Here is a 458,776-nt window from a genome sequence, read left to right on the forward strand (position 1 = left end):
CGACTTCACCACCGTCATCGCCGGCAGCTGTTCGGTCGCCGTATCCACCGTGCTCGGCGGACTGGTCACCGTCGGCGGCGTCGGGCCACCTGGCGGAGTCGGCGGCTGGCCGGTCACCGTCGCACTGTTGTGCACGTTGCCCGCCGCCACTTCGGCCGCAGTCACCGTGTGCACGCCAGTGCAGGTCGTGCTGGCACCCGGCGCCAGCGTCGTCACCGGACAGGTGGCCGCGGCATCCAGCTGCGCATCGTTCACCACTACGCCCGTGAGGGTCACGTTGCCCGTGTTGGTCACCGCGAACTGGTAGGCGATCACGCTGCCCACGCCATACGGACCGGTCGAGGTCACCGACTTCACCACCGTCATCGCCGGCAGCTGTTCGGTCGCCGTATCCACCGTGCTCGGCGGACTGGTCACCGTCGGCGGCGTCGGACCACCCGGCGGGGTCGGCGGCTGGCCGGTCACCGTCGCACTGTTGTGCACGTTGCCCGCCGCCACTTCCGCCGCAGTCACGGTGTGCACGCCGGTGCAGGTCGTGCTGGCACCCGGTGCCAGCGTCGTCACCGCGCAGGTCGCTGCCGTATCCAGCAGGGCGTCGTTCACCACGATACTGCTCAGCGTCACGTTGCCGCTGTTGGTCACTGCGAACTGGTAGGCGATCACGCTGCCCACGCCGTACGGGCCGGTCGAGGTCACCGACTTCACCACCGCAATCGCCGGCAGCTGTTCGGTCGCCGTATCCACCGTGCTCGGCGGACTGGTGATGGGAGTAGGCGGCGTGCCACCCGGCGGGGTCGGCGGCTGGCCGGTCACCGTCGCACTGTTGTGCACGTTGCCCGACGCCACTTCGGCCGCAGTCACGGTGTGCACACCGGTGCAGGTCGTGCCGGCGCCCGGCGCCAGCGTCGTCACCGCGCAGGTCGCTGCCGTATCCAGCAGGGCGTCGTTCACCACGATACTGCTCAGCGTCACGTTGCCGCTGTTGGTCACTGCGAACTGGTAGGCGATCACGCTGCCCACGCCGTACGGGCCGGTCGAGGTCACCGACTTCACCACCGCAATCGCCGGCAGCTGTTCGGTCGCCGTATCCACCGTGCTCGGCGGACTGGTGATGGGAGTAGGCGGCGTGCCACCCGGCGGGGTCGGCGGCTGGCCGGTCACCGTCGCACTGTTGTGCACGTTGCCCGACGCCACTTCGGCCGCAGTCACGGTGTGCACACCGGTGCAGGTCGTGCCGGCGCCCGGCGCCAGCGTCGTCGCGGCGCACGTCGCTGCCGTATCCAGCAGGGCGTCGTTCACCACGATATTGCTCAGCGTGACGTCACCGGTATTGGTCACCAGGAACTGGTACGCAATCACGCTGCCCACGCCGTACGGACCGGTCGAAGTCACCGACTTCACCACGGTCATCGCAGGCGCCTGCGCAGTCGCCGTATCCACCGTGCTCGGCGGACTGGTCACCGTCGGCGGCGTCGGGCCACCCGGCGGGGTCGGCGGCTGGCCGGTCACCGTCGCACTGTTGTGCACGTTGCCCGCCGCCACTTCGGCCGCAGTCACCGTGTGCACGCCAGTGCAGGTCGTGCTGGCACCCGGCGCCAGCGTCGTCACCGGACAGGTGGCCGCGGCATCCAGCTGCGCATCGTTCACGACGACGCCCGTCAGGGTCACGTCACCGGTGTTGGTCACTGCGAACTGGTAGGCGATCACGCTGCCCACGCCGTACGGACCGGTCGACGTCACCGACTTGATGAGGCTCAGCGCGGGGTTCTGCGCAGTCGCCGTATCCACCGTGCTCGGCGGACTGGTCACCGTCGGCGGCGTCGGACCACCTGGCGGGGTCGGCGGCTGGCCGGTCACCGTCGCACTGTTGTGCACGTTGCCTGCTGCCACTTCGGCCGCGGTCACGGTGTGCACGCCGGTGCAGGTCGTGCTCGCACCCGGTGCCAGCGTCGTCGCCGCACAGGTCACTGCCGTATCCAGCAGCGCGTCGTTCACCACGATATTGCTCAGCGTCACGTTGCCGCTGTTGGTCACCGCGAACTGGTAGGCGATCACGCTGCCCACGCCGTACGGACCGGTCGAAGTCACCGACTTCACCAGCGTGATGGCCGGCAGCTGTTCGGTTGCCGTATCCACCGTGCTCGGCGGACTGGTGATGGGAGTAGGCGGCGTGCCACCCGGCGGGGTCGGCGGCTGGCCGGTCACCGTCGCACTGTTGTGCACGTTGCCTGCAGCCACTTCGGCCGCAGTCACGGTGTGCACGCCGGTGCAGGTGGTGCTCGCACCCGGTGCCAGCGTCGTCGCCGCACAGGTCGCTGCCGTATCCAGCAGCGCATCGTTCACCACGATATTGCTCAGCGTCACGTTGCCGCTGTTGGTCACCGCGAACTGGTAGGCGATCACGCTGCCCACGCCGTACGGACCGGTCGAAGTCACCGACTTCACCACTGTGATGGCCGGCAGCTGTTCGGTCGCCGTATCCACCGTGCTCGGCGGACTGGTCACCGTCGGCAGCGTCGGGCCACCCGGCGGCGTCGGCGGCTGGCCGGTCACCGTCGCACTGTTGTGCACGTTGCCCGCCGCCACTTCGGCCGCGGTCACCGTGTGCACGCCGGTGCAGGTCGTGCTCGCGCCAGGCGCCAGCGTCGTCACCAGACAGGTCGCCGCGGCATCCAACTGCGCATCGTTCACGACGACGCCCGTCAGGGTCACGTTGCCCGTGTTGGTCACCGCGAACTGGTAGGCGATCACGCTGCCCACGCCGTAAGGACCGGTCGAGGTCACCGACTTCACCACCGTCAGCGACGGCGCCTGTGCGTCGACCGTCGTGGTCACCGGGGTGCTGTCGCAACCGGCGACACAGTCCGGATCGCCACCACCGGTCACGGTGGCCGTGTTGGCCGCACCGCCGGCCGCAAGGGGAGTCACGTTGATCGTGATCGTCACAGCGCCGCCCACCGTGAGGTCCGCCATCGCCACCGTGCAGGTCACGTCCCGCCCGGCGATCGCGCAGTTGGGCGTCGCACTGTTGACGGTCATGCCCACGGGCACGCTATCGGTCACGACAGCATCAGCGGTCGCATCGGCGGTGCCGGTGTTGCTCACGCCGATGGTGTAGTCGAACGGAACACCGGTGATGGCTGTCGCCGGTCCGCTCTTGGTGATTTCGAGGTTGGGGGCGTTGATCGTGGTGTCCACGGCCGGGCTGCTGCAGCCGGTCGCACAATCGGGGTCGCCACCGCCCACGACGGTCGCCGTGTTGCTGACGGCGGTGCCTGCGGCTGCCGTCGGCGTCACCGGGATCACGTAGCTCACGCTATTGCCCGGCGCGTTCGACAGACCCACCGCGATGGTGCACACCACGGTCTGGCTGCCCGCCGGGTTCAACACGCAGTCCGCCGGCAAGGTGCCGATCGTCAAGCCTGCCGGCACCACATCGGTGACCGTCGCGGTCGCCGATGTCGCCGCCGTGCCGGTATTCGTCACGGTGATGGTGTAGTCGTACGCCACACCGACCACGGCGGTGGCCGGGCCGCTCTTCGCGATGTCGAGGCTCGGCGCAACGACCGGCGTATCCACCGGCGCGCTGACGCAGCTGCCCGCGGTGGCGCAGGCGGGATCGCCACCGCCGGTCACGCTGGCCGTGTTCGACACCGTCGTGTTGTTGATGCCGCCCTGCGGCGTCACCGGAATCACGAAACTCACCGCATTGCCGGGTGCCACGTTCGACAGGCCCGCGGCGATGGAGCATTCCACCGTCTGGCTGCCCGACGGATTGGTCGCGCAGTTCGCGGGCAAGGTGCCGATCGTCAACCCGGTCGGCACCACGTCCGTGACCGTCGCCGTTGCCGACGTCGCGACCGTACCGGTATTGGTCACCGTGATCGTGTAGGTGTACGGCACGCCGACGACGGCCGAGTCGGGCGCGACAATCGATGCGGTCTTGGCGATGACCAACCGCGGCTGGCTGACGAACGCCACGTGGAACGCGCAATCCTGCGTCACCGGCGTCACGTTGTAGGTGTAGACGCCCGCCGTAGGACCACTCAATGTGGCCTGGCAGGTGTTCGCGCCGCCTGGCGTGGTGATGACCGGGATGTGCCCTGGCGTGGTGGGCGTGAGCGTGAAGCTGGTGCCCTGCCCGTCCTCGACCACCTGCGGCGATGTGCTGTTGAGCGTGCCGCCGGTGATGCTGGGCGTCACGATCCAGACCTGGGCGAACTCGGCGGTCACGTTGAGGTCCTGGGTCCCCATCCGCACGTAGCACTCGTTGCCGGTGATCGTCGTGCAGCCGCCGGTCCAGCCCTTGAAGATGGAGCCGTTGTCGGCAATCGCGTTGAGATAAGCCTCCTGGTTTTCGCCCAGGTTGTCCGTGCTGCACGCGGTCCGCGCGCTGCCGGAGGGGCACGCGAACGCCGCGGGAACCGCACTGATGCGCCCGCTGCCGGCACCGATGGTGTTGGCGGTGAGGCGATGCTGGGCCGCGGTGACCGGCGTACTCACGCCATCGGTGTTGTTGGCGGCGACGCTGTCGGACATGCCGGCAGGCGGCGTGACGCTGACGACGGTCACGACCGGCGTGCCGGCCGTGCCGGCGGTGATGCCGCTGACGGTGTAGACAAGCGATTGGCCCACGGGCAGGTTGGCCGTCGCGGTCGAAATCGGACCGGAACCACTGCTCGTCGCACCACAGCTTGCGGTGCTTCCGCCCGGCACGGCACAGGTCCAGCTGGCCGTGCCATTCGCGCCGCTTAGCGTTTGCGAAACAGTCGCACCGGTAGCGGCGACCGGACCATTGTTGGTCACCGTTACCGTGTAGGTGACCGCGCCACCGACCAGATAGGACGGTACGCCACCGTTGCTGACACTGACGCCGAGGTCCACCAGCGTCGTCGCTGCCGGCGAGATCGTGGTCTTGACCAGCGGCCCGATGAAGGGACTGACCGTATTGGCCCGAACGTCGTAGTCACCGTTGTTGATGACGTTGTTGGGTCCCGTGGTCGCCGCGTTGCTTGGCACGGTGAACGTCACCGGGAAGCTGCCGCCCGCACCCGCTACGAGGTCGCCTACCGGGCAGTCGATGTAACTGGCGCGCGGCGCGGTGCCGGCGTGCGGACCCGTGCACGTCGCGGGCCAGGAACCCTGCACGAACGACAGGTGCAGGCCATTCTCGGTGATCGGCGCCGCAAGGCGGACCGTCGCACCCAGCGCATAGACGCCCGAGTTGTTGACGTAGTTGTAGTTGTACGTAACCTGCTCGCCAGGCTTGGTCGTGGACGGACCGATGGCGGCCACGCTCAGGCCCGGCATCTTGGAGCCGAACACGTCCATGTAGATCTGGGCGGTGTGGTTGGCGGCGCTCGGGGAGCAGTTGGCCACGTAGACCTTCAACCGAATCTGGTCACCCACGTCCAGTCGACCGTTGCCCGGCGCGATATCGAAGCCCTGCCAGTTGGTGAACTGGTAGTTGTTGCCGCCCGTCGAGTACTGCTGCCAGGGGATACCCGGCTGGTTCGAGTAATTGAACGTATGGAAGAGCTGGGTGTTGCCCTTGGTGATGTTGATGACTTCAACAAAGAAGAACGGCTGTTCTCCTGCGGCATGGTTCGGATTGTTGAGCACCGGCGCCATCGCGAAACGGATGTGCACCTTGCCATCCACCGGATCGACATCGCTCAGCGCCATGGTCGCTTCCTGCTCCATCGAGTACCCGGCGAGCGAACCGTTGCCGCCCAGCAGGGCTGACGCAAGCCCGGAGAATGGATAGCGCGCACCCAGGTTGTTGGTGTTGGCTGCGGTGCCGGGCGTGGTCAGCACCCTTGCGTTGTTGGAAAAAGCCGTACTGACCGTGTTGGTCCTGGGAATCGTCTCCAGGGGCGCGCTCAGCGTCAGCTGGCTGCTGCTGGTGGGCGGCACAGGCGATATCGCGGTGGAATTGCGCTGGTAACGCTCCAGCTTCCACTCGGAGAAGTTCTGCGTTTCGAAGCCGCCGTTCTTGATCTGCGCATGTACCGTCGGGACGAACAACGCCAGCAACGCCATCAATGCGAACGCGGCAAAGACGCCGCTCCTGCCTTTCCGTCGATCGGTCGTCCCGACCTGTCGTCCCTGTAGTGCCGCGGCAATCTGCATGATCCGTCCCGTTCTGAAGGCAAAAAGGCTAGAAAGCGACACGGGCGATCGCCGTGCTGCTCGTGCAATAAGTGGTGGGCATGGCGCCATGCCGGGATGACGAGGCGGGCGATGCGGTGCGTTGCATCGCCCGTCCACGGCGTGGTGGCCGCTCAATGCGCGTGCTCGCTTGCGTGGCTCGCGTCGTCCACCGTGTTCACGGTGATGCCGTTCGGCAGCACCATGTCGCCGGCACGCTGGCCGGGCTTGCAGCGCCCCAGCCAACGTCCTTCGAAGGGCACCGGTCCGGTGTTGTTCGAAGGCGTCGCGGGATGCTGGATACGGTAGGTTCCGTGGTAACGGGCCTGCATGTCGCCGCGGAGGGTCAGCTGCATGTCGATGCGCTGGCCGTGGGTCTGGCACACGGTACTGACCTCGTGGCTGCCACCCGCGGCGTTCTTCTTGACCGTGATGCGCTGGCATCCTTCCCGTGCGGGAAGCAGGAACAGGGGAACGATGCGCTCCGCCTTGGCATCGGTGCACTGGAGCACCGTCATCGCGGGCTGCACGCGGCCGCCCGCACCCGACGGCGCGTGGGCCTGCAGCGCCACCTCCCACAGACCGGCTTTGCGCACCGGCAGGTCCGCATAGGGGTTGGCATGCGTATCGGCCGCCTGCGCGATGGCGGGCAGCACGGTCAACAGAAACAGCAACGTGGTCAGCCATCGACGATCGACGGCGCGCGCGGCAATTTTCGAGCGCAAACTTCCCGCTCTGGCGCGCGTATGCGCACCGAGTAGTGAACTCATCGATGTCCCCCAGGCTCCCGAAAGCCCGTCGTTTGCCGCGATCGCCCAGGCGTTCCCGGACGACCCCATGAACCAGATCCGCCGCCGTCGCCGGAAGAGCGACTAGCAAAACCCGAAGCGAATCACCCCATCCCCAAGCGCGCGGACCCTCCGCCTACCTGAGTCTTCTTACCTACCCCTGCAAGGCGAACCATCGGTTCACCTCATGCATTCACATTATCGTCACTTGACGGTAAAACTGAAACCGAAATTTCGTTGGATTTGAGAAATCGCATTACGCCGGGATCGTGATGCAAGTCCGGTGCCAGAGTGCATTGCAAAACACGCACGGACGAACAGCGTCACGCAAACCCACGGGATCTCCGTGCAGCGGATGCCCGGCAACGCGGGTACGACGGTCTTCTTGCGGCGTGCACATGACGCGCAACGTCCGAGAGAAAGGCGCCCTTCTGGCGCAACACGTCAACCGGGCGGCGCATTGCGACTGCCGGACGCCAATCGATTGGCGGGCGAACAGACATCAGCGCAGGAAACGCTTCCTCCCGCCGCCATGCCAGCGCCCCAAAGAAAAAGCGGGCCGAAGCCCGCTTTTCCGTCACGCATCGCGATGTCGTGCGGCTTACTCGGCCGACACGCCCTCGCCTTCTTCCACGGCCTTGATCGACAGGCGGATACGGCCCTGCTTGTCGACTTCCAGCACCTTGACCTTGACCACGTCGCCTTCCTTCAGCGCGTCGCTGACCTTCTCGACGCGGTCGTTGGAGATCTGCGACACGTGCACCAGGCCGTCCTTGCCCGGCAGGATGGTGACGAACGCACCGAAGTCCATGATCTTGGCGACCTTGCCCTCGTAGATGCGGCCCGGCTCGACGTCGGACGTGATCTGCTCGATGCGGGCCTTGGCGGCCTGGCCGGCGGCGCCGTTCACCGAGGCGATGGTGATGGTGCCGTCGTCCTGGATGTCGATCTGCGTGCCGGTTTCCTTGGTGATCGCCTGGATCACCGAACCGCCCTTGCCGATCACTTCGCGGATCTTGTCGGGGTGGATCTTGATGGTGATCAGGCGCGGCGCGAACTCGCTCAGTTCCTGGCGCGGTGCGGTCATCGCGTGGGCCATCTCGCCCAGGATGTGCAGTCGGCCGGCCTTCGCCTGCGTCAGCGCCTGCTTCATGATCTCTTCGGTGATGCCTTCGATCTTGATGTCCATCTGCAGCGCGGACACGCCGTTGGCGGTACCGGCGACCTTGAAGTCCATGTCGCCCAGATGGTCTTCGTCACCCAGGATGTCGCTCAGCACGACGAAGTCGTCGCCTTCCTTCACCAGGCCCATCGCGATGCCCGCGACCGGTGCGGTGATCGGCACGCCGGCATCCATCAGCGCCAGCGAGCTGCCGCAGACCGAGGCCATCGAGGACGAGCCGTTCGACTCGGTGATTTCCGATACCACGCGAATGGTGTACGGGAAGGATTCCATCGTCGGCATCACGGCGAGCACGCCGCGCTTGGCGAGGCGGCCGTGGCCGATTTCGCGACGCTTCGGACCCATCATGCGGCCGGCTTCGCCCACCGAGAACGGGGGGAAGTTGTAGTGGAACAGGAAGTGGTCCTTCCACTCGCCGCCGACGGCGTCGATCACCTGGCCATCGCGTGCGGTGCCGAGGGTGACGGCGACGATCGCCTGCGTCTCACCACGGGTGAACAGCGAGGAGCCGTGCACGCGCGGCAGCACGCTGACCTTGGAGGAGATCGGACGCACCTGGTCCAGCGCGCGGCCGTCGATGCGGACCTTGGTCTTCAGGACCGAGGCGCGCATGGTCTGGTATTCCTGCTCGCTGAATTCCTTCGACAGGTCGCCCGTGCTCCACGCATTGGTTTCGGCCTGCGGGGCCAGCGTGTTGAGGATGGCCTTCTTGAGGTTGGAAATGGTGTCGCGGCGCTCGATCTTGTCGCGCACCTGGAACGCACCGGCGAGGCTGTCGCCCACGGCGTGGCGCAGCGCGGCGATCAGGCCTTCGTTCTTGGCCGGCGGCTGCCAGTCCCACTTCGGCTTGCCGGCTTCGGCGACCAGTTCGTTGATCACGGCGATGACCTTCTGCATCTCGCGGTGACCGAACATCACGGCGCCCAGCATCACCTCTTCCGACAGCTCGGCGGCTTCGGATTCGACCATCAGCACGGCGTTGGCCGTACCGGCGACGACGAGCTCCAGCTTGGAGTCCTTCAGTTCGCTGACGGTCGGATTCAACACGTACTCGCCGTTGATGTAGCCGACCTTGGCGGCACCGATCGGGCCGTTGAACGGCGCGCCGGTCAGGGCGACGGCGGCGGAGGCGCCGATCAGCGCCGGGATGTCGCCGTCGATTTCCGGGTTCAGCGACATCACCGTGGCGATGACCTGCACTTCATTGCGGAATTCTTCCGGGAACAGCGGACGCAGCGGGCGATCGATCAAGCGGGAGATCAGCGTCTCCTTCTCGGTCGCGCGGCCTTCGCGCTTGAAGAAGCCGCCCGGGATACGGCCGCCGGCGTAGAACTTCTCCTGGTAGTCGACCGTCAGCGGGAAGAAGTCCTGGCCTTCGCGGGCCGACTTCGCCGCCACGGCGGTGACCAGCAGCACGGTGTCGTCGACCTTGACGATGACGGCGCCGCCGGCCTGGCGGGCGATTTCGCCGGTTTCCAGGGTGACCTGGTGCTTGCCGTACTGGAAGGTTTTGGTGATTTTTGCCACGGGGGTTTCCTTGGGATGCCTTGTGCGGGTTGGACCTCACGCGACCCTTGTCGCGTGTGGCTGGCCGGATGCGTCCGGCCGGTGGTGCTGTGTGGGGCGGGCCCGGTGCGGCCAGCGGATGCAGCGCATTCCGTTCCCTGAAATGCAAACCGCGGCGCATCTCTGCGCCGCGGTCGGGGGTATATCAGCGACGCAGACCGAGCTTTTCGATCAGGGTCTTGTAGCGCTCGTTGTCTTTCTTCTTGAGGTAATCAAGCAGGCTGCGGCGGCGGTTGACCAGCTGCAGCAGACCACGACGGCTGTGGTGATCCTTCTTGTGGGTCTTGAAGTGGCCGCTCAGGTGCTCGATGCGGGCGGTCAGCAGGGCGACCTGCACTTCCGGGGAGCCGGTGTCGTTGGCGCCACGGGCGTTGTCGGCAATCACTTTCTGGGTATCGACGGACATGGTTTCTCTCTGTTGGATGCGTGGCCTGCAGGAACGCGGGCTGTCCTCCGCGCGCACCGCCTGGCTCGCCATTGATGAAGCAAGGGAATGTAAATCACCGGTGAAAACCGGCGGCGTAGTGTAGCCCCGGGGGCCTTGTGAAACAAGGTTTTATTGACCGTGCCCGGCCTTGGTGGCGGTGCCGGCGACCGCCCACGCGAACAATCGCTGCGGCGACAGGGTACCGTCGGCGTCCACCGTGCCGAGCCCCAGGACACGCGCTTCCGGCCCATGGATCGCCACCGGACCCTCCCTGGGCGGGTACCCGCGCAGCCGCTGGCCCTGTGCCAGACGGCGTCCGCCGGCGGCATCGACGTCGACCCGCGGGAACCCGCTCAGGCCAGCTTCGACCGGCAGCAGGCAGGCTTCCAGCGCGCTTTCACCGTCCTGTTCAGCCAAGGCCTGCAGCGCCTCCAGCGTATACATGCGCGGCTGCATGAACGGGTCCACCCAGAGGCGCCGCAGCGCCCCCACGTGCGCACCGCACCCCAGCGCCTCGCCCAAGTCGCGGACCAGGCTGCGCACGTAGGTGCCGGAGCCGCACGCCACCCGCAGCGCCAGGCGGCCGGGAGCGACGTCCAGGATCTCGATGCCGTGCACCTCGACCTCGCGCTCGGGTGCCTCGATGACGTCGCCGCGGCGGGCCTTGGTGTAGAGCGGCTCCCCGCCCTGTTTCAGCGCCGAGTAGATCGGGGCGCGCTGGCGGATCTTGCCGGTCAGCGACGCCAGCGCAGCCTTGATCGTGGCGATGTCCAGCGGCGGCACCGGTCGCTCGCGCAGCGTCGCACCATCGGCATCGTCGGTATCGGTGGTGCTGCCGAGCACGGCAACCGTGTCGTAGGCCTTGCGTGAGCCCAACAGCAGCCCCGCGATCTTGGTCGCCTCGCCGAAGCAGAGCGGCAGCAGGCCGGTGGCGAGAGGATCGAGACTGCCGGTGTGCCCGCCCTTCTCCGCGCGGAACAGGCGCCGCGCGACCTGCAGGGCGCCGTTGGAGCTCATGCCCTGCGGCTTGTCCAGCAGCAGCAGGCCATCCAGCGGGCGGAATTGGGTGCGTCCTGCCATACAGTCCAGTTCAGGTGGTTTGGCGGGGAGTCGCCGCATCGTAGCGTCGAGCTTGCTCGGCGTCTTCACGCATCCGGGCATCGACGAAGCTGAGTCGTAGCGTCGAGCTTGCCCGACTTGCTTGCGAAGCAGACACCCGGACATCGAAGCGGAGAGCAGCGGAGCAAGCTCCGCTCGACGGCATGACGTATCAGGTTTCGTCGTCGGACTCGGGGAGCAACGGATTGTCGCGCAGCAGGGTCTCGATGCGCTCGCCACGATCGACGGAGTCGTCGTAGTGGAAATGCAGTTCGGGCACGTGACGCATCTTCACGCGACGCGCCAACTCCATGCGCAGGCCCCAGGCCAGCTCCTTCAGGCCCTTCACCGCCTCGGCGGACCGCTCCTGCATCAGCGCGGTGACGAACACCTTGGCATGCGCCATGTCGCGGGTGACTTCCACGTCGGACACGCTGACCGACGGCAGGCCGTGCTCACGCACGGCCTCGTGCACCAGCGTACCCAGCTCGCGACGGAGCTGGGCGGACACGCGGTCGGTGCGATGGAACGACTTCGTAGGCATGTCAGGTCAGAGCGTGCGCTGGACTTCGATACGCTCGAAGCACTCGATCTGGTCGCCCGGCTGGACGTCGTTGTAGGCCTTCACGCCGATGCCGCACTCGGTGCCATTGCGCACCTCGTCGACGTTCTCCTTGAAGCGGCGCAACGATTCCAGTTCGCCCTCGAACACCACGGTGCTGGCACGCAGCACGCGGATCGGCTTGTTCCGCTTGACCGTGCCCTCGACCACCATGCAGCCCGCGACCGCGCCGAACTTGGAGCTGCGGAACACGTCGCGCACTTCGGCGATACCGATGATCTCTTCGCGGATCTCCACGCCCAGCAGGCCGGACGCCACCTGCTTCACCTGGTCGATCACGTCGTAGATGATCGAGAAGTAGCGCAGATCCACGCCGTTGGCTTCGATGATGCGACGCGCGGAGGCGTCGGCACGCACGTTGAAGCCGATCATCGTGGCCTTCGAGGTGACCGCGGAGTTGGCGTCGGACTCGGTGATGCCGCCCACGCCGGAGTGGATGATGTTGATGCGGATCGACTCGTTGGACAGCGCGGTCAGCGAGTGACGCAGCGCCTCCACCGAACCCTGCACGTCGGCCTTGACGATCAGGTTGAGGCTGAGCTGGCCTTCGCCCTTGCCCAGCTGCGCCATGATGTCTTCCATGCGGCTGCCGGCAGATTGCACCAGGCGCGACTCGCGGCGCTTGGTGTCGCGCTGCTGCGCCACATCCTTGGCCAGGCGCTCGTCGGCGACCACCACGAAGTCGTCGCCGGCTTCCGGCACGCCGGACAGGCCCAGGACCTGCACCGGGATGGACGGACCGGCCGACGGCGGCTGGCTGCCGGTTTCGTCGAACAGCGCACGCACGCGGCCGTACTGGATGCCGCAGACCAGGTAATCGCCCTTCTTCAGCGTGCCCTGCTGCACCAGCACCGTCGCGACCGGGCCACGGCCCTTGTCCAGCGAGGATTCGATGACCACGCCGCTGGCGCGGCCGTCTTCCACGGCCTTCAGCTCCAGCAGTTCGGCCTGGATGGAGATGGCGTCCAGCAGGTTGTCGACGCCCTGGCCCGTCTTGGCCGAGATCTCGACCATCTGGGTGTCGCCGCCGAAGTCTTCGGCGACCACTTCTTCGGCCAGCAGCTCGTTCTTCACGCGCAGCGGGTCGGCGTCGGACTTGTCGATCTTGTTCACCGCCACGATCAGCGGCACCTTGGCCGCCTTGGCGTGCTGGATGGCTTCACGCGTCTGCGGCATGACACCGTCGTCCGCGGCCACGACCAGCACCACGATGTCGGTCAGCTTGGCGCCGCGGGCGCGCATCGCGGTGAACGCGGCATGGCCCGGGGTGTCGAGGAAGCTGATGACGCCCTTCGGCGTTTCCACGTGGTAAGCGCCGATGTGCTGGGTGATGCCGCCGGCTTCGCCGCTGGCGATCTTGGTGCGGCGGATGTAGTCCAGCAGCGAGGTCTTGCCGTGGTCGACGTGGCCCATGATGGTGACCACGGGCGGACGCGCGACCTTGTCGCCTTGCTGTTCTTCCGAGTGCGCCAGCAGTTCGTTCTCGACGTCGTTGGCGTCGGCGCGCACGGCCTTGTGGCCCAGCTCTTCGGTGATCAGCGCGGCGGTGTCGTGGTCGATGCTCTGGGTGATGGTGGCCATCACGCCCATCTTGAACAGCGCCTTCACCACGTCGCCGCCCTTCAGCGCGAGCTTCTGCGCCAGGTCGGCCACGGTGATCGTCTCGCCGATCGCCACTTCGCGCACGATCGGTGCGGTCGGACGCTCGAAGCCATGCGCACCGCCACCACCACGGCTCTGCTCATGGCGACGCGGCGGCTTGGGCTTGCCGCGCGAGGCACCGCGACGGGCACGATCGGCGGCCGACAGATGCAGCTGGCCGGCGAAACGGCTGGTGTTGTCGTCGTCCTCGACGCCGGCGACCATCGCGTGCGAACCGCGGGTCTTGTGCTTGGCGGCGGCCGCAGCGTTGTTGCGGTCGTCGGTACGCGGCGGATCCTTGCGCACGACCATCTTCGGCACATGGTGGCCCTGCGTGGCCGGCTTGGCCGGACGCGCGGTTTCGTCGCCATCGACAGCGACGGCCCCGGCTGCGAGAGCAGCGGCTTCGGCATCGGCCTGTGCACGTGCGGCTTCGGCCTCGGCCCGGGCAGCGGCTTCTTCCTGGCGGCGACGCTCGAGCTCCTCGGCACGCTTGGCGTCTTCCTGCGCCAGGCGTTGCTGCTCGTCGAGGTTGCGCTGGCGGGATTCCTCCAGCTTGCGCAGGATCTCGGCACGCTCCGGATCGGCTTCGTTCTGCCAGTTGGTGCTGACGGACTCGGCATCGGTCGGCTTCGTGTAGGTGCGCTTCTGGCGCACCTCCACGTTCACCGTGGTCTTGCTGCGACCGGCCGCGACGGTGACTTCCTGCACCTTGCGACGGTTCAGCGTGATCTTCTTGGGCGCAGCCTCATCCGTCGCAGCATCGCTCTTGCCGTGCGAGCGCTTGAGGAAGCCGAGCAGCTTCACTTTTTCCATGCTGGTCACGACCTGGTCGGGACCACTGAAGCTCATGCCGGCCTCGGCCAGCTGCTCCAGGAGTTTCTCGACCGGCGTGTTGACCAGTTCAGCGAGCTTGCGGATGGTGGTTTGCTGCGACATTCGGATCCTAGGTTGGGTTTTGCGCCCCCCCGGTGGTGGTGGGGCAACCCTGTTCAAGAGGGTGAATTCTAAGCCCTGAGGGTGCCAGGGCGGTGTTCATGGGTGACTCATGCGCCGGGTTCCATGCGGGCCCGGGCGGCGCTCATGCGCCGCGCTCCAGACGTGCGATTTCCTCGGCGCGGGCGGCCAGGATCAGCGCCGCGGCGCGGCCCTCGTCCAAGCCCTCGATACCGAACTCGACCACTTCGTCGGCGGCCAGGTCGGACAGGTCCTCGCTGGTGCGGACGCCGTGCGAGGCCAGCGCGAACGCGGTCTCCTCGTCCATGCCTTCCAGTGCCAGCAGGTCCTCGGCCGGGTGGTCCTCTTCCAGGCCCTCTTCCTCGGCCAGCGCCTCGTTCAGCAGGGCGTCGCGGGCGCGCGAACGCAGTTCCTCGACGATGTCCTCGTCGAAGCCCTCGACCGCCAGCAGCTCGCCGACGGGCACGTAGGCGATTTCCTCGACCGTGCTGAAGCCCTCGGCGACCAGGATGGCGGCGATTTCCTCGTCCACTTCCAGCTTGTCCATGAACAGCTGACGGGCCACGGCCTGCTCGGCCTCGCTCTTGGCCTGCACCTGGTCGGCGGTCATGACGTTGAGCTGCCAGCCGGTCAGGCGGCTGGCCAGGCGCACGTTCTGGCCGCCCTTGCCGATCGCCTGCGCCAGGCGGTCTTCCGCCACGGCCAGATCCATCGAGTGCTTCTCTTCATCGACGATGATCGACTGCACCTCCGCCGGCGCCATCGCGTTGATGACGAAGGTGGCCGGGTTGTCGTTCCACAGCACGATGTCCACGCGCTCACCGTTGAGCTCGTTGCTCACGGCCTGCACGCGCGAACCGCGCATGCCGATGCAGGCGCCGATGGGATCGGTGCGGGTGTCGTGCGCCAGCACCGCGATCTTGGCGCGGTCGCCCGGATCGCGTGCGCAGGCCTTGATCTCGACCAGGCCCTGGCCCACTTCCGGCACTTCCAGCTTGAACAGCTCGATCATGAATTCCGGGGCGGCGCGGCTGATGAACAGCTGCGGGCCGCGCGGTTCGTAACGCACGTCGAACAGGTAGCCGCGGACGCGGTCGCCGGCTCGCAGCACGTCGCGCGGGATGCCCTTGTCCTTCGGGATGAAGGCCTCGGCGTTGCCGCCCAGGTCCACGTAGATGTTGCCGCGCTCGGCGCGCTTGACCACGCCGGTCACCAGCTCGCCCACGCGGTCCTTCCAGGCGTCGACCACCTGCGCGCGTTCCGCTTCGCGGACGCGCTGCACGATGACCTGCTTGGCGGCCTGCGCGGCAATGCGGCCGAAGTCGGGATTCTCGATCTTCTCTTCGATCCAGTCGCCCACTTCGGCGCCTTCGGCTTCGTCCTCGGCGTCCATCAGGCGGATCTGGCGGTCGGGCGATTCCATCACCACGTCGTCGGCCACCACTTCCCAGCGGCGGAACGTTTCGTAGCTGCCATCCTTGTGGTCGATGGTGACGCGCACCTGCACGTCCTGGTCGAGGTAACGCTTCTTGGCGGCGGACGCCAGGGCGGCCTCGATGGCATCGAAGATGACTTCGCGCGGCACGCCCTTCTCGTTGGCCACCGCATCCACGACCAGCAACAGTTCCTTACTCATTGATCACTCCGCGCGCGGCTTGCGGGCCGCCGGTTGGTTGGGTTTTTTCTTGGCTTGTTTGGCCGGCGCACGCTTGGCGTCGCCCGCCTTCTTGGCGCCGGCCTTGCGGCCGCCACCGGGTTTCTCGGGCGCCAGGCCCAGCGCCGCCCAGTCGGGGACCAGGCGTGCCTTGTCGATGTTGTCGAACGCCACCGTCATCTCGGCGTCGTCCACGGTGAACACGATGCTGTCGCCTTCGATGCGGCTGATCGTGCCCTGCAGGCGACGGCGACGGTCCTGCGGCAGCTTCAGCACGACCTTCGCCGATTCGCCGACGAAACGCGCGTAGTGCTCCAGCCGGAACAGCGGACGGTCCACGCCCGGCGAGGAGACTTCCAGCGTGTAGTTGCCGGAGATCGGATCCTCGACGTCGAGCTGCGCGGACACTTCGCGGCTCACCGCTTCGCAGTCCTCGATATTGACGTGGCGCGTGGCGCGTTCGGCTTCCTGCACGTCGATATACAGGCGCACCGTGGCACCGCCGGGCGCCGGCAGGTACTCGATGCCGAGCAGTTCAACGCCCAGGGCCTGGACGGTGGGTGCCAGCAGGTTGGCGATGTCGTTGGCCTTGTCGCTCACGGATTCGCTGCCGATGGTTCGTGTCGCTGAAACAAACAAGGGGCCCGATGGGCCCCTTGTCCGATACGCTGGATGTCGGTGCAACGACGGGAACATGCGTCGTTGCGTGCCCAGGCTTTTCGTCGGCCGCCGGTATCGGCGACCTCGGATAAACATGGTAGCGGGGGCAGGATTTGAACCTGCGACCTTCGGGTTATGAGCCCGACGAGCTGCCAGACTGCTCCACCCCGCAGCAGAAGCGAAATTATGATGAATGCGCCGGTGCATTGCAAGCCTTGTCGTGCACCAACTTGAAACATCGCGTTCATCACGCGTGCCGGCAGTGCCCTGCCGGCAGGAAAAACAAAGGGTTCTTCGACCTCAGCCGGCGAACGCCAGCTTGCACCAGGCCATGATCGGGTTCCAGGCGATGCCCAGCGCCAGCAGGGCCAGCGCGTTGACGCCGAACACCATCGGCACCACGCGGTCGGTACGCGGGGGCGGAATTTCGCCCACCGGCTCGTCGAAGTACATCACCTTGATCACGCGCAGGTAATAGAAGGCGCCGATGACCGCACACAGCACGCCGACGAGGGCCAGCCACAGGAAACCACCGTTGACGGCCGCACCCAGCACGACCAGCTTGGCCCAGAAGCCCAGGAACGGCGGCACGCCGGCCAGCGAGGCCATCACGCACAGCACGAGCCCGGCCTGCCAAGGATTGCGCGCGTTCAGGCCCTTGAAGTCGTCGATCCTGTCGGCTTCGAAGCCCTGCCGCGACAGCACGATGATGGCGCCGAACGCCGCCGCCGACATGATGGCGTAGCTGATCGCATAGAACAGCGCGGCCGAGTAGCCCACTTCGCCACCGCCGGCGAAGCCGACCAGCAGGAAGCCGACATGCGACACCGTGGAATACGCGAGCATGCGCTTGAGGTTGGTCTGGGCGATGGCGATGACGTTGCCGATCACCAACGACGCAGCCGCCAGGCCGGCCAGCAACCACTGCCACTGTGCCGCCGCCGGACCCAGGCCGTCCTGCAGCAGGCGGAACGCCATGCCGAAGGCCGCCAGCTTCGGTGCCGCGCTGATGAACAGCGTCACCGGCGTCGGGGCGCCGTGGTAGACGTCGGGCAACCACATGTGGAACGGCGCCGCACCCAGCTTGAACGCCAGGCCCGCCACCACGAACACCACGCCCGTCAGCAGCAGCATGCGTGCTTCGCTGCTGCCGCCCAGCGCGGCGCCGGCGGCGTCGAAGATCGCCGGCAGGTGCAGCGAACCGGTCGCGCCGTACACCAGCGACATACCGTAGAGCAGCAGGCCCGACGCCAGCGAGCCCAGCACGATGTACTTCATCGCCGCTTCTGTCGAAAGACCATCATCGCGATTCAACGCGACCAGCGCGTACGAGCACAGTGCCAGCAGCTCCAGTCCCAGGTAGACCATCACCAGGCTGCCGGCGGACACCATCATCATCATGCCGGCGGTGGCGAACATGACCAGCACCGGCGCTTCGCCCGGATACAGATTGCGCTCGCGCAGGTAAGGCCAGCCGTAGACCAGCGACAGCGCGCTGACCGCGACGATCACGACCTTGCTGACATCGGCCAGCGTGTCGCGCACGAACATACCGCTGAACACGGTGCCCTGCCCGCCCACACCCGTCGCGAGCATCCACACAACGGCCGCCATGACGATCAGCGCGAGGGCGTGGGTGATGATGCGGCGGGAGTTGTCGAGGAACAGGTCCAGCATCAGCAGCGCGAAAGCGCCGCCGATCAGGGTCAGCTCGGGCAGCAGCGGCTGCAGGTCGGCGGCGGAGATGGGCATCGGCGTCGTCATGATTCTTCCTTACAGCTTGCTGTTGGCGAGCTGCATCGCCAGTTGCGCGATCGACGGCTCCATCAGGTCCGTGAGCGGCTTGGGATACATACCCAACGCCAGCACGCAGACCGCGAACCCGCCCAGCACCACGGCTTCGCGCAGGGAAACATCTTTCAGTTCGGCGACATGCGCATTGGCCACGTCGCCGAGGATCACGCGCTTGACCAGCCACAACGTATAAGCCGCACCGATCACCAGCGTAGTGGCAGCGAAGAAGGCGATCAGCGGGTGCTGCTGGAAGCTGGCCAGGATGACCATGAACTCGCCGACGAAGCCGCTGGTACCCGGCAGGCCGGAGTTGGCCATGCCGAACAGGATGAAGAAGGCGCCGAACCACGGCATCGTGTTGATGACGCCGCCGTAGTCCTTGATCATGCGGGTGTGCATGCGGTCGTACAGCACGCCGACGCAGGTGAACATCGCGCCGGAAATGAAGCCGTGGCTGATCATCTGCACCATCGCGCCCTGCAGGCCGAGGCGCGCACCATCCAGGTTGCCGTAGTCGCGCACCAGGCTGAAGGCGATGAAGATGCCGAGGGTGACAAAGCCCATGTGCGAGACCGACGAATAGGCGATCAGCTTCTTCATGTCGTCCTGCACCAGCGCCACCAGGCCCACGTAGACCACGGCGATCAGCGACAGCACGATGACGAACATGGCCCACTCGTGACCGGCATCCGGCACGATCGGCAGGCTGAAGCGCAGCAGGCCGTAGCCGCCGATCTTCAGCGCGATCGCCGCCAGGATCACCGAACCGGCGGTCGGTGCCTCGACGTGCGCATCCGGCAGCCAGGTGTGCACCGGGAACATCGGGATCTTGACCGCGAATGCGATCAGGAACGCGAAGAACAGCCACGTCTGTTCCTTCGCGTTCAAAGGCAGCGTGTACAGGTCGGCGAGCTGGAAGCTGCCGCCCTTGATGTACAGATACACCAGGCCGACCAGCATCAGCACCGAGCCGAGGAAGGTGTACAGGAAGAACTTCAGCGACGCGTAGATGCGGCGCGGACCGCCCCAGACACCGATGATCAGGAACATCGGGATCAGCATCGCCTCGAAGAACACGTAGAACAGAATCGCGTCGCTGGCGGCGAAGATGCCGTTGGTCAGGCCTTCCAGGATCAGGAACGCGGCCACGTACTGGGCGACGCGCTTGTTCACCGAACCCCATGCGCCGGCCAGCGTCAGCACGGTGATCAACGTGTTCAGCAACAGCAGCGCCACCGCGATGCCGTCGGCACCCAGGTTGTAGTGGATGTCGAAGCTCGGGATCCAGGCGCGGGTCTCGATGAACTGGAGACCCGGATTCGCATAGTCGAAGCCGGTCAGCAGGCCGATGCTGAAGACGAAGGTGAGCACCGCGACCGCCAGGCCCAGCCAGCGCGCCGCGTCGGCGCGGGCATTGCCCACCGCGAGCACCAGCGCACCACCCAGGATGGGCAGCCAGATCAGAACACTAAGCAGGGGCCAGTTCGACACGTTGTGTTATCCGTTGAGTTCTTCGCCAGGACGCTCCGCTCGGGGCGGCGCCAGGTCGTTACTGCCAAAACTTGATGACCACGCCCAGCAGCAGGATCAGGCCGACGATCATCGCGAACGCGTAGTGGTACAGGTAGCCGGACTGGGTCTTGCGCAGCAGCTGCGCGCCCAGGTCGACCAGCTTCGCCGTGCCGTTCACCGCGGCGCCGTCGATCACATGCGTGTCGAAGGCGCGCGAGGCCTTGCCCAGCTTCACGCCACCGCCGGCGAATCCGTTGATCCACAGGTGGTCGGCCCAGTACTTCTTGTCCAGGATGTTGGTCAGGAAGGCGCCGATCTTGCTGTGACGGATCTTGCCAGGGACGTCCGGGAACACCAGATAGAGAAGCGTCGACAATACGAAGCCGGAGACCGCGAACCAAAGCGCCTTGGTTTGCCAGCTGTGCAGTGCGAACTTGATGGCGCCCGTCCAGTGTTCCTTCAATGCCATCACTGTGTCGCGCGCCGACACCGCTTGCGTGGGGTCGTTGCGGATGAAGTCGATCGCACCTTGAAAGAATGGCGTCACCAGCACTTCCGCATCATTCCAATGGGTGCCGAACAGCATCGGACCCGCGGTGAACATACCGATAAGGACCGACGGAATCGCCAACAACACCAGCGGGACCGTCACCACCCACGGCGATTCGTGCGGCTCATGGGCGCCGTGGTGTCCGTGATCGTCGTGTGCATGATCGTCATGCGCGGCGTCATGATGTGCGTCGTGGCCATGACCATGGTCGGCGTGCGCGTCGCGGAAGCGCTCCTTGCCGTGGAAGGTCAGATAGAGAAGCCGGAAGCTGTAGAAGCTGGTGACGAACACGCCCAGCAGTACCGCCCAGTAGCCATACGTCGCCACCCACGCACTCGGATCCTGGGAGATGCCCTGCTGTGCTGCCATCAGGCCCATCTCGCTCACGTTATGCGCTGCTTCATGCGCGACTTCCTGATGCTTGTGCGCCGCCTCGATGATGATGTCCTTCGAGTAGAAGCCCGAGAAGAACGGCGTGCCGACCAGGGCCAGCGTGCCGATCAGGCTCGTGATCCAGGTGATGGGCATGTACTTGCGCAGGCCACCCATCTTCCGCATGTCCTGTTCGTGGTGCATGCCGATGATCACGGAGCCGGCCGCCAGGAACAGTAGCGCCTTGAAGAAGGCATGCGTCATCAGGTGGAACACGGCGGCCGAGTAGGCCGACACGCCGAGCGCGACGGTCATGTAACCCAGCTGCGACAGCGTGGAGTAGGCGACCACGCGCTTGATGTCGTTCTGCACGATGCCGATGAGGCCGGTGAACAGCGCGGTGGTCGCACCGATGAACAGCACGAAGTCCAGCGCGGTCTGCGACAGCTCGAACAGCGGCGACATGCGCGCCACCATGAAGATGCCGGCGGTCACCATCGTCGCGGCGTGGATCAGCGCCGAGATCGGGGTCGGGCCTTCCATCGAATCGGGCAGCCATACGTGCAGCGGCACCTGCGCCGACTTGCCCATCGCACCGATGAACAGGCAGATGCAGGTCAGCGTGGCCATCGACCAGATCACCGGCTCATCGAACACCTGGAAGGTGCTGCCGAACAGGGTGACGGCGCCCGACCAGACCGGAATGGCTTTGCCGACGAGCAGCGACGCATTGGCGAAGACGGTGGCGTAGTCCAGCGTGCCGAACATCAGCAGCACGCAGCCGATGCCGAGCAGGAAGCCGAAGTCGCCGACGCGGTTGACCAGGAACGCCTTCATGTTGGCGAAGATCGCCGTCGGGCGCTTGAACCAGAAGCCGATCAGCAGGTAAGACACCAGGCCCACCGCTTCCCAGCCTAAGAACAGCTGCAGGAAGTTGTTGCTCATCACCAGCATCAGCATGCTGAAGGTGAACAGCGAGATGTAGCTGAAGAAGCGCTGGTAACCCGGGTCCTCGGCCATGTAGCCGATCGTGTAGAGGTGGACCAGCAGCGAGACGAAGGTCACCACGACCATCATCATGGCCGTCAGCTTGTCGATCATGAAACCGACGTGGCCGCTGATGTTGCCCACTTCGAAGAAGGTGTACAGGTTCTCGTTGAACGGCGACGCGCCCTGCGCCACCAGTTGGTACAGCACCCAGCACGACAGCGCGCAACTGGTCGCCACGCCCAGGATCGTCGCCGTGTGGGCGCCGGCGCGGCCGACGAAGCGACCGAACAGGCCGGCGATGATGCTGCCCAGCAGCGGCGCCAGCACGATGGCCAGCAGCACGTTCTTGGAGAGGAGGACTTCCATACCGGTCATCGGTGCATCAGCCTTTGAGCGTATCGACTTCGGCCACGTTGATCGTGCGCCGGGTGCGGAACAGGGTGACCAGGATCGCCAGGCCGATGGCGGCCTCGGCCGCGGCCACGGTCAGGATGAAGAACACGAAGATCTGGCCGGCCGCATCACCCAGCTCGCGCGAGAACGCGACGAAGTTGATGTTCACCGACAGCAGCATCAGTTCGATCGACATCAGCAGCACGATGACGTTCTTCCGGTTGAGGAAGATGCCGGCCAGGCTGATGCAGAACAGCACGGCGCCCAGCGCCAGCAGATGACCCAGGGAAATCATGCCTTGCCCTCCCCTTCCGCCGGCGCGCTGGCCGGCGTTTCGCGCACCGGCTTCTCGGCCGGCATCGACACCATGCGGATGCGGTCGCGCGCCTTGACCCGCGACTGCTCACCCGGGTCCTGCGTCTTGATGCCGGTGCGCTTGCGCAGCGTCAGCATCACGGCGGCCACCACGGCCACGGTCAGGATGACGGCGGCGAACTCGAACGGCAGCAGGAACTCGGTGAACAGCGTGCGCGCCAGCCACGCCGTATTGGACACATCGGCGGCGGCAGACGCGGCGTTGTCCGGGAACGGCACCGCCATCTTCGCCTTGATGCCGATCAGCACCAGCATCTGCGCCAGCATGACGACCGCGACCAGCAGGCCGACCGGCAGGAACTTGACCCAGCCTTCGCGCATGGCGGCGACGTCGATGTCGAGCATCATCACCACGAACAGGAACAGCACCATCACCGCGCCCACGTAGACGAGGATCAGGGCCACGCCCAGGAACTCCGCGCCTACCAGCAGCCAGATGCAGGCCACCGAGAAGAACGTCAGGATGAGGCACAGCACGGCATGCACCGGGTTGCGCACGCTGATCACCGCGCCGGCGGCGACGACCGCGACGGTGGCGAAAGCGTAGAAACTGATCAGGACCCAATCCATTCTTCGGACCTCAGCGGAAAGCGGCGTCGGCGGCGCGGCGCTCGGCGATCTCGGCTTCCAGCCGGTCTCCGATCGCCAGCAGCTGCGGCTTGGTGACGATGTTCTGCCCGCGCTTGTCGAAGTGGTACTCCAGCACGTGCGTTTCCACGATCGAGTCCACCGGGCAGCTTTCCTCGCAGAAGCCGCAGTAGATGCACTTGAACAGATCGATGTCGTAGCGCGTGGTGCGGCGGGTGCCATCCTCGCGCGGGGCCGAGTCGATGGTGATCGCCAGCGCGGGGCACACGGCCTCGCACAGCTTGCAGGCGATGCAGCGCTCCTCGCCGTTCGGATAGCGGCGCAGTGCGTGCAGGCCGCGGAAGCGCGGCGACTGCGGGAACTTCTCCATCGGGTACATCAGCGTGTACTTCGGCTTGAAGGTGTACTTCAGCGTCAGCCACAGGCCCTGGAGCAGCTCCAGCAGCATCAGGCTCTTGAAGTAGTGCACAACCTTGCTCATGTCTTACACACCCTTCTCGAACACGCCGAAGAACACCATCACTGCCGTCACCGCGATCCAGAAGATCGTGAGCGGAATGAACACCTTCCAGCCCAGTCGCATGATCTGGTCGTAGCGGTAGCGCGGGAAGCTGGCGCGGAACCAGATGTAGGCGCTGGCGAAGAACAGCACCTTCAGCAGCAGCCACGGCCAGCCGCCCACCCAGATCCAGTTGATCCACGGCGACACATCGGCGGTGATCCAGCCCTGCAGCGGGCTCAGCCAGCCGCCGAGGAAGAACAGCGACACCAGGAAGCTGACCAGGATCATGTTGGCGTATTCGGCCAGGAAGAACAGCGCGAACGCCGCACCCGAATACTCGACCATGTGGCCGGCGACGATTTCCGATTCGCCTTCCACCACGTCGAACGGCGAGCGGTTGGTCTCGGCGACGCCGGATACCCAGTACACGATGAACAGCGGGAACAGCGGCAGCCAGAACCACTCGAGGAAGCCCGAGTCGCCCGCCTGCGCCATCACGATGTCGGTCAGGTTGAGGCTGCCGGCGGCGATCAGCACGCCGACCAGGGCGAAGCCCATCGCGATTTCGTAGCTGACCACCTGCGCGGCCGAGCGCATGGCGCCCAGGAACGCGTACTTCGAGTTAGACGCCCAGCCGGCGATGATGATGCCGTACACGCCCAGCGAGGTCATCGCCAGCAGGTACAGCAGGCCGGCGTTGGCGTTCGACAGCACCAGCTGGTAATCGAACGGCACCACCGCCCACGCGGCGAACGCCGGCGCCAGCGTGATCAGCGGCGCGAGGATGTACATCGTCTTCTGCGCGCTGCTGGGCTGGATGATTTCCTTGAACAGCAGTTTGAAGACGTCGGCGAAGGCCTGGAAAATGCCCATGCCCACGTACATCGGTCCGTGGCGCACGTGCATCCAGCCGATCAGCTTGCGCTCCCACACCACGTAGAACGCGACCGAGATGATCACCGGCATGGCAATCACCAGGATCTTCAGCACGATCCACAGGATCATGCCGATGTCGCCCAGCCCGAAGAACCACTCGCGCAGGGGGCCGACCGCGTTGATCAACATCTCGTTCATGCGCTCACCACCGTGACGCGTCCGGCACCCAGCGGCGCCGTGGCGCCGTAGCCACTTTCGATCCACGCGGCACCCGCGGCAACGCGGGCATCCACCACCACCGGCAGCGCGGCGGTGCCGATACCGTTACCGACCTTGGCCACCTGGCCCTCGGCAACACCGGCAGCCTGCGCATCGGCAGGATTCAGCACGATGCGGTCACCGACGTTCAGCGGATGCGCCTGCAGCGCCTCGGCGCGGCGGACGGTACCGTCGGTGCGGTAGATCGCCGCGGTGACGGCCAGTTCCAGGCCCTGTCCGTTGATGGCCGGCGCGGCGGACTTCACCACCGCAACCGTCTTGGCGTCGGCGATGGCCTCGCGCACACCGGCGATATCGGTGAACTCGAAACCGGCCAGCTGCAGCTCGCCACCCAAGGCGCGCAGCACCTTCCAGCCGTCACGCGCCTCGCCCGGCAGCTTGCCGGCAGCCTGCGTGCGCTGGTCCTTGCCATCGAGATTGGTCAGCGTCGCATCGATTTCGGGCAACAGACCGATCGGCAGGATCACGTCCGCCACATCGCGCGTCGACTTGCAGGCGAAGTGGCTGAACGCCACGACCTTGGCCGAGGCGAGCGCACGGCTGGCAGCCGGCGTATCGGCAAAGTCCAGTCCCGGCTCGACGCCGTAGATCACGTAAGCACCGCGCGGCTCGGCGAACATACCGGCCACGTCGCGGCTACTCGGCAGCACGCCCTGGCGCGCCAGGCCGACGGCATTCGCACCCTGCGGAATGCGGCACAGCGACGCATCGGTCGCGCCTCCGAACGCCGCGGCAGCGGCGCGCAGCGCGGCGGCCTGCGGATGGTTCTCGACGATGCCACCGACGATCACGACGGCGCGGTTCGCCGCCTTCGCGATGTCGCGCAGCGCAGCATCGTTCAGTGCGTCACCGAGCTTCGACGGCACGACGATGTGCTTGCCGGCGATGCCGAAGGCAAAGTCGAAGTCGACCGGGTTGACCACGTGCACCTTGGCCCCCGTGCGGACGGCCTTGCGGATGCGCTGGTGCAGCAGCGGCAGTTCGTGGCGGAGGTTGGTGCCGAACAGCACGATGACATCCGCCTGCTCGATCTCGGCCAGCGGCAGCGCGAACGGTTCGGCCACGGCGCCATCGGAGAAGTCGCGGTTGTTGATGCGGTGGTCCAGGTTGCCGGTGCCGAGGCCGTCGGCGAGCTTGGCCAGCAGGCCGCCCTCCTCGTTCGACACCGCCGGATGCACCAGCACGCCGAGGCTGTCGCCGCGGTTCGCGCGCAGGATCTCGGCAGCCGCGGCCAGGCCTTCGGCCCAGGACACTTCGCGCCACTCGCCATTGACCTTCTGCAGCGGCTTCACCGCGCGGTCGTCGGCATACAGGCCCTGGTGCGAATAGCGGTCGCGGTCGGACAGCCAGCACTCGTTGACCGCCTCGTTCTCACGCGGCACGGTGCGCAGCACCTGGCCACGGCGCGAGTGGTAGAACACGTTGGAGCCCATCGCGTCATGGAAACCGACGGATTCGCGCGCGATCAGTTCCCACGGACGGGCGCGGAACTGGAACACCTTGTTTGTCAGCGCGCCGACCGGGCAGACGTCGATGACGTTGCCGGAAATTTCGGTGGTCAGCGGCTTGCCGTCGTAGGTGCCGATCTGCAGGTTCTCGCCGCGGTACATGCCGCCCAGCTCGTAGGTGCCGGCGACGTCCGCGGTGAAGCGCACGCAGCGCGTGCACTGGATGCAGCGGGTCATCTCGGTGGCGACCAGCGGACCGATATCCTCGTCCGGCACCACGCGCTTGCGTTCCTGGAACCGGCTGACCGAACGGCCGTAACCCAGCGACAGGTCCTGCAGCTCGCACTCGCCGCCCTGATCGCAGATCGGGCAGTCCAGCGGATGGTTGATCAGCAGGAATTCCATCACGTTGCGCTGCGACTTCAACGCCTTGTCGCTGCGCGTGGCGATCTTCATGCCATCCATCACCGGCGTGGCGCAGGCCGGCGCCGGCTTCGGCATCTTCTCCACTTCGACCAGGCACATGCGGCAGTTGGCCGCGATCGGCAGCTTCTCGTGGTAGCAGAAGCGCGGGATCGGGATGCCGGCCTTGTCGGCGGCCTGGATGATCATCGAACCCTTGGGCGCGGCCAGCTCCTGCCCGTCGATGAAGACGGTGACGTGGTCCGGCGGCAGGTTGGGATTCACGGGCTGCGCACTCACGCGGCCACCTCCAGATTGGAACGGACCACCGTGCCGTCGCGCTCGTCGTCGACGAGGAACCGCTTGTTGACGATCGCGTATTCGAATTCGTGCCAGAAGTGGCGCAGCATGCCCTGCACCGGCCACGCGGCGGCTTCACCGAACGCGCAGATGGTGTGGCCTTCGATCTGGCCGGCGGCCGCGCGCAGCGTCTGCAGGTCTTCGATCGTGGCCTTGTGCTCGGCCACGCGGGTCAGCATGCGGTACATCCAGCCGGTGCCTTCTCGGCACGGCGTGCACTGGCCGCAGCTTTCCTTGTAGTAGAAACGGGCGATGCGCTGGCAGGCACGCACCATGCAGGTGGTGTCGTCCATCACCACGACGGCACCGGAACCCAGGCCGGAACCGGCCTTCTGGATGCTGTCGTAATCCATCGTCAAACCCATCATCACCTCGCCCGGCAGCACCGGCATCGAGGAGCCGCCCGGGATGACGGCCTTGAGCTTGCGGCCTTCGCGCATGCCGCCGCAGAGGTCCAGCAGGTCGGCGAACGACGTGCCCAGGCGGATCTCGTGGTTGCCGGGGCGCGCGACGTGGCCGGAGACCGAGAAGATCTTGCAGCCGCCGTTGTTGGGCTTGCCGAGGTTCATGAACCACTCGGCGCCGTTGCGCACGATCGCCGGCACCGAGGCGTAGGTCTCGGTGTTGTTGATCGTGGTCGGCTTGCCGTACAGGCCGAAGTTGGCCGGGAACGGCGGCTTGAAGCGCGGCTGGCCCTTCTTGCCTTCCAGCGACTCCATCAAGGCGGTTTCCTCACCGCAGATGTAGGCACCCGCGCCCAGCGCGTTGTACAGGTCGATGTCGACACCGGAGCCGAGGATGTCCTTGCCCAGCCAGCCGTGCTTGTAGGCCTCGGCGGTGGCTTCTTCCAGGTGCTCGAACGGCTCGTGGTGGAACTCGCCGCGCAGGTAGTTGTAGCCCACAGTGGAACCGGTGGCGTAGCAGGCGATCGCCATGCCCTCGATCACCGCATGCGGGTTGTAGCGCAGGATGTCGCGGTCCTTGGCGGTGCCCGGCTCGGATTCGTCCGAGTTGCAGAGGATGTACTTCTGCATGGCGCCCTTCGGCATGAAGCTCCACTTCAGGCCGGTGGGGAAGCCCGCGCCGCCGCGACCACGCAAGCCGGACTGCTTGACCATCTCGACGACGTCGGCCGGCGGGATCTTCTCTTCGATGATCCGGCGCAGCGCTGCGTAACCGCCGGTCTTCAGGTAGTTCTCGTACGACCAGGGCTTGTCGAAGTGCAGCGTGGTGTAGACGGCCTGGTGCTCCTTGGGAGCGGGACCGACCGGGCCGTAGCCTTCTGAATAGTGGGAATGGCCTGCCATGCGCTTACTCCAGCCCGTCCAGCAGCTCGTCGACCTTCGCCGGCGTCAGCTTCTCGTGGTAGTGGCCGTTGATCACGACCACCGGCGCGCCGCAGCACGCGGCCACGCACTCTTCTTCGCGCTTCAGGTACACGCGGCCGTCGGCGGTGGATTCGCCCAGCTTGCAGCCCAGCTTCTTCTCCGCGTGCGCGACAAGATCCTGCGCGCCGTTGAGCCAGCAGCTGATGTTGGTGCAGAACGCCACGTTGTTGCGGCCGACCTTCTCGGTCTCGAACATCGAGTAGAAGCTGGCGACTTCGTACGCCCACACCGGCGGCAGGTCCAGGTACTTGGCGACCGCGGCGATCAGCTCGTCGGTCAGCCAGCCCTCGTTCTGCTCCTGCGCGGCATGCAGGCCCTGCAGTACCGCAGACCGCTTGCGGTCCGGCGGAAACTTGGTCAGCCAATGATCGATGTGCGCGCGCGTCTTGTCGCTCAACGCCACCAGCGGATCGACGTTCTGCGCCGCTTCGAAATTACCCGTGGCCCTCATCGGTCCACCTCACCAAATACCAAGTCATAAGTACCGATCATCGCGACGACGTCGGGGAGCATGTGGCCGCGCACGATCTCGTCCATCGAGGACAGGTGCGCGAAGCCCGGCGCGCGCAACTTCACGCGGAAAGGCTTGTTGGCGCCGTCGGACACCAGGTAGCAGCCGAACTCGCCCTTCGGCGCCTCGACCGCGGCGTAGGTTTCGCCGGCGGGCACGCAATAGCCTTCGCTGAACAGCTTGAAGTGGTGGATCAGCGCTTCCATGTCGTCCTTCATCTCCTCGCGGGAGGGCGGCGCGACCTTGAAGTTCTGCACCATGACCGGGCCAGGGTTGGCCTTCAGCCACTTCACGCACTGCTGGATGATGCGGTTGGACTGGCGCATCTCGGCGACGCGGACCAGGTAACGGTCGTAGCAGTCGCCGTTGACACCGACCGGGATGTCGAAATCGACCACGTCGTACTTCGCGTACGGCTGCTTCTTGCGCAGATCCCAGGCGATGCCCGAACCACGCAGCATCGCGCCGGTCATGCCCAGCGCACGCGCCTGTTCGGGCGACACCACACCGATACCGACGGTGCGCTGCTTCCAGATGCGGTTGTCGGTCAGCAGCGTCTCGTACTCGTCGACGCGCTTCGGGAATTCGTTGGTGAAGTCTTCCAGGAAATCGAGCAGCGAACCTTCGCGGGCCTGGTTGAAGTGCTTCAGCGCCTTGCCCTTTCGCCAGGGCGATTCCTTGTACTTCGGCATGTGGTCCGGCAGGTCGCGGTAGACGCCGCCCGGACGGTAGTACGCCGCGTGCATGCGTGCGCCGCTGACCGCTTCGTAGCAGTCCATCAGCTCTTCGCGCTCGCGGAAGGCGTACAGCATGACCGCCATCGCGCCCAGGTCGAGCGCGTTGGAGCCGATCCACATCAGGTGGTTCAGGATGCGGGTGATCTCGTCGAACATCGTGCGGATGTACTGTGCACGCTCCGGCGCCTCGATGCCCATCAGGGTCTCGATGGCGCGCACGTAGGCGTGCTCGTTGCACATCATCGACACGTAGTCGAGACGGTCCATGTAGCCGATCGACTGGTTGAACGGCTTCGACTCGGCCAGCTTCTCGGTGCCCCGGTGCAGCAGACCGACGTGCGGATCGGCACGGACGATGGTCTCGCCGTCCATTTCCAGGATCAGGCGCAGCACGCCGTGCGCGGCCGGATGCTGGGGACCGAAGTTCAGCGTGTAGTTGCGGATTTCCTGCTTGGCTTCGGCAGGATTGCTGGCGAACGCGGCGCCGGATTGCGGATTGCTCATGCCTTGCCCTCGCGCACAGCCTGCTCGCCGGCGGCGGTCTGGTAGCGGGCGTCGTCGCGGATCACGCGCGGCACGCCGACACGCGGCTCGACCGACGTGACCGGCTCGTACACCACGCGCTTCTTTTCTTCGTCGTAACGCACTTCGACGTTGCCGATCAGCGGGAAATCCTTGCGGAACGGATGGCCGACGAATCCGTAGTCGGTCAGGATGCGGCGCAGGTCCGGATGGCCTTCGAAGATGATGCCGTACAGGTCGAACGCTTCGCGCTCGAACCAGTTCAGGCCCGGCCACACGTCGCACAGCGACGCGACCACCGGCAGGCCGTCGTCCGGCGCGAAACAGCGCACGCGCACGCGACGGTTGTGCTGGTACGACAGCAGGTGCAGCACGACGGCGAAACGGTTCGGACGGACGGCGTCGCGCGGACGCTGGTCCCAGTTGAAGCGGCCGGGACCGAAGCCCTCGACACCGCGACTGAAGCCTTCGGACGACACGTCGGCGGTATCCCACTCGGCGCTGCCGTAGCCCAGGTAGTCCACGCCGCTGACGTCGACGGCCTGTTCGAAACCGAACTCGTCGCGCAGTGCCAGGCAGACCGCATGCCAGGACGCAGACGGCACTTCCAGGGTGATTTCGCCGCGCGGCTCGGCCACGCTGACCGTGGCGTCCGCGAAGCGGGCGCGCAGCTGGTCGGTGAAGTTTGCAGCTTGCTCAGCCATGGGGCGTGGCGTGCTCTTGAAGGAAGGATGTCAGGGGAAAGCAGGGATCAGCGCGCGATGGTCTGCGTGCGCCAGATCTTCTTCTGCAACTGCAGGATGCCGTACACCAGCGCTTCGGCCGTCGGCGGGCAGCCCGGCACGTACACGTCCACCGGCACGACGCGGTCGCAGCCGCGGACGACGGAGTACGAGTAGTGGTAGTAGCCGCCGCCGTTGGCGCAGCTGCCCATCGAGATGACCCACTTCGGCTCGGGCATCTGGTCGTAGACCTTGCGCAGCGCCGGGGCCATCTTGTTGACCAGCGTGCCGGCCACGATCATCACGTCGGACTGGCGCGGCGACGGGCGGAACACCACGCCGTAGCGGTCCAGGTCCAGGCGCGACGTGCCGGCATGCATCATCTCCACCGCGCAGCAGGCCAGGCCGAACGTCATCGGCCACATCGAGCCGGTGCGCGCCCAGTTCATCAGCGCATCGACGCTGGTGGTGACGTAGCCCTTCTCGAGCAGCGGATTGTCGCCCTCGGGGCGCAGGATGTCGTCCACCCGCCCTTCCGGGATCGGGTTGTTCATCAGACGATCGACGGTCTGGATCACTCCCATTCGAGCGCTCCCTTCTTCCAAACGTAAACGAAACCGAGGAACAGCATGCCCACGAACAGGCCCATCGTGACCAGCGCACGCGGACCCAGTTCCTGGAACACCAGCGTCCACGGAACAATGAAGATGATTTCCAGATCGAACACGATGAACTGGATGGCGATCAGGTAGTAGCGCACGTCGAACTTCATGCGTGCGTCTTCGAAGGCCTCGAAGCCGCATTCGTACGGGGACAGCTTCTGGGCGTCGGGACGACGCGGGCCGAGGAAGCGACCGGCCACCATCAGCGCGATGCCGATGCCGGTGGCGACGATCAGGAACAACAGGGTGGGCAGGTAATTGGCCAGCACTCGCTTGTCTCTTCTTGTCCTATCCGCCGGCGCGCACGACGCGGCACGGCATGAATGGGGCTTGCATCGCTCGCGCCTGGCCTGCGCCATGCGCGACCCGTGGCGCGACCACCGGGCCCATCTTCGGCGGGAGCCCTTCCGCAGCACGTACCGGGCGCCCGATGAATCGGCGGGATTGTAACGGTTTGTGAACTCGCTAGTAAACGATTACCGGCGCATATCACCGCAGTCGGCAAAAGAAAAAACCCGCCGGAAGGCGGGTTTTTTCACTGCGGGAGCGACGTTGCCGCCGACCCGCCGATTGGTGCCCAAGAGGGGACTCGAACCCCTACGACTTTCGCCGCTACCACCTCAAGGTAGTGCGTCTACCAATTCCGCCACCTGGGCTTTGAAACCTGCGCGGCGCACCGCGCGCGCCGCCATTGTATCCGTGATCAGCCGCCCTGCGGCGGCGTCACCGGCGGCGTTTCCGTCACCGGCGCGGTTTCCTGCGGTGCGGCGGGCGCATTGCCGGCCGGCGCAGCAGGGGTCTGCTGGATCGGCGTGCTCGGCACGGTCGACGGCTTCGGCAGTTCGCCTGCCGGCGCGGCCGGTGCCGCCGGAAGCTCTGACATCACGCCGAGGTTCTGCTGGGTGGTCGGGCGCGCGCTATGCGTCGCGTACCACGCCATGAACAGGCTGATGCCGAAGAAGGCGATGGCCAGCCACTTGGTGCTCTTGGACAGGAAGTTGGACGCGCCGCGCGCACCGAACACCGTACCGGAAGCTCCGCCGCCACCGAAGCCCGAGCCGGCCTGCGCGCCGGAACCCCGCTGCATCAGCACCAGCGCGATGATGGCGATGGCCACCAGCACGTACACCACATTCAGGATCAACATCCACATTTGGAATCAGTCTCAACCGGTTGAGTCGTCCAGCCCCTGGGGCCGGTCTTGCCGGGGTCACCCCCGACCGGCCGCCGCCTGCGCGATGGCCAGGAAATCCCGGGCGACCAGTGACGCGCCGCCCACGAGCCCTCCATCGACATCGGGCTGCGAGAACAGTTCCGCGGCGTTGTCGGGCTTCACGCTGCCGCCGTACAGGAGAGGCAACGAGCCGGCGATTCTAGCATCGCGCGCGGCCACTTCGCCACGGATGAACGCATGCACCGCCTGGGCCTGGGCCGGCGTGGCCGTCAGGCCGGTGCCGATGGCCCAGACCGGCTCATAGGCTACGACGGCCCCCTCGAAGGCCTGCGGGCCGGCCAGATCGAACACGGCCTGCAGTTGCTTCTGGATGCGGAACTCGGTCTGCCCGTCCTTGCGCTGCTGCTCGGTCTCGCCCACGCAAAGGACCGGAATGAGGCCGGCGTTCTTGGCCGCGACGAACTTTTTCGCGACGAATTCGCTGCTTTCGTTATGGTACTGGCGACGCTCGGAGTGGCCGACCAAGCCGTAGCGTGCGCCCACGTCCACCAGCATCGCGGCGCACACTTCACCCGTGTAGGCACCCTTCTCGTTGCTGCTGACGTCCTGCGCGCCGAACGCCACGCCGCGGTCGCCATAGTCCTCGATCAGCTCGCCGAGGTAAGGCAGTGGCGGCAGGATCAGCAGGTCCACGCCCTCCAGCGGCAGGCCCGCGACCAGTTCATCCATCAGTGCCGTCGCGAAACCGCGGGTGCCATGAAGCTTCCAGTTGCCAGCCACGAGCTTGCGACGCATAAGACCAATTCCTGTCCAGTTCGGGGGCGCGCAGTCTAGCCGATGTTGGGCGGTACACCTATCTGCCGCGCTATCGTGCCGACATCCCATCGCCCGCTCTGGAGCCGCCATGCCCGATGCCACCCCTGCCCCATCGACCGGCTACGTCTTGGTCACGGGTGCCTCCAGTGGTATCGGCGAGCAGATCGCACGCGAGTATGCGAAGCGCGGTGTCCCGCTGGTACTGACGGCCCGGCGCGCTGACCGACTGCAGGCATTGGCGGCGGACCTGCAGGCGCAGGTGCCGGTGGAGATCGTGGCGGCGGATCTGGCCGACCCCGGCGCACCTGCAGCACTGGTGACCGAACTGGAACGTCGGGGTCTGCAGATCCGGATCCTCGTCAACAACGCCGGCTACGGCGTACCGGGCCGCTACCGCAGCAGCGGCTGGGCCGACCATGCGGCGTTTCTCCAGGTGATGGTGAGCGCCGTCGGCGAACTGACGTGGCGACTGCTGCCGTCCATCCGCGCATCGGGCCAGGGCCGCATCCTCAACGTGGCGTCCTTCGCTGCGCTGATGCCCGCCGCCGACGGGCAGACGCTGTACGCGCCCGCCAAGAGTTTCCTGCTGAAGTTCAGCGAAGCACTGGCGCTCGAGAATGCCGATCGCGGCGTGCACGCCACTGCCCTGTGCCCGGGTTTCACCTACTCCGAGTTCCACGACGTCACCGGGACGCGCTCACGCATGCGGGTGTCGCCGACGATGTGGCTGGATGCCGCGGACGTGGCGCGCGCCGGCATCGACGGCAATGAGCGCGGCGATGTGCTCGTGGTGCCCGGCTGGCGATACCGGCTGCTGCACGCCATCGTGAAGCTGTTGCCGCACCGTCTGGCGCTGGGGATGATGGCGCGCAACTCGCGCAAGGTGCGGCCGCTGGATTGAGGCGTCTGGAAACGTACGACGCCGGGATATCCCGGCGTCCTGGGGCGGCGCGACGGCGGGCCTGGGCCCGACCTACTTCAGTTTGATTTCGCGCAGACGCTCTTCCAGGTAACCCTGTGCCGTGATCGGCTCGGGGTAACGCTTCGGGTTGTCCGGCGTGACCGTGGACGGCAGCACATCGATCAGGAAGTCCGGATTCGGATGCAGGAAGAACGGCACCGAATAGCGCGGCTGGCGCGCCTGCTCACCCGGCGGATTGGTCACGCGATGCGTGGTCGAGGGGTACACGTGGTTGGTCAGGCGCTGCAGCATGTCGCCGATGTTGACCACGATGGTGTCGGCGTCCGAGGTGAACGGCACCCACTCGCCCTGCTTCGAGCGCACTTCCAGGCCAGCGGCGCTGGCGCCCACCAGCAGCGTGATCAGGTTGATGTCCTCGTGCGCGCCGGCGCGCACGTTCGGGATGTCGTCGGCGGTGATCGGCGGATAGTGGATCGGGCGCAGGATCGAATTGCCGGAATCGGTCTTGTCGGCGAAATAGGTTTCCGGCAGGCCGATATGCAGGGCCAGCGCCGACAGCACGCGCGAACCCAGCTGGTCCAGCGCTTGGTACAGGCCGTAGCCGTGCTCGCGGAAACCGGGGACTTCGTCGGGCCACAGGTTCGGCGGCATCACCTCCCGATATTTGGAGTCATCGGGAATCTCACGACCGATGTGCCAGAACTCCTTCAGGTCGAAATGCTTGGAGTCTTTCGCCGTTTCCACACCGAACGCAGTGTAGCCGCGCGCACCGCCGCTACCGGGCACGTGGTAACGCTTCTTGGTATCGTCGGGCAGCGCGAAGAAGCGCTTGAACACATCGTAGGCGGCATCGATCTGCGCCTGCGGGATGCCGTGGTTGCGGATGCCGGCGAAACCCCACTCGCGATAGGCCGCACCCAGCTCGGCGACGAAGGCCTCGCGGTCGGTATCGAAACGGGTGATGTCCAGCGTGGGGATTCGGGCACTCATGCAATCTGCTCCAACAGGGGAAAGGCGCGGGAGGCGATTCGACCATCACCGCGCCGGACGTTCGTTGATCCGGCTCAGGCGGCGGCAGCCGCTCGCACGGCTTCTGCCAGCGTTTCCAGCGTGTTCTTCACCAGCGTGTCGTCGTCCGCCTCGACGGTGACCCGCACCACCGGTTCGGTGCCCGAGGGCCGCAGGAACGCGCGGCCGCGGCCGGAGACGGCCGCCTGCGCCTGCGCCAGCGCCGCTTGCACGCTGGCCGCTTCGGTCGGCTTGGCGCCGTTCGCGAGTTTCACGTTGATGGTCTTCTGCGGCAGCATCGTCAGGCCTTCCAGCGCTTCGCGCAGCGACTGCTTGCGGCGCTTCAGAGACTCCAGCACCTGCAGCGCCGCGATGATCGCGTCACCCGTGGTGGTCCGGTCCAGGCACAGCAGGTGGCCCGACGCCTCGCCGCCGAGCACCGCGTTGCCTTCGACCAGGGCCTGGTGCACGTAGCGGTCGCCGACCTTGGTGCGAACGAACGGAATCTCCAGCTTGGACAGCGCGCGTTCCAGGCCGTAGTTGGTCATCAGCGTGCCCACGACCGGACCCCGCAGGCGACCCACGGACTGCCAGTCGCGCGCCAGCAGGTAGATCAGCTGGTCGCCGTCCACCGGCGCACCCTGCCCGTCCGCCATCAGTACGCGGTCGCCGTCGCCATCGAAGGCGATGCCCAGGTGTGCACCGGTCTCGCGGACTTTCGCGGCCAGGTTGTCGATGTGCATGGAGCCCACGCCATCGTTGATGTTAAGGCCGTTCGGCTCCGCGCCAATGGTGACGACGTCGGCGCCCAGTTCGCGGAACAGCAGCGGCGCGATGTGGTAGGTCGCACCGTGCGCGCAGTCCAGCACCAGCTTCAACCCCTTCAGGTCGAAGCGGCGCGGCACGCTGGCCTTGCAGAACTCCATGTAGCGGCCGACCGCGTCGCGCGTGCGGATCGCCTTGCCGAGCTTTTCGGATTCCACGGTGACGAACTCGCCGTCCAGCGCGGCTTCGATGGCCGCCTCGGTGGCGTCGTCCAGTTTCTCGCCTTCGGCGGAGAAGAACTTGATGCCGTTGTCGTAATGCGGATTGTGCGAGGCGCTGATCACGATGCCGGCATCGGCGCCCAGGGTGCGGGTCAGGAATGCGACGGCTGGCGTCGGCATCGGCCCCATCAGTTGCACGTCGGCACCGGCGGCCACCAGCCCGGCTTCCAGCGCCGCTTCGAACATGTAACCGGAAATGCGCGTGTCCTTGCCGATCACCACGACGGGACGAGCGCCGCTACTGTTCTCGCACAGCACGCGTCCCAGGGCATTGCCCAGGCGCAGGACGAAGTCTGCGGAGATCGGGCTGCTGCCGACGCGACCGCGGATGCCATCGGTACCGAAATACTTGCGGCTCATGCGGTCACCAGTTCGCTGTCCTCGGGTTTGGACTGTCGCATCATCAACGCCAGCAGGTCGGCCAGGCGGTCACGCATCTCGCGACGGTCGCAGATCTGGTCGATCGCACCGTGCGCGACGAGGAACTCGGAACGCTGGAAGCCCTCCGGCAGCGTCTCGCGCACGGTCTGCTCGATCACGCGCGGACCTGCGAAGCCGATCAGCGCTTCGGGCTCGGCGAGGTTGATGTCGCCCAGCATGGCGAAGCTGGCCGACACGCCGCCGGTGGTGGGGTGCGTCATCACCGAGATGTACGGCAGACCGGCTTCGCGCAGGCGACCGAGTGCGGCCGAGGTCTTCGCCATCTGCATCAGCGAGAACAGGCTTTCCTGCATGCGCGCGCCACCGCTGGCAGAGAAACACACGAACGGCGACCCGATCTCCAGCGCCTTCTCCGCGCCGAGCGAGAAGCGTTCACCAACCACCGAACCCATCGAGCCGCCCATGTAGGCGAAATCGAAGGAACTGGCGACCAGGTCGCGCCCCTTCAGCTGGCCCTGCAGGGTGATCAGCGCATCGCGCTCGCCGGTGCTCTTCTGCGCGGCCTTGATGCGGTCGGCGTATTTTTTCTGGTCCTTGAACTTCAGTACGTCGGTCGGGCCGAGCGCGGCACCGATCTCGCGGGTGCTGCCCGGGTCGAACAGCGCCGCCAGGCGGGCGCGGGCGCGGATCGGCATGTGGAAGCTGCACTTCGGGCAGACCTCCAGGTTTTCCTCCAGCTCCGGCCGGTACAGCACCGCGCCGCAGCGGTCGCATTTTTCCCACAGCCCCTCGGGGACGCTGCGTTTGCTCTTGCCTGCGTTGCCTTCGGTGCGGATGCCCGACGGCATCAGTTTGCTGAGCCAGCTCATGCGTGGTCTTGCTGCCTGCCCCTGGCGGGGCCTCGTGGATTAGCGCGGCAGTTTAGCTCAGTCGTCCATGCACAACCGTACGGAGGCTCAGCCGTCCAGCGCCGCCCGCAGCGGAGCGAGGAACGACGATGCCGCGGCGGGCGCATCCGCCACATCGGCCAAGGCCGCGACCAGGGCACTGCCGACCACCACGCCATCGGCGTCCCGGGCCATGGCCTGCGCGCTGGCGGCATCCTTGATGCCGAACCCCGCCATCACCGGTACGCGGGACGCCGTCCTCAGCTGCTTCAGCCGTTCGCCGGCCGCCGCGATGTCCAGCCGATCGGACGCGCCGGTCACCCCAGCGAAGCTGACGTAGTACAGATAACCCTGGGCGGTCTCGCACAGCGTCCGCAGGCGCTCGGGCGAGGTGGTCGGCGAGGCCAGCGCGATCAGGGCCAGCCCTTCCCGGTCGAACACCGCGCGCGTCTCCTCGGCCTCTTCCGGCGGCAGGTCGACCAGCAGCACGCCGTCCACGCCGGCGGCCACCGCTTCACGGGCGAAACGCTCGGCGCCGTGGATCTCGACCGGGTTCAGGTAGCCCATCAGCACGATCGGCGTGCCGTCATCCTGCTGGCGGAAGACCTCGACCGCCTCCAGCACGTAGCGCAGGCCGGCGCCGCGGGCCAGTGCGCGCTCGGAGCTGCGCTGGATGACCGGACCGTCCGCCATCGGGTCGGAGAACGGCACGCCCAGTTCGATGACGTCTGCACCGGCCGCGACCAGCGCGTGCATCACCGGCACCGTGGACTCCAGCGAGGGGTCGCCGGCGGTGATGAACGGCACCAGGGCCTTGCGGCCGGCGGCCTTCAGCTCGGAGAACTTCGCTTCGAAACGGCTCACAGGCTGATCCCCTCGCGCGCGGCGATCGTATGCACGTCCTTGTCGCCGCGGCCGGACAGGTTACACAGCACCAGTTGATCCTTCGGCAGTTCGCGCGCCAGCTTGATTGCCTGGGCGACGGCATGGCTGGACTCCAGCGCCGGCAGGATGCCCTCGGTGCGGGTCAGGCGGTGGAACGCCGCGAGCGCTTCCTCGTCGGTGACGCCGACGTACTCGGCACGTCCGCTGTCCTTCAGGAAGGCGTGCTCCGGGCCGACGCCCGGGTAGTCCAACCCAGCGGAAATCGAATGGGTTTCGATGATCTGCCCGTCGTCGTCGCAGATCACGTAGGTGCGGTTGCCATGCAGCACGCCCACGCGGCCGGCCGAAAGCGACGAGGCATGGCGCCCGGTCTCGATGCCATCGCCCGCCGCTTCGGCGCCGACGATGCGCACGCCCGGATCGTTGAGGAAGGCGTGGAACAGGCCGATCGCGTTGCTGCCGCCGCCGACACAGGCGGTGATCGCATCCGGCAGGCGACCGTAATCGGCCAGCATCTGCGCCCTCGCCTCGCGTCCGACCACGGCGTTGAAGTCGCGAACCATGCGCGGATACGGATCCGGGCCGGCCACCGTGCCGATGATGTAGAACGTGTCGTGCACGTTGGTCACCCAGTCGCGCATCGCTTCGTTCAACGCATCCTTCAGCGTGGCCGAACCGCTGGTCACGGGCACGACGGTAGCGCCGAGCAACTTCATCCGGTAGACGTTGATCTTCTGGCGCTCGATGTCGGTGGCGCCCATGTAGACCACGCACTCCAGGCCCAGCCGGGTGGCGACGGTCGCACTGGCGACGCCGTGCTGGCCGGCGCCGGTCTCGGCGATGATCCGCTTCTTGCCCATCCGGCTGGCCAGCAGCGCCTGCCCGATGGTGTTGTTGATCTTGTGCGCGCCGGTGTGGTTCAGGTCCTCGCGCTTGAGCAGGATCTGCGCGCCGCCGACTTCGCGGCTCAATCGCTCGGCGTGGTAGATCGGGCTCGGCCGGCCGACGTAGTGCTTCAGGTCCTTGTCGAATGCCGCGATGAAGGCCGGATCGACCCGCGCCGCGTCGTAGGCGGCCGACAGTTCCTGCAACGGCCCGATCAGGGTCTCGGCGACGAAGCGGCCGCCATGCCGGCCAAAGTGGCCGCGGGCGTCGGGGTAGGCGTGGTAGTCGGCAGGCGCGGTCATCGGAATGCGATCGGTACGGAAGAGCCGTCACTCTAGCGCACAGGTCGTGGCCGGAAAATCCATGAAATCTGACGTATTCGTGATTTAAACTCACACCATGACGCGCCCCCTGCCCCCACTCAATGCCTTGCGCGCCTTCGAGGCGGCGGCCCGTCTGGGCAGCGTCAGCCGGGCCGCCAGCGAACTGCACGTGACCCACGGTGCCGTCAGCCGGCATGTCCGCACGCTGGAAGAGGCACTCGGTCGCCCGTTGTTCGTCCGCGACGGCCGCGGCCTGGCCCTGACGGCCGATGGCATGCGCCTGCGGGACCTGGCCGGCGACACGTTCTCCACCCTGCAGAGCGGCTGGGCCAGCCTGCAGCGGGGCCAAAGACCGTCGGCGTTCGTGCTTGGGTGCCCCGGGAGCCTGCTGGCGCGCTGGGTGATCCCGCGCCTGGAGCGACTGGCGATCGATTTGCCCGCGCTGACGGTGCACTTGTCCGCCCAGGAAGGCGGTTTCGACGACGGCCTGAGCGGACTCGATGCCGCCTTGCTGGTCGGCGAAGCGCCCTGGCCGCGGGGCTGGGACGTGCATGCGTTGGCGCCCGAACGGATCGGCCCGGTCGTCAGCCCGCGCCATGCCGGTTTCGCGCGGCTGGAGCGGGCCCCGGCCGGCGCTTTGACCGGCGAAGGCGTCCTCCATACCACCTCCCGCCCGCAAGCCTGGCCACGGTGGTTCCAGACCCAGGGCGTGGACGTGGGCCACCTGCGCCTCGGCGCGGGCTTCGATCACCTGACCTATCTATTGGAAGCCGCCGTCGCCGGCCTGGGCGTCGCCATCGCGCCGCAGGAGCTGGTGCAGGCGGATATCGACAGTGGACGCCTGGTCGCGCCCTGGGGCTTCGTCGAAACGGGTGGCCAGTGGGCCCTGTGCGCCGCGCGCGGCAATCCCGACCCCCGCATTCCGGCGCTGGCCGGCTGGCTGCGCGCCGCGCTGGCCTGACTCAACCGCGGGCGTCGGCCTCGCGCACCGCTTCGACGAAGCGACGCATTTTCTCGCCATCCTTCACGCCGGGAGCGATCTCGATGCCACTGGACACGTCGACGCCGGTGGGCCGCGCAGTGCGCACCGCCAACGCGACGTTCTCCGGCGTCAAACCGCCTGCCAGCAGGAAGGGCTTGTCGGTCGCGCGCGGCATCTGCCGCCAGTCGAAACGCTGTCCGCTGCCGCCCTGCTCGCCCGCCGCATGGCCATCGAACAGGAAACCGCTCGCGCTCGGGTAGTCCGCGAGACTGGTGAAGGCGCTGTCCTGCTGGCCGCCCATCGCGATCGCCTTCCAGAACGGGCGACCGAACGAACCAGCGATGCCATCGTCCTCGGCACCGTGGAACTGCAGCAGGTCGGGCTGCAGCGATTCGACGATGTGTTCGATGTCGCTGCGTGTGTTGTCCATCACCAGCGCGACGACCGCGATCTCCTCCGGCACCAGCTCGCGCAGCATCCGCGCCTGGCCCAGCAGCAGCCGGCGCGGGCTGTGCGGCGCGAACACCAGGCCCACATAGTCCACGCCCAGTTCGACCGCCAGGCGGACGTCCTCGGCGCGGGTCAGCCCGCAGAACTTGATGCGCGTATGCATGGCGGAAGGGTAACCCGCCCGCTCAGCCGATGGCGGCAGGCAGGGTCACTTCCGACGGCAGATTCCATTCGGCCGGATACAGCGGGCTGACGAACACCAGGCCGTCCGGCGGCGCGGTCGGCCCGGCCACGGTACGGTCGCGACCCGCGAGCAGGTCGGCGATCCATGCCTCCGGCTGTTCGCCACGCCCCACCACCAGCAGCGAGCCGACGATGTTGCGCACCATGTGGTGCAGGAAAGCATTGGCCTGCACGTCGACGATGACCTTCTCGCCCTGCCGCGTGACCGAAATGGCATGCAGGTTGCGCATCGCATGCGGCGACTGGCAGTGCACCGTGCGGAACGCGCTGAAGTCGTTCTCGCCCAGCAGCACCTGCGCGGCACGATGCATCGCGTCCGCATCGAGCGGCATCCTCTCCCAGCTCAGGTACTGCCGTTCCAGCGCGGGACGCGCCAGCCGGTTGACCAGCGTGTAGCGGTAACGACGCGCGCGCGCGGAGAAACGTGCATGGAAGTCGTCGGCCACCGGCTGGCACCAGCGCACGCAGACCGCGGGCGGCAGGCGTGCGGTCGCCCCCAGCAGCCAGCTGCGCGGCGTGCGTGCGACGTCGCTGTCGAAGTGCACCACCTGGCATTGCGCGTGCACGCCGGCATCGGTGCGTCCCGCGCAGATCGTGTCGACCTGGGCATTGGCCACCGACGACAGCGCGACTTCCAACGCCGCTTGCACGGTGGTGGTGTCGTCCGGCGTGCCGGACTTGCTCAGTCGCTGCCAGCCGAGGAATCCGCCGCCGTCGTACTCGACGCCCAGCGCGTAACGCGTCACGACATCACTCCGCGTCCGTCATCCGATATCGCGCAGCAGCTGCAGCGCTTCGTCGCGCGCGATGGCGTCGTTGCCGGCCACAACCTCGTTCAGCAGATCGCGGGCGGTCGCTACATCGCCCAGGTCGAGGTAGGCCACGGCCAGTTCCAGCCGATCGCGTCCCGCGGGTGCCTGCGGCGCCGGCTGCGGTGTCACCGCGGCGGCTGCGCCGCCTCCGGCATGCCACGTGGGACCCGGCGCCGGTGCCGGTTTCGGCGTGGGCTTGGGTGCCACCGCCGCGGGCGGCACGATGACTGCGGGCTCCAGCACGGGGCTCGGGGCTGGCGCGGGGTCCTTCTCCGCGGTTGCCGCCTGCGGCATCACCGCCGCGAGTTCGGCCGCCCGGCTGTCCGCCGGGGCCTTGCCGAACACCGGGTTGCGCGGCACCGGGGCCGGCGACAGGCGCTGGCGCCGCTGCGCGAACCCCCAAGCCAGCGCGCCGACGAACAGCAGGCCGAAACCCGCCCACGCCCACACCGGCACGCCACCGTCGCTGCCATTGCTCTGCGCCAGCCGCTGCTGTGCGGCGGCGAGGTCGCTGTCCTTCATGGCCAGCAGCTTCTCCTGCTGCGCCTTCAGCTTCTCCAGGTCCGCGACCTGCGAGCGCAGTTCCTGCACTTCGGCTTCGCGCGCGGCCAGGTCTTCCTTCGACTGCTGCAACTGTTCGTTCGCCAACATCTCGCCCTCACCGCCGGCGCTGACGCCGGACTGCGTTCCAGAACCCGACGTGCTCGTCGCCGCGGGTGCGATTTCCAACCGTGCGTCCGCGACCGCCGGTGCACGCGCCGGTGCAGCCGGCAGCGGGCGTGCCGCCGGCTCGACCACGGCCGCCGGCTGCGGGATCGGCGCACGCGCGCTCCGCCATTCGGCGATCTGGCTGCGCACCAGGGCAGCGGCTTCGCTCTCGAGGATCGTCTGCGCCTCGGCCGCTTCCGGCACACGCAACACCGCGCCCTGCTTCAGCAGATTGAGGTTGCCGTTGATGAAGGCCTCGGGGTTGGCGCGCAGCAGCGCCACCATCGCCTGGTCCAGCGTGTAGCCCTGCTCGCGCGCCAGCGGCGCGGCGATCTGCGACAAGGCCTGTCCGCGTCGTACAGGCGCCAGCGTACCGCCCGGCACGACGGAAGGCGTTTGCGTCGCCGCCACGGCGGGCGTCGGGGCCGGCGCAGGACGCGCCGGGGGCGCTTCCGGCGGCGCCTGTGCCGCGGGGGCCGGTTCCGGCGACGCGGCGACGGCCGGCTCGACCGGGCGGCTGATGGTGTCGCTCGGCGCGGCCGTCGGCGCATCGATCACCGGCTGCCCGGCGGCCGCCAGCGTGCCCGGCGCACTGACCAGCGCCGAGTACTCGCGGACCAGCCGGCCCTGGCCCCAGTCCACTTCGATCAGGAAGTTCACCGCCGGCACGTCGACCGGCGTGCGGCTGGTGACGCGCACGACCGGGCGGCCGGCATCGTCCAGCGCGACCGCGAAATCCAGCTCGTTCACCAGGCCCTGCGGGCGCGGCAGGCCGACACGCTCGAACGTCACCGGCGACGCCAGCCGCGCGCGCAGTTGCTCGAGCTCGCCCGGCTCGCTGGAAATGATCGGAATCTCGGCCAGCAGCGGCTGGCCGGGTTGCGATTTGACCCTGATCTCCCCCAGGCCGAGCGCCAGGGCGACGTTGCTCAGCAACGCCAGCCCCAGCCCGAACATGCCGGCCAGGCGGAGTCTTGCCGTCCGAGGTCTGTGCTTCGGTTTCACGGCCCTTCCCCAAGTTTCCCGGCCACGACTATAGCCGCTCAGCCGTTTTTCGCCACCAGCTCCGCCACCTGCACCGCGTTCAGGGCGGCGCCCTTGCGGATGTTGTCGGACACGATCCACAGGTTCAGGCCGCGCGGATGCGAGATGTCCTCGCGGATGCGGCCGACGTAGACCGGATCGGTACCGGAGGCATGCGTTACCGGCGTCGGATACCCACCCGGCGCGCGGTCGTCGACGACTTCCACGCCCGGCGCCGCTTCCAGCAGCGCGCGCGCGTCGGCGGCGGTGACCTTCTCGCGCGTCTCGATGGCGACGGCTTCAGAGTGACCGTAGAACACCGGCACGCGCACCGCGGTGGGGTTCACCTGGATGCTGTCGTCGCCGAGGATCTTGCGGGTTTCCCACACCAGCTTCATTTCTTCCTTGGTGAAGCCGTTGTCGAGGAAGTCGTCGATCTGCGGGATCAGGTTGAAGGCGATCTGCACCGGGAAGCGCTGCGGATCCGGATCCTGGAAATTCAGCAGCGCGCCGGTCTGGCGGCCGAGTTCCTCCAGCGCCGACCGGCCTGCGCCGGATACCGACTGATAGGTCGCCACGTTGATGCGTTCGATGCCGTACTTGCGGTGCAGCGGCGCCAGCGCCACCAGCATCTGCATGGTCGAGCAGTTCGGATTGGCGATGATGCCGCGCGGACGGTTCTGCACCTGCTCCGGGTTCACCTCGCTGACCACCAGCGGGATGTCGGCGTCGTAGCGGAAGGCCGAGGAGTTGTCGATGACGACGGCGCCGGCCGCGGCGAACTTCGGCGCGAACTCCTTGGAGATGCCGCCACCCGCGGAAAACAGGGCGATATCGATGCCGGTCGGATCGAACGTGGCGAGATCCTGCACGGTGATCTTCTCGCCCTTGAACTCGACGCTGCTGCCGGCGGAGCGCTCGGACGCCAGCGCGACGAGCTTGCCGATCGGGAAGTCGCGCTCGGCGAGGATGGACAGCATGGTTTCGCCGACGGCGCCGGTGGCGCCCACGACAGCGACGTTGAAGCTACGGTTCTGGTTGCTCATGGATGGGTTTCGCGGATAGAGGGTTGAAGACAGCAGACAGGAGAAGGCTGTGTTCGGGGAACCTGCGGGCGTGCCTCAGGCTCCCTGTCGTTTGGCGGTGATGGTTTTGATGGTGGCGGCGGCCAGCACGTCCGGGTTCACCGGCGTCGGCGGGTTGCCCGCATCCGGCCCTTCGCCCAGCGCGGCGATCAGGTTGTCCACCGCCAGCGACACCATCGCGCGGCGCGTGGCCAGGCTCGCGCTGGCGATATGCGGGGTCAGCACCACGTTGCGCAGCGCCAGCAGTTCCGGACGCACGGCGGGTTCGCCCTCGTAGACGTCCAGGCCCGCCGCGGCGAGACGGCCATTCGCGAGCGCATCGGCCAGCGCGATCTCATCGACGATGCCGCCGCGGGCGATGTTCACCAGCGTGGCGGTCGGCTTCATCTTCGCCAGCGCGGCGGCATCGACCAGGTGATGCACCTGCGGCGAGTACGGCAGCACCAGCACCACGTGATCGGCCTGCGCGAACACCTCGTCGAAGCCGGCATAGCGCGCGCCGCACTCCTGCTCCACCGCGTCCGGCAACCGGCTGCGGTTGTGGTACAGCACGCGCATGTCGAAACCGCGCGCGCGGCGCGCGATGCCCTGCCCGATCCGGCCCATGCCGACGATGCCCAGCGTGCTGCCGTGCAGGTCGGCGCCCAGCAGCGTGCTGAACGACCACTGCTGCCACTGGCCCTCGCGCAGCCAGCGCTCGGCTTCGGTCACACGACGGGCCGTCGCCATCAGCAGCGCGAAACCGAAGTCCGCCGTCGTCTCGGTCAACACGTCCGGTGTGTTGGTGGCGACGATGCCGGCCTGCGTCAACGCGGCGACATCGAGGTTGTTGTAGCCCACGCCGACGTTGGCGATGGCACGCAGCGACGCGGCAGCGGCGATCTCCCGCGCGCCGATGCGCTCATTCAGCGTAATGAGCGCACCCGCGCATTCGCGCAGGGCGTCGGCGATGGCTTGCGGCGAGTGCTCGGTGACCTCGCCCGTCGAGCGCACGTCGAAATGCGCCGCCAGCCGTCCGACGATGTCGTCGAACAGCGGCTGCGACACCCAGACGCGCGGTCGCGACTCAGCCATCGACACGGCCGGGAACATGCGGCGGCACTTCGCCTACATCGCCGCACTGCGCGCGATGGCGCAGCGCCTGGTCCATCAGCACCAGCGCCATCATCGCCTCAGCGATAGGGGTCGCGCGGATGCCGACGCAGGGATCGTGGCGGCCGGTGGTGATGACGTCGACGGTGTTGCCGTCCACGTCCACCGTCGCGCCCGGCAGGCGCAGGCTGGAGGTCGGCTTCAGCACGATGGAGGCCGTGACCTGCTGCCCGGTGGAGATGCCGCCGAGGATGCCGCCGGCATGATTGGACAGGAAGCCGTCCGGCGTCATCAGGTCGCGGTGTTCGGTGCCCTTCTGGGTGACCGCCGCGAAGCCGTCGCCGATCTCCACGCCCTTCACCGCATTGATGCTCATCAGCGCGGCGGCGAGGTCGCCGTCGAGCTTGCCGTAGATCGGTTCGCCCCAGCCGGCCGGCACGCCGTCGGCGACGACATTGACGCGCGCACCGACGGAATCGCCCGACTTGCGCAGCGCGTCCATGTAAGTTTCCAGGGCCGGCACCTGCTCCGCGCACGGCCAGAAGAACGGGTTGTCTTCCACCGCGCTCCAGTCGAATCCTTCCGGCGTGATCGGGCCCAGCTGCGACAGATAACCGCGAACGATCACGCCATGGCGCTGCTGCAGCCACTTCTTGGCGATCACGCCGGCGGCCACGCGCATGGTGGTCTCGCGCGCGGACGAGCGCCCGCCGCCGCGCGGATCGCGGATGCCGTACTTCTGCCAGTAGGTGTAGTCGGCATGGCCGGGGCGGAACTGCCGCGCGATATCGGCGTAGTCCTTGCTGCGCTGGTCGGTGTTGCGGATCAGCAGCGCGATCGGCGTGCCGGTGGTGCGGCCTTCGTACACGCCACTGAGGATCTCGACCTCGTCGGCCTCGCGGCGCGCGGACGTGTGCCGCGACTTGCCGGTGGCGCGGCGCTCCAGGTCGTGGCGGAACGCCTCGGGCGCGATCTCCAGGCCCGGCGGACAGCCATCCACGACGCAGCCGATGGCCGGCCCGTGCGATTCGCCGAACGTGGTGACCGTCAGGAGTTTTCCGAAACTGTTGCTGCTCAAGCGCCGCTCCGCGGGTGGAACTACCGGTGCCGGGTCTTGGAGGATCGCATACCGGCCGCCCTATTGTGCAGTGCGCCAACGTCCGCCGCGACGGTTGCAGTCGCAACCGCCGCCGACATCGCGCACGACGGGCGCGGCCTTATTTTCGCGCGGCGGCGAGTGCGGTGATGTGCGCGTTGTGGCGGATCAGTTCGGCGCATTCGACCGCGAAGATGCCCATCTGCCCGACCTTGAACTCGATCCAGGCGAACTCGACGTCTGGCAGCAGCTTGACCAGCGCGCGCTCGGACTCGCCGACCTCGCAGATCAGCAGGCCGTCCTGGCTCAGGCGCAGCGGCGCGTCGCGCAGGATCTTCAGCACCAGGTCCAGACCGTCGTCGCCCGCGCGCAGGCCGAGCTCCGGCTCGAAGGAATATTCCTTCGGCAGCGCGTCGGTTTCGTCGTTGGTGACGTAGGGCGGATTGGTGACGATCAGGTCGTAGTGGCGGCCGGTGAGCCCGGCGAACAGGTCCGACTTGAGGAACTGCACGTTGTCGGCCAGCAGGCGCGCCTTGTTCTCGGCCGACAGCGCCAGCGCGTCGTCACTGATGTCGACGCCGTCGACCTGCCAGTCCGGGTTGTAGTGGCCCATCGCGATGGCGATGCAGCCCGAGCCCGTGCACAGGTCCAGCGCGCGGTTGACCTCGCGGCCGCCCAGCCACGGCTCGAACCCGGCCTCGATCAGCTCGGCGATCGGCGAACGCGGCACCAGCGCGCGGGCGTCGCTCTTGAAGCTCAGGCCGGCGAACCAGGCCTCGCCGGTCAGGTAGGCGACCGGGATGCGCTCGTTGACGCGGCGCTCGAACAGCGCCAGCACCTGCGCCTTCTCGGCGCCGGTTACACGCGCCTGGCCATAAGCCGGGCCGAGGTCCGGCGGCAGGTGCAGCGTGTGCAGGACCAGGTGCGAGGCCTCGTCCAGCGCGTTGTCGTAGCTGTGGCCAAAGGTCAGGCCCGCCCCGTTGAAGCGGCTGGCGCCGTAGCGGATCAGGTCGATGATGGTGTGCAGCTCGGCGGCGACGTCGGCGGTCATGGCAAGGCTTGTGAAGACGCCGGAACGGCGAGGGCCGCCGATTATAGGGGCTGCCCCGGTATCATGGCGGCCTTCCCGCCGCGCCCATGCGGCCCCGGCCCGCTCGCCGTGCCCTCCTTTTCGTGGGAATTCCAACGCATGTTCAACAAGAAGATCGGCCTCATCCTCGTCCTGGCGCTGGCCGCCGGGCTGGGCCTGCTGGCCGCGCAGAAGTTCTTCGGCCCGGTCACGCCCGCCACGCAGTGGCCGGCCACCCAGACCGTCACCCTGTTCCCGCAGGCGCGCCCGCTGCCGCCGTTCTCGCTGCGCCAGTCCGACGGCACCCAACTGGCCGACGGCGAACTGAAAGGCCACTGGACGCTGGTCTTCCTCGGCTTCACCTTCTGCCCCGACGTCTGCCCGACCACGCTGGCCGAACTGGCGCAGGCGCAGAACCAGTGGAAGGACCTGCCCGACTCCACCCGCCCGCGCGTGCTGTTCGTGTCGGTGGATCCGGAGCGCGACACGCCAACCCGCATCGGCGAGTACGCGCATGCCTTCCACGCCGACACGATGGCGGCCACGGCCGACGTCCCGACGCTGGAGAACTTCGCCAAGTCGCTGGGCTTCGTCTTCATGAAGGTGGAAGGCGACAGCTTCGAGCAGAACCCGAACGACTACAGCATGGACCACTCCTCGGCGATCGGCGTGCTCGACCCGCAGGGCCGCCTGGCTGGCCTGATCCGCCCGCCGTTCCAGCCGAAGGCGATCGCCGCCGACCTGCGCGCGTTGACCGAGGCGTCCTCGAAATGAGCCTGCTGACCTCGCTGACCTACGTCCTGCCGCACCGCTTCCTGTCGTCGCTGGCGCGCCGGCTGGCTTATTCGACCTCGCCGGGTACCAGCCGCTGGCTGATCGATACGGTGACGAAGAAGTTCAATGTCGACCTCGGCGAGGCTGCGAATCCCGATCCGCGCTCCTACCCCAGTTTCAATGCCTTCTTCACCCGCGCGCTGAAGCCCGGCGCCCGCGTCACCGACGCGGACCCGCGCGCGCTGCTGATGCCGGCCGATGGCCATATCAGCCAGTGCGGCCCCATCGAGGACGGCCGCATCTTCCAGGCCAAGGGGCAGTCGTTCACCGCCGCCGAACTGCTGGGCGATGCCGAGGCCGCGAAGCCGTTCCACAACGGCCTTTTCGCGACGGTGTATCTGTCGCCGCGCGACTACCACCGCGTGCACATGCCGTGGACCGGCACGCTGCGCGAGACCGTGCACGTGCCCGGCCGCCTCTTCAGTGTGGGCACCGACGCCGTGGCCAACGTGCCGCGCCTGTTCGCGCGCAACGAACGCCTGGTCTGCCACTTCGACACCGACTTCGGCCCGATGGTCTCGGTCATGGTCGGCGCGCTGCTGGTATCCGGTGTGGAGACGGTGTGGAGCGGTGAGGAGATTCCCGCTTACGGCACCGCGATCACCCGCAAGGACTACCGCGGCAAGGGCATCACGCTGGAGCGGTTCGCGGAAATGGCACGCTTCAATTACGGATCGACCGTGATCGTGCTGCTGCCGCCGGACGTGGCGACGTTGTCGCCGGAGCTGACGTCGGAATCGCCGGTGCGGTTGGGTCAGCGACTGGCGACGCTGGGCTGAATCAGCTGGACGACGTCGTCGGGCGTCGGATCAAGCAGTCCTTCGATATGCGCGGCGATCCGGTCTTCGCTCTCGTGCAGGGCGAGATCGAGACTGGTCTGCGCCGCCGCACGCGCCAACGCGAGATGCGCCACACAACCGGCGCGGTCGCCGTCCAGCGCGCAGGCAAGCGCGGCGAACCGGTGCGACAGGTGCGGCGCGCGCCAGTGCATTTCACGTCCAAGCGGCAACGCCAGAAGCGCTCGTGCGTCACGCTGGATCAAGGCGCGGGAGAACGTTGATTCCACCTTCAGCCAAGCGAGGATCCATTTGAAGCCCGGCTGCTCTTCAGGAGGAACGTGAGCCATCACTTCCGTGGTAGTCCTGTCGACCTCCTCGACGACCGCCCAATCGCCGACGTTCTGCGATGCCTTCAGCCGTGTCCACGCGACCAGCAGCACGCCTCCCGGGCCCAGCGACTCGATCTGGCGCAGCAGCGGACCGGGTATCCGCTCCGCGGTGACGCCCCACACCGACAAGGAGGTGAACTTGAGCACGCTGACCTCACGCGCGCCCTCCGACCACACATGCCGCCATTGCAGCCACTGCCATCCGTCGCTGACATGGTGTCGTCCCCAGAAGGGAACAAGGTTGGCGAGGAAGCACCCCAGATTGATCAGCAGGAAGGCGGTCATGTAGTTCGACCAGGGCGAAGCACCCCACACCGCGGGAGGTAGGCACACCAGGCTCGCCACGAGATTTGCCAGCGGTCCACCGAGCATCAGCCAGAGCATGGCGGGCTTTAGCGGCCGTGACGGGTCGGGGACCGAATTGACCAAGCCCCCCACGCCTTTGGGTGGCGACGCGAGCCGCCAACGAAATCCCCGGCTCAACGGCATGATATTCAGCAGCCAGACGTGAATCTCGATCACGCGCATGCCGTGCCAGCGTGCCGCCAGTGCATGGCCGGCCTCGTGGATGGCAGTGGCCGGCACGACCATCATCAGGCACGTCAAGAGGGGGAGCGGATGCGAACTCGGCAACGCACCAGCGGCCACAAGCAGCGCTGCGATCCCGACCACCAGCGCCAACGCGCGCAAGGCGCCGTTGAGCAAACGCCCTCCGATCCATCGTGGCAATCCGTCCGACCATAGGCGCGACGGCACGGGAGCGTCGACGTCCACGTCTTCCCTGATCATGATCTTTCCCGGGCTGACACCCGCTCATCGCCAACCGAACGCGCGATGCACCACTGCGCGATCCAGTAAGTCGTCAGCACCCAAACACTCGCCATCGGGATCGACGCACTGAAGCGATCCAGCGCCAGCAGCGCATCGGATGCGACGAAGAACGCGCCACCGATCGCCGCGACGCATGTCGCACGACCCGGATGTTCCCGCCATACGCTTGCCGCCTGCGCGGCCATCCCGGCCAGCGCGATGACGTAGACGATCACCGGCACCTTCAATTCACCCGGCAGTCCTGGCCACAACCGCGCAAACACCAGCGCCGCGACCACCGCATAGGCGAGCAGCGGCCAACGTACGCGCCACCATCCACCACGCTGCCGCAGCGCGACCAGGTAGGCGATGTGCGCCAGCAGGAAGCTGCCTAGGCCGAACACGAAGCCATCGAACGGGAGCATCAGGAATACATCGCCCAACGTGGACAACAGCAGGCCGATCACGCTCAGGCGCCGGTAGCCTGCCGGCTCGGCCGACGACAGCCGGAGCGCCATCGCCAGGATCAACAGCGTCGTCAGCGGCTTGAAGACATAGTGCAGCGCAAGCAGGCCGGCGATTTCCGCGCCGACGATCGCCAGCGCTGCATTGGCGACGATCGCGATAGTCCAGAGATGTCGGCTGCCGTCCATGGCCATGATTCGCCCTACTTCCTGCAGCTTTCCAGCTTCAGCTCCTGGCCCGGCCGCACCGCGTACGCCGGTGCCTTCAGCTTGTTGGCCTGTGCCAGCTTCTTCAGGTCGCACTGGAAGCGCTGCGAAATGCGGCCCAGCGTATCGCCCTTGGCGACCCGGTACTCGCGCGCCTGCTTGGCTTTCGGTTCGGCGGGCTGCGGCTCGCCGGAGGCGACGGTGGTGGGCACGCCGGCGATCGGGGTCACGTCGCCGACGGCGACATTGCCTGCCCGCGACGCGCGACGGATGGCGGCGGCGGGATCGGCGCTCACCAAGGTGCGCGCCAGCTCCGCGCGCGGCCCGTTGACGCAGTAGCGCGTGTACAGACCCGCGATGCGCGCATTCGCCTTCAGCGTGGTGCCGGCGGGGATCCACGCCTCGGGCTGGTAGCGCGGATTGAGGTTGCGCAGCGTGCGCATGTAACCCTCGCGCGTGCCGCCGTTGCCCAGGCAGATGGTCAGCTCGTAGATCGACGCGTCGCGCGCAAGCTTCAGCGACGCCGGCTGCGCCGTGACCTTCGGGAACTCCAGTCCGTACTGGCGCGGATGCAGGAACAACCACGCCGCCGCGATCACCATCGGCACATAGTCGCGCGTCTCGCCGGGGAACTGGCTGTAGACCACGTCGTCCCAGAAGCCCAGACCGCTGTTCTCGCGGTACACGCGGGCCGCCCGGCCTTCACCGCCGTTGTACGCCGCCAGCGCCAGCTCGATGTTGTTGTTGAGGCCGCGCATGCGCTCGTTCATGTATTCCGCGCTGGCCTGCCCGGAGGCATACGGGTCGTAACGCGTGTCGAATCCGCTCGCGTCGCGCCCCAGCCCGAAGCGGGCACCGGTGTGGAACATGAACTGCATCGGACCCGCCGCGCCAGCGCGCGACGTGGAATGCACGCGGCCGTTGGACTCCTTCGCCATGATGCCGAACAGCAGCGCTTCCGGCAGACCGCTGCGCTCCCACGCCGGATACAGCTCGGCGCGCATGTTCTGGTAATTCTCATAACTGTTGATCAGCGCCGGGCGCATATCGGTGAGCCAGCGGCGGATGCCTGCCTGGATGGCCGGGTTGTACTCGACCATGCGGTCGAACGCGTGCCGCTGGTCGTTCAGCAACGCCGCGGTGCGGGCCGTCTCGGGGATCGCAGCGCCACTGGGGACCGAATGGTCGGTACCGTCGTCCAGTGCGTCGATGACGTCGCCCTCGCCGTCAACGTCCTCGCCCTGCGCATCGGCATTGCCCTTCAGCAAGCGCTTGTAGGTGGCCAGCAACGTGGCGACCTGGCAGCCGCGCTGCTGGGTGCAGGCCGCCAGCGCGTCCTCCATGTCCTCCAGCGCCGCATCGCTCTCGGTCGCACCGCGCGGGTCGCTGTTGGCGACCAGCACCAGGCCATCGCGGTAACGCTTCTCGGCAGCAGCCATCCGCTGTTCCAGCGCTTCCGAAGCGGCGCGGTCTTTCGCGGAGACACGCTGGGCCAGCGACACCGGCGAGACCAGCAAGAGGGACAGGGCGGCCGCAACAGGCCACAGACGCAGACAGACAGGAACCGCAAACGACATCAGGTGGGCATCCAGAGTGTGAGCCGGGAGGGTAGCCCCGGCCGCGCGACCGGGGCAAGGTCGCACGTCGCGGTCCTTTATCCCGGAGGCAGTTTCCAGCCGCTAGAATCGCGCCATCACCACGCGAGGTTGCACATGGATCCGATCCTGCTGGGCAAGGGCATCACGGACGATATTCCGGTCACGCTGCAGCCGAAGTTCGGCAACCGCCACGGCCTGATAGCCGGCGCCACCGGCACCGGCAAGACGGTCACGCTGATGACGTTGGCCGAAGGCTTCTCGCGCATGGGCGTACCCGTGTTCATGGCCGACGTGAAGGGCGACGTGGCCGGCCTGGCCGCGGCCGGCGACGGCAGCGAGCGCGTCATGCAGCGGGCGCAGGACATCGGCATCGCCGGCTACGCCCCCATCGCCAGCCCGGTGGTGTTCTGGGACCTGTACGGCAAGCTGGGCCACCCGGTCCGCACCACCGTCAGCGAGATGGGCCCCACCCTGCTCTCGCGCATCCTCGAATTGAACGATACCCAGAGTGGCGTGCTGGACATCGTGTTCAAGCTCGCCGACGACCGCGGCCTGCTGCTGCTCGACCTGGAAGACCTGCGGGCGCTGCTGGGCCTGGTGGCTGCCGAACGCAAGGACATTTCCACCAGTTACGGGCTGGTCAGCACGCAGTCGGTGGGCGCCATCCAACGCGCGCTGCTGCGGCTGGAGCAGGAAGGCGGCGAGATGTTCTTCGGCGAACCGGCGCTGGAACTGACCGACCTGATGCGCACGAACATCGACGGTCGCGGCGTCATCGGCATCCTCGCCGCCGACCAGCTGATCCTGAAGCCGCGCCTGTACTCCAGCTTCCTGCTGTGGCTGCTGTCGGAGCTGTTCGAGACGCTGCCGGAAGTGGGTGACCTGGACAAGCCGAAGCTGGTGTTCGTGTTCGACGAGGCGCACCTGCTGTTCGACGACGCGCCGCCTGCCCTTCAGCAGCGCATCGAACAGGTCGTGCGACTGATCCGTTCCAAGGGCGTAGGCGTGTACTTCTGTTCGCAATTTCCCGACGACGTGCCCGACAACATCCTCGGCCAGCTGGGCAACCGCGTGCAGCACGCGCTGCGTGCCTTCACCCCGCGCGACCAGAAGGCGGTGAAGACAGCGGCACAGACGTTCGTGCCGAACCCGAAGCTGGACGTGGCGCAGGCCATTTCCACGCTGGGTACCGGCGAAGCACTGGTATCGACGCTGCAGGACAAGGGCATTCCGTCGCCTGTGCAGCAGACGCTGGTCTCGCCGCCGCGCTGCCGCATGGGCGCGATCACCGAGGCCGAACGCCAGCAGGTGCGCAACGGCAGTCCGGTGGGCGGCAAGTACGACACGGCCGTGAACCGCGAATCGGCGGCCGAGATGCTGGCCAAGCGGGCGGAAACCGCCGTGCAGGCGGCCAACGCGCCGGCCGCGAAGACAGAGAAGGACGATCCCGATGCCGGCGGCTTCGGGCAGGCCGTCAAGGACGCGGTGTTCGGCACGAAGCGTCGCCAGGGCATGATCGAGACGATGGCCAAGCAGACCACGCGCACGGTGGGCACCAAGCTGGGCAACCAGATCGTGCGCGGCATCCTGGGCAGCATCTTCGGCGGCAAGCGTTGACTTCGCGCAGCAGCATCGTCCTGTCAGCGCTGCTGCTTGCGGCTGCACTGGTGGCCCCGGGTGCCTCGGCCGACGTCGTGTCGGACTCCGGTGCCACGGAAAGAGCGCTGGCAGGCCGCTACTTCGGCACCCTGCCCTCCGACGCCTGCGCTTCGCTGGATGTACTGCTCACGCTGCATGCCGGTGGACACTACGTCCTGCAGTCGTACTGCCAGGACGACCTGGCGTCTTCGACGACCCGCGGCACCTGGACGGTAACCTGGAACGAGACCTGCATCGACCTCGCGCCCGTGGACGACGCGCAGCCGCGACGCGAGTTCGCCCTCCACGACGATACGTTGCTGGTGCTGACCACCGGCAGTTGCGTCGAGCCGGCCGAGGATCCGCGCGGGCGCATGTTGCGGCGCGCGGACACCGCCGGAGAGCGCTGAGATGTCGCGTTGGCGCCCGCCGGGCGAAAAAAGCACCGCCCTGATCACCCGCGAAGGCCACGACCGGCTCAAGTCGGAGCTGGACGATCTGTGGCGCGTCCGCCGTCCCGAGGTGGTGAAAGCCCTGGCCGCGGCGGCAGCCGAAGGCGACCGCTCGGAGAACGCGGAATACACCTACCGCAAGAAACAGCTCGGGGACATTGATCGTCGCGTGCGTTACCTGAGCAAGCGCCTGGAAGCACTGCGCGTAGTCGACACCGCGCCCAGCGATCCGGAAGCCGTGTTCTTCGGCGCGACCGTCGAACTGGAGAACCTCGCCAGCGGCGAGATGTCGCGCTACCGCATCGTCGGGCCGGACGAAACGGACGCGACCCGTGGCTGGATCAGCATCGATTCGCCACTGGCACGCGCACTGTTGAAGAAGCGCATCGACGACGAGTTTTCCGTGGAGCTTCCCGGCGGCATCACCGGTTTCGTGCTGGTGGACGTCAGCTACACGAGCTGATCCTCAGAGCGGTTGCGGGTACACGCGACCATCGCGCAGCGGCCGGAAGTAGTCCGCCTGCATGTAGAAGGCCGCTTCCTGCCCTGCGTGCCACCCCGGGATGCCAGCCAGTGGCAGCGGACGCAACTCGGCCGACGCGGCAAGGCAAGTACCCGCCGAAATCGATTCGGCAACACGCGCGACCGCATCGACCGCATCGCCGAGTACCACCAGGCACTTGCCGACCAGCAGGCGTCCCGGCACCAGCCTCTGTTCCATCAACGCATGCCCCACCACGGCCGCGACGGCGATGTCGCCATTGCGCCAGCACTCGGCGTTCGCATGGAACAGCGCCGTCCAGTCGTGACGGTCCCACAGCTCCAGCAGCGTCGCGTCGCGCACCTGCACGATGACGCCGCTTTCATCGAACTGGGTCAGCGCCTGCTGTGCGGGACTGCGTTCGTGTGTACCGATCAGGTCGATATGTCGGCACTGCGCTCGGTTGAGGGCGTGCTTGAGATCCGGATGACGCATCCAGACCAGCGCGTTGAACAGGTCATGCCAGTTCTCCGGCCGCGTGGCGATTCGGCCCTGCGCAATGCGGGCTTCGTAGTGCAGACCGTCGGCGAGCAAGGCGGCGTCCTGAGCAACGAAACGAGGTCCCGGCGACGGCGTCCACGCATTGAGGGTATCGATATCCGGCCAGCGTGCGGCCGTCAGCAGATCGAGATACTCCCCGTAACCCTCGAACAGCGGATGCCGGAAGCACGCGGCATCCACCTGATCGCGCAGGGGCGCAATGAAACGACGCCGGCGTTGGCCGGCAAGGGCTTCTGCCGCTGTCGCGGTCACAGCACCTTGAGATCGAGCGGCGCACCTGCCGTTTCGACGATGGCATCACCGAACAGGTCGTGCTCGTCACTCTCGGTGATTTCGACATCGACGAACTGGCCGACGCGCAACCCCAGCTCGCCACCGTTCTGGATGTGCACCAGGCCGTCGATCTCCGGCGCATCCGACTTGGAGCGCGCGACCGCGATGTCGTCTTCGATCAGATCGACCAGGCACTGCTGCACCGTACCGATCTTCGCGTCCAGGCGCGCGGCGGAAATCTCCGCCTGCTTCTGCATGAAGCGCGCTAGGCGCTCCTGCTTGACCTCTTCAGGTACCGGATCGGGCAGCAGGTTGGCGGCGGCGCCTTCGACCGGCGAATAGGCGAACGCACCGACACGGTCCAGCTGTGCCTCGTCGAGGAACTGCAGCAGTTCCTCGAACTCCTGGTCCGTCTCGCCGGGAAAACCGACGATGAACGTCGAGCGCAGGGTGATGTCCGGGCAGATGGAACGCCAGCGCTTCACGCGTTCCAGCGTCTTGTCGACGGCACCCGGACGCTTCATCAGCTTGAGGATGCGCGGGCTGGCGTGCTGGAACGGGATGTCCAGGTACGGCAGCACCTTGCCTTCGGCCATCAGCGGGACGACATCGTCGACGTGCGGATACGGGTACACGTAGTGCAGTCGCACCCAGGCGTCGAGTTCGCCCAGGCCTTCGCACAGCGCCTTCATCCGCGTCTGGTAGGCCCTGCCACGCCATTCGCGCTCGGCGTACTTCACGTCCACGCCGTACGCGGAGGTGTCCTGCGAGACGACGAGCAGTTCCTTCACGCCGCCGCGCACCAGCCGCTCGGCCTCGCGCAGCACGTCATCGACCGGACGCGACACCAGGTCGCCACGCATCGACGGGATGATGCAGAAGCTGCAGCGGTGGTTGCAGCCTTCGGAAATCTTCAGATAGGCGTAGTGGCGCGGCGTCAGCTTGATGCCGTAATCCGGCACCAGGTCGACGAACGGATCGTGCTTCGGCGGCAGCGCTTCGTGCAGCGCCTCCATCACGCTCTGGTAGTCCTGCGGGCCGCTGATGGCCAGCACGTCGGGATACTGCTCGCGGATCTGTTCCGGGCGCTTGCCCAGGCAGCCGGTGACGATGACCTTTCCGTTCGCATTCATCGCCTCGCCGATGGCGTCCAGCGACTCGGCCACCGCAGAATCGATGAAGCCGCAGGTGTTCACCACCACCACGTCCGCCGCATCGTAGGTCGGCACGATGTCGTATCCCTCCACGCGGAGCTGGGTGAGGATGCGTTCGGAATCGACCAGGGCCTTCGGGCAGCCGAGGCTGACGAAGCCGACTTTGGGGTTCTGCAGGGACATGGAGACAGTACGGCGGCGGCGTGTACGGGGCGCGGATTATAGCCTCCCGGCTCCGCCAGGCCCGGAATGCGCGTTCAGGCGGGCGGATGGGCGCATGCCGTCCTTGGGCCGCTCCCCGTGCCGGCATACACTGCCCGCATGGGCCACTGGACCACCCTCGATACCCCGCACGGCCGCGTCGCCGCCTGGCACGCCGATCCGGCTGGCGCACCGCGCGGCGCACTCGTCGTGGTGCAGGAGATCTTCGGCGTGAACGCGCACATCCGCAGCGTCGCCGAAGGCTTCGCGCTTGAGGGGTATGCGGTGCTGGCACCGGCTTACTTCGACGTCGTCGAACCTGGCGTAGAGCTCGGCTATGACGCGGACGGCGTCGAACGGGGACGTGCGCTCAGGACCGCCGTCGGCCTGGACCGCGCCAACGACATCACCCGCACCGCTGCCGACGCGCTGGCGGCCTCGCATCACCGCGTCGGCACCGTCGGCTACTGTTGGGGCGGCACCGTCGCCCTGCTGGCTGCGCTACGCCTGGGTCTGCCCTCGGCCAGCTATTACGGTGCACGCAACCTGCCCTTCCTGGACGAGGTGCCACACGCGCCGGTGATGTTCCATTTCGGCGAACAGGACGACTCGATCCCACCCGACATGGTGCAGGCGCATCGCGACAAGCTGCCGCAGATGGAGGTCTTCACCTACCCCGCCGGCCACGGTTTCAACTGCGACCTGCGCGCGGACTACGAGCCGTCCAGCGCACGGTTGGCACGCGAACGCACGCTCGACTTCTTCGCCCGGAACCTCGCATGACCGATTTCACGCTCGACCCGCGACTGGCCGCCGACAGTGTCTTCATCGCGGATGGTCCTCTGTCCCAGGTGCGTCTGATCGACGACACGCGTTTCCCGTGGCTGGTGCTGGTGCCCCGCGTCAACGGGGCCAGCGAATGGCTGGAACTGGATGGCGGACAGCAGCGCCTGCTGCTCGCCGAGATCAACCAGGCGGGCCAACTGATCCGTTCGCAACCCGGCGTGCAGAAACTCAACATCGGCGCGCTTGGGAACATCGTGCGCCAGTTGCATATCCATCTGGTCGGACGCCATGACGGCGACGCCGCCTGGCCAGGGCCCGTGTGGGGCAACGGCCACATGATCCGGCACGCCCCCGCCGCGCTGGCCGAAGAAGTCGAACGCTGGCGCCAGCGACTGGCATGAGTGCGCCGCGCATCGAGCGCCTGGGCGACGATGCCCTGCTGGTACGGCTTGGCGACGCCATCGATGCGTCGGTCAATGCACGCGTCCACGCGCTGGCCGCGCGCGTCCGCGAGGCCTCGCCATCGTGGCTGCAAGACCTGGTGCCGGCTTACGCCAGTCTTGCCGTGTTCTTCGATGCCGAACGCACGGCGACCGGCGATCCGCATGCCTTCGTCGGTGAATTCGTCACGCAGCTACTGGATGACGACACCGCACCGGCCGGCCACGCCACGCTGCACGAGATCCCGGTTTGCTACGGCGGCACCCATGGCGAAGACCTGGTCGCCGCGGCACGCGAACTCGGTCTCGACGCGGCGACGCTGATCGCGCGTCACAGTGCACCGCTCTATACGGTGGCGATGATCGGATTCGCCCCGGGCTTTCCTTACCTGCTCGGCCTGGACTCCGCACTGGCGCTGCCCCGTCTCGCCACGCCGCGCACCCACGTACCGGCAGGCTCCGTGGCGATCGGCGGCGCGCAGGCCGGCATCTATCCGCGCCAGAGTCCCGGTGGTTGGCGCTTGCTGGGGCGCACGCCGCGTGTGTTGTTCGACACCGCACGTGCGCAGCCTGCGTTGCTGCAGCCCGGTGATCACGTGCGGTTCCTGCCGATCGATGCCGCCACATTCGATCGCCTTGGAGCCTCGGCATGACCGCATGGCAGGTGCTGTCGCCGGGCCTGCAGACCACCGTGCAGGACCAGGGCCGCCATGGCTGGCGCCATCTGGGGATCGCGCGCGCGGGCGCCATGGATCCCACCGCGCTGGCGATGGCGAACCGTCTGGTCGGCAACGACGAACAGGCCGCGGGGCTCGAGATCGCCGTGCGGGGGCCGCGCATCCGACTGTCGCGCGCTTGCCGCATCGCACTCACCGGGACCGAGATCCAGGCCACATGGAACGGCGAAACCTTGCCGATGGGCCGTCCGCTGGACCTGCCTGCGGGCGAGCTGTCGCTCGGACCGCTGCGCGACGGCCTGCGCGCATGGTTGGCGGTGGCGGGCGGCCTCGATGCACCGGTCGTACTGGACAGCCGCAGCACCGACCTGCGTGGCGGCTTCGGTGGGTACGACGGGCGTGCACTGGTGGCCGGCGATCTTCTTTCCATCGGCGACGCCGCGCCGGTCAAGACGTCGCGACGGCCTGCGTTTCCCGCGTGGTGGATCGATGTGGATGATCCCTGGACAGTGGACCGGCATGTACTCCGCTACCTGCCCTCCCTCCATCCGTCCGCGCGGGAACTCGCGGGCGCCGTCTGGCATGCACATGCCAACAGCAACCGACAAGGCGTACGGCTCGACGGTGCCGGACTTTCTGGCGGTGGTGGCGACGGCGTCTCCGAACCGGTCGCCGTCGGTACGCTGCAACTGCCGCCCGACGGTCAGCCCATCCTGCTGTTGGCCGATGCGCAGACCGTGGGCGGCTATCCGCGACTGGGCCACGTCATCGCGTGCGATCTTGGGCGGGCGGCGCAGCTGCGGCCCGGCGAACCGGTGCATTTCGAGCCGGTCATACCAGCGCAGGCGCGCGCACTGGCCCACGAGCATGCGCATCGGCTGGCACGGCTGCGCATCGCCATCGCGCAACACCTGTAAGGCGCGGTAGGCTCGCGATCATGCGCACCATCGATTTCAACTGCGATCTGGGCGAGGACTGCGGCGACGACGCCGCGATCCTGCCCTACATCAGTTCGGCCAGCATCGCCTGCGGCTTCCATGCCGGGTCACCGGACACCATGCGGCGCACCGTCGCGCTGTGTCTCGCGCACGGCGTCGCCATCGGTGCACACCCCTCGCATGCGGACCGCGAGCATTTCGGCCGCATCGCGCATGCCCTTTCTCCCGAAGAGGCGTATGCGCTGACGCTGTACCAGGTGGCCGCACTGAACGGGTTCGTCAGGGCCGCGGGCGGGCGCCTCCACCACGTCAAACCACACGGCGCGCTGTACAACCAGGCGGCGCGCGACGCCGGCCTCGCCGATGCCATCGCGCGCGCCGTGCGCGACCACGATGCGGGCCTGGTGCTGTACGGCTTGTCGGGCAGCGCGTTGACGACCGCCGGGGAACAGCTCGGCCTGCAGGTGGCGCACGAAGCCTTCGCCGAGCGTCGCTACGAAGCCGATGCCACGCTGACGCCGCGTTCGCAGGCGGATGCCAGCATCGAGGACCTGCCCACCGCCGCTGCGCAGGTCACGCAGATGCTGGACGCAGGCATCGTGGTCGCACGCACGGGTGAACCAGTACCGCTGCGCGCGGACAGCATCTGCCTGCATGGCGACCGGGCCGACGCCGCCGCGTTCGCGCGGGGACTGCGGCAGGCCATCGAGTCCAGCGGATTCGCCATCCGTCCCATGGAGCGTCTCGCATGAGCTACTGGCCCCTGCTGGGCATCGTGGTGGTGGTGGTGGGTTTCGTCCTGCGCTTCAACCCGGTCATCGTGGTGGTCTGCGCTGGTCTGGTCAGCGGCCTTGCGGCTGGCAAGTCGATCCCCGACCTGCTCGCGCTGCTGGGCGAGAGCTTCGTGTCCAACCGCGCCCTGCTGATGTTCGCGCTGACGCTGCCGACCATCGGCCTGCTGGAGCGTGCCGGTCTGCGCGAGCACGCGCTGCGCTGGATCGCGCGGCTGCACGGGCTGACGCTGTCGCGCCTGCTGGCGGGCTATCTGCTGGTGCGGCAAGGACTGAGCATGGTGGGCCTGATCGATATCGCCGGTCATGCGCAGACCGTGCGGCCGCTGCTGGCGCCGATGGCTGAGTCCGCCGCGGGCAAGACACGCGCCCCGCTGTCGAGGGAGGAAACGCAGCGTGTGCATGCGATGTCGGCCGCGACCGACAACATCGGACGCTTCTTCGGCGAAGACGTATTCCTCGCCTTCGGCGCGGTGCTGCTGATCCAGGGCTTCTATGCCCAGCACGGCATCCACCTGGAGCCCCTGCAGATCGCGTTGTGGGCGCTGCCGACCGCGATCGCGGCCTTCATCATCCATGCGGTCCGCATCGTGCTGCTCCAGCGCCGGCTGGACCGCGCGGCGCCCGGAACCGGGGAGAAGGCCGATGCTGACGATTGAGCACTTCTATCTGCTGCTCGCCGCCTTTCTGGCCTACGCGGGCTGGAAGAACCTGCGCCAGCGGCGCTATGCGCACGCGGCGTTCTGGGGCCTGATCGCACTGCTGTTCGCGGGTGGCGATGTCGTCCTGCGAGCAAGCAAGGCAGGCGATGCGCTGCCGTCGCAGATCGCCGGTGCCGCCGTGCTGATCCTCGCCCTGCTGGCGACCCGCATGCGTCGCGAACCGTTGGAGGAAGCCTCGGAATCGGAACGACTGACATCCGCATTGCGGCTTGGCCACCGGCTTTTCCTTCCGGCCCTGCTGATCCCGATATTGACGATCGCCGTCGTCCTGGCGGGCCCTCACCTAAAAATGGGCGACACGATGGTGTTCGGCCAGACCGGGCTGACGCTGACCGGTCTCGCGCTGGCCTGCGTGGTATCCGCGATGGTGGCGGTGGTCGTGACCCGGCAACCCGCGCTGCGGGCGCCCGACGAAGGCAGGCGACTGTTGGACACGATGGGCTGGGCGGCGCTGCTGCCGCTGGTGCTGGCGACGCTGGGCGGCGTGTTCGCGGCCAGCGGTGTTGGCGAATCCATTGCATCGCTGGTGTCCATGGTGATTCCCGCCGACAACCGCATGGCCTGCCTGCTGGCGTTCGCGGCAGGCATGGTGGTGTTCACCGTCATCATGGGCAACGCGTTCGCCGCCTTCCCGGTGATGATGGCGGGCATAGGACTGCCGCTGCTGGTGCAGCGCCACGGCGCCGATCCGGCCAGCCTCGGCGCCATCGGCATGCTGACCGGCTACTGCGGCACGCTGCTCACGCCGATGGCGGCGAACTTCAACATCGTGCCCGCGGTACTGCTGGAGCTGGACGACCAGTACGGCGTGATCCGCGCGCAAGCCGCGACCGGCCTGTGGTTGATGGGCACGAACGTGCTGCTGATGGCGTGGCTGTGCTTCCGCTGATCCCTTTCTACCGAGACCTGTGATGCCCACGACGCGCACCATCCTGTTGACCGGCTTCCAGCCCTTCGGCGGCGAGCAGGTCAATCCCAGCTGGCAGGCGGTCTCTGCCCTTCAGGGTGCGCGTATCGCCGGCCATCGCGTGGTCGCACGGGAGTTGCCGGTGGCTTTCGGCGCATCATTGAAGGTGCTGCGTGCTGCGCTGAAGGAGACCCAGCCGGCCCGTGTGATTTGCGTGGGTCAGGCAGGCGGCCGCGCGCAACTATCGCTTGAACGCGTCGCGATCAATGTCGACGACGCGCGCATTCCCGACAACACCGGCCAGCAGCCGATCGATGTCCCGGTGATCGCGGACGGTCCGACCGCGTACTTCTCGACGCTGCCGATCAAGGCGATGCGCCAGGCATTGAACGCGGCGGGATTTCCCACCGAAATCTCGCAGACGGCCGGCACCTACGTCTGCAACCACGTCTTCTACGGCCTGATGCATGCACTGCGGCGCCAGCCCAAGGTGCGGGCGGGCTTCATCCACATCCCCTATTCGCCTGCGCAGGCGTCGATGTATCCCGGCGCACCCAGCCTGGCGGTGGACACGGTGACGGAAGCGCTTCGGTTGGCGGTACAGGTATCGCTCAAGATACGCATGGATGCCCGCCTTGCCGCGGGCGCGGAGCACTGACCCGAACGTGTTCGATCAGTTGGCGCGGACGACGCGCGTGCCCGCGATCAGATCGTGCAGACAGCGCCGGTCCTGGCGGAAGATCATCAGCGCGTCGACCAGGGCGTACAGACCGCCCACGCAAGGAACATTGACGATGGCATGCGTGGGCAGGTACCGCTTCAACAGCAAGTCCATCAGCGGCAGCTTGTCGCCTTGCAGGTCCACGATCTTGATCGACAGCAGCTTCTTGCCCCACGTCTGTCCGCTTTCATGCAACGGATACCCCTGGATCAGCACGAAGAGCACGAAGCCTATGGCCGCCCACAGCATCGTCGTTCCCAGCGGCATGAAACCGAAGCCGCCAGCCTGGCCGGCCTCGAATGCGGCCTGCCAGTAGCCGCCCACCCACATCAGCGGCGCCATGACGATCATGGCGATGACGACGTCGATCAGAACTGCGGCCAACCTGGCCCACCGGTCGGCCAGGTCATGATCCTCGGTGGGTGGCGGCGCCAAGTGCGCGGCCGGCGTACTGTAGGGATCGTGCTCCGGCATGGAGGGCGGCGTCTGCATCGGTCGCTTCCTTTCGTTGGATATCCGGATGGAATCAGGTACGCGGCAACGTCACGCCGGTCTGACCCTGGTACTTGCCGCCGCGGTCCTTGTAGCTGGTTTCGCAGACATCGTCGGCATCGGACTGGAAGAACAGCATCTGCGCCACGCCTTCATTGGCGTAGATGCGCGCCGGCAGCGGCGTGGTGTTGCTGAACTCCAGCGTCACGTGGCCTTCCCATTCCGGCTCCAGCGGCGTCACGTTGACGATGATGCCGCAGCGCGCGTACGTGCTCTTGCCGAGGCAGACCACCAGCGTGTCGCGTGGAATGCGGAAGAACTCCACCGTGCGCGCCAGCGCGAAGCTGTTCGGCGGAATGATGCATTCGTCGGCCTCGATGTCCACGAAGCTCTTCGGGTCGAAGTGCTTGGGGTCGACGATGGTGGAGTTGATGTTGGTGAACACCTTGAACTCGCGCGAGCAGCGCACGTCGTAGCCGTAGCTCGAGGTGCCGTAGCTGACGATGCGCTGGCCGTTGGCCTGCTTGACCTGTCCCGGCTCGAACGGCTCGATCATGCCCTGCTGCTCGGCCATGCGGCGGATCCAACGGTCGCTCTTGATGCTCATGCAAATCCTGGTCTGGGGAACGGAACCGCGCCGGACGCGCGGCAGGCGGGGATTGTAGGGCGGGCCCCGGCCCGCCGTCTGCGTAGACCGGTCAGACCAGCGACGAAGCGATCGGTACGCTGGCCCGCGGCCGTTGCGCCAGCGTCGCCGCCATGACCCGTGCGGTCTGCCGGTAGGCCTGCGCCACGGCCGAATCCGGCGCCGCGACCACTACCGGCCGGCCAGCGTCGCCCTGTTCTCGGATCGCGATGTCCAGCGGCAGCGACCCCAGCAGCGGCACGCCGTACTGCGCCGCCATCCGCTCGCCGCCCCCCTGGCCGAACAGATGTTCGACATGGCCGCAGCTGGAACAGGTATGGACCGCCATGTTCTCGACGATGCCCAGCACCGGCACCTCGACCTTCTCGAACATCTTCAGCGCCTTCTTTGCGTCCAGCGTGGCGATGTCCTGCGGCGTGGTGACGATGACCGCGCCCGCCACCGGGATCTTCTGCGCCAGGGTCAGCTGGATGTCGCCGGTGCCGGGCGGCAGGTCCACCAGCAGGTAGTCCAGGTCACCCCACACGGTGTCGGTGAACAGCTGCATCAGGGCGGACGTGGCCATCGGCCCCCGCCAGATCATCGGCGTGTCCTGGTCGACCAGCAGTCCGATCGACATGGCCTCCACCCCGAACGCCCGCATCGGCTCGATCGACTTGTTGTCGTGGCTCTCGGGCCGGCCCGACAGACCCAGCATGGCCGGCACGCTGGGCCCGTAGACGTCGGCGTCCAGCACCCCCACCCGTGCGCCCTCGGCCGCCAGCGCCAGCGCCAGGTTCACCGACGTGGTCGACTTCCCCACCCCGCCCTTACCCGAGCCGACCGCGATGACGTTGCGGACGCGGGGGTGGGGGGAAAGCGTGCCCTGGACGGCGTGGGAGGCGATGCGCTCCACAAGGGTCAAGTCCACCATCTGCTCACCCTGCTGGGCGAGGCGATCCCCAACAGCCTCCGTTATGGCCGCTTTGCACCCCCTCACAGGAAACCCCGTTGTCACGGATATCGACCACCCGCCGGTGCCTTTCGCTGCCTCCCAATGCGCCCGGCTCCCCCATCCGCTGGGCAATCCAGGGACGTCAATGTGAGATAGCGGTTCCAGATTCACGCCCTGCTCCATCAAATTTTGCGACTTTGGTCACATTTTCACCCGTAACCTCAGTAACATTTTCATGTGGTATGGATCGTCCGTTAATCGCGTGTTAACGTCCGGTTGACAGGACGATTACGTGCGGTTGGGACGAAGGACACGTCCGCTGGGGGCCGCATCACTTCGATAGTTTAGGGGATTCACCACATGTCAGTTCGTTACACGAATGCGCTGAAGCGCAGCCGCCTGAGTGCGGCATTGTTCGCTGCCATCGTCGTACCGGTCGCCGGCGCCGCCATGGCCCAGGACGCCGCACCGTCTTCCTCCTCGGGCGAAACCGCCACGCTGGACAAGGTGACGGTCGTCGGCTCGCGCATCAAGCGCACGGAGCTCGAAGGTCCCGCACCGGTTACCGTCATCTCGCGTGAAGACATCGACCGCGAGGGCTTCCAGACCGTCGGCGACATGCTGCAGAGCCTGACGCAGCAGGCCGTCGGCAACTTCACGGGTGACCTGGCCGTCAGCGGCTTCACCCCGAACGCCCAGGTCGTGAACCTGCGCGGCATGGGCCCGGGCTACACCCTGACCCTGATCAACGGCCGTCGTCCGGCCCAGTACCCGCAGCCGTACAACCGCGACAACAACGTGGTGAACATCAAGGCGATCCCGACCTCGATCGTCGAGCGCATCGAAGTGCTGAGCGGCGGCGCGTCGGCCATCTACGGCTCCGACGCCGTGGCCGGCGTGGTGAACATCGTCCTGCGCAAGAACTATGAAGGCCAGCAGATCCGCGGCACCGTCGGCACCACCGAAGACGGCGGCGGCGACAGCGTCAACCTGGAGTACACCGGCGGCACCAGCGGCGACAACTGGAGCGCGGTGTGGGCCTTCCAGTACAGCGAGAACGAGCCGGTCTTCGGTACGCAGCGCGACTACATGGCCGACCGTCGCAACAATCCCTACGGCCTGGCCGTCAACCCGGGCCTGTCGCTCATCGCGATCAGCGGTGTCGGCCTGACCGTACCGGTCAATCACGATGCCGCCTTCGACCAGGCGACCTGTGACCGCTTCGGCTATGCCACCGTCGTCCGCGCCGACCGCGGCCGCGTCTGCGGATCCTGGACCCAGGACGGCTCGCGCAGCATCTGGAACAAGAACCGCAGCTACAACGGTTACGTCTACACCACGTTCGACGTCTCCGACAATGTCCAGCTGTTCGGCAGCGCCAATTTCTACACCACGGATGCGATCGCCAGCAGCGGCACCGAGTACTGGAGCACCAGCGGCGACCGTTTCACGTCCAGCCCGACGGGTGCCGCGACCGGTTACTACTTCGACCGCGGCCTGGGCGACCTGGTCCAGTTGCAGCGCGTCTTCAATCCGTGGGAGCTCGGCGGCAACGAGGCCGCCAGCACCGTGTTCGACGAGAAGAGCTACGACGTCTCGTTCGGCGCAAGCGGCAACCTCGGCGAGCGCTTCATCTGGGAAGCCAGCGGTACCTATGGCAAGTATGAGTATGTCCAGGACCGCCCGCGCCTGCTGGCCAAGGGCATCCACGACTACTTCCTCGGCCCGCAACAGGGCTTCACCAACTCCACCGGCACCGCTGCCACCGGCACGTACCCGGTCTACACGCTGAATCTGGACCGTTGGCGCAGCCCGATCACGCCCGAGATCTACCGTTCGTTCTCGACCCGCGTGAAGAACGTTGCAGAGGCCACCTCGGCCACCGCCAACTTCAACATCAGCGGCGACCTGTTCGAACTGCCGGCGGGCCCACTGGGTTTCGCGGCCGTCCTGGAAGGCACGCGCCAGACCAGCGACCTGACCAGCGATCCGCGCACCAACCAGCTGCGTCCGCTGGACGATCAGACGATCTACAACCTGACCAGCTCGGGTGAGACGCACGGCGAACGCGACCGCTACGCCTTCGGTGTCGAGTTCCGCGTGCCGATCTTCAGCCAGCTGACCGCACAGCTTGCCGCGCGCTACGACAAGTACGACGACATCACCGCGGTGGATGCCGCGACGACGTACAACCTGGGCCTCGAGTACCGTCCGTTCAGCAACTTCCTGCTGCGCGGCAGCTACGCGACCAGCTTCCGTGCGCCCGACATGCAGATGGTCTATGCGGAAGGTGCAGCGGCCTACTCGGCCATCTTCGACGAGTACAGCTGCCGCTCGGGCACCGGTCTCGGCCAGCCCGCCGGTACCCCTCCCCGCACCGTGTCCCAGTGCCCGACCGGCCACATCACGCGCTACACCGGCCAGACGCTCACTGCAGGCAACCCCAACCTGAAGGAAGAAGAGGGTGAGTCCTTCGGCGTCGGCTTCGTGTGGGACGTCATCGACAACATGTCGGTGTCCGTCGACTACTACAAGATCAAGCTGGAAGACCGGGCACGCGTGCTTGATGCGGCCTACATCATGCAGAACGAAGCCAATTGCCGCCTGGGCGTGAACCGCGATGGATCGCCGTTCGACTATGCCATCGGCTCCCCGTTCTGCCAGAACATCCTCGGCCTGATCACCCGTACGTCGGCCCCCGGCACTGCCCTCGACCAGCAGGTCGCTCGCCTGAACACCGCGTACATCAACCAGGCGTCGCAGGAAGTGAGCGGCATCGACGCCACGTTCAAGTACCGTCTGGACACCGACCGTGCCGGCGATTTCTCGTTCGACCTGGGCTACAGCCTGCGCCTCACCGACAAGTCGCAGCGTTTCCCGGGCGACGTCGAAGTCGACTACCGCGACATGTGGGACTACGATCCCCGCAGCCGTGTGCGTGGTTCGGTAGGCTGGGCACGTGACGACTGGTCGGTCACCCTGTTCGGCAGCCGCATGGGTGCGAACATGAACTGGGACGAGACCGCGCGCCTGAAGCCGTACATCCTGTACAACCTGCAGGTGGGCAAGAAGTTCACCGACAAGATCAAGGTGGATTTCACCGTGGTCAACCTGACGGACAACCAGTTCCGCGAGGATCCGACCTACACCGCCTATCCGTACTTCTACAACTACATCGGCGCGGACCCGCTGGGTCGTCGTTACTACGTGAGCGCCACCTACCGCTTCTGATAGCGCGCTATCGGCAGCACTTGGAGAGCCCGGCGAAAGCCGGGCTTTTCTTTTGCCTGGACGCCGGATTTAGGCAATATTGTGATGAATATCACTCTTTGAATCGCAACATGTGTCACGCCCGGGGATGGCACTTCCCTCCTGTTAACCACGTGTTAATGTCGAGTCACGAGGAGCCTGACGTGCGGCTGGGCCAACGGATTGGTCGAGCGTCTGCCGCACCACATTGACCGCCAAGGAGCAACCACATGTCAGTTCGCAAGAAGACCGCGCTACAACGCAGCCGCCTCGCCGCCGCCCTGGTCGCTGCGCTGTTCGTTCCTGTCATCGGCACGGCCACTGCCCAGGAAGCGCAGGATGAGGACGATGACACCCCGACTTCGCAGACAGCCACGCTCGACAAGGTGACCGTCACCGGCTCGCGCATCAAGCGCGCGGAAGTCGAGGGTCCTGCGCCCGTCACCGTGATCACGGCCGCCGAGATCGAGCGCGAAGGCTTCGCCACCGTCTATGACGCGCTGAACTCGCTCACCCAGAACACCGCATCGATCCAGAACGAACTGAACCAGAACGGATTCACTCCCAACGCGAGCTTCCTCAATCTCCGCGGTCTCGGCCCGGGTTACCAACTCATCCTGATCAACGGCCGCCGCGCAGCCGACTATCCCCTTCCGTACAACTCCCAATCCAATGCGGTGAACCTGGCCAACATCCCGGCCGCCGCACTGGAACGCGTCGAAGTCCTGACCGGCGGCGCATCGGCGATCTACGGTTCCGACGCTGTGGCCGGCGTCGTCAACCTGATCATGAAGACGAACTACGAGGGCGATCAGTTCAGCTTGCGCGCCGGCACGACCACGCAGGGCGGCGGAGATTCGGGGCGCTTCCAATGGATCGGCGGCAAGACCGGCGACAACTGGAGCGTCATCTACGCATTCGAAGCCGTCGAGCGCGAGGCGATCTTCGCATCGCAGCGCAAGTTCATGGACTCCTACTTCGACGAGCCCGGCGTGAATCCGGATGACGTCAATGCGGTCGAAGGCCTGCTTGTATTCGACATCGCCAACAGCAACCGTGTCTTCCCGGACGGAGGCGAAGCAACCTGCGCCCGGTTCAGCGAGTTCCAAGCGTATTATTTCGAAACCTCATCGGTGTACACCGGGCCGCGCTGCGGCTACTTCGGCTACCCCGCAACCCAAGCGATCCGGAACTCCGACAGCAACCAGTCCGGCTATCTGTACGGTACTTTCGACTTCGACGGCGGATTGCAGGGCTGGGCGCAGCTGAGCGCGTCACGCTCAAAGGCCACCTTCGCAAGTGCCACACAGTTCTGGTCCAGCTCCGATTTCTTCGACCCGAACCTGGAGTCGGATTTCACCGGTCCCGGCGGCGGTGCCTTCGTCAATCTGCAGCGCATCTTCACGCCTGCTGAAGTCGGCGGCGCAGGCGCGCAGAACGCGACATCCGACGAGCGCGCCTTCGACGTCGCGTTCGGACTGCGCGGCACCATGCTCTCGGATCGCTTCGACTGGGATGCGACGGTGTCCCGCGCGGAGTACAAAATCGAATCGCGGCGCCCGCGCTTTCTGGCCAACAGGCTCACCGAGTATTTCCTGGGCGAGCAGCAGGGCTTCGACCCGTACTTCGATGCCTACCCGGTATACGAGCTGAATCAGGCACGCTTCTTCAACCCGATCGATGCCGCGACGTTCCAGTCGTTGAACACCACGCTGATCGGCAAGGCCGAATCCGACGTTACCCAGGCGAACTTCACCGTTTCAGGCGACCTGTTCGAACTGCCAGCGGGTGCATTCGGCGCCGCAGCCGTCATCGAAGCGGCCCGCCAGAGCTATGAACTGACGCCCGATCCGCGCACGTTGCCTGGCTACACCGGCAACGAACCCATCTACAACTATTCCGATACGGGCGGCGGTGGCGAGCGTGACCGTTACGCGCTGGGCCTGGAGTTCAGCATTCCGATTCTCGACAGCCTGAAGGCGAGCGTGGCCGGCCGCTACGACAAGTACGACGACGTCACCAACGTGGATGATGCGGTCACCTGGCAGGTCGGCCTCGAATGGCGGCCTGTCGAAAGCCTGCTGTTCCGTGGCAGCCATGGCACGAGCTTCCGCGCCCCCGACATGCACTATGTGTATGCGGGCGAGTCGGGCTTCTTCACTTCGATCGTCGACGAGTACCGCTGCCGGCGCGATGGCTTGAATCCGCAGGGCACCGCCTGCTCGAGCGACGCCGACTACAACTACCAGGTGCAGGGCATCCGTCGCGGCAGCACCGATCTGGAGGAAGAGGAAGGCAAGTCCACCACGTTCGGCGTGGTTTGGGACATCACCGACCAGATGTCGATCAGCGCGGACTGGTACGACATCGAACTCACCGGCGGTGTGGATGACATCTTCACGTCCTACCTGTTCCGCGAAGAGGCGTCCTGCCTGCTGGGCACCGACCGCGCCGGCAACAGCGTCGATCAGAACTCCGCAGCCTGCCAGTTCTTCACAGGGCTGGTGACCCGTACCGATTCGCCTTTCCGCGACAACCAAGTGGACGAGTACAGGTCCTTCCCGGTCAACCAGTCGCTTAGCCGTACCAGCGGCATCGACGTGAACTTCAAGTACGGGCTCGATACGGACCGTCTGGGCGATTTCGATTTCGACCTCGCCTGGACTCACGTCCTCAAGAAGGAAATCGAGCTGTTCCCCGGCGACGGCATCATCGATGACCGTGACGATCTGGTGAACCAGCGCACCTTGAACTTCCGTAGCCGTTTCAACTGGAGCGCTAGCTGGCAGTTGGACGACTGGGCCGCCAACGTCAATGGCTACCGTCTGGGCTCCCTGCCCCTCGGCGATCCCGACAAGGGCCGCGGCGGCAGCTTCGTGATCTGGAATGCCGGTGTGTCGAAGGAGATCACGGAGAAGGCGACGGTGTCGTTCCAGGTCCAGAACCTGCTCGACAAGAAGCCGTTGTTCGATGAGGACCTGGCGTATCCCTTCTTCTGGAGCACGTACTACTCCGGCGTCATCGGCCGCGAGGTCTTCCTCCAGTTCAGCTACAAGCTGCGCTGAGGCCTGTTCCACGATGCGATGCGAAGGAGCCCGGGAAACCGGGCTCCTTTTTTGTATCAGGCCCCTTGCGGTACGCTCACGCCTTCGGCATGGAGCAACGCAAGCAGAGGCTGAAGTTCCCGGCGGTAGCGGTGCCACCGGCCCTGTGCGTCACCGTGCAACTTGCCCCGGACCTGCGCCGCGCTGGCAGTCGCGACCGGCGCGTCGTTGAGTTCGAACCGAAGGCATTGCGGCTGCCAATCGAGTCCGCAGAAGTCGAGGAGTCGGCGGGTCTGGCGCTCCTGATCCGCTATGAGGTCTTCGTAGTCGATCCAGAGGATGCGTTCGCCGAGAAGGCGCTCGAAATGCCGCATCAGTCGGTCGAATCGCACAAAGTACCGCCCCGTCTCCAGAAGATCGAACGAGTATCCGTGGTACGGCGACGCCGGAGAGAAGAGCTGGCGGAAGTTGGACAGGCAGGTGTCCATCGGATTGCGTCGCACCCCGATGATCCGCGCATCCGGAAGCGCGCGCGCGATCATCTCCAGATAGAGGAAGTTGTGCGGGTGCTTGTCGACGAACCGGGGGAAACTGCCGGTCAACGGCCTTGTACTGCCGATGTAGTCCGCACCAAGGGCCTCCCAGTCGATGGCCTTCGCTGCCATGACGGTATCCGCGTCGATCAGGCGTCGCGTCCGCGTGCCCCCCGCGCGCTTGACCAGCGACGGGAAGTTGAGCACCTCGCCGATGGACTGGACGGACGCATGACTCGAGAGGATGCGATCGACCAGCGTCGTGCCGGAGCGGGGCATGCCGATGACGAAGATGGGCTCACCGCTCTGATGTCCGGTCGTCCCATCCACGCGACCGGACTCGACCTCAAGGGCATCGAAGCAGGCGTGGTCGACGTTCGTCCCGAAGCGCACGAGCGCCTTACCCTCCCGTTTTCCCGCACTGAAATGATGGAAGGCGCCCGGGTGATTGCCGACATCCTCGTATTCCTTTCCCAGTGCCAGATGCATGTACATTCTGTCTGCAGGATCACGGATCCGGTCGAGACTCGATGTAAGGCGATCGATATGGTTCACCTCCGCCGTCCACTTCCTCAGTTGCGCAAGGCCAAGATGTGCCTGCGCGTGAGTGGGTTCGCGGGCGATGACCTGCAGGTAGGCTGCCTCGGCCGCATCCAAGTCGCCGTTGAACAACGACGTGGTCGCGTGGTTGAAGACGTTGCGCGTGTCTGCCGGCAAGAGCTCGAGTGCCCTGCCACTCAGGCGGCTCGCGGATTCGTAGGCATTGGCCCTGGCGAAGATCGCCGAGAGCTGCTGACAGATCGCACCATTGTTCCATGCCAGGGGCACGGCTTCATGCGCAAGTATCAGTGCCTGCTGGGGAGAGTGGGCCTGCGAGATGACACGTGCAGCCTGGAGGATGAAGTCGACGTCACCCGGTTTGAGGTCCATGGCAGCCTGCGAATGGGCAAGCGCCTCGTCCAGAGCGCCGGTCGCCAAGGCGGCAACGGAGAGCAGGTGATGGACATGCGGCAGCGAGGGATTCGCAGCTACCAGCGCCCTCAGGACGGGTAACGCGCGCTGCCAGTCCCCCCTGTTCGATGCCTCGATCGCGACGAGGTACTGGCGGGCAGCCCACGTTCTTGCCGCTCCGGCCGAGTCGGTGGTTTCGGACATGGGATAGGCGGCCAACATCCAAGGACGTGTAAGTCGTCATCTTACAGTTCCCGCATACCGCGTGGCGCCGCTGATACGCCATCAGCGCCCGGCACCCGGCATGTGCGGATGAGCTGTCAAGGCCCTAAATTTTCCTGTTAAAGTCGGTATCCAGTCACGCCCCACGGGGCGTGCCGCGACGGTCGGAAATCACTGTCGCCGGGCAATTTCATTCGGGGCGATTCCTAAATTCGGGGGACTAATGAAGAATTCCTTACTTGCGACATCGATGCTTGCGGTGGCGAGCGTGCTGGCAGTGCCTGGGCATGCGGCACCGTCCCCTCAGCCAATCGTCGATTTCGTAAGCCATGCGGCCTACAGTACGGTCAAGATCTCGCCGAATGGCGAGTACTTGGCGATGACCGTGGACAAGGGTGAGCAGGATGTGCTCGCGGTGCTCCGCACCAGCGACCTTTCACTCGTCAAAGTGAACCAGCTTCCAGACCAGAAGAGCGTGGGCAGCTTCTACTGGGTCAGTCCCACCCGGCTGATGTTCAACTCGGTCAAGAAACTTGGCGGCTACGCCCAGCCGTTCAACACTGGTGAGTGGTTTGCGGTCAACGCCGACGGCAGCCAGGCGCGCCCGCTCATCTTCTACGGCACCCGCGACGCGACGCAGCGCGGCAAGACCGTCAGCACCGAAAGATTCTCGCTGCTCGATACACTGAAGGACGACGACCAGTACGTCATCATGTCCGCCATCACGCCACGCTCCTCCGAAGGCGTCGGAACCGAAGTGTTCCGCATGGACACGCTCAGCGGACGTCGCGTCTCCATGGGCCGTGCTCCCAAGGAGAACTGCGGCATCGTGCTGGATGCGGCCAAGGAACCCCGGTTCGCGGTGTGTTCGTCCAGCCGCGACGAAGAGGGCGAGTACGACGAACGCACGGAATTGTACCGTCGTGACGGAAAGAGCTGGACGCTGGTCAATGCATCCAAGTCGGAGGGCAAGCACCTGTATGTCGTTCGGACATCGTCCAACGGCACCGTCTACGCCGAACAGGACGACGGCAAGGCACCCGCAGCCATTGGCACTTTGAATACCTCCTCCGGTGAGTTCACCCCCTTGTTCCAGGACAAGGTGGCCGAGGTCTCTGACTACATCTGGTCGACCGACGATGCCTCGCTGATCGGCGTGGTTACCGAGGCGGGGGCGCCCGCGGTGAAGCTCATCGACGAGAACCATCCGGATGCAGAAATCTACGGCTCCCTAGCGGGTGCCTTCGAGGGTCAGATGGTCGATCTGGCCAGCCACACACAGGATGGCAAGAAGATCATCGTCAGCGTCTATAGCGACAACAATCCGGGCGAGCTCTATCTTTATGATCGAGTCACCGGTAAGGCACGCTTCCTGATGCAGCGCAAGCCGCAACTGGACAAGAAAAAGATGGCCTCGGTGAAGCCCTTCAGCTTCACCTCGCAGGACGGCAAGCAGATCCACGGCTACCTCACGCTTCCGCAGGGCTCTACGGGCAAGAACTTGCCGCTGATCGTCAATCCGCATGGCGGCCCGATCGGTCCCCGCGACAACTGGGGCTTCAATTGGGAAACCCAACTGCTCGCCAGCCGCGGCTACGCGGTGCTCCAGGTCAATTACCGCGGTTCCGGCGGCTACGGCAAGGCTTTCCAGGACGCCGGACACCAGCAGTGGGGTCAGGGCATCCAGAACGACATCATCGACGCGACGAAGTGGGCCATCAGCCATGGGTACGCCGACAAGGATCGCATCTGCATCTATGGTGGCAGCTTCGGTGGGTACTCCTCGCTGATGGCGCCCATCCGCGCACCCGGACTGTTCAAGTGCACGTTCGGCTATGTCGGCGTCTACGACGTCGACATGATGTTCAAGAAGGGCGATATCCCGGAACGTGAATCCGGACAGCGCTACCTGCGCCGCACGCACGGGACGGACACGAAGTCCTGGGCCGAGAACTCGCCCGCGCGCCGCGCTGCCGAAGTGAAGATTCCGGTCTATCTGGCTGCTGGTGCCCGTGACGTGCGCACGCCCCCGGAGCAGACGGAGTTGATGAACAAGGCGCTGATCGCTGCAGGCAATCCGCCCGAGGGCATGATCATCCAGTCGGGTGAGATGCACGGCTTCTACGACGTCGAGAACCGGGTGAAGCTCTACACCACCATGCTGGGCTTCTTCGCCCGCCATATCGGCGGACATGTCGAAGTGGGTGCGCCCGCGAAGGCCGATTGATCCACCCGCACACGGAAATGGCCGGCTTCGGCCGGCCTTTTCTTTGGTACAACCGGGTCACGACACTCCCGCATGACTTCCGGTAGGTGCCATTTGCACCGCAAGGCCGCAGCATGGACGCGTCACAACGAGCAGGAAGTCAAAGGAAGATGATGAAGATCAAGTCTCGGCACTTCGTTCTTGCCGCCGCATTGCTGGCACCCTGCCTGGCATCTACCCAGGCATTCGGCGCCCCCCCACCGGACCCCACCGAAGATCGCCTGATGATGTCGGCAGGCTTCCTGACGTCGCATCCCGACCTTCGCTATCGCCTGCTCGGCCTCGAGGAGTTCAAAGCCACCCGCCATGAAGACGCGCTCCGCTTCTTCCAGCGCGCGTCCTACTACGGCGACAAGCCGTCCCAGGGCATGGTCGCCGAGATGTACTGGAGCGGCCAGGGCACTGCCAAGGACCCCGTGCTCGGCTACATCTGGATGGACCTGGCAGCCGAGCGCGGCTACGAAGGATTCCTGCTGCTCCGGGAACGCTACTGGCGACAACTGACGGAAGAGCAGCGCTCGCGTGCGCTCGAAGAAGGGCAGAACATCTACGCCAAGTACGGTGACGCGGCAGCGCAACCGCGCCTTGCCGGGGTGTTGCGGCGCGAGCGCCGCAACGTGACCGGCAGTCGCACCGGGTTCGCGGGCAACGTGAAGATCTACGTTCCAGGGCCTGGCGGATTCGAGCAGATCGATGGCACCAAGTTCTACGACGAGCGCTTCTGGGATCCCAAGCTGTACCAGGCGTGGCATGACAGCGTCTGGATGAAGCCTCGCGTAGGCCGCGTCAGCGTCGGCGAAGTCGAGCAGATCCAGCGGGACTCGCCCGGCTCCCGCATCCCCGCTACGGCACCCCGCGTCGATGCGGAGGAACCGCAGACGCCGGAACGCGACGAGTCCGACCTCGGAACGCAGAAGGACGGCTGAACCACGCCCCCGCGACCCTTCCATACGCCAGCGGATGCGGTATAACAGCGTCATCCCGCCGGTCCTCGCCGGCGGGGCTGACCTACATCCCTGGGAGGGGAACATGCGCAAGACCCTGATGGCCGCGATGCTGGCCGCTCCGCTGATGGCCCTGTCGATGGTGGCATCTGCCGCCGATCCGGTGGTCGGTCGCTGGAAGACCATCGACAACGACACCGGCAAGCCGAAGTCGTTCGTCGAGATCACCCAGGCGGCCAACGGCACCATCACCGGCCGCATCGTCGAGCTGATCAACCCGAGCAAGCCGAACCCGACCTGCGACAAGTGCAAGGATGATCGCAGGAACAAGCCGATCACCGGCATGGAGATCATCCGCGGCATGAAGGCCGAGGGCGGTGGCCAGTACGCCGGCGGCACCATCCTCAAGCCCGACGAGGGCAAGGTGTACAAGTCGAAGATGGAACTGCTCGAGGGCGGCAAGAAGCTGGAGGTGTCCGGCTGCATCGCCTTCATGTGCAAGTCGCAGACCTGGCTCCGCCAGTAATTCCTGCGCAAGCCGCCACGCCACACCACGGGCCCGGCATCGCCGGGCCCGTCGCGTTCTGGCCGCAGGAAAAGGCATTCACCCCGCCGTGCGATAATCGCCGCCCCCCGTCTCGAAGCCCGTCATGAGCCGTACTGCCCTCGTCACCAATGCCCTGCCCTACGCCAACGGTCCGCTGCACCTGGGCCACCTGGTGGGCTACATCCAGGGAGACATCTGGGTGCGGGCACGACGGATGCACGGCGACACGGTGCACTTCGTCTGCGCCGACGACACCCATGGCACGCCGATCATGCTGGCGGCGGAGAAGGCCGGCGTCACGCCGGAAGCCTTCATCGCCGGCATCCAGGCCAGCCACGAGCGCGACTTCGCCGCGTTCGGCGTGGCTTTCGACCACTACGACTCGACCAACTCCGCCGCCAACCGCGCGCTGACCGAGCAGTTCTACCAGCGCCTGGATGCGGGTGGACACATCAGTCGACGCACCGTCGCGCAGTTCTACGACCCGGCCAAGGGCATGTTCCTGCCCGACCGTTACATCAAGGGCATTTGTCCCAACTGCGGCTCCGCAGACCAGTACGGCGACAACTGCGAGGTCTGCGGCGCGACGTACGCACCGACGGACCTGAAAGAGCCCAAATCGATCCTGTCCGGCAGCACGCCAGAGATCCGCGATTCGGAACACTACTTCTTCGAAGTCGGCCGCTTCGATGCCTTCCTGCGCGAATGGCTGGCCGGCGATGTCGCGCTGCCCGGCGTCAAGGCGAAGCTGCGCGAATGGCTGGATGCCGAGGGCGGCCTGCGCGCGTGGGACATCTCGCGCGATGCGCCGTACTTCGGTTTCGAGATTCCCGGTGCGCCCGGCAAGTACTTCTATGTCTGGCTGGATGCACCGATCGGCTACCTGAGCAGCTTCCGCAACCTGTGCGCCGAGCGCGGCCTCGAGTTCGCCCCGCACCTGGAAGCCGGCACCGACGTCGAACTGCACCACTTCATCGGCAAGGACATCGTCAACTTCCATGGCCTGTTCTGGCCGGCGGTGCTGCATGGCACCGGCCATCGCGCCCCCACGCGCTTGCACGTCAACGGCTACCTGACCGTCAATGGCGCCAAGATGTCGAAAGGCCGTGGCACTTTCATCATGGCGCGCACTTACCTTGATGTGGGTCTGGAGCCTGAGGCACTGCGCTACTACTTCGCGGCCAAGGGCAATGGCCAAGTTGAAGACCTCGACCTGAACCTCAGCGACTTCATCGCCCGTGTCAACGCGGATCTGGTGGGCAAGTTCGTCAACCTCGCCAGCCGCTGCGCCGGGTTCATCGACAAGCGCTTCGGTGGTCGTCTCGCCGACACGCTGCCGGATGCGGCCATGTACCAGCGTTTCGTCGACGCACTTACGCCGATCGCCGCCGCCTACGAGCGCAATGAACCGGCCACGGCCCTGCGCCTGACGATGGCACTGGCCGACGAAGCCAACAAGTACGTCGACGAGACCAAGCCGTGGGTGATCGCCAAGCAGGAAGGCGCGGACGCCGAACTGCAGGCTGTCTGCTCGCAAGGACTGAATCTGTTCCGTGTGCTTGCCGCGGCGCTGAAGCCGGTGCTGCCGCGCACGACCGCGGAGGCCGAGGCGTTCCTCGGTGCGCCGGTCGAGACCTGGGCCGACGTTGCGGCGCCACTGCAGGCGCACGTCATCCAGCCGTATTCCCCGCTCTTCACCCGTATCGACCCGAAACTGATCGACGCCATGACCGACGCTTCCAAAGACACCCTCGCCGCCGTGCCCGCGCCTGCCGCCCCCGAGAAGAGGACGGAAGCCAAGTCCTCCGCACCCGCGGAATCGAAGGACGCGACGGGCATCATCGGCATCGAGGATTTCGCCAGACTCGACCTGCGCGTCGGCAAGGTGCTGGAATGCGGATTCGTGGACGGCTCCGACAAGCTGCTGCGCTTCCTGCTGGATGCCGGTGATCTGGGCCAGCGGCAGATCTTCTCCGGCATCCGCGCCAGTTACGGCGAGCCGGACAAGCTGATCGGCCGCAACGTGGTGTTCATCGCCAACCTCGCCCCCCGCAAGATGCGCTTCGGTCTGAGCGAAGGCATGATCCTGTCGGCCGGTTTCGATGGCGGCGCGCTGGCGCTGCTGGACGCGGATGCCGGCGCCCTGCCCGGCATGCCGGTGCGCTGATACCGCCAGCCGCGCCACGGCGATGAACGCCGATCTCGTCGAACGCCTCGATCGCCTGCTGCCGCAGACTCAATGCGGCCAGTGCGGGTTCGACGGCTGCCTCCCGTACGCGCAGGCGATGGCACGCGGCGATGCCGGCGTGGACCACTGCCCGCCTGGTGGCGACGAGGGTGCGCGGATGCTGGCCCGTGTGCTGGATGTACCGCCGCTCCCGTACGACCGTGCGCGCGGCACCCACAAGCCCGCCATCGTCGCCGTCGTGGTAGAAGCCGACTGCATCGGCTGCACGAAGTGCATCCAGGCGTGCCCGGTGGACGCCATCATCGGCGGCGCAAAACACATGCACGTGGTGATCGAGCCGCTCTGCACGGGCTGCGAGCTCTGCGTGCCCGCCTGTCCGGTGGATTGCATCGTGATGCAACCGGCCTGAGCGCGACGACCGCGCCCGCGACTCATCCCTCGAACAGGCTTACCGGCGACCGCCGGCCTTGCATGCCGAACACACGCGCTCGACGGTATATCCGTGCGCCCGCAATTTTTCCACCACGCCGTCCTCACCCAACAGGTGCAGCGCGCCGACCACGACCAGCGCATCGTCGTCGCCCGGCTGATCGAGGAGCTGCCGGATCTTGGGTACCCAGGCGTCGTTGCGCTCCACATTGATGCGCCGGTACAGGCGCGGATAGCGATCACGCATATCCAGGGCCATGGTGGTCCACAGGCCCTCGGCATCGCCGCGACGCCAGGCGTCGTGCACGCGTCGGGTTTCCGCTGCCCCCTTGTCGGCGTCGTCCAGTGCTTCGGCAATGAACTGCCGCTGCTCGGTCGCGTCCATGCCATCCAGCACTGCGATCTGCTCCTGCACGCGCTCGAGCCCACCGGTAGGCTTGCCGGCGGCGAGCGCCTTGTCCATGAAGTGGTTGTCCAGGCCCAGCTTGGGATCCAGCCCCTGCTTGGTCATCTCGACGATGCTGATGGTCACGGCGACGAACCAGGGCTCGAACATCGAGAGGACCTGCGGCGGCATCTGCATCTGCTGCAGCGTGGCCTGGTTGGCCGTTCCCCAGGCCTCGAACTTCGCCCATGTCGCTTCGTCCAGGTCTTGCTGCAACGTCTTGCCATCGGTCCGCAGCGCGGCCTGCACCATCAGCTGCCCCAACGCCGGCGACCGCATGTCCTCCGGCGACAACTCGAACATCAGGCGCTCGGCATCATCGAAGGCAGCAGCCACATCGCGGGAAAGCGGGTAGTCGCTCGGACGCAGCAGGTGGAACGAGCCGAGCAGGTAGACGGCGTTGTCCTTATCCGACACCTTCCACAGCAACGGCACCGGCGCACCGGCGGGCTTCGGCGCGTCTGCCGCAAGGACGGACGCACTGCCGAGCAGCGCGGTGACGACAAGGGCTTTCAGTGAGCGGCGCAGCAGCATCGGCGACTTCCTTCAGAGCACTTTGATCGGTTTCGCGTAGGCCTTCTCGCCCGCATCCACGAGCAGGTCTAGGCGGTTCTCCGCGGGCGGCAGCGGGCAGGTCGCATACGGTGTGAAGGCGCAGGGCGGGTTGTAGGCGCGGTTGAAGTCCAGCACCACCTTGCCCGCCTGCGGCGCGTCGGCATCCAGGAAGCGACCGGCCGGGTAACTGCCATGGCCACTGGTGCGGTCTGCCAGCACAAAGAACAGCGGTCCGCCCGCCTGGCCAAGCGCCTCCAGCCGGAAGGTCTTGCCATCACGCTCGAACTCCACCACGCCCGGATTCGGCGACTCGTTGGCGACGCCGATCACGTCGACGATGGTAAGCGTCTTGCCCGGTGGATGCGGAATGAAGCGCCCGTCGACACGCCACGCCTCCTGCACAGGCCAATAGTCGAGCCCGATGAACTGCGTCCGCGATTCGGCATCCGCATGCTTCACGCGCAACGCATGGCGGCCGCCGCGCTCGATCACCGTCAGCAGACCCTTGCCGTCGTCGAAGCCGATCATGGACGGATTCGGATCCCGGTCGCTTTCGAGTTCCACGCGCCCCTTCAACGGTTCGCCGTTGTAGGTCAGCGCGGTGCCGCCCTCGGGCGTGAGGTACACGCGCTTGTCCTGCTGCGTGATCATGCCCAGCTTGGCGGGACCGACGGCAAGCTTGATGCCGCTACCCGGCCCGCTGCCGATGAAGTGCGATTTCAGCTCGATCCAGTGCAGGCCGACCAGGCTGGTCCAGCCATCGGGCGCAATCAGCTCGTTCTTGCGCTGCTCGCGCCAGGCTGCGTTGTCGGCCAGGAAACGGGCGTCGGCCACCTTGCCGGTGGCCGCGGTCTTGTCCTCGCCTCCGCAGCCGGCCAGCAATCCCACCAGCATGGCCATCCCCAGCCATCCCCTGTTCTTCCCCATGTCAGCGTCCTCGCAGGAACCAGCGATCGATCTCGTTCAAGGAAAAGCGCGCCCAGGTCGGGCGGCCGTGGTTGCATTGCCCGGAGCGCTCGGTGGCTTCCATCTCGCGCAGCAGGGCGTTCATTTCCGGCAGCGTAAGCCGACGGTTGGCGCGTACGGCGCCGTGGCAGGCCATCGTCGCCAGCAGTTCGTCACGCGCGGCGGCCACGCGCCTGCTCTCGCCATGCTCGCGCAGGTCGGCCAGCACGTCGCGCAGCAGCGCCTCGGGCTCGGCGTTCGACAGCAGGGCGGGAATGCTGCGCACGTTCAACGACTGCGGGCCGCTGCGGGTGACATCGAAACCGAGGGTCGCCAGCGTAGCGGCTTCGCGCTCGGCCACGTCCGCCTCGCGTTCGGCCACCGCCAGCGCCATCGGCACCAGCAGCGGTTGCGAGCGCAGACCGATGCTGTCGTGCGCGCCTTTCAGCTTCTCGTAGCCGATGCGCTCATGGGCGGCATGCATGTCGACCACGATCAGGCCATCGGCGTTCTCCGCCAGGATGTAGATGCCGTGCAGCTGCGCGATGGCGAAACCCAGCGGCGGTACGCCGTCGACGTCGTCGGCCGGCATCGCATGCGCGGACGGCGGCGCCATCGTGCCGGTCGACATCGCAGCGGCCGTCGGAGCCGCATAGAGGGCGGCATACGCAGCCGGCGCCTCCGCCACATTCAGTCCCAGTGGCGACTGCTGCGTGGGCATCCAGGCGGACGGTACGGGCATGGAGGGTCGCGCCGCGAACGGCGACGGAGCGATGTCCTGCGGCAGTGCACCGGCGCGCGTTTCCGCCAGCGCTTCATGCAACGTGCGGTAGACGAAATCGTGGATCAGCCGCGTATCGCGGAAGCGTACTTCGTGCTTGGCCGGATGGACGTTGACGTCGACACGGGTGGGATCGAGCTCTAGGAACAGCACGTAGGCCGGCTGGCGACCGTGGAAGAGGACGTCCTGATACGCCATCTTCACCGCATGCGCGATGTTGCGGTCACGCACCGAACGGCCGTTGACGTAGACGTACTGCTGGTCGGCGCTCGCGCGCGAATAACTGGGCTGCGCGATCCAGCCGTGCAGGCGCAGGCCGGCGGCGGCGTGGTCGACGCGCAGCGCGCTTCGGGAAAAGTCGTCACCCAGCGTTTCGCTGAGGCGGGCGAGCGATTCCAGTTCGTCCGCCTTGTAGCGCCGCGATGGCCGGCCGTTGTGCGAGACACGCAGCTCGATGTCAGGACGCGCCAGCGCCAGCGAACGGAGCCACTCTTCGATGTGGCCCATCTCGGTACGCTCGGCGCGCAGGAACTTGCGCCGTGCCGGCACGTTGTAGAACAGCTCGCGCACTTCCACGGTGGTGCCGACGGCATGCGGCTTCGGAGCCACCTCGCCGACCCTGCCGCCTTCCACCTGCAGCGACGCGCCGTGTTCGTCCTGCGCGCGGCGCGACGTCAGCGCGAAGCGGCTGACCGAGGCGATTGATGGCAGCGCCTCGCCGCGAAAACCCAGTGTGGCGACCGCCTCCAGGTCGTCGAGCGAGGCGATCTTGCTGGTCGCGTGGCGCGATACGGCCAGCGGCAGTTCTTCCGGCGCGATGCCGCCACCGTCGTCGCGGATGCGGATCAGGCGGACGCCGCCTTCCTCGAGATCGATGTCGACGCGGCGCGCGCCGGCATCGAGGGCGTTTTCGACCAGCTCCTTGACCACGGACGCGGGGCGTTCGACGACTTCGCCCGCGGCGATCTGGTTGATAAGGGTGTCGGGAAGCTGGCGGATCGGCACGTGCTGGCGGCGCAGGGCGCCGTCTCGGGGAGTCAGCCGTGATGATAGCCGAGCGGGTGCGCGATCAGGGCGCGCCTGCAGCTCCGCCAGCCGCGACCGTACGCGCGTCGGCCTCAGCCTGCGCGCGGGCGGCGAACAGCGTGCCCGGTGGTGGCTGGCGGGTGAAGTAGGACTGGATGCCCTCCAGCACCGCGCCCGCGACCTTGCGCTGGTGCGACGGATCGAACAGGCGCTTCTCTTCGTCCGCATTGGAGATGAAGCCCGTCTCCACCAGCATGGCCGGCATGTCGGAGTTGCGCAGGACTTCGAAATTGGCGAACTCGATCTGCGGCTTGTGGGTCTTGCCCAGGCCCTTCAGCGAGGTCAGCACATGGCCGGCGGCGTCCTGCGACGCCTTCATATGACCGCTCTGGGCCAGATCCAGCAGCACGTTGGACAGCGTGTCCTTGGTCAGGCGCACACCGCCGACCAGGTCGGAGGCGTTTTCCTTGTCGGCCAGCCAGCGGGCGTGCTGCGAAGACGCGCCACGCAGCGACAACACGTAGACGGATGAGCCCCAGGCACTGCGGTTCTCCGCGGCGTCGGCATGGATCGAGACGAACATGTCGGCTTTCGCGCTACGCGCCTTGCGGGCGCGCTGCGGGCGCTCGACATACACATCGGTGTCGCGGACCAGGTACGCCTTCATGCCCGGCGTGGCGTTGATCTGGCGCGCGAGCTCCTTGGAGATCGCCAGCACCGCGTGCTTCTCATAGCGACCGCTGGGGCCGATAGCGCCGGGGTCCTGGCCGCCATGACCGGGGTCGATGGCGATGACCAGCGGGCGCGTGCCGGCGGCGATGGCTGCCGGCGGTCTGGGCGTTTCTGCAGGAGGTGCTGCCTCGGTCGTCGTGGCGGTCGCGCCCGGCATCGGCGTGGGCTGGCCGGTGGCGATGGTGTAGGTGGGTCGCTCGCCCGCCGCCGTCTGCGCCGGCACCGCGGCCGTCGTCGCCTGGCCATTGAGGATGGCCTGCGGCGAGGGCGAGGTCGGCGTCGGCTGCACGGTGGCGGGTGTCGTGCCGGCCTGGACCACTTGGGCGGTCAGCAGCGCGGTGGCACGGGCGGCATCCGCCTGCGTGGACGCCGACGGAGGCGTCGCCGCCGGCGGAGGGATTGCCGTCGTCGTGGCGACGGACGTGGCGGGCGCTGCCACACCGTCGCCCGGCCACTCGATCACCAGCCGCGAGTTGGCGCCTTCCTGCTCCATCCGCGGCTTGAGTGCGGTGACCGGTGAGGCCAGGTCGAAGACGATGCGCAGCGTGCTCGCGTCGGGCTGACCGGTACGCACGGCCCGGACGATCCCCGCTGGGGTCGGCAGGCGCAGGCCGGCCTTCGCTGTCGAGGCCGGCAGGTCGACGACCAGCCGATCCGGGCCTTTCAACATGAGGGTCTTGTACTGGCCGGCACCGGCGAGCTGGATCTCCGCCCGCGTACCGGTACTGCCCTGGGCGACGGTGACGCCGGTGACTTCACCGGCCAGCAGCGTGCACGGCACCGACGCCAAGACGCTCGCCAAGGCGAGGCGCAACGCGGCAGTGGTGGGCATCCCCGGGTTCATGCCGCGGATTCAAGCACCATCCGCCCACGAATGCAAGGTGTTTTCCCTTAATAATCCGTGACCTGGCGGATGTTCCTAACCGAGCTGGAGAGATGGTGTCTGCAACTGCCCTTCGATCCCCACACGGGCCAGCCACTGCTCGCCGGTGGATGACTCCGCGGTGAGCCGGGCCGAGCGGCCGGTACCCTCGACCGCCAACGCCACATGCAGGTCGGCGGCAGGCAGTGCGGTGGCGCCTCGTTCCGGCCATTCGACCAGCCACAGCACCACGGCACCTTCGTCCAACCCGAGGAACTCGAGTTCGCCCGCATCGCCGATGCGGTACAGGTCCAGATGCCAGGCCTCCCCTCCTTCGACGGGATAGCGCTCGACCAAGGTGTAGGTGGGACTGCGGATCGCACCTGCGACGCCGAGCGTCCGCAGCAGCGCGCGTGCCAGCGTGGACTTGCCTGCGCCAAGGTCGCCCTGTAAGTGCACGACGGCGGAGGCGGGGCGCGTACGCGCAAGCGCCTGCCCCAGCGTTTCGGTCGCGTCGTTGTCGGGAAGGAACACGTGCATGCGGCGATTCTAAGCGGTCGTGCGCCGCATGCCACGCCGAACCGCAACGCTCACGGATTGGACAATCGCCGAAGGTGCGCGAACAGATCGGACGGCAGCAGGCCGCGCTGGCCGTCCCATGCCGCGGCATCGCCGGCCAACGCATGCAACAGCGCGCCCGCGCTGGCGGCGTCGAACGCGGAAAGCCCCTGCGCGCGCAACGCCGCGATGACGCCGGTCAGCACATCGCCCATGCCGCCCACCGCCATGCCGGGATTGCCGGCATCGATCACGCGCGCCGTTTCGCCGGGCGCCGCCACGACCGTGCCCGCGCCCTTCAGCACCACCACGCAGCCATGGCGTTGCGCGATGGCCTGGGCCGCTCCGAAACGATCGCGCTGCACATCAGCGCTGCTGCAATCCAGCAGACGCGCCGCTTCGCCGGGATGCGGCGTCAGGATCGTGTCGTCCACCGGCAATGGCGAGGCGGCCAGCAGATTGAGCGCATCCGCATCCAGAACCAGTGGTTTCGCACTGCGCACGGCATGCAGGAACAGCGCACTCCCCCACTCGCCCTGCCCCAGTCCAGGACCGACGGCTATCACGCGCGCACGCGCGATCAGCGGAGCCAGGTCATCCGTCGATTCCACCTCACGCACCATCGCTTCAGGCCTGCGCGCCAGCAGCGGTGCGACATTGAACGGACGCGTGGCCACGCTCACCAGACCAGCGCCGGCACGCAGTGCGGCTTCAGCGCACAGCGCGATCGCGCCGCCACTGCCTTCGTCCCCACCGATGCAGAGCACGTGCCCGGATTCGCCCTTGTGCGTGTTGCGGCGACGCGGCAGCAGCCAGCGCGCGAGCGAGTCCTGGTCGAGCAACGAAGCGTCCACCGGTGCGCTATCGAAGGCGATGGCAGGAACGTCGAGTTCTTCCAGCGCAAGCTCGCCGGTGTACTCCAGCGCGTCGCCCGTATACAGGCCGGCATGCCGCACGATGAACTGCAGCGTGCGCGTGGCCAGCACCGCGACGCCCGGCGCGCAGCCCTTGTCCGCATCCACGCCGCTCGGCACGTCGAGCGCGAGCACGGGCGCCGCCTGTGCGTTGATCGCATCGATCAGCGCCTGCACGTCCCGTTCCGGCGCACGCGAAAAGCCGATGCCGAACAGCGCATCCACCACCACGTCCGCCTTCGGCAGCGCCGCGTCGAACAGCGTGACCTTGCCGCCAGCAGCGACGTAGTCGGTGCAGGCGCGCTGCGCGACGGGATTGGCCGGCACATGCGCCGGCAGGTGCACGACCTCGACATGGCGCCCGGCACGATGCGCATGACGCGCCAGAACATAACCGTCGCCGCCATTGCTGCCGGGTCCGCACACCACGACGATACGTTGCGCCGCCGGCCAGTGCAGCAGCAGGTCCTGCCAGGCGGCCAGGCCCGCGCGCTGCATCAGCACATAGGGGTCACCGCCAAGGCCCTGCGTGGCGCGCGTATCCAGCGCTCGCGCGGCTTCCGAGGAATATAGGGGCCAGGTGCCGGACATGCGCGGATTCTAGGTCCCGCCCCGGTTGTGGGGAAGTGAATCCGGAGCGGCCTCCTATAATCCACGCATGTCCTCCATCGGTTCCGCCGCCACCCTGCCCGATCCCACCGCGCTCGCCCGGCGCGTGCGGGTGCTGGCGCGCGAGTTCGGGTTCCAGCGCTGCGGCATCGCCGGCATCGAATTGGGCGACGACGAGCGCCATCTCCGCGACTGGCTGGCGGAGGGCCTTTACGGCTCCATGGCCTGGATGGCCCAGCACGGCGACAAGCGCTCGCGTCCGCAGGAACTGATCCCCGGCACGTTGCGGGTGATCTCGGTGGGACTGGACTATGGCCGCAACGACAGCGACGACGCCTGGGACACCTTGCGCGACGGCGAGCGTGCCTACGTGGCGCGTTATGCGCTGGGCCGCGACTACCACAAGCTGATGCGCAACCGCCTGCAGAAGCTGGCCGAGCGCCTGCAGCAGGAAGTCGGCGCGTTCGGCCATCGCGTGTTCGTGGATTCCGCGCCAGTGCTGGAGCGCGCGCTGGCGCGCAACGCCGGGCTGGGCTGGATCGGAAAGCACACCTGCCTGATCGACAAGGACGGCGGCTCCTGGTTCTTCCTCGGCGAGATCTACGTCGACCTGCCGCTGCCGATCGACGCGCCGGCCAGCGCGCACTGCGGCACCTGCACGCGCTGCATCGACGTCTGCCCCACGCAGGCGATCACCGCGCCGTATCGCTTGGACGCACGTCGCTGCATTTCCTATCTGACCATCGAGCACGATGGCGCCATTCCGGAAGAGCTGCGACCGGCGATCGGCAACCGTATCTTCGGCTGCGACGACTGCCAGCTCGTGTGTCCCTGGAACAAGTTCGCCAAGCGAACCGATGAGCCCGACTTCCGCGCACGCAACGATCTGGACGTAGCCACCTTGCCGCAGTTGTTCGCGTGGGACGAAGCGGAGTTCCTGCGACGCACCGAAGGCTCCGCCATCCGCCGCAGCGGGCATGAGCGCTGGCTACGCAATATCGCGGTCGCTCTGGGTAATGCACCGACCACGCCCGACGTGCTCACCGCACTGGCGAGCCGTCGCGAGGACCCCTCACCGCTCGTGCGCGAGCATGTGGCGTGGGCGCTGGACCGGCATCAGCGCCCCGCCTGATCGCTGCCGCGTCAGCCGCGCGCTTTCAGCTCCGCCAGCAAGGCGCGCGTCACCGGATCCTGCGCTTCCCCCTGCCCCTTCAGCGCGGGCAACACGCCATTGGCGAGCTGCTTGCCGAGCTCGACACCGAACTGGTCGAAGGCATTGATGCCCCACAGCACCGACTGCGCGTAGACGCTGTGCTCGTACATCGCGATCAATCCGCCGAGCGACTGCGGCGTCAGCGCATCCAGCAGGATCATCGTGCTCGGTCGGCCGCCGGCATAGCTGCGGTGCGGATCGTCGCTGGTCTGCCCGTTGGCGAGCGCTTCGCTCTGCGCCAGCAGGTTGGACATCAGCGCGAGATGGTTTTCCACGTACGGATCGTCGTTGCGGACGGTGCCGACGAAATCCAGCGGCACGATCTGCGTGCCCTGGTGCAGCGCCTGGAAGAAGCTGTGTTGCACGTCGGTGCCTGCACCGCCCCACCAGACCGGCACGGTGTCGACCCCGACCGGGCTGCCATCCAGCCTCACCGACTTGCCCAGGCTTTCCATCACCAGCTGCTGCAGGTAAGCCGGGAGCAGCGCGAGGCGCTGGTCGTAGGTCATCACACCGTGCGCGGCATGGCCGAGGACGTTGCGGTTCCACACAGCCGTCAGCGCATGGCGCACCGCGATGTTGTCCGCCAGCGGCGCACTGACCGCATGTGCGTCGAACGCGGATGCACCCTGGAGCAGTTGTTCGAAACGATCGAAGCCGATCGCCAGTGCGATCGGCAGGCCGACTGCCGACCACAGCGAATAACGGCCGCCGACCCAGTCCCACATCGGCAGCACGCGCTCGGGCGCGATGTCGAACGCCGCTGCGGCGCGTTCGGGATTGGCGCTGACCGCGTAGAGGCGATCGCTGCCGCCCAGCCAGTCGCGCAGGATGCCGCCGTTGAGCAGCGTCTCCTGGGTGCCGAACGTCTTGGAGATAAGCACCGCCGCGGTGCGTGCGGGATCCAGCGGCGCCAGCATGCGCTGTGCCGCCGCGCCGTCGACATTGGAGAGGAAATGCACGCGGAAGCGGCCGGGGAGCGGCCCGCGCAGCGCATCGGCCACCAGGCGCGGACCGAGATCGGAACCGCCGATGCCGACGCTGACGATATCGGTGACGTCGCTGCCTTCCAGCTGCGCGATCAGCGCTGCCATGCGTTGGCGTACATCGAGCGCCGAGGCGTAGGCCTCGCGGGCGACGACGGCCTCGGAGTTCTGTCCACGCAGCGCGGTATGCAGCGCCGCGCGCCCCTCGGTGACATTGACCTTCTCGCCATCGAACAGACGGCGGAACGCGCCGGCAAGATCGGCGGCCTCGCCCTGTGCCAGCAACGTCTGCCACGCAGGCGTGTCGTATGACTGGCGGGCGAAGTTGAAATAGAGCGGACCGCTGCGCACCGTGTGGGCGGCGACGCGGTCGGGCTCGCGCGCCAGCAGCGTGTTCAACGGGACCCCGCGCAGGCGCGTGGCGTGGGACTGCAGCGCGTCGAGGCTCTGGCTCATATCAGGCGGCCTGCTTGGGGATGCTGCGGTTGGTGTGGGTGATGCGGTTCTGACTGTCCACATAGACGAGCGTGGGCTGGAACGCATCGGCTTCCTGCTCGCTCATCGAAGCGAACGCAGCGATGATGATCAGGTCGCCAACCTGCACGTGGCGCGCGGCGCCACCGTTGAGCGACACCACGCCGCTGCCCTCGTCGGCGCGGATCGCGTACGTGGAAAACCGGGCGCCGTTGGTGACGTCCCAGATGTGCACCTGCTCGAATTCACGGATGCCCGTCGCGTCAAGGAGCAGGCCGTCGATGGCGATGGAGCCTTCGTAGTTCAGCTCGGAATGGGTGACGGTCGCGCGGTGGATCTTGGTCTTGAGCAGGCTGAGGTGCATGTCGACAGGGTCTGGAACGGGGACGCGAAGTGTATCCCCTCGTGCCCGGCGCGGCGTGCACGCCCCCAAGACGATGCGATCAGAATTCCAGGTTGTCGATCAGTCGCGTCCGGCCCAGGCGGGCGGCGATCAGCGCGACCTTCGGCGCCTGTTCGCCTTCGTCGGGTGTGGACAGGTCCGGCCGACGGACCACGGTGTAGTCGACGTCGTAGCCGGCCGCGCCGAGCGCGTGCGCCGCGTCGGCTTCGACCCGCGCCCGTGGCTGTCCGGCCAGCATGCCGTCGCGCATGGCGAGCAGCACCTTGCGGATTTCAGCGGCGCGCGGCCGCTCGTCCGCCGTCAGGTACTGGTTGCGCGAACTCATCGCCAGACCGTCGGGCTCGCGCACGATGCTGCCGGCAAGGATCTGGATGGGGAACGCCAGATCGGTGACCAGTTGGCGGATCACCGCAAGCTGCTGGTAGTCCTTCTTGCCGAAGGCCGCCACATCGGGCTGCACCTGATTGAACAGGCGGCTGACGACCGTGCAAACGCCATCGAAATGACCGGGGCGATGCGCCCCTTCCAGTACGCTGCTGACGCCGGGGACATGCACGTTGGCCGCCAGTTCGACGCCGAACGGGTACATGGATTCCACCGTCGGCAACCACAGGACATCGCAGCCGGCGCCCTCGAGTCCACTCATGTCCGCTTCGGGCGTACGCGGGTACCGGGTGAAGTCCTCGTTGGGACCGAACTGGGTCGGATTGACGAACACGCTGGACACCACGCGGTCCGCGTACTGCCGCGCCAGCATCACCAGCGAGTAATGGCCGGCGTGCAGGTTGCCCATCGTCGGCACGAACCCGACCCGCAGCCCCTGCTGCCTCCACTCCCGGACGCGTGCGCGCAGCGCGTCAAGTTCGGTGATGGTCTCGATCATCGTGGCCCCTGTGGCGAATCGGTGCGCGCGGCGCGGTCAGTAGGAATGGGCGTCGTCGGGGAATGCCCCGCTGCGCACCGCGTCGGCATAGGCGCGTACCGCTCCGGCGACGGAGCCGCCTTCGGCCAGGAAATCCTTGACGAACTTCGGCCGCCGGTGGCCCGTGTCCAGGCCGAGGAAATCGTGCAGTACCAGCACCTGCCCGTCGCAACCGGCACCGGCGCCGATACCGATGGTGGGGATGGCAAGATCCGCGGTGATCGCGGTCGCCAGCGACGACGGCACGCATTCCAGCACCAGCAACTGCGCGCCCGCGTCGGCCACGGCACGCGCCTCTTCACGCAGGCGTGCGGCAGCGGCCTCGTTGCGCCCCTGCACCTTGTAGCCACCGAACTTGAGCACCGACTGCGGCGTCAGGCCCAGGTGCGCGCACACCGGAATGTCGCGCTCGACCAGGAAGCGGATGACCTCGAGCTTGTGGCCGGCGCCTTCCAGCTTGACCATCTCGGCGCCGGCCTGCAGCAACGCAATCGCCGCATCCAGCGCACGCTCGGGCGTGGCGTCGGACTGGAACGGCAGGTCGGACACCAGCAGGGCGCGTTCGAGCCCGCGGGACACGGCGCGCGTGTGGTAGACGATGTCGTCCACCGTCACCGGCAGCGTCGAATCATGCCCCTGCACCACCATGCCCAGCGAGTCGCCGATCAGCACCAGATCGACGCCGTTGGCGTCCAGCACGCGGGCGAAACTGTTGTCGTACGCCGTCAACATCACCAGCTTGCGACCGTCGCGCTTGGCGTCGGCGAGGGCGGGAACGGTCCAGGGCTTGCTGTCGGCATGCGTGCTCATAGCACCGCATTATCCACTCATAACGGATGGATGTTGGACATTTCCAGCACGGACACAGCATCCCGCGCATCGCCCCACCCCGGGATACGGGCCGCAGGCAGCACATCCAGCAGCGGCACCAGCGCGAAGGCGCGCTCGTGCAGGTGCGGGTGCGGCACCTGCAGGCCGGGCTCGTCGATCACCGCGTCCCCGTAGAGCAGCAGGTCCAGATCCAGGGTGCGCGGTCCCCAGCGCTCGCCACTCGGACGATGCCGCCCGAACTCGGCTTCGACCGCCAGCAATCGCTCCAGCAATGCGCGTGGCGCCAGCGAGGTCTCCAGCAGTGCCACGGCATTGATGAAATCGGGCTGGTCTTCCTTGCCCCAGGCCGGCGTGCGGTAGAAACGCGAGACCGCACGCACGACGACCCCCTCATGGCGGGCCAGCGCCTCGACCGCGCGCCGCAACGTGTCCGCGGCGTCGCCGAGATTGGCTCCCAGGCCGATGCAGGCCTGGACGATGGGCGTCATTCCGGCGACGGGCCGCCGGTGCGGCGACGGCGACGACGGCGACGCTTGGAAGGCGGCGCATCCTCATCGGTAAAGGCGTCCGTCGGCGCGACCCCGAGCGTGGCAGCGAGTTCTTCACCGGACTGCGTCTGCGCTTCGCGCCAGAACGCGACGTCCTCGGCGTGCTCGGGCGAGGCCGCCAGACGCAGGACCAGGAAATCGAACGCGGCGCGGAAGCGCGGATGGGTCAGCAGCCGCGTCACGCGCTTGCGCTGGCGGTTGCCGAAGCGCGTCTGCAGCAGCCAGATCTCCTGCATCGGCAACGAGAAGCGGCGCGGCAGCGCGACCGTGTTCAACTGGTGCAACGTCACCCGGTCGGCAGCGCGGCGTTGTGCTTCCTCGGCCTGCACGCCCTGCGCCTGCAGGCCCATCAGCGCGCGACAGTAGGCCGGCCACAGCAGCAACGCGAACAGGAAGGCAGGCGACACCGGCTCGTCGTTGGCGACCCGCTGGTCGGTACCGGCCAGGCCCGCCAGAACCATCCGACGCAAGGCACCACTGCGATTGGATGCCAGCGCGGCCGCGGTTTCGGGAAACAGCACCTTCAACAGGCCGAAGCGCTCCAATCCTTCGAAACTGGCGACGCCATGCCCGGACAAGAACAGCTTCAGGATCTCTTCGAACAGGCGCGCAGGCGCCGCCTCCGCCAGCAGCGGTGCCAGCGGCGCGATCGGTGCGGCGGTCGTCGCTTCGATCTCGAAGTCCAGCTTGGCGGCCAGGCGCACGGCGCGCAGCATGCGCACGGGATCCTCGCGATAGCGCTGCTCCGGATCGCCGATCAGCTTCAATCGCCGCGCCATCGTGTCTTCGAAACCGCCCACATAGTCGCGGACCGAGAAGTCGTCGATGGCGTAGTACAGCGCGTTGGCGGTGAAGTCGCGGCGTACCGCATCGTCCTCCACCGTGCCGTAGACGTTGTCGCGGACCAAGCGGCCGTTGTCCATCTCGCGGTCGCCGCTGCCGTCGTCGCTGTTGGCGCGGAAGGTGGCGACCTCGATGATCTCCCGCCCGAACACCACGTGCGCAAGACGGAAGCGGCGGCCGATCAGGCGGCAGTTGCGGAACTGCTGGCGGACCTGCTCGGGGGTCGCATCGGTGGCGACGTCGAAGTCCTTGGGGTGGCCGCCGACCAGCAGGTCGCGCACCGCGCCACCGACCAGGTAGGCCTGGAAACCGGCATCCCGCAGGCGGTAGAGCACGCGCAGCGCGTTCGGGCTGATGTCCTTGCGCGAAATGGTGTGCTGGTCGCGCGGGATGGTTCGCAGAGCGGTGACAGGCGTAATAGCGGCAGTTCCATGCAGGAGGGTCACGCGGTCGGCTGGGTGGATTGCCCTGAGCCTGACCGCCGCCTATACTAATCCGCTACGCCGGTTTCACCAAAAACGCTCCCTTCGTCTAGTGGTTAGGACGTGGCCCTCTCAAGGCTAAAACAGGGGTTCGAGTCCCCTAGGGAGCGCCATCCGGTCTAGGCTTCGGGTTGAGATCCGCAGCAGGTGGAACGACCAGAACCCCGCTCCGGCGGGGTTTTGCGTTTCCAAGCCTGGCCGGCAGGCCATTAAAACCGGTTTAATCGCTCCCCCCTAGCATGGTGGCCCCGCCACCCCGAGGGCCGCCCGTGTCGCGCCTGCTCCTGGTTGAAGACGATCGCATGCTCGGTGACGCATTGGCCGCCGCGCTGGCGCAGGACGGCTGGTCTATCGACCGCGCCGAGGACGTCGCTTCAGCGCGCCTGGCACTGGTCGACCATGGCTACACCGCGGTATTGCTGGACCTCGGCCTGCCGCGCGGGTCCGGATTGGACGTGCTGACCACACTGCGTCAGCGCTACGACACCACGCCGGTGTTGATCATCACCGCGCGCGACCAGCTCAGCGACCGCGTGCGCGGGCTGGACGCCGGAGCCGACGACTACATCGTCAAACCCTTCGAAGCCGGCGAACTCAGCGCGCGACTGCGCGCCGTGATCCGTCGGACGCAAGGCCGCGTGTCGCCGGTACTGCGCCACGGCGACATCGTGCTGGATCCGGCCGACCGCTCGGTCCGGCTGGGCGATCGGCCGGTGCGCCTGGGCGTACATGAGTACCGCACCCTGCTCGCCCTGATGGAGCGGCCCGGCCGCGTGATCGCACGCGACATGCTGGAATCGCTGGTCTACGGCGGCGACGGCGCGATCGAAAGCAACACCATCGCCGTCTACATCCACCAGTTGCGCAAGAAGCTCGGCGACGGCGTCATCACGACCGTGCACGGCTTCGGCTACCGCCTGGGAGAGGGCGAATGAGCCACTCGCTGAAGTCCAAGCTGCTGCTCGCGGTGATGACGCCGCTGGCGCTCGGCTGGACTTGCTGGCTGGGCGGGCAGCACTTCCAGATGACCCGCCAGCAGCAGGGACACGACGATCTGTTCCTGCAGGAGGTCAGCGAGCAGATCCTGCTGTCGATGCCGGGCACGCTCGACGCGCTGGACGAGGGTCCACGCCTGCAACTGCCCACCCACCGCAGCGCGACCGGCAAGAAGTTCGAGACACTGCGCTACCAGGTCTGGATCCTTGGCCGCCGCACGCCCGTGGTGGCATCGGACGGCGCGCCGATGGAGCCGCTGCGTGCGGACTTCAAGCCCGGGTTCGTGGTCAGCGAGGTCGCGGGCGAGCCATGGCGCGTGTATGCCGTCACCGACGCGAGCGGACGCATCCAGGTGCAGTCCGGGATGTCGCAGTCTGCGATGAAAGCGGAGCTGGCGCACTGGGTGAAGATCAGCCTGTGGAGCGGCATCGGCATCCTGCTGGTGCTCGGCGCCACGGTCGGCTTGGCGATCCATTGGAGCCTGCGACCGATGAACCGGCTGCGTCGCGATATGGCGCAGCGCGAGCCGCACGACCTGGCTCCCTTGCCCGTCCACAAGCTGCCACGCGAAATCCGTCCGCTGGTGGATTCGTTCAACCTGCTGCTTGGACGCCTCTCCGAGGCGATGCGCGGTGAACGCCAGTTCCTGGCCGACGCCGCACACGAACTGCGCACGCCGTTGGCCGCACTCCTGACGCAGACACAGGTCGCCATGCGCGCCGGCAGCCAGGCGGACGCGCAGACCGCCCTGACGCAACTGGCGCAAGGCATCCAGCGCACGTCGCGCCTGGCGCAGCAGTTGCTCGATTCCGCACGCGTGGATGCCTCGCCGCTGCGCGAAGATCGTCCCGTGGTCGCGCTACCGGATGTGGTGACGATGGTCGCGCGCGAGTTCGAATCGATGGCGGGCCGACGGCAGCAGACGCTCGCACTCCACGCGGAGCCGGCCAGCGTGCAGGGCGACCTCGACGATCTCGGCATCCTCGTCCGCAACCTGCTCGACAACGCGGTCCGCTACAGCGGTGACGGCGCACGCATCGAAATCGCCTGCGGCGCCGACGACGACGGCGCGACGGCATGGCTGGTCGTGCGGGACAACGGCCCCGGCGTACCGGCCGAGGAGCGCGAGCGCATCTTCGAACGCTTCTTCCGCGGCAGCCAGGGCAATGGCGAACGCGGCAGCGGCATCGGCCTGTCGCTGGTCGACCGCATCGCTCGCGCGCACGACGCGCGCATCAAGGTGGAAGACGGCATCGGCGGAAGGGGTTTCGGTTGCCGGGTCGAGTTCCACGCCGCATCCGATGCCTGAAGCACCGCGCGGCATTACTCGCCGCGCCACCAGGGGTGCGCGTCACCGGGCCGTGCGATCGCCAGCGGTTGGCCGATCACCGGCGTGACGATATCCACCCCAGCCTCTTGCGATAGCGTGTACAGCGTCTCCATCGGTTCGCTCCAGCCGTGGAACGCCAGATCGAACGTGCTGTTGTGGATCGGCACCATGGACTTGCCGCCCAGGTCGCGGTGCGCCTGCAGCGTCTGCGCGGGCAGCATGTGCACGTCCTGCCAGCGGCGATCGTAGGCGCCGCACTCAAGCAGCGTCAGATCGAACGGTCCCAGGCGCTCGCCGATGGTGTGGAAGCCGTCGAAGTAGCCGGTGTCGCCACTGAAGAACACATTCAACGCATCCGTCCTGATCACCCACGATGCCCACAGCGTGGCATTGCGGTCGAACAGCGTGCGGCCGGAGAAATGCTGCGACGGCGTTGCGGTGAAGCGCACGCCATCGAACTCGACCTCATCCCACCAGTCGAGTTGACGCACCTTCTCGCGCGGCACGCCCCAGCGGACCAGACGGTCGCCGACGCCGAGCGGCGTCAGGAACACCTCCGTCTTCGCGGCCAGCGCAAGCACGGTGTCTCGATCCAGATGGTCGTAGTGATCGTGCGACAGCACCACGGCGGACAGCGTCGGCAGGTCATCGAGCATGATCGGGGGCGCGTGGAAGCGCTTCGGACCTGCCCACTGCACCGGTGAGGCGCGCTCGGAGAACACCGGATCGGTCAGCCAGTAGCGGCCTTCAAGCTTCAGCAGCACCGTCGAATGGCCCAGCCGGTACAGCGTACCGTCGGGAGCCTCCTGCAATTGCTCGCCAGACAGGGCCTGCATCGGGATCGAGCGGCTCGGAACCGTACCCGCCGGCTTCCCGCCGACCAGGAAATCCCACCAGAGCCTGCTGGTTTCGCGCCACCCCATCGGCTTCGGCTTGCGTTCGTTCTGGAAGCCATCCTCGCCGAACTGCGGCGATTGCGGGTAAGACAGCGTGGCGCAGCCGGACATGCCGGCATAGGCGAACGCGGAGGCCGACACGCATGCCGCGGCAGCGATGCGCTTCAACCGCTTCCTGCGTCGCGGCGAAGGGGTGGACACATCAGTCATGCTGGTCGCTCCGCAAGGTGGGGAACACGTACTGGATCATCGTCGCCGCGCCGGCGTGGCCCGGCATCGCCATCGGTGCGTCGCCCTGTCCCACTGGCACCTGCCAGCGCAAATCCACGCAACCCAGGTCCGACGCCATGCGGCGGGCTTCATCGAACAGGCGGGTCGCGACATCGGACGGACGCGCACTGGCCGGCACGAATAGTGCCTCCAGGTTGAAGTAGTAGGCGCGCTCGATCATCGAAAAGCCTACTGTCGCGAAGGCATAACCCGCCGGCTCGCCGCGGCGCTCCGCGATCCAGGCCCATGCACGCAGCGGTGGTTCGAACAGCGCCTCCATCAGTTCGAGCACACCGGCGCCCATTTGCGTACCCGGCGTTTCCGGCAACTCCACCCGCTGTCGGTCGCACAGCTGCATCAATGCTGCGGCGTGCGCGCGGGTGACGCGGCGGATGCCGATTTCATCGCTACCCAGCATCTCGACCCAGGCAGGATCACCAGGTGCGGGAAGATAGCCGCCCGGCAGTGGCTGGGGCGCGTTCTCGGCGGACAAGAGGCGTGCGGTCATGGGCAACTCCAAGGGGGAGGAAGTAAACGGCGCGCGTCAGAAGCCGCGTGAGATACCGACGAACACGGACGTGCTGTTGTCCTTGTCCAGTTCGACCAGCGGGCTGTCCTGCAGCACATCCGGCAATGCCCGGTACTCGATGTTGCCCAGCAGCGCCCAGCGCTTGGCGAAGGGATGGATCAGGCTGACGCTGGCGCGCGGCACCGTCGCGGCGCCGGGGCGATACGCCACCACACCGCGCGCGACTTCTTCGTCCAGGATGCCGTAGTAGTAGTCGGCCATGTCGGCGGACAGGCGCACCGCGCCCACGGAGGGCACCAGCGTCGTGCGGCCCAGCGTCAGCGGATAGCTGTAGTCCAGCGAGGCGGCATAGCCTTCGCTCGCGCCGCTGACATCGAAGCGTGCGTCGAGGTCGAGTTTGCCTGCCGCGCCCTTCCAACTGGCGCCGACGCCGAGGTCGACGCTGTCGTCGCGATCGGACAGCAGGTTGCGGTCGACGCCGCGGCGCGCCAGTTCGACGACGCCGAAATCGTCGGCGTCCAGTCCGTCCAGGCGTCCCGCGATGAACGTGCGCAACTCGAAGCGCTCGTCCTTGTAGGCGCGATAACCCAGCGCGGCACCGCGCAGATAGAAGCGATCGCCGTCGTAGGCGATGTTGGGATAAAGGCGGGTGCGCGTGCCCTCGCCCGCGTATTCGCTGTCGCGATGCACGACGGCGAGACCCGCGCTCCAGCGGCTCGGCAGCTGGTCCTGCGCCTGCTTGTCGGTGCGTTCGACCACCTGGGCCGCAACGGAGACGGGCAACAGCAACAGCAGCGGCGTGCAGGCGCGCAGTACCAACATGGAGACCTCGGCATGGGGGATGGGGGATGTCCGGCCCCGCCATGCTGGCGCCCGCTCTTTAAGAACTCCTTAAGCACGGCAACGGCCGACGCGCGCTGCGTCGGCCGTGCCCTTGTGCCTGCTGGATTACGGCATCCGCGGCAGGTCGAACACCAGCACTTCCGCGCCGATGCCGCGCTCGATGCTGACCAGTGGCTCGGCGTCGTACAACAGCGCGTCACCCGCCTTCAGCGGCTTGCCGTTGACGGTGACTTCGCCACGCGCCACGTGCACGTAGCCCAATCGCCCCTCGGCCAGCGACAGCTCGGCCTTCTCGCTGCCGTCGAAGAGGCCGACGTACATGCGCGCATTCTGGTGGATGCTGATCGAACCATCGCTGCCATCCGGGCTGATCACCAGCCGCAGGCGACCCTGCTTCTCGGTGGCCGGGAAAGCCTTTTCCGCGTACGACGGCGTGACGCCCTGGCGATCGGGGATGATCCAGATCTGCAGGAAGTGGGTGGTGCCGGCTTCGTTGTAGTTGAACTCGGAGTGCTGCACGCCGGTGCCTGCGCTCATGCGCTGCACGTCACCCGGCACGATGCTGGAACTGTTGCCCATCGAGTCCTTGTGACCCAGCGCGCCCTCCAGCACGTAGCTGATGATCTCCATGTCGCGGTGGCCGTGTTCGCCGAAGCCGCGACCGGCGGCCACGCGGTCCTCGTTGATGACGCGCAGCGGGCCCCAGTGCACGTGCTTGTCGTCGAAGTAGCTGGCGAAGGAGAAGCTGTGCCAGGAATCGAGCCAGCCGTGGTTGGCATGGCCGCGGGCATTGGCGGGGCGCAGGGTGATCATGGCGGAACTCCTTCTGTGGTGAGGCGCGCAGCATGATCCTCCACATGGATGGAATAAATCAGGCGAGAATCAATTGATTGTTCCATTTTTGAAGAAAATACCCAGCCGCGCCCGGCTGTCTTGCGATTCTGGAACGATGCCCGCCCCGGCCATGCGGCACCCGCCTTGCGGGACACGCCCCCCCCTCCGGTGCCTGGCACGTCGGCGCGCTCCTCCGACGCAGGCGGCAAGCAAGAAAGATTCCCAACTCGAATCACGCGGTGATTTAAACTTGCCCGGTTCTTTCCGCTGCACATCGAGCCTCATGCCTTTCGTCGTCACCGAAAACTGCATCAAGTGCAAGTACACCGACTGCGTTGAAGTCTGTCCGGTGGACTGCTTCCACGAAGGTCCGAACTTCCTGGTGATCGATCCTGACGAATGCATCGACTGCACGCTGTGCGAGCCGGAGTGCCCCATCAACGCGATCTATCCCGAAGACGACGTGCCCGCCGGACAGGAAGGCTACGTGGCGCTCAACGCCGAGCTGTCGCATGCCTGGCCGGTGATCACCACCCGCAAGGAACCGTTGCCGGACGCGAAGGAATGGGAAGGCAAGCCCAACAAGCTGCCGTTGCTGGAGCGCTGATCGCGCCGGTCCCTGCAGCCGCACAAGAAAAAGGGCGCCTTTCGGCGCCCTTTTCGTTCGTGGCGTGGTGGCCGGATCAGCCGCCCAGCTTGGCCTTCAGCGCGCCGAGCAGCTTGACCGCCGCCGGCGACGTGGCCGGCAGGCCGCGCGGGTCGACCGCGGACACGTAGGCACCCGCTTCCACCGCCGAGACACGCACCAGGAAGCTCGCGCCTTCATAGCTCACGTCATAGGTGCCCAGCAGCTGCGCACGGCTGGCGACGGTCACCCCTTCGACACCGGCCAGCGCTTCGCCGACACGCGTGAAGGCTTCGTCGCGGGAGCCCGCCACATTGAAGCCGCCCGCTGCCGGTGCCGCGGTCGGGCCCACTTGTCCGGCCGACGGAATCTGCATCGCACCGCTGGTGTTGGGCACGTTGAGATCCGGCGGAACTTCCAGCGGACGCGCTTCCGGTGCCAGCGCATAGTCGCCCTTCGCGCCCTTCTTGAACCAGGAGCAGCCGGCGACGGACACGACCAGCAGCACGAGGGCGAGCGGACGCACGAGGGAAGACGAAAGACGCATGAAGTTCTCCTGGGGTTCAGGCCGCGAGGCTGTCGCGGCTGGATTGTGCTTCCAACGCCTGCGCCAGAGCGGCGAGACGGTCGGCAGTGTCGGTATGGGTGGAAGACAGCGTGAGCAGCGGCAGGCGCAGGCCGTGGCCGAAGCCCGCGCGCTGCAACAGCGCCTTCACCGGGATGGGGTTGGATTCCACGCCGAGGAAGCCGTAGATCTCCTGCAACTGCGCGTCCAGCGCGGCGACAGCGGCGCTGTCGCCGGCCCGCGACAGGTCGCACAGGCGGCGGAACGTGCGCGGCAGCGCGTTCGAGCCCACCGAAATCAGGCCATCGGCGCCCGCCAGCATCGCGCGCGATGCGGTCGGATCGTCGCCACTGAGGATGGCAAAGCCCTCCGTGCGCAGCGCGAGCAGCGCCGCCATGCGCTCGGGCTCGGCGCGCGCTTCCTTGATGCCCACGATGTTCGGATGGTCGACCAGTTCCGCCACCGTCTCCGGCAACAGATCGCAGCCCGTGCGGCCCGGCACGTTGTAGAGCACCACCGGCAGCCCGCCCTGATCGGCGACGGCGCGGTAGTGCGCCACCAGGCCGGCCTGGGTCGGACGCACATAAGGCGGCGTGACCACCAGTGCGAGTTGCGCGCCACCGGCGGCCGCGCGGCGCGTGGCGGCGATGGTCTTCGCGGTACTCATCTGACCGGTGCCGGCCAGCACCGGGATGCGCCCGCGCAGTTCCTCGACAGCGATACGCAGCAGCGTGTCGTACTCGTCGTCGGACAGTGCCGCTGCCTCGCCGGTGGAGCCCGCCACCACCACGCCCTGGGTGCCGCCGTCGAGCTGCTGTTTGAGCAGCGCGCGCCAGGCTTCCAGGTCGAGTTCGCCCGACGCCAGGAACGGCGTGGCCAGTGCGGTGATGCTGCCGGAAAGGTGCAAGATGGAGGCTCTCGGTGGGGATCCGACGGCCGGTGGCGCCCGTAAGCGCAGTTATCCCGGTCCGCCTGCAATGTCGGCCGCATGTTACTTGCGGGCTCAAAGGGCGGGCAAGTATGCTGCCAACGTCGCCGGGCCGCAGCCCGGCCGCCATTCAGCCAGACCGCAACGCCGGAAGCTCTCTTGACCGATTCCACGCCCCGGCCTTCGCCGACCGAAAACCACCTCCTGATCACCGCCTATACGACGCATCCGGAATCGCCGCTCCTGTCGGTGACGCGCCGGATTGCGGACAGCGGCTGCAATCTGGTGGACGCGCGGCTGTCCACGGTGGGGCGCGACGTGTCGGTGACGGCGCTGGCGACCGGTTCGTGGGACGCGGTGGCGAAGCTGGAGGCGATGCTGTCGCGGCTGGAGCGCGACGACGGCCTGAAGCTCGTGTTCTACCGCACCGGTCCGAAGGTGGTGCAGTCGAACCTGCTGCCGTACATCGTGGAAGTGGTGGCCGCCGACAAGCCGGGCATCCTGTTCCAGCTGGCCGATTTCTTCGACCGCCAGGGCATCACCATCGAGAACCTGCAGAGCACGCGCTACCGCGCGATGCAGACCGGCGCGGAGATGTTCTCGGCGCAGGTCACCATCGGCGTGCCGGCGAACATGCACATCGCCGCGCTGCGCGACGATTTCCTCGAATTCTGCGACCATCTGAACCTGGACGCGATCATGGATCCGATGAAGTTCTGACGATGACGGCGAAAAGCGCGAACGCCCTGCCCAAGTCGACATTGAAACTGCCGCTGGCGCTGTCCGGCGGCGAAACCGCCACCCTCGCCGACTACGCCGGCACCTGGCTGGTCCTCTACTTCTACCCGAAGGACAGCACGCCGGGCTGCACCACCGAAGGCCTGGATTTCAACGCGCTGCTGCCGAAGTTCAAGAAATTGAACGCCACTGTACTGGGCGTGTCGCGCGACTCGGTGAAGTCGCACGACAACTTCTGCGCCAAGCAGGGCTTCAGGTTCCCGCTGGTGAGCGACGCCGACGAAGCACTGTGCAAGGCCTTCGACGTGATCCACGAAAAGAACATGTACGGCCGCAAGGTGCTGGGCGTGGTCCGCAGCACCTTCCTGATCTCGCCCGACGGCCGCATCGCGCAGGAATGGCGCGGCGTGAAAGTCGCCGGCCATGCCGACGCCGTACTGGACGCCCTGAAGGCTCACCAGGCCCAGTGACGAAATCCTCTTCCCCTTCACCCACCATCCCGCGCCGCGGCGGGTCATGGTGGTTCGCTGCTGTCCGCGGAAAAGTGGCCCGTGTTCACACATCTTCCTCGATGAGGTTGCCCGAATGACCCGTAGCAAGCGTATCTATGTGTTGGACACCAACGTGCTGATGCACGACCCCACCGCGTTGTTCAAGTTCGAGGAACACGATGTCTACCTGCCGATGCAGGTGATCGAAGAACTGGACAACGGCAAGAAAGGCACGTCGGAAGCGAGCCGCAATGCGCGGCAGGTCAGCCGCTTCCTCAACGAACTGGTCGAAGCCTCCGGCCTGGACAACCTCGCCGCCGGCATCCCGCTGATCCAGCCCAACAGCCTGCAGCTGCGCGGCTCGAAGAGCGCCGGCCTGCTGCGCTTCCAGACCAGCCATTTCGAGGCCGGCAAGAGCTTCGGCGCCGTCATTCCCGACAACGCCATCCTCGGCGCCATCCTCGCGCTGAAGGAACAGGAGCCGGAAATCCCGGTGGTGTTCGTCTCCAAGGACATCAACCTGCGGATCAAGGCGGCGATCGCAGGCATCGTGTCGGAGGACTACGAGAACGACCGCGCGCTCGACGACTTCAGCCTGCTCTACACCGGCGCGGACCCGCTGCCGGAGGATTTCTGGCAGCGCCACGGCAAGGACCTGCGCTCGTGGACCGACAAGGGGCGCACGTTCTACGAAGTCGCCATGGCCGAAGACGCCGGCTGGTATCCCAACCAGTTCCTGTACCTGCCGGGCGACGACGAGTCGGAGTTCCGCGTCAGCAAGGTGGAAGGCGACAAGGCGACGCTGCAGATCGTCGACGACTTCCGCCACAGCCAGCATGCGGTGTGGGGCATCAATGCACGCAACCGCGAGCAGAACTTCGCGCTCAACGCACTGATGGATCCCGACATCGACTTCGTCACCCTGCTCGGCACCGCCGGCACCGGCAAGACGCTGCTCGCGCTTGCCGCCGGCCTGGCGCAGACGATGGACCAGCAACGCTACCGCGAGATCATCATGACGCGCGCCACGGTCAGTGTCGGCGAGGACATCGGCTTCCTGCCCGGCACCGAGGAAGAGAAGATGACGCCGTGGATGGGCGCGCTGACCGACAACCTGGAAGTGCTGACCCACAACCAGGAAGGTGGCGCCTGGGGCCGCGCGGCGACCAATGACCTGCTCGCCTCGCGCATCAAGATCCGCTCGATGAACTTCATGCGCGGCCGTACGTTCCTGTCGCGCTACCTGATCCTCGACGAAGCGCAGAACCTGACGCCGAAGCAGATGAAGACGCTGATCACCCGCGCCGGCCCGGGCACCAAGATCGTCTGCCTCGGCAACGTGGAGCAGATCGATACGCCGTACCTGACGGAAACGACGTCCGGTCTTACCTATGCGGTGGATCGCTTCAAGAACTGGGCGCACAGCGCGCACATCACGCTGCGGCGTGGCGAGCGTTCGCGCCTGGCGGATTACGCGTCGGAAGTGCTGTAGCGGTACTCCCTTGCCACGCAGGCCGCTGCGGCCTGCGTGGCGGCATCCCTCCGATTTCACCATGGACGATCCCTACACCCCGACACGCCATGCCTACGATGCCGCTCGGACGGAGGCCGTTGCATCGGCCCGGCAAGGCATCCAATGGCGACGCATCGGACTGGCAAGCGTGGCGATCCTCGTGGCGATTTTGCTTTCGGCCGCTGCCTCCGCACTCCTCGCGGTGGAGTTCGTCCAGCGCTTCATGCCGGAAAGATGGCAGGACATGCTCGTCGCGCTCGATGTCCTTCAGGTCGCGATCTTCCTCGCCGTCGCCACCCCCGGCTATTGGTGGCTGGCGGCAGGGGTGGCATACCGTCGCCTACTGCACGTCCTGATCGCCTGGAGCCTGCTCCAGGCGATCACCATCGCCTTGTTCTTGCTGATGCAGCAGGACCGGCTGGATCCGTTTTCCTGGCGCAGGATGCTGCTCGAACTCCTTCCTGCACTCGTGGGCTGGGCACTGACCTGGCTGTGGCCGGGACGTCGACAATACGTCGCACGCGAGGAAACCTGACAACATCATGGGCCTCCACCTCCCCCGCTGGGTCTGGATCGGTGCGGTGACGCTCGCCTGCGTGGCCGGCATGGTCAACGTCATCGGTTACCTGGGCTTCGAACACCAGGCAGTCAGCCACCTCACCGGCACCACCAGCCTGCTGGGTGCCGCGATCGCGCACGGCGATCTACGCGCCGTGATGCACTTGTGGGGTGTGCTGATCGCGTTCTGCTTCGGCGCCATGCTCAGCGGCCTGATCATCCAGGACCAGACATTGCAGTTGGGCCGCCGCTATGGCGTGGTGCTGGCGCTGGAAGCCGCCCTGCTGCTGGCGGCGATCCCGCTGTTCAAGCAGGAGCAGATATGGGGGGCCCTGCTGGCAGCCGTCGCCTGCGGACTGCAGAACGCGATGGTCACCACCTACAGCGGCGCCGCCGTCCGCACCACGCACCTGAGCGGCATGTTCACCGACCTAGGCATCGGGCTGGGCCATCTGTTGCGCGGCATGCCACTGCAGGTGCGCCGCCTGACACTGAGCGGCCTCATCATCAGCGGCTTCCTCGGCGGCGGCGTGCTCGGCGCATGGCTTTACCGCCACTTCGCGTACGACGCATTGCTGGCCCCTGCCCTGCTGACCGGCGGCACTGGCGTCGGCTACGTGCTGTTTCGCCAATGGCAGCGTTCGAGGACGCCCGCCCCCTGAGCCGGCGGCGCCACACGCCCGCGTACGGATGGCACAATCCACGCATGACAGCTCCTTCCGTGGTTTCCGCCCTCACCATCGCCGGCTCCGATTCCGGTGGCGGCGCCGGCATCCAGGCCGACCTCAAGACCTTCGCCGCGCATCGGGTTCACGGCCTCTCGGCGATCGCCGCGCTGACCGCGCAGCACACCCGCGGCGTGACCGCAGTGAACGTGCCGCCGATGGAGTTCCTGCGCGCGCAACTCGATGCATGTTTCGAGGACTTCGATATCCGCGCGGTGAAGCTGGGCATGCTGGCCACCGCCGAGGTGATCGGCGTCGTGGCGGACGCGTTGCGCGCCCATGCGCCGATGGCCATCGTGGTCGATCCCGTGATGGTCGCCACCAGCGGCGCCAAGCTGCTTGAAGACAGCGCATTGCATGCGTTACGAACGCAACTGCTGCCGCTCGCGGATGTGGTGACGCCCAATCTGCCCGAGGCCGAACTGCTGCTGGGCCGCGCCATCCCTGACGCGCAGGCGATGCGAGCGGCAGCGAACGACCTGCTGGCGCTGGGTGCACATGCCGTGTTCCTCAAGGGTGGTCACCTGCCCGATGACGGTGACGTGGTGGATCTCTATGTCGATGCGGATGGCCTGACGGAAACATCGCACCCGCGCCTGTCGCTCGAAGCCCATGGCACGGGATGCACGCTGGCCTCCGCCATCGCCGCGCGTCGCGCGCAGGGCATGTCGATGAAGGAGGCCTGCCTGGCCGCGTCCGACTATGTGCACGCTGCGCTGCGCGGCGGCTATCGGCCGGGGCGCAGCGACATCGTCGTGCTGGACCACAGTGGCGCGGCGCCCCGCGCATGAACGCCATCGATCAGCCGGCCCTCCACGAAGAGATTCCCCTGCAGTCGCAGGATGGCCACGCCTGCACCCTGATCGCCCGCATTCCGGCCGGCGCGTCGTCTGCGCTGCTATGGGTTCCCGCCCTCGGCGTTGCCGCGCGCCACTACCTGCCGTTCGCGGACACACTTGCGGCAAAGGGCATGGCGGTGTTCGTGCACGAGTGGCGCGGCAACGGCAGCAGTTCACTGCGGGCCGGCCGACGCACCGACTGGGGCTATCGCGAACTTCTCGGCACGGACCTGCCACTCAGCCACCAGGCGCTACGCAACCGGCTGCCGGGCATGCCGCATCGCATCGGTGGACACAGCCTGGGCGGACAGTTGGCGGCCTGCCACGCCGGCCAGGTGCCGGACGACTTTGCCGCGCTCTGGCTCGTCGGCAGCGGCACGCCTTACTGGCGCACGTTTCCGGCACCGCGGGGTTACGCGTTGCCGTTCTTCTACCAGTTCGCTCCTTGGCTGGCGCGCGCCTGCGGCGCTTTGCCGGGCCGGCGCCTGGGATTCGGTGGCGACGAAGCGCGCGGCCTGATCCGCGACTGGGCCCGTGTCGGACTCAGCGGCCGTTATCGCGCGGCTGGCTGGCCGGTGGACCTGGAAGCCGGCATGCGGCGGGTGCGCGCGCCGCTGCGCGGCGTGTTGTTCGACGACGACTGGCTGGCACCGGAAAGCTCGCTCCGTGCGCTGATGGCGAAGCTGCCGGATGCACCGGCGCACGTCACCGTGCTGGACCACGCCCGCCTGGGCGCGCGCGCCGACCATTTCGCCTGGATGAAGCAACCACAGGCCGTGGTCGACGCGCTGCTCGCCTGACCGCGCCTCAGCAGCCGACGACGATGCAGTCGCGTCCCTGGGCCTTCGCCCGGTACAGCGCACTGTCGGCGCTGTTGATCCAGTCCGAGACCGTCGCGATGCCGGCGTGGGATTCGGCCAGCCCGATGCTCACCGTGCAACGCAGGCCGCGCGCCGAGAACGGGCAGGCGGCGACCTGTCGCCTCAGCCGCTCCGCCGCGACGATGGCCTCTTCCCAGCGCGTATCGGGCATCACGACACCGAACTCGTCGCCGCCGTAGCGCCCCCCGGTATCGACGTCGCGCAGGCAGGCCTTCAGCAGGCGGGCGAATTCCTCGACGACCTCGTCGCCGGTGGTGTGGCCGTAGCCATCGTTGATGTCCTTGAAACGGTCGATGTCGATCAGCACCAGCACCGCGGTGCGCCCGGCGCGCTGGAAGCGGCCGAGCTCGGTGGTCGCCGCGTGCAGCCACTGCTGCCGGTTCATCAGGCCGGTGGCCGCGTCGAACCGCGCCATCCGCTCCAGCAGGTCCTTCTGCTGCCGGGCCTTGCGTGCCAGCGCATGGGTGGCGATGCCGATGGCCATCGGATAGATGGCCAGGAACGGCAGGCAGGCCAGCACCACGGGATAGCTGGTATAGGGCTCGAACGCGAAGCCCCAGGCGGCGCTTGCGGCAAGACAGGTCAGCGCCATCGCCCCCAGCGTGCGCACCCCGAAGCGACCGCCGCCGATGATGACCTTGTCCATCGTCAGCATCACCGCCAGCAGCACGCTGGGCAACGCGTCGAAGTGCATGGCGGCGATCCAGAAACCGCCCATGGCCGCATCGAAGGTCAGGTTCTGGAATTCCGCCCGCAGGGGCTCGCTGCGCTGCGCCTTCACCCGCAGGTAGGCCAGGTGCGGCCACAGGAAGCCATTGGCGACCAGCAGCGCCCACAGCGCCGGCGAAGCGGAATGTTCGTACAGCACCGCGCCGACGCACAGGAACCCGAGCCCCAGCCCCAGCGCGCGCATCCGGTACATGCGCAGGCCGTAGCGTGAGCGGTTCTGTTCCGCCAAGTTGCGCACGGCGTCGGAAGGCAAGCGGATCCCGGCGATGTGAGATCGGGGGATTTTCGGCCAATCCCCTGCACACCGCCAGCCCGCGACCCGGCGTCGCAGCGGCGGCTTATGCCAACCCGGTCACGTTCGTGGCCCCTGTTACGCGGCGGGATACCCCTGCGGGTTCTGCGATTGCCAGCGCCATGCATCGCGGCACATCGCATCGACACCCAGCTCGGCGCGCCATCCCAGCACGTCGTTGGCCAGCGACGGGTCGGCGTAGACCTCGGCCACATCCCCTGCGCGGCGATCGACGATCTGATAGGGAATCTCCCGTTCCGCGGCGCCGGCGAACGCCTTGACCAGCTGCAGCACGCTGATGCCCTGTCCGGTGCCCAGGTTGACCGTCAGGCTGCGGCGCTCGCGCAGCAGGAAATCCAGCGCATCGGCATGTGCCCGCGCCAGGTCCACCACGTGGATGTAATCGCGCACGCCGGTGCCGTCCGGCGTCGGCCAGTCGCCGCCGAACACGCTCAGGTGCCCGCGCCGCCCGACCGCCACCTGGCAGATGTAGGGCATCAGGTTGTTGGGAATGCCGCTCGGATCCTCGCCGATGAGCCCGGACGCATGCGCGCCCACGGGATTGAAGTAGCGCAGGTTGGCCGCGTGGAACCCGGGGTCGCTGCGGCAGAGGTCGCCGATCAGCTCTTCCATCACCAGCTTGGTGCGGCCGTAGGGGTTGGTGACCTGCAGGTCGGCGTCCTCGCGCACGGGCACGCTTGCGGGGTCGCCGTAGACCGTGGCGGAGGAGCTGAACACAAGGCGCTTCACGCCCGCCGCCTGCATGCCGTGCAGCAGGTTGAGCGTGCCGCTGATGTTGTTGTGGAAATAGTCCAGCGGACGCTCGCACGACTCGCCCACCGACTTGAGCGCCGCGAAATGGACCACGGCGTCGAAGTGCTGCCGCGCGAAGAAGCCGGTCACCGCGTCCCGATCGCGCAGGTCCAGTGGCTGGAAAGGCACCGGTTGCCCGGTGATCTGCTGCAGCCGGGCCAGTACGCCCGGCGAGCTGTTGCTGAAATTGTCGGCCACCACGACATCGTGGCCCCGCTCGACGAGCACCACATAAGCATGTGCACCGATGTAGCCGGCGCCACCGCACAACAGGATCCGCATGTCGACTCCCCGGTCGCTGGTCACCCGCCTTCCACGGCGGGCAGTCATGATGGAGTTACGAAAACGACGTGGCGATCAGGCCATCCCTTGCCCGGCCACGTGCATCCGGCCGCCCATCACGCGGCGGTGCCTCCGCGACTCGCGGCCGCGCCACCTATAGACTCTCACTCCGATCGCAGTGCACAGGGAACGCCCCACCGATGAATGCGCCATTGCCCACCCTCGACCAGGTCAGGATCGCCGTGATCGGCCTGGGCTACGTCGGGCTGCCACTGGCGGTCGCGTTCGGCCGCACGTTCCCCACGCTCGGCTTCGACATCGATGCCCGGCGCGTGGCGGGCCTGCGCAACCATCACGACCACACGCTGGAGATGAGCGCCGAGGACCTGCGCGCCGCGCCGCGCCTGGATTTCAGCGACGACCCCGCCGCCCTGGCGGGATGCAACGTGTTCATCGTCACCGTTCCCACGCCCATCGACGATTACAAGCGTCCGGACCTGCATCCGCTGGAGTCGGCCAGCCGTACCGTCGGCCGCGCCATCGGCAGAGGCGCGGTCGCCATCTACGAATCGACCGTCTATCCGGGCGCCACCGAGGAAACCTGCGTCCCGATCATCGAGCACGAATCCGGGCTGCGCTTCAACCACGACTTCTACGCCGGCTACAGCCCCGAACGCATCAATCCCGGCGACAAGCAGCATCGGCTGGAGACCATCGTGAAGGTCACCTCCGGCTCCACCGCCGAGGTGGCCGACTTCGTCGACGCCCTGTACGGCAGCATCATCACCGCCGGCACGCACAAGGCCAGCAGCATCCGCGTGGCCGAAGCCGCCAAGGTCATCGAGAACACCCAGCGCGACGTCAACATCGCGCTGGTCAACGAACTGGCGCTGATCTTCCATCGACTGGGCATCGATACCCACGAAGTGCTGGAAGCCGCCGGGACCAAGTGGAACTTCCTGCCGTTCCGCCCCGGCCTGGTCGGCGGCCACTGCATCGGCGTGGACCCCTACTACCTGACCCACAAGGCGCAGCAGATCGGCTACCACCCCGAGGTGATCCTGGCCGGGCGGCGCATCAACGACGGCATGGGCAGCCATGTTTCCCAGCGCGTCACCCGGCTGATGGCCCAGCGCAACCTGCCCATCGCCGGCGCGCGCGTGCTGGTGCTGGGACTGGCCTTCAAGGAGAACTGCCCGGACGTGCGCAATACGCGCGTCATCGACATCGTGTCCGGACTGCGCAGCTACAACGCGCGCGTCGACGTGCATGACCCATGGGTGAATGCGGACGAGGCCCGCCACGAATACGGGCTCGAGCTGGTGGCAGAGCCGGACGCAGGCCAGTACGATGCGGTGGTACTTGCGGTCGCGCACCGGGAGTTCGTCGAACGGGGTGCCCACGGTGTCCGCGCGCTCGGCAAGCCCGGTGCGGTGATTTTCGACGTGAAGCGCGCGTTGCCGCGCGACGCCGTCGACGACTGCCTGTAACCGCTCCTTCCCGCACGAGACCCTCCGATGCGTGTTCTGGTCACCGGCGCCGCCGGCTTCATCGGTTCGCATCTCAGCCATCGCCTGCTCGAACGGGGCGACGAAGTGCTGGGATACGACAACCTCAACGACTACTACGACCCCAGCCTGAAGGACGCACGCCTCGCTCGCCTGCTGCCGGAGCGCGGGTTCCGCTTCGTGCGCGGCGCGCTGGAGGATCGCACGGCCCTGGAGGCCGCCTTCGACGACTTCCGCCCGCAGCGCGTGGTCAACCTGGCCGCCCAGGCCGGCGTGCGCTATTCGCTGGAGAACCCGCACGCCTACATCGACAGCAACATCGTCGGCTTCACCAACATCCTGGAAGCCTGCCGCCACCGGGGCATCGAACACCTGGTGTACGCCTCGTCGAGCTCGGTGTACGGCGCGAACCGCAAGCTGCCGTTCGCGGTGGAAGACAGCGTCGACCACCCGGTCAGCCTGTACGCCGCCACCAAGAAGGCCAACGAACTGATGGCGCACACGTACAGCCATCTGTTCGCGCTGCCGACCACCGGGCTGCGCTTCTTCACGGTGTACGGTCCCTGGGGGCGCCCGGACATGGCGCTGTTCCTGTTCACCCGCAACATCCTGGCCGGCACGCCGATCGACGTGTTCAACCACGGCCACCACACGCGCGACTTCACCTACATCGACGACATCGTCGAAGGCGTCATCCGCACGCTGGATACCGTACCGGGCTCCGACCCGGTGTACGACCCGCTGCAGCCGAATCCCGGCTCCTCCAGCGCACCGTACCGGGTCTACAACATCGGCAACCACCAGCCCGTGCAGCTGCTGCGCTACATCGAGGTGCTGGAGGACTGCCTGGGCCGGAAGGCCGAGAAGCGCCTGCTGCCGATGCAGCCCGGCGACGTGCCCGACACCGAGGCCGACGTCGAGGCATTGCGCCGGGACACCGGCTACTCGCCTTCGACGCCCATCGAGACCGGCATCCGCCGCTTCGTCGACTGGTACCGCGACTACTACGCGACCTGAGGGCCACGGACGGGGCGTCGCTGGCCGGATTGTGATGTTACCTGCGTTATTCAGGACAATCCGCACCAACAGGGGACTACCATGAACCGACTCTTCGCCGGCCTCGCCGCCCTCACCTGCGCGCTCATCCTGTCAGGCTGCGCGACGGGCTCTTCCGCCAGCAGGACGGCGCCGCCCGAACAGAAGACGATCGCGGTGGACAACTACCGCATCGGCGTGGACGACATCGTCCAGGTGTCCGTGTGGCGCAATCCCGAACTGGGCATCACCGTGCCGGTGCGTCCGGATGGCATGATCTCGGTCCCGCTGGTGGGCGACGTGGCGGCCGGCGGACATACGCCCGGTGAAGTCGCCGCCGACATCCAGGCCAAGCTGGCGACCTATGTGCGCGACCCGCAAGTGGCCGTGATCCTGACCGAACTGCGCAGCCACGAGTACCTCTCGCGCGTCCGCGTGACCGGCGCCGTGCGGCAGCCGATCTCCATCCCGTTCCGCCCCGGCATGACGGTGCTGGACGCGGTGCTGGCGGCCGGCGGCATCAACGAGTTCGCCGCCCCGGACAAGACGTCCCTGCACCGCAAGAACGCCGACAGCAGCGCCACCTATGCGATCCGCCTGGACCGCATCCTGCAGAAGGGCGATCTGGCCAGCAATTTCGATGTGCAGCCGGGCGATGTCGTCATCGTCCCCGAGCGCGCGTTCTGATGACTGCCGCGCGCACCCCGGCCGCCACCGAATTCCCTTCCAATGACTGAAAAAACCCACGATATCGCCCAGCTGGTACCCGTCCTGCTGCGCGAAATGCGCCGCTACGGCGTGGCCATGGCCCTGGTATTCGCGTTCATCGCCCTCGCCGCGCTTGCGGTGGGCCTGGCGGTGCCGCGCAAGTACGCCGCCTCCACCACCATCCTGGCGCAGGGCAGCGACATCATCCAGCCGCTGCTGGAAGGCCGTGCGGTGGCGACGGAAGTCACCGACCGCGCCGGCCTGGCGCGGCAGGTGATCTTCAGCCGCAAGGTGATGTCCATGATCCTGGAGAAGGGCGGCTGGCTGGCCGACAAGCCGTCCGCCATCGAGCAGGACCGGATCATGGAGCAGATCAAGAGCCGCACCACGGTCAACGCGCCGCGGCCGGAACTGATCCAGATCAACTACCACGACTCCGACCCGCGCCGCACGCTGGAAGTGACCCAGCAGTTCGCCGAGCTGTTCATCGCCCAGAATCGTGCCGCCAAGGAACGCGAGAGCCGCGAGGCCTTCGAGTTCATCGACAAGCAGGTGCGCGACTACCACGCCAAGCTGACCGGCTCCGAGAAGGGCCTGATGGACTACCGCTCGGCCAACATCGATGCCCAGCCCGGCAGCGTGGCCGACTCGACCGCCCGCATCAACGCGTTGCGCGCGCAGGTCGAACAGGCCCGCCTGAGCATGATGGAACAGCAGTCGCGCGAAAGCGCGCTCGTGTCCCAGCTGTCCGGCGAGTCCGAGGTGTCGGCCGTGCAGTCGCGGTCCAGCATGTATCGCGCGCAGCTGATCGACCTGCAGAACCAGTACAACCAGCTGCTCCTCAACTTCACCGACAAGCATCCGGACGTGGTCCGCGTGCGCCTGCAGATGCAGGATCTGCAGCAGCAGCTGGCCAGCGAGGAAGCACGCCGCACGCAACAGGGCCCGTCGGGCAACAGCCTGGCGCTGAGCGACGACGCGCAGATCAATCCGCTGTACCAGGAACTGCGGACCCAGCTGGCGACCGCCCGCCGCGAACTGGCCGCCACGCGCTCGCGCATGGCCGCCAGCGAGTCCATGCTGAACGACGAGCTCAACCGCAGCCGGCGCATCGCCACCTCCGAAGGCATGCTGGCCGAACTGACCCGCGACTACGAGGTCAACCGCGACCTTTACCAGGACCTGCTGCGCCGTCGCGAGAATGCGCGCGTATCGATGGTGCTGGATGAAGAACAGCGCGGCCTGACCTTCCGCATCCAGGATCCGGCGATGCTGCCGGTGCGCCCTTCGGGCCTGCGCATGCTGCATTTCGCCGCCGCCGGCCTCGGCCTGGGCGTACTCGCACCGCTGGGACTGCTGTTCGCGCTGGTCACCCTGGACCCGCGCATCCGCTCGGCCAAGACGCTGGAGTCGCTCAACACCGGCCTGCCCCTGCTGGTGTCGGTCCCCGCGTACGAGACCGCGCGCGAGAAGCGCCGCACGCGCGTCCGGTTCGCCATGGCCTCGATGCTGGTCACCGGCGTCCTGGTCTGCTACGTCCTCGTGTACTGGTATATGGCGGTCAGGCAAGCATGAACATGGAAAACAACGATCATCGCCCGGCCAACCAGGCGCAACAGCCCGGCAACACCTCGATCGCACGCATCGTCGAGCCGCGCGCCCAGCAGATCAAACCGCTGGAAGAGCGCCGCCTGATCCACCACGACGGCGCCGCGCACCGGCACGTGGACGTGTTTCGCGAACTGCGCACGCGGTTGCTGTCGCTGGGTGGCAACGACAACTTCATCACCATGATCGCGCCCATCAGCCCCGGCTCGGGCGGCAGCTTCGTGGCCTGCAACCTGGCCGCGGCGTTCGCCTTCCACGCCAGCAAGTCGGCGCTGCTGGTGGACTGCAACCTGCGCGACCCCTCGCAGCACGTCAACCTGCGCGTGGACGCCTCCGGCGGCGGACTGATCGAGTACCTCGACCAGCAGATGCCGGCCGCCGATCCGGTCATCTACCCGACCGGCATTCCGGACCTGGAGCTGATCCCCGCCGGTCGCTTGACCCACATCAGCGCCGAGTACTTCTCCTCGGGCCGGATGCGCGACATGATCGGCCGGCTGCGGGAGGAAGACGCGCAACGGCATATCTTCATCGATGCGCCTGCGGTCACCGCCTCGCCGGACGCCCGCATCCTGTCCGAGCTGGTGGATTTCGTCGTGCTGGTGGTCGGCAGCGGTAGGGACACGCCCGAGCGCATCACCAAGGCCGTGAGCAACTTCCACAGCGACAAGCTGGCCGGCCTCGTCTTCAACGAACTGCCCTGATCCCGTAGAGGTGGCACCCATGCGCAGAACCCTTCTGAGCCTCGCCCTGGTGGCGGCCTGCACGCCGCCGGCGGCCAAGGCCGCCTGGCGCCTGGACTACGACCTGGGCATGGGCTACCAGTACAGCGACAACATCAACCTCAGCCAGACCGACCCGATCAGCGAGAACGTGCTGATCCCCAGCGTCAACTTCTCGCTGAGCGAAACCGGCTCGGTGCTGCGCGCCGACATCGCCGGCGGGCTCGAGTACTACAACTACCTCGGCGGCGAGTTCGCCAACGAGCTGCGCACCAACCTGGACGCCGACGTCGACTGGACGATCATGCCGGAACGGCTCAACTGGGTGGTGTCCGACCACCTGGGCATGGAGCCGGTCAACCTGCGTGCGGCCGATACGCCGGGCAACATGCAGCGCACCAACGTGTTCACCACCGGTCCGACGCTGCGGTTCAACCTGGCGCCGACGCTGCGCGGCCGCACCGACCTGCGCTATGTCGATTCGTATGCGGAGAACAGCCGCGACTTCGACTCCTCGCGCATCTCGGCGGCGTTCCGCGCCGAATGGGAGCGCAGCACGACCCAGCAGTTTTCCGCCGGCGTGGAAGTACAGGACGTCGACTTCGATTACGACAACCTGGCCGAGGACTACAAGCGGCGCTCGGCCTTCGTGGGCTATACCCACCGGCTGACCGACCTCAACCTCAATGTCATCGCCGGTTACGCGTGGCTGGACTTCACGCGCGGACACGAGGCATCGGCGCCGTTCGTGCGCACCTCGCTGTACTGGACCATCACCCCCAACAACCGTGTCCGCGTGGCCGGCGCGTGGGAGTACTCCGACGCCGCGACGTACCTCGCCGAAGGCGCGGGCGGGATCGAGGAAGAAGAGCCCGGCCGGGTCGCCATCGGCGGCGCGATGGTCAGCCCCGACGTGTATCGGGAGCGCCGCCTGGAAGCGTCGTACGTGCACGAGAGCGCACGCCTGATCGCCACCGCCAGCGCGTTCACCGGCCGCTTCCGCTATGAAAGCACCCTGTCGGTCTACACCGAGGACCGCGACGAACGTGGCGGCTTCCTGGACGTGGGCTATCGCGCGCGTCCCCTGCTGACGTTCGGCACCCTGCTCAACGCCACCCGCCGCCACTACATCGACAGCGACGAGCGCGATACCACCAAGATGTACGGCCTGTACGTGTCGCACGACCTGTCGCGCCACTGGAACTGGCGCGCGGACGTGCGCCGTCTGGAGCGCGAGTCGGCCACCGGCACTACGCCGACCTACAACGAAAACCAGGTGTTCCTGCGCCTGACCTACCGCCGTTGAGGCGATCCGCACGCGCCCTGGAGGGGCCATGCTGAAAATCGCCGTCGTCACCCCGATGCTGCCTATCCCGCAGGATCGCACGCGCGGGCGCTACATCCACGAAACGGCGCGCGCGCTGTCGCAGCTGGCCAAGGTGCGCGTGTTCTTCCAGCAGCCGCGCTATCTGGCCATTCCCGGCCTGACCCCGCGCAACTTCCTCACCGGCACGGCCGGCGCCGACTACTCGGCCGACGGCATCGATGTGGAAACCTTCACCTACCCGGCCGTGGTCGGACTTTCGCGCGTCACCAATGGGTACGTGGCCGGACGCGCATTGACGCCGCGCGTACGTGCGTTCGCGCCCGACGTGGTGATCGGCTACTGGATCTACCCGGATGCCTACGCGGCGTGGCAGTGCGCACGCCGCCTGGATGTGCCGTGCATCGCCGGTGCGTTGGGCTCGGACATCCATGTCCGCGCCGGCGCCAACGCGGCGTTCACCCGCCGCACCGTGGCCGGCGTCGATGCCCTGGTGACCGTCAGCGAGGCGATGCGCCGTACCGCGATCGCCGACTTCGGTGCACCGGCCGCGCGTGTGCATACCGTCGTCAACGGCTTCAACACCGGCGTCTTCCATCCGCGCGACCGCCAGGCGATGCGCCAGAAGCTGGGCGTTTCCGCCGATGCGAAACTGATGGTCTATGTCGGCCGCCTGGTCGAATCGAAGGGCCTGCGCGAACTGCTGGCCGCCTTCGCCGCGCTGTCGGGTTCCGATCCCTCGCTGCAGCTCGCGCTGGTCGGCGAGGGCGTGATGCGCGAGGAGCTCGACCACATGGTGCAGACCGCCGGTCTGCAGCAGCGCGTGGTCATGCCGGGGGGCATGGAGCCCCAGCAGGTGGCCGAGTGGATCTGCGCGTCGGACCTGCTCACCCTGCCGAGCTGGTCGGAAGGCTATCCCAACGTCGTCGTCGAAGCGCTGGCGTGCGGCGTACCCGTCGTCGCCACCGATGTCGGCGGCACCCGCGAGATCATCGACGAACGCAACGGCCTCCTCATCCCGCCCCGCGACGAAAGCGTCCTGGCGCAGGCTCTATCGCAGGCGCTGTCCCATCCCTGGGACCACGCCGCCATCGCGGCCTCGATGCGTCGCACCTGGGACGACGTGGCGCGCGAGACCCTGGATGTGTGCGAACAGGCGCTGGCGGCGCGACGCCGCTAGTCCGGGCGGCGCGGCCGCCTAGACGTCGCTGCCGGCCGCCGGTCTCGCAGGCAGCACCCGCGCGGGAATGCCGACAGCCGTCGCGCCCGCCGGCACGTCGTGCAGCACCACGGCGTTGGCGCCGATGCGTGCCCCCTCGCCCACCTGCACGCCGCCGATGACCTTGGCACCGGAACCGATGAACACACCATCGGCGAGCACCGGCACGCCGCCGCGGTTGTCGCCGATCACCACGCCGCTCTCGATGCGCACGTCGCGGCCACCCTTCACCGCGGAATTGATCACCACGCCCACCGGATGGATCAGCACGAAGCCCGGCCCGAACTGCGCGCGTACACCGATCACGCAGCCGTTGAGCACCTTGTTGACCCAGTGCGGCAACAGCGCCAGAGGCGCCAGTCCTGCGCGCGCCAGCATCGCCTGCAGGCGATAGAGCGCATTGGCCGACGTGCCGTCGGTGAACACCGCACGCAACAGCGAGCAACGGTCCCCGTACTGTTCGTACAGCGCCTGCTTGGAGCGAAGATCCGCCAGGAAGTCGATCATGCGGCCGCGGAAGCCGGCTGGCTCAGACCGGTGTAGAAGTCCGACAGCTGCAGCACGTTGTGCCGCCACTGCCGCTCGGCCGCCACGTAGGCACGTGCCGCCTGGCCGATGCGGCGCAGTTCGTCCGCATCGGTACTGCGTTGCAGGACCGCCTGCACGGCCGCCTCGGTATCTTCGGCACGGAACATCCAGCCGGTGCTGCCTTCCACGAGCACCTCGCGGATCGGCTCGAAGTCCGGCGCGATCGGCGGCACGGCGCAGGCCATGAACTCGAACAGCTTGACCGGCGAGGTGTAGTCGCCCGCGCTGGGCAGGATGGCCATGTCCATCGCGGCCAGCAGGCCGGGGACCGCATCGTGGGGCACGCGTCCGGTCAGGATCACGCGGTCGGCCAGGCCACGCTTCTCCACGAACTCCTTGACCTCCGGATAGGTGGCGCCGTCGCCGACCAGCAGGAGCTTCAGGTGCGGCGCCTGCTCCAGGCGGTCCGCGATCGCATAGACAAACTTGTCGATCGCATGCCAGGGCACGAACGCGCCCAGATAGCCGCAGACCACGTGGCCTTCCAGACCCCACTGCGCGCGGGCATCGCTGCGCTGCTGCTCGGTGAAACTGAACTTGTCGATGTTGGCCGCGTTGTGGGTGACGATCGCCGGTGCCAGCGTGCCATGCGCCTCCTGGATGCGGTTGCGGAATGCCGCGGATACGAATACCAGCCCGGTCGCCTTGCGGAACGTGTAGCGCTCCATCGCCATCGCCACGCGATGGAAGAACAGCGGGCGCACCCGGTGCACCGCCGCCGAATCGTTGACCTCAAGGATGACCGGCAGCCCACGCATCCGTCCGAGCAACACCGTGGAGATCATGAAAAGCGAGTAACGCTCGTAGATGAAGTCGACGTCGGCATTCCGGCGCAGGTAGGCCAGCACGCGCCAGCCGGCGACCAGGTTGTAGGCGATCTCGGCCAGTTCGAACAGCGGCTCGGGCAGGCGCGTCAGCGCACGCATCCAGCTCTTGGACGAGCTGGTCGGCGACATGGCCTTCGGACTCGCATAGGGATCGGCGCCCGGCACCGAGATGATGTCCACCGCCACGCCCTCGGCACGCAATGCATCGGATACGCCGCGGATGTGCACGCCTTCCACTGCCTTGCCCTGCGTGCGATGGTGGTACAGCACGCGCTTCAGCGGCATCGGACTGTCTTGCGGCATGGGACGGAATTCCGGAGGATGATGCCTTGCATCACGTCAGACACGCCTGCATCCGGCCATGCGGATGGCCCGCCGTACGACGGCCACGCACCGCGCGCGGCTGCGGCGCGACGGTGCCAATGGCCTCTCCGGGACACTTGTTACGTTGCTAGAGCCAGGGGCCGCTCGGCGGCAGCGTCGGAGCGTCGAGCACCATGGGTTTTTTCCTGTACATCCTCTACGTGGCGATGACGTTCCTGCGCCCGGTGGAGATGTTCGCGCCCGATCTGGCCTCGTTGCGACCGATGCTGGTGCTGTGGTTCCTGGCGCTGGGCTTCGCGCTGTTCGATGCGTTCCGCGCCGGCCGGGTCGCCACGCGCCCGGTCAACTTCGTCCTGCTGGCCGGCCTGATGGTGGTCATCGGACTGTCGCAGATCGCCGCCGGCTGGACCGGTGGTGCGGCACTGGCGGTATACCATTTCAGTACCGCCGCGATGCTGTTCGTGCTGACGGTGCTCAACCTGACCACCACGCAGCGTGTGCAGATCGCCTGCACGACGCTGGTGGTGTGCATGACGATCGTCTGCCTGACGTCCATCTCGGCGTTCCATACGGGCTTCATGATGGACCAGCTGGTGCTGCGCCAGGGCACCGGCAACGATCCGGCCGACCTGCTGTCGGTGCAGGAACTGCCGATCCCGGCCGAGGACACCACCGGCGTGTTCCTGTGGCGCGTGCGTCACCTGGGCTTCCTGGCGGACCCGAACGACCTGGCCCAGGCCATCGTGATGGTGCTGCCGATGCTGTGGGGCGCGTACCGCAAGCGCAGCTTCATGCGCAACCTGGTGGTGGTGCTGGCACCGACGGCGGTGATGCTCTACACGATCCTGCTGACCCACTCGCGCGGCGCCCTGGTCGGCATCGCGGCCCTGTTCTTCTTCGGCATCCGCCGCATGCTGGGCACGTTCCGCACCGTGATGCTGCTGGGCGTGATGGGCATCGGCGCCACCGCATTGAGTTTCGGCGGCGACCGCGGCTTCTCCACCCAGGAGCAGTCGGCCAACGAGCGCGTGGAGGCGTGGTACGAAGCCCTGCAGATGATGCGCAGCAACCCGGTGTTCGGCGTGGGCTACGGCAACTTCACCAACCACCACCATCTGACGGCCCACAACTCGTTCGCCCTCTGTTTCGCCGAACTGGGCCTGCCGGGCTATTTCCTCTGGCTGGCGATGCTGGTGTTGGCCTACGAGGGTCTGCGCCAGGTCGCCGATCTGGCGCCGGCCGGCTCGCGCGACCGCAAGCTGGCGGCGATATTGCTGTCATCCTTCATCGGCTTCCTGGCCTGCGCATGGTTCCTCTCGCGTACCTATACGCCGAACCTGTTCCTGCTGTTGGCGATCTGCGCGAGCGCGGCGTACTGCGCCCGCAAGGCGCACCCGCTGACCGAGGCCGGCACGCCGTGGCCGCCCCTGCCCTCGTGGGTCATGCGCACGACGATCCTGCTGTTCGCCAGCGTCACCGCCATCTACGGCATCATCGTGCTGGAGCGCATGGTCCAATGATCGTCCGCACTCCGTCCTCTTCCTCCCCCTCGTCCACGCGGGATGCCCGCGTACCCGCTTCCCGGCCTGCCTCCTCCCCATGAAAATCGTCGCCTTCATCATCGTCGCCCTGCTCGTGCTGTGTGCGGCCGCCGTCCTGCGGCTGGTATGGAAACGCAACATCCTCGGCTGGTTGTGGAGCTACCTGCGCCGCGACTGGGCGATCGCGCGCCCACCTGCGGGCACCACCAAGCACGTGATGTTCTGCTTCGTGGACCACTACGAGCCGATGTGGGCCGCTGCCGACTACGAGACCGAAGTGGCACGCGTGGCACGCTGGCGCAGCGAGTACCCGCGGCTGTGCGCGTCGCACCGCGATGCCGACGGCCGTCCGCCCGTGCACTCGTTCTTCTATCCGGAAGAGGAGTACCGCCGCGAGCACATGGATGCGCTGGTGGAGCTGTGCCGGATGGAGCTGGGCGAGATCGACGTCCACCTGCACCACCACGACGATACCGAGGCCGGCCTGCGCGAGAAGCTGCAGCGCTTCACCTCGCTGCTGGTGCGCGACCACGACGCGCTGCCGGTGGATGCGGTCACCGGCCAGCCGCGCTGGGGCTTCATCCATGGCAACTGGTCGCTGGACAACAGCCACCCCAGTGGCGAGATGTGCGGTGTGGACAACGAACTGATCGTGCTGCGCGAAGAAGGCTGCTACGCCGATTTCACCCTGCCGGCCGCCCCCGATCCCTGCCAGACCCGGACCATCAACAGCATCTACTACGCGACTGATGTCGCGGACCAGCCGAAGTCGCACGACCGGGGCCGTCGCGCGCGCGTCGGTGGCGACGGCAGCGGCGACATGCTGCTGATCCAGGGCCCGCTGGGCCTGCGCTGGGACAGCCGCAAGTTCGGCATCCTGCCGCGCATCGAGAATGCCGATGTCCGCACCAGTTCGCCGCCGACGCCCGAGCGCATCGACGCGTGGATCCGCACCGGCATCCACGTCGAAGGCCGGCCGGAGTGGATCTTCGTGAAGGTGCATACGCACGGCACGCAGGAACGCGACATGGACACGCTGCTCGGCCCGGCGATGGACCGCGCCTTCAGTCACCTGGAGTCGCGCTACAACGACGGTCGCGAGTGGAAGCTGCACTACGTCAGCGCACGCGAGGCCTACAACATCGTCAAGGCAGCCGAGGCCGGCCTGGCCGGTGATCCGGGGCAGCATCGCGACTATCTGATTCCGCGCCCCGCGTACGCGCCCAGGACGGCGCAGGTGAGCTGATGCTGGAAACCGCCCTGATCCTGCTCGCGGCGTGCTGCCTGGGCGCCGTGGTCTACTCGTACGCGCTCTATCCGCTGCTGCTGGTCGCCATCGGCGGCCTGGCGCAGGGCCTGCGCGACGTCCGCTACGTGCTGGGCAAGCGCGAACGCCGCAACCCCGGCGGCGGCGTGCTGCCGGCGGTGGCGGTGGTCATTTCCGCCTACAACGAAGAGCGCCACATCCGTTCGCGGATCGACAACCTGCTGGCGCTGGACTACCCGCGCGAACTCCTGCACATCTACGTGGGTTCGGACGGCAGCCACGACCGCACCGGGGAGATCCTCGCCAGCTTCGGGCAGGCCACCGTGCACGCGCACGTCTTCACCGAGAACCGTGGCAAGGCCAGCGTGCTGAACGACCTGGTCGCGCGTACGCATGAGCCGATCCTGCTGTTCTCCGACGCCAATACGTTGTTCGCGAAGGATGCGGTGCGTCGGCTGGTCGCCCACTTCCGCACCCCCGAGGTCGGCGCCGTCAGCGGCGAGCTGCGCCTGCTCGGTTCCAATGGCGACAACCAGGACAGCCTGTACTGGCGTGTCGAACAGGTGCTCAAGTTCTTCGAGGCACGCATCGGCGGCCTGCTGGGCGCGAACGGCGCGATCTACGCCATCCGTCGCGAGTTCTGGTCCCCGCTCGCCACCGACACCATCTGCGACGATTTCTGCGTGGCGATGAGCGTGGCCGCCGCCGGCCAGCGCCTGGTCTACGAGCCCGCGGCCTGGGCCGAAGAGGACACGCCCGATGCGATCAGCGAGGAGTTCCACCGCCGCGTGCGCATCGGTATCGGCAACTTCCAGGCCCTGTTCCGCCATCCCGAGTATCTGTTCTGCACCTCGGTCGCCACGCGCTTCGCGTATTTCTCGCACAAGGTGCTGCGCTGGGTCGCGCCCCATCTGTTGATCGTGGCGCTGTTCGCCAGCCTGATCCTGGCGTCGCAGTCGCGCCTGTGGCTGCTGCTGGCATCGCTGCAGATCGTCGCCTATGCGGGCGCCGCCCTGTTGTATGCCGCCAGCCTCGCCGGCGTGCGGCTGCCCTCCCTGCTCCGCATCCCCACGTTCCTGTTCGCCCTCAACCTGGCGTTCCTGCTGGCGTCGTGGCGCTATGCGAGCGGCAACTACCGCGGTTCGTGGAAGCGCACCCGGCGCTGACCACCCCTGTTTTCACGAGGACACACGCTGTGCTGAGAATCGGAATCGTCGGCTGCGGCAAGATCGCCGATGGCCACGTCGAGCAGATCCGCGCCACCGGGCGCGGCGACGTGGTCGCGGTGTGCGATCGCGAGCCCCTGATGGTCGAACAACTGGCCGAGCGGATGCGCGTTCCCGGCCGCTACACCGACCTGGCGGCGATGCTCGCGTACGAGCGCCTGGACGTGGTGCACGTGGCGACGCCGCCCGATTCCCACCTGCCGATCGCCCGGCAGGCGATGGAAGCGGGCTGCCATGTCTTCATGGAGAAGCCGTTCGCGCTGACCGCCGACGAGGCCGCCGCGATCCTGGACTGCGCGCGCGCGAACGGGCGCCGGGTCAGCGTCAATTACCTCTACAACTTCGAGACCCCGGGCCTCGAACTCGCGGAGCTGCTGGATGCCGGCCGGCTCGGCGATATCGTCCACCTGGATACCCACTACGGCTACAACCTGTCCGGCGACTACGGTCTGGCGGTGATGGGCGACCCCGGCCACTGGGTGCACCGGTTGCCCGGCAAGCTGTTCCACAACGTTCTGGACCACGTGCTGGCGAAGATCGTCCCGCACATCGGCGACGATTTCGCCGTACGCACCTGCGCTTTCCGGCGCCGCGCCGCCACCGGCAACGCCATGGTCGATGCGATGCCTGACGAGCTGCGCTTCCTCATCCACGACGGCAAGGTCACCGCCAACGGCCTGATCAGCGCGCACGGCCGTCCGGTGGCGCATTCGCTCAAGGTGGTCGGCGCACGCGACAGCGTGGAACTGGACTATGCCGCGCGCACGCTGGTCCACAGCGCGCGCCAGAACCAACCCAGCGCCATCGGTCGCCTGTTTCCCGCCTGGGTGCAGTCGGCGCGCTTCGCGCGCAACGGCATGCGCAACCTGGGCCGTTTCGGCCGTCATGAATTCCACTACTTCCAGCCCATGCGCGTCCTGCTGACACGCTTCTACGACGCGGTCAACGACGACCGTGGCGTCGATCCCATCCCGCACGCGCACATCCTGCGGGTGTGCCGGATGATCGATGCCATCGTCGCGGACATCGGAGAGCAACCATGAAGGTCCTGGTCACCGGCGCGGGCGGATTCCTCGGTCAGCGCATCGCCCGCAGTCTGTTGCAGCAGGGCGTGGAAGACCTGCGCCTGCACGTGCGCCAGCGTCCGCCCGAAGGTCTCGTCGAAGAACTGCGCGCGGCATTCCCGCAGGCGCGCATCGAATGGGCGGGCGCCAACCTGCTGGCGCGCGACGCCCTGGCGTCGCTCGTCGCCGACGTCGATTGCCTGGTCCATGCCGCGGCCGGCATGCGCGGCGCGGCCGCCGACATGTTCGCCAACAGCGTGGTCGCCACGCGCAACCTTCTGGAAGCCGCAGGTGCGGCCGGCGTGCGACGCGTCGTGCAGATCAGCTCGTTCGCCGTGTACCGGACCGACGGGCTGGGCCGCAATGCGGTCCACGACGAGTCGGTCCCACTGGAAACCGTCGGCGTGGACAAGGGCCCGTACGGCTACGCGAAAGTACGCCAGGAGCAATTGCTGGACGAGTATCGCGCGCGATTCGGTTTCGAGACGGTCGTGCTGCGGCCCGGTGTCATCTACGGCGAGGGCGGCGGCGCGCTGTCGCCGCGCGTCGGCATCGGTGCGCTCGGCTTCTTCTTCAGCCTGGGAGGCGGCGCCACGCTGCCGCTGACCTACGTGGAGAACTGCGCCGACGCGGTCGCGGTCGCAGCGCTCAAGGCACCGCCCGGCGGCGTCTTCAACGTGGTCGATGATGACCTGCCCTCGTGTCGCCACTACCTGGGCCAGTACCGCAGGCTCGTGCGCAAGCTGCGGACGATTCCCGTGCCGTATCCGATGCTGCTGCAGGGGTCGCGCATGCTGGTCTGGTACCACCGGCGCTCCAAGGGACAGCTTCCGGCCGTGTTCACGCCCTACGTGGTCCGCTCGATGTACCGCCCGCTGCGCTACGCCAACGCCGCGCTCAAGCAGATCGGCTGGTCACCGCGGGTGACCACGCAGGCAGGCCTGGAACGCACGTTCCAATACCTGCATGGCAAAGGCTGACGGCTCACGTCCGCGTGCCGAGGGCGCGCGCATAGAAGCCCGCGTAAGCGTCACGCAACGCCTCGATGGAGGCATGCGCCGCCACCCAGGCGTGCGCGGACGCGCCGCGCTGCGCGCGCAGGTCGGGGGATGCCAGCAGTTCGCGCAGGGCGGCCTGCAGCGCGGCGGTGTCGCCGACCGGCACCAGCCGCCCGGACACGCCGTCCTGGATCACTTCGGGATTGCCGCCCACCGCCGTGGCGACGATGGCCAGCCCGCTCGCGCAGGCTTCGAGCAGCGCGATGGACAGGCCCTCGGTGAACGAGGGCAGCGCGAACACGTCGAAGGCCGGCAACAGATCGGATATGTCATGGCGGGCGCCCGCCAGCATCACCCGGTCCGAGACGCCCAGCGAAGCCGCCTGCGCCTGCAGCGCCTCGCGCGTCGGCCCCTCGCCCACCAGCACCAGGCGCAGTTGCGGAAACTCGGACACCAGTGCCGGCATGCATTCGATCAGTGCCTTCTGGTTCTTCAGTTCGACCAGCCGCCCCACATGGCCGATGACCAGGTCCGTTGCGCCCAGCCCGAGCCGGCGTCGCGCTTCTTCGCGCCGCTGCGGCGATCCCGCGAAGGGCGCCAGTGGAATGCCGTTGAGCAGGGTCTCGGCGTCTTCCGCACGCACGTAGCCCTCGCCGACGAAGCGCTCATGCACCTGCCGTCCCACCATGGCCACCCGCTGCGTCCGCAGCAGCGACAGCCGGTACAGGCGGCGCAGGCGCGCATTGCCCAGCCGCATGCCCATGTCGTGGCAGGTTCCCACCAGCACGGGACGGCGCCACGTGCCCAGCAACGCGAGGGCGGCGTAGTAGTTGGGCACGAAGTTGTGCGCATGCACCACCTGCACCCGCTGGCCCAGTGCCGCCTGGCGCAGCCGCGCCAGCACCTTGCGGTCCAGCGTGCCGGACTTGCCGCCCATCAGCACCGGGATGCCCGCCGCTTCCAGAACCGGTACGAACCCCGCACTGTCCGCGATGCTGAAGACCGTCACGCGGCTGCCTGCGGCCTGCTGCGCGATGGCGAGATCGGTCACCACGCGTTCGAGCCCGCCGACCTCGAGGGAGTCGACCACATGCAGGATGCTGGCGGGGCGGGACACGGCAGTCTGCATGATGCGGCGACGGGAACGGAAAGGAGCCTGCATCCTACGCGAACCTGCAAGGCCGATCCGCCCGCAGCGCGTTATCATCGCCCGCCTACCGGATCATCCCGGCCGCCCATCGAGCATCGCGTGACGCCTCTTCCTCCCCGTCCTGCACCGTGGGCCGCCCCATGAGTGGTGCCTTCCGCAAGGACACGCTCGTCCGCGGCGCCCTGCTGATGACCGGGTCGACGTACATCAACTACGCGGTCGGCCTGCTGATCAGCGTGCTGATCGCGCGTGCGGTCGGCCCCGATGCCTTCGGCGGCTACTCGTACGTGGTGTGGCTGTCGGGGATGCTGGTGGTCCTGGCCAACAACGGCCTCAACACCACCGGCATCCGCTTCATCTCCGAGAGCCTGGGGCGCGACGAGCCACAGGCAGCGCGCGAAGTGCACGGCTGGCTGCTGCGGCGCCAGCACCTCTGCATGGTCATCATGGCGGTCGCGTTCGTAGCGTGCCTGCCGCTGCTGGAGCCCGCCGGCTGGGGCGAGCGCAGTCTGGTGTTCTTCGCCGCGGTGACCCTCGTCAGCCTGCTGGGGAAGGCCTACTACCTGTTCTCGGTATCGGTGGCGAAAGGCTACGCACGCTTCGACATCGAAGCCGTCTCCACGCTCAGCATGACCGCGCTCAACCTGGTGGGCGTCGGCGCACTGGTACTGGCGGGCGCACCGCTGTCGGCCTACCTGACCCTGTTCGCCGCGATCAGCCTGCTACACATCGCCGCCGCCGCACTGCTGCTGCGCCGCGCCGGCATCCGGCCCGACCGCGCGGTGCCGGACGCCACCCTGCTCGCCCGCCTGAAGCCGCACCTCGCGTGGACGGTGGTGCTGACGATCATCTACGCGCTGGGCAACAAGTCGATCGAGACCTACCTGCTCAACACGCTGGTGGGCGCGGCCGATGTCGGATTCTTCGTCATCGCCGCCTCGCTGACCCGCGGCGGCATCGACCTGCTGTCGTCGGGCCTGACCACCGTGCTGCTGCCGGCCATGGGCCATGCGTACGGCGCCGGCGGCCAGGCACGCGTCAACCTGATCCTCGCCGACTCGGTCCGCTACTTCACGTTCCTCGGGCTCATCCTGGCCGGTGCCGTCGCGTTCGTGGCGGAAGCCGTGATCACGGTGATGTACGGCACCGACTACGCGCCTGCGATCCTGGTACTGCAGACCATGGCGGTCGTCGGCGGCCTCACCCTGTCGGAAGGCGCGTTCGCCGCGATCCTGGCCACCACGGAGAACCAGAAACTCCGTGCCATCTTCGCCGTCGGCGCGATCGTCATCACCGCGGTCGCCGCGTTGCTGCTGATCCCTCGCTACGGCCTGATGGGCGCGGTGGCCGCGCATGCCGTCGCACGACTGGTCATTTTCCTCGCGTTCGCGGCGATCACCGCGCGCGTGCTGAAGGTGCGTTACCCCTTCCGGGCGCTGGCGGCGCAGTTCATGGCCGCAGGGCTGGCGCTGCTGCCCGCGTTCGCGCTGGTCCACCTGGTACCGGGCATGTGGAGCAAGGCCGTCGCGGGGACGCTGTACGCCCTGCTGTTCGTCGGGCTGTCGCCGTGGCTGGGCATCTGGAAGCGGCAGGACATGCAGACGCTGGCCGGACTGCTGGCGCGCTTCCCGCGCGTGGGCGATCGCGTGGCGCCGTGGCTGCGGCGCTGGAGCGAGCGTTTGCCCGAGGATCTCTGAGCGCGTCCCGGGCCGCTCAGGCCCGCGTTTCGCTCGTCCGCTTGGCCAGGCTCTTCAGCAGGCTCAGGCGGTAATCCATCGCCCGGCTATGCCAGGGCGCGAAGCGCGGCAGCTGGAACAGGTCGCTGTCATGCGTGCAGGTGCCGCGCGCGGTCGATACCGCGGCCTGGTAACCGGCCTCGCGCGCCATGGCGACATGCCGGGCGGCGTAATCGCGCTGCGGCACGCCGTTGGGATAAGCGAAGAAGCGCGGCGGCCGTTCGAGCAGCGACGAGAGCACGGCGCGGTTGCCGTCGATCTGCCGCCGGGCCTCTTCATCCTCGATCCTGCTGAGGATCGGATGCGTCAGCGTGTGGCCGCCCACTTCCATGCCGGAACGCTGCAGCGCGCGTACTTCATCCGAGGTCATCATCAGATCGTCGGGAAGCGGTGCGTCCGCCAGTGCGGCCAGCCGTTCACCGGCGGCATCGCGCGCGTCCGGGTCGAGGTACTTGATGGCCGCCACGGCATCCATGAACAGCGACATGCGCGAGGCGCCGTCGTCCACCTGCCGGCGACCGAGGTTGAGCCATGACAGATCGTGCTCGCCGGTCGGCAACCGGCGCACGCTTTCGCGCACGGTGTCGTTGAACATCCTGCCGCCGTCGAGGAAGCCGCTGGCGACGAAGAATGTCGCCGTCATGCCATGGCGCGCCAGGATCGGGGCGGCGATCTGCAGGTTGTCGCGGTAACCGTCGTCGAACGTGATGCAGGCGGCGCGCGGGGGCAGCCGTCCCTCAGCGAGCCGCGCGATCGCCTCATCCATCGGCAGCACGTTGAACATGCCGGCCAGGGCCCGCATCTGCGCATCGAAGATGCGCGCATCGGGCTCGGTGGGCAGCATCGGATCGGGTGCGGCCAGGACACGGTGGTAGAACAGCACGACCAGACGGCCGCCCCTCGCGGACGCGCACCAGGCCGCCGCGCGGAACATCGGATCGATCACCGCCTCCAAAGAAGAGTCCGTCCTCGCCTGCAAGATCCTGCGCCCCCCATCCATAACGTGTGTCCGCAGTCCACCGCGGACCGTTGCTGCTCCGACAGACAACGTGGATACCCCTGAAAACCGGCCTCGCCGGCACCGCACCTGCACGCAGGTCCCCCACCCGCGCACGGCGGCGCTACTCTGACACGCAATGCGCGCAAATGCCAAAGGACCGGCCGTGCGGATGTCCGGAAACGGCATGGCGCCACGTTCGCAGTGCAGCACATCCCATGTCCATCGCCAGGAGCCGAGCCTTGCCCGACAGGTCGCCACACACCGACTTCGCGTCCGTCCCCGGACGCGCGGCCAGCCCCTCCTGCATACGTATCGTCACCGGCAAGCCGTCATCGCGTCTTGGCGCAGGAGTTGCAGCATGTGCGGCATAGCCGGCTTCGTGGCTCTCTCCGCCGGCCCGGAAGCGCCCGAGGCGGAACTGTCGACCATGATCACCCGGTTGGCGCACCGCGGGCCGGACGGCTATGGCTTCCACGTCGAACCCGGTGTCGGCCTGGCGCACGCACGGCTGTCGATCATCGACCTCGCCACGGGCGACCAGCCGATCCGCAATCCCGGCGGCACGGTCTGGACCGTGTTCAACGGCGAGATCTTCAACTACCTGGAACTGCGCCGGGAACTGGAAGCGGCCGGCCACCGGTTCTACACGCAATCGGACACCGAAGTCATCGTGCACCTGTACGACCGGTACGGGGACGATTTCGTCGAACACCTCAACGGCCAGTTCGCCATCGCGCTGTGGGACAACCAGCGGCGGCGCCTGGTGCTGGCGCGTGATCGCGCGGGCATCCGCCCGCTGTTCCATGCGCAGGGCCGCGGCTGCCTGTGGTTCGCCTCCGAAGTGAAGGCCCTGCACGCCGTGCTGCCGGCCACCCGCGCGCTGGACCCGATCGGGCTGGCGCAGACCCTGACCTACTGGGCACCGGTCGATCCCGGCACGGTCTACGCGGACGTCCAGAGCCTGCCGCCCGGCTGCCTGATGTCCATCGAGCACGATGGCCGCCAGACCCTGCGCCGCTACTGGGACTGGCGCTTCCCGGATGCCGAAGAGACGTCGCCGGCACGCTTTCCGGACAGCATCGAAGCCGCCACCGCCCAGCTTCGCGACCTGCTGGTCGATGCCGTACGGCTGCAGCTGCGCGCCGACGTTCCGGTCGGCGCCTACCTGAGCGGCGGGCTGGATTCCTCCGGCATCGTCGCGATGATCAAGGGCTTCACCGATACGCCGGTCCGTACGTTCTCGGTGGCGTTCGAGGACGGCGAGTTCGACGAGAGCGAACACCAGGCGGCGATGGTGCGGCACCTGGGCACCGAGCACACCATGCTGCGCTGCACCCGCCGCGACATCGGCGAGGCCTTTCCGCGCCTGATCCGCCACACGGAAACCCCCATCCTGCGCACGGCCCCGGTACCGCTGATGCTGCTGGCCGGCAGCGTCCGCGAACACGGCTACAAGGTCGTGCTGACCGGCGAAGGCGCGGACGAGGTGTTCGGCGGCTACGACATCTTCAAGGAAGCCAAGGTCAGGCGCTTCTGGGCCCGGCAACCCGGGTCCCGGTTGCGTCCGCGCCTGCTGGAGCGGCTGTACGGCTACCTGCCCAACTCGCCCGTGCGCAATCCGGCCTTCGCCCAGCAGTTCTTCGGGCAGGGCATGGAACACCTGCACCGCCCCATCTTCGCCCATGTGCCGCGCTGGGCCACGTCGCAGCGCGCGCTCGGCCTGCTGTCGTCCGACCTGCGCGCCGCGGTCGGCGACTGGGATCCGCTCGCGGCGTACGAACGCACGCTCCCTTCGGACATCGCCTCCTGGGCGCCGATGGCGCGCGACCAGTACGTGGAAGCCAAGAGCCTGCTCGCCGGCTACCTGCTGTCGTCGCAGGGCGACCGGGTGGCGATGGCCAACTCCATCGAAGGACGCTTCCCGTTCCTGGACCATCGCGTGATCGAGTTCGCCAACCGCCTGCCCCCCAGCTTCAAGCTGCGCGGCATGACCGAGAAGTACCTGCTGCGCAAGGCGCTGGCGGACCTGCTGCCCGCCGACATCCTGCGCCGCACCAAGCAACCCTACCGCGCCCCGGACAGCCAGAGCTTCTTCTTCGACGGTAAACCGCTGGATTACGTCGCCGAGCTGTTCAGCCCGGAATCGCTGCGCGAAGCCGGGTATTTCGACCCTGCCGCAGCGGGCCGGCTGTTCGAGAAATGCCGCCAGGGGCGCGCCACCGGGTTCGCCGACAACCAGGCGTTCGTGGGCATCCTCTCGACGATGCTGGTGCACCGGCAGCTGCGCACCTGAGGCCGGCGGCTGTTGGCCGCCGCCGCAACGTTCGTCCGTTAAGGGGAAGAACTCCCGAAAGGACTGGGCAACATGCAACAACGGCAAGAGATCAAGCGCTACATCCTGCAGAATTTCCTGTTCGCCGACGACGATTCCAGCCTCGGCGACCAGGATGCCCTGATCGCGGGAGGCATCATCGATTCCACCGGCATCATCGAACTGATCGACTTCCTGGAAGAACGCTTCCACATCGCCGTGACCCCCGAGGAAATGGTGCCGGCGAACTTCCACACGGTCGAATCGGTTGACGGCTTCGTGAGCCGCAAGCTCGCCAGCTGACGCCGTCCGTGGATTCGCTCCCCGCCCTGGTTGGCCGGATGGCCCGCCGCTCGCCTGCGGCCGTCGCACTGGTCGAGGCGGACCAGCGCCTGTCCTACGCCGCGTTCTGGCAGCGCGCGGGCGCGTTCGCGGAACACCTGCGGGAGCGGGGACTGCGGCCGGGTGAACGGGCCGCGATCCTGCTGCCCAACGGCAGCGACGCGGCCGTGGCGATCTACGGAACCTGGCTGGCGGGCGGCGTGGCGGTGTCGCTGAACGTCCAGGCGCGCAGTCGCGACCTGGTGCCTTGGCTGCGGCATTGCGAAGCGCGCGTCCTGGTGCACCAGGCCGCCCACGCCGACGCCTTGGCCGCCGCTCAGGACATCGGGCCGTCGTTGCAGTGCGTGGTCGCGGGCACATTGACCTGGCCGACCGACGAAGCGATCCCCGACGCCGGGCTGCCCTCGCCGGGCGAAGACGATCCGGCGCTGATCCTGTACACCTCCGGCACCACCGGTGCGCCCAAGGGCGTGACCCTCAGCCACGGCAATCTGCTGGCCAACGCACGTGCCGTGGTGGCCTACCTGCAGCTATGCGAGCGCGACAGCGTGCTGAGCGTGCTGCCGTTCTACTACGCCTATGGCGCATCGGTGCTGCACACGCATCTGCTGGTCGGCGCATGCGTGCACCTGGCCGACAATCTGGTGTTCCCGCACCTGCTGGTCGAGTACCTGCAGCGCGAGCGCATCACCGGCTTCTCCGGCGTGCCCTCCACGTTCGCGCTGCTGCTGGATCGCGTCCCCCTGCAGGACTACGACCTGTCTTCGCTGCGCTACCTCACCCAGGCCGGCGGCGCGATGGCGCCTGCGCTCACCCGCCGCCTGCGCCTCGCCCTGCCCGGCCCGCGACTGTTCGTCATGTACGGCCAGACCGAGGCGACCTCGCGCATCACCTGGTTGCCGCCCGAGCGCCTGGACGACAAACCCGGCTCGGTGGGCATCCCCATCGAGGGCGTCGCGCTGCGCATCGTGCGCGACGATGGCGCACCGGCTGCGCAGGGAGAGGACGGGGAGGTCTGCGTCCAGGGTCCCGGCGTGATGCTCGGCTACTGGCGGGACCCGGTCGTCACCGCCAAGGTCCTGAGGGACGGCTGGCTGCATACCGGCGATGTCGGTCGACTCGACGCCGATGGGTTCCTGTTCCTCGACGGCCGACGCAGCGACATGATCAAGACCGGTGCCCACCGCGTCTTCCCCGGCGATATCGAAGAAGCCATCGCCGAGCTTCCTGGCGTGAGCGAGGTGGCTGCCATCGGCATCGATGACGAGGTGCTCGGCCAGGTCATCAAGGCCTACGTCGTGCCGCACCCGCACGCTGCGCCCGATGTCGCGGCGATCCGCGCGCATTGCCGGCAGCGCCTCGCCGCCTACAAGGTGCCCAGGCACATCGAATTCGTCGACGCCCTGCCGCGCACCGCGTCGGGCAAGATCCGGCGCGCCGCGCTGGCGGAGGCTGCCGGCGTATCGCCCGGCCTCGCCACGAGCACGGCCTCGCCATGACCACCGCATCCAGCTTCCTTCCCAACTTTTTCAGAATCCCGGAGACCGCATGACCTCGCTCGACTGGAACGTGCTCGATATCGACTATGCGCAGGAAGCCGATCGGATCTGCAGCCGTATCCGCGAAATCACCGCGCGGCAGCTGCATCGCCGCGGCCTGGTCGTCGCCATTTCGGGCGGCATCGACAGCTCGGTCAGCGTGTCGCTGGCGGTGCGTGCGCTGGGTGCCGACCGCGTGTACGGCCTGATCCTGCCCGAGCGCGATTCGTCCGACGACAGCGCGGCGCGTGCCCGCATCCTCGCCGAGCACCTCGGTATCCGCACCGAGACGGTGGACATCGCGCCCGCGCTCGAGGCGATCGGCTGCTACAGCGCGCGCGACGCCGCCGTGCGCTCCGCCCTGCCCGAGTACGGCGAGGGCTGGAAATTCAAGATCGTCATCGACGGTGGTGTCGAGGGCCGCTTCAACCGGTTCCGCCTGATCGCGGAGGATCCCGCCGGCGCGGTGCACGAGCGCGACCTGGGCCTGTCCGAGTACCTGACCATCGTCGCGGCGACCAACTTCAAGCAGCGCATCCGCAAGACGCTCGAGTATTTCCACGCCGACCGCCTCAACTACGCCGTCGTCGGCACGCCCAACCGGCTGGAGTACGACCAGGGCTTCTTCGTGAAGAACGGCGATGGATCGGCGGACGTCAAGCCGATCGCCCACCTCTACAAGTCGCAGGTGTACGGCATGGCGCGGCACCTGGGCCTGCCCGAGCGCGTGTGCGCCGCGATCCCGACCACCGATACCTACAGCCTTGCCCAGGGCCAGGACGAGTTCTACTTCGCGCTGCCGTTCCGGCAGATGGACCTGGCCGTGTGGGCGCTGAACCACGACCGCTCGGCGGCCGACCTGGCGACAGCGCTCTCGATCGGCGAAGCGCAGGCGCAGGCCGTCTACGACGACATCCGCAACAAGCGACGAACCACGCGCTACCTGCACCAGCCGCCCGTGCTGGTGGTGGACGTCCCGGACCTGGACGACCACGCCTGACGGCACGCCGATGCGATCAGGGGGACGCCGGCGGCCACCACCAGACAACCTGCACGTCGCTGCCCACGGGCAGCGCGATGGCAGCCTTGTGGCGTGCGCCTGCGTCGAGCATGCGCACTTCCAGTCCTGCGGCCACGTCGGTAGCAGGCAGGGGAACGCCTGCGGGTGCCGCAAACGTACTTGGCGGACGCTGCAGTCCCACGCCCTCCGCCTTCAGGTAGGCCTCCTTGCGCACCCAGATCGCGAGCAGTGCGTCCGCACGGTCCGCGTCGCCCAGGTGCGCCAGCACGTCGCGTTCGTCGGCATGCGTCGCCAGCCGGGCGATCTCTTCCATCGCACCGGCGTGCGCCACCGGCTCCAGGTCGATGCCGACGCTGCCCGCATCGCTGATCGCGAAGGCGGCGAATCCCCGCGGATGGCTGAGGCTGGTGCAGACGCGGCCATGCATCCCCGACAGCCGCGGACGGCCCGCCTCGTCGCGATACAGCGGCACCTCCATCGGCGCTTCGCGAAGCCACGCGCCGAGCAGGAACCGGTGCAGCGCGTAGGCCAGCGCACGCTCCTCGCGGTCGGCTGCATCCCGCAGGCGATCCACGCGCGCGCGCTCCGGCGCATCGATCAGGACGCGCGCCTCCGCGCTCCACGGACGCCACACGGACAGGTCGCACAGCACGGCGACGATCGGATGCGTGCGACCCGCAACGCATGCGCCATCGCCACGCTGCAGCGCCGCGGCGAATGCCGCGGAAAAATCGATGGCAGAATGCCCGGGGGGATACGGCGTGAGGCGTCGGCTCATGCGCTCAGCATGCCATCGAACGACATCGCACCGCACCGCCCTGCCACCGTACCGCCAGCGCGCCGCGCCGGCCTCCATCAGTGAGCCCAGATGCACGCCGAACAGACACCCGCTTACGTGATCGAGGAAGGGGACGCGACACGCGACCGCGACGCGATCCTCACCGCATGGAGCGGCCATTTCGGCCCCGATGAGGAGCATGCCGGCAAGCTGGCGCACTTCTACGAGCACTGCCCGTTCGGCACGCCGATCATCCGGTTGTTGCGCCATGTCGAGTCCGGCCAGGTGGCCGGCGTCATCGCGGCGGTGCCGCGGCGGATGCTGCTCGATGGCGCGGATATCCGCGCGGCGGTCATCTCCCACTTTTCGGTGCTGCCGGCCCACCGCACGCTGGGCCCGGCGTTGATGCTGCAGGCGGCGATCGTGGAGGCCTGCAAGGGGCGCTTCGATTTCATCTACGGCATCCCCAATCCGAAGGCGACGGCGATCCTGAAGCGCGCCGGCCATCGCACGCTGTGCCAGTTCGGCCGTTACGTGAAGGTCCTCCGATACGGCCAGTACCTGTCGCGCGTCATGCCCGCCCTGCTGGCGCGACCGCTCGCCCCCCTCGTCAATGCGGCGGTGCGCCTGCGCCACGCACTGCGTGCCGCCGCGCGCGCAGGCACGCGCTGCCACTGGAGCGACGTACCCGATCCGCGCATGGACGCCGTGTGGCGTGATTCGGACACGGACCATGGCCTGCTGGCCGTGCGGGACACCGCAATGGCGAAGTGGCGCTTCAACACCGCGCCGAGCGAACGGATGCGCTTCCTGCTGGTCACGCAGGGCGAGCGGCTCTGCGCGTGGTTCGCCTGCGAGGACTCCACCGGCTCGCCGGGCACGCTGTCGGTGCTGGACTACTGGTTCGTCGAGAACACGCTGACGAAGCGCCGGCATGCGATCAAGGTACTGCTGGACCGGGCCGTCGCCGATGGCCATACCGCGGTCGACATCGGGATGACGGGCGACCGCCATGCGCGCGACGGCTGGTTGGGCGAGCGCTTCATCCACCGCAGCGACCAGCCGGTGATGGGGCGCTGGCTGCACCCGGACGATCCCGCACCCGATCCCGATCGCATCCACATGACCTACTCCGACCAGGATTCCTGAGCGGCCCGATGCCTCAGGCGTGATTCGCGTAGACGCGGAAGCTGTCGTTCGCAGCGACCAGCCGCAACGTCGGCGCCCGGTCGAACACGGCATGGCAGACCGGGTTGGCATACCCGATGACCAGGCGTCGCGGTTTCGCGGCGACGCCGGCCTCGATGCCGGCAAGGACCTGCTGCATGACCACTTCGTCGAACGGATTGTAGAAATAGCAGAGCAGGTCGCCCTCCGGCAGCGCATAGCGCGTGGCGTCCATGCACGCCACGTCGATCCGCGACTGCGTGTCGCCGCTTTTTCGGCGGTAGCGTTCGATGTTGTCGCGGGCTTCGTCGCACAGCGAGGCGAACAATTCCACACCGACCACGCGCGCGAACCCGTGGTCGGCGGCGAGCACCAGCGCGCGCCCCTTGCCGGAACCGAAATCGATGAAGGTGAACCGCCGCGGGTCCACATCCGGCAGCGCGCGCATCATGCGCTTGAACTTCGCGTAGGGCCACGGCTGGTAGAACACCGCGTGTGCCCCGTGCTCCTGCGCACCGTCGATGCGCGCCAGTTCGTCGACGGCGACGATGCCTTCGGTGCGGATGCCCAACCGTCTTTCGTGGTACCTGTCGTAAGCCACGCGGCACCACACCGGTACGTTGCGCAGAACGCCCCGCACGCCGACCCGCTTCACCATCTTCGCCAGCTTGCTTGCATTACCCAGCATCGATCGACTCCGGAATGTCAGGGAAATCCGGTGACCCGGCGTGGCCGCCTGCGTCAACCTGTCGCATGTCCCTGAAAGACACGGAGCGGAGGCCCGATACCGGCCCTGACCGATCGGCGCGACTATTTCCGTTCAATGGATGCATTCGAACGCCCGACACCGGACCGCCGTGACCCAATCCAGCCCCGTCAACGCCTCCCTCTCCTACTGGCAGGAACGCCAGTCCGCCGGATTGCCGGTGGTCGAACTGCCGACCGACTTCCCACGCACGGCGCGGACCGCGGCCGTCTCGGAGTACGTGCAACGGCGCTTTCCGCTGCCGACCGGCGAGGCGCTGGACGCCCTCGCTCGCGACGCGGGCGTGGAGATCCACGACGTCCTGCTGGCGGCCTTCTGCGTACTGGTCGGCAGGCTGTGCGGCGAGGACAGCATCGCCGTGGGCACCGCGGCCGGTGCGATGGGCCCGATGCCGCTGTCGGTCACGCTGGAAGGCACGGACAGCTTCCGCACGCAGGTCGGTCGCACGCACACCGAACGGGTTGCCGCGCTCCGCCACGCGGAGGCGGCGGCTGACGCGTGGCGCGCCGCCGTCGATGCCCTGGCGACGCCGTCGGTCCTGTTCGGCGGCGACGCCCGTCCTGCGCCGGGCACCGAACTGGCCGTGACGGTGACCCGCGAGGGCGGGCAGCTGCTCGCACAGGCAGGGTACGACGGCACGGTGTTCGCGCCGTCCACCATCGAGCGCTGGCTGGAAGCTTACGAAACGGTGCTGTCCGCCGGCCTGCTCGAGCCGGATGCGGCGATCGGCGCGCTGCCGATCACGTCGCCTACCCAGTTGGCCGCCCTGCACGCGCTGCAGCCCGCGCGTACACCGCGCGACGCCCACCTGCGCCTGACCGATCTGATCGCCGCCCAGGCACTGGCAACGCCGCAGCGGGTCGCGCTGCGCCATCAGGGCGAGCAATGGGACTTCGCGCGGCTGCGCGCGCGTGGCCTGCAGATCGCCCATGCGTTGCGCGCACGCGGTATCGGTCGCGGTTCACTGGTGGGCCTGTGCCTGGACCGCACGCCCGACATGCTGTGCGCAGCGCTTGGCGTGCTCGAAGCCGGCGCCGCCTATGTTCCGCTGGATCCCGCCTACCCGCGCGACCGCCTCGACTACATGGCGCGCGATGCGGATCTTGCGTTGCTGCTGGCGCAGACGGACACCGTCGAGCTGCTGGACTGGCCTGCGGCGCGGACGCTGCTGCTGGATCGCGACCTGCCCGCGGCGTCCGGCACCCCGCTGCCGTTGGCCGACGATGAGCGCGCGGCGACGCCGGAATCGCCGGCCTACGTCATCTACACCTCGGGCTCGACGGGACGTCCCAAGGGCGTGGTCGTTCCGCACCGGGCCGTGGTCAATTTCCTGCTGAGCATGCGGCACACACCGGGCATGACGGCCGACGACCGCCTGGTGGCGGTCACCACGCTGTCGTTCGACATCGCGGTACTCGAGCTCTTCCTGCCCCTGTGCACCGGTGCGGAAATCATCCTGGCCTCGCGCGAAGAAGCCATGGATGGACCATCGCTCGCCGGGCTGCTGCGCGAACACGACGCCACGCTCATGCAGGCCACGCCCGCGTCGTGGCGCATGTTGCTGGAGACCGGCTGGCGGCCACCGACGGGATTCAAGGCACTGTGCGGCGGCGAAGCGCTGCCGACCGACCTCGTCCGCCCGCTGTGCAGCGATGGCGCCCAGTTGTGGAACATGTACGGACCGACCGAAACCACCGTCTGGTCCACGTGCGAATCCATCGGCGCCGACGATCCGTACATCTCGATCGGCCGCCCGATCGACAACACCACCGTCTGGATCCTGGACGCCAGGCTGCAACCCTGCCCCATTGGCGTTCCGGGCGAGATCTGGATCGGCGGCGACGGCGTGACCCTGGGCTACCTGCATCGCGAGGAACTCACGCGCGAGCGCTTCATCGACGATCCGATGTCGCCCGGCGGATGGCTGTACCGCACGGGGGACCGCGGCCGCTGGCGCAACGACGGCCGCCTGGAGCACATGGGACGCCTCGATTTCCAGGTCAAGGTGCGCGGCTATCGCATCGAACTGGGCGAGATCGAAGCCAGCCTGTCCGAGTGCGACGGCGTGGAGCGCACGGTCGTGGTCACCCGCGAGGACCGTCCCGGGGACGTCCGCATCGTCGCCTACCTGACGCCCACCGCAGGCGCCGTTCCCGCGCCGGCCACGCTGCGGCAGCAACTGCGCGAACGGCTGCCCAGCTACATGGTCCCGCAGCATTTCGTCACGCTGCAGACGTTCCCGCTGTTGCCCAACGGCAAGATCGACCGCAAGTCGTTGCCGCCGCCGGGCGATACGACGGCGACGGCAACGACACAGCCGGTGGCGCCGCGCAACGACGTCGAGCGGCACATCGCCGACCTGGTCCGCGCCGTGCTGTCGCGCGAGGACGTCGGCATCCACGACGACTTCTTCGCGATCGGCGGCCATTCGCTGCTGGCGGCGCGGCTGCTGGAGAACATCCGCCGCACGTTCTCGGTCGAGCTGCCGCTGCGCACGGTGTTCGATGCGCCGACCATCGCCGGGCTGGCCGCCGCCGTACAGACAGGCGCTGCGACGGACGCGCCCGTGCTGGAGCGCCGCAGGGCGGACGGTGGACCGGCACCGCTGACCCTGATGCAGGAGCGCATCTGGATCCACGGCCAGCTGAATCCCGGCAGCGCCGCCTACAACATCCCGCTCGCCTTCCACCTGCGGGGAGCGTTCGACGAAGCCGCCTTCGCGCGCGCGTTCGAACGCGTGGTGGCCCGCCAGGCGACGCTGCGCACTCGCATCGTCCAGACCGAGGACGGCCCCGCGCAGGTCGTGACGCCCGCCGACGATGCGACCGCCACGCTGCCGCCCCTCATCGATGCCCCCGACCTGCCGGAAGCCGGACAGCGCGACTGGCTGGAGCGGACGCTGCGCACCCTGGCAGGTGCGCCCATCGACCTGACGCAATCCCCCAGCTTCCATACGCAGTTGTTCCGGCTGAATCCGCAGGAGCACGTCTTCTTCCTGATGCCCCACCACGCGTTGTGGGATGGTGGGTCGACGGATCTGTTCTGCCGCGAGATGGGCGCCGCCTATGCGATGGAATGCGGAGCGCCCGCGGCGGACCTGCCGGAACTGGCGGTGGACTACGTCGACTACGCGTACTGGCACCGTCAGACACTCGACAGCGCGCTGCACGGGCAACACACCCGCGAGCGGCTGGACCAGTGGCAGCAGCTCCTGCAGCCGGCAGGGCTGCCGCCGCCACTCGCCACCGACAGGCCGCGCACGCCGGGCGCGCCACGTGCCGCCGGCATGTCGCAGCTTTCCCTCGATCCCGACCTCACGGCACGCCTGCGGCAGGTCGCGCGCGACAACGGGACCACGCTGTACGTGGTGCTGATGGCGGCCTTCGAGGTGCTGCTGCATGGCCACGGTGGCGAAACACGGCCGCTTCTCAGTTCGCCGACGCGCTTCGTGGATGCCGCGGTGGCGACGCCGCTGATGGGCATGTTCACCGGCACCGTGCCGGTGATGGTGGAGATTGCGCCCGAACAAGGCTTCGACCAATTGCTGGCGCAGACGCGCAGCCTGGTGCTCGATGGCATTTCACGTCCGCACGTGCAGTTGGACGACCTGCTGCGCCAGCCCGCACTGCGCGGCTTCGCACGTCCCGGTTCGCCGTACCACGCGCAGTTCTCGTACGAAGACATCAGCGAACGTCCCGATGGGTGGGGCCGCCTGACGGTGGAACAGTTGCCGTTGCTCGCCCAGGAAGTGACCGAAGACCTGATGATCTGGTTCTTCGATCGTCCGGCCGGCCTTTCCGCGCAACTGCTCCACGATGCGGTCGTGTTCGACGCCGCCACCATCGACGGGCTGCTCGCACGCTATGTGCAGCTGCTGACACGCATCGCCGATGCGCCCGCGGCCAGCATCGTGTCGCTGATCGGTGGCGCACCGGCCAAGGCAGTGCCGGCGGCTGCCGCGCGGAGCTCCGCGCAATCCACGCCACAGGAGGCGGCAGCCGCCGCGCCGGTCGCAACCGCGCTGACACCGGCCGAGGTCCTGATCGCCGAGGTATGGAGTGATCTGCTCGGCATCGGCGACATCGGGCCGCAGGACAATTTCATCGACCTGGGCGGGCATTCCCTGCTGGCGATGACGATGATCTCGCGGGTGGAAAAGCGCACCGGCGTTCGCCTCAACCTGCTCAAGGTCGCCAACAACACGTTGCGCGTGCTGGCGATGGAGATCCCCGCGGAGGCATCGCGCGGAACGTCCCGCAACACGTCCCTTGGCGCACGCCTGCGTCGCCTGTTCGGACGCGGCGACGCGTCGGGAGAGGCCTGATGGCAGGTAGGCTTCCGCTGCATTTCGGCTCGCCCGCCCGCCGCCTGTTCGGTGTCTTCCACCCGGCCCAGGACCCCCCCCAGGGCGCGCTGCTGGTGTGCCCGCCGTTCTTCCACGAGCATGCGCGCAGCTATCGCCTGTTCGCGTTGCTGGCGGATGCATTGAGCGAGCGCGGCATCGCGACGCTGCGCTTCGACTACTACGGCACCGGCGATTCCGCAGGCGACGACGACGACTTCACGCCCGAAGGCGCCTGCAAGGACGCCACCGAAGCGCTGGCATCGTTGCGCAGCCGCGTCCCGCATGCGCCGCTGTTCGTGATGGGGGTACGCGGAGGCGCCCTTCCCGCCCTGCGGCTGGTGCAGGAACATCCCCCCGCCTTGCTGTGGCTATGGCAGCCCGTCACCGACTGGCCAGGCCACCTGGACGAATTGCAGCGCCTGCACGCGAGCCGGCGTGCGCTGGTGCCCGGTGCCGGCGATGAAGCCGCGGAGGCGACGTTGATGGGGTTCCGCTACGGCGAGGGAGTGCCGGCGCGGCTGGCAGCGCTGGGCAGCACCTCCCTGCCGCCTGCCTGCAGCCTGGTGCTGAGCGAATCGGCACCCTTCGACGGCCTGCCGGCCAACCGGACCCACCTGCCCCTTCCGCCGGCGTTGGCGAACTGGGTCTCGCGACCGGACATGGATGCGTTCCCCGGTCGCCAGGTCCGCGACCTGGCCGCGCGCTTCCCCCTTGCTTCCAGAACGGTCTGACATGGAAATCATCCTGTCGCTCGGCCCCGAGCTCTTCGGCCTGCTGACCCTGCCCGAGCAACGGCAGCACCCGGTGGCCGTCATCCTGCTCAATGCCGGTTTCATCCACCGTGCCGGCCCCTATCGCATGGGAACGCGCCTGGCCCGGTTGCTCGGCGAAGCCGGTTACCCCGTCCTGCGCTTCGACCTGCCCGGCATCGGCGACAGCATCGACCTCGCCGACCGGCCGGAAACGGACGTCATCCGCGGCGTGCTCGACGCGGTCGCGAAGCAGACCGGCTGCCAGCGTTTCGTCATCGGTGGCCTCTGTGCGGCAGCCGACGCGGGCTGGAAGGTCGCGGTCGCCGATCCGCGCGTGGAGGGCGTGATCCTGCTGGACGGCATCGCCCGCAAAGGCGCCTGGGCGACGTGGGCGCGTCTGCGGCGGCTGGTGCGCAAGCCACCGTCGGCGTGGCTGACCGCCGTGCGCAACCTGCGCGGCCGGCCGGCAGCCACGCAGGACGAACCGCGCGACATCACCGACGCCGCCCTGCGCGACTGGCCCGCCGTGGGCGCGGAGCGCAGGGAGATGCAGCTGCTGGTCGGGCGTGGCGTGCGTGTGTTCGCGCTGTACACCGGCGGCACGTCCTACTTCCTGCACCCGCGCCAGTTCCGCGCCACGTTCGGACGCAGTGCGTCCGCCCCGGAGGTGTCCTTCGTGCACTGGCCGGAGTCGGACCACGTCTTCCATCTGGACGCCCATCGGCAACGCCTGGTCGAGCGCATCCGCGCATGGCTGCAGGCCTCCTTTCCACCGCCCGCGACCTGAGGACGGGAACATGACGCACGCACGCTTCGCACATGGATGCCCACCGCTGCACGCCGCGCACGCGCAACGCCGCAGCCCCCTGGGTTTCAGCCTGGGCTGGCTGTCGCTGCTGGCCGCCCTCGGCGCCACGAACGGTGCGCACGCGGGCACCCCGGACGCGCGGCAGGCGATGCGCACCGTCCTCGGCCTGCAGCCCTGCCAACCTTCGGGAAAGGGCAAGGACTACCAGGTCGGCCAGGGACAGGGACGACTGGCGTCGCTGGACCTGGTGCCGTGGGAAAAACTCGCCGCAGGCGACACCGTCCGCATCCACTATCGCGACGCGCCGTACGCGGGCAAGTTCATGCTGTCGGCGCGCGGCACCGGACAGGCGCCGGTACGCGTGTGCGGCATCCCGGGAGCGGACGGCAAGCGCCCGGTGGTGACCGGGCGCGATGCCGTCACCCGCAAGGGCCAGTCCTATGGCCACGCGCTGCACCAGTCGCGCTCGGTCATCGTCATCAAGCCGGCCGCGTCGGCGGGCTGGGAAGCCTATCCGCAACACATCCAGATCGACGGCCTGGACATCCGCAGCGCACACCCGAGCTACCAGTTCACCGACAGCGACGGCGCCCGCCGCCGCTACGACGAATTCGGCGCCTGCATCTGGGTGGAACGTGGACACGGCATCACCATCGCCGACAACGCGATCTCCGATTGTTCGCAGGCGATCTTCACCAAGTCCACCGACGACGGCGCCTTCGCGCAGACGCGCGACATCCGCATCGCCGGAAACCGCATGTACAACAACGGAATCGTGGGCAACAACCGCCTGCATACCACCTACGTGCAGAGCATCGACGTGGTGTACGAGTTCAACCACTACGGTCCGCTGCGCGCCGGTGCGCGCGGCAACTCCATCAAGGACCGCTCGATCGGAACCGTCGTGCGCTACAACCGCATCGAGGACGGTGCGCGCGCACTGGACCTGGTGGAAGCCGAGGACTTCCCGCAGACGGCGAAGGCCACACCCGCCTATCGCTCCACCTATGTCTACGGCAACCAGATCATCAAGGATGGCCGCAAGGGCAGCGTGATCCACTACGGCGGCGACCACAACGGCAGCTCGCCCGGCGAGGACTGGGGCGAGCCCAACAACCGCAAGGGTACGCTCTACTTCTACCACAACACCGTGCGCGTCACCGGCAACGGCTATGCCGCGATGTTCCAACTGTCGACCACGGAAGAACGGGCGGACGTGCGCAACAACATCTTCATTTTCGACGCCACCACGCAGAATCCCATCATGCGCGCCAGCACGGATGTCGGCGACGCGTGGACGGCGGGAGGCATCATCACCTTCGGGCGGAACTGGATCACCCGCGGATGGCGCGACACCCAGCCGAACAGCAAGGTGGGAGGTGCGCTGCAGGGTCGCGAGAACCTCGTGATGGATGGCATCATGCCCGTGGCCCCGACGACGCTGCGTCCGCTCGCCGGCACCGCCGCCATCGACGCCGCGCAACCCAACGCCCCCGCCACCCGGAGCCATCCCGTGCGCTATCAACTCGACACCCGCTCCGTTCCCGTGGCCAGGCCGGTCAAGGGATCCGCGCCCGACCTGGGGGCCATCGAGTTTTGAGCGGCGCCGCGTACGAAGTGGTCGAAGCCTCGGCGCGACACGATCGGGAACAGGTCCTCGCGCTCTGGGATGGCAATCTGGGCAGCGGTACGCGCCTGGGCCTGAAGTACGACTGGTTCTATCTGGACTGCCCCGGCGACGCACCGCTGGTGATGTCGCTGCTGCATCGCGAAACGGGAGCGCGCGTGGGCGTGGTCGCCGCCGGTGAGCGGCGCATGCTCTGGCGGGGACAGCCCGCGCGCGGCGCGCTCATGGTCGATCTGGCCGTGGCACCCGAGCACCGCTGGCTGGGGCCGGCGCTGATCCTGCAGCGACGCATGAAACAGGTCGCCGCCGAACGCTACGACCTGCTTTACGTGTTCCCCAATCCCTTGGCCACACCCGTCTACCTGCGGGCAGGCTATTCGCAACTGGGCGAAATCGTGCGCTACGCGCGCGTGCTGCGGCATCAGGACTATCTGGCGCGCCACCTGCCAACGCCGCTGGCATGGGCCGGCGGTTCGCTGCTGGACGCGCTCGACCGCGTGCGTCGGCGACTGCGTGCGCGCCCGTGCCGACACGAGTGGGTCGATCGCAGTACCGATGAGATGGACCGTCTGTGGGCGGGCAGCCATCACGGCGACGGCCCGATCACGATACGGGACCGTGCCTACCTGGACTGGCGATTCGACCGCTCGCCCCTGGCCAGCACGCGCTACCTGCTGCTGCGTGCGGACGATGGACGGCTGGAGGCCTGGTTCGCCTGCCAGGCGCGCGAAGACAACATCCTGCACGTCCACGACTTCTGGTCGGTCGATGCCGTGGAAGGTCTCGCGCGCACGCGCGTCGACACCTTGCTGCATGCGGCCCATGCGGCCGGCCATCGTGCCGTCTGGTTCGAGTTCGCCGGTGCCTCTGCGGCGGTGGCAGGCTGGCTTGCAGCCGGGTTCAAGCCACGCTCGCGCCGTCCCGTGTTCGGTCACGCCACGACATGCCCGCCGCAAGCGCTCGCCGCGTCCCTGCACCTGACCGCCGCCGACGAGGACGAATGAGCATGTCCGGCCAAGACACCGCGCCTTCCCCGCAGCCCACCGACGACGTGGCGACCGCCGTGCCGGCGCCCGCAACCGCGTGGATGGGCGACGCGCCGTGGCCACGGGACGACGCCAACGAATTACTGGTGAACGGAACACCACTCTCGCGCGTCGTCGAAGCGATCGGACAGACAGCCTGCTACGTGTACGACCGTTCGCGACTGATCCATCGCGCCAGCACGCTCAAGGCGCGCCTGCCCTCCCGCGTGCACCTGCACTACGCCATCAAGGCGAACCCGATGCCGGCACTGGTCGGCCTGATGGCCGGCCTGGTCGATGGCCTGGACGTCGCCTCGCGCGGGGAGCTGCGCGTCGCCCTCGATGCCGGGATGGCGCCGGAGCACATCAGCTTCGCCGGCCCCGGCAAGTCGGCGCAGGAACTCCAGCAGGCGCATGCGGCCGGGATCCTGATCAACATCGAGTCCTTCCGCGAGATCGATCTTCTCGCACGGCTCTGCGAAGACACCGGCCGGCCGGCACGCGTGGCGGTGCGGGTCAATCTCGCGTTCGAGCTGAAGTCCTCGGGCATGAAGATGAGTGGCGGCGCGCGTCCGTTCGGGATCGACGCCGAACTCGTCCCGCAAGCCCTCCAGCGGATCGCCGGCAGTGGGCTCTCCTTCGAAGGCTTCCATATGTTCGCGGGATCGCAGAACCTGCGCGCCGCCGCGATCGTCGAAACGCAGCAGAAATGCTACGAGCAGGCACTGGAGTGGAGCGCGCTCCTGCCCTCGCCGCTGCGCTCGCTCAATCTGGGCGGCGGGTTCGGCATTCCCTACACCCTCCAGGAAACACCTCTGGATATCGCACCGATCATGGACAACCTCGCCATGCTCGATGCGCGTGCGGCGTCGGATTTCCCTGATGCGTACCTGGCGATCGAGTTGGGGCGCTATCTGGTCGCCGAAGCCGGTCTCTATGTTGCGCGGGTGGTCGACCGGAAAACATCACGCGGACAGGTCTTTCTGGTCACCGACGGCGGCATGCACCACCACCTGGCCGCTTCCGGCAACTTCGGCCAGGTCCTGCGCAAGAACTATCCCGTGTGCATCAACGCAGGGCATGGCGAGTACGCGCAGGCCAGCGTCGTCGGTCCGCTGTGCACGCCCCTGGACCTGCTCGCCGACCGCGCCGCCCTGCACCAGGCCGATGTGGGCGACCTCGTCGTGGTGTTCCAATCCGGTGCCTACGGCCGCAGTGCGAGTCCCCGCGATTTCCTGGGGCATCCGGACGTGATCGAAGCCCTGGTCTGACCCGTCCGCCGCGGCCGGTCACTCGCCGTCGGGCAACGGCCTGCCTTCCGCTTCCGCCTGCAGTACGCTGCGCCGGATCTTCCCCGTCCCTGTCTTGGGCAGCGCGTCGCGGAACTCCACCGTTCTCGGCACCATGAATTCTTCGAGATGCGCGCGACAGTGGGCGATCACGCCGCGCGCATCGATGTCCCCATCGTCCGCGACGATGATCGCCTTCAGTGCATGGCCGAGCACGGGATCCGGCACGCCGACCAGGGCGGCCTCGCGGATGCCGGGCATGGCGTAAAGCACGTTCTCCACTTCTTTGGGACTGACCTTCTCGCCGCGCGACTTGAGAATGTCGTCCTTGCGGCCGACGAAGTACAGGAACCCTTCGTCATCCATGCGGAACAGGTCGCCCGTGTGCAGCACCTTTTCCCAGGGATAACGCCCCGTCTTGAGCGCTTTCGCCGTCGCTTCCTCGTTCCGCCAGTACCCTTGCATGACGTGACCGCCACGCACGACCAACTCACCGACATGACCCGGCTCCAGCGGTTCGCCGTCATCGCCGGCCACCCACACCTCGGTGCCCGGAATGGCGATGCCCACGCTGTCCGGCTTGCGCGCAAGATGTTCGGGCGGCAGGTAGGTGCAGCGCTTCGATTCGGTCATGCCGTACATCGAATAGATCCGCGCGTTCGGAAACATCTCCTGCAGGCGGAGGATGTGCGCAGGCGGCAGTGCCGCCGCCGTGTTCGTCAGGTAGCGCACGCTGTGCGCCCACTCCGGCGGGAAATTCCGCAACTGCACGATCAGCGCGGCCATGGTCGGCACCAGCGGGAACCCGGTGACGCCTTCACGGGCGAGTAGCGGCAGCACCTTCTGGGGGAACGCGAAGGATTTTTCCAGTACCAGTGTGGCGCCCATCTTCACGCACATCAGCAACTGGTAAAGACCGTAATCGAACGACAGCGGGAGCACGCTGAGGACCACATCGCCGGGCTGCGACTGCAGATAGCAGGTGATCGACGAGGCGGCGTGCTCGATGTTCTTGTGCGTCATCATGACGCCCTTCGGATGCCCGGTCGAACCCGAGGTGTACACCAGCATCGCCAGATCGGTATCGATCCCCGCGATCGCAGGCGCAGCTTCCGCGCCGTCCACGAATCCGGCGTACCCGATGCTGCCCGGCGGCCAGGTCTTTACTCCCGGCTCGTCGACCACCACGATCGTGCGCACGCTCGGCGATTGCGCGGCCGCCGCTGCGGCCACCTCCAGCAGGCTGGCCTGGGTGAACAGCACCGAGGCTTCGCAGTTGCCCAGCACGAAGGCCAGCTTGTCCGCCTTGGTGGTCGGATTGATCACGCTGAAGACACCGCCCGCGCGCAGCGTGCCGTAGATACCGACGGCCACCTCGGGACGATTCTCCATGAAGACTACGCAGCGCTCGCCATTGACGAATGCCGCCCGCGTCGACAGCGCGCCCGCGAACCGCTCGGCGGCTGCATTCAATGCGGCGAAACTGATGCGGTCCGTACCGCTGACGATGGCCGTACGCTGGCCATGCGCCCGCGCACCGGCGGCGAGGTGCGCTTCGCAGCGGATCATCCGGCCTGAACCGTGCCGCCGAGCTTCCCGCTCACGAAGGCGACCAGGCTGTCGATGCTGTCCAGGTTCTCCGGCACCACATCCTCGTCGTCGACCACGATCCCGAACTGCTCTTCCAGCCAGGTCACGAGCGTGAGTACGCCGATGGAATCGATGGCGCCACTGTCCAGGAGGCTGCGCCCCTGCTGGCTTTCCTCATCCCCTGCGGGCATCGGAAACGTCGTTGCGACGAATGCACTGATCTGCTGCCGGATGGACTCCATCCATGTTCCCTTCTTCTGCAAGCACGCGCACGATCATCCGTGATCACCGCAGCCCTTCCCCATCGAGCCCCCCACTCCCTGGGCGGCCCTTGCATCCTCAACGTCCGCCGCGCCGGAACAACACCACCTCGACGGTCTGCAGCAGGATCATCAGATCGAAAACCAGGCCGTGGTTCTTGACGTAGAAAAGGTCGAACTTGAGCTTTTCCTCGGCATCCTTCACCGAGGCGCCGTACGGATAGCGCAACTGCGCCCACCCCGTGAGGCCCGGCTTCACCGAGTGTCGAACGCTATAGTAGCGGATCTCGCTGTTGAGCTGGTCCACGAACTGGGGACGCTCGGGGCGCGGCCCGACGAAACTCATGTCGCCTGCCAGCACGTTGAACAACTGCGGCAACTCGTCCAGCCGGGTCTGGCGGATGAAGCGCCCCACCCGCGTGGTGCGATCGTCGTTCGCCGTCGCCCACCGGGCAACACCGTCTTTCTCCGCATCGGTCCGCATGCTGCGGAACTTCACCACGTTGAAGCTGCGCCCGCCTTCGCCAACGCGCACCTGCCGGTACAGGATGGTCGAGCCCGTGCCTTCCAGCCGCACGCACAGGGCGACTAGCAGCATCGCCGGCCACGCGACCAGCAACAGCAGCAACGCCGCCATGACATCGAAGAAACGCTTGCTGAGCCTGCGGGGAAGCGAGTGGTCGAATCCGCCGGCGAAGACCAGCGATGAAGGATCCACGACCTCCAGCTTGATCAGCCCGGCCTCACGCTCGAAGAACACCGGCAGATCCACCACCGACACGCCCGCCTGGGCGCAGGCCAGGATATCTTCCATCGGCAGGCCGCCACGACGCTCGTCGGGCGCGATCAGGATCTCGTCGATTTCCAGTCGGGCCGCCAGTTCGGGCAGACGCTCGTCGCCGTTGATCAGCAGGTCTTCGGACACCATGGTTTCCTGCCCTTTGACGGGAAGGAAACCGACCACCACGAAGGATTGCCGATCCGATCGACGACGCATGCGGCGATTGATGAGGTCTGCGTTCTTGCCCGCGCCGTACACCAGGATCCGGCGCTTGAAGGCATCGAATCCGATCAGCCGGTAGGCGCCGGCACGCAGCAGGCATACGCCGAGAAGTCCCAGCAACAGCGCAAGCATGAAGACCGTGCGCCCGATGTGCGTCATCGGCGCCAGGTAGTAGAGCACGAGCAGGCCGACTGCACCGAAGACGAACGACAGCACGATGCGGATCGCGAAGTCGATGCGCGTGTGCCGGACATGAGGCTGGTAGAGGCCGAAGGCGACCATCGAGACCGTGATGACCAGGGCGAAGATCAACCCGCGGATGAAGCCGGTCTCCAGAAACACCTGTCGGCCTTCGTCATCACCCAGAAAGCGCAACCACGCCGCGCCGGCGACCGCCAGCAGCAGGATGGCGACTTCAAGCAACCACAGAACGCGCGTCACCCGATTTGTGCGACTCGCAAAGGCATGTGCCACGACCCTACCCCCTGATTCCCGCGCCGAGATCCCCTGCCCTGGAACGGTTTTCCCAGAACAGCATCCAGGCTGAAAACGGAGGCTTGCCGACCCAATCCGACATGGAACGGAATGCCTCCAGTCCCTGTTTCCCGCCTTACGGTCGATCTAACGTCAGGCGTGCCGGTTAGCGGCCAAGGTGGCGCAACCGTCTGCGCGGAAGCCCGCACGACGGATCTCAGGCATCAGAAGTCCCGCCTGAAAACGGCGGAAGGCGGCCACGTCGATGACGCGACCGCCTTCCGGGGGAACATCCCGCTTAGGGGTGCTTGCAGATCGAGCGCTCGCCCTCGGCGCTTTCTTCGGTGTCGCACCACGAGACCGCGGGTGCGGCCCAGCGGCGGTAGCGCGGCTGCGTTGGCTGCGTGACGTACTTGCGCACCCGGCGCGACGTGGTCGTCGTGTCGGCCGCCGCACCGGTCAGGGAAGGCACCCCCGGGACAGCGCCAGCGGTCGCCACAGGCGCCGGACTCAGCGCCGTGGGGACCGATGCAGCGCCCGTGGCGGCGGATGCGCCACCAGGCTGGAGCGGCTGCGAGCCATTGACGCGGACGGGCTGGGCCGGTTCGGTACCGCCGGCGGATTCCAGCGCGCCGATCGAGAGCCGCGCACCGGAGAGCACGCGCGAGCGCTGGCCGTTGAGATCGAGCTTGGCGCGCGAGGGCGGATCGAACAGCGGAATCAGCTGCGGCGACGGGAACGGAAATGCGGTAGGCGTCGGCGGCGGATTGCTGCCATTGCCGACCAGCACGCTCGACGATGCAGGACGCAGATTCCATTGGGCAACGCTGGTCAGGCCCGGATCGCTGCCGTTGCGCGTACCGGTCCATTCGCCCGGCACGTTGCCCGCGCCGGACTTCACCCAGTTGTTGCTGCCCGCGACCTTGCGACCGGCGTCCCAGGCCGACGTGCCCGTCGGTCCGCAGTAAGGCGTCTCGGCTGACGAGTTCTCCACGATGACGGTCGGCGAGCCCGTGCTCGTCTGGTGGATGACGTTGTTGTGCATCTCCAGCGAACCGGCACCCAACTGCACCATCACCGCGTTGGCGGTGCCACTGCGCGTGAACAGGATCGTGTTGTTGACCAACCGCACGCGCCCCTGGCTGCGTCCGTTCAGATCGCCACCGATACGAATCGCGTTGGCCCAGGAGCCAGATTGGACGATGACGTTGCCGACGATATCCGAATCTTCACGTCGCAGTCCGGCATTCCAGCCGGACTGTTGCGTGGCGCAATCCGGACCGATCAGTTCCAACGCCTGGTAGGTCGCGCCTTCGAGCCAGTTGTAATAGATCTCTGCCCGCTCATGGCGGACCTTGACCAGATTTCCACCCGTTCCGCTATGGATGTAATTGAACTGCATGCGGAATACCGCGCCGGGGAACGCCACTTCATCCGATTGCATGTAAATGGGATGGCGTTGCGAACCGCTGCCGCTGTTGCGGATTTCGCTGTACTCGAGGGTGAACGAGCCAGAGTTCTGGTCCGCCGCAAGAATGCCATGCGAAGGACAGTTGCGGATCACTGCGTCACGCACCGTCACGTTGTGCGCCTCGCTGAAAATGCAGGTATTGGAACCGCCGGTGACTTCGAAGCCTTCGAAGACCACGTTGTTCGAACGCTGGAACTTGATCGTGTTGGTTCCGCCCTGCAGCAAGGGTCGCGACTGACCGGCTGCGCGCTTCCAGCGGATGATCACAGGATTGCCGGCATCGCCTCCATCGTCGCTGTTGACGACGATATTGCCGTTATACGTGGCATTGCCATCGACCTCGACGATATCGCCGGGCGCGAGATTATTGTTGGCGAACACCGCCGAGAGCTGCGTGTACTGCCGACCGGAAGGACCTACCGTATAGGTAGCCGACCAGGCGAGGCAGGGGGCAGTGACCAAGGAGAGGGCCAGGGCGGCCTTGGAGAAACTACGCATGGATAACCGACGTCAGGACAGGGGACGAGGAAAACTATATCGACCCCTTTACAACCACAGGTGAAAAGAAGTAGCCAATCTCCGAATAGCAGGATCTCGTCACATAATAATCTCGACTGCGGCCGGAAATAATCGGGCCGACATCACCGGCGTACTCCCAATATCTTTCCCGCCTCATAGGCGTCCAGCAGATCGCTCTTGCGGAGAATGATCCGCTCGTTATCGTCGAAACTGGCTTTTCCGCCATCCCCCGCAAGCGCTTCCAACGCTGCGCGCTCGTCGGTCGAACCACCATTTTCCGTTACCAGCGTGACTTCATCGCCCTCCACCGCGATCACTCTCATCAAACCGAAGGCACGCCCGCTCTGCTCGAAATCAGCGTCGGAGAAGTAGGTAAGCTCGGCCGCATAGTGATCGCCCACTGCGGGCGCCTGCAAAAGCGTCTGTTCCTGCTGCTGCCCGGATGCGGCATCGCGCCCGCAGGCGACCAGTGCGACCGCCGCCAGAAACAGGACCACGAACGGACACCACTTTTTCAACGATGACGCCATGTCGAACCTCGCTGCTTTCCGCTGGAGTCATGATGCTCATCGGACCCGGACGACGGCGGACGCGCCGCAACACATACACTCGATCATATGCGCTAACGGCAGCACCCACGCCACCAGACATCGACAGCAGATCTCGGACGGTGGGCGCCGGCAGAATGACCAGGCACAAAAAAACCGGCAAGTTTCCTTGCCGGTTTTTTCTTTTGTATGGCGCGCCCGGAGAGATTCGAACTCCCGACCGCCTGGTTCGTAGCCAGGTACTCTATCCAGCTGAGCTACGGGCGCGTGAGGAGCGGAATTATGCGTGAGACGTTTTCCGCTCGTCAATCTTTTTCTACTTCTTTGTTGCTTCCCGTGGCGTCACTGACGACGCTTCCGGAGGATGCTTCGCCGAGCAGAGCTACGACATCGGCATCCTGTTTCCCCACGCACTTCGGTAAGGCAAGACGAACTTCAAACTGGCGGAGTGAGAGGGATTCGAACCCTCGATAAGGCTTTTGACCCTATACTCCCTTAGCAGGGGAGCCCCTTCAGCCGCTCGGGCATCACTCCGGTTTGTCGCTCGCATTGCAGCCAAGCTGCAGCGGCCGCATAGGATAGCGGCTCACCGCGCAGGCGGCAAACAAAATCAGTCGGTGATGTTTTCCGAAGCGGCCGGCGACGAAATTTCCTCGCCACGCTGGATGCGCTGATAGATTTCTTCGCGATGCACAGCCACGTCCTTGGGTGCGGTGATGCCGATGCGCACTTGGTTGCCTTTGACGCCAAGGACGGTCACCGTGACCGAATCGCCGATCATCAGGGTTTCGCCGACACGGCGGGTCAAGATCAACATGTTTCTTCTCCGTAATCCGGCAAAGGATAGTGCCGGGGGCGCGCTAGTCCCGTGAAAACGGGCCAGCGGCTTCCTGGTACATTCATGAACCTAAAGCATGTTAGCGGCCGGAGGCACACGGCCGCAAGCACCGATTGGTCCAATACGCGGGTCAGCCCAGTCGCTGCTGGACCCACTCCGGAACGCCCTGCAGGGCGGTCGCAAGGGCGGGCCCGTCCTCGCCACCACCCTGGGCGAGGTCCGGGCGGCCACCGCCCTTGCCGCCAATCTGACCTGCGATATGTGAGAGGAGTTCCCCCGCCTTGACCCGACCGGTTGCGGCACCGTTCACGCCCGCCACCAGTGCCGCCTTGCCGTCGGCCGCACCGGCCAGGACGATCACGGCATCCCCCAACTGCTGTTTCAGGCGGTCCATGGCATCACGCAAGGCCTTGGCATCGAACCCTTCCAGCCGCGAGGCAAGCACGCGGATGCCCCCCACGTCGACGGCAGCGCTGCCCAGGTCCGAGGTGGCGCTGGACGCCGCCTTGGCCTTCAACGCCTCGAGTTCGCGCTCGAGCTTCTTCTGTCGGTCGGCCAGCGAACGGATCTTCTCGACCACCTCGCCGGTGCTGCCACCCAGCAGACCCGCCGCCTCGGACAGCCGGCGCTCCTCGTCGGCCACGTAATCCAGGGCGCCCTGCCCTGTCACCGCCTCGATACGCCGGACGCCCGCGGACACGCCGCTTTCGCCGACCAGCTTGAACAGGCCGATGTCGCCGGTACGGCCGACGTGGGTGCCACCGCAGAGCTCCGTGGAGTAGTCGCCCATCTTCAGGACACGGACGTTTTCGCCGTATTTCTCGCCGAACAGGGCCATGGCACCGAAATCCAGGGCCTCCTGCATACCCATGTGATGCACTTCGGCGGCGCTGTTAGCGCGGATCTGCGCGTTGACGCGGCGCTCGATTTCGGCCAGTTCGGCCGCTGTCATCGGCTGGAAGTGGGAGAAGTCGAAGCGCAGGCGGTCCGGCGCGACCAGCGAGCCCTTCTGCTGGACGTGCGTACCCAGCACCTCGCGCAGCGCCGCATGCAACAGGTGGGTGGCCGAATGATTGAGGATGGTGCTGGCACGGCGTGCGGCATCGACCGATGCGACCACATGATCGCCCAGCTTCAACGCGCCCTTGGCCACGCGGCCGGCGTGACCGTGGAACTGTCCCGCGAACTTCAGCGTATCGGCGACATCGAATTCCACGCCCTGCTCGGCCAGTACTCCCATGTCGCCGACCTGGCCGCCGGACTCCGCGTAGAACGGCGTGCGATCCAGGATCACCACCGCCTCGTCGCCGGCATCGACGGACGCCACGGGACGTCCGTCCTTCAACAGGGCGACGACCTGCAAGCCACCGGCATCGAGCTGGTCATAGCCCAGGAACGCGGTCGGAGAGAGCTTGGCCACCAGGTCCGCCGGCAAGCCGGTGTTCGACGTGAACTTGCCGGCGGCGCGGGCGGTCTCGCGCTGCTGCTCCATTGCGGCATCGAAGCCGGCCATGTCCACGGTGAGTCCGCGCTCGCGCGCGATGTCGGCGGTCAGATCGACCGGGAAGCCGTAGGTGTCGTACAGCCGGAACGCGTCGGCACCGGGAATCACGCCGTCGGCCACGCGCGCAGCGACGTCGTCGAAGATGCGCATGCCGGAGTCCAACGTTTCGGCGAAACGCTCCTCTTCGGCCTTGAGCGCGCGCTCGACCAACTCACGGGCCGCGGGCAGCTCGGGATAGGCATCGCCCATCAGCTCGGACAGCGTGCCGACCATCCTGTGGAAGAACGGCTGGCGCACGCCCAGCATCCAGCCGTGCCGCAGCGCGCGTCGGATGATCCGGCGCAGCACATAGCCCCGCCCTTCATTGGAGGGCAGCACGCCATCGACGATCAGGAAGCTGCAGGCGCGGATATGGTCAGCGATGACGCGCAGCGACTTGTTCTCGAGATCGGCCGTGCCCGTCAGCTCGGCGGCCTTGCGGATCAGACCCTGGAACAGGTCGATCTCGTAGTTGGTGTGGACATGCTGGAGGACCGCCGCCAGACGCTCGAGGCCCATGCCGGTGTCGACGCAGGGCGCCGGCAGCGGCACCAGGGTACCGTCGGGCTGGCGGTCGAACTGCATGAAGACGTTGTTCCAGATCTCGATGTAACGGTCCCCATCCTCATCGGGGGAGCCCGGCGGGCCGCCGGCGATGTGGTCGCCGTGGTCGTAGAAAATCTCGGTGCAAGGACCGCAGGGGCCGGTGTCGGCCATCTGCCAGAAATTGTCGGAGGCGTACGGCGCGCCCTTGTTGTCACCGATGCGCACGATGCGCTCGGCAGGCAGGCCGATCATGTTGTGCCACAGATCATAGGCCTCGTCGTCCGTGTGGTAGACGGTCACCAGCAGACGTTCCTTCGGCAGCTTCCAGACTTCGGTCAGCAGTTCCCATGCCCAGCCGATGGCTTCTTTCTTGAAATAGTCGCCGAACGACCAGTTGCCCAACATCTCGAAGAAGGTGTGATGGCGCGCGGTGTAACCGACCGAATCGAGGTCGTTGTGCTTGCCGCCCGCGCGCAGGCATCGCTGCACGTCGGCTGCACGCACATAGCTACGCTTCTCGGCGCCCAGGAACACGTCCTTGAACTGCACCATGCCGGAATTGGTGAACAGCAACGTGGGATCGTTGCCCGGGACCAGCGAGGCGGAGGGCACGATGGTGTGGCCCTTGCCGGCAAAGAAATCGAGGAAATCCTGGCGGATCTGGCGGGTGCTGAGGGTCTTGGAAGTGGTCATCTGGCAGGCATTGGCTGGAAGGCGCCTCATTGCGCCGCTCCATCCACACACATGCGGACGCGGCCGGGGGAAGCAACCCAATGCGCTAGATTATCAGGCCATTCCGCCCCAGTCCTCCGGGTCAAGCTGGCTGGCGGCCCGGACAGCGGCCGCATCGAAACCACGACGGATCAGGAAATCCGCGATCTTGCGGGCCTGCGCCGGTTCGATCCGGCGGGCTGGACCGAAACGCCGGCGGACGAGGTCGCACGCCGTTTCGGTCCAGTCGCCGTCGAAGGTGGCCATGGCCGCCGCTACCGCTTCGCGATCCAACCCATGGGTGGACAGCTCAGCCTTGATGCGCAGCGGACCATATCCCCCCGAGGCCCGGCTGCGAACGAGGGCCTCGGCAAACCGCGTGTCGCTTTGCCAACCCTCATCCGCCAACCGGTCCACGGCCGATCGCACATCGGCCGCCTCCACGCCACGGGACGCCAGTTTCCGGGACAGCTCCCGACGGGAGTGTTCCCGTCGGGTCAGCAGGCCGAGCGCACGCTGCAGGGGTGTCTGTTCGATCGGCTTGCGCCGACGCCCCACCCTTGCTCCCGCCTGGCCATTTTCCTCGGACATCGTGCGCCGCCGCGGACTTGTCAGTCGTCGCTGTCGTCGTCGGCGTTCTCGTCACGCTGCGCTTCGGCCGGCTGGAACTCCTCGCGCAGTTCGGCTTCCAGCTTCGCGGCGATGGCCGGGTTCTCACGCAGGAAGGTCCGCGAGTTGTCCTTGCCCTGGCCGATGCGCTCACTGCCGTAGCTGTACCAGGCGCCTGCCTTGTCGACCAACTTGGCGTCCACGCCCATGTCGATCAGCTCGCCCTCGCGGCTGATGCCTTCGCCGTACAGGATCTCGGTGACGACCTGCTTGAACGGGGGCGCCAGCTTGTTCTTGACCACCTTGATCTTGGTCTGGTTGCCGATGATCTCGTCGCCCTTCTTGATGGCGCCGATGCGACGGATGTCCAGGCGCACGGAGGCATAGAACTTCAGCGCATTGCCGCCGGTGGTGGTTTCCGGGCTCTGGCCGGGCATCATCACGCCGATCTTCATGCGCAGCTGGTTGATGAAGATGACGGTGGTATTCGAGCGCTTGATATTGCCGGTGAGCTTGCGCAGCGCCTGGCTCATCAGGCGGGCCTGCAGACCGGGCAGCTGGTCGCCCATCTCGCCCTCGATTTCCGCCTTCGGCGTCAGCGCCGCCACGGAGTCGATGACCACGATGTCGATGGAGCCGGAACGCACCAGCATGTCGGCAATTTCCAGCGCCTGCTCGCCGGTATCCGGCTGCGACAGCAGCAGGTCGTCCACGTTCACGCCCAGCTTGGCGGCGTAGATCGGGTCCAGCGCGTGTTCGGCGTCGATGAACGCCGCCGTGCCGCCTTGCTTCTGGCATTGCGCGATGGCCTGCAGCGTCAGCGTTGTCTTGCCCGAGGACTCCGGACCGTAGATTTCCACGACGCGGCCGCGCGGCAGTCCGCCGATACCCAAGGCAATGTCCAGCATCAGTGAACCGGTGGGAATGATCTCGACGGGCTCGATGACCCGGTCGCCCATGCGCATCACCGAGCCCTTGCCGAACTGGCGCTCGATCTGGGTCAGTGCCGCGGAAAGGGCGCGCTTCTTGTTCTCGTCCATCGTCGTGGTCCTAGTCAATGTGGTCAGGTGCGATCAGTGTGGGGGACGTCCATCGCACAAGCTGCGACAGGACGGGGAGGAGTGAAATTAATCGTCGCTGCGATCCAGGGGGATCGGCTGTCGCCGCAACCAGGCATCGGAAAACGCCGTCCGGCGCCATCGGATGCGTCTGCACGCGTCACCGGTTCGGCCTCACCAGCCCGCAGTACAGGCCTTCGATGGCGAAGTCCTGGTCGGGCATGACCTCGATCGGGGCATAGTCCGGGTTGCGTGGCAGCAGGCGGATGCGGTCCTTGCCGATCTTCAGCAGCTTGACGGTGATGGCGTCGTCGACGCGGGCCACCACGATCTGCCCGGAACGCGCATCGCGTGTACGGTGCACGCCAATCAGGTCACCGTCGAAGATGCCTTCGTCGCGCATCGAGTCGCCCTTCACCTTCAGCAGATAGTCGGGCGCGGGCGCAAAGAAGGCGCGGTCCAGCAGCACATAGTCATGGTGGCCCGCATCGGCACCGATCGGTGCGCCGGCCGCCACCTGCCCCAGCACCGGCACGCGCAGGCCATCGTCGTTGGCGGGTGGGAATGCCAGGTCAGACTGGGCTGACGGCGGCGCCTTCAGCAGGCGGATGCCACGGGCCCGGCCGGGAACACGCTCGATGGCTCCCGCCTGTTCCAGCGCTTCCAGGTGGTACTGCGCGGCGCGAACGCCCTTGAACCCAAACGCCTTGGCGATCTCGGCCTGCGAGGGCGGCATGCCTTCGGCTTCGAGCCGCTCTGCGATCAGGGCGAGGATGGCGTGCTGGGTATCGGTCAGGTCCATGGTTAGTAGTAATACTACTAACTTCGCCGACTGGCAACTATCTGTTCAACACGTCCCTGCCTCCGGGGACGCATCAGAGGTGTTCGAGTCCTTTCAGGGCGGTCTCCACCGTCTGACGCCGCACCGCCTCACGGTCACCGGCGAACTCGAAGACCTCCGCCCGCGCATAACCGCCGCGACGCTTCCAGCCGATCCACACCGTCCCCACTGGCTTGTCGGGACTGCCGCCTCCCGGACCGGCGATGCCGGTCACCGCCACCGCGACGCTGGCCCCCGAGTTCACCAGGGCGCCCGACACCATTTCGATCACCGTCTCGCGGCTGACCGCACCGTGCGTTTCCAGTGTCTGCGGGCGCACACCGAGCAGCGCCTGCTTGGCCTCGTAGCTGTAGGCCGCCATCCCGCAATCGAACCAGTCCGACGACCCGGCGATGTCGGTGACGCACTTGGCGATCCAGCCGCCAGTGCAGCTCTCCGCGGTGACCAGATGGTCGCGCTGCTGCCGCAGGCGTTCACCGACCTGCTGCGCCAGGACGCGCAGCGCTTCATCGTTGGGCACGGACATCATCGGTTCCGACAGGGGGCGTGCGTGTTGTAGCCCATTTGCCCCGCGTTGTCGCCCCGCCGGAGGCAGGAAAGAAAACGGCCCGCCTGTGGGGCGGGCCGTTCACCACGTCGTGCGAAGGGGATCAGTAGCGGACGCGCAGGGTCATGCCGTACATGCGCGGCGCGCCGAGGAACGCGTTGAAGGTGTTGAGCGGATTGTTCGGATCCGGGAACAGACCCTGCAACGGACCATCGAAGCCGACCTGCACGTAGTCCTCGTCGGTGAGGTTGGTGCCCCACAATTCGAGCATCCAGCGACCATCGCTGCGACCGAAGCCGACGCGGGCATTGAACACGGTGTAGGAGCTCTGGTGCTTCTCGACGTCCAGGTCCGAACCGGTGTTGTAGTCGCCCATGTACTTGCCGCCGATGTTGAAGCGGCCGATGTGGTCGGCACCGAAGTCCCACTCGTAGGTGGCCGACAGCGAACCCGACCATTCCGGCGCGAACGGCATGGTCGCGCCCGGCAGCTTGTACAGCGCACCCGAGGTGCTGAGCGGAGTCCGCTCGACGAAGTCGCCGCCAGGGATGTCCTTGCCGAACTCGGTCTTGGCGTACATCAGGCCGCCCTGCAGCATCAGGCCCTGCACCGCACGCGGCTGCCACAGGATTTCCGCATCCAGGCCCGAGGACGTGACTTCCGGGATCGAACGGACCACGAAGCTGGTGCCGAGGAAACTGTTGAGCTGGAAGTCCTCGTATTCCTGGTGGAACAGGGTGGCGTTCAACAGCAGCGTGCCGTCCGCCCACGTGGTCTTGGTGCCCAGCTCGAAGCTGTCGACGAATTCACCGCCAAACGAGGTGTCGTTCACCGGACGAATACCCTGCCCGCTGGCCGACAGGCCATCGGCCGACTGCACGCGATCGAGGTTGAAACCGCCGCCCTTGTAGCCGCGGGCGAAGGACGCGTAGGTCATCACGTTCTCGTTCCAGCGGTAGGCCGCCTTCACGGTGCCCGACCACTCCTTGTCTTCCATTTCCTGGAAGGTGTTGCGGCCGTTATGCAACGCGTTGGCCCACGGCAGGCACATGTAGCCGGCGATGGTCGGCCCCACCGAGGCCAGGATGGCGTTCTGGTTGGCCGCCGGCAGCGAGGCGAACACCGAACTGCGCGACGCGAGCGCCGCCCGCAGCAGCGCGAAGCGGTTGGGATTGGCCGCGTTCTGGTCGGCCAGCGTGCCGCTGCAGGCCAGGCTGCCGTTCGGGTTGCTGTAGGACGAGGTCAGGTCCTTCTTCTCGCGCGTGTAGCGCAGGCCCAGGGTCAGGTCCAGCGCATCGGTGGCGTGCCAGGTGTTATTGGTGAACAGCGCCAGGCTCTTCGCGTTCTGCTCGTAGCGGTCCAGTGAACCCAGGCCGGTGAAGCCGGTACCGAACGGACGCCCACCCACCTGCGCAAGGAACGCGGCCGGCGAGATGTTGTTCGGATTGTTCAGCGGCACGCCCGCCGCGCCGAGGCTCTGGCCCACCAACTGGTAGACCAGGGTGGACACGTACGGTTCGTAATGCGGACCGATACGGTAGGTCTCGTTGCGGGTCAGCTCTTCATCCGAGTAGAACGCGCCCACCATCCAGTCGATGCGTTCGCTGGAGCCGGTCAGGCGGAATTCCTGGCTGAAGGTATCGAAGCCGGTGAACGACTCGTCCTTGTCGGCGTTGCGGTAGAGCAGGTCCGCCGTGCTGAAGTCGTAGTCGAGGCCGTTGATCGCCTCCCACTGCCGCGAGGCGGTGATCGACGTCAGGGTCGCGCCACCGAACCAGGGCGTGTCCCAGTTGATTTCGGCGGACAGGCCCTTGTCCATGATGTCCTGCGTGGTCGGACGGTTGCTGTAGGCCACGCGATCGAACGGATCGTCGCCCGGCGCGGCCACCGCACGGCCACCCGCCAGCGCGTTGAGGATCGCGGCGGTGCCGCCGACCGTCGTCTGCACGGCCGTACAGCAGTTCTCGTCCCGGCTGGTGAAGTCGCCCGACAGCAGGATTTCCAGATTGTCGGTCGGCTCCAGCAGCAGCTTGGCGCGTACCGTGTGGAAGTTCTGGTCGTAGTCGTCGGTTTCCTGGCGCGGGCCGTTGCCGGTGCGCACGTCCATCCAGCCATCGCGCTTGCGCTTGGCGGCGAAGATGCTGAAGGCGGCATTGTCGGACAGTGCATCGTTGTAGCTGCCGGACACGCCGAGGGCGCCGTAGTTGCCGACCGTGATCTCACCTTCGGCGCTCTGCGTGTAGCTGGGGCGCCGCGTCACCACGTTGATCACACCGGCCGATGTGTTCTTTCCGAACACCGTGCCCTGCGGCCCCTTCAGCACTTCGATGCGTTCCAGCTGACCAAGGTCGCCGAAGCCGACGCTGTTGCGGGGGCGGTACACGCCATCGATCACCACGCCCACCGACGATTCCAGGCCGACGTTGTCGCCCACCGTGCCGATGCCGCGGATACGCGCCGTGGTGATCGCCTCGTTCTGCGTGCTGGTCACGGTCAGGCCCGGCACCAGGACCTGCAGGTCCTTGATGTCACGAACCCCGGTGTCCTGCAGCAGTTCCTCGGAGATCACGGCTACCGTGATCGGCACGTCCTGCAGCACTTCCTCGCGCTTCTGCGCGGTGACCGTCATGGTCCCCAGCGTGGTGGGCTCGTCCTCGCCGGCGGGCGCGGCCGCCTGCTGCGCATAGGCATGCGAGCTGGCGCAGAGCGCGGTGAAGACGGCGAGCGATAGCGCTTTGTGCCTGGGCAATGCGTTGACCATGTTCTCCCCTCCCAAGGGTCATGTGCTGGCGGTTGGTGCCTGTGTGGTTCCCGGTGTGGCGTGCGGCAGTGCCGCCGATAACGAACGCAACTCCCCTTGCGTCAACGCGAAACTAACATCCGCTTCACAATGCAGCATTCTGCACTGCGTCGATACGCCGCACCTGACTTTGGCACGGATAAGCCACTGATTTTACGAACGATCGTGCGGAAGTCCGGTTACACCCGATCGCATCACCTCTGCGCCGCGCTCGATCCGTCCTGCGCCGGACAGGGCATCAACACGTTCGCGCGATCCTCGCTTGCTGGTCCCCGCCGCTACAATCAACGCCCTTTTGCCTCCCCCTCCTGCTGGCCTCGTGAGCAAAGACAAGTCGGAACACACGCCCCTGATGAAGCAGTTCTTCGCCGCCAAGGCGGAGTACCCGGACCTGCTGGTGTTCTTCCGGATGGGGGATTTCTACGAGCTGTTCTACGACGACGCGCGCAAGGCGGCCCGGCTGCTCGATATCACCCTGACCCAGCGCGGCAACTCTGCCGGCGCACCCATCCCGATGGCGGGTGTGCCCGTGCATGCCTGCGAAGGCTACCTGGCCCGGCTGGTGGCGCTGGGCGAGTCGGTCGCCATCTGCGAACAGATCGGCGACCCCGCGCTGGCGAAGGGCCTGGTGGAGCGCAAGGTGGTGCGCGTGGTCACGCCGGGCACGGTGACCGACGAGGCCCTGCTCAACGAACGCCGCGACACCTTGCTGATGACCATTGCCCGCGGGCGCTCGGGCTACGGCCTGGCCTGGGCCGACCTGGCCGGCGGACGCTTCATGGTCAACGAGGTCGACAGCGACGACGCGCTGGAGGCCGAACTCGCCCGGCTGGAGCCCGCCGAACTGTTGATCCCCGATGAAGAAGGCCTGCCAGCATTCCTGCAGCAACGCACTGGCATCCGTCGTCGCGCACCGTGGCTGTTCGATCCGGACAGCGGGCGCCGGCAGTTGCTGGCCTTCTTCGGCCTGCACGACCTGACCGGCTTCGGCATCGACGACAAGGCGCTGGCCACCGGCGCGGCCGGCGCGCTGCTCGGGTACGTGGAAGAGACCCAGAAGCAGCGCCTGCCGCATCTGACCGCCATCGCGCTGGAGTCGGCCGGCGACGCCATCGCCATGAATGCCGCCACCCGCCGCCACCTGGAACTGGACACCCGCGTCGACGGCGATACGAAGCACACGTTGCTGGGCGTGCTCGATACGACGGTCACGCCGATGGGTGGGCGCCTGCTGCGGCGCTGGCTGCATCGCCCGCTGCGCGACCGCGAGGTGCTGGGCGGACGCCACCATGCCATCGCGACCCTGATCGGCCATGGCACGGATCGCGACCTGCGCACCGGCTTCCGCGCATTGGGCGATCTCGAGCGCATCCTCACCCGCGTGGCGCTGCGTTCCGCGCGCCCGCGCGACCTGTCCACGCTGCGCGACGGCCTGGCGCTGCTGCCCGATGTCCGCGGCCACCTGCAGCCGCTCGACTCGCCCCGCCTGCAGGCGCTGGCAGCCGAACTGGGTGAACACGACGACACCGCGGCACTGCTGCTGGCCGCCGTCGCCCCGCAACCGCCGCTCAAGCTCACCGATGGCGGCGTGCTGGCCGATGGCTACGACGCCGAACTCGACGAACTGCGCCGGCTCAGCACCAACGCCGACCAGTTCCTCGTCGACCTGGAAGCGCGCGAGCGTGCGAGCAGTGGCATCGCCACGCTGAAGGTCGGCTACAACCGCGTACACGGCTACTACATCGAAATCAGCAAGGGCCAGGCCGACAAGGCACCCGTGCACTACACCCGCCGGCAGACGCTGACCGGCGCCGAGCGCTACATCACCGAGGAACTGAAACAGTTCGAGGACAAGGTGCTGTCGGCGCGCGAACGTTCGCTGTCGCGCGAGAAGCTGCTGTACGACGCGCTGCTGGACACGCTCAACGCACGCCTTGAACCATTGAAGCGCTGCGCAGGTGCCCTGAGCGAACTCGACGTGCTGGCGTCCTTCGCCGAACGCGCGCAGGAACTGGACTGGGCTCAACCCGAACTCGGCGATGCCCCTGGCCTGTGCATCGAGCGCGGCCGCCATCCCGTGGTCGAAGCGGTCCGCAAGGAACCGTTCGAACCGAACGACCTGCGGCTGGACGAGGGCCGTCGCATGCTGGTCATCACCGGCCCGAACATGGGCGGTAAATCGACCTACATGCGGCAGAACGCGCTGATCGTGCTGCTCGCGCACATCGGCAGTTTCGTCCCCGCCTCGCGCGCGGTTATCGGCCCGATCGACCGCATCCTCACCCGCATCGGCGCCGGCGACGATCTTGCACGAGGACAATCCACCTTCATGGTGGAAATGGCCGAGACCAGCTACATCCTGCACCACGCCACCGCGCAATCGCTGGTGCTGATGGACGAGATCGGACGCGGCACCTCCACCTACGACGGCCTGGCGCTGGCCGATGCCGTTGCCCGCCATCTCGCCGCCAGCAACCGCTGCTACACGCTGTTCGCGACGCACTACTTCGAACTGACGGCGCTGGCGAACGAACCTGCCAGCGGCATCGCCAACGTGCATCTGGACGCGGTCGAACATGGCGACAGCCTGGTCTTCATGCATGCGGTGAAGGACGGCGCAGCCGACCGCAGCTTCGGTCTGCAGGTCGCAGCGCTGGCCGGCCTGCCGAAGACCACGCTGAAGCAGGCGCGCCGGCGTCTGGCGGAACTGGAACAGCGCGGCCGCGAGACGCACGCCTCCGACATGGCCCCGCAGGCACTGGACGCGCCGCAGCAGTTCGGCCTGTTCGCCGCCGCACCCTCGGCCGCACAGGAAGCACTGGCCGCGCTGGACCCGGACGAACTCACGCCCAAGCAGGCGCTCGAGGCGCTCTACCGGCTCAAGGCGCTGCTCTGATCGCGTAGCGCATGTCGCCCGCCAGGGCGCATCGACGCACGCCTCTACAACATCCGCGTAACGCACGCGGAGTATCGTGATGCTTGCGCTGGGGAAGCTTGCGATGGCGCGACGCACCATTGAAAGACACTATCGAAGTCTTCGCCAAAAACGATTTTCATTGATCGTTCGCACTGCCTAGTCTGGTCGCCATCCGCCAACGCCCTCGAAGGACGTCAGCCATGCGAATCGCCGCGTTGCCGATCTGCCGGCACATCCCCCTTCTCATCTGACGGCGCGCGACCGACCTCGTTGCGCGCGGCATCGCCTTGCAGCCTCTCCGTTCCAGTCCATCCATTCCCACCCACACCCGACGGCCAAAGGAAGGAAACCCATGACCACCGAATCGAAGTGCCCGTTCCACCAGACCGCTGGCGGCGGCACCGGCAACCGCGACTGGTGGCCCAACCAGCTGCGCGTGGACCTGCTGAACCAGCACTCCTCGCGTTCCAATCCGCTGGCGGGCGACTTCGACTACGCCGAGGCCTTCAACAAGCTGGACTACCACGCACTGAAGAAAGACCTGCGTGACCTGATGACGGACTCGCAGGACTGGTGGCCGGCCGACTTCGGGCACTACGGTGGTCTCTTCATCCGCATGGCCTGGCACAGCGCCGGCACCTACCGCATCGGCGACGGGCGCGGCGGTGGCGGACGCGGCCAGCAGCGCTTCGCGCCGCTCAACAGCTGGCCAGACAATGTCAGCCTGGACAAGGCGCGCCGCCTGCTATGGCCGATCAAGCAGAAGTATGGCCAGGCCATCTCGTGGGCCGACCTGATGATCCTGGCCGGCAACGTGGCGCTGGAAACGATGGGCTTCCGCACCTTCGGTTTCGGTGGTGGCCGCGAGGATGTGTGGGAACCCGACCAGGACGTGTACTGGGGTCGCGAAACGACATGGCTGGGTGGCGACATCCGCTACGCGCACGGTTCGGAAGGTGTCGAGAAGCCGGGCGACAAGGGCGTGCTGGTCTCCGATGACGATGCTGACGGCGACGTGCACTCGCGCCGGCTGGAGAACCCGCTCGCCGCCGTGCAGATGGGCCTGATCTACGTGAATCCGGAAGGCCCGGACGGCAACCCCGATCCGCTGCTCGCAGCGAAAGACATCCGCGACACCTTCGGTCGCATGGCCATGGACGACGAGGAAACCGTCGCCCTGATCGCCGGTGGCCACACCTTCGGCAAGACCCACGGCGCCGGCCCGGCCGACAACGTGGGCGCCGAGCCCGAAGCCGACGAACTCGAAGCGCAGGGCTTCGGCTGGCACAACAAGTTCGGCAGCGGCATGGGCGGCGACACCATCACTTCCGGCATCGAAGTGACGTGGACACAGACACCGACGCTGTGGAGCAACAAGTTCTTCGAAAACCTGTTCGGCTTCGAGTGGGAACTCGAGAAATCGCCGGCCGGCGCCCACCAGTGGGTGGCGAAGGATGCGCCGGAAGACGTGCCGTTTGCGCACGACAAGACGAAGAAGCAGCGTCCGAAGATGCTGACCACCGACCTCTCGCTGCGCTTCGACCCGATCTATGGCCCGATCTCCAAGCGCTTCCTGGAGAACCCGCAGGCGTTCGCCGAAGCCTTCGCGCGTGCCTGGTTCAAGCTGACCCATCGCGACATGGGTCCGCGCGTGCGCTACCTCGGCCCGGAAGTGCCGAAGGAAGAACTGGTGTGGCAGGACCCGCTGCCGAAGGCGGACTACGCACAGATCGATGCCGGTGACGTCGACGCGCTGAAGCAGAAGATCGCCGCCTCCGGCCTGTCGGTCGCCGAACTCGTGTCGACCGCCTGGGCATCGGCCTCGACGTTCCGCGGTGGCGACAAGCGCGGCGGCGCCAACGGTGCGCGCATCCGCCTGGCTCCGCAGAAGGACTGGGCGGTCAACCAGCCCGAGCAACTGGCGAAGGTGCTGAAGGCGCTGGAGCGCATCCAGATGGAGTTCAACCTGGACGCGACCGGCGGCAAGAAAGTCTCGCTGGCCGACCTGATCGTGCTGGCCGGTGGTGTAGGTGTCGAACAGGCGGCGAAGGCCGGTGGACACGCCATCACCGTTCCGTTCCGCGCAGGCCGCACCGACGCGCGCGCCGACCAGACCGATGTCGAATCGTTCGCCGTGCTGGAACCGGTCGCGGATGGTTTCCGCAACTACCTCAAGGGTCGCTCGGCGGTGCCTGCGGAACACCTGCTGGTGGATCGCGCGCAGTTGCTGACGCTCACCGCCCCTGAGATGACCGCGCTGGTCGGTGGCCTGCGCGTGCTCGGCACGAACGCGGACGGCAGCAAGCACGGCGCGTTCACCGCCACGCCCGGCACGCTGAGCAACGACTTCTTCGTCAACCTGCTCGACATGGGCACCGAGTGGAAGGCGACCGGGGCGAACAGCTACGAGGGCCGCGACCGCAAGAGCGGCGACGTGAAGTGGACCGGCACGCGTGCCGACCTGGTGTTCGGTTCCAACTCGGTGTTGCGTGCGCTCGCCGAGGTCTACGCCAGTGCCGACGGCAAGGACAAGTTCGTGAAGGACTTCTCGGCGGCCTGGGTGAAGGTCATGGAGCTGGACCGCTTCGACCTGCGCTGACTTCCCTGCTGGACGGACCCGGCGCCGCATGTCCCCTCGGGCATGCGGCGCCTTCGTTTCCGCCGGTCGGGCGACCACTAATGTGAGTCGGAGCGCGCACGGATTGGCGCTAGCATGATGTGCCGTTTCCCCAATGCGTCCAGGAGGACGAACGCACCATGAGCAACGCTTCCCTCGCCGAAGATCTCTTCGCCCAACTGCAGGGCGCGCCGCTACAGCAGGTGTCGCAGCAACTGGGTATCGGACAGATGCAGGCCTCAAGTGCCGTCGGCGCCGCACTGCCGTTGCTGCTGGGGGCGCTGGGCCGCAATGCCGCACAGCCGCAGGGCGCGGAAGCCCTGTTCGGCGCCCTGCAGCGCAACCACAACGGTCTGGATATCGGCAGCGTGCTGGGCGCGGTGCTCGGCGGAGCGGCGTCGCCCCAAGCCAATGGCGCCGGCATCCTGGGCCATGTCTTTGGCGGGCAGCAGAACCGTGCCGAACTGGGCCTGGGCCAGGCGACCGGCCTGGGCGGTGAACGCGCCGGCCAGTTGTTGAAGATCCTGGCCCCCATCGTGCTCGCCTTCCTCGCCCAGCGCATGAGCCAGGGCAGCGCACAGAACAATCCGCTGGGGCTGGCCGAAGTGCTGGGGCAGGAGCAGCGCCAGGTACAGCAACAAGGGGGTCTGGGCGGCGGACTGCTGGGTGCCGTGCTGGACCAGGATGGCGATGGCCAGTTGGGCCTGGGCGACATCCTCAAGATCGGCAGCGGCATGTTCGGCGGCGGACGCTGATCCGGTCGCCTGCACCAGGAAGAAAAAGAAGGGCGCCACGGCGCCCTTCTTCTTTTCTGCGATCCCTACAGCGCGTCGATGTCGCCCAGCGCGCGGATCAGCCGACGTGCCCGCTTGTCCGGGCGCGATTGCGGCGCCTGGTAGCCCGCGCGTTCCGCCTGCCGCGCCGCCAGTGCCGCAGCACGACGCGCACGCGAGGCCTCCGACTCCACGTACAAGGCCTGCGCCACGGGCGCCGAGCCGCGCTTGTCGCTGAGCCCGCGGACTTCGATCTCGAACACGTCATCGCCCCGCGTCACCGCCAGCGTGTCGCCCACGCGCACCGCGCGCGAAGACTTCGCGCGCTGCCCGGCCACGTCGACCTTGCCGGTCTCGATGGCCTGCTTTGCCAGGCTGCGCGTGCGGAAGAAACGGGCCGCCCAGAGCCACAGATCGAGGCGGACGGAAGCGTCGGTGGATTCGGTCATCGGAACACAGAGAACAGTTGCCTCAAGGCAGGCGCGAGGGAACGACGGGAAACGGCAGTTCGACCTTGTGGTCGTACGCGCGCTGGCATGCCTTGGACATGTGGAAGTCGCGTGCCGCCCGTCGCTGGGTCGGCGTGGCGTCCTTCGGCATCGGCTGCGATGCCGCGGCCCGGGCCTCGTCGGCGCACCAGGCGAACGGCGCGGAGACTGGCGGATCGTTCGCTGCCATCGGATCGCTGGCACAAGCAGCCAGCAACAGGACTGCCAAAGACAGGACTCGCGTGAGGTACATGGCGCTCTCCGTAGCCGTTAGCGCAAGTCTGCACCGAAATGCATGGGACGGAAACGCGAACGGCCACCCGAAGGTGGCCGTCCGTGCGACGCGCTTCTGCCGGAATTACTCGGCGGCAGCGGCGGCGGCAGCCTGACGGGCGACCTTGGCGGCGGCGTTGGCGGCCAGGTCTTCCTTGATGCGGGCAGCCTTGCCTTCCAGGTCGCGCAGGTAGTACAGCTTGCCGGCGCGGACCTTGCCGCGGCGCTTCACTTCGACCGAGTCGATCGAGGCGCTGTGGGTCTGGAAGACGCGCTCGACGCCGTAACCGTGCGAGATCTTGCGGACGGTGAAGGCCGAGTTCAGGCCGGCGTTCTTCTTGGCGATGACGACGCCTTCGTACGCCTGCACGCGCTCGCGGTTGCCTTCCTTGACCTTCACGTTGACGACCACGGTGTCACCGGGGCCGAACGCGGGCAGCTCGCGCGTGATCTGGGAGGCTTCGAATTCCTGGAGGAGCTTGCTCATGTTGGCACCAATGCTTGTATGCGTGATCGTGTCTTGCGACAGCGGAAAACTGATGCAGTCGCCGGATTGCGCTGCACGATATTCTTATGGGATCCCGGGCGAGAACCGCCCAAGGGTCGCGCATTCTACCGGATTCCCGGCCGGGCTGGCTACCCCGCCCCGCCCTCGCCCGTTTCCTGGTCCCGGAAGGCTGTCAGCAGCGCCTTGTCGGCCTTCGAGAGACTGCCCTCGTCCAGCAGGTCCGGCCGCCGCCGTGCGGTCCGGCCCAGCGACTGCTGCCGGCGCCAACGGGCGATGGCGGCGTGGTCCCCGGAGCGAAGGACCGCCGGCACGTCGCCCAGCGGGTGGGACGACGGGTGGGTGAAATGGGGGCAATCCAGCAGGCCATCGCCCTCGAAACTGTCCTGCACGGCCGAATCGGCATCGTTCAGCGCACCGTCCTGCAGCCGGCCCACCGCGTCGATGACCACCGCCGCAGCCAGCTCGCCGCCCGACAGCACGTAGTCGCCGATGGACAGTTCCTCGTCCACGTGGGCCTTCAGGAAACGCTCGTCCACGCCTTCGTAGCGACCGCACAGCAGGATCATCCGCGGCAATGCCGCCAGCTCGCGCGCCTTCTTCTGGGTCAGCGGCGCGCCTTGCGGACTCATGTAGATCACGGGCGCCGGAGCCGGATCCGCCCCGCGCACCGCCGTCAGGCAGGCCAGCAAGGGCTCGACCATCATCACCATGCCGGGGCCGCCACCGAACGGGCGGTCGTCCACGCGCCGGTAGCCACCGCTGGCGTAATCGCGCGGATTCCATCCATGCAGCGACAGCAGCCCGCGCTCCTGCGCACGCCCGACCACCCCCACGGCGGCGGCCTGGGCGATGAAATCGGGAAACAGGGTCATCACGTCGATACGCATGGCGATCGGCTGGAACTCGGTGAAGGTGCAGGGTAACCGCCACGGCGGTCGCCTGCGGAACGGCTAGAACTCGGGGTCCCAGTCGACGGTGACCACGCCGGCCTCGAAATCCACCGAGCGCACGTAGTCGGGTTCGACGAACGGGATCAGCCGCTCACGATCCCCGCGCGCGACGAGTACGTCGTTGGCGCCGGTCGAAAACAGGTGCGAGACAGTGCCGAAATCAGCGCCGTCGACATGAATGACGCGCAGGCCTTCCAGATCGACCCAGTAGAACTCGCCGGCACTCGGCGGGGGCAATGCGGAGCGCGGGACGAAGATTTCCTGCCCGTGCATGGCCTCCACCTGGTCGCGGTCTTCCACGCCCGGCAGCGTCGCCACCAGATGCTTGCCCGAGGCCTTGCCACGCGCGCCACTCAGCTCGCGCTCGACGCCGGCGGCATCGCGCAGGGTCCACGGCTGGTAGCGGAAGATCGCCTCGCGCGGCTCCGTCCAGGATTCGATCTTGATCTGGCCACGCACACCAAAAGCGCCCAGAAGCCTTCCCAGCAGAATCATCTTCTGCGGGGTCGGTGGGCGCTCGGTGTTCATGCGTAAGGTAGGCCGCGCGATCTGCGCGGCCGAAGCCATCAGGCCGCCGGAGCAGCCTTGACTTCCTTGTACAGGTTGCGGACCTTCTCGGTCAGCTGCGCACCGTTGCCGACCCAATGGTCGACACGGGCGATGTTGAGTTCAACGCGCTTCTCGGCACCAGCGGCGACCGGGTTGTAGAAACCCACGCGCTCGATGTTGCGGCCGTCACGCGCGCTGCGCGAGTCGGTGACGATGATGTGGTAGAAGGGGCGCTTCTTCGCGCCGCCGCGGGTGAGACGGATCTTGACCATGGTGTTTTCCAGTGTTGCCCAGTCGCCAGAATGGCGAGGTAAGCCGGCTATTCTAAGCCATTGAATCGCTCAGGAAAACCCACCCCGGTTTCCGAGCCTTCGGAGGTCAGGCCAGCGGCTCCCACGGCACGCCATCCAGCGCGGCGTTGAGGCGGGCCATGAGGGCGATATCAGCACCCCATGCGACGGCATCCACGCCGACGACCGGCTGCAAGCCACTGGCATTGCAGGCAAATCCGGCCCGGAACGCGCCCAGATCCGGCACACCCACCCGCGCGGCACGCTGCGGGATGCCCGCCCGGTCCAAGCCGGCCTGGAGCAGCCGTTCGGCCGTCCCCCGCAAGGCCGGGCCCTCCGGCCACACGACGGACTGGCCATCCCACAGGCCCAGGTTCCAGATCGACCCCTCGACCACCTGCCCCGCCGGATCGACGAACAGCGCGTCGTCGTAGCCGTCGGCCAGCGCCTGCCGGCGGTAGTGGAACAGCGGGAACGTACCCACATGCTTGTACTGCGGAAGCGGGCGGACGAACGGATAACTCTTCACCCGCAGCGCCGGCTTGTCCGGCGAGGAGGCGGGCGACAGCGTCACCAGCACATCGGGCGTCACGCTGCGCGACGGGTCGCGGTAATCGAACTGCGTGGAGAACACGGTGATGCGCACCGACGCATCGCGCATGCCGGCCCCGGCGAGAGCCCGCGCGGCAAGCTGCAACGCGCCGTCGCCGTCCAGCTGTGTGCCGAAGAGCGCCAGCGTCGCCTCCTGCAGACGCTGCACGTGCAGCGCACGCCCCTGCACCGCGCCATGGCGCACCTGCATCGACGTGAAGTGACCGTAGTTGGTCAAGGCCAGCGCACGCAGGTCGTCGGCGCTGGCGGGGCTGCCGTTGAGGAAGGCCGAGGTCATGCGGGCCGGATCTCCGCTTCGGTCGAATGTGGGAGCGACGTAAGTCGCGATGAGCGGAGACACGATCGCGACTTGCGTCGCTCCCACAGGATAGAACAGCGGAGGCTCAGCGGAACGGCATGCCGCCGCGACCACCCATCATGCTCTTCATGTTGCGCATCATGCCCTTCATGCCGCCGCCAGCCAGCTTGCCCATCATCTTTTCCATCTGCTGGTACTGCTTCATCAGCTTGTTGACGTCGGCCGGCGTCAGGCCCGCGCCCTTGGCGATGCGGGCACGGCGCGAGCCGTTGAGCAACGCCGGGTTGCGGCGCTCCTTCTTCGTCATCGAGTTGATGATGGCGATCATGCGCGGCACTTCCTTGCCCTGCTGCACCTGCTGCTTCACGTGCTCGGGAATCTGGCCCATGCCCGGCAGCTTGTCCATCAGGCCGCTGATGCCGCCCATGTTCTGCATCTGCTCCAACTGGTCGCGCATGTCGTTGAGGTCGAACTTCTTGCCCTTGATGACCTTCGCGGCCAGCTTCTCGGCCTTCTCGCGGTCGACGTTCTGTTCGACCTGCTCCACCAGCGACAGCACGTCGCCCATGTCGAGGATGCGGTTGGCCACGCGCTCGGGGTGGAAGACATCCAGGCCGTCGGGCTTCTCGCCCACGCCGATGAACTTGATCGGCTTGCCGGTGATGTAACGCACCGACAGCGCCGCGCCACCGCGCGCATCGCCGTCGGTCTTGGTCAGCACCACGCCGGTCAGCGGCAGTGCCTCGCTGAAGGCCTTGGCGGTGTTGGCCGCGTCCTGGCCGGTCATGGCGTCGACGACGAACAGCGTCTCCACCGGCTTGACCGCGGCGTGCAGCGCCTTGATCTCGGCCATCATGGCCTCGTCGATCGCCAGGCGGCCGGCGGTATCGACCAGCAGCACGTCGACGAAGGACTTCTTTGCATCGTCGATGGCGGCACGGACGATGGCTTCGGGCTTCTGGCCCGCGTCGGACGGGAAGAACAGCACGTCGACCTGCTGCGCCAGCGTCTTCAGCTGCTCGATGGCGGCCGGACGGTAGACGTCGGCACTGACCACCATGACCTTCTTCTTGCGCTTCTCGCGCAGGTGCTTGGCCAGCTTGCCGACCGTGGTGGTCTTGCCGGCACCTTGCAGGCCGGCCATCAGGATGACGGCGGGCGCGGGCACGTTGAGGTTCAGGTCGCTGGCCTGCGAGCCCATCACCGCGGTCAGCTCATCGCGGACGACCTTGATCAGTGCCTGGCCGGGAGTCAGCGACTTCAGCACTTCCTGGCCGACCGCGCGCACCTTGATGCGCTCGATCAGCGCCTGCACCACCGGCAGGGCCACGTCGGCCTCCAGCAGCGCGATGCGTACTTCGCGGGTCGCCTCGCGGATGTTCTCCTCGCTCAGGCGGCCGCGGCCGCGCAGGCGCTCGATGGTGCCGGAGAGTCGCTGGGTCAGGGATTCGAACATGAGAGCGGGCAGGACCAGGGAAAACGGACGGCGATTATAGCGGCCCCGCCAGCGACCTCCGTTGCACGCGCATCACGGCCGCGAGCGCCCCTGCGCCGGCGCCGTCCGCTGTGCGACACTTCCCCGATGGCAATCATTCTCATCGCCGTCGCCCTCTATCTGCTGGCCGCCGGCCTGGTGGTCCGTTCCGTCACCCGCGACACCGGCGATGCGCCGCGCCCCTGGGCCTGGCCGGCCCTGGCGGCGGTGGTATTGCATGGCACCTACCACCTGCTGGTCGCCTGGCGCACGCCGGGCGGGCCGGACATGCATTTCTTCGCCGCGCTGTCGCTGGTGTCGCTGGGCATGGCGGCGATGACGCTGCTGGTCGCGGTCCGCGGCCGGATGGCGGCCCTAGGCGTGGTCGCCTTCCCGCTGGCCTCCCTGATGCTGACGCTCTACCACGTCTACGGGCACCAGACGTCGGTCGGGCTGGACTGGCGCGTGCAATTGCACGCCTGGCTGGCCCTGCTGGCGTATGCCGCGCTGGCGATCGCCGCGCTGCTGGCGGTGATGCTGTCGGCGCAGGAGCGTGCGCTGCGCCGGCGCGAGTTCCATGTGTGGCTGCGCGCCCTGCCGCCACTGACGGAGCTGGAAGACCTGCTGTTCCGCACGATCACGGTCGGCTTCATCCTGCTGACCGCCACGCTGCTGACCGGCGTGCTGTTCGTCGAGAATTTCCTGGTCCAGAAGCTCACCCACAAGACCGTACTGAGCGTGCTGTCGTGGCTGACCTTCGGCGCCCTGCTGATCGGCCGCTGGCGCTACGGCTGGCGCGGCGCCAAGGCCGTGCACTGGACGCTCACCGCGATGGTGCTGCTGTTGCTGGCGTTCTTCGGCAGCAAGTTCGTCTACGAGATGGTGTTGAGGCGCGGTTGATTCACACCCGGGGGAGCGACGTAAGTCGCGACTGACATCGCTCCCACAACATCGGCAGCAGCGCCCTACTCCGCCGCCGCTTCCAGCGCCTGCGACAACCGCTCCACCGCCACCACTTCCAGGCCCTTGAACGTGCCCGACTTCGGCGCATTGCCTTTGGGCACGATGGCACGCTTGAAGCCATGCGTGGCCGCTTCGCGCAGGCGCTCTTCGCCGTTGGGCACCGGCCGGATCTCGCCGGACAGACCCACTTCGCCGAAGGCCACGGTCTTCTCGGCCAGCGGGCGGTCGCGCAGCGAGGACAGCACGGCCAGCAGTACCGGCAGGTCGGCCGCAGTTTCCTGCACGCGGATGCCGCCGACGACATTGACGAACACGTCCTGGTCGCCCACCACCACGCCGCCGTGCCGGTGCAGCACGGCCAGCAGCATCGCCAGGCGGTTCTGTTCCAGACCCACCGCCACGCGGCGCGGGTTGGACAGCGGCGAGCTGTCGACCAGCGCCTGCACTTCCACCAGCAGCGGACGCGTGCCCTCGCGGGTGACCATCACGCAGCTGCCGGGCTGCTGGGCGCTGCCGGACAGGAAGATCGCCGACGGGTTGGGCACTTCCTTCAGGCCCTTCTCGCCCATCGCGAATACACCCAGCTCGTTGACCGCGCCGAAGCGGTTCTTGAAGGCGCGCAGCACGCGGAAGCGGCTGCCGCTCTCGCCTTCGAAATACAGCACGGCGTCGACCATGTGTTCCAGCACGCGGGGGCCGGCGATGCCGCCTTCCTTGGTCACGTGGCCGACCAGGAACACGGCGGTGCCGGTCTCCTTGGCATAGCGCACCAGCCGGGCGGCGCTCTCGCGCACCTGGCTGACGGAACCGGGCGCGGCGGTCAGCGATTCGGTCCACAGGGTCTGCACGGAGTCGGCGACGATCAGCTTGGGCCGGGCGACGGAGGCGTGCTGCAGGATGCTCTCGATGCCGGTCTCGGCCAGCGCCTGCAGGTTGTCCAGCGGCAGGTCCAGGCGTACGGCGCGGCCGGCGACCTGGGCCAGCGACTCCTCGCCAGTGACGTACAGGGCCGGCAGGCTGGCCGACATGCGGGCCAGCGCCTGCAGCAGCAGGGTGGACTTGCCGATGCCGGGGTCGCCACCGACCAGCACCACGGCGCCTTCGACCAGGCCACCGCCCAGCACGCGGTCGAATTCGCCGATGCCGGTGGTCACGCGCGCCTCTTCGCTGTGGCGGACGTCCTTCAGGGCGGTGATCTTGGGGGCTTCGGCCTTGCCGGCCCAGCCGGAACGACGGGCGGCGGCGGGTGACCCGGCCGCGGCCTCCAGCACGATCTCGCTGAGCGAGTTCCAGGCGCCGCAGTCGGCGCACTGGCCCTGCCACTTGCTGTGCTCGGCCCCGCATTCGGTGCAGACGTAGGCGGTACGGGACTTGGCGGAGGTCTTGGCCACGGGGAACCTGTCGTAGAAGCGAGCGGCTACTGTATCGGCCCGCCGTCTCCGCGGGCGAGACCCGGAAAAAACAAAGCCCCGCCGAAGCGGGGCCTTGTCACGACTGGTGCCGGAAATAGGAATCGAACCTACGACCTACGCATTACGAATGCGCCGCTCTACCAACTGAGCTATTCCGGCGGAGCCGCGAATTTTAGGGGCTGGGGTGGGGGCTGGTCAATGCGGGGGTGTTGGGGGTTGGCTGGTAAGCCGCTGGGAAGCCGAGGTGTGGGGTGCGGGGTTCGGGGCTCAACTCGACGCATGGCCCTGCGGCAACGACAAGTGCCGCAAGGCGGGCATTGTCTTTATCAGTTAGGGCGTCGTTTTCTGAACCCGGCTTTCCGCGTCGCATGCTTCGAGTTTGACAAGCCAAGGGATTCTTCCACGCTCCTCCATCACCCCAAAAAAGCGCCGTTACCTCAGCTTTAGCTCCCCAGCCCTAAAGTCTGAGAACGATCGGCACATCCTTCTGAGCATCGTGGAAAGCTCATCAAGTCCGTCTAACTCAGGATCAAAGCTGACGGTGAAAACCCGATCCGCGCCTAGCGCTTCAGCCGCCTCCTGATAGAGCTCTATTCTTAGCTCATTGGCAAACATTTTTATTGACTCTATGCCGGCATAGGCTGAGCAGGACTCCTCGCTTAAAGTTATGTGTACGTCATCCTGCCCAAGTTCGACATCCTCTTTGGTGGGCGCAGAAGCTTTCTGCAGAAGAAGATACTGCCTTGTTTCGTATTGATCATCAGCCAACCCCGCCATCAGAACACCATCGTTCTCACCGGAGTAAGCAAACCTTGCAATGAATCTTTTCATTAAGTTCCCAACTATTTAGTTTTCCACCGCTCGGTTTTTCCATTCTCACGCCATTGGTACTGAATTTTTACACCTTTTGTCTCTGCAGCCTCATTCATCTTCCCTTTACAAGAAGGGCATGGAGCTCGTTGTCCGGTAATCGTCATAGACTCTCCCGGCTTCATCGGAGTTTGTACGGCCCTTGCCTCCGTGTGAGAAGCCAGCGTGTTCTGAGGAAATCCAAGCTTCTTCTCGGCATCAGTCATGTTACCGCTTACTTCTCGATGATGCGAAACGATGTTCCCATCTTTGTCACGAACGGTCACATTCGCATTGTGCCGCCCCGGCTCAACACCTTTGGGACCTGTCCTTGAAACAGACTCATCCAGCCTACGCAAGCTCAGCCCAAGATACGGTCCCACAACCGGCGTCATAGCTACTGCAGTTGCAGTTATTTGTATTGCTATAGGTTCAAACGGCGCAAAGGATTCCGGATTTCTTGCATAAGCCTCCCCAAATTGCTCAGCCGCCCTCTCCTGCCGACCATCCGGGTCAACAAACCTATACGGATTGTTCGCCGCGTACTTGTAGCGGTTGAACATCCCCACCGGATCGCTGTGCGCCGTCACCGGATCCACTGACAGGAACAAACCCACCTGGGAATCGTAGTAGCGCTGCTGCATGTAAGTCAGCTTGGTAGCCGCATCCTGTACATGCCCGGTGTAGCCGATGCCTTGGTAGTTCGGCTTTCCGATCACCGCACCATAAGGCTCGTAATCATTGCGCTCGATGACCGTACCGGCCTGATTGGTTACGGCAATCGGGCTGCCAAGCGCATCGGTGTGATAAAACTTCGCGGAGCTGCTACTTGACGCGTACGACCACGCCCTGCTTGCGACATTGCTGCCTGCGAAGTAGATGTGCTCGCGACCCTCGCCTACCCGGTAGTCTTCCTCGTACATGAGCTTTCCCGATTGGGAGTACATGGAGAGGATGTTGTTCGTTGACACGGGGTCCCAAGCCAGCACTCGGCGACCATGACCGTCATAGCGGTAGTGCTCCTTACCTGTTACAACACGCAACCGATTGCCGTAATCGAACTTGTACTCCTGCCCGTTCTTGTTGTTGACGTTACCTTGAGGGTCATAACCAAAGCCTACAACTGTGGCTCCGCTGCTGTTTCGGATAAGACCCAGCTGATTTCGACCGTCGTACACGTAGGACGCGTAGTCCTTTACCCCTGCCAACTTCCAGGACGTGATGTTGTCCAGCGCGTCGTAAGTAAAGCGATGCCAGTGATCGCCCCCAAAACTTCCGGAACCGGCCGACGTCAGGCGATCCAGCCCGTCGTACCCCATGTAGCGATTGCGCACGGCCCATGCCAGATGTCCACCGGCCTGGACATCCGTTATGGACTCGACGTTACCGTTGGCGTCATAAGCGTACCGCTCATGCAGCACCCCTCCGCTGGACACGACGTCCTTTGGCAACAGCCGTGCGTTCTGCGACATCGAATGCAGGATGCCGTTGCCATAGGTGAACTGCTTCAACGCACCATTGGGGTAATAACTAGCGCCTGACGCGTAGTAGTACCCCGATTGATCACGCGCCTGCGTCGCCTGTCCGAGCGCATTTGGCGCGTAACTGATAGCAAGGCCGGTCGGATACGTTTGCGTGGAAAGGTTGCCGTTAGCGTCGTAAGCGTAACCAAGACCCCATGTGTACCAGCCCAACTGGGTCGAACTCTCCCCCGTAAGCATCCGGCGTTTGTTGTACGCGTAGGTATTCTCGACGATCCCTGCGTTCAATCCGTCGTTGTGCGTCGTGATCTTGTACGGAAGACCGTCCGCCCAGTACTCCCATGCCTGGTTTCCGCTGCCTCCGGGAAAGGTCAGTGTCTTCAGCCGATTACGTGCGTCGTAACTGCGGTTCACGCGACGCCCCGAGTTCCAGGCATCAGTGAGACTGCAGTCCGTGAGAGACGCGAAGCTGCCTCCGTTCAGTCCTCCTGCATTCCAGCCAAGATTGCCCGCCCCGTCGTAATCCATCACCGTGACACCGGTTTCAGGCTCGATCGTCTTGCAGAGCGTCTGGAAGTCCGGGCGATAGACGTAATGCCGATCCACCGACAGGCTTCCACTGGCGTTCCCCTTACGGATGCGCTTGGGCTTGCCAAAGATGTCACGCGTGATGTCAACGACGGAGCGCTCTGGTCTATCTCGCGCCATGTCGATCAACACGGGGGCATCGTAGACAGGCTGATCGAACATCTGATGACGCGTGAGCGTCTGTACGCCACGAGGGTTCGTAACGAGCGTATACAGGCCAAGGTTGTCGATGCCGTAGCTGGTCAACGTGGTCAACAGACCGAGTTCGCTGTCCTGAGAGGACGATGTAATCCGACCCAATGCGTCATAGAAGCTGTGAACGCCCAGAGCATTAGGCGTAAGCGCTGGATTGGCCCACGTGTTGTAAACACTCGGATCCAGATTCCGCTGCGGATAAGAAGTGAAGTAGGTTCGACCATCCTGATCATATCGGTTGATGAGCTGGGATATAGTCCCGTTTAGGTCCGCCGCGTCATACGTTTCCGTGACGACAGGTCGCCAGAGCGCATCCATCATGACCACTTTACGACTGTTGCCTGTCTGGATGACCTGCCTCCAATGGCCCGCTGGCAGTCCGTAGACTGGTGTTGGCGATGGAGCGAACGAGAGCGTGGTTGTAGTCCAGCCCACGGTATCGCCAGTTGGATACACGATACTGGCCAGTCGACCCATCGCATCGTGGGTATAGTTGGTAGTGAATCCATTTTCGTCCGTCACGGATGCGATCCAGCCACTATCGATGACAAACGCCGACTCTGTAGCGCCCGCAGTCGCTTCCGGCGTCGCGGGATGCTTGATCGTTTGCGGTATGCCGCGCTTCCAGTTTGAGAGCGTGATGACATTGTTGTTGCCATCCTTGACTGTCGCCACCGTACCGTCGGCGTTGTAGGTCAAGGTTTGCATCAACTTGCCGAACGCCTTATGCGTTACAGGCCGCGCCATGGTGTCGTAACCGGTTTCCGATGCCAGAAAGCCGTTGATCACTCGATTGGCCACCTGACCCATGACCCATCGATTCGTGTTGTCGTGATAGGTCGTCACCTCGGTCTTTGCCACACTTCCGGCCATCGTATTGGACAGCGTGACGCTCACCGGTCGAGCGTGAACATCGAACGTGTTGACCTGGCGCACGAACGCGACGGCCGGCACGCCTGGTGAACTTGACGATGTCGTCGTCGACATAAGCGCAACCGGGCCACCCGGAAGCGCCATGGGATCGACACAGGTATACGTTGGTGGCTGGGGCTCGCACGCCGGAGGGCCGGGATCGCCCGGGTTCGGCGGATTGGGCGTCGAGGGAGGCGGCACGTACTCCACGGGTCCGGCGATGTAGCCATCCTGGAGAATCGTCGTCTTCTTTACCGGTCGGTTGTAGCCCGTCGTGTAGTCGAATGCACCATGCAGAACGCCGATCTCCTTTGGGAACGGCATGGCGCCAGCCTCGGCAGTCGTCACGTACTCAGTAAGTTCAGCACGGGCGATCTTGTTGTCCGCTTGTCTCCGGTACTTGCCGAGCAGCTGTCCATCGTTGAAGTTGAACAGGACTCCGAAGACATACTCGTCCTTCGTGCCATCCGGATTGGTGACCCATACCGACTTTTCTTCGTCGCACGTGGTGCAGTGAAAGCCACCGTAGTTCGCGCGCCCCGTCAATGGATCCCCATACGTGTACTGCCACTGCATCGTCTGCAGGCCGGGACCGGAAATCTGCTTGGTCGCCAATGCGAAGTTGTAGAAGTAGTCCGGTATCGCCAAGCTCCAGTGCTGGACGCCGCCGATAACGGCTTCGAGCACACACGCGGTCGCTGGCGTACCACTGATTCCGTGCCGTTGATAGGCAAAAGCGAAGTTCCCTACCGCACCTGACGGATGAGTCGCCACCAAACCGAATCCACCATGATTCGGTAGCGGCTCGATGCAGCGCATGTCGCCTGTCGCGCTGTCCTGGATGATGGGGTCGAGTTGCAGCGTCCCCTGATACTGGTACTGCCATCGCGACAGGTCGGGCAGCGTCACGCTCGTCAGCGCCTTGGCGCGCGGATGGATACTGAAATACTGACTGGCCGAGTAGGCGTACTGCCACTCACGGCCATGCGCGGTTGCCTTGGTGATCCGGCCGTCGGTGTAGGTGAGATCGATCACGCGCTGGTCGCTGGAGGAAATCTTGACCAGCCGATCACCCTGATAGGTGTAATCGACGTAGTTTCCGAAGCGGTCTTCAACGCGTGTGGCCACAAGATAGATCTTGAACCGATTGGCGGCCACTTCACCCCAGCCGGCAGCGGATTTCCTGATTACGCCACCTGCTCGCTCGATGGCGTAATTGAAGAAGTACTTGACGCCGGCGCTGTCGACGCCGATGAACCCTTCGCCCCCGTAGTTCAGCATGCTCGTGCAACGGAATCGCATCTGATCCCGGGTGTTCCAGTAGTAGCTTTGGCCATCCGTCGGCTGTGGATTGCCCACAACGCCATTCCACATCATTGTCTGGCTGCCACGGCCCGGCACGTGCACTTGTGTACCGGTCCAGATATCGCTCAGGCTGAATGGCGCGGGCACATCCGGGAAGAATGGCGCCGAACAACGCGGAAGCGGCTGCAGACCCGACTTGTCCCACTTGCCGCCTGCCGGAAACACGCCGGTGATATAGGGGACCTCGATGTCCCACGCACCGAAGCCACCGAGACTGTCTGCGTCGTTCCGCAGCTCGACCTTGAAGGTTCGCCCCAGCCTTACCGGCAGGCTGTTGTTGCCAGGGATATCGATGTCCGACACCGTGAACCCGGTGCTGCCGTTGTAGAGGCCTACGTCGTCTCCGAACAAGTCCGAACTGAGCGGACTGATCATCTCGTTCGCTTTGACCAGCCGGTCATATTCCTGATACGGCGTTGTCTGGGCCAACGCAGAGATAGACAACAGCGCAGCCGAAGCCGCCAAGATCAGTCGCGCGATCCTCATCCTTCGCTCCATTCCAGCCCATTGCAGGCCAGAGGTCCTTGCGTCCACCACCCCGGTGGGACACCCCGTGCGACGAAACTTACTCCAACAAACATGCGCGAAGAAGCGCCAAATAAGGTAAACGTACGTACTTGATGCGTTTGACCGATTTCGCCCCTGAGCCGCATTGGATTGCCCAAGCGTGATGTCGCCAAGCCTGGCAACCTGCACTTCGCCCTGTATGGAGTGCCCCTACTCCACGCTTACGGATCAAGCACTATCGGACCGCTCCAACGCCCCTGCCCTACTCGAGTGACTTCCCTTAAGCCGGCACCGACGAGTCTGGGAATGTGTGGGCTGCGGCCCTGACATCACCCCTTGCTGGGATGAACCCCATACCGCACCGATCGCTACCTGCCGCGGTCCTGCACTCTCAGCACTATCGGTGCGTCAGGCAAGACAGAACGCTGGCTGCGCTCTAGCGGTCGCCTGCTGCTTTAGCTTCGCCCTGACAAGCTGCGTTGTCAGCGGCTAACTGCGCCATTCGGTTGATCTTGTCATCGGGAACCTTGTCGATGTCATCCCCGAAAGAGGCGAGTTCTTTGGCAATGTCATCACACGACGGCTTGAACTGGCCCTTACCCGCTTTTGGCTTCTGCTCGACCGGGGCACCACCCACATTGCCGACCAAGACGGTGACACCGCCGCGATGCTGGGAGATCACAGACACCCGATAGGTGAACTGTCGTCCATCGCAGCCCACGATGGTCCAGTGTTCTTCGTCGCCATCTTCGCCTTCGGCACGCACTGAGCCGACCGGCTGCTTGTACTTGCAGTCCGGATGCTGGAAGTCGTGCCACTGCGCAACGTCGCGCAGGACGTTCGGAATCTGGGCGTTGGGTACGGCAGTGTCCCGGTACTCCTGCGCCTGTGCGTGGAAGACCGCACCGACAGCCAGTGTCAAACCAATGGCCCAACGGGCGGACATGATGCTTGCCGTCTTACGCATGGAATCCCCTCCTTGCCCCGAGACGCCGGCAGCGTAACCAACGAGGGGAGACCTGCCAACAGGGCCTGGGCAGTATCCTAGTGACGCCTTTTCCAGCACCACCCCGGCCACAACGGAGTTCCGATGCAGCTGATCTACCTTGTGCTTTGCGTCATCGGAGCGGCCTTGCCCCTGTCCCAGTTCATCCCATGGTTGTCTGCCAACGGGATCAACATGCCCTTGTTGCTCCAGCAGGCGATAGCAACCCGGGTGTCTGCTTTTGCGTGGGCTGACGTGCTGGTGTCGGGGATCGCGGTACTGCTGTTCATTGCCGTAGAGGGGCGGAGGCTCGCCATGCCTCGCCTGTGGATTCCTGCGGCATGCATGCTGGTGGGCCCATCTCTGGCATTGCCCGGCTTCCTGCTGATGCGAGAGCGCCATCTTGCGGCTGCGCCGCCGCAGTCTGCGTGACCAGGCTACATACGATGGCCGCATGGACGACGAACCCATGGGCTAGACCTACGTGGAGCGCTACGACCAGCATTTGCTGAAGGTCGACGGACGAGAGGTAGCCCTGATTTCGTGTTGGAGGTACGTGCGCTCGCCCCAACTTATGCGGCGGCGACCGATGCGGCCTGACGCCTGGCGCGCGCGCTTCGTTGCAGCGGCAGCACGGACCCAGAACGGCCCCGCATCGCGGGGCCGTTCCGTTCCATCCAACATTCCACTACCGACGGACTAGTCCGACTGAGGTCCCGCAGGCACGTCATCCGCCGCCTGCGTACTGACGCGCCAGCGGCTGGCCAGGCTGCGGCGCGCTTCGTCCAGGCTCTTGCCCTTGCCGGCTACTTTCAGCGCGCCGTACACCTCCAGTGCGGCCACCATCTGGTCGCTACCCAGTGCCATCTCGGTGTCCATTGCCCGCTGGTAGAGATGCGCGATGCGAAGGATGCGCGGGCGCAACAGGTCCAGCGTCTGCTGGTCGCGCTGGAAGGCATCGATGTCGAAGTCGCGCGCCATGATGCCGCTGTGCTGCTGCGCCACGTTGAGCGCGGCGCGGCAGAAGGCTTCGGACTTCTCGCCCATCTTCATCAGGCCGCGCCGCTGCTCCGGCGTCAGCGAGATCAGGCCCGTCAGGCACGTTTCCATCTGCGTGATGGCCGCATCCAGCGGGTCGAGAAGCGTGCTGTCGATCGGCAGGTCCACGAGGTTCTGACTCATTGTCACTCCTTGATTCCATGTCAGGTGATGCCGCCGCTTCCGACGGCAGGTCCACGCTACCTCGTCGCCGGCACCCATCCAAGACGGTGACGAGGCGAAATGACTAACAATAGCGACGTATTCGTACGTATCGACGTCGCTGGGCATCGTCCGAAGCGCACGTATGTGAGACATCGACCCAGAAAGGTGCGCGCACACGGCACTGAAGTGAGATGACAAGGAAAGTTTCCTCGCATCGCGAGGTGTTCCTGTGAGACGACGAGGAACATTTCCTTGAGCGGCAACCTCACAGGGTCGACGGCAAGGAAATCCGCCTTGGCGTCGAGCCTTTCCGGGTCGAGGTGTCGAAGAAGGTATCCTTGCCGCCAAGGATTTCTGGTTCGGCCGCGAGGCTTCACTCGATGACGCCGAACCATCGTGGTGCACGGGGGAGTTTCAACGGTTCGACGGGGAGAAGTATTTGGCCGCATCCATGCGAGCCCTACCCGCCCACCGCGCGCTTCCTTCCACACGCCACGCACGTCCGGTACGCGCCGAAGCGTCCCTCGCGCTCACCTCCCAGCAATCCACCGCAGCTGCAGATCAGCGCATCGCCGGTCTCCCAGCGCATCAACCGGAGGCTCGCGAAGATCCCCAGCAGAACGGCGAGGCCCAACAGTCCATACGGTAGCCAGCGCAGCGCATCATCCAGCGCAGCCAGGTACGCCGACTGTCCCCATCCCGACAGCAACCACGTCGAAGCGAACGCCAGCAGCAGGCACGCCAGCGTCGGCAGGTACATCCTGAAAGCCATCCGGTGCATGCGCGTCATCGGTGATCCCCCTCGGTCCGTGATGGACAGTCTGGTCGGGGAGCGTCGCGCGGGATGAGACGACGGACGAGCGCATGCCGACATTCCATGGCGCACGACCATCCCTGCATGTCGGGGTTCGCAGGCTCACCCCAACCCATGCCGCAGGACAATCGATCTCTTCACCGGCGAAGATCCTGCGGCGACGACGGCGTGCTCTCCCCCGTCATCGCGACCGCGTCACCGACGGGCGGGTTCAGGGCTGCCCCGTTGCGGTCACCGTGCAAAGCAGCGTCGCGGTGACCTGCCCTCCCACGGGCAACGTCGGAATCACCATGCCGGCGCCCAGCAATGTGGACACGGGCACCGTGGCGGATGGACACGTCGCACCACCGGCGGCGGCACACGCGAACGTGGTGCCGGGCGTGGTGCAGTTCAGGCCGGGGCCTGGCGTATCGGTCAACACCGTCCCGGGGGCGGCCACCGGGCCGTTGTTGGTCACCACCAGCGTGTACGTCACCACGCCTCCGCTCGGCGTGGGATTCGGCGTGGCTGTCTTCAGTACCTGGATGTCCGCCCGTCGCAGCGTGTTGGTGAAGGTGCAGGTGACGTTCGCGCCCGCCACGGTGACCGCCGCATCCAGCACGACCTGCCGCGAGGCCAGGTTCGGCGTGGCGGTGCCACCCGTGGGCAGTCCGGTGCAGGTGATGTCGGTAAGCACGTAGTTCGCCGGCGGCGCACCTTCGGTGATCGTGGTCGCGGTGTTGGCCGCCGTCAGGATCTGCACCGCGCCGCTGACGGGCGTGCCGGCGGCGGCGGTGACCAGGGTCTGGTTTGCGATGCCGTTGCTGCCACTGAAGGTGAAGCTGTCGGTGCCGTTCACGCTGGTCTTGCGGATCGTCACCCGCGGGCGCGGGGTATTGCTGAAGGTGCAGGTCAGGTCGTCGCCCGCTGCAGGGGTCACGTTGAACGTCGTACCGCTGCCGCTCGGCGTCTGTCCACCCGGCCGCGTATTGGTGCAGGCATACGTCGTGGTGTAGTTGGCCAGCACCGCGCCGCCTGCCGCCGACTCGGACAGCGTGTACACGCTGTTCGCGGTGGGGGTAGCGTGCGTCACCACGCCGCTGGCGGTGCTACCGCTGCCGGTAGTGGTGACCGACGCCGGTGCGCCCGCGCCGGTGATGGACAGGGTGAACTGGTCGGCCGCCTGCATGCGGCCGCCCGGCAAGGCCTTCTGCAGACGCAGGGTCGTGCGTGCATTGGCGAACGTGCACGTCAACGCCGCGCCCGCCGCCGTGCTCGCCGCGGGAATCGTGTACGTGGCGCCGCTGCGGCTGCCGACGGAGTTGCCGGCGGCCGTGGTGCAGGCGGCGTCCACCACGCTCCAGCCCGACGGCAACGTGCTTTCGGTGATCGTGACGGCGCTGCCCGGGGTGGCCACGGTGAACGGCTGCATGCCGGTCGCGGTATTGCCGTCCACCTGCACCGGCGTGCCTGCCGCCGAGGTGGTCACCGTGCTGCCGGTGTTGCGTGTGGTGTTGGCCAGGGTGAAGGCGAAAGGACCGCCCGCGACAGGCTGGGTGACCTTGTACAGCGTGAGCGGCACGCTGCAGCCGTGCATCTGCGCGATGGTGTACGTCCCGTTTGCGTTGGGGTCCCAGTAGCGGAACTCGATCCGCGACACCTGGTAGCCCGTCAGGTCGATGTCCACCGTGCCCCGTCGTCCGTTGCTCAGCGCGTCGGTGCTGCCGTCGGGTGCCTGGAACAGGTTGGATCCTGCGTAAGACAGCAGCGAGTTGGCATAGAACGAATACATCGACGCTGTCAGCGTGATGAGCGCACCGTTCTGGTCGTAGGCGTTGACCCTCATCCTGTCGCCCGCATCCAGGTCGTGCAGGCGGAAGCTCAGATTGCCGACGGGCAGATACTGGCCGAGGTTGTCGGGATTGCGGAAATGCAGCGTAGTCTGGATGCGGTTGGCTTCGCTGCCGGTGTTGCCGGCACTGTGGCCGATGCGGATGCCCGGCTCACCGGTGTAGTGGTTGTCGCTGATGTCGTCGGTGGTGATGGCGCCGTTACCGAAGGTGGTGTTGTCCACTTGCACGCGGGACGTGCCCACATAGACGTTGTTGCCATTGATCACCGTCTCGCTGGAGCCGGCTTGCCCGTTGAGGGCAGCAAAGGACTGGTACGTCCCGAAACCGCATTGCTGCGCCAGCGCCGGCCCGGCGATGCCTGCCAGCGCGGCCACGGCCAGCATGCGGTACGCGGAGAGACTCATGACGTCACGCCTTCCGCACGCAGGTGCGCCGTGTGCGACACGCGGGCGGCATGCCCGTGCGTTGCCGTGACCGGCAAAGTGATTCGACGTTCCATTCGCTATCCCCTGTTGATCTGATGCGCCCGTGCCACCGCACGTGACGCGTATCGCGGGACGTCGCACCTACGTTCGTATGCGTATGCGTGACGTCGCGAGGGGATATTCGCGGTGGGCGCGATGCACAGGACATCGCACGCATCTGACCGCAGCGGCATCCGTCGCAGTTTCGACGGACAGAGCCGGCGTGTACGCGATGATCGCGGCAACGAGCGAGCGTCCGGCAACGACCTGCCGGATGCGGGATATGCGTGCCATGGAAACGGTCGTCCCGGAGCGCGAGGGGACGACACCAGGGCCGCTACGCGTTCGCGTGCACGCCTGCCAATGCCATACCCGTCTTTCCGATGTATCGCGCCGGCGGGAAGCGTCCCGCGCCGACGGATCAGCTAACCAGCTGCAGCCGCAGTTCCTTGGGCAGCGCGAAGACCATGCTCTCGGGCTCGCCATCCAGTTCGCTGACACCGGCGGCACCGAGGTCGCGCAGGCGCTGGATGACGCCCTCGATCAGCACGTCCGGCGCGGAGGCGCCGGCGGTGACGCCGACGCGCTGCTTGCCGTCGATCCAGCGCGGGTCGATCTCGTGCGCGCCGTCGATCAGGTACGACTCCACGCCGTCGCGCTCGGCCAGCTCGCGCAGGCGGTTGGAGTTGGAGCTGTTCGGCGAGCCGACCACGAGGACCAGGTCGCACTGCTTGGCCAGGTCGCGCACGGCGTCCTGGCGGTTCTGCGTGGCGTAGCAGATGTCGTCGTTCTTCGGCCCCTGGATGGCCGGGAAGCGCTGCTGCAGCGCCTGGATGATGCCCACCGTGTCGTCGACCGACAGCGTGGTCTGGGTGGTGTAGAACAGGTTCTCCGGCTGGCTCACGTCCAGCGTGGCGACACCGTCGATGTCTTCCACCAGGTAGATCTGCCCTGCCCCGCCTTCGCGGTTCCACTGGCCCATCGTGCCTTCCACCTCGGGGTGGCCGGCGTGGCCGATCAGCACCACGTCGCGGCCGGCGCGGCAGTGGCGGGCCACTTCGAAGTGCACCTTGGTCACCAGCGGGCAGGTGGCATCGAATACCTTCAGGCCGCGGCGGTCGGCTTCGTTGCGCACGGCCTTGGCGACGCCATGCGCGCTGAAGATGACGGTGGCGCCGTCGGGCACTTCGTCCAGTTCTTCCACGAACACCGCGCCGCGCTGCTTCAGGTCGTCGACCACGAAGCGGTTGTGCACCACCTCATGCCGTACGTAGATCGGCGCGCCAAGCGTTTCGATGGCGCGCTTGACGATCTCGATGGCGCGGTCGACACCGGCGCAGAAACCACGGGGATTGGCGAGCAGGACATCCATAGGACCGATAGTACCGAAGGCAGGGAAATGAAAAGGTAAATGTGTCGCCAGCACCGATCCCGCATGGCACCTACGCCCCTCTCCCGCCTGCGGGAGAGGGGAACGGGGTGAGGGCGAGCCGCCGCGATGCCGCTTTGCAGGGTGGGCCTTGGCCCACCCTACGAGTACGCGGGAGCCACCCGGCTCAACCGCCCTTCTTCTTGCCGTCGAACAGCCCGAACAGCGCGATGCCGATGGCGCCCCCCACCACCGCGCAGTCGGCGATGTTGAACGCCGGCCAGTAGTAGTCGCGCCAGTGCCACTGGATGAAATCGATCACGTGGCCGTGGATCTGGCGGTCGATGACGTTGCCCAGCGCGCCGCCGATGACCAGCGCGTACGGCAGCGCCTGGCGCCAGTCCGCGCGCGCGGTGCGCGACAGCCAGAAGCCCAGCAGGCCACTGATGCCCACGGCCAGCACGGTGAAGAACCACAACTGCCAGCCGCCGGCGTTGGCCAGGAAGCTGAACGCCGCGCCGGTGTTGTAGGTGCGGTACCAGTTCCAGAAGCCCTCGATCACCGGGATGGCGGTGTACTCCGGCAGCGAGGCCAGCACCCACGCCTTCGACCACTGGTCGAGCACGATGACGACGACCGACAGCAGCAGCCAGACCAGCGCATTGGGTTTCGGCTTGATGCTCATCAGAACCACACCCGGTCTTCGCCCGCGCCGTCGATGTTGCTGACGCAGCGGCCGCACAACTCGGGATGCGCAGCATGCTGGCCGACATCGGCGCGGTAGTGCCAGCAACGCACGCACTTGCTCTTGGTGGTCGGCGTGGCCAGCACGAAGATCTCGTCGGCGCTGACTTCACTGACGGTGACGTCGCCGCTGATGAAGAAGAAGCGCAGTTCCTCGGCCAGCGGCTGCCACTTGGCGGCGGTCAATGCATTCACCGACACGGTGATCTCCGCTTCCAGCGCGGCGCCGATCAGGCCGTTGGCGCGCATCGGCTCCAGCACCTTGGCGACCTGCTCGCGCAGGGCCAGCAGCTGGTCGAAGTCGGCGGCGTTCAGCGCGGCGCCTTCCGGCAGCGGCGCCAGGCCGTCGTACCAGGTGGCGAACAGCACGTTGTCGACGCGCTTGCCGGGCAAATAGCCCCACATCTCGTCGGCGGTGAAGCTGAGCACCGGCGCGATCCAGCGCACGAACGCCTCGGCGATATGGAACATCGCGCTCTGCGCGCTGCGACGGCCGCGCGAATCCTCGCGCATCGTGTACAGACGGTCCTTGGTGACGTCCAGGTACAGCGAGCCGAGGTCGACGCTGCAGAAGTTCAGCAGCGCCTGCACGATCTCGGCGAAGTCGTAGCGGTCGTAGGCGGCCTTGATCTTCTCCTGCACCTCATGGGCGCGGTGCACGATCCAGCGGTCCAGCGCGACCATGTCGGCCGGCGCCAGCAGGTCGCGCGCGGGATCGAAACCGTTGAGGTTGCTGAGCAGGAAGCGCGCGGTGTTGCGCAGGCGACGGTAGGCATCGGCGTTGCGCTTCAGGATTTCCTGCGACAGCGACATCTCGTTGCTGTAGTCGGCGCTGGCGATCCACAGGCGCAGGATGTCCGCGCCCAGCGTCTTCATGATGTCCTGCGGCTCGATGCCGTTGCCCAGCGACTTGGACATCTTGCGGCCGTGCTCGTCCACGGTGAAGCCGTGGGTGAGGCACTGCTTGTACGGCGCCGCCTTGTCGATCGCCACGCCGGTCAGCAGTGAGGACTGGAACCAGCCGCGGTGCTGGTCGGAGCCTTCCAGATAGAGGTCGGCCGGCTTGCCGAAGCCGCGCTCCAGCAGCACGCCTTCATGGGTCACGCCGGAGTCGAACCAGACATCAAGGATGTCGGTGATCTTGTCGTAGTCCTTGGCTTCGTCGCCCAGCAGCTCGGTCGCGTCCAGCGTGTACCAGACATCGACGCCGCCCCGCTCCACGCGATCGGCGACCGCGCGCATCAGCTCGACGCTGCGCGGATGCGGCTCACCGGTTTCGCGATGCACGAACAGCGCGATCGGCACGCCCCAGGTGCGCTGGCGCGAGATGGTCCAGTCCGGACGGCCATCGACCATGCCGGCGATGCGGGCTTCGCCCCACTGCGGGAACCAGCCGACGTGCTTGATGGCTTCCAGCGCATCGGCGCGCAGGTTGGCCTGCTCCATCGAGATGAACCACTGCGGCGTGGCGCGGAACGCGATCGGCGTCTTGTGGCGCCAGCAGTGCGGGTAGCTGTGCTCCAGCTTGCTGAAGGCGAGCAGCGCGCCGCTCTGCTTCAGCACCTCGATGATGGTGTCGTTGGCCTTCCAGATATGCAGGCCGGCGAGTTCGACGCCATGCGCGGCCGGCGTGGACGGCAGGTACACGCCGCGGCCATCGACCGGATTGAGCTGCGCAGCGGTGTACTTGTCGAGCAGGCCGTACTGCTTGCTGACGACATAGTCCTCCTGGCCGTGGCCGGGCGCGGTATGCACGGCACCGGTACCGTCTTCGGCCGACACGTGGTCGCCGAGCAGCACGGGGATGTCGCGCTCGTCGTAGAACGGGTGCGCGAAATGCAGGCCTTCCAGCGCCGCGCCTTTCACGCGCGCATGCACGACGACGTCGGTGACGCCATAGCGCTGCAGCGCGCGTTCGGCCAGCGCATCGGCAACGACCAGCCAGCGGCGCTTGCCGTCATGCGCGGGACCGTCGACCAGCGCGTACTCCAGCTCGCCGCCCATCGAGATGGCCAGCGATGCGGGCAGCGTCCACGGGGTCGTGGTCCAGATCGGCACGGCGATCTCGACACCGTCAGGCACGGCCACGCCGAACGCCTTCGCCACCGCCTGCGCATCGCGCGCGGCGTAAGCGACGTCCACCGCCGGCGAGACCTTGTCGGCGTATTCGATCTCGGCTTCGGCCAGCGCCGAGCCGCAGTCGAAGCACCAGTGCACCGGCTTCACGCCGCGCGTCAGGTGGCCGTTGGCGACGATCTTCGCCAGCGCGCGGATCTCGTTGGCTTCGAAACGGAAGTCCAGCGTCTTGTACGGATTGTCCCAGTCGCCGATCACGCCCAGGCGCTTGAAGTCCTTGCGCTGGATGTCGATCTGCGACTCGGCGTATTCGCGGCACTTCTGCCGGAATTCGACCGCGTCGAGCTTCACGCCGACCTTGCCGAACTTCTTCTCAATGGCGATCTCGATGGGCAGGCCATGGCAATCCCAGCCCGGGATGTACGGCGCATCGAAGCCGGCCAGGTAGCGCGACTTGACGATGATGTCCTTGAGGATCTTGTTGACCGCGTGGCCCAGGTGGATCGCACCGTTCGCATACGGCGGGCCGTCGTGCAGCACGAACAGCGGGCGGCCCTTGGCGTTGTCGCGCAGTTGCGCGTACAGGCCCTGGCTTTCCCAGCGCGCCAGCGTGTCCGGCTCGCGCTTGGGCAGGTCGCCGCGCATCGGGAATTCGGTGGCGGGCAGATGGAGGGTTGCTTTGTAGTCCTGGCTCACGCCGTCGCTCGTCGTTGGTGTTCGGAAAGGAGTGCGCGCGCCTCGGCGGCGTCGCGATGCATCTGCTCGGTGAGGCTGGGCAGATCGGGGAATTTCAGTTCGTCGCGCAGCTTGGCGACGAATTCGACGTCGATGTGGCGCCCGTAGAGGTCGCCGGCGAAGTCGAACAGGTGGGCTTCCAGCAACGGCTCGACGCCGTCGACCGTGGGACGCGTACCGAAGCTGGACACCGACGGCCACGGTTGGTCGCCGACGCCGTGCACCCAGGTGGCGTAGATGCCGGACAGCGCGGGCGTCTTCGGAAAGCGCAGGTTGGCGGTCGGAAAACCCAGCGTGCGCCCGAGCTGCTTGCCGCGCACCACGCGGCCGCCGATGGCGTACGGGCGGCCGAGCAGGCGCTCGACGGTGGCGAAGTCGCCGCCCTTCAGCGCTTCACGGATACGGGTACTCGAGACACGTTCGCCCTGCGCATGCACCGGCTCGATTTCGCCGGCGGTGAAGCCCAGTTCGCGGCCCATCGCCTGCAACAGGGCGAGATCGCCGCCGCGGCGATGACCGAAGCGGAACTCCGGACCGATCCAGACTTCACGGGCGGCTAGGCGGCCGGACAGCAGCACGCGGGCGAAGTCTTCGGCGGACATCGCGGAGAGCTTGGCATCGAAGCGCAGCAGGCCGACGTGGTCGGCACCGAGATCCAGCAGGCCTTCCACCTTGGCACGCGCCAAAGTCAGGCGCGGCGGCGGGGTGTCCCTGGCGAAGAACTCGCGCGGCAGCGGTTCGAAAGTGACCACGACGGCCGGCACGCCCAGCGCGCGGGCACGGGCGACGGCATGCCGCACCAGCGCACGGTGGCCCAGGTGCAGGCCATCGAAGGCGCCGATGCAGACCACGCTACCGTGCGGGCACAAAAGCCCGCCATCGACGTCACGGAACAGCCTGCTCATGGATTCCTGTGGGGACGGATGCGCCAGGCGGCGGATCCGGGATGTTGCAAGACCTTGAAGTATAGCCGGCCCTGCCCGTCCTCAATGCCCACGCAGGTCACGCGGCCGGATGCCTTGCAGGTACAGCAGGACGGCGTAGAGACCGCCACCGGCACCGACCATCACCGCCAGCCGCCAGCCACGCTCCCACCAGGCCCACGGGGTCCATTCGACCCAGACCAAGCGGAACGCCACCACCACCAGCGTCATCGCCACCGTGGCCAGCACGATCTGGCGCAGGAACCGGGCCCAGCCCGGCTGCCGGCGATAGACACCGGCCTTGCGCAGCAGCCAGGCCAGTTGCAGCGCGTTGACCCAGCCGGCGATGGCGATGGCCAGCGCCAGCAATGCGTGGGCGCCCTGGACCTGGCCGAGCGCGGCCTTCAGGTCGCCGCCCGTGGCCTGCAGGGCCTGCCGGCCCGGCTCGGTGCCGTAGAGCATCGCGGCGAAGAACAGCACCGTACACAGCGCGTTGGTCAGCACCGCCACCACCGCCGCCTTGACCGGCGTGCGGGTGTCCTGGCGCGAATAGAACGCCGGCGCCAGCACCTTCACCAGCAGGAACGCGGGGATGGCGATCGACTGGGCCATCAGGCTCCAGCTGGCCATCTGCACGTCGGTGGCGCCGAACCGGCCGTACTGGAACAGCGTCGACAGCAGCGGCTGGGCGCACAGGATCAGGCCGGCGCAGGCCGGCAGGCCGATCAGCAGGCAGAGCCGGAAACCCCAGTCCAGTCCCTTCGAATAGCCCTCGGGATCGGTCTCCGCGTGGCGGCTGGACAGGTGCGGCAGGATCACCGTGCCAATGGCGACACCGAACATGCCCAGCGGGAACTCCAGCAGACGGTCGCTGTAGTACAGCCAGCTGACGCTGCCGCTGATCAGTAGCGCGGCCACCCAGGTATTCAGCAGCAGGTTGAACTGCGCCACCGAGGAGCCGAACAGCGTGGGCACCATCAGGGTCAGGATCTTGCGCACGCCGGCGTGGGCGGCATCCAGCTTCGGCCGGGGCAGCAGGCCCAGCCGGAACAGCGACGGCAACTGGAACCCCAGCTGCAGCAGGCCGGCGATGAATACACCCCAGCCCAGCACCATCACCGAACTGCTGAACCACGTTTGCGCCGCGAAGGCCGCCGAGATCATCGCCACGTTCAGCAGGATCGGCGAGAGCGCCGGGATGGCAAAGCGCTGGTAGCTGTTGAGGATGGCGCCGACCAGCGAGGCCAGCGAGATGAACAATGCATAGGGGAACGTGACCCGCAGCAGGTCGGTCAGCATCGCCATCTGCGCGTCGTCGAAGTTCGGCGCGATCAGGCGTGCGATCTGCGGCGCCAGCAGGATGACGACGGCCGTCAGCAGCAGCAGCACGGCCGCCAGGGTGCCGGCGACCCGGTCGATCAGGGCCTTGACCTCCCCGGCGCTGCGGGTAGCCTTGTACTCAGCCAGTACCGGCACGAAGGCCATCGAGAATGAGCCCTCGGCCGACAGCCGCCGCATGAAGTTGGGGATGCGGAACGCCACGAAGAAGGCATCCATCATGCCGCCAGCGCCGAAGACGTGGGCGTAGACCTGGTCCCGGACCAGTCCGGACAGGCGGGACAGGAAGGTCATGGAGCTGAACACGGCAGCGGACCGCAGGAGCCGATTGCCGCTCATCGCCCGCCCTTTGCCCGGGGATGACCCAGGTTGACGCAACCCATTGAATGCCCCATAATTTCCGGCTCAATTACCCGTCTTCCGTTCACCCCCTGAATTCTCTCAGGTATTCATCAGGAATCCCACTGTGGCCAATATCAAGTCCGCCAAGAAGCGCGCCAAGCAGACCGTCGTGCGCAATGCGCGCAATGCCGGTCAGCGTTCGATGCTGCGCACCGCTGTCAAGAAAGTCCTGAAGGCGCTCGACGCCAATGACGCCGCCGGCGCCCAGGCCGCGTTCGTGTCGGCCCAGCCGATCCTCGATCGCCTGAGCTCGCGCGGCCTGATCCACAAGAACAAGGCTGCCCGCCACAAGAGCCGCCTGAACGCCCGCATCAAGGCCCTGCAAGCGGCCTGATTCACGGCGGCACGCAACGCGAAGACACTGGGAACCCGCCGAAAGGCGGGTTTCTTTTTTGGCCTGCTCGCCCCCCATTGACGCATATCCCCTGCCCCGGTTCTGATGCGCACGCCTCGCCAACCGGAGAGGCAGGGGGAATTCAACAAGGGGAACACGATGAAACTGCTTCGTGCGACGGCGCTCGCCGTCCTGTTGGCCACCGCGTCGATGTCGGCACATGCCGGCAAGATGGCCAAATCCAATGAACCGCTGACGCTGGAACCGGACAAGGCCGCCGTCGTCTTCATGCGACCGGGCAAGTTCGTCGGCGCCGCCGTCGCCGTGCCGCTGTTCGACGTGACGGGCGACGAGACCAAGTTCATTGGCATCCTGGATGCCGGCAGCAAGGTGGCTTACCAGGTGCCGGCAGGCGAACACGTCTTCATGACCACGGTCTTCGGCGGCGATGGTGGCGTGCGCTTCTACAAGGCCAACGTGGAAGCCGGGAAGACCTATTACTTCCGCGCCCACATCATCGACGGCATCTGGGGGTTGTCGCCGGTGCACCAGGACGCGTTCACGGGCAAGGACTTCGCTGGATGGGACAAGGGCACCCAGCTGACGATCAACAGCCCCAAGTCGCTGGAATGGGGCCAGGCCAATCTGGAGAGCGCCACCCAGCGCCACAAGAACCTGGAGCCGCAGGTGATCGCGGATTCCGCTTCGCTGCGCACGGAGGATGGCCGCTGAGGCCCATCCCTTTCCGCTAATGAAAAACCCGCCGACCGGCGGGTTTTTCTTGAGGTTTCACGCCTCGCGCGCGGCCTCGTCGGCTTCTTCCTTCTGTCGATCGAAGAAGGCCATCACGTCCTTCATGATCGGCCAGGTACCTTCGCGCGAAATGGCGGAGACCTGGAACCAGGGCTGGGTCCAGCCGAGGCTGGCGATGATCTGTTCGGCGCGTTCCTTTGCCTCGTCCTCGAACATCAGGTCGGCCTTGTTGAGTACCAGCCAGCGCGGCTTCTGCAGCAGTTCGGGATCGTGCTTCTCCAGCTCGCGCTCGATGGCGCGGACCTGCTCGACCGGATCCACGTCCTCCACGCCGCCTTCCATCGGCGCCATGTCCACCAGATGCAGCAGGATGCGGGTGCGCTGCAGATGGCGCAGGAACGTCGCGCCCAGGCCGGCGCCGTCGGCGGCGCCCTCGATCAGGCCCGGGATGTCGGCGATGACGAAGCTGCGGTGGGCCTCGACGCTGACCACGCCCAGGTTCGGATACAGCGTGGTGAACGGATAGTCCGCGACCTTCGGCGTGGCCGCCGACACGGCACGGATGAAGGTGCTCTTGCCGGCATTCGGGAAGCCGAGCAGGCCGACGTCGGCCAGCAGTTTCAGCTCGAGTTTCAGCAGGCGCTCTTCGCCCTCTTCGCCCGGGGTCGCCTTGCGCGGCGCACGGGTGATGGAGCTCTTGAAGTGCATGTTGCCCAGGCCGCCCTTGCCGCCCTTGGCCACCAGCAGGCGGTCGCCGTGTTGGGTGAGGTCGCCGATGACTTCGTCGGTACTGACGTTGGTCACCACCGTGCCCACGGGCACCGTGATGGTCAGGTCTTCGCCGGCCTTGCCGTACATCTGCCGGCCCATGCCGTTCTCGCCGCGCTGCGCGCGGAACTGGGTCTGGTGGCGGAAGTCGACCAGCGTGTTGAGGTTCTCGTCGGCCTGCAGCCAGACGCTGCCGCCGTTGCCGCCGTCACCACCGTCCGGGCCACCCAGCGGAATGAACTTCTCGCGGCGGAATCCCACGCAACCGTTGCCGCCGTTGCCGGCGCCGACCTGGATTTCTGCTTCGTCTACGAGTTTCATGGGATTGGACTGGGGTGATGAGGAGGGATGGAACGGGCGCGGGATCGAAAAACAAGCCCCGCAAACGAAAAGCCCCGCACGCGGCGGGGCCCTTCGCTCGGCGTGTGGGGAAGCCTCAGGCTTCCGCGACCACGCTCACGGTACGGCGCTTCTTGGCGCCCTTGACCGAGAACTCGACCTTGCCGTCGACCAGCGCGAACAGCGTGTGGTCGCGACCCAGGCCGACGCCCGGACCCGGATGGAACTGGGTGCCGCGCTGGCGGATGATGATATTGCCCGCATCGATCGCCTGACCACCAAAGACCTTGACGCCCAGCATCTTCGGATTGGAGTCGCGGCCGTTGCGCGAGGAACCTACGCCTTTTTTGTGTGCCATGACTGCTTCTCCTTACTTGGTGATGCCGGTGATTTCGATTTCGGTGTAGTGCTGCCGATGACCCTGGCGCTTCATGTGGTGCTTGCGGCGGCGGAACTTGATGATGCGGACCTTGTCGGCGCGGCCATGGCCGACGACCTTGGCGGTCACGCTGGCGCCCTTCAGGGCGTCGCCCAGGCTGATGGTCTCGCCATCGCCCAGCATCAGGATGTTGTCGAAGGTGATCTCGTTGCCGGCTTCGGCCTCGAGCTTCTCGACGCGGAGCGTCTCGCCCTTCATCACGCGGTACTGCTTACCGCCCGTGACTACGACTGCGTACATGTGGATTCCTTGGTTTCTGTAGTTATTTTCTGGAGCCTGCCCGCCATCGAGGGCGAACAGAAGCGGAATTGTAGTGGATTCATGGAGTTAGGGTCAACCCTGCCCATGCTCGACCTTCCGGGCGCTGCTGCCGCCCGTCTTTACGGACAGGGTTCGTCCGCAATGCGGCGCAGGCTGTCCTCGATGGCGCCCCTCGTCGGCGCCTCCCACCGGGGCACTCCATTGTAAATCAATGACTTGACTGGATGTTCCCGGCGATGCCGCCCGTGCTCGCCCCGACCGGACGCGGCGCCGACGGCCCGTCCCGGGACTGGACCGGCCGCCTACCCGACCCCACTGCTTCGCTGGCAATGGCGCTATTTGCCCCCACCTAGGCAGATCGCTACGCTTCCTTGTTCGCTTTCCGGATCCCCCACCCGATGGCCATGGACTTCATCCGCATCCGCGGAGCCCGTACCCACAACCTCAAGAACATCGATCTCGACCTGCCGCGCGACAAGCTGATCGTGATCACCGGCCTGTCCGGCTCGGGCAAGTCGTCGCTGGCGTTCGACACCATCTACGCCGAAGGCCAGCGCCGCTACGTGGAATCGCTGTCGGCGTATGCGCGGCAGTTCCTGTCGGTGATGGAGAAACCCGACGTCGACCACATCGAGGGCCTGTCGCCGGCGATCTCGATCGAACAGAAATCGACCAGCCACAACCCGCGCTCCACCGTCGGCACGATCACCGAGATCTACGACTACCTGCGCCTGCTGTATGCGCGCGTCGGCCTGCCGCGCTGCCCGGACCACGGCTATCCGCTGGAAGCGCAGACGGTCAGCCAGATGGTCGACCAGGTGCTCGCGCTCGACGGCGAACAGCGCTACATGCTGCTGGCGCCGGTGATCCGCGAGCGCAAGGGAGAGCATGCGCAGGTGTTCGACCAGTTGCGCGCGCAGGGCTTCGTGCGCGTGCGCGTCGATGGCGAGCTGTACGAGATCGATGCGGTGCCGGCACTGGCGCTGCGCCAGAAGCACACCATCGAAGCGGTGATCGACCGCTTCCGTCCGCGCGAGGACCTCAAGCAGCGTCTTGCCGAAAGCTTCGAGACCGCCTTGAAGCTGGGCGACGGCATGGCCCAGGTGATGTCGCTGGACCAGCCGGACGCCGCACCGCTGCTGTTCTCGTCGAAGTACTCCTGCCCGGTCTGCGACTACTCGCTGCCGGAACTGGAGCCGCGCCTGTTCTCGTTCAACTCGCCGGTCGGCGCCTGTCCGACGTGCGACGGCCTGGGCGTGGCGCAGTTCTTCGATCCTGCGCGCGTGGTCGTGCATCCGGAGCTGTCGCTGGCCGCCGGCGCCGTGCGTGGCTGGGATCGCCGCAACGCGTACTACTTCCAGCTGATCGCCTCGCTGGCCAAGCACTACCAGTTCGACACCGATGCGCCTTGGCAGTCGCTGCCGGAGAACGTGCAGCAGGCCGTGCTGTACGGCAGCGGCGAGGAGGTCATCACCTTCACCTATCTCACCGAGTCGGGTGGACGCACGCAGCGCAAACACCGCTTCGAAGGCATCGTGCCGAACCTGGAGCGTCGTTACCGCGAGACGGAATCGCCGGCGGTGCGCGAGGAACTGGCGAAGTACATCAGCGACCGTCCCTGCCCCGACTGCCAGGGCGCGCGTCTCAACAAGTCGGCGCGCAACGTGTTCGTCGCCGATCGTCCACTGCCGTCGCTGGTCGTGCTGCCGGTGGACGAAGCGCTGGCGTTCTTCCGCAGCCTCGACTTGCCCGGCTGGCGCGGCGAGATCGCCGCCAAGATCGTCAAGGAAATCGCCGAGCGCCTCGGCTTCCTCGTCGATGTGGGCCTGGATTACCTGACGCTGGAACGCAAGGCCGACACGCTGTCGGGTGGTGAAGCGCAGCGCATCCGTCTGGCCTCGCAGATCGGTGCCGGTCTGGTCGGCGTGATGTACGTGCTCGACGAACCGAGCATCGGCCTGCACCAGCGCGACAACGAGCGCCTGCTCGGCACGCTGACGCGCCTGCGCGATCTGGGCAACACAGTGATCGTGGTCGAGCACGACGAAGACGCGATCCGCCTCGCAGACTATGTGCTCGACATCGGCCCCGGCGCGGGCGTGCACGGCGGTGAGATCGTCGGCCAGGGCACGCTGCAGGACCTGCTGGAGGCGCCGCGTTCGCTGACCGGCCAGTACCTGTCCGGCAAGCGCCAGATCGAAGTACCGAAGGCACGCCACAAGGCCAACCCGAAAATGACGCTGCACCTGCGCGGCGCCACCGGCAACAACCTGAAGGATGTGGATCTCGACATTCCGTCCGGCTTGCTCACCTGCATCACCGGCGTGTCGGGCTCGGGCAAGTCGACACTGATCAACGACACGCTGTATTCGCTGGCCGCCAACGAAATCAACGGCGCTTCGCACAAACCCGCCCCGTACCGCGAAGTGACCGGCCTGGACCTGTTCGACAAGGTCGTCGACATCGACCAGTCGCCGATCGGGCGCACGCCACGTTCGAATCCGGCGACGTATACCGGCCTGTTCACGCCGTTGCGCGAACTGTATGCGCAGGTGCCGGAAGCGCGCGCGCGTGGCTATTCGCCGGGCCGTTTCAGCTTCAACGTGCGTGGTGGTCGCTGCGAAGCCTGCCAGGGCGACGGCCTGATCAAGGTCGAGATGCACTTCCTGCCTGACGTGTACGTGCCCTGCGACGTCTGTCACGGCAAGCGTTACAACCGCGAGACGCTGGAGATCCTCTACAAGGGCTACAACATCAACGACGTGCTGGAAATGACGGTCGAGGATGCATTGGCCTTGTTCGAACCGGTGCCGTCGATCGCGCGCAAGCTGGAGACGCTGGTGGATGTCGGCCTGAGCTACGTCAAACTCGGCCAGAGCGCGACCACGCTGTCCGGCGGCGAAGCCCAGCGCGTGAAGCTGTCGAAGGAGCTGTCGCGCCGCGACACCGGGCGCACGCTGTACATCCTCGACGAACCGACCACCGGCCTGCACTTCCACGACATCGAACACCTGCTCGCCGTGCTGCACAAGCTGCGCGATGACGGCAACACCATCGTGGTGATCGAGCACAACCTGGACGTCATCAAGACGGCGGACTGGGTCGTGGACCTGGGGCCGGAAGGCGGACACCGCGGCGGCCAGATCCTGGCCACCGGCACGCCCGAGGACATCGCGGCGCATCCGGATTCGCATACGGGTCGCTTCCTCGCCAAGCTGCTGCCCGCCGCCAAGGCGCCGAAGCCGACCAAGCCGGCCGCGGTTGCCAAGCCCGACGTGCTGCCGCCGCGCAAATCCGCCCCGAAATCGGCGAAGACCACCAAGACCACGACAAAGAAGGCCGCACGATGAGCGACGCACACGACACCGGCCGCAAGCTGCTGGCGAAGATCCCGATCAGCGTGCGCTGGCGCGACATGGACAGCATGGGCCACGTCAACAACGCCAAGTACATTTCGTACCTGGAAGAGGCACGCGTGCGCTGGATGCTCACCGTGCCGGACGTGTCGATGACCGACCGCATCGCGCCGGTCGTCGCCGCCAACAACATCAACTACAAGCGACCGCTGACATGGCCGAACGATGTGGTGGTCGAGCTCTATGTCGACCGGCTGGGCACCAGCAGCGTCACCATCGGCCATCGCATCGTGTCGGCCAAGGACGACAGCGTGCTCTATTCGGACGGCAACGTCGTGGTCGTATGGATGGACACGCAGACCGGCCACAGCGCACCGTTGCCGGCGGCGATCCGCGCGGTGTCGGAGTAATCGCGGAGAGCCTTGTGGGAGCGACGTAAGTCGCGAGATCTTCTTTCAGCCTCGGGAAAAGCTCGCGACTTACGTCGCTCCCACAACTGCAGGGCTCAGGGCGCGCTCTTCCGCACCTCGAACACCACCGGCAACGAACGGCCATCGGCCAGTTTCAGCGTGATCACCGGCTTCTCGCCTGCGGCCAGCGGCTGGTAAGGGCCATGCAGCATCAGGTGCAATCCGCCCGGCTTCAGTTCCACGACCTTGCCAGGCGCGATCGGCAGCGTAGCCACTTCGCGCATGCGGCTGACGCCGCCCTCTTCGCGCGTCTCGTGCAGTGACACATCGTCGAAGGCGAGGCTTTCCGCACCGACGATGCTGACCGGTGCCTTGCACGGATTCTCGATGCGGGCGAATCCGGCCATCATCGGCATCGCGACCGGCGGCAGGCGCACCCAGGCCGCCTTGGCGACGGGCAGGCATTCCGCTGCGAGGGCCACACCCGGCGACGACAGCAGCAGGACGGACAGGCAGAGCGTTTCGATGCGACGGTTCATGCGCCTATGATACCGGCCTGACTTCAGGGAGCGGATGAATGACGGGCCTCATCGAAACCACCGACCACGGCGACATCCGCGAGATCCGGCTGGCGCGGGCACCGGTCAATGCCCTCAACACCGAGTTGTGCCGGGCGCTGATCGATGCGCTCAATGCAGCGCTCGACCATGGCACGCGCGGCATCGTGCTGGCCGGCAATCCGAAGATCTTCTCGGCCGGCATGGACGTCCCCTACCTGCTGTCGCTCGGCGACGACCGCCACGCGCTGCTCGATGCGTGGCAGGCGTTCTTCGGCGCGGCGCGCACGCTGGCCGAATCGCGCGTACCGGTCGTGGCGGCGATCACCGGTCATGCCCCCGCGGGCGGCTGCGTGCTGGCGCTCTGCTGCGACTACCGGGTGATGGCGCGCAGCCCGGATCCGGCGCGTCCCTTCGCGCTCGGACTGAATGAAACGCAGGTGGGGCTGGTGGTGCCGGAAGGCATCCAGCGCCTGATGCGCCGCGTCGTCGGCCCCTATCGCGCGGAACGCCTGCTGGTCGCAGGCGAGATGGTTCCGGCGGAACGCGCGCTCGAGATCGGGCTGGTCGATGAACTCGTCGGCCAGGAAGAGGTGACCACACGCTCCGTCGCATGGCTGCAGCAGCTGCTGCGCCTGCCGCACCATCCGATGCTGCAGACGCGCACGCTCGCCCGGCGCGACCTGGTCGAGGCGTTGGACCCTGCGCTGATCCAGCTCGAACGCTTCGTCGATGCCTGGCATGCGCCCGATACGCAGACCGCGTTGCGGGCGCTGGTGGACAAGCTGAAAAAGTAGGCCGCGTCAGCGCAACCAGACCTCGACGCGCTCGTTGCGGGCGCGTGCGTTGATCCCACCGATGGACACCAGGGGGCGCGCATCGCCCAACCCTATCGAGCGCGCCACCGGAATGCCCTGCCTGACCAGATGGTCGGCAACGATGTCCGCGCGCTCGTTGCTCAACATGGTCGGCAGCAAGCGGTTGCCCGGCGCGTGGTCCGCGAAGCCCACCACCACCACCGACTTGCCCCGGTTCTGCGGCAACCGCATGAACGCGACCAGCCGTTCCATGTCGGACGCGCTGCGGCTTTCGAACAGCGAACTCAACGAGCCCATGTTGAACCGCAGGCCCAGGGGAATACGCGTCGCGCCGGCCACGGCGTCGCGATAGGCGGCCCCGCCCTGCACGCGCCCCGGCTGGACTGCCGGACGCAGCATCATCGACTGCAGGCCTGTCGATTCGACGGCCTGCTGGCCCTCGCGACCGATGGCATACAGGGCCAGGCTGCGACCCAGCGCCGACATCAGCGGCGCGCCGTACAGGCGGTAGCGGCGCAGCAGTGGATAGTCCTCGCTGGCCACGTTGAGCCGCGTCGGCTGCACCGGCACGCCACCGTCGGTGACGGCCAACGTGCGCGTGCCGGGTGGAATCCGCGTGGTCAGCTCGACGATCGCCAGTGCATCCGGATCGTCCGCTACGACGCGCGCGGCCTGCCACAGGCGTGGATGCGCAAAAACCGCGGCAGCCGGTTGCCCTGCCATCACGCGCTGATCGAGGAACTCGCGGCTGCCCCCGCGGACGGGTCCACCGTGCACTCGGATCGGCGCATCGGCCCCGCCGAGCTGCGCCCAGTTGCGGATGCGGCCGGCGGCGACCTCGCGCAGCTGCGCCACGCTGATCGAGCGCACGGGATTGCGCGCATCGACCACCACGACCAGACCATCGAGCGCGATGGAGAACTCCTGCTCCGGCGACGACAGGTCGCCCAGCTGCCAGCCGGCATCGCGCTCCGCTGCCGACGGCGCACGCGCCATCATCGCCAGTTCGGCCTCGCCGTCCACCAGTGCCTGGAAGCCGACAGCGGAGCCCCGTCGGTCGATCTCCACGATGAGCGGCTCGCCATCGCGGACGGCGGCGATCTCGGTGCGGTCGACATCGACGTTTCGCCGTTCGATGCGGATGTAGCCGATGGATCCCAACCAGGCCGTGACGATGCGCGGCATCACCTCGGCGCCGACCGTATTGGAGCCGCGGATGCGCAGGCGTTCGGCCTCTGCATCCTGGGCCGTCGCGGGAGAAGCAACGCAGGACAATGCCGTCGCCACACAGGCGACAGTTAGAAAACGCTGGAACACGGATCACCCCCTGATGAAGCGCGGGAGCGTGACGTGTGCGGATGACAGGGCCATGACGGCCTGCCGGATCAGTCGCCGCGCGCCACCGGATGCGCCGGATCGGCGATCCAGCCGCTCCAGGAGCCCGGATAGATGCGCGCGCCCTGCAGGCCCGCATGTTCGAAGGCGAGCAGCAGATGGCAGGCGGTCACGCCTGAGCCGCACATCAGCACGGTGTTCGCGGGGGACCGGTTCCCCAGCAGCGCCGCCAACTCCGTGCGCAGTTCGTCAGGCGACTTGAAGCGACCGTCCCGCAGGTTCTGCGCGAACGGACGGTTGAGTGCGCCGGGAACATGCCCGGCGACCGGATCGATGGGTTCGACATCGCCACGGAAGCGTTCGGCGGCCCGCGCATCGATGAGCCAGCCGCTGTCCGCGTCCAGCCGCGCGAGAATATCCGGCGCATCGACGAGTTGGCCGGCGTCGAAGTGCGATGGATACGCCGCGATGGGCGAACGCGCGGCAACCTCGGAAGTTTCCTCGCCTCCCGCTGCGCGCCACGCCGCCAGGCCGCCGTCGAGTACCGCCACGCGGACTTGACCGAGCAGCTTCAGCAACCACCACAGACGAGCCGCCGCCATGCTGCCGTCGCCCGCGTCGTAGACCACCACCTGATGCGACGGCCCGATGCCCCACTCACCCAGCTTGCGGGTGAATGCCCCTTCGTCAGGCAACGGATGCCGACCGGCACCGACCTTCGACAGATCCGACAGGTCAAGATTGAGGTCGGCGTAAACGGCACCCGACAGATGCGATTCCGCGTAGGCATGGCGACCGGCATCCGGCGCGGCGTTGAGCATGACGAAACGGGCATCGACCAGCCGCAATTCCGGATCGTCGAGGGCGTTGGACAACGCAGCAGCATCGACAAGGGTCGTCCAGTTCATGCAAGTTGCTCCAGCCGTTGCCGCAGGTTGAACAGGATGGCGGCGGTTGCACCCCAGATGCGCTGCCCAGGCCATGCGTATTCGAGCACCACACGCCGCCGCCCGCGATAGTCGACCTCGACGCGGCGCAGGTTGTCGGGCGACAGCAGGTAATCGAGCGGAACCTCGAACACGTCGGCGACTTCGTTCGGCTCGGGCACGGGCACGAATGCGGGATCGATCAGTGCGACGACCGGCACCACGCGGAACCCGCTGATAGTGGTGAAGGGGTCCAGGAAGCCGAGCGGCTCGACCTGCGACGCCGGCAAGGCGATCTCCTCGTAGCTCTCGCGCAGTGCCGCTGCGACCGCGTCGGCATCGGAGGGCTCTACGCGGCCACCGGGAAAGCTCACCTGTCCCCCGTGATGGCGCAGGCCATCGGTACGGCGTGTCAGCAGCACCTGCGTGCCGTTCCCGCGCGGGACGAGTCCCGCCAGCACCGCTGCCTCGGCCAGCGGGCCCGGTGGCAGCAGGTCGATCAGCTCGTCATGGTTCCAGCCTGCCGCGCTCGGCACGTCGCCCAGCGGATGCAGGGCGCGACGCAGGTGCCCGCCCTCGCGCAAGCGCTGCTCGAGCGCGAACGGCGCGCGCGCGTGTTCGCGCGCAGGCAGCACATGCTCCATCAGACGCAGGCGTTCGTCATCGTTCATCTGCGACCAGCGCGCGATTTCGGAAGTGGTGCGGAGGCAGCCTTCGCAAAGCCCGTCGTCGTCCAGCGTGCAGACGCCGATGCACGGACTGAGCACGGCGCGGAATGCGGTATTCATTTCTTCTGGCACCTGCGGAGGGTAGCGCGGAAACGCCGCCCGGCGCTGAAAAGCACTGCGCCGGCACTAGGCCGGCGCAGGGGATGTAACGACTGCTGGAATTACTTGACGCTGACCAGCTTGATCTCGAACACGACGGCCACGTTCGGCGGGAAGCCGGTACGCGGGTCGGCGCCATAGGCCTTGTCTGGCGGCAACGCCACTTCCCACTTGGCACCGGCCGGCATCTGCAGCAGCGCCTCTCGCATCGCCGGCATCTCGACGGCGCTGATCTTCAGGTCCTTCATCGGCTGCGCCGGGCGGGCTTCCGCCGGACGCTGGCCGAACGGATACGGACCGGACACCAGCAGCTCGACCGTGCTGGCCTGCGTCGGCTTCGCACCGTTACCGTTCTCCATCACCTTGTAGGGCACGCCACTGGCCAGCGTCTTCACGCCCGCCTGACCCTTGTACTGGGCGATGAACTGGTCGCTCTTGGTCTTGTTCTCGCCGGCGACCTTGTCGTATTCGGCCTTGGCCTGCTGGGCGCGGGACTGCTCGCGCTTCTGGAAGGCTTCCAGTGCCGGCTTCAGCTGGTCGGCCGTCAGGGCCGGCTGCTTCTTGGCGTAGGCGTCCTGCAGGCCCTTCACCACGGAATTGATGTCCAGCTGCTCACCACGTGCGGTCAGTTCGGCAAGGTTGTTGCCGTAGTCGTAACCGAAGTAGTAGCTCAGCTTGCCTTTCTCGGACGAGACGTCCTGGGCCAGGGCGCTACCGGCCATGGCGAATGCCGCAACAGCGACCGCAATCGAACGCAACTTCATCAACACACTCTCCGAAGATAGGGCGACGGCGGCATACCGTCTGGAATGGACGCGCTAGGATAGCCGCCGGGGCGCTTAACCGCCACTGACGACAGGCGGCTCTGACCGGGCCTTGTCGGCAGAGTTCCGATTTCACCCAGAATTTACAAAAATCCCCGGAAAACCCATGTCCGAACGCCTTGTCCTTGTCGCCGACGACGCCGGCATCCGCCGCATCACCGTCAACCGTCCCGACAAACTGAATGCCCTCAATGCCGACACCCTGGACGCCCTGCAAACGGCGTTCGACGAGGCGGCGGCCGATGCCGCCGTGCGGGTCGTGGTGCTCACGGGCGCCGGCCCCAAAGCCTTCGTCGCTGGCGCCGACATCGCCGAGATGGCGGACCTGCGCCCGACCGAGGGCCGGGATTTTTCGCTGCGCGGGCAGAAACTGATGCGCACCATCGAGACGCTGCCCAAGCCGGTGATCGCGATGGTCAACGGCTTCGCGCTCGGCGGCGGACTGGAACTGGCGATGGGCTGCCACCTCCGCATCGCCGCGGACAGCGCCAAGGTCGGCCAGCCGGAAATCAACCTGGGCCTGATCCCGGGGTTCGGCGGCAGCCAGCGCCTGCTGCGCCTGGCCGGGCGGTCCGCCACGCTGGAGTTGTGCCTGCTCGGCACGCCGATTACGGCCGAGCGCGCACTGCAGCTGGGCATCGTCACCCGCGTGGTACCCGCGGCGGAGCTGGAGGCCGAAACCCTGAAGATCGCCACCCAGCTCGCCGCCTCGGCGCCACTCGCGCTGCGTGCGACGCTCGACGTGGTCAATATCGGCGGTGAGTGCGGCATCGAGGAAGGCCTCCAGTACGAGAGCGCGCAGTTCGGCCTGATGTTCGCGACCGACGATATGCGCGAAGGCACGCGCGCCTTCGTCGAGCGCCGCAAGCCTGCCTTCACCGGCCACTGAAACGCGGCGATACGCGTGACCATCCCGTCCTGCCCCTGTTGCGACCAGGCACGCGCACTGCATGCCCTGCTCATGACCAGTGACGTCGATGCCGCGATCGAGGCAGGACTGATGACCTTCCAGGCCTGCGGCTGCGCGGACGGCAGCATTGCTGAAGTGATGCAGGTCCAGCAGCGCCTGCGCACGGCATGGGATGCGCGGGAACGCTACCGGCAGCGCGGGGCCAGGCTGGCGCGGCGCGCAGAGGAGCGGGACGCGCGCCGGTTGAAGGCCACCGAGGTGACGGACAGCGTCCAGCCTCCTCGCCCTGCCCTGCCGACCGGTGCGGCCGCGATCCTTGCGCGCGCCAAGGCCAAGGCGGCCGAAAGGATGAAGCCATGACGGCGCCCCCCCGGCGCAGCGCCACGCTGACGCGCGCCGAGGTCGTCGAGCTGTTCTCGCGCCTGCGCGAACTCAATCCCAAGCCGACCACCGAACTGGAGTACCGCACGCCTTTCGAACTGCTGGTCGCAGTGACGTTGTCGGCGCAGGCGACCGACGTGGGCGTCAACAAGGCGACAAGGCGACTGTTCCCGGTAGCCAACACGCCGGCGGCGATCCTCGCGCTGGGCGAGGACGGACTGAAGAAGTACATCTCGACCATCGGCCTGTTCAACGCGAAAGCGAAGAACGTCATCGCCACGTGCCGCATCCTGATCGACGAACACGGCGGCGAAGTGCCGCGTTCGCGCGAAGCGCTGGAAGCGCTGCCAGGTGTCGGTCGGAAGACCGCGAACGTGGTGATGAACACCGCGTTCGGCGAACCGACCATTGCGGTGGACACGCATATCTTCCGCGTCTCCAACCGCACCGGCCTGGCGCCCGGCAAGGATGTACGCGCGGTGGAGGACCGGCTGCTGAAGGTGGTGCCGTCGGAGTTTATGCAGGACGCGCATCACTGGCTGATCCTGCATGGGCGCTACGTGTGCAAGGCGCGCAAGCCCGACTGCCCGCAGTGCGTGATCCGCGATCTCTGCCGGTTCAAGGAAAAGACCGCCGCCTGATGCGGCAGCGGTCCTCCGTCACTGCCTATTGTGCGTCCCGCTCGATGAAGGGTTTGCGCGGCAGCCGCTCCTCGCGCATCGCAGCGTGGTACGCGAACGAAGCGATGATCGCCGCCGCCTGCTTCAGGTCTTCCGGCACCACGTGGTCGTAGGTGTCCAGGTGGGTGTGGTGCACGTGGGTGAAGTAGTCCGCCGGATCCTGCACGAACTGGAAGCCCGGGAGGCCGACGCGATCGAACGAGATGTGGTCGGTGCTGCCGGTGTTGCGGGTGGTGACGATGCTCGCGCCGAGGTCGTTGAACGGCTCCAGCCACGCCTTGAAGATCGGCACGGCGGCATGGTTCTCCTGCGCATAGATGCCGCGGATGCGGCCGGTGCCGTTGTCGAAGTTGAAATAGGTCGAGAAGCGGTCGTAGCCGCGCCGGCGCTGCAGCGGACCGGTCCCGCGCTGGTAAGCGCGCGGCAGCGCCTTCTGTTCCGGATCGGTGGGTTCCGGATAGTCGGCCATATGCTTCGCGACGTAGCCCGCGGATCCATGCAGGCCCTGCTCTTCGCCACCCCACAACGCCAGGCGGATCGTGCGCCGCGGTTTCGCGCCGATCGTCTTGAGGATGCGCATGGCTTCCATCATCACGACCACGCCGGCGCCGTTGTCGCTGGCGCCGGTACCGGTATGCCAGGAATCCAGGTGCGCGCCGATGATCACCACTTCGTCCGCCTTCCCACTGCCGGGGATCTCGGCGAAGGTGTTGGTGGCGGGCAGATCCTGTTCGCTGGTGAACGCGGAATCCACGTCGATGCGCAGGCGCACCGGCTGCTTGCCCTGCACCGCACGCACCAGCGGGTTGTAGTGCTCGGCCGGCAGGACCAGTTCGGTCACGCCGACGGGTTCGCCGGCCTTGCGCGCGCCACCGCCGGTCGCGCGGATGATGCCGTTGTCCCAGGAGCTGATCGACAGCGTGGCCAGCACGCCCTCCTCGGCGAGGAAGGTGTTCAGCGCCTTGCTCAGTGCGGTCCGCTTGCGGTACTCGTCCAGGCGCTTCTGTTGTGCGTCGGGCGCAGCGTCTTCCGGCGTCGGGAAGGTCTGCAGTTCGCCCAGCTCGGCGGCGGTGTAGCGGCGGAAGTCGGTCTTTTCGGACGGCTTGTAGGCGCGCGCCTCGTCGACCAGCACGATGCGTCCGCGCAGCTTGCCGCGCTGCTTCTCGATGTCCTCCAGCGTCTTGAACGACGCCAGCACCACCTCGCCTTCGACCGGACCGTCGGTCCCACGCGTCCATGCCTTGGGCAGCGCGTGCACCGGCAACTGGCGCGGCGACAGCATTTCCACGCGCGACGCGCGGAACGCCCAGCCGCGGCCGAACGCCGGGTCGTAGACCTCGTCGTGGACGTTGGACAGGCCCCAGCCGGACAGCTTGCCGCGCGCCCAGGCGCTGGCCTGCGTGTAGTTGGGCGAGTTGGTCAGCCGCGGCCCGATGGTCTCGGTCAGCTCCTTCAGGTTCGCGGCGGCCTGCGAGCGATGGAGCGCCTCGCTACGGATCTTCGCCACCATGTCCAGGTCGACCGGCTCGGCGGCCTGTACCGGCCCCGCCATCGACATCCCCGCCCACAACGCCACCGCTGCAACACACGCCAAATGCTTCACCACGCCCCCTGGTTCTGGAAGGATCCCCATCCCTCGGCCACAGGGACAGGTGCCCGGGCCGTCCCCCAGTGTCTCCGTGTGGAGCGCGACGGACCCCTGCCAATGGTCATGGTCGTCCGGATCCGGATTCCGGAAACGACAAGGCCCGGGATGCGATCCCGGGCCTTGCGTTCGCACGGTGGCGGCAAGCTGCCGCGTCCCGTGGTTACCAGGCGAACTGCGTGCGCAGCGCGTACTGGGCGGTCTCGTCACCGGTGACTTCGTTGTCACCCTGCGTGTAGTTGAACATGAAGCGCAGGTTCGGGTTGACGTAGTAGTTCATGCCGAGGATCCAGCTGGTGACCTCGCGGTTCAGCGTCTCGTTCTCGACGTAGTCATAGCGCGCGGTCAACTCCCACAGACCCTTGTCGACGACCTTCGGCGACGCGAACACGCCGGTGGCGGCCTTGTAACCCTTGTGCCCGCCGTTGAGCATGAAGCTGCCCTGCACGTAGTAGCTGGTCACGTCCTGGTCGCGGCCGAGCGGCTGGCCGAAGGTGGCATCGGCGTACTCGGCCTGGAAGAAGGCCGGACCGAACGAGCCGGCGGCTTCCAGCGCGTAGACGCTGACTTCGTTGCGGCTGGCGCCGGTGGTGGTAGCGATGGTCTGCGACGGACCACGACGGCCGGCGTAGTTGGACGTGGCGACCAGATCGGCCGAGCCGTTGTTGGCGTTTTCGTAGCTGTACCAGCCACCGACGTGCAGCGTGCTGTTGTCGGTGTTGATCGGCGCCCAGGTCACGCGACCGGCGTAGCCCATGCCCTCGTTGCGGGCCGCAGCCGCGCCGCGCAGGTTGAACACGCTCAGGCCGGCGGTGTAGTTCTCGCCGGCGCGCTGGTAGCCCACGCCCTGCTGGAACTGGCGGCTGGAGAACAGGCCGGTGGCGGAGACGAACGGACGCTCCATGGTCAGCAGTTCGTTGGAGCTGGTCAGCTCTTCCATCGCGCGGTACGGCTTGAAGTGACCGATGGTGAACTTGCCGCCCAGCGCGGACTTGGCGATGTAGGCATCGCGCAGGCCGTCGAGGTTGGTGCCGGCGCCGAAGTCCTGCTCCATCTTGTATTCCCAGCCGTAGGCCTTGCCGGCGAGGGTCAGGCGCGCGCGGCGGAACTCGGTGGTGCCGGTGGTGCTGGCGATGTCGCGGTCGAACGCGTAGGTGTCGAAGTGGATGCGGCCGCCGACGGTGGCTTCGAACTTGCCGTCGGCCGAGGTGACCTTGATGCCGCCCTTGGTGTCGATCTTCGGCGAGCCCGTGGTGATCTTGTCCAGCGCCGCGGCCGTGTCGAGGTTGACGTCGGACTGCGCGTCGGTGCGATCTTCCAGTTCGGCCACCTTGGCCGACAGCGCTTCCAGCTGCGCCTTCAGTTCGGCGATCGTCTGATCGCGGGAGTCGGCGGCGGACGCCGAGAAGCTGGTGCTGCCCATGGCGACGGCGAGCGCGGCGGCCAGGAGGGAATAACGCATGGTGACTCTCCGAGTGGAAGTAGAAGTAAGAGCGCAGGCTTCGTGGGCGCCCTGCTTCGCTTCCGAGATGACCTTCGGAAATCATTAAGCGCCCGTCAAAGATGCGCTAAAGGATGGGAGTGAAATCTTGCAGTCACATGTGAGTTTCGTGACCGTGATGTGACAGAGCACGCGCAAGCACCGCGAGCACCCGCGATCCACGGATGACCTCTCCTATATATGCGTCGCGAGACATCCGATCGCATCCGTCCCGCGTGCGACACCCGACATGCCCGCCTCTAGCGCCGCACAGCGCAGGCGGGCGGGGATCCGCCCGGCGTCACGCGACTGTCGCAATGCCGACACCGGGCTGTCACACAAACGTCGTGGAATGGCCACCCAACGGGCATGCCCCGTCCTTCCACCCTGCCTTCTCCCAGGAGATTTCCGTGCTCAACTCGATCAAATCCCGCGTCGCGCTGCTCGCGCTCGCCTCGGCCTTCTCGGCGCAGGCGTTCGCCGCCGACGTGACCGGCGCCGGTGCGTCGTTCGTGTACCCGGTGATGACCAAGTGGTCCGCCGACTACGCCAAGTCCACCAACAACCGCGTCAACTACCAGTCGATCGGTTCGGGCGGCGGTATCGCGCAGATCAAGGCGGGCACGGTGGACTTCGGTTCGTCCGACGCCCCGCTGAAGCCGGAAGAACTGGCCAAGTACGGCCTGGCGCAGTTCCCGTCGGTGATCGGCGGCGTGGTGCCGGTGCTGAACGTGGCCGGCCTGAAGCCGGGCCAGCTGAAGCTGGACGGCCCGACCCTGGCCAACATCTTCCTGGGCACGATCAAGACCTGGAACGACCCGGCCATCGCCGCCCTGAACCCGGGCGTCACCCTGCCGGCGCAGCGCATCACCGTCGTCCGTCGCTCGGACGGCTCGGGCACCACCTTCAACTTCGTCAACTACCTGTCCAAGGTCAGCCCGGAGTGGAAGAGCAAGGTCGGTGAAGGCACCACGGTGCAGTGGCCGACCGGCGTGGGCGGCAAGGGCAACGAAGGCGTCGCCGCGTACGTGAAGCAGATCAAGGGCGGCATCGGCTATGTCGAACTGTCCTACGCGCTGCAGAACAAGATGTCGTACGCCAGCCTGAAGAACGCCGCTGGCCAGTTCGTGCAGCCGAGCGAAGAGAGCTTCGCCGCCGCGGCCGCCAGCGCCGAGTGGGGCAAGTCGAAGGACTTCTACCTGGTGATGACCAACGCCCCGGGCGCGCAGTCCTGGCCGATCACCGCCACCAACTTCATCCTGATGTACAAGGCGCCGAAGAAGGGCAACAAGGACGCCCGCGACTTCTTCCGCTGGGTCTACGCCAACGGCGACGCCCAGGCCAAGTCGCTCGACTACGTGCCGCTGCCGCCGGCGCTGGTCCAGCAGATCGAGACCTACTGGAAGGCCAACCTGAAGTACTGATCGCTCCCGTCGGCACGGATCTCTCCCGTGCCGGCCCGATGGGGCGTTCCTCCCGCGCCACATCACCGGGCGGGCCTTCGGGCCCGCCTTTTTTGTTGGGCGCCGCTCCGCCCGTCGTCGCATGACAGCGCGAGATGGCGATGTCATCACGCTGTAACAAAAACATCATTTCATAGCGTGGATCACAAACGACCCGTCCGGAGACTCCATGCACGTCCGTACCGCCCGCCTGGCCACGCTGGCCCTGGCCACCGCCTTCTTCGCCGCTGCCTGCGGCGGCAAGACCGACGCCCCGGCGTCCGCTGCCGGCACCGACGCGGCTCCGAGCGCCGCCGCTGGCGCGCAGAAGATCTCCGCCGAACTGACCGGCGCCGGCGCGTCCTTCATCTACCCGCTGATGGCCCGCTGGTCCACGGACTACAACAAGGCCACCGGCGCCAAGATCAATTACCAGTCCATCGGTTCCGGCGGTGGCATCGCCCAGATCAAGGCCGCCACCGTCGACTTCGGTTCGTCCGACAAACCCCTCTCGTCCGAGGAACTGGCCCAGGCCGGTCTGGCGCAGTTCCCGTCGGTCATCGGCGGCGTGGTGCCGGTCATCAACGTCGAAGGCCTGCAGCCCGGCCAGCTGAAGCTCAACGGCACCGTGCTGGCGGACATCTTCCTGCACAAGATCACCACCTGGAACGACCCGGCGATCGTCGCGTTGAACCCGGGCGTCACCCTGCCCACCGGCAAGATCAACACCGTGCACCGCTCCGATGGTTCGGGCACCACCTTCAACTTCGTCAACTACCTGTCCAAGGTCAGCACGGAGTGGAAGTCCAAGGTCGGCGAAGGCACCTCGGTCAACTGGCCAGGCGGCGTCGGCGGCAAGGGCAACGAAGGCGTCGCCGCCTACGTGCGCCAGCTGAAGGGCTCGATCGGCTACGTCGAACTGGCCTATGCCGAGCAGAACAACATGTCGTACGCCTCGCTGCAGAATGCGGCCGGCCAGTTCGTGAAGCCCACGCCGGAAAGCTTCGCCGCCGCGGCGGCCAGCGCCGACTGGGCGAACGCGAAGGACTTCAATCTGGTCATCACCAACGCACCGGGCGAGCAGGCGTGGCCGATCACCGCCACGAACTTCATCCTGGTCTACAAGCAGCCGAAGGACGCCACGAAGGCCAAGCACACGCTGGAGTTCTTCAAGTGGGCCTACGCGCAGGGCCAGGCGCAGGCGAACGAGCTGGACTACGTGCCGCTGCCGCCGGAACTCGTCGGCCAGATCGAGCAGTACTGGACCGCCGAAATCAAGCTCTGATCCCTGTCGTGCAACGGGCCGCCCACCAGGGCGGCCCGCTGTCATCACGCGGTAACCGCACCACCGTGCACTAGCTCTTCACGCGACAACCGCCCCTCCCCCACTTCCCGGGTTGCATGAACGCCACCGCCCTCCCCGCTTCCCTGACGGACGTGCGCACTGCGAAAGACGCACGTGCCGACAAACTGTTCCGGCTGACCCTGACCGGCGCCGGCCTGTTCGTCCTGTTCTCCCTGATTGCCGCCGCCGCCTCGATGCTGTGGGGCGGCCGCGAAGCCCTGCAGACCTTCGGCCTCGGCTTCTTCACCAGCACCGACTGGAACGTCGGCACGCGCGAGTTCGGTGCGCTTGTGCCGATCTTCGGCACGCTGGTCAGCGCCGGCATCGCGATGCTGATCGCGGTGCCGGTGAGCTTCGGCATCGCGGTGTTCCTGACCGAAGTCGCGCCGGCCTGGATGCGCGGCCCGGTCGGCATGGCCATCGAACTGCTGGCCGGCATCCCCTCGATCATCTACGGCATGTGGGGCCTGTTCGTGCTGGCGCCGCAGCTGAGCGAACACGTCTACCCCTGGATCAACGACAACCTCGGCCAGCTGCCGCTGGTCGGCGTGCTGCTGTCGGGCCCGCCGCTGGGCATCGGCATGATGACCGCCGGCCTGGTGCTGGCGATCATGGTGATCCCCTTCATCTCGTCGGTGATGCGCGAGGTCTTCCTGACCGTGCCGGGCCGCCTGAAGGAGTCGGCCTACGCGCTGGGCTCGACCAAGTGGGAAGTGGTCTGGGACATCGTGCTGCCCTACACCCGCTCGGCGGTGATCGGCGGCGTGTTCCTCGGCCTGGGCCGCGCGCTCGGCGAAACGATGGCGGTGACCTTCGTCATCGGCAACGCCTACGCGATCAGCCTGGCACTGCTCGAACCCGGCACCTCGATCGCCGCGACCGTCGCCAACGAATTCGCCGAAGCCACCGACCCACTGCACAAGGGTTCGCTGCTGCTGCTCGGCTTCACCCTGTTCGTGCTGACCTTCATCGTGCTGGCGATCGCCCGCCTGATGCTGCGCCAGCTCGCCAAGCGGGAGGGCACCTGATGTCCACGTCGCTCTACACCTGGCGCAAGGTCAAGAATGTCGCCGCGCTCACGCTATCCATCGCCGCCGCCGCGTTCGGCCTGATGTGGCTGGTCTGGATCCTCTGGACCACGATCACCAAGGGCATGGGCAGCCTGAACCTGGACCTGTTCACCCAGATGACCCCGCCGCCGAACGAACCCGGCGGCCTGGCCAACGCGCTGTTCGGCAGCGTGGTGATCAGCCTGCTGGCGATCCTGCTGGGCACACCGATCGGCATCGCCGCGGGCACGTACCTGGCCGAGTACGCCAACAAGCACTGGCTGGGCGAAACCGTCCGCTTCGTCAACGACATCCTGCTGTCGGCGCCGTCCATCGTGCTGGGCCTCTTCATCTACACCGTGATGGTGGCGCAGATGGGCCACTACTCGGCGTGGGCCGGCGCGGTCGCGCTGGCGTTCATCGCCCTGCCGGTGATCGTGCGCACCACCGACGAGATGCTGCGGCTGGTGCCGCAGCAGATGCGCGAGGCCGCGCTGTCGCTGGGCGTGCCGCAGTGGAAGGTGACCACCCAGGTGCTGATGCGCTCGGCGCTGCCGGGCATCGTCACCGGCATCCTGCTGGCGCTGGCGCGCATCAGCGGCGAAACCGCGCCGCTGCTGTTCACCGCCTTCAACAACCAGTTCTGGAGCACGGATCTCAACCAGTCCATGGCCAACCTGCCCATGGTGATCTTCCAGTACGCGATGAGCCCCTACGACTCGTGGAACTCGCTGGCCTGGGCCGGTGCCTTCCTCGTCACCGGCATGGTGCTGGTCCTCAGCCTGATTGCGCGAACCATCCTTCTTCGAAACAAGGTGACCCATGAATGACGCCGCCCGCATTGCCGTGGTGACGCCGCAGCGCCACGACGACCTCGCCGCGCCCGCCAGCGTGAAGCTGGCGGCCAAGGGCCTGGACTTCTACTACGGTGATTTCCATGCACTGAAGAACATCAACCTGGAGATCCCGGAAAAGCGCGTCACCGCGCTGATCGGTCCGTCCGGTTGCGGCAAGTCCACCCTGCTGCGCGTGTTCAACCGGATCTACTCGCTGTACCCGAAGCTGCAGGCCAAGGGCGACGTGCTGCTGGACGGCGAGAACATTCTCGACGCCAAGTACCCGATGAACCGCCTTCGCAGCAAGGTCGGCATGGTGTTCCAGAAGCCGGTGCCGTTCCCGATGACGATCTTCGAGAACGTCGCCTACGGCATCCGCCACCACGAGCGGTTGAACAAGGCCGACATGGACGTGCGCGTCGAGCAGGCGCTGCGCCAGGCGGCGCTGTGGGACGAAGCCAAGGACAAGCTGAAGCAAAGCGCGCTGGGTCTGTCCGGCGGCCAGCAGCAGCGCCTGTGCATCGCACGCGCGGTGGCGCTGCGTCCTGACGTGATCCTGCTGGACGAGCCGACTTCGGCACTGGATCCCATTTCGACCAGCAAGATCGAACAGCTGATCGAGGAACTGAAGCACCAGTACACGATCGCCATCGTCACCCACAACATGCAGCAGGCGGCGCGCGTGTCCGATTACACCGCCTTCATGTACCTGGGCGAGCTGGTGGAGCACGACGCCACGTCGACCATCTTCTCCAACCCCGGCAAGCAGCAGACCGAAGACTACATCACCGGCCGGTTCGGCTAAGGACACGCCCACCATGAACACTCAACCACACGACCATATCGTGAAGAGCTACGACGAAGAACAGCGCCGCGTGGTCGGCGAGATCGTACGCATGGGCGAAACCGCCGTCGCCCAGCTGGAGGCCGCACTGGACGTGGTCGAACGCCGCGACGACAAGGCCGCCCAGCGGATCATCGCCAACGACGAAGCCATCGACGCCATCGAGCACCAGGTCAGCCACGACCTGATGCAGCTGGCGTTGCGCGGCCCGATGGCGCGCGACCTGCGCGTGATCCTGGCCGGCCTGCGCATCCCGGCCGATATCGAGCGCATCGGCGACTACGCCGCCAACGTGGCCAAGCGCTCGATCGCGTTGAACCTGGCGCCGCCGATGCCGCAGATCACCGGCCTGCGCGCGCTCGGCAAGCTGGCCGCGCGCCAGGTGCGCGATGCACTGACGGCCTACCAGGAAAGCGATGCGGAAGACGCCGTGCAGGTCCGCGCACGCGATGCCGAACTGGACGCGCACTACACCGCGCTGTTCCGCGAACTGCTGACGTACATGATGGAAGACCCGCGCAACATCACGCCGTGCACGCACCTGCTGTTCATGGCGAAGAACCTGGAGCGCATCGGCGACCACGCCACCAACATCGCCGAGAACGTCTGGTTCCTGGTGCATGGTGAACAGCCGCTGCCGCCCCGCGACAAGCGCGACGAGACCAGCACCACGTCGGTCTGATCCCCGACCTTCCGCATTGCAGCACCGCAGATGCCCCGCTCCCACGCGGGGCGTTTGCGTTCAGCGGGCCGCATACGGCGATCTAACGCGCAACGTCTACACTGTCGCCACTTCCCGTGCGGCCCCCGCCGCACCCCATTGGAGAGCATGACGATGTCCAAGACGAACAAGCCCGCCGCTGTCGCCATCGCCCTGGTCGGCAGCCTCGCCCTGACCGGTTCCGCCTTCGCCATGGAACCTCTGGCACAGGGTTATCTGCTGGCCGCCGGCGAAACCGCCAAGGCCGGCGAAGGCAAATGCGGCCTGGCCAAGGCCGACACGGACAAGGATGGCAAGGTCTCGCAGGCCGAGTTCACCGCCGCGCATCCGGACAAGGCGGCCAAGTTCGCCGAGATCGACACCAACAAGGACGGCTTCATCGACGCGGCCGAGCACAAGGCCCATGCCGGCACCAAGGGCGCCGAGGGCAAGTGCGGTGAAGGTAAATGCGGCGAGGGCAAGTGCGGCGGCGACAAGAAGACCGGCGACAAGTAAGACGTCATCGGTCGATGCGGGTCCCGGCGATACGCCGGGACCTGTCATGACCTCGCGCATGGGCACGCCCCTCTCTCCCGACACCGCCGGCCTGGGCCTGCGCCGCGCGCTGCTGGACGAACTGATGACGGCGCCGGCAGGCGCGTTCGACTTCCTCGAGTGCGCGCCGGACAACTGGATCGGCGTGGGGGGGCGCTACGGCGAAGCCTTGCAGACGTTGTCCGCCCGGCACCCGGTCACCTGCCATGGCCTGTCGCTGTCGCTGGGCGGCATGGCGCCACTGGACGACACCTTCCTCGCGCGCACGCGCCGGTTCCTCGACCGGCATGGTGTCGCGCTGTACAGCGAACACCTCAGCTACTGCAGCGACGACGGCCACCTGTACGACCTGATGCCGATCCCGTTCACCGAGGAAGCCATCCATCACGTCGCCGCACGCATCCGCCAGACGCAGGACGCGCTGGGCCGGCGCATCGCGGTGGAAAACGTTTCCTACTACGCCGCCCCCTACCAGGCGATGGCCGAGGTGGATTTCATCACTGCCGTACTCGACGAAGCGGACTGCGACCTGCTGCTGGACGTCAACAACATCTTCGTCAACGCGATCAACCACGGTTACGACGCGCGTGCGTTCCTCGCGCGCATGCCGTCGAAGCGGATCGCGTCGTACCACGTCGCAGGCCACTACGACGAAGCCGAGGACCTGAAGGTCGATACGCACGGCGCACCGGTGAAGGACGATGTGTGGTCGCTGCTCGCGCTGGCCTACGCCACCCACGGCGTGCGCCCCACGCTGCTGGAGCGCGACTTCAACTTTCCGCCACTGGCGGAACTGGCCGACGAGCTGCAGCGCATCCGCGTCCTGCAAGCGGCGGCCCGCACAGACGCGACCTTGGCGACCCATGGCTGACACTCTGCGCGACCAGCAGTTCACTCTGTCCAATCACCTGCGTGATCCCCAGGCGCATGCCGCGCCGCCCGGGATCGAGGAACGCAGGCTCGCCATCTACCGCGACCTGTTCTTCAACAACATCGAAGGCCTGCTGGCCGGCAACTTCCCGGTGATCCGCAAGACGCTGGGCGACGACGCGTGGCGGGGACTCGTGCGGGGGTTCTACGCGAACCATCGCAGCCATACGCCGTTGTTTCCCGAGATCGCACGCGAGTTCATCCGTTACCTGGAAGCGCGCGATGACGAAACGCTGCCACCGTGGTTGCGCGAACTCGCCCACTACGAGTGGGTCGAACTCGCCCTGCAGATCGCCGACGACGCCGTGCCGGCCCATGTCGCCGACGGTGACCTGCTGACCGGCGTCCCCGTGCTGTCGCCGTTCGCCTGGGCGCTGGCCTACCAATGGCCCGTGTATCGCATCGGACCGGACGTCCAGCCCGACCTGCCACCGGCGGAGCCGACGCTGCTGCTGGTGCGTCGCGATGCGGACTACCAGGTACGGTTCGCCGCGATCTCGCCGCTGGTTTACCGACTGGTCGAACTGCTCGGCGAAGGCAGCCGCACCGGCTCCGATGCGCTGCGCCAGCTTGCCCAGGAGGCCGGCGTGGACGACGTGCCCGCCTTCGTCGAACAGGGTGCCGCGATGCTCGCGCGCATGCGCGAGGAAGGCACGGTGCTGGGGACCGTTCCCCGGATCTGACCTGTGGGAGCGACGTCAGTCGCGATTGCCCGCGGGACTGCACTCGGCCCGTCGCGACTGACGTCGCTCCCACAGGGAAAAGTCCTGATTGCGGTTGGGCTCCCAGCCAAGGAAGCGCGCCTGCCCTCTGCTACCCTTTCCCGCATGGAAAACACCCCCGAAACCGCCCGCATCACCCCCATGGCCCAGCGTTTCCGCGGCTACCTGCCCGTGGTGGTGGACGTGGAAACGGGCGGCTTCGACTGGAACAGGCACGCCCTGCTGGAACTGGCGGCGGTACCGCTGGATCTGGACGAAAACGGCCTGCTGGTCTGCGGCCCGACCTCGAGCGTGCACCTGCACCCGGCCCCCGGCACCGAGATCGATCCAAAGTCGCTGGAAGTCACCGGCATCGACCTGGACCACCCGTTCCGCTTCGCCAAGCACGAGAAGGACGCGCTCGACCATGTGTTCGCACCGGTCCGCGCGGCGGTGAAGAAGCACGGCTGCCAGCGCGCGATCCTGGTCGGCCACAACGCGCACTTCGACCTCAACTTCCTCAACGCCGCGGTCGCGCGCGTGGCGCACAAGCGCAATCCGTTCCATCCCTTCAGCGTGTTCGACACGGTGACGCTGGCCGGCGTCGCCTACGGCCAGACCGTGCTCGCCCGCGCCGTCCAGGCGGCCGGCTTCGACTGGAACGCCGAGGACGCGCATTCGGCCGTCTACGATGCCGAACAGACCGCACGCCTGTTCTGCAACATCGTGAACATGTGGCCGAAGCCGCTGGCATCGGCGTCCTTTTCCGAACCGGAACAGGACACGATCACGATGTACCGGCCTACCGGCCCGGAGGAGTTGGCCTTGCTGGCCCAGCGCGAGTTCCGTCGTTGGCCACCGCGTCTGCCCGAGCAGCCCATCTTCTACCCGGTCACCAACGAACAGTATGCCGCCGAGATCGCGGAGCGTTGGAATATCAAGGACAGCGGTGTCGGCTACGTGACTCGTTTCAGGGTGCGCAAGGACTTCATGTCCCGCTATCCCCTCCAGAAGGTCGGCGGCGCGCACCATACCGAGTGGTGGGTACCCGCAGAGGAACTGGAGCTGTTCAACGACAACATCGTGGGAACCATCGAAGTCATCGGCGAGTACAAGTGATGGCCCTCCACGCGCTGCGTGGCGACATCACCACCCTGCAGGTCGACGCCATCGTCAACGCGGCGAACAGTTCGCTGCTCGGCGGCGGCGGCGTGGATGGCGCGATCCATCGTGCCGCCGGTCCGGAGCTGGTGCACGAATGCCGGCTGCTCGGCGGCTGCAAGACCGGCGAGGCGAAGATCACGAAGGGATATCGCCTGCCGGCGCGCCATGTGATCCATACCGTCGGCCCGGTCTGGCGTGGTGGGGAACAAGGCGAGCCGGCGCTGCTCGCCGCGTGTTATCGCAACAGCCTGGCACTGGCGGAGAAGCACGGCCTTCACAGCATCGCCTTCCCGTGCATCAGCACCGGCATCTTTGGCTACCCAGCGGATGCCGCGGCGCGCATTGCGGTCGATACGGTCCGCACCGCGCTGTCCGCTTCGGACGCGCCGCAGGAAGTGATCTTCTGCTGCTTTTCCACCGACGACCTGGCGCTCTACCTGGCCTTGCTCGACTGACCTACGCCTCGCCGTTGGCCGCGGTCTGCACCGGAGGACGCGATGTCATCGCCGCACCAGCGGACGCGACGATGATCGCGGCGATCGCCAGCCACTGCAGCACCGACAGGCGTTCGTGCAGGAACAGCAGGCCGCAGAGTGCGGCAATGGCCGGCTCCAGGCTCATCAGCATGCCGAACGTGCGCGTCGGCATCTTGGTCAGCGCCACCATCTCCAGGCTGTAGGGAATCGCGGTGGACAGCAGCGCCACGGCCAGCGCGATGGGCAGCAACGCCGGCGCGAGCAACGCGGTGCCGGCATGCGCGACACCGAACGGCACCGCGACCGCCGCGGCGATGCAACTGCCGATGGCGACCGTCTGCGGCCCGTGCGCGTTGCCCGCCTTCTGGCCGAACACGATGTACATCGCCCAGCACGCGCCCGCGCCCAGCGCGTAGGCCGCGCCCGTGAGATCCAGCGGCTGATTGCCCTGCTCCGGCACCAGCAGCACCAGGCCGACGACGGCGAGCACCACCCAGATCACATCGCGCAGATGCCGCGAGCCGAACAGCGCCACGGCCAGCGGTCCGGTGAATTCGAGCGCGACTGCGATGCCCAACGGCACGGTTTCCAGCGACTTGTAGAACAGCAGGTTCATCAGGCCCAGCGAGGCACCGTAGAACATCAGCAGCGGCCACTGCTCCCGGGTCACCCGCGCGCGCCAAGGCCGGAACACGATCACCAGCATCAGCGTCGCCAGCGCCAGGCGCAGCGCCGTCGCGCCGGTGGCGCCGACGGCCGGGAACAGGCTCTTCGCCATCGAGGCGCCGGCCTGGATGGAGAGCATCGCGACGAGCAGCAGCGCGATCGGCTGCCAGGCGAGGGTTGCGTGGGAATTCGGGGACGACATGACGGCACTGCCTGCGGACGCCGACGCGCCGCGCTTGAGGGGGAATAGGTTGCGCACTATATTGCGCAGACCGAAGCTTACCGGATGCGCAATATAGTGCGCAACCCCTACCCATGAGTGTGCTGGAACACGTCGCCGAGAATATTCGCCGTCTGCGGACCGACGCGGGCCTCAGCCAGCAGGCGCTGTCGGTCGCGGCGGATGTCTCCCGTCGGATGCTGGTCGGGATCGAGTCCGGCGATGCCAATGTCAGCCTCAATACGCTGGACCGGATCGCCGAGGCGCTGAAGGTGACGTTCGCCGACCTGGTGAAACCGCCGACGGCGCCGGGCTTGGACCGGATCGAGGCGCTGGCGTGGAGCGGCCGCACGCCGGGCTCGCAGGGTGTGCTGCTGGCGACCGCGCCGGCCTCGCACGACGTCGAACTCTGGGCATGGACGTTGATGCCGGGTGATCGCTACACCTCGGCCGCCGATCCGGCCGGCTGGCACGAGATGTTCTTCGTCATCGAGGGCAACCTAGTGATCGAACTCCCGGACCGCGAACACGTCGTCGCGGCCGGCGATTTCTTCGTCTTCCCCAGCGACTGCGACTACGCCTACCGCAACGACGGCGACACGCCGCTGCGCTTCATCCGCAACGTCGTGCACTGATCGCGGAGGATCACTCCGTCGGCGGTGCGATGCCGTGCTGTTTCAGGATCTGGCGCACGCGATCCAGCGGGATCGCCTCGACGGTCTCGCCGTTGCCGCTGACCGTGGTCGCCATGAAGATCGAGTTGTAGATCGCCTCTTCCACCGCCTCCACGCTGGCCTGGAATACCGCGCTCATCTGCTCGTTGGCCAGCTCCGAGGTCTCGAGGCGCGGCGCGTCGAACGTGCGGCGGACCGAGTCCGCGGTGGAGAACGCGAGGATGTAGTCGCCGCTGCCATTGGACGCCGAACTGCCGGTACGGCCCAGCCCCATCATCGCGCGCGAGGCGACGCGGCGCAGGTTGCGGTCGCTGAGCGGCGCATCGGTGGCGATGACGATGATGATCGAGCCGTCGCCGCGATCGTCGGCGAGGCCATGTCGATCGTCCGCCTGCAGGGCGACCGCCTGCTGGAACGCGTAGCGATCCAGTTCGCGACCGACGGGCGCACCCGCCACCTGCAGCACGCCGCCGAAGTTGCTCTGCACCAGTACGCCGACGGTCCAGCCGCCCAGCGATCCGGGCAGCGCGCGCGACGACGTGCCGATGCCGCCCTTCCAGCCAAACGCCACCGTGCCGGTGCCGGCACCGACGCTGCCTTCCTGCACCGGCCCCTCTTTCGCGGACGTCAGCGCGCGACGCACGGCGTCGGCGGTGACCGGACGTGCACGGATATCGTTGAGGCCGCCATCGTTGGTCTCGCCGACCACGACGTTGAGCGAGCGCACCTGCTGCATGTCGGGCTGGGCCAGCATCCAGTCCGCCATCGCGTCGGCGGCCTTCCACACGCACAGCGTGCAGGTCAGCAGGATCGGCGTTTCCAGCTCGCCCAGCTCGTTGATCTGGGTGCTGCCGACGAACTTGCCGAAACCGTTGCCGACATGCACCGCGGCCGGCACGCGCGACCGGTAGACATTGCCGGGATGCGGCAGGATCGCGGTGATGCCGGTGCGTATGGTGTCGCCTTCCTTCAGCGTCACCTGGCCGACGCGGACACCGGCGACATCGGTGATGGCGTTGTGCGGACCAGGCGTGAAGATGCCGGGCGCGACGCCGAGGTCGCGCGCGCGTACACGCGACTCGTCGCGTGCGACGGCAGAGAAAGAACACGCTACCAGCGACAGCGCGACCAGACGGCGGAAGATCATGCGGCGTTCCCTGCTCATGTCGATGTCCTGCTTACTGGCGCTGGCGAACGGCCTCGAACAGCGTGATGCCGGCCGCGACCGAGACGTTGAGGCTTTCGATATCGCCGGGCATCGGGATCTTCACCAGCCCGTCGCAGTGCTCGCGCGTCAGGCGACGGAGGCCGTCGGCTTCGCCGCCCAACGCCAGCGCCACGTTGCCGCGCAGGTCGATCGAATACAGCGACGCCTCCGCTTCACCGGCCAGTCCGTAGATCCACACGCCGAGCTGCTGCAGATCGCGCAGGCAGCGCGACAGGTTGGTGACCTGCACGACCGGGATACGGTCGGCGGCGCCGGCCGAGGTCTTGCGCACGGTCGCGTTGACGCCGACCGACTTGTCCTTGGGGATGATCACCGCGGTGACGCCGGCGGCGGCCGCGCTGCGCAGGCAGGCGCCGAGGTTGTGCGGGTCCTGCACGCCGTCCAGCACCAGCAGCAGCGCCTTGCCCTCGGCGGCTTCCACCAGGCCCTGCAGTTCGTCCTCGTCCCAGGTCTTCGCGGCGGCGTAGCGCGCGGCCACGCCCTGGTGGCGCAGCGAGCCGGCCACGCCGTCCAGTGCCTGGCCGGTGACGCGGCGCACGTCGATGCCCTTGCGGCGGGCGTTCTCTTCGATCTCGGTCAGGCGCGCGTTCTTGCTGCCGCCTTCGACCAGAATCTCGCGCACGTTGTCGGCATCGTTCTCGACGGCCGAGGCGACCGCGTTGACGCCGACGATCCACTGATTCTGCTTGCTCATGCGCTGTACGGCCGCGTTGGAAAGGCCGGCATTATCGCACCGACCGCCGGCTCAGCGCGGCGGCCACGCGGTCGTGTCATGGTCCGGATGCTGGAACGACACCACCCCGGCGAGGAATGCCGCGGCCGCCTCGTCCTCCTCGGTGCGCCGCTGCGGCAGCGCCGACAGGCCGTCCACGTACGGCAGCTTGCCCTCGACGCCGTATTGCACCCACGGCGCCAGTCCGGCCGGATCGTCGAACGCCCCGGCCGCCACCGCCACGCCATCCGGCGCCTCATAGGTCAGCGGCGTACCGCAGTCGCTGCAGAAGCCGCGGCTGACCACGTTCGACGACGGGAAGCGCTTCGGCTCGCCCCGCGTCCATTCCAGCACCGCGCCGCGTGTGGACACCAACGGCGCGTAGTACGCGCCGAACGCCTTCTGGCACATGCGGCAATGGCAGATCGACGCGTCCTTCAACTCACCGGTGACGCGGAAACGCACGGCACCGCACTGGCAGCCACCGGTATGGACGGTATCGCTCATGCCTCAGTACTTCTGCTTCTTCCGCTTGGCTGGCTGGCCGCGCGGCGGCGGCGGCGGCAGACCGCTGTCCTTCGTCTTGTCCTCGACCAGGCGGAAGTCGATCTTGCGTTCCTCCAGGCTGGCCTTCAGCACGATGATGCGCACGCGGTCGCCCAGCCGGAACGACAGGCCGCGGCGCTCGCCGGACAGCGTCTTCCGCACCGGGTCGAAGTGGTAGTAGTCGTGCGGCAGCTGGGTCACGTGGACCAGGCCGTTGACCTTGGACTCGTCCAGCTCGACGAACAGGCCGAAGCTGGTCACGCCGCTGATGACGCCGTCGAACTGGCCGCCGACGTGCTTCTCCATCCACGCGGCACGGAAGCGCTCGTCGACCTCGCGCTCGGCCTCGTCGGCACGGCGCTCGCGCTCGGAGCACTGCAGCGCCAGCGCGGCCATGTCGCGCGCCGAGTACTGGAACGCGTCCGGTGACTTCTTCGTCAACCCGTGCTTGATCGCGCGGTGCACCAGCAGGTCGGGATAGCGGCGGATCGGCGAGGTGAAGTGCGCGTAGGCCTCCAGGGCCAGGCCGAAGTGGCCGACGTTGTCCGGCGAGTACACCGCCAGGCTCTGGCTGCGCAGCAGCACCGACTCCAGCAGCGGCGCGTCGGGGCGCTCGCGCACCTTCTTCAGCAGATTGGTGAAGTCCTTGGGCTGCACCTTGCCCCACGACGGCATCGACAGCTTGAACTCCTTCAGGAATTCCAGCAGGTCCATGTACTTGGTTTCCGGCGGCTTGTCGTGGATGCGGTACGGCGCGGGGATATGCGCCTTCAGCAGGAAAAGGGCCGCCTGGACGTTGGCGGCGATCATGCATTCCTCGATCAGCTTGTGCGCGTCGTTGCGCACCAGCATCCCGGCCTGCGTGACCTCACCCGTATTGTCGAGGACGAAGCGGACTTCGGAACTTTCGAACTCGATGGCGCCGCGCTGCGTGCGCGCCTTCGCCAGCACCTGGTAGAGCTGGTACAGGCGCTCGACGTGCGGCAGCACCGGCGCGATCTGCGCGCGGACCTCCTCGTCGTTCTCGCCGACCGCCTTCCACACCTGCGTATAGGTCAGGCGCGCGTGCGAGTTCATCACTGCTTCGTAGAACCTGGAGCTGGTCACCTCGCCGTCGCGGTTGACCTGCATGTCGCAGACGAAGGTCATGCGGTCGACCTTCGGGTTCAGCGAGCAGATGCCGTTGGACAGCGTCTCCGGCAGCATCGGCACCACGTAGCCCGGGAAGTAGACGGACGTGGCGCGCTTCTGCGCCTCGTCGTCCAGCGGCGCACCGGGACGGACGTAGTGCGAGACGTCGGCGATGGCGACGATCAGGCGGAAGCCGTCGCGCGTCGGTTCGCAGTAGACCGCGTCATCGAAGTCCTTCGCATCCTCACCGTCGATGGTCACCAGCGGCGTGGCGCGCAGGTCCACGCGGTCGCCGATCATCGCCTGCTCAACCACCAGCGGCACCGCGGTGGCTTCGTCCAGCACTTCCTGCGGGAATTCGTGCGGCAGGTTGTGGCCGTGGATCGCGGCCTCGACCACCAGCGACGGCGTCAGGCTGTCGCCGAGCACCGCGATGACCTTGCCGATGGGGGGACGGCGCGCATCCGGCGCCTGCGTCAGTTCGACGACCACCAGCTGGCCGTCGCGCGCGCCACCGGTGGCGTCCTGCGGGATCTGCACGTTGCGCTGGATGCGCTTGTCGTCCGGCGCCACGTACGCGATGCCGACCTCGAAACCGAAACGCCCGATCAGCCGGGTGACGCCACGCTCCAGCACGCGGGCGATGCTGCCCTCGCGGCGACCACGGCGATCGATGCCGGTGACGTTGGCCAGCGCACGGTCGCCGTGCATGACCTTGCGCATTTCATAGGGCGGCAGGAACAGGTCGTCGCCACCGCCGGTGTCAGGCCGCAGGAAGCCGAAACCGTCGGGATTGGCGATCACGGTGCCGGCGATCAGGTCGGTGTGCTGCACCGGCGCGAAGCCGCCCCGCCGGTTCTGCACCAGCTGGCCATCGCGGACCATCGCGCCCAGCCGCTTGGACAGCGCGTCGAAACGGTCGGCGGCATCGAGGCCCAGCGGCCCGGCGATTTCTTCCGCCGTCTGCGGACCGTCGGCGGCTTCAAGGAAGCCGAGGATGGCCTCCCGGCTGGCGATGGGCTGCTCGTACCGCTGGGCTTCGCGCTGCGCGTGCGGGTCGACGAACCGGCCGGCGGCGCGCGGTGCGGGACCGGCCGGCGGGCGACGGGACGGCGCCTTGGCGTTCGATGGACGGGACGCCACGTCGGGCATCCACGGCGGCAGGCTCTTCTTGGCGGGTTTGCCGGTCTTGGCCGGCTTTCCGGTGGTGCGGGAGGCGGACACACTGCCCGGCTTGCTTCCTTTCCCGGCGGGCGTCTTGCCGCCGCTTCGTGGTGTTTTCTTGGTCATGGCGGGATGGTACACCTCGCCTGAACAACATCATGCGAACGAACCGTTGACATTCCCCCGCCCGATCCTCAAAATGCGCGCCTCGCTTACCTGCCCAGGTGGCGGAATTGGTAGACGCACTAGTTTCAGGTACTAGCGGGTAAAACCGTGGAGGTTCGAGTCCTCTCCTGGGCACCACGCATAACGAAGACCCTCGCGAAAGCGGGGGTTTTTCGTTTCCGGCTTCCTACGACGACGGCATGCACATGCCCTCCCGACCTCACACGTCCTCACGGCGCCCCGCCGTAGGCTGCCGGTCACGCAACACGACGTAACGCCAGGGGGCGCACATGGAGTTCCAGCAGATCCTGTTCCTCGCCATCCTGGCGATCACCCTGGGTCTGTTCATCAGTGAAAAGCTGCGCGTCGATCTTGTCGCCCTGCTGGCGCTGCTTGCACTGACACTGACCGGCATCCTCGGCCCGAAGGAAGCGCTGTCCGGATTCGCCAGCGAGCCGGCGATCATCGTTGCCGCGGTATTCGTGCTGTCCGCCGGCCTGTCGGCCACCGGCATCACCGAGCGCATCGGCGCGGGCATCGGCCGCGCCGCCGGCGGCAGCGAATGGCGCACGATCGCCGTCGTGATGCCGGCCACCGCGGCGCTGGCCGCGTTTTCGCACCATGTGATGGTCACCGCGATGATGCTGCCGATCCTGATGCGCATCGCGCGCGACCAGAAGCTCGCCGCGTCGCGCCTGCTGATGCCGATGTCGCTGGCCGCCTCGCTGGGCACCACGCTGACGCTGTTCAGTGCGCCCGCCTTCCTGCTGTCGAACGACCTGATCAAGCGTGCCGGCCTGCCGGCGCTGGACATCTTCGCCATCACGCCGATCGGCATCGCGCTGGTGGTACTGGGCACGATGTACATGCTGCTCGGGCGCTGGCTGGTACCCAAGCGCGAGAGCGACGCGCCGCAGGGCGATTACCTGAAGCTGGACCGGTACTACACCGAACTGCTGGTCGAGGAGGACTCGCCATGGATCGGCCGGGAGCGCGGCGAGTTCGCCAAGACCTTCGACGACCGACTACAGGTGGTGGACTGGCTCCGCCACGGCATGCGCCGCCGCAACCAGCGTCCGGACAGCGTCCTGGCCGCCGGCGACGTGCTGCTGGTGCGCGCATCGCCCGACGAAATCGCCTCCATCCGCGACGAACCCGGCCTCGCGCTGCATGCGGTGGCCAAATACGGCGACAAGCGTGAGGAAGGCAAGAGCGAGGCGCTGGGCGAAGAGCAGCTGGTGCAGGCCGTGGTCGCGCCGCATTCCGAGTTCATCGGCCGCAGCGTGGCCGACATCGACTTCCTGCGGAACCTGGGCGTGGTCGTCGTCGGCCTGTGGCGCCGCGAGGGCTGGCTGCATGGCGAGCTCTCCGAAATGGTGCTGCAGGAAGGCGACCTGCTGGTGCTGTGGGGCCAACAGCAGAACTTCGAGCCGCTGGCGGCACACCACGGCTTTCTGATGCTGGTGCCGTTCGGCGGCCAGAAGAAGCCGCGTCGTCGCGCACCGGTCGCGCTGGCGATCATGGTCGCCGCGGTGGCGGCGGCCGCCACCGAGACGCTGGCGCCGCACATCGCCTTCCTCGCCGGCGCGGTGGCGATGGTGCTGACGCGCTGCGTGGACATCGAACGCGCCTATCAGGAGATCGATGTCCGCATCTTCGTGATGATCGGTGGCGTGATCCCGCTGGGCATCGCGATGGAGAAGACCGGCACCGCGGCGCTGGTCGCCGACCTGCTGCAGAACCACACCGCCCACTGGTCCCCGCTGGTACTGCTGCTGGTGATGTTCGGCACCGCCGCCCTGTTGACGCAGATCCTCTCCGACGCGGCGACCACCGTACTGCTGGCGCCGATCGCGCTGGCACTGGCCACCGGCCTGGAACTGAACCCGGTGCCCTTCGTGGTGTGCACGGCGATGGGGGCGGTGGCCTCGTTCCTGACCCCCATCGGCCACCACGGCAACCTGTTGATCCTCAACCCGGGGCGCTACACGTTCGGCGACTTCCTGCGCGTGGGCATCCCGCTGACGGCGGCCATCGCCATCACCACCGCCTGGCTGGCACGCTGGCTGTGGCTGGGCGGCCCGCTGGTGCCCGGTAGCAGCGGCTGAGACGGGGCGGCGGGTAGAATGGCCGGGCTTTCCGCCCTGCAGACCGCACGCCCGCAATGACCGAAACGATCCGCCCCACCTTCCACGGCTTCGAACAGATCCCGCTGCGCGAGTACGCCGAGCGCGCCTACCTCGACTACTCGATGTATGTCGTGCTGGACCGCGCCCTGCCCTTCATCGGCGATGGCCTGAAGCCGGTCCAGCGCCGCATCGTCTATTCGATGAGCGAGCTGGGCCTGAATGCCGGCGCCAAGCCGAAGAAGTCCGCGCGCACCGTCGGCGACGTGATCGGCAAGTACCACCCGCACGGCGACAGCGCCTGCTACGAAGCACTGGTGCTGATGGCGCAGCCATTTTCGTACCGCTACCCGCTGATCGAAGGCCAGGGCAACTTCGGTTCGCCCGACGACCCGAAGTCGTTCGCCGCGATGCGCTACACCGAATCCAAGCTCACGCCGATCGCCGAAGTGCTGCTGGGCGAGCTGGGCCAGGGCACGGTCGACTGGATACCGAACTTCGACGGCACGCTGGAGGAGCCCACCTGGCTGCCGGCGCGCCTGCCGCACCTGCTGCTCAACGGCACCACCGGCATCGCCGTCGGCATGGCGACCGATGTGCCGCCGCACAATCTCAACGAGATCGTCAGCGCCTGCATCCGCCTGATCGATGATCCGGACGCGACCGTCGCCGACCTGTGCGAACACGTCCGTGGTCCGGACTATCCGACCAGGGCCGAGATCATCACCGCCGCGTCCGACCTGCGCGCGATGTACGAGAACGGCACCGGCAGCGTCCGCGCGCGCGCGGTGTGGCGCAAGGACAATGCCAACATCGTCATCGACGCCCTGCCCTACCAGGTGTCGCCGTCGAAGGTGATCGAGCAGATCGCCGCGCAGATGCGCGCCAAGAAGCTGCCCTGGCTGGAGGACATCCGCGACGAGTCCGACCACGCCAACCCGGTGCGCGTGGTGCTGATCCCGCGCTCGAACCGCGTGGACGCCGAACAGCTGATGGGCCACCTGTTCGCCACCACCGACCTGGAGAAGAGCTATCGGGTCAACCTCAACATCATCGGGCTGGACGGGCGTCCGCAGGTCAAGAACCTGAAGATGCTGCTGACGGAATGGCTGGCGTTCCGCAGCGATACCGTCACCCGCCGCCTGAAGCACCGGCTGGACAAGGTCGAGCGTCGCCTGCACCTGTTGGAAGGCTTGCTGGTCGCGTTCCTCAACCTGGATGAAGTCATCCGCATCATCCGCACCGAGGACGAACCCAAGGCCGCGTTGATCGCCCGCTTCCAGCTGAGCGAGGAACAGGCGGACTACATCCTCGATACCAAGCTGAAGCAACTCGCCCGCCTCGAGGAAATGAAGATCCGCGGCGAGCAGGACGAACTGCAGGCCGAGCGCGAGAAGATCGCCAGCATCCTGGAATCGAAGGCCAAGCTGAAGAAGCTGATCAAGGACGAACTGACCGCCGACGCGAAGAAGTTCGGCGATGCGCGCCTGTCGCCGCTGGTGCAACGCGATGCCGCGCAGGCGCTGGACGAAACCGAACTGGTCGCCAGCGAACCGATGACCGTGGTGCTGTCGGAGAAGGGCTGGATCCGCGCGGCGAAGGGCCACGACGTGGATGCGTCCACGCTGTCCTACCGCGACGGCGACGGGCTACTGGGTGCGGTGCGTTCGCGCAGCAACCAGCAGGTCGCGTTCCTGGATTCGGAAGGCCGCAGCTACTCGACCGCCGTCCACACGCTGCCCTCCGCACGCGGCAACGGCGAGCCGCTGACCGGACGCTTCTCGCCGGCCGCGGGCGCGTCGTTCCAGGCGCTGGCCACGGGCGACAACGACGCTCGCTTCGTGCTGGCGTCCTCGCACGGTTATGGCTTCGTCACCCGCTTCGAGAACCTCACCGGCCGCCAGAAGGCCGGCAAGGCGATGCTCAACCTGACCGTCGGTGCGAACGTGCTGCAACCGGCGCAGGTGCCCAATACCGAAACCGACCGCATCGTCGCCGTCACCAGCGCCGGCCACCTGCTGGCGTTCCCGGTCAGCGAGCTGCCGGAACTGGACAAGGGCAAAGGCAACAAGATCATCGAGATCCCCAAGGCCAAGCTCGGTACCGAGCGTGTGGTCGCGATCGCTGCGGTGTCGCCGGGCGCCACGCTGCTGGTCAAGAGCGGACAGCGCACGATGAGCCTGTCGTTCAAGGACCTGGACGAGTATGTCGGCGCGCGCGCGACGCGGGGCGGGTTGTTGCCGCGCGGGTGGCAGAAGGTCGACGGGCTGGATGTGCAATAGGTGGACGGCACAGGCCGATGACAACCTCCGAACCGATGATGATCGACTGCGGTCCGCACGGAGAGCGGGTTTCCGCTGTGGTCTGCCAGCACTTGCTCCAACGAGACACCTCTCCGTCCGGATTCATCGAGAACAGCGATGATCCCCACGACCTTCAAGCGTGGTGTCACCTCTGCGAGGAGAAATTCCAGCTTGAGGGCGAGATGACGGACGCCTTCAGACAGTTCAATGGCATGGCGATCGTTTGCGTCGTCTGCTACGACGAATCGAAAGCCCGTCATGCAATTTCCGTAACCCAATGACTGCAAGCGTCGCCGCACTCGGATGTTGAGTGCGACGACCCTGCGATGAGGAGCTTCGCGATGGATGCCGATTTCTGGTTGCAGCGGTGGCAGGAAGGCCAGATCGGCTTTCATCGTCACGACGTGATGCCGCTGCTCCAGAAGCACTGGCCGTCGCTGCAATTGCCGGAAGGGTCGCGGGTGCTGGTGCCGCTGTGCGGCAAGTCGCTGGACATGCACTGGCTGGCGGCGCAGGGCCATCGCGTGCTGGGCGTCGAACTGTCGCCGCTGGCGGTGACGCAGTTCTTCGAAGAAGCGAAGCTTGAGCCAGTCCGGACGACGAGCCGCTACGGCGAGCATTTCAGTGCCGGGCCGATCGAGATCATCCTGGGCGACGCCTTCGGCCTCGATCCGGCCCTGCTGGCGGATGTGGCCAGCATTTATGACCGTGCCGCCCTGATCGCATTGCCCGCCGACCTGCGCCTGCGTTACCGCGACACCGTCTATGCCAGCGCGCCCAGCGGCTGCCAGGGACTGCTGATCACGCTGGAGTATCCGCAGGAAGAGAAGGCCGGGCCGCCGTTCTCGGTGGCGCAGGCCGAAGTCGAGGCCCTGTTTGCGGCGCCATGGCGGCACACGCTGCTGGAGCGGCGCGACATCCTCGACCAGGAGCCGCGCTTTCGCGAAGAGGGCCTGAGCGCGCTGGAGACGGCGGTCTACCGCCTCCGCCGCGGCTGATCACCCGGCGGCGGGTTCGCCTTCCAGCTTCGAGGTCAGGTACAGCTGGATGCCCAGTCGCTTGATCAAGCCCAGCTGCTGCTCCAGCCAGTGCGCGTGGTCTTCCTCGGTGTCCTTCAGCTGGGTCAGCAGGATCTCGCGGCTGACGTAGTCGCCATGCTGCTCGCACAGCGCCACGCCCTTGGCCAGGTGCGCACGCACCGCGTACTCGACCTCGAGGTCGCGCTGCAGCATCTCCTCGACCGTCTTGCCGGCAACGAAGGTTTCCGGACGCATGTCCGGGTCGCCCTCCAGGAACAGGATGCGGCGCAGCAGCGCGTCGGCGTGTTCGGTTTCTTCCTGCATCTCGTGGTCGATGCGGTGGAACAGGGCCATGAGCCCCTGGTCCTCGTAGCGGCGCGAATGGATGAAGTACTGGTCGCGGGCGGCGAGTTCGCCACGCAGCAGGAACTTGAGGTAGTCGACGACGTCGGGATGGCCTTTCATGGGGGCGGCTCCTGGGGCGAGGCGCGCATCATGCCCCATCCCTCGCGGCGATGACCGAATCGGAATCAGTCTCGTTCGGCGTCGCGGCACGGCGGTGATGGCCTTGGCTTCCGTGGAATAATCCGGCCACCCGCCACGCCCTTACCGCAAGGACTCCGCAATGCTGAAGTGGACCCGGCGCATCGCGCTGCTGCTGTTGACCCTGGTTGTCGTGGCGTTGCTGGTGGCGTGGTGGCTGATGCGGGGCAGCCTCGCCCGACTCGATGGCGAACAGGCGCTGCCCGGGCTGTCCGCGCCCGTGAGCATCCAGCGCGATGCGCTGGGCGTGGTGACCATCGAGGCCGCCAGCGAAACCGACGCCGTGCGTGCGCTCGGCTTCGTGCACGCGCAGGAACGCTACTTCGAGATGGACCTGATGCGGCGCAGCTCCGCCGGTGAGCTGTCCGGCCTGTTCGGCTCCATCGCGGTGGACATGGACACATCACGACGGATGCACCGCATGCGGGCGCGCGCGACCGCATCGCTCGACGGATTCGCCGGCGACCGCATGCCGCAACTGCAGGCCTATGCCGACGGCGTGAACGACGGCCTCAGCGCCTTGAAGTCGCGACCCTGGCCGTACCTGTTGTTGCGGCAGTCGCCGCGCGCCTGGGAAGTGGCCGACTCCGCGCTGGCTGGCTACGCCATGTATTTCGACCTGCAGGACGCGGACAACGTGCGCGAGCTCGGCCTATGGAAGATCCGTCGCCAGGTGCCGCCTGCGCTGTATGCGCTGCTGACCCACGATGGCACCGAGTGGGATGCGCCCCTGCAGGGTGAACCGCGCGGCAACGCGCCCCTGCCGACCGCCGACCAGGTCGACCTGCGTACGCTGCCGATGCCGGAAACCGGTACGCATCAGCGCCTGGCCGACAAGGGCACGCCGGGCAGCAACAACTGGGCCGTGGCGGGTGCGCTGACGGCGGACGGCCGCGCCATCGTCGCCGACGACATGCACCTGGGGCTGCGCGCGCCGAACATCTGGTTCCGCGTGCGTCTGCGCTATCCGGATCCGCGCGCGCCTGGCGGCAAGGTCGATGTCTCGGGCTTCAGCCTGCCCGGCCTGCCGGCGATCATCGTGGGCAGCAATGGGCACGTGGCATGGGGCTTCACCAACAGCTACGCGGACACGGCGGACTGGTATCCGGTGAAGCCCTGCGGCAAGGGCGATGCCGCGGAGACCTGCGATGCGGTCGAGCACCATGCCGAAACGATCGAGGTCGCAGGCGCCGAGCCGGTGACGCTGGACGTGCCGGAAACGCGCTACGGGCCGATCATCCACGCGGCGAAAGGCAAGCAGCCGGCGCTGGCGTTGCGCTGGGTCGCGCACCAGCCGGGCTCATTGAACTTCGGGCTGGCGGACTTCGCCGCGGCCGGCGACCTGTCGGCCGCGCTGTCGGTGGCACAGCGCACCGCGACCCCGGCGCAGAACCTCGTCATCGCCGACCACAACGGCCGCATCGCCTGGCGCATCCTCGGTCCGCTGCCGTCGCGCGCGGCGTCTTGCCCACATACGCTGGAACTCGCGCCCGCTGCACCCGGGGACGATGCGGCCCCGTTGGCGCCGGGCAGCTGCCGGCCCTGGGTCATTTCCAGCCAGCTGTCGCCGGTACTCACCTCGCAGACGAGCCACCGCCTGTGGACGGCGAACGCGCGCGTGCTGGATGGCGCCGCACTCGAACGCGTCGGCGATGGCGGCTACGCGCTGGGCGCACGCGCGCAGCAGATCCGCGACGGCCTGCTGGCGAAGGAGCGGTTCACCGAGCAGGACCTGCTGGCGATCCAGCTCGACGACCGGGCGCTGTTCCTGCAGCGCTGGTGGCAGCTGCTGCAGGACGAAGCGAAGCGGTTGCCGGCGGACTCGTCGGTGAAGGCGCTCGCCGACGCCGGCAAGACCTGGGAAGGCGTCGCCAGCGTCGATTCGGTGAGCTACCGGCTGGTACGCGCCTGGCGTCTGGCCGTGCATGCGCGCATCGCCGACGGCCTGACCGCACCGGCGCAGGCGGCGCTCGGCGACGACTTCGTCATGCCCGACCTGCCGCAACTGGAAGGCGCGGTGTGGCCGTTGCTGGAGCAACGCCCCGCTCACCTGCTGTCGCGCCGATACAAGACCTGGGATGCGCTGCTGGAGGACGCGGCGAAGGAAGTCCGCGACGACCTGGCCGATCAAGGCCCGCTGGCCGAGCGTCGCTGGGGCGAACGCAATACCGCCAAGATCTGCCACCCGCTGGCCAACGCCCTGCCCGCCTTCCTCAAGCCGAAGCTGTGCATGCCGGGCGAACCGCTGGCCGGCGACGGCGCCATGCCACGCGTGCAGGGACCGGCGTTCGGCGCGTCCGAACGCATGGTGGTGTCGCCCGGCCACGAGGCCGACGGCATCATCCACATGCCGGGCGGCCAGAGCGGCCACCCGATGTCGCCGTTCTGGGGCGCGGGCCACGACGACTGGGTCCATGGCCGTCCGACGCCGTTCCTGCCCGGCGCCGCGACCCATACGCTGACGCTGCGCCCGACCAACGCTCAGCCGAGGTAATGCGAAGGCACCGGCAGACCCTGCTGCCGGAAGAAGCTGAGCTGGTCGAAATAACCGCGCTGGAACACGATCCGTCCCTCGCGCACGTGGAAGAACCCGCAGCCCCGCAGGCCGAGCGGATCGCGCCATTCGAGGATGGCCCACTCGCCATCCTCGAACAGGTTTTCCAGGATGCATACCATCGTGGCGCGACCGAATTCGGTGCGGAACATGGCCGTGATCGCCTCGCGGCCGTGCAGCGGATCGGTCACCACCTGGTGGTTGATCGCGTCTTCCGCGTACAGCGCCGCCAGACCATCGACATCCGCTGCGTTGAAGCGGCGGACCCATTCCCGCACGAGCTCGGACGGCGTCATGTCGACACTGACGCGTGCGCGGCTGCATGCACGCCAGCGACGGCGCGGCCGGACGGGTCGGCCATCTTCGCGAAGCTCGCATCCCACGCGATCGCCGCCGGCGACGAACAGGCGATCGACTTGCCGCCCGGCACCGTCTCCGCGCAGGCCTGTCCGGGATAGTGCTGCTCGAACAGCGTGCGGTAGTAGTACGCCTCCTTGGTCTGCGGCGGATTGACCGGGAAGCGCTTGTCGGCCGCCGCAAGTTCGCGATCGCTGACCTGCGCTTCGGCATGCGCCCTCAGTCCGTCGATCCAGCCATAGCCGACACCGTCACTGAACTGCTCCTTCTGCCGCCACAGGATCGACTCCGGCAGGTAGCCGTCGAACGCCTCGCGCAGCACACCCTTCTCCATGCGCTGCGCACCGGCGGAAGCCTTGTCGATCATCTTGTGCGCGGCATCCATCTTCATCGCCACTTCGAGGAATTCGACGTCGAGGAACGGCACGCGCGGCTCCACGCCCCAGGCCATCATCGACTTGTTGGCGCGCAGGCAGTCGTAGTTGTGCAGGGCGTCGAGCTTGCGCACCAGTTCCTCATGGAACTCGCGTGCGTTCGGTGCCTTGTGGAAGTACAGGTAGCCGCCGAAGATCTCGTCGCTGCCCTCGCCCGACAGCACCATCTTCACCCCCATCGCCTTGATGCGGCGCGCCAGCAGGTACATCGGCGTGGACGCGCGGATGGTGGTGACGTCATAGGTCTCGATGTGGCGGATGACCTCGGGAATCGCATCCAGGCCTTCCTGGAACGTGTAGGTGAACCCGTGATGCACCGTGCCCAGCGCCTTCGCCGCGATCTCGGCGGCGGCCAGGTCGGGGGAACCCTCCAGGCCGATGGCGAAGGAGTGCAGGCGCGGCCACCAGGCTTCGGTCTTGTCGTTGTCCTCGATGCGATGGCGTGCATAACGCGCGGCAACGGCGGCGACCAGCGAAGAATCCAGCCCGCCCGACAGCAGCACGCCGTACGGCACGTCGGTCATCAACTGGCGATGCACGGCGCGCTCGAACGCATCGCGCAGTTCCTCCTTCGGGACCTGCATGCCTTCGACCGCGGCGTAGTCGCGCCAGGCCGTGTCGTAGTACTTCACCAACGCACGCGTGGCGGTGTCGTAATAGTGGCCCGGCGGAAACTGCGCCACGTCCGCGCAGATCGGCGACAGCGCCTTCATCTCCGACGCCACGCACAGACGGCCCTCGCGATCGTGGCCCCAGTACAGCGGGCACACCCCGATCGGATCGCGCGCGATCAACGCACGTCCGTTCGCCTTGTCCCACAGTGCGAACGCGAAGATGCCGTTGAGGCGGTTGAGGAATGAGGCGGGTTCGTCTTCGCGGTACAGCGCGTTGATCACTTCGCAGTCCGAGCCGGTCTGGAACGCATAGTCCTGCGCCAGTTCCGCCTTCAGCTCGCGATGGTTGTAGATCTCGCCGTTCACGGCCAGCACCAGGTCGCCATCGGCCGAGCGCAGCGGCTGGGATCCGCCCGCCGGATCGACGATGGCGAGGCGCTCGTGCACCAGGATAGCGCCGTCGTCGTGGTACACGCCGCTCCAGTCCGGACCGCGATGGCGCTGCTTCTGCGAAAGCTCCAGCGACTGCCGTCGCAGGGCCTGGACGTCGTCGCCGGGTTGCAGCCCGAAGATGCCGAAGATGGAACACATGGAAGGAAGCTCCTGGTGGGGTTCGGAAACAGGGACCGGAAACGAAAAAACCCGCATCTCGCGATGCGGGTTTCTGGTATCCGGCAGGTCTTTCTTTGCCTAGTCGCAGAGCCGCATCGCCCGCGTCCCGTTGTTCGGACGCAGGTTATTGCGGTTGTTATTAATGGCGGTGCGGCAGGGCATGGGGCGACCGTAACCGCTCCCGCGGGGGCTTGGCAACTGTTTCATCCGAAAGTGAAGCGGCCCGGACCGACCGGCCTCACGCCGGCCGGGTCGACAGCATCAGCCGCTCAAGCAACCTCTGGTACAGGCCGGGCAGCGCCTCCAGATCGGCCACGCGGATGTTCTCGTCGACCTTGTGGATGCTGGCATTGACCGGTCCCACCTCGATGCATTCCGCGCCGAGCGGCGCGATGAATCGCGCATCGGACGTGCCGCCTGCCGTACTTTCCTCCGGTGGCGCGCCAGCGAATTCGCCCAGCACTGCGCGCGCGGTGGCACGCAGATGGCCTTCCGGCGTGTAGAACGGCTCACCGCCGCGCAGCCACTGGATGCTGTACTCCAGGCCATGCCTGCGGAAAATGCCTTCGATCTCCTGCTCCAGCCGTTCCGCCGTCCAGCTCGGATTGAAGCGCAGGTTGAACACCAGCTGCAGTTCGCCGGGGATGACGTTGCTCGCGCCGGTGCCGGCATTGATGTTGGAGATCTGCAGGCTGGTCGGCGGGAAAGTTTCGTAGCCTTCGTCCCACTGTCGCGCCGCCAGTTCGTCCAGCGCAGGCAGTGCCTTGTGGATGGGGTTGAGCGCCTTGTGCGGATAGGCCACGTGCCCTTGCACGCCGTGCACCTGCAACGTGCCGGTCAGCGTGCCGCGGCGGCCCACGCGCAACAGGTCACCCAACACATCCTTCGAGGAAGGCTCGCCGGTGATGCACCAGTCGATCTTCTGGCCACGCTCGCGGAACAGCTCGGCGACCTTCTTCACACCATCGTGTGCGGGACCTTCCTCGTCCGACGTGACCAGCAGGGCGACCGTGCCCGGATGATCGGGATGCGCGTCGACGAAGCGCTCCAGCGCGATCGTGCACGCGGCCACGCTGCACTTCATGTCGGCGGTGCCGCGCCCGTACAGCACGCCATCGCGCACAGTCGGCACGAAGGGATCGCTGGTCCACGCGGACAGCGGCCCCGGCGGCACCACGTCGGTATGGCCGAGCAGCACCAGCACCGGTGAGCCCGACCCGTGCGTTGCCCAGAGATTGTCGGTATCGCCGAAGCGCAGGTGTTCGCACTGGAACCCCCACTGCGCCAGCCGCGTCGCCAGCACCTGCTGGCAGCCTGCATCGTCCGGTGTCACCGAATGACGGCGGATCAGTTCGCTGGAAAGCTCGACGACATCGCTCACGATTCGGCTCCGAACTGCTTCTTGAAGCCATTGTCGCTGAAGCCCTGTGAAAAGCCCGCCACGCCACCGATCACCACGGGGCGGCGGATGAGCTGCGGATACTCCTTCAGCAACAACTTCCACTCCGCGTCGGAGCCCGGCGTCTTTCGGTTCTCCGGCAACTGCCGCCACGTCGTCGACGACTTGTTGATCAGCGCGTCCCAGCCACCAGCCTTGTCTGCCCAGCCCTTCAGCGTCTCGGGTGCCTGCCGGTTGTCGCGGTAGTCGATGAACGTATAGGCCACGCCGAAGCGGTCCAGCCACTTCGTGGCCTTCTTGCAGGTGTCGCAGTTCTTCAAACCGTAGAGCGTCGCCGTCATGATCCGATCGTTCGCAAGGAGTCGCCAGCGATGTTACCGCAGGGCCACACCATCATTCGCGAAATGCGCCGGTCAGTGCGGACACATGACCGTAGTAGCGCCTCGCAGGCGACCGTGGTCGTCGAACTGGAGTCCGATGGCGCCAACGCGCTCCACACCATCGCGTTCCATGCACACCATCTTGCGACGCACTGCATCGGGATTGTCGGCAGCACGCCGGACGGCATCGACGATGGACTCACGACTGGCGCCATCTGCACCTGCCGCCTGCACCGCCGCAATCAAGGGCACCATCTGGCGACGGGAAATGTCCCAAGCCACCTGGTCGGGATAGCAGTCGGGATTGGACGAGGTCGCCGCATTCGACAAGACCTCGCCCTCGATGGCTCCTTGGTGCCGGCCGGCGACCCACCAAAGCGCGTTGGTTCCGATCAGCAGGAACAGCAACACATAGATGAGAACGTTGCGGGTCGACATTGGACTTTCCTCACGTCAAGACCCATAGAACGACATTGAAATCGATCCCGCCACGCCAGACCACGGCACCGCGACTGCGCTCAGTCCGCGAGACCGCGCAGCAGTTCGTTGACGCTGGTCTTGCTCCGCGTCTTCTCGTCGACCTGCTTGACGATCACCGCGCAGTACAGCGAGTGCGAGCCGTCGGCGGCCGGCAGCGAGCCGGAGACGACGACGCTGCCAGGCGGCACGTAGCCGTAAGTGATTTCCTTCGTCGCACGGTTGTAGATGCGCGTGGACTGGCCGATGAACACGCCCATGCCGATCACGCTGTGATGGCCGACCACCACGCCTTCGACAACTTCCGAGCGCGCACCGATGAAGCAGTGGTCCTCGATGATCGTCGGGCTGGCCTGCAGCGGTTCCAGCACGCCACCGATACCGGCGCCGCCGGACAGGTGGCAATGCTTGCCGATCTGCGCGCACGAACCGACCGTCGCCCAGGTATCGACCATGGTGCCCTCGCCCACGTAGGCGCCGATGTTGACGAAGCTCGGCATCAGCACCACGTCCTTACCGAAGTACGTGCCGCGGCGCGCGATCGCACCGGGAACCACGCGCACGCCGAGCTTGCGGAAATCGTTCTCGTCGAACGCACCGAAGCGCGCTTCCACCTTGTCCCAGAACGGCGCGGGATAGGCTTCGACCAGTTCCATTTCGTTGACGCGGAAATACAGCAGCACGGCTTTCTTCAGCCACTCGTTGACCTTCCAACCGCCCTTGCCGTCGGGCTCGGCCACGCGAAGCTTGCCGGCTTCCAGGCCCTCGATGGCCAGCTCGACGGCGGCGCGGGTGGAGCCCTCGATCTCGTGCGGCGTCAGTTCGGCGCGACGCTCGAACGCGCTCTCGATGGTGGACTTCAGTTCTTCGGTCTTGCTGGCTTTGCGGGTCATCAAACGGTCTGCCGGATACGTGTCAGGGGGGAGTCTCGAGGCCGGCGCGCAGCGCATCGCGCAGCGCGTCCTGCTGGGAAGTATCGGTGAGCGGCTGGTCGTGCTCGTCGGTGATCTGGAACACGTCCTCGGCGCGCTCACCGAAGGTCGCGATGCGCGCGTCGTGCACGCGCAATCCCTGCCGGCGCAGCACCTGGGCCACGTCCGACAGCAGGCCGGGACGATCGGGCGCGACCAGCCCGAGCATGGTGCGCCGCCCGTCGGGCGTGGTGCCGAACTCGATGCGCGGCGCGAACCGGAAATGCTTGAGCTGCCGCGGTACGGCGCGGCGCGAGGTGCGCACGCTGTCGAGCGGGCGCGCCAGCGCCTCACCGAGCGTGCGCTCGATGTCGTCGGGATCCCGCGGCGCGTACGCATCGGCCGGCAGCACTTCGAACGTATCGAAGATCGCGCCCTGCGGCCCCACCAGCACGCGTGCCTGGTGGATGGCGAAGCCCATGCGGTCGAGGGTCGCGAGGATGGCGGCGAACAGGCCGTCACGGTCGGGCGAATGCACGAACACTTCCATCGCGTCCGCGTCGTCGGCGATGCGGCGCGCGCGTACCCGCGTCTCGCCGGCATTCGCGCCACGGATGGCATGCGCCTGCCAGGCCAGCTGTTCGGGACGGAAACGAAGGAAGCTCTCCTCCGGCATGGTGGTGAACAACGCATCCGCCTGCGCCGCCGACAGGCCCTGCAGTTCCAGCATGGCGCGGACGCTGCCGCGCGCTTCGTCCAGCCGCTCGTGCACCGCCACCGGGTTTTCCAGACCCTCGCGCAGCACGCGGCGCGCGGCGAAGTACAGGTCGGCCAGCAGCCGGTCCTTCCATGCGTTCCACAGCTTGGGACTGGTGCCGGCGATGTCCGCGCACGTCAGCAGGTACAGGTAATCGAGACGCTCGCGATCCTCCACCAGGACGGCGAAGGCGTGGATGACGTCGGGATCGGAGATGTCCTGCTTCTGCGCCGTCACCGACATGCGCAGGTGCTGCTCCACCAGCCAGGCCACCAGTGCGGTGTCGCCCTCGCTGAGCGCATGCGCTGCGCAGAACTCGCGCGCATCCACCGCACCCAGTTCCGAATGGTCGCCGCCGCGCCCCTTGGCGATGTCGTGGAACAGGCCCGCCAGCAGCAGCAGTTCCGGCTTGCGCAGGCGCGGCCAGACCTCATGCGCGATGGAGAAGCGCTCGTCCGCACGGCCCGCAGCGAAGGCGGCGATGTTGCGCAACACCATCAGCGTGTGCTGGTCGACTGTGTAGACATGGAACAGGTCGAACTGCATGCGTCCGGACACGCGTGCGAACGCCGGGATCCACTGCCCCAGCACACCGAGCCTGGCCATGCGGGTGAGCGTTTCCACCGCGCGCGGACCGCGCAGCAGGGCCATGAAGGCATCACGCTGCGCCCGCGTGGCCGCGGGATAGGCGGACAGCTTCGGCAGCGATTCCGCCAGCGCACGGGCGGTGCGCGAATGCAGGCCGCGAATCTGCGGATGGGCTGCCCACGCGGCGAACAGGGCGAAGACCTGCCCGACATCGTTCGCCGGCCAGCCGCCCTGGCGCGCGGCGAGATATCCGCGACGCAGCGCGAAGTGCTCGTCCAGCGGCTCCGGCAACGCTTCGCCGTCGAACTGTTCCTCGAACCGCTGCAGCAGGCGGTCGCTGATCCGCCGCACGATGGCGGCGCTGCGGTAGAAGCCCTGCATCATCTTCTCGACGCCGAGATTCTCGGCGTCGTCGGCGAACCGCAGCCGTTGCGCCAGCGTCTTCTGGTAATCGAAGCGCAGGCGTTCTTCCGGTCGGCCCGCGACCCGGTGCAGGCCGTAGCGCAGGCGTCCCAGCGCGCGGCGCTCGCGTGCCAGCGCGACGGCTTCGTCGGGGCCCAGGTGGCCCAATCCCACCAGCGCCTCCAGGTCGCGCACACCGAACGTGCGCAGCGCCATCCAGCCCAGCGTGTGCAGGTCGCGCAGGCCGCCGGGGCCTTCCTTGATGTTGGGCTCGAGGTTGTCGGAGGTGTCGCCGAACCGCGCATGACGCAGGCGCAGTTCCTCGCGCTTGGCGACGAAGAAGTCGCGCGGCGGCCAGACCCGTGCCGGGCCGATGGCGTCGATCAACAGGCCTTCGTCGACGGGTTCGCCGACGATCAGCCGCTCCTCGATCAGTGCGGTCAGCACGCTCTGGTCGGCGGCCGCCGCGGCCGTGCACTCGCCTGCCGAGCGCACGCTGTGACTGATCGGCAGGCCGGCATCCCACAGCAGGGCGAACAGCCGCGCCACCGCGTCGTGATGGGCCTGCTGCACGTCCGCCGCGGCAAGCACCAGCACATCGACGTCGGAGTGCGGGAACAGTTCGCCCCGGCCGTAACCACCGACCGCGAACAACGCCATCGGCGCATCCGCGGGGATGCAGCGCAGCCACGCGTCCTTCAGCAGATGGTCGACCGCCCGCGCGCGCAGCGCGAGGATGCGGTCCATGCCGTCGTCCTGGTCGAAACGCTTGTCCAGTCGCGCGTCGGTCTGGCCGAGCGAGGCACGTGCCGCCGCCGACCAGGCTGCGTCATCGGCAGCGTCCGGGCCGATGTCCGGAAGCCGCGTCGCCTGTCCGTTCGCGGCCGAAGGGGTGCTCACAGGTCGTTGTCGTCGCCCGGCACGCGGGTCAGGATCTCGACGCCGTCCTCGGTCACCGCCACGGTGTGTTCCCACTGCGCGGACAGCTTGCGGTCCTTGGTCACCACGGTCCAGCCGTCGGGCAGCACCTTGGTGTGGCGCGCACCCTCGTTGATCATCGGCTCGATGGTGAAGGTCATGCCGGGCTTCAGCACCACGCCCTCGCCGGGGCGTCCGTAATGCAGCACCTGCGGCTCGTCGTGGTAGACCTTGCCGATGCCGTGGCCGCAGTACTCGCGCACCACGCTGAAGCGCTCGCCTTCCGCGTACTGCTGGATCGCGTTGCCCACGTCACCCAGGGTGGCGCCCGGCTTCACCGCACGGATGCCGCGGAACATCGCCTCGCGGGTGACGTCCACCAGTCGCCTGGCCATCACCGACGGCGTGCCGACGATGTACATGCGGCTGGTATCGCCGTGCCAGCCGTCCTTGATGACGGTGACGTCGATGTTGAGGATGTCGCCGTCCTTCAGCACCTTCCCCTCGCTGGGGATGCCGTGGCAGATGACGTTGTTCACCGAGGTGCAGACCGTGGCCGGGAAGCCCTTGTAGCCCACGTTGGCCGGGATCGCCTTCTGCACGTTGACGATGTGATCGTGGCAGATGCGGTCCAGTTCGGCGGTGGTCACGCCCGGCTTCACATGCGGGGCGACCACCTGCAGCACCTCGGCGGCGAGCCGGCCGGCGATGCGCATCTGGGCGAGGTCTTCGGAAGTCTTGAGCTGGATGGCCATGGCCCGATTATCCCCCATTTGGCGCCCGGGCTGAACGACCGGACGCCCTTTCCCGCCCCGGCACGCCAGTCCGGGTTTGCGGCAGAGGGGCCAGGACCGCTATACTCCCGCGGCTTCGCGCCCGGGTCCGCCCGGCCGGACCGCCCACGTCGGGCGACACCGACGAATCCACACCTGCTGCCCCAACCCGTGCCGGGGTGCCCTTCGCTGAAGGGTTCGGACACGGAAGCCGCAGGGAGGCCCAACCCCGGAACCCCGCCCTCACGGGCACCGTCCTCCATTGAACCGGACGGTGGGTTCCCCTTCGATGGAGTCATTGCAATGCCCCAAGTCACCATGCGCCAGATGCTGGAAGCCGGCGTCCATTTCGGCCACCAGACCCGCTACTGGAACCCCAAGATGGCGCCGTACATCTTCGGTGCCCGCGGCAAGATCCACATCATCAACCTCGAGAAGACCGTTCCGCTGTTCAACGACGCGATGAACTTCATCTCGGGCGTCGCGCAGAAGCGCGGCACCATCCTGTTCCTGGGCACCAAGCGCAGCGCGCGTGAGGCCGTGAAGGAAGAGGCCGAGCGTTGCGGCATGCCGTTCATGACCCAGCGCTGGCTGGGCGGCACGCTGACCAACTTCGCCACCGTGAAGAAGTCGGTCGCCCGCCTGAAGGAACTGGAAGCCGCTGAAACCGACGGCACGTTCGAGAAGCTGGTCAAGCACGAAGTGCTGGGCCTGCGTCGCGAGCGCGAGAAGCTGCTGGCCTCGCTGGGCGGCATCAAGGAAATGAACCGGCTGCCCGACGCCCTGTTCGTCATCGACATCGGCCATGAAGACATCGCCATCAAGGAAGCCAAGAAGCTCGGCATCCCGGTGATCGCGGTGGTCGACTCGAACTACGACCCGGCCCTGGTCGACTACGCCATCCCCGGCAACGACGACGCCATCCGCGCCGTGCAGCTGTACGCCCGCGCCGCCGCCGACGCCGTGCTGGAAGGCAAGGCCGCGTCGCCGAACGCCGCCACCGTGCGCGAGGAAGAGTTCGCCGAAGGCGGCGACGACAAGGGTGCCCGTCGAGCCCCGGCCAAGAAGGCCGCCGGCAAGAAGTCCGACGAAGCCGCTGCCGAGTAATCCGGCTGCAATGCCGCCGCGCCATGCTGCGCGGCGGCCATGTTTTTCCCTTCTCCCGTCGGGAGAAGGTGCCCGAAGGGCGGATGAGGGTGCGGCAAGCATGTCGACGCTGCAGGCGTCGCGGTTCCGCCGGACCCTCACCCCAACCCCTCTCCCGACGGGAGAGGGGCTTTGCCAATCTAAACCGAGGTAATCCCGTGGAAATCACCGCTTCCCTGGTCAAGGAACTGCGCGAGCGCACCGGCGCCGGCATGATGGAGTGCAAGAAGGCGCTCACCGAGAACAACGCCGACATCGATGCCGCGGCCGAGTGGCTGCGCAAGTCGGGTCTGGCCAAGGCCGACAAGAAGGCCGACCGCGTCACCGCCGAAGGCCGCGTGGCCGTGGCCCAGGACGGCGGCAAGGCCGTGCTGGTCGAGATCAACTCCGAGACCGACTTTGTCGCCAAGGACGCCAACTTCATCGCTTTCACCGACGCCATCGCGCAGGCCGCGCTGACCTCGGGTGCCGCCGATGTGGAAGCGCTGAAGAGCGCCAAGCTGGCCTCGGGTGAGACCGTCGAAGAAGCCCGCGCCGCCGCCATCGCCAAGCTGGGCGAGAACATGCAGATCCGTCGCCTGGTCGCCATCGACAGCGCGAACAACGTCGCGGCCTACGTGCACGGCGGCAAGATCGGCGTGCTGGTCGAGGTCAAGGGCGGCGACGCCGAACTGGCCCGCGGCCTGGCGATGCATATCGCCGCGATGAACCCGCCGCACAACAAGGCCGCCGACGTCCCGGCCGAGTTCGTGGCGAAGGAAAAGGAAATCGAGCTGGCCAAGATGTCGGACAAGGACAAGGCCAAGCCGGCCGACATCCTGGAGAAGATCATCTCCGGCAAGATCAACAAGATCGTCAACGAAGTGACCCTGTACGGCCAGCCGTACGTGCTGGACAGCGACAAGTCGGTCGAGCAGGTGGTCAAGGCCGCCGGCGCCGACGTGATCGGCTTCCAGCGCCTGGTGGTCGGCGAAGGCATCGAGAAGGTGGTGGAAGACTACGCCGCCGAAGTGATGAAGCAGGCGGGCCTGGCGTAAGCCAACCTCACCGCTTCACCGGGAAAGCCGCGGGAAACCGCGGCTTTTTCTTTTGCTGCGATACACGCTACCTGCGTCGTCGCGTCGCACGACCGCTCGTCGCCCGCGACTAAAGTTTGCCGATCCTGCGCCGAAATTGTTTACAAAGCTGACATTCCGTCACGCTTTGCTGGCATGCTGCCCGCCACTTTCCTTCAGCGTAGTGCGCACCCGGATGCGTCCCGAACTCGAATCCCAGCTCTCGAACTGCCGCAACCTGCCCAGCCCGCCGGGCGTGGCGTTGCGCATCATCGAACTTGCGCAGGATCCCGAGGTGGTGATGGCGACGGCTGCCGATGCGATCGGCCTGGACGCCGCGCTCAGCGCGCGCATGCTGCGCATCGCCAACTCTCCGCTCTACGCCAGCCGTCGCCGTGTCGAGAACCTGTCGCAGGCACTGACGGTGCTCGGACTCAACGCCACGCTGACGCTGGCACTGGGCTTCTCGCTGGCGCGCTGCGGCAGCGGCACCCATCCGGTCGCGCAGGAGCGCGTCTGGCGCCGCAGCGTGATCGCCGCACTGGCATGCCGCCTGCTGGGCCAGCACGCCGGCCTGCGCAAGGCCGAGGAACTGATGCTGGCCGGCCTGCTGCAGGACATCGGCGTCCTCGCCCTGCTGGAAGTGCTGGGCGACGACTACGCACGGCTCGTCGAGCGGGCCGAGGACAACGCGGCGTTGCTGGCGGCCGAGCGCGAGCTGCTGGGCTGCGACCACGCCGCCGTCGGCGGCTGGCTGGCGCGGCAATGGAACCTGCCGGCGCTGCTGCGCGAAGCCATCATGGAGAGCGAGACGCCGGCCTCCGACACCACATTCAACGCATGCGTCGCCGTGTCCGGCCACGTCGCCGACATCTGGCTGGCGGGCGCGGACGAAGCGCACACCGAAGAAGCCCACCGGCAGGCCGCCCTGCAGGCCGCAACGCGGCTCGGACTGGACTATGCGACCTTCCTCGCGCTGACCGAAGACATGCTCGCGGCCCTGCCCGAGGTGTGCACGATGTTCGACGTGCCGCCCGCGCCGCCCGCCCGCATCCAGGCGTTGCTGGACCAAGCGCGCGAGCTGCTGGTGGTGCGCAACCTGCGAGAGATCCAGGAAGCCGCACGCGCGCGCAAGGAGGCCGACGAACACGAGGACCGCGCACGCCGATTGGCCGAGGAGGTCCGCCGCGATCCGCTGACCGGCGCCTACAACCGCAGCCAGCTGGAAGAAGTGCTGGAGAAGGAGTTCGACGCCGCCACGCGCCATGGCTGGCCGCTGTCGATCGCCTTCATCGACCTGGACGACTTCAAGCAGGTCAACGACCGCTGGGGCCACCTGGTCGGCGACGAGGTGCTGCGCAACTTCGCCAAGTCGCTGATGCGGCACGTGCGTAGCAGCGACATCGTCGCCCGCTACGGCGGCGAGGAGTTCCTGGTGGTACTGCCCGGCATCAACGAAGAAGCCGCCGCGCACGTGGTGCGGCGCATCCTGTCCGAAGTGGCAGGCTCCGCCATGGCCCACGTCAATGGCCAGCCGCTGCACATCACCTTCTCCGCCGGCCTCGCCACGCAGGGCACGCTGGAGCAGTTCCGCCATGTCGACGACCTGCTGCGCGCCGCCGACGAGGCGCTGTACGGTGCCAAGCGTGAAGGACGCAACCGCGTCTCGGTGGGCGCCAGCGCCTGAGCCGGCGCACCCGCACCGCGGTTACTGCCGCGGCTGCAGTGCCACTTCCTCGTACGGCTGCACGACCACCCAGCCTTCGCCGGCGAAACGCAGCTGGATGCTTTCGCCGGAGCCACGCCCCAGCAGGGTGCCGAACGAGATGTCGGTGATGATTTCCGGCGTCAGGCTGCCCGACCACGCCACCGTCGCATTGGGATCGGTGAACACCGGCCCGGTCTGCGCGTTTACCGGCAGCGTCAGCGGCTCGTAGTGCGAGGTGATGGCCACGATGCCGTGGCCGCTCAGGCGCACGTTGAACAGGCCGCCCGACAGCATGCCGGCAACCTTGCGCATCATGGTGATGCGACTCTCGATACCCGACTCGACGGCGAGCACGTCGTTGCCGTTGACGAAGATGGATTCGCCGGCCAGGCGCAACAGGGTGATCCGCTTGCCGGCATCGGCCAGGTACACGCGGCCCTGCCCTTCGATCTTCATCAACTGCATGCCTTCGCCGCTGACCGCCTTCTTCAGCAGGTTGCCGAGGCCTTGCTCCAGCACACCCTGGCGGGTGAACTTGACCGCGCCCTTGCGCGCGACCATTGCCCCGGCCTTGGCCCAGACCAGTCCGTTCAGCCGTACCTCGAGCAGGTGCGGACTCTCCAGTTCGAAGGCCTCCGGGCTGGCGTCCTTTTCGCGGGACGAAGCGATGAATTCCTGCAGGGTGCGCACGGCCATGGTCGTTCCTTGATGACGGTGGAAAGAGGACGCCATCATAGCCACCCCGCCCTCCAGGTACCGTCCATGCCCCGCATCGTTGCCGTGCCGCACACACCGGATGCCGCCACGCGCGCACCGGTCGCCTCCGAACGCCTGGTGGCAGGCCAGCCGCAGCAGGCCGTCGGCAACGCCTACTCGTCGCAGGACGAACGGTTCCATTGCGGCGTATGGGAAGGCGAGGTGGGTGCCTGGCGCGTGCAGTACACCGAGCACGAGTTCTGCCACCTGCTCAGTGGCCGCGTCCGCCTGCGCGGCGATGACGGTGAAGAGGTGGTGACGCTGGAGGCCGGCCAGAGTTTCGTGGTGCCAGCGGGTTTCACCGGCACGTGGGAAGTGCTGGAAACGGCGCGCAAGCTCTATGCGATCTACGAACCCGGCGACTGAGGGCCGGGCTCTCGGCTAGAATTGCCGCGTTTGCCCCCACGCCGAGAACCCCATGCCCGCTCCCCTCGCCTATCGCCGCATCCTGCTCAAACTGTCCGGCGAAGCGCTGATGGGGGCCGAGGACTACGGCATCGACCCGGTCGTGATTACCCGCATCGCCCGCGAGATCATCGAGGCGCGCGACGCCGGCGCCGAGATCGGCCTGGTGATCGGTGGCGGCAACATCTTCCGCGGTGCCGGCCTCGCCGCCGGCGGCATGGACCGCGTCACCGGCGACCAGATGGGCATGCTGGCCACGGTCATCAATGCGCTGGCCATGCAGGATTCGCTGGAAAAGCTCGGCGCCAAGTGCCGCGTGATGAGCGCCATCAAGATCAACGACGTGTGCGAGGACTACATCCGCCGCCGCGCGATCCGCCACCTGGAGAAGGGCCGCATCGCCATCTTCGCGGCCGGCACCGGCAACCCGTTCTTCACCACCGACTCCGGCGCCGCGCTGCGCGCGATCGAGATCGGCGCGGACCTGCTGCTGAAGGCCACCAAGGTGGACGGCGTCTATGACAAGGACCCCAGCAAGCACGCCGACGCCGTGCGCTACGACCAACTCACCTACGACGACGTCATCGCCCGCGACCTGCAGGTGATGGACACCGCCGCGTTCGCGCTGTGCCGCGACAGCGACGTGCCGCTGCGCATCTACGACCTGTCGGTGCCCGGCAACCTGATGCGCATCCTGCGCGGCGAGCATGTCGGCACGCTGGTGAAGGGTCGCAACTGAGGCGTGGCGCCCTCCCTGCGCCGCTGTAATAGTGTCCGGCCACCCCGGCCGGCACGCTAGCCCGCCATGGGACACGGACATCACCACGGGCACGGGGCGCACGCCCATCCACAGGCATCGGCCACGCGCACCTTCGCCTGGGTCACCCTGATCAATCTGGCGTACACCGCGCTCGAGGCCGGTTACGGCTTCCACACCAATTCGCTGGCGCTGCTGTCGGACGCGCTGCACAACCTGGGCGACGTGCTGGGACTGGCGCTGGCCTGGGGGGCGGCGGCCCTCGCCGGCCGCCGGCCCAGTGGCCGCCACACCTACGGCTGGCGCCGCGCGACGCTGCTGTCGCCGCTCGCCAACGCGGTCCTGCTGGTCGTGTTCTCCGGCGCGCTGGGCTGGGAGGCCTTCCGGCGCTTCAGCGCTCCGCCGGAGATTCCCGCCACGCCGGTCATCGTGGTCGCCTCGCTGGGCATTCTGGTCAACCTCGGTGCGGCCTGGCTGGTGAAGGACGGGCATGCGCACGACCTCAACAAGCGCGGCGCGTTCCTTCACCTGCTTGCGGATGCCGCCGTCTCGCTCGCCGCCGTCCTGGCGGGCATCGGCATGGCGACCCTGGGCTGGGCGTGGCTGGATCCCGCCACTGCACTGCTGATCGCGGTCGTGGTAGCGGTCGGCTCGTGGGGTCTGCTGCGCGACAGCTTCGACGCCGCCATGGACGCCGTACCGGGCAGCGTGGACCCGGACGAGGTCCGCGTCTTCCTGCTGGCACAGCCAGGCGTCTCGGCCCTGCACCACCTGCACATCTGGTCGCTGGGCGCCAACGAGATCGCATTGACGGCGCATCTGGTACGGGCGCGCGAGGACGATCATGACGCTTTCATCGATGCCACCGTACATGCACTGGACGACCGTTTCGGCATCAACCACGCCACCCTGCAGATCGAACGGGGCGCCGGTTGCGGCCACGACCTGCACGATGCGGCGCCGCATCATTCGCACTGAACGGCCGGCAGGCGGTCGGCAGCGGCCGCGAATCGCCCTATAATCGGTCGTTTACAGGCTTTGCAACGGAAAGGGCGATGCTCAACGACATCAAGAAAGACGCGCAGGCGCGCATGACCAAGAGCATCGAGGCGCTCCGCCACACGCTGGTGAAGGTCCGCACCGGCCGGGCGTCGACCGCCCTGGTCGAGCACCTGAAAGTCAATTACTACGGCTCCGACATGCCGCTGAGCCAGGTCGCCACGGTGACCATCTCCGATTCCCGCTCGCTCACGATCACCCCGTGGGAGAAGCAGATGGTCGGCGCGGTCGAGAAGGCCATCCTGGCCTCCGACCTGGGCCTGACCCCGAATACCGCCGGCACCACCATCCGCCTGAACCTGCCCGCCCTCACCGAAGAGCGTCGCAAGGAGCTGTCCAAGGTCGTCCACAGCGAGGGCGAGGACGCCAAGGTCGCGATCCGCAACATCCGCCGTGATGCCAACCAGCAGGTCAAGGACCTGCTGAAGGACAAGCAGATCACCGAGGATGAAGAGCGCAAGACCGAAGACGAGATCCAGAAGCTCACCGACAAGTCCATCAAGGACGTCGATGACGTCGTCAAGGCCAAGGAACAGGAACTGATGGCGGTCTGAGGACTGCCATGTCCCCTGCCGTCCCCGCGTCCGTGCCCCGCCACCTGGCCGTCATCATGGACGGCAACGGGCGCTGGGCGGAACGCCGTCGCCGTCCGCGCGTGATCGGTCATCGTGCCGGTGCGCGCGCGGTCAATGTCTGCATCGATTTCTGCCTCGAGCGCGGCATCCGCGCGCTGACCCTGTTCGCGTTCTCCAGCGAGAACTGGGGACGCCCGGAAGAAGAAGTCGGCGCGCTGATGAAGCTGTTCCTCAACGCCCTCGACCGCGAAGTCGACGAACTGCACCGGCGCGCGGTGCGGGTGCGTTTCATTGGCGACCGTACCCGCTTCTCCAGCGACATCCGTGCCCGCATGGACGCCGCCGAAGCCCTGACCCACGCGAACGCGCGCCTGCACCTGGTCATCGCCGCCAGCTATGGCGGACGCCAGGACATCGCGCACGCGGCACGCGCACTGGCCGCCGACGTCGCGGCCGGCCGGCTGCGACCGGAGGACATCGACGAAGCCGCGCTCGGCGCGCACGTCGCACTGGCCGACCTGCCGCCCCCCGATCTTTTCATCCGCACCGGCGGCGACCACCGCATCAGCAACTTCCTGCTGTGGCAGCTGGCGTATACCGAACTCTGGTTCACCGACGTGCTGTGGCCCGACCTGGACGCCGCGCTGCTGCAGCGCGCGCTGGACGACTTCGGGCAGCGCGAGCGCCGCTTCGGCCTGACCAGTGCCCAGGTCTCCGGCGACGCCGCCGAGCACAGCCCTGCATGAGAGCGAGCCCCGCATGAGCGCGACCCGTACCCGTGTCATCGCCGCACTGGTGATGGCGCCCTTCGCCATCGGCGCGATCCTGCTGCTACCCACGTCCTGGCTGGCGATGCTGGCCGCGCTGGTGTTCCTGGTCGGCCTGTGGGAGTGGTTCAAGCTCGCCGAGATCGACGACACCTTGCAGCGCACCGTGCTGCTGACCGCCAACCTGCTGGTGATGGTGGCGCTGGTGTGGGCGTCGCGCGGCTCGGGCGATGCCACCGACCTGGTGCCGCTGCGCCTGATGGCACTGGTGGGTGTGGCCTGGTGGCTGCTGGCGCTGCTGTGGCTGCGCTTCTTCAACTTCGCCTCCGACCACGAAACCTGGGCCCGTGTGTTCAAGCTGGCCGCCGGCACGCTCGCCGTGGTGCCCGCCTGGTGCGCGCTGGGGCTGATCCACTCGTCGCAGCCGAACGGCCACATCTGGTTGTTCGTCGCCCTGGCCATCGTCTGGGCGGCCGACAGCGGTGCCTATTTCGCGGGCCGCCACTTCGGCGGCCGCTGGTTCGCGGGCCGCAAGCTGGCACCGCGGATCAGCCCCAACAAGACGCTGGAAGGCCTGCTGGGCGGCTTGGCCGCCGGCATGCTGGTGGCGGCGGTGGGCGCGCTGATCGCGGGCGCGGGCGCCGGCCAACTGGCCGGGGTGCTGGTCGTGGCGATCTTCACCGTGCTGTTCTCGGTGGTGGGCGACCTGTTCGAAAGCCTGCTCAAGCGGCATGTCGGCGCCAAGGACTCGGGCGACCTGATCCCGGGCCACGGCGGCGTGCTGGACCGCATCGACGGCGTGCTGGCCGCCCTGCCGATCTTCGTGCTGGGCAAGGAAGTCTTCGGATTCTGAGCATGACCGCGCATGCACCCCGCAACGTGGCGGTCCTGGGCGCGACGGGCTCGATCGGTGCGTCGGCGCTGGACGTGATCGCGCGCCATCCGCGCCGCTACCGCGCCAGCGTGCTGGCCGCGGGCAGCAACGTGGACGCCTTGCTCGCCCTGTGCGCCGCGCATCGACCCGATCATGCCGTGATCGCCGACGACACGCTGTACGCGCGCCTGCGCGACGGGCTGACCGACGCCGGCCTCGCCACGCAGGCGCACGCCGGCATGGCGGCGCTCGATACGCTGGTGGCGGCACCGGCCTGCGACGTCGTGGTGGCCGCCATCGTCGGCGCCGCCGGCCTGTCCTCGACACTGGCCGCCGCGCACGCCGGCAAGCGCCTGTTGCTGGCCAACAAGGAATCCCTGGTACTCGCGGGCGAGCTGGTGATTGCCGCTGCGGATGCGGCGGGCGCCGAGATCATTCCGATCGACAGCGAGCACAACGCCATTTTCCAATGCCTGCGTTCACGACAGGCTCAGGCCGACGTCAGCCGCATCGTGCTGACCGCATCAGGCGGTCCGTTCCGCGGGTACAGCCGCGCCGCGCTGGCGCAGGTGACGCGGGACCAGGCCGTGGCGCATCCCAAGTGGTCGATGGGGCCGAAGATCTCGGTCGACTCGGCCACGCTGATGAACAAGGGCTTGGAGCTGATCGAAGCCCACCACCTGTTCGGCGTCGGCCGCGAGCGTCTGGACGTGCTGGTGCATCCGCAGAGTCTGGTGCACTCGCTGGTGGAATTCGTCGACGGCTCGACGCTGGCGCAACTGGGCCTGCCCGACATGCGCACCTCGCTCGCGGTCGGCCTGGGCTGGCCCGAACGGATCGATTCCGGCGTGGGCGGGCTCGACCTGCTGAAGCATCCGCGACTGGAGTTCGAGGCGCCCGATACCGACGCCTTCCCGTGCCTGCGACTGGCCTGGGAGGCCATGGCGGCGGGCGGCACCGCCCCGGCCGTGCTGAATGCTGCGAACGAAGTCGCAGTTTCAGCCTTTCTTCAGGGCCGGATCGGTTTCCTATCCATCCCCGCGCTGGTCGAGGATGCCCTCGCTGCGCTGCCTGCGGCGCCGGCGGATTCGCTGGAGGTCCTGCTGGCGGCGGATGCACGGGCCCGCCAACTGACCGAACGCAACCTCGCAGGCCACCTCTCCCCATGAGCGCCGACATCCGATGAGTGAAGTGCTGGGCTCAATCTGGTGGATGATCGTGGCGCTCGGCGTGCTGGTCACGTTCCACGAATTCGGCCACTACTGGGTGGCGCGCCGCTGCGGCGTCAAGGTGCTGCGCTTCTCGGTGGGCTTCGGCAAGCCGCTGTGGTCGCGCCGCGACCGCCATGGCACCGAATTCGCGGTCGCCGCCATTCCGCTGGGTGGCTACGTCAAGATGCTGGACGAAGCCGAGGGCGATGTCCCCGCCGCGCAGCTCGACCAGGCCTTCAACCGCAAGTCCGTCTGGCAGCGCATCGCGGTGGTCGCCGCCGGCCCGCTGGCCAACATCCTGCTGTGCGTGATCCTGCTGTGGGCGATGTTCGTCATCGGCAAGCAGGACTACTCGGCCACCCTAGGCAGCGTCTCCGGCATCGCCGCCGAGGCCGGTTTCCAGCGTGGCGACCGGATCGTCCGGGTCGGCGATCGCACCATCGACACCTGGACCGATGCGTCCATCGTGCTGACCAAGGCGGCGATCGATGGCGACGACCTCCCCGTGGAGGTCGAAACGGCCTCGGGGTCCAGCGCCACGCGTACCCTGCCGCTGTCGCGGCTGCCGGCCGGCTTCGACCAGGAGAACGCCATCGGCCTCAGCGGGCTCGTATGGCAGCACTGGGTCACGCCTGCCGTCATCGGCAAGGTCACGCCCGGCGCGGTGGCGGACGGGGTGCTGAAGCCGGGCGACACGGTGACCGCCGTGGACGGCCACACCGTGCATGGATTCGATGACATCGCCCGCCAGGTCGACGCGCTCGGCAAGCGCGGCGGCGCGGCCATGATCGAGGTGGATCGTGCAGGCGAGCGGCTGGCGTTCGAACTGACGCCCCGCTGGACCAGGCACCCTGAAGCGGACAAGGGCCACTACTGGGCGCTCGGCCTGGCTCCCCCGGACAAGAGGCAGATGCCTGCCTACGACGCCCGGCTCCACTTCGGCCCACTGGCCGCCGTGCCGGCGGCGCTGCACGAGACCGGCAAGCTGACCTCCGACTCGCTGGGCATGATCCGCCGCATGCTGACCGGCGACGCCTCGCTGAAGAACGTCTCGGGGCCGATCACCATCGCCCAGGTCGCCAATGTCTCGGCCCAGCGCGGGCCGGACTGGTTCCTCTGGTTCCTGGCGGCGATGTCCCTCAGCCTGGCCATCATCAACCTGCTGCCGATCCCCGTCTTGGACGGCGGGCACCTGCTGTATTACCTTATTGAATTGGTCAAGGGCAGCCCCTTGAGCGAGCGCCACATGGTGGCCGGACAATACGTGGGCCTGGCGGCACTGGCGGGCCTGATGGGACTGGCGTTCTACAACGACATCCTGCGTCTGATGACGCGTCTGGTGACCTGATGCCCCTGAACTTCCACGGGCCGGCCCGCTCCAAGGTGGCCGCCCCTCCCCTTGCTGCACCCCGGACCGCTGCCCCGCAGTCCACTCCTGCTCCGCAGGAACCACCCCAACCGGATGTAATGATGACGCGACTGCCTTCCCGCCGCCTGCTTGCCCTCGCCCTGGCTTCGGCCATCGCCATGCCGGCACTGGCCCAGACGACGGAACCCGCTGCCGCGCCCTTGGCCGCCGCGCCGCTGAGCCAAGGCTCGTTCACGGCGACGGACATCCGCATCGACGGTCTGCAGCGCATCTCGACCGGTACGGCGCTGACCTACCTGCCGATCGAGCGTGGCGATGTCGTCACGCCGACCAACGTGGGCGAGTCCATCCGCGCGCTCTACAAGACCGGCTTCTTCGAGGACGTGAAGCTCGACCGCCAGGGCGACATCCTGGTCGTCACGGTCACCGAGCGGCCGGCGATCAACAAGCTGACGCTGACCGGCAACAAGGACATCAAGACCGAGGACCTGACCTCGGGCCTGAAGGACATCGGCCTGGCCGAGGGCGAAACCTTCGACCGCCTCAGCCTGGACCGCGTGACGCAGGAACTGGTGCGCCAGTACAACAACCGCGGCAAGTACAACGTCGAGATCACCCCGACCGTCAGCCCGCTGGACCGCAACCGCGTCGACGTCACCATCGCGGTCAAGGAAGGCAAGGCCGCCAAGATCAAGCACGTCAATGTGGTCGGCGCCGAGAAGTTCGCCACCGAAGACCTGCTGGAAAACTGGGAATCCAAGGAATCCAGCTGGCTGTCGTGGTACCGCCGCGACGACCAGTACTCGAAGGAAAAGCTGTCGGGCGACATGGAGCGCCTGAACTCCTGGTACCTCGACCGCGGCTACGTGGACTTCAACATCGACTCCACGCAGGTGTCGATCAGTCCCGACAAGCGCGACATGTTCATCACCGCCGGCATCACCGAGGGCGAGCAGTACAAGATCTCCGACGTCAAGGTCACGGGCGATACCGTGCTGCCCAAGGAGGAGATCGAGAAGCTGGTGATCGTGAAGCCGGAGCAGACGTTCTCCCGCATCCTGCTGGAGATGACCGCCGACTCGATCACCGCCACGCTGGGCAACATCGGCCACGCGTTCGCGGAGGTCAATCCCATCCCGACCGTCGATCGCGAGAACCGCACCGTCGCGATCAACCTGCAGGTGGTGCCGGGCCCGCGCGTCAACGTGCGCCGCATCGTGTTCAAGGGCAATACGCGAACCTCGGACGAAGTGCTGCGTCGCGAAATGCGCCAGTTCGAGGGCAGCTGGTTCTCGCAGGTCGCGGTCGACCGCTCGCGCGTGCGCCTGCGCCGCCTGGGTTACTTCGAGACCGTCGACGTGGAGACCACGCCCGTGCCGGGCACCAACGACCAGGTCGACGTGGTCTTCAACGTGAAGGAAACCACGTCCGGCAGCTTCGTGTTCGGCCTGGGCTATTCGCAGCTGTCCGGCCTGACCACGTCGATCCAACTGTCGCAGAACAACTTCCTCGGCGGCGGCAACCGCGTGTCCGTCGAAGCGCAGCGCAGCGACTACCTGCAGCGTTATTCGTTCTCGTACACGAACCCGTTCTTCACCGACGAGGGCATGTCGCTGGGCTACAACCTGTGGTGGCGCGAGTTCGATTACTCGGACTTCAACACCGCCCAGTACTCGACCACCAGCGCGGCAGCGCAGGGCGTCCTGGGCCTGCCGATCACCGAGAACGACACCGTCTCGCTGCTGTTCGGCATCGACAGCAACGAGATCCTGACGTTCGGCGGCTCCACGCCGCAGTCGATCATCGACTACATCGATGCGGTCGGCCAGCGCACCTTCCATGCCTGGCGCACCGAGATCGGCTGGGCACGCGACACGCGCAACGACTACTTCATGCCTACCGGCGGCACCTACCAGCGCGTGTCGGCCGAGATCGCGTTGCCCGGCTCCACCGTGCAGTACTACAAGCTCAACTACGAGTTCTCCAAGTACTGGTCGCTCAGCCCCTCGTTCGTGCTGAACACCCGCGCGGAAGTCGGTTACGGCGACAGCTACGGCTCCGACACCTACCGCTACATCTGCCGCGCGAACGGTTCGGATCCGCAGATCCCGGGCCAGGGCACCACCACCGCACCCGGTGCCGACGGCACGTGTGCCGATGGCGGCACGCTGGACAAGACACTGGTCGCCACCGGCCTGCCGTTCTTCGAGAACTTCTACGCCGGCGGTACGCGCTCGGTGCGTGGCTTCCGCGACAACACGCTGGGCCCGCGCTCGGAAGTGATCGCAGGCTATCGCGGCCAGCCGCTGGGCGGTTCGCTGAAGACCACGGGTTCGGTGGAGCTGATCTTCCCGAAGCTGTTCGACTCCAACGCGGCACGCGTCTCGGCGTTCTTCGACTTCGGCAACGTGTTCGACGGGACGGACAACTTCGACGCAGGCGAACTGCGCGCCTCGACGGGCGTCGCCCTGCTGTGGCGTGCGCCGGTCGGCCCGATCTCGATCAGCTATGCCTTCCCGATCAAGAAGGAAGACGGCGACGAGCTGGAGCGCCTGCAGTTCACCTTCGGCGGCGCGTTCTGACGTAGGCGCCAGACAACCCGGACCGCAGACAGGGGGGGCGCAAGCCCCCCTTCTGCTGTTCACCATACGCCACCGTGAAAGCGGTTCGCGGGCCGCAGGGGCTAAACTACGCGGCCTATGACCCACCCCTCCTTCACCACCGGCGAACTGGCCGCCCGCTTCGGGCTGGAGCTGCGCGGCGACATCGACCTGCGCATCGACGGCGTGGCCACCCTGGCCCGCGCCGAGCCGGGGCAGCTCGCCTTCCTGGCCAATAGCCGCTACCGCGGCCAACTGACGGACAGCCGGGCGAGCGTGGTCGTCCTGCGCGCGGATGACGCCGCGGATGCCACCGGCGCCGTGCTGATCGCGAAGGACCCGTACACCGCGTTCGCCAAGATGGCGGCGCTGTTCGAGCAGAAGCCGCTGCGTGAGCCGGGCATCCATCCGAGCGCCGTCATCGATCCGAGTGCGCGTGTCGCGCCTGGTGCCCATGTGGGCCCGTTCGTCGTTATCGGGGCGCGCAGTACCGTCGGCGAAGGCGCCGTCTTGGGCCCCGGCTGCGTGATCGGCGACGACTGCGTGGTCGGCGATGGCTGCGAACTGGTCGCCCGCGTCACCCTGGTCACGCGCGTGCGTCTGGGTCATCGCGTGCTGGTCCATCCCGGCGCCGTGATCGGCGCCGATGGTTTCGGCCTGGCGATGGACAGCGGCCACTGGATCAAGGTGCCGCAGCTCGGCGGCGTAGTGGTCGGCGACGATTGCGAAATCGGTGCCAACACCACGATCGACCGTGGCGCGCTCGACGACACGGTGCTGGAAGAAGACGTCCGCCTCGACAACCAGATCCAGATCGGCCACAACGTCCGCATCGGCGCGCACACCGCGATGGCCGGCTGCAGCGCCGCCGCCGGCAGTGCGCGCATCGGCCGCTACTGCCTGATCGGCGGCGCGGCCGGCGTCCTGGGCCATCTGGAGATCTGCGACCGCGTGGTGGTCACCGCCATGTCGCTGGTGACCAGTTCCATCACCGAGCCCGGCGAATACTCCAGCGGCACGCCGCTCACCGACAACCGTACCTGGCGCAAGAACGCCGCCCGCTTCAAGCAACTGGACGCCCTCGCACGACGGGTGCTGGCAGCCGACAAGGAATCCTGATGACCCTAGACCTGCAACTACCGATCGACGCCGCCACCATCCGCAAGCTGCTGCCGCACCGCTATCCGTTCCTGCTGGTGGACCGTGTGGTGGAGTTCGAAAAGGACAAGCGCGTGCTGGCCTACAAGAACATCACCCAGAATGAGCCCTTCTTCACCGGTCACTTCCCGGACCGTCCGATCATGCCCGGCGTGCTGATCATCGAGGCGCTGGCGCAGGCCGGTGGCCTGCTGACGCAACTCTCGCACCAGGGCGATACCGCGGGCCGCATGTTCTACATGGTGAAGGTGGAGAACGCGCGCTTCACCCGCATGGTGGTGCCGGGCGATCGCCTGGACCTCGACGTCACCCTGAAGCGGCTGATTCGCAACATGGCCTTCTACACCGGCGTGGCCTCGGTCAACGGCGAACAGGTCGCCTGTGCCGACGTGCTGTGCGCCGAGGACACCCGCTGAGATGAGCGCCCCCACCGCCATCCATCCCAGCGCGGTCGTCGATCCCGGCGCGGTGCTGGGCGAAGGCGTGCGCATCGGGCCGTTCGCCTACATCGGCCCGGACGTCGAGATCGGCGACGGCACGGTGATCGGTCCGCATTGCACCGTCACCGGCCCCACCCGCATCGGCCGCGACAATGTGTTCGTCGGCCACGCTGCGATCGGCGGCGATCCGCAGGACAAGAAGTTCAAGGGCGAGCGCGTCGAGCTGGTCATCGGTGATCGCAACCAGGTGCGCGAGTTCGTCACCCTGAACCGCGGTACCGGTACCGGCGGCGGCATCACCCGCGTCGGCAGCGACAACATGCTGCTCGCCTACACGCACGTGGCGCACGACTGCATCGTCGGCAACCACTGCGTGTTCTCCAACAACTCCACCCTGGCCGGCCACGTGACTGTCGAGGACTGGGTGATCATGAGCGGCTTCGCCGGCGTGCACCAGTTCTGCCGTGTCGGCGCGCACGCCTTCATCGGCATGGGCGTGCTGCTGAGCGGCGACGTGCCGCCCTTCACGATGGTCGCGGGCGACGCCGCCGGCCGCCCGCGCGGCATCAACAGCGAAGGGCTCAAACGGCGCGGCTTCGATGCCGATCGCATTGCCGCGATCAAGCGCGCCTATCGCACGCTGTACGTAGCCGGCCTGCCACTGGCGGAAGCCAAGCAGCAACTTGCCGAGCAGGCCACTGCCAGCGATGACGTGAAGGCACTGCTGCAGTTCATCGAAAGCGGCGACCGGCCGCTGCAGCGCTGATGGACCCGGTGCGGGAGCCCGGCGACGCGACTCCCGCCGCACTGCCGCTGCGCATCGCACTGTGCGCCGGCGAAGCGTCCGGCGATGGCCTCGGCGCAGGCCTGATCGCTGCGCTCCGGCAACGCTTCCCGCACGCGGAATTCGCCGGCATCGGTGGCGACGCGATGCGCGCCGCAGGCTGTGATACCTGGTTCGACGCGAACGAACTCGCGGTGATGGGCCTGGCCGAAGTGCTGCGCCATCTGCCGCGCCTGCTGCGCCTGCGCAAGGCGTTCCGCCAGCGCGTGCTGGACTGGAAGCCCGATGTCTATGTCGGCATCGATGCGCCCGACTTCAATCTCGGCATCGAGCGCTGGCTGAAGGAGCGCGGCGTCCGCACGGTGCACTACGTCAGTCCGTCGGTCTGGGCGTGGCGCGAAAAGCGCGCCGAGAAGATCGGCCGAAGCGCCGACCGCGTGCTCTGCCTGTTCCCGATGGAACCCCCGATCTACGCGAAACACGGCGTGGATGCGCGTTTCGTCGGCCATCCGATGGCCGATGACATCCCGCTGCAGCCGGACCGGGCCGCGGCACGCGCGGCGCTCGGGCTGTCGTCGGATGCACCGGTGCTGGCCGTACTACCGGGCAGCCGGCTCGGCGAGATCGGGCGACTGGCACCGGCATTTTTCGAAGCCGCGCGACGGGTCGCCGGGCAGAGTCCTGGCCTGCAGATCGTGGTGCCGGCCGCCAACGCCGCCTGCAAACAGGCTCTCGAGACACAGCTGGCCGCACACGGTGCCGACGAGGCGTGGCATCTGCTGGATGGACACGCGCGCGATGCGATGATCGCCAGCGACGTGGTGCTGCTCGCCTCCGGCACCGCCACGCTGGAAGCGATGCTGTGCAAACGACCGATGGTGGTCGGCTACCGCATCGCGCCGCTGACCTACCGCATCGTCAAGGGCTTGGGGCTGTTGAAAGTCGAGCGCTACGCCCTGCCCAACGTACTGGCGGGCGAGGACATCGCGCCAGAACTGATGCAGGACGACTGCACGCCCGAGCAGCTGTCGGCTGCCGTCCTGCGCTGGTTCCGCGAGCCGGACGCGGTCGCCGCGCTGCAACCGATCTATGCGCGATTGCATGCGCAACTGCGGCAAGATGCTTCTGCGAGTGCCGCTGATGCGGTGGCGGCGTTGATCGCTCCCCCTGTAGGAGCGACGTGAGTCGCGACCGCACGGACCGGCGCTGCGCCACCCCGTTGTTCACCCACCGGGCGCGTTGCGACGCGTTCGTCATCGCGACATCCGTGATTCGGCGGGGCGCGGTCGCGACTTACGTCGCTCCTACAGTCGGCCGTTCCCGATGACGGGCTCCTCGCTGTTCCCGGATCCCGTCGTTCGCCTCATTGCCGGCGTCGACGAAGCCGGTCGCGGCCCGCTAGCCGGACCGGTCGCCGTCGCGGCGGTGATCCTGGATGAGTGCCGGCCCATCGCAGGACTGAACGATTCCAAGCAGCTCAGCGAAGCGAAACGCGAAGCGCTGTTTCCGTTGATCCAGGAACGTGCCCTGGCATGGCACGTCACCTTCGTCGAGCCCGACGAGATCGATCGCCTCAACATCCTGCAGGCGACGATGGAAGGCATGCGCCGGGCCGTCATGGCGCTGCGGCCGTTTCCGGAGCTGGTCCGCATCGATGGCAACCGCGCGCCGAAAGGGTTGAACTGCATGGCGGAAACGCTGGTCGGCGGCGATGCCATCGAACCGGCGATCATGGCCGCCTCGATCCTGGCGAAAGTGTCGCGCGACCGCCTGATGGTGCAGTTGCATGCGACATTCCCGCAGTACGGCTTCGACGTGCACAAGGGCTATCCCACACCCGCGCACCTGTCCGCGCTGACGCAGCACGGTCCGTGCACGCACCACCGGCATAGCTTCGCGCCCGTGCGCAAGGCACTCGACCGGCGCTGACCGCGCGCGTCACCGCGCGTGACCATCGGCACGGTGCCCATGGTCACGATGGCTTCCAGCAGGCGCGCATATCGCATCGCAAGGGCACCATGGCCCTGCATCCCGCGCTCCCTGCGCCGGGAGCCCTCTTCCCCCACGAGGTGCGCCATGACCGTGTTGCATGCCGTTGTTTCCTCTCCTCATCCGCCACGTCCCATCGACGACACGCGCGCGCAACTGCTGCGCAGCCTGTTGGCCGACCGTGACTGGTCCCAGGATGCCGCCTTGCGTGCGCGCCTGCTGCAGGCCGCTGCTTCGCTCCGCGATGGCGACACGCAGCTCGACGAAGCCACCTGGCTGCTGATCGCGGACGAGACCGCTCACTATCTTGATTTCCGTCGCCTGCGCAGTCTCGAAGCAGAACTGCGCGGTTGCCCACCCGAGACGCTGGCTTATACCCGCGCCGACTGGCAAGCCGCACGCCATGCCGAGGCGGCACTGGAGTGGCACCTGCGACAGGTGCGCTTCAGCAGCTACGCCCCTGAACCGGTTCCGATGTTCCGCATCCACTGATCCGCCTCCATTCAATCCGGGCGCGGCTCCGCAGAGAGCCGCGCCCACCCCACCCCGAGCCCTCGGGTTTTCCCCTAGGCCGCCTTTCCCCGGGCGGCCTCTTTTTTTGTCGTTTGCGGGCCGTTCCGCGACGCCGGAAAGTCAAGCCTTGCCCCACCCCACCCCCGCCGGTACGCTGCCCCGACAGCACTCCGAGCCGGCATGTCTTCCCGTTTCGTCCACCTCCACCTGCACACCGAGTTCTCGCTCGCGGATTCGATCATCCGCGTGCCCGAGAAGCCGGACCATGCCGATCCCAAGAAAGCCAAGCAGGCCAACCTGCTGAGTCGGGCGGTGGAACTGGGCATGCCCGCGCTCGCGGTCACCGACCGCAACAACCTGTTCGCGCTGGTGAAGTTCTACAAGGCCGCCGAAGGCGTGGGCATCAAGCCCATCGCCGGCGCCGATCTGCTGGTCGCCGACGGCAGCGACGCGCCGTGGCCGGTGACGCTGCTGTGCCGTGATCGCGAAGGCTACCTGTCGCTGTCGCGCCTGCTGTCGCGCGCGTGGATGGAAGGCCACCGCACCGACGGCGTCGCCATCGATCCGGACTGGCTGCGCGCCGACCACCAGGGCCTGTTCGCGATCATGGGCCGGCAGAGCCTGGCAGGCCGCCTGGCACTGACCGGTCGCCATGACCTCGCCGAGCAGCACCTGGCCGACTGGCAGCGCGCCTTCGGCGACGACCTGCACCTGGAACTGACGCGCACGCAGCGCGATGGCGAAGAAGCGTTCAACGCCTTCGCCCTGCATGCCGCCGGTGCGCGCAGCCTGCCGGTGATCGCCAGCAACGATGTGCGCTTCCTGTCGCCGGACGATTTCGACGCGCACGAGGCGCGCGTCTGCATCGCCTCGGGCCGCGTGCTGGACGATCCCAAGCGTCCGCGCGACTACAGCGCCGAGCAGTACATGAAGTCGGCCGAGCAGATGGCCGAGCTGTTCGCCGACGTGCCCGACGCGATCGACAACACGCTGGCGCTGGCGCAGCGCTGCAACATCGAAATGCGGCTGGGCACCTACTTCCTGCCCGCGTATCCGGTGCCGGACGAGGAAACGCTGGACAGCTGGATCCGCAGCCAGTCCCACGACGGCTTGAAGGCACGGCTGGAGAAGAATCCGCTGGCGCCCGGCCATACCCGCGAGGACTACGAGAAGCGCCTCGACTTCGAGCTGGACACCATCTGCAAGATGGGTTTCCCCGGCTACTTCCTGATCGTGGCCGACTTCATCCAGTGGGGTAAGCACCACGGCATCCCGATCGGTCCCGGCCGTGGCTCGGGTGCCGGTTCGCTGGTGGCGTGGGCGCTGCAGATCACCGACCTGGACCCGCTGCCGTACGGCCTGCTGTTCGAGCGCTTCCTCAACCCGGAACGCGTGTCGATGCCCGACTTCGACATCGACTTCTGCATGGACCGCCGCGACGAGGTGATCGACTACGTCGCGCGCAAGTACGGCCGCGACCGCGTCAGCCAGATCATCACCTACGGCACGATGGCGGCGAAGGCGGTAGTGCGCGACGCCGGCCGCGTGCTCGGCTTCCCGTACGGCCTGGTCGACGGCGTCGCCAAGCTCATCCCGAACATCCTCGGCGTGTCGCTGAAGGACGCGATGGGCGAAGGCAGCAGCGAAGCCGCCTCGCAGGAACTGATCGACCGCTACCGCGACGAGGACGACGTCCGCGACCTGATCGACCTGGCGCGCCAGCTGGAAGACCTCACACGCAACGCCGGCAAGCACGCCGGTGGTGTGGTGATCGCGCCGTCGCCGCTGTCGGACTTCTGCCCGTTGTTCGCCGAACACGACGAAGGCGGACGCGGCAAGAACCCGGTCACCCAGTTCGACAAGGACGACGTGGAAGCGGTCGGCCTGGTGAAGTTCGACTTCCTCGGCCTGCGCACGCTGACGATCATCGACTGGGCGGTGAAGGCCATCAACCTGCGCCATGCGCGCGCGGGCGTGCCGCCGGTGGACATCACCACCATCCCGTTGGACGACGCCAGCGTCTACCGCGACGTGTTCGCCAACGGCAATACCGGCTCGGTATTCCAGTTCGAATCGACGGGCATGCGGCGTGCGCTGAAGGAAGCCAAGCCCGACCGCTTCGAGGACCTGATCGCGCTGAACGCGCTGTACCGTCCCGGCCCGATGGACATGATTCCCTCGTTCGTCGAGCGCAAGCACGGCCGCGAGGAATTCGAGTATCCCGACCCGCGCACGCGGACCATGCTGGAAGAGACCTACGGCATCATGGTCTACCAGGAGCAGGTCATGCAGATGGCGCAGATCGTCGGCGGCTACTCGCTGGGCGGCGCCGACCTGCTGCGCCGCGCGATGGGCAAGAAGGTGCCGGCCGAAATGGCCAAGCATCGCGAAATCTTCCGCGAGGGTGCGGCCAAGGGCGGCGTGGAAGAGCGCAAGGCCGACGAAATCTTCGACCTGATGGAGAAGTTCGCCGGCTACGGCTTCAACAAGTCGCACGCCGCCGCGTACTCGCTGGTCGCCTACCAGACGGCCTGGCTGAAGAAGCACTATCCGTCCGAGTTCATGGCCGCCACGCTGTCGTCGGACATGGACAAGACCGAGAAGGTGGTCGGCTTCCTCGACGAAGCGCGTGGCCTCGGCCTCAACGTGATGCCGCCGGACGTGAACCATTCGGATTTCATGTTCGTGGCCACCGATGCCAACAGCATCCGCTACGGCCTGGGCGCGGTGAAGGGCGTCGGCCAAGGCGTGTGCGAGAGCATCGTCGACGCGCGCCGCGACGGCGGTGAGTTCCGCGATCTGTTCGACTTCTGCAAGCGCGTCGATTCCTCCAAGCTCAACAAGCGCGCGCTGGAAGCGCTGATCAACGCCGGCGCGCTGGACGCACTGGGCCGCAACCGCGCCTCGCTGGCGCTGCAGTTGCCGGAGGTGTTGAAGGCCATCGACCAGATCAGCAAGAACCGCAATGCCGGCATCGTCGACATGTTCGGCTCCAGCAGCGGTGGCGACGACATCCACGTCGAACTGCAGGTCACCGACGAGTGGCCGCTGATGCAGGTGCTGCATGGCGAACGCGAAACGTTGGGGCATTACCTCAGCGGACATCCGATGGACCCGTACCGCGACGACCTGCGCTCGCTGGTCGGCAGTGACCTCAGCGAGCTGGACCGCATCTGGTCCAGTTCGTCCGGCGGCGACAAGAAGGGTTGGCGACCGGAGGTCAATGCGATCGTCGCGGGCCAGGTCGTCGGCATCCGCCGGAAGGGCGACAGCCAGGTCTTCGTGCAGCTGGAAGACGGCCGCGGCCGCATCGAATGCAGCGCGTTCTCCGACGCGCTGGCCGAGTTCGGCGCGCTGATGACGCGCGACCGCGTGCTGGTCATCAAGGGCGGCCTGCGCGAGGACGAGTTCAGCGGTGGCTACAGCCTGCGCATCCGCCAGGTGTGGGATTACGCGCAGCTCTGCCAGCAGCATGCGCACCGCCTGCAGCTGCGCCTGGACCTGCGAGTGCCCGGGCTGTGGGAACGCGTCGACGCCCTGCTGTCGCGCCATCGGCCCGGCGGCACACCGCTGCGCCTCGACCTGCTGATGACCGCCGACAGCACTGCGATCGCCGGCATGCTGGACCTCAACGGCCAGAAGGCCGTCCGCGTGGATGCCGAGCTGCTCGACGCCCTGCGCGCCATGCCCGGCGTGCGTGCGGCCAAGCCCGCTTTCAGCCGGCCCTGGGCGAACTGACGCGCCGCGTGCGCGCCATCACGGCCCTACCCCCCCGTACGTGACCGCCGGACCGCTTCGGCTACACTTCCCCCCTTTCCGGCCCATGGCCCGCAGATGAATCCGAATTACCTCGACTTCGAACAGCCCATCGCCGACCTGGAAGCCAAGATCCAGGACCTGCGCGCCGCCAGCACCGGCCCGGCGGTGAATGTCGATGCCGAGGTCCATGCGTTGCAGGACAAGCTGCGGGTGCGCACGGCGCAGATCTTCCGCGACCTGTCGCCGTGGCAGGTCTCGCAGCTGGCCCGCCATCCTGCGCGGCCGTACACGCTGGACTACATCAAGGTGTTCTGCGACGAGTTCCAGGAGCTGGCGGGTGACCGCGCGTTCGCCGACGACGCCGCCATCGTCGGCGGCCTGGGCCGAATCGACGGCCGCAGCGTGATGATCATCGGCCACCAGAAGGGCCGCGACACCAAGAGCAAGATCGCCCGCAACTTCGGCATGCCGCGCCCCGAGGGTTATCGCAAGGCGCTGCGGCTGATGAAGATGGCCGAGCGCTTCAAGCTGCCGCTGCTGACCTTCATCGACACGCCGGGCGCGTATCCTGGCGTGGGTGCGGAAGAGCGCGGCCAGTCCGAGGCCATCGCACGCAACCTGATGGAAATGGCCGAACTGAAGATCCCGATCATCTGCACGGTGATCGGCGAGGGCGGCAGTGGCGGCGCTCTGGCGATCGGCGTCGGCGATCGCACGCTGATGCTGGAGTACGGCACCTATTCGGTCATCTCGCCGGAGGGCTGCGCGTCGATCCTGTGGAAGGACGCCGCCAAGGCCAAGGATGCCGCCGAGCAGCTCGGCCTGACCGCCAAGCGCCTGCACGGGCTGGGCCTGGTCGACAAGGTGGTGCGCGAGCCGATCGGCGGTGCGCACCGCAATCCGCGGCAGATGGCCGTGCGCCTGAAGGCCGTGCTGCTCAACGAACTGGACGCGCTGGACCAGCTGCCGGTGGAGCAACTGCTGCAGAAGCGCTACGAGCGTCTGCGCGGCTACGGCGCCTACGAGGCCGCCTGAGCCTTCGCCGGGGATGGCCTGGATCAGAGCCCTCCTCGGAACCCTGCTGGCCCTCGCCGTACTCGTCGTGGGCCTGTGCTTCGGTCTGTATGCCTATGGGGTGTCCGGCCTTCCCGACGACCTCGAGCCGACTCGCTACCGCGCTGCGCCCGAGCTGCGCGCGCTTTACCTGGACATGGAAGCGGGCGGCATCGAAGACGTGCCGCGCCTGAATCCCCTCAGCGTCTGGAGCTACGGGCTCTGGCACAACGCGGGCCGGCAACGCGAACCCCTCGGCTCCCAGCTGCGGCTGCTCGGCCACGCAGGACGCGCCCTGATGATCCGACGAGAAGCGGGTCAGGCAGGCGCGACGCGCTGGCACCTCATCAACCTGGCCGCCACGATCGAGGTCAGCCGCCACTGGCGCATGGACCGGATGGTCGACACGCTGCTCGCGGAAAGCGGATTCGGCCGCAACGCCACGGGTATCGAGCAGGCGGCGCACGCCTGGTATCGCCGCCCCTTGGCCGAGCTCGTCCCTGAGGAACGCCTGCTGCTCATCGCGCTGATGAAGGGACCTTCCTACTACGATCCCTGCCGCAACCCGGAACGGTTCGGCCAGCGTTATCGCGACCTCGCTGCGCGGGCCACAGGATTCGATCCCGATGCCGCGCTTCCACGCGCGGTGGCCCGACTCTCGCCACCGGACTGTGCCGAAAGACTCAAGGTTGTTGCGACTCCGTAGGTCCCGCCCACAGGGCGGAGCGCGCGGTCACAGCGATTTGAGGAAATCCACCAGCGCGCGCCGGTCCTCGGCACTCATCGCCTCGAACCGCTGCTTCGCCGCCGTTCCCTGGCCGCCGTGCCACAACACCGCCTCTTCCAGCGTGGCCGCGCGACCATCGTGCAGGTAGCGCACGTTGGGATCGATCGACGCCGCCACGCCCAGGCCCCACAGCGGCGGCGTGCGCCATTCGCGCGCGGTGGCCCGGCCTTCGACATAGGTGTCGGCCAGTTCAGGGCCCATGTCGTGCAGCAGCAGATCGCTGTAGGGACGGATGGTCTGGTAGCGCAGCTCGACGAACCGATGGTGGCCGGTCTGCAGTTCCGGTGCATGGCAGGTACTGCAGCGCGCCGCCTCGAACACCTGCGCGCCACGCTTGACGCGCAACTGGCGCGTCCGTGCCTGTGCATCCTGCTCCAGCGGGTTGTCGAAGTCGCGTCGCGGCGGCACGCCCAGCAGGCTCAGATAGAGCGTGGTCTGATGGATGTCGGCCGCGGTCAGTTTCGCGCTGCCGGTGTCGACCTGCGCACAGGCCGTGCCCTGGCTGCCGCGCGCGCATTCCAGTGACGACATCAGCGGCGACGTGACGCCCATGTCGGTGTTGAACGCCAGCGCGGCCTGCTGCTCCAGCGTGGCGGCAGCCGCCTTCCAGCCGAAGCGGCCGACTCGGCTGACACCCGCATCGCGCGGATCGGCCACGATCTGCAGTCGCCCGGCCACGCCGTCGGGATCGCCCCGCTGCGCCAGCGCCAGTCGCTCCAACTGCTGCTCGGACACGGCCTCCAGCAGACCGAGGCCGATCAACGAAGGCGCGACGCGCACGGACAATGCGGTCGGCAACGCCAGCGGCTGGCCGGCACGATCGCGCAGGGCGTAGTTCGGCCGGCGCAGCACGTAACCTGTGCCGTCCGCGTAGCGGCCCGGCAGTTCGGTGTAGCCGGTCAGCACCAGCTCGGCTTCGCGCCCATCGATGTTCGCACCGGCTTCGCGGTAAGTGCCCTGCTGCAACCGCAGGCCGAAGCGTGCATCCGGTGCCTGCGTACCTGCACCCGCCACGCCCACGAACACCCCCAGGCGGTTCAGCGGTGCGCCGACGACCGGCGAACTGCGGCCATTGCCGGTGTGGCAATCCACGCAGCGCGTCTGCGAGAAACGTGGCGCGGCCTTGCCCGCGTGCGCGGTGAAGACGGTGTTGCTTTCCTCCGAGTGACGACCGCTGGCGAAGGAAGTATGGATCAGCCGGCGCCCTTCTGCCCACGGCTGCATGTTGTAGCCGGCGATGTTGTGCGAGGCCTGCTGCAGCATGCGGAACGGTTCGCTGGAGGTGTCCTCGTGCAGCGTCATCCATGGACCGGCGGACAGCGCTCCGGCCGGCATCGCCAGCGAATCCAGCGGCCGTTGCACGCCGTAACCCGGCCCGCGGTACCACGACACGATGCCGTGCGATCCGGCGCGGTAGACCAGTGCCTCGGCGTAGTAGTTGAAGCGGCCGATGACGTCCGGATTGCCCGCCAGGAAGATGCCCAGTTCGAACTCCACCAGATCGCCCTTGCGCAGCGCCCGGTGGGCCTCGTTGGCGGCGGTGCGGATCTCCTTCACCAGCACGAAGGCGTTGCCCGGCGTGCCCGCCGGCGGCGTGTAGTTGCCGTTGGGATCCTGACCGAGTTGTGCATAGTTGGCGATCGGCGTCTGCGCCGCCACGCCACCGGGCAGCAGCTTCATGCCGCCGTTATCGGCGTACAGCGCCACCGACGTCGGCTCCAGCGGATCCTCGCTGCGCCGGCCGATGTAACCGTGGCGGAAGTTGGTGCCGTACCAGTAGTGCTGCGGCTTCACCACGACGGTCAGGACGCGCTGCTCGCCGGAGGTGCCAGGCACGGCATCGTCGTAGATCAGGATCTCGTGCGTACGCCGCTCGAAGTAGTGCGGCGGGAACACCTGGTAGCTGTCGTCGACGATGGGCTCGCGCGCATGGCGGTCGCGCACGCGGCCACCGACATGCGTGACCAGCGTGCCATCGTCCTGCGTGTAATGGATCGGCGCCGCGTCGTCGGGCCACAGCAGCGGCTGGTAGGTGGCCGACGGCGGCACCGCGGGCGGTGGCGGCAACAGCGGCTGCGAGCCATTCTGCCGCACCGGTTGCGGCTCACCTGCGCCCAGGCGGAACTGCTGGGCCGGCACCGTCGCGCAGGCGATCTGTTCGACCGCGGTTCCCGCTGCGACCGCCGCACCGACAATGCCCAAGCACTTGCCGCTGTTGACGTTGACGATGCGATAGCGATCGCTGGTGTCGATGCGCTGCAGACGGAACCGCTGCGCACCGCTGCCGTTGTCGTCCCACTGCTGCACGACGACGTGATCGGCGGTGGAAGCGGCGGGAATGTCGGCGGACTTCTGCGTCGCCAGGTTGCGCAGGCGGTATTGCCCGGCTGCGGTCTCCATGACGTCGTAGAACTGCCGATGCAGCGTGGCGTCGCAGGCCGACTGCACCAGCGGCGTTCCGTTGGCGGTGCTGCCGTCACGGACCTCGATGCACAGGCCGCTCAGCACGCTGGCGATGCGATAGCGGGCCGGCGGCACGGGATCGACGTTGATGTTCTTCGGCGGTGCCGCCTGCGGTTCGGCGGCCGCAGCGATCGCCGTCGCGCCAGCGTCCATCTGGGTGGACGCGGACATGGGACGCGCGCGACTCCAGAACGGCGCATCGCCCGACTCGTCGGCCGGAGCGGAGCACGCCGCCAGCGACATCAGGGCCAGCAAGGACAACACCGACGCGCGGGGGCGCCGGACGAACATGGGGGAATACATCGGGCACCGACTCCGTGGGGGACGCGTGGGGAACGTCGGCAGCACGTCCACTTCTTTCCCCGAAGCGGACCGTGCGCCATCCGATGGCAGGACGCGGCATCGTCGCAGAGCGGTCGCCCGTGTGGCTGTGACAGGCGCCGCACAACGCAGCGCGGCGCACGCGCATACCGGCCTCTTCTCTGCGCTGGCGCCGACCGCGCGGATGACGGATGCTTGACCCTCCTCCGCCGGCACGCCACTCCAGCATGAGCCCACTCCTGTTGCTGACCTACGCCGTGCAGATCGCCTGCTGCGTGCACGTGGTGCGTACCGGACGTCCGCTGTACTGGGTCTTCATCCTGCTGGTGTTCCCGTTCCTCTCGGCGATCGTCTACTTCATCGCCGAAATCCTGCCCGAGCTGCGCCACCATCCGTCGGCGCGCCGCACGGTACGCAATGTGCGCAACCGCATCGATCCGGACCGCGACCGCCGCGATGCGGCCAGGCTGCTGAAGGCGGCTGACACGCCGGAAAACCGCAGGCGGCTGGCCGACGAGAGCCTGCGCAGCGGCGACTATGCCCACGCGGCCGAGTTGTTCGAGCAAGCGTTGAAAGGCCTGTACGCCACCGACCCGGACCTGATGCTGGGGCTGGCCAAAGCGCAGTTCGGACTGGGCGAGTCCGCGAAGGCACGCGCGACACTGGACGCGCTGATCGCCGCCAACCCCGGCTTCCGCTCCGCCGACGGCCATCTGCTGTACGCACGCGCGGTCGAGGACACCGCCGACGCGGCGGCGGCCCTCCACGAATACGAAGCCGTGGTGCAGGGTTACCCGGGCGAGGAAGCACGCGCCCGCTACGGTCTGCTGTTGAAGCGCCAGGGCGAGCACGCCCGCGCGCGCAGCGTGTTCCAGGAAATCCTCGACCGCTCCGACGCCGCGCCGCGCTACTACCAGCGCGAGCAGCGCGACTGGATCGAGGTGGCCAAGCGGGAACTGGCGGCCCTGCCACGCGCCTGAGCGCCCAGCGCCGCGTCCGCGGCTTGATTGCGATCAAGGCGACGGCGATGCACCCGGCGCACCCTGACATCGCGGCTTTCTCCGCCGCGATGCCCGGAGGCGACATGAACCTGCTTTCGATGCCGTGGTGGTATCTGCCCACGGCGGTGTTCGTCGTGGTGCTGATCGCGGTGCTGGCGGTGAACCGCTGGCGCTTCCACCGGAACGGCGCCAGCCAGCACCTCGTCCTCGGCCTGTTCGTTTCGGCCTGCTGCGCCGGCGCGGTGATCGTGATCCTGCAGCGCGTGCAGTGAAGCGTCAGGCCGCGGCGCGTGCGTTCGCCGCGATGTCCTTCTGCAGGCTGAGGTCTTCCTCCGCGCGCAGGTAGACCCGATGCAGGACCTCGCCCGGCGACGCGGTTGCCGCGCCTACCAGCAGCGACAACCCATCGCGCTGCCCCACCCTTTTCGCCTGCTGTCGAAGCGCTTCCACGCAGTCCTCACGGCTGTCGCCATGCAGCAGCGCAATGTACTCGGGGCTGTCGGTGACGCGGCTGACGTGGTCGCCCTGGGCGGCTTTCACGCAGGCATCGAAGTCGGGGGCCCATGCCTGCAGCTGCCGCTCCAGCGCACGATCGCCCAGCCGTCGAGCGGCCTCGGCCATGCCCTGCACCTCGATGATGGCCACGGTGTACACGGGACCTGTCGCGTCCGGCTTGTCCGCTGCGGAGACGGCCGCTGACACCGGGGAAGACGTATCGGACTGAAGCGCGGCCAGCGCCTGGACGTCATGGTGCGCGCGGTGCGCGTCGAGCAAGGCCATCGTCACCCGCGCCAGCGACCGCAGCGAGGCCTTCTGCTGTCCGTTGAGCCGACGTGGCTGCGTGTCGACGACGCAGACCGTGCCGATGGCCTCGCCTTCGCCGGTCACCAGGGGCATGCCCGCGTAGAAGCGCGCCTTCAGGTCTCCGGTGACGATGGGGAAGTCGTTGAAGCGCGCGTCCTCGCTGAGGTCCTGGACCTCCAGCAGCTCGTCCGGCTGGCGGATCGCGTGATCGCAGACGGCAGTGTCGCGCGTGGTTTCGTGATCCTCCAGTCCGAGGCGCGCCTTGAACCACTGGCGATCGCGGTCGATCAGCGACACCACCGCGATCGGCGTGCCACAGAGCGCCGCGGCCACTTGCACCAGGTCGTCGTAGACGGTGGCCGGCAAGCTGTCCACCACGTGATAGCGATCGAGGGCGCGCTGCCGCTGTTGTTCCTGCGCAGAGGGGGAGGCGGTCGAAGCCGTCATGCGTTCTCCTTCGTGGCGTGTCCTGCCCATGATCGCCATGAACCGGTTCACGCGCCGTCAACGCCACCTCGATCGCAGGCATGCGCCGGCTGCACCCGGCACGCATCGCCGCTAGCATGGGCGCATGCACCGCCCCCCTGCTCCCTCGCTGGCCCTGTCGCCACCACCGGTCGTGGGACGCGTGTGGGTGGCCTTCAGCGGCGGACTGGACTCGACGGTGCTGCTGCACCGGCTCACGCAGGAGGGAACGCTGCGCGCGGGCGGGCTCCATGCGATCCACGTGCACCATGGATTGCAGCCGGACGCCGATGCCTGGGCCACGCATTGCGCTGCGCTCTGCAGGACACTCGATGTGCCCTTGCAGGTGCATCGCGTGCACGTCGACATGACGCGGGGCGAGGGCGTCGAAGCCGCCGCGCGACGCGCTCGCCACGCCGTCTTCACCGAGGTGATGCAGGCGGGCGACATCATCGCCCTCGCCCACCATCGTGACGATCAGGCAGAGACCTTCCTGCTGCGGGCATTGCGCGCCTCGGGCCCCGAGGGCCTGGCGGCCATGCGCGCCTGGCGTCCCTTCGGCACGGGCTGGCTGTGGCGGCCATTGCTGGACTCGCCACGTTCCGACCTGGAGGCATACGCACGCGCAGCATCGCTGTCGTGGATCGAGGATCCCAGCAATGCCGGCACGGCATTCGACCGCAACGTCCTGCGCCACCAGGTGCTGCCGCTGTTGCGGCAACGCTGGCCGCAGGTGCATGCGGCCTTCGCGCGCAGCGCCGCGTTGAGTGCCGAGGCCAACGATCTGCTGGAAAAGCAGGATCGCGACCTGCTCGCCTCCGCCGCCACGGCGGATCCGGCCGCCCTGCATGTCGCGCCGTTGCGCGATGCCGGTGCTGCCGCGCGCGCACGGGCCTTGCGACGCTGGATCGACGGGCTCGCGCTGCCGCCGCTTCCTGCCGAAGGCGTCGCCAGGATCGATGCGGAACTGCTCGATGCCCGCCCGGATGCGCAGGCCGAGTTCGCCTGGCACGGCGCGATCGTTCGGCGCTGGCGCGATCTGCTGCATGCCGAACGCCTGCGCCCCGCCCTGCCGGAGGGATGGCAAGCCGACTGGAGCGGCGCGGAAACATTGCCCTTGCCCGATGGTGGCTGGCTGTCACTGGAAGGCGATGGGGCTCCGTTTGACATGCCGGTGCGCGTGACCGGACGCCGCGGCGGCGAGCGCATCGCACTTCCTGCCCGCTCGCACCGGCATGCCTTGAAGGACGTACTGCAGTCGTTGGGCATTCCCCCCTGGGAACGACGGCAGCTTCCGCTGTTGTGGCAGGACGACGTCCTCTGGGCCGCCGGCGACCTGGTCCTGTCCGCCGCCTGCGACGCCTGGCTCCGCGCAGCGGGACGACGGCTGGTGTGGCATCGCGGCTGATCCCGGCGCCTGCTGTTTGACCTGGCCGCAGGCGATCCCCACACTTGCCGCATGGCCAAGAAGACCCCCGCCGACGCTTCGCGCGTCGCCCATTTCGAACAGTCGCTGGACGAACTCGAGCAACTGGTCGAGAAGATGGAACACGGCGACCTGACCCTGGAAGCCTCGCTCGCCGCCTACGAACGCGGCGTGGGTCTGTACCGGCAATGCCAGGCGGCGCTCGAACAGGCCGAACTGCGCGTGCGCCTGCTCACCGACCCCGAACGGCCCGAGAGCGGCGAACCCTTCGCTCCCGCCCCCGATGGCCGCTGATCCCCGCTTCGCCCTCTGGGCGACGGCGCTGGAAGACTATCTGGACCGGGCGCTGCCGCCCGCCGACGCCGCCCCGCAGCGCCTGCACGCCGCCATGCGCCACGCCGTGCTCGGTGGTGGCAAGCGCATGCGCGCACTGCTCGTGTATGCCAGCGGCACGTTGCTGGGTGCTGACGAAGCCGCGCTGCATGCCCCCGCGGCCGCGGTCGAACTGATCCATGCCTACTCGCTGGTGCACGACGACCTGCCGGCGATGGACGACGACGACCTGCGCCGCGGCAAACCCACCGTGCACATCGCGTTCGACGAAGCGACCGCCATCCTCGCCGGCGACGCGCTGCAGACGCGGGCATTCGAGCACCTCGCCGCCGCCGATGCCGCTGCAACGCTGCGCGTGGACTGGCTTGCGACGCTGGCGCAGGCTTCCGGCGCGGCCGGCATGTGCGGCGGCCAGGCGCTCGACATCGATGCCACCGGTACGCAGCAGTCGCTGGACGACCTGCAACGGATGCATGCGCTGAAGACCGGCGCGCTGATCCGCGCCGCGGTGCGCATGGGCGCACTGGCCGGAGGCGCCGACACGGCGACGCTCGAACGGCTGGACGCCTTCGCCACCGCGCTGGGACTGGCGTTCCAGGTGCGTGACGACATCCTCGACATCGAAGCCAGCTCCGCCCAGTTGGGCAAGACCGCCGGCAAGGATATCGCCCAGGCCAAGTCGACCTACCCGGCCCTGCTCGGCATGGATGGCGCGAAGGCGAAGCTCGCCGAACTGGATGCGCAGATGCGCGAAGCGCTGGCACCCTACGATGGTCGCGCCGATGCGCTGCGCGCGCTGGGCGACCTCGCCATCCACCGGACACATTGAACGGAGGCATGAAAAAAGCCCGGCGATGCCGGGCTTTTTCCTTTCGCGCGATGATCGCTTACTTGATCAGGCGCAGCGCGAACGGATACCGATAGGCTTCGCCGTTGCTGACCTTGATCGCGGCGATGATCGTCAGCACGAGCCACGCGATACCGACCAGGAACAGCAGCAGCAGGCCAATCACGATCAGCGTCAGGATGCCGGAGATGATCGCGGCGATCAGGATGGTGATGTTGAAGTTCAACGCTTCCTTGCCCTGGTCGTTGACGAAGGGCAGCGTGTCCTTCTTGATCAGCCATACCACCAGCGGGCCGAGCAGGTTGCCGAACGGGATGATCAGGCCGACCAGCGAAGACAGGTGCGCGAACAGCGCCCACTGCTTTTCCTCGGCGCCCGGGCTGCCGGACGGCGGCGGCGGCGGCGGTGCGGTGACGTTGTCGAATTCGCTCATGCAGGGTTCCCCATGGATGGTGGTAGGGCTGTCGAGTACCACGGCTCCGCCGTGGACTCCGCTCGCCAAGCATAACGGCAATCCATGGCACGGCGGGTCACCCGACGCTTGCGGGACCCTATTCGCCCGCGACGGTCATCCGGCCCACCAGCAGCGATCCGACACCGACATGCGAGCGGCGATCCACGTCGCTGCCCACCGCTTCGATACCGGCGAAGATCGTCTTGAGGTTGCCGGCGATGGTGATGCCGTCCACCGGGTAGGCCAGCACGCCATCTTCGACCCAGAAGCCGGCCGCACCGCGCGAATAATCGCCGGTCACGCCATTCACGCCTTGCCCCATCAGCTCGGTGACCAGCAGGCCTGTGCGCATGCCCGCCAGCAGCTCGTCGAAGCCGCCGGCGTTGGCTTTCACCTGAAGGTTGTACACGCCGCCGGCATTGCCGGTGGTCTGCAGCCCCAGCTTGCGCGCCGAATAGCTGCCCAGCACGTAGCGCTCCAGCACGCCGTCGCGGATCAGGTGCGAGCGCTTCGTCGCCACGCCCTCGGCATCGAAGGCCGACGAGCGCAGGCCGTGCGGCAGCAGCGGCAGCTCCTCGATGGCGAACCAGTCCGGAAAGATCCGCTGGCCCACGTGGTCGAGCAGGAAGCTGGCCTTCCGGTACAGCGCACCGCCCGAGACCGCGCCGAGCAGGTGGCCGACCAGCGAACGCGCGACCTCCGCCGAGAACAGCACCGGATACTCACCGGTGGCCAGCGACCGCGGCTGCAGGCGCGACAAGGTGCGTTCGGCCGCCTTGCGGCCGATGGCGAGCGGGTCTTGCAGTTCGAGGTGCGACAGCGCCGTGCTGTACCAGCCGTCGCGCTGCATGCCGTCGCCCTGCCCGGCGATCAGTGCGCAGCCGATCGTGTGCTGGGTGTCGCGTTCGCGGCCGATGAAGCCATGGGAATTGGCATACACCGACAGGCTCTCGCCGCTGCCGACGGATGCGCCATCGGAATTCGCAATGCGTGCATCGGCATCGCGACCGGCCGCTTCGCACGCGAGCGCGAGGTCCACGGCGTGGTCCATCTCGAGCGCCCACGGATGCCAGACATCCAGGTCGGGAAACTCGCGCGCCATCAGCGCCGCGTCGGCAAGGCCGGAGGCCGTGTCGTCTTCGGTGTAGCGGGCGATCGCGCACGCCTGGACGACCGTGGCCTCCAAGCTCTCCTCGCGCAGGTCGGCCGTACTGGCACTACCCTTGCGCTGGCCGAAGTACACGGTCACGCCGATGCCCCGGTCGCGCGTGGATTCCACTGTCTCCACGTCGCCCAGGCGCACGTTGACGTTGAGCCCCGTCTCCTCGCTGCAGCTCACCTCGGCCTGGGTGGCGCCGTGCGCCCGCGCGCGCTCCAGCAGGCGCTGCGACAGCGTCTCCAGGCGTTCGAGCCGGGCGAGGCTGTCGTCGGGGGTAGTCAGGGCGGTGGCGTTCAATGCTTTATCCTTGTGTCCTGTGATCCGCGCCCGGGCGCCGGATCGATATGTGATCAGGTTTCCGCACGATGCGGCGGAACCGAAAGAGAGGCTTCACCATGCGCGGACGCGACCCCGAAACCGGCGAATTCCTTGGCCCCAGCCGCACCCAGCAACGGGGTGAGGCGCTGGAGATCCGCGGCCTGGCCGAGAAGCTGGTGGCCCTGCCGGCCGCTCAACTGGCGCGCCTGCCGATTCCCGAGGACCTGATGCCGCATATCGTGGAGACGCAGCGCATCACCTCGCACATCGCGCACAAGCGCCAGCTGCAGTTCCTCGCCAAGCAGATGCGGCGCGAGGACGACGAGGTGCTGGAGGCGATCCGCGATGCGATGGACGAAGGCGGCGAAGCGGCGCGGCTCGAAACCGCCCGTCTCCACCAGGCCGAGCAGTGGCGCGACCGGCTGCTGGCCGACGGCGACCAGGCGCTGGCGGACCTGCTGGACGCGTTCCCGACCGCCGATCGGCAGAAGCTCCGCCAGCTGGTGCGCAACGCCGCCGACGAAAAGGCGAAAAACAAACCGCCGCGCGCCTTCCGCGAACTGTTCCGCGAGGTACGCGAGCTGCTGGCCGATGCCAATGCGGCGGACGACGAAGACGCTACCTAATAGCCCCTCTCCCTTCGGGAGAGGGGTTGGGGTGAGGGTCCGGCGAAGTCCGTGCGACACGGGCGTCATGGATTCCACCACACCCTCATCCGCCCCTTCGGGGCACCTTCTCCCGACGGGAGAAGGACAAGACGCCATCGGTTCACGCCTTCGTCCCGCCCACGGTCAGGCCTTCGATCAGCAAAGACGGCTGGCCTACCCCGACCGGCACGCTCTGGCCGTCCTTGCCGCAGACACCGACGCCCTGGTCCAGTGCCAGGTCGTGGCCGACCATCTTCACCTTCTGCATGGTCTCCGGGCCGTTGCCGATCAGCGTGGCGCCCTTCACCGGCGCGGTGATGCGGCCGTCTTCGATCAGGTAGGCCTCGGTTGCGGAGAACACGTACTTGCCGCTGGTGATGTCGACCTGGCCACCACCGAAATTGACCGCGTACAGGCCCTTCTTCACCGAGCGGATCATGTCCTCCGGATCGTCCTGCCCGGCCAGCATGTAGGTATTGGTCATGCGTGGCATCGGCAGGTGCGCGAAGGACTCACGGCGGCCGTTGCCGGTGGGCGCCACGCCCACCAGGCGCGCGTTGTGCGTGTCCTGCATGTAGCCGACCAGTACACCGTCCTCGATCAGCGTGGTGCAGTTCGTCGGCGTGCCTTCGTCGTCGATGTTGAGCGAACCGCGGCGGCCCGGCAGCGTGCCGTCGTCGACGATGGTGACGCCCTTCGATGCGACCTGCTGGCCGATGCGACCGGCGTACACGCTGGTGCCCTTGCGGTTGAAGTCGCCTTCCAGGCCGTGGCCGACGGCTTCGTGCAGCAGCACGCCCGGCCATCCGCTGCCCAGCACCACCGGCATCACGCCGGCCGGCGCGTCGATGGCGTCCAGATTCACCAAGGCCTGGCGCAGCGCCTCGCGTGCGAGATCCTCGGGCTTGCCGTCGGCGAACAGCTCGGCATAGCCGTAACGGCCGCCCATGCCGGCATAACCGGATTCGCGACGACCGTTCTGTTCAACGATCACCTGCACGTTCAGGCGCACCAGCGGGCGCACGTCGGAGGCGAGGACGCCGTCGCTGCGCGCGACCAGCACGGTGTCGATACCGCCAGACAGGCTGACCGTCACCTGCTGCACGCGCGGGTCCGCGGCACGCAGGAAACGGTCGACCGCACGCAACGCTTCGACCTTGGCGTCATTGCCCATCGCATCGATGGGATCGTCGCCGGCGTACAGCGCGCGACCGCCGCTACGCACCAGCGTGCGCGGCGCGTGCGCGGCACCATCACGGGCGATGGCGCGCGCGGATTTGGACGCATCGAGCAGCGCCTGCGCGTTGATGTCGTCGGAGTAGGCGAAGCCGGTCTTCTCGCCCGAGATCGCGCGCACGCCGACACCCTGTTCGATGGAATGCGCACCGTCTTTCACGATGCCGTCCTCGACCGTCCAGCTCTCGCGGCGGGCGTGCTGGAAATACAGGTCGCCGAAGTCGATGCCCGGCCCCAGCAGCGTGCCGAATGCACGGTCGAGTCCGGAGGGGTCCAGCCCGGCAGGGAGGAGGAGACGGGTTTCGGCGAGCGAGATCGGCAGGGTCATGTCGTTACCATGGGGGCGAAGGACGGCGTCGGCAAGCCGCGCCGCGGCCATGTACGCCGGCGTCAGGGGGCGCCGGCGCGATCAGTGCGGTCGTCGTCGTCACGGGCGCGCGACTGTTCGCGCCCCACCACTTCGACCTTGGGCGATTTCCACGGGCCGGTGACGCGGTAGGTCTTGGCGCCCATCTCGGCCAGCGGCTTCTTCAGCACCGCATTGGCCACCGCACCGACCGCGGCACCGATGGGGCCTCCGGCCACCGCGCCGACCGCCGTCAGCACGTTGGCGGATTTCGGCTTCACGTCGACCGTCTGGTCGAACCGTTCGGCGCGCAGGTCGGTGTCGCCGCGGATCGCGATCTCGGCCGCGGGGCCATCGATCAGCAGGTTGTCGCTGCGCGCCAGCCCACCGCCGATGCGGATATCGCCATCGATGCGGTTGAACGCGAACCCCTTGGAAAAGAAGTCGCTGAAATCGAGCATCAGCCGCCGCCGCACTTCGGCCACGCTGAGCAGGCCGAGCACGCGACCGGCGCCCGGCTCCAATTCGAGCAGGTGGCCATCGCGCACGGCGAGTTTCACGCTGCCCTCCAGCGCGGCCAGCCGGAACGCGGCCGGGCTGCCGGGCCAGCCGGCATCCGCGGTGACCTGCCCGTGACCACCGCCCACGCGGTCGCCGAGCCCAAGATCGTCGAACAGCACACCAAAGTTCTCGCTCTTCACCTCGGCGGCGAAACGCGTACGCGCAGCATCGCCAGTCCCGGTCCACTGCCCGCGCACATCGATCTGCTGGCCGGGCGAGCGCAACTGCAGCTGGTCCACATACAGGCCGTCAGCCTGCTGTCGCGTGCGCAGCTTGGCCGTGCCCAGACGCGCGTTGCCGAAACGCAGGTCCTCGACATCCAGCGACAGCGGCGGCACCTCGGCCGGGTTGATGTCATCGGTGGCCGTGCGTACGGCGCCCGCGGACGCCTCCGCGCCCGTGGACGCCGCCTTGCGCCAATGCACGCGCGCGAGCTTGCCTGCCACCGGCGCACCCTTCGCATCCGGCACCAGCAGCGCACCTGACAGGGCGTCGCCGTCCAGCGACACCGCCAGCGCCCGCTGCGCCGGCGCCAGCTGCAGCCGCGTATCGGGGAACACCGAACCGATCATCAGCAGCCGCTCGGCGGTGACATCGATATGGCGCAACGGCAGGCCGTCGCCTTCCCCGCCGCCCCGCGCGACCGCCACCCATTCCAGCGCATCCAGCGTGCCGGTGCGGCCGGTCGCCACCAGGCCGGACGGCGGGGGCGCGTCCTTCACCACGTCGCTGCCCAGCACCACGCGCACACCGGTCTGGCCGTTGGTGCTGCGTGCACGCAGCGCCAGCAGGTCACCGAACGCCACGTCGATCTCACCACTGCCCATCGGCAGCGGCGCCCGCACGGTGGTCGCCAACGGTGTCGCCGGGGACTTGCGCATCGGCGCGGGCAGGCTCATCGCCGTGCCCACCAGATCGGACGTCAGGCTCAGTTGCGTGGGGGCTTCGGGCGCACCCGACGCGGTGCGTGGAATGCTCACGCCCACGGTCCACGCCGACCGCCCTTCCATGTAGGGCTTCAACCACGCCATTTCCGGGGCGCGATCGAGCAGGCGATCGGCATCCACCATCGCGGACAGGTCGGCCTCGAACGCCTGGGTGCGGTCGCGCGTTCCGCTGCCGGCGCGCAGGCCGAGCACGCCCGGCTGGCCCTCGTGCACGACCTGCAACGGACCTGAGGCGAACCCGCCGTCGTCGTACTTCGCCTTGCCGTGCACGTTGTCGAACACCAGATCCCAGCGCGTTTCCGCCAGCCTCGCGCCCTTCAGCTCGACAGTACCGGCCAGCTTCCTGCGCGCCTGCTCATCCGCATGGAGCGGCTGCAACAAATCGAACGTCGCCGCCACCGGGCCCTTGGCCTGCAGATGGTCGAGCGTGTCGCCGTAGGTCTCGTGCAAGGGGCTCTGCCGCAGCAGCGCCAGCAGCCGGCCCGAATCGGTGGCGGTCCGCGCGCTGATCTTCAGGTCGCCGTCGCCGAAGTCGGCAATGCCGGCCTGGAAGGCCGGGATCGCGACGTCCGCGAGCGCGCCGCGCCCCTTCAGCTCGAAGCCATTGCCGATGAAGGCGATGTCCGCATCCACCTGTTCGAGCTGCGGCCACTCCGGCTGGAACTTGAACTGCCCGTGCTCGATGTGAGCCACGGCTTCGAACCGGCCGTTGCGGTCGGTGAACGGCCAGTCGTCCAGGTCGCCGCTGACGATCGCGCGTCCGTTCCGCACGGTGCCACCGACCAGCGCTCCATTGAGCCAGTCGACGGCCGCCTTCGGCATCTTGTGGTGGATCCAGAAGCCCTTCGCCACCGGCACCGGCGCGTCGGCGAGCTCCGCCGCCAGATCGATCCATGGCCGTGTGCCGTCGCCCTGGAACCACATGCCGCCCCGCACGTCGGCCGCATAATCCTTGCCCTGCACGTGCAGCGCGGTAGTGCCCACGCGCCAGCCCGCGCCTTCGCGCCAACCGAGCACGTCGCCCTGCAGGCGAACGTCGTGCACCACCGCGAATCCGCTGGGCCAGTCGAAGCGCATCGCCGCCGTCGGATCCAGTTTCAGCCGGAAGCCCGCCGCATCGCCGTCGAAATCGCCCGCCAGCCCGCTCAACCCGGGTGCGTCGCCCACCGCCCTGAAGGAGATGTCGCGCAACTGTCCTTCGGCATGCACCGCGCCGTCCTTGCGGCCGGCCAGCGTCAGTCTCGCCAGTCGCGCACCGGGCCGCGCCTGTACGAGCCAGCGCCGCAAGCCGGCATCGACCTTGTCGCTGAGGCCCAGCACGGCGAACAATGGCGCTGCATCCACCTGGTCGGCCAGCAGGGCATAGCGTTCGCCACCCGCAAGGACCAGACCGTCGAGGGTCTGTACGGCCGGCGCCGTGCCGACGCGCAGTCGGGGCGCATCCAGTCGCCACCCTCCCGACACCAGTCGCCAGCGCAGGCGGCCTTCCATCTGTTCGAACGCGATGCGCGAGGGCGCATCGGAGTCCGGCAGGGGTGCCCCCTGCAATCCGACCTGGCGCAGGCGGGCGTCGGCCGTCACCAGCACCACGCGATGCTGGCGCAGTTCCGTCCATGCTTGCACGCGCCCGTTGCCGCGCTCGGCGACCACGCCGGCATAGCGCAGCAGCGGCGACCACGCACCGATGTCGTCCGCCGATACGTCGAGGTAGGCGCGTCCATCGCCGGCCTTGCGGTCGAAGTCGACCGCCACGTTCAACGGCGCGGCGTCCTTGCGGATCCAGGCACGCGTACCCGCACGGACACGGTCGCCGTCCACCCGCAGGCGCAGGTCGATCTCGGGCAGACGGATATCCCAGCCGAGCGACGGCGCAACGATCGCCAGCTTGCCGTCGATCACCTGCAGTTCGCCAAGGCCTTCCAGGCTCTGCAGCGGATCTTCCGTGGACTGCTGCTGCCCGGGCAGACCGCGCACCGCCCATTTGCCGTCATCGCCGCGCTGCAATGTCAGCGACAGCCCGCGCAGGCGCAATTCGGTAAAGGACCGTCCCGGCAGCAGACCGGCGTACATCGACACCAGCACTTCGGCCTGCCCGATACGCACGCCACTGTCGCCCTCACCCAGGCGCAGGCCGTCGAGCTGCAACAGCGGGCCGCGCCGTGTCCATTGCGTCTTCACCGCATCGAAGGCGACCGGCCGGCCCGCGCGCTCACTGAGCCATGCCGCGACGCGGTCCGGATGCCGCTCGGCCAACGGCAGCACCTGGCTGGCGATGCCGAGCACCACGGCCATGCACACGAGCACCACCGCGATGCCATAGACGGCACCCCGGCGGGCCAGGCGCAGGCGGCGGCGCAGCGGCGTGGGCACTACGCGTCCGCCCTGCCCCGCGCGTCAGAGCAGCACGACATCGAACTGCTCCTGCAGGTACTGCTCGTCGGCCTGGAAGCGGATCGACTTGCCGAGGAACTCTTCCAGTTCGGCCACCGCGGTCGACTCTTCGTCGGTAATGCGCGCAACGACCTTGGGCGAAGCGATCACCAGCAGGCGCGCGGCTTCGAACTGGCGCACGGCGCGGGTGATCTCGCGGAAGATCTCGTAGGTGACGGTTTCGGTGGTCTTGATGCTGCCACGGCCGCTGCACTCCGGGCACGGCTCGGACAGCTGCCGCGCCAGGCTCTCGACCGTGCGCTTGCGTGTCATTTCGACCAGGCCCAGCGGCGAGAACTCGTACACCGTGGTCTTGGCGTGGTCCTTCGCCAGCGACTTCTCCAGCGTGCGCAGCACCTGGCGACGATGTTCGGGATCGTCCATGTCGATGAAGTCGATGATGATGATGCCGCCCAGATTGCGCAGCCGCAGCTGGCGCGCCACCGCCTGCGCCGCTTCCAGGTTGGTGCGATAGACGGTCTCTTCCAGATTGCGCTGGCCCAGGAAAGAACCGGTGTTCACGTCGACCGTGGTCATCGCCTCGGTCTGGTCGATCACCAGGTAGCCACCGGATTTCAGCGGCACCTGCTTGTCCAGCGCGCGTCCGATCTCATCCTCGACGCCGTACAGATCGAAGATTGGCCGCTCGCCACTGTAGAGTTCGATGCGCTCGGCCAGCACCGGCATGTACTTGGCGACGAAGGCCTGCAGCCGTTCGTGGGTTTCCTTGGAGTCGACCTTCACCTTCTCCACGTCCTTGCGGATCAGGTCGCGCACGGCGCGCAGCGGCAGGCTGAGGTCTTCGTACAGGATGCTGCACGAGGGCGACTCGCGCCCGCGCCGTTCAACGACGTTCCAGACGCGCGACAGGTAAGCGATGTCTTCGGCGAGCGCTTCGGCCGGCTGGCCCTCGGCATTGGTGCGGATGATGTAGCCGTGCCCGCCATGCAGGCCCGCGAGTTCGGTCACGACCTGCTTGAGGCGATGACGCTCGGCTTCATCTTCGATCCGCGCCGACACGCCGATGACCTTCGACTGCGGCAGCAGCACCAGGTAGCGCGACGGGATGCTGATCTGCGTGGTCAGCCGCGCGCCCTTGCTGCCGATCGGATCCTTCACCACCTGCACCACGATGTCCTGCCCGTCGCGCAGCAGGTCCATGATCGGCGCGGCCGGCGGCGTGGGCAGAGGTGCCTCCTCGCCTTCGACCACCGCGCCCGGCGAGGAGCGCACGATGTCGTTCGCGTGCAGGAACGCCGCGCGATCCAGCCCGACCTCGACGAATGCCGCCTGCATGCCGGGCATCACCCGTTGCACCTTGCCCTTGTAGATGTTGCCCACCACGCCGCGGCGCCAGCCGCGCTCGATGTGCAGTTCCTGCAGCATGCCGTTTTCGATCACCGCGACGCGTGTTTCGCGCGGGGTGACGTTGACCAGGATTTCTTCCGACATGGGGTCCTTCCCTCAGGCTGACGCGGTGGCGGCGGTTGCCGATGGGTGGATGTCGAAGTCGCGCAGCAGCTTCGCCGTTTCATGCAATGGCAGGCCCATGACCGCCGAGTAGCTGCCGGCCAGGCGGGTGACGAACTGTTCGGCCCGCCCCTGGATGCCGTACGCGCCGGCCTTGCCCATCGCCTCGCCGCTGGCGACGTAGGCGGCGATATCGTCCTCGTCCAGCTCGGCGAAGCTCACATCGGTGACGACGAGCGCCTGCGCCTCGCGCGATGCACTGACCACGGATACGGCGGAAACCGCCTGGTGCGTACGACCGGACAGGCGACGCAGCATGGCGGCCGCGTCGGCTTCATCCACGGGCTTGCCGAAGACCTCGTCGCCGAGGATCACCTCGGTGTCGGCGCCCAGCACCACGGCGCCCGGCGTGGCGACCACCTTCAGCAGTCCTGCGCCCGCTTTTTCGCGCGCGACGCGGCGGACGTAGTCGGTGGCCGGCTCATTGGGCTGGCGGTGCTCGGGGATGTCGAGGTCGATGCGCCCGAAGGACAGTCCCAGGCGGGTCAGCAATTCGGCACGGCGGGGGGATTGGGAGGCCAGATAAAGCATCGTGGAAGAATAACCCGCGCCGCCTGACTGAATGGTCCCTGATACGTGCCGGAACCGCATAACCCTGCGCAGGATCACGGCTCGTTCATGTCATCGTGAACACCCTTGCGCGTCGATGACGACCGGGTGCCTGCCACTCGAACCAGAAAAGGAGATCCCATGCGTCTGCCCCTGATCCGCCCCCTGCTGCTCGCCCTGACCCTGTCCCTCGGAACCACTGCCGCCATGACCTCGTCCGCCCAGACCGTTCCGGCCTACGCCATCCCGGCCGACGGCACCCTGCTCAACGTGTCGGCGCAGGCCGAGGCCTCGCGCGTGCCGGACATCGCCTCGATCTCCGCCGGTGTCGTCACCCAGGCGATCGACGGCAACACCGCCATGCGCCAGAACAGCGAACAGATGGCCAAGGTCGTGGCCGCCATCAAGGCCGCCGGCATCGCCGACAAGGACGTGCAGACCAGCGGGATCAGCCTCAACCCGCAGTACCGCTATGCCGAGAACGAAGCCCCCAAGATCACCGGCTACCAGGCCAACAACACGGTCAGCATCAAGGTCCGAGACATCGCCAAGCTCGGCAAGGTGCTGGATGCGCTGGCCGGCGTGGGTGCCAACCAGATCAACGGCCCCAGCTTCGAGATCGACAACCCGGAGCCGGTCTACGACGAAGCCCGCCTGGCGGCGCTGAAGAAGGCGCAGGCCCGTGCCGACACCTATGCGAAGTCGCTGGGCCTGAAGGTGCGCCGCATCGTCAGCATCTCCGAGGGCAACGGCGGTTTCCGCCCGATGCCGATGATGGCGATGGCCAAGATGGAGGCCCGCGATGCCGGCGGCGCGCCGCCGGTCTCGCCGGGCGAGACCACGGTCTCGATCAATCTGGACGTGGTGTTCGAACTGGGCAAGTAAACCCTGCCCGACCGTTTGCGATGACGGCGCCCGCAGGGCGCCGTTTTCGTTTCCGGGCCGGACCTCCGGACTACGCCCAAGGTCGAACCCGCCCCCTCTTGCGGATGCCATCCGCGGGAGTACAGTCTGGGCTTGCGGCGCCGGGACGTTGCAACCCCACTCCCTGCGGCCGAGCGTTGTTCCGTTCACAGCCCTCAAGGAGGTGGATCATGGTTCGCGCACTACCCCACGGTTCCGATACCCGCATCGACATCGGCCGCATCGCCGCCATCGCGGCTGCCATCGCGGTCCACGCTGCCGCCCTGCTCATGCTGCTGATGCCGATGGCCGCGCCGCCCCTCGCAGCCCCTGCCAAGCCGAAAGAAGACGTCCGCTGGTACCCGAAGGAAAAGGTCGAACCGAAGAAGCCGGTCGATGCCGAGATCGTGAAGCGGGTAGAGCCCAAACCCGTCGAACCCCGGCCGGCGGTGCAGCCGCGTATCGAGACGCCTCCCGTCATCGATGTTCCCATCATCGACAACACCGGAAGCGAGCGCGTCATCGACCTTCCGGCGATCGACAGCGGCGAGATCGGCGGCACATCCGGACAAGGCATCACCGGCCCGTTGTCCTCGGCGACACTGGAGTACGTCCGCGCGACGTCGCCGCGGTATCCGATCAACGAGCTGCGCAACGGCATCCAGGGCACTGTGATCTTGCGCGTGCTGGTGGATATCGATGGAAAGCCCGTCGACGTGACCATCGAGACCAGCAGCGGCAACCGCAATCTGGACAAGGAGGCCCGCCAGCATGTGTTGAAGACCTGGCGCTTCAAGCCCGCCATGCAGAACGGGCAGGCGGTACAGGCCTACGGACTGGTGCCGATCGCCTTCAACCTGCAGTGACGCGCAATGCGTGAGCCAGAAAGCCCGCCTTTCGGCGGGCTTTCTTTTGGGACGTATCCGTCGGGGTCAGGCGCGGTGATAAGGATGGTTCGCCAGCATCGCGGCGGCGCGATAGACCTGTTCGGCCACCACCAGCCGCACCAGCATGTGCGGCAACGTCAGCGGGCTGAGCGACCACTTCTCGTGCGCCGCCGCCAGCACGTCCGGGGCATGGCCCTCGGGTCCGCCAATCAGCAACGCGATGTCGCGACCCAGCGTACGCCAGTGTTCCAGCCGCAGCGCCAGTTGCTCGGATGAATACGGCTTTCCAGTCACTTCCAGCGCCACGATGTGCGCACTCTTCGGCAACGCCGCCAGCACCCGCTTGCCCTCGTCATCGATCGATCGCTGCGGATCGCGCCCCTTGCCGCGCAGGCCGGGCTCGATCTCGACGAGCTCGAACGGCAGCCAGTGCGACAGGCGCTTCTGGTACTCGGCGAAGCCCTGCGCGACCCAGGTCGGCGCACGCTCGCCGGTGGCGATGAGGCGGCATTTCATGGCCGCATGTTACCGGCGCGGGGCGCCGCGTTGCACGGGAATCCGTAAGAGCGGACTACGAAGCTCCGGCGAGCACTTCGCATTCCCAACCGTCGTAGTGACCCCCGCACTCGCCCGCAAGATCGTAGAGCGGCAGGCAGATAGCGTCGATGGTGCCGTACGCAGGGACGTCGTGACGGAACACCTGCGCGCCCCATTCCCGCTCACCGTCGTCGTCGCGATCCGGCGTGCGGTTCTCGAACCCCATGGCGGCTTTCTGCAAGAACTCGTCGCGTGCGGTGGCACTGGGAAAGGAGGCCCAGTGATCGATCTCGCGCGGCTGCCGCAGCGCATCGCCCTGCTCTTCGAGTGCGGCGCAGACATCGCGGTTCTCCATCGATTCACGCGCACGCGGACCGGGATAGAGGAACCCGTGATACGTGCTCCATGCCGGATCGGGGCGATATCCCGACTGGTAGCGATACTCGGGTGCCGCGCGCATGGCCCGCTCGACCTGGGCGTCCCAGGCATCGCCCTGCGGCAGGTAGAAGTAGAAATCGCGGCAACCCGACGAGGTGTTGCGGCCGGCATAGGCGCCATCGCCGTCAGGCACCAGCAACGGGATCACCCGATCTTCCAGCGCCATCAGCGCATCGAATTCCTGCTGGCTGGACAGTCCATCATCGCGGGGCTCGCGCATTTCCACACGCAGCCAAGCCATCACCGGGTACTCGTCCGTCGCCACTTCATCGGCGAGGTTCAGGTCGAGGTAGATAGACGCAAGTTGGTCGTCCACCCGGAGCGCATAGAAATTCCAACGACCTTCCTTGGCCACCGGCGACTCCCTACAGCCGCGATTCGTCCGCCGTCTCGACGTCTTCCGGCGGCTGGTCGCCGACGGTCCACAGGCGCTCGAGCGCGTAGAACTCGCGCACGCGCGGCAGCATGACGTGGACGATGACGTCGCCCAGGTCCACCAGTACCCACTCGGCCTCGCGCTCGCCTTCCACGCCCAGCGGCATCACGTCGAGCTTCTTGGCGAACTTCACCACTTCGTCGGCGATCGACTTCACGTGGCGGGTGGAGGTACCCGAGGCGATCACGAGGTAGTCGGCGACGCTGGACTTGCCGCGCACGTCGATCTCGACGACATCCTTGGCTTTCAGTTCCTGCACCGCGGCATGCACCGTGGCGAGCAGGTCCGGCAAGGCCGGGGGCGGGCTGGGAAGGCGGGTCTTGATGACGTGGGCTTGGCTGGACAAAGGCTTGGTGGCTCCGGGAACTCGACGGGGATTATAGCGGACCAGCGTCAACGGCCCGTGGGACGTAGAGCCTTTCGTCGGCGATGGCATCCGCGACCGCCGCCGGGACCAGATGGCGCCAGGCCTCGTCGGCGCCGATCCGCCGACGGATCTCGGTGGCCGATTCCGGTTGCAGGGGCTGGTGCAGGCGGTAAACGCAGCCTGCGGGCGACCGGTGCAAGTCCGCCGGCTGGTCGGTCCAGCGCCCTTCCAAGGCCGCCGCTAGTACAGGGGTGAAGCCGGCATCGAGGCCACTCCCGGGACGGTCGGCGACGATGAAATGCGCCAGGTCGAACAGCTCGGACCACGCCTTCCATGCGGGCAAGCCCAGCAGGCTGTCCGCGCCGATCAACAAGGCCACCGGAAGCGCCTCTCCGCATTCTTGCCGCAGTTCGCGCAGCGTGTCGACCGTGTACGAGCGCGCCCCGGGATCGCGCTCGGCGCGCTCGAGTTCGCGCCGGTCCACACACAGGCCGGGCCACTCCTGTACCGCGAGATCGAGCAGATGGACGCGTTGGGCGGCGGTAGCACCGGGAGGGGCCCGGTGCGGCGGATCCGCGGCGGGCATCAGGCGAATCGGCACGTCGAACATATCGTGGGCCGCACGCGCGATGGCCAGATGTCCGTTGTGGACGGGGTCGAATGTGCCGCCGTAGAGGACCTGCAGCATCGTCCGTCAGGCGACCAGCAGGCGCACGGCCTTCGCATCCGCGATGGCCAGCAGCAGCCGCTCCAGCCCGACCCAGGCATCGCCATCGCCCCGGCCTTTGGCGGTGCGGTCGATCCTGGATGCCTCGGCGACGAAGCGGTCCCAGCGCGCGGGCGTGGCATGACGTTGCAGCGCGCGCTTGAACGGTGCCTGCTTCGCCTCCCAGATGCCCTGCGCCTTCATCTCGTTGGCGAGATTGCCGCCATTGGCCTGCACGCGCGCGAGCGTCGCCGTGCGTAGCAGCTCCTTGACGATCATCGGCATCAGGCCGGCGACCACGTCGCCCTCGGCACGCAGGCCAGCGAGGATGCGCGATACCTGAGCGCCCTGACCCGCCAGCACGGCGTCGGTCAGGCGGAACACGTCGTAGCGTGCCGCGTTGGCGACCAGCGACTCCATGCGCTCGGCATCGAGCATCTGGCCGTCGCTGAGCAAGGCCAGCTTGTCGATCTCCTGCGCGGCAGCAAGCAGGTTGCCCTCGACGCGGTCCGCCAGCAGCTGCACCGCATCGCGGTCGGCGCGCAGGCCTTTGCTGCGCAGACGACTCTCGATCCACCCGGGCAACTCGTGCGGCTTGATCGCCCAGGCGACGGCCAGCATCCCGACGCGGGCAACCGCATCGCTCCATTTGCCCTGATAGGCCTTGCCCCACTCGCCCGCCGTGATCAGGAGCACCACATCGGGCGGCGGGTTGGCGCAGAAGGCACTGATGACCTCGGCGCCTTCCTTGCCGGGCTTGCCTCCCGGCAGGCGAACCTCGACGAGCCGCTGCGCACTGAACAGGCTGGGCGCGTTGAAACTGGCCTCCAACTGGCCCCAGTCGAAATCTCGCCCGTCGGCATCGAAGACCTCGCGTTCGCCGATGCCCTGCGCACGCGCATGGGCACGCACCGCATCGGCGGCTTCGAGCACGCGCAGCGTTTCGGGGCCTGCAATCAGGTAGACCGGCAGCAGCGGCTCGGACGTGCCGCGCGCCGCCAGCTGTTCCGGCTTGAGTTCCATCAGGGCGCCGCGTTCACCTGGTCCGAACGCACCACGCCGTCGATACGGCGAAGGATCGAGGCGGCCATCTCGCGGCGCAGTTCGTCGGCGAGCACTTCGCGTTCGGTGGTGGTGCCCGTGGCATCCTGAGGTGGCGACACATAATCGCGCGACAGTTCGACCACCTGCTGCGGCACCAGGTCTGTGCCGTCCGCTCTGGTGAAGGCGAAAACCACCGCATAGCGCAGACTGAACTCCTGCGCACGACCGAACTGGTCCACGGCGATCGGCAGGTCGCCCCAGCGCTCGGACACGACACGCAGCGTCGCGACCTGCGTACCGGACGCCGAAACGGCTTCTTCATCACCGATCTGGGCCGCCAGCGTACCGCCCGCGGCCTGCAGACCGCGCGACAGGCTCGTCACCAGCGCACTGTAGGAGCTGGACGACGAGGTAACCCGGACCGGACCGAGGTCGGCGGGCAGCGCGATCTTGTTGCGCAGGTGGAACCCGCACCCGGCCAGGAGAGCCAGGGCGACGACGAGGAGCGGCAGGCGGAATCGGATCATGGGCGAAGTCTGGACGAGCCTGTCATGGGCGGCAAGAGCGTAGCCCGACCGCAGGTGAACACCGGGGCAAGACGCCCCGTCCCCTTATCCCGCCACGATGTTGACGATCTTGCCCGGCACCACGATGACCTTGCGGATCGCCAGGCCCTCGAGGAACTTGGCGGTGTTGGGCTCCGCCTTGGCCAGCGCCTCCACCTGGTCACGCGGCGCATCCGCGCCCACCTCGATGGTGCCGCGCAGCTTGCCGTTGACCTGCACGGCCAGCGTCACCGAATCGCGTACCAGTGCATCGGCGTCCGACTGCGGGAACGCCACGTCCTCCAGCAGCGCCTCGTCATGCCCCAACGCTTGCCACAGCGTGTGGCTGGCATGCGGGGTAATCGGATTGAGCAACAGCACCGCAGCCTCAAGTGCCTCCTGGCGCACGGCGCGTCCTTGCGGCGAGGCATCGTCGAACTTGCCCAGCGTGTTGGACAGTTCCATCACCGCGGCGATGGCGGTATTGAAGCTGTGGCGCTTGCCATAGTCGTTGCCGACCTTGTCGATGGTCTCGTGCGTCTTGCGGCGCACGGCCTTCTGGTCCGCGGTCAGCACCGCAGCCTCGAGCGTCTCGACGGCGCCGTCGGCGGCATGCTTCTGTACCTGCGTCCACAGGCGGCGCAGGAAACGCGCCATGCCTTCCACGCCTGCCTCGTTCCACTCCAGCGACTGTTCCGGCGGCGCGGCGAACATCGAGAACAGGCGCACGGTGTCGGCGCCGAACTTGTCGACCATCGACTGCGGGTCGACGCCGTTGTTCTTCGACTTCGACATCTTCTCGACCGGGCCGATCTTCACCGGCTGGCCGTCGGCCTTCAGCGTGGCACCGACCACGCGCGCCTTGTCGTCGCGCTGGATCTCGACGTCGACCGGATTGATCCAGTCCTTCGAGCCGTCGGCATTGTCGCGGTAGAACGTCTCGGCGATCACCATGCCCTGGGTCAGCAGGTTGGTGGCCGGCTCGTCGCTGTCCACCATGCGCGCGTCGCGCAACAGCTTGTGATAGAAGCGGAAATACATCAGGTGCAGGATGGCGTGCTCGATGCCGCCGATGTACTGGTCGACCGGCAGCCAGTAGTTGCCGCGCTTGTCGACCATGTCCTTCGCGCCCGGCGAGGTATAGCGCGCGTAGTACCAGCTCGATTCCATGAAGGTGTCGAACGTGTCGGTCTCGCGCTCGGCAGCCGCGCCGCACTGCGGGCACTTGGTCTTGCGCCACTCGGGATCGGCCTTGATCGGCGACTTCACGCCGTCGAGGGTGACGTTCTCCGGCAGCACGACGGGCAGGTCCGAATCCGGCACCGGGACCGCACCACAGCTCTGGCAGTAGATCACCGGGATCGGGCAACCCCAGTAACGCTGGCGACTGACGCCCCAGTCGCGCAGGCGGTAGTTCACCCGGCGCTGGCCCTGGCCCTTGCGCTCGAAACGCTCGGCCAGCGCCTCGAAGGCGCCGCGGTAATCCAGCCCGTCGAACTCGCCCGAATTGACCAGTTCCAGGTCATCGCGCGCCTTGTCGCCATACCAGTCGCGCCAGGTGGTGGCGTCGTAGGTCTTCTCGTCGTCGTTCTTCGGCGCCTTCAGCGCGATGACCTGCTGGATCGGCAGCGCGTACTTGCTGGCGAACTCGAAATCGCGCTGGTCGTGGCCGGGGACGGCCATCACCGCGCCGGTGCCGTACCCCATCAGCACGAAGTTGGCGACCCACACCGGCACCTTGTCGCCGGTGATCGGATGCACGGCGCGCAGGCCGGTATCCATGCCGCGCTTTTCCTGCGTTTCCAGCTCCGCCTCGGACACGCCGCCGTGCTTCAGTTCCTCCAGGAACGCCGCCAACGCCGGGTTCGACGCGGCCGCCTTCAGCGCCAGCGGATGCTCGCCGGCGATCGACACGAAGGTCACGCCCATCAGCGTATCGGGACGGGTGGTGAACACCGTCAGCGGTTCGTGGCCTTCGACCGCGAATTGGATTTCCAGGCCTTCCGACCGGCCGATCCAGTTGCGCTGCATGGTCTTGACCGCGTCGGGCCAGCCCGGCAGGTCGTCCAGGCCGTCCAGCAGTTCCTGCGCGTAATCGGTGATGCGCAGGAACCACTGCGGGATCTCGCGCTTTTCGACCAGCGCGCCACTGCGCCAGCCGCGGCCGTCGATGACCTGCTCGTTGGCCAGCACGGTCTGGTCGACCGGGTCCCAGTTCACCACCGAGTTCTTGCGGTAGGCCAGGCCCTTGCGCAGCAGGCGGGTGAACATGCGCTGCTCGTGCACGTAGTAGTCGGGGCGGCAGGTGGCGAACTCGCGCGACCAATCGATGGCGTAGCCCAGCGATTTCAGCTGGCTGCGCATGTGCTCGATGTTGGCGTAGGTCCACTTGGCCGGCGCGGTCTTGTTCTTGATCGCCGCGTTCTCAGCCGGCAGACCGAACGCATCCCATCCCATCGGCTGCAGCACGTTGTGGCCGGTCATGCGCTTGTAGCGGCTGATCACGTCGCCGATGGTGTAGTTGCGCACGTGGCCCATGTGCAGCGCGCCGGACGGATACGGCAGCATCGACAGGCAGTAGAACTTGGGCTTGTCCGACTGCTCGTCGACCTCGAAGGCGCGCCGGGCCTCCCAGAAGGACTGGGCCTGGGATTCGACGGTTTTCGGATCGTAGGAAGCGGGTTCGGCGGCAATGGACATGGCGGTGTGCGACGGCGGCAACGGCAAAGCCGCCAAGGGTACCGCAGCGCACCATGACCCGCCACGCCAGCGGGTAGCATGGAGGGGTCGAAACCGGGGATCCCAGATGACCAAGACCTTGCTCGCCCTCGCCCTGGCCTCCATGGGCCTGCCCGCCACCGCGCAGACCGCCGCGCCGACCACGCTCGCCCTGCATTGCGACCAGCTGTTCGATGCCCGCAGCGGCAAGATCCTGGGTGAGCACACGGTGCTGGTCCGCGACGGCAGGATCGCCGAGGTCATTCCCGGCCGCGCCAAGCTGGCCGATGCCGAGTCCATCGTCCTGGCCGACCACACCTGCACGCCCGGCTGGACCGACCTGCACGTGCACCTGGGCAGCGAATCCAGCCCGCAGAGCTATTCGGAAGGCTTCCGTCTGGATCCGGTGGACTATGCCTTCCGCTCGGTGGGCTATGCCGAGAAGACCCTGATGGCCGGCTTCACCAGCGTGCGCGACCTGGGCGGCGAAGTGGCGCCGCACTTGCGCGACGCGGTCAACCAAGGCCTGGTGAAGGGCCCGCGCATCTTCGCCGCCGGCAAATCGATCGCCACCACCGGCGGCCACGCCGATCCGACCAATGGCTTCAACGACCGCCTGTCGCACCTCCTCGGCCCACCGGGCCCGACCGATGGCGTGATCAATTCGCCGGACGAAGCCCGCCAGGCGGTGCGCCAGCGTTACAAGGACGGCAGCGACGTCATCAAGATCACAGCCACCGGCGGCGTGCTGAGCTACGCCAAGTCCGGCGACGCGCCGCAGTTCGTCGTCGACGAAGTGAAGGCGATCGTCGACACCGCGCGCGACTACGGCTTCCGCGTCGCCGCGCACGCGCACGGCAAGGAAGGCATGAAGCGCGCCATCCTCGGCGGCGTGACCAGCATCGAACACGGCACGTACATGGACGACGAGATCATGCGGCTGATGAAGCAGCACGGTACCTGGTACGTGCCGACGATCTACGCCGGCCGTTTCGTAGCGGAGAAGGCCAAGATCGACGGCTACTTCCCGCCCGTGGTGCGCCCCAAGGCCCAGCGGATCGGCGCGCTGATCCAGGAGACCGCCGGCAATGCCTACCGCAATGGGGTGAAGATCGCCTTCGGCACCGACATGGGTGTGGGCCCGCACGGCGACAACGCGCGCGAGTTCGTCTACATGGTCGAAGCCGGCATTCCCGCCAATGTGGCACTGCAAGCCGCGACCATCCGTGCGGCGGAAGTGCTGGGCGTGGACGACCAGGGCGTGATCGAGGCCGGCAAGCGCGCCGACATCGTGGCCGTGCCGGGCGACCCGGTCGCCGACATCAATGCGGTGCTGAAGGTCGACTTCGTGATGAAGGACGGCAAGGTGTATCGCCGTCCGTAAGTCGCATTGAAGCTAGCCGTCGCCTCGCGCACCGAGCGAGGCGACGCACAGCCAGCCCAGCCAGCCGAGATAGCCCAGGCGCTGGGCGATGCCGGCCGGCATCAGTTCGACCGCCAGCAACGCGACGAACAGCACCAGCAGCGCTGCCACGACGCTGGTCCGCGCCAGCGGACGCCATTGAGGACGCCCGCGCAGACCCAGCGCGACCAGAAACGCACCCGGCACGAACGACACCCACCACAGCATCCACGCCGTGGCGTGCAGACTGCTGGCCGGATTGTCCAGATCCTCGGGATCCAGCGGCAGCAGCCCCATCGCCACGAAACCCAGCGCGGACAGCAGCGTCAGCTGCGCGCCGACGCGCAGCCGCCAGCCCGCGTCACCCGGCAGGCGGCGGCGCAGGTCCAACGTAGCCACGGCTGCAAGCACGCCAGCGAAGACGAAGCCCAGCAGGTTGAAGCCCAGCGCATTCGGCACGCCCTTGGCGCCCAGCACGGCGACCGGATGCGCGACCTGCGAATAGCCCAGCAATGCCAGGCCGAAACCGAGCAGCGCAGCCACGAACAGCAACGTGGCCGCGGGCCCAGCGAAGGAAAATAAGCGGCTCATGCGGCGTGATCCGGGCGCGACATTGCCACCTCAGTCCTGCTCCCAGCCCGTCGCACCACCTTGCGCCGTGGCGTGGTTGCCCTGCAGGTAGTCGCGCGCCAGCGAAGCGGTACGCACCAGCATCGTGTTATCGGCCGCGCCGAACGTCCACGCGCCCGCCATGCCTTTCGCATGCTGGTAGAACTCCGGCTCGGCGATCACGTTGCCGGTCGCTGAGTCGGTGAGCCTCAGCTTCACCAGCAGTTGCGAACTGCCCGCAAAGGCACCCGCCCAGAACCGCTTGCCGCCGCTGATGAAGCGGATCTTCTCGATCCGCGGCTCGATCACCAGCGTGCGCGGCGGCGTGTTCTTCGCCGCAAGCGCGTTCTGTTCGGCGACCCAGGCGCCCACGCGCTCGTCGAGGTTGCGCTGGAAGGCCACCAGCGCCTCCTTGTTGGCGGGATGCTCCGCGTAATCAGGTGCCAGCGTCGCCGGCTTCAGCTCGTAGCGGTCGAACTGGCCGAGCGCTTCGCTCGGCGGGGGGTTGGTGGTCGACGACGCGCGGATCTCATCCTTCGCCCACGCCGTTCCGGTCACGGCGGTCGCCAGCAACAGTCCCATCACGATGCGTCGCATTCCCATGATCCCTGTTCCTTCGTCGATGGCGCCGCTGCGCGCCGGGACCGCGACCCTAGCAGACCGGCATGGCGTCCGCGCTATGCCGGGTCTTCCCAGCGGAACACCGCTTCGATGCCCACGCCGAACGCACGCGCGATGCGGAACGCCAGTTCCAGCGATGGCGCATAGCGTCCCGCCTCCAGCGCGATGATGGTCTGACGCGTCACCCCGCAGGCATCGGCCAGCGCCTGCTGGGTCATCTCGCCACGCTCGAAACGCAGGCGGCGGATGTCGTTGGCGATCGGCGTGCCGGTCATCGACGGTCGCGCCAGTACATCACCGCGGTCGCCGCGTACTCGCACAGCCAGCCCCACATCAGCGCGAAGACCAGCAGGTTGGCGATCATGAAATGCGTCGCCCAGGCCAGGCGCTCGGCCGGCGAGAACGCCAGCATCACCGCAAGGCCGATCAGACAGAAGGGCAGTCCGCCACGGCCCCAGCCGGCCGCCTGCTTTTCGATCTCGCGGTCGCGCTCATCCTCCTGCACGCGTCCTTTCCAGCGCGCGCCCAGCACGCCGGTCAGGATGCTCCAGGCGACCAGCAGCAGGACCAGGTTGCGGCCGACGGCCTGGGCCGCCGGGTTGTTCCACGCCGGGCCATCGACGAATACGTGCGACTTGGCCAGGAAGTAGGCGGTCGCCACGGCCATGAAGGCCACGCCGACCCAGGCCTTCCACTCGCCCGGCGACACGCCACGCTCAGCCTCGCCGACCGGCGCGCGTGACACGGCATACATCGGGATCCACGCCACGGCCACCAGCAGGGCGGTACCCCACTTGCCCAGATCGATGCCTGCCAACGTGTCAGGCCCCGCCAGCAGCGCCCAGAACGCCAGCATCGCGCCGATCAGCAGCACCAGCCATCCACCCCGTTGCAGCGTCATCGTAGTCACCTAAGCCGGACAAAATGTAATGCATACATTACATTTCAACACCATGATGTCAAACCTTTTTTACATCACCTTGTATGCTGCCGCCCCCGACTCCATTTGAAGGCCACGTCCCACCCCCATGAGCCAGCCGATGAGCGACCTGCCCCACGTCTTCGACGCCACCACCGAGACCTTCGAGGACACCGTCCTGCGCAAGTCGCTGGAGGTGCCGGTACTGGTCGACTTCTGGGCGACGTGGTGCGGGCCATGCAAGACGCTGGGGCCGATCCTGGAAAAGCTGGCAGGCGAGTACAACGGTGCCTTCCTGCTGGCCAAGGTCGATGTCGACAAGGAACAGCAGATCGCGGCGGCCTTCCAGATCCGCTCGGTACCGACCGTCTTCCTGGTCAAGGGCGGACAGATCGTCGACGGCTTCCCCGGCGCGTTGCCGGAAGGCCAGCTGCGCGAGTTCCTGGCTTCGCATGGCGTGCAGCCGGCCGAAGCGGCCGATACCGCCGCCGAAGAGATCCCGCTCGATCCGCAGGCGCAGGTCGCAGCGCTGCGCGAGGCCATCGCGGCTGAGCCCGACAAGGAAGAACTGAAGCTGGACCTCGTGCTGGCCCTGCTGAAGACCGGCGAGGCACCCGAAGCCGAGCGTCTGCTCGACGCCCTGCCCGCCAACCTCGCCACCGACGATCGCGCGGTGAAGGCGCGCGCACGTCTGGGTTTCGCCGCAGCGCTGAAGGATGCGCCGGCACCCGATGCCCTGCGCGCTGCCATCGCCGCGAACGCCGACGACCTGCGGGCACGCCATCTACTCGGCGTGCACGCACTGGTCGCCGGCAACTCCGAAGCGGCGCTCGAACAGTTCCTGGAAATGCTCAAGCGCGATCGCGCTTACGAGGACGGACTGGCGCGCAAGAGCCTGATCGATGCCTTCCGGGTGATCGAGGACGAGGCGCTGGTCAGCCAGTACCGCAGGAAGATGTCCTCCCTGCTGTTCTGAACCGCGAAGACTCCCGTCATCACCGAACAAAGCAGTCCTGCATGAAACCCGGCACCCTGCGCCACATCTTCAACGTGTGGCCGCCCTTCCTGCTCAGCGGCATCCACGTCACCGAGATGGCCCCCGACTGGAGCTTCGCGCGCGTCGAGCTGCGCATGCGCCCCTGGAACCGCAACTACGTCGGCACGCATTTCGGCGGCAGCCTGTTCGCCATGACTGATCCGTTCTGGATGATCCTGGCCAAGGAGCGCCTGGGCGGCGAGTACTACGTCTGGGACAAGGCCGCCGAGATCGAATTCGTCAAGCCCGGCAAAGGCACGCTGCACGCCGAGTTTCGTCTGGACGAACGCGTGCTCGAGGAAATCCGCGCAGAGGCCGTCAACGGCGAGAAGCACCTGCGCTGGATGCCGGCGGATGTGTTCAACGCGCAGAACGAAGTGGTCGCCCGTGTGCGCAAGCAGATCTACGTGCGGCTGAAGCCCGAGGCACGCCGGCCGCGCTGATCACGGTGCCGGCGGGGGCAGCGTGAACACGAGGCCCTGCCTGTCGTTGAATAGGTCGATCTCCAGCCCGCTCCCGTCGGGACCGACACGGATCCCGCGCCCCCCCGGATGCGCGCGCTGCCATTCGTCGAGCCGCTCACCCAGCGGTCGCGCATCGTTGGCCTGCTCACGCAACGCCCGCCAGGCCGACACCGCACGCAGCCGGGCCTCCGTATCCTGGAAGCGCTCCGCATAGCCCGCCAGCGAAGGCGCGGCGATGTTGTCGAGAATGCAGCCGGTCGCGTTCGCGAGACAGGAGAACGTCCACCCTCCGGACACCGGTGCGTGCTTGCCGAGCGGCGTATCCGCGCGCAGGAGCGCATCGGCCTGCGAGCTGCAGAACCACGCGTGGCGACGCGCGCCGCGCGCCATCGTCTTGCGCTGGTCGAGGAAGAGGTCCGTCATGAGCCTTCGATGCCAGTGCGGCTCGCCGGCATTCAATGCACGGAAGCCCTCCATCAGGTAGCGTCCTTCGCCGATCATGGTGGGGCAGATGCCGGCGATCATCGCGCCATCCGCGTCGAATGCCGCAGCGCATTCGTGCGGCAAAGGGTAATCAGCGGGAAGGTTCGCCAGCATGTCGACGAACAGCGCTGCGGACGTATCCATCAGCGCCGTTCCCACTGCCCCGCCCACGAGCATGTCGCTGCTGGCCACCAGCTTGCGGGCGATCGACGCATTCCGACAGACGCCACGCAGGCCCTCCTCGCGATCTCCACGCGCAAACGCGTATGCGTACAGGGTCTGCATCTGGAACAGCGGGTTGTAGCCGGGCAGTGGCGTGTCCGGCCGTGCCGGAAACGGGCTACGGAAATAATCGTAGTCGTCCAGTGCAGCGACCCGCGCCGCGAGCGTCTTCCGGATCGCCACAGCTGGCACGAGGGCGTCCATGCGATCGCGGACATGTCGCAGGCACTGCGTCTCCCGGGCACTGCAGAGCGTATCGCTACCCGCCTCGGCATCGATCCGGGGATATGCATCGAGCGCGGAAGCAAGCGACGGTTCCGCGCCCGCTCCGGCCAGGATCGGCCGCGCCCGGAAGCTCTCGACCTCCAGGACCAGCAGGCGCTCGGCCTCTGCCACCGCAACGTCGTGCCGCAACGACCACAGCGCCGCAAACCCGTTGGGGCCTTCCATGGTACGGGGTGCCTCGACCAGGGCCAGCGCCTTGGCATCCTCCGCCGGGACCGGCATCAGCCGACTGACGGTGTACAGGGACACCGCGATCACCACCACACCGAAGGCCAGCAGACCGAACCACCTGAAGAAACCGCTCATTCCATTCCCCCTGCAACAGCGTCCTGCCGACGACTATATAGCCGTGACTGCGCGGCGGCCTACAATATCGCCATGCCCCCCGACCATCCCGCGCACCGCCCCTCGGTGCAGAAACTCTTCATCACCGGCCTGCTGACCCTGCTGCCGATCTGGCTGACCTGGGTCGTCATCAAGTTCGTCTTCGTGCTGCTGTCCGACATCAGCAAGCCGTGGGTGGAACCGCTGTCGCACCAGATCGCGGCCTCGTTCCCGCAATCGCTGGGCTGGTTCAATGGCCTGTGGGTGCAGAACACCATCGCGATGGTCGCCACGCTGTTCGTCATCGTCGCCGTCGGCGCGCTGACCCGGCGCGTGGTCGGGCAGCGGCTGCTGCGCTGGTTCGAGGCGCTGATCGCGCGCGTGCCGCTGGCCAACGTGATCTACACCAGCGCGCGCAAGCTGCTGGACATGCTGGAAACCAAGCCGGGCAGCACGCAGCGCGTGGTGCTGATCGACTTCCCGCATCGGGACATGAAATCGGTCGGTCTGGTGACGCGGGTGATCCGCGAGGAAGGCAGTGGCCGCGAGCTGGCCGCGGTCTACGTGCCGACCACGCCGAATCCCACGTCGGGCTATCTGGAAATCGTGCCGGTCGAACTGCTGACGCCGACCGACTGGACCGTCGACCAGGCCATGAGCTTCATCATTTCCGGCGGCGCCGTCGCGCCGGAGACCATGCCGTTCACGCGCGCCGGGGAGCGCTGAGCGATGCAGGCGCCGCGCACGCTGGACGATCGCGCGGTCCGCCTCTTCATCGTGCTGGCGGCGGTGTTCTGCGCGAACGCCGTGCTGGCCGAGTTCATCGGCGTCAAGATCTTCGCGCTGGAAGACACGCTGGGCATCGCGCCGCTGGCGTGGAACCTGTTCGGCCAGACCGGTTCGCTCAGCTTCACCGCCGGCACGCTGCTGTGGCCGTTCGTGTTCGTGCTGACCGACACGATCAATGAGTTCTTCGGCAAGCGCGGCGTGCGCTTCATCTCGTGGCTGGCGGTCGCGCTGATCGTCTACGGCTTCCTCTTCGCGTTCGCCGCCATCGCGCTGGCGCCGGCCGGCTGGTGGGTCGAGGCCGCGCAGGCGCAGGGCGTGCCGGATTACCAGAAGGCGTTCGCCGCGATCTTCGGCCAGGGCATGTGGACCATCGCCGGCTCGGTGGTGGCGTTTCTGGTTGGTCAGCTGATCGACGTGTCGGTGTTCCACCGCATCCGCAACGCCACCGGTGAGCGCTGGGTGTGGTTGCGCGCGACCGGCTCGACCGCGATCTCGCAACTGGTGGACAGCTTCGTGGTCATCTACATCGCCTTCGTGCTGGGGCCGCAGAAGTGGCCGACCTCGTTGTTCCTGGCGGTCAGCACGGTCAACTACGCCTACAAGATGCTGGCCGCGATCGCACTGATCCCGCTGTTGTACCTGATGCGCCACGGCATCCGCCGCTACCTCGGACACGAGCGCGAACGGCAACTGCGCGCCGAAGCCGCCATCGACTGATCGCGTGCGTTAGGCTGGACACCGCGACGCCGGGAGAACGCGATGAAAGCGGTCTGGCTATGGGGAGTCCTGCTGATGACCACAGGGGCAGCAAGCGCCGCCACGCGCGAGGCCACCATCGATGCGTGGATGCGCGATTACACCGGCGAGGTTCCCGGCGCCTCGGTGCTGGTACTCAAGGACGGCGCACCGGCGTTCCGGCGTAGCTATGGCATGGCTGACCTCGAAGCCGGCGTCGCCAGCTCGCCCACGACCAACTACCGCCTGGCGTCGGTCAGCAAGCAGTTCACCGCTGCCTGCCTGCTGTTGCTCGCAGAAGATGGCGCGCTGTCGGTCGACGATCCGCTGAAGCACTGGCTGCCGTCCCTGCCTGCGGCGGCGGACGGCGTCACGCTGCGCCACCTGCTCAGCCACACCTCCGGTCTGGTCGACTACGAAGACCTGATGCCGGCGCACGAGACACGACAGGTGCATGACGCCGACGTGCTGCAGCTGCTCGAACGCGAGGATCGTCTCTATTTCCCCGCCGGCAGCGCTTATCGATACAGCAACAGCGGCTACGCGCTATTGGCCCTGGTGGTCGAACGCGCCTCTGGCCAACGGTTCGCCGCATTCCTGCAGACCCGTATCTTCGCGCCGCTGGGCATGACGGCGACACAGGCACGCGAGGACGAAGGCCCGGCGGTGACGGATCGCGCGTTCGGCTACAGCCTCATCGATGGTCGCTGGCAGCGCACCGACCAGAGCACGACCAGTGCGGTGCTCGGGGATGGCGGCATCTACTCCTCGCTGGCAGACCTCGCGCTCTGGGATGCGGCGCTGTACGACGACCGTCTGCTGTCGGCGACCTCGCGCGCGGCGGCGTTCGCACCCGCCACCCCCACGACGGAATCCGACGTCGCGCATTACGGCTTCGGTTGGCGCCTGCAGGGCGCCATGCAATGGCATTCCGGCGAGAGCATCGGCTTCCGCAACGTGATGCTCCGGTTCCCGGCGCAGCGTCTGACCGTGATCGTGCTGAGCAACCGCAACGGCCCGGAGCCGTATCCGCTGGCACGGCGCATCGCCGCCCTGTGGGGTGGTGTGCCGTAAGCACGCCTACGGCTTAGTGTGAGGTGACGGAAAAACCACTCCTGACCGGCCAGTGCGGTCGATGGACCCGCTTATAATTGTGACCAGTTCGACATTTCGTACGGTCAGGCGCGGGAGCAGGCAATGCAGAGGCGGGCAATCCGGGGCAAAGGATGGCTGGGATGGGGGCTCGTGCTGCTGTTGCTGGCGTCGTGGTCGGCCCAGGCGCAGGAATGGGTCTATCGGGTGCGTCCCGGCGACACGCTGTGGGACGTGACCGGCGCCTACCTCAAGCCGTCGATCCCGTGGCAGCGGCTGCAGGAACACAACGGCATCGCCAATCCCTACCAGCTCCCTCCCGGCAGCACCCTGCGGATCCCGTTGCATTGGCTGGACTGCCAGCCAGCGAACGCGAAGGTCGTCGCGCTGCAGGGCGACGCCACCGCGCGCATGGCCAGCGGTCGCGATGCACCCGTGACGCCGGGGATGTCGCTGGCCAGCGGCGCGCGACTGAAGACCTCGCCGGAAGCCTCGCTGAGCCTGCAGTTCGCCGACGGTTCACGCCTGCTGCTGCTCGGCGACAGCGAGTTGCTGCTCGACCGCCTTACCCGTTTCGGCCGCTCCGGCATGGCTGATACCCGCCTGCGCCTGCAGCGCGGCAGGATAGGAAATGACGTGCGCCGTCTGAATGGCCCGGCCGCCAACTTCATCGTCGACACGCCGACCGCATCGTCCGCGGTACGCGGAACCAAGTTCCGCGTCGAAGCGGGCGATGCCCATTCGCAGACGGAAGTCCTGGAAGGCCGCGTGGCGGTGAACGCCCCGCGCCAACGTGGCGCGGTGCTGCGTCCGGGGTTCGGCGCCGTGGTGGCAGCGGGACAGTCGACCGTCTCGCCCGTCCGGCTGCTTCCCGCGCCCGACCTGTCGCGCATCGCCGCGCTGTCGCAGACGGCCAAACCCGACCTGGCTTGGCCCGCCGTGGAGGGTGCACACCAGTACCGCATCCAGGTGAGCGCACGACGCGCCTTCGACAGCCTGCGCGTGGACGCCGAGAGCGAAGCGCCGCGCTATGCCCTGCCCGCGTTGGAAGCAGGCCACTACTTCGTGCGCGTGCGCGCGATCGCCGCCAGCGGGCTCGAGGGACGCGATGCCGTCATCGAGCTCCGTATCGACGACCAGCCGGCGCCGCCGTATTCGATCGCGCCCGCGGCCGCCAGTGTCGTGCGCACGCCCGAGGTGGCCCTGAGCTGGACACAGGCGCCTGGCGCGGTGGCCTACGAGTACGAAGTCGCGGCGGACGCCGCAGGAACGGTCGCCGAAGCGCGCGTCGACGGCGCAAACAACGCACGCCTGCGCGAGCCGCTGCCTCCGGGCGAGTACCACTGGCGCATCCGCAGTGTGGACGGCGCCGGCAAGGCCGGCCCCTTCGGCGACCTCGTGGCGTTCACGGTGCGCCCCCTGGCCGAAGTCACCGAAATCGACGGTTCGGCCGCCACCTCGGGCAATGCCCGCGAGGTGACGTTCCGCTGGCCGGCAGGCCAGCCCGGCCAGCGCTACCGTTTCCAGATGTCGCGCACGCCGGACTTCAGTGCGCCGCAGGTCGACCAGGTCGTCGATGTCGCCCAGATCACCCTGCCCCGCCTGCGCTCCGGCACGTGGTATCTGCGCGCCCAGACCATCGATCTGGATGGGTTCGAAGGGCCTTTCCCTGCCCCGCAGGTGATCGAGGTCCCATGTCGCTGGTGCCGGATTGGCGCCGGAGCCGGCGCATTGCTCATACTGCTGGCCCTGTGAGCACCCCTGCGCCAGCGCCGAAGTGGAAGCCCCGCCTGCTGACGGCGGTGGGTGCGGCTGCCCTCGCGATCCTGGTGGCGCTGTCGGGCCTGACGGCCCCGCTCGATGCATGGATTTACGACCGGCTCGTGCTGGGCGCGGCAGCCGACGCCGATCCCCGCATCGTGGTGGTGGACGTCGACCAGAAGAGCCTGGCCGAACTCGGCCGCTGGCCGTGGTCGCGGCGCACGCATGCGCAGCTGGTGGATCGCTTGCGCCTGACCGAGGTGAAGGGCATCGCGTTCAACGTCCTGCTGTCGGAGCCCGCACTGTTCGATCCGGAAGGGGATGCGTTGCTGGCGCGCGCGATCAGCCGCAGCGGTCGGGTCGTGTTGCCGGTGCTGGCCGAACCCGTCCAGCTCAACAGCTCCACCGTGGAACTGATGCCGATCCCCGAGTTCGCCGCGTCCGCGGCCTCGCTGGGCCATGCCGAAATGGCGCTGGACGACGATGGCGTGGCGCGTAGCGCCTACCTGCGTGCCGGCCTCGGCTCGCCGCACTGGCCGGCGTTGGCGCTGGCACTGTTGCAGCTTGACCAACCCTCAGGCGTCGGCGCGCACCTGCCGGGCCGCCGCCTGGCGGCCACCGGCCTGGATCCGGTGTCACCCTTCGAATGGGTGCGCGACTATGAGGTGCTGGTCCCATTCACCTCGCCGCCCAACGCCTTCCGGCACGTCTCGTACACCGACGTCCTCAACCAGCGGATTCCCGCAGCGCTGCTGCGCGGCAACTGGATCATCGTAGGCGTCAGCGCCACCGGCATGGGGCCGTTGGCGCGCGCTCCGGGGCAATCTCCCACCACCAGCATGAGCGGCACCGACTACCAGGCCAACCTGCTCAACATGCTGCTGAAGCGCGCCGCCATCACGCCGATGTCCGAAGGTTGGCAGGCCGTGCTCGCCGCGCTGCTTTCCGCACTGCCCCTGTTGCTGTCGCTGCTGCCCGGGCTGCGGCGCATCTGGCGCCCGACGGTACTGACGATGGTGGGCACGCTGGTGCTCTCGGTGCTGTTGCTGCGCTACGGGCATGCCTGGTTCTCGCCGGTGCCGGCCCTGCTGGTGCTCGCCCTGGGTGCATCGCTGTGGGTGTACCGGCTACTGCGTCGCACCCACCACCAGGCACAGTCCGACGCGCTCACCGGACTGGCCAACCGCAACCGCTTCGACCACGCGCTGGACCACGAACTGCGTATCGCACGTCGCAGTGGCCAGCCGCTGTCGCTGCTGGTGATGGATATCGACCACTTCAAGCAGCTCAACGACACTCAGGGCCATGCCGCCGGCGACGCTGCGCTGAAGGCGCTGGGCCGCATCCTGCGCAGTCGCGCGCGGCGCCCGCGCGATCTGGTCGCCCGGCTGGGCGGCGATGAGTTCGCCGTCCTCCTCCCGGAGACGTCGGCGCAGGCGGCGGCGACCATCGCGACCACCATCCACGTGGACCTTGCCAACCATGGGCGCAAGCCGCACGGCGCGAACGCCAGCGCACCACCGCCCTTCACGGCCAGCGTCGGTATCCATACCTACGTGAGCGGCGATGATGCAGGGCCGGAAGACGTCTTCGACCGCGCCGACGCCGCTCTCTACCGCGCCAAGCAGGCCGGCCGCAACCGCAGCTTCAGCCACACCGGCGAACACGAGCCGGTCGGCACGCCCGTCCAGCGCATCTGATCGGCGCGGCTCCGCTCAGACATCGATGACCATTCCCGGCCGCGCGAGATCCACGGGTACGCCGTGGCGCTCGCCGACTTCGCCCGCCAGCGCTTCGCGCGCCCGGTCTTCGCCGTGTACCAGCACCAGCGGCGGTGCGGGCTGGAAGTTGCCGTACCACGCCAGCAGGCCTTGTTGATCGGTATGCGCGGATAGGCCGCCGACCGTGTGCCGCTGCGCGTTGACGCGGTAGTCGCGGCCATGGATGCGCACCCATTGCGCGCCATCCACCAGTCGCCGGCCCAGCGTGCCTTCGGCCTGGTAGCCGACGAACACGACATGCGCGTTGCGCCGCCCCAGGTTGTAGCGCAGGTGGTGCTGGATGCGCCCGCCGTTGGCCATGCCCGAGCCCGCGATGATGATGGCCCCGCCCTCGACCTGGTTGATCGCGGTCGACTGCTGGATCGTTTCCGCGATGTGCAGGTTGGGCAACCGGAACGGATTCGGCGACTGCGCCCATACGCGGCGCGCGTCCTCGTCGAACAGGCCATGGTGGCGCGCATACACGTTGATGACCTTCGCCGCCATCGGGCTGTCCAGGAAGATCCGCCAGCGCGCCAGCTTCCAGGCGTCCCAGTGGCGCGCGAACCAGTACAGCAGCTCCTGTGTGCGGCCGACCGCGAACGCCGGGATCAGCACGTTGCCGCGGTCGCGCCAGGCATGCTCGAAGATCGCGCCGAGTTCGCGGATCGTCTCCGGACGGTCGCGGTGGTTGCGGTCGCCGTAGGTCGATTCCATCAGCAGCAGGTCGGCCTGTTTCACCACCGCGGGATCGCGCAGGATCGGCGTGCCTTTCGGCCCGAGGTCGCCGGAAAACACCAGCTTGCGGCCATCGGCCCACAGCTCGACGATGGCCGAACCGAGGATGTGCCCGGCATCGCGCAGCGCGATGTCCACGCCGGGCAGGATCGTCGTGCGTTCGTCGTACGGTAGCGGACGCACTTGCTTGATCGTGGCATGCACGTCCTCGTCGGAGAACAGCGGCTGCGCTTCGGGCTCGCCACGACGGCGATGGCGGTTGGCGCGTTCGGCCTCGGATCCGGACAGCGAAGCCGCGTCGAACAGCATGATCGGCAGCAGTTCCGCGCTGGCGGCCTGGGTATGGATGGGACCGCGGAACCCGCGCTTGACCAGCAGCGGCAGGCGGCCGATGTGGTCGATGTGGGCATGGCTCAGCACCACGGCGTCGAGGGTGGCGGGATCGAACGGAAACGGTTCGGCGTTGCGCGCCTCGGCCTCCCGGCTGCCCTGGATCAGCCCGCAATCCAGCAGGATGCGCTTGCCGGCGGCCTCGACGAGGTGCATCGAACCGGTGACTTCGCCCGCCGCGCCATGGAAATGGACCTGCATGGGACCTCCCTCCTCTGCCGGGTGGCCAGTATGGCCGCTGAGGCCCCCGCGGGCATGACCTTCGACACACCTGCCCTCACAGTGACAGGCGTAGAGTCGCCGCCACGCCCCCTCCCGGGGGTTCCTTATTTCAATGCCCTGCCCAGGGCCGGAGTTGATCGTGATTGCCCGCAAACCCCAGATCCTGATGCTGTCCGTCGCCGTGGCCGCCGCGCTGGCCGCCTGCGCCAAGAAGGAAGAGGCCGCACCGGCCGACGCCGCCACCGCCCCGGCGCCAGCCGCGCTGGAACTGAAGCTGGACGAGAGCAGCCTGCCGGGCGTGAACCGCTTCCAGCTCAGCGACCTCGACACCACCAAGGACGCCTGCACCGATTTCTCCGGGTACGCCAACGGCAAGTGGTTGGCCGCCAATGCCATCCCCAGCGACCGCACCAGCTGGGGTGCCTTCGAGATGCTCGCCGAGCGTTCCACCGCCATCCAGAAGCAGTTGGCCGAACAGGCCGCCGCACACGCCAACGCGACCGGCGTCGAGAAGATCGTCGGCGACCTGTGGGCCACCGGCATGGACGAGGCCAAGGCGAACGCCCAGGGCATCGAGCCGATCGTTCCCGCGCTGAAGACCATCGACGGCCTGCAGGACAAGGACGCCATCGTGGCGTACCTCAACGAAAGCGCCGCGAAGGGCCAGGCTTTCCTGTTCGGCTTCGGTGCCGAGGCGGACTTCCAGAAGCCGGACACGAACATGGCCTACGCCTTCCAGGGCGGCCTGGGCCTGCCGGACAAGAACTTCTATTTCGACGCCGACAAGAAGAGCATCCGCGATGAGTACGTGAAGCACATCGCCAAGGTGCTGGAACTGTCGGGCGTGGCCACGGCCGATGCACAGAAACAGGCCAGCGACATCATGGCGTTCGAGACCCGTCTGGCGAAGGCATCCAAGTCGCGCGAGGAAATGTCGCGTGACGTATCCATCTACTACAACCCGGTGACGCTGGCCGACGCCGACAAGCTGACGCCGAACTTCTCGTGGACGAAGTTCTTCGAATCGCAGGGCGTCGCACCGCAGGAGAAATTCTCGCTGGCCGTGCCCGCCTTCCACCAGGAAGTCAGCAAGATGCTGGGCGATACCGACGTAGCTGCATGGCGCGCTTACCTGCGCTTCCACACCATCGATGGTGCCGCGCCCTACCTGAGCGACGCGTTCGCCAACGAAAGCTTCAACTTCTACAACAAGACGCTGCGCGGCCAGAAGGAGATCCAGCCGCGCTGGAAGCGCGTGCTGGGCACCATCGAGGAACAGAGTGGCGAAGCGCTCGGCCAGATGTACGTCAAGGTCGCCTTCACGCCGGAGTCCAAGGCGAAGATGGAAACGCTGGTCGCCAACCTGGGCACCGCGCTGAAGGCGCGCATCCAGAACCTGGCGTGGATGAGCGACGAGACCAAGGCCAAGGCGATGGAGAAGCAGGCCGCGTTCACCACCAAGATCGGCTATCCCGACAAGTGGCGCGACTGGTCCGGCCTGGCGACCGGCCGCGACAGCTACTACGGCAACGTGCAGGCGGCCGCCGAGTTCAACTACAAGTGGAACCTGGGCAAGATCGGCAAGCCGGTCGATCGCACCGAGTGGGGCATGCCGCCGCAGATGGTCAACGCCTACTACAACCCGCTGCAGAACGAAATCGTGTTCCCGGCCGCCATCCTGCAGCCGCCGTTCTTCGATCCGAATGCCTCGGATGAAATGAACTACGGCGGCATCGGCGCGGTGATCGGCCACGAGATGACCCACGGCTACGACGACCAGGGCAGCCGCTTCGGTGCCACCGGCAAGTTCGAAAACTGGTGGAGCGATGCCGACGCCAAGGGCTTCAAGGCGCTGACCGGCAAGCTGGTGGCGCAGTTCAACGGCTACCGCACCGACGCGGGCCAAGCGATCAACGGCAACCACACGCTGGGCGAGAACATCGCCGATCTCGGCGGCCTGGCCACCGCCTACGACGCCATGAAGACGGCGACAGGCGACACGCCGGACCCGAAGACCGATGGCCTGACCCGCGACCAGCGCTTCTTCCTCAACTGGGCTACGGTGTGGCGCCGCAACTTCACCCCGGAAGAGCTGAAGAACCGCATCGCCACGGACGAGCATGCCCCGGCGCAGTTCCGCGCGATCGGTGCGCCGTCCAACCTGCCCGCGTTCGCCGCCGCGTTCTCGTGCAAGGCCGGCACGCCGATGGTGCGCACCGGCGATCAGCAGGTGGTGATCTGGTAAGCACCCGCTTCCCGTCGTGACTGGAAAGGCCCGGCATGTCCGGGCCTTTCCTTTTCCAGGGACCGGTGGCCGAGCTGTGACGCAGGCCCGCAAAAGCCGCCACGCGGCGCCGGGTTCCGCTCACGGGGCTTCGGGCCGGCGACAGCTCCCTTGCTAGAATCGCCCGACCCCTGAACTCCCGGATGTTCCTGATGCCCAGCCCGCGCCACGCTCTCGGCCGCCCCACCCTGATCGCCTTCGCCCTCGTCATCGCCCTGGGCGCCCCGGATGCCGAAGCGCAGCGCAAAAAGCGTGCCCCCGCCGCCCCCGCGGTCAGCGCGCAATGCACGGACTTCTACACTGCCACCAACGCGGACTGGCTGAAGAAGAACCCCGCCAGCGCCGACAACGGCGTGGTCAGCCTCCTGGGCGCCTTCCGCGAGCGCACGCAGGAACAGCAGCGCGCCCTGCTCGACGGCGCGATGAGGGCCCCGCAGGGCAACGTGCAGAAGCTGCTGGGCGACTTCTGGGCCAGCGGCCTGGACGAAGCCGCCGTGGAAGCCGACGGCTCCAAGCCCATCGCGCCGCTGCTGGACCGCATCAACGCCATCAAGAAGCCGAAGGACGTCGCGCCGGCCATCGCCGCGCTGCACCAGGTCGGCATCCCGGTGGCCTTCAATTTCAGCCCCGACGTGGACCTGCAGGCGCTTGACCGCCACATCGGCTACTTCATGCAGGGCGGCCTGGGCCTGCCCGATCCGGCCTACTACACCCGCACCGACGCCGACACGCGCGAACTGCTCGGCCGCTACCGCACCTACGTGAAGCAGGTGCTGGCGCTGACCGGCACGCCGGCCGCCAAGCTGGACGCCGAATCGGCGCTCGTCATCGATGTGGAAACCAAGCTGGCGCAGGTGTCCAAGCCCATCGTCGACCTGCGCAGCCCGTTCGCCAACTACGCGCCCGTGCCGACCAAGGACCTGGGCAAGCAGTACCGCAACCTGCAGCTCGATGCCTTCCTCAAGGCGCAGGGCGTCAGCGACGACACCGTGTCGATGGCCGACCCGGCGCTGTTCAAGCGCCTCGACGGCCTGGTCGGCAGCCTCAAGCCCGACCAGTGGAAGGCCTACCTGCGCTGGCGCGTGGGCGATGCCATGGCGCCTTACCTGGCCAAGCCGTTCCGCGACGCCGAGTTCGATTTCCGCGGCCGCGTGCTGCGCGGTCAGACCGCGCCGGCACCGCGCTGGCAGCAGGTGCTGGATGCGATCAACCTCGCCGCCGGCCCGATGCTGGGCAAGGAATACGCCGAGCGCTACGTGCCGTCCGACCACAAGCGTCGCGCCGAGCAGATCGCCGGCCAGGTGCGCGATGCGCTGGGCCGCGGCATCGAGCGCAACACCTGGCTGAGCGAGACCGCCAAAGCCGAAGCCAAGGGCAAGCTCGACAAGCTGAAGATCGAAGTCAGCACGCCCAAGCGCGACCTGGACTACAGCGTGCAGCCGATGGGCCGCGGCAGCTTCGGCGGCAACCTGCTGATCGCGTCGACGTGGCGCCATCGCGAAGAGATGAAGCGCATCGGCAAGGGCAACGCCGACCGTCGCTGGGACGTATTGCCGCAGCAGCCGGCACTAGCGTACGACCTGGCGCAGAACCGCCTGATCGTCACCGCCGCCGTGCTGCAGGAAGAGATCTTCGACGCCAAGCAGCCGGCCGCCGTGCAATACGGTGCGTTCGGCGCGCTGGTCGGCCACGAGCTGAGCCGCGGCTTCGACGTGAAGGGCCGCATGGTCGACGCCAAGGGCCAGCTGCGCGACTGGTGGACGCCGGCCGACGTGGCCGCATGGAACGCACTGGGCGACAAGGTGGTCGCGCAGTACAACGCGTACGCTTTCCCCGACCTGAAGAACGTCAAGGTCAACGGTGCGCTGACGCGCGACGAGAACCTGGCCGACCTCGCCGGCGTGGAACTGGCGTGGGATGCCTTCGCCACCGCGGAACCGCAGGCGAATGCCGCGGCGAAGCAGTCGTTCTACAAGGCCTGGGCCACGCTGTGGGCGCAGAACCTGTCGGAAACCGAAGCCGCACAGCGCGCCGCGGTCGACGTACATGCTCCGGGCCAGTGGCGCGCCAACGGCCCGCTGACCCAGCAGCCGTCGTTCGCGCAGGCCTTCACCTGCAAGGCCGGCCAGCCGATGCAGGCGCAGGAAGCCGCGCAGGTGCGGATCTGGCGCTGAGCCGACAACTGGCACCATGAAAAACGGCGCGGAATTCCGCGCCGTTTTTCTTCGTCTCGTCGATGCGTTCTATTTGACGACGCGCAATTTGGGCGGCTTGGGTGGCTTGGGCTTACGCGGCCCTTTGCGGAACGGTGGCTGGCCCCGCCAGTAGCGGATCACCAGCCAGCCGAACAGCATGCCGCCCAGGTGCGCGAAATGCGCCACGCCCGCGTCGGTGCCGGTAATGCCGTAGAACAGCGCGATCGCACCGTAGATCGTCACCAGCGTACGCGCAGGGATTTCGGCGGGAAACGGGAACAGCACCATGCGGCGGTCGGGATACACCATCGCAAACCCCAGCAGCACGCCATACACGCCACCCGAGGCGCCCACGGTCCGGATGATGGGGCCGTCCCACGCGGCGATCGCGCTGCTCACCAGTAACTGGCACAGGTTGCTGCCAACCACACAGATGAGGAAGAACGTCATGAAATGCCGGTATCCCCAGCGCTCCTCCAACGCCGATCCGAACATCCAGATCGCGAGCATGTTGAAGGCCAGATGCATGACGCCGTCATGCATGAAGCCAGCGGTCAGCAGTTGCCAGGGTTGAAAGCCGGCGCCTGCAGACGATGCGAGCGCGCTCACCGGCCAGAGCTTGAAGTACTCGAGAGCCTGATCCGCAATAAAGAACTGCAGCAGGAACACCGCCACATTGGCGATCAGCAAAGCCTGCACGGCAGGCGTCAATCTGGGAAACATGGCAAGCCTCGGAACGGTCGCGTCACATCATACGTGCCACGCGTTAACGGGAGCCCGGTCCCCACAAGGCAGCATCGAGATCATCCGCCTTGCGCGGCCGCTTCACGCGCCCGTTCTCGACCTTGACGCCTTCCGCGCGCAGGCGCTGGCTCTGCTCATGGAAGGCCTTCGAGCCTTCCGGAAATGCGATGCGGCCATCGGAGCGGAGCACGCGGTGCCACGGCAGTGCCGGATCGTCGTTCTGGCCGAGGATGCGTGCGGTCAATCGCGCGCGGCCCGGCAGGCCCGCACGATGCGCGACTTCGCCGTAGCCGGCCACCTGACCGTGCGGTATCGCACGGATTGCGGCCAGGATGCGATCTTCGGGAGACTTGGCGCTCATGCCGGATTAGCATAGCGGCAACGGCAACAGGGGGGAGCATCCCATGCACAACTTCGAGCAGGTCCGCGGCCACCTCAATTCCTCTGGTTACAAGGTGACCATGCACGACCCGTATGTCGCTTGCGTGGAACTGTCGCTCGGCAACGGCAAGCGGCACCAGGCGATCTTCCTGTCCGAGCTGGGCAACGACGACGAGCGCGGCTATCTGCGCGTCAGCACCGTGATCGCACCGATGACCGGCATCGACGCCAGGCGCGCGCTGACGTTCAACTGGCAGAGCAGCGTCGGCTACCTCGCCATCGGCGAACTGGACGGCGTGCCCTACCTGCAGCTGTGCGAGAACCGCCCTTATGAAAGCCTCAGCCCGGCCGAAGTCGACCGCCTGGTGCTGGAGATCGGCGGCCTGGGCGACAGCATGGAACGTGCGCTGTCGGCGGAAGGCGACCTGCTGTAGGACGGACTAAAAGCCCGCCATCGCGAAAACAAAAACGCCGGGGAACCCCGGCGTTTTCTTTTGCTGCGCAAGCGGAGACATCACGCCCAGCCGATCGACTCCAGCAACCGCAGCAGTCCGTAGGCAATGCCGCCCGCCGCGGGAATCGTCAGCACCCACGCCCACAGGATGCGCTCGATCACGCCGAACTTCAGTGCGCGCGGGTTCTTGGCGAAGCCGACACCCATGATGGCGGTGGAGATGCTGTGCGTGGTCGACACCGGCATGCCGAAGTGCGCGGCCACGGTCAGGATGGTGGCTGAGCTGGTTTCCGCCGCGAAGCCATTGATCGGGTGCAGCTTGACCATCTTGTGGCCGAGCGTCTTGATGATCTTCCACCCGCCCGACGCCGTGCCGAGGGCCATCACGATGGCGCAGGTGATGACGATCCACATGGCGATGTCCTGCTCGCCGGCCGTACCGGGATGCAGGAACGACAGCCAGCCCGGCAGGTTGTCGAGCGCACCACTGGCCTCGGCGCCGAACAGCGTCAGCGCGATGATGCCCATCGTCTTCTGCGCATCGTTGTGGCCATGCGCGTAGCCCATGTAGGCGGCCGACAAGATCTGCGCCTTGCCGAAGAACTTGTTGACGAAGTGCGGACGCGCCAGCCGGCCCAGCCAGCCTCCGATACGCCCCAACAGCACGATCAGGGCCCACAGCAGCACCATTACCACGATGCCGAGCAGGAAGCCCGCCACCGGCGAGGTCACCATCGGCAGCACGACCTTCCACAGGATGCCTTTGTTCTGGGTCCAGTCGCCGGCGGCCTGCGACCAGATCAGCGCGCCCCAGTCGTTGTGCGCGGCCGCCAGCGCGGCACCGCACAGGCCGCCGATCAGCGCGTGCGACGACGACGAGGGCAGGCCCTTCCACCAGGTGATCAGGTTCCAGATGATGCCGCCCAACAGCGCGCACAGGATGACCTGCGAGGTCACCTGCACCACGTTGGTGTCGACCAGACCGGAAGCGATCGTCTTGGCGACCGCCGTGCCGGTCAGCGCGCCGATCAGGTTCATCACCGCCGCCAGCATCACCGCCTGGCCCGGCGACAGCACCTTGGTGGCGACCACGGTGGCGATGGAATTGGCGGTGTCGTGGAAGCCGTTGATGAACTCGAAGACGAGCGCGGCGAAGATCACCACCAGAACAAGGGTAAGCATGGGCGCGACCCGTCAGCTGTTCTTGAGGACGATCTGGTAGGCGACCACGCCGGCCTCGCGGCAGCGGTCGATGGCCTTTTCCAGGATCTCGAAGAACTCCTTCAGCAGGAACATCTGCAGGTGGTCCAGGCGACCGGAATAGATGTCGCGGTACAGCTCCAGCATCAGTCGGTCGGCTTCGTTCTCGATCGCGCGCAGCTTCTCGTTGAGCGAGGTCATGCGGTCGATGTTCATCTTCTTGATCTCGTGGACCATGTCCACGACCACGGCCGCCGCCTGTTCCAGCATCGCCGCGCGCGGCGCGAAGTCGATGCCTTCCAGGTGCTGGATGGCCAGCGAATAGCGGTCGGCGAACTTCTCGACCTGCTTGGGGATCTTGTACAGCGCCGAGCCCAGGGCTTCGATGTCCTCGCGCTCGATCGGGGTGATGAAGCTGTCCACCAGCGCCTTGCCGATCTTGTCCGAGGCCGCGCGCTCGCGCAGGCGGGCCAGCTTGAAGGCATCGAGCGCCGGCTGGCGGTCGGTGGCCTTCATCATGGTGTGCAGGGCCTTGGTGCTGTCGTGGGCAGCTTGGGCGGCCTCGTCCAACAGCGTGTAGAACTGCTGGCCGGAGCCGAAGATCGTCTGGAGGGAGAACATCGGGCGGTCCCACCGTCACGGGATGGACGGCTTCAGGGGCGGAATTATGACCGTTTCATGACTCTCCCGGACAGCCTCCCCTGGTTTGCGGCCCTCCGGAGGGCCGGCATTGGACGAATGTCTTGTTCAGCTTCACGCGTCCTCGCGCCGGCCGTTTGCTAAACTCGCGCCGCGCCTCCGGGTGCACCCTATGGACGACGACCCTACTTCCCCCCACTGTCCCCCGCGACAGACCCCGCCCGCCTCGCCGGCCCTCCCTGCATTGAACGGAGGCTCCCGTGCTTGAGCTGATCATCGTGTTTGCCCTCGTGCTGTTGAACGGCTTCTTCGCCATGTCCGAGATGTCGGTCATGACCTCGCGCAAGAGCCGTCTGAAGCAGATGGCCCAGACCAGCCATCGCGCCCAGCGTGCGCTGGATCTGTCCGAGAAGCCCGAGAACTTCCTGTCTACCGTCCAGATCGGCATCACGCTGATCGGCGTGCTGACCGGTACGTTCGGCGGTGATGCTATCGGCAGCGCCATCGGCGGCTGGCTCGCCTCCACCATCCCTGCCTCCGCGCCCTACGCACCCAAGATCGGAATAGGCGTCGCGGTGGCATTGATCACCTATCTGACGCTGATCTTCGGCGAGCTGGTACCCAAGCGCCTCGCCATCACCCGTCCGGAAACCATCGCCGGCTTCGTCGCCGTGCCCATGGGGTGGCTGGCCAAGATCACCGCCCCCGCCGTCGCCCTGCTGGCTTTCAGCACGCGCTTGGTCCTGCGCATCTTCGGACTGGCTGATGACAACAAGGAAGCGGTCACGGAGGAAGAAATCCGCATGCTGGTGTCCGAAGGACACGAAGCCGGCGTGATCGACGCCGACGAACGCAACATGATGAACCGCGTGCTGCGCCTCGGCGACCGCACCGCCGACAGCCTGATGACGCCTCGCAAGAAGATCACCTGGCTGGACGCCGCCGCCCCGTACGAGGACAACCTGCAGACGATGCACGAGTCCGCGTTCTCGCGCTTCCCGGTGTATCGCGGCAACGACCAGGACGTGGTGGGCGTGCTGGAAGTGAAGTCCCTGCTGGACCGTTTCGGCGTCGCCCAGCCCGACCTCTTCATCAAACTGCGCGAGCCGCTGTTCGTCTCCGAATCCACCCATGCGATGAAGCTGCTGGAGATCTTCCGCGAGGAACAGCAGTCGCTGGCACTGGTCGTCGACGAGTATGGTGAGATCCAGGGCCTGGTCACCCAGAGCGACCTGATGGGCGCCGTGGTCGGCCGCCTCCAGGCGGCGGAAAACACTGAGGACGCCCCCTTGGTCGTCGTCCGCGACGACGGCTCACTGCTGGTGGACGGTTCGCTGCCCAACGACGACCTGCGCGAACTGCTGGGCGGCGTGGCGCTGCCGGACGACGACGAGTACAACACGGTCGCCGGCATGATGATCGAGCGCTTCGGCCGCATCCCGCATGTCGGCGAACGCCTGGACTGGGCCGGATGGCGCTTCGAAGTGGTCGATCTGGACGGCGCGCGCATCGACAAGCTGCTGCTGCAGAAACTGCCCGAGACCGACGGCGAAGACCTGGCGGTCTGACATGTCCGCCGAAGACGCGCCGCGACACACCAGCACCGCCACGCTGATCGACGGCTTCGCCGCCGGCGATCCCGAGGAAGTCCTGCGCCTGGGCGATCTGCTGAAGGATTTCGGCCCGGCTGCGTTCGGCATGCTGCTCTTCATAGGCGTGCTGCCGGCTTTCATCCCGGTGCCCGGTGTCGGCGGCGCGATCGGCGGCCCGATGGTGATCCTGGTCGGCGTGCAGTTGCTGCTGGGCATGCGCAAGGTCTGGCTGCCTGCCTTCCTGGCCCGCCGCGGCCCGCACCGCAGCGCGATGATGCGCTTCCGCCAGCGCATGGCGCCGTGGTTGCGTCGTCTGGAGAAGCTGGTCCGCCCCCGCATGGCAGGCTTCCTCGACAACCGCATCGCACTCAGCTTCACCGGCCTGCTGCTGGTCCTGCTGGGCATCCTGCTGGCGCTGCCCATTCCGTTCACCAACTACGTGTTCGGCTTCCTGCTGTTGCTGTTCGCATTGGCGCTGCTGGAACGCGATGGTGCGTTGCTGCTGGTGGCATGGATCGCCGGCGGCATCGCCGTGGTGGTGTTCGGCTTCCTGTCCGGCAATCTGGTCGAATCGCTGAGTGCGCTGATCGCGAAGTGGTTCTGAGCCCTCGCACCGGACCTCGACAGGAATCTTTGTGTGGGAGCGACGTAAGTCGCGATGGCCACCGGTAAAGCCTCATCGCGACTTACGTCGCTCCCACAGTCAGCACCACAGGCGCTTCAGGCCACGAGCTGTGCGAACTCCGCCGCGGTAACCGGATATCCCAGCCAGTAGCCCTGTGCGAGATCGCAACCGCGCTCACGCAGCAGGTTGAATTGGCCTTCCTTCTCTACGCCCTCGGCCACGACCGTGATGCCCAGCGAATGCGCCATCGCGATGATCGCGGTGGTCAGCGCCAGGTCGTCAGGATCACGCAGCATGTCGGCGATGAAGCTGCGGTCGATCTTCACGCCATCGACCGGCACGCGGCGCAGGTGGCTCAGGCCCGAGAAGCCGGTGCCGAAATCGTCCAGCCACACCTTCACGCCGGTGCGGTGCAGCGTGGCCAGCAGCGCGCTGGCATGCGCCTCGTCGCTGATGACGGCCGTCTCGGTCAGCTCCAGGTGCAGGCGCGACGCCGCCAGCCCCGTATCGCGAAGGCAGTCGGCGACCACGTCCGGCAAGTCGCCATTGCGCAGCTGGCGGGGTGATACGTTGACCGAGACGAACAACGGCTCCATCGCGTCGCGCTCGCTGCCCCAGCGCGCAGCGGCGGCGCACGCGGCGCGCAGCACGCGGGGGCCGATGCTCTCGATCAGCCCGCTCTGCTCGGCCACGTCGATGAACACCGACGGCGCCACCATGCCCAGTTCCGGATGCTGCCAGCGCAGCAGCGCTTCGGCGCCCACGATACGGCTGTCGGCCATGCGGAACACCGGCTGATACATCAGGCTCAGCTCGCCGCGCTCCCACGCGCCGCGCAACTCCTGTTCCATGCGCACGCGCCGCTCGACGGCCTGGTCCATCGCACGGCTGTAGAAGCGGTAGCAGTTCTTGCCGGCGACCTTCGCCTGGTACATCGCGATGTCGCCGTTCTTCATCAGCGCGGTCGCGCCTGAAGCATCTTCCGGGAACAGGGTGATGCCGATGGACGTCCCCAGGAACACCTGGCGTTCCTGCACCACGATCGGGCGCCCCAGTTCGGCCACCAGCTTCTCGGCCAGCCGCGTGGCACCACCGCGCACATCGCCATCCTGGATCAGGATGACGAACTCGTCGCCGCCGAAGCGCGCCAGCAGTGCATCGTCGCCTCCCATCGTTTCCACCGCGTCACGGATGCGATGGGCGAACTGTTGCAGCACCTCGTCGCCGGCCTCGTGGCCGAGGGTGTCGTTGACGCGCTTGAAATCGTCGATGTCGGCGAACAGCAGTGCGAGCTGCCGGCCCGCGCCGCGCAGCATCATCAGGCGATGGTCCAGGCTCTCGCGGAAGGCCAGACGGTTGGTCAGCCCGGTCAACGAATCGGTGTAGGCCATGCGTCGCACGTCGCGGTCGTGGCGCGCGATGCTGTCGCTCATCGTGCCGAACGCACGCACCAGCTCGCCGACTTCATCCTGGCGTTCGCTGGACATGCGCTCGCCGTTGTAGTTGCCGACCTCGATGTCGTGCGCCGCACGCGCCAACTGCCGGATCGGCCTGACCAGCGTGCGCTGGGCATACACCATGATCGCCACGCATGCGGCCACCAGCGCGGCCAGCAGCAATGCGATCCAGCCCAGGTGGCGCGCGCCGAGCTCGTTCAGCCGTGCCCGCGCCTCGGTGATGGCCTTCTCCTCGTAAGCGCGCACCGACGCCACCGAGTAACCGACACGCACGCCGCCGATGCGTTCGCTGCCGATCATGATCGGCTCGGACACGTCCACGATCTGCGCCGACCATTGCGTATGCATGCTGCGCGCGTTCACGGCTTCGTACGCCAGCGGATCGGTCATGGTCTGGCCGTACACCGCGATGTCGGCGGTGCCGTCGTGGATGATCCGGCCCTGATTGTCGTAGACGAGCACGTAGCTGACGTCGGGTTCCTTCTGCGCCGAGCGCACGATGCTGCCGATCGTGTCCAGGTCGAAGTAGTACAGCGGGTTCGCCAGGGCGTCGCCCAGCTGGTCGACGGTGGCTTCGCCATGGCGGCGCAGGCTGTCCTCGACCATGCCGTGCATCGCTTCGCGACCGAGGTCCGCGACATCCTGCTGCATCACCTTCTGCCGGTGCAGCAGCGTGCCGAGCAGCGCGATCACCACCACCAGCATGATCGCCATCGCCGCCAGGAAGCGCGCCTGCAGGCCGAACTTCATGGACTTCATTCGACCTGCTCCCGGACGCGGGTCACGCCGCGGCGCAGATCGTCCAGCGCCTGCTGCGACGCCGGATCGACCGGCAGGAAGCGGGTCGTGCGGAAGAAGACATTCAGCGCGTCGCGGGCGGCCGGATCGTTGGCGGCCTCCAGCAGTACCTCGCGCAGGCGCGCCTCGATCCTGGGGTCGAGGTCGCCGCGCACAATTTCCAGCGCGCGCGGGAAGTCCTGTGTCTCGTGGATCACGCGGAAATCGCGCCGGAACGACGGCGGCATGCGGCGTACGTCCTCCCAGTCCAGGTTGCTCACCACACCGCCGTCGACCAGCCGCTTATGCACCCAGGCAGCGATGTTGAGTTCGGAACGCGCGAACACGTAGCCGACCGAATCGGCGGACGGCCGGTCCATCGGCGACAGCAGGATCTCCATCCGCTGGCCGGCGTCCAGCAGTGCCACCGACGGCGCGAAGTACGCGCTGGTCGACGCGGTGTTCTGGAAGGCCACGGTGCGCCCCTTCAGGTCCGCCAGTCGCTCCAGCCCACTGTCGCGGCGGACGAAGAACACGCCGTGGTAGCGGCTCACGCCACCACGCTCGGTCAGCAGCAGCGCGTGCGCGCCGGCGCGCTCCTGCAGCCGCATGCCGGTGCCGGCGGTCTCGGTGACCCAATCCACCCGGCCGCGGCGCAGGTAACTGGTCATCTGCTGCGCATCGCGGGCCATCAGGATGCGGCCCTCGGTGATGCCGACATCGCGCATGCGCGGCACGACGTAGTCCAGCAGGGGCTTGAGCTGTTCGTAGTGCGCCTTGGGGTCGTCGCTGATGCGGCCCAGCACGAGGACGCGCTCGTCGCCGGCGGCGCTGGCCGGGACCACGGCGGCGGGAAGCAGGGCTGCACCGAGGGCGGCCAGCGCTAGGCGGAACCAGGTTGTACGCAACGATAGGCGCCCGCCAGAACGATGGCGGCAGCCTATCGGAAAACGTGGATTCAAGACAGTGATCCGGCCCCGCCTTGGCCCGCCAGCCGGGCCATGCGCTGGGCATCGGCCAGGATGCCGCGTAGCAGGCGTACTTCCTGCTCGGTCAGGTCGGCCTTGGCGAACAACCGCCTCAACTTGCGCATTGCCGAATCCGGTGTGCGCCCCTTGTGGAAGTCGATCGCATCGAGCGTATCGCCGAGCTGTGCGAAGAAGCCTTCCACATGGGCATGGCTGGCCGGGGTTTCGTCGGGATGGATCGGCTCCGGGATCGCCACCGATGTCCCCTCCAGCAGCGCCAGCCGCAGTTCGTAGGCCAGCACCTGCACGGCGGCCGCCAGGTTCAGCGAGCTGTACTCGGGATTGGCGGGAATGTGCACCGCGGCGTGGCAGAGCTGCAGTTCCTCGTTGCTCAGGCCGGTCCGCTCGCGGCCGAACACCAGCGCCACTTCGCCGCCGGCGGCAGCCCGTGCCACTGCCAGTGCCGCCGCCTGCCGCGGGGCATGCTCCTCCAACTGGACGCGACGGCTGCGCGCGGTGCATCCCAGCACCAGGTGGCAGTCCGCCACGGCCTCGGCCAGCGTGGCCACCACCGGAGCGTCGCCCAGCAGGTCGTCCGCACCGGCCGCGCGCCGGTAGGCCTCGTCGGCGGGATAGTCCTCGGGCGCGACCAGCACCAGGCGGGTCAGCCCCATTGTCTTCAGGGCACGCGCGGCTGCGCCGATGTTGCCGGGGTGCTGCGTGCCGACCAGCACCACGCGAAGGCGGGTGGCCGCGGCCGGGGAAAGGGAATCGATCGGGGAAACGGGCGTATTCATGGGGGCAAATGGTAAACTGCGTAGGCCGGTCTCCGCGCCGTGCTGCTCTTTTCCACTTGTTCGCCCGCCCCACGCCTGTCCGAGGTCCGTTCGCATGCAAAAGCCCGTCGTCACCGTCATGACCAAGGCAGCCCGCCTCGCAGGCAACGTCCTGTTGCGGAGCATCAACAAGCTGGACGCGCTGAACGTGGTGCAGAAAGAGCGGATGGACTACGCGAGCGAAGTCGATGCGGACGCCGAGAAGGTCATCATCAAGGAGCTGCGCCGCGCCTACCCGGACTACGGGTTCGTCGGCGAGGAGAGCGGCGCCCAGATCAACGGCCGCTACACCTTCGTGATCGATCCGCTGGACGGCACGAGCAATTACCTGCGGGGTTTCCCGCACTACTGCGTCTCGATCGCCCTGGTGGACAACGGCGAACCGACCGACGCGGTGATCTTCGACCCGCTGCGCAACGACCTGTTCACCGCCAGCCGCGGCGCCGGCGCCCAGCTCAACGAGCGCCGCATCCGCGTGGCCGACCGCAAGGAACTGGCCGGCACCGTCATCACCACCGGCTTCCCGCCGCGCGAGCGCGCCCGCGCCGGCGCGCAGCTGGAGTGCGTCCGCGAGCTGCTGGTGCACGCCGAGGACATCCGGCGCACCGGATCGGCCGCGCTGGATCTGGCCTACGTGGCCTGTGGCCGCGCCGACGCCTACTTCGAGGCCGGTGTGAAGGACTGGGACATCGCGGCCGGCGTGCTGCTGGTGCGCGAGGCGGGCGGCAAGGTCTGCGATTTCCGCGGCGCGGCGCTCGGCAAGATCGACGGCCGCACCGCCCTGCCCCGCCAGATCGTCGCCGGCAACCTCAAGGTCGCCGAGGCGCTGCAGAAGACCATCGTTTCGTCGGGCTACGCAGCATCATTCAATGGTTGAGTCCGTAAGGCCCGACGTAGAGCCGAGCTTGCTCGGCTCCGCGGACCACCAGACACCTGGAATGCCGCATGTAGCAGCAGCGGAGCAAGCTCCGCTCTACGATGAGCAATAAAAAAGGCCACGCATTGCGTGGCCTTTTCCGTTACCGGGCTACCGGCGATTACGGGCGACGCGCCAGCAGCGCCTCGTCCTTGGCCTTCGGCATCAGGTCCTGCTTGGTGACCGTCAGGAAGCCCAAGGTCAGCAGCGGGCAGGCCACGAAGATCGACGAGACCGTGCCCAGCACGATGCCGATCATCTGCGACAGCGCCATGCCTTCCAGCGAACCGCCACCGTACAGGTACAGCGCGAACACGGTCAGGAACGCGACGAACGAGGTGATGATGGTGCGCGACAGCGTCTGGTTGATCGAGCGGTTCAGGATTTCCATCGGCTCGGCGCGCAGGTTGCGGAAGTTCTCGCGCACGCGGTCGAACACCACGATCTTGTCGTTGATCGAGAAGCCCATCACCGACAGCAGGCCGGCCAGGATGGTCAGGTCGAACTCGATGCCGCTGGCCGCGAAGAAGCCGGCCACGATCAGCACGTCGGCCAGGGTCGTGACGATGGCCGAGACCGCGAACTTCCACTCGAAGCGCACGGCGATATAGATCAGGAAGCCGACCACCACGAACAGCAGCGTGTACAGGCCGTTGAGCGCCAGCTCCTTGCCGACCTGCGGACCGACGAACTCGCTACGCATCACCGTGGCGGTATTGCCCTCGGTGGACGCCAGGCGCAGCACGTCCGCCGCCGTCCGGTTGCTGGCTTCGGCGCCTTCCGCCGTGCCGGCGTCCTCGCGCGGCTGCAGGCGCACCAGCAGGTCGCTGCCGGTACCGAACGTCTGCACCTGCGCACTGCCGTAGCCGCCGGCTTCCAGGCGCTCACGCACACTGTCGACGTTCGGCGGCGTCTGGAAGCGCAGTTCCACGACGGTGCCGCCGGTGAAGTCCAGCGCGAAGTTGAAACTCTTGAACGCGATGGCGCCAATCGCGGCGATGGCCAGCAGCGCCGCGATGCCGATGGACACCCAGCGCACGCGCATGAAGTTGAAGTTGGTGGTGTGCGGAATCAGCCGCAACGGGAAAAGGCTCATCTTCTGTCTCCCGTCAGATGGCGATGGACTTGATCTTGCGGCGACCGCCGTAGATCAGGGTGGCGATGCCGCGCGAAACGGTGACCGCGGTGAACACCGAGGTCAGGATGCCGATGACCATCGTCACCGCGAAGCCCTTCAGCGGGCCGGTGCCGAAGGCGTACAGCGCCACGCCGGCGAGCAGCGCGGTCATGTTGGAGTCGAAGATGGTGCCCGACGCCTTGTCATAGCCGGTCGCGATGGCCGCCTGTGGCGGTACCCCCGCCCGCAGCTCCTCGCGTATGCGCTCGTTGATCAGCACGTTGGCGTCCACCGACATGCCGATGGTCAGCGCCAGACCGGCGAAGCCGGGCAACGTCATGGTCGCGCCGAACAGCGACATCACCGCCACCACCATCACCAGGTTGAGCAGCAGTGCGACGCAGGTGATCAGGCCGAACATGCGGTAGTACACCAGGAAGAACGCCAGCGCGAAGATGAAGGAATACACCACCGCCTTGGTGCCGCGGGCGACGTTCTCGGCGCCCAGGCTGGGGCCGACCACGCGCTCTTCGATGAAGTCCATCGGCGCGGCCAGCGAACCGGCGCGCAGCAGCTTGGCCAGGTTCTCGGCTTCCGTCTTCTCCAGACCGGTGGTCTGGAAGTTCTTGCCGAACACGCCGGCGATGCGGGTCGGCGACAGCGCTTCCTCGCGCACGCGCACGCTGCGCACTTCCTTGCCGTCGACCATCGTCACGGTCGGGACGCGTTCGATGTAGACCACCGACATCAGCTTGCCGACGTTGGCGCTGGTGTAGTCGAACATGCGCTGGCCGGCGATGTTGTTGAGGGTCACGTCCACGGCCGGGAGACCGTTGTTGTCCTGGCCCACGCGGGCGTTGACCATCTCGTCGCCCGACGCCAGCACGCGCTTGTTGAGCAGCACCGGGCCGCCGTTGTCGCGCAGCTGGAACACCTTGGCTTCCGGCGGGATGCGGCCACTGGCCACGGCGTCGGCGGCATTGCCTTCGACCACGGCGCGGAACTCGAGCGTGGCGGTCGCGCCGATCAGGCGCTTGGCCTCGGCGGTGTCCTGCACGCCGGGCAGCTGCACGACCACGCGGTCGTTGCCCTGGCGCTGGATGATCGGCTCGGCCACGCCGATTTCGTTGATGCGGTTGCGCAGCGTGGTCAGGTTCTGCTCGATCGCCTCGCTGGCGATCTGCTCCAGCTCCGCCTGCGGCAGGCCGATGGTGATCTGCTGGCCCGCGGCCTGGTAGCTCAGGCCAGAACCGGTCGCCAGCGTACTGGCGTTGTTGCCGCGCGAGCTGAGGGTCTGTGCCAGTGCCTGCTGCGCCGCCGGCACATCCTCATCGTCGGCCAGCGTGACCACGATGCTGTTGTTCGGACGGCGTTCGACCGAGGTGTAGCGGATGCGCTTGTCGCGCAGGGTGACGCGGGTGTCTTCCAGGTAACCGTCGACGCGCTTGTCCAGCGCGGCCTTCTGGTCGACCTGCAGCACGAAGTGCACGCCGCCCTGCAGGTCCAGGCCCTGCACCATCGGACGGGCACCGAAGTTGCCCATCCAGTCCGGCACCGTGGACGCAAGGTTCAGCGCGACCAGGTAGTCCTCGCCGAGCGCCTTGCGCAGCGCGTCGTTGGCGGCCGTCTGCGCATCCAGGCTGGGCAGCCGCACCAGCATGCTGGCTGCTTCGGCGTCGACCTCCTTGGCCTGCACCCCCGCCTCCTTCAGCGCGGCGTCGACGCGGCCACGCAGGGCGTCGTCGATGGCGAAGCCGCGATTGGCGGTGATCTGCACGGAGGGATCCTGGGGATACAGGTTGGGCAGCGCATACAGCGCGCTCGCCAACACGACGATCAGGATCAGGACGTATTTCCAGCGGGGAAATTCAAGCATCGTGGCGACCCGCGCAGGCCCTTCCCGGGCATGCGCTCAGCAGTGGTTCGGAAACAGCGGGGATACGTCCCGGCGCAATGGCGACGGGACGCGGGAAACGGATCAGGCGGACTTCAGCGTGCCCTTCGGCAGCACGTTGCCGACGGCGGCCTTCTGCACGCGCACGCGCACGTTGTCGGCCACTTCCAGGGTGACGAAGTTGTCGCCGATGTCGGTGACGGTGCCGGCGATGCCGCCGGAGGTGATGACTTCGTCGCCCTTGGACAGCTTGTCCAGCATGGAGCGGTGCTCCTTGGCGCGCTTCATCTGCGGGCGGATCATCAGGAAATACATGATGGCGATCAGGGCGATCGGCATCAGCAGGCCGAAGCCGCCCATGCCCTGCTGGGCCGGAGCGGCCTGGGCGAGCACGGGGGCAACGAAGAAATCAAGCAGATTCATGGACTTGTCCATTGGGTATGAAAAGCAGCCGGGGATTATGCCACGCACCGGGAAGCCCCGTCCGGGCCACCCCATCGGCCCGGACCGGAAAAGACCACGCCAACGCCGGATGGTTCCCCGGGAACGTCGGACCGGCAGGCCGGCCCGGCGTCAGGCGGACGGGGGCTCGGTCCCGCGTGCGGCGTAAAAGCCCGCCCTGAAGGCCTCGAACCGCCCTTCCGCGATGGCCGCGCGCATCTGCGCCATCACCTGCTGGTAGTACCAGAGGTTGTGCAGGGTGCCCAGCATCGGCGCCAGCATTTCGTTGCAGCGGTCCAGATGGCGCAGGTAGCTGCGGGTGAAGCCGTTGCGGCAGGCGTAGCAGCCGCAGCCCGGCTCGATCGGCTGCAGGTCGTGCTCGTACTTCGAGTTGCGGATGCGCACCGTGCCCGATGAGGTGAAGTAGTGGCCGTTGCGCGCATTGCGGGTCGGCATGACGCAGTCGAACATGTCCACGCCGCGCGCGACCGCCTCCACCAGGTCTTCCGGGCGGCCCACGCCCATCAGATAGCGCGGCTGGTCCGCCGGCAGCTGCGGGCAGGTGTGTTCGAGCGTCGTGTTGCGCTCCTGCTCGGTCTCGCCCACCGCCAGGCCGCCGATCGCGTAACCGTCGAAGCCGATCGCCTTCAGTCCCTCCGCGGAGCGCGTGCGCAGGTCGTGGTGCACGCCGCCCTGCACGATGCCGAACAGCGCGGCGTCGTTGCCTTCATGCGCGCGCCTGGACCGTTCGGCCCAACGCAACGACAGCTCCATCGAGCGCTCGATCACCCGCGGATCCACCGGCTTGCCGTCGACGTTCACCGGCGGACATTCGTCGAAGATCATCACAATGTCGCTGTCCAGCACCTTCTGGATGCGCATGCTTTCCTCGGGCCCCAGGAACACCTTGCTGCCATCCACCGGCGAGGCAAAGGTCACGCCCTGCTCGGTGATCTTGCGCCGGTGCGCCAGCGAGAACACCTGGAAGCCGCCGGAATCGGTGAGGATCGGCTTGTTCCAGCGCGCGAAGCCATGCAGGCCACCATGCGCGCCGATCACGTCCAGACCGGGGCGCAGGTAGAGATGGAAGGTGTTGCCGAGGATGATCTCGGCACCGAGGTCCTCGACATGCTCGGGCAGGATGCCCTTCACCGAGCCGTAGGTGCCCACCGGCATGAACGCCGGCGTCTCGATGGTGCCGCGCGGGAACGTCAGCCGGCCACGGCGGGCGGCGCCGTCGGTGGTCAGCAGGTCGAAGGACATCCGGCTCATGCCGCGGCTTCCGGGAACAGGAGCATCGCGTCTCCATAGGAAAAGAAACGGTACTGCCCGCGCACCGCATGGGCGTAGGCGTCGAATATCCGCGCCTTGCCGGCGAACGCGCTGACCAGCATCAGCAGCGTGCTTTCCGGCAGGTGGAAGTTGGTGACCATCGCATCGACGCTGCGGATGCGGTAGCCGGGAAAGATGAAGATCTGCGTCTCGCCGGCGAACGGCTGCAGTTCGCCTTCGCGCATCGCGGATTCCAGCGCGCGCACGACGGTGGTGCCCACCGCGATGACGCGGCCGCCGCGCGCGCGGATCGCACGCACCTGCTCCACCAGCGCCGCACCGACGTTGAGCCATTCGCTGTGCATGTGGTGATCGTGGATGTTGTCCACGCGCATCGGCTGGAAGGTGCCGGCGCCGACATGCAGCGTCACATGGCCGAATTCCACGCCGCGGTCGCGCAACGTCGCCAGCAGCGCGTCGTCGAAATGCAGGCCGGCCGTCGGCGCGGCCACCGCGCCCAGTTCGCGCGCGAACACGGTCTGGTAGCGCTCGTCGTCGTCCTGCCCCGGCGCCCGCTGGATGTACGGCGGCAGCGGCAACCGGCCTGCTTTCTGCAACCAGCTTTCCAGCGCGCCCGGCACATGGAAGCGGAGCTGGTAGAACTCGCCATCGCGCCCGATCACTTCCGCCTCGCCGCCCGCGTCCAGCTGGATGCGGCTGCCCGGCTTCGGCGACTTGCTGGCGCCGACCTGCGCACGCGCCGCGTTCTCCGGCAGCAGGCGCTCGATCAGGATCTCCACGCGCCCGCCGCTTTCCTTCTGCCCGAACAGGCGCGCCGGGATCACGCGCGTGTCGTTGAACACCAGCAGGTCGCCCGGCTGCAGCCATTCCGGCAGATCGCGCACGTGGCGGTCGGCGAACGGTGTATCACCCGGCGGCACCACCAGCAGCCGGCTGGCGGAGCGCTCAGGCAACGGCGCCTGGGCGATCAGCGCCTCGGGCAGGTCGAAATGGAAGTCGGACTTCTTCACGGTCGGGGCCTTGCGGGGGCGTGCATTGTACGGGAGCCCGCCGGGACGCCCCGTCGTCAGCGTTCGAACTTGGTCGACAGCACGATGGACGAGGTGGTGCGCTCCACGCCGTCGAGTGCGCCGATGCGGTCGGTCAGCACGTCCATGTCGCCGACACTGGGCACGGCGCCGATGGCGATCAGGTCGTGGCTGCCGCTGACCGAGTGCAGCACCCGCAGCTCCGGCATCGCGCGCAGCGCTGCGACCACCGAGGTCATCTGCTTGGGGTGCACGGCGATCATGATGTGCGCGCGCAGATGGCTGCGGTCGTATTCGTCGTGCACGCGCACGGTGTAGCCGCTGATCACGCCCTCGCGTTCCAGCCGCTCGATACGGCTCTGTACCGTGGTCCGCGACAGGTTCAGGCGGCGGGCGATCTGGGCGGTGGAGGCCCGTGCGTTCTCACGGAGCATTGAGAGTAGTTGCTGGTCGGCGTCGGTGAGCTTCATGCGCGGCTGGAGTTTCGTCGAATCGACGAAATATCCCCTAAATCAGCGCAGTTCACAACTGTCAAATGACGAATTATTCCCGATAATACGGGTTTGCCGTTTGCCGCCGGAGGATTCCCATGGCCCTGACCGCCCATCTCGCCCCGCTGCGCGCCCACCCGGGCCAGCGCCTGACCCATGGCCTGGACGACGCCACCGTCGAACGCCTCGCCAAGGGCCACCCGGACCTGGTGGCCGTCATCGAAGCCGCGGCGGCCGAGCACGCCCGCCTGCAGGACGAGTTCGCCGAACTGTTCGCGCTGGACGAAGCCGAACAGCTGCGCGCGGTGCAGGCCGGCTACGTCAACTTCTACGCCGACGACGCCGTCAATCCCTACATCGCACTGGCCGCGCGCGGTCCGTGGGTGGTCACGCTCAATGGCGCCGTGCTGTACGACGCCGGCGGCTACGGCATGCTCGGCTTCGGCCACACCCCCGCCGCCGTGCTGGAGGCGATGGCCCGCCCGCAGGTGATGGCCAACATCATGACCCCCAGCCTGTCGCAGCTGCGCTTCGACCGCGCCCTGCGCAACGAGATCGGGCATACCCGCGGCGGTTGCCCGTTCGCCAAGTTCCTGTGCCTGAACTCCGGTTCCGAGTCGGTCGGCCTGGCTGCACGCATCGCCGACATCAACAGCAAGCTGATGACCGATCCGGACGGCCGCCACGCGGGCCGCACCATCAAGCGCATCGTGGTGAAGGGCAGCTTCCACGGCCGCACCGAGCGCCCGGCGCTGTATTCGGATTCCTCGCGCAAGTCGTACCAGCAGCACCTGGCCAGCTACCGTGGCGAAGACTCGGTGATCGCCATCCCGCCCTACGACGTGGACGCACTGAAGCAGGCGTTCGCCGATGCCGAAGCCAAGGGCTGGTTCGTCGAAGCCGTGTTCCTGGAGCCGGTGATGGGCGAAGGCGATCCGGGCCGCTCGGTGCCGCCGGCGTTCTACGCCGCCGCGCGCGAGCTGACCCGCAGCCACGGCAGCCTGTTCCTGGTGGACTCGATCCAGGCCGGCCTGCGCGCGCATGGCGTGCTGTCGATCGTCGACTATCCCGGCTTCGAAGGCCTGGATGCGCCGGACATGGAAACCTACTCCAAGGCGCTGAACGCCGCGCAGTACCCGCTGTCGGTGCTCGCCGTGAACGAGCGCGCCGCCGGTCTGTACCGCAAGGGCGTCTACGGCAACACCATGACCACCAACCCGCGGGCGCTGGACGTGGCGTGCGCCACGCTGGCCCAGCTGACCCCGCAGGTGCGCGAGAACATCCGCAAGCGCGGCGTCGAGGCGGTGCAGAAACTGCAGCAGCTGCAGGCGGACCTCGGCGGCCTGATCACCAACGTGCAGGGCACCGGCCTGCTGTTCTCGTGCGAGCTGTCGCCGGCCTTCAAGTGCTACGGCACCGGCTCCACCGAGGAATGGCTGCGCCAGCAGGGCCTGAACGTCATCCACGGCGGCGCCAACTCGCTGCGCTTCACCCCGCACTTCGCGATGGACGCCGAGGAACTCGACCTGCTGGTCGCGATGGTCGGCAAGGCGCTGCGCGAAGGTCCGCGCATCAGCCAGGCCGCTGCGGCCTGACGCATCCCGCAGATGCAACGAAAAAGGCGAGCCGAGGCTCGCCTTTTTCTTTCCTGCGGACGCTCGCGCCGACTTACGGGTTCTGCTTTGCGAAACGCTCCAGCGACTCGCGGATCAGCGTCTTCGCTTCCTTCGCATCGCCATAGCCGTTGAGCTGCACGGGATTGCGGCCCTTCGGCAGGTCCTTGTAGACACGGAAGAACGCCTCGATACGCTGGCGTTCGATCTCCGGCAGGTCGGCGAGGTCGCGGATGTTGGCGTAGGTCGGATCGACCTTGTCGGTGGGCACACCGATGATCTTCTCGTCGTGCTCGCCCGCATCGATCATGCGCAGCACCCCGATCGGCCGGAACTTCACCAGCACGCCCGGATGCAGCGGCTCGCGTGTCAGCACCAGCGCATCCAGCGGATCGCCATCGCGGGCCAGCGTGCGCGGCATCGAGCCGTAGTTGGCGGGATACGCCACCGGCATCGACTGGAAGCGGTCCACGTAGACCAGTCCTTCATCGTTGATCTCGTACTTGGTGAAGCTGCCGGCGGGGATCTCCACCGCCAGCAGCACCTCTTCCGGCGCCGCTTTCGGCTGCTGGGCGAGGAACGGATGGCGGATGTGGGCTTCGCGGGCGGAAACATTCGCGCAGATAAGCAACAAGGCGACGGCGACAACCTGCTTCATGATCGACTCCTGTAGAGCGGAGCTTGCTCCGCTGCTTCTGTAGTGGATGGGTGACGCGGGAGAAAAGCAGCCGAGCAAGCTCGGCTCTACGGAGACCGAATCACTCCCAACACCGGTCGGCGCGGCCCTTCAAGGTTTCGGCACGGGTGCAGGCACGCTCATCGATGCGGCCTTCCGTGCGCTCGACCAACTGCTTGCCCTTCCCGCCCTCATCGACGAGATCGAACGCGTCGTACAAACGCCCTGTCGCCGTGCGCGCTTCGTAACGCAGGCGCGGGCCTTCGAAGTGCAGCACCTGGAACAGCTGCGTGTCCTCCGCGACCGGACGCATCGTCCTGCGTGCTTCGTCCGACAACCGGTACTGCTTGGCGCCGGTGACCGACACCACGAACACCGGCGGCGGACTTTTCAGTCGGCCGTAGACATGGTCGTGGCCCTGCAGCACCAGGTCGACGTTGTGCTTGCGGATCACCGGCAGCAGGTGCTTGCGCAGCGCGACGTTGTCGCGCCCTTCGCGCGGCGAGAAGAACGGCTGGTGCGTCATGACGATGCTCCAGCGGTGCGGGTTCGACCCCAGCGCCTGGTCCAGCCACGCGGCCTGTGCCTTCGCCGTGCCCAGATCCAGCGCCGACGTGCCGTCGATCACCACCACGCGCAAGTCCTGGTAGTCGAACCAGTACGTGGTCTTCTTCGCCTGCGCCACGCCGTTGCCCGGCAGCGCGAACGTCACCGGCCAGTGCGCGCCGAGCACGCGGCGTTCCTGCGGCGTGTCCTCGAACTCCTCGAAGTACTCGTGGTTGCCCGGCGCCGGCGCGACGACCAGCGAGGTCGGCAGCACCTCGTTCGCCTCGAACCACTCGCCCCACTCGTTGTCGTCCTCGCCATCGCCACCGCTGACAAGGTCGCCGGCGTACAACGCCAGCTTCGCGTCCGGCGCGTGCCGCATCGCCTCGCGCACCACGCGCGTGGTCAGGCTGACGTTCTTGTTCTGGGTGTCGCCGAAGTACAGCATCGTCAGCGGCGAGGTCGTCGCTGCTGCGGTACGCGTGTGGTGCCAGGCGCTCCAGGTGCGGTCGCCCTGTACACGCCAGGCATACAGCGTGTCCGGCTGCAGCCCATCGACGTCGGCGCGATGGTGGTGCGCGCTGCCGTTTTCGGTCTTCAGCAGTGTGCTGATGGCGGTGACGCGGCGCGGCTCGCCCATGTCGGGCGAATCACCGGCCACGACGATTTCAAGCAACGGCGCGTCGACCTTCGTGTCCGTGCGCCAGGCCACCGAAAAGCCAGTGGCCGCGTCCTGCGCCGGCGACGCCACGATGCGGTCCGGGAACCCGGTCGGCGCATAGCGCTGCACGCCCTTCGGAACGCGCGTGTTGGGCTCCGGCCGGCGCGCTGTTGCCTCCTGCGCGCTTACCGCGGCGCAGGTCCCCAGCAACAGCGCGACCAGCAGACCCTGCCGCATCACTCGCCCTGGATTCATGGGGTCTGGCACGCCGGCAGCTGCAGCGACTTGGCGATATCGCGCCAGTCCAACGCCACCACGCCCTGGTCGTCATGCACGGCGTACAGCACGCCGTCGGGGAAGCGCTCCGACGCGGACGCATCCAGCCAGATGCCATCGGTGTTGGCGACCTTCGCACCGGTCACGGCGCCGGTGTGCGCCAGCGTCTTGCGGTCGAACAGGTGGAACACCGTGCGTCCCTTGCCCTGCTCGGTCGTCAGCCACCAGCCGCTTCCGTCGGCGCAGGTCTTCAGCATGATGCCTTCGGACTGCGCCTTGAACACGTCGCGGCCGAGGGTCTTGCCGGCGTACTTGCCGGCCAGGTCGTAGACCTTCAGCTCGTTCGCGTAGGTCTCGTCTTCCTCGGCAATCAGCAGGCGATCGTTGGCCGGATCGCCCCAGATCGACTCGACCACGCGCAGCGCGCCTTCCGGCGATGCGTCACCGAAATTGCCGCCGACCTTCGCCGACAGCGCGGCGCCGTTGTGCGCCACGTCGAAGCGCCATACGCGCTTGTCCAACTGGTCCAGCGGCGGCAGGATGTCTTCGCCCTGCGCGTCCTCACCCGCCATGTAGGCGTCGGTGACGTAGACCTGGTAACCGGCATCGGTCTTGTTGACCCACAGGCCGTAGGGCTTCTGCAGCTGCTCGGCGGCGAAAGTCAGCACCGGCGCAAAGTCGGGCAGCGAGAGCACCTGCACACGGTGGTTGTCCCGTTCGACGATGAAGACCATGTCGTCGACCACGGCAATGCCGTTCGGACGCTTGAACTGGCCTGCACCCTCGCCCGTCGTGCCGACCTCGCGCAGGTGCGCGCCGGTCTGGCCGTCGTACACCACCAGCCTGTCGGTCGCCTTGGCGGTGGCGATCAGCCAACGCTGGCCTTCCGGTGTCGTCCAGGACGCCGGCGAGTCGATGTTGTCGGCAGGCGTCATCGGCGTCAGGAAGGCTTCCTGGATCACCGGGATATCGCGCGTATCGGGCGTGGTGGCCGCAGGCGTCGCCTTCTCGTCGGCATCGCGTGCATCGGCGGCCGCTGTCGGCGGTTTGCCGGTGCAGCCGGCGACCAGCAGGCCGGCGACGAGGGCGGGGAGCAAAGTACGGATCGGAGTCATCGTTGTTTCCTTGGAGTGCGGCGGCACATGAACAGACGACGGTCCGCCGACGCGAGGTCGGCGGGCCGTGGGCATCCGTCAGAAGCGCAGCTTGACGCCGGCCGTGTAGGTGCGGCCGTACAGTTCGTTCTGCAGCGTGTTCGACGGCGAACCCTGGTACAGCTCCAGCGGTTCGTCCAGCAGGTTGGACGCTTCGAAGTAGAAGCCCCACTGGTCGCTGACCTTGTAGTCCAGGCTGAAGTCGAGCTGGGTGTTCTCGGCCACCCAGATGTCGAAGTCGCTGTCGTCGCTGTCGACCGAGTCGATGTACTCGCTGCGGCGCACCGCCGCGATGCGCGTGCTCAGGCCGCCCTTCTCATAACCGATGTGGGCGCTGTAGAGACGGTCCGAGGCATTCGGCAGCGTGAAGGACCGGCCGTTGACTTCGTATTCGGTATCCAGCCAGGTCGCGCTGAAGCCCAGCAGCAGGCCATTGTCGAAGTGCTGCTGCCAGTTCAGCTCGGCGCCGTACACCGTGGCCTTGTCGCCGTTGACCGGCATGGTCACGTCGAAGTCCTGATAGGCCGGATTGTCGCGCGTGGTCACGTCGACGATATAGTCGTCGATGTTCTTGTAGAACAGGCCGGCCGAGACGATGCCGGTCTCGCCGAGGTAACGCTCGATCGAGATGTCGAAGTTGCGCGACTTGTACGGATCCAGCGCGGGATTGCCCAGTTCGACTTCCTCCTCGTCGCGGTTGATGCGGGTACGCGGCGAGATGTTGCCGAACGACGGACGCGCGATCGTGGTCGTATAGGCGCCGCGCAGGACCCAGTCACCCATGTCGTAGCGCAGGTGCAGGCCCGGCAGCACGCTGGTGTAGCTGCTGGAGACGTCGCGGGTGGTGATCGAGCCGATGGTCTCTTCGTCTTCCAGGTCGACCGCGTTGCCGGTCGCCTCGAACTCGGTGCGCTCGACGCGCGCACCGGCGATGACCCGCAGCTTGTCGAAGTCCATCGTCGCCATCAGGTAACCGGCCAGGATGTCCTCGCTCGCCGTGTAGTCCTCGATCAGCGAGACCTCGGTGTTGGCGGCGACGTCCTGCGGGCGTGCCGTGTATGCGGACAGGTTGTCGCGCAGGTAGCGGTTCATCGCACGCGAGCTGATGCCATCGCCCATGTTGCCGTGCGTGTAGCTCGGCGAACCGGTGGTCCAGCTGCCCAGGTTGATGTCCGGACCGCGACGCAGCTCGACTTCGTCGATGTTGACGTCGCGATCGCGCCAGCGGCCCAGCAGCCCGGTTTTCCAGGTCACCGTGTCGCCGGCGAACGTGAAGTTGACCTGGGCACTGTGTTCCTTGTCGTCCACCCAGATCGGCGCCACGACGAAACGGTTGAACTCGTAGTTGTCGTTGTCCAGCCAGCCGCCCGCCGGGCTGTCGCTGATCGTGTAGCGCGGGATCGGGCGCGAGGCATCCATCAGGATGGAAACATCGTCGGCGCCGTCGTACTCGAAGCGTGCCTCCACTTCGTCCAGCACGCGCTCGCGCGTCTTGGTGAAGCCCAGCTTGTAATCGACGATGGAGCCTGCATCGAAACGGTTCTCGCCACCGGCACTGACCGTGAAGGTGTCTTCTTCCTTGGTACGGAAGCGCACGCGGCGGCTGAAGTCGCCCGGATCGATGCCGTCGACGGTGTAGGTGCCGTCGGCGTTGACGGTGATGTCGCCCTCGCCCACCGGAATGATGCTGTTCTGGCGCGTCTCGGCGTCGGTGAAGTCGGTGTACAGCGTGCGCAGGTAGTAGCTGTTGCCCTCGCTGGGACGCCAGTCGAGGTTGAGGTTCACGCCCGTGCGCTCGCGGTTGATGCTGTACTTGCGCTGCTGGATCTCGATCGGCGTCAGGCCGTCGCGCTCGTCCAGCTTGTCGTACTCGACTTCGATGTTGTCGGACTCGTAGTTGCGGTCCTGGTGGCTCAGGCCCAGCGCCACGCCGAAGGTGCCGTCGGCGAAGAGGTCACTGTAGTTGAACGAGGCCTTCGGGCTGGTCTCGCCGCTCAGGTTCTGGTGGCTCATCTCGGCCTTGGCGCGGATGCTCCGGCCGTCGCGATCGAACGCCGATGCGGACTCCACGACAATGGCGCCACCGATCGAATCGCCCGGCATGTCCGGCGTCGGCGCCTTGACCACAGTCAGACGCTCGGTGGAGTCGGAGGGAATCACGTCCAGCGGCGCAGCGCGGCTGGAGTCTTCCGGCGTGCCGATGGCGACGCCGTCGACGCTGACGCTGTTGAAGGCAGCGTCCAGGCCACGCACGACCACGAAGCGGCCTTCGCCCTGGTCGCGGGTCACGCTGACGCCGGGCAGTCGCGACAGCGATTCGCCGACGTTCTTGTCCGGGTACTGGCCCATGGCGTCGGACGACACCGTGTCCTGGATCGCGTCGGCGCTACGCTTGAAGTCGATCGCGCGCATCTGCTGTTCCAGCTGCGGGCGCACTTCGATGCGGTCCAGCGTGGTGGCATCGGCGCTGCCGTCAGGCGTCGTGACGGAGGTGGACTGGGCGTGCGCAATCGATGCATGGCTGGCCGCCGCCAGCGCGAGCACGATGGCGACGTGGAGCGGATGTTTGGACGACATGGGGGAGATCCCGGGAGATGTGAATACCGGGTGCAGACCTTATGTCCGCGATCTTTCACTGGCATGACAACCCGCCATGGATACCGCATCCATTCGCCGCGTGGATGACACTGCGATGACGTCATATTTCGGTCACACTATCCGCATCACCGAACCCGCGTGTCGCCACCCATGAAAACCGTCGAAGTCCGCCACCCTCTCGTGCAACACAAGATCGGCCTGCTGCGCAACGCCGGCCTCAACACCAAGGACTTCCGTGAGCTGGTCACCGAGCTGGGCACGCTGCTCGCCTACGAGGCGACCGCCGACCTGGACCTGACCACCGAGACGATGGCCGGCTGGGCCGGTCCGGTGCAGGTGAAGAAGATCGCCGGCGCGAAGATCACGCTGGTCCCGATCCTGCGCGCCGGCCTGGGCATGCTGCCGGGCGTGCTGGCGCTGATCCCCACCGCGCGCGTCAGCGTGGTCGGCCTGCAGCGCGACGAAGAGACGCTGCAGCCGGTGCCCTACTTCGAGAAGCTCACCGGACGCCTGGAAGAACGCGACGCATTGATCCTCGATCCGATGCTGGCCACCGGCGGCACGCTGATCGCCACCATCGACATGCTCAAGCGCGCGGGCGCGAAGCGGGTCAAGGGCATCTTCCTGGTCGCCGCGCCCGAAGGCCTGCAGGCACTGGAAGCGGTGCATCCCGATATCGAGGTCTACACCGCCGCCATCGACGAACGCCTCAACGACAAGGGATACATCCTGCCGGGCCTGGGTGACGCCGGCGACCGCATCTTCGGTACGCGCATCGGCTGAGATCCGCGTTCAGCGGCGGATCCAGCGCTCGGCCTCCGAATCGTCCGCCGCCAGCACCTTCGCCGCATTGGCGTTGCCCAGCACTTCGGCCTGCAGGAACGCGGTGCCGACATCACGCGCACGGGCATAGGACACGTCCGTGTCGCTGCCGATCAGGTTGTGGCCTCCACCGGTGAGCACCAGGGCGACCTTGCCGCCGGCCGGCGCGGTTTCCACCGGATACAGATGGTCCTTCGCATCACTGACGAAGCCCGGCACCAGATCCTGGTCGCCGGTGACGATCAGCACCGGCACGGCCACCGAAGCATAGGTGGTCGGCGTCACCAGCCCGGGAATCCTGCCCGGCGACGAGTAACCGATCACCGCGATGACCGACGGATCACGCAGCGGCGCCATGTCCGCCATCGCGCCGCCCAATGCCAGCGAGATCAGCGTGCCGTAGCTGTGTCCGCCTGCGGCCACCGGCACACCAGGCCAACGCGCCGCGACATAGCCGCTCGCCGCCTTCATGTCGGCCAGGCGTTCACCGAAGCCCTGCTGCATCGAGAACTTTTCGCGCTCGGGATACTTCACCGAGTCCACGTGCAGCGGCGCGACCACCGCGAAGCCGGCATCGCGCCACGCCGTCAGCACGCCGTCGTAGCGCTCCGGCCATGACCCATGCCCGCTGGAGAACAGCACCACGCCACGAACCTGCGCCGGTTCCCACACCGCCATCGTGGTCGCGCGCTCCGGCGAAACCTGTAGCGGCACCGTGGCCGTGGGCGCAGCGAGGACGCCCTGCGCCATCGCCAGCGACGACAGGACGAGCGCGAAGGCACCGCGGAGGAAGAAGCGCTTGTTCATGCCGGACCCCTGTGTGGAAGACGGGACCAGTCTGCCGTCCGGCAGCCGGGACGGCAGGAGCCGGTCGTCACCGGATCCGGGTGCCGGAAGTCACTTCAGGCCGCCAGCGGGCGCGCCTGCAGTTCCGCCACTTCATGGGCGACGCCGAACTTGCCCTTCTCGTCGCGCGTCACCTGCGCCAGCGCGCAGCCCGGGTCGTGGGTGAAGAACAGATGGACGTTGCGTGCCAGCTTGTCTTCCAGGAAGGCGCGCTTCTCGTCGATCAGCAGTTCCGCGTTGCGGTCGTAGCCCATGGTGATGGGCACATGCACCCAGGAGCGGCCCGGGATGAGGTCCGCGCAGAACACCACGCCGCCGTGCGCCTTCCCGTCGACGGCCTCCGGGCCGACGATCTCCGCCAGCATCAGGCCAGGCGTGTGGCCATCGCTGAAGCTGAAACGCACGGACTCTCCGAGTGCGTGCGAGTACTCGCCCGAGACGAGTTCCAGCCGCCCGCTCGCTTCCAGCAGCGGCTGAAGTTCGGGAATGAAACTTGCGCGATCACGCGGATGCGGCTTCAACGCACGCTGCCAGTGATCGGCGCCGACGACGAAGGTCGCGTTGGGGAACAGCAACTCCGGCGCCTGGCCCTCCTGCCACGGCGCCAGCAACCCGCCAGCGTGGTCGAAGTGCAGATGGCTGAGCACCACCACGTCGATGTCCTCGTGCGAGAAACCGGCCGCCTGCAGCGAGTCCAGCAGCACGTGGCGCGCTTCCTGCACGCCGAAGCGCGCGCGCATCCTGGGATCGAAGAACGCGCCGATGCCGGTCTCGAACAGCACGGTCTTGCCGTTCAGCGGTTGCGCCAGCAGCGCGCGGCAGGCCAGCTCGATGCGGTTCTCCGCATCCGGCGGCGACCACCGCTCCCACATGGCGCGCGGCGCGTTGCCGAACATCGCGCCTCCATCGAGTTTCTGGGAATTGCCCAGCAGCGACCAGAGTTTCATGGCGCGATTCTACGCCCCGTTTTTTCCTGTGGGAGCGACGTCAGTCGCGATGAACGGCCCTGAAGGCCTTTCGCGACTGACGTCGCTCCCACAGGCGGGATCTCAGGGGTTCGCCGTGGATTCGACCACCTTGGCCGCGCCCACCGAATTGCGCGGGTCGCTGCCGCCATGCAGGGTGTTGGTGGTCTTGTCCCACTCCACCGTCTGCAGGTTGCCCCACACATGGCTGGAGCCGCGGCCGCCCTGTGCAGTGTTGCCCATGACCTTGAATTTGTGGCCCATGCCCTCGAGCGTCTGTTGCGTGGCCGGACTCAGCGCGTCGGTTTCCATCTCGATCAGGTCCGGCATCCACTGGTGGTGGAAGCGCGGCAGCGCGGCGACCGCCTGCGGATCCAGGCCGGCGTCGTAGCCCAGCACGCCCAGCAGCACCATGGTGATGATACGGCTGCCGCCGGGGGTGCCGAGCACGGCGACCTTGTCCGACGACTCCATGAAGGTCGGCGTCATCGAGCTGAGCATGCGCTTGCCCGGCTTCGGCGCGTTGGCGTCGTAGCCCATCACGCCGAAGGCATTGGGCGTGCCCGGCTTCAGCGCGAAATCGTCCATCTCGTTGTTCAGCAGCACGCCGGTGCCCGGCGGCACCAGGCCCGAGCCGTACAGCAGGTTGACCGTCTGCGTCCCGGCGACACGGTTGCCTTCCGCATCGATGATCGAGAAGTGCGTGGTTTCCTCGTCTTCCAGTGGCGTCTGCTGGCCCGACAGCTGGTCGCTGGGCGTCGCCTTCTGCGGATTGATCGTTGCGCGCAGGCCCGCCGCGTAATACGGGCTGGTCAGCGTCTTCATCGGAATCTCGACGAAGTCGGGATCGCCGAGATAGAACGTGCGGTCGCGGAACGCACGCCGCATCGATTCCACGATCAGGTGCGTACGCTGCGCCTCGTCCAGCTTGGACAGGTCATAGGCGTCGAGGATCTGCAGCATCTGCGTCAGCGCCACACCGCCGGACGACGGCGGCGGCGCGGTCGTCACCTGCCAGTCGTTGTACTTGAACGTCAGCGGCTCGCGCTCGCGCACGGTGTAGCCAGCCAGTTCCTTCGCGGTCCATTGCCCGCCCTCGGCCTTCACGCCGGCCAGCAGCAGTTTCGCGGTTTCACCCTTGTAGAAGCCGTCGAATCCCTGTGCAGCCAGGCGCTCCAGCGTGCGCGCCAGGTCGGGCTGCCTGAAAACATCGCCTTCCTTGATCGGCTGGCCGTTGGCCAGGAACACCGCACGCGTGCCCTTGTAACGCTCCATCACCTCGCGACGCGCCTGGTAGCCGCGCGCCATGCGCGCGTACACCGGGAACCCCTCGCGCGCCGTGCGGATCGCCGGTGCCAGCGAGGTCTTCAGCGGCAGCCTGCCGTACTTCTCCGCCAGGTGGACGAAGGCGGCGGGAAGTCCGGGAATGCCGGCGGCCCACGGGCCGTTCTCGGCGCGGTCGCGATTGAAGTCGCCGTTCGGCAGCAGGTACTTGTCGGGCGTCGCGGCCGCCGGTGCAGTCTCGCGCGCATCGATGAAGACGTCCTTGCCGGTCTTGCCGTCGTGCAGCAGGAAGAAGCCGCCGCCACCGAGGCCGGAGCTGATGGGCTCCACCACCGAGAGCGTCGACGACACCGCGATGGCCGCGTCGAACGCGTTGCCGCCCTGCGCGATGACATCCTGGCCCGCCTGCGTGGCGAGCGCGTGCGCGCTGGCGATGGCGGTGCCGGGCGGGTGCGACGGGGGGGTGTTGCGGACTGCGTCGGCAGCCAGCGCGGAAGGCGCGAACGCGACGACGAACAACAGGGCGAACAGACGGCGATGGATCACGACTTCTCCTGGAACGGACACCGGGACGAAGCACGTGCGGAACAGGGCGATCAGCCGGCCTGCAGCCTCAGCATTTTCGCCAGCAGTGCTTCGTGGGTCTCAGGATACGCCGGATCGGGGTCGATGCACTCCACCGGGCACACGACGACACATTGCGCTTCGTCATGATGGCCGACGCATTCGGTGCAGCGCGCCGGATCGATCACATAGATCGTCTCGCCCATCGAGATGGCCTGGTTGGGACAGGCCGGCTCGCAGACATCGCAGTTGACGCAGAGTTCGTTGATCTTGAGGGACATGACTTCCGTTACTCCCGTCGAAACGGGACTCAGTGACCGCTTGGCGTCACTGGATCCCCGCTTGTGCGGGGATGACCTTCCGGCAGAGGCGTGGCCGCCATTCGACGGCCACGCGCCGGCAGGTCACTTGGCTTCGACGAACAGGTACTCGGCGTTGCTCGGGGCCACGGCGGCCTTCACCCGCTCGCTGTCCTCGGCCTTGCCGATGAACAGCACGCGCACGCCCTTGAACGCGTCGGTCTCGACGCCCTCGAACGCGGCCACGGCCAGGTCGGCGATCTTGGTGCTGTTCGGCGAACCGAACGCGATCAGGTTGCCGGCGCTGACGCCGCGCGCCACCGCGCCCTTGGCCTGCTCGAGCTGACGGCCATACTTGGCTTCGAACTCCGGATCCGTCTCGGCCGGCAGGTAGTACACGTAAGGCGTGTTGGTGATCGTGCCCATGTTGGCGTCGACCACCTTGCTCAGGTACTCCTTCCACGGGCCGTCTTCGGTCGTGGCGGGCGCGACCAGCGCGACGTCGGCCGGCTCGGCCGGGGCTTCTTCCTGCTTCTTGCACGCCGCGAACGGCAGCACGAGGCAGGCGGTGAGCATGATGCGGCTTGCGAACTTCTTCATGGGTAATCCCCCTCTTGGTAAAGCGGTTGTCGGAATCGTGGCGCTCAGGCGCCCTGCTTGTCTTTCTGCCACTGCGCCTTCAGCGCCGCGGTCACGGCCGGCGGCACGAAGCCGGACACGTCGCCGCCCAGTCGGGCGATCTCGCGCACCAGCGACGAGGAAATGAAGCCGTACTGCTCGGCCGGGGTGAGGAACAGCGTCTCGACCTCCGGGATCAGGTGGCGGTTCATGCTGGCCAGCTGGAACTCGTATTCGAAGTCGGACACGGCGCGCAGGCCGCGCAGCAGCACGCCACCGCCGACGTCCTTGACGAAGTGCGCGAGCAGACCGTCGAAGCCCTGCACCTCCACGTGCGGGTGCTTGGCCACCGCATCCCGGGCCAGCGCGACGCGCTGGGCCAGCGGCAGCGCCGGCCCCTTGCCCGGACTTTCGGCCACGCCGATGATCACGCGCTCAAACAGCGGCGCGGCGCGGTCGATCAGGTCGATATGGCCATTGGTGATGGGGTCGAACGTGCCGGGGTATACGGCCGTCCGGGTGCGCGCCACAGTCATTCAGTCGTCGCCGGCGGATCGTCGGGGCGCAGTGTAACAGTGGGCTGCGCGGCCGGGGTCCGGTACAGGGCATAGCGCACGTCCCGGGTCCGGCCCTCGCGGTGCAGTGCCCAGCCCGGCGGGACCGGCGGCGCGATGTCCGTTGGCGATTCCACGTAGATCCAGGCGCCCGGCGCCAGTCGCGGTGCCAGCCCGTCCAGCGCGCGCGACCACAGGCCGTCGGCGAACGGCGGATCCAGGAACACCAGGTCGAAGGTATCGCGGCGCCCACCCAGCCATGCCAGCGCATCCGCGGCATGCACCTCGGCCGGCGCGGACAACTTGGCCGCCGCCTCGCGCAGCGCCACGGCCAGACCGGGATCGCGTTCCACCAGAACGGCCTGCGCCGCGCCGCGCGACAGCGCTTCCAAGCCGAGCACGCCGGTGCCAGCGAACAGGTCCAGTACGCGCGCGCCCGGCAATACGGGCATCAGCCAATTGAACAGGGTCTCGCGCACGCGGTCGCTGCTGGGCCGCAGGCCGGGACGGTCCGGCACCGCCAGCTTTGTGCCGCGCCAACGCCCGCCGATGATCCGCACCTGGCCGGTCCCGCGCGGAGCGGAAGCGGACGCTGGAGGTGGGCGACGAGGGCTGCGGGGCATCGGCAAAGCGGCGAACGGAAGGCCCCGCATGATACGTCCCTGCCCTGCAGGAGGGGCCTACACGGTTGAGAAAGCCCATCCGGGCCCATACACCGGGACACATCGGCCGCGCCGGCGGCCCGCACCCCGATTCCATGGAGCACGACCGCGATGACCGTTGAGACCCGCAAAGAAACGCTGGGCTTCCAGGCCGAAGTGAAGCAGCTGCTGCAGCTGATGATCCACTCGCTGTATTCGAACAAGGAGATCTTCCTGCGCGAGCTGGTCTCCAACGCCGCCGATGCCGCCGACAAGCTGCGCTTCGAGGCCCTGAAGGAACCCGGCCTGCTGGCCGAAGACCCCACCCTGCGCATCCGTATCGGCTTCGACGCCGCCGCGCGCACGGTGACCATCGACGACAACGGCATCGGCATGAGCCGCGACGAAGCCGTCGCTCACCTCGGCACCATCGCCAAGTCCGGCACCGGCGAGTTCCTGCGCGCGATGTCCGGCGACCAGAAGAAGGACGCCAGCCTGATCGGCCAGTTCGGCGTGGGCTTCTACAGCGCCTTCATCGTGGCCGACCGCGTGGATGTGTTCAGCCGTCGCGCCGGCCTGCCCGCCAGCGAAGGCGTGCACTGGTCCAGCGCGGGCGAAGGCGATTTCGAGGTCGCCACCGTCGACAAGCCCGAACGAGGCACACGCATCGTGCTGCACCTGAAGGACGGCGAAGAAGGTTTCGCCGACGGCTGGAAGCTGCGCGGCATCATCAAGAAGTACTCCGACCATGTCGGTCTGCCGATCGAGATGCCGAAGGAGCATCAGGGCGAAGACGCGCCCGCTTCCGTGGAATGGGAAGCCGTCAACAAGGCCAGCGCGCTGTGGACGCGCGCCAAGTCCGAGATCAAGGACGAGGAATACAGCGAGTTCTACAAGCACATCGCACACGACTTCACCGACCCGGCGGCGTGGAGCCACAACAAGGTCGAAGGCAAGCTGGAATACACCTCGCTGCTGTACGTCCCGGCGCGCGCACCGTTCGACCTGTACCACCGCGACGGCGCCAAGGGCCTGAAGCTGTACGTGCAGCGCGTCTTCATCATGGACCAGGCCGAACAGTTCCTGCCGCTGTACCTGCGCTTTCTGCGCGGCGTGGTCGATTCGTCCGACCTGTCGCTCAACGTATCGCGCGAGATCCTGCAATCCGGCCCGGTGGTCGACTCGATGCGCTCGGCGCTGACCAAGCGCGCGCTCGACATGCTGGAGAAGCTGGCCAAGGACAGGCCCGAGGACTACAAAGCGTTCTGGACCAACTTCGGCCAGGTGTTGAAGGAAGGCCCCGCCGAGGACTACGCCAACCGCGAGAAGATCGCCGGCCTGCTCCGCTTCGCCTCCACGCACGACGCCTCCGGTGCGCCCAGCGTGTCGCTGGCCGACTACGTGAGCCGTCTGCCGGAAGGCCAGGACAAGCTCTACTTCCTGACCGGCGATTCGCACGCGCAGATCAAGGACAGTCCGCACCTGGAGATCTTCCGCAAGAAGGGCATCGAGGTGCTGCTGCTCACCGATCGCATCGACGAGTGGCTGATGGGCTATCTGACCGAGTTCGACGGCAAGTCCTTCATCGACGTCGCCCGCGGCGACCTGGACCTGGGCGCGCTGGACAGCGAGGACGACAAGAAGGCTCAGGAAGAGAGCGCGAAAGCCAAGGAGGCACTGACCGGTCGTATCAAGACCGTGCTGGGCCTGGACGTGGCCGACGTGCGCGTCTCACATCGCCTGACCGACTCGCCGGCCATCCTCGCCATCGGCCAGGGCGACCTGGGTCTGCAGATGCGCCAGTTGCTGGAAGCCAGCGGCCAGCAGGTGCCGGAGAGCAAGCCGGTGTTCGAGTTCAATCCCGACCACCCGCTGATCGCCAAGCTCGATGCCGAGAGCGACGCGAACCGCTTCAACAACCTCACCCGCGTGCTGTTCGACCAGGCCGCGCTCGCTGCCGGCGAAAGCCTCAAGGATCCGGCCGGTTACGTGAAACGACTCAATGCGCTGCTGCTGGAGTTGTCGGCGTAAGCGAAGTCACGCGGATGTCCCCTCTCCCCGTGCAACGGGGAGAAGGGACTCAAGCCCTGATATCCAGAAGGCTACCCAGCGTCTGGTCGGCCACCTTCAGCACGAACAGGTTGGCGCCGGCCATCGCCTTGTAGGTCAGCATCGCGGCGACGTCCTCGAGCGGGGCCGCCGGATCGGCCGGCGCGTCCACCACGCGCGCGGACACACCACCGGTCTCGGCCGACAGCGCGACCGCCTGCCGCGCGGCATCGGGCGTGGCCAGGTTGGCGAGGTTGTGCGCGGCGGCCTGCAGGCCGGTGGAGGCGGCGCGCAGGCCCGAGGTGGCGATGCCGGTGATGGCGTTCATGCGGGGATTCCGGGTTTTCCGCCCTCGATATCGGCCGCTGCCGGCCCCACTTGAGTCCAGTGCCCGGGCGTCCGACAGCCGGGTGGTAGCATGTCGCCCTCTTCGAGATACCCCCTGCAATGATCGGTTTTTTCCGCCGCAAGAAGCCCCAGGACGGCCCGGGCGCCGCCCAGACCCGCCCCAGCACCGAAGAACTCGCCGCCGCCTTCCCGCGCGCGCCCAGCGAGCCGTTGCCGGCGGACGCCGCCTTCCCTGCTGCCGCGCCCGCGGATGAGCAGGTGTCGCAGGCGGAGGGCGCGGAAAGTGCCGCTGTCGCGACGATCGGTACCGCGCCCGCCCCCTCACCCCAGCCCTCCCCTCCGCAGGCGGTGGAGAGCGAGCCTGAAACCGACGCCGCCCCGGCGGCGCCGGCCGGCAAGTCCGGCTGGCGCGACCGCCTGCGCCGCACCAGCGCCGCGCTGGGCCTGGCCGGCCTGTTCACGCGCAACCCGCGCCTGGACGACGACCTGCTGGACGAGATCGAAACCGCGCTGCTGACGGCTGACGTCGGCGTGCCGGCGACCACCGCCATCATCGAAGACCTTCGCAAGCGGATGAAGGAACGCGAGTTCGCCGATGCGCAGGCGCTGCTGAAGGCGCTGCGCGCCGACCTGATCGCACTGATCACGCCGGTGGCGAAGCCGCTGGTGATCGACGCCAGCCGCAAGCCGTTCGTCGTGCTGACCGTCGGCGTCAACGGCGTCGGCAAGACCACCACCATCGGCAAGCTGGCGCGCCGCTTCAAGCAGGACGGCCACAGCCTGATGCTCGCTGCCGGCGACACCTTTCGCGCCGCCGCCGTCGCGCAGCTGCAGACCTGGGGCGAACGCAACGGCGTGCCCGTGGTCGCGCAGGGCCAGGATGCCGATGCCGCCTCGGTCGCGTTCGACGCGCTGCAGTCGGCCAAGTCGCGCCACTTCGACGTGCTGATCGCCGATACCGCCGGCCGCCTCCACACGCAGACCGGCCTGATGAACGAGCTGGGCAAGATCCGCCGCGTGCTGGGCAAGATCGACGCGGAAGCGCCGCACGAAGTGTTGATGGTCATCGACGGCACCACCGGCCAGAACGCGCTTTCGCAGCTGCGCCAGTTCCATGCCGCGGTCGGCGTCACCGGCCTGGTGGTCACCAAGCTGGACGGCACCGCCAAGGGCGGCGTGGTGTTCGCGCTGGCGCGCGAATTCGGCATCCCAATCCGCTACGCCGGCATCGGCGAGCGCGTGGAAGACCTGCGCGTGTTCGACGCGGAATCGTTCGTCGACGCGCTGCTGCCGGAAGCGCTGGGTGGCGGCTGACTTCGAGCCGCTCCTTGTGGGAGCGACGTCAGTCGCGATGACGCCATCGCGGTGGTCGATCGCGACTGACGTCGCTCCCACAGGTCGCCGCACGTGAGCGGCACCTCCTTCGCCCAACGCCTGCTCACCTGGTTCGACGGCCATGGCCGCCACGACCTGCCGTGGCAACATCCGCGCACGCCGTATCGCGTGTGGCTGTCGGAAATCATGCTGCAGCAGACCCAGGTCGCCACGGTCATCCCGTACTTCCTGCGGTTCGTCGAACGCTTTCCCACCCTGCCTGACCTCGCCGCCGCCACCACCGACCACGTGATGGCGCACTGGGCCGGCCTGGGCTACTACGCCCGTGCCCGCAACCTGCACGCCGCCGCGAAAGCGTGCGTCGCGGACCATCGTGGCGACCTGCCGCGCGATTTCGATGCACTGCACGCGCTGCCCGGCATCGGCCGCAGCACGGCCGGCGCCATCCTGTCGCAGGCATGGAACGACCGGTTCCCTATCCTCGACGGCAACGTCAAGCGCGTGCTGACGCGCTTCCACGGCATCGCCGGCTGGCCGGGGCTGCCGGCCGTGGAGAAACAACTGTGGGCGCTGGCGGAGCAGCACCTGCGCGACGTGCCTGAGGGCCGGCTGGCCGACTACACGCAGGCGCAGATGGATTTCGGCGCCACGCTATGCACGCGCGCCAAGCCGGCGTGCGTGGTGTGTCCCGTGCAGGACGATTGCGTGGCTCGCCGCGACGGTCTCACCGGTTCGCTGCCGACGTCGAAGCCGTCGAAGGTCCTGCCCGAACGCGAGGCCGTGGCGCTATGGCTGGAGAACACCACCGGCGAGATCCTGCTGCAACGTCGTCCGGACACCGGCATCTGGGCATCGCTGTGGACGCTGCCTCAGGCCGACACCGACGCCGGCATGCGCGACTGGTTCGCAAGCGAGATGAAGGGCGCCTACGACAACGCCGAAGAGTTGCCCGTCGTCGTCCACACCTTCAGCCACTATCGGCTGCATCTGCAGCCGTTGCGCCTGCGCAAGGTCGCCCTGCGCGACGCGGTGCGCGACAATGACGACCTGCGCTGGGTGGCGCGTGGCGACCTCGCCACGCTGGGCCTGCCGGCGCCGATCCGCAAACTTCTAGGGAACTGACCGATGTCGCGCACCGTCTTCTGCCAGTACGAACAACGCGAAACGGAGGGGCTCGATTTCGTTCCCTATCCCGGCGACCTGGGCAAGCGCATCTACGCCGACATCGGCAAGCCGGCGTGGGCGGCCTGGCTGGCGCACCAGACCATGCTGATCAACGAGAACCGGCTGTCGCCGCGCGATCCCAAGCACCGCGCCTTCCTGGAAACGGAACTGGAGAAATTCCTGTTCGACGGCGGTGCCGACAAGCCGGCTGGCTACGTGCCCACGCCGTAGCCGGCGGCCGATGCCTCAGCGCTTCGTCTGCCGCTCCACCGCGGCGGCTTCGCGCAGTTCCTTCTCGCTGGCGCGCAGGGCCTTCACGTCCAGCGGGCGGATGGTCTCGATGCGGCAGGGGATCTTGATGCTGGCGGTGCCCGCGCCCAGTGGTACTACGTCGTCGAATCGCGCAGACACGCGGCTCCCGAACTGGGTGATGTGGATGGCCATGGCGTAATCGAGGTCCTGGCAGGGACCGGTAAGTTCCAGCAGATAGCCCTCGCTGGGCTTGGTCCAGACGGCCAGGGCGCCATCGCCGAGGGGGGTCCAGCCGTTGAGGCGGCCGAAGTACTGGAAGTCCTTGACCGGTTCGCCGGCGTGGCCGCGGTAGAAGGCCAGCTTTTCGGCATCGGTCTGCTTTCCGTCGGTGGCACAGCCGGACAACGCGGTCGCCGCCATCAGGGCGAAAGGAAGAAGGGGTTTCATGCGTGGCCTCCTCGGGCATGCGATGCGGGGCTCTCTCCGGAGCCCGATGATGCGCCCGTGGTGGACGGCGGGCGCCGCCCGCTGGCGCCCGCATTCAGCCGACGGTACGGCTTGCCATCCCCCGCCCCGATCCGTATCATTCGTCGCCTTCGCACCGGCTCGGCCGTACTGCGGGAAATCCTGGCCTGGTAGCTCAGTTGGTAGAGCAGCGGATTGAAAATCCGCGTGTCGGTGGTTCGAATCCGCCCCGGGCCACCATATTGTTTCCGAAAGGCCTGCAGCGATGCAGGCCTTTTTCGTGTCCGCCAGGAACTCCGGTGTCTCCCATGCCCGACCCCATCCGTCTCGCCAAGCGGGTTGCCGAACTGACCGGCTGCTCGCGTTCGGAAGCCGAACAGTACATCGAAGGCGGCTGGGTCACCGTAAACGGTGAGACGGTCGAGGCACCGCAACATCCGATCACCGACGAGCGCGTGGAGATCGATCCCGCCGCCGAGCTCAACGCGAGCGAGCCCGCCACGCTGCTGATCCACAAACCGGCAGGCGTGGCCTGGCAGGACGTGGCCGCACTGGCCGTTCCGGCCACCCGCGCGGCGGATGACAACAGCGGCATTCGCCCGTTGAAGCGGCATCTCCACCGCCTGACTCCACTGGTGCCGCTGGATACCGAGGCCAGCGGCCTCATGGTGCTCAGCCAGGATGGCCGCATATGGCGCCGGCTGACCGAAGACTACGCGCAGCTCGAGCAGGAGTTCGTGGTCGAGGTCCGCGGCGATGCCGGTCCCTACACGCTCGGCCGCATCGGCCACGCATCCAGCTACCAGGGCCGCGGATTGGCGCCGTGCAAGGTGAGCTGGCAGAACGAAGTGCGCCTGCGGTTCGCGATCAAGGATGTGCAACCCGGCGAGCTGCGCCACCGCTGCCGCGAGGGAGGCCTCGACGTGGTGTCCATCCGGCGCTTGCGGGTGGGCCGCATCCCGCTGTCGAAGATGCCCGTCGGGCAATGGCGCTATCTGCCTGCCGGCGCACGCTTCTAGGGGTATTTTCCCGCATGGCCGGCGCCGGTACCTCCGCCGGATCGCTCTTGTCGGCCCATCGCTTCACGCAGCCCTCCGCCTTGCCTGACTACGCTGGTCGCATGCTCTTCCGAGGATCCCCCATGCGACCGCTCATCCTGCTTTCCTTCCTGATGCTGTCCGCCTGCGGCGGCGGTGGCCTTGCCCGCGGAGGCGATGCACCGACGTGCGCCAGCGTCGCGTCCAAACAGAAGGCTGTCGACAGGATCGACAAGGATTACGAGGAACTCCGTCAACGTATCGTGGAATCACCCACCGAGAAGAACCAGCAGAAGCTGTCGGACATGGCGACGGAGTCCGCGGCCGCCAACGCCGCACTCGATGCAGCCAAGGCCGAACAGGCTGCGGGACGCTGCCCGGAGGGTTAGGAACGTGGTGCGGGGGTGACGAAGCGTATCGGCAACGATGGCGCATCACCGATGATCCGCGATGTCTCCTCATGCGGGCAGCTTGCGCACTCGCGCGCCTGGTCTTGCGGCACCCCGCTCGGGTCGCAGCTTGGGATGCGGTGATCGATGCCCTGCGCATTCCCGTGCAGCCAGGCGACCAGCAGGAGGACGGCAACGCCGCACACTCCGGCAATGAAGCGGGAATTCGAATCGAGGGGCATGAGCTTGGACTCGGGGAGCGTAAAGGGTGCGCTGGGGGCACGCAGGGTGCGCAGCGGAGGTGTCGATACGGGATATCGTGACGCGCAGAACGATCCGGACAACGGCAGATATGGGCAGTGGCATTCCGATGCCCTCGATCACCACAGTCACCGGCCCACCGTCGAACCACCGCGCGCGGAATCGAGGGCATTCCCACCCCACCCAGCAGCGCGGCAAAGAGGGCACTCGCGCTTTGCCGGATCGGGCGGTTTGCGCCGACAGGGCCCGGCGTCGCGGACAAGCCGGTACGCGCTGCCTATCCTGCAGAACCTCGCCCCGTCCACCCGTGCCGCCATGACACCCGCCACGCCCCCTTACGCCGTCGGTCAGCAGTGGCGCTGCCGCGGCCGCCATGCCGCCGAGACCCCGACGCTGACGATCAATCGCATCGACCCGCATCCGCTGGGCGGCGAGATCCTGCATGTCAGCGTGACGCATGCACGCATCCGCCATCCCGGCCTGCGCGACGGCGTCATCACCACCTTCGCCCACCTGCCGATCATCGGCCAGGTGCTGGAGCGCAGCGATGCCGAATACGTCGGCGAAGGCACGCCCGATCCTGCGTACCTGGACGGCTACAACCAGTGGAAGCAGGCTTTCGACGCCGGGAAGGCAGGTTCCTACGGCATTCCGCTGGCGGAGATCCTCGACCTGATCGAGACGATGCTGGCCAAGCGCGACACGGACGGCGCCGGCCACGCCTGACGCACGATCAAGGCGTCGCCGCGCGCGGTTGAGGCTTCGGAATGTCGGCCTTCGGTGCACGCCCAGATCCGATCATCGCCACCGCCCGCATTTCCACTACCGCACCTGGCGCGAGCAATGCACTGGTGCCGACAGCGCTCCACGCGGGGTAATGCGACGGGAAGAACTCGTGATGGATGGGTGCGAAGCGTGCGAACTCGGCCTGGAAGCTCGCTGGATCGGTGGGGCCGGTATGGAACGTGGTCAGCTCCACGACGTCAGCGTAGGTCGCGCCCGCTTCGGCGAGTTGCTTGCCCAACACCACGAACATGCGCCTGACCTTCTCCTCGTAGGTCCCGTCCCCGGCGGCGGGTATGCCGGACACGATGACCATGTCCCCTACTTTCACCACCGGCGTGTAGTGCCAGTCGTGGTACGCCGCCTCGTGCCCGGGATTGGCGAAGTGTTCGCGCGTCGGCACCTGCTGTGCTTGGGTGGCGGAGGCGACGGCGCACAACAGCAGGCATGAGATCAGGCGGACCATGAAGAAACTCCGGGGCGGCGAAGCCGCAGTCTTGCGCCACCCGCGCAATAGGCCATGTCCCATCCGTCACGCCGCCACGACCCCATTTACCACGCGCTGAACGCGGTGCCGTCACGGCGTTCCCGACGGCGCGCCTTGACGTCGCCTGCACGCGGCCTGCCCCAAGTTCTACACACACCCCTCTCCTGCCACGGAATCGCCGAGTGAACATCGTCATGAAGACGGCATCGCATGTACTCCCCGACCGATTCACCTGGCTCCGCACCGAGGCCGGCCACGATCTCTGCGTGGACGACACGGTCATCGCCGAGATACGCCCCCTCAACGCCGGACTGGTGTTGCGCGTACTGGTGGACATGGGCGACATCGCGCCGTTCGAGATGGCGGTGCGGTGCGAAGAGCGCGCCATCGGCTGGGCCACGCAGTGGGCGCGCCAGCGTGCCGGATTGCTGTGCCGATACGTGGACCAGCATCGTCCGCGCGTGTACGACGAGGCGCCCGGACTAGCGCTGGCGTCGGCCTGAGCGTCGTCTGTTGCGAAAAAAGAAAAGCCACCGGGCCGGAGAGTGACCCGATGGCTTGGGGGATGCGCGCCGGCCTCTCTCCGGCGCGCACCGCACTCAGTGGCCGTTGCCGGCGGCGAGCTTGTCCAGATCGATACCCTGCTTGCGCAGCGTGCGCGTAGCGGCGATCGCGTAGAACGCCAGGTAGGCGAAGCACAGCACGCCGACGATGAAGCTGTAGTGGATGCCGACCTTGTCGGCCAGAGCACCCTGCGCCCAGCTGACGATGCCGCCGCCCATGATCATCATGATCAGCAGGCTGCTGCCCTGGTTGGTCTTGTTGCCCAGGCCAGTGATCGCCAGCGCGAAGATGCACGGCCACATGGTGCTGCAGAACAGGCCCACGCTGATGAAGGCAATGACACTGGTCATGCCTGTAGTGAACATGCCGATCAGCTGCGCGGCGATGCCGCAGATGGCGAAGTACAGCAGCATGCGTGCCGGATTGCCCCTGCTGGCCAGCGTGGCCAGGATCATCAGCACGATGACGGCCGCGTAGCCGAAGAACTGCGAGGGGTCGTGGCCGGTGATGGCGTTCACGGCGAGGAACACGCCGAACGCCAGGTACGGGAGGATCAGCATCAGCATCTTCTTGGCGCCTGCGCCGACATCGAATGCGCCGGCAGCGCCGCTCCAGCGGCCGATCATCAGGCTGGCCCAGTACAGCGACACGAACGGCGCGATCAACGCGGTCTCTATGCCGAGTCCGCCCTTCTCCACCGGAAGTTCCAGGTAAGCGGGCAGATTGTCGATGGTCGAGACCTCGACGCCCACGTACAGGAAGATCGCGATCATGCCCAGCACCAGCTGCGGATAGGACAGCGCCGACTTCTTGTGGATCAGCTTGCTGCTGTCCTCGGCCTCGGTCTCCGACAGCTTCTCCAGATCGATGTGGTTGGGCACCGAGGAGAACTTCAGGAAGATCGCCACCAGGATGAAGGCGGCCCCCAGCACCAGGTAGGGCGTCTTGACGCTTTCGATGCTCGCTTCGGTGTTGCCCGAGGTGACGCTGCCGAAGATCGCCACGCTGACCAGCAGCGGACCGATGGTGGTGCCGAAGTTGTTGATGCCGCCGGCCATCGTCAGCCGCTGCGCGCCGGTCTTGGGATCACCCATGACGATGGCCAGCGGGTTGGCCGCGATCTGCTGCAGCGAGAAGCCCAGGCCGACGATGAACAGTCCCGACAGCATCAGGTTGAACGAACCCGTATTGGCGGCCGGGTAGAACAACAACGCTCCCAGCGCGGAGATCACCAGGCCCACGCAGATGCCGTTCTTGTAGCCGATCTTGTTGAGTACGTCCTGACCCATCGCCTTCGAGATGGCGACATAGATCAGCGAACCGACGGTATAGGCCACGTAGAACGCGAGCGCGACGTACATGCTCTGCGCCTGCGTCAGGTCGAACGCCTTCTTGAACACCGGGATCAGGATGCCGTTGCTGGCCGCAACAAAACCCCAGAAGAAGAACACGGTGATCAGCACGCTGAACTGCGACCATCGGGTGGTTTGTGTGGTCATGGATTGGTATGCCTGCTGGTATGGGATCCGGACGGAACGGCCAGCCTACGGGGCCGCCGCGCGATTGCAACTTGCACTGCGTCAGCGCCCCGCGGCCATGCCGCGGAGCGCTTCGGAAACGACACTACTGCGCGCACTTCACCACATCAGGCGCGTCCGCCGCCCCGGCCACCACCTGGATGTCGGTGAAGGCCGCCGCGAACGGTGCATCGGCAGCGACGCTGAAGGGCGTATCCACGCCGGTCAGGTCGGCACCGAGCTTGCCGAAGCAGGCCAGCGGGATCTTGACCGTCTGCTTCCTGCCGACGGCATCGCCGGAGAAGGTGGAGGTCAGGTCCAGGCTGGCCCCGCAGTTGGCGCCGCAGCCCAGCGCGAACCGGACCGGCTTGGCCGGAGCCTGCTTCACCACCACGTCGAACTGCACCACACCGCGTGCCGTGGCCATCGCAGCCAGGTTGTTCTTCGAAGGATTGCGGGCGAAGACGCGCGCCGGTGCCAGCCAGGTGACTTCCTTGGCGTCCTGCTGCGTGTTGACCTGCACGGTGGCGACCTGCAATGCCGGCTTGGCCTGCGGCCAGCGCTGCGTCGCGTTCATGTCGTTGCCGACGGCCTGGGTAGCGCCGGCCGCTTCCATCTGCAGGGTGAAGGGCGCGATGTCGGACTGCTTGAAGATACCCAGCGCGGTGGCTTCGCCGCAGCTCGTCGCGCTGTCTTCCTCCAGCTTGCCGACGTTGCTGCTGTCGCCATAGCGCAGCCCGGCATCCAGGGCGAACTGTGGCTTGCTGTCCGCCTTCGGGCAGGCCACCGCCGGCCACGGGAACGTCAGCTTTCCGCGGAAGTCATGGACCGGCTTGCCATCGGCACCGGCCACCAGCACGTCGGTGACGCCCTTGCCTTCCGTGCCCGGGAGCCAGGCGGCGACGAAGCTGTTGGACAGGTTGATCAGGTCATTCGCGTACAGCGCACGGCCGGACAGCAGCACGGTGACGACCGGCTTTCCGGCGGCGGCGGCCGCCTTCAGCGTCGCCAAGTCTTCCGGATGCCGACGGCTGTGCGCCATCGTATCGGACGGCACGATGTCGCCGTTGGTTTCTGCATACGGCGTTTCGCCGATGGCAGCCACGATGACGTCGTAGCTGGCCGGATCCACACCCTCCGCGCTCTCGCGCAGCAGCACGTTCGCTTCGCCGAGCTGTTCGCGCAGGCCGGCGGCCAGGCTGTCGGCATTGGGGAAATCGGCATTCGTGTTGTCGGTGCCCTGCCAGGTCAGCGACCAGCCACCCGTCTGGTTGGAGATGCTGTCGGCGCTTTTGCCCACCAGCAGCACGCGCTGGTTCTTCTTCAGCGGCAATGCGCCGCCGTCGTTCTTCAGCAACACCAGCGATTCGCGTGCAGCACGCCGCGCGAGATCGCGATGCACCAGCGACTCGAGCTTGCCGGCATGCTGGCTGGCCGACGGCTTGTGTTCCCACAGGCCTGCGCGCAGCTTGACGCGCAGGATGCGGGTGACGGCATCGTCGATGCGCGCCTGCGGGATTTCACCCGACTTCACTTGGGCAATCGTGTTGGTGATGAAGGACTTCCACGCATCCGGCACCATCACCATGTCGATGCCGGCATTGATCGCCTGCGGGCAGCTGTCGTCCTTGCAACCTGCGACCTGGCCGATGCCATTCCAGTCGGAGACGACGAAGCCGTCGAAGCCCATCTTCTCCTTCAGCGCGACGGTCAGCAGATCGCGTGTGCCGTGCATCTTGCCGTAGTCCTTGCCGGCGGCGACGTCGTTCCAGCTGTTGAAGGACGCCATGACGGTCTGCACACCGGCTTCGATGGCGCCGTAGTACCCCTGGCCGTGGACGTTGATCATCTGCGCCTGGGTGATGGTGGCGAGGCCCTGGTCCTTGCCGCCGTCGGTGGCACCGTCGCCGATGAAGTGCTTGGCGGTAGCGACGACGTTGCCATCCTTGTCCAGCAGCCCCTGCATGCCTTTGACGTAGGCGGCCGCGTACTCGCGGATCAGCGCGGGCTGCGAGGAATAGCTTTCGTAGGTGCGGCCCCAGCGTGCGTCCTGCGCGACAGCGACCGTCGGCGCAAACGTCCACGTCACGCCCGTCGCGCGCGTGGATTGTCCGGTGGCTTCGGCGATGCGTTCGATCAACTCGACGTCGTGCGCGGCGCCCAGGCCGATATTGTGCGGGAAGATCGTCGCGCCATAGACGTTGCTATGGCCATGGACGGCGTCGGTGCCCCAGATCACGGGCACGGGGATCTTGGCATCGGTCGACAGCGAGGCGTCGTAGTAGGCATCCGCCAGCTTGACCCAGTCTTCGACCTTGGCGTGCTTGTTCATCGCCGGCCACGAACCACCGCCGTTGAGGACGGAACCGATGTAGTACTTGCGCACGTCGGCCGGCGTGATCGCCTTGATCTCCGGCTGCACCATCTGGCCGACCTTCTGCTCCAGCGTCATGCTCGCGAGGATCTCGGCCACGCGTGCCTCGACGGCAGGATCCTTGGCGAAGCTGCTTTTCAGCGCAGGCCAGTCCTTCAGTTCTGCGGCATCGTTCGCGGCCGCGCCGACGGGTTTCTGTTCGGGGTCCTTCTGCGCCGTACACGACAGGCATGCCAAAAGACTGGCCCCCAGCAGGGTCACTCGGATCGGATTCACTCGTTTCTCCCAGAATGGCGGCGCGCACAACATCCCCGACAGGATCCGCGCCTTTACGGAAAGTCTGACGGGACGCGGGGCCAGGCCCCGCATCCCGTCAGGTACTGCGGTTATCGATGAAGTGCGTCAGTCACAGCTTGTAGCGGAAGCCGAGCAGGTACTGGCGACCGTATTCCTTGTACTCGGAGGGCAGGAAGATCATCTGGTCGATGCCGCCCGCCGTCGTCTCCGTGCGATACGGCTCGTTGGTCACGTTGTTGACCTGAAGGAGGATGGACAGCCCCGAAAGTCTGCTGCCCTCACCGAAGTCGTATCCCACCTGCATGTCCATCGTGCGTTCCGGCATGGTGTTCTGATAGATCCGGTCGCCGAAAAGCGAGGCATACTCACCGCGGTACTCATCACGGTAACGCTGGCTGATGCGCGCAGAGAAGCCATGCTTCTCGTAGTACACCGTGGCATTGGCAACGATCTTCGACAGGCCCGGCAGGGTGTCGGTATCGGAACCACCCGGACCATCGGGGTCGATCGACGACTCGGTATACGACGCATTGAACAGCAGGCCGAAGCCGTCGAGCGAGGAATGGATCATGTCACCGCCCAGCGCGCCACTGATTTCCGCGCCGCGCATGTAGCCGCCACTTCCGTTCATCGGGGTGCTGAAGTTGCCCCAGTTCGAGATCGGGGTGATGCCGAGATCGTCATATCCGGTGAAGTCCCAGCGGACGTTCTGCGTATAGATGTAGGTCTCGAGGTTCTTGTAGAAGACCGCCAACGCCGCATAGGTCGTCGGACCGAAGTACTTCTCCAGTGAGATGTCGTACGCCGTCGCCCGATAGGGCTCCAGCTTCGGATTGCCACCACCGCCACTCCACTCGCGCGTGGTCACGTCGACGCCGGCCGTGGTGTAGGCCCCCATCTGCTCGATGGGGCCGCGCATCAGGGTCTTCGCTGCCGCGAAGCGCAACAGCAGGCCATCGCCGAAGTCCGCCGACAGGTTCATGCTCGGCAGGATGTCGCCATACGAGGTACCGATGGTCTGGCCGCCGGCGATGACCCAGTCGTTCGTGACCGCGTCACGCGCGACGGTCGGACCGGTCGAACTCTGCTCGGAGCGGATGTACTGCACACCGACGTTGCCGCGCAGGCGCACTTCATCGGTCAGGTCCATGTCGATGTTGGCCTTGGCGTAGAACGTCTTGATGTCTTCTTCGACACCATAGTTCTTCATCAGGTCGTTCTCGCTGGCTTCATAGCGCAGGTCGTAGTACCGGCCCAGCAGGTCACGTGCATTGAAATTGATCACGTTGCCAAGGCCGATGAAGTCCATCGATGCGAATCCATGGGGCACCGTGTCCATGCGCACCGGTGCGCGGCCATTCTTCAGATCCACGTAGTGGGCGATGTACTCGCGATCCTTGTTGCGGCGGGTGACATTGACGCCAACGTCGTAGCTGCGCAGGAAATCGGAGGACTCGACCAGCCGGTTCAGTTCGAGACGACCGGACTTGAGTGTGTCCTCGGTCCATGCGCGATCGGTGCGCCCGTCGCGCCCCCATCCCATCGCGTCCATGCCCAGGTAGACCTGGGTGGGATCGGTGAGGCCGGGGATCGTGAAGTGGTTGAACCCCTTGCCCGTCTGCAGGTTGAAGTCGATGTTGCGCGGGGACGCGAATGCGGACTGCAGTTCAAGCATGGTCCGCTCGCTCTCGGCTCGCGAGTAGCTCAGATCGGTCTTCAGCGTGTAGATGTCGTCCCAGCGGAACGTGTTGAGCCAGCCAGCCGAGAACAGCTTGTCTTCGCGCTGATTGACTTCGTTGAGCATGTTCAGCGCACCGACGCCATTGAGCGTTCCGCTCGTGACCACCGGAACACCGCCCACCAGGGTCGTACCGACGTTCGTATACGTCACTTGGCCCAGCGTCGGGTGGCTGTACCACGGGTCGTTGTTCCACATGATGCTGTTTTCAGCTTCATTCTGGTCGAACTTCGAGTAGTACACGTCCAGAATGCTGTGGAACTGGTCGCTCGGCTTGAACTCGAGTACCGCCATGACGCCGTCCCGAGTGATGTCGCGCGACTTCAGCGACGCCTCTCCCGCCTGGCGCGCAACGGCATCGACCGGCTTGCCTGGCTGCGGCGCACCCCAGGTGTCCGGATTACCCCACCACCAGGCCTTTTCCTGCTGCTCCTGGAAAGGCGAATCCATGCGCGCCACGCCGATGGCGAAGCCGATCGTATCGTCGGCGAACTGGTCCACATATGACGCGCTGGCGCGATAGCCCTTGTCGCTGCTGCCGTCGATCAGCTTGCCCAGCGAGTTGTATTCGCCCTGCCCGCTGAAGGTCACGCGGCGTCCGTCGAAATCCAACGGACGGATCGACTGCATGTCGATCGTGCCCGACAGGCCTTGCCCGACCAGCGTCGCATCCGGCGTCTTGTACACGGTGACCGCGTTGATCAGCTCGGCCGGGTACTGGTCGAGCTCGACGCCACGGCTGCCACCCGTGCTGACCTGCTCCCGGCCATTGAGCAGCGTCCCGCCGAACTGCTCGGACATGCCACGGATGTGGATGACCTGCGCGCGTCCGTCGACGCGCTGCATGGTCAGGCCCGGCAGACGCGAAATCGAATCCGCGATGCTGATGTCCGGCAACTTGCCAATGTCCTCGGCGGAGATTGCCTCGACGATCGAGGTGGATTCGTTCTTGGTTTCCACCGCCGTCGCGATGGCCGCGCGGATGCCGGTGACCTTGACGGCATCCAGCGTCTCGACGGTCTGGTCGGCTGCCTGCTGCGCGTTCGCAGCGAACGGGAGTGCCAGCGCCAGGCAGCATGCGGCAGCGAGATGCTGCTTGCGCAGTGCGGGACGGCGCACGGACGGACGCATGCGCGCGATGTGGTTCGAGTACTTCATTTGGCCCCTCTCAGACCGCTGTTGACAGCGCTGTCATATAGAAGCTTCAATGCAGTGTCAACAAATTCATAACAACCGTGACATGGCTGCACGCGCACGATTGAATTTGCTTGTCGCGAGGACATTCGTCCGAAAAATTTCGCTGCGTTGCAGCACCCGCTTTGCGTGGATTCCGGGAGGGATTCGCGAGCTCTCTGCGAGAGGATTCCGGCATGACGCGCCACCTGATTCGACGACTCCGCCCCGCCCTGCTGCTTTCGGCATGCATGCTGGTGGCACCCTTCGCTGCAGATGCACAAGACATCGCCGTATGGATCACCACCGCGGATCACTCGACCGCATTGGCGCCCGCTGCGCCCGCACGCTTCACCGCGGATGACGGCGCCGGGAAGTCGCGCATCGCCATCGACGGAACCCGGCAGTTCCAGGAGATCGTCGGCTTCGGCGCATCGCTGACCGATTCTTCGGCCTGGCTGATCCAGCACAAGCTGGACGCACAACAGCGCGACGCCCTGCTGAGGGAACTGTTCGGCCGCGATGACGGCGGACTGGGGCTGAGCTTCTCGCGCCTCACGATCGGTGCGTCGGATTTCTCCCGCCATCACTACAGTCTCGCCGATACACCCGACGGCACGCCGGACCCCGAACTGAAGCACTTCAGCATCGACGAGAACCGCGGCGACGTGATTCCCGTCGCCCGGGCGATGCTGGCAGTCAATCCGCAGCTGAAGATCATGGCCTCGCCCTGGAGCGCTCCCGGCTGGATGAAGGACACCAACAGCCTGATCCAGGGCACGTTGCTGCCGCAGTACTACGACGCGTTCTCGCGCTACCTGCTGAAGTATGTCGATGCCTACGCAGCGGAAGGTATTCCGATCTTCGCGCTCACCGTACAGAACGAACCGGACTACGAACCGAAGGACTACCCCGGCATGCGGCTCAACGCGCCGGCGCGCGCGCGACTGATCGGCGACCACCTGGGGCCGATGATCGCCATACGAGGCAGCGGCCCGCTGATCTTCGACTGGGACCACAACTGGGACAAGCCGCAGGAACCGCTGGGTGTGCTGGGCGATGCGAAAGCCAATCCGCATGTCGCGGCGGTGGCATGGCATTGCTACGGCGGCGAGGTGGCGGCGCAATCACCGGTGCACGACGCGTTTCCCGACAAGGACGCTTACATGACCGAGTGCTCCGGCGGCGACTGGGAACCGGTACGCAGCGGCGGCCTGCCGCTGCAGATGAAGAACATCATCATCCGCAGTGCGCGCCACTGGGCGCGCGGCGCGTTGTTCTGGAACCTGGCGCTGGACGAGAACAACGGCCCCTACGCCGGCGGCTGCGACACGTGCCGCGGCGTGGTGACCATCGACTCGCGCACCGGCGCCATTACCCGCACCGACGAGTACTACGCGCTGGCGCACGCCAGCCGGTTCGTACGACAAGGCGCCCACCGGATCGCGTCCAGCGAAACCGGCGACGACCTCGACAACGTGGCGTTCCGCAATGCCGATGATGGTTCGCTGGTGCTGCTGGTCGCCAATTCCGCGAAGCAGCCGCGTCGCTTCAGCGCCGTGCAGGGCGGCAAGGCGTTCGGCTACACGCTGCCGGCGCGCAGCGTCGCCACCTTCGTGTGGAAGCCTGCCGCAGCGCAACACGACTGATCCGCCTGCGGCGGCCGGACTGTCATTCCAGCCGCCATACGCCGTAGTATCCTGCCGCACCCCCTCATGGAGCCGCGGCATGATGCGACGTACTTCCCTGCTGGCACTTCTGGCGGCAACCGCCCTGCTGGCCGGCTGCGGCGATGGCGTGGTCCGTCGTGTCTCCGACCCGGCGGTCAGCGTGCAGCAACTGACGGTGAAGGCCGATGGCCAATGGGCCGTGGACTTGCGCCTGCAGAACTACAGCAGCATCCCGATGCGTTTCGATACGGTGGACGTCGATGTGCAGGTCGGCGACCAGGATGCCGGCAAGCTGCGTGCCACGCCCGGTCTGTCGGTGGGTCCTGAATCCGCAGACGTCGTCACCGTCTCCTTTGTGCCCAGCAGCGCCGGCCGCATCGTGGTGGCGGACGCGCTCGCCGGTCGTCGCACCCTGCCGTACACGCTGAAGGGCAACGCTGCCGCGACACCGGAAGAAGCCAAGCAGCGCAACTTCGACGTCGATACCCGCAGCACCCTCAATCCCGTCCCCGGCCTGGACGGCGTGCTGCGCTGAGCGCAGCCCATTCCCTCATCCGCGATTCCGAGACCCCGCATGCCCGCGTCCTACAAAGCCCCCTTGACCGACCTCCGCTTCGCCCTGTACGACGTACTCGGCGTGGAGCCGCTGTTCCAGCGGCTCGGCTACACCGAGGCCACCCGCGACATCCTCGATGCCGTGCTGGATGAAGCCGCGCGCTTCGCGGAAACCGTCCTCGCGCCGCTGAACAGCGTGGGCGACGAGATCGGCAGCCAGCTCGACAAGACCACCGGCGAGGTCACCACGCCACCGGGTTTCAAGGCGGCGTACGCGCAGTTCGTCGAGGGCGGCTGGACCGGTCTGACCGCATCGCCCGAAATCGGCGGTCAGGGCCTGCCGCACACGATGGGCGTGCCGCTCAACGAACTGGTCAACGCCAGCAACCTCGCGTGGGGCAACTTCCCGCTGCTGTCGCACGGCGCAGTGGAGGCGCTGAAGCACCACGGTGAGGCGTGGCAGCAGGAAGTCTTCCTGAAACCCCTGGTCGAAGGCCGCTGGACCGGCACGATGTGCCTGACCGAACCGCACTGTGGCACCGACCTTGGCCTGCTGAAGACCAAGGCCGAGCCGAACCCCGATGGCAGCTATGCGATCACCGGCACCAAGATCTTCATCACCGCGGGCGAGCACGACCTGACCGACAACATCGTGCACCTGGTGCTGGCCAAGCTGCCTGACGCGCCGCCGGGCGCGAAAGGCATCTCGCTGTTCGTCACGCCGAAATTCAAGGTGGCGCAGGATGGCACGGTCGGTGAACGCAACGCCGTGACCTGCGGTTCCATCGAACACAAGATGGGCATCAAGGCCTCCGTCACCTGCGTGATGAATTTCGACGGCGCGCAGGGCTATCTGGTCGGCCAGCCGCACAAGGGCCTGCAGGCCATGTTCACCATGATGAACACCGCACGCCTCGGCGTGGGCTTGCAGGGCATCGGCCTGAGCGAACGCGCGTACCAGAACGCGCTGCGCTACGCGCGCGAGCGCCTGCAGACGCGTTCGCTGAGCGGCCCCAAGTTCCCCGACAAGCCCGCCGATCCGATCCTGGTCCACCCGGACGTGCGCCGCATGCTGCTGACGGTGAAGTCGCTGGTCGAAGGCAGCCGCCTGCTCGCCCTGCATGCGGGCACGCTGATCGACGTCGCCAACCATGCGGAAGACCCGGCCGAACGCGAGCGCGCCGACACGCTGGTGAGCTTCCTGACACCGATTTCGAAGGCCTGCCAGACCGAATGGGGCATTGAAAACACCTACCACGCGCTGCAGTGCTTCGGTGGCCATGGCTACATCCACGAGCACGGCATGGAACAACTGGCGCGCGATGCCCGCATCACCACGCTGTACGAGGGCACCACCGGCATCCAGGCACTGGACCTGATGGGGCGCAAGACCGCGGCCACACAGGCGGCGGGCCTGAAGCTGTTTCTCGCCGACGTGCACGCCTTCGTCCAGCAGCACAAGGACGACGCAGCACTGACCGAGTTCATCGATCCGCTGCAGCAGAAGGCGGCCGAATGGGCGGGCCTGACGAAGAACATCCTGCAGCGCGCAGCGACGAATCCCGAGGAAATCGGTGCCGCCAGCACCGACTACCTGTTCTACTCGGGCTACGTGGTGCTGGCGTACTGGTGGGCACGCAGTGTGGCCGCCGCCGATGCGTCGGCGCACGGCGATGCCTTCAAGCAGGCTAAGCGCGAAACCGCGCGTTTCTACTTCGCCCGCATTCTGCCGCGCACGTTGGCGCATGCCGCGGCCATCGAGTCGGGCGCGGACACGCTGATGGCGATGGACGACGCGCGCTTCGGCGAGTGACCCGAAGCCGGAGGAGCGCGGATGCCGCGCTCCTCCGAAGAAAAGCCGCGCCGTATACACATTTCGTCAACATTTGGGTATAACCTGCTTCTCCATGGAAGCAGACAGCGCTCAGCTTCACCTGGTCCAGACCGGTTCCCGTTTCTCGCCGGTCCCGTCGCCGTCGTCCCCCCGTCCCCATCCCGCCGCCTTGCGACTGCTGTCGCTGGATGCGCATGGGCGCGTGCTCGACTGGATCAACTGGCAGGAAGCGACCTGCCTGTACGCGCGCGGCGCGGTGGCATGGACGCTGGGCGATCCCTGTCTTCACGTGCATGGCGGCGTCTCCCGTCTGACCGGCGAACAGAGCCTGATCGAACTGCATCCCATCGTGGCATCGCGCGGCCACGCACGTGCACACGCCCTCTCGCCCACGCCGACGCTCACCAATACCGCGCTGTTCGCCCGCGACGCCCACCTGTGCCTGTACTGCGGCCATGAGTACTCGCGGCCGCACCTGACCCGCGATCACGTGCTGCCGCTGTCCAAGGGCGGCAAGGACATCTGGGAAAACGTGGTGACCGCCTGCTTCCACTGCAATTCGCGCAAGAGCAACCGCACCCCTCAGCAGGCGCAAATGCCGCTGCTCGCCGTGCCTTACCGGCCCAGTTGGATCGAGCACCTGATCCTGTCGAATCGCAACATCCTGGCGGACCAGATGGCCTTCCTGAAGGCCCAGCTGCCGAAGAAGTCCAAGCTCTCGGCCTGAAAGCCCGGTAACGCGGCTTCGACGCTTCCTGAACCGCCAAGGGCGCCTCCACGCCGGCTTCACCTGTTGGCTTGCCCCACTTCACACCGGGGGAGGACAATAACGGCTGAGAACAAGCCTGCCGCCGATGATCGCCCCCGACCGCTATCCCCGTCTGTCCCGCATCCACGTCCCGGCCGACCTGCGCCAGTTCGACGAATCCGAACTGCCTGCCATCGCCGAGGAACTGCGGGGCTACCTGATCGAGTCTGTCGGCAGGAGCGGCGGCCATTTCGGTGCAGGCCTGGGGGTGATCGAGCTGACGGTCGCCCTGCACTACCTCTTCGATACACCGCGCGACCGGCTGGTGTGGGACGTCGGACACCAGACCTACCCGCACAAGATCCTGACGGGTCGCCGCGACACGATCCACACGGTCAAGCAGAAGGACGGCGTGGCGCCGTTCCCGAAGCGCGAGGAAAGCGAGTACGACACGTTCGGCGTCGGTCATTCGTCCACATCGATCTCCGCCGCGCTCGGCATGGCGATCGCGCTGCAGCAGCAAGGCGACGACCGCAAGGTCGTGGCGGTGATCGGCGACGGCGCGATGACCGCAGGCATGGCGTTCGAAGCGCTGAACCATGCCGGCGGCATGGAGCCGGAGCCTAACCTGCTGGTGATCCTCAACGACAACCAGATGTCGATCTCCGAGAACGTCGGCGGCCTGACCAAGATGCTGGGGCGATTGAGCAGCAGCCGTACGCTCAATGCCTTGCGCGAAGGCGGCAAGAAGCTGCTTGGCGACAAGAAGAAACCGCCGGCCCGCTTCATGCGCCGCTGGGAGGAACACTGGAAGGGCATGTTCGTGCCGTCCACGCTGTTCGAACAGATGGGCTTCCACTACACCGGTCCGATCGACGGGCACGACGTGGAGGCGCTGGTGGGCGCGCTGAAGACGCTGAAGACCCTCAAGGGTCCGCAACTGCTCCATATCCTGACCACCAAGGGCAAGGGCTACGAACTGGCCGAAGGCGACCAGATCGGCTACCACGCCGTCGGACCGTTCGACCCGGAGAAGGGCCTGGTCAGCAAGGGCGGCGCGAAGAAACCGACCTACACCGACATCTTCAGCGACTGGCTGTGCGACATGGCCGCCGCCGAGCCGAAGCTGCTGGGCATCACGCCGGCGATGCGCGAAGGCTCGGGCCTGGTGCGCTTCAGCAAGGAGTACCCGGACCGCTACTTCGACGTGGCCATCGCCGAGCAGCATGCGGTGACGCTGGCCGCGGGCATGGCCTGCGAGGGCGGCAAGCCGGTGGTCGCGATCTATTCGACCTTCCTGCAGCGTGGCTATGACCAGCTGGTGCACGACGTCGCCATCCAGAAACTCGACGTGCTGTTCGCCATCGACCGCGGCGGCGTGGTCGGCCCGGATGGCGCCACACATGCCGGCAACCTGGACCTGAGCTACCTGCGCTGCGTGCCGCACATGGTGGTGATGGCGCCGGCGGACGAGAACGAGTGCCGCCAGATGCTGAGCACCGGCTACCACTTCGACGGTCCGGCCGCGGTGCGTTACCCGCGCGGCACCGGTCCGGGCGTGGCGCTGCAGTCCTCCCTCGAAACGCTGCCGATCGGCAAGGCCGACCTGCGCGTGCGTGGCGACCGTGTCGCGCTACTCGCCTTCGGTTCGACCGTTGCGGCGGCCGAACAGGCAGGCCGCGAACTGGGCCTCAGCGTAGTGAACATGCGCTTTGTGAAACCGCTGGACCGCGAGTTGCTACTCGACCTGGCGAAGACCCACCAGGGGTTCGTCACTGTCGAGGACAACGTGGTGATGGGCGGTGCCGGCTCCGGCGTCGCCGAACTGCTCAATGCCGAAGGTGTATCGTTGCCGGTGCTGCACCTGGGCCTGCCGGACGAGTTCCAGCACCATGCCAGCCGCGAAGACCTGCTGGCCGAGGCCGGTATCGATGCGGCTGGCATCCGTGCCAGCGTGCTGAAGCGCTGGCCCGCGCTGGCAGCCACGCAGCCGCCGATGACCGCCGCGGGTTGAAGTAGGCTTAGCGTCGGATCACTCCGGCGCTTCGACCTCGTAACCCTTGGCCTGCAAAGCCGCCAGGTATCCGCCCGGTTTCACCAGCGACCAGACCGGCAGCGTGGCGAAGGTGATCCCGTTCTTCTGCAGCGCGCCTTCGGCCACCTGCATCCAGTGCCGCTGCAGACGCGCCTCGATATCGGAGAGTCCGCGCTTTCTCGCTGTCTCCGTATTGAACCAGGCCGAGGCGCATGCCTGCTGCCAGTCCTGCCGCGCGCCGGACTGCAGCGCCGTCCAGTCGCCCACCGCCCACGCGTTGGCGCGGGCAGCGACCCGAGGAAGATCGCTCTCGATGAGGTCGAGCGTCTTGCTGAAGCACGCGAGACCTTCAGGCGTCAGGCTTTCGTTGCGGAAATCCGCCAGCGCGGCCCGGGGGTCGTCGACGTTGATCTTCAATAGCGTGGGTGTCCGCTTCATCTTGCGCTGTTTCAACGCGACGTCGATTACGGGGTTGATGACGCCGCCCTCGCGCAGGCCCGCGTCGGACAGGGCTTCGATGTAGAGCTGGTAGGCGGCGATCACCGGCCGCTTCTTCTCGACGCCGCCATCCCTTCCCATGTAACGCCGCTTCAGGACGCTCCAACGGGCATACACATCCGCAGGCAGGACATCCTGCAGTTTCTGGCCATCCGGATTCTTGGCCGCCTTCAATGCGGAAGGCAGTAGCGTCAGTCTGCCGAAGAAACCCACGTCGGCATCCACGGTGACGTTCGGCGACCCCAGCACCTCATCGGCGACCTGCAAGGCCTGGGTCACTTCATCGGAGCGCCAGGTCATGTTCTTCGGCAGCGGCGATTGCGTGCCCAGGATGTACAGCAGGTGGTCGCCATGCCGCACTTTCCACAACCCGGGGCCGGGCTGCACACCTGCGACGACCACCGCGTCCAGGTCGATCACGCCATCTTCGGCCATCACGGGCGCCGGCCCATCCTCCGGGATCTCCTGCGCAGCCGCGTGACCTGGCAGGAGCAGCAGCGACAGCCACACCATTCCGTAGAACGAAAGACGCATCCCGGCGACTCCATGCGGAAGAATCGCGAGAGTGTGCCTTTGGAGAACGTTCGCGGCGCGCCGGGCGGCGCAGTCGAAGGGGGATCCGTTCAGGCGACCTTGCCGCCAGCTTCGCGCAAGGTGCGTGCCACGTCGCTGCTGCTTTGCATGAGTTCGAACCCCTGCCAGCTGAAACCCGGGGAGACCGAGCAGTCGACCAGCGTGTAGGTGCCGAGCGAACGCGCACTCTGCCAGATGCCCGCCGGAACCACCTGGTTCGACTGCCCGCCGCGGGCCGAAGTATCCAGCTGCACCCGGGTGAGCGTGCGCTGATCCGGGTCGAACATCGACAGCTCCATCGCGCTGCCGTCATGCCAGTCCCAGACCTCGGTCGCATCCACACGATGCCAGCGGGTCACCACGCCTTCCGGCAGCAGGAACTTGATCGCGGTCAGCGCGGGACGCTCGATGCCGTTGACCTCGGTGCGCTTGGCCGACTCGTAGACGCGACGGAAGTAACCGCCTTCCGGGTGCGGCGTCAGCTGCAGGTCACGGATCAACGCGTCGGTCATCGAAGCCATGAACGGTCCTGCGGTCGGTGGTCGGGAACCGTCCTCGCCCGCGGCGAACAACGGGCACAAAAAAGCCCACGCATCGGCGCAGGCTTGATGTTGAACCGCGATTGGTCGGGACGGCCGGATTTGAACCGACGACCCTCTGCCCCCCAGGCAGATGCGCTACCAGGCTGCGCTACGCCCCGAATCTCGCGGATCGGCCCGCCTTGCGACGGGCCGCGCATTATAGCCGGAATTCTTCGGCGACTCCCAGCAGGAGCGCCAGCGGGCATCAACGGCGCAGCAACTGCAGGATTTCTTCCAGCTCCATCCGCACCTGGCGCACGATTTGTGCGCTCAACGCGGACTCCTGCTTGGCGCCCTCGCCTTCCAGGCGCAGACGCGCACCACCGATGGTGTAGCCCTGTTCGTACAGCAGGCCGCGGATCTGGCGCACCATCAGCACGTCATGGCGCTGGTAGTAGCGGCGGTTGCCGCGACGCTTGGCCGGTTCCAGGCTGGGGAACTCCGTCTCCCAGTACCGCAGCACGTGCGGCTTCACGTCGCACAGCTCGCTTACCTCACCGATGGTGAAGTAGCGCTTGGCCGGAATCGGCGGAAGCTCGCGGTTACTGCCCGGATCCAGCATACGTTTCCACCCGCTCCTTGAGTTTCTGGCCCGGCCGGAAGGTCACCACCGTCCGTGCCGAGATCGGGATCTCTTCACCGGTCTTTGGATTGCGGCCGGGGCGCTGGTTCTTGCGGCGCAGGTCGAAATTGCCGAACCCCGACAGCTTCACCTGCCGACCCTGTTCCAGGGCCTCGCGCAGCACGTCGAAGTACGCGTCGACGAATTCCTTCGCCTCGCGCTTGTTCAGGCCGACCTCGTCGAACAGACGTTCGGCCATCTCCGCCTTCGTCAATGCCATGGATTACTGCATCCCCATTGCGACCGTTGCCGGCCCTGCTACCGCTTTCATACCGGTCATCCGCGGATCTTCGCGCCGTGCGCTTCGTCGATCGCGGCTACGACGGCCGCCACTACCTGCGCTACGTCGCCCTCGGTGAGAGTGCGTGAGTTGTCCTGCAAAATCAAGCCCATAGCGAGACTCTTTTGACCGGATTCGACCCCCTGCCCCACGTAGCGGTCGAACAGTTGCACGTCGCGCAGCAGCGGGCCGGCGGCGCGCCTGACCGTCGCCGCCAGGGCGGCCCAGGACGCTTCTTCCGCCACGACGAACGCGAGGTCCCGGCGGACGGACGGATAGCGGGAAAGCTCTGCCGCGCGCGGCAGCGCGCGCGTGGACAGCGGCGCCAGATCCAACTCGAAGGCGACCACGTCGGCATCCAGGTCCAACAGGCGCTGCAGGCGCGGATGCAACTGCCCGATCCAGCCGATGCGGACGCCGTCGCGGTGGACGTCGGCCGAGCGGCCAGGGTGGCCATGGGGTGCCTGCGACGGGCGGTACTCGAGTATGGCGCCCGCCAAGGCAGCCACACTCTCCAGATCACCCTTGAGATCGTGGAAGTCGGCCTTTCGCGCTGGCAAGCCCCACTGCTCGGCCGCGGCGTCGCCGGTGATCGCGGCGGCGATGCGCAGCGACTCGATGGGCGCGTCGCCGGCCTGTGCGGCTGCATGGAACACGTTGCCGATCTCGAACAGGCGTACACGACCGGCCTGGCGCGCCGCATTGCGCTGCAACGCCGCCACCACGCCGGGCAGCAGTTGCGTGCGCATGATCGCCAGTTCGGCGCTGAGTGGATTCGCCAGCGGCACCGCGCCCTCGGCGGCATTCCAGTGCGTGAGCCATTGCGCGTCGACGAAGGCGAAGTTCACCGTCTCGAAGTAGTCCCGCGCGGCCAGCTGCCGGCGCACCACGCCGTCCTCGACGCGGGTTTCGCTCGGCGCCGCGACACGGGTCGCACCGCCCGGCAAGGTGGTGGGCACGCGGTCGTAGCCGTGGATACGCGCCAGTTCCTCGATGAGGTCCTCCTCGATGGCGATGTCGAAGCGGCGGCTCGGCGCGACCACGCTCCAGCCCTCCGCGACCGCTGCGGCCTGCAGGCCCAATGCACGCAGGATGCGTTCGATCTCGGCATCCGGAATCTCGACCCCCAGCACGCGCGCAACGCGCGCCCGGCGCAGCAGGATCGCCGTCGGCCTGGGCAGATGCTCGGGCAGTACCGCTTCGGTCGTCGGACCGGGGACGCCACCGGCGACTTCGAGGATCAGGCGCGTCGCGTACTCCACCGCAATGCGCGGCAGCTCCGGATCGACGCCACGCTCGAAGCGATGGCCTGCGTCGGTGTGCAGGCCCAGCTTGCGGCTGCGGCCGATGATCGCCGAGGGAATCCAGTGCGCGGCTTCCAGGAACACGTTGCGCGTCGTATCGGTGACGCGCGTGTCGAGCCCGCCCATGATCCCGCCCAGCGCCACGGCGCGCGCAGCGCGGCCACCAAGACCATCGGAGACGACCAGGAAATCTTCATCGAGCGTCACCGTGCGGCCATCCAGCAGTGCGACCGTCTCGTCCTTGCGCGCCGGACGCACGACGATGCCGCCTTCCAGCGTGTCCTTGTCGAAGGCATGCATGGGCTGCCCAAGCTCGAGCATCACGTACTGGGTGACGTCGACCAGGAAGCTGATGGGACGCACGCCACTGCGACGCAGGCGCTCGACCATCCACACCGGCGACGGCGCGGTAGCGTCCACACCTTCGATCACGCGGCCGGCAAAGCGCGGCACGCGTGCACCAGCCTCGAGCTCCACGCTCAGGACGGACGGGCTCTGCGCCGGCACCGGCGTGGTGTCGAACGGCTTCACTTCGCTGCCCAGCGAGGCCGCGACGTCGTAGGCGATGCCCCGCACGCTGAAGCAATCCGCACGGTTCGGCGTCAGCTTGATCTCGATGCTCGCATCGGGCAGCTGCAGGTAATCGGCAATGGGCGAGCCGACCGGTGCGTTGACCGGCAGTTCGAGCAGGCCCGACGCGTCGGCGTCGATGCCCAGCTCCTTCGCCGAACACAGCATGCCGTTGGACTCCACGCCACGCAGCTTGGCCGCCTTGATGGCGATGCCACCGACATTCGCGCCGACCATCGCCAGCGGGGCCAGCAGGCCGGGGCGCGCATTCGGTGCGCCGCAGACGATCTGCAGCAGGCCGCCCTGCCCTGCATCGACCTGACAGACCTGCAGGCGGTCGGCTTCGGGATGCTTGGCGCATTCGACGATGCGCGCCACGACCACGTTCGCCAGGCCATCGCCCAGCCCAGTGACCTCTTCGACCTCCAGGCCGATCGCGGTCAGCGTCGCGGACAGCTCGTCGCGGGTGGCCTGGGTGGGGACGTGGCTGCGCAGCCAGTTTTCAGAAAACTTCATGGTTCGTGATCCGTAGGGCGGGCCCGGGCCCGCCGTTGCCATGTATCAGATGTCGAGATGCCGGAGCAGCGGCACGCGTGAGCCTGTCCTACGCGAACTGCTTCAGGAACCGCACATCGTTCTCGAAGAACGCGCGCAGGTCGTTGACGCCGTAACGCAACATCGCGAAGCGCTCCACGCCGAGGCCGAAGGCGAAGCCGGTGTAGCGCTCCGGATCGATGCCGCAGTTGCGCAGCACGTTGGGATGCACCATGCCGCAGCCGAGTACTTCCAGCCAGCGCGTGCTGCCATCGGGCTGCTGCCAGGCGATGTCGACTTCGGCGCCAGGTTCGACGAACGGGAAGTAGCTGGGACGGAAGCGCATCTCGAAATCGCGCTCGAAGAACGCACGCACGAACTCGGCCAGCGTGCCCTTGAGGTCGGCGAAGGTCGAATGCTCGTCCACCAGCAGGCCCTCGACCTGATGGAACATCGGCGAATGGGTCTGGTCGCTGTCGCTGCGGTAGACCTTGCCGGCCGCGATCATGCGCAGCGGGGGCTGGTGGCTGTCCATGTAGCGAACCTGCACGCCGGAGGTATGCGTGCGCAGCAGGCGGCCGTCGCCGAAATAGAACGTGTCGTGCATCGCACGCGCCGGATGGTGCGGCGGGAAATTCAGCGCCTCGAAGTTGTGCTGGTCGTCCTCGATTTCCGGACCGTCCGCCAGTTCGTAGCCCAGGCGACCGAAGATGTCGGCGATGCGCTCCAGCGTGCGGCTGATCGGATGCAGGCCGCCACGGGCGCCGTTGCGGCCCGGCAGCGTCACGTCGATCGTTTCACCGGCCAGGCGCGCGTCGAGTGCGGCATCTTCCAGCACAATTTTGCGGGCCGACAGCGCTTCGCCAATGACGTCACGGGCGCGGTTGATCGCTTCGCCGGCGGTCTTGCGCTGATCGGCGGGCAGCGCACCCAACTGCTTCAGCTGCGACGTCACGCTGCCGCTCTTGCCGAGCAGCGCGACACGCAACTGCTCCACCACGTCGGGCGTCTGCGCGGCGGCGATGTCGGCCAGCGCCTGCGTGGACAGGGATTCGATTTCGCTCATTGGAGGTCCATGAGAGGGTGCCAGCCTGTGGCACAAAAACAGAAACCACAAAAAACAATGGGGAAGGACTCGCGCCCTTCCCCACGTGTTCCCGGCGATGGACTGCCGGAGTGCTTTACGGTGGAGACGCGGCTTACGCCGCGAGTGCGCCCTTCGCCTTTTCAGCCAGGGCCGCAAAACCGGTCGCATCGTGCACGGCGATGTCCGCCAGCACCTTGCGGTCCAGGGTGATGCCAGCCTTCAGCAGGCCGTTCATGAAACGGCTGTAGCTCAGACCGTTCAGACGGGCGGCCGCGTTGATACGCGTGATCCACAGCGAACGGAAGTTGCGCTTCTTCTGCTTGCGGCCGATGTAGGCGTACTGACCCGCCTTGATCACCGCCTGCTTGGCGACGCGGAATACCTTGCGACGGGCGTTGTAGTAGCCCTTGGCGAGGTGAAGGACTTTCTTGTGACGGCGACGCGCCGTCACGCCACGCTTAACTCGTGCCATGTCTCAGTCCTCAGAGGTAGGGAAGCATGCGGTTCAAACGGCCGCTGTCCTCGGCGCGAATGATATTCGTCGCACGCAGGCCGCGCTTACGCTTGGTCGCTTTCTTGGTGAGGATGTGGCTACGGTTGGCGTGGCCAGCCTTGAACTTGCCGGATGCGGTCTTGCGAAAACGCTTCGCCGCCGCCCGGTGGGTCTTGATCTTGGGCATTGCTATGTCCTTGACGGGTTTATGTCACTGATCCGGGCGGCGACCACGAGGGCCACACTTTCCATCCATGCCCATATCGGCTTGTAAGTCGTTGATTCCAGAGCGGAACCTGCGACGGGTCCATCGGCTGCGAACAGCCTCCCGGCGTACCGGGCCGCGTATTATGCCCGCTGCCGTTTTTTCTTGCAAATCCGGCCACTTAGCCCCGGACTGGGGCCGGAAACGGGAAAGGCGCCTTGCGGCGCCTTCCGTCGATCCTGCGCCCGGAGGCGGCGGGATCACTTCTTCTTCGGCGCGATCATCATGACCATCTGGCGACCTTCCAGGCGCGGCCGGGACTCGATGACGATCTCGTCGCCAAGCTCGGCCTCGATGCGCGCGGCCATCTCGCGACCCAGTTCCTGGTGGCTCATTTCGCGGCCACGGAAGCGGATGTTGACCTTGACCTTGTCGCCCTCTTCCAGGAAGCGGCGGATGTTGCGCATCTTGATCTGGTAGTCGCCCTCGTCGGTGACGGGGCGGAACTTGAGTTCCTTGATCTCGACCTGCTTCTGCTTCTTCTTGGCCTCGTTGGCCTTCTTCTGCATTTCGAACTTGAACTTGCCGAAGTCCATGATCTTGCAGACGGGCGGCTCGGCGTTGGGCTGGATCTCGACCAGATCCAGGCCTTCGTCTTCCGCCTTGGCCAGGGCTTCGTCGCGCGAAAGCACGCCGATCATCTCGCCATCGGAACCGATCACGCGTACCCGCGGCACGCGGATTTCGTGGTTCTTACGGTTTTGCTTGTTGTCAGGGATGCTGATGTTGCAGTCTCCAGGGAGGGGTGCGCCGGACCGCGAGGGGCCGGAACCAATTATTGCGCGGCGTGCTCGTTACGCAAACGTTCGGCGAAAGCGGCAACGGACATGCTGCCCAGATCCTCACCGGAACGCGTACGCACGGCGATGGCGCCATTTTCCTTCTCGCGGTCGCCGACCACCAGCAGGTAAGGCACCCGCTGCAGCGTGTGCTCGCGAATCTTATAGCCGATCTTCTCGTTCCGCAAATCGGCCGCCACCCGGAAGCCTTGATTTGCAAGGGTTTTCCGGACTTCGGCCACATAATCGGCCTGGGCGTCGGTGATATTCATCACCACCGCCTGCTGGGGGGCCAGCCAGGACGGGAATGCACCAGCGTGGTGCTCGATCAGGATGCCGATGAAGCGCTCCATCGAGCCTACGATGGCCCGGTGCAGCATGACCGGCTGCTGCCGCTGGCTGTTCTCGTCCACATACTCGGCGCCCAGGCGGCCCGGCATCATGAAATCGACCTGCATCGTGCCCAGCTGCCAGGTCCGGCCGATGGCATCCTTCAGGTGGTACTCGATCTTCGGGCCGTAGAACGCGCCCTCGCCCGGCAGCTCCTGCCACTCCACCCCGCAGCTGCGCAGCGCGGCACGCAAGGCCGCCTCGGCCTTGTCCCAGGTGGCGTCGTCGCCCAGGCGCGATTCGGGGCGCAGGGCGATCTTGATCTGGATGTCCTCGAAGCCGAAGTCCGAGTAGACCTTCAGTGCCTGCTGGTGGAACGCCGTCACCTCGGCCTCGATCTGGTCTTCCGTGCAGAAGATATGGCCATCGTCTTGGGTGAAGCCGCGCACGCGCAGGATGCCGTGCAGCGCGCCGGACGGCTCGTTGCGGTGGCAGGCACCGAACTCGCCGTAACGGATCGGCAGGTCGCGGTAGCTGTGCAGGCCTTGGTTGAACACCTGCACATGGCCGGGGCAGTTCATCGGCTTGACCGCATAGGTGCGGTTCTCCGACTCGCTGAAGAACATGTTTTCCTTGTAGTTGTCCCAGTGGCCGGACTTCTTCCACAGGGCCACGTCGAGGATCTGCGGGCAGCGCACTTCCTGGTAACCGCTGTCGCGGTAGACCTTGCGCATGTACTGCTCGACCACCTGCCAGATGGCCCAGCCCTTGGGGTGCCAGAACACCAGGCCCGGCGCCTCTTCCTGCAGGTGGAACAGCTCCTGCTGCTTGCCGATCTTGCGGTGGTCGCGCTTCTCGGCTTCCTCGATGCGCTGGATGTAGGCCTCCAGCTGCTTCTTGTCGGCCCAGGCCGTCCCGTAGATGCGCTGCAGCTGCTCGTTCTTGGCGTCGCCGCGCCAGTAGGCGCCGGAGATGCGCGTCAGCTTGAACGCCTTCAGGAAGCGCGTGTTGGGCACGTGCGGGCCGCGGCACATGTCGACGTATTCCTGGTGGTAGTACAGGCCCATCGCCGTGACGTCCGGACCCATGTCGTCGATCAGGCGCAGCTTGTAGTCCTCGCCGCGGGACTTGAACACCTCCACGACCTCGGCGCGCGGCGTCATCTTCTTGATGACGTCGTAGTCCTGCGCGATCAGTTCCTGCATGCGCTGCTCGACCGCCGCCAGGTCTTCGGGCGTGAACGGGCGCTCGCTGTAGATGTCGTAGTAGAAGCCCTCGGCGATGACCGGGCCGATCACCATCTTCACGTCCGGATACAGCTGCTTCACCGCGTGGCCGACCAGGTGGGCGCAGGAGTGGCGGATGATCTCGACGCCCTCCTCGTCCTTCGGCGTGATGATGCGCAGCGCTGCATCGTGGTCGATGACGTCGCTGGCATCGACCAGCACGCCGTCGACCGCACCGGCCACGGTGGCCTTGGCCAGGCCGGCACCGATGGACTGCGCCACCTGCATGACGGAAACGGGGTTCTCGAACTCGCGGCGGCTGCCGTCGGGGAGCGTGATGGTGATCATCGGTAGGGCTATCCGGTTGCCTGCGAACAGGGCGTTGGCATTGGAAAGTCCGGCCAGGGAGGGCCGGGCTGTTGTTCAGGGACGAACGAATGACATGAAAAAAGCGCCACGAGGGCGCCTACGGGATGCAGTGCCTCGGGCATTACCGGGTTCAGGCGATGGTAGTGCTCATGTCGCACGCTCGGCCGGCGTTGCCGCGGGCCACCTCGTGATGAAGATGGCGCATCGGGCTGGCCCCAGAAGTCCGGAATCCACGCCGTGGAAGCGTGGTGGGCGGTACAGGGTTCGAACCTGTGACCCCTACCATGTCAAGGTAGTGCTCTACCGCTGAGCTAACCGCCCGGTCTGCCCTTTGCAGGGGCGCGAATTCTAGCCCGGAAGCGGGGTCGCCGACAACCGGGTCATGCGATCAGGTCGATCAACCGCCCAGGCTGGCTTCCTTCAGTCGCTGGATCTGGTCACGCAGGCGCGCCGCATCCTCGAATTCCAGGTCGCGCGCGTGCTGGTACATCTGCTGCTCCAGCGCCTTGATGCGGGCGACCGCCTGGGCCGGATCCATCACCCCGTACTCGGCAGGCTCCTCGGCCACCCGGCGCGACTTGCCTCGCCCGGGCTTGCCCTCGTTGGCCGCCTCGCTGCGGGCGCCCTCCAGGATGTCCACGATGGGACGGGCCACGGATTTCGGCGTGATGCCGTGTTCGAGGTTGTACTCCACCTGCTTCTCGCGCCGGCGGGAGGTCTCGTCCATCGCCGCCTGCATCGAGCGGGTGATCTTGTCGGCGTACAGGATCGCCTTGCCGCGCAGGTTGCGCGCGGCGCGGCCGATGGTCTGGATCAGCGAACCGGTGGAGCGCAGGAAGCCCTCCTTATCGGCGTCGAGGATCGCCACCAGCGACACCTCCGGCATGTCCAGACCCTCGCGCAGCAGGTTGATGCCGACCAGCACGTCGAACTTGCCCAGCCGGAGGTCGCGGATGATCTCCACGCGCTCGACGGTGTCCACGTCCGAGTGCAGGTAACGGACCTTGATGCCGTGTTCGCCCAGATACTCGGTCAGGTTCTCGGCCATGCGCTTGGTCAGCGTGGTGACCAGCACGCGATCGCCCCACGACACGCGCTCGTTGATCTGCGACAGCAAGTCATCGACCTGGGTACCGACGGGACGAATCTCCACCTCCGGATCGATCAGGCCGGTGGGACGCACCACCAGCTCGACGATCTCGCCGTTGGATTCACGCAACTCGTACGGGCCGGGCGTCGCCGAGACATAGATGCTGCGCGGCGAGCGGACCTCCCACTCTTCGAAACGCAACGGCCGGTTGTCCAGCGCCGACGGCAGTCGGAAGCCGAATTCCACCAGCGTTTCCTTGCGCGAGCGATCGCCCTTGTACATGGCGCCGATCTGCGGAATGGTCACGTGCGACTCGTCGATGACCAGCAAGGCGTCCGCCGGCAGGTAGTCGAACAACGTCGGCGGCGGCTCGCCCGGCGCCTTGCCGGTCAGATGGCGCGAGTAGTTCTCGATGCCGGAGCAGAAGCCCACTTCAGCCATCATCTCCACGTCGAACTGGGTCCGCTGCGCCAGCCGCTGTGCCTCGACCAGCTTGTTCTGCGAATAGAGCTGTTCCAGCCGCTCCTTCAGCTCGACCTTGATGGTGTCGATCGCCGCCAGCACCCGCTCGCGCGTGGTGGCGTAGTGGGTCTTGGGATAGACGGTGTAACGCTGCAGCTTGCGCAGCGACTCACCGGTGAGCGGGTCGAACAGGCTGAGTCCCTCGACCTCGCCATCGAACAGCTCGATGCGGACCGCTTCGGCATCGCTTTCCGCGGGGTGCACATCGATGATCTCGCCACGCACGCGGAACGTACCGCGCTGTAGTTCGTACTCGTTGCGGGTGTACTGCAGCTGGGTCAGGTGGCGAATGAGCTCGCGCTGGTCGATCCGTTCGCCCAGCGACAGGATCAGCCGCAGCGACAGATAGTCTTCGGGCGCACCCAGGCCGTAGATGGCGGACACGGTGGCCACCACCAGCGCATCCGGGCGCGAGAGCAACGTCTTGGTCGCCGCCAGCCGCATCTGCTCGATGTGTTCGTTGATCGAGCTGTCCTTCTCGATGAAGGTATCGCTCGACGGCACGTAGGCCTCGGGCTGGTAGTAGTCGTAATAGCTGACGAAGTACTCCACCGCGTTGTGCGGGAAGAACGCCTTGAACTCGCCATACAGTTGCGCCGCCAGCGTCTTGTTCGGCGCCATGATCAAGGTCGGCTTCTGCACCTGCTGCACCACGTTGGCGATGGTGTAGGTCTTGCCCGAGCCCGTCACGCCCAGCAGCGTCTGCTTCGCCAGACCCGCCTCGAAATTCTCGGTGAGCTTCCGGATCGCCTGCGGCTGGTCGCCGGCCGGGGAATAGGGGGAAACGAGCTGGAAACGGTCAGTCATCGCAGGGGGATTGGCCATCGACATTCCAGTATATCCCCGCGGATGTGAGCGCCGGACAGGCAAACTCCTACACGCGGACAAGGCCTGACCTGATGGCTGCATCGTCACCCTGGAACGAACCTGCTTACGTCCCGTTAAATTCAAGGAGTCGTCGATGGCATGGATGCCTTCGTCTTCCCGTCGAGGAAGTCCTGCACACCCCGCTGCACCCGCGCAGGGTTTCACGCTGGTGGAGCTTTCAGTCACCCTCTCCGTCCTGGCGCTGATGGTCGCCATCAGTCTGCCGTCGATGCGAGAGTTCCGATCCCGTCAACAGGCCAAGGCGGTGACGAATCTGCTGATGTCCCACTTGGCTTCGGCCCGGATGACCGCCATCAGCCACAATGTGCCGGTCGTGGTATGTCCGAGCGATGGCGGCGGCACCTGCAGGCAGGACACCGACTGGGGCGGCCATTGGCTGTCCTTTCGCGATCCGGACGGGAACCGCGATCCAGACGATGGCAACGACATCTACCGGAACGAGACCGTGCCCGACACCCCGAGCATCCGCGTGGTCTCCACCGAGGGACGCCGACATGTCCGCTACCAGCCGACCGGCATGAGCTACGGCGCCAACCTGACCATCCGGATCTGCTACAACGGGCGCGTGGCCAACAGCGTCATACTGAACAATACAGGCCGCGCACGCGCCATGCGCGGCAACCTGACGACGCCGTGTTGATTCCAGACCTACGGGGGCCAGGCTCCTCATGGCGCACCCTCTGCCTCCCGAGGCTTGTCCCAGCCCGAATCGCTGGCTACAATACGCGCCCCGCCCGAATAGCTCAGCCGGTTAGAGCACTTGACTGTTAATCAGGGGGTCGTTGGTTCGAGTCCAACTTCGGGCGCCAGATTCAAGAACGACAAAGGCCGCGAGTGATCGCGGCCTTTGTCGTTGTAGTGCTTCGCCGATAGATTCAGCGCGGGAGCGAAGCTCTCAGAAGCACTTCGCGGGCGTCCCCGAATAGGATCCGGAAACGGACTTCGTGCCACGCTGGTTCGTACTCAGGACACCACACTGCCCATCCCGGCTCGACTGCTGTCCCTGCGGGGTGGCCGCCAGCGTATAGGACGTCGCATCCGGGCCCGCAGAGAAAGCGAACACGTAGTGGCTGGCCAGCTCCGTCGTGCATGCCGCATTCGGCAATGCAGCCCCGGCATAGCCCATGTTGGTGGAGGCGTAGCGCTCCATGAACTGAGACAACTCCATCAGGCACGCAGCCCCCGCGGACCGCCTCGATTTCACGACGAAATCGATATAGCTGGGATAGGCGATGGACGCGATGATCGCCAGGATGGCCACCACGACCATCAGCTCGATCAGGGTGAATCCTCTGTTCTTCCGTTGCATCACACGCTCCGTGCTTATCATTGCGCCATCACCTCACGCCAACTGACGCGGGCAGCACGACCACCTGCAGGCGGCTCGATTCCCTGGCTTTCGGTGTTGCCCGCACCACCATTTTCCGAGCTGAAAGCGCCAGTACCGACCGTCGCCAGACTGCTGGTCACGTTCGCTTCCGTGGGCATGCCGCCACTGATACCGACCGAGCCCACAACACCATCGCCGATCCGCCCGTTGTTGCTGAAGTACCCCCCCACCTCGGGACTGGTACCGGTGAACAGATTGAGGGCATTCAGGAAACCACTACCTGCCGAGCTGTTGCAATCACTGCCGGTCGGCGGGATGACCGAAGACACATACATCGCCGTCCCATAGACCGTAGGCGACGAGATCACGCGCTCTGGTGCCGTCAGATCGATGTACCAACCCTGCTTGCCAGCCTGGAGCACCGAGTAATTCTCGAACCCACGCGCTGCGGCCCCCGATGCCGTCGTCCCGGAGTAAGGAATGGTACGCGCCTGCAGATTAGCCCGGCCGGCAATCGTGCTGCCACCATCCTTCAGGCCGTAGAGAGTTTGCGCCGTCTGCGTGGCGACGCCCGGCATGTCATTGCTCGACAGGAAGCGACCGGTACCGAAACCGACGAAGATCTCTCCCGCCTTGCTGCGCCCGACCGCCAGACCGCCGGTGATCGGCTGCGGCTTGTTCGCCGCGTCCATGGCCTGGAACAGCTTCACCGCACTCGTAGGCAGCGTGGCCGCGCTGAAGTCCCAGCGCCAGACATTACCCTTCAGGTCGCCGCCGTAGACCGTGTCCACCTTGCCGTCTCCATTCAGGTCCGCCATGCCCAGCGACATCAAGCCATTGCCGCCGGAATTGTCGGCCACGAGCCGGGTGGTGCTGGCGATGCCGCCATTGGCATTCAACTCGTAGACGAACAGCGTCGCCGAACCGTTCGGGCTGTCGATACCATTGGGAACGAAGGCGTAGGTCTTGCCGCCGTTGCCATTCCGGATCAGCACACGCCCTAGCACGAACCCCATATTGGGTTCGGTCGTATCGTTCGCCGTCGCCCGGCTGACCGTCTGATCCCAGAGGACGTTGCTCGTCCCCATGGCGGTCGGCGTAGTCACGTCCAGAGCGAACACACCACGGCCACCACGCCCCAGCGCCCCGACCAGGATGTTCTTGTTGCTCCCCTGCATGGCCCGGCTGGTCACGTCGATCTGTCCATCGACGAAATGACGATGCTCGTAGGCCGTGGCGCTGAGGCTCGCCAACGCAGTGTAGTCGATGCCCTTCGGCAGATAGGAAAACAGCACTTGTCCGCGGTTGGCGGTATCGGCGCTGTTGGCATTGATGGCATGCAGCATGCCGTCGTTGGCCCCGATGTAAACCGTCTTGGTGTCTTCCACATACGCTGGCGAAGAATTCACGATGTCGCCGATCGGATAGGCACGCCTGCGCAGCGTTCCACCTACCTGGCCGACTTCCCTGCTCTGGCCGCCTCGGATATACGCGATGTTCTCGTCGGCCGTGGCGGCATCCGCCTGACCGGTGCGCGCCGCCAGATCGCCAGCACCCGTCATGGCGCTGTTGAACAGCGATGCCGCGCCACTCTTCATGGTCAGCACGGTACGGTTCTGGAAGTTGGCGTTGGCACGGCCCGCCGCAAATGTCTGCGACAGGACCCAGTCTGGCGTGGTGGAAACACCCGTCAGCGCGGCGTTGAACGGACTGGCGATCAGGTCGCCCACCCACGTGCCTGAAGTGAAACCGGCCACGAAGGTCAACGTAGTGGTGTCGGTCTTGGTCGAACTGGACGCGATATTGGAACCGGAAGCACTGCGCGAATCGATGGCAGCCAACGCGCCCGTCAACGCCTCGGCGAACTTGTCGCTGTTGCTCGCAACCACAAACTTGCCGCGACCATTGAGCGATGCATGCCACAGGTCATCGATACGCTGCGCGCCGCTGTTGTTGATCGGGTCAACGTTCCAGGGTGATGGCGGCGGATTCTCCGGATTCAGTGTGCCTTGCAGACCGATGGACACGCCGAAGGTGACCATGTGCTGCCAGTCCGCCGGATCTGACGTGCTGGTCAGGACATTGTTGGCCATATCGGTACGCAAGTCCGTACTCCAGTACCTGTAGGCCACGTCGGCTACGGTATCGGAATATCTGTCCGGATACTGCGGTGGATTGCCATCGACATCGCGACTGGTGGACGCATCCGCATTCCCGACATTGTTATAGCCGGAATCGCTGTTCCAGTAGCCGTCCGTCGTCAGGATGGCGTAGTTCTGACGGCAGGTCATCATCGCGCCTGAGGAGTCCGTCTTCCAGGGGTCGTCGGTCATGAAATAGCGTGCCGAACGCTGCAGCGCCCCTTTCAGCGGTGTACTGCCGCTGGCGCCGGTGCCCTGAAGCCGACTGTAAAACGTGGTGCGATTGGCGCCTTCGAACAGCCCCCCTCCGGTGGCATAAGGAATAGGAAGTGCGGGCGCGCTACCACCTGTGTTGGCCGTACCGCCGCCCCTGTTCCAGATGGTGTCGTAGCCCACGCGGTAATTCTTGCCCAGTCGCCCGAATGCTTCCGAAGCACCGGCCTTGGCCATCTTGTTGCGCGTACGGTGGTACTGGTACCAGTTGGCGAAGTTCTGCAATTCCGCTTGCTGCAAGGCACTGGTGTTTCCACTGGGCGTCATATCCGGCCAGCCAACAGAGGTCACCGTATAGCTGATATTCCTTACTTCGGAGTACGCATAAATCCTGAAGCTGATCGTCGCTTGCGGCGAGTCGATCGTGATGCTCTCACTGTTAGTGCCGCCAGCGCTGGTGCTGACAGTGCTGGTGCAATCGGACCGCCTCGTATAGACGGACAGATCGCCATCGCCCGATCCGCCTGACGTCTGGATCGTAACGCTATCAGCGCCATTCGTATTCACGACGAAACACGTGGACCAGTTGTTTCTTGCAATCGATGAAATGGTCGCGGGGCCGAGCAGGGTTGAAGCCGTCAACTTCTGGACAGCGCCACTATTCCAGCTCGTGGACGAACTTGAAGTGCCAATCCGATACTTGTCGTAGTTGCTCGCCGTCGTGCCCGGGTTGGCCACTCTGGGGACGTAGAAGTACGACTCTGGAACGCCGTTCTCGTTCGTTGCGCTCCGGAGGTCCACTGTACTGGCCGTCGGGCTGGTGTAGCTACTGGCCGCTGACCTGAAGTTCGCGGACGCAAGCCGAGCACTCAGATCCGTACTGGACGTACGCCAGGGCAGGTATGTGTTTCTCGGATCGTAATAGAGCGTATTGGTGACATAGGAACGATCCGAAACGTCGTCGTTGAGTTCGGTCGTTTCTCTGTTTCTACCGTTCGCCAGCATCACCGCCGATTCCATCGACCCGGAATCATCCAGGATCAGGAGAAGATTCGGCGGAATGGCGTTGCCGCCCGTCAACAATGGATGATCCGGAAAAGACGTGGTCACGGCATGCGCCGGCAGCCCCATCAGCGTAACCAGCGCGGTGACCGCAGCAACCCCCAGGTTCTGTGTCCATGCGGGTTTGCGAGGCGCAACAATATGCTTCGTCTTCATGATGCGCTCCCTCAGCGCCGGTACAACGACTGGAGAACCACCTCGGCGCCATTGGGCGTCGAAGCGTAGGACGTGATGCGGAAAACGCTCTGCGTGGCACCCGCCGACGGCGGCGGCTTGCCCATGTCGATGCCGACGCCCGCGCCAGATGAAGCTGTTGTGACCTGCCCGAAGTTTTCGATGACGAACCTTGGGCTGACTGATACCGAACCTACAGAGACTGCGGTACCAGTCTGGAAACCGGCACCTGTGGTCCAGAAGCCGGCCGCCATCCAGGCTGGCGTGGCTGGCGCCGCCATCATGGCGCACCGCCCCGCGCTGCAGCCCGATGCGGGGAAAGTGACGGTGCCATCGCGTACGATGATCTCCGCCTGGCGAAGACCGGCCTCTGCCACCTGGAACGCCATGCCTCGCGCGGCGGTGTTGGATGCCATGCGCTCCTGCATGATGGCGCCACGCATCGAGGCAACGCCGAGGATGGTCACGATCAACAGCAGCAACAGGACGAACGGCAATGCCGCGCCTGACTGGGCGCCGCGAGAGTAGCTGATGGGTGCATTCATCATTGGATGTCCTGATGATTTCTGAGCACGATGTAATCGTCCAACGTACGCGTTAGCACGGCATCGTCGACGCCCCTGACATCGGCACGACTCAGCGCACCCTGTTCCGCCTGGAAGGTCATCCGCGCACGCACCGCCGTGACCTGGGACCAGCCACCTGCCGCGGCGACGCCCGCCGCGTTCACGTAGTTCGCTGCGGTGCCGACCTTGTAGGTCAGCCCCAGCGCGGTCACACCCTCGGCGATTTCGCTACGTGCGCCGTTCAGTGTGCGGTAGAGCGAGCTGCCACCTCGCCCGTTGTCCGCTACCGTCCACACTGCTCCGATCGGTGCGACAACGTATGCAGGCGATGAGCCGATGCCTCCTGGGCAGGCCGTCGTGTCCGCCGCTGTTTTTGCCACGCCCGCCCCCAGCCAGAAGCAGTAGCGCGGATTGGCATTCATGGCCGTACAGTTCGTGGACCCTGACCCCGGGCGGGTAAAGTTCGCACCGCAGTTCGCCGTACCGGTGTGGCCGATGGTGGTGCCGGAAGAGGTGACGCCCGTTGCTGAAAACACGACCGCATGGTCGGTGTTGCAGATCATCAGGAGCTGACCGTTGGCGATCCCGGAGGTTGCGATCCCCACGGATATGGCATCACCCGATCGCTTATGTTCACTCACGCTGTAAGTGGTGCCATTGGCCGCATACAACGTGATCTCGTCGGAGCCGTTGGCTCCCGTTCCGTCAACGCCGAAGATGCCATTCACGAATCGCGACCAGAACACGGCATCCGGCGCGGCCAATTGAACTCCGAAAATATCCGTATTGACGCCATCGATTCGCAGGCACGGATTGATCCCGGCCTCGCGTATGTCCCGCGCCAGTATTTCGAAGGCGCTGCGCTGGTTCTCCTGGATCCGCCCGATGGACTCGCTGGCTCCATACACACGACTGTTCGACAGGAAAAGGCTGCCGGCCGCGGCCACCACCAGGAGGCCGAGCAGCATCGCGACCATCAGTTCAATCAATGTGAAGCCGCGCTGTGCCGCCACGACCTGTCTTGGCGAATGCGTCATAGTTGGCTCGTGATCGTCAGTTCGGCGGGTACGCTGTTGCTCCCCGTGGTGTTGGCATCGGTCCACTGGACACCAACGGTGCAGACCATGTCGTTCGCCCTGCAGACAACCCTCCCCATGGCGTCGGGGGCCACGTTGGCACGCAACCCATCCAGCCAACCCGCCATGGTTCCGGGATTCCCGGTGCCGTCGCCTGCCGTGTAGATGTTGGTGTTGTAGGTGCCGAGATTCGCGCGATCGGCCCGAATGATGTCCATCATCGAGTAGATCTGGATCGCGGCCTGTGAGCGACTAGCGGACCCCATCGTGTTTTTCAGTGTCACGGCCTGCATGGCGGCGATGCCCAGAAGACCGACCGCCAGCACCAACACGGCGACCATGACCTCAACCAGTCCGACGCCCTGCTGGGAACGGCGCGCCACGAAAGAAGGAATTCGCTTCATGATGACCTCAGTTGTCCGCGGGTACGGTACAGGCCGCCGTCGCCGCTCGCCGCCGCGTACTGACCCGGCTGACGTTTGTCGTCACATCGATGCCATTGTTGCCGGATAGATTCGCCACGCACAGGCCGATCGTGCCACTTGCATTGGCACCCACCGAAGAGAAACCGCTGGGCACGAACACGAGCCTGTGATTGCCGGCCGACAGGTTTGCGCTGGATTTGACCACCACCGACTCGTGCAGCGTGCTGTCGCGGAGCACCGTACTGACACCATCCTTCACCATCAGGGCGATCCAGCGATTACCGACGGTGGCGGCGCAGCTGGCTCCATCGGCACTGGGGCAGACCGAAACACGGGCCCGACGACTGACCGCCGCGACCTTGGCGGTCTGCAGCATTGCGACCATTTCGTTCGCAGAGGATTTCAACCTGTTTCCGCGCACCAGGTTGGAGAAGCTCGGCATGGCGATGGCCGCCAGCATCGCGGCGACCGCGAGGGTCACCACAAGTTCGACCAAGGTAACCCCGCGGGCGGCGTGACGCCCTCTGGATTTCCGACCACATCGCGACATGACCCTTCCCCGGGTATTGGGCAGGGGTAACCTATTTCAGCGCCCGCCGCGTGCGCCACCTGTTCCCGATGAGCGGGCTATTCCACAGACTGGGTGGTAAGACCCATCATGGACTGCCCACCCATGGTCCACTCGCCCGGAATTCAGCACGTGAATACGCCCGGCCACCGCCCGCTCGACGCCCTGTTCCGTCCCGTCGCCTTGATCGCGGTGCTTCTTGCCGGCGAGGCGCTGGCATTGATCATTGCGCTGTCATCCCACGCCTCCGGCGGACGGCTGATCCAGTTCGGCTTGACGTCGCTCGGCATTCAATGGATCTGCCTCAGCACGCTGTGCACCACCTTCCTGCTGCGCCGACCCTTGGCCCGACTCCGGTCACCCACGGTGGCTTGGATCTGCCTCGGGATCCTGCTGTGCATGACCCTGCTGGTGACCCTGGCCGCCTGGAGTCTGTTCGCGACGCCGGGTGACCTGGCAGACGGCAAGTGGTCCTTCGTACTGCGAGCACTGGCGATCGCGCTGGTCGTCGGGCTGTTGACACTGCTGACCTACCAGAACTACTGGCGCGCCAAACAGCTGGCCGTGAGCGCCGAGCACGCCAAGCTGCAGGCCCTCCAGGCCCGCATCCAGCCGCACTTCCTGTTCAACACGCTCAACACCGGTGTTTCGCTGCTGCATGCGAAGCCGGACCTTGCCGAGCAGTTGCTGCTCGACCTGTCGGACCTGTTCCGGGCGGCGCTGTCGCAACGCGAGTCCCTCAGGCTGGCGGAGGATATTTCACTGGCGCGCCGCTACCTGGAGATCGAACAGCTGCGCCTGGGGGACCGGCTGCGACTGACCTGGGACATCCCCGCCGAACTGCCCGCACTGCAGGTGCCGACGCTCTCCATCCAGCCGCTGGCGGAGAACGCCATCCGGCACGGCATCGAGCCATCGACGACAGGCGGGGACGTCGGCATCCGCATCAGCACGATCGACGGCTTCCTCCAGGTCGCCGTCTCCAACTCACTGCCACCGGCATCGTCCCGTGCGGCCGCCGGCCACCAGGTCGGTCTCAGTTCGGTGCGTGCACGCATCCATGCCTCGACCCAGGGCCGCGGGCGCGTGGACACGCGGGTCGCCGACGATCTCTACACCGCCACCATCCGCCTGCCACTGGACGTCGCGGGATAGAGCGGCGCGTCAGGTCACCACGCGATAGCAGGGCTTGTATTCGCCCGCGATCTTCATGCGCCGCTGCTCGACGAACGCGCGCAGCAGCGCGTCCAGCGCCTGCATCATCGCCGCGTCACCGTGGATCTCGAACGGACCAAATTCCTCGATGCGGCGCATGCCGTCTTCCTTGACGTTGCCGGCGACGATGCCGGAAAACGCGCGGCGCAGATCGGCGGCAAGATCATGCACGGCACGTCCGGGGCGCAGCTGCAAGGCCGCCATCGCCTCATGCGACGGCACGAAGGGCTGCTGGTAGTCCTCGGGAATCTGGACGGCCCAATTGAAGAAGAACGAATCCTTGTGCTCGATGCGGTATTCGCGCACCTTGCGGATGCCGGCGACCATCCTCTTCGCCACCGTGACGGGGTCGCCGATGATGATCTCGTAGCGCTCGGCCGCCGCATCACCCAGCGTCAGGCGGATGAAACGGTCGATCTGCTCGAAGTACGGCGCGGCGATGGTCGGGCCGGTCAGGATCAGCGGGAACGGCAGGTGCGCGTTGTCCGGGTGCAGCAGGATGCCCAGCAGGTACAGGATCTCTTCCGCCGTGCCGACGCCGCCGGGGAACACCAGGATGCCGTGGCCGATGCGGACGAAGGCCTCCAGGCGCTTCTCGATGTCCGGCATGATGACCAGATGATTGACGATCGGGTTCGGCGACTCGGCCGCGATGATGCCCGGCTCGGTCACGCCGATGTAGCGCGTCTTGGCGCGGCGCTGCTTGGCGTGCGCGATGGTCGCGCCCTTCATCGGCCCCTTCATCGCGCCCGGTCCGCAGCCCGTGCAGATGTCCAGGCCGCGCAGGCCCAGCTCATAGCCGACCTGCTTGGTGTAGAGGTATTCGTCGCGCGAGATCGAGTGGCCGCCCCAGCAGACAACCAGGTTGGGATCGCTGGGCTTGAGGATGCGCGCATTGCGCAGCAGGCCGAACACCGCATTGGTGATGCCGGCCGAGGATTCCAGATCGGCCGCGTATTCGGGACCGAGTTCGATGGCGGTGTACGCCAGGTCGCGCACCACCGCGAACAGCAGCTCGGCCACGCCACGGATGATCTCGCCATCCACGAAGGCCATTGCCGGTGCATTGATCAGGTCGATGCGCACGCCGCGGTCCTGCTGCAGGACCTGGATGTCGAAGTCGGGGTAGAGATCGCGCGCCGCGCGCGGATCGTCGGACGCGCTGCCGCTGGTCAGCACGGCCAGCGCGCAGCGGCGCAACAGCTCATGCATGCCGCCGCTGGACGCGTCGCGCAGGCGCGCCACTTCGGCGCGAGAAAGTACGTCCAGGCCACCACGCGGATAGATCCGCGCGTCCTGCACCGGCAACGCCCTCGATGCCGTTTGGTTCATGGGAACTCCTGTCATTCGTTCGCAAGGAGCGGGACTGTAGCGCAGTCCCGCGGGCGTGAGGAGTCCGCCCAAAAAGAAACGGCCGGGTTGCCCCGGCCGTTCGTGTTGCGTTCCGCTGTGGAGCGGATCAGAACTCGTACTTCAGACCCACCTGGACCGACCACTGCGAGATGCCGTTGGTCTGGCTGTCGGCGTTGGTCGGCATGCCGTATGCGGTGGACTGGCCGAACTCGGTGCCCGAGCGGTAGCCGTACACGTACTTGCCGTCGTAGATGCCCTGCAGCGTCGCCACGGCGTTGTTGGCGTTGAAGCCGTAGTCGAGCACGTGGCCCCAATCCTTGTTGATCAGGTTGCCGACGTTCTGGATGTCCAGCCACACCTTGGACTTGTGGCCCTTCATGAAGCCCGGCAGCTCCTGGCTGATACGGATGTCGAAGGTGTTGACCCAGCCCGACGTGAAGCCGTTTTCGGGGGCGTAGGTACCGCGGTAGCGGCTCAGGCCGTCCTGCTGCTCCAGCCACGTCCAGAACGCCTGCTCCATCGCCGCATTGGCGGTGAACTGGCCGGTCGCGTTCAGGCTGCCGAACAGGACGTCGCCCGGACCATTGGGCACGTAGAACAGGTCGTTGAAGGTACGGTTGTCGCCGTTGGCGTCGCCGCTGAAGATGTAGCTGAACGGACGACCGCTGCGGCCTTCATAGACCAGGCCGACCTGGGTCGCGTAGTCACCGAAGAACTTGTGCGTCCAGTTCAGCGAACCGCTGAAGCGGTCCTTGATCTCGTAGCGCGCGGTGGAGCTGGTCGGCTCGTTGATGTTGACGCCCAGCTGCGAACCGTAACCCGAACCGGCGGTGGAGCTGGTCAGCGCGGACACTTCCTCGGCGTTGGTGCGGGTGTAGCCCAGGGTCCAGGACCAGTCGCTCTCGGTCGAGAACGGCTTGGTCAACGAGACCGTCAGCTGCTGGCCCTTGCCCTTGTTGGTGTTCTCCAGCAGGAAGACGTCACCGAAGTAGGTGTTGCGGCCGAAGCGTGCGCCGTTGCCCTGGATGCCGCCGGTGGACGTGGTGTTGCCGAACGGACGCGGGCTGTTCGGGTTCCAGTACAGCACGCGGCCGTCCGGACCGACGTAGCCCGGGCCGACGTTGAGGCTGCGGTAGAACAGGCCGTTCTTGACGTCCGTCAGCAGCAGCTCGGCCGAGGCCACGATGCCGTTCCACGGGGTTTCGACGTCGATCGCCAGGTTGGCCTTCCACACCGACGGCAGCTCGAAGTCGCCGCTGATGGCGTTGACGTTGCGCACGCCGGCACCCGGCGTGGTCGGCACGTTCTGGTTCAGGCCGTCGGCGCTGAACGGAACGGTCTGCCACGCGCTCAGGTTCTGGTACGAGACGTAGTTCATGCCCGTGCTGCTGTAGGCATTGCCCACCCACACGTTCGGCGCGTCACCCTGGAACAGGCCCACGCCACCACGCAGCTGCATGGAACGCTCGGTGTCGAAGGTGTAGTTGAAGCCGAAGCGCGGCTGGATGATGAAGTCGCCGTTGTAGGTGTTGTTGTTGGCGATGCCGAAGCCGCCGGTGTAGCCCGTGCCGCACGCGGCGTTGACCGTGCCCGGCGCTGCGGCGAAGCACTCGTTGAACGGCGGGTTCGGGCTGGCGCTCGGCTTGTCAGCGCGCACGCCGAGGGTCAGCGTCAGGTTCGGCGTGACGTACCAGGTGTCCTGGACGAACAGGCCGAGGCTCTTGTTCTTGTAGCGTGCGGCGATCGCGTTCGGATCGGTCGGGTTCGTCTGCAGGTCGTAGTCGAAGTACTGGCCACGCAGCAGGTTGCCGAAATCGGATGCGCCGTTCACCCGCGGGACGTAGAAGCTGTAGTTACCCCACGAATCCTGCAGGAAGAAGTTGTAGATCTCGCTTTCGCTGTATTCCGCACCGAACTTGAAGTCGTGGTCGCCGACGGTCCAGGTGGCGGCGCCGAAGTAGTTCCACGTTTCGGTCAGCAGCGCATTGCCCGGCGAGCTGCGCTCGGTACCCAGACGGATCGCATCCAGACCGGAGAAGCTGTTGCTGGTGCTGCCGATCGGGTTGTCGTTGCCGTTGCCGACGATGCCGTCATCGAAATAGACCTGGATGGTCGGCGCGGTGGTCGGGCTGATGCGGATCGCCGAGTAGTCGCGGTAAGACACCTTGAACTCGGTCGAGAACGTGTCGGACCAGTCGCTGAACAGCTGGCCGACGTAGCTTTCCACGGTCTTGGCGTGGTTGAACCAGTTGGAGCTCAGCGCCAGGATGCTGGCGGTGGAGGCTTCCGGACGCACGCGGTTCTGTTCGAGCTTGCTGTAACGCAGGCTGGCGCGGTGGGCGTCGCTGATGTTCCAGTCCAGCTTCAGCGCGTACTCTTCCAGCTCGGTGTCGCCGCCGCCGGACAGGCCGCCGGCATCGAAGCCCCACACGTCGCGTGCGATGCGCTGCACTTCCGACAGGTCGGCGGCGGTGAAGTCGGCGTTGCCGGCCGCCAGCGGGTTGGTGCCCTGGCTCTTGCCGGCCGGGCCGATGTTGGTCTGCTTGAACTTCTCGTAGTTGGCGAAGAAGAACAGCTTGTCCTTGACGATCGGGCCGCCCAGGGTGACGCCCCAGGTGGACTCGTCGTCGTACTCGTCGAACGGCATGCCGGTGACATTGAGCGCCGTGCTGCCGGCCACGCGGCCCGGGTAGTCGCCGAACCAGTCGCCGTCACGGTACGTGCCGTAGACCGAACCGTGGAACTCGTTGGTACCCGACTTGGTGACGGCGTTGACGTTGGCGCCGGCGGCGCCGGACATCGTCACGTCGTAGTTCGACAGGTTGACGTCGATGGCTTCGATGGCTTCCATCGAAACCGGCTGGCGCTGGGTCGGCATGTTGTTGCCTTCCAGACCGAAGGTGTCGCTGGCCGACACGCCGTCGATGGTGATCTTGTTGAAGCGCGGGTTCATGCCGCCGGCGGTGATGCTGCCCGAGGCACGGTCGCTGAAGGTCACGCGCGGGTCGAGGCGCATGTAATCCTGGATGTTGCCGTTGACCGACGGCAGGGCCTCGATCGTCACGCGATCGACGCTGGTGCCCGAACCCATCTTGGTCGCGCTGAAGACTTCCGAACCACCGGAGAAGCCGACCGCGGTGACAGTTTCCAGCGTGGTGAGGTCGCCGGTCAGCGCGGCATTGATGGTGTTCACCTGGTTCAGCGTCAGGAACACGTTGTCTTCGGTCTTGGTGCCCGAACCGGACTTGGTGATCGTCACCTGGTAGGGACCGCCGACGCGCAGGCCGCGCGCGTTGTAACGACCACTCTCGTCGGTGGTGGCGCGACTGACCGTGCCGGATTCGACGTGGGTGATGGTCACCTCGGCGCCGGCGACGGGCTGGCCGCCATTGTCGGTGACCAGGCCGCCCACACCGGCCGACGTGCTCTGCGCGAAGGCAGGAGCGGCGGCAAGCGCGACGACGAGGCCAAGGCTGAGCTTGGACAGGCGAAGACGACGGGTTTGGTTCATCGGATAAACCTCAGGTACGGGAGTGATGTGGCGAAGCTGGCTGACAAGACGTGCGCGGAAGCGACCGTGAAGGTCGTTTCGGAAGGGCGTGCTAGGGGTTCCCATGGCCCACGCGGCGTCCGCGGAGGTTAATAACAGGTTAACACGATAGGACCATTTTGTGACCGCGGCATGACAAAGTTTCCGCAGTGCAGCACGGTCGACGGGCCGCGGTTGTGGCCGGGCTCGTTCGACGATCCGGCCATCTGGCAGCCGGCCTGGCTCCGTCAGATGTTGGGGGGCGTGAGCTTCAGGTACGTACCGATGCCGTCCAGCACCATTTGCACGGAAATGGCGACCAGAAGCATGCCCATTAGCCGCTCGATCGCGGTCAGCACGCGCCGCCCCAGCCATTTGTAGAGGACGGTCGCGGAGAACAGGATCACCGCCGTCGCCCCCCAGGCCAGCAACAGGGCCAGGCTCCAGTCGCCGAGCCGGGACGGGTCATTGCTGCCCATCAGCATGACGGCCGCCATGCCGGACGGACCGGCCACCAGCGGAATGGCCAAGGGCACGATGAAGGGCTCCCCGCCGGGAAGCTCGCCCATCAGGCCCTCCGGCCGCGGAAAGATCATCCTCACGCCAATCAGGAACAGCACGATGCCGCCGGCGATCGCGACCGATTCCTGGCGCAGGTGCATCAACTCCAGGGCGTACTTGCCGCCCCACAGGAACAGCATCAGCACGACCAGGGCGATCAGCAGCTCACGTATCACCACGATGCGCTGCCGGCGCGGCGGCAGCGGCTTGAGCACGCTGAGGAACACCGGGATGTTGCCCAGCGGGTCCAGGATCAGGAACAGCAGCAGGGCCGCCGAGAGGACGGTCATGCCCGCACCTTCCATATCTGCCCCCTGTACTCGGTGCCTGCAGATGACAGCAGGGTGACACAGGCACGCGCATAGTCGCCGGCGTCGCGCGCCTGCGCATCGGTGTCGTCGGCATAGGCGCGCGAGCGCAACCCGGTACGCATCGGCCCGGGCTGCAATGCGGACACACGGACCGTGCTGGTGGCCAGTTCGGCGTGCAGCATGCCCACCATGGAGGTCAATCCGTGCTGGGCGACGCCGTAAGCCCCCCAATACGCCTGCCCGACGCGCGCCAGATCATCGACGCTGAAGACCAGCGCCGCGTCATCCGATTGCTTCAGCAGCGGCAGGCAGGCCTGCGACAGCCACCACGGTGCAGTGAGGTTGACGTGCACGACGCGCGCAAAGGCTGCCGGGTCGGTGTGCTCGAGGGGCGTCAGCCCCTTGAACTCGGCCGCGCAATGCAGGACGCCGTCGAGACGGCCGAGTTCGCCATGGATCCGATCGGCCAGTTCGGCGTAGTCGTCGGGCGTCGCGCCCTCCAGGTCGAGCGGATACAGCAAAGGCTCTGCCCCGACCTGCGCCACCGCGTCGTACACGCGATTCAATTTCGGCACCTTGCGCCCCAGCAGCACCACCGTCGCCCCCGCTTCCGCACATGCGACCGCGGCTGCACTGCCCAGGCCGCCGTGCGCACCACTGACCAGCACGACGCGCTGGTCCAGCGCGCGCGGCGCACGCGTCGGCAGTCCGAGCAGACTCACGGTGTGTAAGCCTCGGTCACGATGCGCTGCAGCTCGCCCGACTCGTGCAGTTCCAGGGTGATGTCGCAGCCACCGATCAGCTCGCCATTGATGAAGAGCTGCGGAAACGTCGGCCAGTTGGAGAAGCGCGGCAGGTTGGCACGGATCTCGGGCTCTTCGAGCACGTTGATCACATGGAGCTGTTCGGCACCCGCTTCGCGCAGCGCGTGCACGGCCCGGCTGGAGAAACCGCACATCGGGAACTGTGGCGTGCCCTTCATGAAAAGGACGATCGGGTGGCCATCCACTTCGGCCTGGATGCGTTCCATCACCGGCATGCTGATTTCTCCTTCGTTGACGGTTTGGCAACCACCGTCGGGTACACTTTCGGTCCGTTCCGCAGGGCGTACCTGCGGCTCGCATAGTGTAAGCCTTTGCATCGCCCGCCGATGCCGGGCACGTCCTCTTGACCCGCCTAGCGTAAGGAACCAAGCCATGGCCATCGAACTGCCCCCCCTGCCCTACGACCGCACCGCGCTGGAGCCGCACATCTCCGGCGAGACCATCGACTTCCACTACAGCAAGCACCACAAGACCTACGTCGACAACCTCAACAAGCTGATCGAGGGCACCGAGTTCGCCGATGCGTCGCTGGAAGAGATCGTGCGCAAGTCGCAGGGCGGCATGTTCAACAACGCCGCGCAGGTCTGGAACCACACCTTCTACTGGAACGGCCTCAAGCCGAACGGTGGCGGCGAGCCGACCGGCAAGCTGGCCGAACTGATCAACAAGGCCTTCGGCGACTTCGCCAAGTTCAAGGAAGAGTTCACCAAGACCGCCATCGGCACCTTCGGTTCCGGCTGGGGCTGGCTGGTGCAGCGTCCGGACGGTTCGCTGGCGCTGGTCAGCACGTCCAACGCCGCCACCCCGCTGACCGGCGAAGACAAGCCGCTGCTGACCATCGATGTGTGGGAGCACGCCTACTACATCGACTACCGCAACGCCCGTCCCAAGTACGTGGAATCGTTCTGGGCACTGGTGAACTGGGACTTCGTGGCCGGCAACCTGCGCTGAGCGCGGATCACCGCTGTATATGAGAACGGCCGGGGAAACCCGGCCGTTTTCTTTTGAGTCTGCAGGCAACGATTGCGTCAGCCGGAAAGCCGCGCCACGACGGGCGCCACCTGGGCCTCGCGTCCCAGCACCCCCCCCACGCGCGCCAGCGCCTGGGCCAGCGACGATGCATCGTCCGCACGCAGCGTGGCATGACCCACCTTGCGGCCAGTGCGCGGCTCCTTGCCGTAGTCGTGCCAGTGGCCGCCGGCTTCCTGCAGCACGGCGCGCGCATCCGGCATCTCGCCGATCCAGTTGAGCATGCAGGCCTGGCCCAGCACGCGCGTATCGCCCAGCGGCAGGCCGAGCACCGCACGCAGGTGGTTCTGGAATTGCGAGGTCTCCGCACCCTCGATCGTCCAATGGCCCGAGTTGTGCACGCGCGGCGCCATCTCGTTGGCGAGCAACGCACCGTCGCGGTAGAACAGCTCAAGTGCGAACACACCCACGTAATCCAGCGACTCGGCCAAGCGCCGCGCGTGCGCGCAGGCAGCATCCGCCAGTGCCGCATCGACGCGCGCGGGTGCCAGGCTCGCCGACAGCACGCCGTCGACATGCCAGTTCTCGGTCAGCGGCCAGGTGCGGAATTCGCCATCACGGCCGCGTACCGCGACCACCGACAGCTCACGCTCGAACGGGATGAAGGCCTCGACGATCAGTCCGACGGTGGCCGCCTGCGCACCCAACGCCTCCCAGGCGGCATCGACGTCGGCCGGCGACTTGATGCGGAACTGGCCCTTGCCGTCGTAGCCCAGGCGCCGCGTCTTGAGGATGCACGCGCCGCCGAGCCGCTCGACTTCCGCACGGAGCGCTTCCAGGCTGTCGACGTCGGCGAAGGCGCCCACGGGAATTCCGAGCTCGCGGAACAGGGTCTTCTCGACCAGACGATCCTGCGCGACGGCCAACGCACGCGGGTTGGGAAACACCGGCACACGACCGGCAAGCCACTCCGCGCTTTCCGCCGGCACGTTCTCGAAATCGAACGTGGCCACATCCACCTTGGAGGCGAACTCGGCCAGTGCGGCTTCATCGCGGTAGTCGCCCACCAGCAACGGCGCGAATTGCCCGGCGCAGGCATCCGGCGCGGTATCCATCACCAGGAAGCGCAGGCCGAGCGGCGCACCCGAGAGCGCGAGCATGCGGGCCAACTGCCCGCCGCCGAGGATGCCGACCGTGGTCATAGCGGCTGGCGCGGATCGTCGTGCGCCATCACATCATCGGTCTGGCGGGTGCGGAAGGCGTCGAGCGCGGTGCCGATCGCCGGATGCTCCGGTGCCAGCAGCGCCGCCGCGAACAGGCCGGCATTGGCCGCGCCCGCGTTGCCGATGGCGAACGTCGCCACCGGGATGCCGGCCGGCATCTGCACGATGGACAGCAACGAATCCATGCCATTGAGCGCTTTCGACTGCACCGGCACGCCCAGCACCGGCACCGCCGTCTTCGCCGCGAGCATGCCTGGCAGGTGTGCGGCACCGCCAGCGCCGGCGATGATGGCGCGCAGTCCGCGCGACGCCGCTGCTTCCGCGTACGAGAACAGCACGTCCGGCGTGCGATGTGCGGAGACGACTTTCACTTCGTAGGGAACGCCCAGCGCATCCAGCTTCTGCGCGGCATGCTGCATGGTCTCCCAGTCGGAGCGGGAACCCATCACGATGCCCACGACGGGGCTGGAAACGCTGGCGGTCATGGCCGTCCTCGGTCGCAAAGACGTATTCTACCCTCCTGACCGAACCGCTGATCGAGTCCCCCACATGGACCGCAAACTGCTCGACCTCCTCTGCTGCCCCACCACCCGCCAGCCGCTGGCCGTACTCGATGCGCGCGGACTGGAAGCGCTGAACCGCGCCATCGGCGACGGGCAGGTCAAGCGCGCCGACGACACCGCGCAGACCGACGCGCTGCGCGAGGCGCTGGTCACGCACGACCGCAAGACCGTCTACCGCGTTGAGGACGGCATCCCCGTGCTGCTCGCCGAGGAGGCGATCGCCACCGCACAGGTCACCGACTTCCCCGCGCGATGAGCCAGCGCCCGACACCACCGCCGGCGGACGTCGTGGCCTCGGATGTCGCGCGCGCACTGGCGGAGGATGTCGGCAGCGGCGACGTCACCGCCGCCCTGCTGCCGGATACGGCTGACATCGCCTATCTGCTGTGCAAGGAGAGCGCCGTCGTTGCCGGTCGCCCCTGGTTCGATGCCTGCCATCGTGCGCTCGATCCCGACGTGCGGATCGACTGGCGTGTGGAGGACGGCGATCGTGTGCCCGCCGGCACCGTGCTGGCCACGCTGGCGGGGCGGACACGTGCGCTGGTCACTGCAGAGCGTTCGTCGCTGAACTTCCTTCAGACCCTGTCCGGCACCGCCACCGTCACTGCCCAGTATGTCGATGCCGTGCGCGGCACCGGCTGTACGATCCTGGATACGCGCAAGACCCTGCCCGGCCTGCGTCTGGCGCAGAAGTACGCGGTCCGTTGCGGCGGCGGACGGAACCACCGCATCGGCCTGTACGACACCGTGATGCTGAAAGAAAACCACGTGCGGGCCGCGGGCTCGCTGGTGGCGGCCATCCATGCCGCCCGCAGCGCGCAGCCCTCGCTGCCCCTCATCGTGGAAGTGGAAACCCTCGCGCAACTCGACGAGGCGCTGGCGGAAGGCTGCGAGCGCATCCTGATCGACGACTTCGATGCCGATGCCCGGCGCGAGGCCGTGCGTCGCGCCAAGGCGGCACCGTACGACGGTCGCATCCCGCTCGAGGTCTCCGGCAGCGTGGACCTGACGACGCTGCGCGGCATCGCGGAAGACGGCGTGGACTTCGTGTCGATCGGCGGTCTGACCAAGCATGTCCGCGCCATCGACCTGTCGATGAAACTGGGCCCCGCGCCGTGAGGCTCGCATGTCGCCCCTGAGCGCGTTGCTGTGGCTGATCGCCGGCGGTGCCGCGTTCGCCTACTGGAACGCCGCACGCGCGGCTGCCGAACGTGCCGGCCTGCTGGGCCGCAATGCGTGCAAGGCCGCGGGCGTCATCTGGCTGGACCAGAGCGTGCACGCCAACGGAGTACGGCTGTGCCGCGGCGAGGACGGCTGGCTGGGTTTCGAGCGCAGCTTCCGCTTCGAGTATTCGTACGACGGCATCGATCGCCATGTCGGCCGACTCGTGCTGCGTAAAGGCCAGCTGGTGTCGTTCGTGGGGCCGGTCGCCCCGTCGGTGACGCCGATCGATCGGCACTGAGCCGTCGCGGTCGGCGGCCCGGTCGACCGGATACGCCGTGTACCTCGTCTACTTCACCACGCGCAGGAACGGGGGGCGCTTGCCTCCACCGCCGGAGGGCGGCGTATCGTCGTCGGGCGGCGCGTCCTGCGACGTGACGACATCGTCGTCATCGCCGGCGGCGTCGGTGTCGTGCGGGACGTCGTCCGGCAGCGCCATGCCCTGCCCGGTCTCGCGCGAATAGATCGCCAGCACCGCGCTGATCGGCACATGGACCGCGTGGCTGACGCCGCCGAACCGCGCCGTGAAGCTGACCGCGTCGTTGTCGATCATCAGCCGCACGACCGCGCGCTCGGCGATGTTCAACACCACCTTGCCTTCCTTCACCGCGCTCGCAGGCACCTGCACGCCCGCCATCGTCGCGTCGACCAGCAGGTGCGGCGTCATCCCGTTGTCGGCGATCCACTCGTTCAGCGCCCGAAGCAGGTACGGACGATGGCTGGTCATGCGGGAAGAGGCGTCGGTCATTTCACTTCTCGGCAGCCCACCACGACAGAGCATCGTGGAAAGCCTGGTCTTGCTCGGCGGTCGGTCAGGCCGGGATCTCGCGCAGCTTCTTCTCCGCGTCCGTGAGGCTGCGCAGGAAACCGGGATGCCGGAAGATGCGGTTGCCGTAGTCCTCGATCGCCTTGCCATCCTTGGGCAGTGGCACGTCCAGCGACGGCAGGCGCCAGATGATCGGAGCCATGGCGCAATCGGCCAGGCTCATTTCGGGATTGAGGAAGAACTTGCTCGCCTTGAACAGCGGCACCGAGGCGGTCAGCAGTTCCTTCAGTCGCTTGCGGCCGGCTTCGGCCTGCTGCTTGTTGCCCAGCTGGATGGCCTGCACCTGCGGCACCCAGTCGTGCTCGATGCGCAGCATGGCCAGACGCAGGCGGGCACGCGAGAGCGGATCGACCGGCATCAGCGGCGGATGCGGATAACGCTCGTCCAGGTACTCGCTGACCACCGACGCGGCGTACAGCACCAGATCGCGCTCCACCAGGGTAGGCACGGAATGGTAGGGATTCAGATCGATGAGATCTTCGGGCGGATTCTGCGGATCCACCGGCACCAGGTCGTAGCTCACGCCTTTCGCGGCGAGCACCAGCCTCACGCGGTGGCAGAGCACATCATCGGTGGAGGAAAACAGCGTCAGTGTATTGCGCATACGTGGACTCGCAGCCATTCACGGCTCTCCGACGATCGGAATCCGCCGATCGCACCGACGCCGCCAGCCCCTTGCCGACGGTCGCCACGGTCCCTGAGTGTGCAATCCCCGCCGGAAAAAGCCAAGCAATCCCGCGCCGGCTTTCCCTCGCCAGCGCGGGCCCGTGGCCCGCGCCTTGGCGTGGGACGTGCGACGTCGTTTAGTGGACGTCCTTCCAGTACTCCTGCTTCAGCAGGTAGGCCAGGAACGTCAGCGCCGACAGGAACAGGATCACCCACACGCCGATGCTCTGGCGCTTCAGGGCCGCCGGCTCGCCGACATACTCCAGGAAGTTGGTGATGTCGCGCGCGGTCTGGTCGAACGCCCGTGCATCCTGCCGGCCGGCCTGCGTGACCTTGAGGCTTTCCACGTGTCGCTCGCCGGTGGCCGCGTCGGGCTGACCGTACTCGGCGTGCTGCATGCCCTGCAGCTCCCACAGGGGGTTGGGCATGGACGCGTTGGGGAACAACTTGTTGTTCCAGCCCAGCGGACGCGATTCGTCGAGGTAGAACGACTTGAGGTAGGTGTAGATCCAGTCGCTGCCACGCACGCGCGAGATGACGCTCAGGTCGGGCGGCATCTTGCCGAACCACTTGGTGGCCGGGTCGTGCGGCATCGAGACCTGGATCTGTTCGCCGAACTTGGCGCCGGTGAAGTTGAGGTTCTTCATCACCTCGTCTTCGGTCAGGCCCAGGTCCTCGGCCATGCGCGAGTAGCGCATGTACTTCAGCGAATGGCAGCCGGCGCAGTAGTTCATGTACAGCTGCGCGCCACGCTGCAGCGACGCGCGGTCGCCGAGGTCGTTGCCGGCCTGCAGGGTGGCGCCGCCGCCGGCGGCGAACGCGGAGAACGAAATCAGCAACCCGCTGGCGAAGACAGCTAGGCGAGAGGCGAAAGTCTTAGTCATGCGTCGTCACCCGCTCGGGCACTGGCTTGGTCTTGTCGATCTTGGTCCAGATCGGCATGGTCAGGAAGAACAGGAAGTAGAACGCGGTCAGGAAGCGGCCGACGATCGTTTCGACCGGATCCGTACCCGGACCGGCGCCGATCTTGCCCAGCCAGACGAAGCAGATCGCGAACACGCCCAGCAGCACCTTGGACAGCACGCCGCGATAGCGATACGACTTCACCTTGGCGCGGTCCAGCCACGGCACCAGGAACAGGATCGCGATGGCGCCGAACATCACCAGCACGCCGCCCAGCTTGTTGGGCACCACGCGCAGCATCGCGTAGTACGGCGTGTAGTACCACACCGGCTTGATGTGCTCCGGCGTGACCAGCTTGTTGGCTTCGGTGAAGTTGTCGTGCTCCAGGAACCAGCCGCCCATGGCCGGCGCGAAGAACACGATGAACGCCGCGAAGATCAGGAAGCAGCCGACGTAGAAACCGTCCTTCACCGTGTAGTACGGATGGAACGGAACGCCATCCGCCGGGGCGGTGGGCGACCAGCGGTTGCCCTTCGGGCCCTTCTTGATCTCGACGCCGTCGGGGTTGTTGGACCCGACTTCGTGCAGCGCGAAGATGTGCAGCACCACCAGCAGCAGCAGCACCAGCGGCAGCGCGATGACGTGCAGCGCGAAGAAGCGGTTCAGCGTGGCATCGCTGGGCAGGTAGTCGCCCATGATCCACTCGGTCAGGCCGTTGCCGATCACCGGGATGGCGCCGAACAGCGAGATGATGACCTTGGCGCCCCAGAACGACATCTGGCCCCATGGCAGCACGTAGCCCAGGAAGGCCTCGGCCATCAGCACCAGGTAGATCAGCATGCCGAGGATCCACACCAGCTCGCGCGGCTTCTGGTACGAGCCGTACATCAGGCCGCGGAACATGTGGATGTAGACGACGATGAAGAACAGCGACGCGCCCGTGCTGTGCATGTAGCGGATCAGCCAGCCCCACTCCACGTCGCGCATGATGTATTCGACCGAGGCGAAGGCTTCCGCCGCGCTCGGCTTGAAGTGCATCGTCAGGAAGATGCCGGTCAGGATCTGGTTGACCAGAACCACGATCGACAGCACGCCGAAGATGTACCAGATGTTGAAGTTCTTGGGCGCGTAGTACTCGCTCATGTGCTTGCGGTACACGGGCATGAAGCCCGGCGCGCGCGCATTGAACCAGTCGACCACGCCATCGGCGGTGCGGGTGATGATGTTCGCCATGGCTTACGCGCCCCCTTGCGGATCGAGGCCGATCACGATGGTGTTGTCGTCCTGGTAGAAGTGCGGCGGCACCACCAGGTTGGTCGGCGCGGGCACGTTCTGGAACACCCGGCCGGCCATGTCGAAGCGCGACTTGTGGCAGGGGCAGAAGTAGCCGCCCTTCCAGTCCGGATCGTACGGCTGGGGCTTGATCTCGGCGGCCATTTCCGGCGAGCAGCCCAGGTGGGTGCACAGGCCGACCAGCACCGATATTTCGGGCTTGACCGAACGGAGTTCACCGGTGATGTAGGACGGCTGCTGGTCCTTGTTGGCCGACTGCGGATCGCGCAGGTGGCTGTCCAGCGTCGGCAGCGCATCCAGGATCGCCTTGGAGCGCTTGACGATCCAGATGGGCTGGCCGCGCCATTCCAGGATCAGGCGCTGACCTTCCTGCAGGCCGGTGAGGTCGGCGGTCACCGGAGCACCGGCCAGCTTGGCCCGTGCGCTCGGATTCCACGACTTGATAAAAGGTACTGCTGCAATACCGGCGCCCACTGCACCCACCACCGCGGTGGTTGCAGTCAGGAACCGGCGTCGGCCCGTATTCACAGGCCCATTGACCCCATCGATGGCCATCCGGCACTCCGCAAAACAATCAGGTAGCTAAAAAGGCTGCCAAGGCCGCCCCCATTACCCCGGGGCGACCGCAAAAGACGTCGAAGTGTAACGGATGGCTTAATGGGCCGACAACGGCTGCCATGGAATCAAGGACTTGTGTGCGCCCGAAGGCGCCTGCCGCGGCTCAACGCGCGGCGACGGCGTGCCGGTAACGGTCGGCCAGGACGGCGACGCGCTCGACGTAGCGCTGGGTTTCCTTGTACGGCGGGACGCCGCCGTGGCGGTCCACCGCGCCTTCGCCGGCGTTGTAGCCGGCGGCGGCCAGCGTCAGGTTGCCGTTGAAGCGCTTCAGCAACCAGGACAGGTACTGCGCGCCGCCGCGGATGTTCTGGCCGGCGTTGTAGGAGTCGGTCACGCCGAAGCGGCGCGCCGTCGCCGGCATGAGCTGCATCAGACCCTGCGCACCCGCGTGCGACAGCGCCATCGGGTTGTACGAGGACTCGGCGTGCATGATCGCGCGCAGGATGGATTCCTCCACACCGAACTCGCGCGAGGCGGCGGCGATCTCGGCCGCGTAGGCGGAGGTGTTCAGGCGCAGCCGGCCGAAGTCGACGCCCGGATTGCCGCAGGCGAAGCAGGTTTCGATGTAGCTGTACTTGATGGTGCGCAGGCTCGCCACCTGCGTGCCGCCTTGCGGGCGGGCACTCGTGTAGTGGCGAACGCCATCCTTGATGTAGGAGTACACCTGGCCGCTGACCACACGACGCGGGCCGGTCGCGGCCGGCGGCGTCGCCGGCACGGCGGCCGGAACAATGGCGCTGGCCGAATCGGACAGGGCGGGCGCGGTGGCGGCGCCGATGGCCGGCGTGGCCTCGGCGGGACGCGAGACGGATGCGACCTGGGCCGGGCGGCTGCGGTCGGGCGTATAGCGGCTCACGACTTCGCAGCTGGCGCCGCTGACGCGCTTGCTGACGTAGTTCGGCACACCGTCGTTGCCGGTGCACTTGTACAGCGTGCCCGCGCTGGCCGGCAGTGCGGTCAACGCGGCCAGCACGGCCAGAAGCGTCAGAGTCCCCCTCATGCCGCGCAGTGTCCCGAATTCCCGGGTGATTGCCAAGTCCTTGTCCAACAAAGGTTTCCTCCAATCTGTGCAGCCGGTCTGAGTTCGACACATCGGCGCACGGCGACCCTTGCCGGGTCCAATACCCTCTATCAACGCCATCCGGGCCGGTGACCGGCCGTCCGCTGGCCGCGTAGACTACGCGGCCCTGCCCGCCCACCCGACTGGATTAAGCGCCATGACCGGGACGCAAGCCCCCGAACTGCCGACCACGGCCGGCTCCGCCGTGACCGACCCCGCCCTCGTCCCTCTGCCCATCGGCCGTCCCCGCACGCCCGACCAGGTCCGCGGGAAGCTCTACATCAAGACCCACGGGTGCCAGATGAACGAGTACGACTCGGCCAAGATGGCCGACGTGCTCGCCGCTTCCGATGGCCTGGAGCTGACCGACAACCCCGAAGAAGCCGACGTGGTGCTGGTCAACACCTGCTCCATCCGCGAGAAGGCGCAGGAGAAGGTGTTCAGCCAGCTCGGCCGCTGGAAGGCCCTGAAGAACGGCGGCCGTGACGTCATCATCGGCGTCGGCGGCTGCGTGGCTTCCCAGGAGGGCGAAGCCATCGTCAAGCGCGCGCCCTACGTGGACCTGGTGTTCGGCCCGCAGACCCTGCATCGCCTGCCGGAACTGATCCGCGCCCGCCGCGAGCAGAACAGGCCACAGGTCGACATCAGCTTCCCCGAGATCGAGAAGTTCGACCGCCTGCCCGAGCCGCGCGCCGAAGGCCCGTCGGCGTTCGTGTCGATCATGGAAGGCTGCTCCAAGTACTGCTCGTTCTGCGTGGTGCCCTACACCCGCGGCACCGAGGTCAGCCGGCCGTTCGAGGACGTGCTGGTGGAAGTGGCGCAGCTGGCCGCCCAGGGCGTGCGCGAGATCAACCTGCTCGGCCAGAACGTCAATGCCTACCGCGGTCCGTACGGCGACGGCGAGGTCGCCGACCTCGGCCTGCTGATCCGCACCATCGCCGAGATCGACGGCGTCGGCCGCATCCGCTTCACCACCTCGCACCCGCTGGAGTTCAGCGATTCGCTGGTGGACGCGTACCGGGACGTGCCGCAGCTGGCCAACTTCCTGCACCTGCCCGTGCAGGCGGGCAGCGACCGCGTCCTGTCGGCGATGAAGCGCGGCTACACCGCGCTGGAGTTCAAGCAGAAGATCCGCAAGCTGCGCGCGGTGCGGCCGGACATCTCGATCAGCTCGGACTTCATCGTCGGCTTCCCCGGCGAGACCGATGCCGATTTCGAGAAGACGATGAAGCTGCTTGAGGACGTCGGTTTCGACCAGAGCTTCAGCTTCATCTACTCGCGCCGTCCCGGCACGCCCGCCGCGGACCTGGAAGACGACACGACCGACGCGGTGAAGCATGCGCGCCTGGAGCGCCTGCAGCAGCACATCAACGCCTATGCCGCCGGCATCTCGCAGCGCATGGTCGGCACCGTGCAGTCGGTGCTGGTGGAAGGTCCGTCGAAGAAGAACCCGAACGAGCTGACCGGCAAGACCGAGAACATGCGCTCGGTGAACTTCCCGGCCCATCCGCGACTGATCGGCCAGTTCGTCGACGTGGTGATCACCGAGGCGCTGAGCAACTCGCTGCGCGGGCGCGTCGCCGGTACGGACTGAGGCGGACTAGCCGACGGCGGGCAGCGGCACGCCGTCGCGCTCGTTGTCCCAGATCATGTGGATGATCTTCCAGCCGTCTTCGCCCTTGTAGAGCTGGATGCTGTTGATGCCGCGCCGCTCCGGCACGGCATCGTCGGGCGCGGTGCGCGCTTCGTAGGCGCTCCAGACGTGGGCGATGTTGCCGAACACGCGCACTTCACGCGCGGTCTCGACTTCGAAGAAATCCATCTTCGCCAGCAGCTCATCCGCATTCGCGCGGTACTCCGCCAGCGTGAACGACAAGCGCCACGGTTTGCCTTCCGCGTCCACGCCGGTGCGGATCTGCCGGCAGTCCGGATGGAAGGCCGCCTCCTGCGTCGACCAGTCGCGGGGACCGGCCGGGCCGGAAATCATCGCGTACATGGCGTCCACCGCCGTGCCGATCGCCACCTCGTCCATCCCCTACCCCGTGCCGTTTCCCGTTCCCACCCAAGGCTACCAGAGCGTCGCGCCCACCCCCTTGAGTCGCCCCTCGCGTGCCCGCCATACTCCGGCCCAGCGCGGATGCCTGGGGAGGCATCCGGCCGCGACGCGGCATGCGCTCGATCACTCAGGGGAAACCAACGATGAAACGCCACTTTCTGGGCGCCGCGACGATGGCGATGCTGCTGTCCGCGTGCGCAACGGGCTATCACAGCGCCAGCAATCCCATTCTAGGATTGACGGGCGGCTACTGGGACCAGCCGGGCCCAGGCCGCCTGATCAAGGTCGGCTTCTCCGGCAACGGCTACATCACGCCCGACAAGGTCGCCACCTACCTGCTGTACCGCTGCGCCGAGGTCGCCCAGCGCGAGGGCGGCAGCCACTTCATCTTCTACACCAGCCTGCCGGACGCCATCGACGACCGCCGCAGCAGCGAGCGCAAGGTCAATGCGCTCGGCGGAAAGCCCGCCACCTATGCCTACATCCTGGTCGTTCCCGGCGAAGAACCGGACGCCCTTTCCGCTACCGACGTGATCTCCCGGTTGGAGCCGGTCGTGAAGCCCGCTCCCAAGCAGGGAGGTGCCTCGTGATGCGACTGACCCGCTTCCTGCTTCCCGCCGTCCTCGCGCTGTCCTGCACGGCGTGCATGAGCATCTACCGTATGCCGGCGGGAACGCCTTCGGCCTCGCTGCGCGTGCCGCCCGGCGCCACCACCTGGATCTGTGCGGACGGCCCGGCGCAGATCCTGCCCCGGGAAAAGGATGGCCGCGCCCGCATTCCGGCAGGGCAGCGCATCACGGTCGGCGCGAACTTCTCCAGCAGCGACGGCTACATGAACTACTTCTGTTCCGCGGGCGTGAGCCTGCTGCCGGACCAGGACGCGCGCTATTACCAGGACTTCGAAACGGAAGGCAACATGTGCAGCGCGCTGGTCTATCGCGAAACCGACGACACGCGCGTCGGCCTGGCGTTCGAACCCACCATGGGGCGCAGCGGCCCGGGCTGCACCCGCTGAGCCACGGCGGGGCTGGGGGCCGCGGCCCTCAGTCCAGCCGCTTGCGGAAGCGCAGGATCGCCGCCGTCATCAGCACGGTGGTGAAGGCCAGCAGCGCGAGCACGTCGGGCCACAGTTCCCACAGGCTGGCGCCGCGCAGCATGATGCCGCGGATCAGGCGCAGGAAGTGCGTCAGCGGCAGCACCTCGGCGATCCATTGCACGATCTTCGGCATCCCGGCGAACGGGAACATGAAACCCGACAGCAGGATCGACGGCAGGAAGATGAAGAACGTCATCTGCATGGCCTGGAACTGCGACTGCGCACCGGTCGAGATCAGCAGGCCCAGGGTCAGGTTGGCGACGATCAGCAGGCAGGCCGCGAGATAGACGTGCAGCAGGCTGCCGCCCAGCGGTACATCGAACAGCCACGTGCCCAGCGCCAGCACCACCGTGGTCTGCACCAGGCCGATCGCCACGTAGGGCAGCACCTTGCCGATCATCAGCTCGGCGCTGCTGACCGGCGTGGCGATCAGCAGTTCCATGTTGCCGCGCTCGCGCTCGCGCACGATGGCCACGCCGGTGAACAGCACCATGGTCATGGTCAGGATCACGCCGATCAACCCCGGCACGATGTTCACCGCCGAGCGCCGCTGCGGATTGTAGAAACCGACCACGCTGATGGTCCGTGCCGTCAGCGGACGGCTGCTGCCATCCAGCGGCATCTGCGCCAGCTGTGCGGCGGCGCTCTGCACCGCGTTGTCGCTGCCATCCACGAAGATCTGCACCGCTTCGCGGCCTTCGGCCCGGCGGCGATCGTAGTCCGGCGGGATGACGATGCCGATGCTGATCTCGCCCCGCCGCATAGCTTCGACCAGCGCCTGCGGCGTGGCGGCGTCCTGCACCGGCGTGACCACGCCGGTGGCGACGATGTCCATCACCAGCGCGCGCGACGCGGAGGTACGCGCCTGGTCGGCGATGCCGGCTGACAGGTCACGCAGGTTGGTGTTGATGGCATAGCCGAACAGCAACAGCTGCATCACCGGGATGCCGACGATCATCGCCAGCGTGATGCGGTCGCGGCGCATCTGCCGGACCTCCTTCACCATCACGGCCATCAGGCGGCGCAGGTTCATGCGGCCTCCTCACGCGCGGGCTGACCGCGCGTGGCGGACACGAAGACGTCTTCAAGATTGGCTTGCGACGCCGCCACCTCCGCCGCGATCCCGGCTTTTCGCAAGCCCTCGGCCATGCGACCGGCGGCATCGCCGTTCTCCGCCAGCAGCACGCGCAGCACGTTGCCGACCTGCGCCACGCTGAGTACGCCGGGCAGGTCAACCAGTACCTTCTTCGCCTGCCGCGGCTGCGCGGCGGTGACCACCAGCGTGCGGCCTGCGAGTTCGCCGGTCAGCGCATCCGGGGTGCCGTCCGCGACCAGTACGCCGCGATCAAGGATGGCGATGCGGTGGCAGCGTTCGGCTTCGTCCATGTAGTGGGTGGACACCAGCAGCGTGGTGCCGGCGTCGGCCAGCTCGAACAGCTTTTCCCAGAAGTCGCGGCGCGACTCCGGATCGACCGCACTGGTGGGCTCGTCGAGGAACAACAACTCCGGTTCGTGGATCACCGCGCCCGCCAGCGCCAGCCGCTGCTTCTGGCCGCCGCTCATCGTGCCGGCCAGCTGTTTCTGACGGTCCTGGAAGTGGTACTGCTCGACCAGCTCGTCGATGCGCCGTTTCGCCTGCGCGCGTGGGATGTCCTGCACGGCGGCGAGGAACTCGAGGTTCTCGCGCACCGTCAGGTCCTCGAACAGCGAGAACTTCTGCGTCATGTAGCCGATGCGCGTGCGCAGCCGCTCGGCCTGCTCGGGGATCCGCAGACCGAGCACGTCGATCTCGCCCGCCGTCGGCGTCAGCAGGCCACACAGCATGCGGATGGTGGTCGACTTGCCGGAACCGTTCGGGCCCAGGAAGCCGTAGACGTTGCGTCGCGGCACGTCGAGGTCGACGTCGTTCACCGCGACCAGCCCGCCGAAGCGCTTGGTCAGCCCGCGGACGCGGATGGCGATGTCGCCGTCATTCGTTGCCATGGGACACCACCTGCAGCGGCGCACCGACCGGCAGGTCGGCGGCTTCCTTGCCCAGGCTGATTTCGGCCAGGTAGCTGAGCCGCGCCGCGTCCTGCCCGGTCAGCGCGAAGTACGGGGTGAAACTCGGCTCGCTGCGGACCATCCGCAAGCGACCCGCATACGTTTTTTCCTGTCCGTCCAGGCGCACCTGCACGCTGTCGCCGACCTTCATTTCGTTGCGCAGCGCCTGCGGCAGGTAGACGCGCGCGTATGGCGCGTCGCCGACCAGCATCACCGCCAGCGGCGCGCCGACCGGCGCCTGATCGCCGAGCTTGTACGGCAGGCTGTCGATGCGGCCCGCGCGCGGGGCGACCACGTTGAGCTTGTCCAGCGTCACCGCCTGCACGGCGGCCTGGGCTTCGGCCGTGGCGACCGCGGCCGCGCCCTGCGCGACCTGTTCGCTGCGCGTGCCGCGCTCCAGTTCCAGCAGTGCGGCCTGCGCCAGGCGTACCTGCGCCTGCGCGCTTTGCGATGCTGCGCGTGCGCGGTCCACCTCGGACGCGGCGACAAGCTGCTGCCGCCCAAGCGGTTGCAGGCGGGCATAGTAGGCATCGGCATCGCGCGCCTGCGCCTGCGCGGCGGCCAGGCTGGCGCGCGCCTGCGCGACATCCTCGCTGCGCGGACCCGCGCGCAGTTCCGCCAGCGCCTCGCGGCTTTGCGCCGCCTGCGCCTGCACCGCGGCCAGCTGCGACTGCGTGCGCGTCAGCTCGAGTTGCAGCAGCGGAGCGCCTTCGGCGACCTGCTCGCCCTCGCGCACGTCGATGCGCACGATCTTCTCCGCGACCGGCGAAGGCAGCGTCACCCGGTCCCATTCCAGCGTGCCCAGCGCGAGCGGCGCCTCGGCCTTGCAGCCGGCCAGCACAAGCAGCGCAGCGGCGAAGGCTGCACCCGTCAGTTCATTTCGCATGGTCCAGCTCCAGTCCACGGTCCAGCAGCACCAGCGTGTGCCGGCGCAGGTCGTCGAAATCGATATCGTCGGCGCCGAACAGCTGTCGCCAGATCGGTGCGCTCGCCATCGGGAACATGGTCAACCCGATCAGCGACACCATCAGCAGGCGCGGATCCAGGTCGGGATTGAGTTGCCCGGCCTGCTGCGCGGCGGCGAAGCGGCCGGCCATCATCTTCGGCAGCAGCGGGCCGACCTGGCCGATCATCATGTCGCGCAGCGCACCGCCCTCACAGAGGATCTCGCGCACCCACAGCGTCGGCAGCCAGGGATGCTGCGCGACCACGCCGGCGATGCCGTGCACGAACCCGGCGACCAGCGCCGCGACATCGGCGTCGCCGGCCTGCATCAGAGGTGCGCGCATCTGGCCGATCACCGGCAGCAGCCGTTCGGCCACGACCGCCTGCTGCAACTGCGCCTTGTCGCCGAAGTAGTAGTGCACCAGCGCCGGCGTCACGTGGGCTTCGCTTGCGATATCGCGCAGCGAGCTCGCGGCGATGCCCTTCCTGACGAAGCAGGCCAGGGCGGCGTCCAGCAGGGTGGCGCGCAGGTCGGCCGATTCAGCGGTCGGGCGGCGCCCACGGGCGCGCTTGCGGGGAGGCGTGGCGGATTTCTTGGCCGGTGCTGCCACCGGCGGCGTCTTGGTCGTCGTCATGCCTGACATTTAATTTATCAATTAATTAAATTTCAAGCCCGATCCGACGGACGGCGCGCCATGGCCCCTGCCACGGCGCCGGGTTACGCTGCCCGCCCGCCTTGTGTTCGCCAGGAATCGCCGCCATTTCCCCGGATAGCCCGCGCCTGTGGGTGTTCACCCTGGAAGCCCGTCCCCTGCCCGACAGCCCCGATTTCGTCGAGGCCGGCGGGGCGTTCGTCACCTGCTACCTGCGCCCGGGCTTTGTCCCGGACCCGATGCGCCGCGCGGTCGAATTCGTCCGCGAGCAGGGCTGGGAAGTGATCGCGGTGGAGGACGAACCGCTGCAGATCGAGCGCCACGACGCGCCCGAGGAGGAACACTTCGACCAGGCCCTCGTCGACGACGAGGTGTACGTCTTCCACCAATGGCCGGTGGACGACGCGGACGAACAGACGCGCCACTGACCCCACGCCACGAGACACCCGCCTCCCCCATGACCGTTCCCAGCCAACACGAATTCACCCTGCAGCCCGAGAACGTCGAACGCCTCGCCAACCTGGCCGGCCCGTTCGATGCGCACCTGCGCCAGATCGAACTGCGCCTGGGCGTGGAGATCGCCAACCGCGGCGCCATCTTCCGCATCACCGGACCCGAGAAGTCCGCCGCCGCCGCGGAGAAGCTGTTGCATGCGCTGTACGAGGAGACAGCCAGCGAGACCTTCGACAGCGAAGCCATCCACCTGCGCCTGAACACCGCCAATGTCGACCGCATCGCCGACGCGGACTACCAGCCGCAGGACGTGGCCATCAAGGTCAAGCGCGGCACCGTGCGCGGCCGCGGCGCCAACCAGGCCAAGTACCTGCATGCCATCGCCACCCACGACATCAACTTCGGCATCGGCCCGGCCGGCACCGGCAAGACGTTCCTGGCCGTGGCGAGCGCGGTCGAGGCGCTGAACGAGTCGCGCGTCCAGCGGCTGATCCTGGTACGCCCCGCGGTGGAAGCCGGCGAGAAGCTGGGCTTCCTGCCTGGCGACCTTTCCCAGAAGGTAGATCCCTACCTGCGCCCGCTGTACGACGCGCTGTACGAGATGCTCGGCGTGGAGAAGGTGGTCAAGCTGCTGGAGAAGAACGTCATCGAGATCGCGCCGCTGGCCTACATGCGCGGCCGCACGCTCAACGATGCCTTCGTCATCCTCGACGAGGCGCAGAACACCACCATCGAGCAGATGAAGATGTTCCTGACACGCATCGGCTACGGCAGCACCGCCGTCGTCACCGGCGACCTGACCCAGATCGATCTGCCCAAGCACCAGAAATCCGGCCTGAAGGACGCCCTGGAGGTGCTGCGCGGCGTGGATGGCATCTCGTTCAACTTCTTCACCAGCCGCGACGTCGTGCGCCATCCGCTGGTGGCGAAGATCGTGCGGGCTTACGATGCACGCGACGGCAAGGATCCGGAAACGGATCCCGCCTGACCTCCTCCACGTCGATCACGCCTGCCATGACCCAGGGCCCCGTCCGCCTCGAAGTCGCCGTCAGCTACGCGCTGCCGCGCACCGGCATTCCTTCCGCCGTGAGTTTCCGCAAGTGGGTGGCCGCCGCGCTGAAGGGCCGCATCCGCGAAGCCGATCTCGCCATCCGCATCGTCGACAGCAAGGAAGGCCGCGCGCTCAACCGCCACTATCGCGGCCGCGACTACGCGACCAACGTGCTGAGCTTCCCGGCCGAGATGGCCGAGGGCGTCAAGCTGCCGAAGGGCGTGAAGATGCCGCTGCTCGGCGACCTGGTGATCTGCGCACCGGTGGTCGCGCGCGAAGCGAAGGAACAGAAGAAGCCGCTGGCCGCGCACTACGCGCACATGACCGTGCACGGCACGCTGCACCTGCTCGGTTGGGACCACGAGGACGACAAGGAAGCCGACTGCATGGAACAGCTGGAACGCGAGATCCTGGCCGAGCTCGGCATCGCCGACCCCTACGCGGAAGACTGATCGCATGCTGCGTGCCGTCTGTTTCGCGCCTGTGCTGGCGCTGTGCCTCCCGCTGTCCGCCGCCGCACAGGATGCGCGCCCCGATCTCGCCGCGCTGATCGAATGCCGCGGCGACCTGGGCCAGCTCGCGGCGATCGCGCCGCTGCTGGAAGATCCGCTGAAGGCGGTCGCGCTGGGCTGGCAGCCGCTGCCGCAGGCGAACATGTTCATGAGCGAGTACCGCCTGCTCACCCCGGTCCGGGTCTTCGGGCACGACACGGACCACATCGCCTTCTCCGGCGGCGGTGTCGTCGCCGTGCTCGACCTGCCCGATCCGCGCCCGCTGGCGAAGCAGCTCGAACTGGAAACCGCCGTCGACACGCCGGCCAAGGCCATGTTCGGCAAGGAAGTACGCAGTGAGGAAGTCCCTGATCCGGCCACCGGCAAGGTATTGATCGACTCGGCCGTGCTCAACGTCAGCAACGTGTCCTCGCATCCCGGCAAGACACTGGCGGGCTGCAGCTACAGCCTGGACCTGCCCGAGGACGAGGAAGCGTCCGGGGATGGCGAGGCGCTACCGCCTGCGCAGGCCGCCCAACCGGGTTAGACTGGCCGCCACGCCCCTGCGGGCGACCACTCCCCCGAGATGTCAGAAGACGACAGTACCCTCGCGCCGGAAGGCTCCGACAAACCGTCGGAGAAACGGCGCACCTGGCTGGACCGCCTCAGTTCGGCGTTCTCCGGCGAACCCAGCACACGCGACGACCTGGTGGCCATCCTGCGCGACGCGCAGTCCGACGGCCTGATTGCAGGCGACACCCTCAAGATGATGGAAGGCGCCATTGCGGTTGCCGACCTGACCGTGGGCGACGTCATGGTCCCGCGCGCGCAGATGGTCTCCCTGCCGGTGGAAGCCCGCTTCCTCGACCTGATGAAGGACGTGGTGGAATCCGGCCACTCCCGCTTCCCGGTGCACGGCGAGAACAAGGACGAGATCCTCGGCATCCTGCTGGCCAAGGACCTGCTGCGGGGTGTCGTCGCCGACAACGGTCCCGGCAGCGTGCGCGAACTGCTGCGCCCGGCGGTACTGATCCCGGAATCGAAAAAGCTCAACCTGCTGCTCAAGGAATTCCGGCTGTCGCGCAACCACATGGCGATCGTCGTGGACGAATACGGCGGCGTGGCCGGCCTGGTCACCATCGAGGACGTGCTGGAGCAGATCGTCGGCGAGATCGACGACGAACACGACGAAGCCGAGGACGGCGCCGCGCTGATCGCGGCGCAGGCCGACGGCCAGTTCGTGGTGGACGCACTGACGCCGATCGCCGATTTCAACGAGCGGTTCGGTGCGGACTTCCTCGACGACGAGTACGACACCGTTGGCGGGCTGATCACGGCGGCCATCGGCCATCTGCCGGAAACCGGCGAGGAGCTGACGCTGGGGCGCTTCATGTTCCGCGTCGCCCGTGCCGATGCGCGCCGCGTACATGCCTTCCACGTCGGGGTGCTGGCCGATGCGTAACGCGGCCGCGCGCCTGGCCTTGCTGGGCGTGCTGTGGCTGCTGGCATCGGCCGCCTGGGCGGCGCCGCGGATCGGCGTGGCAACGATGGAGCCGGGCGAAGTCTTTTTCGAGCGCTTCGGTCACAACGCGATCGTCGTGGTCGATCCCGCCAGCGGCGATGCGATCTCGTACAACTTCGGCTTCTTCGACCCGGGCGAGGCGGACTTCGTCGGCAATTTCGCCCGCGGCCACATGATGTATTACCTGGTCGCGCTGCCGTTCGAGCAGGACCTGATGCAGTACCGCGACAGCGGCCGCGGCGTATCCCTGCAGTGGCTGGACATCGAACCGGCGCAGGCGCAGGCGCTTGCGGATGCCTTGGCGGAACGGGCGAAGCCCGAGAACGCGCGCTACCGCTACGACTACTTCACCTCCAACTGTTCGACCCAGGTACGCGACGCACTGGATGCCGCGCTCGGCGGCAGGCTGAAGTCGCAGTTGGCGGGACGCTCGCGCGGCAACACGTTCCGCAGCGAAGCCGTCCGGCTCGCCTCGCCGGCGACGTGGATGTGGCTGGGCTTCGATCTCGGCCTCGGCCCGAATGCCGACAAGCCGATGGCGCGCTGGGAAGAGGCCTACGTGCCGATGCGCCTGGCCGACAGCCTGCGCGAAGCGAAGAACGCCGCGGGCCGCCCGCTGGTGCAGTCGGAAATGCAACTGCTGCCGCATCGCATCGCGGCCGAGCCCGCCGAGACACCGCGCCGCTGGTTGCCGTGGCTGGGTGCCGGCGTGCTGATGGCCGTCGCCGTCGCGCTGGCCGGCCGGCGCTGGCCGCGCGCGATCGCCGCCGCGGCAATGCCGTTCTGGTTGTTGTGCTTCATCGGTGGCGCGCTGCTGGTCTACCTGTGGGGCTTCACCGACCACTGGGCGGCGTGGGCGAACCGCAACCTGCTGCTGCTCAATCCGCTGTGCGTGCTGCTCATCCCCGGCGCAATTGCCGTGTTGCGCCGCCGCACACCGCCAACGTGGTTCGCATGGCTGCTGGCGGCGATCGCGGTGGGTGCGTTGGTCGCGTGGTTCCTGCACTGGCTGCCGTTGCGGCTGCAGTACAACCAGACGTGGATCGCCCTGCTGCTACCGATCCATCTGGCGCTTGCATACGTATTCATGCCGCGACGCTTGTCGCCCTGAGTTCCGCCACGCACGATGCGGCCCTCTGCCTATCGCGAGGGTCGCATGCTCCGTTTCCTTTCCACGCTCGTTGTGTTCGCTGTCGCGGCATCCGCGCATGCGGGTCCCGGTCCGCGCGTCGCCTCGCCCGACGGTTCCATCGTGGTGGACCTGTCCACCGACAACGACGGCCGCCCCGCCTACGCGGTCTCGCGCAAGGGCCAAGCGGTCCTCACGCCATCGCGGCTGGGCTTCCTGCTGCTGGACGCGCCGAAGTTCGAGCGCAACCTCGAGATCGTGCAGCCACGTACTCGCACGTTCGACGAGACCTGGGAGCAGCCTTGGGGTGAGCGCCGCTTCATCCGCAACCACTACAACGAGCTGACCGTCACGCTGAAGGAAAAGGCAAAGCCGTTCCGCAGCTTCGACGTCGTGTTCCGCGTGTTCGACGACGGCGTCGGCTTCCGCTACCGCTTTCCGAAGCAGGCCGGACTGGAGCAGGTGAAGATCGGCGAGGAACTGACCGAGTTCTCGCTGGCGCGTGATGCGACGGCGTGGTGGATCCCGGCCGGCGAGTGGAACCGCGAGGAGTACCTGTACCACCGCACGCCGGTACAGCAGGTCGGCGACGCGCAGACGCCCATCACGTTCAAGTTCGACGACGGTACGCATCTGTCGATCCACGAAGCCGCACTGGTCGACTACAGCGGCATGAACCTGACCCGCGTCGAAGACCGTCGCCTGAAGGCCGACCTGACGCCGGGCATCGGTGAAGGCAAGGTCGTGCGTGCGGCGCCGTTCGACACGCCCTGGCGCACGCTGCTGCTGAGCGACGACGCCGCCGGCCTGGCGATGTCCAGTCTGACGCTCAACCTCAACGAACCGAATGCATTGGGCGACGTATCGTGGGTCAAGCCGATGAAGTACGTCGGCGTGTGGTGGGAAATGCACCTGGAGCTGAAGAGCTGGGCGTCCGGCCCCAAGCACGGCGCCACCAACGAGAACGTGCGCAAGCACATCGACTTCGCCGCCAAGCACGGCCTCGGTGGCGTGCTGGTCGAAGGCTGGAACATGGGCTGGGACGGCGACTGGTTCGGCAATGGCGAAGACTTCAGCTTCACGAAGTCGTATCCGGACTTCGACCTCGAGGCACTGAGTGCCTACGCACGCTCGAAGAACGTGGTGCTGATCGGCCATCACGAGACCTCCGGCAATGCGGCGCACTACGAATCGCAGCTGGGCGACGCGTTCGACCTGTACAAGCGCGTGGGCGTGCCGGCCGTGAAGACCGGGTACGTCGCGGACGCCAGCCAAGCGAAAGTCACCGGCACCGATGGCAAGCGCCACTATGCGTGGCATGAAGGGCAGGACATGGCCCGCCACCACCTGAAGGTCGTGACGGAGGCGGCCAAGCGCCATATTTCGGTCAATCCGCACGAACCGATCAAGGACAGCGGCCTGCGTCGCACCTATCCGAACTGGATCACCCGCGAAGGTGCACGCGGCATGGAGTTCAGCGCCTGGGGCCAGCCCGGCAATCCGCCCGGGCACGAAGCCAACCTGGTGTTCACCCGCCTGCTGGCCGGGCCGATGGACTACACGCCCGGCATCTTCGGCATGAAGACCCGTTCCACCGACGGCATTGCCACCACCTGGGCCAAGCAGCTGTCGCTGTACGTGGTGATCTACAGCCCGCTGCAGATGGCGGCCGACCTGCTGGAGAACTACGAGAAGAACCCGGCGCCGTTCCAGTTCATCAAGGACGTGCCGGTGGACTGGGACGACACGCGCGTGCTGAACGGCGAAGTGGGCGACTACGTCACCATCGCGCGCAAGGAACGCGGCGGCGACAACTGGTACCTGGGCTCACTGACCGACGAGGACGGCCGCACGTTGAGCGTGCCGCTGTCCTTCCTCGACGAGGGCCGCCGCTACACCGCGCAGATCTACCGCGACGGCGACAAGGCGAACTGGAAGACGGCGCCGCAGGACATCGTGATCGAGGAGCGCAGCGTGACGCGTGGCGACACGCTGACGCTGAAACTCGCGCCGGGCGGCGGACAGGCGATCCGCTTCGTGGCGCAGTGAGTGAACCTGGTTGTGGGAGCGACGTAAGTCGCGAGCTTGGGCCTGCAGTGTCCTGAGGCCGTCATCGCGACTTACGTCGCTCCCACACCAGCATCAGCATCAACGTCCGACTTGTCGGACACGGCCTTCTGGCGCACGATTCACGCCATGAATGACGTCGCCATCGCCGAACCCAAACCCGTCCTGCCCCAATGCGTCATCAACTGCGTGGTCTATGACAAGGGCGGAAAACGGCGCGACATCAGCCTGGACGAGATCAGCGACGTGCTGGCCGTCGACGACGGCAGCTTCATCTGGGTGGGACTGTACGAGCCGGCCGATGCGATCCTCGAGAAGCTGCAGGAGGAGTTCTGCCTGCACGACCTCGCGGTCGAGGATGCGCAGAACGCGCACCAGCGTCCCAAGCTCGAGGCTTATGGCAACTCGCTGTTCGTGGCCGTGCACACGGCGCAGGTGGTCGACGACCGCATCAGGTTCGGCGAGACCCACGCCTTCCTCGGGCCGCGCTACCTGGTGACGGTGCGCCACGGCGCGTCGCTGTCGTACGCACCCGTGCGCGAGCGCGTGCAGCGTGAACCCGACCTGCTCGCGCTCGGACCGTCTTACGGGCTGTATGCGGTGCTCGACTACATCGTCGACAATTACCGGCCGATCATCGACCAGTTCAAGCAGACGCTGGATGCGCTGGAGAAGGACATCTTCGCCGACACCTATCGCCGGGTGACGGTGGTGAAGCTGTACGAACTGAAGCGCGAGCTGACCCAGATGCGGCTGGCGGTCGCGCCGCTGCAGGATGTGCTGGCGCAACTGACGCGCTCGCAGAGCACGCTGATTCCCGAGGAAGTGCGGTTGTACTTCCGCGACGTGCAGGACCACGTACTGCGTGTCAACGAATACACCGACACCCTGCGCGAGATGCTGACCACCGCGTTGAGCGTCAACCTGTCGCTGGTGACGCTGGCGCAGGGCGAGATCGTCAAGCGGCTCGGCGCCTGGGCCGCCCTGCTCGCCGCGCCGACCCTCATCACCAGCTGGTATGGCATGAACTTCAAGCACATGCCGGAACTGGAAGGCCGCTTCGCCTACCCGCTGCTGATCGGCGGTGTGGCATTGGCCTGTTACGGCCTCTACCGGCTGTTCAAGCGCTCGCGCTGGCTCTGACGCCCCTACGCCAGCGGACTGCGACCAAAGTCGAAGCCTGAATCCGACATTACGGATTGACCGCTTTCCCGCATGGGGTGACCCTTGTGGGGACCTGCTGGAGGGTTTCCGAATGAATGGTTTTTCCAAGATCGGCTGGGCGGCGCTCGCGCTGCTCGGCGCGGCCTGCCTGGGCGTCGTCGCTCTGCGCCAAGGCGAGCAGATCAGTGCGCTGTGGATCGTCGTGGCGGCGGTCTGCATCTACCTGGTCGCCTACCGCTACTACAGCCTGTACATCGCCAAGAACGTGCTCGGGCTGGACCCGACGCGGGCCACGCCTGCGCACATCAACAACGATGGCCTGGACTACGTGCCCACCAACAAGCACGTGCTGTTCGGCCACCACTTCGCGGCCATCGCCGGCGCCGGTCCACTGGTCGGCCCCGTGCTGGCCGCGCAGATGGGCTACCTGCCCGGCATGCTCTGGCTGATCGCCGGCGTGGTGCTGGCCGGCGCGGTGCAGGACTTCATGGTCCTGTTCATCTCCAGCCGCCGCAACGGCCGCTCGCTCGGTGACCTCGTCCGCGAGGAAATGGGCCAGGTGGCCGGCACCATCGCGCTGTTCGGTGCGTTCCTGATCATGATCATCATCCTGGCGGTACTGGCGATGATCGTGGTGAAGGCGCTGGCGGAAAGCCCGTGGGGCATGTTCACGGTGATCGCCACGATGCCCATCGCGATCTTCATGGGCATCTACATGCGCTACATCCGCCCCGGCAAGATCGGCGAGATCTCGGTGGTCGGCATCATCCTGCTGCTGCTGGCGATCTGGTTCGGCGGCAAGGTCGGCGCGCACCCCACCTGGGGCCCGGCGTTCACCTTCACCGGTACGCAGATCACCTGGATGCTGATCGGCTACGGCTTCGTCGCCGCGGTCCTGCCGGTGTGGCTGCTGCTGGCGCCGCGCGACTACCTGTCGACGTTCCTCAAGATCGGCGTGATCGTGGCCTTGGCCATCGGCATCTTCATTGCCAGCCCGGAAGTGACCACGCTGAAGATGCCGGCGTTCACCGAGTTCGCCAGCACCGGCGACGGCCCGGTCTGGAAGGGCGGCCTGTTCCCGTTCCTCTTCATCACCATCGCCTGCGGCGCCGTCTCGGGCTTCCACGCGCTGATCAGCTCGGGCACCAGCCCGAAGCTGCTGGCCAACGAAACCCACGCCCGCTACATCGGCTACGGCGGCATGCTGATGGAATCGTTCGTCGCCATCATGGCGCTGGTCGCGGCCTCGGTGCTCGATCCCGGCATCTATTTCGCGATGAACAGCCCGGCGGCCGTCCTCGGCACGGATGTGCACAGCGCAGCCGCGGCAGTCAGCCAGATGGGCTTCGTCATCACACCCGAGGCGCTTGAACTGAAGGCCCAGCAGATCGGTGAAGCCACGATCATCTCGCGTGCGGGCGGTGCCCCGACGCTGGCGGTCGGCATCGCGGTCATCCTGCACGACGCCCTGCCCGGCAGCGGCGACGCGATGATGGCCTTCTGGTACCACTTCGCCATCCTGTTCGAGGCGCTCTTCATCCTGACCGCCGTCGACGCGGGTACCCGTGCCGGTCGCTTCATGCTGCAGGACCTGCTGGGCAACTTCGTGCCGGTGCTGCGCAAGACCGATTCCTGGGGCGCCAATGTGGTCGGCACGGCCGGTTGCGTCGCGTTGTGGGGGTACTTCCTGTACCAGGGCGTGGTGGATCCGCTGGGCGGCATCAATACGCTGTGGCCGCTGTTCGGCATCGCCAACCAGATGCTCGCGGGCATCGCACTGATGCTGTGCACGGTGGTGCTGTTCAAGATGAAGCGCGACCGCTACGCCTGGGTGACCATGGCGCCGGCCGCGTGGCTGCTGATCTGCACCACCTATGCGGGCCTGATCAAGATCTTCGACAGCAATCCGGCGGTGGGCTTCGTGGCGCAGGCCAAGAAGTACCAGGCCTCGATCGCCGACGGCCAGTTGCTCGGCGCCGCCAAGAGCATGAGCCAGATGCACCAGGTCGTGATCAACAGCTACGTCAACACCGCACTGACCGTGCTGTTCCTGTTCGTGGTGTTCAGCGTGCTGCTGTACGCGGTCAAGGCGATCCTGAAGGCCCGTGCCAGCAGCGAACGCACCGATCGCGAGACGCCGTACGTGGCGCTGACCGAAGAGCAGCAGAAGGTCTGGCTGTAAGGCCATGGGCACCGCACTCGTCCCGCTCTCGCACTTCGCCACGCACAAGCGTGTGTGGCGGAGGCTGGTGCAGACCGCGCGGCTCTGCTGCGGTGTGCCGGACTACGACAACTATGTCCGGCACATCCTGGAGAAGCATCCCGACCGCGAACCGATGGACTACAAGACCTTCTTCCGCGAGCGGCAGGAGGCCAGGTTCGGCGGGAAGAGCGGATTCCGCTGCTGCTGAAGCCGCGGAGCCCGAGAGAAACAAGAAGGGCGAAGCCGATGGCTTCGCCCTTTTTCATTCTGGACTTCTGCAGGAGCGACGTGAGTCGCGACGTTGATGTTTCCGGTCGCGACTTGCGTCGCTCCTACAGGGTTTCCTTCGTCAGCCCTGCCCTGCCATCCCGCGCAGCACCACGCCGACGATGTACGCCGCCACGGTGCCCGTCGCGTAACCCAGCGCGCCGAGCAACGCGCCCACCGGTGCCAGCGAAGGATGGAACACGGTCGCCACCACCGGTGCCGAGGCCGGGCCGCCGATATTGCTCTGCGAACCCATCGCGAAGTAGAAGAACGGCACGCGCAGCAGCTTGGCCAGAAACCCCAGCAGCACGATGTGCACGAGGATCCAGATCAGGCCCAGTGCCAGCAACCAGGGCTTGTCGGCCAGCGAACCGATGTCCATCTGCATGCCGATGCAGGCGATCAGGATGTACAGGAACAGCGCGCCGATCTTCGACGCGCCGGCACCATCGAGCGTGCGCGCGCGCGTCAAGCTCAGGCCAAGGCCGACGAACGTCGACAGCACGACGACCCAGACGAAGGGTTCGTGCAGGCTGACCTGCTTCGCCCACGATACGTTCTGCGCGAACCACGACGACGCCGGTCCTGCGATCGCATGCGACAGGCCCACCGTGCCGAAGGCGATGCCGAGGATCACCATCAGGTCCGGTAGCGTCGCGATGCGCTCATGCTGCTTCTGGTAGTTGGCCAGGCGTTCCTTGAGGTCCTCGATCGCCCGTGTGTCCGCGCCAGTGCGCGCGTCGATCGCCTGCGCGCGGTTCGCCAGGAAGATCAGCACGGCCATCCACACGTAACCCACGCTGACATCGACGACGACGAACTGTCCGAACGTGGTTTCGTCGACGGCGAAAACTTCCTTCATCGCCAGCATGTTGGCGCCGCCGCCGATCCAGCTGCCCGCCAATGCCGCCATGCCGCCCCACGTGTCGCCGGCCACGGTTTCCGGGTGGATGAACCCCATCAGCCAGAAGGCTACCCATGCACCGATCATGATGCTGATCGAGGCCCCGGCATACATCGCCAGCAGCTTCGGCCCCAGCTTGAGCACACCCTTCAGGTCGATGGTCAGCGTCAGCAGCACCAGCGCGGCGGGCAGCAGCACGCGACTGGCGACCGGGTTGTACAGTTTGCTGGCGCCGCCGTCTATCCAGTCGAGGCTGTTGTAGATGCCGGGAATGAAGTAGCACAGCAACAGCGCCGGCACATAGGTGTAGAACTTCTTGAAGAACCCGGTCTCGCGAGACGACGTCCAGAAGACGACGCCGAGCGTGGCGGCGATCAGGCCGAACACGACGATGTCGTTCTGGATCAGCGCGGTGGAAGGGGCAACGGAGTCGGCCACGAAAGCATTCCCACAGGTTCGCCGCGGGAAAGGAGGTCCGGCGATGCGCGGCGCACCGCCGGACCGAAGGCCGCCGAGCTACTGTCCGGCCATCGACCGCAGTACCTGGCCCAGGCCATAGGCGATCACGGTGCCCGTGGCGTAGCCGACCGTCCCCAGCAGCACACCCACCGGCGCCAAGCTCGGATGGAACGCCGCGGCGACCACCGGTGCCGATGCGGCGGCACCGATGTTGCCCTGCGAACCGACCGCGAAGTAGAACAGCGGCGCTTTCACCAGCTTCGCCGCCACCCAGATGACCAGGATGTGGACCAGCATCCAGATTACGCCGATGGCCAGCAACTCTGGGCGAGCCGCCAATTGCAGGAAATCCATCTGCATGCCGATACAGGCGATCAGGAAGTACAGGAACATCGTGCCGACCCGCGAAGCACCGGCGCTTTCCAGCCGGCGTACACGGGTGAAACTCAGGCCCAGACCGATCACCGTGGACAGCACCACCACCCAGACAAAGGACGAATCCAGGCTGTAGCGCGATGCGTTGGCCACGTGGGCCGCGCACCACGCCGCCAGCGGCGACGCCACGGCGTGCGCAAGTCCTACGGCACCGAATGCCAGACCGACGATCACCATCATGTCGCTGAGGCTGGGGATGCGCGCGTTGGCGGCCTCGTAGGCCGCGATCCGTTCCTTCATCTCGTCGAGGGCGCGCGTGTCGGCGCCGCTGCGCGCGTCCAGCCGCGCAGAGCGACCGGACAGGAACAGCAGCGTCGCCATCCACAGGCTGGCTACGGCCACATCAACCACGGCGAACTGGCCGAACAGGGTCGCGTCGACGGCGTACACCTCGCGGATGGCGACCATGTTCGCGCCACCGCCAATCCAGCTGCCGGACAGGGCGGCCATGCCCTTCCACGTGTCGCCGGCCACCGCCGGGGGATGGATCCACTGCATCAACTGGAACGACACGATGGCGCCCAACACAACGCCTACGGTACCAGCGCAGAATACGAACAACAGTTTGGGACCGAGCTTTAGGATGCCCTTCAGGTCGACCGACAGCGTGAGCAGCACCAGCGCCGCGGGCAGCAGCACACGGCTGGCGACGGGGTTGTAAAGACTGTTGTTGCCACCGTCGATCAGGCCGACGGTGTTGTAGAACGCCGGGATGAAGTAGCACAGCAGCAAGGCCGGCACCCACGCGAAGAATTTCTTCCAGAACGGCGTCGGACCACTGGACAGCCAGAAGATCAGGCCGAGCGTGCCGGCAATGAGGCCGAACAGGACGATGTCGTTCTGGATCAGCGCGGTGGACGGTTCGGTGGCTTCGATCGCCATCGGCGGCGTACTCCTTCGGTCAAAGAAAAGGGCCGGCGTGACCGGCCCTTCGGTGCAGGCCTCAGCGGCCGATGTGCTGCTTCAGCCAGGCGTTGACGGTGTCGTGCCACAGGATGCTGTTCTGCGGCTTCAGCACCCAGTGGTTTTCGTCGGGGAAGTACAGCAGCTTCGACTCGATGCCCTTGCGCTGCAGCGCGGTGAACGTGGACAGGCCCTGGTCCACCGGCACGCGGTAGTCCTTCTCGCCCTGCACCACCAGCATCGGCACGCGCCAGTTGGCGACGTGGTTGACCGGGTTGAACTTCTCGTAGTTCTTCGGCGCGTCGAACGGCGTGCCGCCGTTCTCCCATTCGGTGAACCACAGCTCCTCGGTCACGTAACCCATCGAACGCGTATCGAACACGCCGTCGTGGTTGACCAGGCACTTCCACGGCTCGTTCCAGTTGCCGGCGATCCAGTTGACCATGAAGCCGCCATAGCTGGCACCGAGCGCGCAGGCGTTCTTGCCGTCGAGAAAGGCGTACTTCTGCTGCGCCGCGGCCCAGCCCTTCTGCAGATCTTCCAGCGGACGGTCGCCCCAGTGCTGGCTGATCGCGTCGGTGAACGCCTGGCCGTAACCGGTGGAGCCGTGGAAATCGATCATCACCACGGCGTAGCCCTGGCCCGCGTAGGTCTGCGGATTCCAGCGGTAGCTCCAGCCATTGCCGAAGCTGCCCTGCGGACCGCCGTGGATCAGGAACGCGACCGGATACTTCTGGCCTTCCACGTAGTCGTGCGGCTTGACCACGTAGCCGTGCACGGTCTCGTTGTTCCAGCCCTTGAAGGTGAACTGCTCGAAGTCGCCGAACGACACGTCCTTCAGCGATTCCCCAGCGCTCGGCGTGATGGCGCGCAAGGTGGCGCCGACGTCGTCGCTGGTGGCGTAGATCACGTCGCCGGACTTCAACGTGTTGCGCGACAGCACCAGCGTCCGGCCGACCACGTCGAACGCCGAAACGCTACCGTCGCCGACGATCTTGCGCGTCTGGCCGCTCTGGATGTCCACCGAGAACAGCGGGTGTTCGCCCGTGTCCTGCGCAGTGGTGTAGATCCTTTCGCCGTCATCCGAGAGCACGATGCTGTCGGCGCTGCGATCCCAGGCGGGCGCGATCTCGCGGACCTTCCCGTTGTCCAGGTCCATCGCCATCAAGCCGTAGCGGTCGGCTTCGAAACCGGGGCGCTTCATCGCGCGGTAGAACAGCGTCTTGCCGTCGGCACTGAACACGGGGCCGGTGTCCCAGGCGGGATTGGCTGCCGTCAGGTTGACCGGCGCGCTGCTGCCGTCGGCGGCGATCCTGTACAGGTCGAAGTTGGTCGACCACGCTTCGCCCTTGCCCGCCACGCGCACCGCGGCCACGATCGAGGCGCCATCCGGCGACCAGGTGTACTCGTCGGCACCGCCGAACGGCTTGGACGGCGCATCGCCATCCAGACTGTCGGTCAGCGACGTCGCGGTGGCGACCGGCTTCGCCTTGGCTGCCGGCAGCGCAGCCACGAACAGGCGGCTGCGGCGGCCATCGGCCCAGGTGTCCCAGTGGCGCACGAACAGGCCGTCGTAGACCACGCCGGTGCTCTTCTTCGCGGCGGTGTCGTCGAGCCTCTTCTTCGTGCACGCGAAGTCGGCCTTGCAGTCGGCGAAGGTGTCGGTGCTGAACAGCACGCGGGTGCCGTCGGGCGAGAGCTTGTAGCTGGCGACATCCAGTGCGAAGTCGGTCAGCTGGCGCGGCGTGCCACCGGTGGTCGGCTGCGCATAGAGCTGCTGCGTGCCGGATTTGGCGCTGAGGAAGTAGACCGTCTTGCCGTCAGGCGAGAACGACGGCGAGTTGACGCTCCAGCCTTCCGGGGTCAGACGCTTCGGCGGCGCCATATCGCGGGTCAGCAGGTTGCGGATCCACAGGCTGCTGCTGGCCTTCACCACATCGGCGTCGACGATACGCTTGGCGAACACCACGGTGCTGCCATCCGGCGACAGGGTGGGCGACGAGACGCGATCCAACTTCTGCAGGTCGCGCACATCCAGGCCACGGGCGGCGGCCAGCGACGGCAGCGCGGCCAGCAGGCAGAGGGGCAACAGGGCGGATTTCAGCTTCATCCGGGGCTCCGGCAACAGGGAAACCCCGATGGTAGGCGCTAAGCGCGCCGCGGCGCAAAGGCGTCAGGTCACGCCTTTGCGCCGTGTGTCATCTCACTTCGGGCCGGGTTCGACCTCGCCCAGCGCCTTGGACTTGGCGCCGGTGCGGTAGAGCAGCCAGCCGACAATGGCCAGGATCACCAGGCCGACGATCTCGCCCTGCTGGAACGCCTCCGGCAGTACCAGCACGTCGCGGTCCTTGGTGGCGTAGATGGCGACGCCGACGGCGATGCCCATCAGCGCCTCGCCGGTGATCAGACCCGCGGCGAACAAGGTACCCGGGCGGTGGATGCGATCGCGTGCTTCCTCGTCCTTGGTGCCGACCATGCCGTGGCGCTTCTCCACCAGGTAGGCCAGCAGGCCGCCGAGGAAGATCGGCACCATCAGCTCCAGCGGCAGGTAGATGCCGATGGCGGCGGCCAGCACCGGCACGCGGAAGCTGCTGCCCTTGGCCTTCAGCGCCTCGTCGATGGCGATGATGACGGCGCCGATCACCGCACCGATGCCGATGATGCCCCACGGCAATTCACCGCCGAACAGGCCCTTGGCGACCGACGCCATCAGCGTGGCCTGCGGCGCGGACAACGGATTCGGATGCTCGGCCGTCGGTGCGCCGATGCCGTAGGCCTCGGACAGGATGTTCAGCACCGGCGCCATGATCAGCGCGCAGGAGAACGCGCCGATGCCCAGCATCAACTGCTGCTTCCACGGCGTCGCGCCGACGATGTATCCCGCCTTGAGATCCTGCAGGTTGTCGCCACCCACTGCCGCCGCGCAGCACACCACCGCACCGATCATGATCGCGGCTACCGCACCCAACGGCGCGCCACCGGCGCCGACCGCCATGCGCCCGCTTTCGCCCAGCAACAGCAGCAGTACGACCGACGCGAACAGGATGGTCGCGATGGTGATGCCCGACACCGGGTTGTTCGACGAACCCACCAGGCCGGCCAGGTAGGCCGACACCGATACGAACAGGAAGCCGGCCACGATCATGATGATCGCCATCGGAATGCTGACGTGCCACATGCCGACGATGGCCTGGTACAGCAGCAGCAGCGGCAGCACGAAGATCACCAGCGCCACCAGCATCCACTTCATCGGCAGATCGCGGTCGGTTTCGGCGACGTCGGCGCCGCCCGAGCCTGCGCGCGCGGCGGCGATGCCGCTCTTGACGCCGGACAGCAGCGACTTGCGCAAAGAGAACAGCGTCCACACGCCGCCGATCAGCATCGCGCCGACGCCGAGGTAGCGGATCTTGGCGGACCAGATGGCGCCGGCCACGTCTTCCGCACCCGCACCGGCGATGCTCTGCGCCAGCGCCGGATCGGTCCCCATGAACGCCATGTGGTACAGCGGAATGGCGATATGCCAAGACAGGATGCTGCCGGACAGCACCACGATGCCGATGTTCAGGCCGACGATGTAGCCCACGCCCAGCAGCGCCGGCGACAGGTTGGTGCCCAGGTAGCCGAGGTACTTGCCGAAGAACCCCGCGCCGGCCGCGGTGTCCGGGATCAGGCGCATGCCGCTGTGCGCGGCGACCTTCAGCACCGCGCCGATGGCGGCGGAGAACGCCAGGATCTTCAGGCCAGGACCGGGATTCTCACCGGCCTTCAGCACTTCGGCCGCAGCCTTGCCTTCGGGGAACGGTAGCGGCTCTTCGACGATCATCGAGCGGCGCAGCGGCACCGAGAACAGCACGCCCAGCAGGCCGCCGAGGCCGGCGATGGCCAGCACCCACGAATACTGGAAGTCCTGCCAGTAGCCCAGGATGATCAGCGCCGGGATGGTGAAGATCACGCCGGCCGCGATCGACGAACCGGCGGAGGCACCGGTCTGCACGATGTTGTTCTCCAGGATCGTGCCGCCACCCAGCAGGCGCAGCACGCCCATCGAGACGACGGCCGCCGGGATGGCGGTGGCCACGGTCAGGCCGGCGAACAGGCCCAGGTAGGCATTGGCGGCGGACAGCACCACGGCGAGCACGATGGCCAGCACGACGGCGCGGAAGGTAAGTTGCGGGGTCCCCGGCGAGCTCATGGCGCGTTCCCGAATGGCAGAAGGCGGACACGCTAGCGTCCGCCGTCCGGCAAGTCCAGCCGCGTCGGCGGGCGCGCCGCCTATACTCGCCGGGTTTTCCGAAGCCGGAGCGCTCCTTGAGCCACCCTGCCCCCGCGGCCACCGGTCGCGACGACTTCCTGGGCCATCCCAAGGGCGTCTACGTCTGCTTCTTCACCGAGATGTGGGAGCGCTTCTCCTTCTACGGGATGAAGGCGCTGCTGCTGCTCTACCTGACCAAGTACCACCTGTTCGCCGACGGCGCCGGCTACGACCTGATCGGTGCCTACGGTGGTCTGGTCTACTGCATCCCCGTGATCGGCGGCCTGCTGGCCGACCGCTGGCTGGGCATGCGCAAGGCGGTGGTGTTCGGCGGCCTGCTGCTGGTCGCGGGCCATGCCGGCATGGCACTGGAAGGCGTAGCGGCCGTGTCGGACGGCGGCGTGGTGACGCGCGACGAGAGTGCGCTGCGCACGATGTATCTGTCGCTGGCGCTGATCGTCATGGGCGTGGGCTTCCTGAAGCCGAACATCACCGGCATCGTCGGCCGCCTGTATCCCGTCGGCGATCCGCGCCGCGATGGCGGTTTCAGCCTGTTCTACGCCGGCATCAACCTCGGCGCGCTGCTGGCGTCGCTGGTGTGTGGCTACCTGGGCGAGACGCTGGGCTGGAAGTACGGCTTCGGCGCCGCCGGCATCGGCATGCTGCTGGGACTGGCGATGTTCCTGTGGGGGCAGCGCTACCTGCAGGGGCATGCCGAACCGCCTTCACCGGCAGCACTGCGTGCATCCGTGCTGGGCGTGAGGCGCGAATGGATGATCTATCTCGGCGCGGGACTCGGCGTGCTGCCCTTGGCGTGGTTGATGTGGGCGGCGGCGAACGGCGCGTTCGCACTGGGTGGCGAGCTGTCGCTCGCCTTGGTGCTGATGCTGGTCGTGCTGTTGCTGGTGCTCGGCTGGTTCACCTGGTTCGTCACTACGCAGTGCACTGCGCCGCAACGGCGGCAGATGCTCGCGTTGATGGCGATGATCTTCATGTGCCTGGTGTTCTTTACCCTGTACGAGCAGACCTACGGCTCGTGGGTGATGTTCACCGACCGTCTGTTGACCAAGGACCTCTTTCCGTCGCTGGTGCATGCGCCGGGCGTGCTGGTGTGGTCGGACGATCTTCTGGCGAACCTCGGACTGTTCGTGGGCACCGCGCCATGGTCGACCTGGGGACTGCTGGCCATGCCGGTCGCGTTCGTCGTCGCCGTGCGCACCGGCGAACGCCGCGCCAGCCCACGGCTTCCGCGCGCGATCTTCTTGGCGACCGCGGCGCTCATGGTGTTGCTGGTCCTGCGCGATTCGATCGTGCTGCCACAGACGGCCGGCTCGCTGACGTATCTCGGCGCGCTGTTCCTGGTGGTGCTGGCACCGGTCTTCGCGTGGCTGTGGGCCACGCTGGGCCGCTACGGACGCGACCCGTCCAAACCGCTGAAGGGCGCGCTGGGCCTCGTGTTCGGTGGCCTGTCGTTCGTACCGCTTGCGCTGGCCGCGCAGCAGGTCGGCGAGACCGGCGTGATGGCGAGCGTGTGGTGGCTGGTGCTGGCCTACCTGCTGCTGGAAATCGGCGAGATGTGCTTGGCGCCGGTCAGCCTGGCCGCGGTCACCGAACTGTCGGTACCGCGCGTGGTCGGCCTGATGATGGGCATGTGGCTGCTTGCGACCGCGTTCTCGGAGACGCTGGCCGCGCAGTTCGGCAAGCTGGCTGCGCTGGACGTTCCCGAGGGCGAGGCCTGGGATCTCGCCCAGGCCGCGGCGGGCTATGCCGATCTGTTCTGGCTGATGATGTGGATCGGCCTGGGCTGCGGCGCGGTCGCGCTGATCGTGTCTCCGGTGTTGAAGCGGATGATGCGAAGTGCTTGAAAAGCAACGGCGCCCGAGGGCGCCGTTGGTTGGCAGGGAACGGAGTCAGGACTACTTCGCCGTCGCGCCGCCGAGATGCCGATTGAAGAAGGCGAGCAGCCGCGTGTAGTACTCCTTCTGATGCTCCGGCTTGTAGAAGCCGTGGCCTTCGGTCTTGTAGTACAGCGTTTCGACCGGCACACCCGCCGCCTTGAGACGGCGCTCCATCAGTTCGGTGTGCTGGATCGGCGTGCGCTTGTCTTCGCCGCCTGCCGCCAGGAACACCGGAACCTTGATCTGGCCGGCGAGGTTCGTGGGCGACACGACCGCAAGTTTCGCCTTGTCGCCGTACCAGTCGCGCAGGAAGGTCTCGCCCGACATGGTCTCCTGGATATCGCCGCGCTGGAACACCATGGGCAGGTCGTACAGACCCACGTAGCCAGCAGAGCACTTATAGAGCGCCGGCTCCTTTGCAACGCCCATCAGCGCCGCGTACGCCCCGTAGCTGGCTCCGTAGATGCAGATCCGCGCAGGATCCGCATGGCCTTCCGAGATGGCCCATCGGGTCGCATCGGTCACATCGTCCTGCATCGCGCCGCCCCACTGTTGGGCACCCGCCTGATGGAAGCGACGGCCGTAACCCCCGGAACCGCGGAAGTTGATCTGCAGGACGCTGTAGCCGGCGTTCGCCAACATCTGCGTCTCCTCTTCGAAGGCCCAGTAGTCGCGCACGCCGAATGGGCCGCCATGCGGCACCACGATCATCGGTGCCTTTCCGCTGACGCCGCGCGGCACCGTGAGATAGCCGTGCAGGTCGACGCCGTCACGCGACTTAAGGCGGATGGGATGCATATCCGCCATCTTTTCCGAGTCGAGCCACTGCCGGCGCGCCAGCAGGAATTCGGCTTTCTTGGCCTGCGTGTCGAAGATGTAGAACTCACCCGGGTTGCGATCAGAACTGACGCTGACGAGCACGAGCCTGCCGTCGTCGGTGCTGGAAGTAATGCGTACCCGCTGCCCGGCGAAAGCTGCTTCCAGACTCCGGTAGAGGTGCGCTTCAGGCGCCTTGGAATCGAAGAACGCCGTGCTCCACTTGCCATCGGCGAGGAACACGCCCAAAGGCACGTCACGCACGCCATTGGAATAGATCACCGTTCCCGGATCGACGTTGGCATTCCGGAAAACTTCCTTGCGCTCACCCGAGACCGTGTCGTAAGCCACCACCGTATCCGGGCCCTGCGATTGCTCGACCTGCAGATAGGCGATGCGGTTGTCCTCGGCGAATCCCAAGGGCGCCTCGATGCGACCCGTGACGGCCTCATCGTTCACCAGCTTCCATTCGTCGCCATCGCGTGCGCGATGGAACAGCTTGCTGACGTTGTCGCCTCCGGCCCCAAGGGCGAACCTGACCGCACTGGCATTGTCCGTCGTGAAGTGCGCACGCCGCACGGGCGCACGCGCGACCGGACTGCGACGTCCCGTGAACACATCCATGCGCTCCGCACGCGTGTACGGCTCGTCCGCCCACGGCCAGATCGCCACCAGCACGTTCTTGTCGTCGCCAGGCAGCGAATCGATGAGCTCGGCGGACACCTGCTCGGACTTCTTCTGCTGGATGTTCGAACCGACCTGCTGCGTCCCGATGCGGTAGCCCACCAGGATCGTCGGTTTCCCTCCATTCGCGCTGATCGCGTAGAGTTCACCGGTGGGAACGGGGCGATCGAGCTGGCCGAACTTCTCCGCGACCGCGATCACCACGCGGTCCGGACTCACCCACCAGAAATCGTCGACATAGGTGTTCTTGCCCATGCTGAACGTGGCGAGCATCTTGGTTTCGGCACGGCTGGTAATCGCCAGCGCCGTACTGTCTTCCAGAGGCACCGTGGCGGCCAGGTACTCGCCGTTCGGCGACAGCTTGATATCTTCGAACTGGTCCTTGCGGACGAAGGCATTCACGTCCACCTGCGCCGACGCGATGCCGCTGGCCAGCGCCAGACAGGCGGCCAGCCCCCATTTGATCCCCTGCAACATATCCTTCCCCTGATGGCTTCCCTTGGTGCGGGACGATAGCGGCGACGTGGCGGTCACGCAATCCAGCCAAGGGAGAAGGGTATGAGGTTATGCGGCCCGGCCCCTGGCCAGCGCATCGAGCAGCACGTCGAGGCCTTCCCGCCAATCCGGCATTGGTCGACCCAGTACGGCCTCCAGTTTCGCCACATCCAGGCGAGAGTAAGCCGGCCTTGTCGCGCGCGTCGGAAAATCGGATGTCGTGATCGGCTCGACGCGGGGTGCCCGCGCAATCAACCCGCGTTCGGCCGCCCCGTCCAGGATGGCCGTCGCGAAGCCGTGCCAGCTGGTCTCGCCACCGGCCGTCAGGTGGTAGGTGCCTCGCGGTGCGGCGCCGTCCTTCAGCAGCGCCGCGGTGACATCGGCGATCAGGTAGGCCGGCGTCGGCGTCCCACGCTGGTCCGCCACGACGCGCAGTTCATCCCGTTCGGCACCGAGCCGCAGCATCGTCCGCAGGAAGTTATGGCCGCGTCCGCCGTAGACCCAGGCCGTGCGCAGGATCAGGTGCCCGTCGCCCTCCTGGCGGACGGCGTGCTCACCAGCCAGCTTGCTGGCGCCATAGACGCCCAGCGGCGCCGTCGCCTGGTCTTCGCGATAAGGGTGGGTGCCTTGCCCGTCGAACACGTAGTCTGTCGAGTAATGGACGAACGGAATACCGAGCTCCGCACAGGCGCGCGCCAGCACCGCCGGTGCCTCCGCATTGGCACGGAAAGCGGCCGCCTCGTCGTCTTCGGCCTTGTCCACCGCCGTGTAGGCAGCCGCATTGACCACCGCGACGGGTGCGATCCGCCGCACCAGGTCGGCAAGTGTGTCCGGGCGATCGAAGTCGGCGATCTCGCAGCGTCCGCCATCGGGCAGTTCACCGGAGCGCGTTGTCGCGACGATGTTTCCCAAGGAAGCCAGGCTGCGCCGCAGCTCGTGCCCCACCTGACCATTGCCGCCCAGCAGCAGGATGGTCATGGCGCGAACGTCGGCAGACGCTCCGGCGCGATGTCGGCCAGCAATGGAGCAGCCTCGTCCTTCGCCGACAGTTGGGGATCGCTGATCGGCCAGTCGACGCCGATCGCCGGGTCATCCCAGCGCACGCCGGCATCCGCCACCTTGTCGTACACGGCGGTGCACAGGTAACTGAACACAGCGCGCTCGGACACCACGGCGAAACCGTGCGCGAAGCCTTCCGGGATCCAGAACTGGCGCTTGTTCTCCGCGCTCAACATCACGGCCTCCCACTGACCGAACGTGGGGGAGCCCCGACGGATGTCGACCGCCACGTCATAGACCTCGCCTTCGAGCACGCTGACCAGCTTGCCCTGCGGGCTAGGCCACTGGTAGTGGAGGCCGCGCAACACACCGCGGGACGACGACGACATGTTGCTCTGGACGAACTTCGTGGGCAATCCGCGTTCGCCGAAGCGCTCTGCGTTCCAGGTTTCGAAGAAGAAGCCGCGCTCATCGCCAAAAACAGCCGGTTCTATCACGACGCAACCAGACAACCTGGTTTCAATCACTTTCATCGCACCACGCCTCGCGCTGCCAGCGACAGCAAGTACTGGCCGTACCCGTTCTTGGCGAGTGGGGCCGCCAGCTTCTCGACCTGGGCGGCATCGATCCAGCCGTTGCCGAAAGCGATTTCTTCCGGACAGCAGACCCGGAGGCCCTGCCTCGCCTCGATGGTTTCGATGAAGTTCGAAGCCTCAAGAAGGGACTGATGCGTTCCTGTATCGAGCCACGCATGCCCGCGCCCCAGGGGCTGCAGGTGCAGGTTACCTGCATCCAAGTACAGCCGGTTGAGGTCGGTGATCTCAAGCTCACCACGCGGTGAGGGCTTCAGCGAAGCAGCGTAGTCACTTGCATGCCCGTCATAGAAGTAGAGCCCGGTAACCGCGTAGTTGGAGCGTGGCGTGACTGGCTTTTCTTCGATGCCGACGACGCGTCCATCCTTGTCGAACTCGGCAACACCGTACCGCTCCGGATCGTTGACCCAGTAACCGAACACAGTGGCACCCACGTCCCGTCCATCGGCACGCCGCAGCATTTCGGTGAACCCATGGCCGTAGAAAATGTTGTCGCCCAGCACCAAGCAACTGGGTTTTCCACCCACGAAGTCGCGGCCGATCAGGTAGGCCTGCGCCAATCCATCCGGGCTGGGCTGCATCGCGTACTGGATGTCCATGCCCCACTGGGATCCATCGCCAAGCAGCGCCTGGAAAAGCGCCTGTTCGTGGGGCGTATTGATCACCAGTACTTCGCGGATGCCTGCCAACATCAGCACGCTGAGCGGGTAGTAGATCATCGGCTTGTCGTAGACCGGCAGCAATTGCTTGCTGATGGCCTGCGTCAGCGGATAGAGACGGGTGCCGGAACCGCCGGCGAGAATGATGCCCTTGCGCGTCGTCATGATCTTCCTGCGTCCTTAAGCAGCGGTACCGATGCGTTCCAGACGGTAACTGCCATCGAGGACGCGCTTCACCCAGTCCTGGTTGGACAGGTACCAGTCGACGGTCTCGCCGATGCCCTGCTCGAAGGTATATGCGGGCTCCCAGCCCAGCTCGTCACGCAGTTTTGATGCGTCGATCGCGTAACGGCGATCATGTCCGGGCCGGTCGGCAACGAAGGTGATCTGGCTGCTGCGCGACTGACCGTCCTCGCGCGGAGCACGCGCATCAAGCAGCGCGCAAACCGTGTGCACTACCTCGATGTTCTGCTTCTCGGCGTTGCCTCCGACGTTGTAGGTCTCGCCCACACCACCCTTCTCGAGGACCGTGCGGATCGCACTGCAATGGTCGCCGACGAACAACCAATCGCGGACGTTCTTGCCATCCCCGTACACCGGCAACGGTTCGCCGGCAAGCGCACGTGCGATGATCAGCGGGATCAACTTCTCGGGAAAATGGTACGGGCCGTAGTTGTTCGAGCAATTGGTCGTCAGGACCGGCAGTCCATACGTATGGTGGAACGCGCGGACCAGGTGGTCCGATGCGGCCTTGGACGCCGAATACGGCGAATTGGGCGCATAGGGCGTGGTTTCGGTGAACTTGCCGGTGTCGCCGAGCGAACCATAGACCTCGTCGGTGGATACGTGCAGGAAACGGAACTGCTCGCGGCGCTCGCCTTGGAGCGCCTTCCAATAGTCGCGCGTCGCCTCGAGCAGCCCTAGCGTGCCCACGACATTGGTCTGGATGAACGCGCCGGGGCCGTCGATAGAGCGGTCCACGTGGCTCTCCGCAGCGAAGTTGACCACCGCATCGGGCTGGTGCTCAGCCAGTAATCGCACTACCAGTTCGCGGTCGCCGATATCTCCCTGGGCGAACACATGCAACGGGTTGTCTTGTATGGACGCCAGCGTGTCCAGATTGCCCGCGTACGTCAGCGCATCCAGGTTGATCACCTTGACGCCCTGCGCGACGGCGCGCAGGACAAAGTTCCCTCCAATGAAACCGGCGCCGCCGGTGACAAGCCACGTCGGCATGTACTGCTCCTTGAACTCAAATCGAAGTGTTATCGCTGCCGCATCAACCGGTCGCGCATCGATCAGAACGGGATGTCGTCATCCGCGAAGTCGTCCATCGGCGCGGGCTGCGAAGCCGGTGCCGGCGCGGAACGGCGCTGGCCGCCGCCACCGCCCTGGTTGCCATAATCCTGCCGCGGCGCACGCGCCGGACGGTCGCCACCACCGGACCCGCCACTGCCGCCTTCGCGGCCACCGAGCATCTGCATCTCGTCGGCGATGATGTCGGTGGAGTACTTCTCCTGCCCGTCCTGGCCGGTGTACTTGTCGTAGCGGATCGAGCCCTCGACGTACACCGAACTGCCCTTGCGCAGGTATTCGCCGGCGATCTCGCCGAGCTTGCCGAAGAACACCACGCGGTGCCATTCGGTGCGTTCCTGCTGGTTGCCGTCCTTGTCCTTGCGCACGCTGGTGGTGGCCAGGCTGATCCGCGTGATCGCCATGCCGCCCTGCGTGTAGCGGGTTTCGGGGTCGTTGCCGAGGTTGCCGACCAGGATGACTTTGTTGATGCCGCGGGCCATATCGATATCCGTTCAGGGATGCCCACCGAGCGCGGGCAAAGACCAGTGAAGTATACCCGCCGGACCCCGGCCATCGGCCTTTCGCCACCTCTCATATAGGGCATTACCGCACCCGGACGCCTATAATTCCGTGACTTCCCGGCCCATCGTCCTATGTCCGTCGTCGAATCGCCCCGCCCCGCCCTTAGCCTGTCCGGCATCCAATCGCTCGCCCAGGCCGACATGGCCGCCGTCGATGCCCTGATCCGGGCGCGGCTGGCCTCAGACGTGGTGCTGATCAACCAGATCGCCGACCACATCATTTCGGCGGGTGGCAAACGCCTGCGGCCCATGCTGGTGGTGATGGCCGGCCAGGCCTGCGGCCCGACCACGCCGGACCATCACCAGCTGGCGGCGATCATCGAGTTCATCCATACCTCCACCCTGCTGCACGACGACGTGGTGGATGAGTCCGACCTGCGCCGCGGCCGCAGTACGGCCAATGCGTTGTGGGGCAATGCACCCAGCGTGCTGGTCGGCGATTTCCTGTATTCGCGCAGTTTCCAGCTGATGGTGGAACTGGACCGCATGGACGTGATGCGTCTGCTGGCCGACACCACCAACCGCATCGCCGAAGGCGAGGTGCTGCAGTTGCTGCACGTTCACAACCCGGATACCGATGAAGCCGCCTACCTGCGCGTGATCGAGCGCAAGACGGCCGTCCTGTTCGCCGCCGGCACCCAGCTGGGCGCCATGGCGTCGGGCGCGACCGGCAATGTCCCGCAGAAGCTCTACGATTACGGCATGGCGCTTGGCTACGCCTTCCAGATCGCCGACGACGTGCTCGATTACACGGCCGACGCCGAGGCGCTGGGCAAGAACCTGGGCGACGATCTGGCCGAAGGCAAGGCGACGCTGCCGCTGATCCACGCCATCCGCCATTCCGATGCGGCTGTCGCGAACCGCCTGCGCACCATCGTGCAGGAAGGCGATGCCGTCGCCATGCCCGAGGTGCTGGCCGCGATCCGCGCCACCGGCGGGCTGGACTACAGCCGCGAACGGGCTCACCACTACGCCACGCTGGCCGAACAGGCCCTCGACGGCCTGCCCGAATCCGAGGCCCTGGCCGCCCTCCGCGGCCTGGCGCGCTACGCGGTGGAACGCGGGCACTGACCCGCGCCGCGCATCACTTCGCGAAAACCTCGTCGAAGAAGTCCGCCATCATCCGGTAGGCGCGCTTGGCCGATCGCTCGTGGTAGACGCAGCCCGGCGGATTCTGCGCGTCGGATTCGGCGAAGCAATGCACCGCGCCACTGAAGTTCACGAACTGCCAGTCGGCCCCGGCCTTGCGCATCTCGTCCTGAAACGCGCTGATCTCTGCGTCCGACACGTAAGTGTCGTCGCCACCGTTGAGCACCAGCACCGGCGTCTTCACCGGCACCGTCGCCGGCAGGTCGGTCGCCAGGCCGCCGTGCAGGCTGACCACGCCGGCGAGCGCGTCGCCGGCACGCACCAGCTCCAGCACCGTGCTGCCGCCGAAACAGTAGCCGAACGCACCGATGCGCGCGCGGTCCACCAGCGTGGCCGGCTGCTGCTTCAACACCTCGACCGCCTTCTGGACGCGCGCGCGCAGCTTGGGGCGATCGGCACGCATCGCGGTCGCGACCGGGCCTGCTTCGGCGTCGGTCTTCGGACGGACGCCCTTGCCGTAGACGTCGGCGACCAGCACCACATAGTCGTCGCCGGCGACGAGGTGCGCCTTCTCGATGGCGGAATCGTTGACCCCTTTCCAGTTGGGCACCATCACCAGGCCCGGACGCGGGGTCTTCACGCTGTCGTCGTAAACGAGGTGGCCGGAGAACGTGTCGCCTCCGATCTTCCATTCGACCGGTTTGGCGACGGGCGCCGCGAGCAGTGCCGGCGACCACAGCAGGGACAGCAGGCAGGGCAGCAACAGGCGATGGCGCATGGCGGGTTCCTCGTGGGGGACCTGCCGAGTGTAAGACCGAACGCGTGCGACGGCGTTGACCGTTCCCGTCGTCAGGCGATGCCCAGACCGGGAATCGCGGTGATGTCGTCCGGGTCGAAGTCCGCCAGCTCGGCGAAGTGCCGTCCGCGCGCCACGTAGTCGCGGTACTGACCGAAGCTCGGCGCGCCGGGCGACAGCAGCACGACGCCCTCGGCCCCCAACGAGGCGCGGGCGGCGGCGACCGCCTGCGGCAACGTCTCCGCCTGCTGCAGCGCAAAGCCACCCTCGCCCGCCATCGGCACCAACAGGTCGTGGATACGGGGACCGTTGGCGCCCATCGTGATGATCGTGTGCGGAGCCTGCTCGCGCATATGCGCCGCGAAATCCGACCAGTCCACGCCACGGTCGTGGCCGCCGACCAGCAGCGCGATGCGGCGACCGGCAAAGCACTCCAGCGCCGCCAGCGTGGCATGCGGGGTGGTGCTGATCGAGTCGTTGACCCAGGTGATGCCGTCGCGCGTGCCCATCGTCTGCAGACGGTTCGGCAGCGGGCGGAACGACTGCGCGTGCGCGGCCAGCGGCAGCGCATCGATGCCGGCCGCTTCCAGCGCCGTCAGTACGGCGCACAGGTTGCCGCGGTTGTGGCGTCCCGGCAGTGGCAGTGGCCGCGTATCCATGACGAAGACATCGCCGCGATACAGGTCGTCCTCGCGCAGGTGCCAGCCGTCTTCGCGATTGAACCAACGCACCTTGCTGCATGGCAGGTCCAGCGCAGCCAGGCGCGGATCGGCGACATTCAGCACCGCGATGCGGGGGTGCGCGTCGGTGACCAGCTTCAGCTTGTCCTCGACGTAACGCGCTTCGCTGCCGTGCCAGTCCAGGTGCTCCGGAAACAGGTTCAGCACGACGGCCACGTCGGGACGTGCGCCGCTCGCCGCGACATCGCCGGTCTGGTAACTCGACAGCTCGATGGCCCAGGCATAGGGCGCCGGCTGCGGATCCAGCACCTCCAGCAGCGGCAGGCCGATGTTGCCGGCCAGCGCAGTGCGACGCCCAGAGGCGCGCAACAGGTGCGCCAGCAACGAGGTTGTCGTGCTCTTGCCCTTGGTGCCGGTGACGCAGAACGTGCGGGGAACGATGCCGTCGTCTCCCGCGTGCTCGGCGAACCACAGGCTGGTGCCGCCGATGAAACGCGTACCCGACGCCGCGGCCGACAACGCTGCCGGGCTGTTAGGGCTGATGCCCGGCGACTTGATGACGACCTCGAACGCCGACAACCGCTCGGCGGTCGCCTGCGTTTCGATCAAAAGCTCCGAATCCTCCAACGCGGCGGCCTCGATCGCTTCCGCGTCGCTGCAGAACAGCGTCAGCGGCAGCGTCTGCAGTCGCCCGCGGATCGCCTGATACGCGGCGCGGCCTTCGCGGCCCCAGCCCCACAGCGCGACCCGCTTGCCCTCAAGCTGCGAAATTCGCACGCAGGCGCTCCCACAGCGCGGCAGGAACGCGGTGCTCGCCACCGATCTCCAGCAGCGGCGCCACCACGAGTTCGGCGGCATCGAGCTGCGGGCGGATCTCGTGGTTGAAACGCGCGACGATCGCGTCTTCGCGCCATTCCGGGCGGTCACCCAGCGTCGCCATGGCCGCGCGCGACTCCTGGCCTTCGCCGACGCACTCGAACGGCTTGTGGTCCTGGTACTCCAGCAGCGCGTCGAAGCCGCCCGTCTGGTTGACGTCGTCCAGCAGGTTGCGGCCGAAGATGCCGACCAGCCGCGGCTTTGGCATGAACGGCGCCAGCGCCAGGAACACGAAATGGCACTTCGGGCACACGCCGCACCAGCGATTGGTCGGGCGCTCGCCGAGCAGGTGGAAATTACGATTGCAGCTGGAGAAATGCGCGTCGTAGTGGTCGGTCCGCGCGAACTGCCGCGCCACTGCCAGCTCCGACAGCGGGCGCAGTAGCGAGTAGTAATGCAGGTCGGCGGCGACATGCGATTGCACGAACTCGCCGAACGCCTGCTCGAACGCCCACCCCTTCGACCACTGGTGGTTCACTTCGCCGGTACCCGGGATCATGCTGCCGTAGCTGGCCGAGCGTTCGTTGGAGAACACCACCTGGTCCACGCCGTGCAGCAGCGCGGCCAGCACCATGATGGCCGAGTTGATCGCGGTGACCGGGATATGCCCGTTCCACGCGCCCTGGCGGTTGTACTCGAACAATTCCGGCGCCAGCGCGCGGCCGATGTTGAGCGTCGGCAGTCCGGTGCGGGCGGCGCAGGCCGCGATCAGCTGCGAACCGCCGATCCAGGTCACCGTCTGGTCGACGCCGGCGCCACGCAGCGCTTCGATGCTGACCAGCGAATCCTTGCCGCCACCGATGGCGACCAGCGCATGCTCGTCCAGTCCCGCGGCGGGCGCAGCCGGTTGCGCCGGGGCGCCGACCGGGAAACGCACGCGACCGTGCAGGCTCAGCCCGTTGCGGTAGGCGAACTCGCCAAGTCCATGCACGTACACCTGTTCCATCAGCACCGCCGTCGCCGCATCGATGGCATAGCCGTCGATGCGGATCTCGTTCGGCACCGCCGCCTTGTAGTAGCTGACGCCAGTGATCAGGTGCAGCAGCCGCACCGCCTGTTCGACGGCCTGGGCGCGCGCAGCGTCCAGCGTGAACGGCGCGCCCGGGATGGTCACCGTCTCGGTCAGCTCCGGGCCGTCGTCGAAAGCGTAGACCAGCCTCGCCACGCCGCTGTCCGCCTCGAAGGAACAGCGGACAAAACGGAAGGTACGGATGCTGGATTTGTCGAACGTCGTCATGCGTGATCCAAGGAAGAAGCCGCCCACCGTCTTTGGCAGGCAATACGGTGAAGAACAAATATCGCGTCAGCCCGCCGCATCGCCGCCGACGCCTTCGATGACGTCTTCGCCGGGCAGACCGCGCAGGTTGTAATGGCTGGCCATCACGTAGCCGTAGGCACCAGCATCGGAGAACAGCAGCACATCGCCTTCCGCCGTCGCCGAGGCAAGCTTGCGGCGCTTGCCGAAGATGTCGCTCGACTCGCAGATCGGGCCGACCACATCGAACGGCTCCTGTTCGGTGTCGTCCAGGCGCGACAGGTTGGCCACGTCGTGCCACGCGTCGTACAGCGCCGGGCGGATGAGCGTGTGCATGCCGGCATCGCTGCCGACACGGCGGATGCCGAGCTTCTCCACGACCTGCGTGACGTGGGCCAGCAGGACGCCCGACTCCGCCACCAGGTAGCGGCCAGGCTCGATCACCAGTTGGTAGGCCGGATAGGCCGCCTTGATCGCGGCGAGGCCTTCGCCCCACGCCGCCAGGTCGAACGGCTCGTCGCCCTCGGTGTAGGGAATCGGCAGGCCACCGCCGATGTCGATGGTCTCGATGGTGCCGATCTGGTCGGCCAGCCCACCGAGTTCGTCGGCGATCTGGTTCCAGTGCTGCGCGCTTTCCACGCCACTGCCCAGGTGGGCGTGCAAGCCGGTGATGCGTGCGTCGATCGCACGCGCCGCCGCCAGGAATTCGTCCAGCTTGGCCAACGGCAGGCCGAACTTCGAGGTCTTGCCTCCCGTCTTGACCTTGTCGTGGTGGCCGTCGCCGCGACCCAGGTCCACGCGCAGCCACAGCCGGCGTCCGCGGAACACCTCCGGCCACTGCTGCAACGCTTCCACATTGTCGAGCGTGACGTTGATGCCGCGCTCCAGTGCGAAGGCGTACTCCGCGCGCGGCGCGAAGCTCGGGGTGAACAGCACGCGCTCCATCGGCAGCGACGGCGCGATCTCGAATACGCGTTCCAGTTCACCCTGCGACACGCACTCCAGCCCGAAGCCTTCCTCCACCAGCGTGCGCAGGATGGCCGGATGCGAGTTGGCCTTGATGGCGAAGAAGCGCCGGTCGACGGCACCGATCGCGGCGAGCGCACGTGCGCGAGCGCGGACGACATCCAGGTTGTAGGCATAGCGCGGCGTATCGCCCTGCGCCAGCGACAGCAGCTTCTCACGGGCGGCCGGCAGGCTCCACCAGCGCACGCCACGCTGGCGCACGGCGCCGTTGATCTCGCGCCAGCTGGGCCCGAACACGCTGGCCTCGTCGGCCGGCATCGCGCCGCTTTCGATCAGGGCTTCGTGCAGCAGCGGCAGCATGCCATCGGCGTCGGCCTCGTCGATGACGAAGGTCAGGTTGAGGTCGTTCGACGACTGCGAGATCAAGTGCACGCGTTCGCGGCCGAACATCGCCCAGACGTCGGACAGTTTGTGCAGCAGCGAGCGCATGCCACGGCCGACCAGGGTGATGGCGGTGCACGGTGCGATCACCTTGACGCGGCAGATTTCCGCCAGGTCCGCCGACAGCGCGGCCAGCACGTCGGTGTTGACCAGGTTCTCGCTGGGGTCCAGCGACACGGTGACGTTGGTCTCCGACGAACCGATCAGGTCCACCGACAACCCGTGCTTCTTGAAGCGCGCGAACACATCGGCCAGGAAGCCGACCTGCTGCCACATGCCGATGCCTTCCATCGACACCAGCACGATGCCGTTGCGGCGGCTGACCGCCTTCACGCCCGGCACGGTAACGGCATTGCCGTCGATCGTCGTGCCCGGCAACTCCGGACGCTCGGTATCCAGGATCGCCATCGCCACGCCGGCGTCGCGACAGGGCTTGATCGAGCGCGGATGCAGCACCTTGGCCCCTGTGGTCGCGATTTCCTGCGCTTCGTAGTAGTCCAGGCGCGTCAGCAGGCGTGCATCCGGCACCTCGCGCGGATTGGCGCTGAACATGCCGGGGACGTCCGTCCAGATTTCCACGCGCTGCGCACCCAGCAGGGCACCGAAGTATGCCGCCGAGGTGTCCGAGCCGCCGCGACCGAGGATGGCGGTGCCGCCATCGGCATGACGTGAGATGAAGCCCTGCGTCAGCAGCATCGCCGCCGGCTGGCCGGCAAAGGCGCGGCGCCAGTCCTGGTCGGGTGCGGTGTTGCACGACACCGACAGCCGCTGCGCCCACGGGCTCTGGTTGGGCAGGAAGTTGGCCTGCAGCCAGTGGCGCGCGTCGACCCAGCCGAAGTCCAGCCCCTGCGCGCGCAGGTAGGCGACACCCACCGTGGACGACAGCAGTTCGCCCTGCCCCAGCACCTCGGCCTGCCAGTCGAGCGTGCGACTGGCAGCACGCGGATCGTTCAGCAGGTTGCGTAATGCGGCGAGGCGTTCGCCCAGCACCGCGTCGGCGTCGAGCTCCAGTTCGGCGAGGAACTCGCGGTGGCGCTGTTCCAACTTCGCCACCCGTTCCGCACTGTCCGCCGCACCATCGGCGATGGCCGTCAGTTCGTTGGTCACGCCGGACAGGGCCGACACCACCACGAGGATGCGGGCGCCGTTCTCCTCCGCGCGTTTCTTCGCCAGCGTACCGATCGTGTTCCAGCGGTGGCGGCGCGACACCGAGGTGCCGCCGAACTTGAGGACGATCCAACGATCAGACGCAGGGGTGGCAGAGGGCATGGATAGAATGGGGTGGGATGCCCGAACCCTTCGGGCGTGAACCGTCGATTCTAGCCCAAGCTTCCGGGCCCGGCCGGACCGTACCGCATGCAACGAAGCTCCTATCGCTATCTGGTGGTCGACGTCTTCGCCGACCGTCCCGGTGCCGGCAACCCGCTGGGCGTGGTGCTGGATGCCGCCGATTGGGACAGCATGCGCATGCAGGCGTTCGCCGCCTGGACCAACCTGTCCGAAACCGTCTATTTCCTGCCGCCGACCACGCTGGACGCCAGCTACCGCATCCGCATCTTCACTCCGCGGCAGGAACTGCCGTTCGCCGGCCACCCCAGTGTCGGGGCAGCCTGGGTCGCGCTGGAGACCGGGCTGGTCGGCGACACGGACAGGCTGGTGCAGGAATGCGCCGCAGGACGGTTGCCGGTGCGGGTGGTCGGCACAGGCCCGCAACGGATGATTACGCTGCGTGCGCCTCGCGCCCGGCCTGTCGGGATCGAGCCACCTCGACAGGCCTTGCGGGCCGTCCTCGCCTCCCTGCCGACAGCGGGCTTGCAGGCCGCGCTATGGAACAACGGGCCATCGTGGTGGCTGATGGAACTGGAAGACGATGCCGCGGTGCGCGGCCTGGCGCCCGATCTGGCCGCGATTGCCGCATTGACACAGGCGACGGCCGCCGTCGGTCTGGCCGTGTTCGGCCGCACGCCTGCCGGCGCCGACCACGATCTCGCCGTACGCGCGTTCTGCCCGGCAGACAACATCCCGGAAGATCCGGTCACGGGCAGCGTCAACGCCTGCATTGCCGCAGCGCTGGACGCGGCCGACGCACTTCCCGGCCATGACGGACGCTACATCGCCAGCCAGGGGCGCGAACTGGGCCGCGATGGCCGCCTCGCCCTGCAGGTCGATGCGGACGGTGAGGTCTGGATCGGCGGTCACGTCCAGGGAATCATCGACGGCCGGGCGACTTGGTAAGCTGCGCGGCCCCCACGCGACAACACCCCCATGACCCTCCGCCGCTACGTCCAGCTGGACGTATTCGCCGACCGCCCCGGCGCCGGCAACCCGCTGGCCGTCGTGCTCGACGCCGCCGGCCTGGATGACGACGCCATGCAGGCCATCGCCCGCTGGACGCGTCTGCCGGAAACCACCTTCGTGTTCGCCCCCACGCAACCCGGCGCGAGTTATGCCGTGCGCATGTTCAGTCCGCGCCGCGAAGTCCCGTTCGCCGGCCACCCCAGTGTCGGCACCGCGCATGTCGTGCTCGAAGCAGGCCTAGCCGCGCCGGTCGACGGCCTGTTGATGCAGGAAGGCGCGGTTGGCGTACTGCCATTGCGGGTGGACGACGAGGGCGCCACCCGCACCATCGCCGTGCGCACGCCGCGCGCGCAGGTGGTGAAGGTGGGCGATCCTTCGAACGATGAAGGCCTGCGCGCGGCGCTCGCGAACCTCCCGGCCGGCGATCTGCCGCCCGCCCTCGTCGATGGCGGTCGCCGCTGGTGGCTGGCCGAAGTGCGCGACGAAGCCACGCTGCGCCGCGCCGCGCCGGACTGGGACGCCATAGGCTCCCTCGCCCGTGCCACCGAAAGCATGGGCGTCTGCGCCTATGCCCGCACCCCAGGCCAACCGTATGACCTCGCCGTGCGCGCCTTCGTCGGTGCGCCGGCTGCGTTCGAAGATGCGGCCTCCGGCGCCGCCAACGCGACGCTGGCGGCCTGGCTAGCGTCACGCGATGCGCTGCCCGGTCGCGATGGCCGCTACATCGTCAGCCAGGGGCGCGAAGTCGGTTATGACGCGCGCCTGCAACTGCGCGTCGACGACGCCGGCAATGTCTGGTCCGGCGGTCATGTGCGGACGATCGTCACCGGTCAGATCGACTGGTGACGGTTCCGCTGCGGCTATTCGATGTCGACGACGCCGGCTTCCACGAAATGCATCCCGGCGCGCTCCGGCGTCGTAAGTACATGGGTGTAGGAGACGTATCCCGTTGCAACCAGCGCGGAGAACGCTTCGTTCTGGGCCAGTGTCGTGTGCTCCCCGGCCTCCTTCACCTCGGACAGCGCGCCTAGCGCCGTCTCGCGATCCCGCGGCAGCGTTTCGGAGACGTGATAGAAAACCTGCCCAGTATCCGCCAGCCTCACCAGCGTGATCGTGGCGAACCTGTTGTCGTTCAACACCGACATCACCAGGATCCTGCTGGCCGAGCCGGGCAATGCGGTGCCGTCGACGCTGGTGTTGTCGACGTAACTGAAGAACGTGTTGTTGCCCGACTCCAGGACCGGCCTCACCGCGCGCTCGTGCAGCGCCGCCGCCGTCTCCGCATTTACGGACAGCCGGTCTGACAGCAGCGCGACGACATCGGCTTGCGGGTCTTCTTCCGCCTGTGCGCACGGAGACAGGATTGAGGCCAGCAGCAGGATGGCGGAAACGAGGAATCGACTACGCATGGAGGCTTCCTTGCAGGTGGATGGGTAAATGCATGCGGGATGGCCTCGCACCTCGGGTCAGTCGTCGGATGTCGCGGAGTACACCTGCTTGCCATCCACCCATGTCGAGCGCACGTGCAGGTCGTCGAGCTGCTCGCCGGGGATCGCCAGCGGGTCCTCGTCGAGGATAACGAAATCGGCGCGCAAACCTGGTGCGAGTCGGCCTACCTCGCTCTCATCGTGGCCGGCCCAGGCGGCGTCCGCGGTGAATCCGCGCAGCGCCTCGGCGGCACTGAGCCGCTGGTCGGGCATCCAGCCGCCACCGGGATGATCCTTGCCATCCTGCCGGGTCACCGCGGCATGCAGGCCACGCCGCGGATCAACCGATTCCACGGGAAAATCCGAACCCAGCGCCAGCTTCACGCCACTCTCCTGCAGGCGCTGCCAGGCATAGGCGCCGGTGATGCGTACCGGGCCCAACCGGTCCTGCGCCCACGGCATGTCCGAGGTCGCATGCGTCGGCTGCATGGAAGCGACGATGCCCAGCGCGGCGAAACGCGGGAACTCCTCCGGCGCCACCACCTGCGCGTGTTCGATGCGCCAACGATGATCGGTCTTCGCCGCATCGCCCAGGACGCGCTGGTAGGCATCCAGCACCAGCCGGTTGCCCCGGTCGCCGATGGCATGCGTCGCCACCTGCACCTTGCAATCGCGTGCCTTGCGCATCGCCGACTCCAGTGCGGCGGGTTCCGTCACCAGCAAGCCACGGTTGCCGGGATCGTCGCTGTAGTCTTCCAGCAGCGCGGCGCCGCGGCTGCCTAGCGCGCCATCGGCATACAGCTTCACGCCGGTCATCTGCAGCCGCCCACCCGCGTGGTGGTACGGACCTGTCGCGCACAGATCACCCAGCGCAGCACCATCACCGTCGGCATAGGCATCGATGCGCAGCGGCAGGCGTCCCTCGTCGGCGAACTGCCTCATCAGCGCTAGGTCCTCACGGGACACGCCCATGTCGTGCACGCCGGTCAGGCCGTTACGCACCGCGGCCTGCGTGGCTTTCTCCAACGCCTGCCGGCGATACGCCGCATCCGGCGCAGGCACCACCGCATTGACCAGCGCCATCGCCGCATCGACGAACACACCGCTCGGCTTGCCATCGACGCGCTCGATGCGCCCGCCTTCGGGCTGCCACGCTCCATCCATCGAGCGCGTCGCCCTCGACGCGACCGCACGCAACGCCGCACTGTTCGCCCAGCCCGCGTGCCCGTCCACGCGCTCCAGCCAGACCGGGCGGTCAGGGAAGGCCGCATCGAGATCCGCGGCGGTCGGGAACGTCTTTCCTGGCCAATCGTTCTGGTCCCAGCCTCCGCCCAGCAGCCAGGCGTTCGGCGGCAGCTGCTTCTCGAACTCACGCAGTCGCGCGACAACCTCGGCCTTGTCCTGCGCATCGACCAGGTCCGCGCGCATCAGCGCATAGCCCAGCCCCATCACATGGCCGTGCGCATCGATCAGGCCGGGAATCACCGTCTTGCCAGTGGCGTCGATGCGCTTGGCGCCGGGATATCGCGCGAGCAGGTCGCGCGTGCCACCGACGGCCAGGATGCGCCCCTGCGCATCCCAGGCCATCGCTTCGGCAACCGGCTGTGCGGGATCGGACGTGTGCACGCGTGCGGCCGTCACCACCTGCACCTGCGCCTGCGCGACGCCCGCACAGACCAGCAACCCGCCCATTCCCAATGCCAGACGCCGCATGCCTCACTCCCGTGGTGATCCAGCGCGGGACTATGCGCGGTGGCGCGCGCCACGGCAACGCCTGCAAAAAAGGGGCCTTGCGGCCCCTTTCGCGGCAATCCCCTGCCTACCGCCCCGGGCTCCCGCGCAAAGCGGGGATCACTCGGGTCGCACGTCCACCCGCACGCGCATGCGGTCTCCCGGGTGATAGCCGGTACGGGTGCGATAGGTACGGCCGCCATACTCGTAGGTCACGTCGTAGCCGGACACGCGACCGTCGCCGTAATAGTCATCCCCGTAGCGACTGTCGTTCACGGGTTCGGGATCGCAGACGCGTACCTGCCCGCGCTGCACTTGGCGATTGCGTTGGGAGTTCTCGTAGATGGACCGGCCGGCCATGCCGCCGACCATCGAACCGACCGCCGTGCCCACGTAGCGCCCACTGCCGTCGCCGACCTTGCTGCCCAATACCGCACCCGCGATACCACCGATGACCGTGGCCACGGTGCGGCCGGTTTCCGTGCTGCCGTTGGACACACGGCGCTCGCCGTAGCGATCCTGTCCGTAGACATCGCGGTAGTCGCCGTTGTCGTACACGTCGCCGTAGCTGCGATTGCCGTACGGGTCGTTGCCATAGACGTCGCGGGCGTACACATCGTCGGCATCGCGGTAGTAGCACCGTTGGGACGTCGTGCTTCGCGCATCGCGGTAACCGCCATCGATGACGGGGTCGACGCGCACCACGCGCGCATAATCATAATAGGGTTCGTCGCCGTAGCGGTCGGACGTGCCGTACTGCCGCGACGTCTGCGCGGAGGCAACACCGGTGACCAGCAGGCCTGCTGCCATCACGGCGGCGGAAAGACGCTTCATGTCGGGTACTCCCCCACGCCGGAGTGGCGTGGACGCATGCTCGTCCCGGCCGGGTGAAATCGGGCTGAACTCAACCAGCCTGAACCGCGCGGTTTAACCATTCGACAGCTTGCGAGGCGATCCCGGCCGCGTGCCGGTCCAGCAGCGGCCCGACATGGGACGGAGAAACCGTTTGCAGCACGCAAGCGTCCCAGGCAGCCGCCGTCGCCGACGGAATCGCCGGCATGACGTCGTCATCCGCGTGCGACAGCACGAACAGCACCGGACATGCAGGCCGCGCGGCCGTTACGCCCTCATAGGCATGACGCAACACCGCACCGGATTCATCTCGCCAGTGGCGGAAGGCGAACAGGGTTGTCGCCTCGTCGGTATCCGGCAGCGCACGCCGCGTACCGTCGAGGCGCGCTTGACGATGCCACGGGACGATATCCGGCCAAGCGCGGGAGATCAGGTCCGAATGCCACGGCACGGGCGGCAGCGGATTCACCAGTACGACCGCATCCGCGGCATCGGCGACATGGAGCGCCAGCAGGCCTCCCAGGCTCGCTCCGACCACGGCGCGTGGCCGCGGCGTCACCGACAACGCGTCGCGTACCTGCTGCAGGTAATCCTCGAACCCGGTGGCCGCAAGTCCCGCGGCCACCGGTTGCAGATCGGGCGCGGCGACGGCGATGCCCGCCGACTCGAACACGCCGCGCCACACATTCCATTCCCAGCCGCCGCCACCGGCGCCATGCACCAGCAGCGCGGCCCGGACTGCCGTCAAAGCAGCGTCGCCTCCAGCGACACCGGCACCGACAGCGCGCGCGAGATCACGCAGCCGGCCTTCGCCTGCTGGGCGATCTCCTCGAACTGCGCGGCGCTGATGCCCGGCACGCTCGCCGACACGGTAAGCTTGATCCCGGTAACGGTCGGGCCCGGATCCATGCCCGGTTCCATCGTGGCTTCGGCGCGCGTCTGCAGCTTGTCGGGCGTGAAACCCGCCTTGCCCAGCACGGCGGAGAGCGCCATGGTGAAGCAGCCGGCATGCGCCACCGCCAGCAGCTCTTCCGGATTGGTGCCCTTCTCGTCGCCGAAGCGCGTCTTGAAAGAGTAGTTCTGTCCCTCGAACAGGCCGCTCTGCGGCGTGCTCAGGCTGCCCTTGCCGGATTGCAGGTCGCCGCTCCACACCGCATCCGCATAACGCTTCAAAGCCATGGTCGTGCTCCATCGTGGTCAGGGGAGCGCAGGGTACACCTCCGGGCGTTCACGGCATGTACCGCAGTGCGGCTTGACCCCGCCCGGCCCCATGCCGATGCTGGCCGTCCGCCATGACCGCCCGCCGAGCGCCACGCTCACGGGATGCGCTCAGCCCGGACAGCCATGACGGCCCTTCGACCCCAACCTCCGGGAGGAACGGCCTCATGTCGTACAGCACACAACAGATCCGCAACGTGGCCCTGGCAGGCCACCCCGGCGCCGGCAAAACAACCTTGTTCGAAGCCCTGCTGCATGCCGGCGGCGCCCTCCAGGTGGCAGGCACCATCGAACGCGGCACCACCGTGTCGGACCACGATCCGATCGAGAAGACCCGCGGCCATTCCATCGACACCGCCATCGCCAGCACCGACCACGGCGGCATGCACGTCAACCTCATCGACACGCCCGGATACCCGGAATTTCGAGGCCCCGCGCTGTCGGCGTTCTCCGCGGTGGACACCGCGCTGATCGTCGTCGATGCCGATACCGGCATCGCGCACGGCACCCGCCGGCTGATGGAACGCGCGCGCGAACGCAACCTGTGCCGCGCCATCGTCATCAACAAGATCGACCACGAAGGTGCCGATGCGGCTGGCGTACTGGCGGCGCTGCGCGAGGAGTTCGGGTCCGAAGTCCTGCCACTCAACCTGCCCGCGCAGGGCGGCAAGACGGTGGTCGACTGCTTCTGGCAATCCACGGGCGAGTCCGATCTGGGCACGGTTGCGGACTGGCACCAGAAGATCATCGACCAGGTGGTCGAAATCAACGAAACGGTGATGGAGCACTACCTGGACCTGGGCGAAGGCGGCCTGTCCGGCGAGGAGCTGCACGATGCCTTCGAGCAGTGCCTGCGCGAGGGCCACCTGGTCCCGGTGTGCTTCGCCTCCGCACGCACCGGCGCGGGGGTGAAGGAACTGCTGGACGTGGCCGAACGCCTGTTCCCGAATCCGGCGGAAGCCAATCCGCCACCGTTCGTGAAGTCCAACGGCAGCGGCCCGCAGCCGATCGAAGCCGTGCCGGATCCGCACGCGCACGTCATCGCCGATGTCTTCAAGATCGTCAACGATCCCTTCGTCGGCAAGCTGGGCATCTTCCGCGTCTACCAGGGCACGCTGAAGAAGGACACGCAGCTGTTCGTCGACGACGGCAAGAAACCGTTCAAGGTCGGCCACCTGTTCAAGCTCAAGGGCAAGGACCACGTGGAAATCGACCAGGCCATCCCCGGCGACATCGCCGCCGTGGCCAAGGTCGACGACCTGCATTTCGATGCGGTGCTGCACGACAGCCACGACGAGGACCATATCCATCTGGCACCGGTAGCGTTCCCGAAGCCGATGTTCGGCCTGGCGATCGAGGCCGCCAGCAAAGGCCAGGAACAGAAGCTGTCCATCGCGCTGCAGAAACTGGCCGAGGAGGATCCCGCCTTCATCGTCGAACATCAGCCCGAGTTGAACGAGACCGTCATTCGCGGCCTGTCCGACCTGCACCTGCGGGTGATGCTGGAGCGGCTGAAGGAACGGCACGGCGTGGACGTGAAGACGCGGCCACCGCGCATCGCCTACCGCGAGACCATCGGCGCCAAGGCCGAAGGCCACCATCGCCACAAGAAACAGACCGGTGGCGCCGGGCAGTTCGGCGAGGTCGCCCTGCGCATCGAACCACTGCCGCGTGGTGGCGGCTTCGAATTCGTCGACGAAGTGAAGGGCGGCACCATTCCCGGCCAGTTCCTGCCGGCCGTGGAAAAAGGCGTGCGCCAGGTGCTGGGCAGCGGTGCCGTGGCCGGCTACCCGCTGCAGGACATCCGCGTCGTCGTCCATGATGGCAAGCACCATGCCGTGGACAGCAAGGAGGTCGCGTTCGTCGCCGCCGGCAAGAAGGCCTTCCTCGACGCCATCGCCAAGGCGCGGCCACAAGTGCTGGAACCGGTGGTCGACCTGGAAGTCGCCGTGCCCGAAGCGCAGGTCGGCGACATCACCGGCAGCCTGGCGGGCAAGCGTGCCCGCATCAACGGCACCGATGCGGTACGCGGCGAGATCGTGGTGAAGGCGCAGGTGCCGCTGGCGGAACTGGAAGGCTATGCGGCCGAACTGAAATCCATGACCGCCGGCCAAGGACGCTACAGCCTGGATTTCAGCCACTACGAACCGGTGCCGCCGGGCGTCCAGCAGAAACTGGTGGACGCCTACAAGCCGAGGCACGACGACGATTGAGCGTCGCAGGGGTGCGGCATCCGGTCGCGGCGGCATGCGACGGATGCCGCTTGCGGTGCATGTGGCTAAGGTGATTTCGTCATGCCGACAGGCGATTTCCGACGCGCGGCGACGGAAAAACGGAAAAAAAGCGAATAAAAAGGCGTTTCAGGGCCGATCTGCTCTTGGCGTCGCCAGTTCTTTGCCCTACATTTCGCTTGCCGATGCGATCGGCCCGATTACCCAACCACTCGACCGTAGAGACAGGACACATGGCAAAGAGCACCAAGAAGGCCGCGCCGAAGAAGGCCGCCAAGAAAGCTGCACCGAAGGCCGCCGCCAAGCCGGCCGCGCCGAAGCCGATCAAGGAAGCGCTGAGCAAGTCGGGCCTCGTCGCCCACATCGCCGAAGCCACCGCCGTCGCCGCCAAGGACGTCCGCGCTGTGCTGGCCTCGCTGGAAAGCGCCGTGCACGCTTCCGTCAACAAGAAGGGCGCTGGCGCCTTCACGCTGCCGGGCCTGCTGAAGATCACGGCCGTCAACGTGCCGGCCAAGCCGAAGCGCAAGGGCATCAACCCGTTCACCAAGGAAGAGCAGTGGTTCGCCGCCAAGCCCGCCACGGTGAAGGTCAAGGTCCGTCCGCTGAAGAAGCTGAAGGACGCCGCAGCCTGATCGCTGCGCATCTTGCGTGATGAAAACGGGACGGCCATGCCGTCCCGTTTTTTTTGGCATGCCATCGGTCACGGTTGCGAACCGGTCATGCTGCCCGCAGATAATCCACCTACCCCCAACGCAAGGTGCGCCCCCATGAAGATCCAGGGTTTCCTCGACCATCTGCTGAAATCGTCCAGCGGGAGCGGCAGCGTGCTCAATGCCGACTTCGGCAAGGGGGCGATCAGCGGCGGCGCGCTCGGCCTGCTGCTGGGCAAGAACAAGACCACGCGCAAGCTGGCGACCTACGGCGGCCTGGCCGCGATCGGCGTGATGGCCTACCGCGCCTACGGTGACTACAAGCAGCAGCAGGGCGGCTTCGCCGCCGGCACTGCGCCGCAGACAGTCGACCGCCTGCCACCACCCCAGGTGGAACTGCACAGCCAAGCTATTCTCAAGGCGTTGGTCGCCGCCGCAAAGGCCGACGGCCACATCGACGCGCGCGAGCGTGAGGTGATCGAAGGCGAGTTCTCACGCGTAGGCACCGATGCCGATCTCCAGCAATGGATGCATGCCGAACTGGAGAAGCCGCTGGATCCGGCCGAAGTCGCGCGTGCCGGCAGCACGCCGGAGATCGCCTCCGAGATGTATCTCGCCAGCCTGATGGTGGCCGACGAGCAGAACTTCATGGAACGTGCCTACCTGGACGAACTGGCGAAGCAACTGAAGCTGGACCCCGCGCTGAAAGCACAGCTCGAACGCCAACTCGCCCAGCCGCAGGCCTGATCCACGCGATGCGATCGGCCGCGCGCCGCCTGCGACGCCTGGCTTGGTCGCTGCTGTGGCTGGCGGCGTTCACCGCGCTGCTCGTCTGGGCATGGGGTCAGCCGTTCATGGCATCCGCCCGCATGCTGTGGGACATCTCGCGCGCGCCTCCGCCGCGCGCCCTGCCGGTCCCCGTCCAGGGCGTGCATGCGCGGCAGATCGCGGATACCTTCGGCGCGCCGCGCGGCAGCGACCGCACGCACCAGGGCGTGGACATCTTCGCCAAGCGTGGCACCCCGGTGTTCAGCGCGACGCGAGGCGTCGTGGCCTCGGTGCGCGACGGCGGTCTTGGTGGCAAGCAGGTGTGGGTGATCGGACCCGGCCGCGAGCGCCACTACTACGCGCACCTGGACGACTGGGCGGCCGACCTGGCCAGCGGACAGGTCGTGCAGCCCGGCGACACGCTGGGCTTCGTTGGCACCACCGGCAACGCGCGGGGCACGCCGCCGCACCTGCACTACGGCATCTACGGCGCGGCGGGCGCCCACGACCCGCTGCCCCTGTTCAAGGCCGGCACGGCGACCACGACCGTCGACTGAACCGCGACGGCGCCGGGCGGAACAGTCCATCGCGGTGAAGGCGCTCGTTCCTACAGGTGCACAGGCCTATCTTGGCCCTGTCCCCCACCGCGCCTGCCCCATCGCCATGCCCAACAACACCCACCGCTACCGCATCACCGTCACCCCGATCGAGGACGATGGCCTGCAATGCAACGGCCGCTGCACCATCGAGTTCGAACACACCTGCCACGACGACTGGATGCGGATCCTCGAGAACATCCAGCGCCAGCGAGGCCTCAGCGGCGACGAGCGCGCCGCGCTGGTGGTCGGCACGAAGCTGCTCAGCGGCCTGATGCTGGACCACCGCAAGGACACCGATGACCTGTTCGCGCCGTTGCGTCCGCACATGGGCACCTTCGTCGCCTCGCTGAAGGAGCGCACCCGCGCCGTCGGCTGACATCCGGCAAGGGTCCGCGTAGCCTGTCCGCATGAAGGCACGGCACGCCACCGACGCGCACTCGCTGGAACAGATCCCCAACATCGGGCCATCGATCGCGGGCGACCTGCGGGGTATCGGCATCACGCAACCGCGCGACCTGGTCGGCCAGGACCCCTACGCGCTCTACCGCCGCGTCAACGACAGCACCGGCCAGCGCCACGATCCCTGCCTCTGCGACTGCTTCATCGCCGCCGTACGCTTCATGGAAGGCTGCGGCCCGGTGCCCTGGTGGCACTACACGTCCGAACGGAAGCTGCACTTCCTGCAACACCCTGCCGGTTAGGCGCCGGACAGGCGCCGCCGGCTAAGGTGCCGCGACCCTTCACGGAGCCCTCCATGCGCACCCGCCGCCGCTTCCTGGTCGCCGGCCTCGCCGGCATTGCCACGCTCGCCCTCGCCGGCTGCGAAACGCTCAACACGGTCACCGGCCTGTTCGGCAACCAGATCAACTTCACCCAGCCGCAGCTGCAGCGCTACCTCAACCAGAGTTTCCCGCGCGAGTTCGACAAGCTCGGCGGCCTGGTGTCGGCCACGCTGACCAATCCACGCCTGAGCATGCCGTCCAACGACGACCGCCTGCGCCTGGATTTCGACATCGGCGTCAGCGCGCTCGGCGCGCGCGACGTGAGCCGCGGTCATTTCGCGCTCGCCAGCCGCCTGCGCTACGACCCCGCTACGCGCGGCCTGCATCTGGACAATCCGGAAATCCTGTCGGTCGACGTGCCTGGCAGTGGCTCGCTGATGTCGGGCGGCACGCGCCAGCTGGTCAACACCGTGCTGG

Annotated in this window: 410 protein-coding genes, 11 tRNA genes and 2 pseudogenes (2 of these 423 only partly in view); 180 read left to right on the top strand and 243 right to left on the bottom strand. The window is 66.9% G+C overall.

The annotated features are described in order from the left end of the window. From IB230_RS04120 to tpiA, 27 genes are all read right to left on the bottom strand, one after another. Nucleotides 1-6,132 carry the 5' portion of an OmpA family protein gene (locus IB230_RS04120; protein WP_192268995.1) on the bottom strand. Its footprint begins 3,363 nt before the window's first position, so only the first 6,132 of its 9,495 coding nucleotides appear in the window; its start codon is at nt 6,130-6,132; its stop codon lies beyond the left edge, outside the window. Nucleotides 6,133-6,284: 152 nt separating this feature from the next. Further along, on the bottom strand, nt 6,285-6,989 hold the full coding sequence (locus IB230_RS04125) for a DUF3617 family protein (RefSeq protein ID WP_192268997.1): 705 nt from the start codon (nt 6,987-6,989) through the stop codon (nt 6,285-6,287). 550 nt (nt 6,990-7,539) lie between these two features. Further along, nucleotides 7,540-9,648, bottom strand: a complete 2,109-nt coding sequence (gene pnp, locus IB230_RS04130; RefSeq protein ID WP_192268998.1) for a polyribonucleotide nucleotidyltransferase — start codon at nt 9,646-9,648, stop codon at nt 7,540-7,542. A 184-nt stretch (nt 9,649-9,832) separates the two neighbouring features. Next, nucleotides 9,833-10,093: a 30S ribosomal protein S15 gene (rpsO, locus tag IB230_RS04135; protein ID WP_162336597.1), complete on the bottom strand. Its 261-nt coding sequence runs from the start codon at nt 10,091-10,093 to the stop codon at nt 9,833-9,835. 150 nt (nt 10,094-10,243) lie between these two features. Further along, nucleotides 10,244-11,194 carry a tRNA pseudouridine(55) synthase TruB gene (truB, locus tag IB230_RS04140; RefSeq protein ID WP_192269000.1) on the bottom strand — a complete coding sequence of 317 codons (951 nt, stop codon included), beginning with the start codon at nt 11,192-11,194 and terminating at the stop codon, nt 10,244-10,246. 190 nt (nt 11,195-11,384) lie between these two features. Then, nucleotides 11,385-11,756: a 30S ribosome-binding factor RbfA gene (gene rbfA, locus IB230_RS04145; protein ID WP_192269002.1), complete on the bottom strand. Its 372-nt coding sequence runs from the start codon at nt 11,754-11,756 to the stop codon at nt 11,385-11,387. Between the two features lie 6 nt (nt 11,757-11,762). Then, the gene (gene infB / locus IB230_RS04150; protein WP_192269004.1) at nt 11,763-14,414 is read right to left on the bottom strand and encodes a translation initiation factor IF-2; all 2,652 of its coding nucleotides are present in this window, start codon (nt 14,412-14,414) and stop codon (nt 11,763-11,765) included. A gap of 142 nt (nt 14,415-14,556) precedes the next feature. Further along, on the bottom strand, nt 14,557-16,068 hold the full coding sequence (gene nusA / locus IB230_RS04155) for a transcription termination factor NusA (RefSeq protein ID WP_192269006.1): 1,512 nt from the start codon (nt 16,066-16,068) through the stop codon (nt 14,557-14,559). Between the two features lie 3 nt (nt 16,069-16,071). Beyond that, complete coding sequence (gene rimP / locus IB230_RS04160; RefSeq protein WP_192269008.1) at nt 16,072-16,686, bottom strand: ribosome maturation factor RimP; 615 nt, start codon at nt 16,684-16,686, stop codon at nt 16,072-16,074. Nucleotides 16,687-16,841: 155 nt separating this feature from the next. After that, nucleotides 16,842-16,918: transfer RNA gene (locus IB230_RS04165), tRNA-Met, on the bottom strand. A 128-nt stretch (nt 16,919-17,046) separates the two neighbouring features. Next, on the bottom strand, nt 17,047-18,510 hold the full coding sequence (nuoN, locus tag IB230_RS04170) for an NADH-quinone oxidoreductase subunit NuoN (RefSeq protein ID WP_192269010.1): 1,464 nt from the start codon (nt 18,508-18,510) through the stop codon (nt 17,047-17,049). A gap of 9 nt (nt 18,511-18,519) precedes the next feature. Further along, a complete protein-coding gene (locus IB230_RS04175; protein ID WP_192269012.1) occupies nt 18,520-20,031 on the bottom strand; it encodes an NADH-quinone oxidoreductase subunit M in 1,512 nt (503 codons plus the stop codon). 58 nt (nt 20,032-20,089) lie between these two features. Then, nucleotides 20,090-22,330, bottom strand: coding sequence for an NADH-quinone oxidoreductase subunit L (nuoL, locus tag IB230_RS04180; protein ID WP_192269014.1), 2,241 nt, complete (start codon nt 22,328-22,330; stop codon nt 20,090-20,092). Between the two features lie 16 nt (nt 22,331-22,346). Continuing rightward, nucleotides 22,347-22,652 (bottom strand): NADH-quinone oxidoreductase subunit NuoK, encoded by a 306-nt coding sequence (gene nuoK / locus IB230_RS04185; RefSeq protein ID WP_192269016.1) that lies wholly within the window; start codon nt 22,650-22,652, stop codon nt 22,347-22,349. Continuing rightward, nucleotides 22,649-23,302: an NADH-quinone oxidoreductase subunit J gene (locus IB230_RS04190; RefSeq protein WP_192269018.1), complete on the bottom strand. Its 654-nt coding sequence runs from the start codon at nt 23,300-23,302 to the stop codon at nt 22,649-22,651. The genes nuoK and IB230_RS04190 overlap by 4 nt, the downstream gene beginning before the upstream one ends. A 10-nt stretch (nt 23,303-23,312) precedes the next feature. Then, nucleotides 23,313-23,801: an NADH-quinone oxidoreductase subunit NuoI gene (nuoI, locus tag IB230_RS04195; protein WP_162108528.1), complete on the bottom strand. Its 489-nt coding sequence runs from the start codon at nt 23,799-23,801 to the stop codon at nt 23,313-23,315. Nucleotides 23,802-23,804: 3 nt separating this feature from the next. After that, nucleotides 23,805-24,896, bottom strand: a complete 1,092-nt coding sequence (gene nuoH / locus IB230_RS04200) for an NADH-quinone oxidoreductase subunit NuoH (protein ID WP_192269020.1) — start codon at nt 24,894-24,896, stop codon at nt 23,805-23,807. Further along, nucleotides 24,893-27,127 carry an NADH-quinone oxidoreductase subunit NuoG gene (gene nuoG / locus IB230_RS04205; RefSeq protein ID WP_192269022.1) on the bottom strand — a complete coding sequence of 745 codons (2,235 nt, stop codon included), beginning with the start codon at nt 27,125-27,127 and terminating at the stop codon, nt 24,893-24,895. Before nuoG ends, nuoH begins: the two co-directional genes overlap by 4 nt. Further along, nucleotides 27,124-28,494: an NADH-quinone oxidoreductase subunit NuoF gene (nuoF, locus tag IB230_RS04210; RefSeq protein WP_192269024.1), complete on the bottom strand. Its 1,371-nt coding sequence runs from the start codon at nt 28,492-28,494 to the stop codon at nt 27,124-27,126. Before nuoF ends, nuoG begins: the two co-directional genes overlap by 4 nt. A 4-nt stretch (nt 28,495-28,498) precedes the next feature. Next, nucleotides 28,499-29,026 carry an NADH-quinone oxidoreductase subunit NuoE gene (gene nuoE, locus IB230_RS04215; protein WP_192269026.1) on the bottom strand — a complete coding sequence of 176 codons (528 nt, stop codon included), beginning with the start codon at nt 29,024-29,026 and terminating at the stop codon, nt 28,499-28,501. Beyond that, nucleotides 29,023-30,327 carry an NADH-quinone oxidoreductase subunit D gene (locus IB230_RS04220; RefSeq protein WP_192269027.1) on the bottom strand — a complete coding sequence of 435 codons (1,305 nt, stop codon included), beginning with the start codon at nt 30,325-30,327 and terminating at the stop codon, nt 29,023-29,025. The genes nuoE and IB230_RS04220 overlap by 4 nt, the downstream gene beginning before the upstream one ends. Beyond that, nucleotides 30,324-31,049 (bottom strand): NADH-quinone oxidoreductase subunit C, encoded by a 726-nt coding sequence (locus IB230_RS04225; protein WP_192269029.1) that lies wholly within the window; start codon nt 31,047-31,049, stop codon nt 30,324-30,326. Before IB230_RS04225 ends, IB230_RS04220 begins: the two co-directional genes overlap by 4 nt. 47 nt (nt 31,050-31,096) lie before the next feature. Continuing rightward, the gene (locus IB230_RS04230) at nt 31,097-31,651 is read right to left on the bottom strand and encodes an NADH-quinone oxidoreductase subunit B (protein ID WP_055943825.1); all 555 of its coding nucleotides are present in this window, start codon (nt 31,649-31,651) and stop codon (nt 31,097-31,099) included. Further along, complete coding sequence (locus tag IB230_RS04235; protein ID WP_162108536.1) at nt 31,642-31,998, bottom strand: NADH-quinone oxidoreductase subunit A; 357 nt, start codon at nt 31,996-31,998, stop codon at nt 31,642-31,644. Before IB230_RS04235 ends, IB230_RS04230 begins: the two co-directional genes overlap by 10 nt. Nucleotides 31,999-32,300: 302 nt before the next feature. After that, nucleotides 32,301-32,385: transfer RNA gene (locus IB230_RS04240), tRNA-Leu, on the bottom strand. A 47-nt stretch (nt 32,386-32,432) separates the two neighbouring features. Continuing rightward, complete coding sequence (secG, locus tag IB230_RS04245; protein WP_192269031.1) at nt 32,433-32,882, bottom strand: preprotein translocase subunit SecG; 450 nt, start codon at nt 32,880-32,882, stop codon at nt 32,433-32,435. A 57-nt stretch (nt 32,883-32,939) separates the two neighbouring features. Then, a complete protein-coding gene (gene tpiA / locus IB230_RS04250) occupies nt 32,940-33,698 on the bottom strand; it encodes a triose-phosphate isomerase (protein WP_192269033.1) in 759 nt (252 codons plus the stop codon). A gap of 109 nt (nt 33,699-33,807) precedes the next feature. Between tpiA and IB230_RS04255 the strand changes: the two genes are divergently transcribed. Then, nucleotides 33,808-34,620, top strand: coding sequence for an SDR family oxidoreductase (locus tag IB230_RS04255; protein ID WP_192269034.1), 813 nt, complete (start codon nt 33,808-33,810; stop codon nt 34,618-34,620). A gap of 72 nt (nt 34,621-34,692) precedes the next feature. On the opposite strand, the gene IB230_RS04260 is transcribed toward IB230_RS04255, so the two are convergent. The 5 genes from IB230_RS04260 to trpB form a co-directional block, all read right to left on the bottom strand. Beyond that, nucleotides 34,693-35,631 carry an isopenicillin N synthase family oxygenase gene (locus IB230_RS04260; protein WP_192269036.1) on the bottom strand — a complete coding sequence of 313 codons (939 nt, stop codon included), beginning with the start codon at nt 35,629-35,631 and terminating at the stop codon, nt 34,693-34,695. Nucleotides 35,632-35,705: 74 nt separating this feature from the next. Further along, nucleotides 35,706-37,055 (bottom strand): phosphoglucosamine mutase, encoded by a 1,350-nt coding sequence (glmM, locus tag IB230_RS04265; RefSeq protein WP_192269038.1) that lies wholly within the window; start codon nt 37,053-37,055, stop codon nt 35,706-35,708. Beyond that, nucleotides 37,052-37,945, bottom strand: a complete 894-nt coding sequence (gene accD, locus IB230_RS04270; RefSeq protein WP_192269040.1) for an acetyl-CoA carboxylase, carboxyltransferase subunit beta — start codon at nt 37,943-37,945, stop codon at nt 37,052-37,054. The genes glmM and accD overlap by 4 nt, the downstream gene beginning before the upstream one ends. A gap of 87 nt (nt 37,946-38,032) precedes the next feature. Then, nucleotides 38,033-38,827 (bottom strand): tryptophan synthase subunit alpha, encoded by a 795-nt coding sequence (gene trpA, locus IB230_RS04275; RefSeq protein ID WP_192269042.1) that lies wholly within the window; start codon nt 38,825-38,827, stop codon nt 38,033-38,035. Beyond that, nucleotides 38,824-40,035, bottom strand: a complete 1,212-nt coding sequence (gene trpB / locus IB230_RS04280) for a tryptophan synthase subunit beta (RefSeq protein ID WP_192269044.1) — start codon at nt 40,033-40,035, stop codon at nt 38,824-38,826. Before trpB ends, trpA begins: the two co-directional genes overlap by 4 nt. A gap of 97 nt (nt 40,036-40,132) precedes the next feature. On the opposite strand from trpB, the gene IB230_RS04285 reads away from it, so the two are divergent. Continuing rightward, nucleotides 40,133-41,017 carry a LysR family transcriptional regulator gene (locus IB230_RS04285; protein WP_192269046.1) on the top strand — a complete coding sequence of 295 codons (885 nt, stop codon included), beginning with the start codon at nt 40,133-40,135 and terminating at the stop codon, nt 41,015-41,017. Between the two features lies 1 nt (nt 41,018). Here the strand turns inward: IB230_RS04285 and IB230_RS04290 are convergent, their stop codons facing one another. From IB230_RS04290 to prmB, 7 genes are all read right to left on the bottom strand, one after another. Beyond that, the gene (locus IB230_RS04290) at nt 41,019-41,651 is read right to left on the bottom strand and encodes a phosphoribosylanthranilate isomerase (RefSeq protein ID WP_192269048.1); all 633 of its coding nucleotides are present in this window, start codon (nt 41,649-41,651) and stop codon (nt 41,019-41,021) included. A 22-nt stretch (nt 41,652-41,673) separates the two neighbouring features. Further along, complete coding sequence (gene truA / locus IB230_RS04295) at nt 41,674-42,477, bottom strand: tRNA pseudouridine(38-40) synthase TruA (RefSeq protein WP_192269050.1); 804 nt, start codon at nt 42,475-42,477, stop codon at nt 41,674-41,676. Nucleotides 42,478-42,495: 18 nt separating this feature from the next. Next, nucleotides 42,496-44,256 (bottom strand): FimV/HubP family polar landmark protein, encoded by a 1,761-nt coding sequence (locus IB230_RS04300; protein ID WP_343227252.1) that lies wholly within the window; start codon nt 44,254-44,256, stop codon nt 42,496-42,498. Between the two features lie 38 nt (nt 44,257-44,294). Continuing rightward, complete coding sequence (locus IB230_RS04305) at nt 44,295-45,320, bottom strand: aspartate-semialdehyde dehydrogenase (protein ID WP_192269052.1); 1,026 nt, start codon at nt 45,318-45,320, stop codon at nt 44,295-44,297. Between the two features lie 75 nt (nt 45,321-45,395). Next, nucleotides 45,396-46,433, bottom strand: a complete 1,038-nt coding sequence (locus IB230_RS04310) for a D-glycerate dehydrogenase (protein WP_192271269.1) — start codon at nt 46,431-46,433, stop codon at nt 45,396-45,398. Then, entirely contained in the window at nt 46,426-47,529 is a 1,104-nt protein-coding gene (aroC, locus tag IB230_RS04315) for a chorismate synthase (RefSeq protein WP_192269054.1), read from the bottom strand. The genes IB230_RS04310 and aroC overlap by 8 nt, the downstream gene beginning before the upstream one ends. A gap of 139 nt (nt 47,530-47,668) precedes the next feature. Next, nucleotides 47,669-48,598, bottom strand: coding sequence for a 50S ribosomal protein L3 N(5)-glutamine methyltransferase (gene prmB, locus IB230_RS04320; protein ID WP_192269056.1), 930 nt, complete (start codon nt 48,596-48,598; stop codon nt 47,669-47,671). 138 nt (nt 48,599-48,736) lie between these two features. Between prmB and IB230_RS04325 the strand changes: the two genes are divergently transcribed. Both IB230_RS04325 and asd read left to right on the top strand, forming a co-directional pair. After that, complete coding sequence (locus IB230_RS04325; RefSeq protein WP_192269057.1) at nt 48,737-49,390, top strand: SCO family protein; 654 nt, start codon at nt 48,737-48,739, stop codon at nt 49,388-49,390. Beyond that, complete coding sequence (asd, locus tag IB230_RS04330; RefSeq protein ID WP_192269059.1) at nt 49,387-50,229, top strand: archaetidylserine decarboxylase; 843 nt, start codon at nt 49,387-49,389, stop codon at nt 50,227-50,229. Before IB230_RS04325 ends, asd begins: the two co-directional genes overlap by 4 nt. Here the strand turns inward: asd and IB230_RS04335 are convergent. Genes IB230_RS04335 through IB230_RS04345 form a run of 3 tightly spaced genes read right to left on the bottom strand, consistent with a single transcriptional unit; the run spans nt 50,205 to nt 53,676 of the window. Then, nucleotides 50,205-51,407: a M50 family metallopeptidase gene (locus IB230_RS04335; RefSeq protein WP_192269061.1), complete on the bottom strand. Its 1,203-nt coding sequence runs from the start codon at nt 51,405-51,407 to the stop codon at nt 50,205-50,207. The two genes, asd and IB230_RS04335, sit on opposite strands and share 25 nt — an antisense overlap. Then, nucleotides 51,404-52,081, bottom strand: coding sequence for a lysoplasmalogenase (locus IB230_RS04340; RefSeq protein WP_192269063.1), 678 nt, complete (start codon nt 52,079-52,081; stop codon nt 51,404-51,406). The genes IB230_RS04335 and IB230_RS04340 overlap by 4 nt, the downstream gene beginning before the upstream one ends. Before the next feature lie 14 nt (nt 52,082-52,095). Next, nucleotides 52,096-53,676 carry a transglycosylase SLT domain-containing protein gene (locus IB230_RS04345; RefSeq protein WP_192269065.1) on the bottom strand — a complete coding sequence of 527 codons (1,581 nt, stop codon included), beginning with the start codon at nt 53,674-53,676 and terminating at the stop codon, nt 52,096-52,098. Nucleotides 53,677-53,694: 18 nt separating this feature from the next. Between IB230_RS04345 and IB230_RS04350 the strand changes: the two genes are divergently transcribed. From IB230_RS04350 to greB, 3 genes are read left to right on the top strand one after another with little or no spacing between them, the layout of a single operon-like run. Continuing rightward, nucleotides 53,695-55,314, top strand: coding sequence for a helicase HerA-like domain-containing protein (locus IB230_RS04350; protein ID WP_343227253.1), 1,620 nt, complete (start codon nt 53,695-53,697; stop codon nt 55,312-55,314). Then, nucleotides 55,311-55,745, top strand: a complete 435-nt coding sequence (locus IB230_RS04355; protein ID WP_192269069.1) for a copper resistance protein NlpE N-terminal domain-containing protein — start codon at nt 55,311-55,313, stop codon at nt 55,743-55,745. The genes IB230_RS04350 and IB230_RS04355 overlap by 4 nt, the downstream gene beginning before the upstream one ends. A gap of 1 nt (nt 55,746) precedes the next feature. Continuing rightward, nucleotides 55,747-56,250 (top strand): transcription elongation factor GreB, encoded by a 504-nt coding sequence (gene greB / locus IB230_RS04360; RefSeq protein ID WP_192269071.1) that lies wholly within the window; start codon nt 55,747-55,749, stop codon nt 56,248-56,250. 3 nt (nt 56,251-56,253) lie between these two features. On the opposite strand, the gene IB230_RS04365 is transcribed toward greB, so the two are convergent. Together IB230_RS04365 and rimO are read right to left on the bottom strand one after the other, a co-directional pair. Then, nucleotides 56,254-57,081: a DUF3025 domain-containing protein gene (locus tag IB230_RS04365; protein ID WP_192269073.1), complete on the bottom strand. Its 828-nt coding sequence runs from the start codon at nt 57,079-57,081 to the stop codon at nt 56,254-56,256. Further along, the gene (gene rimO, locus IB230_RS04370; RefSeq protein WP_192269075.1) at nt 57,078-58,439 is read right to left on the bottom strand and encodes a 30S ribosomal protein S12 methylthiotransferase RimO; all 1,362 of its coding nucleotides are present in this window, start codon (nt 58,437-58,439) and stop codon (nt 57,078-57,080) included. The genes IB230_RS04365 and rimO overlap by 4 nt, the downstream gene beginning before the upstream one ends. 138 nt (nt 58,440-58,577) lie before the next feature. Between rimO and IB230_RS04375 the strand changes: the two genes are divergently transcribed. The 8 genes from IB230_RS04375 to pcp are packed head-to-tail and all read left to right on the top strand — an operon-like array spanning nt 58,578 to nt 64,376. Further along, a complete protein-coding gene (locus IB230_RS04375) occupies nt 58,578-59,240 on the top strand; it encodes a dienelactone hydrolase family protein (protein ID WP_192269077.1) in 663 nt (220 codons plus the stop codon). Further along, the gene (locus tag IB230_RS04380; RefSeq protein WP_192269079.1) at nt 59,237-59,644 is read left to right on the top strand and encodes an HIT family protein; all 408 of its coding nucleotides are present in this window, start codon (nt 59,237-59,239) and stop codon (nt 59,642-59,644) included. Before IB230_RS04375 ends, IB230_RS04380 begins: the two co-directional genes overlap by 4 nt. After that, entirely contained in the window at nt 59,641-60,336 is a 696-nt protein-coding gene (gene pxpB / locus IB230_RS04385) for a 5-oxoprolinase subunit PxpB (RefSeq protein ID WP_192269081.1), read from the top strand. Before IB230_RS04380 ends, pxpB begins: the two co-directional genes overlap by 4 nt. Further along, nucleotides 60,333-61,277: a biotin-dependent carboxyltransferase family protein gene (locus IB230_RS04390; protein ID WP_192269083.1), complete on the top strand. Its 945-nt coding sequence runs from the start codon at nt 60,333-60,335 to the stop codon at nt 61,275-61,277. Before pxpB ends, IB230_RS04390 begins: the two co-directional genes overlap by 4 nt. A gap of 20 nt (nt 61,278-61,297) precedes the next feature. Continuing rightward, complete coding sequence (locus IB230_RS04395; protein WP_192269084.1) at nt 61,298-62,050, top strand: 5-oxoprolinase subunit PxpA; 753 nt, start codon at nt 61,298-61,300, stop codon at nt 62,048-62,050. Then, the gene (locus tag IB230_RS04400) at nt 62,047-62,748 is read left to right on the top strand and encodes a DUF969 domain-containing protein (RefSeq protein WP_192269086.1); all 702 of its coding nucleotides are present in this window, start codon (nt 62,047-62,049) and stop codon (nt 62,746-62,748) included. Before IB230_RS04395 ends, IB230_RS04400 begins: the two co-directional genes overlap by 4 nt. Further along, entirely contained in the window at nt 62,735-63,700 is a 966-nt protein-coding gene (locus IB230_RS04405; RefSeq protein WP_192269088.1) for a DUF979 family protein, read from the top strand. The genes IB230_RS04400 and IB230_RS04405 overlap by 14 nt, the downstream gene beginning before the upstream one ends. Before the next feature lie 22 nt (nt 63,701-63,722). Further along, a complete protein-coding gene (pcp, locus tag IB230_RS04410; protein ID WP_192269090.1) occupies nt 63,723-64,376 on the top strand; it encodes a pyroglutamyl-peptidase I in 654 nt (217 codons plus the stop codon). A 15-nt stretch (nt 64,377-64,391) separates the two neighbouring features. Here pcp and IB230_RS04415 read toward each other — a convergent pair whose 3' ends face one another. From IB230_RS04415 to apbC, 3 genes are all read right to left on the bottom strand, one after another. Beyond that, nucleotides 64,392-64,931, bottom strand: coding sequence for an RDD family protein (locus IB230_RS04415; RefSeq protein ID WP_225589177.1), 540 nt, complete (start codon nt 64,929-64,931; stop codon nt 64,392-64,394). Nucleotides 64,932-64,965: 34 nt separating this feature from the next. Then, on the bottom strand, nt 64,966-65,538 hold the full coding sequence (gene dcd, locus IB230_RS04420) for a dCTP deaminase (RefSeq protein WP_187573005.1): 573 nt from the start codon (nt 65,536-65,538) through the stop codon (nt 64,966-64,968). Nucleotides 65,539-65,629: 91 nt separating this feature from the next. Beyond that, nucleotides 65,630-66,694, bottom strand: coding sequence for an iron-sulfur cluster carrier protein ApbC (gene apbC, locus IB230_RS04425; protein WP_225589179.1), 1,065 nt, complete (start codon nt 66,692-66,694; stop codon nt 65,630-65,632). A gap of 177 nt (nt 66,695-66,871) precedes the next feature. On the opposite strand from apbC, the gene IB230_RS04430 reads away from it, so the two are divergent. Continuing rightward, on the top strand, nt 66,872-69,742 hold the full coding sequence (locus tag IB230_RS04430) for a TonB-dependent receptor (RefSeq protein WP_192269120.1): 2,871 nt from the start codon (nt 66,872-66,874) through the stop codon (nt 69,740-69,742). 248 nt (nt 69,743-69,990) lie between these two features. Further along, nucleotides 69,991-72,825, top strand: a complete 2,835-nt coding sequence (locus IB230_RS04435; protein WP_192269124.1) for a TonB-dependent receptor — start codon at nt 69,991-69,993, stop codon at nt 72,823-72,825. A 56-nt stretch (nt 72,826-72,881) separates the two neighbouring features. Here IB230_RS04435 and IB230_RS04440 read toward each other — a convergent pair whose 3' ends face one another. Beyond that, the gene (locus IB230_RS04440) at nt 72,882-74,492 is read right to left on the bottom strand and encodes a sulfotransferase (protein WP_192269127.1); all 1,611 of its coding nucleotides are present in this window, start codon (nt 74,490-74,492) and stop codon (nt 72,882-72,884) included. 268 nt (nt 74,493-74,760) lie between these two features. On the opposite strand from IB230_RS04440, the gene IB230_RS04445 reads away from it, so the two are divergent. The 5 genes from IB230_RS04445 to rnfB all read left to right on the top strand — a co-directional run bounded on the left by IB230_RS04445 (nt 74,761) and on the right by rnfB (nt 80,864). Further along, nucleotides 74,761-76,737, top strand: a complete 1,977-nt coding sequence (locus tag IB230_RS04445; RefSeq protein ID WP_225589181.1) for a S9 family peptidase — start codon at nt 74,761-74,763, stop codon at nt 76,735-76,737. A gap of 152 nt (nt 76,738-76,889) precedes the next feature. Beyond that, nucleotides 76,890-77,702 carry a sel1 repeat family protein gene (locus IB230_RS04450; protein ID WP_192269133.1) on the top strand — a complete coding sequence of 271 codons (813 nt, stop codon included), beginning with the start codon at nt 76,890-76,892 and terminating at the stop codon, nt 77,700-77,702. A gap of 103 nt (nt 77,703-77,805) precedes the next feature. Beyond that, nucleotides 77,806-78,246, top strand: a complete 441-nt coding sequence (locus IB230_RS04455) for a DUF2147 domain-containing protein (RefSeq protein WP_192269137.1) — start codon at nt 77,806-77,808, stop codon at nt 78,244-78,246. 124 nt (nt 78,247-78,370) lie between these two features. Next, nucleotides 78,371-80,434, top strand: coding sequence for a methionine--tRNA ligase (gene metG / locus IB230_RS04460; RefSeq protein ID WP_192269154.1), 2,064 nt, complete (start codon nt 78,371-78,373; stop codon nt 80,432-80,434). Next, entirely contained in the window at nt 80,400-80,864 is a 465-nt protein-coding gene (rnfB, locus tag IB230_RS04465) for an Rnf electron transport complex subunit RnfB (RefSeq protein ID WP_192271273.1), read from the top strand. Before metG ends, rnfB begins: the two co-directional genes overlap by 35 nt. 39 nt (nt 80,865-80,903) lie before the next feature. Here the strand turns inward: rnfB and IB230_RS04470 are convergent, their stop codons facing one another. The 6 genes from IB230_RS04470 to IB230_RS04495 all read right to left on the bottom strand — a co-directional run bounded on the left by IB230_RS04470 (nt 80,904) and on the right by IB230_RS04495 (nt 88,293). Beyond that, the gene (locus IB230_RS04470; RefSeq protein WP_192269157.1) at nt 80,904-81,863 is read right to left on the bottom strand and encodes a TraB/GumN family protein; all 960 of its coding nucleotides are present in this window, start codon (nt 81,861-81,863) and stop codon (nt 80,904-80,906) included. 12 nt (nt 81,864-81,875) lie between these two features. Next, nucleotides 81,876-82,811 carry a DUF1684 domain-containing protein gene (locus IB230_RS04475; protein ID WP_192269160.1) on the bottom strand — a complete coding sequence of 312 codons (936 nt, stop codon included), beginning with the start codon at nt 82,809-82,811 and terminating at the stop codon, nt 81,876-81,878. 1 nt (nt 82,812) lies between these two features. After that, nucleotides 82,813-84,615 (bottom strand): DNA mismatch repair endonuclease MutL, encoded by a 1,803-nt coding sequence (gene mutL, locus IB230_RS04480; RefSeq protein ID WP_192269163.1) that lies wholly within the window; start codon nt 84,613-84,615, stop codon nt 82,813-82,815. 64 nt (nt 84,616-84,679) lie between these two features. Further along, the gene (locus IB230_RS04485) at nt 84,680-86,200 is read right to left on the bottom strand and encodes an N-acetylmuramoyl-L-alanine amidase (RefSeq protein WP_192269166.1); all 1,521 of its coding nucleotides are present in this window, start codon (nt 86,198-86,200) and stop codon (nt 84,680-84,682) included. An 87-nt stretch (nt 86,201-86,287) separates the two neighbouring features. Further along, entirely contained in the window at nt 86,288-86,770 is a 483-nt protein-coding gene (gene tsaE, locus IB230_RS04490) for a tRNA (adenosine(37)-N6)-threonylcarbamoyltransferase complex ATPase subunit type 1 TsaE (RefSeq protein ID WP_192269169.1), read from the bottom strand. A gap of 50 nt (nt 86,771-86,820) precedes the next feature. Next, entirely contained in the window at nt 86,821-88,293 is a 1,473-nt protein-coding gene (locus tag IB230_RS04495) for an NAD(P)H-hydrate dehydratase (RefSeq protein ID WP_192269172.1), read from the bottom strand. A 67-nt stretch (nt 88,294-88,360) separates the two neighbouring features. On the opposite strand from IB230_RS04495, the gene queG reads away from it, so the two are divergent. Further along, nucleotides 88,361-89,443 (top strand): tRNA epoxyqueuosine(34) reductase QueG, encoded by a 1,083-nt coding sequence (gene queG, locus IB230_RS04500; RefSeq protein ID WP_192269175.1) that lies wholly within the window; start codon nt 88,361-88,363, stop codon nt 89,441-89,443. An 11-nt stretch (nt 89,444-89,454) separates the two neighbouring features. On the opposite strand, the gene pgi is transcribed toward queG, so the two are convergent. The 6 genes from pgi to pcnB all read right to left on the bottom strand — a co-directional run bounded on the left by pgi (nt 89,455) and on the right by pcnB (nt 94,977). Then, on the bottom strand, nt 89,455-90,966 hold the full coding sequence (gene pgi, locus IB230_RS04505) for a glucose-6-phosphate isomerase (RefSeq protein WP_192269178.1): 1,512 nt from the start codon (nt 90,964-90,966) through the stop codon (nt 89,455-89,457). A 1-nt stretch (nt 90,967) separates the two neighbouring features. After that, a complete protein-coding gene (panD, locus tag IB230_RS04510; RefSeq protein WP_192269181.1) occupies nt 90,968-91,348 on the bottom strand; it encodes an aspartate 1-decarboxylase in 381 nt (126 codons plus the stop codon). 79 nt (nt 91,349-91,427) lie between these two features. Continuing rightward, nucleotides 91,428-92,270 carry a pantoate--beta-alanine ligase gene (gene panC / locus IB230_RS04515; protein ID WP_192269199.1) on the bottom strand — a complete coding sequence of 281 codons (843 nt, stop codon included), beginning with the start codon at nt 92,268-92,270 and terminating at the stop codon, nt 91,428-91,430. A 36-nt stretch (nt 92,271-92,306) separates the two neighbouring features. Then, nucleotides 92,307-93,119 (bottom strand): 3-methyl-2-oxobutanoate hydroxymethyltransferase, encoded by an 813-nt coding sequence (gene panB / locus IB230_RS04520; RefSeq protein ID WP_192269202.1) that lies wholly within the window; start codon nt 93,117-93,119, stop codon nt 92,307-92,309. 17 nt (nt 93,120-93,136) lie between these two features. After that, entirely contained in the window at nt 93,137-93,619 is a 483-nt protein-coding gene (gene folK / locus IB230_RS04525) for a 2-amino-4-hydroxy-6-hydroxymethyldihydropteridine diphosphokinase (protein ID WP_192271275.1), read from the bottom strand. Nucleotides 93,620-93,624: 5 nt separating this feature from the next. Next, nucleotides 93,625-94,977, bottom strand: a complete 1,353-nt coding sequence (pcnB, locus tag IB230_RS04530; protein WP_192269205.1) for a polynucleotide adenylyltransferase PcnB — start codon at nt 94,975-94,977, stop codon at nt 93,625-93,627. Between the two features lie 74 nt (nt 94,978-95,051). Between pcnB and IB230_RS04535 the strand changes: the two genes are divergently transcribed. The 3 genes from IB230_RS04535 (at nt 95,052) to IB230_RS04545 (ending at nt 97,318) form a co-directional block, all read left to right on the top strand. Beyond that, nucleotides 95,052-95,126: transfer RNA gene (locus IB230_RS04535), tRNA-Glu, on the top strand. 156 nt (nt 95,127-95,282) lie between these two features. Continuing rightward, nucleotides 95,283-95,948 carry a response regulator transcription factor gene (locus tag IB230_RS04540; protein ID WP_343227254.1) on the top strand — a complete coding sequence of 222 codons (666 nt, stop codon included), beginning with the start codon at nt 95,283-95,285 and terminating at the stop codon, nt 95,946-95,948. Next, nucleotides 95,945-97,318 carry an ATP-binding protein gene (locus tag IB230_RS04545; protein ID WP_192269211.1) on the top strand — a complete coding sequence of 458 codons (1,374 nt, stop codon included), beginning with the start codon at nt 95,945-95,947 and terminating at the stop codon, nt 97,316-97,318. Before IB230_RS04540 ends, IB230_RS04545 begins: the two co-directional genes overlap by 4 nt. 14 nt (nt 97,319-97,332) lie before the next feature. Here IB230_RS04545 and IB230_RS04550 read toward each other — a convergent pair whose 3' ends face one another. The 5 genes from IB230_RS04550 to IB230_RS04570 all read right to left on the bottom strand — a co-directional run bounded on the left by IB230_RS04550 (nt 97,333) and on the right by IB230_RS04570 (nt 100,866). Then, a complete protein-coding gene (locus tag IB230_RS04550) occupies nt 97,333-98,445 on the bottom strand; it encodes an MBL fold metallo-hydrolase (RefSeq protein ID WP_225589186.1) in 1,113 nt (370 codons plus the stop codon). Continuing rightward, entirely contained in the window at nt 98,438-99,013 is a 576-nt protein-coding gene (locus IB230_RS04555; protein ID WP_192269214.1) for a GNAT family N-acetyltransferase, read from the bottom strand. Before IB230_RS04555 ends, IB230_RS04550 begins: the two co-directional genes overlap by 8 nt. Nucleotides 99,014-99,049: 36 nt before the next feature. Further along, a complete protein-coding gene (locus tag IB230_RS04560; RefSeq protein WP_192269217.1) occupies nt 99,050-99,856 on the bottom strand; it encodes a MipA/OmpV family protein in 807 nt (268 codons plus the stop codon). Between the two features lie 126 nt (nt 99,857-99,982). Beyond that, the gene (locus IB230_RS04565; RefSeq protein WP_192269220.1) at nt 99,983-100,690 is read right to left on the bottom strand and encodes a pirin family protein; all 708 of its coding nucleotides are present in this window, start codon (nt 100,688-100,690) and stop codon (nt 99,983-99,985) included. After that, nucleotides 100,687-100,866 (bottom strand): hypothetical protein, encoded by a 180-nt coding sequence (locus IB230_RS04570; protein WP_192269223.1) that lies wholly within the window; start codon nt 100,864-100,866, stop codon nt 100,687-100,689. Before IB230_RS04570 ends, IB230_RS04565 begins: the two co-directional genes overlap by 4 nt. A gap of 128 nt (nt 100,867-100,994) precedes the next feature. On the opposite strand from IB230_RS04570, the gene fdxA reads away from it, so the two are divergent. Further along, on the top strand, nt 100,995-101,318 hold the full coding sequence (fdxA, locus tag IB230_RS04575) for a ferredoxin FdxA (RefSeq protein WP_192269226.1): 324 nt from the start codon (nt 100,995-100,997) through the stop codon (nt 101,316-101,318). A gap of 76 nt (nt 101,319-101,394) precedes the next feature. Here the strand turns inward: fdxA and IB230_RS04580 are convergent, their stop codons facing one another. Both IB230_RS04580 and dapA read right to left on the bottom strand, forming a co-directional pair. Then, on the bottom strand, nt 101,395-101,883 hold the full coding sequence (locus tag IB230_RS04580; protein ID WP_192269229.1) for a hypothetical protein: 489 nt from the start codon (nt 101,881-101,883) through the stop codon (nt 101,395-101,397). 16 nt (nt 101,884-101,899) lie between these two features. Further along, a complete protein-coding gene (dapA, locus tag IB230_RS04585) occupies nt 101,900-102,808 on the bottom strand; it encodes a 4-hydroxy-tetrahydrodipicolinate synthase (protein WP_192269232.1) in 909 nt (302 codons plus the stop codon). Between the two features lie 180 nt (nt 102,809-102,988). On the opposite strand from dapA, the gene IB230_RS04590 reads away from it, so the two are divergent. The 7 genes from IB230_RS04590 to IB230_RS04620 all read left to right on the top strand — a co-directional run bounded on the left by IB230_RS04590 (nt 102,989) and on the right by IB230_RS04620 (nt 108,493). Then, a complete protein-coding gene (locus IB230_RS04590; protein ID WP_162336523.1) occupies nt 102,989-103,549 on the top strand; it encodes a glycine cleavage system protein R in 561 nt (186 codons plus the stop codon). 2 nt (nt 103,550-103,551) lie between these two features. Continuing rightward, complete coding sequence (locus IB230_RS04595) at nt 103,552-104,037, top strand: peroxiredoxin (RefSeq protein ID WP_192269235.1); 486 nt, start codon at nt 103,552-103,554, stop codon at nt 104,035-104,037. Between the two features lie 115 nt (nt 104,038-104,152). Further along, complete coding sequence (locus tag IB230_RS04600; protein ID WP_192269238.1) at nt 104,153-105,550, top strand: PhoH family protein; 1,398 nt, start codon at nt 104,153-104,155, stop codon at nt 105,548-105,550. Between the two features lie 61 nt (nt 105,551-105,611). Then, nucleotides 105,612-106,106, top strand: a complete 495-nt coding sequence (locus IB230_RS04605; RefSeq protein WP_192269241.1) for a hypothetical protein — start codon at nt 105,612-105,614, stop codon at nt 106,104-106,106. Nucleotides 106,107-106,113: 7 nt separating this feature from the next. Further along, the gene (locus tag IB230_RS04610) at nt 106,114-106,791 is read left to right on the top strand and encodes a YoaK family protein (protein WP_192269244.1); all 678 of its coding nucleotides are present in this window, start codon (nt 106,114-106,116) and stop codon (nt 106,789-106,791) included. Between the two features lie 44 nt (nt 106,792-106,835). Beyond that, a complete protein-coding gene (gene thiD / locus IB230_RS04615) occupies nt 106,836-107,645 on the top strand; it encodes a bifunctional hydroxymethylpyrimidine kinase/phosphomethylpyrimidine kinase (RefSeq protein WP_192269247.1) in 810 nt (269 codons plus the stop codon). Continuing rightward, nucleotides 107,642-108,493, top strand: a complete 852-nt coding sequence (locus IB230_RS04620; protein ID WP_192269250.1) for an alpha/beta fold hydrolase — start codon at nt 107,642-107,644, stop codon at nt 108,491-108,493. Before thiD ends, IB230_RS04620 begins: the two co-directional genes overlap by 4 nt. Nucleotides 108,494-108,500: 7 nt before the next feature. Here the strand turns inward: IB230_RS04620 and IB230_RS04625 are convergent, their stop codons facing one another. Then, entirely contained in the window at nt 108,501-109,556 is a 1,056-nt protein-coding gene (locus IB230_RS04625) for a diguanylate cyclase (protein ID WP_192269253.1), read from the bottom strand. A gap of 117 nt (nt 109,557-109,673) precedes the next feature. Next, the gene (gene galE / locus IB230_RS04630) at nt 109,674-110,690 is read right to left on the bottom strand and encodes a UDP-glucose 4-epimerase GalE (protein WP_192269258.1); all 1,017 of its coding nucleotides are present in this window, start codon (nt 110,688-110,690) and stop codon (nt 109,674-109,676) included. A 200-nt stretch (nt 110,691-110,890) separates the two neighbouring features. Here galE and IB230_RS04635 point away from each other — a divergent pair, with 200 nt between their 5' ends. The 7 genes from IB230_RS04635 (at nt 110,891) to IB230_RS04665 (ending at nt 118,775) form a co-directional block, all read left to right on the top strand. Beyond that, nucleotides 110,891-112,180 (top strand): nucleotide sugar dehydrogenase, encoded by a 1,290-nt coding sequence (locus IB230_RS04635; protein WP_305077268.1) that lies wholly within the window; start codon nt 110,891-110,893, stop codon nt 112,178-112,180. A gap of 27 nt (nt 112,181-112,207) precedes the next feature. Then, nucleotides 112,208-113,215 (top strand): NAD-dependent epimerase, encoded by a 1,008-nt coding sequence (locus IB230_RS04640; protein ID WP_192269261.1) that lies wholly within the window; start codon nt 112,208-112,210, stop codon nt 113,213-113,215. 81 nt (nt 113,216-113,296) lie between these two features. Next, nucleotides 113,297-113,920 (top strand): XrtA/PEP-CTERM system exopolysaccharide export protein, encoded by a 624-nt coding sequence (locus IB230_RS04645; RefSeq protein ID WP_192269264.1) that lies wholly within the window; start codon nt 113,297-113,299, stop codon nt 113,918-113,920. 42 nt (nt 113,921-113,962) lie between these two features. After that, on the top strand, nt 113,963-115,516 hold the full coding sequence (locus tag IB230_RS04650; protein WP_192269267.1) for an XrtA system polysaccharide chain length determinant: 1,554 nt from the start codon (nt 113,963-113,965) through the stop codon (nt 115,514-115,516). 2 nt (nt 115,517-115,518) lie between these two features. After that, nucleotides 115,519-116,253, top strand: a complete 735-nt coding sequence (locus IB230_RS04655) for a CpsD/CapB family tyrosine-protein kinase (protein WP_192269273.1) — start codon at nt 115,519-115,521, stop codon at nt 116,251-116,253. Nucleotides 116,254-116,272: 19 nt separating this feature from the next. Further along, nucleotides 116,273-117,577, top strand: a complete 1,305-nt coding sequence (locus tag IB230_RS04660) for a hypothetical protein (RefSeq protein WP_192269276.1) — start codon at nt 116,273-116,275, stop codon at nt 117,575-117,577. A 28-nt stretch (nt 117,578-117,605) separates the two neighbouring features. Then, complete coding sequence (locus IB230_RS04665) at nt 117,606-118,775, top strand: glycosyltransferase (RefSeq protein WP_192269280.1); 1,170 nt, start codon at nt 117,606-117,608, stop codon at nt 118,773-118,775. A gap of 18 nt (nt 118,776-118,793) precedes the next feature. Here IB230_RS04665 and IB230_RS04670 read toward each other — a convergent pair whose 3' ends face one another. Together IB230_RS04670 and IB230_RS04675 are read right to left on the bottom strand one after the other, a co-directional pair. Continuing rightward, complete coding sequence (locus IB230_RS04670) at nt 118,794-119,321, bottom strand: serine acetyltransferase (protein WP_192269283.1); 528 nt, start codon at nt 119,319-119,321, stop codon at nt 118,794-118,796. Then, entirely contained in the window at nt 119,318-120,532 is a 1,215-nt protein-coding gene (locus IB230_RS04675; protein WP_192269286.1) for a glycosyltransferase family 4 protein, read from the bottom strand. Before IB230_RS04675 ends, IB230_RS04670 begins: the two co-directional genes overlap by 4 nt. Nucleotides 120,533-120,726: 194 nt before the next feature. On the opposite strand from IB230_RS04675, the gene IB230_RS04680 reads away from it, so the two are divergent. The 5 genes from IB230_RS04680 to IB230_RS04700 all read left to right on the top strand — a co-directional run bounded on the left by IB230_RS04680 (nt 120,727) and on the right by IB230_RS04700 (nt 126,631). Next, nucleotides 120,727-122,073, top strand: a complete 1,347-nt coding sequence (locus IB230_RS04680; RefSeq protein WP_192269289.1) for an O-antigen ligase family protein — start codon at nt 120,727-120,729, stop codon at nt 122,071-122,073. Nucleotides 122,074-122,152: 79 nt separating this feature from the next. Beyond that, a complete protein-coding gene (locus IB230_RS04685; protein ID WP_192269292.1) occupies nt 122,153-123,340 on the top strand; it encodes a hypothetical protein in 1,188 nt (395 codons plus the stop codon). Beyond that, nucleotides 123,340-124,527, top strand: a complete 1,188-nt coding sequence (locus IB230_RS04690) for a glycosyltransferase family 2 protein (RefSeq protein ID WP_192269295.1) — start codon at nt 123,340-123,342, stop codon at nt 124,525-124,527. Before IB230_RS04685 ends, IB230_RS04690 begins: the two co-directional genes overlap by 1 nt. A 29-nt stretch (nt 124,528-124,556) precedes the next feature. Further along, nucleotides 124,557-125,630 (top strand): Gfo/Idh/MocA family oxidoreductase, encoded by a 1,074-nt coding sequence (locus tag IB230_RS04695; protein WP_192269298.1) that lies wholly within the window; start codon nt 124,557-124,559, stop codon nt 125,628-125,630. Beyond that, nucleotides 125,627-126,631, top strand: a complete 1,005-nt coding sequence (locus IB230_RS04700; RefSeq protein WP_192269301.1) for an NAD(P)-dependent oxidoreductase — start codon at nt 125,627-125,629, stop codon at nt 126,629-126,631. The genes IB230_RS04695 and IB230_RS04700 overlap by 4 nt, the downstream gene beginning before the upstream one ends. Before the next feature lie 4 nt (nt 126,632-126,635). Here IB230_RS04700 and IB230_RS04705 read toward each other — a convergent pair whose 3' ends face one another. Next, nucleotides 126,636-127,766 (bottom strand): glycosyltransferase, encoded by a 1,131-nt coding sequence (locus IB230_RS04705; protein ID WP_192269304.1) that lies wholly within the window; start codon nt 127,764-127,766, stop codon nt 126,636-126,638. Between the two features lie 173 nt (nt 127,767-127,939). Between IB230_RS04705 and IB230_RS04710 the strand changes: the two genes are divergently transcribed. Further along, nucleotides 127,940-129,496, top strand: coding sequence for an oligosaccharide flippase family protein (locus tag IB230_RS04710; RefSeq protein ID WP_192269307.1), 1,557 nt, complete (start codon nt 127,940-127,942; stop codon nt 129,494-129,496). A 16-nt stretch (nt 129,497-129,512) separates the two neighbouring features. Here the strand turns inward: IB230_RS04710 and IB230_RS04715 are convergent, their stop codons facing one another. After that, entirely contained in the window at nt 129,513-130,481 is a 969-nt protein-coding gene (locus tag IB230_RS04715; RefSeq protein ID WP_343227285.1) for a polysaccharide deacetylase family protein, read from the bottom strand. Nucleotides 130,482-130,893: 412 nt separating this feature from the next. On the opposite strand from IB230_RS04715, the gene asnB (IB230_RS04720) reads away from it, so the two are divergent. The 4 genes from asnB (IB230_RS04720) (at nt 130,894) to nadE (ending at nt 135,726) form a co-directional block, all read left to right on the top strand. Continuing rightward, nucleotides 130,894-132,828, top strand: a complete 1,935-nt coding sequence (gene asnB / locus IB230_RS04720) for an asparagine synthase (glutamine-hydrolyzing) (protein WP_192269311.1) — start codon at nt 130,894-130,896, stop codon at nt 132,826-132,828. 72 nt (nt 132,829-132,900) lie between these two features. Next, nucleotides 132,901-133,149: an acyl carrier protein gene (locus IB230_RS04725; RefSeq protein WP_192269314.1), complete on the top strand. Its 249-nt coding sequence runs from the start codon at nt 132,901-132,903 to the stop codon at nt 133,147-133,149. Between the two features lie 38 nt (nt 133,150-133,187). Next, nucleotides 133,188-134,687 carry an AMP-binding protein gene (locus IB230_RS04730; RefSeq protein WP_225589189.1) on the top strand — a complete coding sequence of 500 codons (1,500 nt, stop codon included), beginning with the start codon at nt 133,188-133,190 and terminating at the stop codon, nt 134,685-134,687. Nucleotides 134,688-134,736: 49 nt separating this feature from the next. Continuing rightward, a complete protein-coding gene (gene nadE / locus IB230_RS04735) occupies nt 134,737-135,726 on the top strand; it encodes an NAD(+) synthase (protein WP_192269320.1) in 990 nt (329 codons plus the stop codon). Nucleotides 135,727-135,742: 16 nt separating this feature from the next. Here the strand turns inward: nadE and IB230_RS04740 are convergent, their stop codons facing one another. Next, nucleotides 135,743-136,525: a 4'-phosphopantetheinyl transferase superfamily protein gene (locus tag IB230_RS04740; RefSeq protein ID WP_192269323.1), complete on the bottom strand. Its 783-nt coding sequence runs from the start codon at nt 136,523-136,525 to the stop codon at nt 135,743-135,745. 90 nt (nt 136,526-136,615) lie between these two features. Here IB230_RS04740 and IB230_RS04745 point away from each other — a divergent pair, with 90 nt between their 5' ends. Further along, nucleotides 136,616-137,674: a hypothetical protein gene (locus IB230_RS04745; RefSeq protein ID WP_192269327.1), complete on the top strand. Its 1,059-nt coding sequence runs from the start codon at nt 136,616-136,618 to the stop codon at nt 137,672-137,674. A gap of 13 nt (nt 137,675-137,687) precedes the next feature. Here IB230_RS04745 and IB230_RS04750 read toward each other — a convergent pair whose 3' ends face one another. Continuing rightward, complete coding sequence (locus IB230_RS04750; protein WP_192269330.1) at nt 137,688-138,380, bottom strand: class I SAM-dependent methyltransferase; 693 nt, start codon at nt 138,378-138,380, stop codon at nt 137,688-137,690. A 139-nt stretch (nt 138,381-138,519) separates the two neighbouring features. Here IB230_RS04750 and IB230_RS04755 point away from each other — a divergent pair, with 139 nt between their 5' ends. The 6 genes from IB230_RS04755 to IB230_RS04780 are packed head-to-tail and all read left to right on the top strand — an operon-like array spanning nt 138,520 to nt 148,286. Beyond that, the gene (locus IB230_RS04755) at nt 138,520-142,782 is read left to right on the top strand and encodes a non-ribosomal peptide synthetase (protein WP_225589191.1); all 4,263 of its coding nucleotides are present in this window, start codon (nt 138,520-138,522) and stop codon (nt 142,780-142,782) included. After that, nucleotides 142,782-143,534, top strand: a complete 753-nt coding sequence (locus IB230_RS04760) for an alpha/beta hydrolase (RefSeq protein WP_192269336.1) — start codon at nt 142,782-142,784, stop codon at nt 143,532-143,534. The genes IB230_RS04755 and IB230_RS04760 overlap by 1 nt, the downstream gene beginning before the upstream one ends. A gap of 1 nt (nt 143,535) precedes the next feature. Continuing rightward, on the top strand, nt 143,536-144,342 hold the full coding sequence (locus tag IB230_RS04765; RefSeq protein ID WP_192269339.1) for an alpha/beta fold hydrolase: 807 nt from the start codon (nt 143,536-143,538) through the stop codon (nt 144,340-144,342). A gap of 10 nt (nt 144,343-144,352) precedes the next feature. Further along, nucleotides 144,353-145,963, top strand: a complete 1,611-nt coding sequence (locus tag IB230_RS04770) for a hypothetical protein (RefSeq protein WP_192269341.1) — start codon at nt 144,353-144,355, stop codon at nt 145,961-145,963. Next, nucleotides 145,960-146,994 carry a hypothetical protein gene (locus IB230_RS04775; RefSeq protein WP_192269345.1) on the top strand — a complete coding sequence of 345 codons (1,035 nt, stop codon included), beginning with the start codon at nt 145,960-145,962 and terminating at the stop codon, nt 146,992-146,994. Before IB230_RS04770 ends, IB230_RS04775 begins: the two co-directional genes overlap by 4 nt. 2 nt (nt 146,995-146,996) lie before the next feature. Continuing rightward, complete coding sequence (locus IB230_RS04780; protein ID WP_225589193.1) at nt 146,997-148,286, top strand: pyridoxal-dependent decarboxylase, exosortase A system-associated; 1,290 nt, start codon at nt 146,997-146,999, stop codon at nt 148,284-148,286. An 18-nt stretch (nt 148,287-148,304) separates the two neighbouring features. Here IB230_RS04780 and IB230_RS04785 read toward each other — a convergent pair whose 3' ends face one another. The 14 genes from IB230_RS04785 to IB230_RS04850 all read right to left on the bottom strand — a co-directional run bounded on the left by IB230_RS04785 (nt 148,305) and on the right by IB230_RS04850 (nt 163,623). Further along, nucleotides 148,305-149,873, bottom strand: coding sequence for an AMP-binding protein (locus tag IB230_RS04785; protein ID WP_192269348.1), 1,569 nt, complete (start codon nt 149,871-149,873; stop codon nt 148,305-148,307). Then, on the bottom strand, nt 149,870-150,157 hold the full coding sequence (locus IB230_RS04790; protein WP_225589195.1) for an acyl carrier protein: 288 nt from the start codon (nt 150,155-150,157) through the stop codon (nt 149,870-149,872). The genes IB230_RS04785 and IB230_RS04790 overlap by 4 nt, the downstream gene beginning before the upstream one ends. Before the next feature lie 76 nt (nt 150,158-150,233). After that, a complete protein-coding gene (locus tag IB230_RS04795; RefSeq protein ID WP_343227255.1) occupies nt 150,234-151,598 on the bottom strand; it encodes a TIGR03013 family XrtA/PEP-CTERM system glycosyltransferase in 1,365 nt (454 codons plus the stop codon). 331 nt (nt 151,599-151,929) lie between these two features. Next, nucleotides 151,930-153,600, bottom strand: a complete 1,671-nt coding sequence (locus tag IB230_RS04800) for a hypothetical protein (RefSeq protein ID WP_192269357.1) — start codon at nt 153,598-153,600, stop codon at nt 151,930-151,932. A gap of 143 nt (nt 153,601-153,743) precedes the next feature. After that, nucleotides 153,744-154,151 carry a hypothetical protein gene (locus tag IB230_RS04805; protein ID WP_192269360.1) on the bottom strand — a complete coding sequence of 136 codons (408 nt, stop codon included), beginning with the start codon at nt 154,149-154,151 and terminating at the stop codon, nt 153,744-153,746. A 208-nt stretch (nt 154,152-154,359) separates the two neighbouring features. Then, nucleotides 154,360-154,436, bottom strand: a tRNA-Arg gene (locus tag IB230_RS04810). A gap of 174 nt (nt 154,437-154,610) precedes the next feature. Further along, a tRNA-Ser gene (locus tag IB230_RS04815) sits at nt 154,611-154,703 on the bottom strand. A gap of 76 nt (nt 154,704-154,779) precedes the next feature. After that, a complete protein-coding gene (gene csrA, locus IB230_RS04820) occupies nt 154,780-154,986 on the bottom strand; it encodes a carbon storage regulator CsrA (RefSeq protein ID WP_162339065.1) in 207 nt (68 codons plus the stop codon). Nucleotides 154,987-155,137: 151 nt separating this feature from the next. Then, nucleotides 155,138-157,789 carry an alanine--tRNA ligase gene (alaS, locus tag IB230_RS04825; protein ID WP_192271292.1) on the bottom strand — a complete coding sequence of 884 codons (2,652 nt, stop codon included), beginning with the start codon at nt 157,787-157,789 and terminating at the stop codon, nt 155,138-155,140. A 93-nt stretch (nt 157,790-157,882) separates the two neighbouring features. Continuing rightward, a complete protein-coding gene (recX, locus tag IB230_RS04830; RefSeq protein WP_192269364.1) occupies nt 157,883-158,398 on the bottom strand; it encodes a recombination regulator RecX in 516 nt (171 codons plus the stop codon). Nucleotides 158,399-158,418: 20 nt separating this feature from the next. Next, a complete protein-coding gene (gene recA / locus IB230_RS04835; RefSeq protein WP_192269368.1) occupies nt 158,419-159,456 on the bottom strand; it encodes a recombinase RecA in 1,038 nt (345 codons plus the stop codon). A gap of 178 nt (nt 159,457-159,634) precedes the next feature. Further along, nucleotides 159,635-160,276: a transcriptional repressor LexA gene (gene lexA, locus IB230_RS04840; RefSeq protein WP_192269371.1), complete on the bottom strand. Its 642-nt coding sequence runs from the start codon at nt 160,274-160,276 to the stop codon at nt 159,635-159,637. Nucleotides 160,277-160,349: 73 nt separating this feature from the next. Next, on the bottom strand, nt 160,350-160,841 hold the full coding sequence (locus tag IB230_RS04845) for a CinA family protein (protein WP_192269374.1): 492 nt from the start codon (nt 160,839-160,841) through the stop codon (nt 160,350-160,352). A 124-nt stretch (nt 160,842-160,965) separates the two neighbouring features. Then, nucleotides 160,966-163,623 carry a TonB-dependent receptor gene (locus IB230_RS04850; RefSeq protein ID WP_192269377.1) on the bottom strand — a complete coding sequence of 886 codons (2,658 nt, stop codon included), beginning with the start codon at nt 163,621-163,623 and terminating at the stop codon, nt 160,966-160,968. Between the two features lie 391 nt (nt 163,624-164,014). Here IB230_RS04850 and mutS point away from each other — a divergent pair, with 391 nt between their 5' ends. From mutS to IB230_RS04865, 3 genes are all read left to right on the top strand, one after another. After that, complete coding sequence (mutS, locus tag IB230_RS04855) at nt 164,015-166,558, top strand: DNA mismatch repair protein MutS (protein WP_192269380.1); 2,544 nt, start codon at nt 164,015-164,017, stop codon at nt 166,556-166,558. A 373-nt stretch (nt 166,559-166,931) separates the two neighbouring features. After that, nucleotides 166,932-169,178, top strand: a complete 2,247-nt coding sequence (katG, locus tag IB230_RS04860; protein ID WP_192269382.1) for a catalase/peroxidase HPI — start codon at nt 166,932-166,934, stop codon at nt 169,176-169,178. A 158-nt stretch (nt 169,179-169,336) separates the two neighbouring features. Continuing rightward, nucleotides 169,337-169,951: a DUF937 domain-containing protein gene (locus IB230_RS04865; protein ID WP_192269386.1), complete on the top strand. Its 615-nt coding sequence runs from the start codon at nt 169,337-169,339 to the stop codon at nt 169,949-169,951. Nucleotides 169,952-170,016: 65 nt separating this feature from the next. On the opposite strand, the gene IB230_RS04870 is transcribed toward IB230_RS04865, so the two are convergent. The 8 genes from IB230_RS04870 to ffh form a co-directional block, all read right to left on the bottom strand. Beyond that, complete coding sequence (locus IB230_RS04870) at nt 170,017-170,418, bottom strand: RNA-binding S4 domain-containing protein (protein ID WP_192269389.1); 402 nt, start codon at nt 170,416-170,418, stop codon at nt 170,017-170,019. 22 nt (nt 170,419-170,440) lie between these two features. After that, nucleotides 170,441-170,710, bottom strand: a complete 270-nt coding sequence (locus IB230_RS04875) for a hypothetical protein (protein ID WP_192269392.1) — start codon at nt 170,708-170,710, stop codon at nt 170,441-170,443. A gap of 105 nt (nt 170,711-170,815) precedes the next feature. Next, the gene (gene rplS, locus IB230_RS04880) at nt 170,816-171,217 is read right to left on the bottom strand and encodes a 50S ribosomal protein L19 (protein ID WP_192269395.1); all 402 of its coding nucleotides are present in this window, start codon (nt 171,215-171,217) and stop codon (nt 170,816-170,818) included. 149 nt (nt 171,218-171,366) lie between these two features. After that, complete coding sequence (trmD, locus tag IB230_RS04885) at nt 171,367-172,125, bottom strand: tRNA (guanosine(37)-N1)-methyltransferase TrmD (protein ID WP_192269398.1); 759 nt, start codon at nt 172,123-172,125, stop codon at nt 171,367-171,369. Nucleotides 172,126-172,188: 63 nt separating this feature from the next. Next, entirely contained in the window at nt 172,189-172,716 is a 528-nt protein-coding gene (gene rimM, locus IB230_RS04890; RefSeq protein WP_192269401.1) for a ribosome maturation factor RimM, read from the bottom strand. 38 nt (nt 172,717-172,754) lie between these two features. Beyond that, complete coding sequence (rpsP, locus tag IB230_RS04895) at nt 172,755-173,009, bottom strand: 30S ribosomal protein S16 (RefSeq protein ID WP_062353216.1); 255 nt, start codon at nt 173,007-173,009, stop codon at nt 172,755-172,757. A gap of 106 nt (nt 173,010-173,115) precedes the next feature. Continuing rightward, nucleotides 173,116-173,916 (bottom strand): aminotransferase class IV family protein, encoded by an 801-nt coding sequence (locus IB230_RS04900; RefSeq protein ID WP_192269405.1) that lies wholly within the window; start codon nt 173,914-173,916, stop codon nt 173,116-173,118. A 106-nt stretch (nt 173,917-174,022) separates the two neighbouring features. Continuing rightward, on the bottom strand, nt 174,023-175,393 hold the full coding sequence (gene ffh / locus IB230_RS04905) for a signal recognition particle protein (RefSeq protein WP_162339050.1): 1,371 nt from the start codon (nt 175,391-175,393) through the stop codon (nt 174,023-174,025). A gap of 126 nt (nt 175,394-175,519) precedes the next feature. Here ffh and ccsA point away from each other — a divergent pair, with 126 nt between their 5' ends. Then, nucleotides 175,520-176,311, top strand: a complete 792-nt coding sequence (gene ccsA, locus IB230_RS04910) for a cytochrome c biogenesis protein CcsA (RefSeq protein WP_192269408.1) — start codon at nt 175,520-175,522, stop codon at nt 176,309-176,311. A gap of 65 nt (nt 176,312-176,376) precedes the next feature. On the opposite strand, the gene radA is transcribed toward ccsA, so the two are convergent. The 5 genes from radA to IB230_RS04935 form a co-directional block, all read right to left on the bottom strand. After that, complete coding sequence (radA, locus tag IB230_RS04915) at nt 176,377-177,765, bottom strand: DNA repair protein RadA (RefSeq protein ID WP_192269411.1); 1,389 nt, start codon at nt 177,763-177,765, stop codon at nt 176,377-176,379. Nucleotides 177,766-177,869: 104 nt separating this feature from the next. Then, nucleotides 177,870-177,945: transfer RNA gene (locus tag IB230_RS04920), tRNA-Thr, on the bottom strand. A gap of 273 nt (nt 177,946-178,218) precedes the next feature. Next, nucleotides 178,219-178,617, bottom strand: a complete 399-nt coding sequence (locus IB230_RS04925; RefSeq protein ID WP_192269415.1) for an Imm10 family immunity protein — start codon at nt 178,615-178,617, stop codon at nt 178,219-178,221. A gap of 11 nt (nt 178,618-178,628) precedes the next feature. After that, a complete protein-coding gene (locus IB230_RS04930; protein ID WP_192269418.1) occupies nt 178,629-183,662 on the bottom strand; it encodes an RHS repeat-associated core domain-containing protein in 5,034 nt (1,677 codons plus the stop codon). Nucleotides 183,663-184,119: 457 nt separating this feature from the next. Then, nucleotides 184,120-184,650: a hypothetical protein gene (locus IB230_RS04935; protein WP_192269421.1), complete on the bottom strand. Its 531-nt coding sequence runs from the start codon at nt 184,648-184,650 to the stop codon at nt 184,120-184,122. A 123-nt stretch (nt 184,651-184,773) separates the two neighbouring features. Here IB230_RS04935 and IB230_RS04940 point away from each other — a divergent pair, with 123 nt between their 5' ends. Then, complete coding sequence (locus tag IB230_RS04940; RefSeq protein ID WP_192269424.1) at nt 184,774-185,100, top strand: DUF2834 domain-containing protein; 327 nt, start codon at nt 184,774-184,776, stop codon at nt 185,098-185,100. A gap of 267 nt (nt 185,101-185,367) precedes the next feature. On the opposite strand, the gene IB230_RS04945 is transcribed toward IB230_RS04940, so the two are convergent. The 8 genes from IB230_RS04945 to murJ all read right to left on the bottom strand — a co-directional run bounded on the left by IB230_RS04945 (nt 185,368) and on the right by murJ (nt 196,505). Continuing rightward, complete coding sequence (locus IB230_RS04945) at nt 185,368-185,850, bottom strand: hypothetical protein (RefSeq protein ID WP_225589197.1); 483 nt, start codon at nt 185,848-185,850, stop codon at nt 185,368-185,370. Between the two features lie 481 nt (nt 185,851-186,331). Then, nucleotides 186,332-186,661 carry a hypothetical protein gene (locus tag IB230_RS04950; RefSeq protein ID WP_192269427.1) on the bottom strand — a complete coding sequence of 110 codons (330 nt, stop codon included), beginning with the start codon at nt 186,659-186,661 and terminating at the stop codon, nt 186,332-186,334. A 235-nt stretch (nt 186,662-186,896) separates the two neighbouring features. Beyond that, nucleotides 186,897-188,921 (bottom strand): DUF11 domain-containing protein, encoded by a 2,025-nt coding sequence (locus tag IB230_RS04955; RefSeq protein WP_192269430.1) that lies wholly within the window; start codon nt 188,919-188,921, stop codon nt 186,897-186,899. Nucleotides 188,922-189,402: 481 nt separating this feature from the next. Continuing rightward, nucleotides 189,403-190,353 carry a 4-hydroxy-3-methylbut-2-enyl diphosphate reductase gene (gene ispH / locus IB230_RS04960; protein ID WP_192269433.1) on the bottom strand — a complete coding sequence of 317 codons (951 nt, stop codon included), beginning with the start codon at nt 190,351-190,353 and terminating at the stop codon, nt 189,403-189,405. Nucleotides 190,354-190,537: 184 nt separating this feature from the next. Next, the gene (gene lspA, locus IB230_RS04965; protein WP_192269436.1) at nt 190,538-191,035 is read right to left on the bottom strand and encodes a signal peptidase II; all 498 of its coding nucleotides are present in this window, start codon (nt 191,033-191,035) and stop codon (nt 190,538-190,540) included. Further along, a complete protein-coding gene (gene ileS, locus IB230_RS04970) occupies nt 191,035-193,866 on the bottom strand; it encodes an isoleucine--tRNA ligase (RefSeq protein ID WP_192269440.1) in 2,832 nt (943 codons plus the stop codon). Before ileS ends, lspA begins: the two co-directional genes overlap by 1 nt. Continuing rightward, complete coding sequence (locus tag IB230_RS04975; protein ID WP_192269442.1) at nt 193,863-194,810, bottom strand: bifunctional riboflavin kinase/FAD synthetase; 948 nt, start codon at nt 194,808-194,810, stop codon at nt 193,863-193,865. Before IB230_RS04975 ends, ileS begins: the two co-directional genes overlap by 4 nt. A gap of 81 nt (nt 194,811-194,891) precedes the next feature. Continuing rightward, nucleotides 194,892-196,505: a murein biosynthesis integral membrane protein MurJ gene (gene murJ, locus IB230_RS04980; protein ID WP_192269446.1), complete on the bottom strand. Its 1,614-nt coding sequence runs from the start codon at nt 196,503-196,505 to the stop codon at nt 194,892-194,894. A gap of 127 nt (nt 196,506-196,632) precedes the next feature. On the opposite strand from murJ, the gene rpsT reads away from it, so the two are divergent. Together rpsT and IB230_RS04990 are read left to right on the top strand one after the other, a co-directional pair. Next, nucleotides 196,633-196,902: a 30S ribosomal protein S20 gene (rpsT, locus tag IB230_RS04985; RefSeq protein WP_062355047.1), complete on the top strand. Its 270-nt coding sequence runs from the start codon at nt 196,633-196,635 to the stop codon at nt 196,900-196,902. 159 nt (nt 196,903-197,061) lie between these two features. Beyond that, nucleotides 197,062-197,634 (top strand): hypothetical protein, encoded by a 573-nt coding sequence (locus IB230_RS04990; RefSeq protein WP_192269449.1) that lies wholly within the window; start codon nt 197,062-197,064, stop codon nt 197,632-197,634. Nucleotides 197,635-197,691: 57 nt separating this feature from the next. On the opposite strand, the gene cgtA is transcribed toward IB230_RS04990, so the two are convergent. From cgtA to rplU, 3 genes are all read right to left on the bottom strand, one after another. Then, nucleotides 197,692-198,744: an Obg family GTPase CgtA gene (cgtA, locus tag IB230_RS04995; RefSeq protein ID WP_192269453.1), complete on the bottom strand. Its 1,053-nt coding sequence runs from the start codon at nt 198,742-198,744 to the stop codon at nt 197,692-197,694. A gap of 115 nt (nt 198,745-198,859) precedes the next feature. Beyond that, nucleotides 198,860-199,120, bottom strand: a complete 261-nt coding sequence (gene rpmA, locus IB230_RS05000; protein WP_062355042.1) for a 50S ribosomal protein L27 — start codon at nt 199,118-199,120, stop codon at nt 198,860-198,862. A gap of 12 nt (nt 199,121-199,132) precedes the next feature. Next, entirely contained in the window at nt 199,133-199,441 is a 309-nt protein-coding gene (rplU, locus tag IB230_RS05005) for a 50S ribosomal protein L21 (protein ID WP_062355039.1), read from the bottom strand. Nucleotides 199,442-199,860: 419 nt separating this feature from the next. On the opposite strand from rplU, the gene uvrA reads away from it, so the two are divergent. Together uvrA and IB230_RS05015 are read left to right on the top strand one after the other, a co-directional pair. Then, complete coding sequence (gene uvrA, locus IB230_RS05010; protein WP_192269456.1) at nt 199,861-202,812, top strand: excinuclease ABC subunit UvrA; 2,952 nt, start codon at nt 199,861-199,863, stop codon at nt 202,810-202,812. After that, nucleotides 202,809-203,228, top strand: coding sequence for a thioesterase family protein (locus IB230_RS05015; protein WP_225589199.1), 420 nt, complete (start codon nt 202,809-202,811; stop codon nt 203,226-203,228). The genes uvrA and IB230_RS05015 overlap by 4 nt, the downstream gene beginning before the upstream one ends. Before the next feature lie 95 nt (nt 203,229-203,323). Here IB230_RS05015 and IB230_RS05020 read toward each other — a convergent pair whose 3' ends face one another. After that, nucleotides 203,324-203,767, bottom strand: a complete 444-nt coding sequence (locus IB230_RS05020; RefSeq protein ID WP_192269459.1) for a copper chaperone PCu(A)C — start codon at nt 203,765-203,767, stop codon at nt 203,324-203,326. Between the two features lie 38 nt (nt 203,768-203,805). Between IB230_RS05020 and IB230_RS05025 the strand changes: the two genes are divergently transcribed. Then, entirely contained in the window at nt 203,806-204,582 is a 777-nt protein-coding gene (locus tag IB230_RS05025) for an enoyl-CoA hydratase/isomerase family protein (RefSeq protein WP_192269461.1), read from the top strand. 6 nt (nt 204,583-204,588) lie between these two features. Here IB230_RS05025 and IB230_RS05030 read toward each other — a convergent pair whose 3' ends face one another. The 4 genes from IB230_RS05030 to IB230_RS05045 form a co-directional block, all read right to left on the bottom strand. Further along, nucleotides 204,589-205,878 carry a substrate-binding domain-containing protein gene (locus tag IB230_RS05030; protein ID WP_192269464.1) on the bottom strand — a complete coding sequence of 430 codons (1,290 nt, stop codon included), beginning with the start codon at nt 205,876-205,878 and terminating at the stop codon, nt 204,589-204,591. Nucleotides 205,879-205,988: 110 nt separating this feature from the next. Next, nucleotides 205,989-206,846: a sulfurtransferase gene (locus IB230_RS05035; protein WP_192269466.1), complete on the bottom strand. Its 858-nt coding sequence runs from the start codon at nt 206,844-206,846 to the stop codon at nt 205,989-205,991. Beyond that, nucleotides 206,843-207,652 (bottom strand): CoA pyrophosphatase, encoded by an 810-nt coding sequence (locus IB230_RS05040; protein ID WP_192269469.1) that lies wholly within the window; start codon nt 207,650-207,652, stop codon nt 206,843-206,845. Before IB230_RS05040 ends, IB230_RS05035 begins: the two co-directional genes overlap by 4 nt. A 101-nt stretch (nt 207,653-207,753) precedes the next feature. Beyond that, the gene (locus IB230_RS05045) at nt 207,754-208,455 is read right to left on the bottom strand and encodes an FKBP-type peptidyl-prolyl cis-trans isomerase N-terminal domain-containing protein (protein WP_192269472.1); all 702 of its coding nucleotides are present in this window, start codon (nt 208,453-208,455) and stop codon (nt 207,754-207,756) included. A gap of 166 nt (nt 208,456-208,621) precedes the next feature. On the opposite strand from IB230_RS05045, the gene IB230_RS05050 reads away from it, so the two are divergent. The 3 genes from IB230_RS05050 (at nt 208,622) to nth (ending at nt 210,447) form a co-directional block, all read left to right on the top strand. Beyond that, nucleotides 208,622-209,404, top strand: a complete 783-nt coding sequence (locus IB230_RS05050; protein ID WP_192269474.1) for an enoyl-CoA hydratase-related protein — start codon at nt 208,622-208,624, stop codon at nt 209,402-209,404. A gap of 72 nt (nt 209,405-209,476) precedes the next feature. Beyond that, the gene (locus IB230_RS05055; RefSeq protein WP_192269478.1) at nt 209,477-209,785 is read left to right on the top strand and encodes a hypothetical protein; all 309 of its coding nucleotides are present in this window, start codon (nt 209,477-209,479) and stop codon (nt 209,783-209,785) included. Next, nucleotides 209,782-210,447, top strand: a complete 666-nt coding sequence (nth, locus tag IB230_RS05060; protein ID WP_192269481.1) for an endonuclease III — start codon at nt 209,782-209,784, stop codon at nt 210,445-210,447. The genes IB230_RS05055 and nth overlap by 4 nt, the downstream gene beginning before the upstream one ends. Before the next feature lie 25 nt (nt 210,448-210,472). Here nth and IB230_RS05065 read toward each other — a convergent pair whose 3' ends face one another. Beyond that, nucleotides 210,473-212,044, bottom strand: a complete 1,572-nt coding sequence (locus IB230_RS05065) for a M28 family metallopeptidase (RefSeq protein ID WP_192271298.1) — start codon at nt 212,042-212,044, stop codon at nt 210,473-210,475. Nucleotides 212,045-212,294: 250 nt separating this feature from the next. After that, nucleotides 212,295-213,593 carry a porin gene (locus IB230_RS05070; RefSeq protein WP_192269484.1) on the bottom strand — a complete coding sequence of 433 codons (1,299 nt, stop codon included), beginning with the start codon at nt 213,591-213,593 and terminating at the stop codon, nt 212,295-212,297. 428 nt (nt 213,594-214,021) lie between these two features. Here IB230_RS05070 and pstS (IB230_RS05075) point away from each other — a divergent pair, with 428 nt between their 5' ends. The 12 genes and pseudogenes from pstS (IB230_RS05075) to IB230_RS05125 all read left to right on the top strand — a co-directional run bounded on the left by pstS (IB230_RS05075) (nt 214,022) and on the right by IB230_RS05125 (nt 223,632). Further along, nucleotides 214,022-215,035: a phosphate ABC transporter substrate-binding protein PstS gene (gene pstS / locus IB230_RS05075; RefSeq protein WP_192269487.1), complete on the top strand. Its 1,014-nt coding sequence runs from the start codon at nt 214,022-214,024 to the stop codon at nt 215,033-215,035. Between the two features lie 208 nt (nt 215,036-215,243). Further along, nucleotides 215,244-216,338, top strand: a complete 1,095-nt coding sequence (gene pstS / locus IB230_RS05080; protein WP_192269490.1) for a phosphate ABC transporter substrate-binding protein PstS — start codon at nt 215,244-215,246, stop codon at nt 216,336-216,338. Nucleotides 216,339-216,454: 116 nt separating this feature from the next. Next, the gene (gene pstC, locus IB230_RS05085) at nt 216,455-217,426 is read left to right on the top strand and encodes a phosphate ABC transporter permease subunit PstC (protein ID WP_192269493.1); all 972 of its coding nucleotides are present in this window, start codon (nt 216,455-216,457) and stop codon (nt 217,424-217,426) included. Further along, nucleotides 217,426-218,277 carry a phosphate ABC transporter permease PstA gene (pstA, locus tag IB230_RS05090; RefSeq protein ID WP_192269497.1) on the top strand — a complete coding sequence of 284 codons (852 nt, stop codon included), beginning with the start codon at nt 217,426-217,428 and terminating at the stop codon, nt 218,275-218,277. The genes pstC and pstA overlap by 1 nt, the downstream gene beginning before the upstream one ends. Continuing rightward, nucleotides 218,270-219,088, top strand: coding sequence for a phosphate ABC transporter ATP-binding protein PstB (pstB, locus tag IB230_RS05095; protein ID WP_192269500.1), 819 nt, complete (start codon nt 218,270-218,272; stop codon nt 219,086-219,088). Before pstA ends, pstB begins: the two co-directional genes overlap by 8 nt. Before the next feature lie 13 nt (nt 219,089-219,101). Further along, nucleotides 219,102-219,809 (top strand): phosphate signaling complex protein PhoU, encoded by a 708-nt coding sequence (gene phoU / locus IB230_RS05100; RefSeq protein ID WP_192269503.1) that lies wholly within the window; start codon nt 219,102-219,104, stop codon nt 219,807-219,809. Between the two features lie 153 nt (nt 219,810-219,962). Further along, nucleotides 219,963-220,343 carry a hypothetical protein gene (locus IB230_RS05105; RefSeq protein ID WP_225589201.1) on the top strand — a complete coding sequence of 127 codons (381 nt, stop codon included), beginning with the start codon at nt 219,963-219,965 and terminating at the stop codon, nt 220,341-220,343. Between the two features lie 46 nt (nt 220,344-220,389). After that, the gene (locus tag IB230_RS05110; protein WP_225589203.1) at nt 220,390-221,253 is read left to right on the top strand and encodes a DUF692 domain-containing protein; all 864 of its coding nucleotides are present in this window, start codon (nt 220,390-220,392) and stop codon (nt 221,251-221,253) included. Next, on the top strand, nt 221,246-221,995 hold the full coding sequence (locus tag IB230_RS05115) for a putative DNA-binding domain-containing protein (RefSeq protein ID WP_192269510.1): 750 nt from the start codon (nt 221,246-221,248) through the stop codon (nt 221,993-221,995). Before IB230_RS05110 ends, IB230_RS05115 begins: the two co-directional genes overlap by 8 nt. Before the next feature lie 144 nt (nt 221,996-222,139). Beyond that, nucleotides 222,140-222,763 (top strand): annotated as a pseudogene (gene rnt, locus IB230_RS05120) (ribonuclease T); the annotation flags it as partial. Then, complete coding sequence (locus tag IB230_RS19670; RefSeq protein ID WP_225589417.1) at nt 222,746-223,132, top strand: ADP-ribosylation/crystallin J1; 387 nt, start codon at nt 222,746-222,748, stop codon at nt 223,130-223,132. The pseudogene rnt and the gene IB230_RS19670, both read left to right, overlap by 18 nt. After that, a complete protein-coding gene (locus IB230_RS05125) occupies nt 223,132-223,632 on the top strand; it encodes an O-acetyl-ADP-ribose deacetylase (RefSeq protein ID WP_192269512.1) in 501 nt (166 codons plus the stop codon). The genes IB230_RS19670 and IB230_RS05125 overlap by 1 nt, the downstream gene beginning before the upstream one ends. A gap of 1 nt (nt 223,633) precedes the next feature. Here the strand turns inward: IB230_RS05125 and rhtA are convergent, their stop codons facing one another. Further along, nucleotides 223,634-224,521, bottom strand: a complete 888-nt coding sequence (gene rhtA / locus IB230_RS05130; protein ID WP_192269515.1) for a threonine/homoserine exporter RhtA — start codon at nt 224,519-224,521, stop codon at nt 223,634-223,636. Nucleotides 224,522-224,634: 113 nt separating this feature from the next. Between rhtA and IB230_RS05135 the strand changes: the two genes are divergently transcribed. Continuing rightward, entirely contained in the window at nt 224,635-225,174 is a 540-nt protein-coding gene (locus IB230_RS05135; RefSeq protein ID WP_192269519.1) for an XRE family transcriptional regulator, read from the top strand. A gap of 10 nt (nt 225,175-225,184) precedes the next feature. Here the strand turns inward: IB230_RS05135 and IB230_RS05140 are convergent, their stop codons facing one another. The 4 genes from IB230_RS05140 to rnr are packed head-to-tail and all read right to left on the bottom strand — an operon-like array spanning nt 225,185 to nt 230,120. Then, nucleotides 225,185-226,378 (bottom strand): P1 family peptidase, encoded by a 1,194-nt coding sequence (locus IB230_RS05140; RefSeq protein WP_225589204.1) that lies wholly within the window; start codon nt 226,376-226,378, stop codon nt 225,185-225,187. 13 nt (nt 226,379-226,391) lie between these two features. Further along, nucleotides 226,392-227,135, bottom strand: coding sequence for a 23S rRNA (guanosine(2251)-2'-O)-methyltransferase RlmB (gene rlmB / locus IB230_RS05145; protein ID WP_192269522.1), 744 nt, complete (start codon nt 227,133-227,135; stop codon nt 226,392-226,394). Nucleotides 227,136-227,186: 51 nt separating this feature from the next. Beyond that, entirely contained in the window at nt 227,187-227,660 is a 474-nt protein-coding gene (locus IB230_RS05150) for a GFA family protein (RefSeq protein ID WP_192269525.1), read from the bottom strand. Nucleotides 227,661-227,663: 3 nt separating this feature from the next. Continuing rightward, a complete protein-coding gene (gene rnr / locus IB230_RS05155) occupies nt 227,664-230,120 on the bottom strand; it encodes a ribonuclease R (RefSeq protein WP_192269528.1) in 2,457 nt (818 codons plus the stop codon). 92 nt (nt 230,121-230,212) lie between these two features. Between rnr and IB230_RS05160 the strand changes: the two genes are divergently transcribed. The 5 genes from IB230_RS05160 to IB230_RS05180 all read left to right on the top strand — a co-directional run bounded on the left by IB230_RS05160 (nt 230,213) and on the right by IB230_RS05180 (nt 235,586). Beyond that, nucleotides 230,213-230,297: transfer RNA gene (locus IB230_RS05160), tRNA-Leu, on the top strand. A 152-nt stretch (nt 230,298-230,449) separates the two neighbouring features. Next, entirely contained in the window at nt 230,450-232,267 is a 1,818-nt protein-coding gene (locus IB230_RS05165) for an SLC13 family permease (protein ID WP_192269531.1), read from the top strand. Nucleotides 232,268-232,323: 56 nt separating this feature from the next. Further along, nucleotides 232,324-234,567, top strand: coding sequence for a DNA topoisomerase IV subunit A (gene parC, locus IB230_RS05170; protein WP_192269534.1), 2,244 nt, complete (start codon nt 232,324-232,326; stop codon nt 234,565-234,567). Nucleotides 234,568-234,584: 17 nt separating this feature from the next. After that, nucleotides 234,585-234,869, top strand: coding sequence for a hypothetical protein (locus IB230_RS05175; protein WP_192269537.1), 285 nt, complete (start codon nt 234,585-234,587; stop codon nt 234,867-234,869). Between the two features lie 60 nt (nt 234,870-234,929). Then, complete coding sequence (locus IB230_RS05180) at nt 234,930-235,586, top strand: thiopurine S-methyltransferase (RefSeq protein WP_192269540.1); 657 nt, start codon at nt 234,930-234,932, stop codon at nt 235,584-235,586. Here IB230_RS05180 and bfr read toward each other — a convergent pair whose 3' ends face one another. After that, on the bottom strand, nt 235,587-236,072 hold the full coding sequence (gene bfr, locus IB230_RS05185) for a bacterioferritin (RefSeq protein WP_225589205.1): 486 nt from the start codon (nt 236,070-236,072) through the stop codon (nt 235,587-235,589). Between the two features lie 160 nt (nt 236,073-236,232). On the opposite strand from bfr, the gene IB230_RS05190 reads away from it, so the two are divergent. After that, nucleotides 236,233-238,644 carry a penicillin acylase family protein gene (locus IB230_RS05190; RefSeq protein WP_192269546.1) on the top strand — a complete coding sequence of 804 codons (2,412 nt, stop codon included), beginning with the start codon at nt 236,233-236,235 and terminating at the stop codon, nt 238,642-238,644. Here the strand turns inward: IB230_RS05190 and IB230_RS05195 are convergent. The 8 genes from IB230_RS05195 to map all read right to left on the bottom strand — a co-directional run bounded on the left by IB230_RS05195 (nt 238,632) and on the right by map (nt 247,308). Further along, complete coding sequence (locus tag IB230_RS05195; protein WP_192269549.1) at nt 238,632-239,000, bottom strand: nuclear transport factor 2 family protein; 369 nt, start codon at nt 238,998-239,000, stop codon at nt 238,632-238,634. The two genes, IB230_RS05190 and IB230_RS05195, sit on opposite strands and share 13 nt — an antisense overlap. Continuing rightward, nucleotides 238,997-240,700, bottom strand: a complete 1,704-nt coding sequence (gene asnB / locus IB230_RS05200) for an asparagine synthase B (protein WP_192269552.1) — start codon at nt 240,698-240,700, stop codon at nt 238,997-238,999. Before asnB (IB230_RS05200) ends, IB230_RS05195 begins: the two co-directional genes overlap by 4 nt. 259 nt (nt 240,701-240,959) lie before the next feature. Further along, complete coding sequence (gene dapE, locus IB230_RS05205) at nt 240,960-242,102, bottom strand: succinyl-diaminopimelate desuccinylase (protein WP_192269555.1); 1,143 nt, start codon at nt 242,100-242,102, stop codon at nt 240,960-240,962. Next, nucleotides 242,099-242,461 (bottom strand): Spx/MgsR family RNA polymerase-binding regulatory protein, encoded by a 363-nt coding sequence (locus IB230_RS05210; RefSeq protein ID WP_192269558.1) that lies wholly within the window; start codon nt 242,459-242,461, stop codon nt 242,099-242,101. Before IB230_RS05210 ends, dapE begins: the two co-directional genes overlap by 4 nt. A gap of 72 nt (nt 242,462-242,533) precedes the next feature. Continuing rightward, nucleotides 242,534-242,938, bottom strand: a complete 405-nt coding sequence (locus tag IB230_RS05215; protein WP_192269561.1) for a hypothetical protein — start codon at nt 242,936-242,938, stop codon at nt 242,534-242,536. An 80-nt stretch (nt 242,939-243,018) separates the two neighbouring features. Continuing rightward, nucleotides 243,019-243,870 carry a 2,3,4,5-tetrahydropyridine-2,6-dicarboxylate N-succinyltransferase gene (gene dapD, locus IB230_RS05220; RefSeq protein WP_225589206.1) on the bottom strand — a complete coding sequence of 284 codons (852 nt, stop codon included), beginning with the start codon at nt 243,868-243,870 and terminating at the stop codon, nt 243,019-243,021. A gap of 22 nt (nt 243,871-243,892) precedes the next feature. Continuing rightward, nucleotides 243,893-246,487: a [protein-PII] uridylyltransferase gene (gene glnD / locus IB230_RS19675; protein WP_343227286.1), complete on the bottom strand. Its 2,595-nt coding sequence runs from the start codon at nt 246,485-246,487 to the stop codon at nt 243,893-243,895. Between the two features lie 44 nt (nt 246,488-246,531). Continuing rightward, nucleotides 246,532-247,308, bottom strand: coding sequence for a type I methionyl aminopeptidase (gene map / locus IB230_RS05225; protein ID WP_192269567.1), 777 nt, complete (start codon nt 247,306-247,308; stop codon nt 246,532-246,534). 321 nt (nt 247,309-247,629) lie between these two features. On the opposite strand from map, the gene rpsB reads away from it, so the two are divergent. From rpsB to IB230_RS05240, 3 genes are all read left to right on the top strand, one after another. Further along, the gene (gene rpsB, locus IB230_RS05230; protein ID WP_192269570.1) at nt 247,630-248,433 is read left to right on the top strand and encodes a 30S ribosomal protein S2; all 804 of its coding nucleotides are present in this window, start codon (nt 247,630-247,632) and stop codon (nt 248,431-248,433) included. A 197-nt stretch (nt 248,434-248,630) separates the two neighbouring features. After that, a complete protein-coding gene (gene tsf, locus IB230_RS05235) occupies nt 248,631-249,509 on the top strand; it encodes a translation elongation factor Ts (RefSeq protein ID WP_192269573.1) in 879 nt (292 codons plus the stop codon). Nucleotides 249,510-249,723: 214 nt separating this feature from the next. Next, complete coding sequence (locus IB230_RS05240; RefSeq protein WP_192269576.1) at nt 249,724-251,214, top strand: GGDEF domain-containing protein; 1,491 nt, start codon at nt 249,724-249,726, stop codon at nt 251,212-251,214. A gap of 21 nt (nt 251,215-251,235) precedes the next feature. Here IB230_RS05240 and IB230_RS05245 read toward each other — a convergent pair whose 3' ends face one another. Beyond that, a complete protein-coding gene (locus tag IB230_RS05245; RefSeq protein ID WP_192269579.1) occupies nt 251,236-251,931 on the bottom strand; it encodes an AIM24 family protein in 696 nt (231 codons plus the stop codon). Nucleotides 251,932-251,997: 66 nt separating this feature from the next. On the opposite strand from IB230_RS05245, the gene IB230_RS05250 reads away from it, so the two are divergent. The 18 genes from IB230_RS05250 to IB230_RS05335 all read left to right on the top strand — a co-directional run bounded on the left by IB230_RS05250 (nt 251,998) and on the right by IB230_RS05335 (nt 272,010). Then, the gene (locus IB230_RS05250; RefSeq protein ID WP_192269582.1) at nt 251,998-252,357 is read left to right on the top strand and encodes a cupin domain-containing protein; all 360 of its coding nucleotides are present in this window, start codon (nt 251,998-252,000) and stop codon (nt 252,355-252,357) included. A gap of 52 nt (nt 252,358-252,409) precedes the next feature. After that, nucleotides 252,410-253,135 (top strand): UMP kinase, encoded by a 726-nt coding sequence (gene pyrH / locus IB230_RS05255; RefSeq protein WP_192269585.1) that lies wholly within the window; start codon nt 252,410-252,412, stop codon nt 253,133-253,135. Nucleotides 253,136-253,201: 66 nt separating this feature from the next. Continuing rightward, complete coding sequence (locus IB230_RS05260; RefSeq protein ID WP_192269588.1) at nt 253,202-254,131, top strand: cation diffusion facilitator family transporter; 930 nt, start codon at nt 253,202-253,204, stop codon at nt 254,129-254,131. A 77-nt stretch (nt 254,132-254,208) separates the two neighbouring features. Further along, a complete protein-coding gene (frr, locus tag IB230_RS05265) occupies nt 254,209-254,766 on the top strand; it encodes a ribosome recycling factor (RefSeq protein ID WP_192269591.1) in 558 nt (185 codons plus the stop codon). An 8-nt stretch (nt 254,767-254,774) separates the two neighbouring features. Beyond that, entirely contained in the window at nt 254,775-255,533 is a 759-nt protein-coding gene (gene uppS, locus IB230_RS05270; protein WP_192269594.1) for a polyprenyl diphosphate synthase, read from the top strand. Between the two features lie 13 nt (nt 255,534-255,546). Beyond that, entirely contained in the window at nt 255,547-256,407 is an 861-nt protein-coding gene (locus IB230_RS05275; RefSeq protein WP_192269597.1) for a phosphatidate cytidylyltransferase, read from the top strand. 2 nt (nt 256,408-256,409) lie between these two features. Beyond that, on the top strand, nt 256,410-257,597 hold the full coding sequence (dxr, locus tag IB230_RS05280) for a 1-deoxy-D-xylulose-5-phosphate reductoisomerase (protein ID WP_192269600.1): 1,188 nt from the start codon (nt 256,410-256,412) through the stop codon (nt 257,595-257,597). 13 nt (nt 257,598-257,610) lie between these two features. Then, nucleotides 257,611-258,987: an RIP metalloprotease RseP gene (gene rseP, locus IB230_RS05285; protein WP_192269603.1), complete on the top strand. Its 1,377-nt coding sequence runs from the start codon at nt 257,611-257,613 to the stop codon at nt 258,985-258,987. A gap of 122 nt (nt 258,988-259,109) precedes the next feature. Beyond that, a complete protein-coding gene (gene bamA, locus IB230_RS05290; RefSeq protein WP_192269606.1) occupies nt 259,110-261,590 on the top strand; it encodes an outer membrane protein assembly factor BamA in 2,481 nt (826 codons plus the stop codon). Between the two features lie 117 nt (nt 261,591-261,707). Continuing rightward, entirely contained in the window at nt 261,708-262,727 is a 1,020-nt protein-coding gene (gene lpxD / locus IB230_RS05295; protein ID WP_192269609.1) for a UDP-3-O-(3-hydroxymyristoyl)glucosamine N-acyltransferase, read from the top strand. Continuing rightward, nucleotides 262,727-263,182: a 3-hydroxyacyl-ACP dehydratase FabZ gene (fabZ, locus tag IB230_RS05300; RefSeq protein ID WP_062354858.1), complete on the top strand. Its 456-nt coding sequence runs from the start codon at nt 262,727-262,729 to the stop codon at nt 263,180-263,182. Before lpxD ends, fabZ begins: the two co-directional genes overlap by 1 nt. A 1-nt stretch (nt 263,183) precedes the next feature. Then, complete coding sequence (lpxA, locus tag IB230_RS05305) at nt 263,184-263,972, top strand: acyl-ACP--UDP-N-acetylglucosamine O-acyltransferase (RefSeq protein WP_192269612.1); 789 nt, start codon at nt 263,184-263,186, stop codon at nt 263,970-263,972. Next, nucleotides 263,972-265,174: a lipid-A-disaccharide synthase gene (gene lpxB, locus IB230_RS05310; protein WP_192269615.1), complete on the top strand. Its 1,203-nt coding sequence runs from the start codon at nt 263,972-263,974 to the stop codon at nt 265,172-265,174. Before lpxA ends, lpxB begins: the two co-directional genes overlap by 1 nt. Nucleotides 265,175-265,313: 139 nt before the next feature. Then, nucleotides 265,314-265,919, top strand: a complete 606-nt coding sequence (gene rnhB, locus IB230_RS05315; RefSeq protein ID WP_192269618.1) for a ribonuclease HII — start codon at nt 265,314-265,316, stop codon at nt 265,917-265,919. 147 nt (nt 265,920-266,066) lie between these two features. Continuing rightward, nucleotides 266,067-266,471, top strand: a complete 405-nt coding sequence (locus IB230_RS05320) for a hypothetical protein (protein ID WP_192269621.1) — start codon at nt 266,067-266,069, stop codon at nt 266,469-266,471. 201 nt (nt 266,472-266,672) lie between these two features. Continuing rightward, nucleotides 266,673-270,230, top strand: a complete 3,558-nt coding sequence (gene dnaE / locus IB230_RS05325) for a DNA polymerase III subunit alpha (protein ID WP_192269624.1) — start codon at nt 266,673-266,675, stop codon at nt 270,228-270,230. Nucleotides 270,231-270,326: 96 nt separating this feature from the next. Further along, nucleotides 270,327-271,286 carry an acetyl-CoA carboxylase carboxyltransferase subunit alpha gene (locus IB230_RS05330; protein WP_162337596.1) on the top strand — a complete coding sequence of 320 codons (960 nt, stop codon included), beginning with the start codon at nt 270,327-270,329 and terminating at the stop codon, nt 271,284-271,286. Between the two features lie 13 nt (nt 271,287-271,299). Beyond that, nucleotides 271,300-272,010 carry a transglycosylase domain-containing protein gene (locus tag IB230_RS05335; RefSeq protein ID WP_192269627.1) on the top strand — a complete coding sequence of 237 codons (711 nt, stop codon included), beginning with the start codon at nt 271,300-271,302 and terminating at the stop codon, nt 272,008-272,010. A gap of 27 nt (nt 272,011-272,037) precedes the next feature. Here the strand turns inward: IB230_RS05335 and IB230_RS05340 are convergent, their stop codons facing one another. Continuing rightward, nucleotides 272,038-274,857, bottom strand: a complete 2,820-nt coding sequence (locus tag IB230_RS05340) for a di-heme oxidoredictase family protein (RefSeq protein WP_192269630.1) — start codon at nt 274,855-274,857, stop codon at nt 272,038-272,040. Between the two features lie 245 nt (nt 274,858-275,102). Between IB230_RS05340 and IB230_RS05345 the strand changes: the two genes are divergently transcribed. Together IB230_RS05345 and IB230_RS05350 are read left to right on the top strand one after the other, a co-directional pair. Next, nucleotides 275,103-275,855 carry a tetratricopeptide repeat protein gene (locus IB230_RS05345; RefSeq protein ID WP_192269633.1) on the top strand — a complete coding sequence of 251 codons (753 nt, stop codon included), beginning with the start codon at nt 275,103-275,105 and terminating at the stop codon, nt 275,853-275,855. A 104-nt stretch (nt 275,856-275,959) separates the two neighbouring features. Continuing rightward, on the top strand, nt 275,960-276,148 hold the full coding sequence (locus IB230_RS05350) for a hypothetical protein (protein ID WP_192269636.1): 189 nt from the start codon (nt 275,960-275,962) through the stop codon (nt 276,146-276,148). 4 nt (nt 276,149-276,152) lie between these two features. Here IB230_RS05350 and IB230_RS05355 read toward each other — a convergent pair whose 3' ends face one another. Continuing rightward, nucleotides 276,153-277,127 carry a GAF domain-containing protein gene (locus IB230_RS05355; protein WP_192269640.1) on the bottom strand — a complete coding sequence of 325 codons (975 nt, stop codon included), beginning with the start codon at nt 277,125-277,127 and terminating at the stop codon, nt 276,153-276,155. 124 nt (nt 277,128-277,251) lie between these two features. On the opposite strand from IB230_RS05355, the gene tilS reads away from it, so the two are divergent. The 3 genes from tilS to IB230_RS05370 are packed head-to-tail and all read left to right on the top strand — an operon-like array spanning nt 277,252 to nt 279,733. After that, nucleotides 277,252-278,553, top strand: a complete 1,302-nt coding sequence (gene tilS / locus IB230_RS05360) for a tRNA lysidine(34) synthetase TilS (protein WP_192269643.1) — start codon at nt 277,252-277,254, stop codon at nt 278,551-278,553. Nucleotides 278,554-278,604: 51 nt separating this feature from the next. Then, nucleotides 278,605-278,865 carry an exodeoxyribonuclease VII small subunit gene (locus IB230_RS05365; RefSeq protein WP_192269646.1) on the top strand — a complete coding sequence of 87 codons (261 nt, stop codon included), beginning with the start codon at nt 278,605-278,607 and terminating at the stop codon, nt 278,863-278,865. Beyond that, entirely contained in the window at nt 278,855-279,733 is an 879-nt protein-coding gene (locus IB230_RS05370; RefSeq protein WP_192269649.1) for a polyprenyl synthetase family protein, read from the top strand. Before IB230_RS05365 ends, IB230_RS05370 begins: the two co-directional genes overlap by 11 nt. Nucleotides 279,734-279,791: 58 nt before the next feature. Here the strand turns inward: IB230_RS05370 and IB230_RS05375 are convergent, their stop codons facing one another. Both IB230_RS05375 and pmbA read right to left on the bottom strand, forming a co-directional pair. Continuing rightward, entirely contained in the window at nt 279,792-280,184 is a 393-nt protein-coding gene (locus IB230_RS05375) for a DUF4870 domain-containing protein (RefSeq protein WP_192269652.1), read from the bottom strand. 118 nt (nt 280,185-280,302) lie between these two features. Then, complete coding sequence (gene pmbA / locus IB230_RS05380) at nt 280,303-281,661, bottom strand: metalloprotease PmbA (RefSeq protein ID WP_192269656.1); 1,359 nt, start codon at nt 281,659-281,661, stop codon at nt 280,303-280,305. Nucleotides 281,662-281,759: 98 nt separating this feature from the next. Here pmbA and yjgA point away from each other — a divergent pair, with 98 nt between their 5' ends. Beyond that, nucleotides 281,760-282,308: a ribosome biogenesis factor YjgA gene (yjgA, locus tag IB230_RS05385; RefSeq protein WP_192269659.1), complete on the top strand. Its 549-nt coding sequence runs from the start codon at nt 281,760-281,762 to the stop codon at nt 282,306-282,308. A gap of 142 nt (nt 282,309-282,450) precedes the next feature. On the opposite strand, the gene tldD is transcribed toward yjgA, so the two are convergent. From tldD to IB230_RS05405, 4 genes are all read right to left on the bottom strand, one after another. Continuing rightward, the gene (tldD, locus tag IB230_RS05390; RefSeq protein WP_192269663.1) at nt 282,451-283,893 is read right to left on the bottom strand and encodes a metalloprotease TldD; all 1,443 of its coding nucleotides are present in this window, start codon (nt 283,891-283,893) and stop codon (nt 282,451-282,453) included. A 62-nt stretch (nt 283,894-283,955) separates the two neighbouring features. Continuing rightward, entirely contained in the window at nt 283,956-287,789 is a 3,834-nt protein-coding gene (locus IB230_RS05395) for a YhdP family protein (protein ID WP_192269667.1), read from the bottom strand. Nucleotides 287,790-287,813: 24 nt separating this feature from the next. After that, nucleotides 287,814-289,301 carry a ribonuclease G gene (gene rng, locus IB230_RS05400; RefSeq protein ID WP_162337581.1) on the bottom strand — a complete coding sequence of 496 codons (1,488 nt, stop codon included), beginning with the start codon at nt 289,299-289,301 and terminating at the stop codon, nt 287,814-287,816. Between the two features lie 12 nt (nt 289,302-289,313). Further along, the gene (locus tag IB230_RS05405) at nt 289,314-289,910 is read right to left on the bottom strand and encodes a Maf family nucleotide pyrophosphatase (RefSeq protein WP_192271303.1); all 597 of its coding nucleotides are present in this window, start codon (nt 289,908-289,910) and stop codon (nt 289,314-289,316) included. 159 nt (nt 289,911-290,069) lie between these two features. Here IB230_RS05405 and IB230_RS05410 point away from each other — a divergent pair, with 159 nt between their 5' ends. Further along, nucleotides 290,070-290,813 (top strand): SIMPL domain-containing protein, encoded by a 744-nt coding sequence (locus tag IB230_RS05410; protein ID WP_192269671.1) that lies wholly within the window; start codon nt 290,070-290,072, stop codon nt 290,811-290,813. A gap of 209 nt (nt 290,814-291,022) precedes the next feature. Continuing rightward, on the top strand, nt 291,023-291,697 hold the full coding sequence (locus IB230_RS05415; protein ID WP_192269674.1) for an energy transducer TonB: 675 nt from the start codon (nt 291,023-291,025) through the stop codon (nt 291,695-291,697). A 66-nt stretch (nt 291,698-291,763) separates the two neighbouring features. Here IB230_RS05415 and rlmH read toward each other — a convergent pair whose 3' ends face one another. The 7 genes from rlmH to leuS all read right to left on the bottom strand — a co-directional run bounded on the left by rlmH (nt 291,764) and on the right by leuS (nt 298,491). Next, nucleotides 291,764-292,234, bottom strand: a complete 471-nt coding sequence (gene rlmH / locus IB230_RS05420; protein WP_192269677.1) for a 23S rRNA (pseudouridine(1915)-N(3))-methyltransferase RlmH — start codon at nt 292,232-292,234, stop codon at nt 291,764-291,766. A 55-nt stretch (nt 292,235-292,289) separates the two neighbouring features. Beyond that, nucleotides 292,290-293,048 carry a DUF695 domain-containing protein gene (locus tag IB230_RS19915; protein ID WP_192269679.1) on the bottom strand — a complete coding sequence of 253 codons (759 nt, stop codon included), beginning with the start codon at nt 293,046-293,048 and terminating at the stop codon, nt 292,290-292,292. Nucleotides 293,049-293,058: 10 nt separating this feature from the next. Continuing rightward, nucleotides 293,059-293,475, bottom strand: coding sequence for a ribosome silencing factor (gene rsfS, locus IB230_RS05430; protein ID WP_056878289.1), 417 nt, complete (start codon nt 293,473-293,475; stop codon nt 293,059-293,061). Nucleotides 293,476-293,506: 31 nt separating this feature from the next. Continuing rightward, entirely contained in the window at nt 293,507-294,184 is a 678-nt protein-coding gene (gene nadD / locus IB230_RS05435; protein WP_192269682.1) for a nicotinate-nucleotide adenylyltransferase, read from the bottom strand. A 6-nt stretch (nt 294,185-294,190) separates the two neighbouring features. After that, a complete protein-coding gene (gene holA / locus IB230_RS05440; RefSeq protein WP_192269686.1) occupies nt 294,191-295,225 on the bottom strand; it encodes a DNA polymerase III subunit delta in 1,035 nt (344 codons plus the stop codon). Further along, nucleotides 295,225-295,773 carry an LPS assembly lipoprotein LptE gene (lptE, locus tag IB230_RS05445; RefSeq protein WP_192269709.1) on the bottom strand — a complete coding sequence of 183 codons (549 nt, stop codon included), beginning with the start codon at nt 295,771-295,773 and terminating at the stop codon, nt 295,225-295,227. Before lptE ends, holA begins: the two co-directional genes overlap by 1 nt. An 84-nt stretch (nt 295,774-295,857) precedes the next feature. Continuing rightward, on the bottom strand, nt 295,858-298,491 hold the full coding sequence (gene leuS / locus IB230_RS05450; RefSeq protein ID WP_192269727.1) for a leucine--tRNA ligase: 2,634 nt from the start codon (nt 298,489-298,491) through the stop codon (nt 295,858-295,860). Between the two features lie 106 nt (nt 298,492-298,597). Between leuS and IB230_RS05455 the strand changes: the two genes are divergently transcribed. After that, on the top strand, nt 298,598-299,893 hold the full coding sequence (locus IB230_RS05455; protein WP_192269730.1) for an amidohydrolase family protein: 1,296 nt from the start codon (nt 298,598-298,600) through the stop codon (nt 299,891-299,893). Between the two features lie 12 nt (nt 299,894-299,905). Here IB230_RS05455 and IB230_RS05460 read toward each other — a convergent pair whose 3' ends face one another. The 4 genes from IB230_RS05460 to IB230_RS05475 form a co-directional block, all read right to left on the bottom strand. Next, nucleotides 299,906-300,502: a DUF998 domain-containing protein gene (locus tag IB230_RS05460; protein ID WP_192269733.1), complete on the bottom strand. Its 597-nt coding sequence runs from the start codon at nt 300,500-300,502 to the stop codon at nt 299,906-299,908. Between the two features lie 30 nt (nt 300,503-300,532). Next, nucleotides 300,533-301,123, bottom strand: coding sequence for a DUF4410 domain-containing protein (locus IB230_RS05465; RefSeq protein WP_192269736.1), 591 nt, complete (start codon nt 301,121-301,123; stop codon nt 300,533-300,535). 74 nt (nt 301,124-301,197) lie between these two features. Further along, nucleotides 301,198-301,416 carry a helix-turn-helix transcriptional regulator gene (locus IB230_RS05470; RefSeq protein WP_192269739.1) on the bottom strand — a complete coding sequence of 73 codons (219 nt, stop codon included), beginning with the start codon at nt 301,414-301,416 and terminating at the stop codon, nt 301,198-301,200. Continuing rightward, entirely contained in the window at nt 301,413-302,042 is a 630-nt protein-coding gene (locus tag IB230_RS05475) for a hypothetical protein (protein ID WP_192269742.1), read from the bottom strand. Before IB230_RS05475 ends, IB230_RS05470 begins: the two co-directional genes overlap by 4 nt. Before the next feature lie 139 nt (nt 302,043-302,181). On the opposite strand from IB230_RS05475, the gene trxA reads away from it, so the two are divergent. Next, nucleotides 302,182-303,036, top strand: coding sequence for a thioredoxin (gene trxA, locus IB230_RS05480; protein ID WP_192269745.1), 855 nt, complete (start codon nt 302,182-302,184; stop codon nt 303,034-303,036). Between the two features lie 41 nt (nt 303,037-303,077). After that, nucleotides 303,078-303,539 (top strand): DUF4442 domain-containing protein, encoded by a 462-nt coding sequence (locus IB230_RS05485; RefSeq protein WP_192269748.1) that lies wholly within the window; start codon nt 303,078-303,080, stop codon nt 303,537-303,539. Here the strand turns inward: IB230_RS05485 and IB230_RS05490 are convergent, their stop codons facing one another. Next, on the bottom strand, nt 303,540-304,856 hold the full coding sequence (locus tag IB230_RS05490; protein WP_192269751.1) for a hypothetical protein: 1,317 nt from the start codon (nt 304,854-304,856) through the stop codon (nt 303,540-303,542). A gap of 72 nt (nt 304,857-304,928) precedes the next feature. On the opposite strand from IB230_RS05490, the gene IB230_RS05495 reads away from it, so the two are divergent. From IB230_RS05495 to IB230_RS05515, 5 genes are all read left to right on the top strand, one after another. After that, a complete protein-coding gene (locus IB230_RS05495) occupies nt 304,929-305,600 on the top strand; it encodes a DUF502 domain-containing protein (protein ID WP_192269754.1) in 672 nt (223 codons plus the stop codon). A gap of 3 nt (nt 305,601-305,603) precedes the next feature. Further along, nucleotides 305,604-306,380, top strand: coding sequence for a queuosine precursor transporter (locus IB230_RS05500; RefSeq protein ID WP_192269757.1), 777 nt, complete (start codon nt 305,604-305,606; stop codon nt 306,378-306,380). Between the two features lie 75 nt (nt 306,381-306,455). Next, nucleotides 306,456-307,472 (top strand): serine hydrolase domain-containing protein, encoded by a 1,017-nt coding sequence (locus tag IB230_RS05505; protein WP_225589210.1) that lies wholly within the window; start codon nt 306,456-306,458, stop codon nt 307,470-307,472. 171 nt (nt 307,473-307,643) lie between these two features. Continuing rightward, nucleotides 307,644-309,245, top strand: coding sequence for a FecR domain-containing protein (locus IB230_RS05510; RefSeq protein WP_192269763.1), 1,602 nt, complete (start codon nt 307,644-307,646; stop codon nt 309,243-309,245). Then, the gene (locus tag IB230_RS05515) at nt 309,242-310,951 is read left to right on the top strand and encodes a CHASE2 domain-containing protein (protein WP_192269781.1); all 1,710 of its coding nucleotides are present in this window, start codon (nt 309,242-309,244) and stop codon (nt 310,949-310,951) included. Before IB230_RS05510 ends, IB230_RS05515 begins: the two co-directional genes overlap by 4 nt. A 15-nt stretch (nt 310,952-310,966) precedes the next feature. On the opposite strand, the gene IB230_RS05520 is transcribed toward IB230_RS05515, so the two are convergent. Then, nucleotides 310,967-312,340, bottom strand: coding sequence for an MBL fold metallo-hydrolase (locus IB230_RS05520; RefSeq protein ID WP_192269784.1), 1,374 nt, complete (start codon nt 312,338-312,340; stop codon nt 310,967-310,969). A 133-nt stretch (nt 312,341-312,473) separates the two neighbouring features. Here IB230_RS05520 and IB230_RS05525 point away from each other — a divergent pair, with 133 nt between their 5' ends. Both IB230_RS05525 and IB230_RS05530 read left to right on the top strand, forming a co-directional pair. Next, nucleotides 312,474-314,606: a M13-type metalloendopeptidase gene (locus IB230_RS05525; protein ID WP_192269787.1), complete on the top strand. Its 2,133-nt coding sequence runs from the start codon at nt 312,474-312,476 to the stop codon at nt 314,604-314,606. A gap of 191 nt (nt 314,607-314,797) precedes the next feature. Further along, nucleotides 314,798-316,819, top strand: a complete 2,022-nt coding sequence (locus tag IB230_RS05530) for a M13 family metallopeptidase (protein ID WP_192269790.1) — start codon at nt 314,798-314,800, stop codon at nt 316,817-316,819. A gap of 69 nt (nt 316,820-316,888) precedes the next feature. Here the strand turns inward: IB230_RS05530 and IB230_RS05535 are convergent, their stop codons facing one another. Together IB230_RS05535 and IB230_RS05540 are read right to left on the bottom strand one after the other, a co-directional pair. Then, nucleotides 316,889-317,563, bottom strand: a complete 675-nt coding sequence (locus IB230_RS05535) for a rhomboid family intramembrane serine protease (RefSeq protein ID WP_192269793.1) — start codon at nt 317,561-317,563, stop codon at nt 316,889-316,891. Nucleotides 317,564-317,606: 43 nt separating this feature from the next. Then, entirely contained in the window at nt 317,607-317,945 is a 339-nt protein-coding gene (locus IB230_RS05540) for an MGMT family protein (RefSeq protein WP_192269796.1), read from the bottom strand. Nucleotides 317,946-317,988: 43 nt separating this feature from the next. Here IB230_RS05540 and IB230_RS05545 point away from each other — a divergent pair, with 43 nt between their 5' ends. Next, nucleotides 317,989-318,399, top strand: a complete 411-nt coding sequence (locus IB230_RS05545; protein ID WP_192269799.1) for a hypothetical protein — start codon at nt 317,989-317,991, stop codon at nt 318,397-318,399. Nucleotides 318,400-318,479: 80 nt separating this feature from the next. On the opposite strand, the gene IB230_RS05550 is transcribed toward IB230_RS05545, so the two are convergent. Then, nucleotides 318,480-319,601, bottom strand: a complete 1,122-nt coding sequence (locus IB230_RS05550) for an inorganic phosphate transporter (RefSeq protein ID WP_192269802.1) — start codon at nt 319,599-319,601, stop codon at nt 318,480-318,482. Nucleotides 319,602-319,613: 12 nt separating this feature from the next. Then, nucleotides 319,614-320,240 carry a DUF47 family protein gene (locus tag IB230_RS05555; RefSeq protein ID WP_093490403.1) on the bottom strand — a complete coding sequence of 209 codons (627 nt, stop codon included), beginning with the start codon at nt 320,238-320,240 and terminating at the stop codon, nt 319,614-319,616. A 278-nt stretch (nt 320,241-320,518) separates the two neighbouring features. On the opposite strand from IB230_RS05555, the gene IB230_RS05560 reads away from it, so the two are divergent. Then, nucleotides 320,519-321,826, top strand: a complete 1,308-nt coding sequence (locus IB230_RS05560) for a hemolysin family protein (protein WP_192269805.1) — start codon at nt 320,519-320,521, stop codon at nt 321,824-321,826. Between the two features lies 1 nt (nt 321,827). Then, nucleotides 321,828-322,454 (top strand): exopolysaccharide biosynthesis protein, encoded by a 627-nt coding sequence (locus tag IB230_RS05565; protein ID WP_192269807.1) that lies wholly within the window; start codon nt 321,828-321,830, stop codon nt 322,452-322,454. A 116-nt stretch (nt 322,455-322,570) separates the two neighbouring features. Here the strand turns inward: IB230_RS05565 and IB230_RS05570 are convergent, their stop codons facing one another. The 3 genes from IB230_RS05570 to IB230_RS05580 form a co-directional block, all read right to left on the bottom strand. After that, nucleotides 322,571-324,691 carry a GGDEF domain-containing protein gene (locus IB230_RS05570; RefSeq protein WP_192269809.1) on the bottom strand — a complete coding sequence of 707 codons (2,121 nt, stop codon included), beginning with the start codon at nt 324,689-324,691 and terminating at the stop codon, nt 322,571-322,573. Continuing rightward, complete coding sequence (locus tag IB230_RS05575; RefSeq protein ID WP_225589425.1) at nt 324,688-325,569, bottom strand: phosphate/phosphite/phosphonate ABC transporter substrate-binding protein; 882 nt, start codon at nt 325,567-325,569, stop codon at nt 324,688-324,690. Before IB230_RS05575 ends, IB230_RS05570 begins: the two co-directional genes overlap by 4 nt. Nucleotides 325,570-325,667: 98 nt before the next feature. Continuing rightward, nucleotides 325,668-326,474, bottom strand: coding sequence for an RNA methyltransferase (locus IB230_RS05580; RefSeq protein WP_192269813.1), 807 nt, complete (start codon nt 326,472-326,474; stop codon nt 325,668-325,670). A gap of 94 nt (nt 326,475-326,568) precedes the next feature. On the opposite strand from IB230_RS05580, the gene IB230_RS05585 reads away from it, so the two are divergent. Continuing rightward, nucleotides 326,569-327,390: an inositol monophosphatase family protein gene (locus IB230_RS05585; protein WP_162339331.1), complete on the top strand. Its 822-nt coding sequence runs from the start codon at nt 326,569-326,571 to the stop codon at nt 327,388-327,390. Nucleotides 327,391-327,550: 160 nt separating this feature from the next. Here the strand turns inward: IB230_RS05585 and secF are convergent, their stop codons facing one another. From secF to IB230_RS05615, 6 genes are all read right to left on the bottom strand, one after another. Continuing rightward, on the bottom strand, nt 327,551-328,525 hold the full coding sequence (secF, locus tag IB230_RS05590; RefSeq protein ID WP_192269815.1) for a protein translocase subunit SecF: 975 nt from the start codon (nt 328,523-328,525) through the stop codon (nt 327,551-327,553). Between the two features lie 13 nt (nt 328,526-328,538). Beyond that, nucleotides 328,539-330,422, bottom strand: coding sequence for a protein translocase subunit SecD (gene secD, locus IB230_RS05595; protein ID WP_192269818.1), 1,884 nt, complete (start codon nt 330,420-330,422; stop codon nt 328,539-328,541). Nucleotides 330,423-330,524: 102 nt separating this feature from the next. Further along, nucleotides 330,525-330,863, bottom strand: coding sequence for a preprotein translocase subunit YajC (yajC, locus tag IB230_RS05600; protein ID WP_192269820.1), 339 nt, complete (start codon nt 330,861-330,863; stop codon nt 330,525-330,527). Nucleotides 330,864-331,013: 150 nt separating this feature from the next. Then, on the bottom strand, nt 331,014-332,153 hold the full coding sequence (gene tgt / locus IB230_RS05605; RefSeq protein WP_192269823.1) for a tRNA guanosine(34) transglycosylase Tgt: 1,140 nt from the start codon (nt 332,151-332,153) through the stop codon (nt 331,014-331,016). Further along, nucleotides 332,150-333,184, bottom strand: a complete 1,035-nt coding sequence (gene queA / locus IB230_RS05610) for a tRNA preQ1(34) S-adenosylmethionine ribosyltransferase-isomerase QueA (RefSeq protein WP_192269826.1) — start codon at nt 333,182-333,184, stop codon at nt 332,150-332,152. Before queA ends, tgt begins: the two co-directional genes overlap by 4 nt. Nucleotides 333,185-333,240: 56 nt before the next feature. Then, a complete protein-coding gene (locus IB230_RS05615; protein ID WP_192269829.1) occupies nt 333,241-333,672 on the bottom strand; it encodes an Lrp/AsnC family transcriptional regulator in 432 nt (143 codons plus the stop codon). Nucleotides 333,673-333,791: 119 nt separating this feature from the next. On the opposite strand from IB230_RS05615, the gene IB230_RS05620 reads away from it, so the two are divergent. Next, nucleotides 333,792-335,288: an aminotransferase class III-fold pyridoxal phosphate-dependent enzyme gene (locus IB230_RS05620; protein WP_192269832.1), complete on the top strand. Its 1,497-nt coding sequence runs from the start codon at nt 333,792-333,794 to the stop codon at nt 335,286-335,288. 73 nt (nt 335,289-335,361) lie between these two features. On the opposite strand, the gene IB230_RS05625 is transcribed toward IB230_RS05620, so the two are convergent. The 4 genes from IB230_RS05625 to IB230_RS05640 form a co-directional block, all read right to left on the bottom strand. Next, on the bottom strand, nt 335,362-335,964 hold the full coding sequence (locus tag IB230_RS05625; protein WP_192269835.1) for an inorganic diphosphatase: 603 nt from the start codon (nt 335,962-335,964) through the stop codon (nt 335,362-335,364). A gap of 100 nt (nt 335,965-336,064) precedes the next feature. Beyond that, on the bottom strand, nt 336,065-337,444 hold the full coding sequence (locus IB230_RS05630; RefSeq protein WP_225589214.1) for a metallophosphoesterase family protein: 1,380 nt from the start codon (nt 337,442-337,444) through the stop codon (nt 336,065-336,067). Continuing rightward, nucleotides 337,441-338,580 carry a phytase gene (locus IB230_RS05635; RefSeq protein WP_192269838.1) on the bottom strand — a complete coding sequence of 380 codons (1,140 nt, stop codon included), beginning with the start codon at nt 338,578-338,580 and terminating at the stop codon, nt 337,441-337,443. The genes IB230_RS05630 and IB230_RS05635 overlap by 4 nt, the downstream gene beginning before the upstream one ends. A 78-nt stretch (nt 338,581-338,658) precedes the next feature. Further along, nucleotides 338,659-341,196 carry a TonB-dependent receptor gene (locus tag IB230_RS05640; RefSeq protein ID WP_192269841.1) on the bottom strand — a complete coding sequence of 846 codons (2,538 nt, stop codon included), beginning with the start codon at nt 341,194-341,196 and terminating at the stop codon, nt 338,659-338,661. Nucleotides 341,197-341,367: 171 nt separating this feature from the next. Here IB230_RS05640 and upp point away from each other — a divergent pair, with 171 nt between their 5' ends. Beyond that, nucleotides 341,368-342,000 carry a uracil phosphoribosyltransferase gene (upp, locus tag IB230_RS05645; RefSeq protein WP_192269844.1) on the top strand — a complete coding sequence of 211 codons (633 nt, stop codon included), beginning with the start codon at nt 341,368-341,370 and terminating at the stop codon, nt 341,998-342,000. A gap of 9 nt (nt 342,001-342,009) precedes the next feature. Here the strand turns inward: upp and IB230_RS05650 are convergent, their stop codons facing one another. From IB230_RS05650 to rsmD, 7 genes and pseudogenes are all read right to left on the bottom strand, one after another. Further along, the gene (locus tag IB230_RS05650; protein ID WP_192269847.1) at nt 342,010-342,846 is read right to left on the bottom strand and encodes an alpha/beta hydrolase; all 837 of its coding nucleotides are present in this window, start codon (nt 342,844-342,846) and stop codon (nt 342,010-342,012) included. A 95-nt stretch (nt 342,847-342,941) separates the two neighbouring features. Next, nucleotides 342,942-343,832 carry an MBL fold metallo-hydrolase gene (locus IB230_RS05655; protein WP_192269850.1) on the bottom strand — a complete coding sequence of 297 codons (891 nt, stop codon included), beginning with the start codon at nt 343,830-343,832 and terminating at the stop codon, nt 342,942-342,944. Between the two features lie 102 nt (nt 343,833-343,934). Further along, nucleotides 343,935-345,590: pseudogene (gene ggt, locus IB230_RS05660) on the bottom strand (gamma-glutamyltransferase); the annotation flags it as partial. A 140-nt stretch (nt 345,591-345,730) separates the two neighbouring features. After that, nucleotides 345,731-345,979, bottom strand: a complete 249-nt coding sequence (locus IB230_RS05665) for a YfhL family 4Fe-4S dicluster ferredoxin (RefSeq protein ID WP_062350838.1) — start codon at nt 345,977-345,979, stop codon at nt 345,731-345,733. Nucleotides 345,980-346,102: 123 nt separating this feature from the next. Beyond that, nucleotides 346,103-346,597, bottom strand: a complete 495-nt coding sequence (locus IB230_RS05670; protein WP_192269856.1) for a hypothetical protein — start codon at nt 346,595-346,597, stop codon at nt 346,103-346,105. 44 nt (nt 346,598-346,641) lie between these two features. Further along, nucleotides 346,642-347,151 carry a pantetheine-phosphate adenylyltransferase gene (gene coaD / locus IB230_RS05675; RefSeq protein WP_192269859.1) on the bottom strand — a complete coding sequence of 170 codons (510 nt, stop codon included), beginning with the start codon at nt 347,149-347,151 and terminating at the stop codon, nt 346,642-346,644. Next, a complete protein-coding gene (rsmD, locus tag IB230_RS05680; protein ID WP_192269862.1) occupies nt 347,148-347,792 on the bottom strand; it encodes a 16S rRNA (guanine(966)-N(2))-methyltransferase RsmD in 645 nt (214 codons plus the stop codon). The genes coaD and rsmD overlap by 4 nt, the downstream gene beginning before the upstream one ends. A gap of 150 nt (nt 347,793-347,942) precedes the next feature. Between rsmD and htpG the strand changes: the two genes are divergently transcribed. Beyond that, on the top strand, nt 347,943-349,841 hold the full coding sequence (gene htpG / locus IB230_RS05685; protein WP_192269864.1) for a molecular chaperone HtpG: 1,899 nt from the start codon (nt 347,943-347,945) through the stop codon (nt 349,839-349,841). 49 nt (nt 349,842-349,890) lie between these two features. Here htpG and IB230_RS05690 read toward each other — a convergent pair whose 3' ends face one another. Continuing rightward, entirely contained in the window at nt 349,891-350,187 is a 297-nt protein-coding gene (locus tag IB230_RS05690) for a hypothetical protein (RefSeq protein ID WP_192269866.1), read from the bottom strand. Nucleotides 350,188-350,306: 119 nt separating this feature from the next. Here IB230_RS05690 and ftsY point away from each other — a divergent pair, with 119 nt between their 5' ends. The 3 genes from ftsY (at nt 350,307) to IB230_RS05705 (ending at nt 352,937) form a co-directional block, all read left to right on the top strand. Beyond that, nucleotides 350,307-351,521, top strand: a complete 1,215-nt coding sequence (gene ftsY, locus IB230_RS05695) for a signal recognition particle-docking protein FtsY (RefSeq protein WP_192269868.1) — start codon at nt 350,307-350,309, stop codon at nt 351,519-351,521. A 93-nt stretch (nt 351,522-351,614) separates the two neighbouring features. Beyond that, nucleotides 351,615-352,664, top strand: coding sequence for an A/G-specific adenine glycosylase (gene mutY, locus IB230_RS05700; protein ID WP_192269870.1), 1,050 nt, complete (start codon nt 351,615-351,617; stop codon nt 352,662-352,664). 3 nt (nt 352,665-352,667) lie between these two features. Next, nucleotides 352,668-352,937, top strand: a complete 270-nt coding sequence (locus tag IB230_RS05705) for an oxidative damage protection protein (protein WP_192269872.1) — start codon at nt 352,668-352,670, stop codon at nt 352,935-352,937. A gap of 15 nt (nt 352,938-352,952) precedes the next feature. On the opposite strand, the gene IB230_RS05710 is transcribed toward IB230_RS05705, so the two are convergent. Then, nucleotides 352,953-353,405, bottom strand: a complete 453-nt coding sequence (locus IB230_RS05710; RefSeq protein ID WP_192269874.1) for a DUF6491 family protein — start codon at nt 353,403-353,405, stop codon at nt 352,953-352,955. Between the two features lie 182 nt (nt 353,406-353,587). On the opposite strand from IB230_RS05710, the gene IB230_RS05715 reads away from it, so the two are divergent. The 3 genes from IB230_RS05715 (at nt 353,588) to IB230_RS05725 (ending at nt 354,849) form a co-directional block, all read left to right on the top strand. After that, a tRNA-Phe gene (locus IB230_RS05715) sits at nt 353,588-353,663 on the top strand. Between the two features lie 68 nt (nt 353,664-353,731). Then, nucleotides 353,732-354,442: an rRNA pseudouridine synthase gene (locus IB230_RS05720; protein WP_192269877.1), complete on the top strand. Its 711-nt coding sequence runs from the start codon at nt 353,732-353,734 to the stop codon at nt 354,440-354,442. 122 nt (nt 354,443-354,564) lie between these two features. Beyond that, on the top strand, nt 354,565-354,849 hold the full coding sequence (locus IB230_RS05725; RefSeq protein WP_192269880.1) for a hypothetical protein: 285 nt from the start codon (nt 354,565-354,567) through the stop codon (nt 354,847-354,849). Here the strand turns inward: IB230_RS05725 and IB230_RS05730 are convergent. Beyond that, nucleotides 354,846-355,091 (bottom strand): hypothetical protein, encoded by a 246-nt coding sequence (locus IB230_RS05730; RefSeq protein ID WP_192269883.1) that lies wholly within the window; start codon nt 355,089-355,091, stop codon nt 354,846-354,848. The two genes, IB230_RS05725 and IB230_RS05730, sit on opposite strands and share 4 nt — an antisense overlap. A gap of 334 nt (nt 355,092-355,425) precedes the next feature. On the opposite strand from IB230_RS05730, the gene IB230_RS05735 reads away from it, so the two are divergent. After that, on the top strand, nt 355,426-355,836 hold the full coding sequence (locus IB230_RS05735) for a hypothetical protein (RefSeq protein ID WP_192269885.1): 411 nt from the start codon (nt 355,426-355,428) through the stop codon (nt 355,834-355,836). A 7-nt stretch (nt 355,837-355,843) separates the two neighbouring features. Here IB230_RS05735 and IB230_RS05740 read toward each other — a convergent pair whose 3' ends face one another. After that, nucleotides 355,844-356,359 (bottom strand): Rid family hydrolase, encoded by a 516-nt coding sequence (locus IB230_RS05740; RefSeq protein WP_192269888.1) that lies wholly within the window; start codon nt 356,357-356,359, stop codon nt 355,844-355,846. A 203-nt stretch (nt 356,360-356,562) separates the two neighbouring features. Between IB230_RS05740 and IB230_RS05745 the strand changes: the two genes are divergently transcribed. Then, a complete protein-coding gene (locus tag IB230_RS05745) occupies nt 356,563-356,883 on the top strand; it encodes a hypothetical protein (RefSeq protein WP_192269892.1) in 321 nt (106 codons plus the stop codon). A 96-nt stretch (nt 356,884-356,979) separates the two neighbouring features. Here the strand turns inward: IB230_RS05745 and IB230_RS05750 are convergent, their stop codons facing one another. The 3 genes from IB230_RS05750 to IB230_RS05760 form a co-directional block, all read right to left on the bottom strand. Beyond that, a complete protein-coding gene (locus IB230_RS05750) occupies nt 356,980-358,443 on the bottom strand; it encodes an MFS transporter (protein ID WP_192269895.1) in 1,464 nt (487 codons plus the stop codon). A gap of 124 nt (nt 358,444-358,567) precedes the next feature. Further along, nucleotides 358,568-361,111 carry a glycoside hydrolase family 3 N-terminal domain-containing protein gene (locus tag IB230_RS05755; protein ID WP_343227256.1) on the bottom strand — a complete coding sequence of 848 codons (2,544 nt, stop codon included), beginning with the start codon at nt 361,109-361,111 and terminating at the stop codon, nt 358,568-358,570. Between the two features lie 130 nt (nt 361,112-361,241). After that, nucleotides 361,242-364,028 (bottom strand): TonB-dependent receptor, encoded by a 2,787-nt coding sequence (locus IB230_RS05760; protein WP_192269901.1) that lies wholly within the window; start codon nt 364,026-364,028, stop codon nt 361,242-361,244. Between the two features lie 212 nt (nt 364,029-364,240). Here IB230_RS05760 and IB230_RS05765 point away from each other — a divergent pair, with 212 nt between their 5' ends. The 5 genes from IB230_RS05765 (at nt 364,241) to dxs (ending at nt 370,864) form a co-directional block, all read left to right on the top strand. Beyond that, on the top strand, nt 364,241-365,692 hold the full coding sequence (locus tag IB230_RS05765; RefSeq protein ID WP_192269904.1) for a glycoside hydrolase family 30 beta sandwich domain-containing protein: 1,452 nt from the start codon (nt 364,241-364,243) through the stop codon (nt 365,690-365,692). Nucleotides 365,693-365,774: 82 nt separating this feature from the next. Further along, the gene (locus tag IB230_RS05770) at nt 365,775-366,248 is read left to right on the top strand and encodes an LEA type 2 family protein (RefSeq protein WP_192271307.1); all 474 of its coding nucleotides are present in this window, start codon (nt 365,775-365,777) and stop codon (nt 366,246-366,248) included. A gap of 39 nt (nt 366,249-366,287) precedes the next feature. Beyond that, nucleotides 366,288-368,081 (top strand): acyl-CoA dehydrogenase C-terminal domain-containing protein, encoded by a 1,794-nt coding sequence (locus IB230_RS05775; protein ID WP_192269907.1) that lies wholly within the window; start codon nt 366,288-366,290, stop codon nt 368,079-368,081. 94 nt (nt 368,082-368,175) lie between these two features. Then, nucleotides 368,176-368,829 carry an HNH endonuclease gene (locus IB230_RS05780; protein WP_192269910.1) on the top strand — a complete coding sequence of 218 codons (654 nt, stop codon included), beginning with the start codon at nt 368,176-368,178 and terminating at the stop codon, nt 368,827-368,829. A gap of 127 nt (nt 368,830-368,956) precedes the next feature. Continuing rightward, entirely contained in the window at nt 368,957-370,864 is a 1,908-nt protein-coding gene (dxs, locus tag IB230_RS05785; RefSeq protein WP_192269913.1) for a 1-deoxy-D-xylulose-5-phosphate synthase, read from the top strand. Between the two features lie 18 nt (nt 370,865-370,882). On the opposite strand, the gene IB230_RS05790 is transcribed toward dxs, so the two are convergent. The 13 genes from IB230_RS05790 to uvrB form a co-directional block, all read right to left on the bottom strand. Then, nucleotides 370,883-371,917 (bottom strand): TraB/GumN family protein, encoded by a 1,035-nt coding sequence (locus IB230_RS05790; protein ID WP_192269916.1) that lies wholly within the window; start codon nt 371,915-371,917, stop codon nt 370,883-370,885. A gap of 89 nt (nt 371,918-372,006) precedes the next feature. Further along, nucleotides 372,007-372,477 carry a cupin domain-containing protein gene (locus IB230_RS05795; RefSeq protein ID WP_192269919.1) on the bottom strand — a complete coding sequence of 157 codons (471 nt, stop codon included), beginning with the start codon at nt 372,475-372,477 and terminating at the stop codon, nt 372,007-372,009. 102 nt (nt 372,478-372,579) lie between these two features. Further along, nucleotides 372,580-372,656: transfer RNA gene (locus tag IB230_RS05800), tRNA-Pro, on the bottom strand. Nucleotides 372,657-372,742: 86 nt separating this feature from the next. After that, nucleotides 372,743-373,099: a MerR family transcriptional regulator gene (locus IB230_RS05805; protein WP_192269922.1), complete on the bottom strand. Its 357-nt coding sequence runs from the start codon at nt 373,097-373,099 to the stop codon at nt 372,743-372,745. After that, nucleotides 373,080-373,379 (bottom strand): integration host factor subunit alpha, encoded by a 300-nt coding sequence (locus IB230_RS05810; RefSeq protein WP_055936063.1) that lies wholly within the window; start codon nt 373,377-373,379, stop codon nt 373,080-373,082. Before IB230_RS05810 ends, IB230_RS05805 begins: the two co-directional genes overlap by 20 nt. A 56-nt stretch (nt 373,380-373,435) precedes the next feature. Further along, a complete protein-coding gene (pheT, locus tag IB230_RS05815; protein WP_192269925.1) occupies nt 373,436-375,829 on the bottom strand; it encodes a phenylalanine--tRNA ligase subunit beta in 2,394 nt (797 codons plus the stop codon). 88 nt (nt 375,830-375,917) lie between these two features. Further along, nucleotides 375,918-376,913, bottom strand: coding sequence for a phenylalanine--tRNA ligase subunit alpha (gene pheS, locus IB230_RS05820; RefSeq protein ID WP_192269928.1), 996 nt, complete (start codon nt 376,911-376,913; stop codon nt 375,918-375,920). A gap of 133 nt (nt 376,914-377,046) precedes the next feature. Further along, a complete protein-coding gene (rplT, locus tag IB230_RS05825) occupies nt 377,047-377,406 on the bottom strand; it encodes a 50S ribosomal protein L20 (RefSeq protein ID WP_056878215.1) in 360 nt (119 codons plus the stop codon). A gap of 10 nt (nt 377,407-377,416) precedes the next feature. Continuing rightward, nucleotides 377,417-377,614, bottom strand: a complete 198-nt coding sequence (rpmI, locus tag IB230_RS05830) for a 50S ribosomal protein L35 (RefSeq protein ID WP_014160066.1) — start codon at nt 377,612-377,614, stop codon at nt 377,417-377,419. Between the two features lie 278 nt (nt 377,615-377,892). Beyond that, entirely contained in the window at nt 377,893-378,417 is a 525-nt protein-coding gene (infC, locus tag IB230_RS05835; protein WP_343227287.1) for a translation initiation factor IF-3, read from the bottom strand. Between the two features lie 50 nt (nt 378,418-378,467). Continuing rightward, nucleotides 378,468-380,375: a threonine--tRNA ligase gene (gene thrS / locus IB230_RS05840; protein WP_192269931.1), complete on the bottom strand. Its 1,908-nt coding sequence runs from the start codon at nt 380,373-380,375 to the stop codon at nt 378,468-378,470. A 267-nt stretch (nt 380,376-380,642) separates the two neighbouring features. Then, nucleotides 380,643-380,717: transfer RNA gene (locus IB230_RS05845), tRNA-Val, on the bottom strand. A 76-nt stretch (nt 380,718-380,793) separates the two neighbouring features. After that, nucleotides 380,794-382,815 (bottom strand): excinuclease ABC subunit UvrB, encoded by a 2,022-nt coding sequence (gene uvrB, locus IB230_RS05850; RefSeq protein WP_192271311.1) that lies wholly within the window; start codon nt 382,813-382,815, stop codon nt 380,794-380,796. A 154-nt stretch (nt 382,816-382,969) separates the two neighbouring features. Between uvrB and IB230_RS05855 the strand changes: the two genes are divergently transcribed. Both IB230_RS05855 and IB230_RS05860 read left to right on the top strand, forming a co-directional pair. Beyond that, nucleotides 382,970-383,536: a GspH/FimT family pseudopilin gene (locus IB230_RS05855; protein ID WP_192269935.1), complete on the top strand. Its 567-nt coding sequence runs from the start codon at nt 382,970-382,972 to the stop codon at nt 383,534-383,536. 92 nt (nt 383,537-383,628) lie between these two features. Next, nucleotides 383,629-383,705, top strand: a tRNA-Asn gene (locus tag IB230_RS05860). Between the two features lie 86 nt (nt 383,706-383,791). Here IB230_RS05860 and IB230_RS05865 read toward each other — a convergent pair. The 6 genes from IB230_RS05865 to IB230_RS05890 are packed head-to-tail and all read right to left on the bottom strand — an operon-like array spanning nt 383,792 to nt 390,433. Then, complete coding sequence (locus tag IB230_RS05865) at nt 383,792-384,205, bottom strand: type IV pilin protein (protein ID WP_192269938.1); 414 nt, start codon at nt 384,203-384,205, stop codon at nt 383,792-383,794. Between the two features lie 17 nt (nt 384,206-384,222). Next, nucleotides 384,223-387,798, bottom strand: a complete 3,576-nt coding sequence (locus tag IB230_RS05870; protein ID WP_192269942.1) for a PilC/PilY family type IV pilus protein — start codon at nt 387,796-387,798, stop codon at nt 384,223-384,225. 11 nt (nt 387,799-387,809) lie between these two features. After that, nucleotides 387,810-388,361, bottom strand: a complete 552-nt coding sequence (locus IB230_RS05875; protein ID WP_192269945.1) for a PilX N-terminal domain-containing pilus assembly protein — start codon at nt 388,359-388,361, stop codon at nt 387,810-387,812. Next, nucleotides 388,361-389,419, bottom strand: a complete 1,059-nt coding sequence (locus IB230_RS05880; RefSeq protein ID WP_192269947.1) for a prepilin-type N-terminal cleavage/methylation domain-containing protein — start codon at nt 389,417-389,419, stop codon at nt 388,361-388,363. The genes IB230_RS05875 and IB230_RS05880 overlap by 1 nt, the downstream gene beginning before the upstream one ends. After that, nucleotides 389,416-389,862 carry a type IV pilus modification protein PilV gene (gene pilV, locus IB230_RS05885; RefSeq protein WP_192269950.1) on the bottom strand — a complete coding sequence of 149 codons (447 nt, stop codon included), beginning with the start codon at nt 389,860-389,862 and terminating at the stop codon, nt 389,416-389,418. Before pilV ends, IB230_RS05880 begins: the two co-directional genes overlap by 4 nt. Nucleotides 389,863-389,869: 7 nt before the next feature. Further along, a complete protein-coding gene (locus IB230_RS05890; protein ID WP_225589216.1) occupies nt 389,870-390,433 on the bottom strand; it encodes a GspH/FimT family pseudopilin in 564 nt (187 codons plus the stop codon). Nucleotides 390,434-390,583: 150 nt separating this feature from the next. Between IB230_RS05890 and IB230_RS05895 the strand changes: the two genes are divergently transcribed. Next, the gene (locus IB230_RS05895) at nt 390,584-391,606 is read left to right on the top strand and encodes a histidine kinase (protein ID WP_343227257.1); all 1,023 of its coding nucleotides are present in this window, start codon (nt 390,584-390,586) and stop codon (nt 391,604-391,606) included. Between the two features lie 9 nt (nt 391,607-391,615). Here IB230_RS05895 and ppnN read toward each other — a convergent pair whose 3' ends face one another. From ppnN to grxD, 5 genes are all read right to left on the bottom strand, one after another. Beyond that, a complete protein-coding gene (gene ppnN, locus IB230_RS05900) occupies nt 391,616-393,013 on the bottom strand; it encodes a nucleotide 5'-monophosphate nucleosidase PpnN (RefSeq protein WP_192269959.1) in 1,398 nt (465 codons plus the stop codon). A 112-nt stretch (nt 393,014-393,125) separates the two neighbouring features. After that, a complete protein-coding gene (locus IB230_RS05905; protein WP_192269962.1) occupies nt 393,126-396,530 on the bottom strand; it encodes a TonB-dependent receptor in 3,405 nt (1,134 codons plus the stop codon). A 266-nt stretch (nt 396,531-396,796) separates the two neighbouring features. After that, nucleotides 396,797-397,399 carry a YhgN family NAAT transporter gene (locus IB230_RS05910; protein ID WP_192269965.1) on the bottom strand — a complete coding sequence of 201 codons (603 nt, stop codon included), beginning with the start codon at nt 397,397-397,399 and terminating at the stop codon, nt 396,797-396,799. Beyond that, nucleotides 397,396-398,142, bottom strand: coding sequence for an SDR family NAD(P)-dependent oxidoreductase (locus tag IB230_RS05915; protein WP_192269968.1), 747 nt, complete (start codon nt 398,140-398,142; stop codon nt 397,396-397,398). The genes IB230_RS05910 and IB230_RS05915 overlap by 4 nt, the downstream gene beginning before the upstream one ends. Continuing rightward, complete coding sequence (grxD, locus tag IB230_RS05920; protein WP_192269971.1) at nt 398,139-398,459, bottom strand: Grx4 family monothiol glutaredoxin; 321 nt, start codon at nt 398,457-398,459, stop codon at nt 398,139-398,141. The genes IB230_RS05915 and grxD overlap by 4 nt, the downstream gene beginning before the upstream one ends. 157 nt (nt 398,460-398,616) lie before the next feature. Here grxD and IB230_RS05925 point away from each other — a divergent pair, with 157 nt between their 5' ends. Continuing rightward, nucleotides 398,617-399,195 (top strand): Fe-Mn family superoxide dismutase, encoded by a 579-nt coding sequence (locus tag IB230_RS05925; RefSeq protein WP_192269973.1) that lies wholly within the window; start codon nt 398,617-398,619, stop codon nt 399,193-399,195. 77 nt (nt 399,196-399,272) lie between these two features. Here the strand turns inward: IB230_RS05925 and IB230_RS05930 are convergent, their stop codons facing one another. Both IB230_RS05930 and purE read right to left on the bottom strand, forming a co-directional pair. Further along, nucleotides 399,273-400,415 carry a 5-(carboxyamino)imidazole ribonucleotide synthase gene (locus IB230_RS05930; protein WP_192269975.1) on the bottom strand — a complete coding sequence of 381 codons (1,143 nt, stop codon included), beginning with the start codon at nt 400,413-400,415 and terminating at the stop codon, nt 399,273-399,275. Continuing rightward, nucleotides 400,412-400,921 carry a 5-(carboxyamino)imidazole ribonucleotide mutase gene (gene purE / locus IB230_RS05935; protein WP_192269977.1) on the bottom strand — a complete coding sequence of 170 codons (510 nt, stop codon included), beginning with the start codon at nt 400,919-400,921 and terminating at the stop codon, nt 400,412-400,414. Before purE ends, IB230_RS05930 begins: the two co-directional genes overlap by 4 nt. Before the next feature lie 64 nt (nt 400,922-400,985). Here purE and IB230_RS05940 point away from each other — a divergent pair, with 64 nt between their 5' ends. From IB230_RS05940 to IB230_RS05950, 3 genes are read left to right on the top strand one after another with little or no spacing between them, the layout of a single operon-like run. Beyond that, a complete protein-coding gene (locus IB230_RS05940; protein WP_192269979.1) occupies nt 400,986-401,255 on the top strand; it encodes a Trm112 family protein in 270 nt (89 codons plus the stop codon). Beyond that, the gene (gene nadC / locus IB230_RS05945) at nt 401,252-402,118 is read left to right on the top strand and encodes a carboxylating nicotinate-nucleotide diphosphorylase (protein ID WP_192269981.1); all 867 of its coding nucleotides are present in this window, start codon (nt 401,252-401,254) and stop codon (nt 402,116-402,118) included. Before IB230_RS05940 ends, nadC begins: the two co-directional genes overlap by 4 nt. A gap of 7 nt (nt 402,119-402,125) precedes the next feature. Continuing rightward, the gene (locus IB230_RS05950) at nt 402,126-402,461 is read left to right on the top strand and encodes a DUF3301 domain-containing protein (protein ID WP_192269983.1); all 336 of its coding nucleotides are present in this window, start codon (nt 402,126-402,128) and stop codon (nt 402,459-402,461) included. Nucleotides 402,462-402,509: 48 nt separating this feature from the next. On the opposite strand, the gene IB230_RS05955 is transcribed toward IB230_RS05950, so the two are convergent. The 6 genes from IB230_RS05955 to IB230_RS05980 all read right to left on the bottom strand — a co-directional run bounded on the left by IB230_RS05955 (nt 402,510) and on the right by IB230_RS05980 (nt 407,526). Continuing rightward, nucleotides 402,510-402,968, bottom strand: a complete 459-nt coding sequence (locus tag IB230_RS05955; RefSeq protein WP_192269985.1) for a ClpXP protease specificity-enhancing factor — start codon at nt 402,966-402,968, stop codon at nt 402,510-402,512. A gap of 64 nt (nt 402,969-403,032) precedes the next feature. Continuing rightward, nucleotides 403,033-403,668: a glutathione S-transferase N-terminal domain-containing protein gene (locus IB230_RS05960; RefSeq protein WP_192269987.1), complete on the bottom strand. Its 636-nt coding sequence runs from the start codon at nt 403,666-403,668 to the stop codon at nt 403,033-403,035. Nucleotides 403,669-403,849: 181 nt separating this feature from the next. Continuing rightward, nucleotides 403,850-404,596 (bottom strand): cytochrome c1, encoded by a 747-nt coding sequence (locus IB230_RS05965; RefSeq protein WP_192269989.1) that lies wholly within the window; start codon nt 404,594-404,596, stop codon nt 403,850-403,852. Beyond that, on the bottom strand, nt 404,589-405,848 hold the full coding sequence (locus tag IB230_RS05970) for a cytochrome bc complex cytochrome b subunit (protein WP_192269991.1): 1,260 nt from the start codon (nt 405,846-405,848) through the stop codon (nt 404,589-404,591). Before IB230_RS05970 ends, IB230_RS05965 begins: the two co-directional genes overlap by 8 nt. A 3-nt stretch (nt 405,849-405,851) precedes the next feature. After that, entirely contained in the window at nt 405,852-406,463 is a 612-nt protein-coding gene (petA, locus tag IB230_RS05975) for a ubiquinol-cytochrome c reductase iron-sulfur subunit (RefSeq protein WP_192269993.1), read from the bottom strand. Nucleotides 406,464-406,629: 166 nt separating this feature from the next. Further along, nucleotides 406,630-407,526 (bottom strand): lytic transglycosylase domain-containing protein, encoded by an 897-nt coding sequence (locus tag IB230_RS05980; RefSeq protein WP_192269995.1) that lies wholly within the window; start codon nt 407,524-407,526, stop codon nt 406,630-406,632. Nucleotides 407,527-407,743: 217 nt separating this feature from the next. Between IB230_RS05980 and miaB the strand changes: the two genes are divergently transcribed. Beyond that, nucleotides 407,744-409,180, top strand: coding sequence for a tRNA (N6-isopentenyl adenosine(37)-C2)-methylthiotransferase MiaB (gene miaB, locus IB230_RS05985; protein ID WP_192269996.1), 1,437 nt, complete (start codon nt 407,744-407,746; stop codon nt 409,178-409,180). 6 nt (nt 409,181-409,186) lie between these two features. Here miaB and IB230_RS05990 read toward each other — a convergent pair whose 3' ends face one another. Then, entirely contained in the window at nt 409,187-409,618 is a 432-nt protein-coding gene (locus IB230_RS05990) for a hypothetical protein (RefSeq protein WP_192269998.1), read from the bottom strand. A 167-nt stretch (nt 409,619-409,785) separates the two neighbouring features. Between IB230_RS05990 and IB230_RS05995 the strand changes: the two genes are divergently transcribed. Both IB230_RS05995 and IB230_RS06000 read left to right on the top strand, forming a co-directional pair. After that, a complete protein-coding gene (locus IB230_RS05995; protein WP_192270000.1) occupies nt 409,786-410,232 on the top strand; it encodes a hypothetical protein in 447 nt (148 codons plus the stop codon). Then, nucleotides 410,232-410,657 (top strand): hypothetical protein, encoded by a 426-nt coding sequence (locus tag IB230_RS06000; protein ID WP_192270002.1) that lies wholly within the window; start codon nt 410,232-410,234, stop codon nt 410,655-410,657. Before IB230_RS05995 ends, IB230_RS06000 begins: the two co-directional genes overlap by 1 nt. 28 nt (nt 410,658-410,685) lie before the next feature. Here IB230_RS06000 and IB230_RS06005 read toward each other — a convergent pair whose 3' ends face one another. From IB230_RS06005 to IB230_RS06020, 4 genes are read right to left on the bottom strand one after another with little or no spacing between them, the layout of a single operon-like run. Next, the gene (locus IB230_RS06005) at nt 410,686-411,771 is read right to left on the bottom strand and encodes an ABC transporter permease (protein ID WP_192270004.1); all 1,086 of its coding nucleotides are present in this window, start codon (nt 411,769-411,771) and stop codon (nt 410,686-410,688) included. Further along, nucleotides 411,768-412,694, bottom strand: coding sequence for an ABC transporter ATP-binding protein (locus tag IB230_RS06010; RefSeq protein ID WP_192271313.1), 927 nt, complete (start codon nt 412,692-412,694; stop codon nt 411,768-411,770). The genes IB230_RS06005 and IB230_RS06010 overlap by 4 nt, the downstream gene beginning before the upstream one ends. Before the next feature lie 13 nt (nt 412,695-412,707). Beyond that, nucleotides 412,708-413,667 carry an HlyD family secretion protein gene (locus IB230_RS06015; RefSeq protein ID WP_192270006.1) on the bottom strand — a complete coding sequence of 320 codons (960 nt, stop codon included), beginning with the start codon at nt 413,665-413,667 and terminating at the stop codon, nt 412,708-412,710. After that, nucleotides 413,657-414,361, bottom strand: coding sequence for a TetR/AcrR family transcriptional regulator (locus tag IB230_RS06020; protein WP_192270008.1), 705 nt, complete (start codon nt 414,359-414,361; stop codon nt 413,657-413,659). The genes IB230_RS06015 and IB230_RS06020 overlap by 11 nt, the downstream gene beginning before the upstream one ends. A gap of 152 nt (nt 414,362-414,513) precedes the next feature. On the opposite strand from IB230_RS06020, the gene IB230_RS06025 reads away from it, so the two are divergent. The 10 genes from IB230_RS06025 to IB230_RS06070 all read left to right on the top strand — a co-directional run bounded on the left by IB230_RS06025 (nt 414,514) and on the right by IB230_RS06070 (nt 424,667). Next, nucleotides 414,514-414,807, top strand: coding sequence for a hypothetical protein (locus IB230_RS06025; RefSeq protein WP_062351259.1), 294 nt, complete (start codon nt 414,514-414,516; stop codon nt 414,805-414,807). A 29-nt stretch (nt 414,808-414,836) separates the two neighbouring features. Continuing rightward, nucleotides 414,837-415,820 (top strand): PhoH family protein, encoded by a 984-nt coding sequence (locus tag IB230_RS06030; protein WP_192270010.1) that lies wholly within the window; start codon nt 414,837-414,839, stop codon nt 415,818-415,820. 26 nt (nt 415,821-415,846) lie between these two features. Then, nucleotides 415,847-416,335 (top strand): rRNA maturation RNase YbeY, encoded by a 489-nt coding sequence (ybeY, locus tag IB230_RS06035; RefSeq protein WP_192270012.1) that lies wholly within the window; start codon nt 415,847-415,849, stop codon nt 416,333-416,335. A 4-nt stretch (nt 416,336-416,339) separates the two neighbouring features. After that, nucleotides 416,340-416,921: a hypothetical protein gene (locus IB230_RS06040; protein ID WP_192270014.1), complete on the top strand. Its 582-nt coding sequence runs from the start codon at nt 416,340-416,342 to the stop codon at nt 416,919-416,921. A 39-nt stretch (nt 416,922-416,960) separates the two neighbouring features. Further along, nucleotides 416,961-417,836, top strand: a complete 876-nt coding sequence (locus IB230_RS06045) for a transporter associated domain-containing protein (RefSeq protein ID WP_192270016.1) — start codon at nt 416,961-416,963, stop codon at nt 417,834-417,836. Continuing rightward, a complete protein-coding gene (locus IB230_RS06050; protein ID WP_192270018.1) occupies nt 417,829-419,007 on the top strand; it encodes a DUF4105 domain-containing protein in 1,179 nt (392 codons plus the stop codon). The genes IB230_RS06045 and IB230_RS06050 overlap by 8 nt, the downstream gene beginning before the upstream one ends. Nucleotides 419,008-419,052: 45 nt before the next feature. Further along, complete coding sequence (locus IB230_RS06055) at nt 419,053-421,074, top strand: glycoside hydrolase family 97 protein (protein WP_192270020.1); 2,022 nt, start codon at nt 419,053-419,055, stop codon at nt 421,072-421,074. Nucleotides 421,075-421,221: 147 nt separating this feature from the next. Next, the gene (corA, locus tag IB230_RS06060; RefSeq protein WP_192270022.1) at nt 421,222-422,235 is read left to right on the top strand and encodes a magnesium/cobalt transporter CorA; all 1,014 of its coding nucleotides are present in this window, start codon (nt 421,222-421,224) and stop codon (nt 422,233-422,235) included. Between the two features lie 112 nt (nt 422,236-422,347). Continuing rightward, nucleotides 422,348-424,438 carry a carbon starvation CstA family protein gene (locus IB230_RS06065; protein ID WP_192270024.1) on the top strand — a complete coding sequence of 697 codons (2,091 nt, stop codon included), beginning with the start codon at nt 422,348-422,350 and terminating at the stop codon, nt 424,436-424,438. A gap of 4 nt (nt 424,439-424,442) precedes the next feature. Beyond that, entirely contained in the window at nt 424,443-424,667 is a 225-nt protein-coding gene (locus IB230_RS06070; RefSeq protein WP_192270026.1) for a CstA-like transporter-associated (seleno)protein, read from the top strand. Between the two features lie 141 nt (nt 424,668-424,808). Here the strand turns inward: IB230_RS06070 and IB230_RS06075 are convergent, their stop codons facing one another. The 4 genes from IB230_RS06075 to IB230_RS06090 form a co-directional block, all read right to left on the bottom strand. Beyond that, nucleotides 424,809-426,068, bottom strand: a complete 1,260-nt coding sequence (locus IB230_RS06075) for a DUF819 family protein (protein ID WP_343227258.1) — start codon at nt 426,066-426,068, stop codon at nt 424,809-424,811. A 78-nt stretch (nt 426,069-426,146) separates the two neighbouring features. Next, a complete protein-coding gene (locus tag IB230_RS06080; RefSeq protein ID WP_192270028.1) occupies nt 426,147-427,406 on the bottom strand; it encodes a DUF819 family protein in 1,260 nt (419 codons plus the stop codon). A 61-nt stretch (nt 427,407-427,467) separates the two neighbouring features. Next, nucleotides 427,468-429,537 carry a S9 family peptidase gene (locus IB230_RS06085; protein WP_192270030.1) on the bottom strand — a complete coding sequence of 690 codons (2,070 nt, stop codon included), beginning with the start codon at nt 429,535-429,537 and terminating at the stop codon, nt 427,468-427,470. Nucleotides 429,538-429,630: 93 nt separating this feature from the next. Further along, a complete protein-coding gene (locus tag IB230_RS06090; RefSeq protein ID WP_192270038.1) occupies nt 429,631-431,619 on the bottom strand; it encodes an oligopeptide transporter, OPT family in 1,989 nt (662 codons plus the stop codon). Between the two features lie 116 nt (nt 431,620-431,735). Here IB230_RS06090 and IB230_RS06095 point away from each other — a divergent pair, with 116 nt between their 5' ends. Then, nucleotides 431,736-433,544, top strand: coding sequence for an oligopeptide:H+ symporter (locus tag IB230_RS06095; protein ID WP_225589220.1), 1,809 nt, complete (start codon nt 431,736-431,738; stop codon nt 433,542-433,544). A gap of 51 nt (nt 433,545-433,595) precedes the next feature. Here IB230_RS06095 and IB230_RS06100 read toward each other — a convergent pair whose 3' ends face one another. The 6 genes from IB230_RS06100 to IB230_RS06125 form a co-directional block, all read right to left on the bottom strand. Further along, nucleotides 433,596-435,554: a S9 family peptidase gene (locus IB230_RS06100; RefSeq protein ID WP_192270040.1), complete on the bottom strand. Its 1,959-nt coding sequence runs from the start codon at nt 435,552-435,554 to the stop codon at nt 433,596-433,598. Nucleotides 435,555-435,641: 87 nt separating this feature from the next. Then, a complete protein-coding gene (gene rfbD / locus IB230_RS06105; protein ID WP_192270042.1) occupies nt 435,642-436,550 on the bottom strand; it encodes a dTDP-4-dehydrorhamnose reductase in 909 nt (302 codons plus the stop codon). Beyond that, nucleotides 436,547-437,104, bottom strand: coding sequence for a dTDP-4-dehydrorhamnose 3,5-epimerase (gene rfbC / locus IB230_RS06110; RefSeq protein ID WP_192270043.1), 558 nt, complete (start codon nt 437,102-437,104; stop codon nt 436,547-436,549). Before rfbC ends, rfbD begins: the two co-directional genes overlap by 4 nt. Next, a complete protein-coding gene (rfbA, locus tag IB230_RS06115; RefSeq protein ID WP_192270045.1) occupies nt 437,101-437,988 on the bottom strand; it encodes a glucose-1-phosphate thymidylyltransferase RfbA in 888 nt (295 codons plus the stop codon). Before rfbA ends, rfbC begins: the two co-directional genes overlap by 4 nt. A gap of 15 nt (nt 437,989-438,003) precedes the next feature. Beyond that, entirely contained in the window at nt 438,004-439,059 is a 1,056-nt protein-coding gene (rfbB, locus tag IB230_RS06120; RefSeq protein WP_192270047.1) for a dTDP-glucose 4,6-dehydratase, read from the bottom strand. A 62-nt stretch (nt 439,060-439,121) separates the two neighbouring features. After that, nucleotides 439,122-439,619 (bottom strand): single-stranded DNA-binding protein, encoded by a 498-nt coding sequence (locus IB230_RS06125; protein ID WP_192270049.1) that lies wholly within the window; start codon nt 439,617-439,619, stop codon nt 439,122-439,124. Nucleotides 439,620-439,772: 153 nt separating this feature from the next. Here IB230_RS06125 and IB230_RS06130 point away from each other — a divergent pair, with 153 nt between their 5' ends. After that, complete coding sequence (locus tag IB230_RS06130) at nt 439,773-440,771, top strand: polyprenyl synthetase family protein (protein WP_192270051.1); 999 nt, start codon at nt 439,773-439,775, stop codon at nt 440,769-440,771. Nucleotides 440,772-440,784: 13 nt separating this feature from the next. Here IB230_RS06130 and IB230_RS06135 read toward each other — a convergent pair whose 3' ends face one another. The 4 genes from IB230_RS06135 to IB230_RS06150 all read right to left on the bottom strand — a co-directional run bounded on the left by IB230_RS06135 (nt 440,785) and on the right by IB230_RS06150 (nt 447,072). Then, on the bottom strand, nt 440,785-441,567 hold the full coding sequence (locus tag IB230_RS06135) for a dienelactone hydrolase family protein (protein WP_192270053.1): 783 nt from the start codon (nt 441,565-441,567) through the stop codon (nt 440,785-440,787). 71 nt (nt 441,568-441,638) lie between these two features. Further along, nucleotides 441,639-443,042 (bottom strand): UDP-N-acetylmuramoyl-L-alanine--D-glutamate ligase, encoded by a 1,404-nt coding sequence (murD, locus tag IB230_RS06140; RefSeq protein ID WP_192270055.1) that lies wholly within the window; start codon nt 443,040-443,042, stop codon nt 441,639-441,641. Then, a complete protein-coding gene (murL, locus tag IB230_RS06145) occupies nt 443,023-444,378 on the bottom strand; it encodes a UDP-N-acetyl-alpha-D-muramoyl-L-alanyl-L-glutamate epimerase (protein ID WP_192270057.1) in 1,356 nt (451 codons plus the stop codon). The genes murD and murL overlap by 20 nt, the downstream gene beginning before the upstream one ends. A gap of 66 nt (nt 444,379-444,444) precedes the next feature. Further along, a complete protein-coding gene (locus IB230_RS06150; RefSeq protein ID WP_192270059.1) occupies nt 444,445-447,072 on the bottom strand; it encodes a bifunctional aspartate kinase/diaminopimelate decarboxylase in 2,628 nt (875 codons plus the stop codon). An 87-nt stretch (nt 447,073-447,159) separates the two neighbouring features. Between IB230_RS06150 and IB230_RS06155 the strand changes: the two genes are divergently transcribed. Both IB230_RS06155 and IB230_RS06160 read left to right on the top strand, forming a co-directional pair. Continuing rightward, nucleotides 447,160-448,038: a PhzF family phenazine biosynthesis protein gene (locus IB230_RS06155; RefSeq protein ID WP_192270061.1), complete on the top strand. Its 879-nt coding sequence runs from the start codon at nt 447,160-447,162 to the stop codon at nt 448,036-448,038. Between the two features lie 30 nt (nt 448,039-448,068). Beyond that, nucleotides 448,069-448,947 carry a PhzF family phenazine biosynthesis protein gene (locus IB230_RS06160; protein WP_192270063.1) on the top strand — a complete coding sequence of 293 codons (879 nt, stop codon included), beginning with the start codon at nt 448,069-448,071 and terminating at the stop codon, nt 448,945-448,947. A 14-nt stretch (nt 448,948-448,961) separates the two neighbouring features. On the opposite strand, the gene IB230_RS06165 is transcribed toward IB230_RS06160, so the two are convergent. The 5 genes from IB230_RS06165 to IB230_RS06185 all read right to left on the bottom strand — a co-directional run bounded on the left by IB230_RS06165 (nt 448,962) and on the right by IB230_RS06185 (nt 453,290). Beyond that, on the bottom strand, nt 448,962-449,510 hold the full coding sequence (locus IB230_RS06165) for a hypothetical protein (RefSeq protein ID WP_192270065.1): 549 nt from the start codon (nt 449,508-449,510) through the stop codon (nt 448,962-448,964). A gap of 57 nt (nt 449,511-449,567) precedes the next feature. Next, nucleotides 449,568-451,241, bottom strand: a complete 1,674-nt coding sequence (locus IB230_RS06170; RefSeq protein WP_192270067.1) for an amidohydrolase — start codon at nt 451,239-451,241, stop codon at nt 449,568-449,570. A 138-nt stretch (nt 451,242-451,379) separates the two neighbouring features. Further along, the gene (locus IB230_RS06175) at nt 451,380-452,093 is read right to left on the bottom strand and encodes a glycine zipper 2TM domain-containing protein (protein ID WP_192270069.1); all 714 of its coding nucleotides are present in this window, start codon (nt 452,091-452,093) and stop codon (nt 451,380-451,382) included. Between the two features lie 70 nt (nt 452,094-452,163). Beyond that, nucleotides 452,164-452,832 (bottom strand): alpha/beta fold hydrolase, encoded by a 669-nt coding sequence (locus IB230_RS06180; RefSeq protein ID WP_192270071.1) that lies wholly within the window; start codon nt 452,830-452,832, stop codon nt 452,164-452,166. A 23-nt stretch (nt 452,833-452,855) separates the two neighbouring features. Further along, entirely contained in the window at nt 452,856-453,290 is a 435-nt protein-coding gene (locus IB230_RS06185; RefSeq protein WP_192270073.1) for an OsmC family protein, read from the bottom strand. Nucleotides 453,291-453,496: 206 nt separating this feature from the next. On the opposite strand from IB230_RS06185, the gene fusA reads away from it, so the two are divergent. The 7 genes from fusA to IB230_RS06220 all read left to right on the top strand — a co-directional run. Next, entirely contained in the window at nt 453,497-455,542 is a 2,046-nt protein-coding gene (gene fusA, locus IB230_RS06190; protein WP_192270075.1) for an elongation factor G, read from the top strand. A gap of 251 nt (nt 455,543-455,793) precedes the next feature. Beyond that, complete coding sequence (locus tag IB230_RS06195) at nt 455,794-456,192, top strand: HU family DNA-binding protein (RefSeq protein ID WP_062351169.1); 399 nt, start codon at nt 455,794-455,796, stop codon at nt 456,190-456,192. A gap of 135 nt (nt 456,193-456,327) precedes the next feature. Beyond that, a complete protein-coding gene (locus tag IB230_RS06200; RefSeq protein ID WP_192270077.1) occupies nt 456,328-456,957 on the top strand; it encodes a tellurite resistance TerB family protein in 630 nt (209 codons plus the stop codon). Nucleotides 456,958-456,965: 8 nt separating this feature from the next. Beyond that, nucleotides 456,966-457,535: a M23 family metallopeptidase gene (locus IB230_RS06205; RefSeq protein WP_192270079.1), complete on the top strand. Its 570-nt coding sequence runs from the start codon at nt 456,966-456,968 to the stop codon at nt 457,533-457,535. A gap of 106 nt (nt 457,536-457,641) precedes the next feature. Then, nucleotides 457,642-457,953, top strand: a complete 312-nt coding sequence (locus IB230_RS06210) for a DUF3861 domain-containing protein (RefSeq protein ID WP_192270081.1) — start codon at nt 457,642-457,644, stop codon at nt 457,951-457,953. A gap of 31 nt (nt 457,954-457,984) precedes the next feature. Then, complete coding sequence (locus tag IB230_RS06215; protein WP_192270083.1) at nt 457,985-458,278, top strand: helix-hairpin-helix domain-containing protein; 294 nt, start codon at nt 457,985-457,987, stop codon at nt 458,276-458,278. Between the two features lie 53 nt (nt 458,279-458,331). Beyond that, a protein-coding gene (locus tag IB230_RS06220; RefSeq protein ID WP_192270085.1) for a DUF1439 domain-containing protein crosses the window boundary here: on the top strand, nt 458,332-458,776 show its 5' portion. It continues 125 nt past the right edge of the window; the window shows 445 of its 570 coding nt (coding positions 1-445); its start codon is at nt 458,332-458,334; the stop codon falls past the right edge of the window.

The organism is Pseudoxanthomonas sp. PXM01 (assembly GCF_014851815.1).
Taxonomy (GTDB): domain Bacteria; phylum Pseudomonadota; class Gammaproteobacteria; order Xanthomonadales; family Xanthomonadaceae; genus Pseudoxanthomonas_A.

Excerpts from the sequence above, each read along its gene's own strand:
- IB230_RS04230 (WP_055943825.1), bottom strand. The coding sequence starts at position 31,651 with ATGGGAGTGATCCAGACCGTCGATCGTCTGATGAACAACCCGATCCCG.
- IB230_RS05615 (WP_192269829.1), bottom strand. The coding sequence starts at position 333,672 with ATGAAGCTCACCGACGCCGACCAGCAACTACTCTCAATGCTCCGTGAG.
- IB230_RS05740 (WP_192269888.1), bottom strand. The coding sequence starts at position 356,359 with ATGGTCCGCCTGATCTCATGCCTGCTGTTGTGCGCCGTCGCCTCCGCC.
- IB230_RS06135 (WP_192270053.1), bottom strand. The coding sequence starts at position 441,567 with ATGCGCCATCGCCTGTTGCTGCCCTGCCTGCTGTCCCTGCTGTGGTCG.
- IB230_RS05150 (WP_192269525.1), bottom strand. The coding sequence starts at position 227,660 with ATGAGCGATACCGTCCATACCGGTGGCTGCCAGTGCGGTGCCGTGCGT.
- IB230_RS05330 (WP_162337596.1), top strand. The coding sequence starts at position 270,327 with ATGAATCCGAATTACCTCGACTTCGAACAGCCCATCGCCGACCTGGAA.
- rpmI (WP_014160066.1), bottom strand. The coding sequence starts at position 377,614 with ATGCCCAAGATCAAGACCCACCGGGCGGCGGCGAAGCGTTTTCGCAAG.
- IB230_RS05780 (WP_192269910.1), top strand. The coding sequence starts at position 368,176 with ATGGAAGCAGACAGCGCTCAGCTTCACCTGGTCCAGACCGGTTCCCGT.
- IB230_RS05355 (WP_192269640.1), bottom strand. The coding sequence starts at position 277,127 with ATGACGGCTTCGACCGCCTCCCCCTCTGCGCAGGAACAACAGCGGCAG.
- IB230_RS05335 (WP_192269627.1), top strand. The coding sequence starts at position 271,300 with ATGGCCTGGATCAGAGCCCTCCTCGGAACCCTGCTGGCCCTCGCCGTA.
- infB (WP_192269004.1), bottom strand. The coding sequence starts at position 14,414 with ATGTCGCAGCAAACCACCATCCGCAAGCTCGCTGAACTGGTCAACACG.
- IB230_RS04780 (WP_225589193.1), top strand. The coding sequence starts at position 146,997 with ATGTCCGGCCAAGACACCGCGCCTTCCCCGCAGCCCACCGACGACGTG.
- murJ (WP_192269446.1), bottom strand. The coding sequence starts at position 196,505 with ATGAGCGGCAATCGGCTCCTGCGGTCCGCTGCCGTGTTCAGCTCCATG.
- IB230_RS05760 (WP_192269901.1), bottom strand. The coding sequence starts at position 364,028 with ATGAAGTACTCGAACCACATCGCGCGCATGCGTCCGTCCGTGCGCCGT.
- IB230_RS05035 (WP_192269466.1), bottom strand. The coding sequence starts at position 206,846 with ATGAACTGGACGACCCTTGTCGATGCTGCTGCGTTGTCCAACGCCCTC.
- IB230_RS05855 (WP_192269935.1), top strand. The coding sequence starts at position 382,970 with ATGGCATGGATGCCTTCGTCTTCCCGTCGAGGAAGTCCTGCACACCCC.
- grxD (WP_192269971.1), bottom strand. The coding sequence starts at position 398,459 with ATGCCGGTGATGGAACGCATCCAGGCCGAAGTGGATGGCCACCCGATC.
- IB230_RS05540 (WP_192269796.1), bottom strand. The coding sequence starts at position 317,945 with ATGAGCGCCAAGTCTCCCGAAGATCGCATCCTGGCCGCAATCCGTGCG.
- IB230_RS04755 (WP_225589191.1), top strand. The coding sequence starts at position 138,520 with ATGCATTCGAACGCCCGACACCGGACCGCCGTGACCCAATCCAGCCCC.
- IB230_RS06085 (WP_192270030.1), bottom strand. The coding sequence starts at position 429,537 with ATGAAGCTGAAATCCGCCCTGTTGCCCCTCTGCCTGCTGGCCGCGCTG.
- IB230_RS04605 (WP_192269241.1), top strand. The coding sequence starts at position 105,612 with ATGGACGATCCCTACACCCCGACACGCCATGCCTACGATGCCGCTCGG.
- IB230_RS05940 (WP_192269979.1), top strand. The coding sequence starts at position 400,986 with ATGGACCGCAAACTGCTCGACCTCCTCTGCTGCCCCACCACCCGCCAG.
- IB230_RS05880 (WP_192269947.1), bottom strand. The coding sequence starts at position 389,419 with ATGACGCATTCGCCAAGACAGGTCGTGGCGGCACAGCGCGGCTTCACA.
- IB230_RS04845 (WP_192269374.1), bottom strand. The coding sequence starts at position 160,841 with ATGTCCGTGCCCAACGATGAAGCGCTGCGCGTCCTGGCGCAGCAGGTC.
- IB230_RS05995 (WP_192270000.1), top strand. The coding sequence starts at position 409,786 with ATGAAACGCCACTTTCTGGGCGCCGCGACGATGGCGATGCTGCTGTCC.
- asd (WP_192269059.1), top strand. The coding sequence starts at position 49,387 with ATGAGCCTGCTGACCTCGCTGACCTACGTCCTGCCGCACCGCTTCCTG.
- secF (WP_192269815.1), bottom strand. The coding sequence starts at position 328,525 with ATGAGCCTTTTCCCGTTGCGGCTGATTCCGCACACCACCAACTTCAAC.
- greB (WP_192269071.1), top strand. The coding sequence starts at position 55,747 with ATGTCGCGTTGGCGCCCGCCGGGCGAAAAAAGCACCGCCCTGATCACC.
- IB230_RS06070 (WP_192270026.1), top strand. The coding sequence starts at position 424,443 with ATGGGCACCGCACTCGTCCCGCTCTCGCACTTCGCCACGCACAAGCGT.
- secG (WP_192269031.1), bottom strand. The coding sequence starts at position 32,882 with ATGTGGATGTTGATCCTGAATGTGGTGTACGTGCTGGTGGCCATCGCC.
- coaD (WP_192269859.1), bottom strand. The coding sequence starts at position 347,151 with ATGACTGTGGCGCGCACCCGGACGGCCGTATACCCCGGCACGTTCGAC.
- ccsA (WP_192269408.1), top strand. The coding sequence starts at position 175,520 with ATGGCAATCATTCTCATCGCCGTCGCCCTCTATCTGCTGGCCGCCGGC.
- IB230_RS05525 (WP_192269787.1), top strand. The coding sequence starts at position 312,474 with ATGCCCTGCCCAGGGCCGGAGTTGATCGTGATTGCCCGCAAACCCCAG.
- IB230_RS05250 (WP_192269582.1), top strand. The coding sequence starts at position 251,998 with ATGCCCCGCATCGTTGCCGTGCCGCACACACCGGATGCCGCCACGCGC.
- IB230_RS04935 (WP_192269421.1), bottom strand. The coding sequence starts at position 184,650 with ATGCGTAAGACGGCAAGCATCATGTCCGCCCGTTGGGCCATTGGTTTG.
- IB230_RS04390 (WP_192269083.1), top strand. The coding sequence starts at position 60,333 with ATGACCGCATGGCAGGTGCTGTCGCCGGGCCTGCAGACCACCGTGCAG.
- rpmA (WP_062355042.1), bottom strand. The coding sequence starts at position 199,120 with ATGGCACACAAAAAAGGCGTAGGTTCCTCGCGCAACGGCCGCGACTCC.
- IB230_RS06020 (WP_192270008.1), bottom strand. The coding sequence starts at position 414,361 with ATGACGACGACCAAGACGCCGCCGGTGGCAGCACCGGCCAAGAAATCC.
- IB230_RS04635 (WP_305077268.1), top strand. The coding sequence starts at position 110,891 with ATGAATGCGCCATTGCCCACCCTCGACCAGGTCAGGATCGCCGTGATC.
- IB230_RS04440 (WP_192269127.1), bottom strand. The coding sequence starts at position 74,492 with ATGTCCGAAACCACCGACTCGGCCGGAGCGGCAAGAACGTGGGCTGCC.
- cgtA (WP_192269453.1), bottom strand. The coding sequence starts at position 198,744 with ATGAAACTCGTAGACGAAGCAGAAATCCAGGTCGGCGCCGGCAACGGC.
- phoU (WP_192269503.1), top strand. The coding sequence starts at position 219,102 with ATGAACACTCAACCACACGACCATATCGTGAAGAGCTACGACGAAGAA.
- IB230_RS05410 (WP_192269671.1), top strand. The coding sequence starts at position 290,070 with ATGCGTCTGCCCCTGATCCGCCCCCTGCTGCTCGCCCTGACCCTGTCC.
- IB230_RS04450 (WP_192269133.1), top strand. The coding sequence starts at position 76,890 with ATGAAGATCAAGTCTCGGCACTTCGTTCTTGCCGCCGCATTGCTGGCA.
- csrA (WP_162339065.1), bottom strand. The coding sequence starts at position 154,986 with ATGTTGATCTTGACCCGCCGTGTCGGCGAAACCCTGATGATCGGCGAT.
- IB230_RS05890 (WP_225589216.1), bottom strand. The coding sequence starts at position 390,433 with ATGTCGCGATGTGGTCGGAAATCCAGAGGGCGTCACGCCGCCCGCGGG.
- pilV (WP_192269950.1), bottom strand. The coding sequence starts at position 389,862 with ATGAAGCGAATTCCTTCTTTCGTGGCGCGCCGTTCCCAGCAGGGCGTC.
- rlmH (WP_192269677.1), bottom strand. The coding sequence starts at position 292,234 with ATGAAATGCCGCCTCATCGCCACCGGCGAGCGTGCGCCGACCTGGGTC.
- yajC (WP_192269820.1), bottom strand. The coding sequence starts at position 330,863 with ATGAATCTGCTTGATTTCTTCGTTGCCCCCGTGCTCGCCCAGGCCGCT.
- IB230_RS05630 (WP_225589214.1), bottom strand. The coding sequence starts at position 337,444 with ATGAATCCAGGGCGAGTGATGCGGCAGGGTCTGCTGGTCGCGCTGTTG.
- rplS (WP_192269395.1), bottom strand. The coding sequence starts at position 171,217 with ATGAGCAAGCTCCTCCAGGAATTCGAAGCCTCCCAGATCACGCGCGAG.
- IB230_RS05070 (WP_192269484.1), bottom strand. The coding sequence starts at position 213,593 with ATGCGTTATTCCCTCCTGGCCGCCGCGCTCGCCGTCGCCATGGGCAGC.
- IB230_RS04680 (WP_192269289.1), top strand. The coding sequence starts at position 120,727 with ATGGGTTTTTTCCTGTACATCCTCTACGTGGCGATGACGTTCCTGCGC.
- tpiA (WP_192269033.1), bottom strand. The coding sequence starts at position 33,698 with ATGCGTCGCAAGCTCGTGGCTGGCAACTGGAAGCTTCATGGCACCCGC.
- IB230_RS04745 (WP_192269327.1), top strand. The coding sequence starts at position 136,616 with ATGCACGCCGAACAGACACCCGCTTACGTGATCGAGGAAGGGGACGCG.
- IB230_RS04470 (WP_192269157.1), bottom strand. The coding sequence starts at position 81,863 with ATGCTGCTGCGCCGCTCACTGAAAGCCCTTGTCGTCACCGCGCTGCTC.
- rfbB (WP_192270047.1), bottom strand. The coding sequence starts at position 439,059 with ATGCCGACGTGGCTTGTCACCGGCGGCGCCGGTTTCATTGGAGGGAAC.
- IB230_RS06080 (WP_192270028.1), bottom strand. The coding sequence starts at position 427,406 with ATGGCGATCGAAGCCACCGAACCGTCCACCGCGCTGATCCAGAACGAC.
- IB230_RS05165 (WP_192269531.1), top strand. The coding sequence starts at position 230,450 with ATGGAGTTCCAGCAGATCCTGTTCCTCGCCATCCTGGCGATCACCCTG.
- IB230_RS04260 (WP_192269036.1), bottom strand. The coding sequence starts at position 35,631 with ATGAGTGCCCGAATCCCCACGCTGGACATCACCCGTTTCGATACCGAC.
- IB230_RS04220 (WP_192269027.1), bottom strand. The coding sequence starts at position 30,327 with ATGAGCAATCCGCAATCCGGCGCCGCGTTCGCCAGCAATCCTGCCGAA.
- IB230_RS05720 (WP_192269877.1), top strand. The coding sequence starts at position 353,732 with ATGCCCGACCCCATCCGTCTCGCCAAGCGGGTTGCCGAACTGACCGGC.
- frr (WP_192269591.1), top strand. The coding sequence starts at position 254,209 with ATGCTCAACGACATCAAGAAAGACGCGCAGGCGCGCATGACCAAGAGC.
- secD (WP_192269818.1), bottom strand. The coding sequence starts at position 330,422 with ATGCTTGAATTTCCCCGCTGGAAATACGTCCTGATCCTGATCGTCGTG.
- IB230_RS04545 (WP_192269211.1), top strand. The coding sequence starts at position 95,945 with ATGAGCCACTCGCTGAAGTCCAAGCTGCTGCTCGCGGTGATGACGCCG.
- IB230_RS04580 (WP_192269229.1), bottom strand. The coding sequence starts at position 101,883 with ATGCGTCTTTCGTCTTCCCTCGTGCGTCCGCTCGCCCTCGTGCTGCTG.
- IB230_RS04285 (WP_192269046.1), top strand. The coding sequence starts at position 40,133 with ATGACGCGCCCCCTGCCCCCACTCAATGCCTTGCGCGCCTTCGAGGCG.
- map (WP_192269567.1), bottom strand. The coding sequence starts at position 247,308 with ATGGCCATCCAGCTCAAGACTTCCGAAGACCTCGCCCAGATGCGCATC.
- dnaE (WP_192269624.1), top strand. The coding sequence starts at position 266,673 with ATGTCTTCCCGTTTCGTCCACCTCCACCTGCACACCGAGTTCTCGCTC.
- IB230_RS04340 (WP_192269063.1), bottom strand. The coding sequence starts at position 52,081 with ATGGACGGCAGCCGACATCTCTGGACTATCGCGATCGTCGCCAATGCA.
- nuoK (WP_192269016.1), bottom strand. The coding sequence starts at position 22,652 with ATGATTTCCCTGGGTCATCTGCTGGCGCTGGGCGCCGTGCTGTTCTGC.
- IB230_RS05875 (WP_192269945.1), bottom strand. The coding sequence starts at position 388,361 with ATGAATGCACCCATCAGCTACTCTCGCGGCGCCCAGTCAGGCGCGGCA.
- IB230_RS05065 (WP_192271298.1), bottom strand. The coding sequence starts at position 212,044 with ATGTCGATGGCGGGGCCGGTACAGGCCGCCGAGCCGGTCGACCTGGAC.
- pstS (WP_192269490.1), top strand. The coding sequence starts at position 215,244 with ATGCACGTCCGTACCGCCCGCCTGGCCACGCTGGCCCTGGCCACCGCC.
- pyrH (WP_192269585.1), top strand. The coding sequence starts at position 252,410 with ATGCCCGCTCCCCTCGCCTATCGCCGCATCCTGCTCAAACTGTCCGGC.
- rpsO (WP_162336597.1), bottom strand. The coding sequence starts at position 10,093 with ATGTCCGTCGATACCCAGAAAGTGATTGCCGACAACGCCCGTGGCGCC.
- IB230_RS05795 (WP_192269919.1), bottom strand. The coding sequence starts at position 372,477 with ATGGCTTCGATGACCGACGCGTTGATCCGTGACCTGCAGCTGACGCCG.
- IB230_RS06030 (WP_192270010.1), top strand. The coding sequence starts at position 414,837 with ATGACCGTTCCCAGCCAACACGAATTCACCCTGCAGCCCGAGAACGTC.
- asnB (WP_192269552.1), bottom strand. The coding sequence starts at position 240,700 with ATGTGTTCCATCTTCGGCATCTTCGGGCTGCAACCCGGCGACGACGTC.
- IB230_RS05620 (WP_192269832.1), top strand. The coding sequence starts at position 333,792 with ATGGCCCTGACCGCCCATCTCGCCCCGCTGCGCGCCCACCCGGGCCAG.
- IB230_RS04725 (WP_192269314.1), top strand. The coding sequence starts at position 132,901 with ATGCAACAACGGCAAGAGATCAAGCGCTACATCCTGCAGAATTTCCTG.
- IB230_RS05470 (WP_192269739.1), bottom strand. The coding sequence starts at position 301,416 with ATGACCGGCACGCCGATCGCCAACGACATCCGCCGCCTGCGTTTCGAG.
- IB230_RS05980 (WP_192269995.1), bottom strand. The coding sequence starts at position 407,526 with ATGAGGGGGACTCTGACGCTTCTGGCCGTGCTGGCCGCGTTGACCGCA.
- IB230_RS04940 (WP_192269424.1), top strand. The coding sequence starts at position 184,774 with ATGCAGCTGATCTACCTTGTGCTTTGCGTCATCGGAGCGGCCTTGCCC.
- IB230_RS05765 (WP_192269904.1), top strand. The coding sequence starts at position 364,241 with ATGACGCGCCACCTGATTCGACGACTCCGCCCCGCCCTGCTGCTTTCG.
- nuoL (WP_192269014.1), bottom strand. The coding sequence starts at position 22,330 with ATGGAAGTCCTCCTCTCCAAGAACGTGCTGCTGGCCATCGTGCTGGCG.
- IB230_RS04380 (WP_192269079.1), top strand. The coding sequence starts at position 59,237 with ATGACCGATTTCACGCTCGACCCGCGACTGGCCGCCGACAGTGTCTTC.
- IB230_RS06195 (WP_062351169.1), top strand. The coding sequence starts at position 455,794 with ATGGCAAAGAGCACCAAGAAGGCCGCGCCGAAGAAGGCCGCCAAGAAA.
- IB230_RS06005 (WP_192270004.1), bottom strand. The coding sequence starts at position 411,771 with ATGAACCTGCGCCGCCTGATGGCCGTGATGGTGAAGGAGGTCCGGCAG.
- IB230_RS06170 (WP_192270067.1), bottom strand. The coding sequence starts at position 451,241 with ATGCGGCGTCTGGCATTGGGAATGGGCGGGTTGCTGGTCTGTGCGGGC.
- katG (WP_192269382.1), top strand. The coding sequence starts at position 166,932 with ATGACCACCGAATCGAAGTGCCCGTTCCACCAGACCGCTGGCGGCGGC.
- IB230_RS04475 (WP_192269160.1), bottom strand. The coding sequence starts at position 82,811 with ATGGGGAAGAACAGGGGATGGCTGGGGATGGCCATGCTGGTGGGATTG.
- IB230_RS06100 (WP_192270040.1), bottom strand. The coding sequence starts at position 435,554 with ATGTTGCAGGGGATCAAATGGGGGCTGGCCGCCTGTCTGGCGCTGGCC.
- fusA (WP_192270075.1), top strand. The coding sequence starts at position 453,497 with ATGTCGTACAGCACACAACAGATCCGCAACGTGGCCCTGGCAGGCCAC.
- rnfB (WP_192271273.1), top strand. The coding sequence starts at position 80,400 with ATGCCGGCGCCCTGCCCGGCATGCCGGTGCGCTGATACCGCCAGCCGC.
- nuoH (WP_192269020.1), bottom strand. The coding sequence starts at position 24,896 with ATGAACGAGATGTTGATCAACGCGGTCGGCCCCCTGCGCGAGTGGTTC.
- IB230_RS04665 (WP_192269280.1), top strand. The coding sequence starts at position 117,606 with ATGCTGAAAATCGCCGTCGTCACCCCGATGCTGCCTATCCCGCAGGAT.
- IB230_RS05555 (WP_093490403.1), bottom strand. The coding sequence starts at position 320,240 with ATGTTCTCCCTCCAGACGATCTTCGGCTCCGGCCAGCAGTTCTACACG.
- murL (WP_192270057.1), bottom strand. The coding sequence starts at position 444,378 with ATGACGACGTTCGACAAATCCAGCATCCGTACCTTCCGTTTTGTCCGC.
- IB230_RS05215 (WP_192269561.1), bottom strand. The coding sequence starts at position 242,938 with ATGTCGACCCGCAACGTTCTCATCTATGTGTTGCTGTTCCTGCTGATC.
- IB230_RS04870 (WP_192269389.1), bottom strand. The coding sequence starts at position 170,418 with ATGACCGAATCCACCGACGCTTCCGTCCGCCTCGATCTGTGGCTCTGG.
- IB230_RS05530 (WP_192269790.1), top strand. The coding sequence starts at position 314,798 with ATGCCCAGCCCGCGCCACGCTCTCGGCCGCCCCACCCTGATCGCCTTC.
- rfbD (WP_192270042.1), bottom strand. The coding sequence starts at position 436,550 with ATGACCATCCTGCTGCTGGGCGGCAATGGTCAGGTGGGGCACGAGCTG.
- mutS (WP_192269380.1), top strand. The coding sequence starts at position 164,015 with ATGAAGCAGTTCTTCGCCGCCAAGGCGGAGTACCCGGACCTGCTGGTG.
- IB230_RS05640 (WP_192269841.1), bottom strand. The coding sequence starts at position 341,196 with ATGTCGTCCAAACATCCGCTCCACGTCGCCATCGTGCTCGCGCTGGCG.
- lpxB (WP_192269615.1), top strand. The coding sequence starts at position 263,972 with ATGGACCCGGTGCGGGAGCCCGGCGACGCGACTCCCGCCGCACTGCCG.
- IB230_RS06155 (WP_192270061.1), top strand. The coding sequence starts at position 447,160 with ATGCAACGAAGCTCCTATCGCTATCTGGTGGTCGACGTCTTCGCCGAC.
- IB230_RS05910 (WP_192269965.1), bottom strand. The coding sequence starts at position 397,399 with ATGACCGTCCTCTCGGCGGCCCTGCTGCTGTTCCTGATCCTGGACCCG.
- ftsY (WP_192269868.1), top strand. The coding sequence starts at position 350,307 with ATGATCGGTTTTTTCCGCCGCAAGAAGCCCCAGGACGGCCCGGGCGCC.
- IB230_RS05340 (WP_192269630.1), bottom strand. The coding sequence starts at position 274,857 with ATGTATTCCCCCATGTTCGTCCGGCGCCCCCGCGCGTCGGTGTTGTCC.
- IB230_RS06000 (WP_192270002.1), top strand. The coding sequence starts at position 410,232 with ATGCGACTGACCCGCTTCCTGCTTCCCGCCGTCCTCGCGCTGTCCTGC.
- glmM (WP_192269038.1), bottom strand. The coding sequence starts at position 37,055 with ATGAGCCGCAAGTATTTCGGTACCGATGGCATCCGCGGTCGCGTCGGC.
- IB230_RS04640 (WP_192269261.1), top strand. The coding sequence starts at position 112,208 with ATGCGTGTTCTGGTCACCGGCGCCGCCGGCTTCATCGGTTCGCATCTC.
- IB230_RS05115 (WP_192269510.1), top strand. The coding sequence starts at position 221,246 with ATGGCTGACACTCTGCGCGACCAGCAGTTCACTCTGTCCAATCACCTG.
- trxA (WP_192269745.1), top strand. The coding sequence starts at position 302,182 with ATGAGCGACCTGCCCCACGTCTTCGACGCCACCACCGAGACCTTCGAG.
- rseP (WP_192269603.1), top strand. The coding sequence starts at position 257,611 with ATGAGTGAAGTGCTGGGCTCAATCTGGTGGATGATCGTGGCGCTCGGC.
- IB230_RS05105 (WP_225589201.1), top strand. The coding sequence starts at position 219,963 with ATGTCCAAGACGAACAAGCCCGCCGCTGTCGCCATCGCCCTGGTCGGC.
- IB230_RS05500 (WP_192269757.1), top strand. The coding sequence starts at position 305,604 with ATGCAGGCGCCGCGCACGCTGGACGATCGCGCGGTCCGCCTCTTCATC.
- nth (WP_192269481.1), top strand. The coding sequence starts at position 209,782 with ATGACGGCGCCCCCCCGGCGCAGCGCCACGCTGACGCGCGCCGAGGTC.
- IB230_RS05865 (WP_192269938.1), bottom strand. The coding sequence starts at position 384,205 with ATGCAACGGAAGAACAGAGGATTCACCCTGATCGAGCTGATGGTCGTG.
- IB230_RS04865 (WP_192269386.1), top strand. The coding sequence starts at position 169,337 with ATGAGCAACGCTTCCCTCGCCGAAGATCTCTTCGCCCAACTGCAGGGC.
- IB230_RS04495 (WP_192269172.1), bottom strand. The coding sequence starts at position 88,293 with ATGTCCGGCACCTGGCCCCTATATTCCTCGGAAGCCGCGCGAGCGCTG.
- metG (WP_192269154.1), top strand. The coding sequence starts at position 78,371 with ATGAGCCGTACTGCCCTCGTCACCAATGCCCTGCCCTACGCCAACGGT.
- IB230_RS04595 (WP_192269235.1), top strand. The coding sequence starts at position 103,552 with ATGACGGCGAAAAGCGCGAACGCCCTGCCCAAGTCGACATTGAAACTG.
- pgi (WP_192269178.1), bottom strand. The coding sequence starts at position 90,966 with ATGAGCCAGAGCCTCGACGCGCTGCAGTCCCACGCCACGCGCCTGCGC.
- IB230_RS04805 (WP_192269360.1), bottom strand. The coding sequence starts at position 154,151 with ATGGCGTCATCGTTGAAAAAGTGGTGTCCGTTCGTGGTCCTGTTTCTG.
- pstC (WP_192269493.1), top strand. The coding sequence starts at position 216,455 with ATGAACGCCACCGCCCTCCCCGCTTCCCTGACGGACGTGCGCACTGCG.
- IB230_RS04375 (WP_192269077.1), top strand. The coding sequence starts at position 58,578 with ATGGGCCACTGGACCACCCTCGATACCCCGCACGGCCGCGTCGCCGCC.
- IB230_RS04700 (WP_192269301.1), top strand. The coding sequence starts at position 125,627 with ATGAAGGTCCTGGTCACCGGCGCGGGCGGATTCCTCGGTCAGCGCATC.
- lpxD (WP_192269609.1), top strand. The coding sequence starts at position 261,708 with ATGACCCACCCCTCCTTCACCACCGGCGAACTGGCCGCCCGCTTCGGG.
- IB230_RS05635 (WP_192269838.1), bottom strand. The coding sequence starts at position 338,580 with ATGACTCCGATCCGTACTTTGCTCCCCGCCCTCGTCGCCGGCCTGCTG.
- IB230_RS05040 (WP_192269469.1), bottom strand. The coding sequence starts at position 207,652 with ATGAATACCGCATTCCGCGCCGTGCTCAGTCCGTGCATCGGCGTCTGC.
- truB (WP_192269000.1), bottom strand. The coding sequence starts at position 11,194 with ATGGCAGGACGCACCCAATTCCGCCCGCTGGATGGCCTGCTGCTGCTG.
- lexA (WP_192269371.1), bottom strand. The coding sequence starts at position 160,276 with ATGGACCTGACCGATACCCAGCACGCCATCCTCGCCCTGATCGCAGAG.
- IB230_RS19670 (WP_225589417.1), top strand. The coding sequence starts at position 222,746 with ATGTGGCCGAAGCCGCTGGCATCGGCGTCCTTTTCCGAACCGGAACAG.
- IB230_RS04660 (WP_192269276.1), top strand. The coding sequence starts at position 116,273 with ATGCGCAGAACCCTTCTGAGCCTCGCCCTGGTGGCGGCCTGCACGCCG.
- IB230_RS06200 (WP_192270077.1), top strand. The coding sequence starts at position 456,328 with ATGAAGATCCAGGGTTTCCTCGACCATCTGCTGAAATCGTCCAGCGGG.
- nusA (WP_192269006.1), bottom strand. The coding sequence starts at position 16,068 with ATGAGTAAGGAACTGTTGCTGGTCGTGGATGCGGTGGCCAACGAGAAG.
- IB230_RS05490 (WP_192269751.1), bottom strand. The coding sequence starts at position 304,856 with ATGAGCGGTTTCTTCAGGTGGTTCGGTCTGCTGGCCTTCGGTGTGGTG.
- IB230_RS04900 (WP_192269405.1), bottom strand. The coding sequence starts at position 173,916 with ATGACCTCGGCCTTCCTCAACGGCAGCCCCGCCAGCGCCGACGACCTG.
- IB230_RS05110 (WP_225589203.1), top strand. The coding sequence starts at position 220,390 with ATGACCTCGCGCATGGGCACGCCCCTCTCTCCCGACACCGCCGGCCTG.
- nadD (WP_192269682.1), bottom strand. The coding sequence starts at position 294,184 with ATGCTGCAGGTCCTCTACGGCGGCACATTCGACCCCGTCCACAACGGA.
- IB230_RS05705 (WP_192269872.1), top strand. The coding sequence starts at position 352,668 with ATGTCGCGCACCGTCTTCTGCCAGTACGAACAACGCGAAACGGAGGGG.
- IB230_RS06150 (WP_192270059.1), bottom strand. The coding sequence starts at position 447,072 with ATGCCCTCTGCCACCCCTGCGTCTGATCGTTGGATCGTCCTCAAGTTC.
- IB230_RS06065 (WP_192270024.1), top strand. The coding sequence starts at position 422,348 with ATGAATGGTTTTTCCAAGATCGGCTGGGCGGCGCTCGCGCTGCTCGGC.
- IB230_RS06015 (WP_192270006.1), bottom strand. The coding sequence starts at position 413,667 with ATGCGAAATGAACTGACGGGTGCAGCCTTCGCCGCTGCGCTGCTTGTG.
- IB230_RS04565 (WP_192269220.1), bottom strand. The coding sequence starts at position 100,690 with ATGATCACCCTGCGCCCCGCCAATGCCCGCGGCCATGCCAACCACGGC.
- IB230_RS05870 (WP_192269942.1), bottom strand. The coding sequence starts at position 387,798 with ATGAAGACGAAGCATATTGTTGCGCCTCGCAAACCCGCATGGACACAG.
- IB230_RS05570 (WP_192269809.1), bottom strand. The coding sequence starts at position 324,691 with ATGAAGTCCATGAAGTTCGGCCTGCAGGCGCGCTTCCTGGCGGCGATG.
- holA (WP_192269686.1), bottom strand. The coding sequence starts at position 295,225 with ATGGAACTCAAGCCGGAACAGCTGGCGGCGCGCGGCACGTCCGAGCCG.
- IB230_RS05370 (WP_192269649.1), top strand. The coding sequence starts at position 278,855 with ATGGCCGCTGATCCCCGCTTCGCCCTCTGGGCGACGGCGCTGGAAGAC.
- IB230_RS05210 (WP_192269558.1), bottom strand. The coding sequence starts at position 242,461 with ATGACGGCGACGCTCTACGGTTTGAAGAACTGCGACACCTGCAAGAAG.
- IB230_RS05690 (WP_192269866.1), bottom strand. The coding sequence starts at position 350,187 with ATGAACGCCATCACCGGCATCGCCACCTCGGGCCTGCGCGCCGCCTCC.
- IB230_RS06165 (WP_192270065.1), bottom strand. The coding sequence starts at position 449,510 with ATGCGTAGTCGATTCCTCGTTTCCGCCATCCTGCTGCTGGCCTCAATC.
- nadE (WP_192269320.1), top strand. The coding sequence starts at position 134,737 with ATGACCTCGCTCGACTGGAACGTGCTCGATATCGACTATGCGCAGGAA.
- IB230_RS05140 (WP_225589204.1), bottom strand. The coding sequence starts at position 226,378 with ATGAGCAGGGAACGCCGCATGATCTTCCGCCGTCTGGTCGCGCTGTCG.
- IB230_RS04125 (WP_192268997.1), bottom strand. The coding sequence starts at position 6,989 with ATGGGGTCGTCCGGGAACGCCTGGGCGATCGCGGCAAACGACGGGCTT.
- pheS (WP_192269928.1), bottom strand. The coding sequence starts at position 376,913 with ATGAGCGAAATCGAATCCCTGTCCACGCAGGCGCTGGCCGACATCGCC.
- asnB (WP_192269311.1), top strand. The coding sequence starts at position 130,894 with ATGTGCGGCATAGCCGGCTTCGTGGCTCTCTCCGCCGGCCCGGAAGCG.
- rplT (WP_056878215.1), bottom strand. The coding sequence starts at position 377,406 with ATGGCACGAGTTAAGCGTGGCGTGACGGCGCGTCGCCGTCACAAGAAA.
- rimO (WP_192269075.1), bottom strand. The coding sequence starts at position 58,439 with ATGTCCCTGCAGAACCCCAAAGTCGGCTTCGTCAGCCTCGGCTGCCCG.
- queG (WP_192269175.1), top strand. The coding sequence starts at position 88,361 with ATGTCCTCCATCGGTTCCGCCGCCACCCTGCCCGATCCCACCGCGCTC.
- IB230_RS06045 (WP_192270016.1), top strand. The coding sequence starts at position 416,961 with ATGTCAGAAGACGACAGTACCCTCGCGCCGGAAGGCTCCGACAAACCG.
- IB230_RS06160 (WP_192270063.1), top strand. The coding sequence starts at position 448,069 with ATGACCCTCCGCCGCTACGTCCAGCTGGACGTATTCGCCGACCGCCCC.
- rfbA (WP_192270045.1), bottom strand. The coding sequence starts at position 437,988 with ATGACGACGCGCAAGGGCATCATTCTCGCCGGCGGTTCCGGCACCCGT.
- fabZ (WP_062354858.1), top strand. The coding sequence starts at position 262,727 with ATGACCCTAGACCTGCAACTACCGATCGACGCCGCCACCATCCGCAAG.
- IB230_RS05925 (WP_192269973.1), top strand. The coding sequence starts at position 398,617 with ATGGCCATCGAACTGCCCCCCCTGCCCTACGACCGCACCGCGCTGGAG.
- IB230_RS06055 (WP_192270020.1), top strand. The coding sequence starts at position 419,053 with ATGCTCCGTTTCCTTTCCACGCTCGTTGTGTTCGCTGTCGCGGCATCC.
- IB230_RS04620 (WP_192269250.1), top strand. The coding sequence starts at position 107,642 with ATGAACGCCATCGATCAGCCGGCCCTCCACGAAGAGATTCCCCTGCAG.
- IB230_RS04255 (WP_192269034.1), top strand. The coding sequence starts at position 33,808 with ATGCCCGATGCCACCCCTGCCCCATCGACCGGCTACGTCTTGGTCACG.
- IB230_RS05770 (WP_192271307.1), top strand. The coding sequence starts at position 365,775 with ATGCGACGTACTTCCCTGCTGGCACTTCTGGCGGCAACCGCCCTGCTG.
- IB230_RS05805 (WP_192269922.1), bottom strand. The coding sequence starts at position 373,099 with ATGCTGGATCCGGGCAGTAACCGCGAGCTTCCGCCGATTCCGGCCAAG.
- IB230_RS06130 (WP_192270051.1), top strand. The coding sequence starts at position 439,773 with ATGTCCGTCGTCGAATCGCCCCGCCCCGCCCTTAGCCTGTCCGGCATC.
- purE (WP_192269977.1), bottom strand. The coding sequence starts at position 400,921 with ATGACCGCCAGCGTTTCCAGCCCCGTCGTGGGCATCGTGATGGGTTCC.
- rng (WP_162337581.1), bottom strand. The coding sequence starts at position 289,301 with ATGTCGGAAGAAATCCTGGTCAACGTCACCCCGCGCGAAACACGCGTC.
- recX (WP_192269364.1), bottom strand. The coding sequence starts at position 158,398 with ATGTCCGAGGAAAATGGCCAGGCGGGAGCAAGGGTGGGGCGTCGGCGC.
- IB230_RS05320 (WP_192269621.1), top strand. The coding sequence starts at position 266,067 with ATGACCGTGTTGCATGCCGTTGTTTCCTCTCCTCATCCGCCACGTCCC.
- parC (WP_192269534.1), top strand. The coding sequence starts at position 232,324 with ATGACCGAAACGATCCGCCCCACCTTCCACGGCTTCGAACAGATCCCG.
- IB230_RS06205 (WP_192270079.1), top strand. The coding sequence starts at position 456,966 with ATGCGATCGGCCGCGCGCCGCCTGCGACGCCTGGCTTGGTCGCTGCTG.
- rbfA (WP_192269002.1), bottom strand. The coding sequence starts at position 11,756 with ATGCCTACGAAGTCGTTCCATCGCACCGACCGCGTGTCCGCCCAGCTC.
- IB230_RS05485 (WP_192269748.1), top strand. The coding sequence starts at position 303,078 with ATGAAACCCGGCACCCTGCGCCACATCTTCAACGTGTGGCCGCCCTTC.
- IB230_RS05585 (WP_162339331.1), top strand. The coding sequence starts at position 326,569 with ATGCAAAAGCCCGTCGTCACCGTCATGACCAAGGCAGCCCGCCTCGCA.
- IB230_RS05345 (WP_192269633.1), top strand. The coding sequence starts at position 275,103 with ATGAGCCCACTCCTGTTGCTGACCTACGCCGTGCAGATCGCCTGCTGC.
- accD (WP_192269040.1), bottom strand. The coding sequence starts at position 37,945 with ATGAGCTGGCTCAGCAAACTGATGCCGTCGGGCATCCGCACCGAAGGC.
- htpG (WP_192269864.1), top strand. The coding sequence starts at position 347,943 with ATGACCGTTGAGACCCGCAAAGAAACGCTGGGCTTCCAGGCCGAAGTG.
- IB230_RS04190 (WP_192269018.1), bottom strand. The coding sequence starts at position 23,302 with ATGGATTGGGTCCTGATCAGTTTCTACGCTTTCGCCACCGTCGCGGTC.
- IB230_RS04930 (WP_192269418.1), bottom strand. The coding sequence starts at position 183,662 with ATGAGGATCGCGCGACTGATCTTGGCGGCTTCGGCTGCGCTGTTGTCT.
- thrS (WP_192269931.1), bottom strand. The coding sequence starts at position 380,375 with ATGATCACCATCACGCTCCCCGACGGCAGCCGCCGCGAGTTCGAGAAC.
- IB230_RS05625 (WP_192269835.1), bottom strand. The coding sequence starts at position 335,964 with ATGAAGCAGGTTGTCGCCGTCGCCTTGTTGCTTATCTGCGCGAATGTT.
- IB230_RS05460 (WP_192269733.1), bottom strand. The coding sequence starts at position 300,502 with ATGAGCCGCTTATTTTCCTTCGCTGGGCCCGCGGCCACGTTGCTGTTC.
- rimM (WP_192269401.1), bottom strand. The coding sequence starts at position 172,716 with ATGAACACCGAGCGCCCACCGACCCCGCAGAAGATGATTCTGCTGGGA.
- IB230_RS05955 (WP_192269985.1), bottom strand. The coding sequence starts at position 402,968 with ATGACCGACGCCTCTTCCCGCATGACCAGCCATCGTCCGTACCTGCTT.
- IB230_RS05415 (WP_192269674.1), top strand. The coding sequence starts at position 291,023 with ATGGTTCGCGCACTACCCCACGGTTCCGATACCCGCATCGACATCGGC.
- rplU (WP_062355039.1), bottom strand. The coding sequence starts at position 199,441 with ATGTACGCAGTCGTAGTCACGGGCGGTAAGCAGTACCGCGTGATGAAG.
- rfbC (WP_192270043.1), bottom strand. The coding sequence starts at position 437,104 with ATGAAAGTGATTGAAACCAGGTTGTCTGGTTGCGTCGTGATAGAACCG.
- bfr (WP_225589205.1), bottom strand. The coding sequence starts at position 236,072 with ATGAAAGGCCATCCCGACGTCGTCGACTACCTCAAGTTCCTGCTGCGT.
- IB230_RS05750 (WP_192269895.1), bottom strand. The coding sequence starts at position 358,443 with ATGACCACACAAACCACCCGATGGTCGCAGTTCAGCGTGCTGATCACC.
- IB230_RS05535 (WP_192269793.1), bottom strand. The coding sequence starts at position 317,563 with ATGTTTCCCAGATTGACGCCTGCCGTGCAGGCTTTGCTGATCGCCAAT.
- IB230_RS04345 (WP_192269065.1), bottom strand. The coding sequence starts at position 53,676 with ATGTCGTTTGCGGTTCCTGTCTGTCTGCGTCTGTGGCCTGTTGCGGCC.
- nuoN (WP_192269010.1), bottom strand. The coding sequence starts at position 18,510 with ATGACGACGCCGATGCCCATCTCCGCCGCCGACCTGCAGCCGCTGCTG.
- nuoE (WP_192269026.1), bottom strand. The coding sequence starts at position 29,026 with ATGAGGGCCACGGGTAATTTCGAAGCGGCGCAGAACGTCGATCCGCTG.
- galE (WP_192269258.1), bottom strand. The coding sequence starts at position 110,690 with ATGCGGATCCTGTTGTGCGGTGGCGCCGGCTACATCGGTGCACATGCT.
- uvrB (WP_192271311.1), bottom strand. The coding sequence starts at position 382,815 with ATGACTGACCGTTTCCAGCTCGTTTCCCCCTATTCCCCGGCCGGCGAC.
- IB230_RS05495 (WP_192269754.1), top strand. The coding sequence starts at position 304,929 with ATGCCCCCCGACCATCCCGCGCACCGCCCCTCGGTGCAGAAACTCTTC.
- trpB (WP_192269044.1), bottom strand. The coding sequence starts at position 40,035 with ATGACCGCGCCTGCCGACTACCACGCCTACCCCGACGCCCGCGGCCAC.
- IB230_RS05405 (WP_192271303.1), bottom strand. The coding sequence starts at position 289,910 with ATGCTTTATCTGGCCTCCCAATCCCCCCGCCGTGCCGAATTGCTGACC.
- uppS (WP_192269594.1), top strand. The coding sequence starts at position 254,775 with ATGTCCCCTGCCGTCCCCGCGTCCGTGCCCCGCCACCTGGCCGTCATC.
- IB230_RS05775 (WP_192269907.1), top strand. The coding sequence starts at position 366,288 with ATGCCCGCGTCCTACAAAGCCCCCTTGACCGACCTCCGCTTCGCCCTG.
- IB230_RS04655 (WP_192269273.1), top strand. The coding sequence starts at position 115,519 with ATGGAAAACAACGATCATCGCCCGGCCAACCAGGCGCAACAGCCCGGC.
- IB230_RS05790 (WP_192269916.1), bottom strand. The coding sequence starts at position 371,917 with ATGCGTCTTTCGTTCTACGGAATGGTGTGGCTGTCGCTGCTGCTCCTG.
- pheT (WP_192269925.1), bottom strand. The coding sequence starts at position 375,829 with ATGAAGTTTTCTGAAAACTGGCTGCGCAGCCACGTCCCCACCCAGGCC.
- thiD (WP_192269247.1), top strand. The coding sequence starts at position 106,836 with ATGACAGCTCCTTCCGTGGTTTCCGCCCTCACCATCGCCGGCTCCGAT.
- IB230_RS06050 (WP_192270018.1), top strand. The coding sequence starts at position 417,829 with ATGCGTAACGCGGCCGCGCGCCTGGCCTTGCTGGGCGTGCTGTGGCTG.
- yjgA (WP_192269659.1), top strand. The coding sequence starts at position 281,760 with ATGCGCGGACGCGACCCCGAAACCGGCGAATTCCTTGGCCCCAGCCGC.
- IB230_RS05950 (WP_192269983.1), top strand. The coding sequence starts at position 402,126 with ATGTCGCCCCTGAGCGCGTTGCTGTGGCTGATCGCCGGCGGTGCCGCG.
- IB230_RS04710 (WP_192269307.1), top strand. The coding sequence starts at position 127,940 with ATGAGTGGTGCCTTCCGCAAGGACACGCTCGTCCGCGGCGCCCTGCTG.
- leuS (WP_192269727.1), bottom strand. The coding sequence starts at position 298,491 with ATGTCCATTGCCGCCGAACCCGCTTCCTACGATCCGAAAACCGTCGAA.
- IB230_RS04945 (WP_225589197.1), bottom strand. The coding sequence starts at position 185,850 with ATGAGTCAGAACCTCGTGGACCTGCCGATCGACAGCACGCTTCTCGAC.
- tldD (WP_192269663.1), bottom strand. The coding sequence starts at position 283,893 with ATGACCCTGCCGATCTCGCTCGCCGAAACCCGTCTCCTCCTCCCTGCC.
- IB230_RS05025 (WP_192269461.1), top strand. The coding sequence starts at position 203,806 with ATGACGGGCCTCATCGAAACCACCGACCACGGCGACATCCGCGAGATC.
- IB230_RS04690 (WP_192269295.1), top strand. The coding sequence starts at position 123,340 with ATGCTGGAAACCGCCCTGATCCTGCTCGCGGCGTGCTGCCTGGGCGCC.
- lptE (WP_192269709.1), bottom strand. The coding sequence starts at position 295,773 with ATGATCCGATTCCGCCTGCCGCTCCTCGTCGTCGCCCTGGCTCTCCTG.
- IB230_RS04850 (WP_192269377.1), bottom strand. The coding sequence starts at position 163,623 with ATGGTCAACGCATTGCCCAGGCACAAAGCGCTATCGCTCGCCGTCTTC.
- panB (WP_192269202.1), bottom strand. The coding sequence starts at position 93,119 with ATGAGCACGCATGCCGACAGCAAGCCCTGGACCGTTCCCGCCCTCGCC.
- IB230_RS04435 (WP_192269124.1), top strand. The coding sequence starts at position 69,991 with ATGTCAGTTCGCAAGAAGACCGCGCTACAACGCAGCCGCCTCGCCGCC.
- nadC (WP_192269981.1), top strand. The coding sequence starts at position 401,252 with ATGAGCCAGCGCCCGACACCACCGCCGGCGGACGTCGTGGCCTCGGAT.
- IB230_RS06040 (WP_192270014.1), top strand. The coding sequence starts at position 416,340 with ATGCTGCGTGCCGTCTGTTTCGCGCCTGTGCTGGCGCTGTGCCTCCCG.
- rlmB (WP_192269522.1), bottom strand. The coding sequence starts at position 227,135 with ATGAGCAAGCAGAATCAGTGGATCGTCGGCGTCAACGCGGTCGCCTCG.
- panC (WP_192269199.1), bottom strand. The coding sequence starts at position 92,270 with ATGATCGAGACCATCACCGAACTTGACGCGCTGCGCGCACGCGTCCGG.
- IB230_RS05260 (WP_192269588.1), top strand. The coding sequence starts at position 253,202 with ATGGGACACGGACATCACCACGGGCACGGGGCGCACGCCCATCCACAG.
- ispH (WP_192269433.1), bottom strand. The coding sequence starts at position 190,353 with ATGGATGTCCTGCTCGCCAATCCCCGTGGTTTCTGCGCCGGTGTCGAC.
- IB230_RS05125 (WP_192269512.1), top strand. The coding sequence starts at position 223,132 with ATGGCCCTCCACGCGCTGCGTGGCGACATCACCACCCTGCAGGTCGAC.
- IB230_RS04325 (WP_192269057.1), top strand. The coding sequence starts at position 48,737 with ATGTTCAACAAGAAGATCGGCCTCATCCTCGTCCTGGCGCTGGCCGCC.
- IB230_RS06175 (WP_192270069.1), bottom strand. The coding sequence starts at position 452,093 with ATGAAGCGTCTTTCCGCCGCCGTGATGGCAGCAGGCCTGCTGGTCACC.
- IB230_RS05505 (WP_225589210.1), top strand. The coding sequence starts at position 306,456 with ATGACCACAGGGGCAGCAAGCGCCGCCACGCGCGAGGCCACCATCGAT.
- IB230_RS05275 (WP_192269597.1), top strand. The coding sequence starts at position 255,547 with ATGAGCGCGACCCGTACCCGTGTCATCGCCGCACTGGTGATGGCGCCC.
- IB230_RS06125 (WP_192270049.1), bottom strand. The coding sequence starts at position 439,619 with ATGGCCCGCGGCATCAACAAAGTCATCCTGGTCGGCAACCTCGGCAAC.
- recA (WP_192269368.1), bottom strand. The coding sequence starts at position 159,456 with ATGGACGAGAACAAGAAGCGCGCCCTTTCCGCGGCACTGACCCAGATC.
- IB230_RS04430 (WP_192269120.1), top strand. The coding sequence starts at position 66,872 with ATGTCAGTTCGTTACACGAATGCGCTGAAGCGCAGCCGCCTGAGTGCG.
- rnr (WP_192269528.1), bottom strand. The coding sequence starts at position 230,120 with ATGACCAAGAAAACACCACGAAGCGGCGGCAAGACGCCCGCCGGGAAA.
- IB230_RS04645 (WP_192269264.1), top strand. The coding sequence starts at position 113,297 with ATGAACCGACTCTTCGCCGGCCTCGCCGCCCTCACCTGCGCGCTCATC.
- IB230_RS06210 (WP_192270081.1), top strand. The coding sequence starts at position 457,642 with ATGCCCAACAACACCCACCGCTACCGCATCACCGTCACCCCGATCGAG.
- tgt (WP_192269823.1), bottom strand. The coding sequence starts at position 332,153 with ATGAGCCGGATGTCCTTCGACCTGCTGACCACCGACGGCGCCGCCCGC.
- IB230_RS05710 (WP_192269874.1), bottom strand. The coding sequence starts at position 353,405 with ATGAAACCCCTTCTTCCTTTCGCCCTGATGGCGGCGACCGCGTTGTCC.
- IB230_RS05545 (WP_192269799.1), top strand. The coding sequence starts at position 317,989 with ATGCACAACTTCGAGCAGGTCCGCGGCCACCTCAATTCCTCTGGTTAC.
- IB230_RS05475 (WP_192269742.1), bottom strand. The coding sequence starts at position 302,042 with ATGACGCTGCAACGGGGTGGATGGCTGGTGCTGCTGATCGGCGCGATG.
- IB230_RS05240 (WP_192269576.1), top strand. The coding sequence starts at position 249,724 with ATGCGTCCCGAACTCGAATCCCAGCTCTCGAACTGCCGCAACCTGCCC.
- IB230_RS05190 (WP_192269546.1), top strand. The coding sequence starts at position 236,233 with ATGCTGAAGTGGACCCGGCGCATCGCGCTGCTGCTGTTGACCCTGGTT.
- IB230_RS04785 (WP_192269348.1), bottom strand. The coding sequence starts at position 149,873 with ATGATCCGCTGCGAAGCGCACCTCGCCGCCGGTGCGCGGGCGCATGGC.
- IB230_RS04650 (WP_192269267.1), top strand. The coding sequence starts at position 113,963 with ATGACTGAAAAAACCCACGATATCGCCCAGCTGGTACCCGTCCTGCTG.
- IB230_RS04610 (WP_192269244.1), top strand. The coding sequence starts at position 106,114 with ATGGGCCTCCACCTCCCCCGCTGGGTCTGGATCGGTGCGGTGACGCTC.
- IB230_RS05735 (WP_192269885.1), top strand. The coding sequence starts at position 355,426 with ATGACACCCGCCACGCCCCCTTACGCCGTCGGTCAGCAGTGGCGCTGC.
- ybeY (WP_192270012.1), top strand. The coding sequence starts at position 415,847 with ATGACCCAGGGCCCCGTCCGCCTCGAAGTCGCCGTCAGCTACGCGCTG.
- IB230_RS04415 (WP_225589177.1), bottom strand. The coding sequence starts at position 64,931 with ATGCAGACGCCGCCCTCCATGCCGGAGCACGATCCCTACAGTACGCCG.
- IB230_RS05665 (WP_062350838.1), bottom strand. The coding sequence starts at position 345,979 with ATGTCCCTCAAGATCAACGAACTCTGCGTCAACTGCGATGTCTGCGAG.
- IB230_RS04730 (WP_225589189.1), top strand. The coding sequence starts at position 133,188 with ATGGCCCGCCGCTCGCCTGCGGCCGTCGCACTGGTCGAGGCGGACCAG.
- IB230_RS06185 (WP_192270073.1), bottom strand. The coding sequence starts at position 453,290 with ATGGCTTTGAAGCGTTATGCGGATGCGGTGTGGAGCGGCGACCTGCAA.
- IB230_RS04955 (WP_192269430.1), bottom strand. The coding sequence starts at position 188,921 with ATGAGTCTCTCCGCGTACCGCATGCTGGCCGTGGCCGCGCTGGCAGGC.
- IB230_RS04455 (WP_192269137.1), top strand. The coding sequence starts at position 77,806 with ATGCGCAAGACCCTGATGGCCGCGATGCTGGCCGCTCCGCTGATGGCC.
- IB230_RS05055 (WP_192269478.1), top strand. The coding sequence starts at position 209,477 with ATGACCAGTGACGTCGATGCCGCGATCGAGGCAGGACTGATGACCTTC.
- IB230_RS04560 (WP_192269217.1), bottom strand. The coding sequence starts at position 99,856 with ATGTTGGTACTGCGCGCCTGCACGCCGCTGCTGTTGCTGTTGCCCGTC.
- IB230_RS04875 (WP_192269392.1), bottom strand. The coding sequence starts at position 170,710 with ATGTACCTCACGCGAGTCCTGTCTTTGGCAGTCCTGTTGCTGGCTGCT.
- IB230_RS04445 (WP_225589181.1), top strand. The coding sequence starts at position 74,761 with ATGCTTGCGGTGGCGAGCGTGCTGGCAGTGCCTGGGCATGCGGCACCG.
- IB230_RS05730 (WP_192269883.1), bottom strand. The coding sequence starts at position 355,091 with ATGCCCCTCGATTCGAATTCCCGCTTCATTGCCGGAGTGTGCGGCGTT.
- IB230_RS05930 (WP_192269975.1), bottom strand. The coding sequence starts at position 400,415 with ATGACCACGGTCGGCATCCTCGGCGGCGGGCAGTTGGCCCGCATGCTC.
- IB230_RS05365 (WP_192269646.1), top strand. The coding sequence starts at position 278,605 with ATGGCCAAGAAGACCCCCGCCGACGCTTCGCGCGTCGCCCATTTCGAA.
- IB230_RS05990 (WP_192269998.1), bottom strand. The coding sequence starts at position 409,618 with ATGGACGAGGTGGCGATCGGCACGGCGGTGGACGCCATGTACGCGATG.
- bamA (WP_192269606.1), top strand. The coding sequence starts at position 259,110 with ATGACGCGACTGCCTTCCCGCCGCCTGCTTGCCCTCGCCCTGGCTTCG.
- IB230_RS04305 (WP_192269052.1), bottom strand. The coding sequence starts at position 45,320 with ATGAGCAACCAGAACCGTAGCTTCAACGTCGCTGTCGTGGGCGCCACC.
- IB230_RS05375 (WP_192269652.1), bottom strand. The coding sequence starts at position 280,184 with ATGAGCGAATTCGACAACGTCACCGCACCGCCGCCGCCGCCGCCGTCC.
- ppnN (WP_192269959.1), bottom strand. The coding sequence starts at position 393,013 with ATGACAGGAGTTCCCATGAACCAAACGGCATCGAGGGCGTTGCCGGTG.
- IB230_RS05810 (WP_055936063.1), bottom strand. The coding sequence starts at position 373,379 with ATGGCATTGACGAAGGCGGAGATGGCCGAACGTCTGTTCGACGAGGTC.
- IB230_RS05655 (WP_192269850.1), bottom strand. The coding sequence starts at position 343,832 with ATGAAACTCTGGTCGCTGCTGGGCAATTCCCAGAAACTCGATGGAGGC.
- lspA (WP_192269436.1), bottom strand. The coding sequence starts at position 191,035 with ATGAGCATCAAGCCGAAACCCAATGCGCTGGTCTGGCTGCTGCTGTCG.
- IB230_RS04760 (WP_192269336.1), top strand. The coding sequence starts at position 142,782 with ATGGCAGGTAGGCTTCCGCTGCATTTCGGCTCGCCCGCCCGCCGCCTG.
- IB230_RS04975 (WP_192269442.1), bottom strand. The coding sequence starts at position 194,810 with ATGAGCAGGCTGTTCCGTGACGTCGATGGCGGGCTTTTGTGCCCGCAC.
- panD (WP_192269181.1), bottom strand. The coding sequence starts at position 91,348 with ATGCACCTCAGCCTGCTCAAGACCAAGATCCACCGCGCGACCGTCACC.
- IB230_RS04555 (WP_192269214.1), bottom strand. The coding sequence starts at position 99,013 with ATGACCGCACGCCTCTTGTCCGCCGAGAACGCGCCCCAGCCACTGCCG.
- rpsB (WP_192269570.1), top strand. The coding sequence starts at position 247,630 with ATGCCCCAAGTCACCATGCGCCAGATGCTGGAAGCCGGCGTCCATTTC.
- prmB (WP_192269056.1), bottom strand. The coding sequence starts at position 48,598 with ATGACCGCCGACGTCGCCGCCGAGCTGCACACCATCATCGACCTGATC.
- trmD (WP_192269398.1), bottom strand. The coding sequence starts at position 172,125 with ATGCGTATCGACGTGATGACCCTGTTTCCCGATTTCATCGCCCAGGCC.
- nuoI (WP_162108528.1), bottom strand. The coding sequence starts at position 23,801 with ATGAGCAAGGTTGTGCACTACTTCAAGAGCCTGATGCTGCTGGAGCTG.
- tsaE (WP_192269169.1), bottom strand. The coding sequence starts at position 86,770 with ATGCACGTGTTCCTTCCCGACAACGACGCGACCGAAACGCTGGGGCAG.
- IB230_RS04770 (WP_192269341.1), top strand. The coding sequence starts at position 144,353 with ATGACGCACGCACGCTTCGCACATGGATGCCCACCGCTGCACGCCGCG.
- lpxA (WP_192269612.1), top strand. The coding sequence starts at position 263,184 with ATGAGCGCCCCCACCGCCATCCATCCCAGCGCGGTCGTCGATCCCGGC.
- IB230_RS05015 (WP_225589199.1), top strand. The coding sequence starts at position 202,809 with ATGAGCGACGCACACGACACCGGCCGCAAGCTGCTGGCGAAGATCCCG.
- IB230_RS05965 (WP_192269989.1), bottom strand. The coding sequence starts at position 404,596 with ATGACTAAGACTTTCGCCTCTCGCCTAGCTGTCTTCGCCAGCGGGTTG.
- IB230_RS05135 (WP_192269519.1), top strand. The coding sequence starts at position 224,635 with ATGAGTGTGCTGGAACACGTCGCCGAGAATATTCGCCGTCTGCGGACC.
- IB230_RS04675 (WP_192269286.1), bottom strand. The coding sequence starts at position 120,532 with ATGCCGCAAGACAGTCCGATGCCGCTGAAGCGCGTGCTGTACCACCAT.
- IB230_RS05350 (WP_192269636.1), top strand. The coding sequence starts at position 275,960 with ATGAACCTGCTTTCGATGCCGTGGTGGTATCTGCCCACGGCGGTGTTC.
- IB230_RS04405 (WP_192269088.1), top strand. The coding sequence starts at position 62,735 with ATGCTGACGATTGAGCACTTCTATCTGCTGCTCGCCGCCTTTCTGGCC.
- IB230_RS04310 (WP_192271269.1), bottom strand. The coding sequence starts at position 46,433 with ATGGCTGAGTCGCGACCGCGCGTCTGGGTGTCGCAGCCGCTGTTCGAC.
- pcp (WP_192269090.1), top strand. The coding sequence starts at position 63,723 with ATGCCCACGACGCGCACCATCCTGTTGACCGGCTTCCAGCCCTTCGGC.
- IB230_RS05195 (WP_192269549.1), bottom strand. The coding sequence starts at position 239,000 with ATGACGCCGTCCGAGCTCGTGCGGGAATGGGTCCGCCGCTTCAACGCA.
- IB230_RS04225 (WP_192269029.1), bottom strand. The coding sequence starts at position 31,049 with ATGGCTGAGCAAGCTGCAAACTTCACCGACCAGCTGCGCGCCCGCTTC.
- IB230_RS04950 (WP_192269427.1), bottom strand. The coding sequence starts at position 186,661 with ATGACGCGCATGCACCGGATGGCTTTCAGGATGTACCTGCCGACGCTG.
- IB230_RS05175 (WP_192269537.1), top strand. The coding sequence starts at position 234,585 with ATGACAACCTCCGAACCGATGATGATCGACTGCGGTCCGCACGGAGAG.
- rhtA (WP_192269515.1), bottom strand. The coding sequence starts at position 224,521 with ATGTCGTCCCCGAATTCCCACGCAACCCTCGCCTGGCAGCCGATCGCG.
- uvrA (WP_192269456.1), top strand. The coding sequence starts at position 199,861 with ATGGCCATGGACTTCATCCGCATCCGCGGAGCCCGTACCCACAACCTC.
- IB230_RS05245 (WP_192269579.1), bottom strand. The coding sequence starts at position 251,931 with ATGGCCGTGCGCACCCTGCAGGAATTCATCGCTTCGTCCCGCGAAAAG.
- IB230_RS04925 (WP_192269415.1), bottom strand. The coding sequence starts at position 178,617 with ATGAAAAGATTCATTGCAAGGTTTGCTTACTCCGGTGAGAACGATGGT.
- dcd (WP_187573005.1), bottom strand. The coding sequence starts at position 65,538 with ATGAGCATCAAGAGCGACCGTTGGATCCGCCGCATGGCCGAGCAGCAG.
- IB230_RS06215 (WP_192270083.1), top strand. The coding sequence starts at position 457,985 with ATGAAGGCACGGCACGCCACCGACGCGCACTCGCTGGAACAGATCCCC.
- IB230_RS04335 (WP_192269061.1), bottom strand. The coding sequence starts at position 51,407 with ATGATCAGGGAAGACGTGGACGTCGACGCTCCCGTGCCGTCGCGCCTA.
- ffh (WP_162339050.1), bottom strand. The coding sequence starts at position 175,393 with ATGTTCGAATCCCTGACCCAGCGACTCTCCGGCACCATCGAGCGCCTG.
- IB230_RS04765 (WP_192269339.1), top strand. The coding sequence starts at position 143,536 with ATGGAAATCATCCTGTCGCTCGGCCCCGAGCTCTTCGGCCTGCTGACC.
- tilS (WP_192269643.1), top strand. The coding sequence starts at position 277,252 with ATGCACCGCCCCCCTGCTCCCTCGCTGGCCCTGTCGCCACCACCGGTC.
- dxr (WP_192269600.1), top strand. The coding sequence starts at position 256,410 with ATGACCGCGCATGCACCCCGCAACGTGGCGGTCCTGGGCGCGACGGGC.
- IB230_RS04290 (WP_192269048.1), bottom strand. The coding sequence starts at position 41,651 with ATGCATACGCGCATCAAGTTCTGCGGGCTGACCCGCGCCGAGGACGTC.
- corA (WP_192270022.1), top strand. The coding sequence starts at position 421,222 with ATGAATGACGTCGCCATCGCCGAACCCAAACCCGTCCTGCCCCAATGC.
- IB230_RS05565 (WP_192269807.1), top strand. The coding sequence starts at position 321,828 with ATGTCCGCCGAAGACGCGCCGCGACACACCAGCACCGCCACGCTGATC.
- IB230_RS05465 (WP_192269736.1), bottom strand. The coding sequence starts at position 301,123 with ATGGGAATGCGACGCATCGTGATGGGACTGTTGCTGGCGACCGCCGTG.
- IB230_RS04740 (WP_192269323.1), bottom strand. The coding sequence starts at position 136,525 with ATGAGCCGACGCCTCACGCCGTATCCCCCCGGGCATTCTGCCATCGAT.
- IB230_RS04485 (WP_192269166.1), bottom strand. The coding sequence starts at position 86,200 with ATGCCCACCACTGCCGCGTTGCGCCTCGCCTTGGCGAGCGTCTTGGCG.
- upp (WP_192269844.1), top strand. The coding sequence starts at position 341,368 with ATGAAAACCGTCGAAGTCCGCCACCCTCTCGTGCAACACAAGATCGGC.
- IB230_RS06090 (WP_192270038.1), bottom strand. The coding sequence starts at position 431,619 with ATGAGCTCGCCGGGGACCCCGCAACTTACCTTCCGCGCCGTCGTGCTG.
- IB230_RS04670 (WP_192269283.1), bottom strand. The coding sequence starts at position 119,321 with ATGATCGACTTCCTGGCGGATCTTCGCTCCAAGCAGGCGCTGTACGAA.
- IB230_RS05670 (WP_192269856.1), bottom strand. The coding sequence starts at position 346,597 with ATGAAGAAGTTCGCAAGCCGCATCATGCTCACCGCCTGCCTCGTGCTG.
- IB230_RS04685 (WP_192269292.1), top strand. The coding sequence starts at position 122,153 with ATGAAAATCGTCGCCTTCATCATCGTCGCCCTGCTCGTGCTGTGTGCG.
- miaB (WP_192269996.1), top strand. The coding sequence starts at position 407,744 with ATGACCGGGACGCAAGCCCCCGAACTGCCGACCACGGCCGGCTCCGCC.
- IB230_RS04395 (WP_192269084.1), top strand. The coding sequence starts at position 61,298 with ATGCGCACCATCGATTTCAACTGCGATCTGGGCGAGGACTGCGGCGAC.
- dxs (WP_192269913.1), top strand. The coding sequence starts at position 368,957 with ATGATCGCCCCCGACCGCTATCCCCGTCTGTCCCGCATCCACGTCCCG.
- IB230_RS05180 (WP_192269540.1), top strand. The coding sequence starts at position 234,930 with ATGGATGCCGATTTCTGGTTGCAGCGGTGGCAGGAAGGCCAGATCGGC.
- pstA (WP_192269497.1), top strand. The coding sequence starts at position 217,426 with ATGTCCACGTCGCTCTACACCTGGCGCAAGGTCAAGAATGTCGCCGCG.
- pxpB (WP_192269081.1), top strand. The coding sequence starts at position 59,641 with ATGAGTGCGCCGCGCATCGAGCGCCTGGGCGACGATGCCCTGCTGGTA.
- rnhB (WP_192269618.1), top strand. The coding sequence starts at position 265,314 with ATGACGGGCTCCTCGCTGTTCCCGGATCCCGTCGTTCGCCTCATTGCC.
- rsmD (WP_192269862.1), bottom strand. The coding sequence starts at position 347,792 with ATGCCCCGCAGCCCTCGTCGCCCACCTCCAGCGTCCGCTTCCGCTCCG.
- IB230_RS04400 (WP_192269086.1), top strand. The coding sequence starts at position 62,047 with ATGAGCTACTGGCCCCTGCTGGGCATCGTGGTGGTGGTGGTGGGTTTC.
- IB230_RS04990 (WP_192269449.1), top strand. The coding sequence starts at position 197,062 with ATGAAACTGCTTCGTGCGACGGCGCTCGCCGTCCTGTTGGCCACCGCG.
- IB230_RS04600 (WP_192269238.1), top strand. The coding sequence starts at position 104,153 with ATGACCCGTAGCAAGCGTATCTATGTGTTGGACACCAACGTGCTGATG.
- IB230_RS05455 (WP_192269730.1), top strand. The coding sequence starts at position 298,598 with ATGACCAAGACCTTGCTCGCCCTCGCCCTGGCCTCCATGGGCCTGCCC.
- IB230_RS04800 (WP_192269357.1), bottom strand. The coding sequence starts at position 153,600 with ATGCGTAGTTTCTCCAAGGCCGCCCTGGCCCTCTCCTTGGTCACTGCC.
- rpsP (WP_062353216.1), bottom strand. The coding sequence starts at position 173,009 with ATGGTCAAGATCCGTCTCACCCGCGGCGGCGCGAAGAAGCGCCCCTTC.
- apbC (WP_225589179.1), bottom strand. The coding sequence starts at position 66,694 with ATGGAGCAGGGCGTGAATCTGGAACCGCTATCTCACATTGACGTCCCT.
- IB230_RS05520 (WP_192269784.1), bottom strand. The coding sequence starts at position 312,340 with ATGCAGGTCCATTTCCATGGCGCGGCGGGCGAAGTCACCGGTTCGATG.
- dapD (WP_225589206.1), bottom strand. The coding sequence starts at position 243,870 with ATGACCCGCAAAGCCAGCAAGACCGAAGAACTGAAGTCCACCATCGAG.
- IB230_RS05960 (WP_192269987.1), bottom strand. The coding sequence starts at position 403,668 with ATGGCTGCGAGTCCACGTATGCGCAATACACTGACGCTGTTTTCCTCC.
- IB230_RS04550 (WP_225589186.1), bottom strand. The coding sequence starts at position 98,445 with ATGACTGATGTGTCCACCCCTTCGCCGCGACGCAGGAAGCGGTTGAAG.
- pstB (WP_192269500.1), top strand. The coding sequence starts at position 218,270 with ATGAATGACGCCGCCCGCATTGCCGTGGTGACGCCGCAGCGCCACGAC.
- IB230_RS05550 (WP_192269802.1), bottom strand. The coding sequence starts at position 319,601 with ATGCTTACCCTTGTTCTGGTGGTGATCTTCGCCGCGCTCGTCTTCGAG.
- IB230_RS05050 (WP_192269474.1), top strand. The coding sequence starts at position 208,622 with ATGTCCGAACGCCTTGTCCTTGTCGCCGACGACGCCGGCATCCGCCGC.
- fdxA (WP_192269226.1), top strand. The coding sequence starts at position 100,995 with ATGCCTTTCGTCGTCACCGAAAACTGCATCAAGTGCAAGTACACCGAC.
- IB230_RS04750 (WP_192269330.1), bottom strand. The coding sequence starts at position 138,380 with ATGCTGGGTAATGCAAGCAAGCTGGCGAAGATGGTGAAGCGGGTCGGC.
- IB230_RS05725 (WP_192269880.1), top strand. The coding sequence starts at position 354,565 with ATGCGACCGCTCATCCTGCTTTCCTTCCTGATGCTGTCCGCCTGCGGC.
- IB230_RS05905 (WP_192269962.1), bottom strand. The coding sequence starts at position 396,530 with ATGAACCAAACCCGTCGTCTTCGCCTGTCCAAGCTCAGCCTTGGCCTC.
- alaS (WP_192271292.1), bottom strand. The coding sequence starts at position 157,789 with ATGACCACTTCCAAGACCCTCAGCACCCGCCAGATCCGCCAGGATTTC.
- nuoF (WP_192269024.1), bottom strand. The coding sequence starts at position 28,494 with ATGGCAGGCCATTCCCACTATTCAGAAGGCTACGGCCCGGTCGGTCCC.
- IB230_RS05580 (WP_192269813.1), bottom strand. The coding sequence starts at position 326,474 with ATGAATACGCCCGTTTCCCCGATCGATTCCCTTTCCCCGGCCGCGGCC.
- IB230_RS05020 (WP_192269459.1), bottom strand. The coding sequence starts at position 203,767 with ATGAACCGTCGCATCGAAACGCTCTGCCTGTCCGTCCTGCTGCTGTCG.
- IB230_RS05650 (WP_192269847.1), bottom strand. The coding sequence starts at position 342,846 with ATGAACAAGCGCTTCTTCCTCCGCGGTGCCTTCGCGCTCGTCCTGTCG.
- IB230_RS05970 (WP_192269991.1), bottom strand. The coding sequence starts at position 405,848 with ATGGCGAACATCATCACCCGCACCGCCGATGGCGTGGTCGACTGGTTC.
- IB230_RS05045 (WP_192269472.1), bottom strand. The coding sequence starts at position 208,455 with ATGAAGTTGCGTTCGATTGCGGTCGCTGTTGCGGCATTCGCCATGGCC.
- petA (WP_192269993.1), bottom strand. The coding sequence starts at position 406,463 with ATGGCCATCGATGGGGTCAATGGGCCTGTGAATACGGGCCGACGCCGG.